Source organism: Pleurocapsa sp. PCC 7327, assembly GCF_000317025.1.
GTDB lineage: Bacteria > Cyanobacteriota > Cyanobacteriia > Cyanobacteriales > Microcystaceae > Hydrococcus.
On sequence record NC_019689.1, the window covers coordinates 2,946,339 to 3,407,711 of the forward strand.

Annotated in this window: 392 protein-coding genes, 2 tRNA genes and 22 pseudogenes (2 of these 416 running past the window's edge); 210 read left to right on the forward strand and 206 right to left on the reverse strand. The window is 45.6% G+C overall.

Annotated elements, in window-relative coordinates; translation table 11 throughout:
- From phnL to phnG, 6 genes are all read right to left on the reverse strand, one after another.
- Positions 1–78 carry the 5' portion of a phosphonate C-P lyase system protein PhnL gene (gene phnL / locus PLE7327_RS13175; RefSeq protein ID WP_015144310.1) on the reverse strand. 660 nt of this gene lie to the left of the window's left edge, so 78 of the gene's 738 nt are visible here — the first part of the coding sequence; the start codon lies at positions 76–78; its stop codon lies off the left edge, out of view.
- 48 nt (positions 79–126) lie between these two features.
- Positions 127–975, reverse strand: coding sequence for an ATP-binding cassette domain-containing protein (locus tag PLE7327_RS13180; protein ID WP_015144311.1), 849 nt, complete (start codon positions 973–975; stop codon positions 127–129).
- Positions 959–1,876, reverse strand: coding sequence for an alpha-D-ribose 1-methylphosphonate 5-phosphate C-P-lyase PhnJ (locus tag PLE7327_RS13185; RefSeq protein WP_015144312.1), 918 nt, complete (start codon positions 1,874–1,876; stop codon positions 959–961). The genes PLE7327_RS13180 and PLE7327_RS13185 overlap by 17 nt, the downstream gene beginning before the upstream one ends.
- Positions 1,877–1,998: 122 nt before the next feature.
- Positions 1,999–3,105: a carbon-phosphorus lyase complex subunit PhnI gene (locus PLE7327_RS13190; protein WP_015144313.1), complete on the reverse strand. Its 1,107-nt coding sequence runs from the start codon at positions 3,103–3,105 to the stop codon at positions 1,999–2,001.
- A 73-nt stretch (positions 3,106–3,178) separates the two neighbouring features.
- Entirely contained in the window at positions 3,179–3,745 is a 567-nt protein-coding gene (gene phnH, locus PLE7327_RS13195; protein WP_015144314.1) for a phosphonate C-P lyase system protein PhnH, read from the reverse strand.
- Positions 3,732–4,172, reverse strand: coding sequence for a phosphonate C-P lyase system protein PhnG (gene phnG, locus PLE7327_RS26595; RefSeq protein WP_371265299.1), 441 nt, complete (start codon positions 4,170–4,172; stop codon positions 3,732–3,734). Before phnG ends, phnH begins: the two co-directional genes overlap by 14 nt.
- Before the next feature lie 3 nt (positions 4,173–4,175).
- On the opposite strand from phnG, the gene PLE7327_RS25825 reads away from it, so the two are divergent.
- The gene (locus PLE7327_RS25825; protein WP_254657974.1) at positions 4,176–4,322 is read left to right on the forward strand and encodes a hypothetical protein; all 147 of its coding nucleotides are present in this window, start codon (positions 4,176–4,178) and stop codon (positions 4,320–4,322) included.
- Here the strand turns inward: PLE7327_RS25825 and phnE (PLE7327_RS13205) are convergent.
- From phnE (PLE7327_RS13205) to phnD, 4 genes are all read right to left on the reverse strand, one after another.
- The gene (phnE, locus tag PLE7327_RS13205) at positions 4,319–5,128 is read right to left on the reverse strand and encodes a phosphonate ABC transporter, permease protein PhnE (RefSeq protein ID WP_015144316.1); all 810 of its coding nucleotides are present in this window, start codon (positions 5,126–5,128) and stop codon (positions 4,319–4,321) included. The genes PLE7327_RS25825 and phnE (PLE7327_RS13205) overlap by 4 nt on opposite strands.
- A 103-nt stretch (positions 5,129–5,231) precedes the next feature.
- Positions 5,232–6,035, reverse strand: a complete 804-nt coding sequence (phnE, locus tag PLE7327_RS13210) for a phosphonate ABC transporter, permease protein PhnE (RefSeq protein ID WP_015144317.1) — start codon at positions 6,033–6,035, stop codon at positions 5,232–5,234.
- Positions 5,998–6,780, reverse strand: coding sequence for a phosphonate ABC transporter ATP-binding protein (gene phnC, locus PLE7327_RS13215; RefSeq protein ID WP_041393276.1), 783 nt, complete (start codon positions 6,778–6,780; stop codon positions 5,998–6,000). The genes phnE (PLE7327_RS13210) and phnC overlap by 38 nt, the downstream gene beginning before the upstream one ends.
- Before the next feature lie 155 nt (positions 6,781–6,935).
- Entirely contained in the window at positions 6,936–7,853 is a 918-nt protein-coding gene (gene phnD / locus PLE7327_RS13220) for a phosphonate ABC transporter substrate-binding protein (RefSeq protein ID WP_015144319.1), read from the reverse strand.
- Between the two features lie 737 nt (positions 7,854–8,590).
- Here phnD and PLE7327_RS13225 point away from each other — a divergent pair.
- Together PLE7327_RS13225 and PLE7327_RS13230 are read left to right on the forward strand one after the other, a co-directional pair.
- Positions 8,591–8,836, forward strand: a complete 246-nt coding sequence (locus PLE7327_RS13225) for a hypothetical protein (RefSeq protein WP_083888299.1) — start codon at positions 8,591–8,593, stop codon at positions 8,834–8,836.
- Between the two features lie 103 nt (positions 8,837–8,939).
- A complete protein-coding gene (locus tag PLE7327_RS13230) occupies positions 8,940–9,398 on the forward strand; it encodes a transposase (RefSeq protein WP_051036436.1) in 459 nt (152 codons plus the stop codon).
- Between the two features lie 101 nt (positions 9,399–9,499).
- Here PLE7327_RS13230 and istB read toward each other — a convergent pair whose 3' ends face one another.
- Positions 9,500–10,282 carry an IS21-like element helper ATPase IstB gene (gene istB / locus PLE7327_RS13235; protein WP_015144321.1) on the reverse strand — a complete coding sequence of 261 codons (783 nt, stop codon included), beginning with the start codon at positions 10,280–10,282 and terminating at the stop codon, positions 9,500–9,502.
- 68 nt (positions 10,283–10,350) lie between these two features.
- Positions 10,351–11,871, reverse strand: coding sequence for an IS21 family transposase (istA, locus tag PLE7327_RS13240; RefSeq protein ID WP_217523121.1), 1,521 nt, complete (start codon positions 11,869–11,871; stop codon positions 10,351–10,353).
- Between the two features lie 846 nt (positions 11,872–12,717).
- On the opposite strand from istA, the gene PLE7327_RS13245 reads away from it, so the two are divergent.
- From PLE7327_RS13245 to PLE7327_RS13295, 11 genes are all read left to right on the forward strand, one after another.
- Positions 12,718–13,083, forward strand: coding sequence for a hypothetical protein (locus PLE7327_RS13245; protein ID WP_015144324.1), 366 nt, complete (start codon positions 12,718–12,720; stop codon positions 13,081–13,083).
- Between the two features lie 83 nt (positions 13,084–13,166).
- Positions 13,167–14,546 (forward strand): YncE family protein, encoded by a 1,380-nt coding sequence (locus PLE7327_RS13250; RefSeq protein ID WP_015144325.1) that lies wholly within the window; start codon positions 13,167–13,169, stop codon positions 14,544–14,546.
- Positions 14,547–14,568: 22 nt separating this feature from the next.
- Positions 14,569–15,039: a DUF305 domain-containing protein gene (locus PLE7327_RS13255; RefSeq protein ID WP_015144326.1), complete on the forward strand. Its 471-nt coding sequence runs from the start codon at positions 14,569–14,571 to the stop codon at positions 15,037–15,039.
- Positions 15,040–15,045: 6 nt separating this feature from the next.
- On the forward strand, positions 15,046–15,741 hold the full coding sequence (locus tag PLE7327_RS13260) for a response regulator transcription factor (protein WP_015144327.1): 696 nt from the start codon (positions 15,046–15,048) through the stop codon (positions 15,739–15,741).
- A complete protein-coding gene (locus tag PLE7327_RS13265) occupies positions 15,738–17,198 on the forward strand; it encodes a HAMP domain-containing sensor histidine kinase (protein WP_015144328.1) in 1,461 nt (486 codons plus the stop codon). Before PLE7327_RS13260 ends, PLE7327_RS13265 begins: the two co-directional genes overlap by 4 nt.
- 296 nt (positions 17,199–17,494) lie before the next feature.
- Entirely contained in the window at positions 17,495–18,073 is a 579-nt protein-coding gene (locus PLE7327_RS13270) for a hypothetical protein (protein ID WP_041392397.1), read from the forward strand.
- Positions 18,074–18,377: 304 nt separating this feature from the next.
- Positions 18,378–18,815, forward strand: coding sequence for a hypothetical protein (locus PLE7327_RS24400; protein WP_015144329.1), 438 nt, complete (start codon positions 18,378–18,380; stop codon positions 18,813–18,815).
- Between the two features lie 174 nt (positions 18,816–18,989).
- Positions 18,990–21,926, forward strand: coding sequence for a WD40 repeat domain-containing protein (locus PLE7327_RS22715; protein ID WP_015144330.1), 2,937 nt, complete (start codon positions 18,990–18,992; stop codon positions 21,924–21,926).
- 860 nt (positions 21,927–22,786) lie between these two features.
- Entirely contained in the window at positions 22,787–23,122 is a 336-nt protein-coding gene (locus PLE7327_RS13285) for a hypothetical protein (protein WP_015144331.1), read from the forward strand.
- 95 nt (positions 23,123–23,217) lie between these two features.
- Positions 23,218–23,592, forward strand: coding sequence for a DUF433 domain-containing protein (locus tag PLE7327_RS13290; protein WP_015144332.1), 375 nt, complete (start codon positions 23,218–23,220; stop codon positions 23,590–23,592).
- Positions 23,589–23,984 (forward strand): DUF5615 family PIN-like protein, encoded by a 396-nt coding sequence (locus PLE7327_RS13295; RefSeq protein WP_015144333.1) that lies wholly within the window; start codon positions 23,589–23,591, stop codon positions 23,982–23,984. Before PLE7327_RS13290 ends, PLE7327_RS13295 begins: the two co-directional genes overlap by 4 nt.
- A gap of 248 nt (positions 23,985–24,232) precedes the next feature.
- Here PLE7327_RS13295 and PLE7327_RS13300 read toward each other — a convergent pair whose 3' ends face one another.
- Complete coding sequence (locus PLE7327_RS13300; protein WP_015144334.1) at positions 24,233–24,820, reverse strand: TetR/AcrR family transcriptional regulator; 588 nt, start codon at positions 24,818–24,820, stop codon at positions 24,233–24,235.
- A 119-nt stretch (positions 24,821–24,939) separates the two neighbouring features.
- Here PLE7327_RS13300 and PLE7327_RS13305 point away from each other — a divergent pair, with 119 nt between their 5' ends.
- From PLE7327_RS13305 to PLE7327_RS26605, 13 genes and pseudogenes are all read left to right on the forward strand, one after another.
- Positions 24,940–25,614 (forward strand): N-acetyltransferase, encoded by a 675-nt coding sequence (locus PLE7327_RS13305; protein ID WP_015144335.1) that lies wholly within the window; start codon positions 24,940–24,942, stop codon positions 25,612–25,614.
- 13 nt (positions 25,615–25,627) lie between these two features.
- Complete coding sequence (locus PLE7327_RS25325; protein ID WP_217523122.1) at positions 25,628–25,924, forward strand: hypothetical protein; 297 nt, start codon at positions 25,628–25,630, stop codon at positions 25,922–25,924.
- A complete protein-coding gene (locus PLE7327_RS25330) occupies positions 25,921–26,325 on the forward strand; it encodes an SDR family oxidoreductase (protein WP_217523123.1) in 405 nt (134 codons plus the stop codon). The genes PLE7327_RS25325 and PLE7327_RS25330 overlap by 4 nt, the downstream gene beginning before the upstream one ends.
- Positions 26,326–26,391: 66 nt before the next feature.
- Entirely contained in the window at positions 26,392–26,622 is a 231-nt protein-coding gene (locus tag PLE7327_RS13315; RefSeq protein ID WP_015144336.1) for an addiction module protein, read from the forward strand.
- Positions 26,619–26,909: a type II toxin-antitoxin system RelE/ParE family toxin gene (locus PLE7327_RS13320; protein ID WP_015144337.1), complete on the forward strand. Its 291-nt coding sequence runs from the start codon at positions 26,619–26,621 to the stop codon at positions 26,907–26,909. Before PLE7327_RS13315 ends, PLE7327_RS13320 begins: the two co-directional genes overlap by 4 nt.
- A gap of 192 nt (positions 26,910–27,101) precedes the next feature.
- Positions 27,102–27,392, forward strand: a complete 291-nt coding sequence (locus tag PLE7327_RS13325; RefSeq protein WP_015144338.1) for a cupin domain-containing protein — start codon at positions 27,102–27,104, stop codon at positions 27,390–27,392.
- A 4-nt stretch (positions 27,393–27,396) separates the two neighbouring features.
- Complete coding sequence (locus PLE7327_RS22720; RefSeq protein WP_015144339.1) at positions 27,397–27,798, forward strand: ester cyclase; 402 nt, start codon at positions 27,397–27,399, stop codon at positions 27,796–27,798.
- A gap of 53 nt (positions 27,799–27,851) precedes the next feature.
- Positions 27,852–28,094 (forward strand): DUF433 domain-containing protein, encoded by a 243-nt coding sequence (locus PLE7327_RS13335; protein WP_015144340.1) that lies wholly within the window; start codon positions 27,852–27,854, stop codon positions 28,092–28,094.
- The gene (locus PLE7327_RS13340) at positions 28,078–28,452 is read left to right on the forward strand and encodes a DUF5615 family PIN-like protein (protein ID WP_015144341.1); all 375 of its coding nucleotides are present in this window, start codon (positions 28,078–28,080) and stop codon (positions 28,450–28,452) included. The genes PLE7327_RS13335 and PLE7327_RS13340 overlap by 17 nt, the downstream gene beginning before the upstream one ends.
- Positions 28,453–28,604: 152 nt before the next feature.
- A complete protein-coding gene (locus PLE7327_RS13345; protein WP_015144342.1) occupies positions 28,605–29,093 on the forward strand; it encodes a COP23 domain-containing protein in 489 nt (162 codons plus the stop codon).
- A 64-nt stretch (positions 29,094–29,157) separates the two neighbouring features.
- Positions 29,158–30,298 (forward strand): annotated as a pseudogene (locus PLE7327_RS13355) (IS3 family transposase).
- Positions 30,299–30,478: 180 nt separating this feature from the next.
- Positions 30,479–30,909 (forward strand): annotated as a pseudogene (locus tag PLE7327_RS26600) (phosphatidylglycerol lysyltransferase domain-containing protein); the annotation flags it as partial.
- Between the two features lie 94 nt (positions 30,910–31,003).
- A pseudogene (locus PLE7327_RS26605) lies at positions 31,004–31,723 on the forward strand (hypothetical protein).
- 367 nt (positions 31,724–32,090) lie between these two features.
- Here PLE7327_RS26605 and PLE7327_RS26610 read toward each other — a convergent pair.
- Complete coding sequence (locus PLE7327_RS26610; protein WP_371265300.1) at positions 32,091–32,153, reverse strand: hypothetical protein; 63 nt, start codon at positions 32,151–32,153, stop codon at positions 32,091–32,093.
- Between the two features lie 374 nt (positions 32,154–32,527).
- Here PLE7327_RS26610 and PLE7327_RS26615 point away from each other — a divergent pair.
- A pseudogene (locus PLE7327_RS26615) lies at positions 32,528–33,360 on the forward strand (RNA-guided endonuclease TnpB family protein); the annotation flags it as partial.
- A 77-nt stretch (positions 33,361–33,437) separates the two neighbouring features.
- Here PLE7327_RS26615 and PLE7327_RS13385 read toward each other — a convergent pair.
- Both PLE7327_RS13385 and PLE7327_RS13390 read right to left on the reverse strand, forming a co-directional pair.
- Positions 33,438–34,016: an AMIN domain-containing protein gene (locus tag PLE7327_RS13385; protein ID WP_015144344.1), complete on the reverse strand. Its 579-nt coding sequence runs from the start codon at positions 34,014–34,016 to the stop codon at positions 33,438–33,440.
- Between the two features lie 169 nt (positions 34,017–34,185).
- A complete protein-coding gene (locus PLE7327_RS13390) occupies positions 34,186–35,607 on the reverse strand; it encodes a cation:proton antiporter (RefSeq protein ID WP_015144345.1) in 1,422 nt (473 codons plus the stop codon).
- A 377-nt stretch (positions 35,608–35,984) separates the two neighbouring features.
- Between PLE7327_RS13390 and clpB the strand changes: the two genes are divergently transcribed.
- Entirely contained in the window at positions 35,985–38,645 is a 2,661-nt protein-coding gene (gene clpB / locus PLE7327_RS13395; protein WP_015144347.1) for an ATP-dependent chaperone ClpB, read from the forward strand.
- Between the two features lie 39 nt (positions 38,646–38,684).
- On the opposite strand, the gene PLE7327_RS13400 is transcribed toward clpB, so the two are convergent.
- On the reverse strand, positions 38,685–41,183 hold the full coding sequence (locus PLE7327_RS13400; RefSeq protein WP_041393294.1) for a DNA topoisomerase (ATP-hydrolyzing) subunit A: 2,499 nt from the start codon (positions 41,181–41,183) through the stop codon (positions 38,685–38,687).
- 86 nt (positions 41,184–41,269) lie between these two features.
- Between PLE7327_RS13400 and PLE7327_RS13405 the strand changes: the two genes are divergently transcribed.
- Entirely contained in the window at positions 41,270–41,674 is a 405-nt protein-coding gene (locus PLE7327_RS13405) for a response regulator (protein ID WP_015144349.1), read from the forward strand.
- 116 nt (positions 41,675–41,790) lie between these two features.
- Here PLE7327_RS13405 and PLE7327_RS13410 read toward each other — a convergent pair whose 3' ends face one another.
- The 3 genes and pseudogenes from PLE7327_RS13410 to PLE7327_RS26620 all read right to left on the reverse strand — a co-directional run.
- A complete protein-coding gene (locus tag PLE7327_RS13410; RefSeq protein ID WP_015144350.1) occupies positions 41,791–42,684 on the reverse strand; it encodes a tetratricopeptide repeat protein in 894 nt (297 codons plus the stop codon).
- Between the two features lie 82 nt (positions 42,685–42,766).
- On the reverse strand, positions 42,767–44,314 hold the full coding sequence (locus PLE7327_RS13415) for a bifunctional pantoate--beta-alanine ligase/(d)CMP kinase (protein WP_015144351.1): 1,548 nt from the start codon (positions 44,312–44,314) through the stop codon (positions 42,767–42,769).
- A gap of 94 nt (positions 44,315–44,408) precedes the next feature.
- Positions 44,409–44,690, reverse strand: a pseudogene (locus PLE7327_RS26620) (septal ring lytic transglycosylase RlpA family protein); the annotation flags it as partial.
- A gap of 973 nt (positions 44,691–45,663) precedes the next feature.
- On the opposite strand from PLE7327_RS26620, the gene purM reads away from it, so the two are divergent.
- Both purM and hpnH read left to right on the forward strand, forming a co-directional pair.
- Positions 45,664–46,692, forward strand: a complete 1,029-nt coding sequence (purM, locus tag PLE7327_RS13425) for a phosphoribosylformylglycinamidine cyclo-ligase (protein WP_015144353.1) — start codon at positions 45,664–45,666, stop codon at positions 46,690–46,692.
- A 164-nt stretch (positions 46,693–46,856) separates the two neighbouring features.
- Positions 46,857–47,873, forward strand: coding sequence for an adenosyl-hopene transferase HpnH (gene hpnH, locus PLE7327_RS13430; protein ID WP_015144354.1), 1,017 nt, complete (start codon positions 46,857–46,859; stop codon positions 47,871–47,873).
- Between the two features lie 204 nt (positions 47,874–48,077).
- Here the strand turns inward: hpnH and PLE7327_RS13435 are convergent, their stop codons facing one another.
- Genes PLE7327_RS13435 through PLE7327_RS13450 form a run of 4 tightly spaced genes read right to left on the reverse strand, consistent with a single transcriptional unit; the run spans position 48,078 to position 51,576 of the window.
- Positions 48,078–48,698, reverse strand: a complete 621-nt coding sequence (locus tag PLE7327_RS13435) for a class I SAM-dependent methyltransferase (RefSeq protein ID WP_186005321.1) — start codon at positions 48,696–48,698, stop codon at positions 48,078–48,080.
- A gap of 20 nt (positions 48,699–48,718) precedes the next feature.
- Positions 48,719–49,837, reverse strand: coding sequence for a radical SAM protein (locus tag PLE7327_RS13440; RefSeq protein ID WP_015144356.1), 1,119 nt, complete (start codon positions 49,835–49,837; stop codon positions 48,719–48,721).
- 29 nt (positions 49,838–49,866) lie between these two features.
- Positions 49,867–50,769 carry an XrtA system polysaccharide deacetylase gene (locus tag PLE7327_RS13445; protein ID WP_015144357.1) on the reverse strand — a complete coding sequence of 301 codons (903 nt, stop codon included), beginning with the start codon at positions 50,767–50,769 and terminating at the stop codon, positions 49,867–49,869.
- 51 nt (positions 50,770–50,820) lie between these two features.
- Positions 50,821–51,576 (reverse strand): WecB/TagA/CpsF family glycosyltransferase, encoded by a 756-nt coding sequence (locus PLE7327_RS13450; RefSeq protein WP_015144358.1) that lies wholly within the window; start codon positions 51,574–51,576, stop codon positions 50,821–50,823.
- A 281-nt stretch (positions 51,577–51,857) separates the two neighbouring features.
- On the opposite strand from PLE7327_RS13450, the gene PLE7327_RS13455 reads away from it, so the two are divergent.
- Both PLE7327_RS13455 and PLE7327_RS13460 read left to right on the forward strand, forming a co-directional pair.
- Positions 51,858–52,733 carry an energy-coupling factor transporter transmembrane protein EcfT gene (locus PLE7327_RS13455; protein WP_015144359.1) on the forward strand — a complete coding sequence of 292 codons (876 nt, stop codon included), beginning with the start codon at positions 51,858–51,860 and terminating at the stop codon, positions 52,731–52,733.
- 90 nt (positions 52,734–52,823) lie between these two features.
- On the forward strand, positions 52,824–54,227 hold the full coding sequence (locus PLE7327_RS13460; RefSeq protein WP_015144360.1) for an anthranilate synthase component I: 1,404 nt from the start codon (positions 52,824–52,826) through the stop codon (positions 54,225–54,227).
- Positions 54,228–54,233: 6 nt separating this feature from the next.
- On the opposite strand, the gene PLE7327_RS22735 is transcribed toward PLE7327_RS13460, so the two are convergent.
- The 5 genes from PLE7327_RS22735 to PLE7327_RS13485 all read right to left on the reverse strand — a co-directional run bounded on the left by PLE7327_RS22735 (position 54,234) and on the right by PLE7327_RS13485 (position 58,887).
- Positions 54,234–56,225, reverse strand: a complete 1,992-nt coding sequence (locus tag PLE7327_RS22735; RefSeq protein ID WP_015144361.1) for an ABC transporter substrate-binding protein — start codon at positions 56,223–56,225, stop codon at positions 54,234–54,236.
- A gap of 5 nt (positions 56,226–56,230) precedes the next feature.
- Entirely contained in the window at positions 56,231–56,731 is a 501-nt protein-coding gene (locus PLE7327_RS22740) for a hypothetical protein (protein WP_015144362.1), read from the reverse strand.
- Between the two features lie 19 nt (positions 56,732–56,750).
- Positions 56,751–57,881 carry a DUF1822 family protein gene (locus tag PLE7327_RS13475; RefSeq protein WP_015144363.1) on the reverse strand — a complete coding sequence of 377 codons (1,131 nt, stop codon included), beginning with the start codon at positions 57,879–57,881 and terminating at the stop codon, positions 56,751–56,753.
- A gap of 29 nt (positions 57,882–57,910) precedes the next feature.
- Positions 57,911–58,600, reverse strand: a complete 690-nt coding sequence (locus tag PLE7327_RS13480) for a hypothetical protein (RefSeq protein ID WP_015144364.1) — start codon at positions 58,598–58,600, stop codon at positions 57,911–57,913.
- Positions 58,601–58,668: 68 nt separating this feature from the next.
- On the reverse strand, positions 58,669–58,887 hold the full coding sequence (locus tag PLE7327_RS13485) for a hypothetical protein (protein WP_041392139.1): 219 nt from the start codon (positions 58,885–58,887) through the stop codon (positions 58,669–58,671).
- 441 nt (positions 58,888–59,328) lie between these two features.
- On the opposite strand from PLE7327_RS13485, the gene PLE7327_RS13490 reads away from it, so the two are divergent.
- From PLE7327_RS13490 to PLE7327_RS22745, 7 genes are all read left to right on the forward strand, one after another.
- Complete coding sequence (locus PLE7327_RS13490; protein WP_015144366.1) at positions 59,329–60,054, forward strand: WecB/TagA/CpsF family glycosyltransferase; 726 nt, start codon at positions 59,329–59,331, stop codon at positions 60,052–60,054.
- 265 nt (positions 60,055–60,319) lie between these two features.
- Positions 60,320–61,396 carry a 3-deoxy-7-phosphoheptulonate synthase gene (locus PLE7327_RS13495; RefSeq protein ID WP_015144367.1) on the forward strand — a complete coding sequence of 359 codons (1,077 nt, stop codon included), beginning with the start codon at positions 60,320–60,322 and terminating at the stop codon, positions 61,394–61,396.
- 91 nt (positions 61,397–61,487) lie between these two features.
- A complete protein-coding gene (locus tag PLE7327_RS13500) occupies positions 61,488–62,798 on the forward strand; it encodes a GTPase family protein (protein ID WP_015144368.1) in 1,311 nt (436 codons plus the stop codon).
- Between the two features lie 164 nt (positions 62,799–62,962).
- Positions 62,963–66,022 carry a plasmid replication protein, CyRepA1 family gene (locus PLE7327_RS13505; RefSeq protein WP_015144369.1) on the forward strand — a complete coding sequence of 1,020 codons (3,060 nt, stop codon included), beginning with the start codon at positions 62,963–62,965 and terminating at the stop codon, positions 66,020–66,022.
- Positions 66,023–66,112: 90 nt separating this feature from the next.
- Positions 66,113–67,957: a threonine--tRNA ligase gene (gene thrS / locus PLE7327_RS13510; RefSeq protein WP_015144370.1), complete on the forward strand. Its 1,845-nt coding sequence runs from the start codon at positions 66,113–66,115 to the stop codon at positions 67,955–67,957.
- Between the two features lie 124 nt (positions 67,958–68,081).
- The gene (locus PLE7327_RS13515; protein ID WP_015144371.1) at positions 68,082–69,209 is read left to right on the forward strand and encodes a N2,N2-dimethylguanosine tRNA methyltransferase; all 1,128 of its coding nucleotides are present in this window, start codon (positions 68,082–68,084) and stop codon (positions 69,207–69,209) included.
- A 114-nt stretch (positions 69,210–69,323) separates the two neighbouring features.
- Positions 69,324–71,192 (forward strand): serine/threonine-protein kinase, encoded by a 1,869-nt coding sequence (locus tag PLE7327_RS22745; protein ID WP_015144372.1) that lies wholly within the window; start codon positions 69,324–69,326, stop codon positions 71,190–71,192.
- Between the two features lie 104 nt (positions 71,193–71,296).
- Here PLE7327_RS22745 and PLE7327_RS13525 read toward each other — a convergent pair whose 3' ends face one another.
- Complete coding sequence (locus PLE7327_RS13525; RefSeq protein WP_015144373.1) at positions 71,297–72,823, reverse strand: NAD(P)/FAD-dependent oxidoreductase; 1,527 nt, start codon at positions 72,821–72,823, stop codon at positions 71,297–71,299.
- 220 nt (positions 72,824–73,043) lie between these two features.
- Between PLE7327_RS13525 and PLE7327_RS13530 the strand changes: the two genes are divergently transcribed.
- From PLE7327_RS13530 to tadA, 3 genes are all read left to right on the forward strand, one after another.
- Positions 73,044–75,053: an amylo-alpha-1,6-glucosidase gene (locus PLE7327_RS13530; protein ID WP_015144374.1), complete on the forward strand. Its 2,010-nt coding sequence runs from the start codon at positions 73,044–73,046 to the stop codon at positions 75,051–75,053.
- Between the two features lie 96 nt (positions 75,054–75,149).
- On the forward strand, positions 75,150–75,464 hold the full coding sequence (gene grxC, locus PLE7327_RS13535; RefSeq protein WP_015144375.1) for a glutaredoxin 3: 315 nt from the start codon (positions 75,150–75,152) through the stop codon (positions 75,462–75,464).
- A 13-nt stretch (positions 75,465–75,477) separates the two neighbouring features.
- Entirely contained in the window at positions 75,478–75,975 is a 498-nt protein-coding gene (tadA, locus tag PLE7327_RS13540) for a tRNA adenosine(34) deaminase TadA (protein ID WP_015144376.1), read from the forward strand.
- Positions 75,976–76,181: 206 nt separating this feature from the next.
- Here the strand turns inward: tadA and PLE7327_RS13545 are convergent, their stop codons facing one another.
- Both PLE7327_RS13545 and pdxA read right to left on the reverse strand, forming a co-directional pair.
- Positions 76,182–76,493: an RNA-binding protein gene (locus PLE7327_RS13545; RefSeq protein ID WP_015144377.1), complete on the reverse strand. Its 312-nt coding sequence runs from the start codon at positions 76,491–76,493 to the stop codon at positions 76,182–76,184.
- 281 nt (positions 76,494–76,774) lie between these two features.
- A complete protein-coding gene (gene pdxA / locus PLE7327_RS13550) occupies positions 76,775–77,860 on the reverse strand; it encodes a 4-hydroxythreonine-4-phosphate dehydrogenase PdxA (RefSeq protein WP_015144378.1) in 1,086 nt (361 codons plus the stop codon).
- A gap of 195 nt (positions 77,861–78,055) precedes the next feature.
- Here pdxA and PLE7327_RS13555 point away from each other — a divergent pair, with 195 nt between their 5' ends.
- The 4 genes from PLE7327_RS13555 to PLE7327_RS13570 all read left to right on the forward strand — a co-directional run bounded on the left by PLE7327_RS13555 (position 78,056) and on the right by PLE7327_RS13570 (position 81,544).
- Entirely contained in the window at positions 78,056–78,169 is a 114-nt protein-coding gene (locus PLE7327_RS13555; protein ID WP_015144379.1) for a PetM family cytochrome b6-f complex subunit 7, read from the forward strand.
- A 98-nt stretch (positions 78,170–78,267) separates the two neighbouring features.
- Positions 78,268–78,660 (forward strand): photosystem II reaction center protein Psb28, encoded by a 393-nt coding sequence (gene psb28, locus PLE7327_RS13560; RefSeq protein WP_015144380.1) that lies wholly within the window; start codon positions 78,268–78,270, stop codon positions 78,658–78,660.
- Positions 78,661–78,802: 142 nt separating this feature from the next.
- Positions 78,803–79,726, forward strand: a complete 924-nt coding sequence (locus PLE7327_RS13565; RefSeq protein ID WP_015144381.1) for a TIGR01777 family oxidoreductase — start codon at positions 78,803–78,805, stop codon at positions 79,724–79,726.
- A gap of 60 nt (positions 79,727–79,786) precedes the next feature.
- Positions 79,787–81,544, forward strand: coding sequence for a DUF6798 domain-containing protein (locus tag PLE7327_RS13570; protein ID WP_015144382.1), 1,758 nt, complete (start codon positions 79,787–79,789; stop codon positions 81,542–81,544).
- 9 nt (positions 81,545–81,553) lie between these two features.
- Here PLE7327_RS13570 and PLE7327_RS13575 read toward each other — a convergent pair whose 3' ends face one another.
- Positions 81,554–81,922, reverse strand: a complete 369-nt coding sequence (locus tag PLE7327_RS13575) for an EamA family transporter (RefSeq protein ID WP_015144383.1) — start codon at positions 81,920–81,922, stop codon at positions 81,554–81,556.
- Positions 81,923–82,093: 171 nt separating this feature from the next.
- On the opposite strand from PLE7327_RS13575, the gene PLE7327_RS13580 reads away from it, so the two are divergent.
- Entirely contained in the window at positions 82,094–82,570 is a 477-nt protein-coding gene (locus PLE7327_RS13580; protein WP_015144384.1) for a DUF1643 domain-containing protein, read from the forward strand.
- A 55-nt stretch (positions 82,571–82,625) separates the two neighbouring features.
- Here PLE7327_RS13580 and PLE7327_RS26165 read toward each other — a convergent pair whose 3' ends face one another.
- From PLE7327_RS26165 to PLE7327_RS13600, 5 genes are all read right to left on the reverse strand, one after another.
- The gene (locus tag PLE7327_RS26165) at positions 82,626–82,757 is read right to left on the reverse strand and encodes a hypothetical protein (RefSeq protein WP_256377692.1); all 132 of its coding nucleotides are present in this window, start codon (positions 82,755–82,757) and stop codon (positions 82,626–82,628) included.
- Positions 82,758–82,936: 179 nt separating this feature from the next.
- Positions 82,937–83,629 carry an alpha/beta hydrolase gene (locus PLE7327_RS13585; protein WP_051036439.1) on the reverse strand — a complete coding sequence of 231 codons (693 nt, stop codon included), beginning with the start codon at positions 83,627–83,629 and terminating at the stop codon, positions 82,937–82,939.
- A 263-nt stretch (positions 83,630–83,892) separates the two neighbouring features.
- The gene (locus PLE7327_RS13590; RefSeq protein ID WP_015144385.1) at positions 83,893–84,351 is read right to left on the reverse strand and encodes a GNAT family N-acetyltransferase; all 459 of its coding nucleotides are present in this window, start codon (positions 84,349–84,351) and stop codon (positions 83,893–83,895) included.
- A 160-nt stretch (positions 84,352–84,511) separates the two neighbouring features.
- The gene (locus PLE7327_RS13595) at positions 84,512–84,985 is read right to left on the reverse strand and encodes a GNAT family N-acetyltransferase (protein ID WP_015144386.1); all 474 of its coding nucleotides are present in this window, start codon (positions 84,983–84,985) and stop codon (positions 84,512–84,514) included.
- 121 nt (positions 84,986–85,106) lie between these two features.
- Positions 85,107–85,859: a cyclopropane-fatty-acyl-phospholipid synthase family protein gene (locus tag PLE7327_RS13600; RefSeq protein ID WP_015144387.1), complete on the reverse strand. Its 753-nt coding sequence runs from the start codon at positions 85,857–85,859 to the stop codon at positions 85,107–85,109.
- Between the two features lie 235 nt (positions 85,860–86,094).
- Between PLE7327_RS13600 and PLE7327_RS13605 the strand changes: the two genes are divergently transcribed.
- The 3 genes from PLE7327_RS13605 (at position 86,095) to PLE7327_RS13615 (ending at position 89,371) form a co-directional block, all read left to right on the forward strand.
- Positions 86,095–87,021 (forward strand): AraC family transcriptional regulator, encoded by a 927-nt coding sequence (locus tag PLE7327_RS13605; protein ID WP_015144388.1) that lies wholly within the window; start codon positions 86,095–86,097, stop codon positions 87,019–87,021.
- Between the two features lie 298 nt (positions 87,022–87,319).
- The gene (locus PLE7327_RS13610; protein ID WP_015144389.1) at positions 87,320–87,928 is read left to right on the forward strand and encodes an FMN-dependent NADH-azoreductase; all 609 of its coding nucleotides are present in this window, start codon (positions 87,320–87,322) and stop codon (positions 87,926–87,928) included.
- 27 nt (positions 87,929–87,955) lie between these two features.
- Positions 87,956–89,371 (forward strand): MATE family efflux transporter, encoded by a 1,416-nt coding sequence (locus tag PLE7327_RS13615; protein WP_015144390.1) that lies wholly within the window; start codon positions 87,956–87,958, stop codon positions 89,369–89,371.
- Positions 89,372–89,615: 244 nt separating this feature from the next.
- Here PLE7327_RS13615 and PLE7327_RS13620 read toward each other — a convergent pair whose 3' ends face one another.
- On the reverse strand, positions 89,616–89,993 hold the full coding sequence (locus PLE7327_RS13620; protein WP_015144391.1) for a nuclear transport factor 2 family protein: 378 nt from the start codon (positions 89,991–89,993) through the stop codon (positions 89,616–89,618).
- 201 nt (positions 89,994–90,194) lie between these two features.
- Positions 90,195–90,830, reverse strand: coding sequence for a DJ-1/PfpI family protein (locus PLE7327_RS13625; RefSeq protein WP_015144392.1), 636 nt, complete (start codon positions 90,828–90,830; stop codon positions 90,195–90,197).
- Between the two features lie 367 nt (positions 90,831–91,197).
- Between PLE7327_RS13625 and PLE7327_RS13630 the strand changes: the two genes are divergently transcribed.
- The gene (locus PLE7327_RS13630) at positions 91,198–91,515 is read left to right on the forward strand and encodes a phage integrase N-terminal SAM-like domain-containing protein (RefSeq protein WP_015144393.1); all 318 of its coding nucleotides are present in this window, start codon (positions 91,198–91,200) and stop codon (positions 91,513–91,515) included.
- Positions 91,516–91,796: 281 nt separating this feature from the next.
- On the opposite strand, the gene PLE7327_RS13635 is transcribed toward PLE7327_RS13630, so the two are convergent.
- The gene (locus tag PLE7327_RS13635; protein ID WP_015144395.1) at positions 91,797–92,039 is read right to left on the reverse strand and encodes an antitoxin family protein; all 243 of its coding nucleotides are present in this window, start codon (positions 92,037–92,039) and stop codon (positions 91,797–91,799) included.
- Between the two features lie 877 nt (positions 92,040–92,916).
- Positions 92,917–94,058: pseudogene (locus tag PLE7327_RS13640) on the reverse strand (IS3 family transposase).
- A 406-nt stretch (positions 94,059–94,464) separates the two neighbouring features.
- Here PLE7327_RS13640 and PLE7327_RS13650 point away from each other — a divergent pair.
- On the forward strand, positions 94,465–95,232 hold the full coding sequence (locus PLE7327_RS13650) for a membrane-anchored protein (protein ID WP_015144396.1): 768 nt from the start codon (positions 94,465–94,467) through the stop codon (positions 95,230–95,232).
- Between the two features lie 223 nt (positions 95,233–95,455).
- A complete protein-coding gene (locus PLE7327_RS13655) occupies positions 95,456–96,217 on the forward strand; it encodes a membrane-anchored protein (RefSeq protein WP_015144397.1) in 762 nt (253 codons plus the stop codon).
- Between the two features lie 359 nt (positions 96,218–96,576).
- Here PLE7327_RS13655 and PLE7327_RS13660 read toward each other — a convergent pair whose 3' ends face one another.
- From PLE7327_RS13660 to PLE7327_RS13670, 3 genes are all read right to left on the reverse strand, one after another.
- Entirely contained in the window at positions 96,577–97,812 is a 1,236-nt protein-coding gene (locus PLE7327_RS13660) for a cell wall metabolism sensor histidine kinase WalK (protein WP_015144398.1), read from the reverse strand.
- A gap of 27 nt (positions 97,813–97,839) precedes the next feature.
- Positions 97,840–98,517 carry a response regulator transcription factor gene (locus tag PLE7327_RS13665; protein ID WP_015144399.1) on the reverse strand — a complete coding sequence of 226 codons (678 nt, stop codon included), beginning with the start codon at positions 98,515–98,517 and terminating at the stop codon, positions 97,840–97,842.
- Between the two features lie 92 nt (positions 98,518–98,609).
- Positions 98,610–99,140 carry a hypothetical protein gene (locus tag PLE7327_RS13670; RefSeq protein WP_015144400.1) on the reverse strand — a complete coding sequence of 177 codons (531 nt, stop codon included), beginning with the start codon at positions 99,138–99,140 and terminating at the stop codon, positions 98,610–98,612.
- A gap of 336 nt (positions 99,141–99,476) precedes the next feature.
- On the opposite strand from PLE7327_RS13670, the gene PLE7327_RS13675 reads away from it, so the two are divergent.
- From PLE7327_RS13675 to ahcY, 3 genes are all read left to right on the forward strand, one after another.
- Positions 99,477–101,372, forward strand: a complete 1,896-nt coding sequence (locus tag PLE7327_RS13675) for an N-acetylmuramoyl-L-alanine amidase (protein ID WP_015144401.1) — start codon at positions 99,477–99,479, stop codon at positions 101,370–101,372.
- A 178-nt stretch (positions 101,373–101,550) separates the two neighbouring features.
- The gene (murI, locus tag PLE7327_RS13680; RefSeq protein ID WP_015144402.1) at positions 101,551–102,387 is read left to right on the forward strand and encodes a glutamate racemase; all 837 of its coding nucleotides are present in this window, start codon (positions 101,551–101,553) and stop codon (positions 102,385–102,387) included.
- A gap of 239 nt (positions 102,388–102,626) precedes the next feature.
- Positions 102,627–103,904, forward strand: coding sequence for an adenosylhomocysteinase (gene ahcY / locus PLE7327_RS13685; protein ID WP_015144403.1), 1,278 nt, complete (start codon positions 102,627–102,629; stop codon positions 103,902–103,904).
- A 108-nt stretch (positions 103,905–104,012) separates the two neighbouring features.
- On the opposite strand, the gene PLE7327_RS13690 is transcribed toward ahcY, so the two are convergent.
- From PLE7327_RS13690 to PLE7327_RS13700, 3 genes are all read right to left on the reverse strand, one after another.
- On the reverse strand, positions 104,013–107,042 hold the full coding sequence (locus tag PLE7327_RS13690) for a peptidase domain-containing ABC transporter (protein WP_015144404.1): 3,030 nt from the start codon (positions 107,040–107,042) through the stop codon (positions 104,013–104,015).
- Positions 107,043–107,046: 4 nt separating this feature from the next.
- Positions 107,047–107,637, reverse strand: coding sequence for a helix-turn-helix domain-containing protein (locus tag PLE7327_RS13695; protein WP_015144405.1), 591 nt, complete (start codon positions 107,635–107,637; stop codon positions 107,047–107,049).
- 646 nt (positions 107,638–108,283) lie between these two features.
- Positions 108,284–108,472, reverse strand: coding sequence for a bacteriocin (locus PLE7327_RS13700; protein ID WP_015144406.1), 189 nt, complete (start codon positions 108,470–108,472; stop codon positions 108,284–108,286).
- Between the two features lie 433 nt (positions 108,473–108,905).
- On the opposite strand from PLE7327_RS13700, the gene PLE7327_RS13705 reads away from it, so the two are divergent.
- The gene (locus tag PLE7327_RS13705) at positions 108,906–110,852 is read left to right on the forward strand and encodes an HlyD family type I secretion periplasmic adaptor subunit (RefSeq protein WP_015144407.1); all 1,947 of its coding nucleotides are present in this window, start codon (positions 108,906–108,908) and stop codon (positions 110,850–110,852) included.
- Positions 110,853–110,921: 69 nt separating this feature from the next.
- A complete protein-coding gene (locus tag PLE7327_RS13710; RefSeq protein WP_015144408.1) occupies positions 110,922–111,662 on the forward strand; it encodes a peptidylprolyl isomerase in 741 nt (246 codons plus the stop codon).
- A 100-nt stretch (positions 111,663–111,762) separates the two neighbouring features.
- Here PLE7327_RS13710 and PLE7327_RS13715 read toward each other — a convergent pair whose 3' ends face one another.
- The 9 genes from PLE7327_RS13715 to psbQ form a co-directional block, all read right to left on the reverse strand.
- Entirely contained in the window at positions 111,763–112,020 is a 258-nt protein-coding gene (locus tag PLE7327_RS13715; RefSeq protein WP_015144409.1) for a bacteriocin, read from the reverse strand.
- Between the two features lie 524 nt (positions 112,021–112,544).
- Positions 112,545–115,271 (reverse strand): bifunctional acetate--CoA ligase family protein/GNAT family N-acetyltransferase, encoded by a 2,727-nt coding sequence (locus PLE7327_RS13720; protein ID WP_015144410.1) that lies wholly within the window; start codon positions 115,269–115,271, stop codon positions 112,545–112,547.
- Between the two features lie 335 nt (positions 115,272–115,606).
- On the reverse strand, positions 115,607–116,092 hold the full coding sequence (locus PLE7327_RS13725) for a hypothetical protein (protein WP_015144412.1): 486 nt from the start codon (positions 116,090–116,092) through the stop codon (positions 115,607–115,609).
- A gap of 21 nt (positions 116,093–116,113) precedes the next feature.
- Positions 116,114–116,428 (reverse strand): hypothetical protein, encoded by a 315-nt coding sequence (locus PLE7327_RS13730; RefSeq protein ID WP_015144413.1) that lies wholly within the window; start codon positions 116,426–116,428, stop codon positions 116,114–116,116.
- A gap of 85 nt (positions 116,429–116,513) precedes the next feature.
- Complete coding sequence (locus PLE7327_RS13735) at positions 116,514–117,038, reverse strand: hypothetical protein (RefSeq protein ID WP_015144414.1); 525 nt, start codon at positions 117,036–117,038, stop codon at positions 116,514–116,516.
- Positions 117,039–117,213: 175 nt separating this feature from the next.
- Complete coding sequence (locus PLE7327_RS13740) at positions 117,214–118,176, reverse strand: ribonuclease Z (RefSeq protein ID WP_015144415.1); 963 nt, start codon at positions 118,174–118,176, stop codon at positions 117,214–117,216.
- Positions 118,177–118,522: 346 nt separating this feature from the next.
- On the reverse strand, positions 118,523–119,188 hold the full coding sequence (nfi, locus tag PLE7327_RS13745; RefSeq protein WP_015144416.1) for a deoxyribonuclease V: 666 nt from the start codon (positions 119,186–119,188) through the stop codon (positions 118,523–118,525).
- Positions 119,185–120,894 (reverse strand): GTPase HflX, encoded by a 1,710-nt coding sequence (gene hflX / locus PLE7327_RS13750; RefSeq protein ID WP_015144417.1) that lies wholly within the window; start codon positions 120,892–120,894, stop codon positions 119,185–119,187. The genes nfi and hflX overlap by 4 nt, the downstream gene beginning before the upstream one ends.
- A gap of 194 nt (positions 120,895–121,088) precedes the next feature.
- The gene (gene psbQ / locus PLE7327_RS13755) at positions 121,089–121,535 is read right to left on the reverse strand and encodes a photosystem II protein PsbQ (protein WP_015144418.1); all 447 of its coding nucleotides are present in this window, start codon (positions 121,533–121,535) and stop codon (positions 121,089–121,091) included.
- A 642-nt stretch (positions 121,536–122,177) separates the two neighbouring features.
- Here psbQ and PLE7327_RS22750 point away from each other — a divergent pair.
- Positions 122,178–123,842 carry a S8 family serine peptidase gene (locus PLE7327_RS22750; RefSeq protein ID WP_015144419.1) on the forward strand — a complete coding sequence of 555 codons (1,665 nt, stop codon included), beginning with the start codon at positions 122,178–122,180 and terminating at the stop codon, positions 123,840–123,842.
- Positions 123,843–123,928: 86 nt separating this feature from the next.
- Here PLE7327_RS22750 and PLE7327_RS13765 read toward each other — a convergent pair whose 3' ends face one another.
- Positions 123,929–124,471, reverse strand: coding sequence for an RNA-guided endonuclease TnpB family protein (locus tag PLE7327_RS13765; protein ID WP_051036441.1), 543 nt, complete (start codon positions 124,469–124,471; stop codon positions 123,929–123,931).
- Positions 124,413–124,574, reverse strand: coding sequence for a hypothetical protein (locus tag PLE7327_RS26625; protein WP_371264986.1), 162 nt, complete (start codon positions 124,572–124,574; stop codon positions 124,413–124,415). Before PLE7327_RS26625 ends, PLE7327_RS13765 begins: the two co-directional genes overlap by 59 nt.
- A gap of 152 nt (positions 124,575–124,726) precedes the next feature.
- On the opposite strand from PLE7327_RS26625, the pseudogene tnpA (PLE7327_RS23510) reads away from it, so the two are divergent.
- Together tnpA (PLE7327_RS23510) and PLE7327_RS24430 are read left to right on the forward strand one after the other, a co-directional pair.
- A pseudogene (gene tnpA / locus PLE7327_RS23510) lies at positions 124,727–124,985 on the forward strand (IS200/IS605 family transposase); the annotation flags it as partial.
- 15 nt (positions 124,986–125,000) lie between these two features.
- Positions 125,001–125,102, forward strand: a pseudogene (locus PLE7327_RS24430) (pentapeptide repeat-containing protein); the annotation flags it as partial.
- Here the strand turns inward: PLE7327_RS24430 and PLE7327_RS13775 are convergent.
- Positions 125,102–125,590, reverse strand: a pseudogene (locus tag PLE7327_RS13775) (Photosystem Q(B) protein 1); the annotation flags it as partial. The pseudogenes PLE7327_RS24430 and PLE7327_RS13775 sit on opposite strands and share 1 nt — an antisense overlap.
- A 21-nt stretch (positions 125,591–125,611) precedes the next feature.
- The gene (locus tag PLE7327_RS13780) at positions 125,612–127,051 is read right to left on the reverse strand and encodes an MFS transporter (RefSeq protein WP_015144420.1); all 1,440 of its coding nucleotides are present in this window, start codon (positions 127,049–127,051) and stop codon (positions 125,612–125,614) included.
- A gap of 280 nt (positions 127,052–127,331) precedes the next feature.
- Here PLE7327_RS13780 and PLE7327_RS13785 point away from each other — a divergent pair, with 280 nt between their 5' ends.
- Genes PLE7327_RS13785 through PLE7327_RS13795 form a run of 3 tightly spaced genes read left to right on the forward strand, consistent with a single transcriptional unit; the run spans position 127,332 to position 130,408 of the window.
- Positions 127,332–128,642 carry an ABC transporter substrate-binding protein gene (locus tag PLE7327_RS13785; protein WP_015144421.1) on the forward strand — a complete coding sequence of 437 codons (1,311 nt, stop codon included), beginning with the start codon at positions 127,332–127,334 and terminating at the stop codon, positions 128,640–128,642.
- A 24-nt stretch (positions 128,643–128,666) separates the two neighbouring features.
- Positions 128,667–129,566, forward strand: coding sequence for a carbohydrate ABC transporter permease (locus PLE7327_RS13790; protein WP_015144422.1), 900 nt, complete (start codon positions 128,667–128,669; stop codon positions 129,564–129,566).
- Between the two features lie 14 nt (positions 129,567–129,580).
- Complete coding sequence (locus tag PLE7327_RS13795) at positions 129,581–130,408, forward strand: carbohydrate ABC transporter permease (RefSeq protein WP_015144423.1); 828 nt, start codon at positions 129,581–129,583, stop codon at positions 130,406–130,408.
- 292 nt (positions 130,409–130,700) lie between these two features.
- Here PLE7327_RS13795 and PLE7327_RS13805 read toward each other — a convergent pair whose 3' ends face one another.
- A complete protein-coding gene (locus PLE7327_RS13805) occupies positions 130,701–132,899 on the reverse strand; it encodes a phosphoketolase (RefSeq protein WP_015144425.1) in 2,199 nt (732 codons plus the stop codon).
- A 233-nt stretch (positions 132,900–133,132) separates the two neighbouring features.
- On the opposite strand from PLE7327_RS13805, the gene PLE7327_RS13810 reads away from it, so the two are divergent.
- Positions 133,133–133,330, forward strand: coding sequence for a hypothetical protein (locus tag PLE7327_RS13810; RefSeq protein ID WP_015144426.1), 198 nt, complete (start codon positions 133,133–133,135; stop codon positions 133,328–133,330).
- Between the two features lie 56 nt (positions 133,331–133,386).
- On the opposite strand, the gene rpsU is transcribed toward PLE7327_RS13810, so the two are convergent.
- The 8 genes from rpsU to PLE7327_RS13850 form a co-directional block, all read right to left on the reverse strand.
- Positions 133,387–133,578, reverse strand: coding sequence for a 30S ribosomal protein S21 (gene rpsU, locus PLE7327_RS13815; protein ID WP_015144427.1), 192 nt, complete (start codon positions 133,576–133,578; stop codon positions 133,387–133,389).
- Positions 133,579–133,694: 116 nt separating this feature from the next.
- Positions 133,695–133,994 carry an RNA-binding protein gene (locus PLE7327_RS13820; protein ID WP_015144428.1) on the reverse strand — a complete coding sequence of 100 codons (300 nt, stop codon included), beginning with the start codon at positions 133,992–133,994 and terminating at the stop codon, positions 133,695–133,697.
- 394 nt (positions 133,995–134,388) lie between these two features.
- Positions 134,389–134,748 (reverse strand): Rieske (2Fe-2S) protein, encoded by a 360-nt coding sequence (locus tag PLE7327_RS13825; RefSeq protein ID WP_015144429.1) that lies wholly within the window; start codon positions 134,746–134,748, stop codon positions 134,389–134,391.
- A gap of 51 nt (positions 134,749–134,799) precedes the next feature.
- Positions 134,800–136,350, reverse strand: a complete 1,551-nt coding sequence (locus PLE7327_RS13830) for a CPBP family intramembrane glutamic endopeptidase (protein ID WP_015144430.1) — start codon at positions 136,348–136,350, stop codon at positions 134,800–134,802.
- A gap of 26 nt (positions 136,351–136,376) precedes the next feature.
- Complete coding sequence (locus tag PLE7327_RS13835) at positions 136,377–137,924, reverse strand: glycosyltransferase family 39 protein (protein ID WP_015144431.1); 1,548 nt, start codon at positions 137,922–137,924, stop codon at positions 136,377–136,379.
- Positions 137,925–138,062: 138 nt separating this feature from the next.
- Entirely contained in the window at positions 138,063–139,679 is a 1,617-nt protein-coding gene (locus PLE7327_RS13840; RefSeq protein WP_015144432.1) for a DUF2079 domain-containing protein, read from the reverse strand.
- Positions 139,676–141,256, reverse strand: a complete 1,581-nt coding sequence (locus PLE7327_RS13845) for a hypothetical protein (protein ID WP_015144433.1) — start codon at positions 141,254–141,256, stop codon at positions 139,676–139,678. Before PLE7327_RS13845 ends, PLE7327_RS13840 begins: the two co-directional genes overlap by 4 nt.
- A gap of 96 nt (positions 141,257–141,352) precedes the next feature.
- Positions 141,353–142,927 carry a hypothetical protein gene (locus PLE7327_RS13850; RefSeq protein ID WP_015144434.1) on the reverse strand — a complete coding sequence of 525 codons (1,575 nt, stop codon included), beginning with the start codon at positions 142,925–142,927 and terminating at the stop codon, positions 141,353–141,355.
- 217 nt (positions 142,928–143,144) lie between these two features.
- On the opposite strand from PLE7327_RS13850, the gene PLE7327_RS13855 reads away from it, so the two are divergent.
- Positions 143,145–144,491, forward strand: a complete 1,347-nt coding sequence (locus tag PLE7327_RS13855; RefSeq protein ID WP_015144435.1) for a histidine phosphatase family protein — start codon at positions 143,145–143,147, stop codon at positions 144,489–144,491.
- On the opposite strand, the gene PLE7327_RS13860 is transcribed toward PLE7327_RS13855, so the two are convergent.
- Together PLE7327_RS13860 and PLE7327_RS13865 are read right to left on the reverse strand one after the other, a co-directional pair.
- Positions 144,492–145,493, reverse strand: a complete 1,002-nt coding sequence (locus PLE7327_RS13860) for a D-glycerate dehydrogenase (protein ID WP_015144436.1) — start codon at positions 145,491–145,493, stop codon at positions 144,492–144,494. It abuts the gene before it with no gap.
- A 233-nt stretch (positions 145,494–145,726) separates the two neighbouring features.
- A complete protein-coding gene (locus PLE7327_RS13865; protein WP_015144437.1) occupies positions 145,727–146,911 on the reverse strand; it encodes a class I SAM-dependent rRNA methyltransferase in 1,185 nt (394 codons plus the stop codon).
- Positions 146,912–147,124: 213 nt separating this feature from the next.
- Between PLE7327_RS13865 and PLE7327_RS13870 the strand changes: the two genes are divergently transcribed.
- A complete protein-coding gene (locus PLE7327_RS13870) occupies positions 147,125–148,495 on the forward strand; it encodes a CmpA/NrtA family ABC transporter substrate-binding protein (protein ID WP_015144438.1) in 1,371 nt (456 codons plus the stop codon).
- A 329-nt stretch (positions 148,496–148,824) separates the two neighbouring features.
- Here PLE7327_RS13870 and PLE7327_RS24050 read toward each other — a convergent pair.
- Positions 148,825–148,968 (reverse strand): annotated as a pseudogene (locus tag PLE7327_RS24050) (ISL3 family transposase); the annotation flags it as partial.
- Positions 148,969–149,062: 94 nt separating this feature from the next.
- On the opposite strand from PLE7327_RS24050, the gene PLE7327_RS13875 reads away from it, so the two are divergent.
- A complete protein-coding gene (locus PLE7327_RS13875) occupies positions 149,063–149,428 on the forward strand; it encodes a helix-turn-helix transcriptional regulator (RefSeq protein WP_015144439.1) in 366 nt (121 codons plus the stop codon).
- 26 nt (positions 149,429–149,454) lie between these two features.
- On the opposite strand, the gene PLE7327_RS13880 is transcribed toward PLE7327_RS13875, so the two are convergent.
- The 3 genes from PLE7327_RS13880 to PLE7327_RS13890 form a co-directional block, all read right to left on the reverse strand.
- Positions 149,455–150,453 (reverse strand): NAD(P)/FAD-dependent oxidoreductase, encoded by a 999-nt coding sequence (locus tag PLE7327_RS13880; RefSeq protein WP_015144440.1) that lies wholly within the window; start codon positions 150,451–150,453, stop codon positions 149,455–149,457.
- A gap of 44 nt (positions 150,454–150,497) precedes the next feature.
- On the reverse strand, positions 150,498–150,866 hold the full coding sequence (locus PLE7327_RS13885) for a DsrE family protein (RefSeq protein WP_015144441.1): 369 nt from the start codon (positions 150,864–150,866) through the stop codon (positions 150,498–150,500).
- Positions 150,867–151,101: 235 nt separating this feature from the next.
- On the reverse strand, positions 151,102–151,482 hold the full coding sequence (locus PLE7327_RS13890; RefSeq protein ID WP_015144443.1) for a rhodanese-like domain-containing protein: 381 nt from the start codon (positions 151,480–151,482) through the stop codon (positions 151,102–151,104).
- Between the two features lie 186 nt (positions 151,483–151,668).
- Between PLE7327_RS13890 and PLE7327_RS13895 the strand changes: the two genes are divergently transcribed.
- The 11 genes and pseudogenes from PLE7327_RS13895 to hetL all read left to right on the forward strand — a co-directional run bounded on the left by PLE7327_RS13895 (position 151,669) and on the right by hetL (position 162,760).
- A complete protein-coding gene (locus PLE7327_RS13895; protein ID WP_015144444.1) occupies positions 151,669–152,304 on the forward strand; it encodes an exopolysaccharide biosynthesis protein in 636 nt (211 codons plus the stop codon).
- A gap of 214 nt (positions 152,305–152,518) precedes the next feature.
- Entirely contained in the window at positions 152,519–153,850 is a 1,332-nt protein-coding gene (locus PLE7327_RS13900; protein ID WP_015144445.1) for an NAD(P)/FAD-dependent oxidoreductase, read from the forward strand.
- A 113-nt stretch (positions 153,851–153,963) separates the two neighbouring features.
- Complete coding sequence (locus tag PLE7327_RS13905; RefSeq protein WP_217523136.1) at positions 153,964–154,251, forward strand: helix-turn-helix transcriptional regulator; 288 nt, start codon at positions 153,964–153,966, stop codon at positions 154,249–154,251.
- Between the two features lie 10 nt (positions 154,252–154,261).
- Complete coding sequence (locus PLE7327_RS13910) at positions 154,262–155,605, forward strand: efflux RND transporter periplasmic adaptor subunit (RefSeq protein ID WP_015144447.1); 1,344 nt, start codon at positions 154,262–154,264, stop codon at positions 155,603–155,605.
- Between the two features lie 32 nt (positions 155,606–155,637).
- On the forward strand, positions 155,638–156,240 hold the full coding sequence (locus tag PLE7327_RS13915) for a DUF3365 domain-containing protein (RefSeq protein WP_015144448.1): 603 nt from the start codon (positions 155,638–155,640) through the stop codon (positions 156,238–156,240).
- 202 nt (positions 156,241–156,442) lie between these two features.
- Positions 156,443–156,961: a DUF3122 domain-containing protein gene (locus PLE7327_RS13920; RefSeq protein WP_015144449.1), complete on the forward strand. Its 519-nt coding sequence runs from the start codon at positions 156,443–156,445 to the stop codon at positions 156,959–156,961.
- Positions 156,962–156,993: 32 nt separating this feature from the next.
- Positions 156,994–157,389 (forward strand): hypothetical protein, encoded by a 396-nt coding sequence (locus tag PLE7327_RS13925; protein ID WP_015144450.1) that lies wholly within the window; start codon positions 156,994–156,996, stop codon positions 157,387–157,389.
- 66 nt (positions 157,390–157,455) lie between these two features.
- A pseudogene (locus PLE7327_RS26630) lies at positions 157,456–157,688 on the forward strand (nitronate monooxygenase); the annotation flags it as partial.
- Positions 157,689–157,741: 53 nt separating this feature from the next.
- Positions 157,742–158,353, forward strand: coding sequence for a hypothetical protein (locus tag PLE7327_RS13930; protein ID WP_015144451.1), 612 nt, complete (start codon positions 157,742–157,744; stop codon positions 158,351–158,353).
- Between the two features lie 277 nt (positions 158,354–158,630).
- Positions 158,631–161,948 (forward strand): efflux RND transporter permease subunit, encoded by a 3,318-nt coding sequence (locus tag PLE7327_RS13935; protein WP_015144452.1) that lies wholly within the window; start codon positions 158,631–158,633, stop codon positions 161,946–161,948.
- 98 nt (positions 161,949–162,046) lie between these two features.
- On the forward strand, positions 162,047–162,760 hold the full coding sequence (hetL, locus tag PLE7327_RS13940) for a heterocyst differentiation pentapeptide repeat protein HetL (RefSeq protein ID WP_041392151.1): 714 nt from the start codon (positions 162,047–162,049) through the stop codon (positions 162,758–162,760).
- 63 nt (positions 162,761–162,823) lie between these two features.
- Here hetL and PLE7327_RS13945 read toward each other — a convergent pair.
- The 12 genes and pseudogenes from PLE7327_RS13945 to yqeK all read right to left on the reverse strand — a co-directional run.
- Positions 162,824–163,258: pseudogene (locus PLE7327_RS13945) on the reverse strand (Photosystem Q(B) protein 1); the annotation flags it as partial.
- A gap of 68 nt (positions 163,259–163,326) precedes the next feature.
- Positions 163,327–164,338: pseudogene (locus tag PLE7327_RS26635) on the reverse strand (RNA-guided endonuclease InsQ/TnpB family protein).
- 41 nt (positions 164,339–164,379) lie between these two features.
- Positions 164,380–164,937, reverse strand: coding sequence for a transposase (locus tag PLE7327_RS25370; RefSeq protein WP_217523150.1), 558 nt, complete (start codon positions 164,935–164,937; stop codon positions 164,380–164,382).
- A gap of 14 nt (positions 164,938–164,951) precedes the next feature.
- Positions 164,952–165,746, reverse strand: a complete 795-nt coding sequence (locus PLE7327_RS25375; protein WP_217523152.1) for an IS4 family transposase — start codon at positions 165,744–165,746, stop codon at positions 164,952–164,954.
- A gap of 180 nt (positions 165,747–165,926) precedes the next feature.
- Positions 165,927–167,082 (reverse strand): annotated as a pseudogene (locus tag PLE7327_RS13960) (cysteine peptidase family C39 domain-containing protein); the annotation flags it as partial.
- A gap of 1 nt (position 167,083) precedes the next feature.
- A complete protein-coding gene (locus tag PLE7327_RS22760; RefSeq protein WP_015144455.1) occupies positions 167,084–167,467 on the reverse strand; it encodes a glycosyltransferase family 9 protein in 384 nt (127 codons plus the stop codon).
- A 48-nt stretch (positions 167,468–167,515) separates the two neighbouring features.
- Entirely contained in the window at positions 167,516–168,283 is a 768-nt protein-coding gene (locus tag PLE7327_RS22765; RefSeq protein ID WP_083888302.1) for a tetratricopeptide repeat protein, read from the reverse strand.
- A 1,287-nt stretch (positions 168,284–169,570) separates the two neighbouring features.
- Positions 169,571–169,644, reverse strand: a tRNA-Met gene (locus PLE7327_RS13975).
- Positions 169,645–169,701: 57 nt separating this feature from the next.
- Complete coding sequence (locus tag PLE7327_RS13980; RefSeq protein ID WP_015144458.1) at positions 169,702–170,655, reverse strand: asparaginase; 954 nt, start codon at positions 170,653–170,655, stop codon at positions 169,702–169,704.
- Between the two features lie 46 nt (positions 170,656–170,701).
- Entirely contained in the window at positions 170,702–171,202 is a 501-nt protein-coding gene (locus PLE7327_RS13985; RefSeq protein ID WP_015144459.1) for a CGLD27 family protein, read from the reverse strand.
- Positions 171,203–171,207: 5 nt separating this feature from the next.
- A complete protein-coding gene (gene rsfS / locus PLE7327_RS13990; RefSeq protein ID WP_015144460.1) occupies positions 171,208–171,651 on the reverse strand; it encodes a ribosome silencing factor in 444 nt (147 codons plus the stop codon).
- Positions 171,652–171,726: 75 nt separating this feature from the next.
- Positions 171,727–172,323 carry a bis(5'-nucleosyl)-tetraphosphatase (symmetrical) YqeK gene (gene yqeK / locus PLE7327_RS13995; RefSeq protein ID WP_015144461.1) on the reverse strand — a complete coding sequence of 199 codons (597 nt, stop codon included), beginning with the start codon at positions 172,321–172,323 and terminating at the stop codon, positions 171,727–171,729.
- Between the two features lie 314 nt (positions 172,324–172,637).
- Here yqeK and PLE7327_RS14000 point away from each other — a divergent pair, with 314 nt between their 5' ends.
- On the forward strand, positions 172,638–173,735 hold the full coding sequence (locus PLE7327_RS14000) for a 6-pyruvoyl-tetrahydropterin synthase-related protein (RefSeq protein WP_041392155.1): 1,098 nt from the start codon (positions 172,638–172,640) through the stop codon (positions 173,733–173,735).
- A gap of 305 nt (positions 173,736–174,040) precedes the next feature.
- Here PLE7327_RS14000 and PLE7327_RS14005 read toward each other — a convergent pair whose 3' ends face one another.
- Entirely contained in the window at positions 174,041–174,895 is an 855-nt protein-coding gene (locus tag PLE7327_RS14005) for a YafY family protein (protein ID WP_015144462.1), read from the reverse strand.
- A 518-nt stretch (positions 174,896–175,413) separates the two neighbouring features.
- Here PLE7327_RS14005 and mnmE point away from each other — a divergent pair.
- Positions 175,414–176,787 (forward strand): tRNA uridine-5-carboxymethylaminomethyl(34) synthesis GTPase MnmE, encoded by a 1,374-nt coding sequence (gene mnmE, locus PLE7327_RS14010; protein WP_015144464.1) that lies wholly within the window; start codon positions 175,414–175,416, stop codon positions 176,785–176,787.
- A gap of 14 nt (positions 176,788–176,801) precedes the next feature.
- On the opposite strand, the gene PLE7327_RS14015 is transcribed toward mnmE, so the two are convergent.
- Both PLE7327_RS14015 and psbA read right to left on the reverse strand, forming a co-directional pair.
- The gene (locus PLE7327_RS14015) at positions 176,802–177,317 is read right to left on the reverse strand and encodes a molybdopterin-dependent oxidoreductase (protein ID WP_051036446.1); all 516 of its coding nucleotides are present in this window, start codon (positions 177,315–177,317) and stop codon (positions 176,802–176,804) included.
- Between the two features lie 461 nt (positions 177,318–177,778).
- Positions 177,779–178,861 carry a photosystem II q(b) protein gene (gene psbA / locus PLE7327_RS14020; RefSeq protein ID WP_015144465.1) on the reverse strand — a complete coding sequence of 361 codons (1,083 nt, stop codon included), beginning with the start codon at positions 178,859–178,861 and terminating at the stop codon, positions 177,779–177,781.
- A gap of 132 nt (positions 178,862–178,993) precedes the next feature.
- Between psbA and cofG the strand changes: the two genes are divergently transcribed.
- Positions 178,994–179,959 carry a 7,8-didemethyl-8-hydroxy-5-deazariboflavin synthase subunit CofG gene (gene cofG / locus PLE7327_RS14025; protein WP_015144466.1) on the forward strand — a complete coding sequence of 322 codons (966 nt, stop codon included), beginning with the start codon at positions 178,994–178,996 and terminating at the stop codon, positions 179,957–179,959.
- A 2-nt stretch (positions 179,960–179,961) separates the two neighbouring features.
- On the opposite strand, the gene hisA is transcribed toward cofG, so the two are convergent.
- The 3 genes and pseudogenes from hisA to PLE7327_RS14035 all read right to left on the reverse strand — a co-directional run bounded on the left by hisA (position 179,962) and on the right by PLE7327_RS14035 (position 181,988).
- Entirely contained in the window at positions 179,962–180,735 is a 774-nt protein-coding gene (hisA, locus tag PLE7327_RS14030; RefSeq protein WP_015144467.1) for a 1-(5-phosphoribosyl)-5-[(5-phosphoribosylamino)methylideneamino]imidazole-4-carboxamide isomerase, read from the reverse strand.
- Positions 180,736–180,782: 47 nt separating this feature from the next.
- Positions 180,783–180,908, reverse strand: a pseudogene (locus PLE7327_RS23530) (winged helix-turn-helix domain-containing protein); the annotation flags it as partial.
- A 15-nt stretch (positions 180,909–180,923) separates the two neighbouring features.
- On the reverse strand, positions 180,924–181,988 hold the full coding sequence (locus PLE7327_RS14035) for a TrkA family potassium uptake protein (RefSeq protein ID WP_015144468.1): 1,065 nt from the start codon (positions 181,986–181,988) through the stop codon (positions 180,924–180,926).
- A 162-nt stretch (positions 181,989–182,150) separates the two neighbouring features.
- Between PLE7327_RS14035 and PLE7327_RS14040 the strand changes: the two genes are divergently transcribed.
- Complete coding sequence (locus PLE7327_RS14040; protein WP_371265301.1) at positions 182,151–183,410, forward strand: aspartate aminotransferase family protein; 1,260 nt, start codon at positions 182,151–182,153, stop codon at positions 183,408–183,410.
- A gap of 123 nt (positions 183,411–183,533) precedes the next feature.
- A complete protein-coding gene (locus PLE7327_RS14045; protein WP_015144470.1) occupies positions 183,534–184,124 on the forward strand; it encodes a hypothetical protein in 591 nt (196 codons plus the stop codon).
- A 2-nt stretch (positions 184,125–184,126) separates the two neighbouring features.
- On the opposite strand, the gene PLE7327_RS14050 is transcribed toward PLE7327_RS14045, so the two are convergent.
- The gene (locus PLE7327_RS14050) at positions 184,127–185,509 is read right to left on the reverse strand and encodes an aspartate aminotransferase family protein (RefSeq protein WP_015144471.1); all 1,383 of its coding nucleotides are present in this window, start codon (positions 185,507–185,509) and stop codon (positions 184,127–184,129) included.
- 46 nt (positions 185,510–185,555) lie between these two features.
- Positions 185,556–186,077 carry a pentapeptide repeat-containing protein gene (locus tag PLE7327_RS14055; protein WP_041393331.1) on the reverse strand — a complete coding sequence of 174 codons (522 nt, stop codon included), beginning with the start codon at positions 186,075–186,077 and terminating at the stop codon, positions 185,556–185,558.
- A 102-nt stretch (positions 186,078–186,179) separates the two neighbouring features.
- Here PLE7327_RS14055 and PLE7327_RS14060 point away from each other — a divergent pair, with 102 nt between their 5' ends.
- Both PLE7327_RS14060 and PLE7327_RS24435 read left to right on the forward strand, forming a co-directional pair.
- On the forward strand, positions 186,180–186,647 hold the full coding sequence (locus PLE7327_RS14060; protein WP_015144473.1) for a YraN family protein: 468 nt from the start codon (positions 186,180–186,182) through the stop codon (positions 186,645–186,647).
- Complete coding sequence (locus PLE7327_RS24435) at positions 186,641–186,820, forward strand: hypothetical protein (RefSeq protein WP_144266128.1); 180 nt, start codon at positions 186,641–186,643, stop codon at positions 186,818–186,820. The genes PLE7327_RS14060 and PLE7327_RS24435 overlap by 7 nt, the downstream gene beginning before the upstream one ends.
- A gap of 6 nt (positions 186,821–186,826) precedes the next feature.
- On the opposite strand, the gene PLE7327_RS14065 is transcribed toward PLE7327_RS24435, so the two are convergent.
- Entirely contained in the window at positions 186,827–187,702 is an 876-nt protein-coding gene (locus PLE7327_RS14065) for an SDR family oxidoreductase (protein WP_015144474.1), read from the reverse strand.
- 74 nt (positions 187,703–187,776) lie between these two features.
- On the opposite strand from PLE7327_RS14065, the gene PLE7327_RS14070 reads away from it, so the two are divergent.
- Positions 187,777–189,285: a UbiD family decarboxylase gene (locus PLE7327_RS14070; protein WP_015144475.1), complete on the forward strand. Its 1,509-nt coding sequence runs from the start codon at positions 187,777–187,779 to the stop codon at positions 189,283–189,285.
- A 124-nt stretch (positions 189,286–189,409) separates the two neighbouring features.
- On the opposite strand, the gene pntB is transcribed toward PLE7327_RS14070, so the two are convergent.
- Both pntB and pntA read right to left on the reverse strand, forming a co-directional pair.
- Entirely contained in the window at positions 189,410–190,849 is a 1,440-nt protein-coding gene (gene pntB / locus PLE7327_RS14075) for a Re/Si-specific NAD(P)(+) transhydrogenase subunit beta (RefSeq protein WP_015144476.1), read from the reverse strand.
- A 79-nt stretch (positions 190,850–190,928) separates the two neighbouring features.
- Positions 190,929–192,536 carry a Re/Si-specific NAD(P)(+) transhydrogenase subunit alpha gene (gene pntA / locus PLE7327_RS14080; protein WP_015144477.1) on the reverse strand — a complete coding sequence of 536 codons (1,608 nt, stop codon included), beginning with the start codon at positions 192,534–192,536 and terminating at the stop codon, positions 190,929–190,931.
- A 530-nt stretch (positions 192,537–193,066) separates the two neighbouring features.
- Between pntA and atpD the strand changes: the two genes are divergently transcribed.
- The 3 genes from atpD (at position 193,067) to PLE7327_RS14095 (ending at position 195,943) form a co-directional block, all read left to right on the forward strand.
- Entirely contained in the window at positions 193,067–194,434 is a 1,368-nt protein-coding gene (gene atpD / locus PLE7327_RS14085) for a F0F1 ATP synthase subunit beta (RefSeq protein WP_015144479.1), read from the forward strand.
- Positions 194,435–194,537: 103 nt separating this feature from the next.
- Entirely contained in the window at positions 194,538–195,467 is a 930-nt protein-coding gene (gene crtE, locus PLE7327_RS14090; protein ID WP_015144480.1) for a geranylgeranyl diphosphate synthase CrtE, read from the forward strand.
- Positions 195,468–195,487: 20 nt separating this feature from the next.
- Complete coding sequence (locus PLE7327_RS14095) at positions 195,488–195,943, forward strand: divergent PAP2 family protein (RefSeq protein ID WP_015144481.1); 456 nt, start codon at positions 195,488–195,490, stop codon at positions 195,941–195,943.
- Between the two features lie 82 nt (positions 195,944–196,025).
- Here the strand turns inward: PLE7327_RS14095 and PLE7327_RS14100 are convergent, their stop codons facing one another.
- Entirely contained in the window at positions 196,026–196,346 is a 321-nt protein-coding gene (locus tag PLE7327_RS14100; protein WP_015144482.1) for a hypothetical protein, read from the reverse strand.
- Between the two features lie 196 nt (positions 196,347–196,542).
- Entirely contained in the window at positions 196,543–197,103 is a 561-nt protein-coding gene (locus tag PLE7327_RS14105; protein WP_015144483.1) for a 5-formyltetrahydrofolate cyclo-ligase, read from the reverse strand.
- A 482-nt stretch (positions 197,104–197,585) separates the two neighbouring features.
- Here PLE7327_RS14105 and PLE7327_RS14110 point away from each other — a divergent pair, with 482 nt between their 5' ends.
- From PLE7327_RS14110 to PLE7327_RS14125, 4 genes are all read left to right on the forward strand, one after another.
- Complete coding sequence (locus PLE7327_RS14110) at positions 197,586–197,951, forward strand: hypothetical protein (RefSeq protein ID WP_041392158.1); 366 nt, start codon at positions 197,586–197,588, stop codon at positions 197,949–197,951.
- 74 nt (positions 197,952–198,025) lie between these two features.
- Positions 198,026–198,697, forward strand: a complete 672-nt coding sequence (locus PLE7327_RS14115) for a response regulator transcription factor (protein WP_015144485.1) — start codon at positions 198,026–198,028, stop codon at positions 198,695–198,697.
- Positions 198,698–198,721: 24 nt separating this feature from the next.
- On the forward strand, positions 198,722–200,620 hold the full coding sequence (locus PLE7327_RS14120) for a CHASE2 domain-containing protein (protein ID WP_015144486.1): 1,899 nt from the start codon (positions 198,722–198,724) through the stop codon (positions 200,618–200,620).
- 47 nt (positions 200,621–200,667) lie between these two features.
- Positions 200,668–201,453, forward strand: a complete 786-nt coding sequence (locus PLE7327_RS14125; RefSeq protein ID WP_015144487.1) for a DUF928 domain-containing protein — start codon at positions 200,668–200,670, stop codon at positions 201,451–201,453.
- On the opposite strand, the gene PLE7327_RS14130 is transcribed toward PLE7327_RS14125, so the two are convergent.
- Both PLE7327_RS14130 and PLE7327_RS14140 read right to left on the reverse strand, forming a co-directional pair.
- Entirely contained in the window at positions 201,454–204,102 is a 2,649-nt protein-coding gene (locus PLE7327_RS14130; RefSeq protein WP_015144488.1) for a CHAT domain-containing protein, read from the reverse strand.
- A 589-nt stretch (positions 204,103–204,691) separates the two neighbouring features.
- Positions 204,692–204,907 (reverse strand): hypothetical protein, encoded by a 216-nt coding sequence (locus tag PLE7327_RS14140; protein ID WP_015144489.1) that lies wholly within the window; start codon positions 204,905–204,907, stop codon positions 204,692–204,694.
- A 300-nt stretch (positions 204,908–205,207) separates the two neighbouring features.
- Between PLE7327_RS14140 and PLE7327_RS14145 the strand changes: the two genes are divergently transcribed.
- From PLE7327_RS14145 to PLE7327_RS14155, 3 genes and pseudogenes are all read left to right on the forward strand, one after another.
- Positions 205,208–209,257, forward strand: a complete 4,050-nt coding sequence (locus PLE7327_RS14145) for a filamentous hemagglutinin N-terminal domain-containing protein (RefSeq protein WP_015144490.1) — start codon at positions 205,208–205,210, stop codon at positions 209,255–209,257.
- Positions 209,258–209,521: 264 nt separating this feature from the next.
- Positions 209,522–210,973: a S8 family peptidase gene (locus tag PLE7327_RS26260; RefSeq protein WP_015144491.1), complete on the forward strand. Its 1,452-nt coding sequence runs from the start codon at positions 209,522–209,524 to the stop codon at positions 210,971–210,973.
- 218 nt (positions 210,974–211,191) lie between these two features.
- A pseudogene (locus PLE7327_RS14155) lies at positions 211,192–212,868 on the forward strand (ShlB/FhaC/HecB family hemolysin secretion/activation protein).
- Positions 212,869–213,013: 145 nt separating this feature from the next.
- Here PLE7327_RS14155 and hpsP read toward each other — a convergent pair.
- Positions 213,014–214,186 (reverse strand): hormogonium polysaccharide biosynthesis glycosyltransferase HpsP, encoded by a 1,173-nt coding sequence (hpsP, locus tag PLE7327_RS14160; RefSeq protein ID WP_015144492.1) that lies wholly within the window; start codon positions 214,184–214,186, stop codon positions 213,014–213,016.
- A 41-nt stretch (positions 214,187–214,227) separates the two neighbouring features.
- Between hpsP and PLE7327_RS14165 the strand changes: the two genes are divergently transcribed.
- Both PLE7327_RS14165 and glgA (PLE7327_RS14170) read left to right on the forward strand, forming a co-directional pair.
- Entirely contained in the window at positions 214,228–215,160 is a 933-nt protein-coding gene (locus PLE7327_RS14165; RefSeq protein ID WP_186005323.1) for a sulfotransferase, read from the forward strand.
- Between the two features lie 397 nt (positions 215,161–215,557).
- Positions 215,558–217,033 carry a glycogen synthase GlgA gene (glgA, locus tag PLE7327_RS14170; protein WP_015144494.1) on the forward strand — a complete coding sequence of 492 codons (1,476 nt, stop codon included), beginning with the start codon at positions 215,558–215,560 and terminating at the stop codon, positions 217,031–217,033.
- A gap of 106 nt (positions 217,034–217,139) precedes the next feature.
- On the opposite strand, the gene PLE7327_RS14175 is transcribed toward glgA (PLE7327_RS14170), so the two are convergent.
- Positions 217,140–217,982: a helix-turn-helix domain-containing protein gene (locus tag PLE7327_RS14175; RefSeq protein ID WP_015144495.1), complete on the reverse strand. Its 843-nt coding sequence runs from the start codon at positions 217,980–217,982 to the stop codon at positions 217,140–217,142.
- 196 nt (positions 217,983–218,178) lie between these two features.
- On the opposite strand from PLE7327_RS14175, the gene carA reads away from it, so the two are divergent.
- From carA to PLE7327_RS14205, 6 genes are all read left to right on the forward strand, one after another.
- Positions 218,179–219,336, forward strand: a complete 1,158-nt coding sequence (gene carA, locus PLE7327_RS14180; RefSeq protein ID WP_015144496.1) for a glutamine-hydrolyzing carbamoyl-phosphate synthase small subunit — start codon at positions 218,179–218,181, stop codon at positions 219,334–219,336.
- 201 nt (positions 219,337–219,537) lie between these two features.
- Positions 219,538–219,885 (forward strand): STAS domain-containing protein, encoded by a 348-nt coding sequence (locus PLE7327_RS14185; RefSeq protein WP_015144497.1) that lies wholly within the window; start codon positions 219,538–219,540, stop codon positions 219,883–219,885.
- A gap of 174 nt (positions 219,886–220,059) precedes the next feature.
- Positions 220,060–220,446, forward strand: a complete 387-nt coding sequence (locus PLE7327_RS14190) for a ribonuclease III domain-containing protein (RefSeq protein WP_041393333.1) — start codon at positions 220,060–220,062, stop codon at positions 220,444–220,446.
- A 37-nt stretch (positions 220,447–220,483) separates the two neighbouring features.
- A complete protein-coding gene (rlmB, locus tag PLE7327_RS14195; protein ID WP_015144499.1) occupies positions 220,484–221,422 on the forward strand; it encodes a 23S rRNA (guanosine(2251)-2'-O)-methyltransferase RlmB in 939 nt (312 codons plus the stop codon).
- A gap of 97 nt (positions 221,423–221,519) precedes the next feature.
- Entirely contained in the window at positions 221,520–221,804 is a 285-nt protein-coding gene (locus PLE7327_RS14200) for a DUF1816 domain-containing protein (protein WP_015144500.1), read from the forward strand.
- A 46-nt stretch (positions 221,805–221,850) separates the two neighbouring features.
- A complete protein-coding gene (locus PLE7327_RS14205; protein ID WP_041392162.1) occupies positions 221,851–222,114 on the forward strand; it encodes a hypothetical protein in 264 nt (87 codons plus the stop codon).
- Between the two features lie 26 nt (positions 222,115–222,140).
- Here the strand turns inward: PLE7327_RS14205 and PLE7327_RS26170 are convergent, their stop codons facing one another.
- The 7 genes from PLE7327_RS26170 to PLE7327_RS14235 all read right to left on the reverse strand — a co-directional run bounded on the left by PLE7327_RS26170 (position 222,141) and on the right by PLE7327_RS14235 (position 226,761).
- The gene (locus PLE7327_RS26170) at positions 222,141–222,263 is read right to left on the reverse strand and encodes a hypothetical protein (protein ID WP_256377694.1); all 123 of its coding nucleotides are present in this window, start codon (positions 222,261–222,263) and stop codon (positions 222,141–222,143) included.
- A gap of 3 nt (positions 222,264–222,266) precedes the next feature.
- Positions 222,267–223,082 carry an inositol monophosphatase family protein gene (locus PLE7327_RS14210; RefSeq protein ID WP_015144501.1) on the reverse strand — a complete coding sequence of 272 codons (816 nt, stop codon included), beginning with the start codon at positions 223,080–223,082 and terminating at the stop codon, positions 222,267–222,269.
- 77 nt (positions 223,083–223,159) lie between these two features.
- On the reverse strand, positions 223,160–223,711 hold the full coding sequence (locus tag PLE7327_RS14215; protein ID WP_371265302.1) for a cyclopropane-fatty-acyl-phospholipid synthase family protein: 552 nt from the start codon (positions 223,709–223,711) through the stop codon (positions 223,160–223,162).
- 534 nt (positions 223,712–224,245) lie between these two features.
- Positions 224,246–224,318: transfer RNA gene (locus tag PLE7327_RS14220), tRNA-Ala, on the reverse strand.
- Positions 224,319–224,429: 111 nt separating this feature from the next.
- Positions 224,430–224,612, reverse strand: a complete 183-nt coding sequence (locus PLE7327_RS14225; RefSeq protein WP_015144503.1) for a hypothetical protein — start codon at positions 224,610–224,612, stop codon at positions 224,430–224,432.
- Positions 224,613–224,707: 95 nt separating this feature from the next.
- Positions 224,708–225,478: an imidazole glycerol phosphate synthase subunit HisF gene (gene hisF / locus PLE7327_RS14230; protein WP_015144504.1), complete on the reverse strand. Its 771-nt coding sequence runs from the start codon at positions 225,476–225,478 to the stop codon at positions 224,708–224,710.
- A gap of 29 nt (positions 225,479–225,507) precedes the next feature.
- Positions 225,508–226,761: a folylpolyglutamate synthase/dihydrofolate synthase family protein gene (locus PLE7327_RS14235; protein WP_015144505.1), complete on the reverse strand. Its 1,254-nt coding sequence runs from the start codon at positions 226,759–226,761 to the stop codon at positions 225,508–225,510.
- 204 nt (positions 226,762–226,965) lie between these two features.
- Here PLE7327_RS14235 and PLE7327_RS14240 point away from each other — a divergent pair, with 204 nt between their 5' ends.
- Positions 226,966–228,387, forward strand: a complete 1,422-nt coding sequence (locus tag PLE7327_RS14240) for a carotenoid oxygenase family protein (RefSeq protein WP_015144506.1) — start codon at positions 226,966–226,968, stop codon at positions 228,385–228,387.
- Between the two features lie 67 nt (positions 228,388–228,454).
- Here PLE7327_RS14240 and PLE7327_RS25860 read toward each other — a convergent pair whose 3' ends face one another.
- The 3 genes from PLE7327_RS25860 to PLE7327_RS14255 form a co-directional block, all read right to left on the reverse strand.
- A complete protein-coding gene (locus PLE7327_RS25860) occupies positions 228,455–228,823 on the reverse strand; it encodes a hypothetical protein (RefSeq protein ID WP_015144507.1) in 369 nt (122 codons plus the stop codon).
- 145 nt (positions 228,824–228,968) lie between these two features.
- Positions 228,969–229,280: a KGG domain-containing protein gene (locus PLE7327_RS14250; protein WP_015144508.1), complete on the reverse strand. Its 312-nt coding sequence runs from the start codon at positions 229,278–229,280 to the stop codon at positions 228,969–228,971.
- Between the two features lie 323 nt (positions 229,281–229,603).
- Positions 229,604–231,034: an efflux RND transporter periplasmic adaptor subunit gene (locus PLE7327_RS14255; RefSeq protein WP_015144509.1), complete on the reverse strand. Its 1,431-nt coding sequence runs from the start codon at positions 231,032–231,034 to the stop codon at positions 229,604–229,606.
- A gap of 265 nt (positions 231,035–231,299) precedes the next feature.
- Between PLE7327_RS14255 and acpP the strand changes: the two genes are divergently transcribed.
- From acpP to tkt, 3 genes are all read left to right on the forward strand, one after another.
- A complete protein-coding gene (gene acpP / locus PLE7327_RS14260) occupies positions 231,300–231,548 on the forward strand; it encodes an acyl carrier protein (RefSeq protein WP_015144510.1) in 249 nt (82 codons plus the stop codon).
- Between the two features lie 102 nt (positions 231,549–231,650).
- Complete coding sequence (fabF, locus tag PLE7327_RS14265; RefSeq protein WP_041392164.1) at positions 231,651–232,895, forward strand: beta-ketoacyl-ACP synthase II; 1,245 nt, start codon at positions 231,651–231,653, stop codon at positions 232,893–232,895.
- Between the two features lie 154 nt (positions 232,896–233,049).
- Positions 233,050–235,056: a transketolase gene (tkt, locus tag PLE7327_RS14270; protein ID WP_015144512.1), complete on the forward strand. Its 2,007-nt coding sequence runs from the start codon at positions 233,050–233,052 to the stop codon at positions 235,054–235,056.
- 49 nt (positions 235,057–235,105) lie between these two features.
- On the opposite strand, the gene PLE7327_RS14275 is transcribed toward tkt, so the two are convergent.
- Both PLE7327_RS14275 and PLE7327_RS14280 read right to left on the reverse strand, forming a co-directional pair.
- On the reverse strand, positions 235,106–237,130 hold the full coding sequence (locus PLE7327_RS14275; protein ID WP_015144513.1) for a TrkA family potassium uptake protein: 2,025 nt from the start codon (positions 237,128–237,130) through the stop codon (positions 235,106–235,108).
- 121 nt (positions 237,131–237,251) lie between these two features.
- Positions 237,252–237,935: a hypothetical protein gene (locus PLE7327_RS14280; RefSeq protein WP_015144514.1), complete on the reverse strand. Its 684-nt coding sequence runs from the start codon at positions 237,933–237,935 to the stop codon at positions 237,252–237,254.
- A 166-nt stretch (positions 237,936–238,101) separates the two neighbouring features.
- Here PLE7327_RS14280 and PLE7327_RS14285 point away from each other — a divergent pair, with 166 nt between their 5' ends.
- The 3 genes from PLE7327_RS14285 to prfC all read left to right on the forward strand — a co-directional run bounded on the left by PLE7327_RS14285 (position 238,102) and on the right by prfC (position 243,159).
- Positions 238,102–238,413 carry a hypothetical protein gene (locus PLE7327_RS14285; protein ID WP_041392166.1) on the forward strand — a complete coding sequence of 104 codons (312 nt, stop codon included), beginning with the start codon at positions 238,102–238,104 and terminating at the stop codon, positions 238,411–238,413.
- 594 nt (positions 238,414–239,007) lie between these two features.
- A complete protein-coding gene (locus PLE7327_RS14290) occupies positions 239,008–241,212 on the forward strand; it encodes a transglycosylase SLT domain-containing protein (RefSeq protein ID WP_015144516.1) in 2,205 nt (734 codons plus the stop codon).
- A 312-nt stretch (positions 241,213–241,524) separates the two neighbouring features.
- Positions 241,525–243,159, forward strand: coding sequence for a peptide chain release factor 3 (gene prfC, locus PLE7327_RS14295; protein ID WP_015144517.1), 1,635 nt, complete (start codon positions 241,525–241,527; stop codon positions 243,157–243,159).
- Positions 243,160–243,171: 12 nt separating this feature from the next.
- On the opposite strand, the gene PLE7327_RS14300 is transcribed toward prfC, so the two are convergent.
- Entirely contained in the window at positions 243,172–244,236 is a 1,065-nt protein-coding gene (locus tag PLE7327_RS14300; RefSeq protein WP_015144518.1) for an IS110 family transposase, read from the reverse strand.
- A 385-nt stretch (positions 244,237–244,621) separates the two neighbouring features.
- Between PLE7327_RS14300 and PLE7327_RS25865 the strand changes: the two are divergent.
- Positions 244,622–244,726: pseudogene (locus tag PLE7327_RS25865) on the forward strand (short-chain dehydrogenase); the annotation flags it as partial.
- 10 nt (positions 244,727–244,736) lie between these two features.
- Here PLE7327_RS25865 and cysS read toward each other — a convergent pair.
- From cysS to PLE7327_RS26640, 3 genes and pseudogenes are all read right to left on the reverse strand, one after another.
- Positions 244,737–246,179, reverse strand: a complete 1,443-nt coding sequence (gene cysS / locus PLE7327_RS14305; protein ID WP_015144519.1) for a cysteine--tRNA ligase — start codon at positions 246,177–246,179, stop codon at positions 244,737–244,739.
- Positions 246,180–246,183: 4 nt separating this feature from the next.
- Positions 246,184–246,549, reverse strand: a complete 366-nt coding sequence (locus PLE7327_RS25870) for a SaoD/DsrE family protein (RefSeq protein WP_015144520.1) — start codon at positions 246,547–246,549, stop codon at positions 246,184–246,186.
- 84 nt (positions 246,550–246,633) lie between these two features.
- A pseudogene (locus tag PLE7327_RS26640) lies at positions 246,634–246,753 on the reverse strand (metallophosphatase); the annotation flags it as partial.
- Between the two features lie 547 nt (positions 246,754–247,300).
- On the opposite strand from PLE7327_RS26640, the gene PLE7327_RS14315 reads away from it, so the two are divergent.
- A complete protein-coding gene (locus tag PLE7327_RS14315; protein WP_015144521.1) occupies positions 247,301–248,512 on the forward strand; it encodes an FAD/NAD(P)-binding protein in 1,212 nt (403 codons plus the stop codon).
- A 66-nt stretch (positions 248,513–248,578) separates the two neighbouring features.
- Here the strand turns inward: PLE7327_RS14315 and PLE7327_RS14320 are convergent, their stop codons facing one another.
- The 6 genes from PLE7327_RS14320 to PLE7327_RS14345 all read right to left on the reverse strand — a co-directional run bounded on the left by PLE7327_RS14320 (position 248,579) and on the right by PLE7327_RS14345 (position 258,628).
- Complete coding sequence (locus PLE7327_RS14320; protein WP_015144522.1) at positions 248,579–249,082, reverse strand: DsrE family protein; 504 nt, start codon at positions 249,080–249,082, stop codon at positions 248,579–248,581.
- A gap of 166 nt (positions 249,083–249,248) precedes the next feature.
- Positions 249,249–250,010 carry a DUF4198 domain-containing protein gene (locus PLE7327_RS14325; protein ID WP_015144523.1) on the reverse strand — a complete coding sequence of 254 codons (762 nt, stop codon included), beginning with the start codon at positions 250,008–250,010 and terminating at the stop codon, positions 249,249–249,251.
- Between the two features lie 236 nt (positions 250,011–250,246).
- A complete protein-coding gene (gene hemB / locus PLE7327_RS14330) occupies positions 250,247–251,239 on the reverse strand; it encodes a porphobilinogen synthase (protein WP_015144524.1) in 993 nt (330 codons plus the stop codon).
- A gap of 125 nt (positions 251,240–251,364) precedes the next feature.
- Positions 251,365–254,097 (reverse strand): CHAT domain-containing protein, encoded by a 2,733-nt coding sequence (locus PLE7327_RS14335; RefSeq protein ID WP_051036538.1) that lies wholly within the window; start codon positions 254,095–254,097, stop codon positions 251,365–251,367.
- Positions 254,098–254,292: 195 nt separating this feature from the next.
- Positions 254,293–254,553 (reverse strand): XisI protein, encoded by a 261-nt coding sequence (locus PLE7327_RS14340; protein ID WP_071880614.1) that lies wholly within the window; start codon positions 254,551–254,553, stop codon positions 254,293–254,295.
- 22 nt (positions 254,554–254,575) lie between these two features.
- Entirely contained in the window at positions 254,576–258,628 is a 4,053-nt protein-coding gene (locus tag PLE7327_RS14345) for a filamentous hemagglutinin N-terminal domain-containing protein (protein ID WP_015144526.1), read from the reverse strand.
- Positions 258,629–258,816: 188 nt separating this feature from the next.
- Here PLE7327_RS14345 and PLE7327_RS14350 point away from each other — a divergent pair, with 188 nt between their 5' ends.
- On the forward strand, positions 258,817–259,062 hold the full coding sequence (locus tag PLE7327_RS14350) for a hypothetical protein (RefSeq protein WP_015144527.1): 246 nt from the start codon (positions 258,817–258,819) through the stop codon (positions 259,060–259,062).
- A complete protein-coding gene (locus PLE7327_RS14355) occupies positions 259,059–259,526 on the forward strand; it encodes a type II toxin-antitoxin system VapC family toxin (protein ID WP_015144528.1) in 468 nt (155 codons plus the stop codon). The genes PLE7327_RS14350 and PLE7327_RS14355 overlap by 4 nt, the downstream gene beginning before the upstream one ends.
- Positions 259,527–259,592: 66 nt before the next feature.
- On the opposite strand, the gene PLE7327_RS14360 is transcribed toward PLE7327_RS14355, so the two are convergent.
- Together PLE7327_RS14360 and PLE7327_RS14365 are read right to left on the reverse strand one after the other, a co-directional pair.
- Positions 259,593–261,323, reverse strand: coding sequence for a ShlB/FhaC/HecB family hemolysin secretion/activation protein (locus tag PLE7327_RS14360; RefSeq protein ID WP_015144529.1), 1,731 nt, complete (start codon positions 261,321–261,323; stop codon positions 259,593–259,595).
- Positions 261,324–261,523: 200 nt separating this feature from the next.
- Positions 261,524–261,826 carry a Mo-dependent nitrogenase C-terminal domain-containing protein gene (locus PLE7327_RS14365; RefSeq protein ID WP_015144530.1) on the reverse strand — a complete coding sequence of 101 codons (303 nt, stop codon included), beginning with the start codon at positions 261,824–261,826 and terminating at the stop codon, positions 261,524–261,526.
- Positions 261,827–262,208: 382 nt separating this feature from the next.
- Here PLE7327_RS14365 and PLE7327_RS24450 point away from each other — a divergent pair, with 382 nt between their 5' ends.
- The 3 genes from PLE7327_RS24450 to PLE7327_RS14370 all read left to right on the forward strand — a co-directional run bounded on the left by PLE7327_RS24450 (position 262,209) and on the right by PLE7327_RS14370 (position 264,394).
- Positions 262,209–262,487 (forward strand): hypothetical protein, encoded by a 279-nt coding sequence (locus tag PLE7327_RS24450; RefSeq protein ID WP_015144531.1) that lies wholly within the window; start codon positions 262,209–262,211, stop codon positions 262,485–262,487.
- A gap of 527 nt (positions 262,488–263,014) precedes the next feature.
- On the forward strand, positions 263,015–263,305 hold the full coding sequence (locus tag PLE7327_RS24455) for a hypothetical protein (protein ID WP_015144533.1): 291 nt from the start codon (positions 263,015–263,017) through the stop codon (positions 263,303–263,305).
- 75 nt (positions 263,306–263,380) lie between these two features.
- Positions 263,381–264,394, forward strand: coding sequence for a hypothetical protein (locus tag PLE7327_RS14370; protein WP_015144534.1), 1,014 nt, complete (start codon positions 263,381–263,383; stop codon positions 264,392–264,394).
- Between the two features lie 246 nt (positions 264,395–264,640).
- Here PLE7327_RS14370 and PLE7327_RS14375 read toward each other — a convergent pair whose 3' ends face one another.
- Together PLE7327_RS14375 and PLE7327_RS14380 are read right to left on the reverse strand one after the other, a co-directional pair.
- On the reverse strand, positions 264,641–265,069 hold the full coding sequence (locus tag PLE7327_RS14375; protein ID WP_015144535.1) for a type II toxin-antitoxin system VapC family toxin: 429 nt from the start codon (positions 265,067–265,069) through the stop codon (positions 264,641–264,643).
- Positions 265,062–265,316 (reverse strand): YlcI/YnfO family protein, encoded by a 255-nt coding sequence (locus PLE7327_RS14380; protein ID WP_015144536.1) that lies wholly within the window; start codon positions 265,314–265,316, stop codon positions 265,062–265,064. The genes PLE7327_RS14375 and PLE7327_RS14380 overlap by 8 nt, the downstream gene beginning before the upstream one ends.
- Before the next feature lie 345 nt (positions 265,317–265,661).
- Between PLE7327_RS14380 and PLE7327_RS14385 the strand changes: the two genes are divergently transcribed.
- From PLE7327_RS14385 to PLE7327_RS14410, 7 genes are all read left to right on the forward strand, one after another.
- The gene (locus PLE7327_RS14385; protein ID WP_015144537.1) at positions 265,662–265,910 is read left to right on the forward strand and encodes a hypothetical protein; all 249 of its coding nucleotides are present in this window, start codon (positions 265,662–265,664) and stop codon (positions 265,908–265,910) included.
- Positions 265,911–265,973: 63 nt separating this feature from the next.
- The gene (locus PLE7327_RS14390; protein ID WP_015144538.1) at positions 265,974–266,429 is read left to right on the forward strand and encodes a hypothetical protein; all 456 of its coding nucleotides are present in this window, start codon (positions 265,974–265,976) and stop codon (positions 266,427–266,429) included.
- Positions 266,430–266,461: 32 nt separating this feature from the next.
- Complete coding sequence (locus PLE7327_RS14395; protein ID WP_015144539.1) at positions 266,462–267,310, forward strand: M28 family peptidase; 849 nt, start codon at positions 266,462–266,464, stop codon at positions 267,308–267,310.
- Between the two features lie 16 nt (positions 267,311–267,326).
- Entirely contained in the window at positions 267,327–269,225 is a 1,899-nt protein-coding gene (locus tag PLE7327_RS14400) for a hypothetical protein (protein WP_015144540.1), read from the forward strand.
- Between the two features lie 43 nt (positions 269,226–269,268).
- Complete coding sequence (locus tag PLE7327_RS14405) at positions 269,269–270,402, forward strand: hypothetical protein (RefSeq protein ID WP_015144541.1); 1,134 nt, start codon at positions 269,269–269,271, stop codon at positions 270,400–270,402.
- A 189-nt stretch (positions 270,403–270,591) separates the two neighbouring features.
- On the forward strand, positions 270,592–270,744 hold the full coding sequence (locus PLE7327_RS24885; protein ID WP_015144542.1) for a hypothetical protein: 153 nt from the start codon (positions 270,592–270,594) through the stop codon (positions 270,742–270,744).
- A gap of 21 nt (positions 270,745–270,765) precedes the next feature.
- Positions 270,766–271,560 carry a M48 family metallopeptidase gene (locus PLE7327_RS14410; RefSeq protein ID WP_015144543.1) on the forward strand — a complete coding sequence of 265 codons (795 nt, stop codon included), beginning with the start codon at positions 270,766–270,768 and terminating at the stop codon, positions 271,558–271,560.
- 72 nt (positions 271,561–271,632) lie between these two features.
- Here PLE7327_RS14410 and PLE7327_RS14415 read toward each other — a convergent pair whose 3' ends face one another.
- The 6 genes from PLE7327_RS14415 to xth all read right to left on the reverse strand — a co-directional run bounded on the left by PLE7327_RS14415 (position 271,633) and on the right by xth (position 280,144).
- Complete coding sequence (locus PLE7327_RS14415) at positions 271,633–272,451, reverse strand: DUF928 domain-containing protein (protein WP_015144544.1); 819 nt, start codon at positions 272,449–272,451, stop codon at positions 271,633–271,635.
- Entirely contained in the window at positions 272,444–274,903 is a 2,460-nt protein-coding gene (locus PLE7327_RS14420) for a CHASE2 domain-containing protein (RefSeq protein WP_015144545.1), read from the reverse strand. Before PLE7327_RS14420 ends, PLE7327_RS14415 begins: the two co-directional genes overlap by 8 nt.
- The gene (locus PLE7327_RS14425; protein ID WP_015144546.1) at positions 274,903–276,255 is read right to left on the reverse strand and encodes a DUF1822 family protein; all 1,353 of its coding nucleotides are present in this window, start codon (positions 276,253–276,255) and stop codon (positions 274,903–274,905) included. The genes PLE7327_RS14420 and PLE7327_RS14425 overlap by 1 nt, the downstream gene beginning before the upstream one ends.
- Entirely contained in the window at positions 276,252–277,670 is a 1,419-nt protein-coding gene (locus tag PLE7327_RS14430; RefSeq protein ID WP_015144547.1) for a hypothetical protein, read from the reverse strand. The genes PLE7327_RS14425 and PLE7327_RS14430 overlap by 4 nt, the downstream gene beginning before the upstream one ends.
- Before the next feature lie 401 nt (positions 277,671–278,071).
- A complete protein-coding gene (locus tag PLE7327_RS14435) occupies positions 278,072–279,328 on the reverse strand; it encodes a DNA cytosine methyltransferase (protein WP_015144548.1) in 1,257 nt (418 codons plus the stop codon).
- Between the two features lie 21 nt (positions 279,329–279,349).
- Complete coding sequence (xth, locus tag PLE7327_RS14440; RefSeq protein WP_015144549.1) at positions 279,350–280,144, reverse strand: exodeoxyribonuclease III; 795 nt, start codon at positions 280,142–280,144, stop codon at positions 279,350–279,352.
- 166 nt (positions 280,145–280,310) lie between these two features.
- On the opposite strand from xth, the gene PLE7327_RS14445 reads away from it, so the two are divergent.
- Together PLE7327_RS14445 and PLE7327_RS14450 are read left to right on the forward strand one after the other, a co-directional pair.
- Entirely contained in the window at positions 280,311–281,555 is a 1,245-nt protein-coding gene (locus PLE7327_RS14445) for an NAD(P)/FAD-dependent oxidoreductase (protein WP_041393345.1), read from the forward strand.
- A 94-nt stretch (positions 281,556–281,649) separates the two neighbouring features.
- On the forward strand, positions 281,650–282,909 hold the full coding sequence (locus tag PLE7327_RS14450; RefSeq protein WP_015144551.1) for a hypothetical protein: 1,260 nt from the start codon (positions 281,650–281,652) through the stop codon (positions 282,907–282,909).
- A gap of 117 nt (positions 282,910–283,026) precedes the next feature.
- On the opposite strand, the gene PLE7327_RS14455 is transcribed toward PLE7327_RS14450, so the two are convergent.
- Complete coding sequence (locus PLE7327_RS14455; protein WP_015144552.1) at positions 283,027–283,170, reverse strand: hypothetical protein; 144 nt, start codon at positions 283,168–283,170, stop codon at positions 283,027–283,029.
- A gap of 280 nt (positions 283,171–283,450) precedes the next feature.
- Between PLE7327_RS14455 and PLE7327_RS14460 the strand changes: the two genes are divergently transcribed.
- Both PLE7327_RS14460 and metK read left to right on the forward strand, forming a co-directional pair.
- A complete protein-coding gene (locus PLE7327_RS14460; RefSeq protein ID WP_015144553.1) occupies positions 283,451–286,645 on the forward strand; it encodes an HAD-IC family P-type ATPase in 3,195 nt (1,064 codons plus the stop codon).
- Positions 286,646–286,958: 313 nt separating this feature from the next.
- Entirely contained in the window at positions 286,959–288,182 is a 1,224-nt protein-coding gene (metK, locus tag PLE7327_RS14465) for a methionine adenosyltransferase (protein WP_015144554.1), read from the forward strand.
- 401 nt (positions 288,183–288,583) lie between these two features.
- Here metK and PLE7327_RS14470 read toward each other — a convergent pair whose 3' ends face one another.
- Genes PLE7327_RS14470 through PLE7327_RS14480 form a run of 3 tightly spaced genes read right to left on the reverse strand, consistent with a single transcriptional unit; the run spans position 288,584 to position 291,351 of the window.
- Positions 288,584–289,675 (reverse strand): hybrid sensor histidine kinase/response regulator, encoded by a 1,092-nt coding sequence (locus PLE7327_RS14470; protein WP_015144555.1) that lies wholly within the window; start codon positions 289,673–289,675, stop codon positions 288,584–288,586.
- A gap of 32 nt (positions 289,676–289,707) precedes the next feature.
- Positions 289,708–290,913: a hybrid sensor histidine kinase/response regulator gene (locus tag PLE7327_RS14475; protein WP_015144556.1), complete on the reverse strand. Its 1,206-nt coding sequence runs from the start codon at positions 290,911–290,913 to the stop codon at positions 289,708–289,710.
- 6 nt (positions 290,914–290,919) lie between these two features.
- Positions 290,920–291,351: a response regulator gene (locus PLE7327_RS14480; protein ID WP_015144557.1), complete on the reverse strand. Its 432-nt coding sequence runs from the start codon at positions 291,349–291,351 to the stop codon at positions 290,920–290,922.
- Positions 291,352–291,919: 568 nt separating this feature from the next.
- Between PLE7327_RS14480 and PLE7327_RS14485 the strand changes: the two genes are divergently transcribed.
- The gene (locus tag PLE7327_RS14485) at positions 291,920–292,654 is read left to right on the forward strand and encodes a response regulator transcription factor (RefSeq protein ID WP_015144558.1); all 735 of its coding nucleotides are present in this window, start codon (positions 291,920–291,922) and stop codon (positions 292,652–292,654) included.
- 132 nt (positions 292,655–292,786) lie between these two features.
- On the opposite strand, the gene PLE7327_RS14490 is transcribed toward PLE7327_RS14485, so the two are convergent.
- The gene (locus tag PLE7327_RS14490; RefSeq protein WP_015144559.1) at positions 292,787–292,969 is read right to left on the reverse strand and encodes a CsbD family protein; all 183 of its coding nucleotides are present in this window, start codon (positions 292,967–292,969) and stop codon (positions 292,787–292,789) included.
- A 674-nt stretch (positions 292,970–293,643) separates the two neighbouring features.
- On the opposite strand from PLE7327_RS14490, the gene PLE7327_RS14495 reads away from it, so the two are divergent.
- Entirely contained in the window at positions 293,644–294,585 is a 942-nt protein-coding gene (locus tag PLE7327_RS14495) for an SGNH/GDSL hydrolase family protein (protein WP_015144560.1), read from the forward strand.
- Between the two features lie 194 nt (positions 294,586–294,779).
- Here PLE7327_RS14495 and PLE7327_RS14500 read toward each other — a convergent pair whose 3' ends face one another.
- Positions 294,780–295,847 carry a Gfo/Idh/MocA family protein gene (locus PLE7327_RS14500; protein ID WP_015144561.1) on the reverse strand — a complete coding sequence of 356 codons (1,068 nt, stop codon included), beginning with the start codon at positions 295,845–295,847 and terminating at the stop codon, positions 294,780–294,782.
- Between the two features lie 474 nt (positions 295,848–296,321).
- Here PLE7327_RS14500 and dnaG point away from each other — a divergent pair, with 474 nt between their 5' ends.
- The 3 genes from dnaG to PLE7327_RS14515 all read left to right on the forward strand — a co-directional run bounded on the left by dnaG (position 296,322) and on the right by PLE7327_RS14515 (position 300,595).
- Positions 296,322–298,220, forward strand: a complete 1,899-nt coding sequence (gene dnaG, locus PLE7327_RS14505; protein WP_015144562.1) for a DNA primase — start codon at positions 296,322–296,324, stop codon at positions 298,218–298,220.
- Positions 298,221–298,337: 117 nt separating this feature from the next.
- Positions 298,338–299,657 carry an acetyl ornithine aminotransferase family protein gene (locus tag PLE7327_RS14510; RefSeq protein WP_015144563.1) on the forward strand — a complete coding sequence of 440 codons (1,320 nt, stop codon included), beginning with the start codon at positions 298,338–298,340 and terminating at the stop codon, positions 299,655–299,657.
- Positions 299,654–300,595: a DUF1338 domain-containing protein gene (locus PLE7327_RS14515; RefSeq protein WP_015144564.1), complete on the forward strand. Its 942-nt coding sequence runs from the start codon at positions 299,654–299,656 to the stop codon at positions 300,593–300,595. Before PLE7327_RS14510 ends, PLE7327_RS14515 begins: the two co-directional genes overlap by 4 nt.
- Positions 300,596–300,619: 24 nt before the next feature.
- On the opposite strand, the gene PLE7327_RS23540 is transcribed toward PLE7327_RS14515, so the two are convergent.
- Positions 300,620–300,823 (reverse strand): hypothetical protein, encoded by a 204-nt coding sequence (locus tag PLE7327_RS23540; RefSeq protein ID WP_015144565.1) that lies wholly within the window; start codon positions 300,821–300,823, stop codon positions 300,620–300,622.
- 34 nt (positions 300,824–300,857) lie between these two features.
- Here PLE7327_RS23540 and PLE7327_RS14520 point away from each other — a divergent pair, with 34 nt between their 5' ends.
- Entirely contained in the window at positions 300,858–301,580 is a 723-nt protein-coding gene (locus PLE7327_RS14520) for a hypothetical protein (protein WP_015144566.1), read from the forward strand.
- Between the two features lie 94 nt (positions 301,581–301,674).
- Here PLE7327_RS14520 and PLE7327_RS14525 read toward each other — a convergent pair whose 3' ends face one another.
- The 3 genes and pseudogenes from PLE7327_RS14525 to PLE7327_RS14535 all read right to left on the reverse strand — a co-directional run.
- Entirely contained in the window at positions 301,675–301,959 is a 285-nt protein-coding gene (locus PLE7327_RS14525) for a hypothetical protein (RefSeq protein WP_015144567.1), read from the reverse strand.
- Positions 301,960–302,933: 974 nt separating this feature from the next.
- The gene (locus PLE7327_RS24890) at positions 302,934–303,080 is read right to left on the reverse strand and encodes a patatin-like phospholipase family protein (RefSeq protein ID WP_186005325.1); all 147 of its coding nucleotides are present in this window, start codon (positions 303,078–303,080) and stop codon (positions 302,934–302,936) included.
- Positions 303,077–303,292 (reverse strand): annotated as a pseudogene (locus PLE7327_RS14535) (patatin-like phospholipase family protein); the annotation flags it as partial. The gene PLE7327_RS24890 and the pseudogene PLE7327_RS14535, both read right to left, overlap by 4 nt.
- A gap of 255 nt (positions 303,293–303,547) precedes the next feature.
- On the opposite strand from PLE7327_RS14535, the gene PLE7327_RS14540 reads away from it, so the two are divergent.
- The 8 genes from PLE7327_RS14540 (at position 303,548) to PLE7327_RS14575 (ending at position 309,064) form a co-directional block, all read left to right on the forward strand.
- Positions 303,548–303,883 (forward strand): cation:proton antiporter subunit C, encoded by a 336-nt coding sequence (locus PLE7327_RS14540; RefSeq protein ID WP_015144568.1) that lies wholly within the window; start codon positions 303,548–303,550, stop codon positions 303,881–303,883.
- A complete protein-coding gene (locus PLE7327_RS14545) occupies positions 303,880–305,319 on the forward strand; it encodes a cation:proton antiporter (protein ID WP_015144569.1) in 1,440 nt (479 codons plus the stop codon). The genes PLE7327_RS14540 and PLE7327_RS14545 overlap by 4 nt, the downstream gene beginning before the upstream one ends.
- Positions 305,320–305,479: 160 nt before the next feature.
- Complete coding sequence (locus tag PLE7327_RS14550) at positions 305,480–305,869, forward strand: Na+/H+ antiporter subunit E (protein WP_015144570.1); 390 nt, start codon at positions 305,480–305,482, stop codon at positions 305,867–305,869.
- Positions 305,866–306,117, forward strand: a complete 252-nt coding sequence (locus tag PLE7327_RS14555) for a hypothetical protein (protein WP_015144571.1) — start codon at positions 305,866–305,868, stop codon at positions 306,115–306,117. Before PLE7327_RS14550 ends, PLE7327_RS14555 begins: the two co-directional genes overlap by 4 nt.
- On the forward strand, positions 306,114–306,392 hold the full coding sequence (locus PLE7327_RS14560; protein WP_015144572.1) for a monovalent cation/H(+) antiporter subunit G: 279 nt from the start codon (positions 306,114–306,116) through the stop codon (positions 306,390–306,392). Before PLE7327_RS14555 ends, PLE7327_RS14560 begins: the two co-directional genes overlap by 4 nt.
- Positions 306,385–307,008: a DUF4040 domain-containing protein gene (locus tag PLE7327_RS14565; protein ID WP_015144573.1), complete on the forward strand. Its 624-nt coding sequence runs from the start codon at positions 306,385–306,387 to the stop codon at positions 307,006–307,008. The genes PLE7327_RS14560 and PLE7327_RS14565 overlap by 8 nt, the downstream gene beginning before the upstream one ends.
- Positions 307,008–307,670 (forward strand): Na(+)/H(+) antiporter subunit B, encoded by a 663-nt coding sequence (locus PLE7327_RS14570; protein ID WP_015144574.1) that lies wholly within the window; start codon positions 307,008–307,010, stop codon positions 307,668–307,670. Before PLE7327_RS14565 ends, PLE7327_RS14570 begins: the two co-directional genes overlap by 1 nt.
- Positions 307,671–307,978: 308 nt before the next feature.
- Positions 307,979–309,064: an AI-2E family transporter gene (locus tag PLE7327_RS14575; RefSeq protein WP_015144575.1), complete on the forward strand. Its 1,086-nt coding sequence runs from the start codon at positions 307,979–307,981 to the stop codon at positions 309,062–309,064.
- A gap of 120 nt (positions 309,065–309,184) precedes the next feature.
- On the opposite strand, the gene PLE7327_RS14580 is transcribed toward PLE7327_RS14575, so the two are convergent.
- Together PLE7327_RS14580 and PLE7327_RS14585 are read right to left on the reverse strand one after the other, a co-directional pair.
- A complete protein-coding gene (locus PLE7327_RS14580; protein WP_041392178.1) occupies positions 309,185–309,382 on the reverse strand; it encodes a hypothetical protein in 198 nt (65 codons plus the stop codon).
- A 158-nt stretch (positions 309,383–309,540) separates the two neighbouring features.
- A complete protein-coding gene (locus tag PLE7327_RS14585; protein WP_015144577.1) occupies positions 309,541–310,449 on the reverse strand; it encodes an alpha/beta fold hydrolase in 909 nt (302 codons plus the stop codon).
- Between the two features lie 204 nt (positions 310,450–310,653).
- Between PLE7327_RS14585 and PLE7327_RS14590 the strand changes: the two genes are divergently transcribed.
- The gene (locus tag PLE7327_RS14590) at positions 310,654–311,301 is read left to right on the forward strand and encodes a hypothetical protein (protein WP_015144578.1); all 648 of its coding nucleotides are present in this window, start codon (positions 310,654–310,656) and stop codon (positions 311,299–311,301) included.
- A 151-nt stretch (positions 311,302–311,452) separates the two neighbouring features.
- Entirely contained in the window at positions 311,453–314,092 is a 2,640-nt protein-coding gene (locus PLE7327_RS14595; protein ID WP_015144579.1) for a chloride channel protein, read from the forward strand.
- A 70-nt stretch (positions 314,093–314,162) separates the two neighbouring features.
- Here the strand turns inward: PLE7327_RS14595 and PLE7327_RS14600 are convergent, their stop codons facing one another.
- The 3 genes from PLE7327_RS14600 to PLE7327_RS14610 all read right to left on the reverse strand — a co-directional run bounded on the left by PLE7327_RS14600 (position 314,163) and on the right by PLE7327_RS14610 (position 317,605).
- Entirely contained in the window at positions 314,163–314,858 is a 696-nt protein-coding gene (locus PLE7327_RS14600; protein WP_015144580.1) for a response regulator transcription factor, read from the reverse strand.
- A 102-nt stretch (positions 314,859–314,960) separates the two neighbouring features.
- The gene (locus PLE7327_RS14605; RefSeq protein ID WP_015144581.1) at positions 314,961–315,257 is read right to left on the reverse strand and encodes a YkvA family protein; all 297 of its coding nucleotides are present in this window, start codon (positions 315,255–315,257) and stop codon (positions 314,961–314,963) included.
- Between the two features lie 323 nt (positions 315,258–315,580).
- On the reverse strand, positions 315,581–317,605 hold the full coding sequence (locus tag PLE7327_RS14610; RefSeq protein ID WP_015144582.1) for a M48 family metalloprotease: 2,025 nt from the start codon (positions 317,603–317,605) through the stop codon (positions 315,581–315,583).
- Between the two features lie 507 nt (positions 317,606–318,112).
- On the opposite strand from PLE7327_RS14610, the gene PLE7327_RS14615 reads away from it, so the two are divergent.
- Positions 318,113–318,382 (forward strand): YciI family protein, encoded by a 270-nt coding sequence (locus tag PLE7327_RS14615; protein ID WP_015144583.1) that lies wholly within the window; start codon positions 318,113–318,115, stop codon positions 318,380–318,382.
- Positions 318,383–318,485: 103 nt separating this feature from the next.
- Here PLE7327_RS14615 and nblR read toward each other — a convergent pair whose 3' ends face one another.
- The 3 genes from nblR to PLE7327_RS14630 form a co-directional block, all read right to left on the reverse strand.
- Positions 318,486–319,181 carry a response regulator transcription factor NblR gene (nblR, locus tag PLE7327_RS14620; protein ID WP_015144584.1) on the reverse strand — a complete coding sequence of 232 codons (696 nt, stop codon included), beginning with the start codon at positions 319,179–319,181 and terminating at the stop codon, positions 318,486–318,488.
- A gap of 214 nt (positions 319,182–319,395) precedes the next feature.
- A complete protein-coding gene (locus tag PLE7327_RS14625; RefSeq protein WP_015144585.1) occupies positions 319,396–320,313 on the reverse strand; it encodes an NAD(+) kinase in 918 nt (305 codons plus the stop codon).
- Positions 320,314–320,340: 27 nt separating this feature from the next.
- Positions 320,341–321,324, reverse strand: coding sequence for an SDR family oxidoreductase (locus tag PLE7327_RS14630; protein ID WP_015144586.1), 984 nt, complete (start codon positions 321,322–321,324; stop codon positions 320,341–320,343).
- A gap of 366 nt (positions 321,325–321,690) precedes the next feature.
- Between PLE7327_RS14630 and aroC the strand changes: the two genes are divergently transcribed.
- Complete coding sequence (gene aroC, locus PLE7327_RS14635) at positions 321,691–322,815, forward strand: chorismate synthase (protein ID WP_015144587.1); 1,125 nt, start codon at positions 321,691–321,693, stop codon at positions 322,813–322,815.
- 79 nt (positions 322,816–322,894) lie between these two features.
- On the opposite strand, the gene PLE7327_RS24895 is transcribed toward aroC, so the two are convergent.
- The 5 genes from PLE7327_RS24895 to PLE7327_RS14655 form a co-directional block, all read right to left on the reverse strand.
- Positions 322,895–323,059, reverse strand: a complete 165-nt coding sequence (locus PLE7327_RS24895) for a hypothetical protein (RefSeq protein WP_186005326.1) — start codon at positions 323,057–323,059, stop codon at positions 322,895–322,897.
- 38 nt (positions 323,060–323,097) lie between these two features.
- On the reverse strand, positions 323,098–325,146 hold the full coding sequence (fusA, locus tag PLE7327_RS14640; protein WP_015144588.1) for an elongation factor G: 2,049 nt from the start codon (positions 325,144–325,146) through the stop codon (positions 323,098–323,100).
- Between the two features lie 191 nt (positions 325,147–325,337).
- Positions 325,338–326,138 (reverse strand): XDD4 family exosortase-dependent surface protein, encoded by an 801-nt coding sequence (locus tag PLE7327_RS14645; RefSeq protein WP_015144589.1) that lies wholly within the window; start codon positions 326,136–326,138, stop codon positions 325,338–325,340.
- A 522-nt stretch (positions 326,139–326,660) separates the two neighbouring features.
- Entirely contained in the window at positions 326,661–329,780 is a 3,120-nt protein-coding gene (locus PLE7327_RS14650; protein ID WP_015144590.1) for a CHAT domain-containing tetratricopeptide repeat protein, read from the reverse strand.
- A gap of 53 nt (positions 329,781–329,833) precedes the next feature.
- Positions 329,834–330,733, reverse strand: coding sequence for a hypothetical protein (locus PLE7327_RS14655; RefSeq protein ID WP_015144591.1), 900 nt, complete (start codon positions 330,731–330,733; stop codon positions 329,834–329,836).
- Positions 330,734–331,015: 282 nt separating this feature from the next.
- Between PLE7327_RS14655 and PLE7327_RS14660 the strand changes: the two genes are divergently transcribed.
- From PLE7327_RS14660 to PLE7327_RS14675, 4 genes are all read left to right on the forward strand, one after another.
- A complete protein-coding gene (locus PLE7327_RS14660; protein ID WP_041392180.1) occupies positions 331,016–331,540 on the forward strand; it encodes a fatty acid desaturase in 525 nt (174 codons plus the stop codon).
- Between the two features lie 67 nt (positions 331,541–331,607).
- Positions 331,608–332,240, forward strand: coding sequence for a hypothetical protein (locus PLE7327_RS14665; protein ID WP_041392182.1), 633 nt, complete (start codon positions 331,608–331,610; stop codon positions 332,238–332,240).
- A gap of 58 nt (positions 332,241–332,298) precedes the next feature.
- Positions 332,299–332,730, forward strand: coding sequence for a DUF2000 domain-containing protein (locus PLE7327_RS14670; RefSeq protein ID WP_015144592.1), 432 nt, complete (start codon positions 332,299–332,301; stop codon positions 332,728–332,730).
- A 26-nt stretch (positions 332,731–332,756) separates the two neighbouring features.
- Complete coding sequence (locus PLE7327_RS14675; protein ID WP_015144593.1) at positions 332,757–333,002, forward strand: hypothetical protein; 246 nt, start codon at positions 332,757–332,759, stop codon at positions 333,000–333,002.
- Between the two features lie 46 nt (positions 333,003–333,048).
- Here the strand turns inward: PLE7327_RS14675 and PLE7327_RS26645 are convergent.
- Positions 333,049–334,304: pseudogene (locus PLE7327_RS26645) on the reverse strand (RNA-guided endonuclease InsQ/TnpB family protein).
- 31 nt (positions 334,305–334,335) lie between these two features.
- Between PLE7327_RS26645 and tnpA (PLE7327_RS14685) the strand changes: the two are divergent.
- Positions 334,336–334,749: an IS200/IS605 family transposase gene (gene tnpA / locus PLE7327_RS14685; protein ID WP_015144594.1), complete on the forward strand. Its 414-nt coding sequence runs from the start codon at positions 334,336–334,338 to the stop codon at positions 334,747–334,749.
- A 19-nt stretch (positions 334,750–334,768) separates the two neighbouring features.
- On the opposite strand, the gene PLE7327_RS14690 is transcribed toward tnpA (PLE7327_RS14685), so the two are convergent.
- On the reverse strand, positions 334,769–335,320 hold the full coding sequence (locus PLE7327_RS14690; RefSeq protein WP_015144595.1) for a DUF1499 domain-containing protein: 552 nt from the start codon (positions 335,318–335,320) through the stop codon (positions 334,769–334,771).
- Between the two features lie 121 nt (positions 335,321–335,441).
- Between PLE7327_RS14690 and PLE7327_RS14695 the strand changes: the two genes are divergently transcribed.
- From PLE7327_RS14695 to PLE7327_RS14710, 4 genes are all read left to right on the forward strand, one after another.
- Positions 335,442–335,651, forward strand: coding sequence for a hypothetical protein (locus PLE7327_RS14695; protein ID WP_015144596.1), 210 nt, complete (start codon positions 335,442–335,444; stop codon positions 335,649–335,651).
- A 276-nt stretch (positions 335,652–335,927) separates the two neighbouring features.
- The gene (locus tag PLE7327_RS14700) at positions 335,928–336,107 is read left to right on the forward strand and encodes a hypothetical protein (RefSeq protein WP_015144597.1); all 180 of its coding nucleotides are present in this window, start codon (positions 335,928–335,930) and stop codon (positions 336,105–336,107) included.
- Between the two features lie 35 nt (positions 336,108–336,142).
- The gene (locus PLE7327_RS14705; RefSeq protein ID WP_015144598.1) at positions 336,143–336,760 is read left to right on the forward strand and encodes a DUF3318 domain-containing protein; all 618 of its coding nucleotides are present in this window, start codon (positions 336,143–336,145) and stop codon (positions 336,758–336,760) included.
- A gap of 201 nt (positions 336,761–336,961) precedes the next feature.
- Positions 336,962–337,216 carry a hypothetical protein gene (locus PLE7327_RS14710; protein WP_015144599.1) on the forward strand — a complete coding sequence of 85 codons (255 nt, stop codon included), beginning with the start codon at positions 336,962–336,964 and terminating at the stop codon, positions 337,214–337,216.
- 201 nt (positions 337,217–337,417) lie between these two features.
- Here the strand turns inward: PLE7327_RS14710 and PLE7327_RS14715 are convergent, their stop codons facing one another.
- Positions 337,418–338,980 (reverse strand): ammonium transporter, encoded by a 1,563-nt coding sequence (locus PLE7327_RS14715; RefSeq protein ID WP_015144600.1) that lies wholly within the window; start codon positions 338,978–338,980, stop codon positions 337,418–337,420.
- A 542-nt stretch (positions 338,981–339,522) separates the two neighbouring features.
- Here PLE7327_RS14715 and ribD point away from each other — a divergent pair.
- Positions 339,523–340,656, forward strand: coding sequence for a bifunctional diaminohydroxyphosphoribosylaminopyrimidine deaminase/5-amino-6-(5-phosphoribosylamino)uracil reductase RibD (ribD, locus tag PLE7327_RS14720; protein ID WP_015144602.1), 1,134 nt, complete (start codon positions 339,523–339,525; stop codon positions 340,654–340,656).
- Between the two features lie 171 nt (positions 340,657–340,827).
- Positions 340,828–341,304: an NAD(P)H-quinone oxidoreductase subunit N gene (locus PLE7327_RS14725; RefSeq protein ID WP_015144603.1), complete on the forward strand. Its 477-nt coding sequence runs from the start codon at positions 340,828–340,830 to the stop codon at positions 341,302–341,304.
- A 201-nt stretch (positions 341,305–341,505) separates the two neighbouring features.
- On the opposite strand, the gene PLE7327_RS14730 is transcribed toward PLE7327_RS14725, so the two are convergent.
- The 3 genes from PLE7327_RS14730 to PLE7327_RS14740 form a co-directional block, all read right to left on the reverse strand.
- The gene (locus tag PLE7327_RS14730) at positions 341,506–342,924 is read right to left on the reverse strand and encodes an IctB family putative bicarbonate transporter (RefSeq protein ID WP_015144604.1); all 1,419 of its coding nucleotides are present in this window, start codon (positions 342,922–342,924) and stop codon (positions 341,506–341,508) included.
- An 86-nt stretch (positions 342,925–343,010) separates the two neighbouring features.
- The gene (locus tag PLE7327_RS14735) at positions 343,011–344,540 is read right to left on the reverse strand and encodes a GAF domain-containing sensor histidine kinase (RefSeq protein ID WP_015144605.1); all 1,530 of its coding nucleotides are present in this window, start codon (positions 344,538–344,540) and stop codon (positions 343,011–343,013) included.
- Between the two features lie 354 nt (positions 344,541–344,894).
- Positions 344,895–345,626: a GUN4 domain-containing protein gene (locus PLE7327_RS14740; RefSeq protein ID WP_015144606.1), complete on the reverse strand. Its 732-nt coding sequence runs from the start codon at positions 345,624–345,626 to the stop codon at positions 344,895–344,897.
- A gap of 279 nt (positions 345,627–345,905) precedes the next feature.
- Here PLE7327_RS14740 and PLE7327_RS14745 point away from each other — a divergent pair, with 279 nt between their 5' ends.
- Both PLE7327_RS14745 and PLE7327_RS14750 read left to right on the forward strand, forming a co-directional pair.
- A complete protein-coding gene (locus tag PLE7327_RS14745) occupies positions 345,906–347,333 on the forward strand; it encodes an NADP-dependent isocitrate dehydrogenase (protein WP_015144607.1) in 1,428 nt (475 codons plus the stop codon).
- A 223-nt stretch (positions 347,334–347,556) separates the two neighbouring features.
- Positions 347,557–348,888: a tetratricopeptide repeat protein gene (locus PLE7327_RS14750; protein ID WP_015144608.1), complete on the forward strand. Its 1,332-nt coding sequence runs from the start codon at positions 347,557–347,559 to the stop codon at positions 348,886–348,888.
- 39 nt (positions 348,889–348,927) lie between these two features.
- Here the strand turns inward: PLE7327_RS14750 and glgA (PLE7327_RS14755) are convergent, their stop codons facing one another.
- Together glgA (PLE7327_RS14755) and PLE7327_RS14760 are read right to left on the reverse strand one after the other, a co-directional pair.
- Complete coding sequence (gene glgA / locus PLE7327_RS14755; protein ID WP_015144609.1) at positions 348,928–350,370, reverse strand: glycogen synthase GlgA; 1,443 nt, start codon at positions 350,368–350,370, stop codon at positions 348,928–348,930.
- Positions 350,371–350,475: 105 nt separating this feature from the next.
- On the reverse strand, positions 350,476–350,868 hold the full coding sequence (locus PLE7327_RS14760; RefSeq protein ID WP_015144610.1) for a Fur family transcriptional regulator: 393 nt from the start codon (positions 350,866–350,868) through the stop codon (positions 350,476–350,478).
- 136 nt (positions 350,869–351,004) lie between these two features.
- On the opposite strand from PLE7327_RS14760, the gene purS reads away from it, so the two are divergent.
- Positions 351,005–351,283, forward strand: coding sequence for a phosphoribosylformylglycinamidine synthase subunit PurS (purS, locus tag PLE7327_RS14765; protein WP_015144611.1), 279 nt, complete (start codon positions 351,005–351,007; stop codon positions 351,281–351,283).
- Positions 351,284–351,286: 3 nt separating this feature from the next.
- On the forward strand, positions 351,287–352,009 hold the full coding sequence (gene purQ, locus PLE7327_RS14770; RefSeq protein ID WP_015144612.1) for a phosphoribosylformylglycinamidine synthase subunit PurQ: 723 nt from the start codon (positions 351,287–351,289) through the stop codon (positions 352,007–352,009).
- A gap of 216 nt (positions 352,010–352,225) precedes the next feature.
- Here the strand turns inward: purQ and PLE7327_RS14775 are convergent, their stop codons facing one another.
- The 3 genes from PLE7327_RS14775 to rpe all read right to left on the reverse strand — a co-directional run bounded on the left by PLE7327_RS14775 (position 352,226) and on the right by rpe (position 355,079).
- The gene (locus PLE7327_RS14775; RefSeq protein ID WP_015144613.1) at positions 352,226–352,957 is read right to left on the reverse strand and encodes an aquaporin; all 732 of its coding nucleotides are present in this window, start codon (positions 352,955–352,957) and stop codon (positions 352,226–352,228) included.
- A 174-nt stretch (positions 352,958–353,131) separates the two neighbouring features.
- Entirely contained in the window at positions 353,132–354,262 is a 1,131-nt protein-coding gene (locus tag PLE7327_RS14780) for an ABC transporter permease (protein WP_015144614.1), read from the reverse strand.
- A gap of 109 nt (positions 354,263–354,371) precedes the next feature.
- Positions 354,372–355,079: a ribulose-phosphate 3-epimerase gene (gene rpe / locus PLE7327_RS14785; RefSeq protein ID WP_015144615.1), complete on the reverse strand. Its 708-nt coding sequence runs from the start codon at positions 355,077–355,079 to the stop codon at positions 354,372–354,374.
- A 256-nt stretch (positions 355,080–355,335) separates the two neighbouring features.
- On the opposite strand from rpe, the gene PLE7327_RS14790 reads away from it, so the two are divergent.
- Positions 355,336–355,779, forward strand: a complete 444-nt coding sequence (locus PLE7327_RS14790) for a hypothetical protein (protein WP_015144616.1) — start codon at positions 355,336–355,338, stop codon at positions 355,777–355,779.
- Here PLE7327_RS14790 and PLE7327_RS14795 read toward each other — a convergent pair.
- The 4 genes from PLE7327_RS14795 to bchL form a co-directional block, all read right to left on the reverse strand.
- Positions 355,776–356,171 (reverse strand): ketosteroid isomerase family protein, encoded by a 396-nt coding sequence (locus tag PLE7327_RS14795; protein ID WP_041392187.1) that lies wholly within the window; start codon positions 356,169–356,171, stop codon positions 355,776–355,778. The genes PLE7327_RS14790 and PLE7327_RS14795 overlap by 4 nt on opposite strands.
- 81 nt (positions 356,172–356,252) lie before the next feature.
- Complete coding sequence (locus tag PLE7327_RS14800; protein ID WP_015144618.1) at positions 356,253–356,753, reverse strand: orange carotenoid protein N-terminal domain-containing protein; 501 nt, start codon at positions 356,751–356,753, stop codon at positions 356,253–356,255.
- Between the two features lie 230 nt (positions 356,754–356,983).
- Positions 356,984–358,381, reverse strand: a complete 1,398-nt coding sequence (locus PLE7327_RS14805) for a ferredoxin:protochlorophyllide reductase (ATP-dependent) subunit N (RefSeq protein WP_015144619.1) — start codon at positions 358,379–358,381, stop codon at positions 356,984–356,986.
- Between the two features lie 81 nt (positions 358,382–358,462).
- Positions 358,463–359,431 (reverse strand): ferredoxin:protochlorophyllide reductase (ATP-dependent) iron-sulfur ATP-binding protein, encoded by a 969-nt coding sequence (bchL, locus tag PLE7327_RS14810; protein ID WP_371265303.1) that lies wholly within the window; start codon positions 359,429–359,431, stop codon positions 358,463–358,465.
- Positions 359,432–359,997: 566 nt separating this feature from the next.
- Between bchL and PLE7327_RS24460 the strand changes: the two genes are divergently transcribed.
- The 3 genes from PLE7327_RS24460 to PLE7327_RS14825 all read left to right on the forward strand — a co-directional run bounded on the left by PLE7327_RS24460 (position 359,998) and on the right by PLE7327_RS14825 (position 361,039).
- A complete protein-coding gene (locus tag PLE7327_RS24460) occupies positions 359,998–360,165 on the forward strand; it encodes a hypothetical protein (protein WP_015144621.1) in 168 nt (55 codons plus the stop codon).
- Between the two features lie 53 nt (positions 360,166–360,218).
- Positions 360,219–360,377, forward strand: coding sequence for a rubredoxin (rd, locus tag PLE7327_RS14820; protein ID WP_015144622.1), 159 nt, complete (start codon positions 360,219–360,221; stop codon positions 360,375–360,377).
- A gap of 77 nt (positions 360,378–360,454) precedes the next feature.
- On the forward strand, positions 360,455–361,039 hold the full coding sequence (locus PLE7327_RS14825; RefSeq protein ID WP_015144623.1) for an Npun_F5749 family FMN-dependent PPOX-type flavoprotein: 585 nt from the start codon (positions 360,455–360,457) through the stop codon (positions 361,037–361,039).
- Positions 361,040–361,046: 7 nt separating this feature from the next.
- On the opposite strand, the gene cysE is transcribed toward PLE7327_RS14825, so the two are convergent.
- On the reverse strand, positions 361,047–361,817 hold the full coding sequence (gene cysE / locus PLE7327_RS14830) for a serine O-acetyltransferase (RefSeq protein WP_015144624.1): 771 nt from the start codon (positions 361,815–361,817) through the stop codon (positions 361,047–361,049).
- A 226-nt stretch (positions 361,818–362,043) separates the two neighbouring features.
- Here cysE and PLE7327_RS14835 point away from each other — a divergent pair, with 226 nt between their 5' ends.
- The 3 genes from PLE7327_RS14835 (at position 362,044) to PLE7327_RS14845 (ending at position 364,480) form a co-directional block, all read left to right on the forward strand.
- Positions 362,044–362,394 (forward strand): hypothetical protein, encoded by a 351-nt coding sequence (locus tag PLE7327_RS14835; RefSeq protein ID WP_015144625.1) that lies wholly within the window; start codon positions 362,044–362,046, stop codon positions 362,392–362,394.
- 70 nt (positions 362,395–362,464) lie between these two features.
- The gene (locus PLE7327_RS14840; protein ID WP_015144626.1) at positions 362,465–363,976 is read left to right on the forward strand and encodes an AAA family ATPase; all 1,512 of its coding nucleotides are present in this window, start codon (positions 362,465–362,467) and stop codon (positions 363,974–363,976) included.
- A gap of 150 nt (positions 363,977–364,126) precedes the next feature.
- Positions 364,127–364,480 carry a DUF1257 domain-containing protein gene (locus PLE7327_RS14845; protein ID WP_015144627.1) on the forward strand — a complete coding sequence of 118 codons (354 nt, stop codon included), beginning with the start codon at positions 364,127–364,129 and terminating at the stop codon, positions 364,478–364,480.
- Positions 364,481–364,708: 228 nt separating this feature from the next.
- Here the strand turns inward: PLE7327_RS14845 and pdxH are convergent, their stop codons facing one another.
- Positions 364,709–365,347 carry a pyridoxamine 5'-phosphate oxidase gene (gene pdxH, locus PLE7327_RS14850; RefSeq protein WP_015144628.1) on the reverse strand — a complete coding sequence of 213 codons (639 nt, stop codon included), beginning with the start codon at positions 365,345–365,347 and terminating at the stop codon, positions 364,709–364,711.
- A 191-nt stretch (positions 365,348–365,538) separates the two neighbouring features.
- On the opposite strand from pdxH, the gene PLE7327_RS14855 reads away from it, so the two are divergent.
- From PLE7327_RS14855 to PLE7327_RS14870, 4 genes are read left to right on the forward strand one after another with little or no spacing between them, the layout of a single operon-like run.
- Positions 365,539–368,313 carry a hybrid sensor histidine kinase/response regulator gene (locus tag PLE7327_RS14855; protein ID WP_015144629.1) on the forward strand — a complete coding sequence of 925 codons (2,775 nt, stop codon included), beginning with the start codon at positions 365,539–365,541 and terminating at the stop codon, positions 368,311–368,313.
- Positions 368,310–369,668 carry a sensor histidine kinase gene (locus tag PLE7327_RS14860; protein ID WP_015144630.1) on the forward strand — a complete coding sequence of 453 codons (1,359 nt, stop codon included), beginning with the start codon at positions 368,310–368,312 and terminating at the stop codon, positions 369,666–369,668. Before PLE7327_RS14855 ends, PLE7327_RS14860 begins: the two co-directional genes overlap by 4 nt.
- Before the next feature lie 44 nt (positions 369,669–369,712).
- Positions 369,713–370,114 (forward strand): response regulator, encoded by a 402-nt coding sequence (locus PLE7327_RS14865; protein ID WP_041393364.1) that lies wholly within the window; start codon positions 369,713–369,715, stop codon positions 370,112–370,114.
- Positions 370,107–372,359, forward strand: coding sequence for an EAL domain-containing protein (locus PLE7327_RS14870; protein WP_015144632.1), 2,253 nt, complete (start codon positions 370,107–370,109; stop codon positions 372,357–372,359). The genes PLE7327_RS14865 and PLE7327_RS14870 overlap by 8 nt, the downstream gene beginning before the upstream one ends.
- Positions 372,360–372,383: 24 nt before the next feature.
- On the opposite strand, the gene PLE7327_RS14875 is transcribed toward PLE7327_RS14870, so the two are convergent.
- From PLE7327_RS14875 to PLE7327_RS14900, 6 genes are all read right to left on the reverse strand, one after another.
- Complete coding sequence (locus tag PLE7327_RS14875) at positions 372,384–373,121, reverse strand: HAD family hydrolase (protein WP_015144633.1); 738 nt, start codon at positions 373,119–373,121, stop codon at positions 372,384–372,386.
- A 181-nt stretch (positions 373,122–373,302) separates the two neighbouring features.
- The gene (locus PLE7327_RS14880) at positions 373,303–382,068 is read right to left on the reverse strand and encodes a type I polyketide synthase (RefSeq protein ID WP_015144634.1); all 8,766 of its coding nucleotides are present in this window, start codon (positions 382,066–382,068) and stop codon (positions 373,303–373,305) included.
- 156 nt (positions 382,069–382,224) lie between these two features.
- Entirely contained in the window at positions 382,225–382,977 is a 753-nt protein-coding gene (locus tag PLE7327_RS14885) for an ATP-binding cassette domain-containing protein (protein ID WP_015144635.1), read from the reverse strand.
- A gap of 133 nt (positions 382,978–383,110) precedes the next feature.
- Positions 383,111–383,752, reverse strand: a complete 642-nt coding sequence (locus PLE7327_RS14890) for a bacterial microcompartment protein (RefSeq protein ID WP_015144636.1) — start codon at positions 383,750–383,752, stop codon at positions 383,111–383,113.
- A 169-nt stretch (positions 383,753–383,921) separates the two neighbouring features.
- Positions 383,922–384,827 carry a tRNA pseudouridine(55) synthase TruB gene (gene truB / locus PLE7327_RS14895; protein ID WP_015144637.1) on the reverse strand — a complete coding sequence of 302 codons (906 nt, stop codon included), beginning with the start codon at positions 384,825–384,827 and terminating at the stop codon, positions 383,922–383,924.
- Between the two features lie 112 nt (positions 384,828–384,939).
- The gene (locus tag PLE7327_RS14900; protein ID WP_015144638.1) at positions 384,940–386,871 is read right to left on the reverse strand and encodes a transglycosylase domain-containing protein; all 1,932 of its coding nucleotides are present in this window, start codon (positions 386,869–386,871) and stop codon (positions 384,940–384,942) included.
- Between the two features lie 291 nt (positions 386,872–387,162).
- On the opposite strand from PLE7327_RS14900, the gene tyrS reads away from it, so the two are divergent.
- Together tyrS and PLE7327_RS14910 are read left to right on the forward strand one after the other, a co-directional pair.
- Positions 387,163–388,389: a tyrosine--tRNA ligase gene (tyrS, locus tag PLE7327_RS14905; protein WP_015144639.1), complete on the forward strand. Its 1,227-nt coding sequence runs from the start codon at positions 387,163–387,165 to the stop codon at positions 388,387–388,389.
- 917 nt (positions 388,390–389,306) lie between these two features.
- Positions 389,307–391,049: an EAL domain-containing response regulator gene (locus PLE7327_RS14910; RefSeq protein WP_015144641.1), complete on the forward strand. Its 1,743-nt coding sequence runs from the start codon at positions 389,307–389,309 to the stop codon at positions 391,047–391,049.
- A 47-nt stretch (positions 391,050–391,096) separates the two neighbouring features.
- Here PLE7327_RS14910 and PLE7327_RS14915 read toward each other — a convergent pair whose 3' ends face one another.
- Positions 391,097–391,375 carry a hypothetical protein gene (locus PLE7327_RS14915; RefSeq protein ID WP_186005327.1) on the reverse strand — a complete coding sequence of 93 codons (279 nt, stop codon included), beginning with the start codon at positions 391,373–391,375 and terminating at the stop codon, positions 391,097–391,099.
- A gap of 567 nt (positions 391,376–391,942) precedes the next feature.
- Here PLE7327_RS14915 and PLE7327_RS14920 point away from each other — a divergent pair.
- Positions 391,943–393,214 carry a dihydrolipoamide acetyltransferase family protein gene (locus PLE7327_RS14920; protein WP_041393368.1) on the forward strand — a complete coding sequence of 424 codons (1,272 nt, stop codon included), beginning with the start codon at positions 391,943–391,945 and terminating at the stop codon, positions 393,212–393,214.
- 177 nt (positions 393,215–393,391) lie between these two features.
- Here PLE7327_RS14920 and PLE7327_RS14925 read toward each other — a convergent pair whose 3' ends face one another.
- From PLE7327_RS14925 to tnpA (PLE7327_RS14930), 3 genes are all read right to left on the reverse strand, one after another.
- A complete protein-coding gene (locus PLE7327_RS14925; protein WP_015144644.1) occupies positions 393,392–394,009 on the reverse strand; it encodes a GH3 auxin-responsive promoter family protein in 618 nt (205 codons plus the stop codon).
- A gap of 434 nt (positions 394,010–394,443) precedes the next feature.
- The gene (locus PLE7327_RS26650) at positions 394,444–394,575 is read right to left on the reverse strand and encodes a helix-turn-helix domain-containing protein (RefSeq protein ID WP_071880650.1); all 132 of its coding nucleotides are present in this window, start codon (positions 394,573–394,575) and stop codon (positions 394,444–394,446) included.
- A 243-nt stretch (positions 394,576–394,818) separates the two neighbouring features.
- Complete coding sequence (tnpA, locus tag PLE7327_RS14930) at positions 394,819–395,223, reverse strand: IS200/IS605 family transposase (RefSeq protein WP_015144645.1); 405 nt, start codon at positions 395,221–395,223, stop codon at positions 394,819–394,821.
- A gap of 489 nt (positions 395,224–395,712) precedes the next feature.
- Between tnpA (PLE7327_RS14930) and PLE7327_RS14935 the strand changes: the two genes are divergently transcribed.
- From PLE7327_RS14935 to gshA, 6 genes are all read left to right on the forward strand, one after another.
- On the forward strand, positions 395,713–395,889 hold the full coding sequence (locus PLE7327_RS14935) for an NblA/ycf18 family protein (protein WP_015144646.1): 177 nt from the start codon (positions 395,713–395,715) through the stop codon (positions 395,887–395,889).
- A gap of 203 nt (positions 395,890–396,092) precedes the next feature.
- On the forward strand, positions 396,093–398,141 hold the full coding sequence (locus tag PLE7327_RS14940; RefSeq protein ID WP_015144647.1) for an AMP-binding protein: 2,049 nt from the start codon (positions 396,093–396,095) through the stop codon (positions 398,139–398,141).
- A gap of 432 nt (positions 398,142–398,573) precedes the next feature.
- On the forward strand, positions 398,574–399,260 hold the full coding sequence (locus PLE7327_RS14945; protein WP_015144648.1) for a 2OG-Fe dioxygenase family protein: 687 nt from the start codon (positions 398,574–398,576) through the stop codon (positions 399,258–399,260).
- Positions 399,261–399,275: 15 nt separating this feature from the next.
- Entirely contained in the window at positions 399,276–400,529 is a 1,254-nt protein-coding gene (locus PLE7327_RS14950; protein ID WP_015144649.1) for a cysteine desulfurase-like protein, read from the forward strand.
- Positions 400,530–400,583: 54 nt separating this feature from the next.
- The gene (locus PLE7327_RS14955; RefSeq protein ID WP_015144650.1) at positions 400,584–402,518 is read left to right on the forward strand and encodes a sugar phosphorylase; all 1,935 of its coding nucleotides are present in this window, start codon (positions 400,584–400,586) and stop codon (positions 402,516–402,518) included.
- Positions 402,519–402,655: 137 nt separating this feature from the next.
- Complete coding sequence (gene gshA / locus PLE7327_RS14960) at positions 402,656–403,810, forward strand: glutamate--cysteine ligase (protein WP_015144651.1); 1,155 nt, start codon at positions 402,656–402,658, stop codon at positions 403,808–403,810.
- On the opposite strand, the gene PLE7327_RS14965 is transcribed toward gshA, so the two are convergent.
- The 5 genes from PLE7327_RS14965 to PLE7327_RS14985 all read right to left on the reverse strand — a co-directional run bounded on the left by PLE7327_RS14965 (position 403,789) and on the right by PLE7327_RS14985 (position 410,623).
- Positions 403,789–404,610: an alpha/beta fold hydrolase gene (locus PLE7327_RS14965; protein ID WP_015144652.1), complete on the reverse strand. Its 822-nt coding sequence runs from the start codon at positions 404,608–404,610 to the stop codon at positions 403,789–403,791. The genes gshA and PLE7327_RS14965 overlap by 22 nt on opposite strands.
- 528 nt (positions 404,611–405,138) lie before the next feature.
- On the reverse strand, positions 405,139–405,582 hold the full coding sequence (locus PLE7327_RS14970) for a DUF3574 domain-containing protein (RefSeq protein WP_015144653.1): 444 nt from the start codon (positions 405,580–405,582) through the stop codon (positions 405,139–405,141).
- A gap of 109 nt (positions 405,583–405,691) precedes the next feature.
- On the reverse strand, positions 405,692–406,591 hold the full coding sequence (locus tag PLE7327_RS14975) for a protein-glutamate O-methyltransferase CheR (RefSeq protein ID WP_015144654.1): 900 nt from the start codon (positions 406,589–406,591) through the stop codon (positions 405,692–405,694).
- Positions 406,592–406,845: 254 nt separating this feature from the next.
- Entirely contained in the window at positions 406,846–408,045 is a 1,200-nt protein-coding gene (locus PLE7327_RS14980) for an aspartate aminotransferase (protein WP_041392190.1), read from the reverse strand.
- A gap of 148 nt (positions 408,046–408,193) precedes the next feature.
- The gene (locus PLE7327_RS14985) at positions 408,194–410,623 is read right to left on the reverse strand and encodes an acyl-CoA dehydrogenase (protein ID WP_144266207.1); all 2,430 of its coding nucleotides are present in this window, start codon (positions 410,621–410,623) and stop codon (positions 408,194–408,196) included.
- 228 nt (positions 410,624–410,851) lie between these two features.
- Here PLE7327_RS14985 and PLE7327_RS23550 point away from each other — a divergent pair.
- Positions 410,852–411,097: pseudogene (locus tag PLE7327_RS23550) on the forward strand (four helix bundle protein); the annotation flags it as partial.
- A 13-nt stretch (positions 411,098–411,110) separates the two neighbouring features.
- Here the strand turns inward: PLE7327_RS23550 and PLE7327_RS14990 are convergent.
- The 5 genes from PLE7327_RS14990 to PLE7327_RS15010 form a co-directional block, all read right to left on the reverse strand.
- Positions 411,111–412,295 carry an acetyl-CoA C-acyltransferase gene (locus PLE7327_RS14990; RefSeq protein WP_015144658.1) on the reverse strand — a complete coding sequence of 395 codons (1,185 nt, stop codon included), beginning with the start codon at positions 412,293–412,295 and terminating at the stop codon, positions 411,111–411,113.
- Positions 412,296–412,505: 210 nt separating this feature from the next.
- Positions 412,506–414,908 (reverse strand): 3-hydroxyacyl-CoA dehydrogenase/enoyl-CoA hydratase family protein, encoded by a 2,403-nt coding sequence (locus PLE7327_RS14995; RefSeq protein WP_015144659.1) that lies wholly within the window; start codon positions 414,906–414,908, stop codon positions 412,506–412,508.
- Between the two features lie 166 nt (positions 414,909–415,074).
- A complete protein-coding gene (locus tag PLE7327_RS15000; RefSeq protein ID WP_015144660.1) occupies positions 415,075–417,351 on the reverse strand; it encodes a long-chain fatty acid--CoA ligase in 2,277 nt (758 codons plus the stop codon).
- Between the two features lie 435 nt (positions 417,352–417,786).
- Positions 417,787–418,761, reverse strand: a complete 975-nt coding sequence (locus tag PLE7327_RS15005; protein ID WP_015144661.1) for an alpha/beta hydrolase — start codon at positions 418,759–418,761, stop codon at positions 417,787–417,789.
- A 224-nt stretch (positions 418,762–418,985) separates the two neighbouring features.
- Positions 418,986–420,026: a fatty acid desaturase gene (locus PLE7327_RS15010; RefSeq protein ID WP_015144662.1), complete on the reverse strand. Its 1,041-nt coding sequence runs from the start codon at positions 420,024–420,026 to the stop codon at positions 418,986–418,988.
- A 254-nt stretch (positions 420,027–420,280) separates the two neighbouring features.
- On the opposite strand from PLE7327_RS15010, the gene PLE7327_RS15015 reads away from it, so the two are divergent.
- Positions 420,281–421,261, forward strand: a complete 981-nt coding sequence (locus PLE7327_RS15015) for an aldo/keto reductase (RefSeq protein ID WP_015144663.1) — start codon at positions 420,281–420,283, stop codon at positions 421,259–421,261.
- Positions 421,262–421,287: 26 nt separating this feature from the next.
- Here PLE7327_RS15015 and PLE7327_RS15020 read toward each other — a convergent pair whose 3' ends face one another.
- Positions 421,288–422,400 carry a calcium/sodium antiporter gene (locus tag PLE7327_RS15020; protein ID WP_041392192.1) on the reverse strand — a complete coding sequence of 371 codons (1,113 nt, stop codon included), beginning with the start codon at positions 422,398–422,400 and terminating at the stop codon, positions 421,288–421,290.
- 149 nt (positions 422,401–422,549) lie between these two features.
- On the opposite strand from PLE7327_RS15020, the pseudogene PLE7327_RS15025 reads away from it, so the two are divergent.
- Positions 422,550–423,777 (forward strand): annotated as a pseudogene (locus PLE7327_RS15025) (RNA-guided endonuclease InsQ/TnpB family protein).
- A 119-nt stretch (positions 423,778–423,896) separates the two neighbouring features.
- On the opposite strand, the gene PLE7327_RS15030 reads toward PLE7327_RS15025, so the two are convergent.
- Together PLE7327_RS15030 and PLE7327_RS15035 are read right to left on the reverse strand one after the other, a co-directional pair.
- Complete coding sequence (locus PLE7327_RS15030; RefSeq protein WP_041392193.1) at positions 423,897–424,892, reverse strand: L-lactate dehydrogenase; 996 nt, start codon at positions 424,890–424,892, stop codon at positions 423,897–423,899.
- A gap of 260 nt (positions 424,893–425,152) precedes the next feature.
- The gene (locus PLE7327_RS15035; protein ID WP_015144666.1) at positions 425,153–426,460 is read right to left on the reverse strand and encodes a dihydroorotase; all 1,308 of its coding nucleotides are present in this window, start codon (positions 426,458–426,460) and stop codon (positions 425,153–425,155) included.
- Positions 426,461–426,608: 148 nt separating this feature from the next.
- Here PLE7327_RS15035 and lepB point away from each other — a divergent pair, with 148 nt between their 5' ends.
- On the forward strand, positions 426,609–427,208 hold the full coding sequence (lepB, locus tag PLE7327_RS15040) for a signal peptidase I (RefSeq protein ID WP_015144667.1): 600 nt from the start codon (positions 426,609–426,611) through the stop codon (positions 427,206–427,208).
- Positions 427,209–427,289: 81 nt separating this feature from the next.
- Here lepB and PLE7327_RS15045 read toward each other — a convergent pair whose 3' ends face one another.
- Positions 427,290–428,282: a ribose-phosphate pyrophosphokinase gene (locus PLE7327_RS15045; RefSeq protein WP_015144668.1), complete on the reverse strand. Its 993-nt coding sequence runs from the start codon at positions 428,280–428,282 to the stop codon at positions 427,290–427,292.
- Between the two features lie 267 nt (positions 428,283–428,549).
- Between PLE7327_RS15045 and bioD the strand changes: the two genes are divergently transcribed.
- Positions 428,550–429,230, forward strand: a complete 681-nt coding sequence (gene bioD / locus PLE7327_RS15050; protein ID WP_015144669.1) for a dethiobiotin synthase — start codon at positions 428,550–428,552, stop codon at positions 429,228–429,230.
- A gap of 10 nt (positions 429,231–429,240) precedes the next feature.
- Here the strand turns inward: bioD and PLE7327_RS15055 are convergent, their stop codons facing one another.
- The gene (locus PLE7327_RS15055) at positions 429,241–429,543 is read right to left on the reverse strand and encodes a hypothetical protein (protein WP_015144670.1); all 303 of its coding nucleotides are present in this window, start codon (positions 429,541–429,543) and stop codon (positions 429,241–429,243) included.
- Positions 429,544–429,759: 216 nt separating this feature from the next.
- Positions 429,760–431,286, reverse strand: a complete 1,527-nt coding sequence (locus tag PLE7327_RS15060; RefSeq protein WP_015144671.1) for a sensor histidine kinase KdpD — start codon at positions 431,284–431,286, stop codon at positions 429,760–429,762.
- Between the two features lie 437 nt (positions 431,287–431,723).
- Between PLE7327_RS15060 and PLE7327_RS15065 the strand changes: the two genes are divergently transcribed.
- The 15 genes from PLE7327_RS15065 to PLE7327_RS15135 all read left to right on the forward strand — a co-directional run bounded on the left by PLE7327_RS15065 (position 431,724) and on the right by PLE7327_RS15135 (position 449,601).
- Positions 431,724–432,299 carry a YbhB/YbcL family Raf kinase inhibitor-like protein gene (locus tag PLE7327_RS15065; RefSeq protein WP_015144672.1) on the forward strand — a complete coding sequence of 192 codons (576 nt, stop codon included), beginning with the start codon at positions 431,724–431,726 and terminating at the stop codon, positions 432,297–432,299.
- Between the two features lie 135 nt (positions 432,300–432,434).
- On the forward strand, positions 432,435–433,607 hold the full coding sequence (locus PLE7327_RS15070; RefSeq protein WP_015144673.1) for an alanine--glyoxylate aminotransferase family protein: 1,173 nt from the start codon (positions 432,435–432,437) through the stop codon (positions 433,605–433,607).
- 209 nt (positions 433,608–433,816) lie between these two features.
- Positions 433,817–434,893, forward strand: coding sequence for a glycosyltransferase family 4 protein (locus PLE7327_RS15075; protein WP_015144674.1), 1,077 nt, complete (start codon positions 433,817–433,819; stop codon positions 434,891–434,893).
- Positions 434,894–434,923: 30 nt separating this feature from the next.
- Entirely contained in the window at positions 434,924–436,261 is a 1,338-nt protein-coding gene (locus tag PLE7327_RS15080; protein WP_015144675.1) for a glycosyltransferase, read from the forward strand.
- Between the two features lie 166 nt (positions 436,262–436,427).
- Positions 436,428–437,501, forward strand: a complete 1,074-nt coding sequence (locus PLE7327_RS15085; protein WP_015144676.1) for a response regulator — start codon at positions 436,428–436,430, stop codon at positions 437,499–437,501.
- A gap of 69 nt (positions 437,502–437,570) precedes the next feature.
- The gene (locus PLE7327_RS15090; RefSeq protein ID WP_015144677.1) at positions 437,571–438,257 is read left to right on the forward strand and encodes a response regulator transcription factor; all 687 of its coding nucleotides are present in this window, start codon (positions 437,571–437,573) and stop codon (positions 438,255–438,257) included.
- 64 nt (positions 438,258–438,321) lie between these two features.
- Positions 438,322–439,893: a hypothetical protein gene (locus PLE7327_RS15095; RefSeq protein ID WP_015144678.1), complete on the forward strand. Its 1,572-nt coding sequence runs from the start codon at positions 438,322–438,324 to the stop codon at positions 439,891–439,893.
- 211 nt (positions 439,894–440,104) lie between these two features.
- Positions 440,105–440,560, forward strand: coding sequence for a ribosome maturation factor RimP (gene rimP, locus PLE7327_RS15100; protein WP_015144679.1), 456 nt, complete (start codon positions 440,105–440,107; stop codon positions 440,558–440,560).
- 61 nt (positions 440,561–440,621) lie between these two features.
- Entirely contained in the window at positions 440,622–441,806 is a 1,185-nt protein-coding gene (gene nusA, locus PLE7327_RS15105; RefSeq protein WP_015144680.1) for a transcription termination factor NusA, read from the forward strand.
- Between the two features lie 32 nt (positions 441,807–441,838).
- Positions 441,839–442,108 (forward strand): YlxR family protein, encoded by a 270-nt coding sequence (locus PLE7327_RS15110; protein WP_015144681.1) that lies wholly within the window; start codon positions 441,839–441,841, stop codon positions 442,106–442,108.
- Positions 442,109–442,298: 190 nt separating this feature from the next.
- Positions 442,299–445,322 (forward strand): translation initiation factor IF-2, encoded by a 3,024-nt coding sequence (gene infB / locus PLE7327_RS15115; protein ID WP_015144682.1) that lies wholly within the window; start codon positions 442,299–442,301, stop codon positions 445,320–445,322.
- Between the two features lie 156 nt (positions 445,323–445,478).
- Positions 445,479–446,078 carry a low-complexity tail membrane protein gene (locus PLE7327_RS15120; RefSeq protein ID WP_015144683.1) on the forward strand — a complete coding sequence of 200 codons (600 nt, stop codon included), beginning with the start codon at positions 445,479–445,481 and terminating at the stop codon, positions 446,076–446,078.
- A gap of 160 nt (positions 446,079–446,238) precedes the next feature.
- Entirely contained in the window at positions 446,239–447,447 is a 1,209-nt protein-coding gene (locus PLE7327_RS15125) for a hybrid sensor histidine kinase/response regulator (RefSeq protein ID WP_015144684.1), read from the forward strand.
- Between the two features lie 150 nt (positions 447,448–447,597).
- Positions 447,598–448,380, forward strand: a complete 783-nt coding sequence (locus PLE7327_RS15130) for a hypothetical protein (RefSeq protein ID WP_015144685.1) — start codon at positions 447,598–447,600, stop codon at positions 448,378–448,380.
- 84 nt (positions 448,381–448,464) lie between these two features.
- Positions 448,465–449,601 carry a hypothetical protein gene (locus PLE7327_RS15135; protein WP_015144686.1) on the forward strand — a complete coding sequence of 379 codons (1,137 nt, stop codon included), beginning with the start codon at positions 448,465–448,467 and terminating at the stop codon, positions 449,599–449,601.
- Positions 449,602–449,606: 5 nt separating this feature from the next.
- Here the strand turns inward: PLE7327_RS15135 and PLE7327_RS15140 are convergent, their stop codons facing one another.
- Entirely contained in the window at positions 449,607–451,124 is a 1,518-nt protein-coding gene (locus PLE7327_RS15140) for an ammonium transporter (RefSeq protein ID WP_041392195.1), read from the reverse strand.
- 660 nt (positions 451,125–451,784) lie between these two features.
- Positions 451,785–452,629 (reverse strand): IS5 family transposase gene (locus tag PLE7327_RS23555; protein WP_217523113.1). Its coding sequence is split into 2 segments (ribosomal slippage): positions 451,785–452,245 and positions 452,245–452,629, totalling 846 coding nucleotides; the frame shifts between segments, so codons are not numbered across the junction.
- 64 nt (positions 452,630–452,693) lie between these two features.
- On the opposite strand from PLE7327_RS23555, the gene PLE7327_RS15155 reads away from it, so the two are divergent.
- From PLE7327_RS15155 to PLE7327_RS15165, 3 genes are all read left to right on the forward strand, one after another.
- The gene (locus tag PLE7327_RS15155; protein ID WP_015144688.1) at positions 452,694–455,804 is read left to right on the forward strand and encodes a peptidase domain-containing ABC transporter; all 3,111 of its coding nucleotides are present in this window, start codon (positions 452,694–452,696) and stop codon (positions 455,802–455,804) included.
- Between the two features lie 642 nt (positions 455,805–456,446).
- Positions 456,447–458,114, forward strand: a complete 1,668-nt coding sequence (locus tag PLE7327_RS15160; RefSeq protein ID WP_015144689.1) for an HlyD family efflux transporter periplasmic adaptor subunit — start codon at positions 456,447–456,449, stop codon at positions 458,112–458,114.
- 34 nt (positions 458,115–458,148) lie between these two features.
- The gene (locus PLE7327_RS15165; protein ID WP_015144690.1) at positions 458,149–458,520 is read left to right on the forward strand and encodes a HetP family heterocyst commitment protein; all 372 of its coding nucleotides are present in this window, start codon (positions 458,149–458,151) and stop codon (positions 458,518–458,520) included.
- A gap of 14 nt (positions 458,521–458,534) precedes the next feature.
- On the opposite strand, the gene pap is transcribed toward PLE7327_RS15165, so the two are convergent.
- Positions 458,535–460,025, reverse strand: coding sequence for a polyphosphate:AMP phosphotransferase (gene pap / locus PLE7327_RS15170; protein WP_015144691.1), 1,491 nt, complete (start codon positions 460,023–460,025; stop codon positions 458,535–458,537).
- Positions 460,026–460,123: 98 nt separating this feature from the next.
- Between pap and galE the strand changes: the two genes are divergently transcribed.
- Together galE and PLE7327_RS15180 are read left to right on the forward strand one after the other, a co-directional pair.
- The gene (galE, locus tag PLE7327_RS15175) at positions 460,124–461,128 is read left to right on the forward strand and encodes a UDP-glucose 4-epimerase GalE (RefSeq protein WP_015144692.1); all 1,005 of its coding nucleotides are present in this window, start codon (positions 460,124–460,126) and stop codon (positions 461,126–461,128) included.
- Between the two features lie 142 nt (positions 461,129–461,270).
- Positions 461,271–461,373 carry the start of a hypothetical protein gene (locus PLE7327_RS15180; RefSeq protein WP_015144693.1) on the forward strand. Its footprint extends 347 nt past the window's final position, so 103 of the gene's 450 nt are visible here — the first part of the coding sequence; its start codon is at positions 461,271–461,273; its stop codon lies off the right edge, out of view.

Sequence of the window (461,373 nt, forward strand, 5' to 3'; positions counted from 1 at the left end):
CCCGGTGACACGCAACAGGACGGGATTCGTCAAGGCGGTGGTGGAATGGCGCAGGGGTGTGGTGGCGGTTAATGTCATCGGTTTGTGTTGGGTTAGGTTTGGATGGGTGGGTGTAGATCCGATCTACTACAGGGCAGAGGCCACCAATTGCTGGGTATAGGCATGTTGGGGATCTTCCAGTACTTGGTCGGTGAGGCCCGCTTCTACCACCTGGCCGTACTTCATCACCAGGGTGCGGGTGGTCAATAGCCGAATCACTCCTAGGTCGTGGGTCACTACAATCATGGCCACGCCCAACTGCTGCTGAATTTCCAGGATTAAATCCAAAATTTTGGCCTGCACCGACAGATCTAGCCCGGTGGTCACTTCATCGAGAAACAGTAGGGGCGGGTTGGTGGCCAGGGCACGGGCAATTTGTACCCGCTGCTGCATTCCGCCGGAGAAATCGCTAGGTAGCTCGTCCATTCGTTCTGGCAAGATTTCGGTGCGCTCTAGCAGGGTGCGGGCACGATCCCGAATGGTGCTGTAGTCCAGCAGATCGGCCATCAACAGCCGCTCGGCAATGTTGCCCCCCGCCGATACCCGAAAGTTCAGTCCCAGGTGGGGGTTTTGGTAAACCATGCCAAATTTGTGGTGCTGCAACCACCGCTGCTGCGCCCCATTTAGGCTAAACAAGTCATAGCTTTGGACGGTCTCAGTGGCCTCATCCCCATCGCGGAAGACGGCAGTACCAGCGGTGGGCAACTGGTCGAGATACAAAGTCTTGACCAGAGTGGACTTGCCGCTGCCCGATTCCCCCATAATGCCGAGGATTTCGCCCGGATAGAGGCTAAAAGACACCTCCTGCATGGCCACTAAACTGCCGCAGTGGGGACAGATATTGGTTTGGGCAGTGGCTCCGGTGGCACTAAGGCAGTGGGGACAGCCCGCGCCATAGATTTTAGTCAGGTTGCAAACATCAAGCAAGGGTTGCATGGGCAGTCTCCGGAGTGGGCTGGGGCACAGGGGGATGGGCCTCTCTCAGGGTGGTGAGGCAGTAGTCGCTGTCGGAACATTGATAGATGCGATCGCCCGCATCGTTCAGACATTCATCTAAAAAGCTGGTGGTCGATCCACAGATGGCACAGGCGCGGCGGTGGCCCCGCTCATCGGTGAAGTCCTCCACTTGAAAGGGAATATCATCAAAGGACAAAGGTTCGGCATCGGTGTAGGGCGGCACGGCATAGATTTTCTTTTCCCGCCCCGCCCCAAACAGGTACAGCCCCGGCGACTGGTGCAGTTTGGGCACATCGAACCGAGGAATGGGGGATGGATCGATGACGTAGTGGCCGTTGATGCGGGTGGGATAGCGGTGGGAAATGGTGATTTCCGAAAACTTCACCATGTCCTCGTAGAGCTTTACCCACAGGCGGGCATAGTCTCCCTCACCATGCATCCGCTTGCGCTTGGCCTCGCTGGCTTCCACCAGCACCAGGGCATCGGGATAGGGCACCTGCAATACCAAAATTTGGCCCAGCTTGAGGGGAAATTCGGGAATCCGGTGCCGAGTTTGAATCAGGGTGGCCTCAGGGGTGTGGCTGGTCATTGTGACACCGGGGCTAGTGGCGGCCACAAACTTGCGAAGGTTGACCGCATTCACCGATTCATCGCTGCCTTGGTCAATCACCTTGAGGGTGTCGGTCGGCTTGAGCAGCGATAGAGTAATCTGCAAGCCACCCGTGCCAAAGCCCCGCGCAATCGGCATTTCCCGCGACGAGTAGGGCACCTGATAGCCTGGAATAGACACGGCTTTTAGCAGGGTGCGACGAATTTCTTTTTTGGCATAGTTATCTAAAAAGCCGAAGCTTTGGGGGGGAGTGACGGTGGGAGTTAGCATGATGGGTAGAAAATAAGGAGTCGGAAGTCGGGTGATCTCAGAGGTCTTTGGATAGGCGACTGGGATGTTATGAATTGCCGAGGGTAGCCCCCAGAATCTGGGTCTTCTAAGGACAATGCTTCTTAACTTGAGACTGTTTCGCGCTGCTGTTTTTGAGTCGTTCTGAGCCGATCCAGGTCGGACTGGAAGGTGACGTAGTGCGGCATTTTATAGTGGGAGGCAAAGCCCATAGACTCGATGCCGTCGATGTGGAGCAGCACAAATTCCGAATCTTCCGAAGGGTTATCAGCCCCATGCTGTTGTCCCTTTTGTAGGGCACGATCCAGCACCGCCATGGCAATGGCCTTCACTTCGTTGTGTCCCAGACAGGCACCGTAGCCAAGGCCAAAGGTGGGAAGATCCTCCCCATCCTTCGCTTCATACATGGCGACCACCTCGCACTCAGTCATTAGCACTTCGCCTACCTCCATTGGTTCTCCCGTTATGGGGTGGGGCAAATACACAGGTAGATAACCCACCCGCAGCTCCGCCACCGTGGGGTGGACATCGCCGTAGCCGCGCATATTGGAGTAGGCAATGGCCAAAATTGAACCCGTTTCGGCCCGTGCCATGGTGGCCAGTGCCGCCGAACGGGGCACCGGAAATACCAGCGGTTCGCGGGTGATATCAAAGGCCGGGGGGGCAGACTCCGTGGCCACCGGGGGTAGCAAGCCCTCTGCCCGCAAGCTGTCTAGCACCTTAGGAAAACTTGTGGGAAGCTGATGTTCTGGCAGGGTTTTGAACCAGTCCTGGACTACCTGGCGAAATTGCTCCGGCGACTCATTCAGCAGTTCAAAGCGAAACAGCCGTTGCAGATAGTCGCTGGTTGGCCCCAGCATTTGCCCACCGGGAATGTCTTTGAATGCCGCTGAAATTCGCCGCACCAGACGCATGGAATCCGTTGGATGGGGCAGGGTAATTCCTAACCGGGGGCAGGTGGAGCGATAGGCCCGCAGAAAAAATGCGGCTTCCAGGGTATCCCCAGCGCTTTGTTTAATCGCTAGGGCCGCTAGGTCGGGATGGTACAGCCCCCCCTCCGACAGCACCCGACTATGCAGGGCATGGAGTTGATGTTGAATCATTCCAGGGGTGAGAGGGGTTTCGCTAGCCCCTTGGGTTCTTAATACATCCAGGAGTTTAATAGCCTCGGTAATGGCTGTTTCTCCCCCCTTAATGGCAACGTATCCCATCGGTTTATCCTCGTATAACAGTGCTGATCCAGGCCACCTAGGGTCGCCTGTAGTTGAGAAGATCTTCGCCCTATCACCCCATGCTGATCCGCGTTGTTCGGGGCAAAAACACCACCTGAGTAGCATCCACCAAGATCAATTCAGCCCCCAGGGGAAAATGCTGTACCCATTGCGCTCGATGGGTGAACCAAGCGGCATCAAACCCATCGAGATGGAGGGTGCGCTGGCCCAAAATGCCAGGGCCACAACAGTCCAGATGCAGGCGACCCTGCCCCAGGCGTTGTCCCTGTAGAATCACGGTTGCCCCCAGTTCTGGGCTGTCCAACGTACCTAGGTGGGGCTGGAAGTCGGCGGGGGGGGCTTGGGTGCCATCGGCCACAATAAAGCGAGCTTCAGCCAGGGGCGCATCGGGCACATTTAGACGGCGGCGATCTCCCGGCGTTACCAACGTATTTAAATCGTGGATTGTCACTGAGGAATCTAGCAGCGTAGCCAACACCGCCAACAAAGCCGATTCTTGCTCCAACCAAGGGCCGAGGTTGGCGATGACACCTGGTTGGCTATTGCATTCTAGCAAGTGACGAAAAATACTTTGCTGGCCTTGCTCTTGCCATAGCGGTGCGAGTTCAACAGATATCATCGGAGTCCTCCTGACTGAGTAGGGAAAAGTTGACGCGGGTTCTAGCCAGCATGGCCCCCCGCTGGGCTAGGTCTCGTTGTCGTTGGGCCATGCCCTGCTGCACTAGCTCCGCCACCTGGGGCCAGCCCTCCAGCCGATGGGCCAAAATAGCATCGCACACCGCTAGTGCCGTGGCCAAATTGGGCACATCACTCATCACCTGGGCGGCTCCGGACCAGTGCTCTCCGTCGGCACCACTCATCACCACGGAAGCGATGGACAGGGGCAGTTCTCCCAGATAGTAGGGGTGGTGGAAAACGCTATCGACTAGTTGCAGCAGGGTGAGGCCCGTTTCTGGCAGGGTGTCGTAGGTGATATGCCAAGGCCGACCTAGGGTATCGGCTAGGTCAATCAGGGTTTGGGGCGGGTGAGCGGTGAGGGCGCGCACCCATTGTTCGCGAGGGGGGAGATCCGCTGGGATAAAGCCGTTGCTATCATTCTGGGCATGGGGCTGACCGTCTGCTGGATGATAACCGTTGCCGTTGCCATTGCCGTTGCTATTACCGTTTCTATTGAAACCGTGAACCTGAACCATTAGGAAATCCTCCGTCGTAGCCAAACTGAGAGATAGTCCACTAGCACAATCGTCACCAGAATAATGATGATCAGAGCCGCAGACTCGTTGTAGCGAAACAAGCGCAGGTTACTGTGGAGAGCCAACCCAATTCCCCCGGCCCCCACTAGCCCCAGCACCGAGGCCATCCGCACATTGCGGTCAAGGATATAGAGGGTGTACCCAACCATTTCCGGCAAGATAGAGGGCACAGCGGCCAGCATCACCACCTGGATAAACCCGGCTCCGGTGCAGCGCACGCCATCGTAGGTGCCTGCGGGAAGGCGCTCCATGCTTTCGGCGAAAAACTTACCCAAGAACCCAGTGGTGTGAACCCCCAGAGCCAAAATCCCTGGCAGTGGCCCCAGCCCCAGGGCACTGACAAAAATTAGGGCCAGCATTAGGTCGGGCATGGCCCGCATGAAGTTAAATAGCTCGCGGGTGCTCCGATAGACCGCTGGATGGGGCGAGAGGTTTTTAGCCCCAAGGGGAGCCAGGATAAAACTGCTGGTGAAGGAAAAGACCGTACCCCAGAGGGCAATGGCTAGGGTTTGCAGCATCAGCAGCACATACCTAGGCCAATCACTAAAGTCGGGGGTGCGGTAGCGGCTGAGGTATTCCAAGCTGTTGCCAAAGCCCGCTAGCACCGTCGGAAACGATAGCCCTAGGTGCCAGATCATCAGGCTCACCAGCCCCACCCCTAAGGCAACCCAGAGAGGTATCCAGTTTGTGGGCTTGGGCGGCAGGGGTGAAAGTCCTGTGGGGGAGGGTGAAGGAGAGGAGGAAAGCATGGGTTTGAGAATCCTTTAGGTAAGCAAGTCACGCTCAATCACGTCCAGTTGAGCCAGGAGAAACATGGTTATGCTCGATGCTGTCTCATCCCGCCAGGGGACGCTAGATCACGCGGCTACGGACGCGGTCAGACGAACGGTCGAGTAGGGTGACAACGATGTAGATGGCGGTGGCGATGAGAATCAGTCGTCCGTAGTTAAACAACCGCAAACTCATCACCAGTTCGTAGCCAATGCCACCCGCCCCCACCACCCCTAGCACTGTAGCGGATCGCACATTGTGATCCAGGATGTAGAGCAAGGTGCCGATGAAATCTGGCAGAGCCAGGGGAAACACCGCCAGCATTAGGGTTTGGAACCAGCCCGCCCCGGTGGACTGCACCCCCACCACGCTGCTGCCGTTTACCACTTCTATGCTTTCGGAGAAAAACTTGCCTAAAAAACCCGTAGTGACGAACACCAGCGCCATCACGCCCGGCAATGGCCCCAGCCCCACCGCCGACACAAACACCAGCGCCCAGACTAGTTCTGGCAAGGCTCGCATTAGACTGAGCAGGTTGCGGGTAGCGTGGTAAATCACTGGGTGGGGGCTAGTATTCCGTGCTGCCAACACCCCCAAGGGCAGACTTAGCACCATCGCTATCGCCGTCGAGACCGCGCCCATTTCCACAGTTTCGAGCAGTTTGCTACCCAGAGTGGGGAAATAGCTCCATTCGGGCATGGTGAGCCAGTGACCCATAAACCGTACTAAATTACCGCTGGATTTCACCAAATGCACCAAGTTGAGATCCACCATCACAGCGGTGATGCCCAGAAGTAGTGCAAACCCTAGCAAACCCAGCCACCAGCGTACCGAGAGCCGTCCGGATCTAGTAGGCCGTTGCCACTTCCAAGCCTTCACCGCCATGAATATCCTCCCGTTGATAAATAGTGTTCAGAGTGCGTTCATTTTGGGCAAGCTCGGTGGGGCCACCGTCAAAGACAATTTCGCCCTTGTTCAGGCCCACGATGCGGTCGGCATAGCGCATGGCCAGATCAACCTGGTGTAGGTTGGCCACAATGGTGATGCCATCCTGTTGGCAAATTTCCCGGAGCAAGCCCATCACCTCTTCGCTAGATATCGGGTCGAGGCTGGCCACAGGTTCATCGGCCAAAATTACCGTGGGTTCCTGGCAAAGGGCACGGGCAATAGCCACCCGCTGCTGTTGTCCGCCAGAAAGCTGGTCGGTGCGTTCCCAAGCTTTTTCAGTTAGACCCACGCGGCTGAGTGCCCAGTGCGCCCGCTCCATGTCCTGGCGGTTGAAGAGGTAAAGGGCGCTCGTCCACCAAGGGCGATAGTAGCAACGCCCGGTCAACACATTGGTCATCACATTCAGGCGACCCACGAGGTTGAACTGCTGGAAAATCATGGCTGTGCGAGAGCGTACTCGACGCAGATTCCGGGACGAGAGCCGCTGCCCCTGTACTACCACTTCACCAGTGGTCGGCGTTTCCAGTCCGTTGATCATGCGCAGCAGCGTAGACTTACCTGCCCCACTTGGCCCCAAGATTACCGTAAAGGTGCCAGGGTCAATGGTTAAACTCGTGGGCTTCAGGGCGACAGTCTCCGAACCATAGGTTTTGCTAACCTGGTTCAAGTGAATAAAAACCATCTTGAGAAAAATCCTAAAACAATGGATCACCATCCAAAACATGATGTCGGGGGCTATGACCCAGGCGTTTACGGTTGGCGACAGGTGAGTCATCGCGAGCCCTAGACCGCAAACCATGAACGTTGCTAGCCCGCTGCCGTTGGCTTGCTAGACCACTACTTCAGCATTTCCTCTCGGCTCAGACCTAGGGTGCTAATCATCGAGCGAATCAGGTCATAGTCGGCGGGGGTGGCAGCTTCATAGCGCAGAATTTCGCCGTAGCCCGTCACTTCAATATCGTTATGGGCATTGAGGATGACGTCGCGGATTTTAGTCTTGGTATCTTCATCCAGGTCGCTCCGGTAGACTAGAGGAGAACCAGGAAGCGCCTCAGACTTCACCAAAATGCGAACGCTTTCTGGGGTAATCAGCCCCTCCTTCAGCATTTTGCGATAAGTAATCTCGCTCATAGCAGCGGCATCCACGGTGCCATTCTTCACTGCCAGGCCTGCCGCATCGTGGGAACCGGCATAGGTGAGTTTGCCAAAGAAATCTTCGGGCTTCTTTCCGACCACTTCAGACACCATAAATCTAGGCACCAAACCCCCAGAGGTAGAGGCCGGATCCACCAGGGCCACATTCTTGCCTTGCAGATCCTTGATGGATTGAAGGGGGGAATCTCCCGGCACCACAAAGATGCTGTGGTAAGTAGAGGTGCCATCAGCGGTCACGCCCACCGCAAAGGCTTCAGCACCCGCTTCTTTCTCTGCCAAAATGTAGGAAAGCGGCCCAAACCAAGCCACGTCTACCCGATCCTGCCGCATAGCCTCGATCACCCCAGCATAGTCCGTGGCAGTAAAGACCTTCACCGGGCGACCCAACTTTTGCTCTAGGTAGGCACGCATCGGTTCAAACTTGTCGATCATCTCCTCATTGTTTTCAGCGGGAATTAGCCCCATGACCAGTTCATTGTTGGCCGTGCCCGCCACGTCTTTATTGTTGGCCGTGCCCGCCACGTCGCCACCCTGGGAACATGCCACTGCCGCCAGGGATATCGAAAACAGCGAAGCCAGTAAAAATTTACGACGAAACATGGGTGTAAAGCTCCTAGAGAAGCCGGGAAAGTTAAGAAAGTCAGGCATCCATCACCGGACATCCCTATCCTAGGATCACCAAATTAAATGGCAAGAATGCTAACGTTATGGTTCACTTAACGCCGAAACTATACAAGTTCCAGGACTTAAGTCTGAAAATTCCTAAAGTGCGCCCTATAAACCTATATAAGTTGACTAAGAAATCAAGAATTTAAGAATTTATTTTTTTAGATTAAATTTAATTCTTGATTGACTTGAGTCTATGATTTAATTTTTAATTGGCCTAAATTTATGAAAGCTAGGCAGAATCCTGGTGGCCCCCCTATCCTCAAAGGAAGGTAGAGGCCACAGGCTATTAGTCCATATGTCCCCTACTCTGCCTCAAGCCCCTCATGAACCGTTGGGCGGCAACTCAGGACACTCTCATATCGCCCTGCCATTATTAACCCGTGCGTTCAAGGAAACTGCGATGTCAGTGGCAGCACGTCTAGCCATTATTGTGGCGGAGAGTTTATGGGCCTATTTGCCGCCATGCATCTATGTCACCAGCGCTATCCAGGGTGATTGAAGCGTAGCTGCAACGAAGTGCAATAAGCTCAAAACTATTGCTGTATAGGCGTTTCAGACGTCAGTTTTTCCAGGCTAAAATCTACACAAACTAGCTTAAGCATAAGTTCAGCTTACAGCGGTTTCCAGGTAAATAGAGTGCACTAGAGTATCGTAAAAAGTAGCGAAAAATGAGACCATACTCCATCGACTTTCGCGAGAAAATCGTCCGTGCCGCTCAAGAAGAAGGAAGTTCCATCCGAAAGACAGCCCAACGCTTCATGGTGGGGAAAAACTTGGTCCAAAAACTACTCAAGCAGCAGCGCACTGAAGGTCATGTCATCCCTGGAAAGCAGGGTGGTTCGATGGTCAGTCCAGTGATGCAGTACAAAGACCAGTTAATCGCAATCTATGAGAAAAATAATGATGCGACCTGAGCCGAATATTGCGAACTACTCGCCGATGAAACAGGTGAATGGTTTAGTGTCAGCGCCATGTGCCGTGCTTTACAGAAGCTAGAGTTGATTCGCAAAAAAAACGATGCGCTCCAGCCAAGCGCAAAGTGAGCGAGTCCAACTCCTTAGGCAAGAATACTGGTCAACAGTCTCAGGAATAGACCTTAAAAACCTCGTGTTTTTGGACGAGATGGGAGTACTCATGGGACTGACGCGAACTCACGCCCGTGCCTTACCTGGACTCAGAGCCTATGACTTCAAGCCCTTCTACCGTGGTTCTAAAGTCAGTGTCATCGGTGCCATCTCCAGCACAAAAGTGCTTGCTGTAATGACGCTTGATGGGTCAATGGACGCTGCCGCCTTTAAGGTTTATGTCGCCAACGTTCTGGTTCCAGAACTATGGCCTGGTGCTGTAGTGGTTATGGATAACCTAGCGGCTCATAAAGTCGAAGCGATTGAACCCTTGATTAAAGCTGTTGGGGCAAGTGTTCTGTATATGTCACCGTACTCGCTGCTCAATAACCTGACTTCGGCACCGGAATGACAGTTAACTTCGGCGGGTCTAAAGCGAACGCGAAGCGAGGGCTGTGATGAGTTTAGGATCGCGCTGAACAGATGAGGATGTCAAGCAGCGCGAAGCGAGCCTCATGAGGATGGTTTGTGTGTCTCGGAATTGGCGCTCGATTTTTGTGAGCCAATCGTGCTGGTGAGCTTTCGCATCGATTCCCCTTTAAGCGGCAGTCGAATAGAATCGTGAACAATGCGGTCGAGGATGGCATCGGCAATGGTGGGGTCTTGAATTTGGGCGTGCCACTGCTCCACGGGAAGCTGGGTCACAAACAAACAAGATTTGAGCCGATAGCGGTCGTCAATGAGGTCGAGGAAATCGCGAGCCTGATTGACATTCAAAGCATCGCGTACCCACTCATCAAGAATGAGCAAATCAAATGAGAGCAATCGTTTGCGCAGCTTTGGGAACGAACCATCTGCTTTGGCCAACTGAAGCTCAGTGAGCAATTCGTGGGTTTTGAGATAGCGAACCGAATAGCCAAGACGACAAAGATTCTGGGCCAACACCGAAGCGAGGAACGTCTTGCCAACCCCCGTGGGGCCGAGGATAAGGAGCTGAAGATGGTCTGCGACCCATTGACCCCCAGCCATCTGTAGGAACTGGGTTTTGGCTAAACCTCGGTTAATGGAGTAGTCCACAGCCTCAAGGCTAGGGTGGCTAGCCTGAGGCAGTGTCGCCTGCTTAAGCCGCCGGGCTTGGCGGAGTAATTGTCGTCTGAGGTGCTCGCGTTCGACGAGCAGGGAGAAGCGCTCATCAAAGGAGAGGTCTAGGTAGGTGGGCTGGGTCTGTTGGTCATTCCAGGCTTCCAACATGCCGAAGAGCTTGAGGGTCTGAAGCTGTTCAATTGTGGCGTTCATCGTAATGGGGAGATAAAAGGTGGGTCGAAATCGATGCCATTAATGGGGAAGGTCAATCGGAGAATCGATTAACCGTAGTAGGTTTGTCCGCGCAGATTGTCGTGGTCGGCGGTCGGCGAAACCGCTGGGTCGGGAGTCGCCGTCAGGACATAGCTGTCGCGGTTATTTTCCAAAACCGAGCGCAGTCGTTTGAGACCGACCAGATTGAAATGGTTGGCATAGCGACAGGCCGCTTCGAGCCGCTGGCCTCCGTATCGAGTCGAGAGTGACTGAACGCCTTTGAGGGTGCGAAAGGCCTGTTCTTCGTGGTCTTTGAGCGCGAAGATGGATTCAACCTGCTCAAGGGTTTGGGGGCCGATGCGCCCCGCCCAGTTCAAGAACATCTCCTTGGACTGACGCTTGTAAGCCCAATGCTCAGGCGGCATATGCTCCGGTCGAGTCGTATGACGATAGGGGACTTTAGAGCGCTCGTGGCAGGCCACTCGGCGGTTTTCGTAGAAGACTTCGACTTGGTGCTCACTGACTTTGACGCTCACCTGGCGCTGGACCAGGCTGTAGGGAAGAGAGTAGTAGTGCTTCTCCACTTCGATGTGATAGTCCAGGCTGACTTTGGCTGGCTTCCAAGTGGCAAACTCAAACGGCCGTTGGGGTAAAGGAGATAGCTCAGCGCGTTCAATTTGGTCAAAGAGCTCTTGGCGCGACAGGCCATATCCTTTCATCACCCGAGCATTGAGCCGCTTCAAGCGCTCCCGAATCGCTTGATTGAGCGTCGCCATACTGGAGAAGCGTTGGTCACGCAACGGCGCTAGAATCTGCCGCTCTACCTCCTGAACCGCTTTCTCGACCTTCGATTTGTCCTTCGGCCTTTTCGGACGAGCGGGAATCACGGCGACACCGTAATGTTCGGCGAAGTCTTGATAGCTGCGGTTGATGCCCGGTTCGTAGCGGCAAGCTGAGGTGACACCCGATTTGAGATTGTCGGGGACGACGGCCTTGGGCACACCGCCGAAGAAAGCCAAAGCTCGTTGGTGAGACCCTATCCAGTTCGGCAGACTTTGGGACTCGGTCGCTTCGGCAAAGGTATAGTTGCTCGCCCCCAATGTTGCTACGAAAATCTGGGCTTTGACCTCCTGATTGAGCACGGGGTCATAGACCGCAACGGTCATGCTGCAGTAGTCCACAAACACCTTCTCGCCTGCGGTGTGGCTTTGGCGCATGGATAGATTTTGCCCCCCTTTCCACCTGCGGTATTGGCGACAGAATCCGCCGTAGCTGCAATTCCATTGCTTCTTATCGAGTCCTTCTTGCCACAGCAGCGCTAGGGTCACCCCTTTGCGCTGGAGGTCTCGGTGAACCGGTTCGAAGTCAATCTGCTCGCTTGGACTTGGAGACTGACGCTGGCCTTTGCCGAGTAACGCTTTCGCATCACCATCACTCAGCTCACCCAAGCTCTCGTAGCTCAGTCCTTGGCCCACGGCACGTCGCACATAGTCTTGTACCGTTGAACGCGCCACAGCACAGCTACGGGCAATCTCACATTGGCTGTAACCCAGTCCGTGCAGCCGCAATATCTCGCGAAATTTCTCCATTGGCATTGGTCGTCCTTGGCGATGTCGGGGCATGAATCTCGCACTCCACTGCTGGGTAAATCCCAGGCAGTTTAGGCGATTCAGACCTCGCTCTTTCGCTTCGAATAGACCCTGCCGAAGCAACCGTCACTCGGGTGCCGAAGTCGGTGTCATTCACCTGCCGAAGCAACCGTCATTTGGGTGCCGAAGCTAGGTGTCATTCACCTGCCGAAGCACCCTGTCATTCGGGTGCCGAAGTTCATGTCATTGTGCAGGAGCAACGGTAATTAGTAGGTTGGAACAAATCGGGTATGATTCACTGACGGCGTTACGGGAGCAAGATGCTGCAAGAGTCACAAAAGAGATATCCGAGATGATGGGTTCGACATGTTGGCACAATAGTCCTCAAGCTCGGTCAGCGATTCAAGCGATCATTGATCTAGCAAAGCGTGGAGCCATCAGCTAACACGTCATTGGAGCGGACTGAGCAAGATGCTTTCTGCTGCGCTTCGAGTTTCTTTGCAGCCGCTCAATTTTGCCGTTCTGCCGCCTGAGTCATGGGTGGCGGTAATTTAAAGGTTATTTGTGGGTGCTCACTATCAAGTTGTTCTGGAGAGAGCCCTACAGGTATGGTCTTGAAGTTGACGGTAGTAGTCACTATCGACCATAAGGCTGTTTGTCTTTAAGCTGATTGAGAAGCGTACACATCAGCAGCACCAGGCAAAGCGGGTAAGCCCTTACATCGATCTACTGGCAACTCAGTTTTGAAGATTCACACTTTTTTAAAGTCTTGCTTGAATACTAGAAATCATCAGGCATTTACGTTATTGCCTGAAGTTGATATTCCTAACCTACCTTGGAGATTCAATGATGAGACGAGTTCTAGTAGTCACCCTGTCAGTTTTGATGCTGTCGGCTTTCTCAGCAACGATCGCTCAAGCAGAAGGAAACACAGCGAATCCCGCAACTACTAATCCAGAGCAGCCCACCACTAGTTCACTCTCCCCCAATGATTTGTTTTCTCTTGCCTATCGAGGGGCGTTTCGCGTTCAAGGAATTCCTGGCTATCCGGCTCTCGCCTGTGCTTATGTTACACGCCAAGTTACGGCTCGCGATTTAATCAGAGTTGCGATCGATGTCAAGAAACTGCCTCCGGCGACTTTATCTGATACCAGATACTTGAACGTTGTGGATACGAAGCTGGCAAATCTTAGCCGCAGTTGCGATCGCTAAAACCTGATTTAGGCTGGAGGCTGGAGAAGAAGTCTTGCCTTCAGCCTTTTGGTAACTTGCTCAATCAACTAAAGATAGTCATCATGATTCTTACTCGACGGCATTTTGTCACAGGAGCGACAACGATCGCAACTGCACTCGCATTCGGTCAATTTAGCGTTCAATCTCGGTCATTGAAACCTAAAAAATCAACTGCAAAGGATTGCATCTTTATTTGTAACGAAGACTCTAACACGTTATCAGTCATTAACCCTTTAACGAATCAAGTTGAGACAACCATTAACCTAACGAGTTTCGATGAAGATGCTCGGCCCCCATTTCGCTTTGTGACAGGTGGAGTCATGCCAACTCATGCTGCAATGATTTCTAAGCCGCTTTATCATGGCGCAATTCACATTCATGGCTCGGCTCCCTCACCCGATTCGCGATTATTAGCTGTGACAGGGCGTGGAACGAGCAATCTCTATCTAATCGATGTGGAAACGAAACGGGTGATCGGTAATCAATTGAATCCTCTAGCAGAACCGGGAAAAGTTGTAAATTCTGAATGGCTATCCAGTGGTTTGCTACTAGGGCGCGAACCCCATGAGCCGACTTTTACTCGGAATGGTAAGGAACTTTGGGTAACGCTGCGTGGTGAAAATCGAATTGCTATTTTAGAAGTTACAGCGGCACTGAGTGCGTTGCAACAGGGTATCACCACAGAAGTCGTGCGGCAGTACGTTCGGACGATCGCTGGTCCGGCACAAGTTTGGTTTTCTCAAGACGGTCAAACTGCTTTTGTCATCTCCCAAAAAGTTCCGATTGTTGAAGTGTTTGAGGTCAATCCAGATCAACGCGGGTTTAGCCGTCCGAAGCTAAAAACTCGTTTAGATGTCCGCAAATATGATCCCTTTGGCTTCACCCCATTTCAGAAAACGACCCCAGATGGACAGGAAATTTGGTTTTCTCATAAGCTCGCTGATGCTGTCTCCGTAAGAGAAACCAATGGCTCGTATCGCGTCTTGGATTTTTTGGCTTTGGGCGATCGCGCTCGTCCTAACCATCTAGAATTTGTTGAAAATGCTCAAGGTAAAGTTGCCTATGTGACCCTTGCAAGAGTCGATGATCGAAGTGGGGGGGGCGTTGCATCGAGTCAGGTTGCGATCGTGGATCGATCAGTCTCACCTGGAAAGCGGTCTATCGTTAGCACATTTTTCACTCACGGGCGCGAGGCCCATGGACTGTGGACAAATCCAGAGAATACTCGTCTCTACATCGCCCACGAACAAGATGAACTACCCGGTACGCCTGCGGCTGGACAAACGGTTTGCACTGTGTTTGATGTCTCAACGCCCCACAAACCAACCTTCATAGTCCAAATTCCACTAGGCGAACTAGAACTACCTTCTGGTAAGTTACGTAACAAGAAAAGCATCAACCTTGTTTATGTCCGCCCTGGTGCACCTAGCCAAACTGCCTAAAATCTGATGGGGGTACTGAACAATGATTCGCTTTCTGGTTCAATGTTTAGCGATCGCATTAATCCTGTTAGGATTTCTACAACTCCCTGCATTATCTGATGGATTAAATCGTCATTCTCAACCCTGTTTCAAAGCTGATACAGCGTTTGTTCAAGCAATGAACGTTGGCATGGAAAAAATGATGACTGAGATGCATCAACCTGACATGACAGGGAATGCAGATGTTGATTTTCTGGCAATGATGATTCCCCATCATGCAGGAGCCGTAGAAATGGCGCGACTTGTTTTACTTTACGGAAATGATCCACTTGTCCGTCAACTGGCTGAAGAAATTATCGCGTCACAACAAGTGGAGGTTACAGCCATGAAAGCCAGATTGCTAGTGCTCAAGAAAGGCGAGAACCTGAAGCCAGACGACTTCCCAGCGATTCATGGAACACGCGGGAATTTCAATGCTAGATCTACGATGAAAAGAGCAACCATTTGGAATTAAATTAAAATGTCTAGTGCTGCCAGTGTTTTAATTATTGAAGATGATGCAAGCCTGTGTGAGACGGTGCAGCTTTACATTGAGCGCGAAGGACTACGCTGCCTGACAGCCGCTAGTGGAGAAACTGGAATTGTCCAAATTCAGCGATTCCGTCCTGATTTAGTTGTGCTTGATATTATGCTACCAGATCGAGATGGATTTCAAATCTGTCAAGAGTTACGATCGACGCAATGCTTCATGCCGATCCTGATGCTTACGGCACGCGCTGAAGAAGACGATCGCGTTCGAGGACTTGCAATGGGTGCGGACGATTACCTGACAAAACCTTTCAGTGCCAAAGAACTCGTCGCGCGAATTCACGCACTTCTAAGACGCGCTTATAGTCAAGGCTACCGGGCGGTTCTTTCCACGCAAGATGTGGTCATCGATCGCGAGCAACGCTATGCCTATCTTAATGGAACTCAGCTTGATTTGCGCGGCAGAGAGTTTGATTTACTGGCACAATTAGCGAATTATCCAGGTCGGGTCTACACTCGTGAACAACTGCTGGAGCGGATTTGGGGATACGACTTTGAAGGTGATGCACGAATTGTCGATGTCTACATTCGGAAGTTGCGAGAAAAACTAGAAATTGATCCGGCTCACCCTAGCTATATCCAAACTGTTTGGGGAATTGGCTACCGCTTTCAGGGAGGCGACAGATGAAACCCTGGCAAAGCATCTCGACTCGATTAACCCTGACCTCGCTGTCTATTACATTGGGGAGCCTAGTTGGCTTCTTTCTGATCCTAAATGCTACTTTGGTACGATTTTTCATTCAAGATGCTCAAGCTGGCTTAACCCAACAAGCTGCCGCCCTGGCAAACCATACGCTATCCGTTTGGCATGATTTACCACGAATTCGTCAACTGGCTAATCTGAGTAGCCAGCAGGGACGAGGACAGGTCATCATTGTGGATGGTCAGGGCAAACCAAGAATCATCTGTCGGGGTATCGAAGATCCCGATGCGATTATCCTTCCTCCCGATGGCATTGCTAAAACTTTAGCTGGAGTTCCTCATAGTGGAGAACTTCATGTGCAAACCAATCCGACCTATTCAGCTTGGCTCTACAGCACAGCTCCCATCCGAAACGCTCAAGATCAAATTGTGGGTGCGATTTTTGTGGTGATGCCACTGAGGCGACCACAACAGTTCGCCAATCAAGTTGGAGGAGTCGTAATGGGTGTTGCGATCGCGGCAACGACCTTAGCTGCGGTGGCAGGATGGCTCATTTCTCGCAGTTTGACTTATCCGCTGCGAATCCTGCAACAGCAAGCTCAACGACTAGAAACTGGAGATTACTTGGCTCGTTCTGGTCTAACTGGTCACGATGAACTTGCACAACTCAGCCGTCTACTTGACCAGATGGCTGATAAACTCATGCAAACCCTCACCGCCTTGCAAGCTCAGGAAACCGCGCGGCGGGAATTGGTAGCGAACGTATCTCATGACCTCCGAACCCCACTTTCCAGCCTAAGAGTTGGCATAGAAGCAATTCTAGACGGTGTGGTTACAGGCAACAAAGCTCAGATGTATCTGCAACGAGCATGTCATGAAACCGATCATCTTTCTCACTTAGTCGAGCAACTCCTGTTTTTGGCGAAAGCAGATGCAGGACAACTCAAAATCCAGCTTCAAGTCGTTTCTGTCGTGGCGATCGCGCAAGAGTGTATTTCTCGAATGCAACCCTCTGCTAGCAAAGCAGGGTTAGAACTAAAACTTTGTGCTGAACAGAACTTACCAAGTGTACAGGTTGACCCAGCTTTGACCGGGCAGGTGATCATCAATTTACTCGATAACGCTATCAAATATGCCTCTGAGGGCAAGCTAGTCTGCCTGAATATCCTATCTCCGGCAGAGAAAAATCAGAAAAAATTTGTGCCGCTTCAAGTTCAAGACTATGGACAGGGAATGGAAGCTGATGTGGTTCAACGAGCAACCGATCGTTTCTACCGAGGGAGCAATTCTCGCCCTAGAGGAGGGATGGGGTTGGGACTCGCGATCGCCCAACAGATTTGTCAATTGCAAGGTGGAAGTTTACAGATTACGAGTGAGATCAATCAGGGAACTGTAATTACATTATTGCTACCGATCTCAGTCATTCGAGACTGTCATGGTTGATCACGATGGCAACAACACAACACATAGCAACAGGAGTTAAGGTACAATAGCGTATGGTGCGGTGTAGTGTGGTGTGGTGTGGTGTGGTGTGGTGTGGTGCAATAGGTTGTGGTGCAATAGGTTGTGGTGCAATAGGTTGTGGTGCAATAGGTTGTGTACCTGCAGCGGCAGAACAATCCCGTTGCACACCGACCGTATTAAGTTAGTTGGTGAAGAACGAGAGTTTACGAGCGGCGGGTGAACGGGGGCGTTCGTCAGCAGGTGCTGTCCATTTTCTCAAACCCAGGAGACGTTTCATGGCTACCCAGGACACTTTCGCTATCCAATTGCAAGACGGAAAACCCCAGATTCATCGGGATTGGACCGTCGACCAATTCATCCAATACGTAGAGCGCGCCGACCGAAAAGTTGGCGCAAGCTTGGAGGCCACAGAGAATCGAATCGCGGCCATTCAGAAGGACGTCGTCGGCAATCCGGACATAGCGGTTGAGTATTTCATGTTGAAGCAGGCGCAGAGTCGAACTGACGAACTGCTGAATTGTGACCTCGATCCGCTAAGCTCCGAACATCAACGCAATCGGGTCGATCAGTACCATTTGTACAGCGAAGTGGGTTCGGCACTCCTGTATCGCGATCTGCGTTTTCAAGGCAAATCAAAGTTCTTTACGCTCACGTGGCCAAACTTCAAATGGCCTCCGTACAAATTTAACGATGCCGCCTCGTCCGCAAAGGTGTGGGGAGCACACATAGTTTTTGAGCACTCTTGGTATCGTGGACGACGCCTTTATCTGGTTGGGATCCCTTACGCCGAGTTCCCCGATTTTCGCGAACTCGATTTTAACGATATAGCGTCTTCGATTGCGGGACTGCCATAGCCCAGGCGAAAGCTGACGAACAAGGCGGTGAACCCGAGCGGCGGCTCGGGCGAATTCTGAAATCAAAGGTGCTTGGCTGCCGCCGGCTTACCTTGGTCGTTATGCCGCTGGACACTTGGTGAGGGCAGTGCTTTGAAATTGTTGATAGGTCGATCGCTTTGACCAAAAAATGAGAGATATCTGTCTTAGGTAAGGTAAATTGTTAGATTTCGGATACCCACCATTGATTTGTCGTAATTTCCGAACCATACCCTCAAAGAAGGCTTGAGTAACATCAGATTATAGCCTTAAAGGAGAAACCCTTATGGATTATTCGACATTTGGTCACGATCACCACGGCTACAGTCACGGAATCCACGACAGTAGCTTTACGCACTCCCCTTGGACGCACGGAATCCACGACAGCATGACGCACGGAGTAACTGACTGTAAGGATTACCTGGGACATCCCCCCGCGCCTCATGGCATTTCAGCAACTCAGGGCATGAATGGCAGTCTACACCAACAGATAATTAACCAGGCAGCTAGTGCCCACAGCTACGACCATCATGTCAATAGCCATGTTAGTGAGCCTAGATACGGCGAATCCAAATCAGACTACCACAAGGGCTGGAGCGATTACTACAAAAGCCAGGCTGAGTACAACGCACGCCATGGTTGGGTATCAGATGCACAATACTCAGCAAGTCATGCGGCTTCAGAAAAAGCTAAGAGCGATTATTACAAGCACTATGGGCAATAAGAGAGCCATGGCTTATTAAAACAATGAGCAAATGTTTTTTCAGCCTAGGGTTGGGGAAACTGTGCCCCAACCTTTTAACTTTTATTTTTAATAGATGAATCACCTTTTCATTCAAAGATAGCTTTACAGAGCTATTGGTTTCCTTAATTCATTTTATTAACTGGAGTCGTTGTTATGGTTGTAGATCCAGCTTCAGGTTTGATTTTAGCAGGAGCTAGCCAAGGAGTTGGGCATGCTATCGGAGCGCTCGCACCTTTTTTGACAAGCTTTGCAATTTTTGCTAACGGTTTTACTGGCGCAAATGTTAGCCAGGAACTCGAAGAAAAGCGTTTGGAAGCTCAGAGGAAGCTTGCTGAACTCAACCGAAAATACGATCTAAAAATGTTGAGCACGCGCCATGAGCTGGAAAAGCAATTAGCGTTTCTTAATCATCAAATGCTTCTGGAAAGGGCAGCTTACGAGCGGGAAACTTTTTTCCGCTCAGCAGAATTTCAGAGTATGCTTGCCAACTCTTGGCCCCTAATTCCAAGACCCTTTGAGTTGATAAGTTCTCCAAACCCCAGTGGCTTAGTCCCGCTCAAGGTTTTATTATCACCTCCTAAATTAGACTACGACAGAAACGAGCTTCCTTATCCTTTTCCTAATCTACAGGGATTTTTAGAGCGAGACTTAAAACTCTTTCTCGAGAGTTACTATCCTCAATCCGATTTAGGCAAACCAGGAATAAGACCAGTAAAGTTTTTAGATGCTGCGTGGGACACGAAACGTATTCGTGGCGGAAGTGCCATTAATACGCTGCATCGTGGGTTACAATCCGAAGCGATATTGGTGCTTGAACTGAATGTTGTTGAACAATACCTCGATTTTCATATTGGCTTCTGGGAAACGGGACATCAAGGAGAACCTTTTTATAAGACTCTCATTCCTGGAGTACTTCATAGAGATATTATATTTGGCTCGGCGAGAGCGAATGGTCATATGGACTCTGATGGCAAACTGACCCCTAATGATCGAGATTACGAAGCTCTGGCTCAGTTGATAACTCCTTGGCTTTGTCTGATTACGGGTTGGGTAGCAGATGTGCATCATCTTATTCATCATGATGTTCCGCCGTTGTTACCTAAATTAATACCAGACTTGGTGATGAATGAGCTTAACTTGCAGGTCGTAAAATTTGTTGTTGAAGGGTATAACCAAATTTACCAGGTTCTTGAAGAGAAGCGTCCATACTCAACTCCTCAATTAGCTTTAGACTTAGCTCTGAGCCTAGCTTATTTATCTGATAAGTCATGGGCTAAGGAGCAGTTGACTCATTCTCTCCAATTGTGGCTAAGACTGCGCCAAGTACGAAAACCTGAAAAAGCCAATCCTATTGAATATGCTTTAGAGACAATGGAATCAGCTCTAGCAGTATCAGCCCTGACAAAAGAAGACTGGGAATATGTAGAGAAACTGAAAGAATGCTTTGCAGCTCTTGGAGATAATCAGGGAATCACCCAAGCGCAAAAACTGCTGAATGCATCAGAAGATCTAAAGGAAAAGGAAAAAGTTTCTCTTGTTCAAACCCTCATTCAAGATCTTGAGCAATTAAAGGAATGCCTTGCAGCTTTTGGAAACGACCAACTGACTACCCAGGGGCAAAAACTGGTAGATACATTAGAAATCATAAATACAAAGGAAGAAGTTTCTTATATCAGCTCTCTTGTTGAATATGTTAAGCAGTTAAAGGAATTCCTCGCCACTCTTGGCAACGAGCAACTGACTAACCAAGAGCAAAAACTGCTGAATGCATCAAGCATCAAGGAAAAAGTGGTTCTAATAAACTCCCTTATTGAAGATGTTGAATGGTGCAAAGATATTTGTGGTTTGGAGGATGAGGTGCCGTGGGTGAATATATTATTAAAACTGCTGAATGTATTAAAAGTTCTACCCGAACATGGTGAGAAGCTAGAGCAATTTTTTGTATCCTTTGGGGATGACAAGCAGGCAACCCAAGAAATGCAAGAATTGCAGAATGCTTTGAAAGATGCACTTGAAGACCTAGAGCACAAGCTGGAGGAAGGCAAAGACATATATGAACGCAAACTGGAAAATGTTTCTCTAGTGCATACCCTCACTGAACATTCAGGCTTTGTTAGTTCAGTTGCTATCAGTCCTGATGGACAGACCATGGTCAGTGGCAGTTGTGACGATACAATTAAGATTTGGTGTTTAAGTACAGGGACATTGCTGGATTGCCTCACTAAGCATTCAGATGGCGTTAACACTGTGGCTATCAGCCCGGATGGAAAAACTTTGGTCAGTGGCAGTGATGACAATACAATCAAGATTTGGAGTTTAAGTACGGGGAAACTGCTGCGCACTCTTACTGAGCATTCAAATTCTGTTATGACCGTGGCTATCAGCCCGGATGGGCAGACCCTGGTCAGTGGCAGTTATGACAATACAATCAAGATTTGGAGTTTAAGTACGGGGAAACTGCTGCGCACTCTTACGGGACATTCAGATTGGGTAAGGTGTGTCGCTATTAGTCCAGATGGGCAGACCCTGGTCAGTGGCAGTGATGACAGGACGATTAAGATTTGGAGTTTAAGTACGGGGAAATTGCTGCGCACTCTGACTGAGGAGCATTCATGCTTTGTTTATTCAGTTGCTATCAGCCCGGATGGGCGAACCTTAGCCAGCAATGGCAACTATGATGATTCAATTACAATTTGGCGTTTAAGTACGGGGAAATTGCTGCGTTGTCTCACTGATAGCGTTGGCGTTAGTACTGTCGCTATCAGCCCGGATGGAAAAACTTTGGTCAGTGGCAGTTGTGACGGTACAATTAAGATTTGGAGTTTAAGTACGGGGAAACTGCTGCGCACTCTTACGGGACATTCAGATGGTGTTAGTACTGTAGCTATCAGTCCGGATGGAAAAACTTTGGTCAGTGGCAGTTATGATGATACAATTAAAATTTGGCAGGTGACGGGAGAGCCAAGGGAAGAGCCTCAGTGCAAACAAAAGGAAGAGGAAACTAAAAATACCTCTACTGAAAGTAGTACTTACAGTGATAGTTACGGTAGTTACAGTGCTTATAGTCCTGGTTCAAGGGTAATATGGTAGCGCATTAATATTGATGCAAAATGGGCTTACACTAAACGGTTGGCGCTCATATTAATCTGATTCTGGCTGATGGTAGCATTCTATTATCGCGGCATGGCAGAGGAAAACGTTAAACTCAAAGTGAGACAATGTTTGCCAGCCTTCCGTAGACCTGCAAAATTTGGAGGAACGGTCGCCTTATCCTGTTGCCGCAGAGATTAAATTAGCGCTGCAATCAACAGCAACAAAACTGACTCAGGCAGGAATTCCCCTTAAAAAGTACGTTTCCAATTTTGATTTTCCTGCCGCATGGCAAATCTACTACAAGCTTGCAGCCTACAATTTGATCTACGCCTAATCCCTAACGGTTGCTGATATCCAGAAGAATCTGGCTTTTTTATTTCGAGATGGCACGCAAAGCGATCGCTCAGGAGATCGATCGAGTCGTTGGTGGATTTCAACGCCCTTCTGGTTATTGAAACCATTAGATTTGATCTGATGGCACAGAAGTAAGAATGGTCAACATTGAGATTGGTGGGTAGTTCCGGCGACATAACAAGTCGATGGAGGAGCGATTTGAAGACTTTTTGCTTCGTTTCGATTTAGGTCTGTCGGAAGCAATTTCAAATCGTAGATAAAATCAACCGTTCAAAGTGTCGTCAACAAGCTGAGCTGCTTTACTCACTTGACTCATGTGGCGAACGTTTGGAATCTTTGTTTAAGTCCATGATGTACTCCTATCACGTATCGAGATCTGCTGTAAACCATAACACTAAAAGCTCTTAGCCTTTTTTCGCCATCTTGACCTAAGAAAATTTCTATCAGTACAAAACGATGGCGGTTTGTTAGCATAGAAAAAATGAATTTGTTGAGGTATCTGTATGACAGGACTAGAGATTCTAGCAGCACCTCTTATAAAAAGCGCTGTTGCTTATATAGGAACTAAAGCAGCAATATTTAAGGGATTCACGGCAATGGCTCATGGAATCCAGCACGGTTATGGATACACCTATTTTAAGGGGTTAGTTCTCACAGTAAAAAAATATGGATTTGCTGCGACTGTTAAAAAAATACTGGAGGTTCTTGGAATTCTTGGATTGTTTGTATTTCTGAGTGAAACTCTTGAATCTCTTCTCAAAGACCTGAAAAAGCTTTTGAACAAGAAAGACCCAAGAGCAGCAAGCAGACTGGTAGATACAATGAAACAATTTTCTTAAAAATTAGGAGTCAACATCAGCGAATAGGGTGGGCAATTGCCCACCCTGATTTTTATGTAGAGTAGTATAAAGTTAGATTCTGAGGAGCTAAGGGTATGTCTCTGTCATCAAATGGACAAGCAGCTATCATTCGTACAGAGCGGGGGCTGACGATCGCTGGGACACGCATCACACTCTACGATGTCATGGATCATCTCGTTGCAGGACGAGATCCAAAACTGATCTTGAACTGGCTCCCACTGACAGAAGCGCAGCTTGACACCGCTTTATCCTACATTGAGACCCATCGTACTGAGATAGAAGCTGAGTATCAGGAAGTTTTGAGAACCGCAGAGGAAATTCGGCAGTACTGGGAAGAGCGCAACCGTGAACGCTTTGCCCAGTTTGCTGCCATGCCACCCAAACCTGGTCAGGAAGCTCTTTGGGCAAAGCTCCAAGCGCAGAAAGCCAGACATGCGACGAAGTCATGAACTTTCTGATTGACCACAATCTTGAGCGATATGCCGTTATCCTCTTGGGAAAGATTGCCAGTGATGGTTGGCTTGACCTGATTCCTATTCGCTTTATTACTTTTCGCGAAATTGAATTATCAACGGACAGTAGCGATCGTGTTGTATGGCAAACAGCCCAAGACAACCAGATGATTTTGCTGACTGCTAACCGAAACATGAAAGGAGAAGATTCCCTAGAGAGAACACTTCGTGAGGATAACACATCGAATTCGTTGCCTATTGTGACTATTGCTAGCCTCGATCGCTTCCGTAGTGAACCCAGCTATCGCAGTCAATGTGCTGATCGTATCATTGAAATTTTGCTGGATATTGAGAACTACACGGGGGTAGGACGTATCTTCATCCCATAAGCTCTGAAACAGAGACTTGGGCGATCGCAGAGACATTGGCAAGCGGCGCGGCACAACAAATCGGTGCAGCGAACAGAACAGAGGTGATCGGTGGGAGTTCAAGGCTACTTGCTGCCGCTGACCAGGAACGTTAGCTGGCTTAAGCTGTTGATCAGGTCGTGAGGCACTCCTTCCCTCTGTATCAAGAAGCTTGCTAGTGAAACAATCGGTAATCGCCAAGCCAAATATCTAATATTCAATAAGTAGGATTAACTGCGGTGCCGCATCAATAATGTCTCGACCAAGGATTGCGCTGTTTTCAATCGATTAGGATTATTCGACTGTGCAACCCAAGCTGCTAAATCATTGAGCGAACCATTAACCAGGTGAGCAAACCCCTCTGCATCGATCGTGTTTAGCTCACCCTCAGCGACAGCGATCTGAATGGACTCATGGAGCAAAGCAAAGCCATACCGATCCATTTTAGCCAAGTCATCTGCTGCCAAAACGGCTGGAGCTTCAACGAAAACCAAACGCCGTAGTTCTTCCTGATGTGCTACTTCTAAAAACGCCTGGCAGCCGATAACTAGCTGCTGCCAATTGGTGTCTATTGGCTGAATTTTAGTTTGGATGTAGTCTGTGATCTCACCGTAGGCTTCAACGATGACCGCCTTAAACACGCCTAACTTATCGTTGAATTGGTGATACAAGGCTCCCCGTGTAATGCCCAATTCGCTGATGATTTCTTCGGTTCCCGTAGCAGCATACCCCTTTGTGGCAAATAAGTGACGCGCTCGATCCAGAATGGCACGACGAGTGCGTTGAGTTTGTTCCGCTTTGGTCAACTTCGCTGGCATGGTGAATGGCTCAATTTAACATTCAGACAGTATGTATCTTGACAACAGGAAGCTCCCCCTGCTAACTTAAGATACATACAGATTGTATCTTAACGTGGGGATTTCCTCAAAGGAGTTCTATGTTAGCCACCCTCAGCACTCGCAAGGCAACAACTGCCGATATTCCATTCCTTGCCAGAATTGAGTATGAGGCTTCGTTGCCGCCATTGAATCACTGCTTTTGGGAAGACCTGTTGGAGGGGACTGAAACCACTGCGTTGCAGTTTATTGAGGCAGAACTGAGGACAGGGGCTTCTAATTGGGGCAGCGTTGAAGATTTCCTGATCTTAGAGGCTGAAAGTAAGCCCATTACTGCCGCAGCAGGCTATGTGCCCGATCTAGAAGACTATTGCCCGTTGCGCCTGTCGCGTTTGGAAGGGATCGCTCAGGAGTTGAAGTGGTCTAGGGAAAATTTAACCGTCTTTCGCGATCGCTATTTGGCACTTTGGGGAGGAGATTTGCGACCATTTTTTCTAACCCCCCAAGCAACTTGGATGATTGAAAGTATTGCCGTATTGCCAGAAGCGCGGGGTCGAGGCTTTGGCAAAGCGTTACTCAGAGCTTTGCTAGAGGAGGGGCGATCGCAGCAGCATGACTTTGCCGGAATTATGGTAATCAACGGCAATGATGTCGCTCGCCATACCTACGAGTCTATTGGATTTAAGCCCTATCAAACCTTCCATGCAGATTACTTCTGGGAACAATTCAAGATTGAGTTTCCGGGAGTGACGAAGTTTGGTCTGCGCCTCAATTAACGAGAGAAAGGCAATGTCTTTTAAGACTATTCTAGTAGCAGGTGCGAGTCGTGGCATTGGACTTGCGGTTGCAGAACATTTGATAGACCAGTGCGATCGCCTATTAGCGGTGTCTCGGACAGTGGCTCCGGTCGGTGAATGGGTGCAGGCAGATTTGTCCGATCTGGCAGGGATAGAAACGGTGGCAAGGGCGGTTGGAAATGATTGCTTAGATGCTTTGCTCTACATGGGGGGAACTTGGGAAACCGATGCGTTTACCAGCCAGTACAGCTTTGAAGCGTGTTCTGATATGAGGACATTGTTCGCGTGATTGCCGTCAATCTGGTCGCTCCAATTCGGTTGGTGAAAGCGTTACTGCCTGCCCTGCGACGATCGGATAATCCGAAAATCATTTTCATGGGGGCGCTCTCAGGTCGAGATAATTTCCCAGGAAGGGAAGTTGCCAATAGTGCATCGAAGTTTGGACTGCGGGGAGTGGTGCATTCCTTACGGGAAGAATTGCGATCGCAGCAGATCGGTGTAACTGTGATTAACCCTGGCAACGTTGGCACACCTGAAGTTTTAGGGGATCTTGCAGCAGCAAATCTGACGGGCGGTGAAGCAATTCCTCTAAGGGATCTTCTTGCCATCCTTGACTGTATTCTTTCCTTATCAAGAGCTACCTGTATTAAAGAGATCGATCTTCCTGCAATGTTAGGTGAAGGAGCTTAATGAAGCTTCATGTTAGGGTTTGATACAATCTGTTTAGGATTTAGCCTTCTGAGAGGGATTGGGATTATGCGCTCAATTGAGCAACTGACTGAGGAAATATTGTCTCTGCCTAACGAGTCAAGAGCACTCCTAGCAGACAAGTTAGTGGAAAGCTTGGAGTTCGATACCGGCTCAGCAATTCAAGCAGTTTGGGTAACTGAAGCCAAGCGCCGACGAGATGAAGTGCGAGATGGTTCTGTTCAACCAATTCCAGGTGAAGATGCTCTAGCTCAGGTCAGACGGCTGATTGAGCCATGAGGTATGTATTTCATCCTGAAGCGCTGAATGAATACACTGAAGCAGTTCAATACTACACAGAGCAGAGGGTTGAGGTTGCTCAAGCATTTGTAAACGCGATCGAGGATACAGTTTATCGGATCGGAGAAGCTCCCACTCGTTATACTGAAATCGATGATGATGTTCGGCGATGTATGGCAAAGAGATTTCCTTATGGAATTCTTTACACAATTGAGCAAGATTACATTCTCATTCTGGCGGTTATGCACTGTAGTCGAGAGCCTGGATACTGGAAAAATCGTCGGTAGGTGAAGTTGTCAGTAGCCTAACAACCCCAATGCAGCGGACGGTTGAGACGCACTGGTAGGGATGCAAAGGTTACTAGCCGCCGCTGAAGGGGAACGTTATATGGCTGGATTGGTCACGACTTTCAAACTTGGAAATCCAATTGAAATGTTCATACGTATCTCTATGTATCAACTCTAGTGAGGAACAGAGATATGACGATATTGAAGAGGGAAGAAGGTCAAAGCCTACAAGTTTTGGGTGATAGAGTGTGCATCAAATTAAAGTCCGCACAATCTATCAATAATATGGCAGTTGTGACTGTCGATGTTCCCCCAAACGGTTTTGTCCCTCCGCATACTCATGCCAAAGAAGAAGAAAGCTACTATATGCTAGAAGGCTCAATGATTATGTATTTGGATGGTCGAGAGTTTATGATTGAGCCTGGTGACTTTGTGCATGTGCCTGCTAGAAGGAATATAGTTTTCTTGTTTGATCTGGGATAAATCGATGATGAATAAAGATCTTAATAAAAATCTTATAAGAGACTGGATTGCTAATGGCAATAATGGGTTTTCTGGGAGATTTGAAGATTATATATCTGTGGATTTTGTTGGGCACAGTAGAGACGGAGTGGTTGATTTTCACGAGCTTCAGCGATTAGAGCTAGCATTCGTAGAAGCGTTTCCTGACTCTCATTATTCAGTGGAGGATTTGATCGCTGAGAATGATAGAGTTGTCCTTCGTGTCACAACAAGAGGAACCCACAGAAAAGAATTTTATGGTATTGCCCCTACTAACCGGAAAGTAGAGTTTACGGGAATCGTTATCTATAGAATCCAGGATGGCAAAATTGTGGAGTGTTGGGATGAAATAGACTTTGCTCGTTTGTGCAAGCAAATAACTGAGTAAGTTTAGACCCATTTGGACTCTTTGTCACCGTCAAACGAGCTAGGGTTACGTACATGAAATTAGACCGTATCACCAGCAACCCCAATCGTATGAATGGGCAGCCTTGCATTCGTGACTTGCGCCTTACGGTTCGTCGCGTGCTTGAATTACTGGCAACTTACCCCGATCGCCAAGAGCTGTTTCAAGAGTTTCCCGAACTGGAAGAGGAAGATATCCAGCAAGCCCTGATCTTTGCCTCTTCCTACTTGGACGATCGCATTGTAGAATTGCCTCAAAGTGATGAAACTGCTGCTTGACCAGGGCTTGCCACGCTCTGCAGCAACGTTGCTAAGTGAGGCTGGCATCGATACCGTTCATGTTGCTGAGATTGGTTTGTCGGCAGCAGATGATAGGGACATCCTTCAGAGAGCAAGAGATGATGAGCGTGTAGTTGTGACTCTTGATGCTGACTTCCATGCTTTATTAGCTCTGAGTGCAGCGACTTCTCCTTCCGTAATTCGCATCCGAATTGAAAGATTGCGTGCCCAAGCATTGACCAATCTGCTCTTGACAGTTCTTGATGAGTTTTCAGAGGATCTAGAACAAGGAGTTGTCGTGACAGTTGAGCCGAGTCGAGTTCGTATGCGCCGCCTCCCGTTGGTGAAGGAGGGCTAACCAGTCGCTGAACCGGAACGGAGCATAGGCTATCTGTTGAGTTGCAAAGGCGATCGCCGTCCGGTTAGCTCAACCGATCAATTTCAGAGGTTTCTGGGATCTAGCTAAAAATTCGGTCTGCAATTAGTGTTGCACTTGAATAACGCAAAAATATGAACAAAATATCGAGGCTATTTAAGGGAGTAAACCTTTTAACTGTCATTTCTACATTAGTAGGAATTTTTGGTCTAGACATAGCTTTTTCAAATAAATGGCCTCCATTGGTAATTCAAGAAACAGATCGCTTCTCTTGTGAATTAATATCACATCCTAACGAGGGTGAAGTCTGGACAGTAGTGTACCGCAATGGTGAGAAACAAGACCCTTGGCTAAAGATAGCAGCAACCTTGGGCAGCAATTGGACTCCTGCGGAGAGATGTCAGGAGATTGCTCGACGATTAGAACTTTACCGCCAGGATGGTTTAACTCAATTGACTTATCGTTCCGATCCCAATACGCCCAGACAATTTGTCATCTGTGTGAAAACAAAAGTTAGCGGTGATAACTGCCCGCTATTGGTAACTTTAAGACCAAATACCGATCCATACCTATCACTGAGGTATATGGCTGAAACGCTTACCGCAGGAATGAATAGTAATTGAAATGACCCCCGATTTTCGGACAGGAGGCTAAGAGTAGTATCCTTGTTCTTGAAAGGGGGCAATTATGACAGTAAACCGTCGTCAATACACCGCAGAGTTCAAAGCCAAAGTCGTCCTGCAACTGCTGAGTGGCGAAAAGACACCGAGGGCTCTGTGCCGAGCGCACAAGCTGAATCCAAACGTGCTGAATCGGTGGCGCCAAGAATTCTTGGAGCAGGCACCGAGCATTTTCGAGCGGGGTGAAGTGGGCAGCGAGCAAGAACAGAAGATTGCCGAGTTGGAGCGGTTGGTGGGGCAATTAACGGTTCAACTTGAGAGCGCAAAAAAGCCTCGAGTTACTTGAGCCTGGACAAAAACGGGAGACGGTGATGCAGTTGAGCCAGGAGGAGTCGATTGCAACCCTGTGCCAGGTGTTGAACTACCCGCGCAGCCAGGTTTACTACCAGTCGCAGCCACCGCCAGACGAAACCGAGATCGAGGAGGCGATTGTCAAGCTTTGTGGGCAGCATCCGACCTATGGGTATCGTCGCATCACGGCGATGTTACAACGTCAAGGACAGGAGATTAACCACAAACGGGTAGCGCGACTGATGCAGGAACTTGGCTTGGCTGGCAAGCAACCTGTGAGGCGGAAACGGACGACCAACAGCCACCATGGCTTTCGGCGATATCCGAACCTGGTGATGGATTTAGCAATCGAGCGACCAGAGCAAGTTTGAATGGGGGACATCAGGTACATCAGGCTGCAACAGGAGTTTGTGTACTTAGCAGTGTTAATGGATGTGTTCGCGCGCAGTATTCGGGGATGGCATCTGGCGAGGAGCATGGAGGTGAGCTTGACGATTACGGCTCCGAACAACAAGGGTCTGGCAAAGGGGCGACCGGAGATACATCATTCCGAGCGAGGGGTGCAATATGCAGCGAATGAGTATGTCAAGCTGCTAGAGGAGCACACAGTCAAAATCAGCGTGGCAGAAGTAGGGCAGGCATGGCAGAACGGTTATGCAGAACGATTGATGCGAACGCTCAAAGAGGAAGAAGTTGACTTATCGGAGTATCGCAATTTGGCAGAAGCGTATGAACAGATTGAACAGTTTTGAGAGGATGTGTACATGAAGAAGAGAATACATTCATCATTGGGTTATCTAACCCCAGATGAATATGAGAAGCAATGGAATGAACAACAAAAAGGAAATGTGATATGAAAGAGACACATCCTTAAAGTCTTCGATCTTCTGTCCGAATTCATGGGTTCACTTCATTTGCTAGCCCTCGCGCTACTAATCCAACTTCTTCTGATGCGAGGCGTTTTTACCGCTCGTTCGGATCGTCCCTTGATCGCGCGAGGAGTGCGCGTGCTTATCTTAGCATTTTGTTAACTTCAAACTAATAGAGGAGAAATAACTGCTTTTGCCAATGTGATACCAGAATATCAAATTAATGAGATTACCATCGACTTAATGCGGCGGCGAACAGAAATTGAACACGGTACGATGGATTTCTTATTGATTTCCATGTTTCAACATTTTAAGGAGCAAGGATACGATAGTTCTAATTTGGGATTATCGGCTCTATCTGGAGTGGGTGAAACAAAAAATCTCCTCGCCTAGAAAAGGCGTTGCACTATTTGTACAAACATCTCAATCGGTTTTATAATTTTCAAGGGGTGCACGCCTTTAAAGAGAAATTTCAGCCTTACTGGGAACCTCGTTATCTGGTTTATCCTGGGACAGCCGCTTTGCCAGAGATAGTGGTAGCCTTAGTGAGGACAGATTCGGGCGATCGTCTCATCGATTATTTTAAACCGAGTTCGTGAGCATAATTCTTTAGAAAGTGAGTTGTTTTGTGTGAATGTAGCGTAGTTCTGAAAAATCCTGGCATAGTCATAACTTGTAAGCTAAAAGATTTTAATGAATCGAAAACGCCTTTCTCAAATTGGTTCTGCTGTGCTAAGTTTGCTGCTCTTTACTCTATCCCTATGGGCAATTAGCCAGGAACTGCAAAAGTACCACATTCGAGAGGTCTGGAAGAGTCTGGCAGACATCCCCACGACTCATTTATTTTTGGCTGTAGAACTGACTGGCTTAAATTACGTCATGCTTACTGGATACGATACCCTCGCCGTTCGCTACATTCGCTATCCCCTTTCTTACCGCAAAAAACAGCTTTGGCTGCGATTATCAGTTATGCTATTAGCAATAGTGTCGGTTTGGCTCTCTTAAGCGGCAGTGCCATTCGCTATCGCTTTTATAGAGCTTGGGGTTTGTCTGTTGCTAAAATTGCTCAAATTATTGCCTTGTGCAATTTCAGCTTTTGGTTAGGATTGTTTGCCGTTGGCGGCTGCTATCCTTTACGTCCTTTTGCCTACCGCTACGCCTCTATCTTATCCTGAATTTTTCGGAATTTACTTGCTGGCGCAGATTGCCGGAATTATTAGCAATGTTCCAGGAGGGTTAGGAGTTTTTGAAACTGTCATGCTCCTGCTGCTCTCGCCACCTGTGTCCTCTGCCTCCCTCTTGGGGGCACTTTTAGCTTATCGAGGAATTTACTATTTTCTCCCTTTAAGCAGTGCGATATTGATTCTGGGACTGGATGAATTGCATCAGCGATTCATTTCTAGACTTCATTGACAATAGCTATTTTTTTGCTTAATTGCGTTTATTTTCTTCGTATATTAAAATGATCGCACGATGTTGACTATAACACAATTGGGAAATCCTATCGTTGTCGTTGTTGTTATCGCAGTTAGTTTAGGAATACTTTGGTAGCAACGTTACCGACAAGAGGCTAAGATATTTGCGATCGCCGTCTGGTAGCTTTAATTCTTAATAGGGGATTGAAGCTATTTTTTAGTAAAACTCGCCCTCGACTTTGGAACTTGCTAATTTCTGAAAAATCTTTTAGTTATCCTAGCGGTCAGGCTTTAGTTTCTTTATTATTGTATGAATTAATCGCTTATTTTCTAGCAAATAACTACCCTAATTTTTCTTTAATTATTTACAGTTTTACAATTGGCAAAACCAAACAATAAAGCACTAAAAACTGTTTGAGATAAATCATATAGATTAAGGGAGTTGGCGTTTTTAAAATCCGCTCGCATCTCCTAAAATATCTAGTAGATCTTCAAGTAATCTAAAAATATTTTTCTTTAGTTTTATAGATTTTTTAGGTTTTCATAACTAACAAATTTTCAATTAAAAATTAAAAAATGAGGAGTTTAGACAATAAAAAATTTCGATCTTGAAAAATGTTATTGCCCTTATCCTCAAAAGTTAGTCTAAACCTCGACGTTTTTGCACAATAATTGAGAATGAAGAAAAGTTGTTTTTAGTTTTCTTTCATGCTGTCTGTTACAGGTAGACTCCCGCATTAACCATCATCATTGGTTTCGCCTTTCGCCATCCCCATCGCCGTTAGCACCTTCAGCAACTCGGATACTGCTGCGAGGACGGCTACTTTCATTTCCTTCAGCTTTTGGGTTATCTAATCGCAAAACCGCTAAAGATAGAAAGAAAGAAGTAAAAGGTTTTGCCCCTACCAGTGCAGGATACGAGGCTCGAATCTTTAGCTTTTGTGAGAAGAACTGGACAGTTAGCTTAAAACTACTGCATAGCCGGCAAAAGTTTGAGCTCCTAATTGGTAACTTCCAGCGTGGCCAATTAAAAGGGCAAGTTCCAACCTCTGCAACTTTAGTAAAGCGACGCAAGGGAGACTACTACATAAACATTAATCTAGACAACGAAACCCCATCTCCACAGTCTACAGACAAAGTTTTGGGAGTCGATTTAGATCGAGATGGTGATTGGGTACGTCCATATCCAGTTAAAGCCTGAAGCTCCAAAACCTTTAGACACAAGTAATGTAATCGGAGTAGATTTTGGCAGACGAGACATAGCTGTAACCGATACAGGAAAATCATGGTCGGGTCATGAGATTCTAGAAACTAGAGACAAATATAGTCGTGTACGAGCTTCCCTCCAAAGACGCGCATCTCAAGGCACAAGATCGACTAGACGTAGAGCTAGGCAAATCTTGCAACGGCTATCGGGACGCGAGAGAAGATATCAAGCATGGCTCAACCACAACATATCAAAAGCAATCATTACTGAAGAGCCGAAAAACTCAGTCTTTTGTAGCTATTGAAGATTTAACTGGTATTCGTGAAAGAACCAACCAAAAACCAAGAAATAGAACTGAACGTAGACGTTCTAATTCTTGGGCATTCTATCAATTAAGAACTTTTCTAGAGTACAAAGGTATTAAAGATTGAAATCACTCTAGCTGTTAACGGGTAGGGTTTGCGATGCCAGAGTGGCAGGTAGAGTAGCGTCATCTAGAGTGATTTTAATCGAGGAGCGATCGGCGATCGCGGCTGCGTTTAATTCTAATCTTGCTGTTGTCGCCGTCGCGATCGAGACGAATAAAGAAGCCGTTGCGCGTCACTTGAAAATCTGTAATGTCAGTTGGTTTTGGAGAAGCTACCAAAACTGGAGTACTAATAGACCGAGAAGGGATCGTATCTGGGGAATTTGAAGGAGTCGGTAAGTCTAACGTCCACTGAGTTGGGGATAAACCTCGAATTCTGACTTGTTGGGGGTCGAGCGTGTACCCTGTGGGCGCCAATTCAATCACTAAGCAAGTCGTTTGAGCGTCAAACTGACCGACTCGCAAGCTGCTGACAGCTCCGCCATACGCTTGTCTGATGCTAGGACGACCCAAAGTAATTCCTGGCAGGTCGATAAGTACGCGGGTGGGATCGGAGATCGGTTGTGCTTTGGGTTGGACTGCAACTCCACTATCTGTGGTAAAAATTAATCGGCTCTGATTCGTCTCAAACCGCCAAGATAGGAGTCTGCCTGCTTCTGCTGGAGAGGCACATAAGAAAAGGCTTATCAAACTCGGCATTAGCCAGTAAACTTTCACGATTGTTACTCCTCCGAAAACGGTTGCGGCTCTATCTAGATCGAATCTTTGTCCTAACTCCCAAACGCATTAACAAGAAGGGACGTATCCAGAAATGCTTAGGTTTCAAATTTAAGGGAACTAGCGACCGGGAAAAATTTTCCCAATCGCCAATTCCCATCGCTCTTGGTTATTGTTTTCGAGTCGCTTCTACAGCTTCTGTCGTTCCTTCCCCAACGGTTGGGACTGTTTCTGCGGCGCCAAATACTATCCGTAACAAAGGCGGCGCGAGAAAAGTCGTCAAGATGACCATCATAATAATGGCTGCTTCTGTTGGTTTGGAGAGAGCGCCGCTGGCCGAACCGACACCGAGGAACACCAAGCCAACTTCGCCTCTGGGAATCATGCCGATGCCAATCGCCAAGCGGTTTATTCCGGGTTGACCAAATACCGACCAGCCAGTCACCACTTTGCCGATAATCGCCACAACCATCAAAAATACAGCAAGGATTAAGCCCTCGCGATTGCTGGGAACGGTTGGATTGAGAACGCTGAGGTCGGTTTTTGCCCCCACGCAAACGAAGAAAATGGGGACGAGAATGTCTGCCACTGGAATAATTTGTTCGGCGAGTTCTTCTCGCTTTTCTGTTTCGGCAAGAACCAAACCAGCAGCAAAAGCTCCTAAAATGGCTTCTAGTTGAATGACTTGAGCGGTGTAAGACAGAATATAGGCAAAGACAAGCGAAGCTAACAACAACTGACCGCGAGTTTTCATGGTATCGACCAGTCGGATAAAAAAGGGAATCAAAAAACGCCCCAGCAAAATAGCCCCGATGAGAAAAACTCCGGCACTGATAATTAAGTAAATGACGTTGCTGATTTCGATTTCACCCGTTTTTACCAGACTGGCAACTACGGCAAGTACGATAATGCCTAAAACGTCGTCGAGAACCGCTGCACCGATAATAATTTGACCTTCTGTTGAATTGAGGCGATCGATTTCCGAGAGGACTTTAGCGGTAATGCCGATACTCGTTGCCGTGAGGGCTGCCCCAGCAAAGACAGAGGGAATAACGGGAACGTGGAATAGATAAACTAATCCTGCCGTTCCCAAGGCAAAGGGAGTTACGACTCCAACGACTGCCACCAATGCAGCTTGGGGACCAACGCGAATTAACTCTTTGAGGTCGGATTCCAAACCAATCTCAAATAAGAGAATGACTACCCCAAGTTCCGATAACAGAGAAATTACCTCGCTTTGCACGGCAAAAACAGACTGGGATCCTTCGGGAGTTAGGGCAGAGGTCGCTTGCAAAAACTGCATCAATAGCGAGTCGCCAGCATCGGCACTGCCTTCGGGAAACACCAGTAACTTCAAGGCAGAAACTCCAATCGCTACGCCGCCTACCAGTTCTCCTAAAACGGGGGGTAAGTTTAGACGCAAGCAAATTTCGCCCCCCAGTTTGCTTGTAAAGTAGATGACCGCTAAACTGAGTAACACGCCAGCGAGAACTAGGGCGCCATCTGCTGTTTCTGTTTCTGTCGCTGCTGCTAGGATGGGCAAATGAGTCCACACAGAAGAAAAAGACAAGGTTGAAGGTAGTAAGTTCATCCAAATAGTTGTATCGACTATGGGTTCGCCAGAGATTGCTTTATCTACTCTACAAGCATCTCAAAAAAATCTGACTTTCTTTGAAAGAGATTCTTTATTTGATGCGACTAAAGAAAATCGCTGCTAGGATAATCAATCCCAGTAGCGCCAAAGGAACCCAGAAGCTAGAGATTTCGATCGCCATAGGTTTTTCATCTATCGGGTTGCATTTAAATTAGCAATAATTATTTTGGGAAAATAAAATAGAAGCAAGATTTATTGAAGTTGACGGGACGATCGCTTGCCTTCTGTGCGCTATCAAGGTCATTGTTCCCGCTCTCCTTGCTATACTAAGCACTGAAACCACCGATCTCAGAGGGATTCGTTTTTAGCCAATAATGCAGCCAACCGACCCCAACAAATTTACCGAACAAGCCTGGGACGCGATCGTTAAATCTCAAGATATTGCTCGCCGCTTTAGAAATCAGACCTTAGAAGTAGAACATGTTGTTTTGGCGCTTTTAGAAAAAGAAGGACTAGCTACGCGCATTTTCGGGCGTGCTAACATCGATATCCCCCGCTTGCAGCAACAGCTAGAAGCTTTTGCCAACCGACAGGCAAAAGTTAGCGTTGTCGATCAACTCTACCTCGGTCGAGGACTCGATGTCATGTTAGATCGCGCCGAAGCTTCTAGAGAAAGTTGGCAGGATAAATATATTTCTGTCGAACACCTGTTGATGGGTTTTGCGGAGGATGAACGAATCGGACGGCGGTGCTTGCGTATTTTTAATTTAGATCCGCAAGACCTAGAAGCCAACATCAAAGCGGTTCGCGGAACGCAAAAAGTTACCGAACCCAATCAAGAAGATAAATACGAGGCCTTAGCTAAATATGGACGCGACCTCACCGAACAAGCAAAAGCGGGTAAACTAGACCCAGTAATCGGACGAGATGAAGAGATACGCAGAGTTATTCAAGTTTTATCCCGGCGATCGAAGAATAATCCTGTCTTAATTGGAGAACCCGGAGTCGGGAAAACGGCAATTGCTGAAGGATTGGCACAGCGCATTGTTAACGGCGACGTTCCCGAATCTCTGAAAAACCGCCAACTAATTTCCCTCGATATGGGGAGTTTGATCGCGGGGGCGAAATATCGGGGAGAATTTGAAGAACGCTTGCGGACGGTGTTAAGAGAAGTCACTAACTCCGACGGATGCATTATTTTATTTATCGACGAAGTTCATACTGTCGTCGGGGCAGGTTCACGGGAAGGTTCGATGGATGCGGGCAACTTGCTCAAACCCATGCTAGCGCGGGGAGAATTGCGCTGTATCGGCGCGACGACGCTAGATGAATATCGCAAGCACATTGAAAAAGATCCTGCCCTAGAACGTCGCTTTCAACAGGTTTATGTCAAGCAACCCAGCGTTGAAGATACGATCTCGATTCTGCGAGGACTCAAAGAACGCTATGAAGTTCACCACGGCGTAAAAATTACTGATTCTGCCTTAGTTGCTGCGGCTACGTTATCTCATCGTTACATCAGCGACAGGTTTTTGCCCGATAAAGCGATCGATCTCGTAGACGAAGCCGCCGCTACCCTGAAAATGGAGATTACGTCTAAACCCGTAGAACTAGAAGCGATCGATCGCCGCTTGATGCAATTGCAAATGGAAAAATTATCGCTAGAAGGAGAAGAAAAGCGTCCGGGCATGTTATTATTAGTCGATCGCGCTTCCAAAGACCGTCTAGAACGCATCCAACAGGAAATTGAAGAATTAGAAGTCAAGCAAAAGGAACTCTCTTGTCAGTGGCAATCTGAAAAGCAAATGCTTGAAGAAATTAATGCCCTCAAAGAAGAGGAAGAACAATTGCGCCTGCAAGTCGAACAAGCAGAACGGGCTTACGATCTCAACAAAGCTGCTCAACTGAAGTATGGTAAGTTAGAAGTCTTGCAGCGCGAACTGGAAGCCAAAGAAACCAAACTCATAGAAATTCAATCCGAAGGTACTGCCCTACTGCGCGAACAAGTTACCGAAGGCGATATTGCAGAAATTGTTGCCCGTTGGACGGGGATACCGATCAATCGTTTGCTAGAGTCAGAACGCCAAAAATTGCTCCAACTCGAAGGACATTTGCATCAAAGAGTCATCGGACAACAGGAAGCGGTAGCTGCCGTCGCCGCTGCCATTCGTCGCGCTAGGGCAGGCATGAAAGACCCCGGACGACCGATTGGTTCTTTTCTGTTTATGGGACCGACGGGGGTTGGAAAAACCGAACTGGCAAGGGCGCTAGCAGCATTCCTCTTCGATAGCGAAGATGCCATGGTACGGATCGATATGTCCGAATATATGGAAAAACATGCCGTCTCGCGCTTGGTTGGCGCACCTCCAGGATATATCGGTTACGAGGAGGGAGGACAGCTATCGGAAGCGGTTCGCCGCCGTCCCTATTCCGTCGTCTTGCTAGATGAGGTCGAAAAAGCCCACCCCGACGTGTTTAACATTTTGTTGCAAGTACTTGACGACGGACGCATTACTGACTCTCAAGGAAGAGTTGTCGATTTCCGCAACACCATTATCGTCATGACCAGTAACGTCGGCAGCGAGCATATTCTCAATGTTGCGGGAGACGATGCCAACTACGATAAAATGCACAAGCGGGTGACGGATGCCCTCAGAAAACATTTTCGCCCCGAATTTCTCAACCGCGTTGACGATTTGATTATTTTCCACACCCTCAAACGCGAGGAATTGCGTCAAATTGTCGTCATTCAAATTAAGCGAATCGAGCGGTTATTGGCAGAACAAAAAATTAGCCTGGAACTGACGGAAAGGGCGCTAGATTATATCGTCAATGCCGGTTACGATCCGGTTTATGGAGCGCGTCCTCTCAAACGAGCCATTCAACGAGAAATCGAAAATCCAATCGCTACTAAAATTCTAGAAATGACTTTTGGCGAAGGGGACACGATTGTTATTGATTGCGTCAATAATACTTTGAATTTCAGCAAAAAAGAGCTAATGCGGGTAGTAGAACCCGAAGTCGTCCATCCTTAAAATTTAGCCAGAAGATCGCGCCATGCGCGATCGCAAAAGCTAACCACCAATAACCGAGACGATTGCCTCATCCGCTTTAAGTGTAGCAACGCGATCGCCAACTCCATCTTTGCCCCATACAGCAACAGAATCCACAGACAAAGAAATGCCGCGATCTCTACTGGTTACTAAAACTGCCTTTGCCTTCTCTTTAGCCAGTACTATTCCCGCTAAATTATCCGTTTTGCTGGTAAACTGCATTGCCTGAGTGCCAATGTCGCCAAGTTTAGCCAGTCGCAAGAGACTGATGGGCAGGCGCTTGCCATAGCCTAGCTGGGAAACCAATAATAAATTTTCGTCTGCATCGAGCGCGACGCAACCTGCTATATTCTCTCCAAAACGAAGTCGAAGAATTTGGTTTCCTTGAGCGCCACGTCCCAGAACAGGAATTTGCTCGTCATCGATCGCAAAGCGCAATAATCGTCCGCCTGTCGTCGCGATCGCTAAATCTTGTCCTTCTCGAGCGAAACAAACGTATCTGAGGCGATCGTCTTCTTTTAATTTAATTGGCGACAGTCCTCGATTGCCCAGGTTATCTAATTCTGAAACGGGCAATCGCTTAATCTTTCCTTTTTGGGTCAAGAAAATCAAGTCGATATTCTTCTGTTGGGGAAGAAAAAAGTGAGCGACAGTTTTTTCTGCATCCCTCTGAGCGCTTTTAGGCAAGAGACCGATTAAAGTTTTTTCTCGCCCTAGTGCGGGAGGAATGTCTTTTATCTCCACTGGATAAGCTTTGCCGCTATCGGTAATTACCAGCAATTGTTCTTGTTTACCAATTGTCTGAGTCGAGATGACAAAATCGTTGCCTTTTTGGTTTAAAGATTGTCGATCGCATTCGGGAGGATGCCAATAGATGTATCCTTGCTGGGTAATTTCTAGAACCGCATCTTCTGTAGGCGTTTGGGAGAAGAGTGGAAGAAGGGGTGACGGGGTGTTCTTCTCTTCTAGTCTCCCGGTATCGTTACTTGGGGTAAGTTGGGGATTAGGGACTGGTGGATGAGCTAAGATACGAGTGCGGCGTTCGTCGCCGAATTGACGTTTGAGCGATCGCAATTCTTTTTTTAATGCTTTCATCAGTTCGTTGCGATCGCCCAGAAGAATTTGTAATCGATCGATCTGCGCCTGCAACTCGTCATATTCCGTTTGCAATTTTTGTCGCTCCAATCCCGTCAGGCGGCGCATGGGCATCGCTAAAATAGAATCCGCTTGAGCGTCACTAATGTCGAGTTGTTCGTGCAAGCTTAATTTAGCCGTCGTCCCATCGGGCGCATTTCTGAGAATTTCAACAACTGCATCCAGGTTATTGAGGGCTACCAACAGACCTGCCAGCAGGTGCAGGCGTTTTTGGGATTGTTCCAACTCGTGGGAGTATTGCCGCGTCAGGGTTTGCTCGCGGAACTTCAAAAACTCCTCTAATAGCTCGCGCAAAGATAGCTGACGGGGTTGGTTATTCACCAAGGCAAGCATAATCGCCCCAAAGTTAGTTTGGAGGGCGGTGTGCTGGTAAAGTTCTGCGAGAACGGTATTGGGGTTGGTTTCCCGTTTCAGTTCGATGACAACGCGCATGCCAGAGCGATCGCTTTCGTCTCGCAGGTCGGAAATGCCTTCTAAACGCCCCTGATTGACCAATTCGGCAACTTTTTCGATCCAAGCCGACTTATTTACCTGATAGGGCAATTCGGTCACGACGATCGCTTTTCCTTCCCTGTATCTCCGTTTGCCGATGTAGACTGTTTCTACCTTGGCTACGCCTCGAATTGGGATAATTCCCCGTCCGGTGCGATACGCTTCAATAATTCCTGCCTTGTCTACAATTTCTCCCCCAGTTGGAAAGTCGGGACCGGGAATCATTTGCCAAAGTTTCTCATCGCTCAGCTGGGGATTGTCAATCAGCGCAATTAACCCATCGACAATTTCCCCTAGATTGTGGGGAGGAATATTCGTTGCCATCCCGACTGCGATCCCAGCACAGCCGTTGAGTAATAATAGAGGGAGTTGGGCGGGTAAAACGACTGGTTCTTGTTGAGAGTTATCAAAGTTGCTCGTAAAGTCAACGATCGCCTCGCTAATATCGCTCAACATTGCCTGGTGAGCGATAGGAGCCAATCGGGTTTCGGTGTAGCGCATGGCTGCTGGCGGATCGTCGTCCACCGAGCCAAAGTTCCCGTGACCTGCCAGTAGGGGATAGCGACTGGAAAAATCCTGCACCATTCGCACGAGAGCATCGTACACCGCTTGATCTCCGTGAGGGTGATATTTTCCTAGCACGTCCCCAACCACGCGAGCGCATTTCCGGTAAGGTCGATCTGGGGTTAGTCCGAGTTCGTACATGGCGTATAAAATCCGCCGATGCACGGGTTTTAACCCATCGCGCGCGTCGGGTAATGCTCGCCCCACAATCACGCTCATGGCATATTCGAGATATGACCGTTCCATTTCCACATGAAGAGCCGTGGGTATAATTTGACCAGTCGCTAATAGATTTAGCTGTTTTGCCATGAGTTTTTCTTTCCTGAGTTCAACAAACGCCAACCGAAGGGGGTAATAGCTCCCTTCTCCTACCATAACTCCCTTAAGTAAGCGCTATGACAACCGTTTTGATTGTAGAAGACGATCCCATAAATTTCCGCGTTTTTGCCAAAATCCTTACTAAGCGCGGCGGCTTAGAGGTTAAAGGAACCGAAGATGTAGAAGAAGTGATGAGAATCGCTCGCTCCAGAGAAGCAGACGTGATTTTGATGGATGTTTCTCTAGCTCATAGCGTTTATCAAGGTAAAGCGGTAGATGGGATCGCAATTACCCAGATGTTGAAATCCAATCCTCAAACTGCTTCTTTGCCCGTCATTCTAGTAACGGCTCACGCCATGGAAGGGGATCGAGAAAATTTTCTCAAACAAAGTGGCGCTGATGGATACATCTCTAAGCCCGTTGTGGATCATCAACAGTTTATCGCTCAGATTCTAGCAGTGGCAAATAAAAATCAAAATTAGGAGTTGGGTTAGTAGTTAGTAGTTAATTGTTAATTGTCTCCCCGTCTCCCAACTCCCCCACACTCCCGGTTCTTCCCACACTCCAGAAGCTCCCCCACTCCCCCATCTCTCTGCTATTACGGTGCTGGTGCTTGTTGTCCTTCGGTTTCTGCGGGTTGAGTTTGGATGTTGGCAAGGACGGCTTGCATTTTGGGGGTAGCTAAAAAGGTTTTAGTATCGGCAATTAGACGCTCTCCCCAAAGATTTTCTTTGAGAAACTCCAAATCGGCATAGCGACCGTCGAGTGATAGCGCTTCTTCTGCTAGCTTTAAGCCTTCCTCTTGTTTGCCTTGAGCGTAGAGAGCAACGGCAACTGCCAACTTGGGTTCGGCTTGTTTGTCGTCAATTGCGATCGCGGCTTGCCATCTTTGAATCGCCCCATCTACATTGCCCTGTTCGTATTCGATCAGTCCGATATTATTGAGGGCGGGCCAAAACGTTTTTTCTTGCGCGATCGCTTTTTCATAGGACTCAATCGCCTCGGATGACTTTCCTAATTTCAAATAAGCATTGCCCAGATCGAACAAGGCGGCGGGAACGTCCGGCTTTATCTTTAAGCCTTGCTCGATCTCGGTCGCGGCTGCTGCATAATCGCCTTTTTGGAAATAGGCATTGCCCAGCGTAAACTTAATTCCTGCTTCTTCTGGGGCGAGGGAAAGAGCTTTTTGGAGAACTTTAATCCCTTCGTCTAGCTCTTGCTGTTGAACGTACAAGCTTCCCAAAATAAACCAGGTTTCATAGCGTTCTGACGCTAGTTGAGTCGCTAGTTTGGCTCTGGGCAAAGCCAGCTCGTACTGTTGAAATCGTACTAATTGTATAGCCTCTTCCGCCAGCGCCAATCCTTGCTGTTCTAATTGCTCGGCGTTGAGTTCTGGCGTATAGGGCACCAAGGCTTGTCCCATCGCGGGCAAGGTAGCGCTCCACACGCCCGCACAAGCGAGAACAGAAATTAACCAATTCAGCTTAGGCACAATATTGTCTCGAAGAATTTTTCACTCGTTCTTACCCGATCCATCTTATCGAAAAGAGGAACAAACAAAGAGAAGACATTTATCAAGCCTCAGAATTGAGTTGCTCGTACAGATTAATAATTTGCTCGGTCACTTCTTCAATACTTAACTTATCCGTGTCGATCTTAATGGCATCGATCGCCTGTTGTAGGGGAGCAATTTGCCGATGGCTGTCGAAGTAATCTCGCGCCTGGATATCTTGCTCTAATTGCTCTAGACTGATTTCTTCTCGCCCTTGTTCCTTAAAATCTTGCCAGCGTCGCTTGGCTCTCTCTTCTACTGAAGCCGTGAGAAAAATTTTCAATTCGGCATCTGGGAAAACGGCAGTCCCAATGTCCCTACCTTCAGCAACGATTCCGCCTGTTTTGCCATAGCGTTGCTGCTGTTGGACTAATGCCTGGCGAACTGAAGCCTTGGCAGCAATTTGGGATACGATCGCCGTAACTTCTGGAGTCCGAATGGTTTCGGTTACGTCTTCTCCATTAATTTTGACGCGAGTTGGATTGGGCGGCTCGGCAGGAATTAGTTCTAGGTTCGCTTGAGTCACTAATTCTGCGATCGCGCCTTCGTCGTCTAGAGAAATTCCCGATCGCATGACTAACCAAGCAACTGCCCGATACATGGCTCCCGTATCGAGATGCAGCAAATTCAAGGCTTGGGCAACGCGACGAGTGACGGTAGATTTTCCAGCCCCAGCCGGTCCGTCGATAGCGATAATGGGTCGGCGGTGTCGCAAAATGACATTATCGATTAAGCGCGTCGAACCAACATATGCTGCGATCGCAAGTAATCCGGCTTCCTCTATCTTCTCCAAACGAGTTAGGGTTTGCGGATGCACCAACTCGACATACTGAACCTTGACTTCTGGAGTCAGCGCCAATTCTTGCTTGACGATATCGATTAGCTTAAATGCCTCCCGCTCCCCGGTGCAGAAAGCTTTGCGGGCTGCTTGCAGGCTGCGATAAATAGCTTTGGACTGTTCTCGTTCGGTTTCGCTCAAATACTGATTGCGAGAACTGAGCGCTAGTCCCGACGCTTCTCTAACTGTCGGACAAGCTTTGACTTCGACAGGGATATTTAAATCCTTAACCACCCGCCGCAGAATCGCTAGCTGTTGCGCGTCTTTTTCCCCAAAATAGGCATTGTTGGGCGCAATAATGTTGAACAACTTGGTCACTATCGTTGCCACTCCCTGAAAATGCCCCGGTCTAAACTGTCCGCACAGCACCGATGTCATCTCTGGTGGTGGCACTACTGCCGTCACGGTTGACGAAGGCGATTCTTGAGATGGCGGAGTTCCCATCTCCTCAACAGTTGGAGCAAAAACAATATCTACTCCATACTGTTCGCAAACCCGACAATCTTTTTCTAGCTGACGGGGATATTTTTGTAAATCTTCACTAGATCCAAATTGCAGCGGATTGACAAAGATACTGACAACGACGATGTCGTTCTCGGCAACTGCGCGCTGGATCAAACTTGCATGGCCGAGGTGCAGCGCCCCCATTGTTGGAACTAAGCCAATCGCGCGACGGTCTCGCCGACTTGCCAGGGCAGAGCGCAATCCAGCTACCGTTTTATATAGATGCACCGCCTTTTCTCCTCATGCGAGTAGGGGTCAAACTTGGGGATACGAACCCCCAGTTTTTAGCTTACCAGTCCCTACTCATTTGGATCTCGCCCAACTACTGTCCGAGAATTTCGAGGTTGACTGGACCTACGCCGCTACGGTGGAGTCCGATTGCCCTGGCGGCAGCAGCAGATAAGTCGATCGCTCGTCCGCCCACAAAAGGACCGCGATCGTTAATGCGAACGATAACCGAGCGACCATTGTTCATGTTGGTCACTCTAACTTTCGTCCCAAATGGCAGGCTGCGGTGAGCTGCGGTTAAATCGTTTTGATTGAAGCGTTCGCCATTGGCTGTCTGCCGTCCGTGAAAGCCTGGCCCGTACCAAGATGCCATGCCTCGCATCTGCTTGACTCCCGCTTGCGCGGATGCGGTCTTACTCGGCTTGGATTTGACTTGAGTACCGTCTTTCTCTTTCACGGGAGAATCGAGAAAGATTATTACTGCGGTGGCGCGATCGCCAAGGGTGACAGCTTGCGACAAGGGTTTGATTATCTCATCTGATGCGCCCGCCTTTTCAGTTGTTTCCGAAATTCGATCGCGCTCAGTTGAATCTATATTTGAAGCTACTGCCGCAATTTGCGAATTACCTAGGAACGTAGTTGTTCCTAAGATTGTTACGAATGCCGTCGTGGTAATCTTACCCAAGAATTTCTGATTCATAAGCTCCATTTGTTCAGTAAGTTGGCAAATTAAATAAATTAAATTCATGGGAACATTTATTCATTTGCCAACGATCGCTCCTCACAAAATTTGCTTTGCATTATTTAAAGCTGATATAGATTACCATGAATTTCTCGGCAGGGATCGCCATCATTTAAATCATTTATTATGTTTTAAATTGAAACTTTAAATAAAGCTTGACAAACTAAAATTAGAAGCGGTATGTTTTGGAGTTTTGTCGATTTCGTATTACTTAAATCGTTAACAGACCTTGACATTAGTAAGAATAAGCAGCCAAAAAATTACTAAAACTATTGCCGGATAAGACGATCCCGGTTTTAGCCTTCGCTGCAAAAAGTTTTAGATCGCCCGTGTAACTACAGGGGTAAAATGGAGTTAGGAGGCAAAAATATTATCAAAAAGAACAAAAATTCTAATCATTAGTGATTTTTAAGATTAAAAATCAAAATACTTGATTGACTTTTTTGATAAAAAGTAGTATTACTAGAGCATTTTTATTTCGCTTGCTCTTAATTTTTTATAAAAATTTTATATTTTAGCTCTATCAATCGGTAGCACTTGTGCTAAACACCTAATCTCTTTAGCATAAATGATGGAGAATCATCTATCATTAAGGATTTCTGTTTCTATGGATTATCGAGAAGCTGGCGTAGATATAGAAGCAGGACGCTCTTTCGTCGAAAAAATTCGTCAAGGCGTTGAAAGTACCTATCGTCCTGAAGTATTAGGGGGATTGGGGGGATTTGGCGGATTTTTTCAATTGCCCTCTGGGTACAAAGAACCCGTCTTAGTTTCGGGAACCGATGGCGTTGGAACTAAACTAAAAATCGCCCAAGCGATAAACCGTCACGACACCATTGGCATCGATTTAGTCGCCATGTGCGTCAATGACGTTCTTACCTCTGGCGCAGAACCTCTATTTTTTCTTGACTATTTGGCAACAGGCAAACTCAACCCCCAACAACTTGCCGAAGTCGTTGCTGGTATCGTAGAAGGATGTCGTTTGAGCGGATGCGCCCTTCTGGGGGGAGAAACGGCTGAGATGCCCGGTTTTTACCAGCTAGGAGAATACGATCTTGCCGGATTTTGCGTGGGAATTGTAGAGAAAAGCCAGATTTTAGACGGTTCCCAGGTCAAAATCGGGGATGTTGCGATCGCGTTGGCAAGTCAAGGGGTTCACAGCAATGGTTTTAGTTTAGTGAGAAAAATTATTGAGACTCAAGGATTGGATTGGGATTTCCGTCCGGATTTGCTAGGAGGGCAAAGTTTAGGAGAGGTTTTGTTAACTCCTACACGAATATACGTAAAACCCGTTTTGGAAGCCATTCGTACTGGAATCGAGATTCATGGAATGGCACATATTACGGGGGGAGGATTACCGGAAAACTTACCCCGTTGCCTGAAGGGAGGTCAATCGGTGCAGGTTTATCCCAACAGTTGGGAAATTTTGCCCATCTTTCGGTGGTTGGCGCGAGTGGGTGAAGTCAACGATCGGGCGATGTTTGATACATTTAATATGGGTATTGGTTTTATCGTTATCGTGCCGCGCGATCGCGCTGAAGATACTTTAAACTGGTTTGAGTCAAAAGATATTGCTGCTTATCGCATAGGCGAGGTTGTTGAGGGAACTGGAGAAGTTCTGGGATTGTCGTATTAAGGGGAGTGCGATCGCGCTTTATACTATTTCTAAAAAAGAGCGCTACAGATGCTCGATGCGAATTGTTAATTGTTAATTGTGAATTGCAAATTGGTATAAGCTCTTCTCCTCTTTCTTGTTCGACCGTATATAATGACTCGGCATATAGAGGTGAGAGGAGACTTATGGCCGTTCAATGGCAACAAGCTTTAGCAGTGGGGCAATATATCGTTACCCAGCGTTTGAAAGGGCGTAAGCGCTTTCCGTTGGTTTTAATGTTGGAACCTCTATTCCGATGCAACCTAGCTTGTTCGGGTTGCGGGAAAATTCAGCATCCACCAGAAATTCTCAAACGAAATCTAACCCCCGAAGAATGTTTCGCGGCGGCGGAAGAATGCGGTGCGCCTGTGGTTTCCATTCCTGGAGGAGAACCGCTACTGCATCCACAGATTGACGAAATTGTCAAGGGGTTGTGCGATCGCAAAAAGTTTGTCTATCTCTGTACCAATGCCCTATTGCTAGAAAAAAGCCTCGATAAATTTCAGCCTTCTCCCTATCTCACGTTTAGCGTTCACTTAGACGGTTTGCGAGAACAGCATGATAAATGCGTCGATCGCAAGGGGGTTTTCGATACCGCTATTCGTGCCATTCGTGCAGCTAAAGCCAAAGGATTTCGCGTCACAACTAACACGACGGTGTTTGAAGGTGCCGATCCCCAAAAAATGCAAGAATTTTTTGATTTTCTCGAAACGCTCGGGACTGATGGAATGATGATATCTCCAGGCTACAGTTATGAATGGGCACCTGACCAAGAGCATTTTCTGGTGCGGGAACGAACGAAGGCGCTATTTCGAGAAATTCTTTCCCCCTGGAAGACAGGCAAAAAGCAGTGGAACTTCAATCACAATCCCCTATTTTTGGATTTTCTCATGGGCGAGAAGGATTATGAGTGTACTCCCTGGGGAAGTCCTAGCTATAGCGTTTTGGGGTGGCAAAAACCCTGCTATCTCCTCAATGAAGGTCACTATAAGACGTTTAAGAAACTCTTAGAAGAAACTAACTGGGAAAATTACGGTCGCGCTAGCGGTAATCCCAAATGTGCGGATTGTATGGTACATTGCGGTTACGAACCCACCGCTGCCATGGATGCGCTGAAACCAGAAAATATGGGACGGGCGATTAGTAGCGTGTTTGGAAGTTAAAGCCGTAGAGCGGGCATCCTGCCCGCGCACAGGTATAATCCCAAGCAAGGGAGACGGGAGAGGGAAAGAGCGATTGTAAAAGAACAAATCTGACCGCGCACAGGTATAATCCCAAGCAAGGGAGACGGGAGAGGGAAAGAGCGATTGTAAAAGAACAAATCTGACCGCGCACAGGTATAATCCCAAGCGAGCGAGACGCTCGCACTACTGACGCGATCGCTCTTTTTGTATCGGAACATACATAGAATAGGACTTAGGAAATCCTGCCACGTATTCGGTATAGACTTTGGCTTCGGGAAATAAAGTCTTTAGTCTCCCCAGACTTAACACCTGCGTTTCGCTCATCTGCTTCCACTTGAATTCCTGTCCTTGCCTTTGCCAGCGACGAATCCATGCATTTTTGAGACTTGGTGGATAAAACCACCAAAAAGGAAGGTTACAATGCGCCTCAATCGGGAACCACATCGAAGGGGTTTGAATCCAATAACTAGGAGCCAATCGGCGCACTGTCTTGGCGAAGGCTTTTTGTCGCGCTAGGGAACCGACGTGTTCGATGACTCCGTTACTGAATGCGATGTCAAAACTGTTGTCTGCCAAATCTAAAAGCTCGCAGGCATCGGCTTCAACGAATTGGTATTGGCGTGTAAACGCTCCTCGCTCTCCTGCCAATACTCCCGGTAAATTTAACAAAGTAATATCGAGATCGAGCGCGATTGTCTCCCAAAATTCCGGCAATCCGCCGAGATCGATAATCCTGCTTCCTTGTTTAAGGCGCATTAACTCGATGAATGCCTCCATGCGACGTTTGCGCCAGTGGCGTTGCATTCGAGGTTTTATCGCTCTAATCATGACCCTTTAAGGACTGTCGTTGCCCGACGAAGAAATAGCATGCCCAGTTCGAGCTTCTGAGCGAGAGTTCTGTGAGAGAGGCATGAGTTAGCACAATCTACTTCGCCAAATTTGGTACAGGCAATCATCTGAGCGCGCAAGCGTCGAGCTTGTTCGCCATACCAAATCTCGCGGGCGCTGTGGGTTTTGATGTTGCCAAGCGGCGGGTAAAACCAACACGAAATAACGTCGCCGTTGGTGCGAATGTGATAGTCCCGCAAGCTAACGCGGCAAGGTGAAACGCCGTGATAGACTTTGTTGCCTCGAAAATGGTCGATAAAGGAGCAAAGTTTGGCATCGTTGGTTTCTATGGAAGCTCCTTGCTGTTTCATGGCAATTAGAGTCTCGATGACTTGTTTTAAGACTTCGCGATCGCTCTCTTCCTGAATCCATAGTTCCGTTTCTATTTCGGCAAGACCGAAAGCTGGACGGACGGGAGCAAAGTCAATTGTCGTTGCCCCCACGCGCTGCGCCCACTCTACTAGTTCCGGCAGGTAGCGAAAGTTGTAGCGATGGACTGTGGGTTTGATGCGGATGGGAAACTTCAATCCCAGTCTATCTCGTTCTTCTCGCAAAAAACCGATTCCTTGCTCGATTTTGCTCAGGGAACCAGGCACTCCTCGCACAAAATCGTGAATTTCTGAATCTGCGCTATCAACTGAGATATCTAAATTCACCGGACGCGCTGCTACTACTCTTCTAGCCGTCTGGCGATCGAAAGTTGAACCGTTGGTAATAACTCCCCAGTCGATTCCATGGGAGTAGCAAAATTCTAATAAGTCTACAAATCCTTTTTTAATAAACGGTTCGCCACCACCAAATTGAATGACATAAGAGCCAATAAATTTTTTCAGACTCAACAGCGCTGTTTGCCATTCCGGAATGGTCATTTCATCTTTGTAATTCTCTAAACGCCAGAATTTGCAGTAGCGACATTTATAATTACATCGCTCGTTAACTATACCTTGAATTGCTAAGGGTTTAGTCAGATCGTAACCCGTTTTTAGATATAGCATTTCGGGAATTGTATGAGTGATATGGCGCGTTGCTAGCTTGATTAAATGTTTTAATTCCATTGTTTTGGTTTCAAAATAATTCTTTTAAATTAACTGGCTATTAATTGGGAATCGCTGGAAAATAACTTCCAGATTTTTTCAATACTACTGAATTTGAATTGCGCGATCGCACGCTCAAATTTTGAGCGAGTTTGTTCGAGATTGACATAAGTTGTGAAAGAACGAGTTAAACTCATTGCCAATCGAGGGTGATTGACATCAAATTCTCGCGGATGGAGATAGACTAATACAGATTTTCCGCGATCGTTGAGGTAAGTAATTGCTTGCTCGATCAGCGGGTAGGGTGCTAGACGAAAGTATCCGCCTCCAAAAAGATAAATTTTTTTACCCAACCAATTGATAGGAGTAACTGGAATTTCTAGGATTCGATTTCCTCTAGGGGTAGTAATCCAATTTTCTTCTTCTGAAAAGCCTGGAAAACCACCATGATTTCTCTTCATTGGAAAAATTGAAGCATCGTAATAAAAACCCAATTCTACTAAAATATCTAAAGCATATAGAGTTTCGGGCACAATGGAAAAACCGGGAGCGCGATAGCCAAGAATTGGTCGAGAAGTAATTCGAGAAAGATATTCTAAAGATAAGCTAACATCGCGTCGAAAGCGATCTTGCGTTAAATGATAAATCAGTTCGTGACTATAACCATGGCTGCCAATTTCATGACCTCGTTTTTCAATTTCCCGAACTAAATCTGGAAAATGCTTGGCAACCCATCCTAGAACAAAAAATGTTCCTTTGGTTTTGTATTTATCTAGTAAATCTAAAATAAAAATCGTATTAGATACAACTCGACTTTCCAGTTTTACCCAGGTTTTAAGTGGAGGAAGTGATGGAAGATCTAAAATATGAAACCAGTCCTCAACATCTATTGTCAGGATATTGCTGATGTTATTTTTTGTCTGAAATTCTACTCCTATCTTTTGGCTTTTCATGTCTTTTAAAACTCAACTATTTTTTAGAGAAAATTTTATCTGAAAAATTCTTTAAGTAAAAGGATTTTTATAAAGGTTTAATTTTTGCTTGAGGACTAGACCTAAAAAGGGAGGATCTTCTACTAAATATCTTTTCCAAAGTCTCTTGGGTTCTCTGAATAATCTATAAGGAGTTTCTAGCCCTACCTCACTCATCCACTTTGGCGCTCTTTTTTTGTGACCCGCTTCAAAATCAATGGCTGCACCAACTGCTAAAAATATTTTAATATTTTTGAGCTTATTTCTATATTTAATAATCCATTTTTCTTGCTTGGGCGCCCCTACTCCTACAACCAAAACTGTTGCTTCAGAGCGAGTGATCGCATTGACTATTTCAAGACATTCTTCTTCATTTTTTTCAAAGCAAAAAGATGGAGAGCAAGCGGCAACTACAATTTCTCTGCCGACTTTTTCATTGATTTTTTCTTGAGCTTTTTGAGCCACTCCTTCTGCTCCTCCCAGTAAGAAAATTTTGATATTTTGATTTTGTTTATTGTCAAAATAAAAAGCAGGCAAAAGATCGGAACCAGAAATTTTTTCTTGGATGGGAATCCCCAAAAAATCTAAAGACCACTTTAAAATTTGACCGTCGCACACTCGATAATCAGCTTGATTGTAAGCTTCATAAAACTCTCGATCGATTTGTAGTTTCATCAGGTGGTCTACATTGGGAGTAAAGACTATACCTCCTTCTAGACTAAGTTTTTTAAGAAGTTCCTTGGTTGAGATATTGTCAAGAGAAATATTGAGAATATTAACTTTACTCATTGTTTTGGAAAACCTTTAGTTTTCGATCGCTTGCTAAAAACAATAGGAAACAGATAGATAGACGGTTGAGGTTTGCGAATTGAGTATCCGTAGCGTTAAACTTACATAAGACTCACAGATAGATTGATAAAAATTAACAAAAATTCATCAATGCAACGTTTTCTAGTCGCTCTCTATATAGTTTGCAATTAGTCTAAATTTCTAATCGAATTAACCCAAACTAGTAAAGATACTCGCACAGTGCGATCGCGATTCTCGATAATAACGGATCGACTTAATCAATGGACTTACTACGTTCGCTCCCCATAGGACTTTATTTAGAAAAACCCCTAACCTGGATGCATCGACTCGATCCAAGGGTAAAACTTGGCTGGTTGATGACATTTCTAGCTGCGCCCTTATTAGCCAATCCCTGGTGGCGATTGGGGATCGTAGGGGTACTGATCCTATTAACGCTTTTAGCGGCAATTCCCCTGCGGGTTTGGCGACAGCAAATGGGCTGGTTGCTGACGCTGTGTATTTTAGTATTTATCATTACCTGTTTTGTGCCCGATGGCTTGGGAGTAACTTCTCAGCCACGACTTCCCGATAGCAATCTCCAGTTGCCTCAGCCTACCGATTATCATTACGTCTTATTTGAGAGAGGACGGTTTGTTATTACCCGCCGTTCTTTGGAATTGGCAGTGCGGACGAGTACCTTGATCTTTACGCTGATTTATAGTACCAATCTCTATCTACTTACCACTGCACCAGAAGAAATTACAGCCGGACTAGAAGAGTTGCTAGAACCCGTCCGCCGCTCTAAATTACCTATAACAGAGATAATGCTAACCTTGACGCTATCGTTGCGATTTATTCCCCTGGTATTGGAAGAAGTGCAAAATTTAGCGCGATCGATTCGGACTAGGGCAATTAATTGGAAAAAACTGGGAGTTAAGCGCAGTTTAAAGGTATGGTTGGTGGTAGTCGAACGGCTGCTAGAAAATCTCCTCTTGCGTGCCGAACAAATTGCAGTGGCAATGGAAGTGCGAGGTTTTACCAGTCCGAACAAACATCGCGTCCAGTGGCATCAACTCCGTTTGAGGCGAGTTGACTGGTTTGTTTTGTTTGCTTTAATTCCCTTTTGGTGGGCGCGATTGAGGTGGGGAGGAATGTAACAGTTATCAGTAACCAAGTGACCAGTTATCTTCCAACTCCTGAATCCTAAAACAAAGGACTAATGACTAATGACTAATGACTAATGACAGATGAAGCAGTTATTACCTTGGTATTGGAGAAGGCTACCATTAGGAAAGCGAACGGGTTCGGAGGTTTTTGAGCGGTTATTTTATCGTTCGGGCGCAGTCGCAACGCTTTTAGAAAGTCCGGCTAAACCCTCTAGCGATCGCTCTCCTTTATCTCGCTATTCTATTTGTGCGGGATCTCCCCGTCTCGTCGAGGGCAGACTGCAATCGTGGACGCCGCCCATTGGTAAAATCCTGCCTTTTCTTCGCCGTCTTCTGCAAAAAGAGACAAAAGAAAGGGAAATACCGGAACATTTGCCTTTTACAGGAGGTTGGTTGGGCTGGCTGGGATACGATCTAGCCTGGGAAATCGAAAAACTCCCCTACCTCAAAGACGATTCCCTGCCTTTTCCCGTTGCCTATTGGTACGAACCCGATTCCTTTGCTATTCTCGACCATTGGAAACAAACCTTATGGCTGGCCAGTACCAATCTAGATGACCTCGATCGCCTACAAAATCAATTCGACTCAAATCCTTCCCCCTCTCCCCCTCCCTTGCTCACGCCGTCTCCCTATCCTCTCTCATTCCTATCCGACCAAACAGATTACGAGCAAGCCGTCAGAAAAGCCAAGCAATACATTCAGGTAGGAGATATTTTTCAGGCGAATCTTTCTCTGCGGTTTCAAACGTTCACCAATGTCGATAGTTGGACGATTTATCGAACCTTACAAACTATTAATCCATCTCCCTTTGCCAGTTATTGGCAAACTCCCTGGGGGGCAGTTATTAGCTGCTCTCCCGAACGATTGATTCAATTGCAAGGACGCAAAGCGCAAACGCGACCGATCGCGGGAACCCGTCCTCGCGGTACTAGCGACGAACGCGATCGCGAGTTAATTGGGGAATTAATGACTAATGTCAAAGAAAGAGCCGAACACGTGATGCTCGTCGATCTAGAGCGCAACGATCTCGGACGGGTTTGCCGATGGGGTTCCGTTCGCGTTGACGAACTGTTGACTGTCGAACGCTATAGCCACGTCATGCATCTCGTTAGTAATGTGAGCGGTACTTTAGAACGCGATCGCGATACTGTCGATCTCATTGGTGCCTTATTTCCTGGCGGTACGATTACTGGATGTCCCAAGGTTCGCTGTATGGAAATTATCGAAGAACTCGAACCCGTTCGTCGCAATTTGTTTTACGGATCTTGCGGCTATCTAGACCGACGGGGCAATCTCGACTTGAATATCCTCATTCGCACGCTTTTATATAACTCTCCTTCGCCTTCTCTTCCTGCAACCGTTTGGGGGCAAGTTGGAGCGGGTATCGTGGCTGACAGCGATCCCGAAAGGGAATGGTACGAATCGCTCAACAAGGCAGAAGCTCAGTTGGCTGCTCTGAAATTGGCTAGTTCTCCTCCAACATGAAGCCTATCAACGAGGTAGAAGAACAAACTGGTAGCCTAAAGTTTTAGGAAGTGGTTTAACCTTTGCAATTAAACCGCTTCCTGGGATAAATTGGCGATCGCCCGATGGCAAAAACCTAATTGTTCCCGTGACTCCCTCAACCGAAAAAGTTCTGTCTTTGAGAGCGTTTTTCAGTTCTTCACGGGTTTGACTTTGTTGTAAGGCGGCAGTAATTGTCATTGTCGCGTCGTAAGCTTGCGCACTGCGCCAATTCACTTCTCCACCCCACAATTGTCGCGCTTGCTTGCGGAAAGGAGCGTTATAAGGCAGTGCATCGGGATGCCAAGGGGCAACCAAAGCTATGCCGTTGACGGCTTGCTGACCTTCTTTTAAAGTTTTGTAGGTATAGAGAGTGGGACTGCCAAAAAGGGTTAAGCGTCCTTGATTGGCTCGTGCCATCTCTACTGCTTTGCCGATTCGATCGACGTGAGGGGCTAACAGGAGACTATCGGCACCACTACTGACGATTTCTAAGATTTTTTCTTCAGGATTGTATTGGGGATCGTCAAAATCGCATTTAACATTAATATATTGCTTGCCTTTTGCTTGGAAGCTATTAATAAATTGATTGCGAAACGATTCATTATCAACCGCAGCTCTAGACGAACAAACGGCAATTTTAGTTTTGTGAGCGGTATGGATGATGTAATCGGACAAAGTATCGGTTAAAAAGCGGATGGTGGGAACCATGCGGAAGATATAATCCCCGCTAGAGGATAACTTATCAGAAAAGCTAGTAGGGCTAATCATGACTAGACCGCTCCGATCGTAAACCGGAGCGGCAGCAACTGAGGCATCGCTGGCATTATGTCCGACGACGGCTAAGAATTGAGGATCTTCTATAAAAGTGCTAGCAAGTTGTTTGGCAAGGTCGGGGTTGTTTTCATCATTGGCGATCGCTACTTGTAAAGGTTTCCCGTTAATCCCTCCTTTTCGATCGATCTCGTTTTGCGCTTGCGCCACGCCTCGCAAAATCTCCTGCGCTACGTCGAGGTTGCTACCGATAGGAACGCTGACAACAATTCTGTAGCTGCTTTTGTCGCCATTTCGAGCATTGTTAAGGTAAATCAGCGTTTCTGGATCGTTGCGCTGTTTTTGAAGGGATGCTTTAAACTCGGAGGCAGCGCGGGCAAAATCTTTTTCCTCAAAAGCTTTTACGCCTTTTTTCTTCTCGGATGTGACATTCTCCCTGACTAAAATTTCCTCTCCCATACTGATGCGATGGGGGATAGAAAGATAGATTCTTTTGTAGATTATTACACTTAGAGGAATTATGCTGACAAGCAATGCGATCGCGACTCCTACTGGGATTCTAGGAGTGGGTGCGAGCCATCTTAAAGTAGGTGCGGTTGGATTTTGATAAATGGCAGGCAGCCAACTCGCACAAGGTAATTGGTGTTCCCTTTCTTCATCTTGCAAGCGTTGTCTGGCATATCGCACGGATAGATCGAGAGATTCCCCACTAGAAAAGCGAAAGAGAAAATATTCTAAAAATCGCTGTGCTACGCGATCGGGGACGGGTTCTCGCATAAAAACGACATAAGGAATCCGAAAATTGGCTAGATTCCGGGCTATTTCTAAACCGTCACAAGAGTTAAAAATCGCCAATTTTAAGCCATTTCTAACGGCTTGGCTCAAGTCGCTCTCTAACTCTTTTAGAGAGATACTATCGCCTTCTTTGAGCTGAATAAATCCACTCTCTCCCTCTTTCTCCGAATAACTATGTCCCGCAAAAAAGAGTAGATCCCACCGTTGCTCCGATAATCTATACCTGAGTTCTCTACGGGTAGGCTGAGTGAGGGGAGTAATTCTTGCTCCTCGTTTTTCTAACTTAGCAAGTAACTCCTCATCTGGTTTTAGATCGATATTTTCACTGTTGCCAAAAATCACTAGGATTTTGACTGGATTTCTCAAGGCTATTTTGGCTGGCTTTTTGAAGGCTAAGGAGACGATCCTCATGAGAGTCAAGAAAGGTTGGGGTTCGCATAACTAGCCGTACTGAAGGTAGGTTCGCTGTTGGGACGACGCTTAAATAAATCCCACAAGTGCCAAGGTAGCTTCCAGAGATCCCGATTTTGGGTTGCTATAATAATCCGTGCCGTCTCTTCTGGTCTAATTGCATCTAGCACGTTATCTCGCAATTCCCGAATCTCTGGCGTATCCAGCCACGCTTTCATCTCGTTTTCAATGGTTTGTGCTGCTTTTTTAAAATCTTGCTCGCTATGGTTAGTTATCTGTGGGGGGATCTCAAGGCGAGGGTTACGAATCCCTGCATTGCGAATGGTGGGAGTGTTGTAATAGGCATCTTGCCAGTCCCGATAGCATTGGAGAAGTTCGGGATGATGCGGGAGTTTTCCATGAAAGTTGCGATCGCTCTGTTTTCCCTCTTCACCAATTTGCACAATGACAGGAAATCCTGCTTCAAAATTTCCATCGCCAATTTGGAGGATAACCAGCTTACCCATAGCGATCGCCCTTATTTTTTTAAATGATAAAGTATTCTATAAAACTCGTCTCCTCTAATGCTACCTTGACACTAAATTTTTCCCCATTTTCTGCAATTAACTTTAGCTGGATGTAATTATCTAAAGGTTGGGATCTGGCTTGTACTTGAGCAACAGGATTGTCCGATTCATAAACACTCAGTTGCAAAAGAGGAGGTAAAGTATCCCGATTTCCCATGGGGTAAACTCGCAGGAGGACGGCTACTTTTTGGTCGGGCTTTTCTAAAAGAGCTACCATCAAGGCGACTCGATGACCTCCTAATTGCATTCCCAGATCGATAATTCGTCTTACTCCTGCTGCTGGATGGGTTGGTTCGATCTCCCACAGCATTTCGGCTGCTTGCCAGCGCGTTTCCTCGTCCTGAGTTGCTTGCAGGATTTGAACTAGAGCAGGAATCGGATCTCGGTCGCGAGGGGGAAGGATTGGTGAGGATGGCTTCCCTGTTGGAAACAACTGTTTAATTTGTTGTCTCAACCATTCCATTTTGTCAAAACGAACTCTGCCAAGGCGAAAGGCTAGGGCAGGATTGGCTTGTTGATGGTTGACGATAACTTCTTCAATTGCCTCCCAACCAGTTGTAAATATATTATCAAACCAGTCGCTTAAACAGACAAAATTAAGGGTGGGTTTATACAAAAAATCCAGGAATTCGTCAAGAGATTGCAGGCAAGCGATTGGAATCTTCTCTTTCGAGACTGTGGGGAGAAATCCTAATAGAGTTCCTTGATGGCATTCTGTATCTAATCGAACAAAAATATAGCCGATTCGTTCTTCCCAAGCATCCGGTGGAATCCAAGCAAATTCTTGACCTGCTAGAACGGGGCGACATTCTAAATGCCCGAATTTTTTGAGGTTTAAATCTGTTACTTTCAAATCGGCTACATCAGCACACAAGCGAATAATTGGATTCCAACTGTAGCTGGACTGGAGATCGGTTGAAATCTCTAACATTTCTAAGTAGCGATTGACTGCCAGTACTGCTAAGGTATTGAGATAAACTTGTTTTTGTTTTTCTTTTGTCGGTTGCTGTTGAGCAAATTGAATGGCGAGCTTACTCTCGTCTTGAGTAAGAGGAATTGTCAGGGATTGAGAGAGAATTGATTCAATCATTTTTTGCCTGGTGTTAAAGTGCGATCGATTCAAAAAATTTCAGCAAAATGACTTTTACCAAAGTCTTGGAGTTTGGGCAAACATTTGCGCTGATAAAAGCTACTCAAGGTAGAAATAGAAACTCCAAATTCATTGGCAAGAGTTTTCCAAGCTTTTTCTGGAGGCAAGCGACGGAGGATTAAAACATAACAATTAATGTTGGGGTGCTTGTTTAAATGAATTTGGCTTAATCGCTCTCTATTTTCTTCCAGCCATTCTTTAATTTCTTTTAACAAAGAATGAGGGTTTTCTGAGGGTGCTGCTAGATTTTCCCAAGGATATATAATTTCTCCTGTTTCTGGAGAAATGATTTGAAAAATTCGATTATCATATTCTTGTTTATTGTTTTCCAGAATCTCTATGATGGCAAATTTGAGATAGCTATTAAACCAAGTAAATACACTTCCTTTATCTGGATTATAAGCTTCTTTTGCTGTGGTGGCTTCGCATAAGTTGCCACAGAAATACTTCCAGCTTTTCTGAAGTGCTTCTTGGTAGTCATGAAAATTAATATTCCCATAACTTTTCATAATTTTTCCCGATTTTTGCATCAGGCTAACGATTTGATTTAGTCTTTTATTTCGTTCTAAACTGCCTTTTGGATAGCGTCGGGCTTCTTGAATGAGTTTGCCGATTTGACAATCGAAATCATCTAAATTATTGTTCCAATGATTTGCCATAATAATAATCTAGTTCGAGTTGAAGTAATCTCGAATAGCTTTTACCTTAGTTATTCGGGTACAATTTTCTATTGAATTGGTACAAAATCGTATCCCGATACGCTAGGTCGCACCTGAATTAAAATGGCTTTACCCATACGATCGCCTGTCGGTAAAAACTTCATTTCTCCGTTTGCACCCATAAAAGAAATTGACTTAAGCGATTCTTGTGCTACCTCTTTGGCAACTTTTCCGCCAGGTTCGACAGGTAAATCCCATAACCATTTCCAAATTCCTACTAATACCAATTTTCATTAGTCGCGATCGACATCCTTCTCCCCTCTCCCAAATTGGGAGAGGGGTTGGGGGTGAGGGCAATCAACCATCTCTGTCATTACTTTTGAAAAATGGTATAAGCTTCGTCCAGCCCTTTCGCCGATGAACCAGTACAGAAACTTTTTGAGCGTTATTTTTCTCATCGCCCCCCTCAAGCTTAGATTTTGCGTTGTTTTGTCAGTTTGTTAGAGTTTGAGAGGAGAATTTATTCAAGAATTTACAAAACTTTACACAAGAGGGCGATCCAATAGAGATTGCCACTTTGCGATCGCAAAATTCGTCTTTATATCAATGGAAATAATTTTGTCTTCTCATTCCAAGAGGGTACTGCAAAGTTGGGGTTTTCTAGCTCTCGCTTTGTAAAGTACGGTAAAGTAATGTGAGGAGATTTTAGATCGCGCAAAAATCTGGATATGTTAAAGACTCCTAAAACCTTTTCTGTCTTAAAGTTGCCCGTCCATCTCTTTAATGACTATACGAGTTGGCTCCTAAAACGCTTACACCAGAGAGCGGGAACTCATGTGATAACGCTAAATGCAGAAATGGCGATCCTCGCACAAAAAAATCCCAACGTAGCCAGGAGCATCCGAGAAGCCGATCTCGTCATTCCCGATGGGGCTGGAATCGTTCTCTATCTGCGCCTGCGAGGGCAGCGGCAGCAACGCTGTCCGGGAATCGAACTAGCAGAGTCGTTACTCAAACAAATCGGGCGATTGGGCAAATCCTATCCCATTGCCTTCTATGGCGGTAAACCCGAAATTGTGGAGAAAGCAGCCCAAACTTGGCGGCAGAAAGTGCCCGGAATCTCAATTATTAGCAATCATGGCTATCTCTCGCCAGCAGAAGAAGACAATTGGAAAGAAACGCTCAAGGTAACCCAACCAAAACTAATTTTGGTCGGATTGGGGGTTCCGCGTCAGGAATTTTGGATTCGCCAGAACCGCTCTCTCTGCCCCGAAGCCATTTGGATTGGCGTAGGCGGTAGTTTTGATATCTGGTCTGGAACCAAAGAGAGGGCACCCGTTTTGTTGCGGGAAAATAATTTAGAGTGGCTCTATCGACTCTATCAAGAACCCTGGCGTTGGAAGCGCATGCTAGCTTTGCCTGAGTTTTTCTGGCGAGCTTTACTGGCTAGATAGTTAGAAACTCATTTCAGATTTGGAAATAGGCAGGGAACAGCTAAAGGCTGAGGCTTCTCTACCCTTCGTTCTCAGGCTAAACCAGGGAACGTGACGATTAAACCTCGACAAACCCAAAGTACATAATGCGAATCGTTCCAATTATCAATTAGTAATATGGCAATTAACCCTAGATTAAATTAACGTTGCTATAGCTAGCTTAGATTTCTTTTAAATATAAGATTAGTTTAAAATACAGACTAAAAGCAGTTTCTAGTTGTAAGATATGAAAAATCAATTATTTAACACTCATATTCAAAACTCTCATGTACTATTAACTCCTCATGAAGTAAAATCAAAATTGCCGTTAACGCCTTCGATAGAAAAAACTATTTTAAAATATAGAAAAGAAATAGAAAATATCTTAGATTTTAAGGATAGTAGAAAATTTATCGTAGTCGGACCGTGTTCCATCCACGATCCAAAAGCAGCGATTGAATATTCACAAAGACTGAAAATTCTGAGCGATCGCGTCAAAGATAAGCTGCTGCTCGTTATGAGAGTGTACTTTGAAAAACCAAGGACGACAGTAGGGTGGAAAGGATTAATTAACGATCCCGATATGGACGATTCTTTTCATGTCGAAAAAGGTTTATTAATGGCACGCAGCCTGCTTTTAAAAATTGCTGAATTGGGATTGCCCGCCGCCACAGAAGCCCTCGATCCCATCGTCCCTCAGTACATGAGCGAACTAATTTCCTGGTCTGCCATCGGAGCGCGCACGACCGAATCGCAAACTCATCGCGAAATGGCAAGCGGACTTTCGATGCCTGTAGGGTTTAAAAACGGCACCGATGGCAACATTGAAGTGGCTTTGAATGCTATACAATCTGCCAGAAGCCCCCATCATTTTCTGGGAATCAATCAAAAAGGACAGGTAAGCGTTTTTAAAACGAAAGGAAATGCTTACGGTCACGTAATTTTAAGGGGCGGTAACGGCAAACCCAACTACGACCCAGCTAACGTAAAACTGGTAGAAGAAAAATTAAAAGAGGCAAATTTGCCCCCGCGAATCGTTATCGATTGCAGCCATGGAAATTCTAATAAAGACTACAGATTACAAGCTTCTGTTTTTGAAAATGTCGTTCGACAAATAGCGTCGGGGAATGCATCAATCGTTGGCATGATGTTAGAATCCAACCTCTATCAAGGCAATCAACCGATTCCCAGCCAACTAGAGCAGCTAAAATATGGGGTTTCCGTGACCGATAAATGTATTGGTTGGGAAGAGACAGAGCAAATTATTCTGGCTGCCTACGAAAAACTGAGTGGTGGCATGATAGAGCAACGCGAAAAATTCTGAATGCTAGACTAGAGTTAGTCTGACGAAGTGCAAGCAGGCTCCGCCGCTCACTTGGCAGAGTACCTTGCACCCTATTTGCCGTTTGGAGCGAATGATTGAGCAACGCGATGCTGACGAAGTGCCGACTCCGACTAACGATGGAGTGCCTGGGTCGGGAAAAGATTCCTGGACAAACCACGCGGCTGAAGTCTGGAACCAGGCAACAACGCGATTGATGCAATTGCTCCCCCTAGAGCAAGTCGCACAAACAGTCGTGAAGTGGTTTAGCGTTAGCGAAGATCGGGTCGTCGAGATTTTGGAGACGGTTCGATCGCAACTGCCGACTACAGAAGCGTTTCTAATCGGTAAGCCTCAAACTGGAAAAAGTTCGATCGTGCGGGGACTGACAGGTGTTTCTGCCGAGATTGTCGGTCAGGGATTTCGTCCTCATACGCAACACACCGAGCATTATGCTTATCCATCGAGCGACCTGCCGTTGCTCATTTTTACCGATACAGTAGGATTGGGAGACGTAAACCAGGACACTCAGACAATTGTTCGAGAACTGATTGGCGATTTAAACCAAGAAAGTCGCGGGGCGAGAGTCTTAATTTTAACCGTAAAAATTAATGATTTCGCAACAGACGCGCTGCGACAAATTGCTCGGCAGTTGCGTCAGAAATATCGAGATATTCCCTGTTTGCTGGCGGTAACTTGCTTGCATGAGGTTTATCCTTCCAGTGCTGCCGATCATCCCCCTTATCCCCCCGACTTTGAAGAAGTCAACCGAGCTTTTGCCGCATTGCAGCAAACTTTTGCTGGACTGTACGATCGCGCCGTTCTCATCGACTTTACCTTAGAAGGAGATGGCTATAATCCGGTGTTTTACGGCTTAGAGGCGTTTAGAGATACGCTGGCAGACTTACTTCCAGAAGCGGAAGCCCGTGCGATTCATCAGCTATTAGATGAAGCTGTTGGCGAGCAAATTGGCAATCTCTATCGAGATGTGGGACGGCGTTATATTTTGGCATTTGCTGTTATCGCAGCAACGGTGGCAGCCGTACCTCTACCATTCGCTACCATGCCAGTATTAACTGCCCTACAAGTCTCAATGGTGGGACTGTTGGGGAAATTGTACGAGCAGACGCTGACCCCATCCCAGGCAGGAGGCATAGTTAGCACGATCGCAGGGGGATTGCTAGCAAAAGCTATCGGACGGGAGTTGATTAAATTTATCCCTGGGTTGGGCAGCGCGATCGCAGCTTCCTGGGCTGCTGCCTACACCTGGGCGCTAGGGGAAGGCGCTTGCGTGTATTTCGGCGATCTCATGGGCGGCAAGAAACCCGATCCGAAGAAAATTCAATCCGCGATGCAAAAAGCGTTTGGGGCAGCTAAAGAACGGTTTCAGGAAATCAAGTCTTGACAAAAAGTCAGAAGGTAAAAGTCGCAATTCATAACTACTAACTGTAGATAATATTCCTCCTCGCGCTTGAGATTTTTTTTCCACATATAGTGTTTTTGCTCTAAAATTATGAGGCAAAGCGCTACTGGTAGTGTTTTGCTTTGGGTGTTTTAGGAGGAAAAGGGATGAACCATCTACTTGAGTGGCAAAAAAGCTGTGTTGACGAACAGCTAATTCGCCTTAACGTAACTGCATTAGACGGTTCTGCACCCTCAGAGTATCTGCTTTACTCTGACGAGATCCCCAGACGCAACGACGGGCGAGTTAGCGATCGCATTCTCAAACGCTACGAACACACGGAAGAAGGAGGATGGTGGTGTTCTGGGATCGATCTACTGACCGGAGACGATGACCTCTGGGGATGTTTTAAACCACAACGCCCTCGTCTGAGTAGCGATCGCAACAAACCCATTAAATACGAACATCCGCCCTATGCGCCCACTGGTATCTTCGCTTTACGAGTTCCTTTGCATATATGGCAGCGCATTGCCGCTCGCTGCGAGATGAAAATTATACCACAAGAGATCGACAAAAAGCAACCAGATCTCGGTTTTTGGCAATGGCTGGCGAACCATCCTTCAATCCCTTTGTGTATTACCGAAGGCGCGAAAAAAGCTGGCGCGTTACTCACGGCAGGTTATGCAGCGATTGGCCTCCCAGGAATTAACAACGGCTATCGCACTCCCAGAGACGAACGAGGAAATCGCATCGGCAAATCCCATCTCATTCCTCAATTAGAAAAATTAGTCGCGTCGGGACGAGAAATTTACATTGCTTTCGACCAAGATAGGAAACCCAACACCATCAAAGCGGTCAACGCAGCGATCGGAAAAATGGGGTATCTGCTGACTAAAATAGGCTGTTGTGTCAAAATTATTACCTGGAAACCCGAACTCGGAAAAGGCGTTGACGACCTCATTGCTAAAGCGGGTCAACCTGCCTTCGAGCAAGCTTATCAAAGAGCAATTCCCCTAGATACCTGGAAAGTACAGGGATGGGCGCGCCTTACTTATACTCCCAACCTTCAGGTCAATTATCGCTATCTTCCCGATTTAGATATTCCCGCAACAGCTAAGCTAATCGGCATTAAATCCCCCAAAGGCACGGGAAAGACTCAGTTTCTAGAAAAGATCGTCGCACGAGCTAGGGATCGCCAACAATGGGTGTTAGTTATCGGACATCGAATCCGACTGGTTGAAGAACTTTGTCAGCGCTTTGGACTGAAATACATTACTGAGGTGCGAGAGCGTCCGCAAGAGCAAGTATTGGGATATGGGTTATGTATCGACTCTTTGCACCCCAATTCCCAGGCACAGTTTAATGCTACTCATTGGTCGGATGGAATCGTAATTATCGATGAAGTCGAACAAGTACTTTGGCACAGTTTAAATTCTGATACTTGTAGAAGCAATCGCGTTGCCATACTCAAGTCACTAAAAACTTTGATGCAAAATGTTTTAGGCGGCGGCGGACAAGTATTTGTTGCCGATGCAGATTTAAGCGATATTTCCCTAGATTATTTAATTTCTCTGGCCGGAATTTCCCTAAAACCTTTTATCATTCAAAATGACTGGAAACCTACCGAAGAAGAAGCTTGGAAAGTCTATAACTATTCAGAAAGCGACCCAAAAAGACTGGTAAGAGATTTAGTCAAGCATATTAAGGAAGGCGGCAAACCGTTTATTTGTCTCTCAGCACAGAAATTAACCAGTCAATGGGGAACTCGTACTCTTGAATCCTATTTTAAAAAACAATTTCCAGGAGCAAAAATTCTGCGCATCGATTCTGAATCTCTAGCAGAACCGACTCATCCTGCTTATAACTGTATTACTAATCTCGATCGCGTCTTATCTGAGTACGATATCGTCCTAGCAAGTCCGTCTATTGAAACCGGTGTCAGTATCGATTTGAAAGGACATTTTACTTCCGTTTGGAGTATTGCTCAAGGCGTGCAAACAGCAACATCTATCTGTCAAGCATTGGCAAGAATTCGAGAGAATATTCCCCGCTATCTTTGGATTGCCTCCTATGGGTTCAATCAAATCGGAAATGGTTCTACATCTATTCCAGCACTACTCACGTCCGGTCATCGTTTAACCGAACTGAATATTCGCTTGCTGCAACAATCCGATTTCGAGGCACTCGACGATATCGATACGGGATTTCAAGCAGAATCACTATTTTGTTGGGCAAAAATGGCAGTTCGCGTCAATGCTTCAATGATTAATTATCGAGATTCCGTGCTTGCCTTGCTATGGGAAGAAGGACATCAAATAAAGGACGGAGGAAAAATTTCTTCTTCCTATTTTCCCGATCGATATTCACTGGCTGAAGCTTGGGAAAGGGTTAAAAGTCAAAATCAGTTAACCGAAGCTATTAATTCAGTTAGAGAGCAAAACTATCAAGCAGAATGCGAAGCGATCTCGCTAGCTGACGACCTAACTGAAGAACAATATCAGGAGCTTAAAAAACGATTGGTTAAAACGATTACAGAACGGAGATCTTTAAGAAAATATACCCTAAAAAAACGCTATTGCATACCTATTACTCCTCAAATCGTTGCTCTAGATGATGATAACTGGTATCGAAAAATTCGCCTCCATTATTTTTTAACTATCGGGCGTTCTTATCTAGCAGATAGAGATGCAATAGTTGCTAGAAAACTAATCGAAAAAGGTCAGGGAAGTTTGTTTTTTCCTGATTTTAATGTCTCCCAATTAGGAGCTATTATTGGCACAATGGAAATCTTAGGCATCCCAATATTATTAGCCGATCCATCTAGAGAATTGCGCAATACAGATGACGATCTACAAAAGATTGCTCAAATTGCTAAGAATAACCGCGCTGAAATTAAAACAGTAATGGGCATCGGAATTGCCAAAAATGCTAGCCCGATAGTCATAATTAGGCGATTTCTTGAAGAAATTGGCTATGGATTGACTAATATCTGTTGTGGGGGAAATCGTCAAAAACGAGTCAGAGTCTATCAAATGGTTGCTTCTAAAGACGGTCGCGAAGAAGTGTTTAGACAATGGTTATTGAAAGACCAAAAATATCCTGGTAGTTCTGAATTTTGGTTAGATAATAACTTGGAGACAGCCTGCTATACTAATCGTTCTGAAGAATCGCGATCGCGTCAATATATTCAATTGAGTTTGGATTTATCTACCCCAAGCGTAAATTGACTTTGTCTGAGGTAGAACCTTGTCTTTGCAAGTATCATGGTAATAGTACGTGCAAGTCAATGAAGGTAAAGTCTAAAAAGAGTTACTGGTATGGTTAACGGTCCGAAGCCTATCGCCGAATCGGCTGCTTCAGAGGAACAGCAAGAACCCATTCGGCTTCCTCGCACCAGCGAATCCGAACATCTCAAAAAAATTCGGCACACCACTTCTCACATCATGGCAATGGCGGTGCAGAAGCTATTTCCCAAAGCACAGGTGACTATCGGACCTTGGACGGAAACAGGATTTTATTACGACTTCGATCTCGCAGAACCTTTTTCTGAAAAGGATCTCAAGGCGATCAAGAAGGAAATGATTAAGATCGTCAACCGCAACCTACCAGTCATTCGAGAAGAAGTGACTCGCGAGGAAGCGGAACGCCGCATCAAAGAAATTAACGAACCCTACAAGTTAGAAATCCTCGAAAGCATTCAAGAACCGATTACTATTTACCATCTCGGCGACCAATGGTGGGATCTCTGTGCGGGTCCTCACCTCGAAAGCACAGGGCAAATTAACCCCAAAGCGATCGATCTCGAACATGTCGCTGGGGCTTATTGGCGCGGAGATGCTACCAAAGCGCAATTGCAGCGCATTTATGGAACGGCATGGGAAACCCCAGAACAACTCGAAGAATACAAACGACGTAAAGAAGAAGCCCTTAAGCGCGATCACCGCAAACTAGGTAAAGAACTGGGCTTATTCGTCTTTTCCGACCTCGTAGGACCGGGTTTGCCCTTGTGGACTCCCAAAGGCACCATATTGAGAAGCATTCTAGAAGATTTTCTCAAGCAAGAACAGATTAAACGCGGCTATTTGCCTGTAGTCACCCCCCATATCGGCAGAGTGGAATTATTCAAAACCTCCGGACACTGGCAGAAATACAAAGAAGACCTGTTTCCCATGATGGCAGAGAACGAGGAAGCTGCCGCGCACGAACAAGGTTTTGTGCTCAAAGCGATGAACTGTCCTTTCCATATCCAGATTTACAAGAGCGAGTTGCGTTCTTACCGAGAATTGCCGATGCGCTTAGCGGAATTCGGTACCGTTTATCGCTACGAGCAATCCGGAGAATTGGGAGGACTGACGCGGGTACGCGGCTTTACTCAAGATGATGCCCACCTATTTGTCACTCCAGAGCAACTAGAGAGCGAATTCCTCAACGTAGTGGATCTGATCTTGTCAGTTATTAAAACGCTCAAACTAGACAAGAACTTTAAAGCGCGACTGAGTTTTCGCGATCCCGATAGCGATAAGTATATCGGTTCCGACGAAGCTTGGAATAAAGCAGAAAAGGCGATCCGTCACGCCGTCGAAACCTTGGGGATGGAGCATTTTGAAGGCATTGGGGAAGCGGCTTTTTATGGTCCCAAACTCGATTTTATCGTTCGGGATGCCCTAGAACGCGAGTGGCAACTGGGAACGGTACAGGTGGATTACAACCTGCCAGAACGATTCGAGTTAGAGTACGTGGCTGAAGATGGAACTCGCAAGCGTCCCGTGATGATTCACCGCGCTCCCTTTGGTTCGCTAGAGCGTTTGATCGGTATTTTGATCGAACAATATGTGGGAGATTTTCCCTTGTGGCTGGCACCCGAACAAGTGCGAATTTTACCCGTCAGCGACCCGCAATTGGACTATGCCAAACAAGTAGCAACCCAGATGCGATCGCAAGGCATTCGCGCCGAAGCCGATACCAGCGGCGAGCGCTTGGCAAAAATGATTCGCAATGCCGAGAAGCAAAAAATACCTGTTATGGCAGTGGTAGGGGCAAAAGAGGTAGAATCTAATACCTTGAATATTCGCACTCGCGCCTCTGGAGAATTAGGGGAACTAGCAGTCGCGACCGTAATCGAAAAGTTAATGGCAGCCATTCGCGATCGCGCTAATTTCTAAGTCGATTTAATGCTTATCTTGCCGTTTAAGACGGATTTTAGCATCTTAGACAGAGAATTTATTTTAGTAGCAATTTTTTCCTTAAGACTAACGACTAACCACTAACTAATAACCAATACCTTCAATGTCAGATTCGACTCCTGATTCTGTCAGTGCCACTTTCTACACCGAAGGGAAAGCTAAATTTCAAGTTGGTAATGCATTTTATCGTTCTGCCAGTCGAGTCGTGCGGGATTTAGGCGTTTTAGCGGCGGCAATCTATAAATCCGATAGGGGAATCCTGCGAGTTATAGATGCAATGACCGGATGCGGGGTGCGGACTTTGCGCTACTGGTTAGAAAGCGGTGCGGATTGGATTTGGGCAAATGACAGCAACCCAGAAATAAGACCAGTATTAGAGAATAATTTAAAAGATGCGATCGCGTCGGATCGATGTCAAATAACGCATACCGATGCCAATCGCATCTTTTTCGATTGCTACAATCGGCGAGATTATTACGATCTTGTCGATGTAGACTGTTTTGGTTCGGCTGCTCCCTATCTTCATACCGCTTTATGGGCAACCAAAATCGGCGGACTGCTTTACCTCACCAGTACTGACGGACGCACGGCGACGGGACACCAGCCAGAAAACAGCCTCAGCATCTATGGCGCATATACTCGCTGTCATCCTGCCTCTCAAGAACAAGTCCTCAGGCTGCTCATCGGCAGCGCACAACAGGCAGCAGCCAGTATGAGACTAGGAATCGAACCGATTTTTTCGCTTTTTACGGGTCAAACCTATCGAGTTATGCTGCGTTTACTTGCTAAGCCTTGTTTAATTCCTGAAAACTATGGCTTTCTTGGCTACTGCCACCAATGCGGCAATTATCAAGTGGTTTCTTGGCGAAAGTTAGGGAAAACCTGTTGTCAAAGAGATGGCTCCCTTTTAATCCTCAGCGGTCCCATGTGGTTAGGACAACTCCATCACCAAGAACAGTTGAGGCGAATGCAATTTCTTGCCCAAGGGTTAGAATGGTCGAAACGCTTAGAATTACTGGCTACGATGGAAGCAGAAACAGATTTTCCTCCTTATTTTTATACCCTCACAGAGATCGGACGGAGAGGAAAATTAGATCTTCCCAAGCGATCGAGTTTGATTCAAGCACTGCAAGAGAGAGGGTATCGCGCAACTATAACTCATATTAACGCCCAAGCAATTAAAACCAATGCCGATCTCATGGCTTGCATTTCAATAGCACGAACGCTATAAATCAGTTATTAGAAGTCGGAACTCGGAAGTAAATCTTTTCCTTGTCTCAGAAGTCTCCTAGTTTCCCGTCTCCCATTCACCAATCCATCTGTAGCCATCATCGATCGATTGAATATGACAGCCTTATTAGAGATATCTCCTGGTACTTTTATAGGCGATCGCTACCGCATAGAAACCCTCCTGGGACGAGGTGGATTCGGTCGAACTTATCTCGTCTCCGACCGACAGTGTTTGGGCGCTTTGTGCGTCCTAAAAGAATTTTTTCCAATTACACAGCAAGAAAAGACGTTCCGAAAAGCTCTCGAGCTCTTTAAAAGAGAAGCAAGAGTTTTACAAAAACTGGATCATCCCCAGATTCCTCAATTTCTCAACTGGTTTGAAGATCGAGAACGATTCTGCATCATTCAAGAATATATTGATGGAAAAACCTACTGGGAACTTCTCAACCAACGCTTAGAGCGAGGTCAAGTTTTTGGTGAAGCTGAAGTCCTTCGATTACTCAAAGATCTGCTGCCAGTGCTGGATTATCTTCATGGCTGCCATGTCATTCATCGGGATGTTGCACCGGATAATATCATGTTTTCCAGACAGCGTGGCAAGCCAATCCTCATCGATCTCGGCATTGTCAAAGAAGCGGTCACTTATGGGTACTACAGCCTAATTAGCCACAATGCCCCGTTAGGAGCAGTTTCTTTAGTAGGAAAACGGGGTTACTCGCCTCCAGAACAGATTCGGATGGGGCAGTGCTATCCCAGTAGCGATCTTTATTCGCTAGCTGTCACGGCTCTAGTTTTATTGACCGGAAGAGCGCCAACCGAGCTATTTGACAGTCATACAATGGAATGGCAGTGGCAGAATTATGTAGAAATTAGCGACGGTTTAAGGCAAATTTTCAGCCGTATGCTGGCAGAAAAGCCTAAAGAGCGCTATCAATCAGCAAAAGAAGTTCTCGCCGCTTTGTCCGCCTCCTCACCTGAGAGCAAATCCACGCCCATCATTATGTCGTCGTTTGTTCGACCGAGTGCGCTTTTCGTTTCTGGAGCAACACCACAACAAGACCTCAGTCCGCCGCCTCAAGATAAAATCTTTCGCGAAGATAAAACCCCCAGTAAAAGTGGCAAACTCATCAAAGCAGGTGGAGTAATGGCTGCTAGCATGCTTCTAGGCAGCATGGCAATCGGTTTTGGCTCTCCTTTCATCCCAGGTTTATGTAAGAAGTTAGATAATTGTGCGACAGATGCACGATATCAGACGGTTTATCAAGAACAAGTCGAACGAGGACAAGAGGCAATTTCTCAAGCCAGTCGAGCACAAAGCGTTGAAGAATTGCAAAATGCACGCGATCGCTTCAAGCAAACCCTAACCCAATTAAAAACTATTCCCAACGATGCTGAAGTCTCTTTACAAGCTCAAGAGACTTTAAAAGTCTATCAAACTCGCTTCGAGCAAATCAATGTCAGAGTTGTAAGGGGACGGAAAGCCCAACAAAAACTTCAGCAAGCAGAAACGCTCATAACTGAAGCTACAAAAACTACAGAAGCCGCTAAAACGCTTGCCCAGTACCGACAAGCAAAAGCTCAATGGGATAGAGTACGAGAGCATTTAAAGGCTATTTCCTCAGATCCTGTCGTTGCTGGCAAGATAAAGACACAATTAGCCCATATTAATGTCAAGATAGCAGAAATTCAAACCAAAATCGAGCAACAAGTTCGGGAGGCACAACAACAAGCACAGCCTAAAGCCAGGAAAAAGTCGTCTCGCTCGTCAACAAAAACAACACAGAATAGCCTCAATCGACAGGTTTCCTCCTACGGCAGGGCCAAACCATCCAGAACCTTGAAATCTAACCGACCTACTTCGCGACGAATACGATCGTCTGTGCGCCGTGCATCCTCAAGAAGATCTTTATGGGGAGGAAGTCCGAAGCGATCGCCATCGTCTTCATCGCGATCGCCATCATCGTCCAAAAAAAACCTCTGGTAAACGAACTTATTTTAAGGGATTTGCTTGGGTGACTGACAAATCTTTATCTCCTCATCCCTAAATCCCTTTTCCCACAGGGGACGAAGGGACTTCAGGCAAAAGTCTTAAGTTGAAAGCCCCTCTCCTGCCCTGGGAGAGGGGTTGGGGTGAGGGCGATTTGAGTTTTGTCGCTCAACCCGGGTATTTGCACATAAAATCCCCGATGCGGCGACAGCGGGAACGCCAATTCCTGGCATGGTACTGTCCCCGACGCGATATAAGCCAGAAATCGGCGTATGGCAGTTGGGAAACATGCCTTTTCCTGCTGCGATCGCAGCACCATAAGTTCCTTGAAAACGATGAAGAAAATGAGAATGCGTTAAGGGAGTTCCAATCAATTCTAAAGTAATTCGTTGACGAATATCTGGAATTACTTTTTCTAAAGCACGATATAAAAATTGTGCTTTTTCTCGTTTTTTATCTTCATATTTTTTATCTTTTTGCCACCCTTCATAGGCTTCTAAGGTATAAGCATGAACGACATGATATCCCTCTGGAGCAAGATTGCGATCCCATACTGAAGGAATGGAAATCATACAAGTATTTCCTGGTTTTGTAATATCTTGTTTGCTGTCATGAACGACGACATGATGTCCCGTCAATTCTTCCAAACCATCAGCTTTAATTCCTAAATGAAGGTGCATCAAACTCTCGATTGCTGGAGTTTTTAGAGTTTCTTCTCGATACTTTCTGGGTAAATCTTCTAGCTTTAATAATTTTCCATAAGTATCCCAAATCGTCGCATTAGAAATCACGATTGGCGCTTTAATGATTTCTCCTTTACGTAATTTAACTCCAATAACTTTGCCAGATTTTACTAAAATTTGTTCGACATGAGTTCCTACCCGTAACTCTCCTCCCCACCGCTGAAAACCTCTGATTATGGCATCTACAATTGCTCCGCTGCCGCCAACCGGATATTCAACGCCAACGCGAGTTCGTTCGCCTAACATAAAAGCCACTTCAGGCGCGATCTTACCATGCGCTTTTAATCCCGATAGCAGAAAACATTCCAAGTCAATTAATCTGCGTACCCAAGGATCGCTAACTTCTCGATCCATAACGTCTCCCACAGAAGAATTAATGATATTTCTTTGAGGTAATAACTTTAATAAAGTAAGAAAACAACGCGATATTAAAACAGGAATTAATTGCCAATCGGATCGCAAAGCAATTGTAGGAATATCTTTTAGACAATCGTAAAGAGATAATAGATGCTGCTCGAATCTTTCTAATTCTTGTGTGCCCTGAGGCGTAACTTTAGCGACCTCTAGGCGATATTTTTGCAGATTGCTATAAACTGGAAAAGTTCCTTCGGGAAAATGATAATGTCCGAGAGGATCGTAGGGAATGACTTCTAAAGATTCTCCTAATACGTCTAAGACTTGTTTGAGAGGATTGAGACTCGGAAATTTATTGCCCAAACCACAATAAAAAGAAGATCCTGAATCGAAATGAAAACTGTGACGAGAAAAACTGTGCGCGGCACCGCCAGCAATGGTATGACTTTCACAAATTAATACTTTTTTGCCATATCTTGCTAACAATGCGCCAACTGTTAATCCGCCGATTCCACTCCCGATAACAATAATCTATAAAAATTTATTCAGTCGGATTTGATATTAGTTGCCTTCCCTAATTAAATTTAATAAAAAAGCTGAGTAACAGAATTTTAATTGCGATGCTTTACAAAATTTTTAGAGAATCTCACAATTATAAAAATCCTCAATAGACTGTAAAGTAGGTTGGTAGTATGGGAAGGATGCCCACGCGAACGTCCCGCTCGCACTACGTTCATAATTAAAAAAAGCTATGAGTATTGATTTTGGACGAGAAACCTGTAGCGATCTAAACGCCCTACAGACGCGAGAATGGTTAGTGACGAATGGAATTGGCGGTTATGCGTCGGGAACTCTCGCCAATTCGCTTACCAGAGGCTATCACGGCATACTCGTCGCTGCCTTAAAACCTCCCTTGGAACGCACTTTATTAGTGTCAAAAATTGACGACACGGCTTACTATAATGGCTCGATTTATCCCCTTTTTACAAATAATTGGATTAACGAAACAGTCGATCCGCAGGGGTATCGCTATCTTGACAGCTTCTCCCTAGAAGGAACTATCCCGCTATGGCGCTATCGGATAGAAGATGCGTTATTAGAAAAACGAATTTGGATGCAACCCGGCTCGAATACAACTTATATTTACTATAGGGTGTATGAAGCCGCGCAACCCCTAAGCCTTTCCCTCAAAGTTTTGGTGAATTATCGCGACTATCATAGCAGAACTAGGGCAGGAAACTGGCGCATGCATTTAGAACCGATCGCGCGGGGGGTACGAGTAAATGCATTTCCCGATGCCGTTCCTTACTATATACTAGCCGATCGCGCTACTGTTTCCCCAGTCAATGAATGGTACTACGGATTTGAATTAGATAGAGAACGCGATCGCGGATTAGACCACTTCGACGATAACCTCTATGCAGTTAAAATAGCCACCTATGACACTGCCCTCGAACCGGGCCAATCTTTAACCGTTGTCGCCACTACAGAAAGTAACCCAGATTTGGATGGAATCGCTCAATTAGAAGTTCGTCGCGCCTACGAGCAAAGATTGCTAGAGACTTGGCAAACAAGTCAGCCAACGGCTGCTAAACATGCACCTGAGTGGGTGAAGCAACTGGTACTGGATGCAGATCGATTTATCGTCAACCGTCCCTTACCCGATAATCCCGATGGGAAGACGATTATTGCAGGTTATCATTGGTTTACCGACTGGGGAAGGGATACCATGATTAGCTTACCAGGACTTACCCTCTCCACAGGGCGATCGAGAATTGCCCGTTCCATAATTCGTACCTTCGCCCAATATATCAGTCAGGGAATGCTACCCAATCACTTTCCAGACGATAACAAACCCTTGGACGATGGGGATTACAACACGGTTGACGCTACTCTTTGGTATTTTGAAGCCATTCGCAGCTACTATGAGGCGACGAGAGACGCAACACTGGTACAAGAAATCTTTCCCAAATTAGCAGAAATTATCGATTGGCATCGCCGAGGAACGCGATACAACATTTACTTAGATGCTCATGACGGACTTCTCTATGCAGGCACGCCGGGAGTACAACTGACTTGGATGGATGCGAAAGTAGAAGATTGGGTAGTTACCCCTCGCATCGGCAAACCCGTAGAAATTAACGCGCTTTGGTACAATGCCTTGAGAACCCTGTCTAAATTTGCCCAGCAACTAGGACAGCCTTACCAGGAATACGACAACATGGCGCAGGCAACGCTGATGGGCTTCCAACGCTTTTGGAATGAGGATTTAGGCTATTGTTTCGACGTTCTCGATACGCCAGAAGGCAACGATGCCTCCCTGCGTCCCAATCAAATTTTTGCCGTATCGCTGCCAGAAAGTCCGTTAACCCCCATTCAACAGCGAAAAATAGTCGAAACCTGCGATCGCCTTTTGCTAACACCCTACGGCTTGCGCAGCCTTTCACTTGATAACCCTCAGTATCGAGGTTATTATGAGGGCGATCGCGTACAACGAGACGGTGCTTACCATCAGGGAACGGTTTGGGGATGGTTGTTGGGCGCTTATGTTATGGCTCATCTGCGCGTTTTTAACGATCCCCTAGCAGCACGTAGAATTTTAGAACCGATGGCAAATCATATTCTAGAGGCAGGCGTAGGCAGTATTAGCGAAATTTTTGACGGCAATGCACCCTTTGCGCCTAAAGGTTGTATAGCTCAAGCGTGGTCGGTTGCAGAAGTATTAAGGGCTTGGCTAGCAACAGAATCAGTTATTAATTAGTTAGGGGACGGGCTGCGCCAACAATCTTTACTATCTCCTCAATTAAAATGAGAGTAGTTTCTCTATTTATGAAACTAAAATCATACAGCGAGAAAAATGCTCGATCTTCTCAATTCTCTTTTAGGTCGCCATCCAGAACGGGTTAAAGCTAACGTCGAGATCTACACCTGGCAAACCTGTCCTTACTGCATTCGTGCCAAGTTACTCCTCTGGTGGAAAGGCGTTAATTTCACCGAATACAAAATCGACGGCGACGAAGCAGCCAGAAACGCAATGGCGCAACGCGCTAACGGAAGGAGAACCGTTCCCCAGATTTTTATCAACGATCGCCATATTGGTGGGTGCGACGACCTCTATAGTCTTGATGGGCAAGGTCAATTAGATTCTCTCTTAGCGCAACCTGTCAGTTAAATCCTTGACAATTGTGCCATTTCTAACGCAAATCGATCCAATCGCTTATTTAACTCATAGGCATTGGATGAGTCGTGCCATAGAATTAGCCCAGGAAGCGGGAGAGGCGGGAGATGTTCCTGTCGGTGCCGTAATTGTCGATCGCGCTGGCAATCTCGTTGCTGAAGCTTCCAATCGCAAAGAAAGAGACAAAGATCCCACCGCCCATGCAGAAATTCTTGTCCTTCGCTCTGCCAGTCAAGTCTTACAAACCTGGCATCTCAATGATTGTACTCTCTACGTCACCCTAGAACCCTGTCCCATGTGTGCGGGGGCGATTATTCAAGCGCGGATTGGTTTGCTAGTTTATGGAGCAGACGATCCGAAAACGGGTTGCATCCGTACCGTTGCCAATCTTCCCGATAGTCCTGCCTCCAATCACCGATTGCCTGTACTGGCGGGAATCCTGGAATCAGCTTGTCGAGAGCAGCTGCAATCTTGGTTTGCTCAGAAAAGGGGTAAGAAAAGTTAGGGTCGATCGCTTTGCTCGCTTTTCATTCCTGCTCGAACGCGAGCTAGAAGCTCCCACTACTGATTATTGTGTTTGTTTAACCGGGTTTGATATCACTTGAAAATTGCTGTAAATTGTCTCAACGTTAAAAGGGTGAAGATAATAAATCTCCACCCCTATGTTTATTAAACCATCAGCGATGTCTACAGAAAATTTAGCTTTTCAGCTTAAAATCGCTTTGAGTAATTACTATTTCTCCGACCGCCGCCGCCAAATGAGCCTCTGGTATCGCGGTTTTCGCGAGGTTTGGCTTGATTGACTTTGAGTTCGCGACCGTACCACTCAGCTCCATCGAGAGCTTCGATAGCTGCTGCTTCTTGGGCTGTGGTTTCCATTTCTACGAAAGCAAAGCCGCGCATCCGACCCGTTTCGCGATCGGTGGGGAGATGAACTCGTTTGACCGAACCGTATTCTGCAAATACAGAATTTAGCTCGGCTTCTGTAACTTCATAGGACAAGTTACCTACATAAATCGACATGGATTGTCTCCTAGACTTAAATAGCGTGTAAGTATTGAGATTTCGGAGAGAATCCTGCCGAGACTAAACCGGAAAACCCTGTTAACACAAACAACAAACTCTTCTACCGAATGCTAATTCTCAATCAATAATCATATTCTATCACATTTTTTTTCTGGAATAAATTTAATGGGTTATTGCTGAAATGCCCGGTACGGTCAACTTAGCAATCTTATCGAGCTGGAACAAAAATTGATTATCTCTTTTTTAGTTAAGTCAATCATTGTCTCTCCTTAGAAAAATTACGCGATCGCGTTTCGAGAAAATTTAATTTTGGCCAACTGCGCCGCTAACTCAATCGCCTCTTTCATGCTGCTTGCGTTAGCGATTCCCTTTCCGGCAATGTCAAATGCCGTACCGTGGTCGGGAGAAGTACGAATGAAAGGCAAGCCAATCGTGGTATTAATTGCCCTGTCGAATGCCATTAATTTCACTGGAATTAAACCCTGATCGTGATACAGGGCAAGATAGGCATCGGCGGCATCTACATTAGGATCGTTGCCATACCAAGCTTGACCGGGTTTAACCCACATCGTATCGGGAGGAATAGGTCCAATTAACTTGACTTGAGAGCGGTTTTCTCGTTCTTTTTCCAGCCAAGGAATCAACCAGTCTCGTTCTTCGGTTCCCAGTTGTCCTTGTTCGCCGCTATGAGGATTTAACCCGGCAATAACAATTTGGGGCGCATCGATGCCAAAATCTTTTTTGAGAGAATCGATTAATAAATCGAGTTTTAAAGACATTAGTTCGGGAGTTAGGGCAGTTGAAACTTGATTTAAGGGAATGTGGGTGGTTGCGAGCAGGGTTCGCAATATACAACTTGTATGAGGCGATCGCGCGACGAATAACATCCCAAATTTCTCTACCCCGGCTTTTTGCGCTAAAACTTCTGTCTGTCCGGGATAATGATGTCCTGCCGCTTTCCAGCAAGATTTGGCAATTGGGGCAGTGACGATCCCTTGAAATTCTCCTTTTCTAGTACGGGCGATCGCTTCTTCGAGGTAGGCGAAACTCATTGCTCCGCTAGCTGCATTACCCGTTCCCACAGTAATTTGCGTTGCGATCGCGCCATCGATCGGTATATCTAGAATGGGGAATTCGTCAGGATTGGCTAAAGTTTTTTCTTTTGATGTAAAGATTTGTTGCAATTTCTGATAAGTTTGTTGCAGGAGCGATCGGCTGCCAACGACGGTAACCCGGCAAGTTTCCCGAATTGACGGATCGGCTAGGGCTTTCAAGACGATTTCCGGTCCAATCCCTGCTGGATCGCCTATCGTAACAGCTAAATGGGGAAGTTGGGATAGATTTTTATTCGCTTTGGCGGACATCTTTTAAGAATCGGTTAATTTCTAGTTAGTCGGAAGAGGAGCGATGCCTTACAATACCTATAATGACTGAAAGTCTTTATTTGGTGACGATCTAGGACTACTGAAAACGTCTAGCGAGCGCGTAGCGGCTAGAGGTAGTTTATGATAGTCATCTTCTTGGAAGCAACTTTAGCTAAATAAAAAGGAGAGATAAACATGAGTGCTGAGAGTATGCTTTTTAACGGAGCAATCCTATTAATTGTTCTAACGCTAGTAGGAGTAGCCTGGGGCTTTCTTCTGCTGAAAATTCAAGGCGGCGAGCCAGAATAACCTTAGCTAAGATGAAGCTTGAAGAACATTCGTTCGCAAGCTTCAAGCTCAAAATTTTTAATAGCAATTTTTTTGAAAAAATTTCTTGATAAATATCAATGTCTTCTTCTAATCCGTCTATAGAATTTTTCGTCGGTCTTTCTGAAGAGTTAGAAAACGTTAGTTTGCGTCAAAACAAAGACACAGGCGTGCGAAGCGTTTTGATGACTTTTAAGATGCTAAAAGCACTGGAGAAATTCCAAAGTTTTACCCAAAAAACCTATGGAGATTTACGGTTAATTGATTCGGAAGGAGAAATTAGTATCGAGCCTGCTTCGCTGAAAATTATCTATGGCGGCGATGATGGTGACGATTTGATCCGAGTAGAATGCAAGCTGGAAATTTATCGAGAAGATCATTGGGAAAGACTCATGCGCTTCCTACACCGCTATGCCGAAGCCAACGGAATGGGATATCAAGAGAAAGGCACAGGACAGAGGACAGAGGATTGAGGTGACAAGGAGACAGGAAGACGGAGTGTGAGGAGTGTGGGAGGAAGTGGGAGGGTGGGGAGATAGGGAGACAATTAACCACTAACCACTAACCATTAACAAATGACCAATACCAATGACCAATGACCAATGACTAATAACGATGAAAATAGCAATTACAGGAGCAACCGGATTTGTCGGCACTCGCTTAGTTGAAAAACTGAACGCAGAGGGCCATCAAATCTTAGTCTTTACTCGCAATCCAGAACGTGCTCGACGAGTTTTTCCCGCGTCAGCCTTCCCTAATGTAGAAATTGCCGCTTATACTCCCATACAATCGGGAGATTGGCAACAAAAAGTAGTTGGCTGCGATGCCGTCGTCAATCTAGCAGGAGAACCGATTTCGGAACGTTGGTCTCCAGAACACAAAAAAGCAATTCTCGAAAGCCGCCAACTGGGAACCCGAAAAATTGTCGAGGCAATCGCTCAAGCCGAGCCAAAACCGAAGGCACTGGTAAATGCTTCCGCCATTGGCTATTATGGCACGAGCGAAACCGCAACCTTTGATGAAAATAGCCCGCCGGGAAATGATTTTCTTGCTCAAGTCTGTCAAGCGTGGGAGGCAGAAGCTAGCAAGGTTATAGAAGCAGGCGTTCGCTTGGTTATTTTGCGGTTTGGTATCGTATTGGGCAATGGGGGAGCCTTAGCCAGAATGATTCCTCCCTTTAAACTGTTTGCGGGAGGACCTATCGGCAGTGGTCGTCAGTGGTTTTCTTGGATTCATCGCGACGATCTGGTTAATTTGATTATAGAAGCTCTCAAACGCCCCGAAATAGAAGGGACATTTAATGCAACCGCCCCCAATCCCGTTCGCATGAGTCAGTTGAGTCAGACTTTAGGAGAAGTGATTCATCGTCCTTCTTGGTTGCCCGTGCCCGATTTTGCCCTAGAACTTTTACTCGGAGAAGGGTCAAAAGTCGTTTTAGAAGGTCAACAAGTTTTGCCCAAAGCAACTGAGGCAATTGGTTTTCAGTACCGATATTCAACCCTAAAATCCGCTTTAGTAGATATTATTTCCCAGATGTAGAGTAGCGATCGCGACTTAAATCAACCAAAATAAAGCTAGAAAATCTTTAAATGTTTAAAGATGAGCAATCTACAGAATTGGGCAAAAAGCGATCGCCTCTTGAAATTTAAATATGAATTTCCATTCGCTTTCGATGTATCTATTTATGGATTAATCTTCTCGCTCGTTTCTATTCTAGTTACGGGTTACAGAGTTCATACCGAAAACCAAGCCCTTCAGATTCCGCTAGTTCATTACATTAACGATCCCTCTCTCTATCCAAACGATCCTTTTGGACAAACTTTACCTTATTACGCTTCGGCAGTTTGGTATCTCGTCGCGTTAGGCAATCGAATTTTTCCTTTAGAACCCTTACTTTTCAGTCTTTTTGTCTTAGAGAGATTGCTAGTCATATTTGCAGCAGGCTATACCGCTAAAACCTTTGCTCCTCACTCTAAATTAGCAATTATTGGGGCGATGGCATTGATAGCGTTAGGGCTGGAAGGACCGACTTTAGGGGGCAATGCGCTAGTCATTAATTACTTCGAGCAAACGGGTTTGTCGATTCCTTTTTTCTTATTAGCTTTTGCCGCTTTTTACCAACAAAATCCCTGGCTGGTCGCTTTATGGACGGCGCTTGGCTTTAATTGTAATAGTATGTATGGAGCCTATGCTCTATCTTACTTGGGAGCTGCATTTTTATTAGATTTCAATTATTTACGTAATTGGAAAAAATGGCTGTTGGGATTTTTGCTCTTTCTTTTATTAGCTTCTCCGGGAATTCTTCTTACCCTCTCTGCCTTCGGTCGAGAAGCGGCAGATAAAGATTTATGGTATTTAGTTAGTAAAGTTCGTTTTCCCCATCATCTCTTTCCGTTGACTTGGAATAAGATTGAATTTGGGAAGTATGGCGCGATCGCAGCTTTAGTACTTGCCTTCCTTTATCAAAATTGCGATCGCTTCAGACAATTATCGAAACTCTGTAACATTTGGACAGGCGTTAGCTTTTTGTGGCTGATTTATGCCTTTGTCGCCGCCTACGTCACTAAATCGCCTTCGATGCTCGTCATGCATCCTGGGAGGGCGATAACGTTGTGGTACGGAATCGCTGCCATTGCCTTGGTTAGCGCTTTTGCCGTCAAACTGGAAACCACAAAAGGAACGACGCGACGAGCCTTTTGGGTAATTATGCTGAGCGCAAGCTTTCTCATTTGGTATCCGATTGTCGGACCATTTATCTTAGCTTTAGCGCTAATCGCGATCGCGATTCATCCGGTCTGGTATTATATTCTCGGTCGAGGAAGTTCTAGCCGCATCGCCCTACTGCTATCCCTTTGGGTTGTCTTTGTCGGCATAACGAGCTTACAGGAGAGATGGGGTAAGGGTCAAAGTTTAGCATCAGCAATTATCTACCGCCCTTCCGCAACTATTGAGGAAATTGCTAATTGGGCGCAAAAGAATACCTCTACTGATTCTGTATTCCTAGCGGAGTTTGGATTGGGTTGGCAGCAATTCCGAGGGCAGTCAAAACGTCCCGTTTATATGAATTGGAAAGATGGTTCAGCAATACTTTGGGATAGAACCTTTGTTACGCCTTGGGTAGAACGCCTTAAGGCAGTGGGTTTTGATATTACCGAAAAGGGGCTAAATTTAAACAAGTCGATGAAAAAGCTCGATGACTTATACAAAAACCTCCGCGATGAAGATGTTGCCAAACTCAAATCTCGCTATAAGCTAGATTATTGGGTCATCTCCAATGAAAAAGCTTCTCAATTCCCCACCGCGTTTGAAAATCAAGCCTTTAAGGTATTGAATTTAAACGAACGGCAAGCGGGGTAGGGAAATCGCTTAGCGTTGCCAAACGACCAGAATAACGCCGCAGGTAATAAATCCCAACCCAACTATACGACTAATCGGAATGGCTTCTTTGTATATAAAGTAGCCGAGTACGACTGAGAAAACGTAAATTAGAGCGACTGAGGGTCCGGCAACGCTGAGATTGACGCGAGTAAGCAAGAGAATGTACGCGATCGCGCCCAATCCGTAGCAGAATAAACCAACAATTAACTCTGGCGTAAATACAATGCTGAGAATATGACTAACGGCATTGCCAGCATTCACTTTTCCTAACTTTAACGCCCCTGCTTTTAAGAAAAATTGTCCGGCGACGCTAGTCAGAATAGAAACAAGTAAAAGACCAAATTCTTTTAGGGTCACTATGCAAAGTCCTCATAGGGGTGCCTCGGATTACTAATTTACAGCAACTTTTGAATTAACAGTAAAAATTTTAGCGATCGCGATTCGTCTAACTCAGATCTTGTCTCTATCATGTTGGGCAGCAGCGAAGGATGACATGCTGGTGCAAAATATAAATCTAATGCTGTTTCTATGAGACGAGAAGCAATATTCGATCCAACAGGCGTTTATCGCTATCTACTCTGGCGAGAGTGGGACGAGAATGCACCTCAAATTGGGTTTATTATGCTCAATCCCAGTACGGCAGATGCCAAAAGAGACGATCCTACCATTCGTAAGTGTATTTATTTGGCTAGCTCTTGGGGCTACGGTTCTCTAGCCGTTGCCAATCTTTTCGCCTATCGAACTGCAAAACCCAAACTATTGCGTCAAGTTGTCGATCCCATCGGTTGGGAAAATGACAATTATCTTCTCAAACTCAGTCATCAAACTCAAAAGATTATTTTTGCCTGGGGAAATCATGGGAGTTGGTTGAACCGCAGTCAAGCTGTAATAAGTTTGTTTGGCGATCGTGATAAGATTTATTGTCTAGGAAAAAATTGCACGGGAGAACCTTCTCACCCTTTATATCTCAAGAAAGAAACGCTGCCGATTCTCTATCAGTTATAAGCGATTTTTGAGTGCCGCATGCACAACACTTTTACAATCAATCAAAATCTGTTTGCTAATGGGGATTGCGATAATGCTCGAACAGACGAGCAATTTGAGTGGGAACGACGCGAGTTAGGGATAGTTGTGGAATTTCTTGTTCTCCAAAAAATGTCGCTTCTTCTGTTTCACAATTGTCTGTAGGCATTCCACCGATTAACTCGCATTGCAACAAAAGTTTATAAATGTGGTGTCGATGAGGTGGATGTTTGAATTACCGGTAACGAATGAGATCGATTTATCAAGTCTGCCGTACAATAACAAGGCAGGACATCGAACTTGCTTGGCCTAAGTTACTGGATTATGCGTAAAACCATTGAATCTATGCTAAATACTTCCCCAGAAGACAAGCATTTCAGCCATCGGAAATGTTGGAATCCTGATTGCTCTTAATCGACTTCTAACCGCATCTAACAGTCTTGCAAAGGAAAGTTCAAGAATCACAGCATCAGGATTAACTTTTTCGTGGGCGACTGCTTTTAGAATCGCTGCACTTCCCATTGGTACACCGTAGAGAACAAATGGACGCTGAAGATTTGAACGTTGAGCGTAACTCAATGCCAGAGCAACATCTTTAGCTTCCCGTACACCTAGAGTTGTCGTATTACCGCTAGAACCTCCTACACCTCGGAAATCAATAAGCAAAGTGTCGTAGCCCAGACGATGAAACACCTCAGCTGGGGCTAGAAGTTGTTTAGCCTTACTACCTCCATTACCAGGAAATAGCAGGGCAGTACCAGTAGATACAGGACGTTGAGCAGGAATGAACCAGGTCTCTAACCACTCCGATCGATTAATGGGGATACGTTGTGTGACATATTCAAATCCAACATCACTGGGGAGTTTAGAGCTAGTAGGTCTAGGAAGTCCCAACCCAAAATGACCGGGAGAACTGAAGTGTGTTAGGGCATAGGCACCAACGTAAGACAAAGCATTAAGAGACAAGAAGACAACCAGTACAACTTGGAAAAACCGCTTTCTGCTTTTTCTTCCCAGCCTAAAGAACTTCAGTAGCTGCATTTACACTACCCCTACTGCCTTACTCAAATCAATAGTATGAGCTTAAACACAACTGACCATGAAACACCCTAGCAATAACGCTTAACTACCAATCCTCACAGGCAATTTTGTGGTTGCTGTCCCTACCGAGAACTTGCGGCATAACGGACTCAAATCAGCGGCGGCAGACCACCTCGAACTCAGCACCAGCGACTTTCGCCCGTCCGCCTGCATTTGAATTGTTAGTCGGCTCTCTACCCACATACCATTTCTAGATTTCTAGATCACAATTCACGTCGCATACACAGTTCGCCGTTCTCTTCTTCTGTTCCGGTATAGACAAAGCCCATCTTCTCGTAAAACGGACTGGGACCACCTTTAGCTGGCACACAACTTGTTTCAACCGCATCCGCTCCAGGGCGCGTCTTGACGTGCGCGAAGAACAACTCCAGCGCCTTTCGTCCGTACCCACGCCCCTGGTATTGCTCAGCGATCATAAAGCGCCACAGAAAGTACTCTTGCTGAGCTACATTGTCTTCCAACATTAAAAAACCAACTGGCACATCGCCAGCGTAGATCGCACGGAACCAAGCAACCTCTGGATTAAAATGCGCTTCTGCGATAGACGCGGCGTTCGATGCCACGAACTGCTCTTGGTGTGGGGCTACTTTTAATCGGACAATATCACGCCAGTTTTCTTTAGTGATCTCGCGCAGCGTTATTTCGAGGTCGAATTCGGACATACAAAATGTTCTCGCTGAACAATGCTCTTAGGAATAGAATAATTTCTCACTCAGTGATACAGACAATACCACAACTGCCGCCCAACGATTAAGTTGAACGGTTGCTAGCAAACTTTGCCACAACACCAACCAACTGTATTAGTCCGCTCCAAACGGGATGTTATGCCGCACTATACAGCAACTTCTCCATTATATAATTGATGAATATTTCGCCCCGACAAGTTACCTCCTGCTCTTTAATGATTGAAAACCCCATACGTTGAAAAAATGGTTTTGCCGTGATGCTTGCTTCAGTCATTAGATAGACTACTCCCAAGTCTAAAGCCTTTGCTTCAATCGCTTGATAGATTTGACTACCCACTCCACAACGTTGATAGTTTTTGTGGCAGTAAAAACAGTCAATATGACCATTAGGCTCTAGCTCTCCGAATCCAGTAATCACACCTTCATCATCAGCAACATAGGTGAATCGATTTGAGCAGATCTTTTCCCAATCTCTGAAATGAATATTTTCAGGTGCCCATGCCTCAACTTGACTGCTTGAGTAATCGCGGCTGTTTATTTCGCGTACTGTTTCATGAAACAACCGTGCTACTTTTTCTGCATCTTGCTTTTCAAATAACCTTATTTTCATAGGATAACCTCATCGACAATCTAGAAACTGCCTCTTTTCCATTAACTTTACGCTAATTCAAGTTTCAACGCTGACAGATAACTTCTAACTACTGCCACCACCATTGTTAGACAGCTTTTTTCTAGGCTGCTTGCAGAACATAGAATGTATAACCATAGAAGTCGCTGAATTTTTCAAACAGTCTCATCTCTTCTTCAATTTCACGAATAACGGATTGAGTACTGGGGGTGATTTTAATCTGCTGCATCCGCTCACGGAGCGGTTCATAATAATTGACCCACCAAGCCTGAATTGGCAGCCGATGCGTAGAAAGTATGCTAAAGCTAGACCTATTAGCTCGATCAATATTCTCAGCCTCGGTACCCATCATCGGATAGGCATTTCGCCAAAACGCAATCGCAGGCTCTGCCACATTATCAGCAAACCAACTCATCTCTGATATGACGGCAATACCACTGTCTGAAAGAAGCGGTCGCCAGATTTTAAGAGCCTGCTCAAACCCAAGATTATAAGCAGCCCCCTCAGACCAAAGCAGATCAACCGAACCCACTGACCAATCGAGCTTAGCCATGTCACCCTGAATTGGAATGATTAAATGCTCAAGACTAAGCTGTTTGGCGCGAGCTTTGAGTTCGTTGATAAAAACCAACGAGGCATCTACAGCCACAACGGTGCTTTGGTAGTGTTGTGCAAGCAGCAATGCGCTGGCACCGCTTCCACATCCTAAATCGGCAATTCGCGGCTTGAGCGGCAAAGTCGAAAGATTGCTCAAAATATTGCACGAGAAGTCGGAGTCACCTGGCCCTTTCCGGTCAAGTCCACGGTGTAAATTAGTTAAAGGGGCAATGTCCTCAATTTGATTTTCTGTACTCATCTGGATTTTTGCTAGCTCTAATACCAATAAGCTTTTGCCGTCTAACGGCAGAGGTGAGCGGCAGCAGATTACCTAAAACTCAGCATTGAGATCTCTAAGCTGTCCGCTCCACAGCAGTGTTGGGCTGCTGGCAAGAGCTAAAACTACTCATGCACTTGCACGGTGTGAATTGATAAATCATAATCGAAATGACTACAGTATTTCAGCAGCTTTTAGACATAGACAAGCTAGTTGTATGAAACAAGCTCTCCCTGAAACCAAAAAACAACCCGTATGTAATGCGGTGGCGATTGACTTCACTAGAGACAGTGAGGTTTTGCAGGTTTTCCCCTCTGGTTCGCTCCTTTCAAGCAAACTGGGCCAGTGGAACGGAATCCATTTGAGCTACTATCAACATCCTCCCCATGAAATTCCTGAAACCATCTCTAATCAGCACTTAATTCTAGTTCACCTAGAGATTCCGACTCAGGCTGAACAAAAACTCGATGCAAAATTTCAAGAAAACCAGTTTCAGGTTGGCGATATTCTGATTGTTCCAGCCTATACGCCTCACTACGCTCGTTGGGACACAGAGCATCGCTACCTGATTCTTAGTCTTGATCCAACCGCATTTCTCAGCGTGGTACAATCAACGGAAAGCTGGGACAGGGCTGAATTGGTGCCTCATTTTGCTACGGCTGATCCGTTAGTTCATCGAATAGGATTGGCTCTGAAAGCTGAACTTGAGTCGAACAACTTGGGCGGGCGACTTTATGCAGATTCGCTCAGCACCACGCTATTTATCCATCTGCTGCGTCACTATGCTGCCCAAAAACCAATCCTCTCAGCCCAAGAAGGTGGGTTGCCAATCTATCGGTTACGGCAGGTGATCGAATATATTGATGCTTATCTCGATCGCGACTTAACCCTAGCTGAACTTGCGGCTGTCGCCCACATGAGCCCGAATTACTTCACACAGCTTTTCAAGCAATCAACTGGATTCACACCCCATCAGTATGTGATTCGGCATCGAGTTGAGCGGGCAAAGCAATTGTTAATTGAGGGTGAGTTGGCGATCGCGGACATTGCGCTTCAGGTCGGGTTTGCCCATCAAAGTCATTTCAATCGCCACTTCAAACGATGGATGGGAGTCACGCCCAAAGTCTTTCTTAACAACCAGTGAGAATGTGCCAAGAATCGGGAGATCCGGCAAGAAATCAACGGTTCATCATCTTCATACTGTAGATGTTCACTGAGTTGTGGCTTTTGAGCAGGATGAATCACGCCTGATTTGGCAATGGATTATTTTTGGTCGGCAGCCTGATTTTTACGTTTGCTGCCAGCCTTGAAGCGGCTGAGACCTGATCCGTTCGCTCGATTATTCGTTTGTGTGCCTGCTTGTCTTTTACGATAGGCTGCTTTCTCCTGATGCCAGAGCCACAGCAGGAATAGCTAACGCCTCTGAAACGAACACTTTAATCATGTCCTGTATTCTGCATCTTGACTCCAGCTCTCGAGGAAGTCGCTCTATTTCGCGTGCATTGACGAAGGAATTCGTTGCCCGTTGGCTTCAAATTCACCCAGGCGATCGCGTCACCTACCGCGATGTTGGTCAATATCCAGTTCCACCTGTTGATGAGGCGTGGATTGCTGCATCGTTCAGCAAGTCTGAGGATTTAGCACCTGAACTTGCTAGTGCTTTGAGCGTCTCTGATGAGTTAATTGATGAGTTACTGATTGCCGATCGCTATGTCTTTGGAATTCCCATGTATAACTTCAGTATTTCAGCTAATTTCAAAGCCTACATTGATCAGATTGTGCGCGTAAATCGCACGTTTACTTCGGATTGGCAAGGATTAGTCAAAAATAAAAAAATGTTGATCATCACTACACGGGGTGGAAGTTACTCTGACGCATCCTCAAATCAGCTTGACTTCCAAGAACCCTATCTGCGAACTGTTTTTGAGTTCATTGGGATTACAGATATCACCTTTATCCATGCCGAAAATTTAACGATGGGAGATGAGTCCAGACAACAATCTCTCAGGGAGGCTCATATCGCGATTCAGAATCTTGTTGCCATTTGGTAGTCATTCAACCACAAGTAGAGGTTATTGGTGGCAAGCTATTCAGAATTATTACTTCCTGCTCTCAAAGTTGATGATCGGGGTAAACGCTGTATAGATTATCGTGCTGTTTTCAGATTGATATTACCTCTGTTTCTCAATAGCGGTGTTCAAGCATTCCTTAATCTCACTGATTCCTGGTTCATTGGGCGAATCTCCACTGATGCGATCGCAGCAATGGGGACTCTGTATTTTCTGGTCATTGTTCTGTTCACTTTATTGGGTGGCGTAGGAATGTACGTCCAAACTCTAGTGGCTCAAGCCTATGGAGAGGGCAATCGACGACAGGCAGCTCAAGCTGTTTGGACAGGTTGCTGGAGTGCATTGTTGCTCTTACCTGTGTTTGTTTTGTTAGCATTCTCTGGCTCTGGGCTGTTCTCGCTATTCCAACTATCCCCAACGGTAGAGCAGTTAGCGATAGACTACTGGATGCCACGGTTATTCGGAGGAGCGATCGCCGTTGCGAATTTTGCACTGACTGCTTTTTTTAACGGAATCGGACAGCCGATTGTGACATTCATGGTTGCGATCGCCACCACCGTCATCAACATTGCTCTGAATGAATGGTTAATGTTTCGAGTCGGTTTAGGGATGACAGGAGCAGCATGGGCAACAACCCTTTCGTTATTATGTGGGATGTTATTTCTGCTCGGCATATTTCTCAGTCGTAAAATTCGCCGACAGTTTGAGTCGCACCGAGTTTGGCAACCGCACTGGCAAGCTATTCGGTATCTGTTCGCTTTCGGAGTGCCTCTGGGATTGTTGCTGACCTCAGACCTGACTGGATTGGCACTGTTTCAAATTATGCAGGTCAAGTTGGGTGTTGTCGAAGGAGCCGCCACTCAAATTGTGATGATGCTGATTTCAACGGCGTATATGCCAACGTTAGGGATTGCCCAAGCCGGGACAACCCTAGTGGGTCAATCCATTGGAGCTGGAGATTGGCGCTGGGCAAAACGAGTTGGGAATGTGGCGATCGCGCTCTGCATTTTATACACCGTTGCAGTCAGTATAGTGCTTGCACTCAACGGACAATGGCTCATCCCGTTATTTACCCCTTCAACCGATCTGTACGCTGAAGCGGTGATGACCTTGAGTCAAATCCTACTGTGGTTAGCAGTGGTCTACAACATATTCAATGCGATCAGTATTGGCAGTGCATTTTGTCTCCAGGGAATTGGGGACGTTAGATTGCCTAGCCTGCTTGCTATTCTCTTGAACTGGTTTGGCTTTGTACCATTAACTCACATTCTGACGTTTGGGCAAGGAGAAGGACTAGTCGATTTCTTGCCGCAACTGGGATGGGGTGTTTTGGGCGGATGGCTTGCTGCAATCCTATTCACGCTGACGATGAGTTCGCTTCTATTTTGGCGCTGGCGATCTGTGTTTAGCAGAAAATTGGCTTGAAGTAAAAATACAACGCACTTATATTGTTATAGCTCTCTACCCAGTAGAGCAAACTTCAAGCGATCGCTTCAACAATAGTTTGAAGCAGCCCAACGGTTCGCTTGAGCGGCTGTCAGCAATCTTTGCAATACACCGAGTTTTTTCAGCAGTCCGCTCCGAGCGAATTGTTAGCTGGGTAACACCACTGATAAATCTCAATGACTCGAACATTACCCACTGTGAAAGCTTGAGAAAGTTTAGAACTTCAAACCATTGCGCTAACGCTGCCACCAACGATTTGCCAGCCGCTTTTGCCTCTACGCCAAACTCTCATATAGCGGTAATCACCTGCGAAGGCATTTCCTAAATACGTGCCGCTCAAGAAGATTTTAGCCGACGCAAGAGCAAAGTGTTCGCTCCAAACACGTATTTCTAGCTCTTTAGGCACAAACTCGTGAAACTGAGTACCGCCAGTACGGTGCAAGTCTAAATCCATTGCTTTAGTTGCCAGTTCACCAGTTGGCCCAGCGAAAAGTAGATCATCGGCAATGAGTATATCTAGTTCAGGTACATCAGAGGCTGACATTGCGGTATAAAGTCTCGCTTCACACTCACGAATTTGGTTTTCAATTTCTGAATCCATGTTTACCACTACAGTTTTAACTACACTTAACTATTCTTCATTATTGATCGCCTCATCGACGTGCCTTAACTGATAGTCAATCGCCCTATCTACAAATGCAATTGCCGCGTGCGGAGCCAGCTAACGCTCCCGTTCACCCGCCGCGAATAACCTCTCGGATGCAACAAAGAGACTCTGTATAGTCGGTGTGCAACGGGCTTGTTATGCATTTTTCCCCAACGCACGAATATACTCTGAAACATCACTTCTCTCGAACGGACGACCATACATTGTTGTTGCAGGGAAATACTCGGCGGAAAGTTGTATGCTGGCTGCTACATCATGACCAAATGAATGGGCGATAAATGCAAGCATCATATCCATCCCTGCCGATACTCCACCGGAAGACCAGATATTGCCATCATGAACGAATCGCTCTTCAACAACTGTAACTTCTGGGTCTTCTCTCAGATGACTTAAAAATGCCCAATGTGTCGTAGCACGATGACCTTTAAATAGTCCAGCCTTCTGCATCAAAAAGCTACCAGTACAGACAGACAGTATAGCCTTGCAGCGATTGCTTTGCTCTTGTAGATAAGCAATGACGCTCGGATCTTCCATTGCGATTCTACTTCCACTGCCGCCCGGTACAAAGATAACATCAGGCGCTTCAGCTTCCGAAAAGTGTACATCAGCGACAAACCGCATCCCATGTTCACCCACCGGGGTCATTGCATTAAGAGTAACTAGTCTCGGAGAACTACACTGCTTTTGTTCAGCTAGCAGACCAACCATCTCCCACGAACCGACTAAATCAAGCTCTTCTACATGATCAAAGACTAAAAATTGAAAATTCAACTAAGAGCCTCCAAAGAACTAGTAAGTGAATGCATAACTATTTATTCTACTGACAGTTTCCACATATGTAATCGTGGAGTATTGCAGTAACCGGAATATAAGACTCATAAATCATAATATATGGAATTTATCGGAATATGAAAAGTGTACAGAAGCTTTCCGCATATTTACCCAATTTGTCATAGATAATTTACAAAGTTTCCACATATCATCCTTTTTCCGGCAATATCTATACTTCTTCTGTATATTCACCCATTTAGAGGGAGAAAAATGGAAAGTTTCCGTATAATTACCCTGATATTCCGAAAATTTCCGAATATCATCCTGAATTAGGACAATATACAGAATTTTTCCAAATATCAAAACTATGGCAAAACCACCAAAGAAGTTGATGGAACAGGTTCAGGATATAATACGCCTTAAGCATTATTCCTACAGCACTGAAAAAACTTATATTTCTTGGATTCGACGTTATATATTTTTTCATGATAAGCGCCATCCCAAGGATATGGGGGTAGATGAAGTCGAAGCTTTTTTGACCCATTTGGCAGTTCAGGAAAAAGTATCTGCCTCTACTCAAAATCAGGCTTTTAATGCACTTTTATTTCTATATCGAGAAGTTTTAAATATCGATTTGGGACAGGGAATCAACGCAAAGCGAGCAAAAACGACTCGCTATCATTGAGTCCCAATGGGACAGACTGAAGCGACTCATCAATTCTTCAGCACGATCAATTAAAGCCCAGCTTGGCAAAGCAGTGTACCAAACCTGTTGCAAGTCTCGAATATATTGATATGCTTGTTCTCTGTCATACCCCAACGGCTCTAGCTTACGACTTGCTGCCAAATACTCACACGCAACTTGCCAGATCAAAACCCCGTCTGTTAATGAAGACACCAAAGAAGCCGCCATTGTTCTGTTTAGCGGGATCGCGGGGATCACTAACATCAATCAAGATATTTGTGTCAACGGCGTTCATGCAGCATATCCCGTGTAAAACGAGGAGCATTAGAGGGAATGGGGTTTTGTTGCATTTGCTCAACAAGTAGCTTTAGAAAATTTTGTCTGGCGGCAATGTCGGCAATCTTGGGTGGAGCAATTTGGGGTGATTGTACAAAAAGCTCAACTTCAACGCCTTCAGGCAAATTACAGGCTGTTTGAAGAATAAATGTACCACTGCGGTAAACTGCTTTCAAGGCTTGGGGCATAAGAAGACTCCACATGTAAGGAAACCTTACTAGTGACGGCTATAACTGCCGACAGAATATATGTAATTTTAACCTCAACGCTAATGTAAAGCCTACTAGAGTTGCCCTAGCTGTCTCTACTTGTTCATTTGAAATTGCTTCCGACAGACCTAAATCGAAACGAAGCAAAAAGTCTTCAAATCGCTCCTCCATCGACTTGTTATGTCGCCGGAACTACCCACCAATCTCAATGTTGACCATTCTTACTTCTGTGCCATCAGATCAAATCTAATGGTTTCAATAACCAGAAGGGCGTTGAAATCCACCAACGACTCGATCGATCTCCTGAGCGATCGCTTTGCGTGCCATCTCGAAATAAAAAAGCCAGATTCTTCTGGATATCAGCAACCGTTAGGGATTAGGCGTAGATCAAATTGTAGGCTGCAAGCTTGTAGTAGATTTGCCATGCGGCAGGAAAATCAAAATTGGAAACGTACTTTTTAAGGGGAATTCCTGCCTGAGTCAGTTTTGTTGCTGTTGATTGCAGCGCTAATTTAATCTCTGCGGCAACAGGATAAGGCGACCGTTCCTCCAAATTTTGCAGGTCTACGGAAGGCTGGCAAACATTGTCTCACTTTGAGTTTAACGTTTTCCTCTGCCATGCCGCGATAATAGAATGCTACCATCAGCCAGAATCAGATTAATATGAGCGCCAACCGTTTAGTGTAAGCCCATTTTGCATCAATATTAATGCGCTACCATATTACCCTTGAACCAGGACTATAAGCACTGTAACTACTGTAACTATCACTGTAGGTACTACTGTTAGTAGAGGTATTTTTTGAAGTGAACCCATGAATTCGGACAGAAGATCGAAGACTTTAAGGATGTGTCTCTTTCATATCACATTTCCTTTTTGTTGTTCATTCCATTGCTTCTCATATTCATCTGGGGTTAGATAACCCAATGATGAATGTATTCTCTTCTTCATGTACACATCCTCTCAAAACTGTTCAATCTGTTCATACGCTTCTGCCAAATTGCGATACTCCGATAAGTCAACTTCTTCCTCTTTGAGCGTTCGCATCAATCGTTCTGCATAACCGTTCTGCCATGCCTGCCCTACTTCTGCCACGCTGATTTTGACTGTGTGCTCCTCTAGCAGCTTGACATACTCATTCGCTGCATATTGCACCCCTCGCTCGGAATGATGTATCTCCGGTCGCCCCTTTGCCAGACCCTTGTTGTTCGGAGCCGTAATCGTCAAGCTCACCTCCATGCTCCTCGCCAGATGCCATCCCCGAATACTGCGCGCGAACACATCCATTAACACTGCTAAGTACACAAACTCCTGTTGCAGCCTGATGTACCTGATGTCCCCCATTCAAACTTGCTCTGGTCGCTCGATTGCTAAATCCATCACCAGGTTCGGATATCGCCGAAAGCCATGGTGGCTGTTGGTCGTCCGTTTCCGCCTCACAGGTTGCTTGCCAGCCAAGCCAAGTTCCTGCATCAGTCGCGCTACCCGTTTGTGGTTAATCTCCTGTCCTTGACGTTGTAACATCGCCGTGATGCGACGATACCCATAGGTCGGATGCTGCCCACAAAGCTTGACAATCGCCTCCTCGATCTCGGTTTCGTCTGGCGGTGGCTGCGACTGGTAGTAAACCTGGCTGCGCGGGTAGTTCAACACCTGGCACAGGGTTGCAATCGGCTCCTCCTGGCTCAACTGCATCACCGTCTCCCGTTTTTGTCCAGGCTCAAGTAACTCGAGGCTTTTTTTGCGCTCTCAAGTTGAACCGTTAATTGCCCCACCAACCGCTCCAACTCGGCAATCTTCTGTTCTTGCTCGCTGCCCACTTCACCCCGCTCGAAAATGCTCGGTGCCTGCTCCAAGAATTCTTGGCGCCACCGATTCAGCACGTTTGGATTCAGCTTGTGCGCTCGGCACAGAGCCCTCGGTGTCTTTTCGCCACTCAGCAGTTGCAGGACGACTTTGGCTTTGAACTCTGCGGTGTATTGACGACGGTTTACTGTCATAATTGCCCCCTTTCAAGAACAAGGATACTACTCTTAGCCTCCTGTCCGAAAATCGGGGGTCATTTCAAGGAACTACCTATATTACTTGTGTGCGGGAGCAAAGCTTCGTCCAGTAAAACATTCTTCTTGGACAGCATTTTCAGCTTCAAAATTGAGTTTTGTGAGTTTTGAAGTTTATTCAGACAGAATCGAAGCTCAAGCGATCGGCAGCGATGGGAATGTTTTCGATCGCGTGACAATTTACCATAGCTAAAACTCTGTCAGTTTCTGTAAAAAATAAACGAGAAATAAACGACCTTTTAGTTTAGCGACGAGAAATAGTCTAAATAAAAACTAAATCTTGCAAAGTTCTTGACACTTGGGACATAAGGTAGACCAATCGATAGAACATTAACGGAGAAATGCCATGAATAAGCTGTTAAACAGAGTTCCAGAAGTCACAATTTACTTTTGGATGATTAAGATTCTGGCAACTACAGTAGGTGAAACTGCGGCAGATTTTTTAGCATTCGCGATGAAATTTGGTTTAAGTGGTACATCTTATATTATGGGCAGCTTGTTGCTGCTTGCGCTTTTAAATCAGTTTAGACTTGAACGGTATGTCCCAGTGAGTTACTGGCTTGTGGTCGTTTTGGTAAGTATTGTTGGCACGCTAATTACCGATCGATTGGTAGACGAGTTTGGAGTGACTTTGATGACAACTAACATCGTTTTTAGTGTCGCTTTGTTGGTCGTTTTTGCGCTTTGGTATAAGAGCGAAAGGACATTAGCCATGCACTCTATCAATACAGCCAAAAGAGAGTTATATTATTGGGCGGCTATTTTATTGACGTTTGCTTTAGGTACTTCAACGGGAGACTACTTAGCAGAGGCTTCGGGATTGGGTTATGCACAATCAGCATTAATATTTGGGACTGCAATTGCAGCAACAACGATCGCCTATTATTACTTCCGAATGAATGCAGTTTTAGCATTTTGGATAGCTTACATCTTGACTCGTCCGTTTGGAGCATCGATAGGCGATTTACTATCACAACCTGCAAAAGTAGGTGGTCTTGGTTGGGGTACGACTGGAACGAGTATGGTTTTTCTTTCTGTCATCGCAAGCCTGGTTATTTACTTAAGCCTTAAGCACAAGAAACCCGCCTTAACGTCGATTGACCGACAGGACTGAAAGCGCAATGCCCTCTTTTTGTAACCTGGCAATTTCGGTAGTACTTTGCAATCGCCGCTACAGTAAGTATTTTCGTGCTGAATGTGTTTTCAATTTTCCCATATGCGATCGATGTGACTTTTATCGCCCAGCCAAATCTTTTCAAATTCTAGACTTTTTCTCTTTACGATAAAGCCGCAAATTCAAATTAAGTAAGTTATTTTGACATTAAATAGGAGTAAAAATGAGTAAACTGCCAGCAATCACTGCTTTTTTCTGGATTATGAAAATATGCGCTACCACCTTGGGAGAAACAGCAGGAGACCTTTTATCGATGACCCTAAATGTGGGCTATGCGATTAGCTCTACGATCTTGATTGGAGTGTTTTTAGCAACGCTTGTGACTCAATTGGTGTCGAAAAGCTATAACCCATTACTTTATTGGACTGTCATCCTTTCTACCAGTACGGCTGGTACAACTATGTCAGATTTCATGGATCGCACTTTAAAACTGGGCTACGCTACGGGGTCTATGATTTTAGTCACTCTCCTTTTAATTATGTTGGCATTTTGGAAATTTAGTGTTGGATCTTTATCTGTTACTAACATCAAAACGCCTAAAGTTGAAATTCTTTATTGGACAACAATTCTATTTTCCAATACTTTGGGAACTGCCTTGGGTGACTTCCTAGCCGATACTTCTGGACTTGGATTTGTAGGAGGAGCAATGCTAATTTCTGGTTTGCTTGCCCTAGTATTGGTAGCGCACTATTTTACCGAATTTTCCTCAGTCATGTTGTTTTGGATTGCATTTGTCCTCACCCGACCTTTTGGTGCAACATTCGGAGATGTTCTGACAAAATCTCACGAAAAAGGTGGTCTTGCTTTTGGTACAATCGGCTCATCGCTAGTTCTTGCATCGATACTCGGAGTTTGTATCCTGTTCACCACTTTAAAGCAGAGAAGACTACTCGCAGCTAGGGTTTCTAACGACGAACGATATTAGAGCGACTACGATCGTTTTCTTTCAGCTTTTTGGCTGCGTCAAATACATCCTCGTTTAACATCTTTGATAGCCACACTTGGGATTTTTGGACTAGCTATCTGTTTACTAATTTTATTTGTCGTCGCAAAATTTTCTGAAGAGGTACTAGAGAAAGAAACATTTGCCTTCGATAAACCCCGTCCCCAACTTTAAACTCGATTAATAGTAGAAAAATCTTAGAGTTTTCCTAGCGGTCATGCTCTTGGATCGTTGGTTATGATTAACTCCAGTGAGTTCTATGTTTGAAAAACATAGCTCACCATTGTTTCTATGAGCCTACAACAACGCTTTAAGCTTGTCGTCGGCTTGAGAAAGACCTATTAACCAACTGCTGGAAGGCGTACCTCAAAACAGCTACCAATCCCAACTTGGCTAGTGACAACAATTTCTCCTTGATGTTGCAAAACAATTGCTTGCGCGATCGCCAGTCCCAATCCCGATCCTCCATTCGCGTAGAAACGCGCTTTATCTGCCCGCCAAAACCTTTCAAAAATTAGTGGGAGATGCTCTGGTGCGATACCAATTCCTGTATCTTTTACCTTAATAATTAACTGAGAACCAAACCGATCGGCTATAATTTCAATCGTGCCTTTTTCTGGCGTATAGGAAATAGCATTTTGAATTAAGTTAGTAAATAAGTGTATTAATTGAACTGCATCACCCATTAAGTATAAATCTTTAGTTAGTTGCGTTTTAAATTGAATTGTTTTTGCCTCCGTCTGAATTCTATAGAGTTGTAATAAATCCTCTAGAATTGATGTTAAATTAACAAGCTGCCAATCTTGACACTGAATTTTATCGGTACGCGCTAACAAGAGTAAATCTTCGGTCAGTCGAGTCATTTGCTTAGTAGCACTGGCGATCGCTTCAAATTTTTCTTTATCCGTTTCTCTAATTCCTTCTGAATATTTTAGAGCGACTGCTGCATTACTTTTAACTGCCATTAAGGGACTACGGAGTTCGTGAGAAGCATCGGCAGTAAACTGTTTTAAACGTTGAAAACTTTCCTCGATTGGCTGCATCGCTTGACGAGTTAAAATAACCCCTCCGATACAGCTAAAAATCAAAGCAATAATAACTCCACTACCTAAACCTAAATCTAATTTTCGCAAAGTTTCATCAAATTCTTCTAGAGACTGGCTTACTCTTATATAGCCAACTAATTCACCATTTTCACTTTCAATAATAGGTAATGTAACTGCTATAATCCGAACTTTTCCTGACTGAGTTTGTACCGATTGACTAGCAGAAAAAGGTAAATCTATAAAATATTTTCCTTGCTGTGATATTAACTTACCTCGCGGCTCAAACCACTGCAAGGAGCGATCGTTATTTATTAGTTCTTTGACGGAGAGATCGCTTTCAATTTTTAGCTGCTCGTCTTCTGCCTCACTACTAGCAGCTACTCCTTGTCCTAAAGCTATTAATTTATCTGTTGTTTGTTGCGCCAAACTGCGAGTGAAGACTACTCGAACGCCAATAGCAAAAATGCCTAAAATTGATGCCAATACCAGCAGATAAGATCTCAGTAATCGATGCTGGATTTTCTTAAACATAATTGGATTAATTACTAACTATTAGACTTAAGAGTCTAGTTTCAAGCGATAACCAATTCCATAAACAGTCTCGATAAAATTTTCTGGACTTCCGGCTGCTTTTAATTTATTACGCAAATTAGTAATGTGTGTTCTGATGGTTCCTTCTCCAGAAGATTTATCAAAATCCCAAAATTTATCTAAAATTGCCGATCGCGTTAAAACTTGAGTGGGATTCCGCATAAAATATTCTAAAATGATGTATTCTTTGGGCGTTAAAGATATAACATTTCCTGCATAAGTAACACTACAAGAACTTGGATCGATTTGTAAATTGCCGTGTTTTAATAATGACGGCTTTGTTTCTGAACTTCGCCGCGACAAGGCTCTCATTCTAGCCGCTAATTCATCTAATTCAAATGGTTTTACTAAGTAATCATCAGCCCCGGCATAGAGTCCGATAACTTTATCTGAGGTAGTATCTTTGGCAGTTAGCATCAAAATAAGAGCATGAAATTTAGCAGAACGTAAACGCTTACATAAAGTAATTCCATTTAATTTAGGTAGCATTAAATCTAATAAAATTAGATCGTAATCCGCCGATTGAGCGTATTCCCATCCTTCGATTCCATCCCTAGCAATATCGACAACATGATTCTGATGTTTTAAATCTTCTGCTAAAGGTTTGGCAATGCGCTCGTCATCTTCAACTATTAAAATTCTCATCTTAGCGGTTTAGAGATAATCGTGATAACTCTTTAATTTATTCTAGTGATGGTATGGAGTTAGGTGTTTTAGTTGTCAGTGGGCAGGGCACTTTAACCTGAAATAGGCACTTTCTCGAATACTGCTGTCTCCGGTACTATCAGATCGATCGTTTGGACTTCTTCCGGGATGAACAGCCATACATAACCATCAGCCGATGCTCCTTTTTTGATAAGGCCCATGGAGATGTATGTAGTGGAACGCTCAATTCTGCCTGAACGATCTATCTCCGTACCGTCCCTCCGAGCCTTTTCCCTTGCCGCCTTGTCAACCACATAATCGTAGGATTCATAGCGTTCGCTGGTTTCAGGATTTCGTGCTATTGTTTGGTTTGGGGAAATTATATTGGTCATATTGCCTCTAAGGTTACGAACCCGCATTTGGACATTCACAATATTTCGCTTCCCGTCATCTGGATTTTGAATCCGCTTGACAGACAATAGTTCGACTTGCGCCCTATCTTTAAATGCGTATTGCACAAACTGACCGGGCTGAATTTCAGTGTTCGCCTGTTGGCTAGCTTCAGTTGTCGGAACAGTAAGTGAACTAACTGTTTGCTGAGCTTGCGGTGATTGGTGACCCAAAATGATTTCTCTTCGTTATCTAATCCCACGATTTTCGCGATCGCTGACAATGTTTTCCTTTTTATGTCACTTTTAGAAGATGTTGTTCATTCTACTCTCCCAGAGTGACAGAAGCAATATAGGGGTTTAGACAGTCAATTTACGGATACCAATTTATCCCAGCTAGATAGCAGAGGCGATCGCTAGCGGCATCGTTAGAGTATATTTGGCAAAAAGGACTCTCATGAAGTTTGAAACCTGAGAATCTTTTTGTACGTCCTTCTGACTTAATGTATTTGAGATTGGGAACTAATCTTTTAATCTAGAGTTGCAGCCGTTTCAACAGGAACAACGACCGTGAAAGTTTACTGGCTACTACTGAGTTTCTTAAGCCTATTTCTCTTTGCTTCTCCCGCTGAAGCGGGAAGGCTTTTATTCTGGCGCTTCGAGTCCAAGCAAAGCCGACTGATTTTTAGCACGGACGAGAGAGTCCAACCGAGGGCGCAACTCGTTGCCAATCCTACCCGCGTGGTAATCGACTTGCCAGGGATTACGCTAGGTCGTCCCAGCATCAAACAGGCATTCGGCGGGTACATCAGCAGCGTGCGAGTCGGTCAGTTTGACGCTCAGACAACTCGCTTGGTCATTGAATTAGCCGCAGGGTACACTGTCGATCCCCAACGAGTTAGAATTCGAGGCTTATCGCCGACTCAGTGGACGGTAGACTTACCGACTCCTCAACGAGTGAGCTATAATACAGCGCCGAACCCGCCAGCTTCCCAAGTTCCTAGCACTCCATCTCAGCCTGCGGTGAGATATGTCTCCCTCCCCGTAGCTGCTCCGAAACAGGTCGATTCTACGGATTTTCAGGTTACGCGCAACGGCTTATTCATTCGCCTCGATAGCGACGGCGACAACAGCAAGATTAAAATTAAACGCAGCCGCGATCGCTCCTCGATCGAAGTTGTCCTTGCCGATGCGACGCTTCCGCCCAGCTTGGCTTCGCAAACCTTACCCGTCAATAGTTATGGAGTCAGGGACATTCAATTTGCCCAGACATCTACCTCCCCTCCCTCCGCCCGCATTACGCTCAATGTAGACAAAGAGAGCCAGGATTGGCAAGCCATCTACAGCCGGTTTGGGGGCTTGGTACTGATGCCGAGAGGCGGAGCGAGTTCGTTCTCTAACAGTAGAGTCTCGCCAATTTCAAGCGAAGAGAAAAACGACGATTCTGACTCCGACTCCGAAGTCGCGATCGTTGAGTCGTTGGAAGTGGAAGACGACAATGAGTTAAGGATTCGAGCCGATCGCGAAGTCAACGGAACTGGAAGCTGGAATCGTCAAGAGCTGGCTTACGAAATTAGGATTCCCAATGCCAAACTCCCCGAAGAATTTCCAGAACCTCAGTTGGATAGAAATGGTCCGATTTACGAGATTAAGCTTCGCGAGGAAAGCACTGGCGAAGTCGTCATCCTTGTTAAGCCAGCTCTCGGCGTTCGATTCGAGCAACTCGATCGCGCCGACAATCGTACCCTGGCGCTACAAATGACTCAGCGGCAGAGCGCCTATAGCCCTCGGACATCTAACTCTAGAGCGCCTAATGATTTTAACTATAATGACTCTGCGCCCATCAATATTCCCGTTCCTCCACCCGAAAACTTGCTGCCATCTACCGACAATTCCCGCTCCGCAGTCACGCCCGTCGCTCCGCGAACGGGAACGCTAGTCGTTATCGATCCGGGGCACGGCGGCAAAGATCCAGGCGCGATCGGCATCGGTGGCTTGCGCGAGACAGATGTCGTCCTCTCTATTTCCAAAGATGTCGCTCAATTTCTAGAGCAACGGGGGGTGCGAGTCTTAATGACCCGCAATAGCGATTATTTCGTCAGCCTTCAAGGACGTGCTGAGATGGCGAATCGAGCGCGAGGGACGATTTTTGTCAGCATTCATGCCAATGCCATCGGCGGGAATCGCTCCGACGTCAACGGACTGGAAGTTTACTACTTCGGCGATCGCACTCTAGCACAAGCAATTCACAGCAGCATCCTGCGAACGGTTAACGTAAGCGATCGCGGCGTTAGGCGAGCCAGATTTTACGTCCTCAGAAAAACGAGCATGCCAGCTGCTTTGGTAGAAACCGGTTACGTTACTGGGGTTCAAGATGCAGCCAATCTGAGAAATTCAGCTTACCAGCGTCAAATGGCAGAAGCGATCGCGAGAGGAATTATAAACTATCTTCAAAATAAATACTAATGCCATTTAACTGAATTTTTGCTAAAAATGAAGAAGTTACAAACAATTAACCAGAGTTTGTGGAAAAGTTTGTCGCTTTTTTACAATTAAATGAGATAACTGCATTTACTTGACCAATTGTTCGCCATTGAACGGTCAAAATTATCCTTTACTCGATTTACAAATATCTTCTCTATCCATGAGAGAATCTCAATATAGCCAAATTGGCATTTTTGATAGTGGTGTGGGTGGGTTAACGGTTTTAAAGGAGCTTTACCAACAGCTTCCCAATGAGTCGATTCTCTATTTTGCAGATACTGCTCGACTGCCTTACGGCAATCGTTCCCCAGAAGAAATAACACAGTTTGTCCGAGAAATCCTAACCTGGATGGCCGACCGAGGGGTCAAAATGGTCATCATGGCCTGTAACACTAGCTCGGCTTTGGCATTAGAAACCGTTCAATCGGAGTTTCACTTGCCAATTTTAGGTTTGATTTTGCCCGGTGCTCGCGCTGCCGTTCAAAAAGGTCGGCGCATTGGCGTAATTTCTACTCCAGCAACAGCAGCGAGCAATGCTTATCTCAATGCCGTTAAGGAAATCGATCCGACCGCAGCAGTCTGGCAAGTCGGCTGTCCGGAATTTGTTCCCCTGATCGAGCAAAACCGCATTCGCGATCCTTATACCAAAAAAGTCGCCACGAAGTATTTAGAACCTTTACTGGCACGACAAATCGATACGCTGATTTACGGATGTACTCATTATCCGCACCTAGAATCCCTACTTCAAGAAATCTTACCTAGTAGGGTAAGACTCATCGATCCGGCTAAATACGTCGTTACAGCTGCCGAGCAAGAATTAGAAATTTTGGGTCTCAAAAGCTCTTGTCTGCCGCTGCCAACTCGTTTCTGCGTCAGCGGCTCCCCAGAAAAGTTCGCGCAAGCTTCGCGACCCTGGCTTGGTTACGTTCCTGTAGTCGAGCAAGTTAGCCTGCCAGCGATCGCAGCGCCAACCATTTCCCTAGAAACGCTTGAATAAAATACAGTCGATAGTTAGTAAAAACAGCGGCACTTTGGCTTGCACTTCCCACTAACTAATGGTTGCTCAAGTTAGTTTTGAGGATCTGGTTAGGAGAATTTTGGATTTTAGATTTTGGAGAATTGTCTACTTCTCATTTCCAACAAGTTGACAAACTACTAATCACTGGTCACGACTATCCGATAATGCTAAATTGAGTAGAACTGGCAATTAGAAAAGTTTACGAGGAAAAAATATTCATGGTTGCAACTCCAGTCGAAAAAAAGTACGAAATTAAAGATATTTCTCTTGCCCCAAAAGGCAAACAACGGATCGAATGGGCTGGGCGCGAAATGCCAGTCCTACAGCAAATTCGGGAGCGTTTTGCTAAAGAGAAGCCTTTTGCTGGTATTCGCCTGGTTGCCTGCTGTCACGTTACCACGGAAACCGCTCATTTGGCGATCGCGCTCAAAGCCGGAGGCGCAGATGCTCTGCTGATTGCCAGTAATCCTCTTTCCACTCAAGACGACGTAGCCGCCTGTTTGGTAGCCGATTACGATATTCCTGTCTTTGCCATCAAAGGCGAGGACAACGAAACCTATCACCGCCACGTACAAATCGCTCTCGACCACAAACCCAACATTATCATCGACGACGGTAGCGATGTGGTTGCGACCTTAGTTAAGGAACGCAAGCAGCAAATTGCCGATATCATTGGCACTACCGAAGAAACCACCACCGGAATCGTTCGCTTGCAGGCGATGTTCAAAGATGGTGTTCTCAGCTTCCCCGCCATGAACGTCAACGATGCAGAAACCAAGCATTTCTTTGACAACCGCTACGGTACGGGTCAATCTACTCTCGATGGGATCATCCGAGCAACCAACGTCCTGCTGGCTGGGAAAACGATTGTCGTTGCCGGTTACGGCTGGTGTGGTAAAGGCGTGGCAATGCGAGCAAAAGGACTCGGCGCTGATGTAATCGTCACTGAAATCAACCCAGTCCGAGCGATTGAAGCGGCAATGGATGGCTTCCGCGTCATGCCGATGGCAGAAGCTGCTCCCCAAGGCGACCTATTCGTCACGGTTACGGGGAACAAGCACGTCATTCGCGCCGAACATTTCGAGGCGATGAAGGATGGAGCAATGGTTTGCAACTCCGGTCACTTCGATATCGAAATCGACCTCAAATCTTTGGGCGCTAAAGCGACTGAAGTCAAAGAAGTTCGCAACTTTACCCAAGAATATAAACTCTCTAATGGCAAATCCATCGTTGTCATCGGTGAAGGACGCTTAGTCAATCTCGCTGCTGCAGAAGGACATCCCAGCGCGGTAATGGATATGAGTTTTGCTAACCAAGCTATGGCTTGCGAATATTTAGTGAAGAATAAAGGCAAGTTAGAGCCTCGTATCTACAACATTCCAGAAGAAATCGATCGCGAAATTGCGCGGCTCAAGTTGCAAGCAATGGGGATTGAAATTGATGCCCTTACGCCGGAGCAAATCGAATATATTAACTCCTGGACTGCTGGTACTTAATTATTCCAGTCAAGTCCGATAAAAATAAACTAATCTCCAACTAAGCTTGGTTGGAGATTTTTTTAACTTTTATACGAACGCCGTCAAGCTAGGCGGGGTCAGTAAATTTCAACTCACGATCGCTAGTTGTTGCTGGTTGAGATAGTAATACGCACCGCGCTGAGCCATTAATTCATTGTGGGTGCCGCTTTCGACGAGTACGCCGCGATCGAGTACGAGAATGAGGTCGGCATTGCGGACTGTCGAGAGACGATGGGCAATGACTAAAGTTGTCTGGTTTCTGAGAATGGTATTCAGATTGGTTTGAATGATTCGCTCCGATTCGGCATCGAGATTGCTAGTTGCTTCGTCTAAAATCAGCAGGCGAGGATTGCCCAAAAGAGCGCGAGCAATTGCGAGTCGCTGTCTCTGTCCGCCGGAGAGATTTCCGCCTCCCTCGCCGATATGAGTTTCGTATTTGAGCGGGAGATCGTCAATAAAGCGATCGGCTCCTGCTAGTCTAGCAGCTTGTTGAATCTCTTCCATCGTTGATTCTGGATGAGCGACGCTGATATTTTCTCGAATCGTTCCCCCAAATAGAAACGTGTTCTGATCGACAACACCAACCTGCTTGCGCAGCGATCGCAATGAAACATTGGTGACGTCGTAACCGTCGATCCAGATTTTGCCCTCTGTAGGCTGATAAAGACCCAAAATTAGCTTGGCGAGGGTTGTTTTCCCAGAACCACTGCAACCGACAAGCGCTACCGTCTGCCCCGGCTGAATTTCAAAACTCAGATTTTCTAGCGTATTGGTATCACTTTCTGAAGTGTAACGAAAAGTCACCTGCTCGAAGCGAATGTGACCTTGGATGGGAGGTAAAGACGGGCGAGTTGACAACTGCTGCAAATTCTCTTCCGGTTCGGCTTCGATAACATCGTTGATTCGTTCTACGGCAATGACTATCTCTTGAAATTCATTCCACAGATCGATCAGCCGTCTAAAGGGATCGATAACATTGTCTAGCAGCATATTAAATGCAACTAACTGTCCGATGGTCAGTTGATTCTGAATAACCTGCCAAACTCCGAATATTAAAATGACTCTAGAAAGCATCGTTTCGATTAACGAGCTAGAGAAAACGATCCGTTCTAGGATAAGCTGCCCGGAAAAGAAAACTTTAACCGCTTTGTTAAATAGCTCCTCCCAATGCCAGCGCACGGTTCGCTCGATTCCCATCGATTTAACCGTCCTAATCCCCGTCAATGCTTCGATCAAATAGCTGCTCTCGCCAGTTTTGGCATTAAAAATTTCGCGAGAGACGCGCTGGAGAAAAGGCGTAGCAAATACTGCCAAAAAGACGAAAAAAGGTACGATGAGCAGCGCCAGCATTGCCATCTGCCAGCTGTACCAGAACATCAGTCCCACGTAGATAAAGACAGTCAACGAATCTAGCAAAAGCGTCAGTGCTTCGCCCGTCAAAAAACGTCGAATCTTACGATTTTCTTCGATGCGAGAGGTAATATCTCCTACGTAACGAGACTCAAAATAGGAGAGGGGCAAGCGTAAGGTATGGTTGATAAAACCGACAATGAGAGCCAAATCGACTCGATTGGCGGTGTGATCGATGAGATATCGTCGCAAGCTTGACATAATGACGTGAAACAGGCTAAAGAGCAGCAAACCCGCTCCTATCGCTGTTAGAGTCAATGTGCTGCGTTCCACCACCACGCGGTCTAAGAGTAACTGGGTGAATAGAGGGATAACCAGTCCAAAAACTTGAATGGCAATAGACGCGATCGCGATCTCAAGCAGAACTAACCAATGGGGTTTGAGTAGTTCCAAGAACTTCCAGAAGTTGTGTTCGGCTTCTGGGGCATCTTTCAGTAAGGCAGTGGGTCGCAATAGCAGCGTGTAACCAGCCCAACCATCGAGAAACTCTTTATGGGTGAGAATGCGCCGCCCGATCGCGGGGTCGGCTACGATAACGCGATCGCAGGTTATCTTATAAACAACGATGTAGTGAGAATTTTCCCAATGAACGATTGCAGGTAGCTCTTGCTCGGCTAGACTTTTCAAATCGGCTTTGACGGGTCGAGGAGAAAAGCCCATGCTTTCTGCCGCCGCCATCAAACCCTGAAGCGACGTACCATCGCGCTCAACCTTGGCAATGCTACGTAATTGGTTGATACTAAAGTGTTTGCCCCAAAAGCGACCAACCATGACCAAACAAGCAACCCCACAGTCGCTAGCGCTTTGTTGCTCGTAGAATGGATAGCGACGGGTAACTTGTTGCCACCATTGACTAATTTTTACGGTAGGGCTGGGAAAATAGACTTTATGGTGCGATTTAGAGATATATTTTCGCCTATGCTCTATGCTGCTCGCTCTAGGAGGAGTTAGGTTGGCTAAAAGAGTTTTTTTCACGTCATTTGACGCTTTGGACTCCGACAAACGCTCTCGCAATACCTGCCAGTGAGAGAGAGAAAGGGTATATAGTTCGGTTGGTTGAGTGACTTGCCAACTGCCATGCTCGATTAATTCGGAAAGATTGTAAATTGTACCAGGAGTCAGTCTCTGTCCTGAGGAATGCAGCAGTTCTCCTCGGCGAAGCAGCCAAAATTGGCAATATTTGAAGAGAGAAGCCCGAAGTTGACCTGCCTCTAGCTGATGCCTCTCCAACAAAGACAGCATTTTCATCAACCCTTGCCGGGACAAGTTCAATTGGGAAGCTGCCCTATAATGATTCAGCAGTAGCTCTCGAAGTATTGCTTGGCGATTGAAGCGTTCCACAATGGCAGGATACTTACGAGTCAGCGTTTGCAAAAACTTGCCGTCGAGATAACCCAGCTTTAAATTTATCGAAGCTCTTACACAATGTGGCGTAAAAATCTCTTCTGGAAATAACGTTAACTCGCCAAATGATGTTCCTGCTTCGAGAGAAACAATGAGATTATCCGCACTATCTAATAGTCTGGCTTTTCCCTCAACAATGAGATAAATCCCTCCAGAAGCATCTGTAGACTGCCAAACGAGTTGACCCGCAGTTGGCTCTAAGATTGTCAGATTCTTCAAGCAGTTAGCGAGTTCTCTTTCTGAAAGCGTCTGTCCCAAGGTTTTGGCAAGTTGTTTGCCTAGAGATCTTTTTATCGGCTCCATAAAATTATTTATCGAACTCAACAGATGAGGGGCGATCTAAATCGGCAATAATAATACTAGACCCTTTTCGCCAAGAAGGTTTTGTCGATCGCTTGTCCTTTTTGCGAGTAGATAGACCCATTTGCTTGAGAAGACGGTTAATGTGGCGATCGCTTACTTCAATCCCTAATTCCTTTGCCAGATGTTTTCTTAGCCACTGTGCCGTCCAGCGCTTAAATGAATAGCCATAGTTTTGGGGACTATGGCTGACTAATTCTTGCAAGCGATCGAGATATTGCTGGTTGACCGTTTTCGGTCTGCCAATAGGATGGTCATAAACATTATGAATTTGTCCTGTTTGTGCAACGCTCATCCAATATCGCGCTGTATCTTGAGAACATCCCAAAGCTGCACAAATTTCTGCCTGAGATTGTCCCATCTCGGTTCGCAGCACAATCTCAAGACGGCGACGGTGTTCTGGACGTAAATCTTGCTGCGATAAAGTATCTAGGATCAGTTTTTCTAGTTCGGGTGCTATGTCTCGATCTTGCTGTTTCACGGCAATCGTCCCCAGTTTAATTGGTTCGGCATAGTTGGTTAACTTTTGTAAGGACATAACAGAAATAATTATGTCCAAAAAAATTTATCTTGTTTGAGACCAACAAACTTTGTGTGGATGAAGACTTTACTTGGTTTAGAGGTTAATATCGAGTCGTCTATAGAGTTGTTAGTCTCTGCCTTATCTCAACTGCAGCAACGACAACATCTACTTTTACTCGGTTAGGAAACTCCAAGCAGAGGACTCCTGCTCGATTGCTAAGGGGTCTTGTTGCGTAAAAGTACTCACGCAATTTCACATAAGTTTATCTGAAATTTCAATAAAAAAACAGAATCTTGCGATAGATTTTCAACCTTCTATTATGGACATAATGGGTAAATTTATGTCTCACAAAAAGTTAAAAATGCTTGACTAAACGCGATCGCATCATTAACAATCGCTTGAAAACTCTTTACTCATGCAGGATTGCCATGTTAGCTAGAACCTCAAGTTCATAAACTTTTGGGTGCCGCAATAGGTGAATTATCCAAGTTACCTACGGAATTTAATTTTGGAGAAATTTTGTAGAAATACCGAGTTTTATCTTTTGATAAACTCGGTATTTTTATAGCTTGCTTAGTACTAAGACTTATTTAGTTTTTAAAAATCACACTGATTTTACCTCCTTTTCGATTGATATTAGTGATGTAACTTGAAATCAAATTTATTTGATCTCAAATTTAAATTTCCCCTTTCTACCAACAAAGAAAGGAAAACCAAAGGGAATACCAAAACCAAAGGGAACGCCAACGGGGAAAAAGCCACCGCCCTTGATTTTATTCAGTTCTTTCTCTTCTAATTCTTGCAATCCATTTGTAGTTTCAGGAAGTTGGTTGATTTTTACTCTTTGCATAATTTCCTCACTTGCTTTTTAGTGATTTTAGTAATTGTAGAAAGCTAGATTTAATGCCATGATAAAAAAAGATTTATTTGTGTCGAGTCTATTTTACGAAAATAAATACAATTTCAAATTACTTTTTCTGTCTTTTTGCTAGTTATAAAAAGTCAGACTTAAAGAGGATTTTTATGTCTAAATTTAAATTCTAAAAAAAATAAGACTTAATTAATCTTTATTTCTTGAATTACTGAGTAGTAAAATCTAGCAATTGATTTAAATTTATCGATGTTAGATTTATTGTTATTTTTCATGTTTTATATAGAGTTTTTGATCGTTTAAAAATATGACAGTTTGAGACGTTGTATTTTGTTCTGAACTTTTTGTGTAAAAACTCTAATATAAGACTTGAAAGCCTATTAACATAACCAAGTTAAGTTCGGAGATTTAAATGATTCGAGTCCTACTGGTTGACGACCAGAATATGATTCGGCAAATGTTACAGCTTTCTCTAGAGCCAGAGAAGGATATAGAGATAGTTGGAAGTGCAGGAGACGGACAGACAGCGCTTAGGGAAATAGAAAAGCATCATCCCGATGTTGCACTTATCGACATCGAGATGCCGGGAATAGATGGTCTAACTATCATGCAGATAATTAGCAAACATTTTGCCGAAACTAAAGTTTTGATCCTAAGTAGTTATGACAAGCAACAATACATCAACAATGCTCTCCTATCGGGAGCTAAGGGCTATCTGCTCAAGGGCACTCCTATTGACGAAATAGCGAATGCCATTCGGTCTGTGTATAAAGGATACGTTCAACTCGGACCGGGGGTATTTGAAAAGTATGCAGGGAACGATCGCTCGTTACATCCCCATGGGAGGGACGTATCCCTCTGTTATACCTCTTCTTTATTAGAAAAGAGATCTCAGCATCAGGCGATCGCGAACGCCGCCCCTTCGATGCCTACGAGCGATTGGCATTCCGCAGCTCATAGTCAAGCTGAGGAGCGGCTGAAATCTAACAACGGATCCCATAACGGAAATCAGCCGCCGACAACCCAACGACAACTATCCGAAGTCGATCGCGATAGCTGGTCTGCGTCCACCAAAGAATTACTAGACACGCTACCGCAAGTTTGGACGCGAGGGTTGCTATATTTTTTGGTAGTCTTCGTTGCGCTTGCCTTACCCTGGGCAATGCTGTCTAAAGTTGACGTAACCAGTAGTGCCAAAGGACGGCTAGAGCCGAAGGGCGAAACAACTAGACTCGATGCCCCAGTTAATGGAGTTGTTGGTGCAATTAAGGTTAGAGAAGGGCAACAGGTAAAGGCTGGGCAACGTATAGTAGAGCTAAAATCGGATATCGAGCGTGCCCAATTGCAGGAGGCTCAAGCTAGGCTAAAAGGATTTGCCGATAAGCTGACACAGCTCAAACTGCTTAAAAATCAATTGCAGATGTCTGCTCGCACGCAACGTAAGCAGAATCGAGCGCAAGCATCCGAACAGCTAGAACTCATCAATCAAACCCAGCAAAAAATTAACTTTAATAAAACTGCGATCGCCTCAGCTAAGGAACTGGTAGCTAAGGATCGGGAGGTAGTGAAACGCTACCGCGATCTGCGACAAAAAGGAGTAGTTTCAGGTTATCAATTGGATGAGGCAGAACGGCAACTGATTCAGAATCGTCAAAATCTCAGACAAGCTCAGTCGGAACTCGAACAAAACCAGACGGAGTTTAAAAAACAGCAAAGCGCTCGCGACAAAATTGTGCGTCAAGGCGAACTAGCTATTATCGAAGTAGAGAAACAAATCAAAGAACTCAACTCTCAGCTCGACGATACGCGATCGCAAATCGCCCAAACCCAAAATCAAATTAAATCTCTGCAATATCGACAGCAGCAGAGCGCGATCGATACCCCAATCGATGGCACGATTTTTCAGCTAACCGTCTCGCACCCCGGCGCTGTCGTCCAACCCGGTCAGGCGATCGCTCGCATTGCTCCTAAGGGAACTCCACTGGTGTTGAAAGCGCAGATATCTAGTAAGGATAGCGGTTTTCTGCGCGTAGGCAAGCCCGTCAAAATTAAGTTTGATGCCTATCCTTACCAAGATTATGGAATCGTACTAGGTCGCATAAGCTGGATTTCTCCGGATTCTAAAGCTGCCTCGGCACAGATGGATAATGCAGCGCCAGCAAGTCAAGCTCAAAATCAAGAAGAAGCCTTTGAGATGGAAATAGCGCTCGATCGCGACTACATCGAAGCTGCTAACAAACGCATTCCTCTCACTCCAGGTCAGACAGCGACGGCGGAGGTTATCGTCCGCCAACGTCGCCTCATCGACTTCCTGCTCGATCCGTTTAGGAAGTTACAAAAAGGCGGTCTGGATCTCTAAGGTAACTGCTTTGCTGTTATCGCCCTAACCAAAGGTGACGCAACGTTCAGCTAGATTGTGACAATAGCAATGACATCAGACGCGATCGCTATCTCTACAGAAGACGTTATTCGTCAAGTTAAACTATCGTGCCAAGTTCCTGCTGTCGTGAAAGCGATTGTCGCTCGCAAGATAATTTCCCAGACAGCAGAAGAACTAGATATTACCGTCGAAGAGAGCAAACTTCAGGAGGCAGCAGACCGATTTCGCTTAAAGAACGATCTTTCGAGTGCAGATGCCACCTGGTCTTGGCTAGAAAAACATCGTTTGTCTGTAGACGATTTTGAGGAATTAGTCTACATGGAATTGCTCGGCTCAAAATTGGCACGACATCTATGCGAGCGCCAGGTCGAACCCTTCTTTGTCGAACGCCAGCTCGATTATACTCAGGTCGTGATGTACGAAGTCATTTTGGACGATCGCGACTTGGCGATGGAACTTTTCTATGCGCTTGAGGAAAACGAGATCGGCTTTTTTGATGTTGCCCGTCAATACATTCAAGAGCCGGAACTGCGCCGTACTGGCGGATATCGAGGAATTTTGTCCCGCAAGGATCTCAAGCCTGAAATCTCCGCTGCTGTTTTTGCAGCCAATCCGCCTCAGATTCTCAGACCGATCGCGATCGCTCAAAAAGCTCATCTAATTTTAGTTGAAGAGATCCTTCGACCGCAATTAGACGAACGGTTGCGATCGCAGATTCTTTTTGATTTATTCTCTCAATGGTTGGAGCAACAGATCGAGCAAGCCGAAGTCATTTTAACGGGACTTTGACGAGAAATTTCTAGTCCTAATTTCCGAGAGAGAAATAGAAATTTTATCGTGTAATCAACTTGGTACTTTTAGGAGCTATGCAGCTATTATGCCGAGTTCGTCAATCATCGAAATAATCATCAAGAGCATCGAAAAACTTGAAAAGCTCTACAAGATCGCCAAAGCTATCGTCGTTAGAATCAGGAGGAATTGTAACGCGCAAGCGGTATAAACCCCCCTTAATCTTGCTGAGTTCCTTGTCTGTCAATTCAGACAGCCCATTTTTATTTTCTTGAAGGTTATTAATCTTGATTTTTGACATTAGAATCTTCGTTGTTTTACTATTGGTGATACGGTTTTTCTCGTCCAAATTATCCACAAGTTTTAATTTTTTGTGGAAAATTAGATTAATTTCTCTAATCTTATAAAAAAAAAAAATAATATTGTCAAGCTCGTTCCGTCAGCCAAAATACATTTTTTGTTTTTTGGGCAAAAATGAGAATTAATCAGATTTTTTAGGGTTTTTTTTCCTTCAATTGCTGCTGATATCCAATCCGTTTAATTAGTCATAATATGTAGTGCGAAAGATCCTTCGCTATCGCTCAGGACGCTTTGCGTCTTGGTCGCGAGCAAGACGTATGTCCCAACGGACACGCTCCGCTTTCCGCACTACTGGTTATTGTGGTCGTTCTACCGGATTTAATGTAATAACGTTGTTTAACGGACAATAAACTTTCAGGCGATCGCTCGCGCTCATTGTCAATTTTTTGTAAGCTTTTAAGGTTAGTTTAAAAGTCTTACATTTTATATTTGAGAAATTTTCAAAACTGGGTAACTTTATGCACTTTATCTACTCTTAACTTCTCATACGAAAACATAATTAAATAATTAATGTTTTCGCCCTTACAAATCAATTTCGGCTTTAACCCAATCGAGAGCGCGGTAAAGGCGAAAACCTACCTTTTCACAGACTCGCTGCATGCCACGATTCTCAGGCAGAATCTCCGCCTTAATTTTCTCGAGTTTCTCATCCCGACCGACTTGCACCAAGCGCCGCAATAACTCGGTTCCCAACCCATGCCGCTGGAAAGGATCGCTAACCAACATGGCAAATTCCCCTTCATTGACTCCGTGTTGTTTGCTCAAGCGAGCTACGGCTAGCATTTCCTGGGTTTCCTTATGGATCGCGATCAGTGCCATCTCGCGATCGTAGTCGATAAAACACAAGCGCGTTAGCCGCTCGTGGGCAGTCAACCGACTCAAACTCATCAAATGAAAATAACGCAAATAGATGCTGTGTTCGGAGAGAGTTTTATAAAACCGCACCATAAGGGGTTCATCTTCGGGACGAATCGGACGGATGATGACGGGGGTCCCGTCCGCCATTGTCCAAGACCCGACGTATTGCAAGGGATAGGGGCGAATTGCTGGCTTGGGAAGTTCGTTGGCTGGGGTATCTTTGGGATGGAGAATAATGCGAGCGTCCAGCGCTGTTAGGCGTTCGGCAGAGACAAGCAGGGGATTGATGTCAATTTCCTTAATCCAAGGCTGCTCGACCACAAGCTGGCCGAACTTCACCATCAGTTGCTCTAGGGCTGCCAGATCGATAGGTCTGCGCCCACGAACGCCTTTGAGGGCGCGATAAATTTTCGTCTGCTCCATCATTCGACGGGCAAGGGTCGTGTTGAGGGGAGGAAGAGCGATCGCGCGATCTTTAAACACTTCTACCAGTCGCCCGCCCGTGCCAAATAGCAGCACGGGTCCAAATTGAGGGTCGATACTGCTGCCGATAATTAATTCGTAACTCCCATCGGGGCTAAGCATCGGTTGAACGGTTACGCCCAAGAAATGTTCTGCCCCGACTTTCTGGGTTACTGAAGTTTGAATGGCTCGATAGGCATCTCGTACCTCTTCCGCATTGGTGAGATTTAACTGCACTCCCCCCACATCCGTCTTGTGGGTCACGGTTTCCGATAACAGTTTGACGACGACGGGATAGCCAATCGATTCTGCCAGTTCCAAAGCTTCGGCTTCTGTTTTCGCAATCCCGGTTCTCACGACCGGAATGCCATAGGCAGCCAAAATTTCCTTCGATTCCAATTCGGTGAGAATTACGCGTTCGCTCTCTCGGACTGCTCCTATAATCTGCGCCACTTGGGAACGATTTGGACCTCCATCCTCATCGGGCGGCATGACGGGAGTTTCGTAGATGCCTTGCAGATTGTAACTGTAGCGCCATATTAAATTAAACAGACGAGCTGCCGAATCCGGATAGCGATAAGTGGGGATTTGGTGTTTGTTGAGAATGGTTTCTCCTACAGAAATTTCTGCGCCTCCCATCCAACTTGCCAAGATGGGTTTGCCCGCCATCTGAGCGCAGCTTATCAATTGTTCTGCCGTCTTATTCGGATCGGTCATGGCTTGCGGTGTCAAAATGACCAGCAGCCCGTCACTACCGGGATCTTCAACTGCAATTTCTAAAGCTTTTGTGTAACGATCTGGGTCTGCATCTCCGAGAATATCGATGGGATTGGCATGACTCCACTGAGGCGGCAGAACTTCGTTGAGCTTGGCAATCGTATCGTCCGAAAGTTCTGCCAGTTCTCCTCCGGTAGCAACTAGCGCATCAGTCGCTAGCACTCCCGGTCCTCCCGCATTGGTGATAATCGCCAGTCGGGGACCTTCAGGAAGGCGAGGCTGTTTGGCGAGGACTTCTGCCATATCGAACAGCTCGGACATCCGCGTCACCTTCAGCACCCCACAACGGCGAAAGGCGGCATCAAACACGTCCTTGCTCCCCGTCATCGCGCCCGTATGGGAGGTAACTGCTTTGGCGGCAGCTTCTGTCTCGCCCGCTTTGATGACGATGATGGGTTTAGTAAAGGCAACTTCCCGCGCGGCGGAGAGAAACGATCGCGCATCGCCAACGGATTCCATATAGATGACAATGCTTTTGGTGTAGGGATCGTCGCCGAGATAGTAAATCAGGTCGCCCCAATCCACGTCCAGCATCGAGCCAATGGAAATAAACGCACTAAAGCCCACATTTTCTGGAACGCTCCAGTCTAAGACTGCCGTGCAGATAGCGCCACTTTGACTGATAAAGCCCACATTTCCCGGACGCGCGATCGCTCCAGCAAAGGTAGCGTTGAGTCCGGAGCGCGGATTCATCACCCCTAGGCAATTGGGTCCGATAATCCGCATTTTTCCTCGCGCTTTTTCCAGGATTTGCTGCTCTAATTCTCGTCCAGCTTTGCCAATTTCCCGGAACCCCGCCGAGATGATAATGGCACCTTTCACGCCTGCTTCAAGGCATTCCTCAATAATTCCAGGTACGGTTGGGGCTGGGGTCGCGATAACGGCTAGATCGACGGGTTGGGGAATCGATTTAACATCGGGATATGCCTGAATGCCTAAAACGCTGTTTCGCTTGGGATTGACTGGAAAAACTGTCCCCCCAAAAGGGTTGCTGATGAGATTCCAAAGGAGGGTTCGCCCCACGCTACCCGGTCTGTCGGTAGCACCGATTACGGCAACTGTCTGTGGTGCAAAGATAGGGCTGAGCGGCTGACGCTCGGAGCGTAGAATGTCGTAAGCTCTATCGGTAATGGGTTTGAGTGGTTGAAGCACGATCTAATCCTCGCGAGCATAGCAGATGCACGTGGGAGACAAAAGATAAAAAGATAAACTTATATCTCCCTATCCAGCAGCCTAAATGCTTCTTCAACTTGCGCGCCCCATTTTTAAGTTTTCCTTAAGCGATCGCGTTGGCATTTTTGTACTCCTAAAAATGACTTACATTGACTTACTCTGAAAAGCTATAAGAGAGATAAGGCGATCGCATCATCGGTATTGTTCATCGTTTAAAGATAGTGTCTGGCGAATCTCAGGTTCATCTAACTTGTCTGCTCGAATGACTATCTCTCGTTTGTTTCTTTTTTTCATTGTTTAATGCTGCAATGTTTTTATAGATACTTAGACTTAATATCCATAATTTTTGTAGATAACCATTGCAGTCTTTCCAGACCCTCGTCCAAAAAGTCGTCTCCTTTGCTTTGATTATTTTTGATTGGCATCGGTTTCCAATTGGTGCAATCAAATGTTAAACGGGGAAACCAATATCTAGGTAAGCTATGATCTATGCTTAAGCCATGCTTGTTTTTCCAATCTTGATAGGTAGGATACTCAATATCGACTACCGTAAGGTAATGGCAAGCATATAAGGAGTAGAGTACAGAGGCTCTAGCATACTCAGATGAGCCTACAGTACTATTTTTTATATAGTCGTCTAGATCTGCTTTGCGAACATAAGACATATCGGAGATGGTATAGCTGTTTTGAAGGTTGTCCAGGTTATTCACAGTTGTAGCGACTTTTACGAATTGAAAGTCAAACAAACCAGCTAAATCGGCTAAAATAATCTCCCAACCAGGATATAAATTTATTAGCATCTGTCTTATCTTTCTGTACTACTAATATTTCAGTTTTAGAGATTTGATAACTGCCTTACCAGCTTTAAGCACTTCTAGCAAGTCCCCGCCTTGTTTAGCTTGCTCATATTGGTCTTCTGCCTTTTTGATAGCAAACCCAACAAAATCTACTGGCGAGGGAGGAATAAACTTTTGTAAGATAGTCCAAGACTTGCGAATGTTTTCCCAACCTAAGTTTTTGTATCCTTGTTGGCGAGCTTGCTTTTGTTCGATTTTGCTGAAAGAATTGAACTTTTCTGAATTGCGTTTTTGAGCTTGCTTATAGTTCAGTCCGTCTAGTTGTTGTTTAGTAGCCATTTATGTCATCTATTATTTGTCTTTTTATGTGTTTATATAGTTAGATAGTGCTATTAGAAATGAGAAAGATTTTTACAGAATTGCACTATAGTTCACCATATTTTTGTTTGTACTTCTCAGCTATATCTTCCGCATCTTTAACTATTTGTCCGGTTTTATCTAAATCTTCTCTAACGGATTCTTTTGAGACTGCACCAATCTCGCTAAGAATCGTATCATCAGCTTTGGTGACTTTATCTTTGCCAAACAATTTTTTCAAGCTTTGGACAATTTCGCTTTTGGAAGGGTTAACAAAGTCTTGACTTGCTTGGGCTAGCTTGAGTTTAAATCTTTCTACTTGATTTTCAGCATCAAGACGACGACCGTTGGCATTTTTAATGGTGTCGTTTTGGTCAATAATAACTTGGATAGCTGAGTCTAGCTCTGGGTTGTCTGCAAATAATGCGATCGCATTGGCGGAGAGAGTCTTAAATTTGCTAGGTAGATTGTGAACTTGAAGTCTAGTTTTGATTACCTCTAGGTTTTGTTGTTTAGTACGCTGAGCAGGCATTTTTTTGTCTACATTTTGGTAACTTCCACTATTATGGTTGGCGCTATTGCAGGCAGACATCAGTATTAGCGCGGAACTTTTACAGTACAACTGAAGCTAGCCTGCCTGTAAACAGCCGCGATTTAGGGAACAACACCATGATTTCTTTGAGCACAACCCTGACAGATACTCTGGTTATGCATCAAATCGCATGGGTTGCGTTCCTCACACGCTTGACAAATTTGGAAGTATTGACTCAGACAGTCGATACCTGGGTTTCTTCTGCCGTCCGCCGTCTGGGGACTTCATAAGTCAAGAAATCATACGCCAGCATCGTATTGGGAAAAATGGCTTTGGCTTCTGCGAGTAAGTCTTTTACGTCCATGGGATTGGCAGGAGTATAGCGAGGACTAAAGTGGGTCATAATTAACTGCTTTGCTTTGGCGGCTAGTGCAACTTGTGCTGCCATCGTCGAGGTGGAATGGAGGCTCTCAAACGCCATCTGAGCGTCTTCGTGAGCAAAGGTGGCTTCGTGAATGAGAACGTCTGCATCTTCAGCCAGTTCGATTGCCGAGTCGCAATAAATCGTATCGGTGCAATAGGCAATTTTGCGACCGGGTTCGGTTTCGCCGCATAGGTCAGATCCTCGAATGCGCCGACCGTCGGGTAGGGTAACGGTCTCGCCGCGTTTGAGCTGGCCGTAAATCGGACCGGGAGGAATGCCGAGAGCAGTAGCTTTTTCGACGTTGAATCGTCCGGGACGGTCTTTTTCGCCAATGCGGTAGCCATAGGCAGGAACCCGATGCTTCAAGAGGCGGCAGCTGACGATAAATTCTTCATCTTCATAAACACGTCCGGGACTGATGGGATGAACTTTAACTCGGTTGGAAAAATAGGTGTAGGAATACTTGGAGCAAGCACGTATATAATCGTCTAGACCGGCTGGCCCGTAGATATCGATCGCCTGGGCGCTGCCTGCCAATCCGCAGCTAGCCAGCAATCCCATCAAGCCAAAGATGTGATCGCCGTGCATGTGGGTAATAAAAATCCGCCGGATTTGAGAACTTCTAATGTCGCTGCGCAGTAGTTGGTGCTGAGTTCCTTCGCCGCAGTCGAATAGCCAGACTTCTGCCCGTTGGGGCAGGCGCAGGGCAACACTAGAAACATTGCGCGATCGCGTCGGGACTCCAGAACTCGTGCCTAAAAACGTAATCTCCACGGTGCTATCTCTTCTTGTCTTTGAATGCCTTCTTTACCTATCGTGACTAAAAAAGTTCAAAATTTATTCAAAATGAGCAAGCCAAATGTTTTGAACTTTGAACTATCATGACACAGCCACATATAAATCTAAAGAGATCTAAGTGAGGGCGCGATCAATCCGATAGTTAGCCCCTGTTTCAAAAATTTCTCTGGCACGTTCGGTTAATTTTACCTTTGCTGCATGGGCAAATGCCGCATTGCAATCGATCGTCCAGCCAAAATAGCAGCGATCGCAATAAAAATTCGAGTCATCATTGCTAAATAAGAATGCAGATAAACTGCCAAGAAGAAGTAGCCCAAAACAATTACTTTTTTCCCGAAGCCAATTTATCTGCCCAGCGAGTGGTTTCTGGCAAACGATATTTGGTCGTACAGCGCAAAACATAATCGATCGCCGTACTCAGACTGATACGATGTCCAACAGAAACATAGACCGGGTTGACATTGGTACGGGTACGCAAGACTACCCCGACGACATCGCCGCGATCGCGCAACGGTTGCCAACTGCCTTTTTCTGGAGACAATTCTTCATGTTTGCCCACCAATAAAGATTTTGCCACGCCAATCGTCGGAACATCTATTAAAACTCCCAGATGGCAAGCAATCCCAAAGCGGCGAGGATGGGCAATGCCCTGACCGTCGCAGAGGATTAAATCGGGGACGAGATTGAGTTTTTCAAGGGCTTTTAGAATTGCGGGGATCTCCCGGAAGGAGAGGAATCCGGGAATATAAGGAAAAGTCGTGGGCATCTGAGCGATCGCGCTTTCGAGTAACTGCAATTGGGGAAAACTCAACACGGCTACGGCAGCTTGCGTCATCGTGTAATTGTCCTCAAATCCCACGTCTACCCCAGCGACATAACGAACCTCTCCCAAGTTATTTTCTACAATAACTAAATGTCGGAGTTGCTTTTGGATCTCGATCGCTTCCTCAATGGTTTGCGCCCAAGCAGGATTGCAGTTAATTTTCATTGCGCCATTGCATAGTGAACCAACTGACCCAATTTCTCTGTGAGGGTTTCTAATCCGAAACGCTCAGTTGCAGAAATAAAGACAGCCAGTGGAAATTCTTCCTTGGCTCGTTCTAGCGTCTCGCTATCGACGCGATCGATTTTGTTAAAAGCAATCAGCATCGGTCCCGGTGTCAGGGGCATCTCGGCAAGAATCGCCATGACCGATCGCAACTGGGCGTGCCAAGCCCGATGGGACAAATCGACGACGTGAAGCAGGGCATCGGCTTCGGTCACTTCTTCGAGGGTGGCACGGAAAGCATCCACCAGAGAAGGAGGAAGTTCGTGAATAAATCCTACCGTGTCGGTTAGCAGGATCGTTCGAGATTCCCCTGTCTCAGGATCGGGCACTAGCAGCCGCCGAGTCGTCGGATCGAGGGTCGCAAACAGTCGATCGGCTACATAGACCTCAGCATTCGTCAAGGCGTTAATTAGGGTAGACTTACCCGCATTGGTATAGCCGACAATAGCCACGCTGGGCACTTCTTTCTTTTGGCGTTGTTTGCGCAAGCGGGAACGGTGCGCCTGGAGTTCGTTGACTTCTTGTTGCAGGCGGGCAATGCGGCGCTGAATGGTACGGCGTTCGGTTTCTAATTTGGTTTCTCCAGGACCTCTAGTGCCGATCCCACCGCCTAGACGAGACATTGCCCGTCCTCGACCTGTCAGGCGAGGCAGCATGTATTCTAGCTGTGCCAGTTCGACCTGTAATTTTCCCGCCCGGGATTGGGCGCGTTGGGCAAAGATATCTAAAATTACTTCGGTGCGATCGACTACGCGAATCCCGAATTGAGTTTCTAGGTTGCGGACTTGGGCAGGAGACAAATCGCGATCGAAAACGACTAAATTTGCGCCCAGAGTCTGAACTTTGAGAGCAATTTCTTCTACCTTGCCCGCGCCGACGACTGTTTGCGAATCGGGACGAGGACGCTTTTGTCGAATGGTATCCAAAACTTCTCCGCCAGCCGTATCTACTAGCCGTTCCAGTTCTGCCAAACCCGTTTTAAATTCATCGTCACTCATGTCCTCGGTCTTTAAGCCAACAACGATCGCGCGATCGCGATCGGCATCGACTTGTTGCGCGACGTATTCCCGTTGGAATTCTGCTTCCAAACCTTCGACTAAATCTAGAAAATCCTGTCTGGCAAGAACGTCCAGATTCATAGGCGCAGAAACCGTCCAATAGTAGCGGTTATCTGGGTTGAGGTCTGATGGAGGCAGAAGATGGGCGATGAAAGCTTCCTTGACATAGCCCGTCGCGCCGCCACCGCGTCGTTCAAACCCCGTTCCTGTCAGGGTTAGCACGACCAATGCATCCAATCGCTGCAACACCATCGCTGTGAGACTAGCTTCTTTGGGCGGTTCGGCTTTAAGTTTGGTGGCGATACAACGAATGCCGCAAAGTCGTTCCGCACCGTAACGAGGTAGTTCGAGGGCGGGGATTTGGGTTTGGCGAGGGGTTCCTATGCCCACGCGAACGATCTGTCCCCGACGATTGACATAGGCACAGACGGGGCGATCGATCTCCGTGCTAATCGCTGCCAGCCGTTGGGCAAATTCCGGCGTAGTAAAGCGATCGCCAGGTAAGCGCTGATGGTACAGTCGTTGTAGTTGTTTGATTTGGCTGGGCTTCAGACCCTGTAGGTTTCCGTAGATGGTATCGATAGGCATTCTCCTTCGCTAGGCTTGTAATTCTTATTCTACAATTTGTAATATTTATATTACAAGTTCTTTGACTTGACTAAAAAACTTTGGATTTTGCGATCGCCGATCGCAAAATAGTTAGTCGTTAGTAATTATTAATTAGTGGAAATAAACTAATAACGACTAACAACTAACTAACTACCGATTACTGATTACTAAATTTAGCCCGCTTTGGGAATAAGCTCCAAAAAGGCATCGAAGTCTCTCAAGGCCTCGCGATATTGAGTCTCAGCAATTTCAGAATTGCGAGCTTTAGCAGCTGCATCAATGCGTTCAAAGTGAATGAATAACTCCTTAGCCAGTTTAGTCGCTTGTTCTCGATCTTTAGGTAAAAGGCTGCGGGACAAATTCAGCATGTCTTGACGCAGGTGTCCGAAAGGACCGTGGATGAGACTACCTGCATCAACCCACTTTCTATTAGCAATGAGATCTCGGAGTTCCGACATCCGTTCTCGTACTTCTTCCACAGGTTCTACCAACACTTGAAGTTGCGCGATTTTCTCTGGCGTGTAGGTGGTTGGGATAGTTGCTTGGGGACTAGAGCAACTGACCAACAAGGTTGCGACCAGTATCAAAATCAAAGACAGAATAGACCGAAGACGTGGCATTTCTCTATTATTACTATTCAACGATTTACTAATTTACTACTGATTGTCTCAGGAATCCGTCTCTTTAGAACGCCTGGTAAGACACAAAAATTAACAATCGCCGTTTTTTGAAATGGGAGTGTGGGGAGACAAGAGAGACAAAGGGACAAGGGGAGACGGGGAGACAATTAACTACTAACCCCTATACGGCTAACCCCTATACGGCAGGTTTATCTAAAAACACGAGAGATTTACCTACACTTACTACAAAAAACCCGTCCCTACGACTACTTCCCAATGACAAATGACTAATGACAAAGGACGCATGACGAATTAAAAAGTTTTATTTTTAGAGCTTTAATATTTGCGATCGCGCTCGAATTCCCCGGTTAAAAACCAAGAAAACAATAAAGTTACTTTAGACTAGATATAATTTAAAAAAATCATTTTATAGATAGAAATTCATATTATTTTTTTATTTTATTTGGATAAATACTTGCTAACGTGTTATGACTGTTTCATTACTAAAGTTTAGAAAAATGCCATACTAATTTGCATAAAAAAACGGATTTCTTCCCGATAAAGAAAAATAAGAGACGCAACCCATTATACTTGGCAGAGGAAGAAATCGTTCGAGATAACCAAACAGCTTTGACGATAATTATGAGTGAAACGCAACCCCAATCTCTGCTTGACATCAATGGACTGGATTTAGGAATTCAAGATAACTGGGAACTCGAGAGTGGCGACAAAACAGTTTCTAGCGGGCGGGAGAACGTTAGCTTCGCCAGTTATCAGTTACCAGTGACCAATGAAAAACAACAATCGCTCGCAGATAACTGGTCGCTAGTCGCTGAGAAAGGGGTTTCTTCGCTACAACCCGATGGAAAATTTGCTCCTTCGACAGTTATCCGTAACGAACCGAATCTAGAGCCAAAGAATTTAGTAGAAGAGGATTTTTTTGCCGATCGAGTTAAACCGATTTACGAACAGGGGAAAAACGTCTCTAGCTCGGAGATTGTACCCCAAAGCAACGGTGCCAGTCCGCTAATGAACCTCAGCGAGTTCCGCGCCGATAGTCGTTTTGCCGGAATTAACGGACAGGGGTTCACAGTAGTAGTTCTCGATACCGGAATCGACCGAAATCATCCTTTTTTCGGACCAGACAGCGACAAAAATGGCGTTGCCGATCGCATTGTGGCTCAATACGATTTTGCCGAGAAGGATGCAGATGCGAGCGATCGCAGCGGGCACGGGAGCCACATGTCGAGTATTATTGCCTCCTCGGATAACCAATATCCCGGCGTGGCACCAGGTGCAAACATCATTCACCTCAAGGTCTTTGAAGATGATGGGGGTGGCAGCTTCCAGTATGTCGAAGAAGCCTTGCAATGGGTAGTCGCCAATCTCGACGATTACAATATTGCCAGCGTCAATCTCTCTTTTGGAGATAACGGCAATTATAACGAGCCAATTCGCAGTTATGGGATTGACGATGAAATAGAAACATTGGCAGGCAACAATGTCGCCGTCGTTACGGCGGCGGGGAATAATTTTTACACTTCCCAAAGCGATCGCGGCGTGATGTATCCTGCTGCCGATCCTAACGTCATCTCGGTTGGTGCGGTCTATAGCTCGGATGTCGGCAGCGTATCCTATAGCAACGGTGCTAATGCTAGTTCTACCGGAGCGGATCGCATTATGCCCATTTCCCAGCGCCATAAAACCCTTACCTCCACCTTTGCCCCAGGCGGACCGATTGCGGCGGCTAACGCCGATGGCGGTACGATGACGCTACAAGGTACCAGTCAAGCGGCTGCTCATGTAACAGGCGCGATCGTACTTGCTCAACAGCTAGCCGTGCGGGAACTGGGACGGCGATTGAGCGTTGGCGAACTAGAGAATCTCTTAGCTTCTACAGGTAAAAGCATTATCGACGGCGACGACGAGCAAGATAACGTCGAAAATACGGGTCTTACCTTCAAGCGCATCGATATGAATGCCCTTGGCAAGGCAATTGCGAGCATGGACAATAATAACAGTCCAGCCTCAGCTAAGGGACAATTTGGTAAAGCTACCAGTTACGATCCCCTTACAGGTACTAACACGGCTGGAGCAAGGCTCTCAGGAGAGGATTCCTTCCTTCTGGGGACGGGTGCCGAGTCGTGTTTCGATCGCAATGGCACGAATGAGGAGGTTTTAATTGATGGCTATAGCAGCTATAGCGGGATCGTTCGCTCCAATAGTTTGCCTGTAACTACTATGGATAGATTGAACGAATCATTGGAGATAGTTGCTGGAAGTCTCGATAGTTCTGCTGTGCTGTAGCAGCGATCGCTTATTTATGCAGTTTCTTTAAAGCCGTTACGATATTAATTTCAGTAAAAGTGACATACTCCCGACCACAAGCTGCGCTATGCGGCGGGCTTCTCTGGGTCTTCAATAGACTTGCGAGCATTTTTAAGTGAGGCGATACCCAACCCCACCTTTTTAATTAAAATAGCAGCATTCGTATCCCTATCTAGTTCACAGCCACAAGGACAAGAATGCCATCTATCAGACAAAGTTTTAGTAACTTTGTTTAAACAATTAGAGCAATATTGACTGGTTCCTCTTGGGTTTACTTTGATGACTTTTGCACCAGCTTTCTCAGCTTTGTACATCAGAATTTCAATGAATTGACCCAGACCAGCATCCCAAAAGCTCTTATTCATCCCTGACTTTTGAGCTTGTTTATTAGGGAGAAATTTTCCTTGCTCATCGGTTTTAGGTTTATTTCTTTTGGACATATTTTTAATGTCCAAATCCTCAATAAAAATAACATCAGACTGCTTTAACAAATCTTGTGCTGTCTCAAAATGAAACTGCTTTCTTTGTCTAGCTATCTTTTGATGCAGCCTAGCTATTTTTTTTAAAAAGAAGCTTTCTGGCTCTACTTTTCTTTTTTCTAGTCTCAACTTTCTGTTGTAAAATTGCTAGTTTCTCTTTATATTTTCTGAAAAATTTAGGGGGATGAATAAATTCTCCCTCTGAGGTAGAAGCTATTTTCTCAAGACCCAAATCAATCCCGATACTGTTATCCCAATCTGGTTCTACATTATTGGTTAAATCTGGGACTGATTTATTTAAGAGCGAAATCGTTACATAAAATCCATCAGCTTTCTTAGTTATTGAAACTGTTTTAAACAGAAACCCTTCTGGGATTGGTCTTATGTGAAAAATGGAGTTGTGAGTCGATTGAATTTAACGGTAAAAGCGACCACGTCCATTTACTTTTTCGCTATTATCCGCAGTTACAATTAAGCAAGTTTGTTAACTCTTTGAAAACAGTAACTAGCAGATTAATTAGAAAAGAGTTTGCCCATCAACTTCCCGAATCCTATGAACGTCGTCACGTTTTTTTGGAATAAATCTTATTTTGTTGCGTCTTGCGGTGGGGTCACTGTGGAAGTTCTTAAAAAATATGTTCAGTGGAGCGGTTTGGTTTTGCTGAAAGCCGATCTCCAAGAGGCCGATCTAACAGGAACAATCTTAACCGATGCTGACTTGCGAGGTGCAATCATGCCTGATGGAACTGTGCATGATTAAATATGAAAGGGATGCATGAGAATATTATGTTCTGCCGTGAAGACAATCATAAAGTTGAAAGTCCCGGAGACACCGAGCATCAGTCCATCAGAAAAGCTTCCTTGTCCGATGGGATAGATCGGCAGGACGGAAGTGGCAGCCGCAACCGGAACCGAAAAGGCAACCGAAATCCAAGGACGCATCCCCAGACGATAGCTCAGTTCCCACTGACGACCCATATAAGCATAGATGGCAATCAGAAAATGGAGCACGATTAGCTCATAGAGACCGCCATTGTAGAGCCATTCATCGAGAGTGGAAGCATCCCAAATCGGGTAAAAGTGCAAGCCAATCGCAGCCGAAGTGGGAACGACAGTTGCCATCATAAGATTATTGCCACCAAGCAGCGAACCCTTTACAGGCTCGCGGATTCCATCAATATCCACTGGAGGTGCGGCAATAATGGCAAGGATAAAAACAATCGCAGAAACTAAGGCGGTGGGAATTAATTGATATTAAGGGTTTTCGAGTTAGGAAAGCAGAAGAGAAGGGGATTGTCTCCCTGGTTCGCGGACAAAGATTAAGGGTAAGAGCGCTACCAGGCGCAGTACGGCAGAAAGAATAAACAGTCCGTCAATGCCGCCGAAAGAAGCGTATTGACTCAAGAAGCCTCCAATAGTCGTGCCCAATGCACCTCCCAAGCCGCTGATAGCAGCCGCAGTTGCAAAATAACTCGACGATGACTTCCCGATAGGCGCGATCGCCATTTGTAAATTATTAGAGCAAAGATCGATTGCTGACCAAGCGCTGCCCCAAAGCACGTATAATAGGGGCAGCCATAGCCAAACAGAAAGCCTATCGGTATTAACCCCCAGCCACAGTAAAGGGATTGCGGCAACTAAAATTCCTACCGACAGCAACACCCGACGATTGCCGATGTGGTCTGCCAATTTTCCCCATATCAGCAGCATCAAGACATTAGCCCCTGCGTTGAGACTACTATAGATGGTCACGCAACCAATATCCAGTCCTAAGTTTTTGAGGAGATAAACATTGAAAAAAGGAAGGCTGAGGTTAATCGCAAACATCCATACGCCGTAATAGAATAGATATTTAAGGAAGTTAGTATCTCTCAGGAGACTGACAAATGCAGGCGGTTGGAGAACTGAAGAATCTGACTCAGGCGCGATCGCTTTGCTTGCTGCCTGTGGATTGACATCTGCCATCAACAACTGAAAGCTCAAACTAACAATCCCTGCCAAGACTGCCAGAGTTAAGACCAGACTGTAGGCTTGAATCGTTCCGCCTCCCCAATAAGACATTATCATTCCCAGTAAAGGCACGCAAAACAAGTTAGTTAGATTCGCCATACTATTGCGCAGTCCAAAATATCGCCCCCGCAAGCGTCGGGGAACCAAGACTGCCATCCAGCTAACCCAAGAAGCGCTGCCCATAGCGCTGCAAGTATGGGTAAATAGGGAAATTAATAGCGTCCATTGAATCAGTTGGTGCGCCTCAAATAGATGCGCCCCAAAACCAATAATTCCTAAGACTAAAATCATCCATAACATTCGCGCCGGACTGAAAACTCGAAAGTTATACCAACGACGGCTAATCGTTCGATCTGCCAAGTATGCGCCTACGGGTTGGAGAAAATTGGCTAACATGGGGATTGCTGCTAAATAACCAATTTCTACGCTCGTAGCTCCCAAATTTAGCAAGAAATTGCTCAGTAAAACATCGCCCGTTGCGCAGGAGAAAATCGTCGAGAAAATGCTATCGTAGGTTGAAGCTTTGAGGCTGCTGCGGATCTGTTGTTTGGCAGGTTTGGCAGATGGAGCGATAAAAGCGCTCTCTGCAATAGCGATCGCGTCGTCCAACCTATCGGTACTGTTTGGTGGGGTTAGCGTCTCTGAAACCGATAGCTTTCGGGTTTTTACGATGGCAACATCTCCGGGTAATTTGAGCATAAAGACGAACGGATTTCGAGTTGGCTTAGGAAGTAAAAAGGCAGACTAATCATAAAGAAATCTTTAATATTTTGCGATCGATCTGCAAAAATTGAAAACCAAATAAACTGGGACTTATAAAAAAATCGAGAATTTAGAGAGGTCTTGTCGAAAGAGTCAGACTGTAGCGACAATAGAAATTAGCGATCCCTCTAGGGTTTTCCTCAAAAAGCTCCGGTGTAGCGATCGATCTGCAAGAATTAATCTTTGCCGCTACATTTTATTAAGAATTATGTAGTCGATGACCACTCCTGCTATTGACAATAAAATTCCCTACCTATCTTCATTTTTGTCAAAGATTAAGCAATTTTTCCTAAAATGGGGGAGTTTATTGTTAATTGTTTTCTCTCTGACAGCCTGTAGCCAAAATACGGATGGAATAATCACCGTAACCCTAAGTGGCTGGCAAAGCAATCCCACTGAAAGACATTTGATAGAACAAGTTTTAAAAGATTTTGAAGTGAAACATCCCGATATAAAGATCGACTTTGAAATCATAACCGACCAGTATATGGATGTTATCAAGACGCGATTAATTGGCGATGCTGCGCCAGATGTTTTTTACTTAGAGGCTTTTGAAGCCCCTTTACTGATGAGTTATGGGGTTTTAGAACCTTTAGATAGCTACATTACTGCTGAGTTCGATCTAGCTGATTTTGAACCTTCTTTGCTCGAAGTGTTTAAATACAAAGGTAAACTCTATGGCTTGCCAAAAGATTTTTCTACATTAGCCCTATTTTATAACAAACAATTCTTCAGTCAAGCTAACTTGAAGACTCCTCCAAAAACTTGGCAACAGTTGCGGAAGTATTCCAAAAGACTTACTGTCGATCTTAATGGCGATCGCAGAAAAGATCGCTATGGTTTGGGAATTACGCCAGAACTCGCGCGTCAATACTTTTTAATGAAAGCGTTTGGGGGAGAATTAATCAACCGAAAAGATTACGCTAGTTTTGCAACAAAAAAGAGCGTAAAAGGGTTAAAGAAAATTGTCGAGCAATATCAAAAAGAGCAAACGGCTGCTCAACCTTCGGATGTGGGCGCAAGTTCTGATAGTGAAATGTTTGGTCAGGGAAAAGCTGCGATGGTAGTTGACGGAAATTGGGCAATTCCTTATTTAAAAGAAACCTTTCCCGATCTTGAATTTGCTACAGCTGAGGTGCCATCAATAAACGGAAAAAAAAGTACGATGGCTTATACAGTTGCTTATGTAATGAACAAAAAAGCCAAACATAAAGATGCAGCCTGGAAACTCATCTCTTATCTGACCGGAAAAGAGGGCATGCAAGCTTGGGCAAAAGGTGGAGTTGTCTTGCCAAGCCGAAGATCGATCCTATCAGAACTAGGATATATAGAAAATCCTCTTTACGCTCCTTTTATCAGAGGAATAAATTATGCAACGATATGGCAAGCTGGAATAAATTTACCGACTATTAGAACTCATTTTAATAATCAATTTTTAAGTGCTTTATTGGGTCAGCAATCTTTAATAAAAGCCTTGCAAAAAGCTCAAAAAGATGCCAATAAAGAAATTCAAGCAGCTGATTACTAAATCAAATAAGTCCCGAATGATTTCATGAAAAAAAAGAGTCAAAAAAAGGTTTTGCAACAGGAAGCATCTTCTGGATATTTATTTATGGCTCCTAGTCTAATTATTTTAAGTATCTTTTTATTTTTACCAATTCTCTATGCCATATTTTTATCTTTTCATAAGGTTCAAGTTCTAGGAGAGCTAAGTTATCGATTCGTTGGCAGTCGAAATTTCAGCCGAATCTTAGATGATGAAAGGGTTTGGATCGCTTTAAAAAATACTTTTGATTATGTTATCGTCGTTGTTCCTAGCCAAACTATTTTGGCACTAATTCTAGCTGCGATCTTGAATGCTAGTATCAAAGGCAGACAGTTATTTAGAGTTATCTTTTTTCTGCCAACTGTAACTTCTTCTGCTGTTTTAACTTTAATTTTTATTTGGATTTATAACTCTAATGGTTTGTTGAATAATTTGTTTTCTCATGTTGGGTTGCCAACCTATAATTGGTTGGGCGATCCCCAGATAGCTCTTAAAGCTATTATGATTATGAATGTTTGGTCTACTGTTCCGTTTTTTATGGTCATCTATTTAGCCGCACTCCAAGACATTCCTTCTGAATTATATGAGGCAGCAAAAATTGATGGGGCCAATGAGTGCGATCGCTTTTTTAATATTACGTTACCCTTGCTTAAACCCGTTACTTTTTTTGTCATCGTGATGGGAATTATTGGTACGTTTCAGTTATTCGATCAATCTTATATCTTTTCAAATGGTTCTGGTGGTCCCAACAATTCAACACTGACAGTTGTCCTTTTAATTTATCAATATGCTTTCAAAAGTTTAGATATGGGCTACGCTGCTGCACTTGCCTTGATGCTAGCAGGTGTAATTTTGATAGTAACACTAATTCAGCGTCGTTTCTTTCAAAATGAAAAAATCTACTAAATAAGGGAAAAAGAGTGAAAGTTTTTCTCGGACTAAAACCTATTCTCTATATCTTCTTAATCCTATATGCAATAATTACTTGTGTGCCCTTTGCTTGGGCACTTTCAGCCTCTTTTAAACCTCTCAATGAAATTGTAGCTGGTGGCTTAAATTTTATTCCTCAAAATTTTACTCTTGATAACTACCGACAAATTTTTTTTGAATCGCCTTTATTCGGACGCTGGTTTTTAAATAGCATATTTGTAGCTGTCTGCGTTACTGGATTAAACCTTTTATTCAATTCTATGGCTGGCTATGCTTTAGCAAGAATTTCCTTTCCAGGACAGCCATTATTATTTGGATTAATCGTGGCAGTTTTACTAATTCCTATCCAAGTTACATTAATTCCTACTTACTTGATTTTAAAGTATTTGGGATGGCTGAATAGTTATCAAGGACTGATCGTACCGAATGCAGCCAATGCTACATTTATTTTTATGATGCGACAGTTTTTTGTCAATTTCCCCAAGGAACTGGAAGAAGCTGCGGCATTAGATGGATTAAATCGCTGGGAAACTTTTTTATACATTGTTTTGCCTCTAGCTAAACCAGCTTTAGCAGCACAAACTATTTTTATTTTTATGAGTTCTTGGAACAACTTTTTAATGCCATTAATGATTTTATCCTCTGCAGAAATGTTTACGCTTCCATTAGGATTAAATACCTTTAAAGGACTTTATATCAGTTATTGGAACTATATTATGGCAGCATCGATCGTTTTTACACTGCCGGCGATCGCAATTTATTTATTCTTCAATCGTTATTTCGTTGCTGGAATGCTTTTTACAGGCACTAAGGGATGATCGATCGCATTAATATTGATAGTGAGATCGTTACTAACTTTTTTTCCAACTACTTCCATTGTCTTTTGATTGAAATATTCCTTCATCCCAGTCAAAATTACCCCCCACCTAGCAATATCCAGATCCAGGCAGGGGCTAACACAATGAACTCAACTTATATGAATTCTCTAAAATCTCGCTACAAATCCTTGGAGAGGGAAAAGGGAAATGGGAAAAGAGGCATACTTCTTTCCCCTTTGCCCATTCAACTATCTGGTAGCAGGTATGAATGGAAATTGGCATTATATCTCTTTTAACCAATCAACTCAACAGCACGCTTGGCTAAATTTTCAGCCGTCAAGCCATTATATGCCATCACTTGACTCGCACTGGCAGCCGTTTCGCCGCGCTTCCAAGAAAAGACATCGCGCTTGGCACTACTGCGCAACATGAGCGGTTCTAACATTCCACTCGCGCCGCCAGTAACGCCAATTAACGCATCGCCGCCAAACAATCGTTCAAATCCTTCATCATCCAAGAAATGACTGTCGGGTTGCGCGCTACCTTGCCATGCAACATCGTCGGGACGATACAAGCGACGAGGACTGATGACAGAAACAATCCGTACCCCTATGCCTTCGTTTTCTAGATGCAAGGCGGCATCAAAAACCGGAATTAACGTCATATCGCCAACAACGGCAAAGACGACTTTCTTTTTCCCTTCGGTTTCGTGCAATACTACGCCACCATCTCGTAAAGCTTGACGGGTTTGTTCGAGGGTTGTGAGGACGGGTAAGGCTGACTTACTCGCCGTGATGACGATTCCCTTATTCTTGGTTTCCAGCGCCCATTCATAACATGCCTGGATGCTGTTGGCATCGCAGGGGAATAAGGGAAAGACATTGCCATTGCGCATCATGGCGGCAAAGTAATTTTCCACCTCCGGACGTTGGTGCGTCCAACCGTTGCGCCCTTGCTCTAAGGCTCCCGCAGTGAATAGAGTAATGGTAGAAGGGGTGGGACGGCGCAATTCTGCCATTGCCTGAGTCACGGTTTGCCAAACTGGTAAACCATTGATGACAAAAGATTCGTAGGAACACCACAACGTCCGCGCGCCAAATAAGGCTAAACTAGCAGCCAACCCCGCACAAGCATCTTCGCTTAAGGGTTCATAGACTTGCCCCTTGGGCGCTTGGAAATAAGTATCGTCGGGAGTGGGATGAATGATTTTAAGTCCCACGTTGACGTTGTTAATTCCAGAAGCAGCATTTCCATCTGCATTGGTAATCACAAAGTTGGGGTCTTTTTTCCCGACGTAAACGATTAATTCTCCCATTGCAGTCGTCGCGACTTTTTTCTCGCTTCTAAGGGGGAATTCTTGGAGAGGTAATTCGCCTAGGTCGGGTAAGGGAAATTCTTTTTCCGTGACGACATGATGGGATGCCGGACCGCCAGCCGAACGTTCAAAGTTGGTGCGGACTAATTCCCAAGCTTCGGGAGGTAAGGCACGTTCTTTGAGGGCGCTGACAATGTAACCGTTTTCTAGAGAATCTCCAGGATAGAGGTTGTGAGATTGTGCGCCCCGTTTGTGAACGCCTGCGCCTTTGAGTTGTTTGACGATGAGGACGGTTAGCTTGCCACTCATTGCCGATTTAGCGGCTTTATCGGTGGCTTCTAGAACGGCTTGAACGAATTCTAAACGTTTTTGGAAGGAAAATCTGGTGCTATCGACGTAATCCCCAGGTTGGTTGGCATCGTCGAAGTCTTCGGCGTTGACGAGAATGACTTCTTGGAAACCATTGCCTTTCCAGTATTCGATCATTTCTGCGTTGGGTTTGGTGGAAACCATGCTGTGGTGTTCTTGGGAATAGCCGTTCCACACGAGGATGGGCAGGAAGTTGGTGACGTCGGGATAGGCAGTATGGAAGTGAGCAAAGCTACTCATGACATAGGGTTCGCCCAAACCGCCATCGCCGATGGTGACGGGGAAGAGTACGTCGGGATGCAATTTTGCACCAGCCATAGCAAAATGCTGTCCTTGTCCGAGGGGTCCGGCAGGATTGAGGAGTCCGGGAATTTGTCCCGATAAATGTCCCAAGAGTCCGTGCATTTCTCGGAATCGCTCCCCCAGTTGCTGTACGGTTTTGATGCCCATGTCTTCTAGGGAGCGATCGAGAAACATGGTGCTGTAAAATCCTGGAGCGTGGTGTCCGACTTCAGTGATAATGTTTTTGTAACCTAACATGACAAGGGCGGCAATTCCCTCAGCAATGCTGGCAAATCCGCCGGGGTGTCCTGATTCTTTGGTGGCGGTGGTTTGTAAGGTCAGGTATCGCAATGCATCGGCGGCGAGGAGGGTTTGATAGACGGCAATCGGATCGCTGGGCGAACTAATAGCAGTCTGTCCGGGCGCGATCGCCGCTTCTTTTCCATACTTTTCAAAGTCAGGCAAACTATCGCCAAAATGCTGAATGCCTTGACAAAAAGTAGGGATTCTGCTAGCAACTGTCATTTTATTAAATACCCCTTCTCATTACTGCAATTATTAAATAAATCTTACAGTTTAGTTAGGGAAGATAGCAGTGTATCGCCACAATCGTCGCTCGCAAGAGTGCAGGGTATGACACTTGCAGACAGGGGCTTTTGCCACTAAAAAATCTTTTTATCAGAAAAAATTATGACAGTTACAAGAAATTTCAAGAAGTCAATCGGGCTTAGCTTGAAGATTCGAGCGCATAATTAAAGATGAAGAATTTTAAAATTACTGCAATCGAAACTCAAGGGACAAGCAATATGGAAATGAGTTGGTTGGATTTTGCGCTCATAACTCTGTTTAATGCTACTTTATGTATTCTTTTGCCGAGACTGGTAACGCTAAACTGGTCGTTTGGTCAGCAAGAAAATAAGCAATTAAATATAAAGCGATCGCAGATCGTTCATTAGGCGGATTTGACATCTGCGATCGCAACCGAGTATATCAACCCACAGTTAAGTAATAATTAGCGATAACGAAAACGTCGTTTGCGCTGTTTATGTTTGGCAAGGGCTTTACGCTTTTCTTTTTCTATTGGCGTTTCAAAATGCCGTTTCTTTCTCATGTCCTGGAAGATCCCCGCTTTAGAAACCTGACGTTTAAATCGTCTTAGGGCGGATTCAATTCCTTCGTTCTCACCCAAAACTACTTGAGTCATGCTTGTTGCTCCTCCTATGAATGGTGAAACGCTGAAAAACAAAAAAAGCCTCTAGCAGAGTAGCGCAGTTACTTTCATCTGCTAGAGACCCTGAAATTCAAGCTTTAAGTAAAAACTTAATAACGACGATTGCTGCGGCGATTGTTACCCCAGCTACCAGAGGAACCTCTTTCTTCGCGGGGTTTTGCCTTGTTAACTTTCAAGTCGCGCCCCATCCATTGGGCCCCATCAAGTGCTTCAATGGCAGTCGTTTCTTCTGCCTCTGTTCCCATTTCTACAAAAGCAAATCCTCGCGGGCGACCTGTTTCTCGGTCGGTAGGCATCTGAACGCGATTGACAGTTCCATATTCTTTAAAAACTCGTTCGAGGTCTTCTTGGGTAACCTCATAGGATAAATTTCCAACATAGATCGACATAAGCTGTCTCCAAATTCAAGGAGTGTAGAGAGGTTAGATCCGGAGAAACACTTGTCGCTAAAGCAAATCGGGGTTTCAGAACCGAAAATAATCCTTACTCTATGACTATAACACAGCAACATAGAGGGAGTTATTATAAATCTGTTGTTGAATAGATTAGGCTTGGTAATAGGGTTTAGAATTGGGTATTCTGTCCAAAAGTCAGGAAATTACCGTACCATTCCCAAGAAGCCGAGCGCTTTTACACCAATTGGTAAGCAAACATAAATTAAGTTAAACTAACAGTCTTGGTGGACAACGATCGAGATCTAGTGTCTCTAAAGATCCATTGCCCACTCTTGTATCCTAGAAGAATAGCAAACCGTTCTTTAGTTTGCCTCAAGACGGGAAAGCGCTATTGTTCTTCTACATCAATCCAAATACTTCCCTCTTCCACGCGAACGGGAAAAACTGGCAGTGCGCTTTGGCGCGAAATCATCCCCAGTGCTTTCCCGACGCCGGGGGGCCAAGGACTCCACTCCTTAACATCGCCTGTACGCAAGTCAAAAGCGCTGCGATGCCAAGGGCAAACGATCGCTCCATCTTCAGTTATTTTGCCATTCTTCAAGGGCAGTTTCAGATGAGGGCAGGTATTATCTACCGCGTAAAGCTGTCCTTCAAGGTTGAGAAGCAGAACGTTACGCTTGCCAACTTTCACGACTTGCCGTTCGCCTGTAGGGAGGGATTCAACAGAAAGAACTTTAGTCCAGGTCATGAGACCTCCTTTCCTAGTCTTCTGCTTTAAGTTTAGTCGCGATCGCCGAGTTTATCCCGCACCGCTGCCTAAAACGAACAGACTTAACAAGGTTCCGCCATTCCAAAGACTGTGGAGCAAAATGGAAGAAAGGAGATTGCGCGATCGCGTATAAACCACCCCTAAGACAATGCCTAGAGTTGCCAGAGGTAAGACCTCCGATAAATTCAAATGGGCAATTGCAAATACTATACTGCTAATCGCGATCGCGCCCCAAACTGGCAGATAGCGAGTCAGAGAAGGCAGTAAAAAACCTCGAAAGATAATTTCTTCAAAGACTGGTGCTGCTACTGAAGCAGTGAAGAAAAATATCGCTAAAACCCATTTATCTTGTGCCTGTAGGGCAAGGGAAAGGAGTGGATTGCTTCCACCTTTTCCTTGCCAAAAAAGTTGATTAGCGAGGGAAACGACAAACACTAACGGTAAAGCAACTAAATAGCCGCCTATGCCCCACAAAATCCAACTGCTCAGCCATTGAAATCGAAACCAATCTTTTGCTAGCGGTAAAAAAGATTTGACTGAGAAATATAACACTAATAACTCGCTAGCCGCTATTAAAATATAGTCAACTAGAACATAAATTGCCTTTTTTAGCAAGCTCATATTACTCATTGCGATCGGAGATAATCCTATCTCTAAAAATATTAAAGGAAAAGCAATTTGACTGATAAAGAAAAACCCAACTAGAACTTGCCAAATAGTTTCTCCGTCCCATGGTGTTTGCCAAGGATTATTATTTACAGAACCCAAAAGAGAGTCCTTTTTTTTAGTCAACCATTGAACTAAAAGAAATATTAGAATTCCAAAGCCAATAATTCCTCCTAATAGCGGGAAAGCATTAATCAGTGCTAGTTTTATCAAAACTTGTCGAGCAATTTTTTGTTCGTTTTGCCGAAGATTGGATAAATCGTCAAGACGGTTTTGCGCTTGATAAAGTTTTTCCAATGCTTGATAGCGGAACCAACCTTTTAGTTGACTTTTAATGATAAGTTCCGAACCGGGCAAAACTGCTGGCGGTTCGCTCCACAACCCTTTTAAAACCTTTGCAGTTTGTATCATATCTTCTGGAGCATCTTTAGTTTGTGACTCTTCGATTACATCGTTCCAGATTTTTAATGAATTCTTAGTTTCTCCTAATTGGGTTTCTATAATTCCTAAGTTAATCTTGATTTGATTAATTGACTGTTTTTCTCGCTGTATCGATTGCTTCAATAGTTCTAACTCTCCTGTGGTTTCCGATCCCGGAGGGAGAACTTGAACTTGATAACTAGCTAGTTGGTTTTTGAGTTTTTCGAAATTTTTTTCAGCTAATGTTTTAGCCTCTTGATATTGTTTTTTAGCATTTACATAGGGTTCATCTCCAAGAATATATTTAAGAGAATCATCTTTTTTTTGAACGATCGTATCTAGCTTAACTTCTGAGGCATGAAGCGTTAAATTTGCCAAATAAAGCTCTAAATTTGCTTGTACTTGAGGTTCAGTAATACTTGTCACTAACGACAAAAAAACAGGCAAGAGTGACACAACAGTTAGTATGGATAAAATAATTCGTTTGATATTCATCTATTTCCCTTAGAATTTAATTGAAATTATAGTCCAGAAATAATCAAAGTAAATCCTTCCACAGTCCCAAAAGAGTGGCTATTAGGTAATTGTAATATTTCTAGAGTTGTTCGATCTAAAAGCATGTAAGTTGTTCTCGATTTTAACTGCTGTAATGTGGCTACATCTTTAGCAATAACTTGGCGATCGCTATAAAAATCTAAACTTGGGCGATTGTAAGCAAAAGAGGTATAAACTTTTGTATTAGGAGGTGTATGCGTTTGAATTAAAGCAGCGACAGGTTTTACCGGGAAAGCTTCATTTAACTCCCAAACCCAAGATTTAGAAGTTACAAACAATAACAAAGTTAGATAGATTCCAAGATACAAAATTGGGATGAAAATTCGATGGTTCTGTTGAATTTTCCAAGCAGTAACAACCATCGTTAGCATTAAAACTACAGCCATTACTATTAAAACTGGCTGAGGAGCGGTTAGGAATAAGTAAATACTACCTCCTAAAGCAGTAACAGCTAAAAAGATAAAAAGACCGACAAAATATTTTGAGTACTTTCTATTATTTTGCCAAAGTTTTTCTAAGTAAGCGCCAACTGCAAGCGCTACAAAAGGATAAACGGGCATGATATACCAAGGAAGTTTAGTGCCCATCAAAGAAATCGTTCCCATGTATATAATTGAACCAATAAGAACTAAACTTCCCCAACTCTTACTGCGTTGTTGCCAAGCAAGAAAAACTCCTCCCGGCAAAAATAATAACCAGGGAACCGTATATTTGATTAATTCAACAAAATAATACCAAAATTCTCTCTGATGTCCATCTAGTGAAGTCGATAAGCGATCGAAGCTTTGCGAATAAAAATGAACCTGAATAAATAAATCTCCATAATGCTGTATTTGTAGCAAGTACCAAACTATAACGGGGAGAAAACCGAGAGAAATTCCCAACCACAAATAAAAACTTTTTAATAACTTTATTTGCTTATTAACTAAGAGAAAAATCCCTGCGATCGCGCTCAATATAAGTACCAAAACCCCCTTAGTTAAAGCAATTGCTCCCAATCCAATTCCAACGCCAATGCAAGTGCGATCGTTCTGACGTGCTTTTAATAAACACCACAGAGAGAAGATCGAAAAAGTATTAATTGCCCCATCCAACATTGCCAGTCGTCCGTGACGCACGACAGGTAAAAGTGTTAAATAAACTAAAGCACTAAAAACGGCTGGAAGGCGATAAGAAAAAACTTTTCTGCCTAATAAATAAAGCAAAGGAACGCCGCAAGCAGTTAACAAAGCACCAGGCAGGCGTGTAGTAAACTCATTAATTCCTCCCCAATGATAGCTAATAGTAATTAACCACATCATTAAAGGAGGTTTGAGTAGAAAAGGCTCTCCTAAATAAGTTGGATAAAGCCAATTTCCAGACCGCAACATATCTCTGGCAACGATACCATAATATCCCTCATCCCAATCTCGCAGAGGCAAATTTCCTAAAGCAACTAGCCACAGAAAAATTGCAGCAATAGATAATCCCAAAAGCAATTTTAATTCTGACTTTACTGATTTGTCATTGGTCATTCGATGAAAGAATTTTGGATTTTAGATTTTGGATTGAGGATTGTTAGTAGTTAGTAGTTAATTCTCTCCCAGTCCCCCAACTCCCCCACACTTCCCTCTCCCTCTGCGCCTGAAGCGCCTCTGGGTGAAATAAAAAAATCAGGACTGTTTTAAAATCGGTTCTACTTCCTGACGAAAACCTTCCCAAGCAAGCAAAGCAGAAGTATCGGAAGCAACTCCCCGTTGCATGAAAATAACCCCATCTTGACAGCCTACCATTCCATAACTACCCTGCTCTAATAACCGTGCGATCGCGCCAACCAGATCTCGCAATCGATCTCGGTCATCTTCAAAAGCAACTTGGTACTGCTGAAGTTGTCGTAAATCGGCAATAACATAATCGACACTAACCTTTTCTCCCGCATCATTAATTAACTCTAGCGACGGAAACCCCAACATTTCCCGACGACCAGAAATATGCGGAACGATGTGACGGGTTGCCGATACACTAGCATCTGGGGGAATTTTTGCCAAAAATGAGTTAATAATGCTTGCACGTTGCCACTGTTGCAATGGCGAAGCATAAACCCAAGGATCGAATGAATCGGGAATGAGAAAAGACAAGGCGCGATGGGGATTAGAGGTTAATGCAAAAAAGATGGATACACCGATGCAAAACGCCCAAAAACGTCTCAACCTAAGCTTAAAAGCATCAGTATTATACGACCACCAAATAATTGCGCCATAAAATAGTCCCGGCACCACAGTTAGGGCAAAGCGCATATTCATCGACAATGCCCAATAGTCGTCTCGCAGCAACAGCACCAGTAACGGTGCAGCAATTAGCATCCAAGTAGATGGCGAAATAAGAGGGACAAGCGCAAGGGGAAGAGAATGATTGAAAATGTATTGAATCGTTCTGCCCAAGGGAGTAACGATTTCCAGCAAAAGTTGCCAGGGTTTACTTATAATTGCCCACAGTACCTCTAAACTGGAAGTTTGATCGCCCTCGACAAAGTTACCGAACTGTTTGACTAGAAACCTCCCAGAGACATCATGGGAAAATAGAGGCATCACTTTGCTAGTAATGACGATGGCATAGCTAAAACTGAGGATGCAGACAGCTAGACCAATCCAAGGATAACGCTCGCTGGCGATGAGATAAAATCCAATGCCGAACAGAAGAATGCCCGCATCCTCTCGCACTGCCAAAATTAATGCAGCTAGTCCCCAAAACCACCACCAGGAACGCTTTTCTAAAGCTAGCAGCAGCCCAAATGTAAACAAAGGTAACTGACAGAGGTCTTGAAAATTTCCCAATGTCGGACCAATGACTGCCTTGGTGCCATAAAAGCCTGCCATAATTATTACTGACAGTTTGGGGTCGAGGCGCTGACGAGCTAATATATACAGAACGACTCCCGCAGCCGTTATCAGGGTCACATTCAAAGCTAGTAGAGTGCCTGCTGACGGGAGAATCGCATAGATAGGCAACCACAGCAATAAGGCGGGCGTAAAATGTTGCCCCAAGCGATGGTAGGAAACCTCTGGGATGGGAACAGAAATAGACTCGCTAGATGAAAGAGAACTTTGAAAGAATCTACCGTGGATGCCGTTCCAAAAAACTTGATTGAAAATACCTTGGTCGAAAGAACTATAGGAAGGGTAATAACTGTAGTGACGATGGAGTACGAGGATTAACTCGACAGTGAAGAATATAATAGCAGCCGCGATCGCAGCGCGATCGATGCTTAGTTTCTTAAGCTTTGCAATCATTTGGTTTTTTTAGAGTTAGCTTTTACGTTATATAAATAATACTTTTCGTCGGAAACTAGACTCTTAGTAAAAGAGGCAATTGGAGACACGATAATATCATCTCGCGATTTCTCCAGATCGTAGTTCAGGATTAAAAGAATCTCAGGATTATTTTCTCTAACAAGTTGGCTGACTTGCTCTAACACTATACTCGGATCTACGTCTTTTCTTTGACTATTAAAAAGAGTGAAGCTACCTAACCTCTGTCTTTCGGGATAATAAATTTTTCGATTGAGATAACCGCTAATTGGTGCCATATTAACATCTCGACTTCCTACTATAAACATCTGGTCTAAGCTATGGCTTTTAATATAATTTGCTGTTTCGCGACCAGCAGAATAAGGGACTTGTAAATCTCGACTAAAAGCTACTAATCCTCCAGCTAACTGAGTATATAATACGATCGCGATAAAAATCTTTTTTCGTTTGCGAACGAACTGCATCCAATTAATTGTTCTTTTCTGGAGATCGAGCGAGATTTTTTTTATCTTTTTAGTCAATAAATTTGACGGGGGATAATAACCGGCTAGCCAAAGCGATGCAAGCAAGATAATATAATGATGCCCATAATGTCTAGGAACGCCTAAGAATTTTATGTAGTTGAAAAATAAAATTATTAAGGTACTGGTAATATAAAAGAATAAAATTAAAGGTTTTCTAATCAAAATAGTAGAAACAAAAGCTACGATAAATAAAGTAACAAGAGAAAAACAAAATAATGATAAACGCTGAGAATCTCCAGAAATTAAAACAATGATATAACCATTCCAAATTCGCGAGATCGCTTGGGTTAATCGATGCAAATCAAATTGAAGCACCCAGCGATTTAATCCACCCTGTAAATTGCTGTCTGCTGGAGGAATAATGGTTAAAAGTGAAACAATTATTCCCCAAACAAATATTAAAATGCTAGCAATGATGTTTGATGCTTGAATAGTAAAATTGCGATCGCTTTTTTTAATTGTAATATAATCAACTATCAAAGTTAATCCTAAAGCTACTGAGATTAATAGACAGTAAGCATTAGTATTTGCCATTAAAGCCAAAATAGCAGAAAGAAATATGTAACCTATTTCTTTAGAAGGAAATAAAGCACAAAATAAAAATATAAATAGTACTCCAATTGCATAATTTCTACTAATTAATAAGTATTCATAAAAAGGAAAATATCCAAAAGAAAATAAAATTTTCTGAAATTGTGTAAAAGGTGAGTATTTAGCAAAAATATAGATAGTTGTTGTAGCTATAAGCAAATGGAAAATCTGCATTGCTACAGGATTGTCGGTAAACTGACTAATAATATATAGACAAATATACCAAAGACTGGGATGACCTTCATATTTTATATTCTGGAAAAGTTCGACTAGAGAAATACTATCTCTAGTAATCAACCAGACATTTAACTCATCTCGCCACATGGCATGATTTAAAATGCCAACTAAACCAAAGAAAAAGAATAATGAAGTTAACCATAAAACAAAAAGATTGTTATTTTTTTTTTCGGCACTATTCTGGGAGATCTGATCGATTAATTGCATCTTAAAAATTTCCTTGATGTTATTTTCTTTTTGATGTACGTTTTCATGGCGATTTCATTCTGACTTGATTTCGCCAAGCTACTTGGTACGTTTTTGCTATATGTTTTTGCTGGCAATATATAAATAATATTTTTCATTATGAATAAAAGAATTAGTGAATTTTTTCAATAAAGATAGCTTTAAATCGTTTCTTGAATTCTGAATTTCATAATTTAAAATTAATAAAATATCTTGTTCTTTTTCTTGAGAAATTGTGCTTACCTGTTCTAAAATTTTATCGATATTTGTCGATTGTCGTTGACTATTAAACAAAACAAAACTACCAAATTTTTGACTCTCTGGATAGTAAATTTTTCGATTAAGATAAGCACAAATAGGCGAAATGGCAAAATCTTCGCTTCCTATAATAAACATTTTCTCTAAATGATGACTTTGAATATAGTTTGCTGTTTTTCGACTAGCAGAATAGGGGATGAATAATTCTCGACTAAAAGCAATTATTCCTGCTATAAGCTGGACATATAAAATTATTATTATAAAAGTCGTTTTATATCGACTGACAAAATTTATCCAGTTAGCTATTGCACTGTTAATTTTACTAGGTAGTTTGGTTGACAGATGAATTAATAGCTCCGATGGAGAATGATAACTAGCTAACCATAACGAGACAATCAAAATAATATAAAAATGTCCGTAGTGTCTTGCAGATCCTAGAAATTTAACATAGGTAAAAGTTAGAATTTCTAGATTAGCAATAAGATAGAAAAGTAGCGTAATAGGTTTTCTAATAAAAATAGTTGTTGCAAAAGCCAATATACCTAAAGAAAAGAGGGTAAATATCAAGAGATCTAAAGGCTTGGAATCAGCTGGAACTAAAATTAAAATATAACTATTCCAAATCCTCGTTATTGTCCTAGCCAATTGAACGAGATCGAATTGCAGCATCCATTCAGTTGCTCCTCCTTGTAAATTACTATCTATCGGAGGAATAAGAGTGGCTACTGAGATGCTTACACCGATAAAAAATATGAGTAAACTAATAATAATGTTTAACTTGCTCGCCGTAGATTTATAGTTCAGCTTCTCCTTCCAGAAATACTCTAAGGTTAAGACAATTGTAAGCGCGATTGCAATTAACAAGCAATAAGCATTCGTGTTTGCCATTAAAGCTAGAATTAATGATAATCTTAGATAACTTTTTTGTCTAGATTCAAAGCAAAAACAAAACAGAAAAATCGTCAATAAACCTATCGCATAATTCCTGCTAATCAATAAATACTCGTAAAAGGGTAAATATCCAAATAAAAACAAAATTTTTTGAAGATTGGTAAATGGAGAAAACCTAATAAACAAGTAAGCCGCTCCAGTAGCGATAAACAAATGTAAAATTTGCATTGCCACGGGATTATGGGTAACTCGATTGAGTAGATCTAGACAGAGATACCAAAGCAGGGGATGTCCTTCATATTTAACATGAGAAAATAGCTCGTAAATCCTATAACTGTCTCTAGCAATAAGCCAGCCATTTAATTCATCTCGCCACATAGCATGATTGAGAATACCAATCAAGCCAAGCACAAAAAATATAAAGAGTAAAGAAAGCTCTAAAACCCGATCTTTTTTTTGAAATAAATCAAACAATTCTCGCGTTTTCTGTTGGATTAAGATCATTACTAATTTTTGCGATTGCTTTTGTTAGTATTGTGAGCGTTAGCAGGTATTAACTCATTGTAGACTGCCTGAATGCTCATGATTGTTCCTTAATGACAAATGCGTTCGATTAACAGACTGTTACCTCCTGCGACTAGAAAAAGATTTTCGAGAATGTCAAATAATCATTAACAAATGACATAATTGATAACGAAAGTTTACAGGGAGGACAAGACGATTGACTACTCGCGTTATTATCGTGCGTCACGGACAAAGTAGCTACAACGCCCAGAAAAAAATTCAAGGTCGTTGCGACGAGTCAGTCTTGACAGAGAAAGGGCGCGTCGATGCCGAGACAGTTGGTACTGCCCTTAGTAAACTAAACGTTGATGCCTTTTACTCTAGTCCTTTGCAACGGGCAAAATCAACAGCCCAAATTATTCAAAGCTGTTTAGAGAATCCTCCCACCCTACAAGCGACGGATAAGTTAATGGAAATCGATTTGCCGCTTTGGGAAAACTTGCTCAAATCCGAGGTAGAAAAAAGATTCCCAGAAGACTATCGTTGCTGGAAAGAACGCCCTCACGAATTCAAAATGCTGCTGTCTACCCCTGAAGGACAGCGGGAACACTTTCCCGTTCTCTCTCTCTACGAACAGGCGCAGCAATTTTGGCAAGAAATCCTTCCCCAACATCAAGGAAAAACGATTGTAATCGTGGCGCACAATGGCATCAATCGCTGCTTAATTATGAGTGCCCTTGGCATTCCCCCCTCTCGCTACCATTCCATCCAGCAGTCCAACTGCTGCATCAACGTATTGAACTTTAGCGGGGATTGGGGCGAACCCGTCCAGTTAGAATCGTTGAATCAAATTTCTCACTTAGGCAAACCCCTTCCTTCACCCCGCAATCCCCATAAAGGACCTCGTTTCTTATTGATTCGTCACGGGGAAACTCAGTGGAATCGCGAGTCGCGCTTTCAGGGGATTCGCGATATTCCCCTCAACGACAGAGGAAGGGAACAAGCGCAGAGGGCGGCAGAGTTCCTTAAGGATGTGGCAATTGACTTCGCACTCAGCAGTCCGATGTTGCGCCCCAAAGAAACCGCAGAAATTATACTTCAGAATCATCCCAACGTCAGTTTAGACCTTCAGGAACGATTGACGGAAATTTGTCACGGACTTTGGGAAGGGAAACTAGAAACAGAGATCGAAAGCGAATTTCCTGGGTTGCTGCGCCAGTGGAAAGAAGCCCCAGAAACCGTACAAATGCCAGAAGGAGAGAATTTACAACAGGTTTGGGATCGCGCGATCGCCAACTGGAACGATCTAGTAAAATACTATGCAAATTCGCCAGAACCAAGAACGGGTATTGTAGTCGCCCACGATGCCATTAACAAAGTCATCCTCTGCTATCTCCTCGGTTTGCAACCTGCTAATTTCTGGAATATCAAACAGGGCAATGGTGGCGTTAGCGTCATTGACTATCCCGACGGGGCAGAGGGAATGCCAGTCTTACAGGCGATTAATATTACTACTCATTTAGGTTCTGGAATTTTAGATAAGACGGCAGCAGGGGCATTGTAATCAGTTGTCAGTAATCGATGATTGTCGGTAAACTTCAGGATTGACGCAATGGGGTAAACGCTCCCCCATTAATCCAGCCACTAAATTTTGCGCTGCCATTAATGCCATTTGCGATCGCGTCTTGTAGGAAGCACTGCCGATGTGAGGCACGATGATGAGATTGGGCAAAGTCAATAAAGGACTGTCGAGGGGGATGGGTTCGGGTTCGGTAACATCTAAAGCAGCCCCAGCGATTCGACCCGTCTTAAGAGCATCATACAGCGCTTCTGGACTAACGATCGCGCCTCGCGCCGTATTGATGAGAATGGCTGACGGTTTCATCCGCTCGAACTGCGGGCGATCGAACAAATGAAAGGTATCATTAGATAAAATCGTATGAATGGTCACAAAATCCGACTCTTGTAGCAATTGCTCGAAAGAAGCATATTCAACGCCTAGCAATCGCTCTAATTCTGCCTCACGCCGATGCCGACTGTAGTAGAGAATCCGCATCTCAAATCCCTTGGCGCGGCGCGCAACCGCTTGTCCGATGCGTCCAAAACCGACAATCCCTAAAGTTGCTCCCGTTACATCCGCTCCCAACAATACCATCGGTTCCCAAGTCTGCCAATGTCCCTCGCGCAGAAATTTTTCGGCTTCAACAATTCTTCGTGCTGCTGCCATGAGTAACGCCCAAGTTAAGTCAGCCGTTGCATCCGTCAGAACTCCGGGCGTATTGCCGACAGGAATGCCTCTCGCTGTCGCCGCAGCTATATCGATATTGTCATAACCGACTGCCATCTGACTAATGACTTTTAGGGATCCGCCTGCTTCTATTAAATCTTTATCGACGCGATCGGTTAGCAGGCAGAGTAACCCATCGATATCCCGAATTTTTTCCCTGATTATCTCGTAGGGAGGCGGTTGGCGTTCCGTCCAGATTTCCATTGAGGCGCGATCGCGCAGATATTCTAATCCAGCATCGGGAATACGGCGCGTGACGAAGATTTTGGGCAAAGACATGGGTAAAGTCAGAAGTTGTAGATATTTTGATGGAGTGGCTCTTTGAAATAGATTCGGTCGATCGAGTATTCTACCTTTTAGCGATCGCGTATTTAATGGACTGAAACACTTGTCTAGTCGTCTTTAGACGACTTGAAATATGAGGCAGCGATTTCAATCGCTGACGTATTATTGACTTTAGCATCTTAGACAGAATTGAGAGCGATCGCTCCCATCCCAACCTTGCTTGAAGTTTACCCTACTATTAACACTAATCCCTTGAGATACAATCCTTCTGGATGATAAATACTGACTGGATGGTCGGGGGGTTGGGCGAGGTGGTGCAGTACGCGAATTGGCTTGCCTAACTCGATCGCGGCGGCAGTGACAGCACCTTTAAAATGGTCTAGTCCGACGACTTGCGAGCAAGAAAATGTCAATAAAATTCCCTGCGATCGCAATTTTTCCAAAGCTAATTTATTCAACCGTTTATATGCCATAACCGCTTGATGGCGCACCGAGAGATTTTTGGCAAAAGCTGGCGGATCGAGTACGATAACATCGTATTCCCCGTCGCACTTTTTGAGAAAATCAAAGACATCTACAGCCGAAGTTTCGTGAGGAATTTGACCTGGATTGTTTAACGATACGTTACGAGCTGCCCATGCGATCGCTTTTGCCGAACTATCGACCGAACAAACAAAACTCGCGCCTGCTTTCACTGCATAGGCAGAAAATCCGCCAGAATAGCAAAATGTATTCAAAACTCGCTTGCCTGCGACGTATTTAGCTAGCAGCGATCGATTCTCTCGCTGATCGATGAAAAAGCCCGTTTTTTGCCCTTCTTCCCAATCTACATAGAAGCGATGACCGTATTCTATCACTTCGCCATCTTCTCTTGCTCCCAGTAAATATTGGTTTTCTGCCCTTACTTGAGCTTTGGGAAGAACGGAAGCACTTTTATCGTAGACTGCTCTTAAGTCTTGACCGTAAACTTTTTGCAAGCATTCAACGATGAGCGATCGCTGCTCGTACATGCCAATAGAATAAGCTTGTAGCACGGCAGTCCCGTTATACCAGTCAACAATTAATCCCGGCAATCCATCTCCTTCTGCGTTAATTAATCGATAGCAAGTTGTTTGTTTGCTAGCAGCTAAGCCGATTTCTTTTCTCATCCAATAAGCATTCTGAAATTTTTCCAGAAACAATCGATCGATGTCCGATACTTTCTCGAAAGAGAAAATTTTTACGGCAATATTTCCGGGACTGTAGTGTCCGGTTGCTAGATACTCACCACTGTCGCTGTATACGTCTACAATTTCACCCTCTCTCAACCCAGTATCTTTCTTTTTGATGGCACCGGAAAAAATCCAAGGGTGAAATCGCTTAACGGCATCTGCTTTGCTATCGTGCAAAACGATTCGTGAAAAGTTTGGCATTGGTCAGTGAAATTTTCAGCCTTTTCTCAATATAGTCTTTCTTGCGTATAAGTCTTAAATTGCAGGCATTCTGGTTCCGCTTATCAATCAATTAGGGCTTGTTATAAGAGCAAGTTTACTTCGCGTACAATAAACTTATTTAGGCAAAACTAAGCAGAAAACAATGGCAATAGATTTCGTCCCTCTTCTAGCAATGCCTAATTTCAAATTCTTATGCAACGTCGCACTTTTCTTAAATACACCAGTCTAGGAGTCGCTAGTGCAATCGTTACTGCTTGTAGCGATCGCGGTTCTAATAATGAACCAATCAAGATCGAACAACCGCGCCCCAGCAACTTTGACAAACTAGAGAAAACCTCTCTCACCCTTGGCTACGTTCCAATAACTGATGCTGCCCCTCTCATCGTTGCCCAGGAGAAGGGTTTTTTTTCGCGCTATGGGCTAACGGTTACCTTAAGCAAGCAAGCGAGTTGGGAAGATCTCGAAAAGGGATTGCTCGAATGGCGCTTTGATGCGGCGCAAGCGTTGTACGGGATGCCGATGCTGGCTCAACTGGGGGCAAAAGCTGCCTCAATGGTAGCTCTAATGACGCTTAATCTCAATGGAGGCGCGATCGCTCTTTCGCAGAAAGCTTGGAAAGCTGACATTCGTCCTTCTATCGATTACGTCAACTTTCAGGAATTTTCCGACAGCTTTATCAAATATATTCGAGGCTTTCAGAAACCTCCTAACTTCGCCATAGAATCGGCTGCTTCGATAGAAAACTATCTCTATCGCTACTGGTTAGCCGCCATGGGGATCGCTCCCGAAAAAGAAGTAAAATTTACTGAAATTTCTCCCTCGCAAGCGATCTTTAAGCTACAGGCAGGCAGTATTGATGGTTCCTGCATCGGCGAACCTTGGAATCAGGATGCAGTTTTGAAGAAAGCGGCATTCGTGACTTATGCGAGTCGAGATATCTGGAAGGGACACCCAGGAAAAGTTTTAGCTGCTATGCAAGGTTGGGTAGATAAGAATCCGACCACGGCAAAAGCTTTAGTTGCCGCACTTATAGAAGCTTGTCAGTTTTGCGATCGCCCGGAAAATCATGCAGATGTCGCCCTACTCCTAGCACAGAGTCAATATCTCAACGCCGACATCAAAGCAATCGAGCCATCTCTAGGAGGCAAATACAACTATTCTCAATTAGAAGACAAAGAAGGCGTTGCCTCGATTCCCGATTTTACTGTCTTTCACTACCGGCCAACGGATTATCTCAAACAATCCGATTGTACTAACTATCCCTGGCGTTCTCATGCAGTTTGGTTGCTGACTCAAATGATTCGCTGGAATCAGATCGATCGCCGAGAATATCCTCAAAACGCCGATGAAATCCTCAACAAAATCTACCCCACAGAAATTTATGAAGAGGTTGCCAAGGCACTCAACATCCTACTTCCGACTGACAAAATGAAAAAAGAACCCGCTACAGCATTTATCGACGGACGAGAGTTCGATCCGAGTCAACCCGTGGCTTATCTCAATCAATTTGTGTTGCGGGCAGGGCGATCTAAAATCTTTGCACTCAGAACCGACAGGGATTAAAATCGCTGCCTCAGATGTAAAGTCCTCTTTAGACGACTGGATAAGTGTCCGAGTCCATTTGATGTGATACAGACGCTAATTATTTAATTTTTTTGGTTGTGCTTGGGCATATCCTTCGCGGTTTAGTCAGCAGTTCTCTCTTGCAACCGTCTAGTGCGAGCGCGTTTGTCGATTTAGGGATATATGCTTTTCACATACCACTGTTCTTTTTTATTTAGGAGTTGTTCGTCGAGCGATCGCTATCAAAACCTCTCAAGAATTTTGCTATCGATAAGCTATACGTCATCACTTATCCCTATTTTCTGCGATCGGCGTTACAAATACTACTTTAGGTAATGGAAACGGTCAAAGACGATCTGGGCATTGGGAAATCCTCCCCACATATCTACACTTACTTCTTCCTCCTGCTCTCGCACTGTCAGAGGCTGCTGTTTGAGCGCCGCGATGAGATCTGCCTGTTGATGACTATCGATTGTTTATAGTTTTTGTAACGGAACCCAAAAAGGTGCCGTTTGAAACTAAAATAGTAAATAGTTATAAAGTTTTTAATTGCTGTCAATCTCCACTATGCTCAAGACTTTTTCCTCAAAGACTTCCCCCATCGTCCTGGCTTCGGTAGCTGACTATTTCAAAGTCCTTTCCGAAGTCAGTCGGCTTCAGATTTTAAGTTGTTTGAGGTCGGGGGCAATGAATGGAAAGGAAATTACGGAAGCGACCGGTTTAGGGCAGGCTAATCTGTCAAAACATTTGAAGGCGCTGACTCAAGCTGGAATCATATCTCGCCAACCACAAGGCGTTAGCGTCTACTATGAGATTGCTGACCCAATGATTTTTGACTTGTGCGAATTGGTGTGCGATCGCATTAGTAACCAAATGCAACAACGGGCTAAAGAATTTGAACAGTTTACAGCATTTACTACCCCCTCAACATAACTATTCAATATTTCCCTAAAAAAATCCTAAACCGAGACTTTGAGATTTTCTTCCCACCGACGCGGTCCTTTGTCGCGGCGAATGTCTCGCCAAATCTGAGTGGCGGCTAAAGCACCGTCGCCAGCCGCTACCACCACCTGATTCAGCCCCACCTTTAAATCGCCAATCGCAAAAATCCGAGGGTGGGAAGTTCGACCCATCTTATCGGTGACGAGATTGCCACCCTTTAACTCCAAATCTATTCTTTGGAGATAGGTATTGTGATAGCGAGAACCCATCGAAATCAAACCCGTTTCCAACTCGACGACCGACCCATCCGTCAACTCTACGCCAGTCATTTGATGTTTTTGACCCAGAAATTTCTTGATGGGTGTCTCTATCAGGCGATAGCCATGTTCCTGTAGTTGGGAGCGAAGTCCGGCACTAACCTCAAACAGTCCGTGAGTAAAGACAGTAATATAGGGCGTAAACCAACTCAAGTTGAAAATCATCTCTTCAATACTGGCTTCGCTACCAGCAAAAAAACCACATTGCTTGTCAGTCATTTCATAGCCATCGCAGACCATGCAGACATGTAAGTTATAACCCGCATACTGGTAGACATTCTGCATATCTTCTAAAGGCGGCAGATAGTCGATGATGCCACTGGCAGCAATCAGGTACTTAGAGCGAAAAACTCGATAAATGCTATTATTGCGACCGACTTTAACTCGCACGGCAAAAGTGTCTCCTTCATCGACAACTTCTTCCACATAAGCGTTGAGAAAATCTCCATTGAGAGAGAGATAATGTTCTTTACCCCGCTCGAGCAGCACGCGACCGGGGGTATCTGGCGGCAACCCTAGATAATTGTGTAATTCTTGCATCCAAAAGGAACGCGCTTTGCCTTTATCGAGAATGAGACTGGAGAGGCGGAATCGCTGTAGATAAATGCCAGCAGAAAGTCCGCCCGCACCGCCACCGACAATAATGACATCGTAAACGCGATCGAGGTTTCGATCGAGATTTTTCTTTGAGAGTTTCATCGTTTTTTTGTCTATTTTGAGCGAGGACAACCAGGCAATTGATTTCAATAATCTAAAGACAAAATGCGTCCTTGGGTGAAATTAAAGAAAGCTTCTTTTTGGGCTAGTTGTACGCCCTCCATTAAATCCGAGGGTTGATGGTTGGCAGCTTTTAAGCACATAGGGCAGACGTACATCCGAACGCCTTTGTCAATTAGCTTGGGTAAGAGGGTTTGTGCTGATTCAAACTCTCTAAATTCAATCGCTTTCCCATTCTTGAGAGGAACTTCTACGCCTTTGATATCAAAGAACACTAAGACATCTTTATCCTCAGACATTTTTTCAGCTAATGCGAGTGCCATCAAGACTCGGTGAGGGTCTTCTGCGCCTCGACTAATGTGAAGAAAGACTCCATCCTTAACTTTAGTTTCCATTTAGAGAACTCCTCGTCTAATCACTTGTAGGGTGAATTAAACTTCTCGAAGCTGTTGCACCATTTCAACGGTTTCGACAACGGATTTTTTCCTGGCTATTCCGGCGATCTGAGGGCTGACTAATGTCATAAAAAACTATCCGTTTTTACTTGACTTGTTTAACTCCTACGGTTAGGTAGCGCGATCGCCAGTCACTATTTGGCTATTCGACAGCTAAATTATTAGATGGGTGAAATTACTTGCCCGTGCGAGTCTCTAGCCCCAATCGCTGCCATTCCATCATGCCGCCAGTAATATTAAACACTTGGCTAAAACCTGCTTTGACTAGAGCGTTAGCTGCAATGGGACTGCGGTGAGAGGTTAAGCAGATGACGGCAACCGCTCGCTCTTTGGATAAATCTCGAAACCACTGGGGTAGCAGCCAACGGCGAAACAGAGGCATCGTTCCCAAGAGTAGGCGCGGTAAGCTGAGATTGAGAGCAGTGGGGGCATGACCGATGGCATATTCCCATCGGCTACGGACATCGATGAGCAGAGGCGGGTTCGGTAATTTAGTAAATTCCTTCGGGGATAGATGAGTAATGCGCGATCGCGCCGAAGCTGAAGTAGACATCATAGTACTACTCTCCCTTCAGAGTCATATTAATTTTATAACTAAATAGTAATTTAGTCAACCTACAACAGGAGGCTCAAAACTCCTTTGAGGTTTGGCTTCGGGTTTCCGATCGGTGTATCCTGGAGTTTGCTGTTAATACCGGTCATCTATCAGCACAAAAACTGTTGTGAGTAGAGTCTAATAACAATGGCTAAACTTTCTGTAGAACTACAGCGCTATTTTTTTGAAGAAGAAAGACAAAGTGAAATTAAACTGGTAGAAGTCCTTACCTTAGCAGGAGAACGCATATTTGGCTTTTTATTTGTCATTCTTTCTCTTCCTTCTGCCTTGCCGATTCCCGCACCTGGTTACTCAATTCCTTTTGGGATTTTAATGTTTCTTTTAGCCATTCAATTAATCGCAGGTGCTAAAGGGCCTTGGCTGCCTGAAAAGATGATGCACGGCTCGATGAAGTTGGAAAGCGCTCAGAAAATTGTCAAAGCAGGGATTCCTTGGCTCAAAAGAATTGAAGCCATTACTCGTCCTCGCATGACTTATGTTTGTACTACATTAACTGGTAGAGTACTAATAGGAATCGCGATCGCGCTGATGTCCATTTCTATGATGATTCCCATTCCTGGAACCAATACATTGCCTGCAATGGGAATTTTTGTTACAGCCTTTGGTTTACAGGAAGATGATGGCTTTATCAGTCTCGGCGGTTTAGCGATCTGCTTAATGGCAGGCGTTCTTTCCACGTCAATTATCATTGCCGTCATTTGGGGGGGGAGCAGTTTATTAGACGTAATCAAAACTTGGCTCAAATCAGTCATGAGTTACTGACACTCTCTCAATTATCAAATTGTCTTGAATCGAGATAGTAAAGCAGTATCCCCTTGAAAGATTGACTGATTTGCTTTATTGTTATTTTATAACTAATTGGTTGTTTAAGATTAAAAGAAAATAATTTTCCTAACAGCGTGGGAATAGACGGCGATCGCATGGCAGAACCTCGCTCCTTATCCTGCGCTAGCTTTAACAAATCGGAGAAAGACCAATGGCTCACATTATCGTAATCGGTGCGGGACTAGGAGGATTGCCAACAGCTTACGAACTGCGACATCTCTTACCGAAGCAGCATCGCATCACCCTGATTTCCGACAAGCCAGAATTTACCTTTATTCCCTCGCTGCCTCACGTCGCTTTTGGCTTAACATCCCTCGAAAAAATCCAACTCAATGTCGAAAAGCTGGTTAAAAATCGGGCGATCGATTGGGTATTGGGACAGGTAGCAGCCCTCAACCCTCACGCCAAACAGATAACCGTAGGAGATAAAACAATTGATTACGATTATGCCGTTATTGCTACGGGAGCCTCCCTCAAACTCGATGCCATCCCTGGTTTGGGACCCGAAGGCGGTTATACCCACTCAGTCTGCAATCCTCATCATGCCCTGCTAGCGCGAGAAGCCTGGAAAGAATTCGAGCAAAATCCAGGGGCTTTAGTCGTGGGAGCCGTGCCTGGGGCTAGCTGTATGGGACCCGCCTACGAGTTTGCTCTCCTAGCAGATTACGTACTGCGTCAAAAAAGATTGCGCAATCGCGTTTCCATTACCTTTGTTACCCCGGAACCCTATGCGGGTCACTTGGGCATTGGAGGGATGGCAAACTCAGGGAAACTGGTGACACAATTAATGCAAGAACGGAACGTAGAATTGATTGAAAATGCTGCCATTATTAAGATTGATGCTGAGAGAATCTGCCTAGCAGACAGTCGCCAGTTACCGTTCAAATACGCCATGCTCCTGCCACCTTTCTGCGGAGCCAAGTTCTTGCGGGACGTACCAGGATTGACTGATGCTAAAGGCTTTTTACCAGTCCTACCGACCTATCAACATCCCGATTTTCCTTCTATTTATAGTTTGGGGGTGACCGTGGAACTTGCCCCTCCCGAACCAACTCCAATTCCGAGCGGCGTTCCGAAAACGGGTCAGATGACCGAATCGATGGGCATGGCAGTCGCCCACAATCTTGCCAGAGAGTTAGGGGAAATTGAAGCAGCGCCCGTAACTCCTACCCTAGGAGCCATTTGCATGGCGGACTTTGGCGATACCGGGATTCTCTTTGTTGCCAATCCCGTTTTGCCCGATCCGGTGACGGGAAAGCGGCGCAGAGCTTTTGCAGTGCGGGGCTGGTGGGTGAGTTGGATTAAGACGGCTTTTGAGAAATTTTTCTTAGCCAAGATGCGTTTAGGAATGTCTATCCCTTGGTTCGAGCGCTTGGGATTGTGGCTTTTAGGATTATCTCTCACCGAGCCGATGTCAGCCTCAAGGGAGCAAAACTTAGAAATGAAAAAGACGGGCGGGCGGGTGCAAGGGACTCTGCCGTGAGATGGCAAAGCCTGAAAAGCACTTCGTTAGAGATACTCCGCCGTTGAACGGCGGAACCTCCTCTGACTTCGTCAATGTTGTCTAATAGCGCTCGACAGAAAAACGAGATGGAAATGACGCTTAATCCCCAAGAATTTGAGAGTTTGGCAGAGCGATTTAAAATCCTCAGCGAACCGACAAGATTACAAATCCTATCGGCAATTTGCCAGGGAGAATATAACGTTAATGATATTTGCCGACGGACTGGTCTGCGCCAAGCTAATGTTTCCAAGCACTTACACCTGCTCAAAAGAGCTGGGGTCGTGGCTTGTCGTCGAGTAGGCGTATGCCGCTATTATCGCGTCATCGATCGAGACTTGATGAACTTGTGTGCTAAAGCCCGTAGAGAAAAATTCTACTAGGAGGAAAATAATGGAAAGTTCTACAATTGATAAACCTCAGTTACCTGAGAGCTGGCTCAATATAAAAGTTATTGGTTTATTGACATCTCTCATTGTCTTATCGGGAGGGGTAGGATGGTGGTTATTATCAAACTCCACCAGTCGTCAGCCAATCCCGAAAGCGATCGCAACTTCTCCGACAATCAAGGTGCAAACAGCCGTTATTAAGCCAATGCCCGTTCGAGGCGATCGCACTCTGACGGGAACTGTCGAGGCAGTGGAATCGGTCACTTTGACTAGCCGCGTCATGGGACAGATCGAGCGACTCCCGGTACAGGAAGGAGATTTAGTCAAAGCCGGTCAACTGATTGCTCGCATAGATGTACGAGATATTCAAGCCCAGCGCAATCAAGGCAATGCTGCTATTTCTCAAGCGCGATCGGCTGTCAGCGCGGCGCAGTCGGCTTACCTAACTGCCCAAGCGCAAAAAAATCAAGCAGAAGCTCGCGTTCGAGAAGCCCAAGCCACCCTGACAGAAGCTCAAGCAGAATTAGCCGATGCCAAGCTGCACCAAAAGCGGATGGCGATGCTGCGAACTGAAGGAGTAGTCAGTCAATCCCAGCTAGATGAAGCTAATACCCGCGTAGCGACAATTGAAGCCAGAATTGGTCAAATTCAAGCGGCAATTAAGCAAGCGATCGCAACCGTTGACCAAGCCCAAGCACAAGTCCGACAGGCACAGGCACAGATCGAACAATCCCAAGCGGGAGTTGCACAAGCCCAGGCAACTGTAGAACAAACCTTAGCGAACCTCGATTATGGGACTGTGACAGCTCCTTTTACTGGGGTGGTGACGCGCAAACATGCCGAAGTTGGCGCAATGGCAGGTACGGGACAAGCTTTAGTCACCTTAGAGAATATCGATCGACTTCGCTTTAGCGTTGCCGTCCCCGAATCTCTCATCGGTCGGCTCGAACACGGTCAACCGGTGCAGATCGAGTTAGATGCCCTCAATCGTTCGGCGAACGGTCGCGTCAGTCAAATTATTCCAGCTGCCGACCCCGCCTCGCGCAATTTTACGGTCAAGATTGCTTTGGCATCGGATGCCGATATCATTCCGGGGATGTTTGGTCGCTTGCAATTGACGACCAGCACTCGCCAAGCCTTGATGATTCCCAATGATGCGATCGTCAAGCGTATGGGGATTACTGGCGCGTACAAAGTGGTAGACGGCAAAGCTCAGTTTCAAACCCTAACCGCAGGGACAACTCATGGAGAACAGGTGGAAGTCTATTGGGGACTAGAAGCAGGCGATCGCGTCATTCTCAATCCTAGCCCCGCTCTCACAGATGGGGCATTGGTTAGTCTTCAGTAACCTTCACTTTTATTCACTATTTAGGATAGATTATGTGGAAATCTTTTTATCGACTCCTAACGGCAATTACCATAACTTTGCTGCTATTTAGCTGGCATCCTACCATTGCCAATGCTCAAACCGACCCGACAGAACTAGCTAAAGCCGTTCAGGAAATTGAAGCCCTCGATGCGATGCGTTCCGGTTTAGCCTCAACTTTGGAAGGAAAACCGGAGGCACCAACCTTGCAGACATTTAAAGAAGTTTGTCAACCCGTCGGCATGAGAGCCAAACAGCTAAGTCAAGAAAATGGCTGGCAAGTCAAGCAAATTGCTAAAAAGTATCGCAATAGCGCCCATGCCCCCGATAACTTACATTCGGTGATGGCACTAGCTAAGTTTGAACAGAACCCAGAATTAATGGGCTTTTGGGAGCGAGAAACTATTAACGGACAACAAGGAACTCGCTACTATCGTCGTATTAATGTCGAAGCTAGTTGCCTTGCCTGTCACGGTGCAAAAAATTCTCGACCCCAGTTTATTCAAGAAAAATACCCTCAAGATTTAGCTTTTGATTTTCAAGTGGGCGACTTGCGGGGGATGTATGCGGTATTTATTCCCGACGTTCGAGTGCAAAAAGCTCTCAGTAGCGAGTAGCTGCCCAAACTAAGGAGGAAAGCCAAATGAAACGGATTATTGTCTTAATCGCGATCGCGTCGAAATTAAAGGCTCTAGAATTACCGATGCTGGAATGGTAACCTCGATTGTCTCTCAAGTGACCAAAGGCGATAATGTTCTGATTCTACGAGATGAAAATGGTTTGCCAATGTGGAGTCGCAGGCAAAGATAGGAGATATTTATGTGGTGTCGCATTCGACAAATTTTCTCGTGGTTGGTATTGCTAGGTACTTTAATTCTACTACTGTTATTGGGGCTAGGAATCTTCTCAGTTTTGCCTGCTGCGGCTGCTATTCGTCAGATGGAAGAAGCCCCCGGACAAATATTACAGCAATCTCGACATACGTTGCGAGATGAGAAGGGAAATGCTTGGCAAGTGGTGCTATTTAAACGGGTTAAAGCCGATGGTTCGACGACCGTCAATTTGCGATTAGTTGGGTTTCCCGGTACGGTGGCATTTGCCCATCCTCAACCGTTGAAAATTACAACCAACCAGGGAGAAATATTGGTAGCTGAAGATTTGTTTGCCCAAAAAGCGCCCGCTCCTAATGTCGGTCAATACGACCTTAAAAATATATTGCCTCAATTACCAATAGCAGGAGCGGTTCATTTATCTCTCGTCATGAATGACGATCGCGCGATCGATCTGTCAATTCCTGCCGAAGTGACGCTCGAATGGCAAACTATTGCAGCCCAATAACGAAATGAAAACATTAACCAAGGATAGAAACAATGGCAGAATTATTTTCCCCCGAATGGATGCAAGCATACAAAGACCAATGGAATGCCGAACCGGAATTAGCAGATGCGCTAGCTAAAATTAATTTTAATTCCGCGATCGCCTACGGCTTCAAAAGAGAAGATAAACCCAAAGGAATTCTCATCGTCAAGGAAGGTCGAGCAGTAGAAGCCGGTATCTATAAAGGACAAGAACTGAACTGGGATTTGCGAGCCGATCTCAAAGATTGGGAAAAGTGGCTCAAGAATGGTTTGAATATGATGAGTTTAAGTGCGGCTTATATGCAGAGCAAACTCAAGTTTGCCGTAGGCGATTATGGTGCGATGATTAAAGATCCCCGCATGGTTGGACCATTTCTCAAATCCTTCGCCGTTATGGGACGAGTTTAACGAATTTTTCAAAACCTAAAATTTGAGAGAGATGACAAAAACAATAACAACCGATTGGAAGTACCAGTGGCAAATCCCAATACAGCCGGAGGTCATCTGGGTGCTAAGTACGAAGAATTAGGCAATCCAGCTTTCAACGCCGAGCAAGTCATTCCCGCCTTAGTCAACTATCTGCGATCGCAAGTGGGAGTAGATATTCCCCAGTGATTGCGGCAGGCGGAATTTGGAATCGCACCGATATCGCTCGCGTGCTAGCTTTGGGAGCAAAGGGCGTGCAAACAGGAACTCGTTTTATTACCGGCTTGCAAGTGTCGCGATACCGGCATTGGATCGCGCCGGACGCGCACAAAGGATGATGTCTGTTGCCCAATTAATAGAAGATGAAGAATTTAACCAATTATCAGCTCTAATGAACTCCCCGGATTGGCAAACTCGCGATCGCTTTCTCGAACTTCGCTCTCCTTGGCTTACTCTGATTGGCGAACATCTTCAAGAGCCGCAACAGGAACAAATTCTAAAATACTGGCGAGTTGAAAAGGCTGATTCAGTTATTATTTTACCCATTCAAAGCCACCAGCTAATTTTGCCCCATCCAACTTACCGCCCCGGATTGGGCAAAGCAACCTTGGACTTTCCTGGCGGAAGACTTCCTGAAGGAGAACAGCCGCTCGCGGTAGTGCCAACTATTCTCCAACGCGAACTAGGGGTTACAGCAGAAGATATCGCCCAGATAACCCCTTTGAATAGTCAGGGATGGGCAGTCAATAGTTCCTTTTCCAATCAGAAGCTCTACGGATTCGTCACAGACTTGCATTCTACAGCTAAGATTCCTGCAAACTTTATTGGAGGCACTTATCCTATTACCGACTCAGGTATTGAGTCCTTACTCAAATCTCTAACTTGTCTGCAATGTCGAGCCTTGTTGTTGGAGTGGTGGCTAACTAGATCGCGATCGTTGAGTTAAATGAAACTCATACCATTTTGGATTGCGGAAGCTTAATGCGGAAGCTTAATAAAGCAGTGGTTTCAATTCTTTTTTAAGTGGTTTGCGATAACTCTTTTGCTTTATTCAAAAGTAATTTAGCTCTCAACTCTAGAAAACTATTGTAATCATCAGTGACATTTAGCTACTAACCCATTTACAGGAAGACCCGAGCTTTTATTTTGCTAAATAACTAAAAAGTTTTATAATAAATAATTGCCAATTAGTTTAACCGACGAAATCAATCTGGATAACTGCCATGTCTGACGATTCCTGCGGAACGCCGAGCGATCGCGCCGAAACCCAAAAGCCGAACCTGGTAGGACAAATTACTGCTTATTTTATTAATTCCCAGGTGACAATCCTTCTCATTGCTGCTCTTATCGTGTTTGGCATAGCAGCAGTCATCTTTACCCCCAAAGAAGAAAATCCGCAAATTGTCGTTCCGGCGGCTGACGTTTACTTGCAGTATCCCGGCGCACCCGCAGAAGTCGTCGAGAAAACGGTTACGACTCCAGTAGAAGCCAAAATTCGGGAAATAACGGGAGTCGAGCATATTTATTCGGTTTCCCAGAATTCTGGGGCAAAGATTACGGTGCAGTTTTTTGTCGGGGAAAACTGGGAAGATTCCCTATTCAAGCTACAAAACCAGTTATATAATTGGCAAGATATTTTTCCGCCTGGGGTAAATTACCTCGTCAAACCGACAATTATTGACGACGTGCCGATCGTTACCCTGACGATCGCGGGAGAGGGTTATTCAGACAATCAACTGCGCCGCATTGGAGAGAGATTATTAGAAGACTTGCGCAGCATTCCCAATACCGGGAACTTGACAATTACAGGGGGACAACCCCGCGTCATGCGGGTGGACTTGGATCCCGATAAATTAGCCAGTTACAAACTATCTCCTGCCGCGATCGCCCAACGCCTGCAAGGAGAAAATATCCAACTCCCCGCGGGGGATGTTTCGGCGGGAGAAAACCGACTCTTTATTGAAGGGGGCAGTTTATTTTCCTCAGCCGCCGATCTGGGGGATGTTATTGTCGGCTTTAGCGGCGGCGCAGCCAACAAATCTCCCATTTATCTGCAGGATGTAGCAACCATCAAAGATGATTTCGGCGATCGCGTTACCTATTCGCGCATTCACTACCGCAAAGATTGGAACATCGCCAATCCCTATCCCAACTCCAAAGAACATCCCCAGGACGAATTCGTCAGCCAAAACGCAGTTACCATCGGCATTGCCAAGAAAAAAGGCACTAACGCCGTCACCGTTGCCAAGCAGATCTTTAAGCGCCTCGACGAACTAAAATCTCAACTACCGCCAGGGGTAGAAATTGGGGTTAGTCGCAACGATGGACTGACGGCATCTAGGGCAGTCGGGGATCTTTACACCAGTTTATTGCAAGCGATCGCGATCGTGGTAGCCCTACTGGTAATTTTCTTGGGTTGGCGCGAAGCTTCCATTGTTGCCTTTGTCATTCCCCTAACCCTGGCAGGAACGCTGTTAGTGGGTTGGATTGCCGGTCAAACCATTAACCGAATTACCCTTTTTGCGCTGATTCTGGCATTGGGTACGTTGGTAGATGACGCGATCTCGGCGACAGAAAATATTCACCGTCGCTTTGCACTCAAAGCCAACATGAGTTTTTCCGAAAAAACCTCAGAAGCGATCGCCGCCGTAGCCGAACTAGGCGTTCCCATCATTCTCTCCACCGTCACCGTCATCCTCGCCTTCCTGCCCATGCGCTTCGTCACTGGCATGATGGGACCCTACATGGCGCCAATTCCTTTTAACGTGCCCGTCGCCATGCTGATTAGTACCACCTTGGCATTGACGGTGACTCCCTTTCTGGCATTGCGGTTAATTAAAATTAAACCGAAACGGGAAACGGGAAATGGGTCAGAATCTGCCGCTAACGAGTCTGAGAAAGTACAGCAAACCCGCATCTACAAGCTATATCGCCGTATCTTAGAACCCTTACTCGACTCTACCCAACGTCGCCGCTTCGTGTTGTTTTTCATTACGGGTTTGTTACTGGCAAGTTTTATCCTACCTTTGACTCAGGCGATCAAATTCCGAATGTTGCCCAAGGCAAATAAAGATACTTTTTTAGTCCAACTCGATGCGCCACTGGGAAAAGAGTTAGTAGAGACCGATCGCATCGTTCGAGAAATGGAAGCCGCTTTAACCCAAGATCCGGAAGTGGTACAATTCGAAAGCTATGTAGGTACGGGCGCGCCAATAGACTTTAATGGCTTGCTGCGGGGCAGTAGCGATCGCACGGGCGAACATTTTGCCGATATTCGGGTTCATTTAACCAATAAAGAGGCTCGCAAAGAAGATTCTGAAGCAATCGTTTTCCGCTTGCGTTCCCAGTTAAGCGCAATTGCGACAGCGAATAATGCCATTGTCAAGTTAGTCGAAGATCCGCCCGGTCCTCCAGTGCGATCGACCATGCTAGCGGAAATTTACGGTGCCGATTACGATCGCCTGTGCCAGTTAGCAAAAACAGTCCGCCAAGTCTTCAGTGACACTAAGGAGGTAGTCGATATTGACGATTCGGTCAAAAATCGGATCCCCCAAATGAAGTTGGTAGTAGATCGCAACAAAATCAACCAAGCCGGTTTAACCGCGCAAGAGATTGCCCAAACGCTAAATATGGCGATCGCTGGGGCAAATGTTTCTACCCTGCAAGTACCCGGAGAACTCTCCCCCGTAGCCATTCAAGTACGCTTTACCGAAACGAACAGACAGAATCTTGACGACCTTACTCGCATTCAAATTCCCACCCCAACTGGAAATCTCGTTCCCCTGACGGAACTGGTCGAGTTTAAACCTACTATCGTAGACGAACCGATTTTCCACAAAGATCAACGACCCGTTACCTATGTGATGGGCGAAATGGGCAATCGTTCCTCCGTCTACGCCGTCATCGACCAAATGATTTATTTCCTGCGCCATCCCCTGCCTCAAGGCTACAACATCAAATGGGACGGGGAATGGAAGCTAACCCTCGATGTTTTCCGGGATTTGGGATTGGCAATGTTGGTAGCGGTAATGTTGATTTATTTCATTCTAGTGGGTCAATTCCGCAGTTTTAAAGTGCCTCTGATTATCATGGGCGCGATTCCTCTCGCCTTAATCGGCATTTTGGTCGGTTTCTCCCTTAATGGGGTTTACTTTAGCGCTACTGCCATGATTGGCGTAATTGCCCTCGCAGGAATTGTCGTCCGCAACGCGATCGTGCTGTTGGAGTTTATCGGCGATCGCCTGCGCGAAGGAGTCGATTTAAAAACTGCTATCCTCGAAGCGGGAGCAGTACGATTTCGTCCGATTTTGCTGACTAGCGTAACGACCATGTTGGGGACTTTAAGCATTCTCAACGATCCCGTTTGGTCGGGACTAGCTTGGACGTTATTATGCGGAATGCTGACCTCTTCTGCTCTGACCTTAATCGTCATTCCCTTAATGTATTATGGCGAAAAGCGATCGCATACTGGATCGGAAAATATCTCTCTTTCTCTAAGCGAGCAACAGATACAGTCGGTTAACTCAAGTCATCCAGTTTAAGAGAATGGCAAAGAAACAAACATAAATTTATCTGTCTACCTAACTATGTGTAAAAATAACTAAGCAATAATCAGGCTTTTCAGGAAATGTCAGATGACATGGAAGTTAACGAACTGTTGAGACAATATGCAGCCGGAGAAAGAAATTTTCAAAAGCTTGATTTTCGGGAGGGAGAACTGATTAAAGCGAACCTCAAAGGAGCAGATTTCTCTAGGAGCGATCTACGCCAAGCGAGACTGGGTAGAACTAATTTCATGCAAGCTATCTTTAGAGAAGCCGATCTCAGCGAGGCAATTCTTTGGGGAAGCGACTTGAGCCAAGCCGATTTATCCCGCGCCGTGTTGCGGGATGCAGATTTGAGCGGTGCCAAGCTGATGCAAACAAATCTGACTGAAGCTTATTTGAGTAAAGCCTGCCTATGCGGTGCCAATCTTCATGGCGCTAAACTACAGGGTGCCATTCTGTTTGAGGTGGACTTTCGTCCCACTTCCGACCAACGGACAGACATAGGTAAAGCTGACTTGAGCGGTGCAGACTTAAACTATGCCAACCTCAGTGCAGCACTTTTATATCGAGTTAATCTGGATAAGGCTAAACTCTGTCGCGCGAATCTGAGTGTCAGCCTAGAGCGCGATCCGTTTGTTACCGATCTCACTGAAGCTAGCTTGCGAGGAGCCGATCTCAGTTATGCTAACCTGAGTGGAGCCGTTTTGCTGAAAGCCGATCTCCAAGAGGCCGATCTAACAGGAACAATCTTAACCGATGCTGACTTGCGAGGTGCAATCATGCCTGATGGAACTGTGCATGATTAAAAAAGAAACAGCACTCTTTCTAGAGTGCTGATAAGATATGGATAGCAAGACAAAAATTAACCCTTAACCCTCAACAACGGGAGCAACTAAAGCTACTGGTTGCGCTGGAGCCGAAGCTAAATCGAGGGGGAAATTGTGAGCATTGTGTTCGTGCATCACCTCGATGCCCAGATTGGCTCGGTTGAGGATATCTGCCCAAGTGGGAATCGGTCGTCCTTGGCTGTCCAGAATAGAATCGTTGAAATTAAACCCATTGAGGTTAAATGCCATCGTACTAATTCCCATCGCCGCCGACCAAATTCCTACCACGGGCCAAGCGGCTAAGAAAAAGTGCAGCGAGCGCGAGTTATTAAAGCTAGCATACTGAAAGATCGGCCGTCCAAAATAACCGTGTGCTGCGACAAGGTTATAGGTTTCTGCTTCCTGACCGAACTTGTAGCCAGCGTTAGCCGATTTGGTTTCCGTCGTCTCTCGGATCGAGTTAGAAGTCACCAAAGAGCATAACTTTATATAACCATAAAGTTATCTAGTTTTGACATAATCCCCGCAATTGAATTGCGGGGATTCTAGGGTCCAACAGCGATTGCAGTTTCATACGGTCTTACATCACCTAACCCAACAGTCGATGCCCCGACTGCACAAATTAACTGAGATGCGTTGTCGTCTCTACCATTAATTGACTGACAAGATGGACAGCGCCATTCTCTAATGGACAAATCTAACTTTTCTAAAACGCGTCCGCAACACGCACAAGTCTTACTAGATGGATACCATTGGTCAATAAATACAATTAATTTACCTTTCTTTTTGGCTACCCATTCAAGAATTCGTAGGAACTCACCCAAAGCAAGCGTCAGATATTTTCCTGCCCCAAAGACGTTGCATTCCCTTGAAGTTGAGAGTTTCAAAGCAAAGTACATCAAACTTATTTGTTAACTCGTGGGCTAACTTCCAAAACCAATCACGCCGACGATTAGAAACATCTTCGTACTGGCGTACTAAATTCTTCCTTACTCGTTCTCTATTGGATGATCCTTTTAGCTTTTTAGAGAGATGCTTACTAGCCTTCTTGATAGCGTTTAGAGACTGTTTGAAAAATTGGGGAGACTCAATTCTTGTTCCGTCTGAGCCGGTGAGAAATGTTTTTAATCCAAAATCAAAGCCAGCGATTTTACCCATTTTAACTGAGCCAGCGCCATGGGCGGGTTCCCCGACTTGTGGCGACTGGCGTTCGACTTCTCGATTACTACCATCAACAACAATGACCATAAATAACTCACCTAACGGTGTGCGTTTGATGGTTAATGTCTTGACCGTTCCCTCAATCTCTCTGGACTTCCAAAATTGATAAACTCTACTACCAATTTTGACTCTATTGCCACCCAGGAACTTATAACCTGCTTGCTTAAGGGTGAAGGATTTGTATTTCTTGACCTTCTTAAAACTTGGTGGTTTAACTCCCTTTTTATTGTGCTTAAAAAATAACTGCTAGGCTTTATCAATGCGTTGACAGATATCCTGTACTGCTTGAGATCCTACTGTTTGCCACAAAGGATTACGTTTTCTCAACTTGGCAATATGAGACGAATGGCACTAAGATAAGTGGAAACACTTATCATTCAAGCAGTTTGCCATTGTTCGGCGTACTGATGTCTAGGCTGCTTCATCAAAGGATAAGCTTTAGGGCGACGTTTACGAACTCTTGGTTCACTTCTGCCGGGGCGATCGCTCACCGACTTGTGAACAACAACTTTTAGTAAAGTCCGATAAATTTGATGAAGTTGTGCGGATGAAGCAGCTAATAATTGAGGAATAAAATTATGCAAGTGATGACGAGTTCCTTGTAATGATAAGCGTACTGGTGGCACACCGTAAGTCGTACCAGATTCCCACATTAAGGTACGTAACAAATTGTAGGCAAGCAAATAAACATAAAGTTCTTTACCTACCATAGCGGGAGTTTTACCTCGTAAAACTTCCATGCCCAAAGTAGTTTTCAGATGTTTTAAATTTACTTCAACATCCCATCGGCAATCGTAAAGTTTAACAAGTTCTAATGTAGGATAAGTTTCTGTATCCAGTAAAGTTGTGATTAAGCTAACAGATGAAGTCCGAAATCCAGGAATAAAAATGTAGTAAGAAATTTCTCGGACAATCAAAGTTTCAGGCAGAGCCAAAAATTCCTCTTCACTTAATCCATTGGGGCATTTTTAGGTTTATGCCAAATTACAAGTTTGTCACAGTCTCCAAAAAGTTTTCCTCTACGCATGGACATCTGGCGGGACTGATGTTTACGGAATACTGCATCACACTTAAGGTTCATTAGAGTCACCAAATCCGCATAGGCACAAAAAGCGCGATCGCCTAAAAGTATGTCATTAGGCTTGAGAAATTGATACAATTTTCTGGCTAATTTCAGAGCGTGAGTGTTGAGAACATCGATGACTAAAGCAATAGCCGCACCCGTAGCGAGGCTAAATCTCACACCAATTTTCGCGATTGGAAAACCACACCCTAGTTTTTGACTACTCGGTTGAGGGTAAGATTTCTGATTTTCAATCGTATCAGGCATCGACACGCTAGCTCCATCTATCACTTTTACATGGCGAGCGCACCACAAATATTGGGTTGTCACTTTTTCTTCTAAACTTTGTGCCGTAGAACCAAAAAGTTTTTCTAAGAGATTTTCTGGTAATCTAGACCGTGCTTGACAATAAGCACTCGTATCCGAGCTAGGAATTTCTACTCTTTGATTAGCTAAATAAGCAATCACTCGGCTCACTGCATTGTGGCAACTTTTGTCAACATCTAAAACCTGAGAGAGAAAAGTCCACAGAGTTACTATTGGGTCAAATAATCGCCGACGATATTTAACTTTTAATTCATCGATAACTTTTTGAATCTCCCATGACGGCAATAAATTCTCAAACGGTAGTCCCAGACTCTGCCTAAATTTTTCTTGAAGAACTCTGACACGATTTGTCACAATATTATTATTCCAATTGGCTTTCAAGTTCCAAAAAAGTATTTTACGGGCTTGAAAGCTTTTTCTCCCAATTGAAAACATTTTGGATCGTCATTGCACGCGCGACGCATTCTAACTTCAGCACTTACAAAGTCTGCGATGTTGATTGCGCAAGGCGTTCCTCTTATCTTAGTGCCATTCGACTTTACCCCCTGGAAGCGTAACGGAGAAGTCTTGCAACAAGTCGAGTCTACCTGGGTGGTGAAAGTTGAGGTTGGTGCAAACGATGTCAGCATCTCCAGGAATTTTGGCAAACGATTTCAGGTCATCCTCTTGAGTTTCTGGCTTGGCTTCAATGACTTCACCAAGACGCTGAACGGCTGTTTGGGTACGGATAAATTGATCGACAAAACTAACGGCAGTATTCGTAAACAAGGTCAGGTTGCCATTCATGCTGTTAAACGCCAACAGCATTCCAATAGTTAATTCCTGACGGATGACGAGTAGGCTGCCCAACCAAAGCAAGACAATATTACCGACATTGTTGAATATCTTCTAGACGGCTGGCAATTTCGCCACTGCGGCGAGTTTCGTAGTAGTTGAGGGGCAAACGCAGAATTTGGCGACCGAACTCAAAATTTAGCCCTAATTGTATGCGTTGGGCGAGGTGAGCGATCGGGTTAGATTGAACCAGTCGCAGGCTGCTACTGACAAGGTTCATAATTACCACGGCAATAACGATGCGAGCCAGTAATTGGCTATCTTGCCGGACGAGAACGTCGTCAGTAAGAACCTGGATCAGAAAAAGGGGCGCCAGGGAGAGTACTCCTAGAACTAGGTTAAGGAGTAGCGTTTGGGTAAGCATGAAGCGATGCGGCAAGACGCGCTTGAGGAAGAGGGCGAATCCACCGATTTTGTCCTTTTGGTCTTCCTTAGCCAAAAAACGCACTGGGTCAGGTTCTAATAGAAGCATGACCCAATCTCTCCAAGCCTCTGTAAGCTTGTTTTTCTCAAAATATTGGATACCCGCGATCGCGGGATCGGCAACGATGAATTTCTTGCCTTGTCTCCCGTATAAAACGACCCAATGATAACCTTGCCAGTGAATGATGGCTGGCAGGGGTGCTTTTTCGATCCGGTCTAAAATGACAGGCGAGGCAGTGACAGAACGGGCATTAAACCCCAGGGATTCTGCACCGCGTTTGAGTCCCAAAAGGGTAGTTCCTTGCTGTCCCGTCCCAGCAATGTCGCGAACGTAGCTAATGGTAAAAGTACGCCCATAATATTTGGCAATCGTCGCCAGACAGGTAGCACCGCAATCTTCTTGACTATGTTGTAGAACGTTGGGATATTTCATCTCAAACGCGATCGCGAGCCAAGTGTTGTTTTAATGCGGGAATGACTTGCGCGAAAACGCTCTCCCAATCTCCATGCTGGCGCTGGCGGAACAGTCGCATCGTCGGATACCAAGGAGTATCTTCGCGGTCTTGCATCCATCGCCAATCCGCATCGAAGCCTAATAAAGTCCAGACAGGTTTGCCCATTGCCCCAGCTAGATGGATAACGGCTGTATCGACAGAAATTACCAAATCTAGCTGAGAAATCAAAACAGCAGTATCGGCAAAGTCTTTAATCTGAGGAGATAAATCGTACAGTCGATTTTCATGTTTAAATTCATCGATTTCACTAGTCCATTTTCCAACTTGAAGGCTATAGAGACTAACTTCGGGAATCGACAACAAACTAATAAATAAGGATAAAGGACAGTCTCTGTAACAGTTTAAATCGCCTCATCGTTCGCGATGACCGCTCGACCAAACAATACCAATTTTGAACCGAGTTTTTGGAAATCCTTGTGGAACTATGGGTAAATTCCCATCTTTCCATTGGTCATTTTTTGGCAAATTTATATAGGGAATTTTAGCGGGTATAGTCTCTAGAGTCGTTCCCAAGTAGTAAAGTAAGCTTAAGAGCGGTAAATAAACATCTGTATCTGGTAACTTGTCTTCTAGAATTACTAATCGATCGATACCAGAGATACAACCGAACAATCGAAACAGAGGCTTTGGACAAGCGAAAATTACTCGTCCACCTTTTTGAGCGACTAGAGGAGCATAGCGAATCAACTGAATAATATCGCCAAACCCATCATCGCCATTATGCAGTAGAATGGTCTTTCCATTTAGATCAGAACCATCCCACATCGATCGCTCCCCAAGATAAGATTTGTGGAAGTTAGGTAAGTGTTTTCTACACTCAAAGTCTGGCAGTCCTTTCTTAAAATCGCCCTTTTTTAAAAAAGTTAAACTGCAATTCCAGCGACATTTTATATTATCTGGTTCGATTTCTAGCAAGCGATCGAAGATTTCAATTGCTTCCTCCAATCTTCCCTGTTTTGCAAGAGAATAAGCCAAACCATTCCAAGAGTTAGTAACATTATTCTCTAAAGCTAATGATTGTTGAAAATACTGAATAGCCTCATTAAATTTTTCTTGCTCTTGATATATTCTACCTACTTGATAGTATGAATCGGCATCATTGGGATTTAGAGCGATAATTTTTTGTAATCCAAAATAGCTCGCTCAAAATTATTAACCTTACGAGATAGCAAAGCCCGCAATTTTAATGCCTCTATAGAATCGGGAAAATCGGCCAAGATATAATTTAATATTTCTTCTACATTATCTAAATTTCCCGATCTATACTCCAGAAGTGCTTTGTTAAAAAAAACTGAGCTATTTCAGAGGTTTCAATTGAGGATTTAGTACTATTATTCATTGCAATTTATTTTTCTTAGTAGTTAGTTACAGTATTCTCGAATGGATTTAAAATATAACGTCTGCTAGGATTGCGATCGCCAAAAATATTAAACATATAAGTTGGTTTTGGATTTTCTAAATTCTCTTCATTCTCAGCAGAAATAGACTTAATGGCGAAAATCTGAAGATAACGCTCCTCCAGCCACATAAGTAGGGCGGATAGCCGCAACCGTTACTAAATTAATTTCACTACACTCATCGCAATTGATGGCTAAATCATAAGCTCAAGCCACTTCAAAACGTTGGCGAACGGCTTGGACTAAAGTCTCCAGAAAGTCTGGGCTTTCAGTATAAAGTGAAAATCTCCAGTCGATATATGGACTATGAATCTCAAAATCTTTAGTAATTTCACTGCCAAAAAAATCTAACGTAGAGTGAGGATATTTCTCTTTTAGTCCTCTCAAAAGAGGGGTAATAACAACAAAATTTCCCACTTTATTAGAGAAAAAACAGCTAAGTGAGGATTTGAACGTAGATCCTGATTAGAAAAAATTTTCAATTTTCATTTTTTATATCATTTTTATGAATTGCTCCTCGACTTTTTAGCCGCACAAAAATTAACTTATAATTCAATTGATATCCAAAAAATAGAAGATGTCGATACAGAAAAATTCAGGATTCTTACCTCAAATTTATTCGGGAAAATTTTGATAAATTCAGTTGGTTTTATTTTTCTGGCAATTGGCAAATTTCTCTATCTTTGAAAAACATGTAGCGATCTATCCCTAAAACCATTTGGACAAATAAAAAAAGTTGCTAAATGTCTTAAAGTTTTTCTTAATTGTATTCCGTAATCGGTCAAAACCTAGTTGTAGTAGCTACTTGCATTCGTTCCAATCAAAACAAAAAATTGACACTGAATAGAGCCATGAATTTTGAGGAAGTCTTTAAGGTTTTAGATACAGATGTCTTTGCCAAAACCCAAAGACATTTAAAGGATGTAGAAAGATTTATTATCACATCCTTAACTCGTAAAAGCCAGAAAAATTAAGCCCTGTCGGAACTTCTCCGGACAGGGCTTATCAGTGGCGGGAGGCGGATTTGAACCACCGACCTTCGGGTTATGAGCCCGACGAGCTACCAGACTGCTCTATCCCGCGTCGCCTTTCCTAGTATAACAGGAAAATAGGCTACTAACAACTAATTGTCGAAAAATTTCAAGGCATTGATAATTCGCCAATCGCTTCTAAACGCTTGTAACGACTCAAAATCATAAATCGTTCGGACAAAGTTTCAGCTACCGTCGTACTAATCCAGCCCATTTGCCTGAGTAGATGAAGGGCGACAGCATATTTAGCTCGCTTAGAACCATCTATAACTTTGATCGCTAAGCCCATTCCCTCGCCAATACGACCGACGCATTGAATGCCTTCTGCACCAGATTTGCTGACCAAATGCCCTTCGCTCAATCGCATCAATTCAGTATCGAATGCCCCATCGCCAGCGACCATTTGCGGATAATAAGTCATTGCTCGAACGATGCGTTCTAAGTCCACACTATTACCAGAAGCGAGTAGAGCGTATAAATGCGCCATTTGTCCTATCTGCATCGAGTAAGTCGGAGCGCCACAGTCATCGCGAGCGCTAATTAACTCTTCTCCCGGCATTCCCAATAATTCGGCTATTTTTCCTAAAATTAGCTGCTGTACAGGGTTGGAACGCCGCAAATAGGTATCGAGGGGCCAATGGCGCTGCTGGCAAACGGCTAGCATTCCGGCATGTTTTCCAGAACAGTTATGCTGTAGCGGACTTTGAGCGCCGTCTGGGATGGGACATTGAAGGAAACTGGGATCGATATCGGCACGCCAGAGAACGTTAAAAACTTGTCGTGCCTGTTCGATAGTACCGCGATGAGAACTGCAAATAATGGCTAAGTCTTTGTCGGTGAGATCGTAGCGTTCTAAAGTCCCCGTGCTAGTGACGGCTAATGCCTGAAACGGTTTGAGGGCAGAACGAATAAAAGCTGTCGTTTCGGCGCTTCCTGCAACTAGCAAAATCCGTCCTTTATCGTCGCAGACGGTCGCTTCAACTTGATGGGTGGATTCTACGATTCCTTCTCTGAGTAAATGAACTTCGAGTCTCGGTGCTTGGGTTCGTTTTCCTCTGGTCATTCGATTTTGGATGAAAGGATTTTGGATGAAAGGATTGGCTCGATTTTTAGAGAAAGAGCCAGATTAGGCAGCCAATCCCGACTAAGATTGCCAAAATTAAAGCCGTTCGTCGCAGGCGTTGCATAATCGGCTCGATTTGATAAGAAACGATTAACCGATCGCGCGCGATTGCTTCTGGTGGCTTTTGCCAAATTTGGCCATCATACCATCCCGACTCTTCATAAAATACCTTCTCAGATTTGAGGCGATCGCGGATATAATACCAACCCAAGTAGAGCCTCAACAACACTAACGCTACTAGCAAGCTAGTCCCTAACACGCCAGATAAGGCAAATAAGAATGGATGTTTTTGAGGCGGGAAACTAGCCGCCGCAATCGGTCCAACGACAATCCAGCCCCAAAGCCATACCCAAGCAAATTTTCTCCAATAGGGAAGGCTTTCGAGAGTTGCCCAACGAAAGAACCAAGAATCTTTTAATTGTTCGTATTCTTTAAGAGGTTGTTGTTCGTCAGGAACGGGACACGATTGAACGGAAGAGTCCTTCATGGCTACTACTCTTGTGATGAGTTATATAAGGAAGGGATGTTAATCCGTTCTGCGTGACCCCAAAACGCTTCTAGGTTATAAAATTCTCGTTCTTGAGGCATAAAAATATGAACGATTACATCGCCATAATCGTGAAGAATCCAAGAACCTTCTCCTTTGCCCTCTACCCGCAAAGGATTTTTGTGACACTCTCTAGCGACTTTCTCTTCAATCGAATCGGAGATCGCTCTTACCTGAGTTCTCGAAAAGCCGGTCGCAATGACAAAGTAATCTGTTAAATAAGATACATCGGTCACTTTTAGAACGACAATATCAGACGCTTTGCGATCGTCAGCTGCTTGAGCGATCGTCTCGGCTAAACGGTGGGATAAATCGTCTGATGTCTGGCTGGTAATTGCTACTGTCGATAGATTTGTGTGTGGGGATTTTTGAAAATCGCGATTTGTCATTACACTCTGCGAAAGCTATTGTTTTATTTGGAACTAATCAATGTCTGGGAATTGCGTTCGGGATGTAAACTTCGCTCAACTGTTACATGTTGCTTTCTCCATTTGTTTCTTAACAACTTGTAATGCCCAATTGCGCGTCAAAATTACGCGCGGGTGAATAGTTTTATTGCTATCGACCAAACATTTTAAGGAATAGTCACAGGTTTGCTGTACGCTTTTATAAAGATTTTGCCAGCTAACTTGACGTATGGCTTCGAGTTCGGGAATTTTGCCTCGATTGGGTTCGAGAGCGTCGGCTACGAAAACGATACAACTAAGCGGACTCATCTGAGGACGACCGAGAGTATGATTGCGGATAGCATCTAAGATTTCTCGATCGCTTATCCCAAATTCATCTCGCGCTACGATCGCGCTTGCATCGGCGTGCAATAAATGGGGATTAGCTTGGCAAATGGGATCGATTTCCAGACCGTTTCGTTTTGCTATCTCAAGCAAGCGAGTTGGCTTGAAAAATTTAGCGAGATCGTGCAGCAATCCGGCTTGCGCTGCTTTTAGGGGATCGACTCGATGGCAGCGAGCAAGTTCGATACACATTTGCTCCACGCCTAGAATATGTTGCAGTCGGTGAGCCGATACATTTTCGGCTAGCCAAGCGATCGCGCGATCTCGCATAAAAAAATTCTGAACCTCCATTTATCCTTATTGTAGCGAACATGTCTTGAGAGATAATCGATCGCGATCGCGATCGCCGAAACCCCGATTGCTTCTTCGTTTTATTCGGCTAGATAATCTCTTAAAATTTGAGAAAACTTTAAGAGATTAGAGGTCATGCAACGCCTGTTAATCAAAATTTGCGAGAGATATGGCAGCTTTTTTATCCTGTCGTTACTTGTTGTCGTAACTCTCATGCTGCTGGCTAAGCCAATACTTGAGATTCCATTCGCGATCCAAAGAACTATAACGAAGGATGGAATGCTTTTCAAGCCATGCGTGCCTTCAGCGACCGACCTCTTTATCCGGATCTCAAGGCACTGACATCAAACAACTATCCCCCTCTATCTTTCTATATCGCCGGAAGCTTAGGTTTGCTCGTTGGCGACAATATCATTGCCGGACGCATCATTTCTTTTGTAAGCCTTTTAATTATTGCCATAAATATCGGACTGATTGTCCAGCGACTCGGTAAATGGAGTTTAATTGCCCTATTTTCTGCTGTTGTGTTTCTCGCCTACATGGCAGGACATCACTACGAATATATTGGCATGAACGATCCGCAGATGTTAGCCCATGCTATTCAGCTAATTGGTTTTCTCGTGTTTTTGACTAGCAATCAAACGGATGGACTATTGATTCTGTCACTGGTGATTATATTCGTCGGCGGTCTAGTTAAGCACAATCTCCTCACACTGACGCTTGCGATTACGCTGTGGCTCTTTTTCTACAAGCGTCGGAGCTTTTATGTTTGGTTGGCTGCTTCGCTCGCGATGCTCGTCGGCTGTCTAGGACTATTTTACTCGATCTACGGCTCCAACTTTTTCACAAGTCTCTTGGCTGCTGCTCGCCATTGGGGACTGGGAAACATGGCGGAGCATCTGGTGGAAAGGCGGTTCACTCCCTTGCTCCTTTTACTTGCTTCAGGTTCGATCCTCCTAGCGATTGACTATACTAATCGTTACACACAATTGATAGCCTTTTACGTTTTATTGGCAGGTATCTGGGGCATTTACATTTCTGGGGGTGCAGGAGTGAATTTCAAAGCAATATTTGACCTAATCATTGGTCTCACGCTCATGAGTGGGCTTGCCATCCAACGTTTTGGGGAAATGTTTTCAAGGCTAAACATTTTGGATCGAAAAACGCCAAAGTCCTCTTTGGTTCGGATTACCGGAATGTTCGTTCTCTGCTTAACAGTGCTATTCACGATACCACAAAGAGGGGTAGACCTTTTGCTTTTCCTAGGAAACCTAGAGAATGAAAAAGCATTGGTTGCACAGGATATTGCCTTCATTGCAGCCCATGATGGACCCCAGCCATGTGTGAGGATCTCGCGCTTTGCTACTGGGCTGAAAAATCGTTCGAGGTAGATGTTTTCAATACTGGTCAAAAGCTAAAAACAGGTGCGTTAGATGAACAGGAATTGACTAAGCTTCTAGAGACCCACTACTTCGCAATTATTCAGGTCGGCGAACGGTATGGTAGTCCCAGTCTATCTGGAAGCGTTAATAAGCAAATTCAAGCAAATTATGAGATCCGGCCTTCGAGTCGCACAAGTGGTGTCTTCCTGTTACCAATCGCTATGCAGAAAGCGGCTGTCTAATAATCTTCATGAGTATCCTCTCAGCTACTTGAGGGGATTTATATATAAGTACATTATACTCATTATCCCCATTTATTCTTTATAAATAGCGAGATCGTACTGTTGTGCCATCATTTGTACTTTCATTTTTATGCGATCGCGCACGCTGTCTGGCGAAACAATTACGCAATTTTCTCCATTGGCTAAAACTTCTTGCATTAGCCAAAAGGTGTTGAAAACTTTTCGAGTGACTTTACAAATACCGTCAAAAGTCCAAATTTCTACATCTTCTGTCCGTTTTTGATACCTTTTAGCTGAATCTCCCCAAAAATGTAATTTCACTAAAATAAAGTCTAAATTCTTACGCCAAATTTTATTTACAGGTAAAATATTAATAATGCGATCGAGACGGAAGCAGCGGTTGTGAACTAGGGCAAGAACTTCCTCGCTACCCGATGTCTCTTCGCACCACGCAACTAGATAAAACTCTTTTTCAAAGAATTGTAGATCTGCCCAGCGAACGGTAAAAGTTTCTTCTAATCCTTGTGAATTCAGATATAACAGCAGAAAAGGCTGTTGTTTTTGAATTTGTTCTTCGAGAATTTTGCGCCAAATTTCCGTTGGCTGACTAATCTGTCTTAAGAGGGATTGACGTAAAAAGGGTTCTAAGCTGCCTCGCTCGAACAAGAGTTCGGTCAAAAGCTGGGCATCTTTGATTTCTCCAGAATTTATCAGTGCTTTAATCGCTTTAATTAAAGCTTGTAATTGCAATTGAGTAAGGACAAACGGTTCGCCAACTTCTAATTCTTGCTGCGCGATCGCGGCGATTAAGCCAGATGGACTGGGACTTTTACCCCAAAAGATATTAAAACGACGGGCGATCGCTTCTAGTTTCTCTTTGGTTCCTGGTGAAATAGACAGTGTAATTGTCTCTTTTTTGCGCGACATTGAAAATTTATAATTACAAATTTCAAGAAAATACGAGTTATCTCTGATAACTGCATGTAAATTTTACACTAGCCATATTTTCGCGAGGATACATAAAAATTAATGAAAATAAGTCAAGAAAAATTAAGAAAGATATCTTTTCTGATTTTTGTTGCGGTTGTTTGCCTATGATAATTAGAAATTAACCCCTTGGTTTTGAAAATTTGTAAGGATTCGCCATGAAACTTTCACAGAACTCTCATTTAGCTAACTCGATTGGCTGGTTATTAGTTTTGGCACTGACGAGTATAGGAGTAGTTCTCTTGATGGCTTTAGAACTAGGTGTTTCTTAATCGACAGGGTTGTTTGCTAGAAGAAAATTCTGAGAAAAGCATTTATAACATAAGTAATAAGGAGCCAGAAACAAATTTTCTGACTCCTTAATTTTTAGCAGTTACTTTTAATGTAATTAGGCGATCGCAAATAAGCTCAAAGGCTGATTTTGTTATTTTTACAATAGAAGCCCATAAGATAAATCCATGTTAGTTCGAGGAGATACCATCGCCGCGATCGCAACTGCTATCGTTCCCCAACAGGGAAGTATCGGCATCGTGCGCTTATCTGGCGCAAAAGCCATAGAAATTGCCCGTACTCTCTTTGATGCCCCAGGAAAGCAACCGTGGGAAAGCCATCGCATCCTCTACGGTTACATTCGCCATCCCAAAACCAAACAACTGGTAGATGAAGCTTTATTGCTGATTATGTTAGCGCCTCGTTCCTATACCTGCGAAGATGTCGTGGAATTTCACTGCCACGGCGGTATTATCCCCGTCCAGCAAGTCTTACAATTGTGCCTAGAATTAGGAGCAAGATTGGCGCAACCGGGTGAATTTACCCTGCGGGCATTTCTCAACGGACGCATCGATCTCACCCAAGCAGAAAGCGTAGCAGAATTAGTTGGGGCGCAGTCTCCTCAAGCTTCCCAGATAGCCCTAGCAGGATTACAAGGAAAACTCGCCCATCCCATTCGCCAGTTGCGGGCAACTTGTTTGGATATTCTTGCCGAAGTCGAGGCGAGAATCGATTTTGAAGAAGATTTGCCACCTTTGGATGAAAACGAGGTTCGCGCTAGCCTAGAAGTAGTATTGCGCCAAGTTAAAGATATTCTCGCCACCGCAGATAGGGGCGAATTGCTGCGTACTGGATTAAAAGTTGCCATCGTCGGTCGTCCCAACGTGGGAAAATCAAGTTTGTTGAATGCTTGGAGTCGCAGCGATCGCGCGATCGTGACCGATCTTCCCGGAACGACTCGCGATGTAGTAGAATCTCAATTAGTCGTCGGTGGCATTCCCGTCCAGGTGTTAGATACGGCGGGAATCCGAGAAACAGAGGATACTGTCGAGAAAATTGGCGTAGAGCGATCGCGCCATGCTGCCCAAGTTGCCGATCTAATTTTACTTACTATAGATGCCCAAGCAGGTTGGACTGACCAAGACGAGGAAATTTATCAACAAGTCAAAAACCGCCCGCTAATTCTTGTCATTAATAAAATCGATCTCGCTACTGCTGAATCGACAAAATATCCATCACAAATTAAGCATTTTGTCAAGACTGCGGCTGCTAAAAATGAGGGAATTGAGAGTTTAGAAAAGGCTATTTTAGAGATAGTTCGAGCTGAAAATTTAACAGCAGCTAATTTAGACTTAGCGATTAACCAAAGACAATCTGCTGCCCTAACCCGCGCCAAAGTTGCCCTAGAACAAGTGCAAGAAACAATTAACGCTCGACTTCCTCTCGATTTCTGGACAATCGATCTTAGAACTGCTATTCAAGCGCTGGGAGAAATTACGGGTGAAGAAGTAACAGAATCGGTGTTAGATCGTATTTTTAGCCGTTTTTGTATTGGGAAATAAACAATAGTCCTTAGTTAAGTAACCGTGACTGGATGGCTGATTATACCCCCATACAAATATCCTTTTTCATTAAAAAAAGGCACGCTCGCGGGCTGAGTATTTCCTTTATCGTCGGTTGCCCTAGCTTGTAATTGATAAGTTCCTTTCTGAGGAGACCAATCTATACCCCAGCGTACCCAAGCGCGATCGAAATTAGGTTGGTGCAATCTCGCCTGTTGCCAGCTTCGACCCCCATCCAAACTCACCTCTGCCTTGGCAATCGTTTCTTGACCCGACCACGAACGCCCGCGTAGAAGATATTGACCCGCACTTAATTTAGCATCCCAGGGCAACTCGAAGGCACTCTTGACCACTTGAGTTGTTATAATCTTCCCCAAAGCAGGCGAACCTGGTTCGGGTGGGTATTCTGGTCCGATCAAAACGTATTCTTTGGTATTCCACTCGCTATAGAGAGGTTGTTCAGAAACCTGAATCGAGCCAACCCACTTAACAGAAGCAATCCCAGCCCAACCTGGAACTAAGACTCTCACGGGAAATCCATCATACTCGATCGAGAGAGCGATCGCTTTTTTTACATCAAACTCAATTATCGAAGAGTTAAGATAATCTTTAATTTGGTTTTAAATTTTTTTTACAAGCAAACTCTCAACCATACCAATTCGCAATCAATTTAACTTTACATAGCTTAATGTCCGAGCCAGTTCTAGTTGCTTTAACATTGGACATTTATTTAATGGGGCGTTAGTAGATAGCGATCGCAAATACTTTAGTCTCAATTAAAAACCAGACAAAGGGCGATCGATTGCATTAGGAAAAGTCTTTTGGGCAGAAGATCCGAATCGGCTGCGATCGCAGAGCTTGTCGTCTAGGAAACGAACCAATACCAAGTTATTGCATTGAAAAGTTGCCCTCTTTCCAATTCAAAAATATAACCAAAAAAAGCGCCTCCTCCAGGAGACGCCTTTTGTGTCAATTAACTAGACTCAGAGCCTTAGCCATTGATAGCAGGAGCACTCAGAGCTACAGGAGCCATCTCGCCGCTAGCTAAGTCTAAGGGGAAGTTGTGCGCGTTGCGCTCGTGCATCACCTCAAATCCTAAGTTAGCGCGGTTGAGCACATCAGCCCAGGTGTTGATAACCCGACCTTGAGAATCTAAGATCGACTGGTTGAAGTTGAAACCGTTGAGGTTAAACGCCATGGTGGAAATGCCCATCGCGGTGAACCAGATGCCAATCACTGGCCAAGCACCTAAGAAGAAGTGTAGGGCGCGGCTGTTGTTGAATGACGCATATTGGAAGATCAAGCGTCCGAAGTAGCCGTGAGCTGCTACGATGTTGTAGGTTTCTTCTTCTTGTCCGAACTTGTAGCCGTAGTTCTGAGACTCGGTTTCGGTGGTCTCGCGGACTAAGCTAGAAGTGACCAAGCTGCCGTGCATGGCAGAGAACAGAGAACCGCCGAAGACACCAGCCACTCCCAACATGTGGAAGGGGTGCATTAGGATGTTGTGCTCGGCTTGGAAGACGAACATGAAGTTGAAGGTGCCAGAGATTCCTAAAGGCATGCCGTCGGAGAAGGAACCTTGTCCGATGGGGTAGATCAGGAAGACTGCCGTCGCTGCCGATACTGGCGCGCTGTAGGCTACGCAGATCCAAGGACGCATGCCCAAGCGGTAGCTCAACTCCCACTGACGACCCATGTAGCAGAATACTCCCAACAGGAAGTGGAAGATCGTTAGCTGGTAGGGTCCGCCGTTGTAGAGCCATTCGTCGAGAGAGGCGGCTTCCCAAATCGGATAGAAGTGCAAGCCGATGGCGTTCGAAGAAGGCACCACCGCACCGGAGATGATGTTGTTGCCATAGAGCAGAGAACCAGCTACGGGTTCGCGGATGCCATCGATGTCTACCGGGGGAGCGGCGATGAAGGCGATGATGAAGCACGTGGTTGCAGTTAGCAGGGTTGGGATCATGATGACGCCGAACCAACCGATGTAGATGCGGTTGTTGGTGCTGGTGACCCACTGGCAAAACTGCTCCCACAAAGAAGCGCTTTCGCGCTGCTGTAAGGTTGTTGTCATTTGCCTATGATTCCTATTCCTTTTTCAAGGTTCTTGATGAATGATTATTCATAATGTTAAGAGAATGAATAAGTTTTGTAAAGTAATTTAAGCAAAAATGTGCTTATGTAAACTATAAACTAAGCTTATCATATGTTTTTATCTCGGATTGTTACCTACAGCGCTGCCTACACGATCGTTCCTACTTACGAATGCTTCAATCGCTGCACCTACTGTAATTTTCGTGCCGATCCCGGTCGAAGTGCTTGGTTGACACTCGCAGAGGTTGAACGGAAGCTAGAGTATCTCCTCTCACAAGGAATTTGCGAGATTCTCGTTCTCAGTGGCGAAGTGCATCCCGATTCTTCTCGAAGAGATGCTTGGTTTCAAAGAATCTACGACATCTGTCAGCTAGCTTTGTCGGGAGGATTTCTTCCTCATACTAATGCGGGACCTCTCAGTTTTCAGGAGATGCAACAGCTCAAGCAGGTCAATGTATCCATGGGACTAATGCTGGAGCAGCTAACGCCAAACCTGTTGGAAACCGTGCATCTTCACGCTCCCAGCAAGGTTCCCGAACTGAGATTGCAACAATTAGAATGGGCAGGGAAATTAAAAATTCCTTTTACGACGGGTTTATTATTGGGAATAGGAGAAAGGGAAGGCGATCGCATCGAAACCCTAGAAACCATTGCCCAAATTTATCGCCAATGGGGTCATATACAAGAAGTTATCCTACAACCTTACAGCCCCGGCGATCGCCAGAGTTTTACCGCATCAGCTTTCAATTCTCATCACTTACCAGACCTCATTGCCAAAGCGAGAGATATTCTTCCCCAGACCATTACCATACAAATTCCTCCCAACCTAATCCCAGACGCTAGCGTTTTGTTGGACTGCCTAGAAGCTGGCGCGAGAGATTTGGGCGGAATTGGTCCTAAAGATGAAGTCAATCCCGATTACCCCCATCCTCACCTGCAAAGACTTAGAGAAATTTTAGAACCAGTCGGATGGCAATTAGTGCTGCGCTTGCCCATTTATCCCCAGTATTACGATTGGTTATCGCCTCAATTGCGAGGGGCAGTCGCGGCGTGGGAAGGTAAGCTGTTACATTTCTAATACTACGCCAACGTCGAAGACCCAAAATCGGGCGGGATATCTTGCCATCGTCCCGAACCGACGGCGCGGACGGCTTCAGAAAGCTTGACATCTCCAGTATAAAGGGCGCGACCGACAATAACGCCAGTTACGCCTACTGGTTCGAGAGATAATAAACTCAGTAAATCAGTCAAAGAACTGACTCCGCCAGAGGCAATAATGGGTATATCGACGGCTTCTGCCAATTCTCTAAGGGCGACTTTATTGGGGCCCGTTAACGTTCCATCTCGGTGAATATCGGTATAAATAATCGCCGCGACCCCTTGTTGTGCCATTCGTCTTGCGAGTTCGGTAGCATCGACTTCTGACGTTTCCAACCAACCCCGCGTCGCAACCTTGCCATTGCGAGCATCAATTCCGACAACGATTTTCTGAGGAAATTCCCCGCAAAGTTGGGCGACCAGCTGAGGATTTTCTACCGCGACGGTGCCTAGAATAACGCGATCGACTCCTAAAGCGAGTAGCTGACTGGCGCTATCGCGATCGCGCAACCCTCCGCCTACTTGTACGGGCAAGGACACGGCTTTGACAATCGCTTCAACTGCTTTTAAATTAGCGGGTTTGCCTTGTTTGGCGCCATCTAAATCGACGACGTGCAAGCGCGTGGCTCCCTCTTCAACCCATTGTCTCGCCACTTCGACAGGATTTTCATTAAAAACTTGCGATCGCGTATAATCGCCCTGATACAAGCGCACGCATTTTCCATCTAATAAATCGATCGCGGGAATGACTTCCATCTGCTCTATCCTAAGTTCCTCAATCCTTTCATAACTATTATCTAATCCTACTCGCGCAAGACGTATCCGACTCCTCGGACAGTTTGAATGACACGGTTCTCTTGTTGAGCTTCTAACTTGAGGCGTAAATAGCGAACGTAGACTTCGATGATATTCGAGTTGCCCATAAAGTCTTAATTTTTTATAGGTTATTGCTTTTTGGGCAATCGCAGGGGAGAAGAAGAACGAATGGGCAGCAAAATTTGCGTCAGGCTGCGTAACTGTTCTGGCGTGCCCATGCAGATGAGTAAATCTCCTGCCATGAGAACGGTATCGCCTGTCGGTCCGCCGATGAGCGTCCCGTCAGCGCGACGAACCGCCAAAACCAACGCTCCAGATTGCGATCGCAGTCGTGCTTCGCTCAACGTTTGCCCCACGCAAGGGCACGTCTTGGGATCGATGAGAAATTCTTCCATATAAAAAGCACTATTCGTCCCTGTAAGAATGCCATCGACAAAATCCATCACTTGTGGTCTGAGGGCCGCGGCTGCCAAGCGTCTGCCTCCGGTAATATAAGGGGAAACGACTGCGTCTGCGCCCGCCCTTTGAAGTTTTTGGACGGCCTCTTCGGTACTGGCGCGTGCGATCGCGCGAATTCTGGGGTTGAGAGTTTTGGCAGAGAGAACCGTGTAAAGATTCTCGGCATCGGAAGTCAGGGCAGCGACGATACAGGCTGCTGTGTCAATTTTAGCCGCTAAAAGCGACTCATCTAAGGTCGCATCTCCGAGGATAACCCGATAACCCAACCCTTTGGCTTTTTCGATTTGTTCGGGATCGGAATCGACCAATACAAAAGGAATGCCTTCTGCTTGAAACTCTAGCGCCACCTGACGACCCGTGCGTCCGAATCCGCAAACAATATAGTGTTCTACTAACGTTTCTATCAAGCGTTTCTCCTGCCTCCGTCGAATGCCTGCTTGAAAATATCCTTGAATGAGAGCCTCGGTAAACCGATTGACGATATAACCAATGGTAATCAACCCCATCACAATTAAAACCATCGTAAAGAGACGACCCCGTTCTCCCAAAGGATTGATTTCACCAAATCCCACAGTCGCCAGCGTACTCATGGTCATGTAAGCGGCATCTAACCACGTCCATTGTTCTACAAACCGATACCAGAGGGTACCGATGAGAAAAACGATCCCTAAGGCAACGACACCACCGATAAGTTCTTGTCGCAGTCTCCGATATTTAGGGTCGAGTGCAGCCAATGTCGTTATACCTCAATCAAAATGTTTGTTTGTGGATACTATTTAGTCAGTTAAGATGAAATATTGTTTAAATGCGATCGAAACGAATTTTTTCCCGCACTCTGATTAAAATTGCCCATAGACCTTAACGTTCGTCAGGAGTCAGCCGTGAGTCCAGAAGCCTTGCTTAAAAATCCCTCAGCTATCCCCGAATCGGATTTCAATCAAGAGGAATTCGATACCTATGTCATGAACACCTATGCTCGTTTTCCCATCGCCATAGCACGAGGAGAGGGATGTCGCTTGTGGGATACACAAGGACGCGAGTATCTAGACTTCGTTGCTGGAATCGCTACCTGTACGTTAGGGCACGCTCACCCGGCTTTGGTTGAAACAGTAACCAAGCAAATTCAAAAGCTGCACCATGTTTCTAATCTTTTCTACATTCCAGAACAAGGAGAACTCGCCAAGTGGATTGTAGAACATTCCTGTGCCGATCGCGTATTTTTCTGCAACTCTGGGGCTGAGGCGAATGAAGCAGCTATCAAACTGGTACGCAAGTATGCCCATACGGTTTTAGATTTCCTGGAACAGCCCGTCATTTTAACCGCCCAAGCCAGCTTTCACGGACGTACCCTAGCCACGATTACCGCCACCGGACAGCCGAAATATCAAAAGGATTTCGAGCCGCTAGTTCCCGGCTTTGAATACGTTCCCTACAACGATCTCGAAGCGATCGAAAATGCCATTACCGATCTCGATGAGGGTAACCGTCGGGTTGCTGCTATCATGCTCGAACCTTTGCAGGGAGAAGGCGGCGTTCGTCCCGGCGATCTCGATTATTTCGTGCGTCTGCGGAAAATTTGCGATGAAAATAATATCCTTTTAGTGTTCGATGAAGTCCAAGTTGGGGTAGGACGCACGGGGAAACTATGGGGCTATGAAAATCTGGGAGTCGAACCGGATATCTTTACTAGCGCCAAAGGACTTGCAGGCGGTATTCCTATCGGGGCAATGATGTGCAAGAAATTCTGCGATGTCTTTGAACCGGGAAACCACGCTAGCACTTTTGGGGGCAATCCCTTCGCCTGTGCTGCGGCACTAACCGTGTTGCAGACGATAGAGAAAGATAATCTTCTGCAAAACGTACAAGTGCGGGGAGAACAATTGCGATCGAGTTTGTCTACAATTGCAGACAAATTTCCTAATCTCTTTACAGAAGTGCGCGGCTGGGGAGCGATCGATGGAATGGAAATCAATGCAGATATCCCATTAACCTCAATGGATATCGTCAATGCAGCTATAGAAGAAGGCTTGTTAATAGCACCAGCCGGACCGAAAGTTTTGAGATTTGTTCCGCCATTAATTGTTTCCGAAGCAGAGGTCGATCGCGCGATAGAAATGCTGGAGAAGGCGATCGCCAGAGTCAGTGCGCAAACTTAGATCTTGCACCAGCTTTTCATCCCACCAAGAAATAAATTTCTTGGCTTAGAGCTAAAGTAACAAAATATATCCCAAGTGCCAAAATAATGGTGTTGATGAGGAGGTTTTCTAAGGCTCTAGTTTATGCTTTCACAAATCGTTCGCCCTCTGGTACAAACTCAAATTCGCTTACTGGCTAATTCTCAGAAAACTCGTGAGACTTTACTGGAAACCGTTTCCCGCTGGCTTAGCTATCTGGGCGTTCGGGCTTGTGTGACTCATCTGGCTCCTCAATCTGACAAAATTCACGTTTGTCTGAGCGTCAGCAAGCCCGAATCCTGCGACGCGAGCGATTGGCAGAAAATTCTTCAGCATCTAGAACAAAGTCCTCAAACCGATGAATTCTCCTCAGATACCTACGATCGCATGAGTCTATCCCAGCAAAATAAGTTAGCTCGGTTACTCGCTTACTTAATCCAAGCTGGCACAGAACAGCCGAGTAACTGGGACGAGATCTCCCCGCAGCTAGAGCGTCTAAATTTAGATAAGTCAATACTTGCAGGCATTAAATCGGCTCTCAAAGTTCCTCAATCCCCAGACCAGTTACTCAAAGGATTGGAACCCGATCTAGCTGCGATCGCGCTGCCCATAGCAGTTAGCATTGTTTGGCTCGATCGCAGCATTAATCAAAAAGAAAATAGCGCTCTCATGGCATTATTGGAGGCAATGAAATAAATTTAGGCTCTTTTAAGCGCCTGTTTCACTAAAGTACTGCTAAAATCCCAAATCGTACCGGGATAGCGATGGCAGTCTGCCAAAACATCTTCAAAGGCGTTAACAAAAGCACTCACCTCTTTCTCGGTAATAATCAGCGGCGGAAGGAGTTTTATGACATTCATATTATGTCCTGCCACTTGCGTGAGAATCCGATGGCGTTGAAAGAGAGGAACGGTAACGAGCTGGCTGAAGAGTCCTTTCTGTGCCGTTTCTAGCATCGTCCAGCCTAGCTTGAGTTTGAGCGATCTCGGCGCGCGGAATTCCAAACCGAGCATCAATCCCTTGCCTCGTACCTCATAAAAGCATTCATACTTTTCAGTCAACGGTTGCAATGCCTTCGTAAAAGCCTCGCCCATCCGCGCTGCATGTTCAATTAAATTTTCCGCTTCTAAAACGTGAAGCGTTGCCAGTCCCGCTGCCATTGCCAGGGGATTTTTGCCGAAAGTAGAACCGTGAACTAAGGCTCGATCCATGCGGTGAAACACCCGCTCAAAAATCATGCCCCGACAGAGAACCGCACCCACAGGAACGTAACCGCCCGATAGCGCCTTGGCGATCGCAATCATGTCCGGTTCGATCCCCCAGTGTTCAAAAGCAAAAAACTTGCCAGTTCGTCCCAATCCCGTCTGTACTTCATCCGCTACCATCAAGGTGCCGTACTGGCGACACAGCCGTTGTGCTTCGGTAAAATAGTTATCGATTGGCAGATTAACCCCTTTTCCTTGAATTGGCTCGAAGAAGAACGCAGCCACATCTCCAGTCGCAATTGCTCTAGCCAGTGCGTCGATATCTCCAAACGGGATGCTCTCGCAGTCGGGTAACAGCGGTTCAAACCCCTGGCGAAATTCTTTAGCGCCGTTGAGCGACAAAGAACCATAGGTTAAGCCATGGAAGGCATGCTCGCAATAAAGAATGCGCGATCGCCCCGTCGCATAGCGAGCAAACTTGATAGCAGCTTCGATCGCTTCCGTGCCGCTGTTGGCAAAAAAACAGCGATCGAGCGACTTAGGAGCCTTTGCCAACAGCGCTTCAGCCAACATTCCCGGCAATAAGGCGCAGTCGAATTGAACTAACGCGGGAAGATCGGCGTCCAAGACATCGGCTAAAGCCTTTTTGACGACGGGATGGTTGCGTCCGAGGGCAAATACCCCAAAACCAGAGAGAAAATCTAGATAGCGATCGCCCTCGCCATCGATGAGATAGGCACCTTCGCCCCGTTCGTAAAAGCGATCGTAGCCAATCGTATTGAGAACGCGAACTAACTGAGCATTGAGATACTTGCGGTGAAGGCGATAGTTCTCACCCCGCCGCTTTTCGATTTCCTGAAGTAGATTGAAGGACATCGAGCGCTCAAAGCAAAAGTCAGGAGTTAGTAAATACTAGAAAGTTTTAAAAGCAATTTAAAGTATCGCGGGTGTTTCGTCCCGTTACTGGATTGGTTCCCCTTGCGATTTCGCATAATTTTTTCTCGGTATCGGGGCGCAACAAAACATCGGTAAAGTCCGCCCCGTCGATAATCGCTCCATTAAACAGCGTATTAGTAGCAAAAGCGCCGACTAATATAGCATTGGTGAAGTTGGCGCGAACTAATCTCGCCGATTCTAAATCGGCACCAGTGAGATCCGCGCCCTCGAAATTGGCTGATTCCAAATTAGCGGCGAAGAAACGGACACCTTGCAATTTTGCGTTACTAAAGTTGCTCCCTCGCAGATTGGCGTGATCGAAAATAGAATCGGTCAAATCTTGACCGGAAAAGTCATTTTCGACTAAATTTCGTTTGCCATAATCGATCGCCCAAGCAGGTGCGGCAATTGGGTTGAAAACCAATGCGATCGCGATTAATAAGATCGGTAATGTGCGCGCGATCGCAGTAAGAATGGAAGTTCGTTGATTCTGGGTGCGGTTCGCCATCGCGGTTAACATATAGAGAAAGTTTTCTTGAAAAACAGTAAACTTAAAAGGGTTTGTTTTAGGCTAGATATCTGTCATCCTATCAAGAATTGCCTCTCGTTTATGACCCGCGATCGCCAATCGAATCATAAAATCGGCAGACTGGGAGAACGATTAGTGTCGCAATGGTTGGAGTCACGGGGTTGGATAACGCTACATCATCGCTGGTATACCCGTTGGGGAGAAGTTGACGTAATTGCCCAAGCTAAATCCTCCAATGCGCTAGCCTTTGTTGAGATCAAAACTCGCGGTCGAGGAAACTGGGATAGTGAGGGAATTTTAGCGATTACTGCCCACAAACAGGCAAAACTTTGTCATGCAGCCGCACTATTTCTAGCCGAACATCCAGATTTAGCCGAGTTTTCTTGTCGCTTTGACGTGGCTTTGGTTAGCTATCATAAAAGTCAGATTTGCTCGAATAATCTGACAGATAAGCGCGATCGCGCTATCGTTCTAGGACAACCGATTATCTTGGCAGAATATCAGATGATTTTACACGATTATATCGAGTCAGCTTTTGATTGTTGTTAATAGTTCAACTTAAGCGCACCCTCTTTTGCGATCCCAATGCAGCGGCAAATATAAGACACTTGGCGATGGGAATACCCATCAATAAAGCCTATCGAGTATCCAAAGCAGTAGCTGGAGTTGGTAGAAAGCCATCACTTGCTGCTCCCGCAGAAGTGATGGGAGTATTCACGTGAAAATAATTAACCTCCCAAATAACGGCGCAGGAAGCTTTCTAGCGACTCCAATTTGATATTGTAAATGGACTCAAGATGAGCAATTTCTTGAGGGGTGCAGAAAAATTCGTTTGCCAACAGCGTCCGCAGCGTACCGAGGGAACGTTGGGTTTGAGGACTGAATAATCCTATTGCAGACCGCAAACCATCGAATATAAATAGGGGAGCATTAATAACAATTGGTTCCTTGTTAAATAGGCGGGAAAAAATTCGGGGAATATCTTCTCGTTTGAGAACGTCGGGTCCGCCGACAGGCAAAATCTGATTTCTTGCTCCTTCAACGCTAACCGATGCGATCGCAATTTTAGCAAGATCGTCTGTACTAATAATCGACGAACGATTTTTGGGATCGCCGATGAGTAAATAAATCCCAGTCTCGCGAAATCGTTCTGCCAAAGGAAGCAGGTTATTCGCAAATCCAGAGGGACGTAAAATCGTATAATTTAACCCGCTAGCGACGAGATATTTTTCGACTTCTCGCTTTGCCTTGAAGACGGGCGCATCTTCATATCCTCTATCTACCCCCAAAACGGATATAAAGACGAAATGCTTAACATTGTTGGCTTTTGCTTGGTCGATTAATGCTATATTGGCTCGATAGTCTAGTGCCTGCGGATCGCCATTGGAACCGTGGGCGCTAATAATATATTCGACTCCCTGACAAGCCTTCTCAATATCTCGATCTTGTCGCAAATCGCCGATAAAAATTTCTGCCCCTCGATGTTCTAATTCTTCGTAACGAGAAAACAGCCGTACAAATGCTCGCACGGGAGTTTCTTGTTCTCTGAGTTGCCTGACGATGCGACGACCTAGCGATCCCGTTGCCCCAGTGACTAAAAACATGAACGAGCACCTCTATCTAATTTCTACTAACTTGGTATAAGTAGACCAATTTGAGCGCTTTAACTATTTCAATTATGGCAAGAGACTTGCGGGGATTCATCAAACTATTGGAAGAAAAGGGACAACTGCGACGCATTAGCGCCCTGGTCGATCCCGATCTCGAAATTGCCGAGATTTCTAACCGAATGCTACAAGCAGGAGGTCCTGCCCTACTGTTTGAAAATGTCAAAGGCGCATCCTTTCCCGTTGTCATTAACTTGATGGGAACGGTAGAGAGAACTTGCTGGGCAATGAACATGCAGCATCCCGAAGAGTTAGAGGTACTGGGAAAGAAACTGGCAATGCTGCAACAACCCAAACCTCCGAAAAAGTTGTCTCAGGCGGTCGATTTTGGGAAAGTTCTCTTCGATGTCCTCAAGGCAAAACCGGGAAAAAGTTTTTTCCCGCCTTGCCAGCAAGTGATAGTCGAAGGAGATAATTTAGATCTCAACAAAATTCCCCTCATTCGTCCCTATCCCGGCGATGCTGGCAAGATTATTACGTTGGGATTGGTCATCACCAAAGATTGCGAGACGGGAACGCCCAATGTAGGCATATATCGCTTACAACTCCAGTCGAAAACTACCATGACCGTTCATTGGTTGTCGGTACGCGGCGGGGCAAGACATCTACGCAAAGCGGCGGAGAGAGGGAAAAAGCTAGAAGTTGCGATCGCTCTCGGCGTCGATCCTCTCATCATTATGGCAGCCGCTACCCCCATTCCGGTAGATCTCTCAGAATGGCTATTTGCTGGGTTATACGGCGGTTCGGGCGTGCAGTTGGCCAAATGCAAAACTGTCGATTTAGAAGTGCCCTCAAACTCAGAAATTGTCTTAGAAGGAACGATTACGCCAGGAGAAGTCTTGCCCGACGGGCCCTTTGGCGATCACATGGGATATTATGGCGGCGTGGAAGATTCGCCTCTGATTCGTTTCCACTGCATGACCCATCGCCAAGACCCAATTTATCTGACCACCTTTAGCGGTCGTCCTCCCAAAGAAGAGGCAATGATGGCTATTGCCCTCAACCGAATCTATACGCCGATTTTGCGCCAACAAGTTTCAGAAATTACTGACTTTTTCTTACCAATGGAGGCACTCAGTTACAAAGCAGCGATTATCTCCATCGACAAAGCCTATCCAGGACAAGCAAAACGGGCGGCATTGGCATTTTGGAGCGCTTTACCCCAATTTACCTATACCAAGTTTGTTATTGTTGTAGATAAAGATATTAATATCCGCGATCCGCGTCAAGTTGTTTGGGCAATTAGTTCTAAAGTTGACCCGTCAAGAGATGTTTTTATTCTGCCAGAAACGCCATTTGATAGTTTAGATTTTGCTAGTCAAAAGATCGGTTTGGGCGGCAGAATGGGCATCGATGCGACAACTAAAATCCCTCCCGAAACCGAACACGAATGGGGCGCAGTTTTAGAGTCCGATCCCGATGTGGCGGCAATGGTCGATCGCCGTTGGACAGAATATGGATTAGCGGATTTAAATTTGCAACAAGTCGATCCTAATTTGTTCGGGTATGAGATGAGATGATTGAATTTCGCTCAATTTTCAATTGACGGGGAAAAGGGAAGGGAGAGACGTTTATAGATTATATCGATTATGGATCTTTTTTCCTTCCCCTTCCCTCGATCGCTTTAAAACACTATCATCGAACTCACGTTGCCACTAACACTTTTTCTGGGGTAACGCCTGCGCCCTCGCGCAAGTGAACTAGGAGGGCATCTACATTCTTCTTTGCATCGCCAAAGAGCATTTGTGTATTCTCTCTGTAGAATAAGGGATTCTCGACTCCTGCATAACCACTTGCCATACTGCGCTTCATGACAACTACATGAGCAGCTTTCCAAACTTCTAGCACGGGCATCCCGGCAATGGGACTGTTTGGATCTTCCAGGGCGCTGGGGTTTACGGTATCGTTAGCCCCAATCACCAGCACCACATCTGTTTTGGGAAAGTCCTCGTTGATCTCGTCCATTTCTAGAACGATATCGTAAGGCACTTTTGCCTCCGCTAGCAGTACGTTCATATGTCCGGGAAGTCGTCCCGCTACAGGATGGATGCCAAAGCGGACGTTAACGCCGCGATCGCGTAAAATCTTAGTAATCTCCGATACGGCGTGCTGTGCTTGGGCAACTGCCATGCCATAACCGGGGGTAATAATAACGCTCTTGGCATTGCGTAACAGTTCGGCAGTTTCTTCAACCGTCGTCGAATTGACTTTACCCGCAGGTTTTTGTTCTCCTGTCGCAGCGGTTTTGCCTGCCCCTTCGCCAAAACCGCCCAGAATCACGCTAATAAAGGAGCGATTCATAGCACGACACATAATATAACTCAAAATCGCGCCGCTACTGCCGACTAGCGCCCCTGTGATGATGAGCAGGTCGTTAGATAGCATAAATCCTGCTGCCGCTGCTGCCCAACCGGAATAACTGTTGAGCATGGAAATCACGACTGGCATATCCGCACCGCCAATAGCTGCTACCAGATGTATTCCTAGGACGCAAGCAATTCCCGTCATGATTAATAAGGGTTGCAGTCCGTTGGGAAACTCTGCGCCCATAAATTGAAATCCCAGCCACAAGGAAGCGACTAACATGCCCAGATTGAGCAAGTGGCGTGCTGGCAGCATCAATGGTTTGCTGCTAATAATAGCTCGCAGTTTCCCGAAAGCAACTATCGATCCTGTAAAGGTGACTGCTCCGATGAAGACTCCGACATAGATTTCAATTTGGTGAATGGTTTCTTCTGTCCCGACTAAAGAAGGATCGGGGCTGAGATAATTAGCTACCCCCACCAGCACGGCTGCCAAACCGACAAAACTGTGGAGCATTGCCACCAATTCTGGCATTGAGGTCATGGCAACGCGAGAAGCCACGATCGCGCCGATAATGGCACCCGGCAGGATTACAGAAACTAAAAGCCCGTATCCTGTTACCTGGGGACTCAACGCGGTCGCGACAAAGGCAATTAGCATCCCGATAATGCCGTAAATATTACCTTTACGCGCCGTTTCCTGATGCGATAATCCCCCCAGACTCAGAATAAATAAAGCACTTGCCGCAATATACGCAACTGTTGTTAAGCTATTTGACATAATTTCCTTTTTTGTTAGTTATTAGTTGTTGGTGATTAGCGATCGGTTATTTGCTTCCCGCTAACCACTAACCAATCTCTTATTTGCTAAACATCCTCAGCATCCGTTGGGTAACGAGGAAGCCACCAGCAACGTTAATGGTTCCTACCAAAACCGCGATCGCGCCCAAGATCGTGGTTGGCGAATTCAGAGAACCCGAAATCTGAAGCATGCCGCCTATAATGATGATGCCGCTAATCGCATTCGTCACGCTCATCAAAGGCGTATGCAGCGCTGGCGTTACACTCCAAATCACCTGCCAACCGATGAAGCAAGCGAGGACGAATACCGTGAAGTGCGACAGGAACGATGGCGGCGCAATAGCTCCAACTCCAAATAGCGCTAAACCTGCCAGTACAATCCAGAGCAAGCCGCTAATTCCCTTTTTTTGAGTTTCTTTTGCGGCTACCGTTGAAGTAGTTGCTTGGGATTGAGAGGTTGCTTGGGTTTGGGGAGAGGGAGTACTGGGTTTCGGTGGGGGCCAAGTGACTTTTCCTTCGTGAAGTACTAAAGCACCTCGAACGACTTCGTCTTCAAAATCTACCTTATAGTCTTCTGCCCCGCCCATGTCTTTAAGTAGATGCCAAAGATTGGTGCCATAAAGCTGACTCGACTGAGTTGCCATGCGACTGGGCAAATCTGTTAACCCAATAATGGTTACTCCTTTGTAACGATAAACCTCTCCTGGCTTTGTTACTTCGCAGTTTCCTCCCTGTTCCGCCGCCATATCGACAATGACGGAACCATCCTTCATGCTCGATACCATTTCCTCGGTAATCAGACGCGGGGCGGGTTTTCCTGGAATCAGTGCCGTAGTAATGATAATGTCTACGTCTTTCGCTTGCTGGGCAAACAGCGCCATCTCGGCTTCGATGAATTCCTTGCTCATCACCTTGGCGTAACCGCCTTCGCCCGTTCCTTCTTCTTTAAAGTCCAGTTCCAAAAATTCTGCGCCCATGCTCTCGACTTGCTCTTTCACTTCGGGGCGAGTATCGAAAGCGCGAACGATCGCTCCCAATCCTTTAGCGGCTCCAATCGCAGCCAGTCCGGCTACGCCAGCACCAATTACTAAAACTTTGGCTGGCGGCATTTTTCCGGCTGCCGTAATCTGTCCGGTAAAGAAGCGCCCAAAGTGATTGGCTGCCTCAACTACCGCCCGATAGCCAGCGATATTTGCCATCGAACTGAGCGCATCCATTTTCTGAGCGCGGCTAATGCGCGGCACTGCATCCATCGCTAATACGGTAGCTCGGCGAGCGGCTAGCTTTTGCAGTAGTTCTTGATTTTGGGCGGGCCAGATAAAACTAATCAGGGTTCCCCCTTCAGGAAACATTTCGACTTCTTGAGGTTCGGGCGCGCGCACCTTTAAAATAATATCTGATTCTGCCCAGAGCGTTCGAGCATCGGGAACAATCCGACACCCTGCTTCTGTGTAAGCTTCATCGGAGAAATTCGCAGCCACTCCCGCACCTGACTCAATGAAAATTTCAAAACCTAACTTTTGGAGCTTCTTAGCTGTATCGGGTGTAACGGCAACTCGGCACTCGTTAGGATAAATTTCTTTAGGTACGCCGATTTTTTTAGGCTTTTTAGATTGCAAGGCAGAGTTTTCGTCTGTCTCAAGCTCTTTTGGGACAGCTACAGTCATATTAAGTTTCTCCTTTGTTACTGACTTAAACGATAATCCTTCAAATCGTTAAATTGTTCGAGAGCCATTTGCGTTTTTATTTGCAAATTTTGAATAAGAATAATGACTCTTTTACAAAATAGAGCGTTTTTTTACGAATTGACAAATGCTCATATGCTACAGCACTCCTAAAAATTTTGGCAAAATCTTTAGAATGCTTTTAGATGTTGATTTTTTTTACGGAGTAGTAATCCCGATTACCCTACCATTTCTAACATAACATTACAGATTATTCTTTTGTATTGAATAACGTTAATTTACATAGACTGATTATTGATTGTCTATAAAGAAAAGAGACTTATTTGTTGTCTAACCTTGTCTAACCTAATCTTAAAATTTTTTGAGGTTGAATGATACTCAACTGAATAAACTCTTGTCCATGGTTTATCTTCAGACTATTGGCAACAATTTTTAAGTTAGTGTAATACTGAGATAATTTTCCTAGGCAAATACCTTTTTTGAAAATCATCCCATAAGACCCAGTAGATACGATGAACCAAGGTACTGTAGTTTCAGTACGAGGGAGCGTTATCGATGCCTATTTTCCCAAGCATATGCCAGAGCTTTGCCATCAGTTGGCGGCAGGAGAGAATGGCAGAGTGCAAATTGAAGTTGTCGCTCATCTCAACGCCGAGATGGTCAGGGGAATCGCCCTCACGCCAACGGCAGGATTAGCTCGCGGTTCGCCGGTAATCGATCGCGGACATTCCCTCAAAGTTCCGGTGGGAGAGCGGTTGCTCGGCAGAATGTTGAACGTATTTGGAGAGGCGATCGACGGCGGCGAACCTTTGCAGGGAGGGGAGTGGCGATCGCTGCACGCCAGACCCGTATCTCTCATGCAAAGAGCGACAACTTCAGAGATCCTCCGAACGGGGATCAAGGCGATCGACGTTCTCGCCCCCTTGGAGAGGGGCGGCAAAGCCGGGCTGTTGGGCGGGGCTGGCGTTGGCAAAACTGTGTTGATTACCGAGACGATCCACAACATAGCGCAGCAGCATCGGGGAGTCAGCCTCTTTTGCGGCATTGGCGAGCGATGTCGGGAAGCCCAAGAACTGTATCAGGAAATACAGGCAACCGGAGTCTTGCCCAATACGGTTTTGGTCTTCGGGCAGATGAACGAACCGCCAGGAGCGCGATTTCGGGTAGGTCACGCCGCCCTGACGATCGCGGAGTACTTCCGGGACGATGCCAGGCAAGATGTTTTGCTGCCGATCGATAATATCTTCCGATTTATCCAAGCTGGGGCAGGGGTTTCTGGACTGATGGGACAGTTGCCTTCTCGCGTGGGCTATCAACCTACTCTGGCTACAGAGTTAGCGGAACTCGAAGAGCGCATCTGCAATACGGGAATGGGAGCAATTACCTCGATCCAGGCAGTCTACGTCCCCGCCGACGATTTCACCGATCCCGCCGCTGTCCATACCTTTTCCCATCTCTCGGCGGCGATCGTGCTGTCTCGCAAACGGGCTAGCGAGGGCTTCTATCCCGCCGTAGATTTGCTCCAGTCGAGTTCAAAAATGTTGATGCCCCAAATCGTAGGCGAGCGGCACTACTGCATTGCTCGGGCGGTGCGACAAACTTTAGCCAACTACGAGGAACTCAAGGATATTATTGCCATGCTGGGGCTGGAAGAACTTTCCCAGAGCGATTGCCAGATCGTCTATCGAGCGAGGCGGCTGGAGAGGTTTTTAACCCAACCGTTCTTTTCTACCGAGCAATTCACCGGACTGCCAGGTAAATTTGTGGAACTCGAAGCAGCATTGGCAGGGTGCGATCGCATTCTCAATGACGAGTTTTCTGACTATCGAGAGAAATCCCTCTACATGATTGGCACGATTGACGAGGCGAAAAAGCCTTAATACTATTTTAAATTTAGTTCAAGAAATTAGCTCGACTAAATGTATCTGAAAGTGTCACATCGGGTAATAATTAAAAAAGTTGGTAGGTTCAAGGCAATTAAACATGGTCACGACAGATGAAATAGTAGCAGAGGAGAAACAATCGTCAAATTTCGATCTGGCTTCCTACCTAGAGGAAAAAAAACAGTTGGTAGAAGCTGCTTTAGAGCGATCGCTCTCCATCGGTAAGCCAGAAAAAATTTACGAGGCGATGCGTTATTCGCTATTGGCAGGGGGAAAGCGCTTGCGCCCAATTCTTTGCCTTGCAACCTGCGAACTGACTGGCGGAACAACAGAAATGGCGATGCCGACCGCCTGCGCCCTAGAAATGATTCATACCATGTCATTGATTCACGACGACCTCCCAGCCATGGACAATGACGATTACAGGCGGGGCAAGCTAACCAACCACAAAGTTTTTGGCGAAGATATTGCGATTTTAGCAGGCGACGGTTTGTTAGCTTACGCCTTTGAATACGTAGCCGCTCAGACTCAAAACGTTCCCCCTCAGAGAATCCTAGATGTCATTGCCCGTCTGGGTCGTACCGTAGGCGCAGCCGGATTGGTGGGCGGTCAAGTGCTAGATTTAGAATCGGAAGGCAAATCCGACATTTCCGTTGATACTCTGACGTTTATTCACACCCACAAAACCGGAGCTTTGTTAGAAACGTCAGTAGTTTCGGGAGCTATGCTAGCGGGTGCATCAGATGACGAGATCCAACGGTTGTCTAAGTACGCGCAAGATATCGGTTTAGCCTTTCAGATCGTAGACGATATTTTAGATATTACGGCTACGCAAGAAGAATTGGGGAAAACGGCAGGAAAAGATTTACAGGCTCAAAAAGCTACCTATCCGAGTCTATGGGGACTAGAGGAATCGAGAAAACAAGCCCAGCAGCTAGTGGATGCGGCTATTGCTGAGTTAGCTTCTTATGGAGAGGGAGCAGAACCCTTAAGAGCGATCGCCAGTTATATCGTGACCCGCAAACACTAAACCGCCTAAAACCATTTATCATGTACGATTTTGAAACGATTTTGAGCAATCGGGTATTAATAGTTTCGCTTCTGGCTTGTTTTATCGCTCAGGGACTGAAATTTTTTATTGAATTAATCAGAAATGGGAAGGTTAACCTACGATATTTGGTGACGACGGGGGGAATGCCGAGTGCTCATTCTGCCCTAGTCGGGTCGCTAGCAACTGGCGTGGGATTGACAGCGGGGTGGTCGTCGCCCGAATTCGCGATCGCTTGTCTGTTTGCAGTAATTGTTATGTACGATGCGGCAGGCGTTCGTCAGGCGGCGGGCAAACAGGCGCGAATTCTCAATCAAATTCTTGATGAATTTTTTCACGACAGACACCAATTAAATGAGGAACGGCTCAAAGAATTATTGGGACATACCCCCTTTCAAGTCTTTGTCGGATTAGCGTTGGGAATCGGGATTTCTCTGATTGCTTTTCCCGCTTGGTGATCGATCGGTTTCGACTCGACATAAGCCAAGCTATTAAAGCGGTTCATTATGCTGTAGCATAACGCACCACTTTTATTTTCATTTAAATCTCTTCAACTTCCAGTTGAGCGACAGTAATAGCCGCAAAGGCAAAAGCAAAGACAATCGGCATGGGACACCGCAGAATATAGCTAAGCGCAGCAGCAACGAGTGCTAACGCCGTAGCAGAAATTATCCACACTTTTTCTTCAGGACACAATCCTTTTTCCGCTTTAATTGCTCTTAGAGTTTTAGTAGGAATTGGTTCTGGAATTACTGCACCCGGAGGAAACGCCCAATAAAAGTTGCGACGTTCCATAAACAAGTCCGTCCAGCCATTATTGTCGCACCATTCCTGAATCCAACCATCGCAGTAGTGTTTCATAATTCCTTAAGACAATCTTTGAAAATGTACGAATTTTTGTAACAGAAATAAATAACAACTAGAAGTTGGACTTTTATAATAGCAAGGCTAGCCAAGAGAGAGTTTTAATTCAATAAAACTTAATACTAAAAATTGAGAATTTTTAACTAAATGTGCTTACAAGCTTAAGCAAAAATACCCAAATACTTTGCAAAAGTTAGTAAATAAAAGTACTTGTTTCGGTGCAGACAGCTTGCAATCTTTTATCCCAAGGTTCGACAGGAAGTTGAGGTAAATGTGCAAAATCAAAGATAACTCCCACCGTAGGAATCTTCGACCACTGAGGAGAAGCGAGCAAGCGATCGTAAAACCCTCCTCCGTAACCTAAACGATAGCCCTGGTAGTCACAAGCGACAGCAGGAACGAGAATGAGATCGACTTGTGAAGGGTGTAGGGACGGCGCATTGGGGAAGGGTTCATCAATGCCGTAAATTCCGGATTGTAAGGGATCGCCGGGACGCCAGCGATGCCAAACTAAAGACTTTTCAACGCAGCGCGAAAATCCCCAGCGACGGTTAGCAGTAAATAAGGGACTGAGATCCGGTTCTTGACGAAAACTGAAATAGGCAAGAACGGTTTTTGCTTCGATAAATAGCGATAGTGTTTGCAACTTCTCGCAGAGGCGATCGCTTTTTTCTCGCCAAATGTCTTGAGGCAGCGATCGCCTTTTTTTTAACAGTTCTTGACGTAATTGAATTTTATGTTGCTGCTGTTTCATTGACAAACAAATGATGCGAAATGATGCAAGTTATAAATTATAAAATTTGTCACAAAAAATTGACCCAATAGGATCGCTATTGGTAAGTTCCAGAGAGGATTTTTACTCTTTGACTCTATGGCTCTGAACGCTATTTCTAGGCTAGCGTCAGTCATTTCTGCTACTACTATCCTAACTTTTTTGGTTATAGGAGAAGCAATGGCACAAACGTTTAGTCCTGCTCCTCTAAGTACAAGACTAAACTTGAGAAGGCAATTCTAACACAAAGTTATTTACTTTGCTGATAGTTAGTTATTGCTGGCGATCGCGCCTTGGCAATCTACCTAAAAGCGATTAGTTGTAGTGACTGATTTAACTTCTGGAACTAGCAAAAGCCCTCTTCCAAAATGGGAATAAAGAACGTGTAGTTTTCTGCAATAGATATTTCTTGTTCGGGTAATAAAGCTTTCTCTTATCACCATTTGACTCGACAGAGAAAACTAATGAATTCCCGGATAATTTCTCTTAGGTTATTAATTAAAAGCACAGCTAATTTTTTTGAAATAGAGAAGAGATTCATCATGATTCGCCACTTTTTCCTAGCCGCTACTATTGCTTTGGAAAGCACTTTAGCTTTGATTTTTACGACATCTGCCCAAACGACAGAGCCTTATCTCAACGAACTATTGCACCAAACCAATGAATTTATACAAGATAGCGATCGATCTCTCAATGAGCTTGTTTTACATGAAGGATTACCTATAGAGATAGGGAAAATGGTAACAAATATAATCAAAAAAAGGAAATATAATGCCATCACATGGACGCGGTTCAACGGCAAGCCGAGCAAATCTGTCACAACTGAGTAAAATGAAAGCTTGAATTATGGCAACTGAATAATAATTTATTGGTATGGCGATCGCAAAAGTATGAGGAAGTTGAGATGAGTCACGATTCTCTTAGCGCACAAAAGCATAAAATTCTCGTTATTGACGACCACGAATTAATTTTGGATGGAACCCTTAATGTATTAAAGCAACAGTATCCAGAAGCAGAAATTCTAACGGCTCAAACCGCACGAGAAGCCATAGAGCAGGTAGAAAACTTTCAACCCGATTTAGTAGTCATGGATCTGTCCATTCCAGAAACCCTTGGGATGACCGCTCAAACCAATACAGGCATTCAACTCCTACAAAAGTTGATGAAGCAATATCCAACCCTCAATCTCACGGTGCAAAGCAGTTATGTCAATGCCTTAGTAAGATTGAAACACGAGATCGATGCCCATCAAGGAGGCTTTACCATTGCCGATAAAAGTATTTCCGAACATGAAATGTTAATGAGGGTTAACTGGGCACTGCAAAGAATCACCCATACCAAAGATTTAAAAAAAATCGGCATAGAAATCAAACCCGAATGGCTAGAGGTTCTCAAGCTAGCTTTTGAAGAAGGATTGCAAGATAGAGCCATTGCCAAACGAATGAATGTGTCCGAACGAATGGTGCGTCACTACTGGACTAAAGTTCAAGACGTTCTGGAGGTTTATCCTGAAGACGATAAAAATCTTCGAGTGCTGACCCTAAAACGAGCCAGAGAGAAAGGATTGCTAGATTAAAAGATTAAGTTGGAGATAGAGCTAGTGCTGCAACCTTTATGGAAGCAATTTGAACAAGAGATTTTCATCTGGCTTAGAGGAGCTATTCCAGGAATCACAGTTCTTGGACTGGTAATTATCGCTCGTCTGATGGGTTGGCTGCAATCTTTGGAATGGACGACGCTAGATCTTTTTCTGCGTCTGCGTCCTTCTGAAGCGATGGACGAACGAATTATTCTTGTTGGAATTAATGACGAAGATATTCACCGCGTAGGAACCTACCCCATAAGCGATCGAGAGATAGCTATTCTCATTAGAACCTTGCAGAAATACAAGCCCAGAGTAATTGGTTTGGATAATGTTAGAGATATACCTGTAGAGCCAGGACACGATGAGTTAGTTCGAGTCTTTAGGGAAAGTAAAAATCTCATCGGCATTGAAAAAGTTTTACTGCCTCCAATTAAGCCACCAAAAGAATTACCGTCCGAACGAGTTGGGTTTTCCGATGCGATTCCCGACTCTGACGGACAATATCGGCGCACGCTTTTAGGAATGCCAACGCCGCAAGGATACAAGTTTTCTCTATCTTTGCGTTTGGCAGAAACTTATTTAGCTCGCGACGGTGTTAGTTTAGAAAATGGCATTCGCGATCTTCAAGCCATGCGCTTCGGGACAACTGAAATTCCTCGCTTTTTCTCTGATACCGGAGGATATGTAGGGACGGATGCAAGGGGAGTGCAAATTCTACTTAATTATCGCAATGGCAAAGAAAACTTTCGCATTTTATCGCTAAACGATATAAAAACAGGACAATTTAATCCCCAATGGATAAGAGATCGCATTGTTCTGATTGGTATTACCGCTCCTAGTGCTCCTGACTTGGTTAATACTGCTGCAACTCGTGACGCAAAAATACACGGACAAATCTATGGAGTCGAATTTCAAGCTCATGCTCTCAGTCAGATTGTCAGTGCGGTGAAAGATGGAAGACCTTTGTTAAAAACTTGGTCGGATGCGTGGGAGTATGTGTGGATAGCAGGATGGGGAATTCTGGCGATTTATATTGGTCGTCTAACGCAATCGGCACTACAAAATTTAGTGGCTATTGGGATTATTAGCCTTTTTTTGATAGGAATTGGTTATGTAAGTTTAATTTTGGGTTGGTGGCTTGCGATCGCGCCTGTTTTACTAATCTTAGCTATCAACGGTGTCGGACTCAGTGCCTTTGCTTTTTATCAACACGATCGCGCTTTGCGATTACAGATTCGGCAACGCCAAGATGCAATTGACGAAGCTTTTACCGATATTCATAATGGTCCCCTCCAACAACTCGCTTATCTCTCTCGCTCTATTCAAAGCAAAGATTTACCCCAGGAGCAATTACTTGGCGAAGTACAAAAGCTTAACAGTGAAATTCGAGAAATTTTTGAGCATTTAAAACAAGAAGCTTTAAGTCCCGAAAAAAGTATTCGTTTAGAGAGCGGTTTAAAACTCGATCTAGAGCGTCCGATTCACGAACTTTTTTATGAAGTTACTAGAAGTACTCAAAAACGAGATTTTCCTTGCTTTAGAACACTTAAAATTTCTATTACCGACTTCAATCCCATCGAATGCAATCGCCTAACTATCGAGCGAAAGCGCCAACTTTGCCGCTTTTTGGAAGAAGCATTATGTAATGTCGGAAAACACGCTCAAGGCGTTACCCGAATTAAGGTGACCGGGATACAAAAAGATGATTGGTATATCTTAAGCATTCAAGATAATGGAGTTGGAATCGTATCGGAGAAGGAAAACCAAGGAACCAAAGATGCTCAAAAACTAGCTCAAGAATTAGGAGGAAAATTTCAACGTCAATCGATTTCTCCCCAAGGGGTTTTATGCAAACTAACTTTCCAAGTCAGTAAGTCAAAAGTCAAAAGGGAAAAGGGAAAAGACAAAACTTAAAAACTTATACAACTAAACTAATTTTTATTATTAATGGAGTTAGCTCAATGAGTGAATTGACCAAACTAATAGCCAAACCCCTCAAATTTTTCCTCAAAAGAATTAACTATTCTCAGGCAGTAATTTTATTTACCCTGAGTTTATTATTAACAATAATTGCGCCAGCCGCGATTGCAGGTTACACGCCCCCTCCCAATCGGGAACCTCCGAGTGACTATTCCAAATCTACTGGAATCCGAGGTTGTCCGTCCATCACCATTCTTGCGCCAAAAACCCACGTTGGGCAAACAATTTCTACTCATCCTACTTTTGCTTGGTTTATCTCCGATGCTGCCGGGCAAGATGCTAGATACTCTTCCACTGTGAAGCTGAAAATCGCCGAGTTTACTGCTGACGGTCAACTCAAACAATTAGCCAATCCGATTGAATTACAAATTGTTCCAGGAATTATGAAATTACCTCTTGAGCAACTAACGCTAAAGGTGGGTCAAAAATATCTTTGGCAAGTTTCGGTTCGCTGTCCCGATGGAAGTGTCGTACAAAGAGCCGAATTGAGGGTGATAGAAATGCCCTCATCCCTAAAACAAAATCTGGCAACAACAGAAGATAGTGCCCAAAAAGCCGACTTATATGCTCAAGCAGGTGCCTGGTATGACGCGATCGCTTTTGCTCTCGAAGTGGCTCAAAATGGGAAATTAGGGCAGGTAGGTTCTAATCTCGTTCTATCTCTCGTACGGGTAGAAGAGTCTCAATTTAGCGAAAATTCGACTCAATTAGAAGAAATTCGGCAACAAGTAGCGCGATTAAAACAGATTGCCCAAAGCGATCGTTAGTTACCTCCAATCTCCAATTAAAATAAACGGTGCCCAAAAAGCCGGACTGCTATATTGGTCGGTGATTTCCTCGCTTTCTTGTGTCTTAATCAGTTTTAATTGAGCGGTTCGCAAGGCTTCGGCTTTACTGACTCCTGAGTTAACCAAGCTCCGATAAAACTCCGTCACTAACGCTAGCGTTGCGTCGTCGGACACTGACCACAAGGAGGCTAAAGCGCTTCTAACACCTGTTTGCACGGCAACACCTGCTAAACCAAGGGCTGCCCGTTCGTCTCCCGTCGCGGTTTGGCAAGCAGTCAGAGCAAGTAGTTCTACAGACTTAGCGCCTTCCTTGAGTTGACGAAGGGCAATTTCTAGTTCGTTAATGGTGATTTTGTTATTATTTCCCGTTACTAAAAATGTATCTTCTGGAATGAAGCCAAATTGAGCGTGGGTAGCGACATGAACGATTTGATAAGTAGATTGGTTGAGTTCTTTTTCTAAATTCTCGCGATTGAATTGTTCGTCGAGGAGTAATTTGTTATCGGGAAATTGAGTTTGAATTTCTTTAATTTCTCTGGGAACATTTGCTAAAGCATCGAAGGATTGCTCGTCAACTTTAGCCGCTTTTGTCACTCCTAAAATTAAGGCGCGATTGTTTTGAGAGTTTGACGATCGAGCTGCGATTAAACCCAGGCTTGGAGTAGTGGCAATCGCATACTTTTCTACTAAAAATTGTTTGCCATCGTAAAGAGCAGACATGGGAATTGTGCGGAAAATTCCATCTTGAACAAAAATTAGTGTTTCGATCTTGGCTGAGTTGAGTGCGGTTTCAAAAGGTTCGATCGCCCAGTTATAGAGTTTCTGAGCTTGAGTTGTATCGTAACTAAATTCTTCGATTCCAAATACTAAGCTATCGCGAAACTCTTTAATGGCTATTTCAAGCGTTTTCCGGTCAACCTTTTTCCCATTTTCTTCCACCCAATGAATTTCCTTTTTGCCATTCGGTAAACTCAGTAAAACTGCGGCACTATCTTCTAAAATAATTGAATTAAAAACAGCAGTATCTTGAGAAATCAGCGTTTGAATTGATTCAGTTTGAGGAATCGCTAAATTACAATCATTGCCAAAGTAATTTTGGAGTTCTGCTAATCTAAGAGAATCAATCGTTTCTAGTGCAAGCGTTAATTCTCGCTCTTTTTGTTCGGGAGGGAGAGATAATGTGGAAGTTAATCTTAATTGCGTTAGCTGACGGTAAATGGGTTCGATCGCGTCTCGAAAGTCAAATTGTACATCGCGATCGGCTACTAAAATATCACTGCGAATTTTTTCTAAAATAGCAAAGGCTCTTTGATAAGCTGCGATCGCATCCGCTTGTTTTCCCTGTGCGTTAAAAATTCTTCCCGTCTGCCATTCCCATAAATAGGTGCTATCTTTATTGCTAGTATTTTGGTCGGCGGCTAAGAGTGCCTCTTGAGTGAGTTTTAAGGCTGATTCGTATTCAGAGCGACATTCGTAAAAATGTCCTAGAGCGCCTAATGCAAAAGATTCGGAACGCGGATCTTGAATGGTGCGAGCAACATTCAAAGCTTTATTGAGCAAGCTTTCGGCTTGTGCGTCGGGCAGTTGTCGTCGAATGGGACATTGGGCTAAGGGTGCGGTAATCTGTGCGGGATCGGCAGCTAGATTGGCTAAAACCATTGCTGCATTCGCTTTTTCGGGAGAATCCGTTAATCGCTCCAGTAAAACTAGCGCTTGTTCGATGTCATTTTGCTTGCTTGAATTGAAGCGAGAATCAAGCTGAATTAAATTGAGCAACGATCGCATTTGTGCGGCATTGTCTCCTTTGGCGATCGCATTTTGCCGACTCGACTGGAAATATTGCCAGGCTTTTTGGTAATCTTTGCTTGCTTGTTGCTCGAATTCCTCGGCTTTTGTCTGAAATTCTTGTCCTTGCGCCGATGCAGATTTCGCGCGACTATCCCAAGACTGCGCTCTAGCGACATAGGCATTGCCCAAACTATTGAGAACTGAGAAGGTATAGATAGAAGGGTCGATTTGAGAGGCACTTTCTAGCTTTGAGATCGCGCGATCGTACTCTCCACTGCGGCGATAAGCTTCTCCGAGACTGCCTAATGCGGCGACTTGTCCGAGCGAATCTTTTTGTTGACGGGCAATTTGTAAGGCAGTTCCCTCAAGGCATTTGTCGCTCTCCCAATCCGAACCGCATAAAAGCGCGATCGCTCGTCTATTTTGTCCTAACTGAATATATGCCTGAGCTTGTTCGACAAGCATTCGTCCGACTTGCTTGAAATCTCCTAACTGGCGATAGTTGTCAACAACTTGCTCCCAATATGCGATCGCTTTATCAATTTGACCGATTTGCCCGTAAGCTCGTGCCAGATTTTCTCGAACGATTGCTGTATTGATGCGATCGTTGTTGGTTTGATAGTTGCTTAAAGCAGTTTCCCACTGCGCGATCGCACCTTGATAGTCTTGCGTTCGATACAGTTCAACGCCTTGTTGTACTAGCTGTTCGGGATTGATCGATTGAGAGGCGGCTAGTTTTCCTAGCAATAAACAAAAGATTAAGCTAGCTAAAAAAAGCGCGATGGATAAGTAGATAGATGATTTGCGAGTGATATGCGCCAAATGAGCCAAGATTCTCACCAGATTTTCCCTAATCGGTTGAACTTCCCTTATTTTGCCTGAAATTTTCGGCGATCGCGATCGGATTATATAATAAACTTGATTTTTTCTATTAGCCTGACGAGAATTCGCTCCTGTTGCGCTGCGATCGCCAATACTTCTGGAGCTTTAACACCTTGCAACCTAGCAGCGAAGGCGGTTTAGAAATCAATTCTAGGCTCTCTTCTTCAAACACCTCACCCTGATTGACTGACAAATCTTTGTCCCCTCATCCCTAAATCCCTTCTCCTACAAGGGATGAAGGGACTTCAGGCCAAAGTCTTAAAAAGTCTTAAGTTGAAAGCTCTTCTCCCTCTCTGGGAGAGGGGTTGGGGTGAGGGCGATCTGAGTTTTGTCAGTCAACCAGCACCTCACCTGTTACGATTGCTTGATTCAAATCAGCATCAGCTTGGTAGCGAACAGTCACAATTCTACCTGCTGTCTTGCTGCCTTATTTGTGTAAAAGATAAAAATACTCGAAATCGATCGAATTAAAAAAAGCACTCATAAATACTATGAGTGCTTCGATATCGGATTACTAGAAAACTTATAAATCTAGGATTAGCCTAAATCACCAACGATAGTAATTCAAAGCTGCTCCATACATCCAACTACCATCTAAACCTACAGATTTAAGAAAGTCACCTGTAGATCTAAACAAACTAGCCGTAGGATCTGCAATATTCCAATAATCAATGTAACCACTATTAACATTACTAACATCTTCATCAGTCACTTCAGTCCAGAAAGATAAGTCTTCGCAAAAAGATAAGTCTTCAATTTTCATGATTAATTCCTAAGTTTTCAGTCATTGGAATTTAGAGAAAGATTGATATTAAATTAATCAATTACTCTATAGTGACAACAATAAAAGAAGAGAAAATTAAAAACATTAGCTTTTTCTGGGATGTTATTTGCCGAGCTTGACAATCGAGATTGCACAAAAGTGTAAAGTCGCTAAATGCTGAAAACTTCTTAAGGAAACAGTGATTTGATTGAGAATCGCACTATGATTGGCGATTCCTAACAAAGACTTGACTCGAACGCTCAAAAACTTGCAAAATTCAGGAAAAGTCTGGAAAACGATATGAAGAGAAATTTGGGTACCGTAGCTTTTACCTGGTTAGGTAGTCTGGCAGTTAGTGGCATATTAACCTTTAACTGCGATCGCGCGATCGCTCAAATCATCCCAGATAATACTTTGGGAAATGAAAGTTCTGTCGTTAATCCAATCGACCAACAAAACGAACGCATAGATGGCGGCGCAACTCGCGGAGAAAATCTCTTTCACAGCTTTCAAGAATTTAACGTCGGCGAAGGGAAAGGCGTTTATTTTGCCAACCCAGGGGGAATTACCAACATCCTCTCTCGCGTCACTGGAGGCAATCCTTCCCACATTCTCGGTAGATTAGGAGTATTAGGAGGAGCGAATTTATTTTTGCTCAATACCAATGGAATATTATTCGGTTCTAATGCCAGTTTAGATATTTCCGGCTCATTTGTTGCTACTACGGCAGATGGTATCCAACTTGGAGAAAATGGATTTTTTAGTGCCACTGAACCGCAAAAGAGTCGTTTACTCTCTGTCAGTCCTGGAGTAGCATTTTTCGAGCAAGCTGCTAATACGCCTGGGGTAATTGTTAATCGAGGAAATTTAGCAGTAGGTAAAGATTTGACTCTCTCGGCAGGAAATTTAGATTTACAAGGTCAATTGTTAGCTGGGGGGAATTTAACGCTGAAAGCATTGGATGCAGTAAAGATACGCGATAGTGCCCTCAATCCATTTGTTGCCGCAGCGAAAGGAGATTTAATCGTTCAAGGAAATCAAAAGGTTGATATCTTTGCCTTGAATCATCCGGCGAGTGGTTTGTTTTCTGGCAGAGATTTGGTGTTGCGGAGTGCCAATACAGTAGGCGGCGATGCACATTTTTGGAGTGGGGGGAATTTTCGCATTGAGCAGTTAGATGGAAATTTAGGGGATTTGTATAGTCCTCATGACCCCGTGATTCGCTCTCTTGGCGATGTCAGTTTTAATATTTACAGAGGCGCTTCCTTGCATATCTTAGCAGGAGGTTCGGTAAATATTGGTACTGTCATTATTACTGGAGCGGATGCAGGTACAGAAGGGGTTGATTTTCTTCAGGAAACGGTTCAGTTATCTAATGGCACCGAAATATCGATTAATGGTGGCATTCAACCGACTGTAGATATTCGCGCGGGGATAAAACCAGAAAAGATTGGTAGCGCTGGTATTATAGGGTTTAACTCCTTCACAGACTTTTTTATTAATAACTTCTTCTTACCTGAAACACCAACTCTTACTACTTCTCCAACAAGTGCAGATATCACTATTGGTAGCGTTACCATGACTGCTCCCGATGGGTTAATTTTTATCACTAATCAGTATCAACCTAATAACGCGTTGGTAGGTGGAACGATTAAGCCTGGAAATCTAGCTACAGGGGATTTTCAGGGACAATTTTCTGGCAATAGTGGCTCAATTGTAGTTGACTCAAGAAAGAATATTACGCTCACTAACAGTTTTATTGACTCTTCTTCTAATTCTAGTGATGCTGGTAGTATTACCCTGATTGCCAATAAAGCGATTTCTCTTACTGATGGTGCCCTTATAGGTAATATCACGTCAGGACAAGGTAATGCTGGAGATATTAATATTCAAGCTGAAACACTCTCTTTAAATAATGGAGCATCTATAGCAACTGGGACTGGAGAAACAAGTGAAGGAAATGGAGGGAATTTGACTATCAATGCTTCCGAATCGGTACAACTGGTTGGTGGTACTGGCGATGGTCAAAATTCGAGCAGCTTACTCACCAGCAGTTTGGGACAAGGAAACGGAGGAGATGTAACGATTAATACTCGACAATTGCTAGTAAAAGATGGAGCATTTATATCAACTAGCACTGGAGAAACAAGTGAAGGAAATGGAGGGAATTTGACTATCAATGCGTCTGAGTCGGTACAACTGAGTGGTACTGGTATTACTAACTTTGGTCAACAGTCAAGTTTTTTGACTGCTGGCACTAGAGGAAAAGGAAATGCTGGAGATATAACCCTTGCTACTAGACAACTGTTGTTAAAAGACGGAGCATCCATATCAACTACCACATTAAGGGATGGGAATGCTGGAAATTTGATCGTTAATGCGTCTGAGTCGGTACAACTGAGTGGTACTGGTATTACTAACTTTGGTCAACAGTCAAGTTTTTTGACTGCTGGCACTGGAGGAAAAGGAAATGCTGGAGATATAACCCTTGCTACTAGACAACTGTTGTTAAAAGACGGGGCATCTATATCAACCACCACATTAGGCGAAGGACAGGGAGGAGATCTGAATGTCAATGCCTCCGAATCGGTTCAAGTCATTGGAATTAGCCCTTTTATAGTACGTCTTGACAATGGTGAAGAAGTTCAACTCATTAGTTCCTTGACCACCGGAACTCTAGGAAAAGAACGAGCGGGAGATTTGTCTATTACTACAGAGCAGTTACTGGTCAAAGACGGAGCATTTATATCTACTAGCACTGGAGGGGAAGGGAATGCAGGTAAGTTAACAGTCAATGCTTCTGAATCGGTACAACTGATCGGCGCTGGTACCACTATCAATGGTCAATCACCGAGTAAGTTGAACACTAAAACTGTTGGAAAAGGGAAGGCAGGAGAGTTGACCATAAATACTGGTCAGTTGCTCGTTCAAGATGGGGCAGGCATTGTTGCTGATACTATTAGCGAAGGAGAGGGAGGAAATTTGACAGTTAATGCCTCCGACTCAGTGCAATTAATTGGAACTTCTCGTGATGGTGAGACTTCCAGTAACTTAAGCACTGCTGCTGGGAAAACAGGAAACGCAGGGAATATAAACCTAACTACTAGACAATTGCTACTTCAAGATGGAGGAGTCATTTCAACCTCTACTTTAGGAGAAGGGAGTGCAGGCAATTTAATGATTAATGCTTCTGACTCTGTGCAACTAATTGGGACTTCAGCTAATGGTACGCTTAGTGGTTTGTTGATAACTATCACTTTAGGAAAAGGAAATGCAGGAGATTTAAACCTCACTACCGCTCAATTATTTCTTCAAAATGGAGCTGAAATCACGACAGAAACCCAAGGGGAAGGAAACGCGGGAAATTTGACAGTGAATGCTTCCGAATTAGTTAAACTAAGCGGTTTCAGAGCTAGAGATGGAAAGCCTACTCTTTTAACCACTGAAACCCAAGGTTCGGGAAATGCAGGTATCTTAAATGTTACTACCGAACAATTGCTAATTGAAGATGGAGCCAGTATCTCAGCTGCTACCACATCTAGCTCTACAGGAAAAGGCGGAAATGTTAACCTTCAAACTAGCTCTCTAACTCTAATTAATAACGCTCAAATTAGTGCCCTTTCCCAAGGACAAAATAATGCAGGCACGATTACGATTAATGCTAAAGATGCGATCGCGCTAACCAATAGCGACATTACCACATCAAGCGATCGCGCTTCAGGTGGTGCGATTAATCTTACCGCTCAAGATATTGGCCTTCGCGGAGACAGCGATATCCGAACTAACGTTGCTAGCGGTACGGGTGGCGGCGGCGATATCACTTTGAGTGCTAATTCGATTTTGGCTTACGACGATAGCGATATTCTTGCCTTTGCTCGCGATGGCAGGGGAGGCAACATTACTCTCGCTACTCCGGTTTTCTTCGGTTCTCGCTTCCAAAGCGCACCCGAAGGCACTGACCCAAATACGCTAGATGGTAACGATCGCGTCGATATCAATGCTAGTGGTGCCGTTGCTGGAGCCATTAACTTACCCGATCTCACCTTTCTTCAAAATAGCATTACAGAATTACCAGAAAATGTCATCGATCCTGAAAGTTTAATTGCCAATAGTTGCGTAGTGCCAAACCGAAAGCAAGCAGGGACTTTCATCTTTACGGGTTCGGGTGGCTTACCCGTCCGTCCCGGAGATGCTTCGATTTCGTCCTATCCAACGGGAGAAGTGCGGACTGTTCCCAACAATGAATCAGGGAAAGATTCTTGGCAAATTGGCGATCCCATTGTCGAAGCGCAAGGCGTGTATCGACTTCCCAACGGACGTTACCTTATGAGTCGCCAGTGTTCTAGATAGCATCTACAACCACAAAAAAACAATAGCGATCGCGGCGAGGTTCAGAAAATGAGCCTCTTTTTTTTATTGCAATTCACCTTACAGTTTTCGGCAATCCTTTTTTCAAAAATCTGAAATTAAAATTACCTTCTTCAGGCCTCATTTTGACAAAAAAACTAATGAATTGGCTTATCTAAGTTTTTATTATCAAAATCAAATCCTAAAAAACTTTGATGAGTGAAAAGTCAAGTTTTCTAGTAATTTTTACAAAGGAGAAAAGTCAAAATGGTCTATAGTAGCAGTAATGGTTATGGATTCGTCAATGCTGCTGCCGCCGTAGCCGCCGCGATCGGTCAAGCCCCCTTTCCTAACGTTGAAGATCCATATTATCCCGACGGCAGCGTCTACGGTGAGGATTGGGGCATTAATATGGTTAACGCCCCGGAAGCATGGTTGCAAGGATATACGGGTCAGGGAGTTACAGTAGCCGTTCTTGATACTGGGGTCGATCTTAACCATCCCGACCTAGCAAGCAACATCTGGACAAATATCGATGAAATTGCCGATAACGGCTTCGATGACGACGGGAATGGTTACGTCGATGACGTTTACGGCTGGAACTTTTTTTATGGTAGTAACAACACATGGGACGCAAACGGACACGGGACTCACGTCGCAGGAACGATCGCGGCTGTGGATAATGAGTACGGCACGACTGGGGTTGCTCCCAATGCCAAAATTATGCCTATTCAAGTTCTTCCTGATACTAACGGCGAACAAGAAAGATATTCAGACACGTTAACCCAAGGCATTTATTATGCTGTCAATAATGGAGCGAGGGTGCTGAACCTCAGTCTGGGCTCGCGTAATCGCTTTAGTGCTAATGAACAAGCTGCCATTGAATATGCGAGTCAACAAGGATGCATTGTCGTGATGGCGGCTGGTAACGGTGATGAATATGGTAATCCTTACCCCACGCCAATATTTCCTGCCTATTTGGCTAGCAATTGGGGTGTGGCTGTTGGGGCAGTCGATAGTTCGTACTACCAATACTACGATCGCGCGGGAGACAACCCGCTCGTCTATGTCACTGCACCAGGAGTCGGTATTTATTCTACCGCTCCTGATGAATACGTTTTCGGGGGCTACCAGTACCTAGACGGCACGTCAATGGCAACGCCTCACGTAGCAGGTGTCGTCGCTCTCATGCTCTCTGCTAATCCCAATTTAACCGATGCCGATGTACGCAATATTCTTGCTACGACTTCATCGAATTCATTGCTTTCATCTTTGTCGTCACTCGACACCCCTATCTATGGATTTGAGAACACAAGCCAATCAGGAACCCATGTTTATGTTGGTTCAGAGGAACGCCAGAGTATCTTACAAAACTGCCCCAACTTTGATGAAGATGGTTTTGCTTTTCCTGTTGGTGTCGCTCCCGGCGATGACTTAGTACCTTTGTATCGTTCCCAAAACGCTAGCGTACCGCAAACCTATCCCTACGTTGGTGAAGCAGAACGTCAAAATATCTTGCAAAACAATCCGAATTTTGTCGAAGAAGATCTTGCTTTTTACGCTTACGGGGCAGGCTCTAACCTGGGTGCGCCAATCGATCGTTTCCAAAATCCCCTTGTACCAGGCACGTATTTTTATGCCAACGAAGCGGAACGCCAGTCTCTTCTCGCTAACCCTAGCCATGTCGAAGCAGATCTTGCTTTTGAAGTTGGAATTTAGTTTTTGCGATCGCACCGCACCTATCTTGCGTCATCTCCCTGTACTGTAACATCCTCCTGCGCTAAATCAAAGCTTATAGCGCAGGCTTCCCAATCTCGCGATCGGGCATTCCTAGTTATTTCTATAAAAACAGCTTTTATAAGCTTTTTTTTGATTAAGATTAATTTGAATTAAATCGGATATTTACTGGATATATCTAGAAATTTTCTCTAGCCTTGATGTGGTTTACTATTTTAAATTTTTTTAGTCTTGTTATCTTACTCAGTATTCCTTTAAAGGCGATCGCTCAATTGCCTCCACCCGTTCCCGAAACCTTTCCTCAACGTCTGCCAACTGAACCTCCTTCCTCACCACCAAAACCTAATCTGCAAACCCCTTCTCCTTCCCAGGCTTCTGAGTGTATTTCTCCCGCCACTGATGACGATCGCTTTTTAGTTAAAAAAGTGGAGATACTTAGCAGTACAGTTTTACAAGAAGAAATTGCCGCTTTAATTAAACCTTTTGAAAATACTCAAGTAACGTTTGAAGAATTACTTTGTCTGCGCTCTAAAATTACCGAACTCTATGTTGACAACGGCTACATTAACTCTGGGGCTTTTTTGCCCAGCAATCAAGACCTCAACAGCGGGATCGTCCAAATTCAAGTCGTTGAAGGCAAGCTAGAGAAGATTGAAGTTAATGGACTGAATCGCCTACAAGAAGGATACGTGCGATCGCGTCTCGAACGAGGCACAGATCGACCCTTAAACCAACAACGCTTAGAAGAAACCCTACAACTCCTACAATTAGACCCGCTATTAGAACAAGTCAATGCCGAATTAACAGCGGGTAGCACGCCAGGACAAAGTATTTTAATTGTTAACCTTAAAGAAGCTCCAGCTTTTCACGGCAGCATTGCTATAGATAATTATCGCGCTCCTAGTATTGGTTCTATACAAGGTAGTCTATTAGTCTCTCATGATAATTTATTGGGGTTTGGCGATCGCCTCAGTGCTGAATACGGGTTAACCGATGATGAAGGACTCAGTATTTTAGATATCAGATATTCCATCCCCGTCAATGCCCTCGACGGAACTATTGACTTGCGTTTTGAGAATAGCGACAGCAATATTGTCGAAGAAGAATTTGATGAGTTTGATATTAGTAGCGAGACGCAGACGATTTCTTTTGGTTTTCGCCAACCAATTGTAAAAACGCCAGATAATGAATTAGCTTTGGGCATAGCTTTAGATCTGCGTCGCAGTCAAACCTTTTTACTCGACCGACCGTTTTCGTTTTCAATTGGTGCCGAACAAGGAGAATCAAATGTGACGGCAATTCGATTTTTCCAAGAATGGGTAGATCGCAGTCCCACTAATGTAATAGCTGCCCGCTCTCAGTTTAGTATTGGAATTGATGCGTTTGGGGCAACGATTAACGATTCGGGTACGGATGGAAGCTTTTTTAGCTAGCAGGGACAGTTTCAATGGGTACAGCAATTGTCGCCAAGAATTTTGTTGCTGACGCGATTTGATGCTCAACTGACCCCAGATTCTTTATTATCGCCAGAACGATTCAGTCTCGGTGGTGTGGATACGGTAAGGGGGTACGTTCAAAATCAATTGGTAGCAGATAATGGCATTCTCGGTTCGATAGAACTCCGCATTCCCCTTACTGCCGACCCTAATTTGCTACAGTTGACTCCTTTTGTTGATGTCGGGACGGGTTGGAACGAGCGAGCGCCTGACCCCGATCCATCTACCCTTGTTGGTATAGGACTAGGTTTGCGCTTGTTGCTCGATAATAGCTTAAGTTTGCGCCTCGACTACGGAATTCCTTTAATTTCTATCGATAACAAAGGCGATTCATTACAAGACGATGGATTCTACTTTTCCTTGCGCTACCAGCCTTTTTAACCTAAGTAACCTGAGTTTGGGTTAAGCAGATTGAGGTAAAAGCCAGTTAAGACGAAGGCTAGGCTTTTTAGGTTGGTGGCAATAATAAGAAGACATTCTTTAAATATCCTTATTCGTCCGGCTAAATCCCAAAATAGCGATCGCGCTAGCTGATAATAGACTGATAGACTGCAATGGTTTGTTTGGCGATCGCACTCCAGCTATAGCGCTCTATGACTAATTTACGAGCGTTGGAACCTCGAAGTTTTCTTTCCTCAACCGATTCTAAAGCCGACCTCAGCGTTTCGGTCAAAGATTCAACCTCAGTCGAACAGATCCATCCCGCACCAGCATCCCGCACGTCTTGCCAAATATAAACGCGATCCGAAATCACCACTGGCACTCCCGCCGCCATCGCCTCAGCCACTGCCAGACCAAAATTTTCATAGTAAGAAGGCAAAACGAAAATATCCGCATCTTGTAAGAGTGCTAACTTAAAATCTCCTGCAACAAAACCTGTAACTGTGCTACAGCTTGACAGTTCGGAAGCTCGTACGCTTTCTCGGATCTGTTTCTCGTAATCTGGATCCTGAGGATTCGACCCCGCCAGTACAAAATAAAACGGCAATCCTTCTTTTAAAAGCGCTTCCAAAGCTGGAACGAGCAAATCTAAGCCTTTTTTAGGATCGATGCGAGACATGAACAACAGTAGGGGGAGATCGTCAGGAATGCCAAATTGCTGCCGTGCTTGTCCCAAAGAAGGCAAATTTTCGGGCAGGCTTACTCCTAAAGGAATGACTAAATCTTTTGTTTGAATGCCAAAGCGTTCGGAGATTTTACATTCTTCTTGAGTAGTAAAATGAATTCCAGCTGCCCCCGCGATATTGGGTCTTTCCAAGAGCAATCCATAGAGTTGCTTCAATTGCTTTTTTTTGCGTAAATCTAACGGGTCGAGCGTTCCCAGCGGGCGTAAAATATAGGGCAGATTTTGCGATCGCGCGATCGTTGCTGCTGCCGTGCAGACGGGAGAAAATAGGGCATGAATGTGCACTAAATCGTAATCGCGCGCGTCCTTAGCTAACCAGCGCAATAAACCGAGGGAAAACTTATAGCGACGGAAAGGAGAACAGGGAAAATAAATGATTTGATAGCCGTCTTGAGGGATAGGTTTGCCAATCGGGACATCGAGGGAAGGTTGACCCGCGTCTCCATTCGCGTTCGTCGTGAGAATGGTAACGTCGATTCCTTCAGCCGCTAGTGCCGCCGAGAGTCCTTGCACCATTTGACTAGGACCGCCATAGACAAGAGAAATAGACGGGATAATTTGGAGAATTTTCATATAATTGCGGTTGGGCGATCGAGTATAAAAAGTTGATGGATATGGATAACAATAAGATAAAGGTTCTCTATATTTCAGGATGGGGACGCAGTGGCAGCACTATATTAGCCAGAATCTTAGGGCAAATTGACGGTTTTTTCCATGGTGGCGAATTGCGAACGATTTGGGTAGATGGACTAAAACCGAATGGCTTGTGTGGGTGCGGTGTTTTAGTGCGAGAATGTTCGGTTTGGAAGGCAATTTGCGATCGCGCTTTTGGGGGGATCGATAAAATCGACCCTCCAGAAATCACTCGCTTGCAGCGCAGCAGCGAACCTCGCACCCAAGAAGCTTTACTAGCTAGATTTCTTCCCAATGTTCGCTCAAAATTAAAGTCGCGTTTAGAAAACTATCACGCTATTTTAGATAAACTTTATCGCGCCATTCATGAAGTAACTGGTAGTCGAGTTATCGTTGACGATTCCAACCATCCCGGCTATGCTTATACGCTGTCAATGATGCCAGGAATCGATCTCTACATCGTTCATTTAATTCGAGACCCTCGCGCCACTGCCTATTCTTGGTCGCAGCGCCAGAAAAAAGGATTGGGAACTTACACAATTCGCGATAACTCTCTCGGTTGGAATATCCGAAATCTCGTGACTGAATCGCTTTCTAGAACGGTTTCGGGAAAATATTTGAGACTTTTTTATGAAGATTTTGCCGCTAAACCTAAGCTAGCAATTCAACAAATCCTAAATCTGCTAGAAGAGCAACCTTCGCAACTGCCATTCGTATCGGAAAATGAGGTTCGACTGGGTATTAGTCACAGCGTATTCGGCAATCCCAATCGAACCGACAACGGAACTGTCACGATAAAGCTAGATGATGAGTGGAAGAAAAAGTTAGATAAATCGGATCGAACAACCGTGACAACTCTAACCTTTCCTTTGCTGCTCAAGTACGGATATTTTGGGGTTATGGGGGATAGGTAATTAGCCGAGATTTTCCACAATTAAATAGGTAATATCATTTTTCAAAAGTAATGGCAGAGGTAGTGCGAGCATCTTGCTCGCTCTTCGGGGTATGTCCTACGGGCTTTTCGGGGTATGTCCTACGGACTGAGAGCCTCCGGATCCGCTACACTTTCCGCACTACGTGTATTTAATTGTGCCTACCTACTTATCAATCGCGATCGCAAGTTCGTCTAATTTTTTGTTGCCAGTAGAGGCATAGCAATGCTACGATTCCACGAACTCAATGCGTTACAAGCATTTTTGAATTTGACCGTATCTTTTACTGCTTGCATTAACATCTATCATTGGGTATAGAAAAATATATACTTTTGTAAAGATATAAAGATTAATTTTTAATGAAGCGAGGAAAAAAGAAGTGTATATCGTACATATAGCCTCTGAGTGCGCCCCGGTCATCAAAGCTGGAGGTTTAGGAGACGTTGTTTACGGACTCAGCAGGGAATTAGAAATTCGGGGTCACTGTGTCGAGATTATTCTCCCCATGTACGATTGCATGAGGTACGACCAGATTTGGGGACTCCACGAAGCCTACCGGGATCTGTGGGTGCCTTGGTATGGGGGCGCTATTCACTGTACCGTATTCTGTGGCTGGGTACACGGACGGCTCTGTTTCTTTATTCAACCTCACTCTGGGGATAATTTCTTCAACCGAGGTCACTACTATGGTGCTTTGGACGATCATATGCGCTTTGCCTTCTTTAGCAAAGCTGCTCTAGAGTTTCTGTTAGTCAGCAACAAGCGTCCCGATATCATCCATTGCCATGACTGGCAAACGGGTTTAGTCCCAGTCATGCTCTTCGAGATCTATAAATGGCATGGGATGTGGAACCAACGAGTTTGCTATACCATCCATAATTTCAAGCACCAAGGTATCGCAGGTGCAGACGTTCTTTGGGCAACGGGGCTGAACAACGAACCCTATTATTTTAGTTACGATCGCTTGCGGGATAACTTTAACGATACCGCAATTAACTTCATGAAAGGCGGCATCGTCTACTCCAATTTTGTCAACACCGTTTCGCCCCACCACGCCTGGGAAGCCCGCTACAGCGAGGTTGGCTGCGGTCTGGATCATACCTTAGAAATCCACCATCATAAATTCGGCGGCATTCTCAACGGCATCGATTATAACATCTGGAATCCGGAACTAGACAACTATATTCCCTACCACTACAGCATAGATAACTTCGAGGAAAAAGCCAAGAACAAAAAAGCCCTCCGAGAAAGGCTGTTGTTGCGCGATGCCAATAAGCCGTTAGTTTGTTACATCGGTCGGCTCGACGATCAAAAAGGCGTTCATCTCGTCCATCATTCAATCTACTACTCGCTCAACAGAGGAGCGCAGTTTGTCCTCTTGGGTTCGCCTACAGAATCGGCAATTGGCTCTTGGTTCTGGCACGAAAAATGCCACCTTAACGACAACCCAGACTGTCATTTAGAACTCGGTTTTAACGAAGAACTCGCCCACTTAATCTATGCGGGGGCAGATATTATCGTCGTCCCTAGCAACTACGAACCCTGCGGACTGACGCAGATGATTGGCTTGAGGTACGGCACCGTACCGATTGTCCGGGGAGTTGGCGGTTTGCTGAATACGGTGTTTGATTATGACTATGATGAATTGCACTTGCCAGAGGAACGCAACGGTTATGTATTCTTCCAACCGGACAATCATGCTCTGGAGTCGGCTTTGGGACGGGCACTTGAGCTATGGTATACCTCTCCCAAAGAATTCCGCCAACTTGCCATGCAGGGAATGGAGTATGACTACTCCTGGAATCATCCCGGCGAGAAATATTTAGGGGTTTACGAGCATATCCGACATAAGTGATGGCCTGCTATTGTTGATAAGGGCGCATGGCAATGCGTCCTTATCTGCCCAACTCTCAAAAAGGCCTACAAGCCTAGCTGTTTTTATCTCGCAATCCCCTATCCTCTTAGGAAGAGGACAAAGAATAAATTTGTCCGTCCATCAAAAGACGGGTAATTCCTTTTGCTTGCAGATAGGCGCTAGTTTTATGAAGCATGTGACCGTCGGGAACTTTAATAACTCGTTGAGAGCGATTAGAAAAACGTCTTGCCACTCGATGATTATCAAAAACGGGAAGCGTTTTTTGCTGAAATTCTTCAGCTGGAATTTTACCGAGGTCGGCAAAATCTTTTAAGGGTCGAGTAATTAACTCAGCAGCGCGATCGATCACCAAATAACAAGTTTTTGGGAACGCAGCTGCTGATAAAGGTAACACTTGAATCTTAACTTTAGGCGAAATGGATGGGGTATAAGCTGTCTCTACTTCTTCCTCTTCCCAATCTTCGTAGTCTTCCTCTTCTAACTCGTCTTCATCTTCATCGAGACCAACTAAATCTTCTCCAATAATTTCTCCTAAAGCAACTACCTCGCCAACAGGGGCAACGGTTTCACTGTTAAAGAATTCTTCGGCTTTTGGAGTCGAAATCGTCCACTCTTGCAAAGGAGCCGCTTTATCTTCAGGGGGGAAGCTTTCCGCAACCTCTGAGCGCGGAGGAGTGGTTTTGACGGGTTCGACTGCTTTTTCTTCGCTAGCAGCGAGAGGGATTGGCTTTCCGGGCGTTCTTGCCAAGCGTTTTTGCTGGATCAGATCTTCGTATTCTGCCTCAGATAAATGACTTTTGAGGAAGCGACTGATCGTCGAGCTGCTCACCCCATAGCGATCGGCTAAGGTAGAGGTAGTCTCCTCCGTTTGCCGATAAAGCTTAAGAATTTCTTGTTTATCCTCGTCAGTCAATTTTCTGGGACTCATACGGTTTATTCGCCCTTTTAGGGATTGAGACTCTGCCTCTTTGAGCTAGTTGCGATCTGCTATGATTATTGCGATCGCAAAAAGTTTGTCAATCGGGCAAACTTTATCGATAGATTAAATTGGCCATCTATTCTAGTCTATCGCTCGCCGCCCAAAAATATAATGATAGCTTATTAGCAAATTAATCTGAATGTCTATGCCAATTGCAGAGGCTAAGCCAGCCCTATTAGTTCTTGCCGACGGAACTTCCTATCGAGGATGGTCGTTCGGCGCTACGGGAACGGCAGTCGGAGAAGTGGTATTTAACACCGGAATGACTGGCTATCAGGAAGTGTTAACCGATCCCAGCTACTGCGGTCAACTCGTTACCTTTACCTACCCGGAGTTAGGTAACGTAGGAGTCAACCCGGAAGACGAAGAATCCAATCGCCCCCATGTCAAAGCCGTCATCGCTCGCAACATCACCTATCGCCCCAGTAACTGGCGGGCAACTAAATCCTTACCAGACTATCTCGTCGAATATGATATCCCTGGGATCTACGGCGTGGATACCCGTGCCATAACGCGCAAGATTCGCTCTGTCGGCGCGATGAATGGCAGCGTTTCCTCTGAAATTCTCGACCCTCAAACGTTATTGCGCCAGGTGCAGGCGGCGCCGAGTATGGCGGGATTGAATTTGGTTAAAGAAGTTACCACTCGAGAAGTCTACGAATGGACTAACCCAACCGCTCCCTATTGGGAGTTTCGTCCCCTTAATGGCGATGGAGACAGAGAAACCCTGACGGTCGTCGCGATAGATTTCGGCATCAAACGAAATATTCTGCGCCGTTTGGCCAGTTATGGCTGTCGCGTCATCGTCGTTCCCGCCGATACAACCGTAGAAGCAATCCTCAAATACCATCCCGATGGCATTTTCCTCTCCAACGGTCCCGGAGATCCGGCAGCAAATGCCGAGGGAATTGAAACGACCAGAGCGCTTCTAGAATTAGGTATGCCTACCTTTGGCATTTGTATGGGACACCAAATTTTGGGGTTATCTCTAGGGGCAAAAACCTTTAAGCTGAAGTTTGGACATCGGGGATTGAATCAACCGGCGGGTTTGTGCCAACAGGTAGAAATTACTAGCCAAAATCATGGGTTTGCGGTTAGTGCTGATACCTTAAATCCAGAGGTAGAAATTACCCACTTGAATTTAAACGATCGCACGGTAGCGGGATTGCGCCATAAATCGTTACCTTTCTTTTCGGTGCAGTATCATCCAGAAGCCAGTCCCGGTCCCCACGACGCTGACTATTTATTCGAGCAGTTTGTAAAATTAATGAAAGAGAAACGCGCTAGGAGCGGCGATCGGTAGAGACGCGAGCGGCAGGCAGTAATCTCTCTATCGAGAGAGGTCGTGCGGGATTAATGACTGATTAGCGATTTTTACCGCGCCGTCCCCGCTAAATTCAAAATTTAGAATTGATAACTGAGAATTCAGACTGCGCTATACTATAGCATTGACCTGTTAACCCTATGATTACTAAGGAGGGAAGCTATTCCTGAGCAACTAAACTTGACCGTCAGTTTGAGAGGAACTCGTGAAGTCAAGGACAACTACCAAATCTTTCGTCTGACTGGTTTGTTAGATGCTTTTTCCGAACCGACTTTTCGGAAAGTCCTCAGCACTTATATCGATGAAGGTCCCAAGAATGTTATCTTAGTCCTCTCGCAAATCGACTTCATCGACAGTTCTGGTTTGGGCGCTCTCGTTCAGCTCGTCAAGCAAGCAAAAACGGGAGGAGGCAGCCTGCAAATCGTTACCAATCCCCGCGTTACCCAGACGGTGAAACTCGTTCGTCTCGAAAATTTTCTCTCTCTTCAACCTTCGGTAGAGGCAGCGATCGCTAATGTCACAAAATAGCTACCCTAGAAAAAGAAGGAGTCGCGACGATCGGCAATCTCCTAATGTCCTCGCGGGCAGGAAGTTGAAGAGTCATGAAAAAAATCGAGGTCAACGATAGGGGTGGACGTACAGCAGTCAAAGTGGAATCCAGCTAATCTCGTGTTCGTCCCTGGGGCAGATGTTGGCTGTGAAATTGCCTGTACCGATGTCGATCGCGCGTATCTAATCGGTCAATTGTCGCCAGCATCGCTAGCTTACATTGGGGATGCAGTCTACGAATTGTACGTGCGAACTCGCTATCTGCTGCCTCCAAAACGGTTATCCGATTACCACGATCGTGTGGTTGCTCAAGTTCGAGCAGAAAGCCAAGCAGCTTGTTTGCGCGTGCTAGAATCTTATCTCACTGACGAGGAACGGGAAATATTAAGGCGCGGGCGTAATGCTGCGACGGGAAAACCTCGCCGTTTATCGCCCGAACTCCATCAACAAGCAACGAGTTTAGAAACTTTGATTGGATATCTTTATCTTCAGAATCCCCAACGTTTAAATGAATTATTAGAACACCTTAATTTAGAGTAGATTTCTCAAAAAAAATTATTATTTCTTAACAAAAAAAATGGCTCAAAAGAAACGCCAATCGCGGGAGACTGACCCAAAAAAACGTCGAATCATTCCCGCTAAAGGTCGCACGGACAATTTTCCAGCCAGTCGCAAGCACCTGCCAACCCCTCAAGTCGTCGAAGAAGAGGCTAGCGATCTCGTCTACGGTCGCCATCCCGTCATAGCAGCTTTAGAGAGCGATCGCCAGCTCAATCGTATTTGGATTGTTCCCAAATTGCGTTATGATTCTCGTTTTCTCTCGCTTCTTCAAGATGCCAAAGCCAAGGGAACCGTTATTGATGAAGTTGACTCTTACCGCCTCGATCGAATTACCCATGGAGCCAATCATCAGGGCATAGCGGCTCAAATCGCTCCCCATGCCTATATCGAACTAGCCGATTTAATCGAACGAGCCAAAGCCACTACTCCAGAATCCGTCATCGTTATTGCCGACGGAATTACCGATCCCCACAACTTGGGAGCAATTATTCGCACGGCAGAAGCCTTCGGAGCGCAGGGACTCATCATTCCCCAACGACGAGCGGCGGGGATCACTTCTACAGTCATGAAAGTAGCGGCTGGTGCTCTGGAACACTTCCCCGTCGCCAGAGTGGTTAATCTGACTCGTGCCCTGGAAGAGTTAAAACAGTCAGGGTTTTGGATCTATGGCACTGCGGCGGGATCTGGTAAACCACTGCACAGTATTAAATGGCACGGGGCTATAGGATTAGTTATCGGATCGGAAGGAGAAGGATTGAGTTTGCTGACGCAACGCTCCTGCGACGAGCTAGTCACGATTCCTTTAGCGGGGAAAACGCCTAGTTTGAATGCTTCTGTATCAGCCGCGATCGCTCTTTACGAGATTTATCGCCAGCGCTGGTCAGATAAAGTTTATTTATCAAAGCCCGAATCTGTTTCTTCAGATACTTCCCAAAATAGAGACGAGGAAGTATAACAAATAAAGACACTCGATAACAAAATATAAAGATTTGTTAAAAAATAAGATATAAAGGTAACAAAAAAATTTGAACAAAGCCAAACTGGGAAAGGTAATGAAAGAACTTTTGCTTTGGATACTAAATCTTTTGGGGTTAGCCTACTGGATAGAAATCGTCACCGATTACCCCAAATGTACCTACTATTTCGGTCCCTTTATGAGTTACGAAGAGGCTCGCATGGCTCAAGGGGGATATATCGAAGACTTGCAACAAGAAAGAGCGCAGGGAATAGCAGTCATTATCAAGCGAACCAAGCCAGTCACTCTGACAATTTTTGATGAACAAGAAGACATGAAGCTGTCAAAGAGAGTGATGAGCTTTGGTAGCTCGGTTTCTTAAATCTGTTTGAGTTAATAAGCTAGCCCCATAGTTCAACTCCGAATGGATGTCGAAACAAGTAGCTCTCATTAAAACGAGATCGGGAGGAGACGAATCGTACCGCCCTAGTTTTCGTCATCCACGCCAACAAAAATTTCGCCTTTACTGCCTTTACTATTGTTACGTTCGCGAATTGCAAGAACCTTCTACCTTGAAGCCATCAATACTTGCTAAACGCTTTGGCGTATCCGACAAAACTATCTGGGGCTTGCCGTTTTCGTTTTCTGCGATCGCGCCGATTTGCCAAATAATACTGCTAAAAAGTCCTTGATTACCGGGATCGGAAGTTGATGCGATCTAAAGTCGGTTCTCGCGATCGCTCTCCATAGCACTAATTAGACGAACTTCAGAATTAGTTGGAGTAGGATTAGTAAAGGTCACTTTCTCAATCGAACCAATCTTTTTAATGCTTCTTTTCATTAGCTAAGCTTTTTTGCCTAGAAATTCAACTAATGGTTTGAAAACGGCTACCAATTCAGCCCGACTGACTGCCAAACAGGGAAAAGAGCGATCGCCATAATTGTGACCCACTTTGAGAGGAAATATCGGTTGTGCAGCTAGCGAGACAAACACGCCGCCTGCTGCCTGTACTATGACCCACGCAGCGGCAATATCCCAAATTTTAGGCGTTGCTTCGACTCCGCCAAGGGCAGCTCCAGATGCCACGAGAAGTAAATTATAACTTGCTACTCCGATGGTGCGAATTTTGCAGGGAAACGGGCGCTTAAGAACGTCGGTACTGCGAGCGCAGATGCTAAAAAGATGATTTTTACTGGGATTGTCGGGGCTAGTGTGAATCGGTTCGCCATTCATATACGCCCCAGTCGGACCAGTTAGTCCCGACTCTCCATACCAATAGCCATAGAAAGACTGATTTAGCTGCGGCAGGTGGACAAAACCAAAAACAGGCGTTCCTCGATAAAGCAATCCCAGAGAAATGCCCCAAATCGGAATTCCTCGCGTAAAGTTGGTCGTGCCGTCGATGGGATCGACGATCCAGCACCAATCGTTAGCCGGAAAAACATGTTCGGTTTCTTCGGTGAGAACGCCATGGTCGGGGAATACAGTTGCGATCGCGTCTCGAATCTCTTTATCTGCCCATTTATCTGCCTGCGTCACCAACGTCCCGTCTTCCTTGCGAGTTGGCTGCAATTTGCCGAAATCGACAATTAACTGATTGCCGATATTTTTCGCCGTGGTTTGGGCAAACTCTAAAACCTGCGTCCAAAAATCTTGCATTAGTATTCAGGAAATAAAATTTAGGTTTTTGAGAATAGAGTCTCATTCTATACACAGTCATGTAATTCTGCGACTGCTTATTGCTTTGGAACAACCCATAAATAAATGGTAGTACCACCTACCTGCATGGTACGCTGGGGTTTCCAGTTGCCCATGTCGAAGGAGTGAGACACGATCCGAGTGCCTGGTCTGAGTTCCTGCAACAGCTTAGGACGAAGTTTTAAGTTGACTTCCGGTAGCAGGTAAAGCGTGACTACCGTTGCTTGGCGCAGGTCGGTTTTAAATAGGTCTTGCTGGATAAATCGCACTCGATCTGTTACTCCTGCCTTTTGAGCGTTGGCGTTAGACTCTTGAATGCGTTCTGGATCGATGTCTACACCGACACCGCGCGCGCCATATTTTTGCGCGGCAGTAATCGGAATTCGTCCATCTCCGCTGCCAAGGTCATAAACCACATCATTTTTATTGACTTGGGCGAGTTCCAGCATTGCCTCCACGACTGGCTGCGAGGTTGGGACATAAGGTACGTCTCTTGGGCGTTCTTGGGGGGTTGTTGTCGGGGCAGGGTTTTGTGCCTGTGCTTCTGAATCGCGCTTTTGCGCGTATTCAGTAATTGCTAAGCTGACAATACTAAGCCCTATAATCAGTAAAGTTGAGATTTTTTGGAAATACACGATTTTGTTCTCCTTGTCTCGATAGTCCGAAGGTATAAACGCTACAGGCAAATCCCAGCAGGGGAATAAAACCTGTTGGAATTATCCTAATCCCTATATTCGACATCAAAATAAAACCGCGATCGCGTGGCTTGAATCAACTAACCAATAAGACGAGCCGCTATCATTTTCTGCGATCGGAAATTATCCACCAGGAAATTAATTTTCGGCTCATATAGAAAGTCCATTTGCATCGATTAGGCTATAAAATTTGGAGTCGGTTTAAACCGACTTAATATGTGAGACGGAGAATTTATTCTCCGGCGGACTTGCTAAGAAATTGGGGAGGTGCGATCGCGATTGTTGCCCGTAACCCGCTAGGAAATTAATTTCCTGGCTAACAGATAAAGCCCATTTTAATGGACTAGCCTATGCAATTTAGAGTCGGTTGCAACGGGAAAATAATCCTTCCAGTGACATTTTCTGAGAACGAGCTGGCAAAACCAATCATGGAGCTAAGCGGATTCGAACCGCTGACCCCTGCAATGCCATTGCAGTGCTCTACCAACTGAGCTATAACCCCTTAAAGTGCATTTTCTATCTTGCCTTAATTTTTTTTATTTTGTCAAGAGTTAATTAATTAACTTTTAGTAATAAAATTAATTAAGAAAAATAAAGTATCGGTCAGCCGAAATTAGATCAAATAGCTCAAGCAATGACCCATCAGGAAATAAACGACTAACATCGCCGCAGCAGCGAGGGCAACCAGAGTTCCAGCTAGCATGAGGGAAAATTCTTGCTGCTCGAACGCTTCTTGCATAAGATGAAGCGACCAAGCCACCAAAGCCACATCAAATATGAGAATAGGAATCAACATATTTTAAAAAATGTTAACTTTAATCTATTCTAATACATATTTTTAAGGTGGATAATCTTGGCTGCTCCAACCTTAAGATTATCTCAATACTTTTCTTACAGTGCCCGCGTTAGGACTTGGCGTTCTTGCAGGTAGGTTTTTACTTGGGGGATAGTTAATTGTCCGTAATGCAGCAGGGAAGCCAATAGCGCTGCTTCTGCCCCTCCTTCGGTGAGGGCTTCATAGATGTGTTGGCAGTTGCCAGCCCCTCCAGAAGCAATGACGGGAATTTCTACTCGTTCGGCAATGGTGCGAGTTAACGCTAAGTCATATCCTGCCTGGGTTCCGTCGGCATCCATGCTAGTAACTAGCAACTCTCCCGCGCCTCGTTTTTGGGCTTCTTTTGCCCAGGCGATCGCATCGATCCCCGTATTTTCCCGGCCGCCGCGCACGTAAACATCCCAGCCCGGATTGCTAGGATCGTTGCGCCGTCTAGCATCGATCGCAATTACAATACACTGTTTGCCAAAGCGATCGCTAGCTTCGTCGATCAAATCTGGGTTGCGTAATGCTGCCGAATTAATGCTAACTTTATCTGCCCCCGCTCTTAACAAATTTTTAATCATTTCTAAGGATTGGATGCCTCCGCCAACGGTTAGAGGAATAAAAACTTGTTCCGCCGTCCGGTAAACGACATCGATAATGATGTCGCGATCTTCGTGGGTTGCTGTAATATCGAGGAAGACCAGTTCGTCTGCACCTGCATCGTTGTAGATTTTAGCAAGTTCTACTGGGTCGCCAGCGTCTTTGAGATCGACAAAATTCACGCCTTTGACGACGCGACCCGCTTTTACATCCAAACAAGGCAAAATTCTCTTGGCAAGCATCAGTTAAATCAGTTATCGGTAAACAGTTATCAGTTATCAGTGTAAGTGTTCCTCTGATGTTGCAAAAAATGTCCCACTAGATATAAAGAACCGCATAAAATAACCAAGCGATTGGGATGAGTGTGAATAGCAGTCTCTAAAGCGAGAAAAAGATCGAGAAAGGTTTGAATGCTTGCTAATCCCGGACAAATTTTTGCTGCTAGCGTTGCCAGATCTTTTGGATCGGCGGTACTATGGTCGGGAACGGGGACGAGATATAAATGTTCGCCCGATCGCAGCAAGGCTTTAAAAATCTCGTCGTGTTCTTTAGTAGAGAGAATGCCCATCACCCAAACGACAGTTTTTTTTAGGGTATCGACATATTGACGCAAAGCTTTGGCGGCGGCGGGGTTATGTGCCCCATCGATCAGGAGGGGATAATGATTCCAGGTCGTCCATTGCATGCGTCCCAACCAGCGAGTTTTTGCCATTCCAGTTTGAATTGCTTCTAAGGGAATCTGCCAACCTTGTTGCTGGAGAATTTGCAAAGACGCGATCGCGATGGCAGAATTCATTAATTGAATGTCTCCCAATAAAGGCAAAGGATATTCAATCTCTCCATATTTGGCCCAATCTTCTTTGAGTTTTTCCGCTGGTTCTACCCAAACGGCGGGACAATTTAACTGTTGGATTCGTGCACAAATAACTGCTTTTGCTTCGCCTGGAAGGTTACCAATGACGGCGGGACGATTGGGTTTGAGGATGCCTGCCTTTTCGCCTGCGATATCTGCAAGGGTTGGACCGAGAACTTGCCAGTGTTCGCGACTGATAGAAGTGATGACGCTAACCAGAGGGCGATCGCAAACATTTGTTGCATCCAATCGTCCGCCCAATCCCACTTCTATAACGGCAATATCTACCCGCGATCGGGCAAAATATAACCAAGCCGCAGCCGTAATGACTTCAAATTGAGTCGGACTTTCTTCATTTGGCGCGATCGCAACCCGAACTTGTTGAATAATTTCTTCTAGATCGCGGGAAGAAATAGGCTGGTCGTTAATGCAAATGCGTTCCGTCCAATCGACTAAATGGGGAGAAATATAGCGTCCGACTTTGTAACCCGCTTCTGCAAGTACTGTAGAAAGATAGGCGCAAACAGAACCTTTGCCATTGGTTCCCGCTACGTGAATTAGAGGAACGCTGCGATGGGGATTACCTAAAGCTGCTAAGAGGCGTTCTATGCGTTCTAATCCGAGATGAACGCCAAAGCGTTGAAAGGGTTTGAGGAGAGAGTCGGTGGTCACGTAGAAGTTGATTGTGTAGACTTAAATACTACGATAATTGGTTTGTGTATCGCAGGCGATCGCATCTCCTAGATTAAAAAACTTATACATTTGATTTTTCCACTGCTGGTAATTTCATTCATAAAGCATCCCTATATAAATCTCCTAGATCGATCGCCAATCCCCAACTCAAAATAGTATAACGTTACCCAAGTTACCTAAGAGATGCTAAGTAGCGATCGCAAAGCTTGGTCAAAAGCTATTGAAAAACCCGCCCAAGAATTTCCTCTGACTCCTCTACCCGTCCTCTATGGCAAAATTCCCCAAGGGCTGCGGGGAAGTTTCTATCGCAACGGGCCCGGACGCTTAGAACGAGGTGGAATGCGAGTGGGACATTGGTTTGATGGAGATGGGGCAGTTTTAGCCATCCATTTTACAGACGCAGGCGCAAGCGGAGTCTATCGCTACGTCCAGACGAAAGGCTATCAAAAAGAAACCGCCGCCAATAAATTTCTGTTTCCCAATTATGGCATGAAGGCTCCAGGAGCATTTTGGACTCAATGGGGAAAAGAGTTCAAGAATTGTGCCAATACTTCTGTTATGGCATTACCAAATAAATTATTGGCTCTTTGGGAAGGGGGCAATCCTTACGCCCTAAATTTGCAAACGCTTGAAACTATCGGCACCGACAATTTATCGAGTTTAAATAAGAGCGATCCTTTTTCTGCCCATCCTAAAATCGATCCCCAGACGGGTGCCATCTATAACTTTGGGGTGGTTGCTGAGTTAAACGCTACGCTGAACTTGTACCAGAGCAACTCCACAGGCAAAATCGTCAAAAAAACTGCAACCCAATTAGAAGGCGTGCCTTTAATTCATGATTTTGTTATGGCAGGGCAATATTTAATCTTTTTTGTGTCGCCAGTGCGAATTAATTTCCTGCCTCCTGCATTGGGGTTGAGTAGTTTCAGCGATGCGATGCAGTGGAAACCGGAATTGGGTACGCAAGTTCTCGTATTCGATCGCAATACGCTTTCTCTTGTCAGTCGTGGCGAAGCCGATCCTTGGTTTCAGTGGCATTTCGGAAATGGGTATACAGATACTGATGGGTCCCTTGTCATTGTAGTTGCCCGCTATCGAGATTTTCAGACCAATCAGAATTTAAAAGAAGTCGCCACGGGGAAGATAGAAACTCCAGCCAAGGCAACGCTATGGCAAATTAGCCTCAATCCCCAGACGGGGAAAGTTATCTCCACTGAAGAAGTTCTGGACAAGGAATGCGAATTTCCTACCGTTGCGCCCCATCAAGTCGGACAGCCATGGCGCTATAGTTATTTATCAACCCATCGAGACGGGGCGAATAGTGCTGAAGAACTCTTCGGCGCGATCGCTCGTTTCGATCGTAAAACCAGCAATTTGTCAATAGCAGACCCAGGAGAAAATTGCTATCCCAGCGAACCAATTTTTGTCCCCAATGGGCCAAATTCGGAAGAGGGCTGGGTATTGACGGTAGTTTACGATGGCAATAGCGATACTAGCGAAGTGAGAATTTACAGGTGCGATCGCTTAGAAGATGAACCCATCTGTTGTTTGGGATTGCCAAGCGTCGTTCCTCACGGCTTCCACGGAACTTGGAAACCTGCTTGACTAAGATAATTCACATTCGCAATTGATTAATCGTTAATTGCGAATGTGAATGGCGAACGCGTTATTTTTACCACCAAATTCGATTGCCGTTTTCGTCCATGCGAGCTTGACGAATGACATCAGAAATTTCTTCTGCATCCTTGACATGGTGAAGTGCTTTCTTTTCACCATTAGGATATTCCACAATAAAATAAGTTGGGACTTTAATATGGTCGCCCGTAATGTCTGGAACATCAACGGCGATTTGTTTAGCTTTTTCTTCAATTGTTTGAGGTTCATCGGCAATGCGATCGCCAGGATTGGCTGTTAAATTTCTTTCTTTAGAACTGAGTTTTTGTTCTGCTGGAACAGTATCTTTGGCTTCTGCTGGAATCTCTTCAGAATTGATAGATAGATCTCGATTTTTTGATTGTTCTGTAACTTTTTTTCGTTGCATAGTTCGCCCTTTTCTAAACAACATTTTTCCCGATTGCTATCCTCTTACTTGCTTCCGGCAGCATTGTGCTAGCGCTGGTCAAACGTAGATGTGGAGATATTCCACGTCCCGCCTCATTTCGGCAGCAATAAATCTATTAGTTCTTTTAGCTTTGTCGTTCTGTTTTTGCAGGTTGTTTGTGGCTACTGCCATTAGCGTTCTTGTCTTCTTCTTTGCTTTTATTTTCGTCTCGATTGCTTTTACGCGAACTCTTACCACCTTCGCGACCGATCTCTGCCATGTGTTCGCGGTCTTTGCTCACAGCTTCACCCCCCTTACGACCAGCTTCTCTGGCTTCTTCTGGGGTAAACTCGTGGGCAGTTCCCTTGGCATGGGCTGCTTTTCCGCCTTTGCTGGCAATTTCGCGCTGCTTTTGTGCATCCATGGATGCAAATCCACGTTTGCTCGTGTCGGTCATAAAATATCTCCTTTTGCTCGCAGTTTTTATATTGAGTAATTGCTCGAATATTTATATCTAATTTAAAAAAAAATAAGACCGATCGGCTTCCTACTAAAAGGAGAGTTTTCGCTCAAGCTAAAGGCATAATTTTTTAGTTATCACTCATCCATTGCCAGTTATCAACAATGAGAAAAAAATGGTTGAGCGATCGCGCCTCAGTTTAACCGATCGGAAGGAGTAGGCTGGCGATCGCTCATAGCAATCCTAAATCATCAAATTTTCTGCTCTTTTGACAAAAACTTACCCAAACTTAAAATGAAGAATAGTAAAATTTCAGATTCTTATTTTTCTATCTCTTTCTGGTCTTTGTTTTCTGGCAGATCGACAAATACTCGCTCTCCAGGGGTCAATCCATCTAGGATTTGGGTTTTGTCATTGAGGACGAGTCCGATGGTTACGGGTTTGAACTTGGGTTTTTGGTTGTCGTCGGGAACCATTACTCCGGTTTGACCTTCTTGGGTGACGATCGCAACCGTGGGAACCACCAAAGCGTTGCTAAGTTGTCTGCCCACAAAATCGACATCGACGTTCATCTTAGAGCGCAGCGTCTCTTGACCGGTGAGGATGCGAACGGTAACTTCAAACGAAGTCACGTTTTGCTCGACCACAGCTTCTGGAGCGATTTTAACAACCTGTCCTTGAAAAACCTTATCGGGATAGGCATCGGCAACGATTCTTGCCGGTTGTCCTAATTGCAATTGACCGATATCGACTTCCGGGACTTTAGCAACAACTTCTAGCCCGCTTGCCAGTGCTAGAATAGACGCTGAGGTAGCAGAGGCAGTAGCGGAAGCAGAAGTCGTCGGCGTGACAAAAGCGCCAACCGTTGCGTATTTCTGGGTAACTACCCCATCAAAAGGCGCTCTAATAACCGTGTCTTGATATTGAATTTTAATCCGTTCGAGTTCTGCCCTGGCTGCTTCTGCGGCAGCTTGGAGTTGGGCAAGTTCTGCTTCTGCAGTTTTTTGGCGCTGTTGTAATTGAACTTGGGCTTCGGCAACAGCTGCTTTTAAGCGATCTATTTCGGGAAAGCTAGTCGTTTTAGCTTGCTCAAAACGCTGTTGCGCCTCCATCCCAGTTGCTAGAGCCGTCCGAAAATCATTCAACACTGCGTCGTATTCATCTTGAGTCACCGCTCCTTCCTTGAGTAAGGCTTCATTGCGCTGAATGCGAGCTTGTGCCAATTGAAATCGCGCTTCGGCAGCCTGGAGTTGCGCTTGTGCTTGTTTGATGTCTTTGGGAAGTTTTGCTTGAGCTTGTTTGAGGCTGGCTTGAGCCTGAGCCAAACGGTTTTTAGCTTGGGCAATTTCTCCTGGAATTCTAACCTGCGCTTCCTTAAACTGGGCAAGGGCTTGTCTGAATTTTGCTTGAGCTTCGTATCCCTGTGCCTGAATTTCCAAATTTTCCATCACGGCTAGGATTTGCCCTCTTTTGACTCGCATGCCTTGATCGACTCGCAACTCTACCAATCGACCGGGATTTTTTGGGCTGATATTAACGCTCGTAATCGGCTCGACGGTTCCGCTGGCTTCTATTTCCGCTGCCAAGGTTTCTCTTGTGGTAGGGACAGTCAGTTTGTCGAGCAACTGCTCGGATGAAGGGGTTTCAACCATCCGATAAGTCATCAAACCGACAACTAGGATACCGCCTGTCATGACTCCCAGTATCCAAAGAAGCGGATTTTTTAATTTACTTTGCAGGGGAAATTCCATGGGATGAAGGATAAAACGATTTACTTGGCACCCTAAATTGTGCTTTGTAAGTTTATACTAACCTTTCTCTATAGCCGAGCGGGAGTAATGGTTGTTTATGGTAGCCGATAATGTGCTAGATTCAGGTTTATGTTTGCTTCACTTTGAGACAATGGGGCAAGAAAAAGATTAAATTTAGATAGTGTCGATCGGGAAGCGGGAATCCCGCTCCGCTTTCGACTCGGTTCTCAGTAATACGAGGTTTTTAGCGGTTAAGGAAACAGCAATGAATCAAGAAGTTTTTGAAAAGGTCAAAAAAATTGTTGCCGAACAACTAGAAGTCAATCCCGATGATGTCAAGCCCGAATCTAGCTTTGCTAACGACTTGGGTGCAGACTCTCTAGATACCGTCGAATTGGTGATGGCGCTAGAAGAAGAATTTAATATTGAAATTCCCGACGAGGTAGCCGAACAGATCGATACTGTCGCTAAAGCAGTAGAGCATATCAGCCAGAAGATAGAGGCTGCTGCTTAAATTTTATTGTTATAGACTTTGGCATCGCCAAATCATTACATTAATTACTTTCCGTATTATCTGCATTCCGGGCAAAATCAAGCCTTTATCAATCGTAGGATCGTGGCAAATATGCAACTCAAACGTGTCGTCGTAACGGGGCTAGGTGCGATTACCCCGATTGGAAATAACCTCACTGAATACTGGGAAGGGTTGTTAAGCGGGCGTAACGGAATTGCTCCTATTACCCGATTTGACGCTTCGCAGCATGCCTGTCGCATTGCCGCCGAAGTCAAAGGTTTTGACCCTCACGACTACCTCGATCGCAAAGACGCTAAGCGGATGGATCGCTTCTCCCAGTTGGGCGTGGCTGCTAGCTTGCAGGCACTTGCCGATGCCAAACTGACGATCGACGATTTGAATGCAGACCAAGTGGGGGTAATTATCGGAACTGGTGTTGGCGGGCTGAAAGTCCTCGAAGATCAGCAAGAAGTCTTGCTCGCACGCGGTCCGAGTCGCATTAGTCCCTTTATGATTCCCATGATGATCGCCAATATGGCAGCGGGACTGACTGCGATTCATACGGGGGCAAAAGGTCCCAATACCTGTACGGTGACGGCTTGTGCGGCTGGATCGAACGCGATCGGCGATGCCTTTCGTTTAATTCAGCGAGGATACGCAAAAGCGATGATTTGCGGCGGAACGGAAGCAGCAGTAACGCCGTTATCGATGGCAGGCTTTGCCTCGATGAAAGCGCTGTCCACCCGCAATGAAGACCCAGCCCGTGCGTCCCGACCTTTCGATCGCGATCGCGACGGCTTTGTCATGGGAGAAGGGGCAGGAATCTTGCTCCTAGAAGAATTGGAACAAGCCCTAGAACGCGATGCCAAAATTTATGCAGAAATCGTCGGCTACGGCATGACCTGCGATGCCTATCACATGACCGCGCCGTCGGGTCAGGGGGCAACGCAGGCGATCGAACTCGCCCTCAAAGATGGAGGGCTGCAACCAGAGGCAATTCACTATATCAACGCTCACGGAACGAGTACGCCTGCCAACGATCCGACAGAAACTAAGGCAATTAAGAAAGCCCTGGGAGAACAGGCATATAAAGTAGCGATTAGTTCCACTAAATCTATGACGGGACACCTGCTGGGAGGATCTGGTGGGATTGAAGCCGTAGCAACGGTAATGGCGATCGCCTGCGACCGCATTCCGCCTACGATCAATCTAGAAAACCCCGACCCCGAATGCGATTTGGATTACGTGCCCGGTCAAAGTCGCGCCCAAACAGTAGAAGCTGCCCTCTCCAATTCCTTTGGCTTTGGCGGCCACAACGTTACGCTAGCTTTCAAAAAATATCATTGAACCTAGCTTTTAGAATTTTTTAAAAATTCGCCATGGTTATTGCCCGTCGTCCCCGAAAATGGGATGATGGGTATGAGCCTTGGGGCAACCTAGAGCCATCAAGCTTTTACTCACACCAATTGTTGTTTTATTCGTCGTTTACGCTAAGAAAATTATGGTTGTTGCCACCCAGTCACTCGAAGAACGGTGCATTAATTCTATCCGCTTTTTAGCAATTGACGCCGTAGAAAAAGCTAAGTCCGGTCACCCAGGGCTGCCGATGGGAGCTGCTCCAATGGCTTTCGTCCTCTGGGATCGCTTTATGCGGTACAACCCCAAAAACCCCAAGTGGTTTAATCGCGATCGCTTTGTCCTCTCCGCCGGACACGGCTGCATGTTACAGTATGCCTTGCTTTACCTGACGGGCTACGACAGCGTTACCCTCGACGAAATCAAGAATTTCCGCCAGTGGGGTTCTAAAACTCCCGGTCACCCAGAAAATCATATCACGCCAGGGGTAGAAGTCACTACGGGTCCCTTGGGACAGGGAATCGCTAACGCCGTCGGTCTGGCGATAGCCGAAGCCCACTTGGCGGCTAAATTTAACAAGCCCGATTGCAAGCTGGTAGACCACTACACCTACGTTATCCTCGGCGATGGCTGCAACATGGAAGGAATCTCCGGCGAAGCTTGCTCCCTCGCCGGACACTTAGGCTTGGGCAAGCTGATTGCCCTCTACGACGACAACCACATCTCTATCGACGGTTCCACCGATATTGCCTTTACCGAAGATGTGAGCAAGCGCTTTGAAGCCTATGGTTGGCACGTGTTGCACGTAGAAGACGGCAACAAAGACATAGAGAGCATTACCAAAGCGATCGAAGCGGCTAAAGCCGTCACTGACAAGCCTTCGATGATTAAAGTCACCACCACCATCGGCTATGGCTCTCCGAATAAAGCCAATACCGCTGGCGTTCATGGGGCTGCTCTCGGCAGCGATGAAGTCAAAGCCACCCGCGAGAACCTGGGTTGGCAATACGAACCCTTTGTTGTTCCCGACGACGCGCTAGCGCACTTCCGCAAAGCCGTCGAACGGGGCGCTAGCTATGAAGCCGAATGGCAAGAAACCTTAGCTCAGTATAAGACCAAATATCCTCAAGAAGCCGCCGAATTCGAGCGGTTGCTGAGCGGAAAATTACCCGAAGGATGGGAAAAAGCCCTCCCCACTTATACGCCCGAAGACAAGGCACAAGCTACTCGTAAGTTTTCGGAAGCGATGCTGAACGCCCTAGCACCCATCGTCCCCGAACTCATCGGCGGTTCTGCCGACCTCACTCACTCCAACAATACCCTAATCAAGGTGTCCGGCGATTTCCAAAAGGGACAGTATCAAAATCGCAACCTCCGCTTTGGCGTGCGCGAACATGGTATGGGAGCAATCTGTAACGGTATTGCCCTCCACGGTTCGGGCTTAATTCCTTACGGAGCGACCTTCCTAGTCTTCACCGACTACATGCGTAACGCCATTCGCCTCTCGGCTTTATCCGAAGCGGGCGTAATTTGGATTATGACGCACGACTCGGTTGGATTGGGCGAAGATGGTCCCACGCACCAACCAGTCGAACACATTGCTTCGCTGCGGGCGATTCCTAACCTTACCGTCATTCGTCCGGCAGACGGCAACGAAACCTCTGGCGCATACAAAGTTGCTATCGAAAACCGCCATGCTCCCACGCTGCTAGCGCTGTCTCGTCAAAATCTACCCAACCTGGCTGGAAGCTCGATCGAAGCAACGACTAAAGGAGCTTACATCCTCAGCGACAGCGAAGGTACGCCCGATCTGATCTTGATCGGTACGGGGAGCGAAACCCAACTCTGCGTTAAGGCAGCCGAAGCACTGCGCGGCGAAGGCAAGAAAGTGCGCGTGGTTTCCATGCCAAGCTGGGAGCTATTTGAGAAACAAGACGCAGCTTACAAAGAGTCCGTTTTTCCGAAAGCTGTGAGAAAACGTCTCGCCGTTGAAGCTGGTTCTAGCATGGGCTGGTGTCGCTATGTTACTGATGAAGGCGCGAGCATTAGCATCGATACCTTTGGGGCATCTGCTCCCGGTAATGTTGTTATGGAGAAGTTTGGCTTTACCGTAGATAACGTCATAGCCAAAGCTAAAGCGTTGTTGGGATAAAGTCAATTTCCCAATCTTTAGAACGAAAAGCCCTCTTCGGAGGGCTTTTTTAGCGATCGCCCCCAGAAATTAAACTGGCTTTTACTAGCAGCCTATTGAGTTCTCGGATTAAGCGTTGTGCTTGGTGTTTGTAGAGCATAATTGGTAGGGTTCTCGGCAAATGATTCATTAATTCTCTTGCCTCGCCCAGACTACAGCCGGTAATCCGCGCGATCGCGTTCGCTCCTTCAAAAATAGCCTCTGAAGACAGCGCTCTTTCAACTCTGACCCGCCAGTGTTTGGCGCTGGTGTCGATCGTTCCCCGTTCGATGCGTTGCAGTCCGTCGATGGTCGCTAAAACCACCAAGCGATCGCCCGCAGCCAAGCGAATATCTCCCAAAGGCATCAAAATTGAAGAATTGGGCGGTTTTTGGTAGAGAATCGGGACTACGCCATAACCGTAAGCGACTTCGCTCAGTAGCAATCCGTTGAGAGTATCTTCAGATTCGATTTGATACTCCGTCACCAAAATCGTCTGGTTGTTAAAGCGAAACAGGGCAATAACCTTCTCGCCAAACGCTGCAGTAGCAAACGCTTCAGCCACTACTGCATGGGTTCCCAAAACCTGTGCCTTGGGCAATAATTGACTCAGATGCTCGCTTAAGCGTTGACTGGAAGTGCGAATGACCAAATGACTGTCAGGATTAATTGCCCGCGCCATCAAAGCAGCTTCTAAATTGAGAACTTCATCGTCGGTGACGATAACAACGCTTTTGGCAGTAGAAAGATTGGCTTTTGCTAGAGCTTCCTTCAAATTACCGAAAATCAAAGGAATATCGAGCATATTTGTCTGCTCGAAGTCGGGATTAAAGGTGATGCCCACTAAAGCTTGCTTAAATTCTTGCAATAGCCTTGCTATTCGTTGACCGACCCTACCAAAACCGATAATAACAACGTGAGCTTGTTGGGGAATGGGGGGACGGCGCTTGATAAACTGGAATTTTGAAGACAGCAGCGCTTCTGTGAGCAAAGCGTACAAGACTCCCACGAACGCCGTACCGGCTAGGCTCAATCCCAAAGAAAATAGCTGCAACCACCAAGGAATGACTCCTATCTGTTCTAAATTTCCAAATAAATCTCCATAGCCTCCCAACAGAAGAATGACAGTTGCAGTAAAGGCAGCCAGAAAAGTCATCCCTGGATAGTACAGCTCAAACAGCGCGGTTCCCATCAACAGAAGAATCGAAACCGTAATCCCGCACAAAAGTGCAACCCGCCGAACTCGCTGCTGAAAGCTTAACTGCCAGAATTTAGACAACTGCCCCCTAAATCGCTTGGGGAAGCGAAGAATGTTTTTTTGCCATTCTGTTCGCTTTAGCTGTCGAGATGGGAGCGTTTGTGCGGGGGAAAAAAACAATTGCTCGGCTGTTTCGAGGTAAACTAGCGTGTCTTCAGCTTGAAGGAGTTCGTTGGGTTCCCAGTCATGGAAAGTGCGGGGTAGGGAGCCAGGATAATGGGTATGATAGAGAACTTGTCGCTGGCGGCTGCCTAATTCGTGGAGAAGACGGACATTACACCAGCGATCGCTCGAACTTATCTGACGCTTGAGAACTTGCAACCACTGTCCGTCTAGTTTGAAAAAACATAGCGTTTCGCTGCCCAATGCGGCAAAGGCAAAAGCCGAGGCAGGTAGTTGAATTGGATCGAAAGCTAGAAAATTGCCCAGTTGTTCGCTCAACAGTTGATTGAGATTTTCTTTTGCCGAACGAACGACTAGGCGAGTGCGGGGATTGAGTTGGCGGATCGCTAAAGCGGTCTCTGCATTGACTTGCTCGTTACTGGTTACAATTAGCGCTGCTCGACAGCGGCGGATCTTTGCCCTCTCCAAAATACTATTTTGGCGACAGTCTCCTAAGATTAAGTCTTCCCATAAGTTTGGCAGGTCAGAGATTTCCCAATTATGAGGCTGTACCTGCTCGATAACAATTACGCTAACTCCAAATTCCTTGAGGGCGGCAACGCAGTGTTGCCCTAAACTCCCCAGTCCACAAACCAAAAATCGATCTAATTGTAACTGGGTATCGCGAGCGCTCATTTAGCCAAATCGAGCAAACTCTCTAGCTTTGTCCTTATTTAGCGACTAGCGCCACCTCCATAATATTCATTTTTTTGCAGGTCGATCGCGATCGCTCTCCTCAATGCGATCGTTGAGCGATTTATCTCCTGAGAACCAGATCGGAGTTTAGAGTTAAAGTCAGATCTGAGTTGGGATCGATGGAGATCAATTCAACTTTGCCACTGCCTAAAATCCATCCGGCTAGAGCGCCCAATCCCGCTCCACCCAAGACTTCTTCGATATCGATGTCGCCGAGAATTTCCGCCAGGACGGTAGCGGCAGCACCGCCAATGGCAGCGCCTTCGAGAATATCGTCTGCGCTGGCTCCTTTTTCGACGACTTCGGTTCTCTTGACGACTTTGGAAGTCGCATCGATCGATCGTTCTATCGTCCGTTCTCCCTCGCGATTGATGACGATCTTTTCGGCGACAAACTGCGAGCCGCCTTTTCTGGGTCGAAGTTCGCCAATAATTTCGCTTCCGGTGGGAATGAGAATTGCCCCCGCGCGATTTCTGATATTAGCAGCGACTTGTAACGTCAGCGGCGCAGTTTCATCCTTGGTCACCAAAATTTTTTCCGCCTTTTCGTATTTGACGGGAATTTGAGTTCCTTCAGGAATGACGACTCGACCTCGACGAGAAACGCTGTTAGAAGAATTTCTCGTCGGAAACAGTTGCGCAGAAGCAGGCGCAAATGAGATGATAGGAGCAAAAGCCATAATGCTCATCGTCAGAGCGATGAGGATAGAGGTTCTGGCTCGTGCGTTACGTTTTCGTTTGGACATCGGTAAGAGCCTCCTAAATGTCTCTTTAGCAAAAATAGAAGACGTTGTACCGCGATCGCTGGTTCCAGAGTAGAACACAGCCATCACCCCTCTAGCTTAGCGATAAGGAGGGACAAAAATCATGAGAAAATTCCCCCCGATCCTTACATTCGCCTTCGCACTAACAATGAATTGGGGTTTGCTTCCCCAAGTAAGCCTTAAAGCGCAAACTGGCATAGAAAGAGGTGCCACGGGTAGCGATCGCCCCTCGCAAGTTCCTCCGCAACCTGCCAGCCAACAGCTCGATTATAGAACTCCCCAGCAAATCTTTCTCAGGCGGACGAACAACGCGACGATTATGTGTGCCGAGACGAGTTCGGCACAGTGCGATCGCGTGATTCCCCAAGTCGAGTCGCTAGAAAATAATGAAACCCTCAATCGGCTTCGAGAATCAAGACAAGAAGCAGTAGGTAGCGATCGGCAACCCAACAACAAGTGACATCCTCTCCCGATAAATCGGGAGCTTCCTAACCTCACGATTAGGCATTCCTAGTTATTTCCATCACTGGAGTTTCGCTTCTTATCTAGAGCAGCCCCATGACTTACTCCCCGACAGACCGACGGACGCTCAAATGATGCGCCCGCAGGTGGCGCATCCGCGTCCTCAACTGCATAGGCGTTTTCGATTCCTGCGAGTCCCGCAGTACTCTTTATGTGTTGACCCAGATTCCATCAGTACTGCGGTTATGTTCGCAGACGAGGTGCGGGGGCGAACCTGCGTTACCATATTGAGCGCCGTCAGCGTAGAGTGTCTACGACCTGACGGCTGGTTCGCCCGTATATTCCTTTTGGCTCGGTTTGATTTCTGAGCTATTTCTAGCTTATATCACTTACTATTTCTAGCTTATATCACTTACATGGCAAACAATATGAAGATTTCAATAAGAATTATAAGTGCTGCCCGCGCTCTCATCCCACCGATAAATTAGGGGACTTCCCGCGCGGAAGAAGTTAGATGCCGATCGCGAGAAACCGATAACTAGCGATCGCGACCGCTAACATAGAGATTGGTTGTAACTATTCTGACGAGCTAATGCCAAAACAACGGATCAACCCAACCTACCTCCTAAGTGGCTCAGGAGCGCTCTTGCTAGCATTGCTAGGCTCGGTCTGGCTCAATCCTCAAGCCGTAGACTGGATAGAACAACGAACCTCCATCGATCTCGGCTCGGAGCGAACGTCGCACTCAGAAGAACTCAATCGACCGTCGGCTGTTTTAAATTTAACTACTTTACCAGCACAGGAAAGAGAGTCGCAACTCAAAGAAATTGCCTCATCGGGAAAATCCCTGCTAGACAGAAGTCGCGCTCGCTATCTCTTGGCATCGGACCTGATTAAAAAATACGAGGGAGGCCTAGCGCTGCAACAGTTAGAAGGATTGGAAGACAAATATCCGGTGCTGGCTCCCTACATTTTCCTCAAACGAGGTCGAGCCTACGAACTGACCAACGAAACGCAGCAAGCCACTGAAACCTGGCAGAAGCTGCTCGAAACCTATCCCCAGTCTCCCATCGCTGCCGAAGCGCTTTATAAATTAGGGCAATCGAATCCCGAATACTGGGATCGGGCGATCGCCCAATTTCCCCAACATCCGCGCACCCACGATATCATTCGCGAGCGTCTCAAAAAAAATCCCAAACAGCCCCAATTGATGCTGCTCCTGGTCAAATACGACCCCGACGGCGAAGGAAGCAATGCTATTCGCGATCGCCTCGTCAAAGAGTTTGGCAAGCAGTTAAAACCAGAAAATTGGAGCATGATTGCCGCGGGTTACTGGGAGACAGCCGAATATAAAAAAGCCGCCCAAGCTTATACGAAAGCCACTCCTACCCCCGAAAGCGCCTATCGCCTTGCCAGAAGTCTACAACTGTCTGACAAAATAGAAGAGGCAAAGAAAGCCTATCAACAACTAATTCAGAGATTTCCCAACGCTGAGGAAACCGGTTTGGGGTTGCGGCGTTTAGCCAGCCTCTCCAAACCTCAAGAAGCCGTCAAATATCTCGATCGCGTTACGAACAAATTTCCCAAAGAAACTCCAGAAGCCCTCCTCGAAAAAGCCAAACTTTTCGATACTCTCAACAATCAAAAAGCAGCCTCTCAAGCGCGACAGAAGTTGCTCTCTCAATACGCCAAATCCAATGCAGCAGCCGAATATCGTTGGCAGATTGCCCAACAGTATGCCGATGCCAGAGAATTGGTGAAAGCTTGGCAATGGGCGCAGCCGATTGCGACTAACAATGCTGAAAGTCCTCTAGCTCCCAAAGCGACTTTTTGGATCGGCAAGTGGGCGCAACAGCTCGGTCGCCAACAGGATGCCAAAGCCGCTTTCGAACATGTTCTGGCGCGCCATCCCCAATCCTATTACGCTTGGCGTGCTGCCGTCCTTTTAGGGTGGAATGTGGGCAATTTTAACAACGTGCGCCAGATGCAACCGACTCTCGTCAAACCGACGCTAAGACCAATGCCAACTGCAGGTTCGGAAACTTTTCGAGAACTCTATCGCCTCGGTTTAAACGACGAAGCTTGGACGCTGTTTCGTGCCGAAGTGCGCGATCCTTGGAAACTCACGGTAGACGAACAGTTTACCAAAGGGCTGCTCAAACTCGCCCAAGGCAAACATTTGCAAGGAATTAACAACGTTGGCACGCTACGCGATCGAAAAGACCCTCAAGATCGAAGCCAATGGCAAGCCTTGCGGCAAAAACCCGAATACTGGTACGCTCTCTTTCCTTTTCCGTTTTACCAATCTATTCTCTCTTGGTCGCAGCAGCGCCAGCTCAATCCCGTCCTAGTTACTTCTCTCATTCGCCAAGAATCCCGCTTTGAAACCGACATCCGCTCTCCTGTCGGAGCAGTTGGCTTGATGCAAGTCATGCCAGAAACCGGAGAATGGATTGCCAAGCAACTACAACTCAAGGAATATTCTCTGACCGATCCTCAAGACAACATCAAATTAGGAACTTGGTATCTCGACCACACCCATCAAGAGTACGACAATAATTCGCTTTTGGCGATCGCCAGTTACAATGCCGGTCCCGGAAATGTCGCTCAATGGCTGGAAAGATATCGCGCTAGCGATCCCGATGTTTTTGTCGAAAAAATTCCTTTTCGGGAGACTAAAGGCTACGTCGAGTCAGTGTTTGGGAATTACTGGAATTACTTGCGCATTTACGATCCTGAGATTGCTAATTTGCTCGCGCAATACACCGACCAACCATTTAATCCTCGATCGAATTAGAAGAAATTTTGGCATGGGTAAGCAAGCGGCGATCGCGATCGGGCAACCTTCAAGCCTTTGTGAGAAGTTGTTCGGTGCTGGCACTGTTCTTTCGCTGTAAAACAGATAACAGAAAGTTATGCTAGCCTAGTTGAGCTATCGAGTTTATCATTCTTGTTTAACCAAAACAATTCTTATGATGATTGACTCCCGATCGAGGAGACGAAAGAATTATCTCGCGTATGTTTCCAGAACTGACACTAACAGTCGAACAAGTGCTAGCCGCGCGAATATATTTATCTAAACTAACTCAAACTTTAGAATAGTTGACTAATGACGACAGATATTCAAACCGAATTAAAACAAGCAGTAGAACGGAGACGAAATTTTGCCATTATTTCCCACCCAGACGCAGGGAAAACAACCCTGACAGAAAAGCTTCTTCTCTACGGGGGTGCCATTCACCAAGCGGGTGCAGTAAAAGCAAGACGCGCACAACGCAAAGCCACGTCTGACTGGATGGCGATGGAACAGCAGCGGGGAATCTCTATCACTTCAACGGTGTTGCAATTCGATTACAACAATTATCAGATTAACCTGTTAGATACGCCGGGACACCAAGACTTTAGCGAAGATACCTATCGGACTCTGGCGGCGGCAGATAATGCAGTGATGTTAATCGACGCGGCAAAAGGTTTGGAACCGCAGACGCGAAAACTGTTTGAAGTTTGTAAAATGCGATCGCTGCCCATTTTTACTTTTATCAACAAACTCGATCGCCCCGGACGCGAACCGTTAGAATCGATCGATGAAATCGAGCAAGAATTAAGGTTACAAACCTATGCTGTCAATTGGCCCATCGGGATAGGCGATCGCTTTAAAGGCATATTCGATCGCCGCCAACAAGCTATACACCTGTTTGAGCGTCGCGCCCACGGCAGCCAGCAAGCTGAAGAAAGGGTGATAAGCCTCGGCGACCCCAAAATTGAAGAATATCTCGAGCGAGACCTCTATTACCAGCTTAAAGAAGATTTAGAACTTCTTTCCGAACTGGGCGGAGAGTTAGATTTAGAAGCCGTTCATGCCGGACAAATGACCCCAGTTTTCTTTGGCAGTGCCATGACTAATTTTGGGGTTCGGCTATTTCTGGAAGCCTTTCTAGAGTATGCCCTAAAACCGGGCGGGCGCAATTCTTCCCTTGGCGTTCTCGATCCGATTTATCCAGAGTTCACGGGATTCGTCTTCAAACTGCAAGCGAATATGGATCCCAAACATCGGGATAGAGTTGCTTTTATTCGCGTTTGCACCGGAAAGTTTGAAAAAGACATGACGGTAAACCACGCGCGAACGGGTAAAACAATACGCCTCTCTCGTCCTCAAAAACTCTTTGCCCAGGATCGCGAGTCGATTGAAACTGCCTATCCAGGAGACGTAATCGGATTGAATAACCCAGGTGTATTCGCGATCGGCGACACGATATACAATGGCAAAAAGTTGGAATACGAAGGCATCCCCTGCTTCTCTCCCGAACTGTTTGCCTACCTAAAAAATCCCAATCCGTCTAAATTCAAGCAATTTCAAAAAGGCATTCAGGAGTTGCGCGAAGAAGGCGCAGTTCAGATTATGTATTCGATGGATGATTTCAAGCGCGATCCGATTTTAGCTGCAGTAGGACAGTTACAGTTTGAAGTCGTCCAGTTTCGCATGCAAAACGAGTATGGCGTAGAAACTACCATAGAACCCTTACCCTATAACTTAGCCCGTTGGGTGGCAGGCGGTTGGGACGCGATCGAAAAGGCAGGGAGAATATTCAATACGCTTACTGTCAAAGATAATTGGGGTCGTCCCGTGTTGCTGTTTAAGAATGAGTGGAATTTGCAGCAAGTCAAAGAAGACCTCCCAGAATTGCAATTAAATGCGATCGCACCTGTAGGTTCGGGATTGCAACCGGAGAGTTATTCGACATAACTGGCATCCGAATCAATGATGACGGCTCTGATTGGCCCACTCCACAAAGGTCTGTCGCAAGAAGATGGGACAACTCCATCGCCAAGGCACCCAATTCTTTTTACCGCTACTCTCTCTAACAGGGGCAATGCCGAAGTAGCACATCATTTGTTGAGCACTGTTAAAACGCGACCTGCCTTCACCAAAAGCTGCTAGCAGTCGAGGAGCCAGATGCTCTCCAGCACCGGGAAGGGCTGCAAACCAGTCTGCATCAGGAAGTGCCGTGAAGCAGCGATCGAACTTGAGTGTCAGTGTCAGTTCCGTTAAGCGCAGGAGTAAAGGCTTCAACTGACCGATCGAGGTTGGCACTAGCCATTGCATGGGTTCGACAATGCCTGGGCCTTCCGTTAACGGAATGCCAGAGGCAGCAATTTGTTCAATCCGACGAGTAATGGCACTGCGACGAATCACGTGATGAACCCGAAAAAACTGGGTTAACTCTGCTACGGTTGCCGCTTGAGCTGCCTTGAGACTGGGATAACGCTCCAGAAACTCACAAAATACCTGCGTGTCTTTGTCCTCCAACCAATCAAGCACTTGTGGGTAGTAGTTCTTGAGCGCCGAGGTGATGCGGTTGGTTAATCGTACCTTCTCGCCCACCAGCATTCGTCTAGACTCGACCCACTGCCGTAATGCTCGCATCTGGCTACTCTCTGGTTGCCATGCTGGAATCTTGTCTTGATGCTTCCGCAGCAACTCCACTAAAATCCGAGCATCGATGGGGTCTGACTTAGCACGAGAGGATTGAAAGGCTTTCCGGTAATTGGAAACTGTGCGAGGGTTAATCGGATAAAGGACAAGGTTTTCGTACTGACATAGGGCATAAATGAGGGATCCGCGTTTCTGCTCCAGACACACAGCCAGTGGAGTGTTCCCATAGCGCTTTCGTAATCCCTCTACCCAGGCTTGGATAGCATCTGGTTGTGAGCCAATTACAGATTCTTCTGCTGCACCAGTGGCACAGTCGTAAAGATAGATGTCGTGTTTACGGTCAGACCAATCAATGCTGATGTAAGCAGCATATGCATCCTGATTCATAGTATTATTCTCGAACTACAGTTGGTGATGCAACTGGGAATGCTTCTGCTCAAAGCGAAAAGATTATGGAAGGTGTAGCCGCACCGTCCTCTGAGGGTTCGTTATTGAGAGAAGCACAGGGTGGGGCGAGTCGATATGTTAGTAGACATTCAATGTCGCCCGATGCATAGTCGTCTCCCACCCTGCCCCCCAGTCTTGAAACTGAGTTTATATCTTTTGCCTCAGTCCCGTCCTCCCATAAAGTCGCTGCATCCGACCAGATAAAAGTTATTTGCTGAGAGCCAAGGGGTATTGGCGGCGGGTGAGCTTAATCGTTAGGCAGAATTAAACTCAAAGGAAAATGAGAAGTGCAAGATTGTGACCGAATCCTGGTGTATCTTACTTTCAGGCTGATTTCTCCGACCAAAACCAATCTCGCCATTTGATTTCTGAGGTTCTGTCGCATCATGGCTGGCTAGATGTATTGGTTAATAATGCAGGAAAAATTTAGTTGGATTATCTCAATGAACAATACTGGTTTCACCATTAGGACGGTCAATTAGAGTAATTCCCATTTGTTGTAATTGTTCCCTAAGGCGATCGCTTTTGGCATAATCTTTTACTTTTCTCGCTTCATTTCGTTGTTGAATCAGTCTGGTAATTTCTGCTTCGTCGAAGTTATGAGTATCTTCTAAGTTGACTTCAGATTTAGCCTCTAAACCTAAAACCCCTGCCAAATGAACTAAAGTTTGCCATTGCTGTTGTAATTCTTCGATACCAGTATCGGTTTTACCTTCATGGGTGAAAAGATTTCCTTCCCGACGTAGATTTTTAGCTAGTTCAAACAAAACAGCTAATCCCCCAGGAGAGTTAAAATCATCGTCCATTGCTGCTTTAAATTGTTCTATGACAGTAGAATCGAGTTCTTGGTTTTTCTTCCAACCTAATTTATTGCCATATTTTTCCCCAAAGAGTAAACCTTGCTGTAAAGTTTGCCAACCATTGGTTGCTGAGATAATAGCCTCTTCAGTAAAATCTAATGGTTTGCGGTAATGTGCCTGTAAAACAAATAATCTAATTACCATCGGATCGAGGGGACGATTTAATAACTCGCGAATGGTCGTAAAGTTACCCAAAGACTTGGACATCTTCTCGCCATTCACCGTTACCATGCCATTATGCAGCCAGTATTTAGCCAGGGGTTTACCATTGGCAGCCTCCGACTGGGCAATTTCATTTTCATGATGGGGAAAGACCAAATCGCTTCCACCGCCATGAATATCGATGGTTTCTCCTAACAATGCCCTAACCATCGCCGAACATTCGATATGCCATCCAGGACGACCTTTTCCCCAAGGAGAATCCCAAGCAGGTTCTCCTAGTTTGGCACTTTTCCAGAGGGCAAAATCTGAAGGATGTTTTTTACTGCTATTTGCAGAATCGCTAACTGCTACTCTACCACTAGCCCCCGCTTGCATCATTGACTGAGTACGTCCAGAGAGTTTGCCATATTCTGTAAAAGCTTGGACATTGAAGTAAGCGTCTCCATCCACAACATAGGCATAGTTTTTATCTAGCAAGATCTGAATTAATTGTTGAATCCCAGAGATATTATCGGTGACGCGGGGATATTCATCTGCATCCATGACATTTAAGGGACGGATATCTTCAAAGTAAGCTTTGATAAAACGTTCCGAGATATCCGCCATAGAAACCCCTTCCTGTTGGGCGCGCTTGAGAATCTTATCATCAATATCGGTAAAGTTCTGCACGTAGGTTACTTCATATCCCCGCCATTGCAGATAGCGACGTACCATATCCCAAACAATATAGGAACGGGCATGACCTAAATGGCAATAATCATAGACAGTCACGCCACAGCAATACATAGTCACTTTTCCTGGTTCAAGAGGAATAAATGGTTCGAGACGACGGGTTTGGGTATTGTAGATTTTAAGAGCCATTTTTTTATAATGTGATTATGTAATCTGGGCTATTACTGTCTAAAGCTTGGTAGAGGTCGGGAAAACAACCTACTTGCACTCCTTCTACTGTATTTTGAGGCGTACAATTTCCTGGTTCTCCTTGAGCAAGACCTCTTTCTAAAGCACAGCGATCGCACAACATCAGTAACATCCCAGAAGCTTTAGCTAGTTTAGCCAAACGCTCTCCCATGGAGTCTCCCTTTCTTAAAAGATAAGTATTATCGTCGAAGAAAAACATTCCCACCACTTCTGCACCGTGGTTATTTTCTTCTAGTTGAGGCAAAATCATTTGACCTAGTTTGTAACTAGCTGTATGTCCTGACGTACTAAAGATATAAGCAACTTTCATAGTTATCGATTTATTAGAATGATAATCATTATTATAATAAATCCGGTTAAACAACCATATTGTTTGTACGGGCGAGTTTAGCAAAAAAAAGTTATTTGCACCAAAACGCTGAAGTCGATCTAATACTTGCCAAGGTGGGGTTTGGGGAGTGAGTTCGTCGTTGACACTAATACTACTGCCATGAATTAACAAGCAATCGAGCTGGTTGAGTGGCAAAACTCAAATCGCCCTCACCCCAACGCCTCTCCCAGAGCGAGAGAGGAGCTTTCAACTTAAGACTTTGGACTGAAGTCCCTTCGCCCCTTGTGGGAGAAGGGATTTAGGGATGAGGGACAAAGATTTGTCAGCCAACCAGGCAATCGAGTTCAAAAAAAACCGAAATCCAGACTTCACAACCATTGAACCGTCTCGCGAGAAATCGATTGCCAAAGCAATTTAACCCCTCCACTTAAAATTGCTCATATTTAAGCGATTAGCTTGTCACGCTGCTGCCGTTTTGTTGGTTTTTTATAATAATGATTATCATTGTCGATTAACAATTCTCATCGATGCTCAAAGAATCTTCGCTATCCCCCTATCAGGGGGACAAGTCGAGAACAATCATTACTGTCCGGGGGATCGCTCCCGCGTACGCGTCGGTTCGCAATTAGTCAGCAGCTCTGAGTGTAAGGTTTTTTCATTAAGCATCTGTAGCGTTCTTTTTTAAAAGTAGTATAAGTCAGACGAAGAAGAAAAGCCATTAAAGATTTCTATGAAGAAGATATCGTTACCTACCTACATCGATCTAGCAATTGTGGGTGCGGGGCCGCAAGCACTAACTTTGGTAACTCATCTACTGCAAAAACGGGCTAAATTCAGGAATCGGTTTTTGGTATTCGATCCCAGTGGAACTTGGTTGAATCAATGGCGACATCAATTTGCTGCTCAGAAAATCCCTCATTTGCGATCGCCTGCGGTTCACCATCCCGATCCCAATCCCCATGCCTTAAGAACGTTTGCCGAACATCGCCCTCACGAACTGTTTCCTCCCTACGATTTACCAGGAACGCAGTTATTTGAGGATTTTTGCGCGGAAGTAATTCGCCGATGGCAATTGGAAAATTGCATCTATCCAGAAAAAGTAGTCGAGATTCTGCCTCAGAAACATCGGTTTCAATTAATTTTAGCGGCAGGAGAATCGATAATTGCGCGTCGAGTCGTTTTAGCAACGGGAAAGGGGATTCCTCAGCTTCCTGAGTGGGTCAATCGAATTCCCTCTCCCTATCCATCAGAAAGATTGTGCCATTCTTCGCAAATCGATCTGCGATCTTTGCACCTAGCTGGAGAGAAGATTTTAATTATCGGTGGCGGTTTGACTAGCGGACATTTAGCAATGGGTGCGATCGCGCAAAATGCTAAGGTTCTTTTAACGGCACGCAGAACCTGGCAAGAAAAGCTATTCGATGCCGATCCTGGTTGGTTGGGGCCAAAATATTTGAAGGGATTTGCAGCAGAATCTAACTGGTACAGGCGATGGGAGTTGATTCAACAAGCACGCAACGGCGGATCGATGACTCCAGCAATTATGTTACACTTGAGGCGCTTATCGCGGGAAGAAAAAATTACTCTCAACGAACGTTGCGAGATAGTTCAGACAATCTGGCAGGACTCGCATTGGTTGGTAAAATGTGCCAATGGCGATGTTTATGAGTGTGACAGAATTTGGTTGGCTACGGGCACTAAATTTGATTGCCAACAAAACCCCCTTCTCAAAGACGTTTTAGCCGCTTATCCGACAGAAATTGTCAACGGTTTACCCGTCCTCGACGAATATTTACGTTTGCCAGGGAGTGAATTTTTTCTCATGGGTGCTTTAGCAGCTTTGCAAGTGGGGCCAGTTGCCAGAAATCTGTCGGGAGGGAGAATGGCAAGCGATCGCATTGTTCGGGCGCTTACCAAAGCAAGTATCGCGCTGTCATCGTAGAAATGACTTATCTGCGATCTACACAAGCGCGATTGCGCTTAATTTCCTTTGCTATTGCTTCGATCCTTAAAAATCGAGGATTCTATCAGCCATCAAAATCAAACTGGGAATATCGTTAGGATCGGAGGCAAATTGCGCCCCTGGACGCAGCGACTTCTCATCTAACCCAATTGCTTGGGCACAAAGCGGACAAACCATGATTTTGCTGCCAGCTTTGACGAATTCATCGTAAATTTCTGCCAGGGTCATAGGAGAATCTCCCCAACCCAGGTTTTGAGGCTGTCGAGCATCAGCAATTCTAACCCCTTCCATCGTCAACAGTAACATCACCTGCGCCCCTTTTTTCTCTAAACCGTGAGCCACTTTCAGCGCCATAAAGGCTGCGTGGAGATCGTCTGTACCATGATTGAGGTGAACGATAATCGTTTGTTCCGTAGCTGGGGAAGCGGCTAAAGACGTTTCGTTAACGGGTGTCTGTTGAGCGTAAGCGGAAGTCAATAACCATGACGGCGAACATAAGACTGTTCCGAAGAGAACGATTGTCCCACTAGCAAGCCTAAGTATTTTCATTGGTGTTATCTGTACCGCCAAATGTCACATCAAAATCCCTTATACCTAAAGTATTAGAGTAGCGCTTGTTAAAAGACAGCTTGTCAAACTTATTCGGGATGAATGGCAAGATGCGAACTTCTGGATGCAACTTCCCGTCACAAAAGACACTAGCTCCGATCGCGTTTTAGTGCCTTAGACCAATTACACCAAAAGATAGCAAAAAAGAGGGTTCGGGAACGGAAATGGTTTGCGCGGTCAGGGTGGTCGCATAGGATATCCCAGGATTATTGGCTGTCGGATTGTCATAACTTGCTTCAATAACTTGCAATCCTCCTTCACCGATGGGAACCAAAGCAATCCCACTGGCATCGATGGTGAGTTCTTGTCCTAGATATTCTACTGTTGGATTAGCGATCGCGTTTCCCTGATACAAAACCCGAATAGGCAAACTTTCTCCCACTCTTACTGCAAAAGGATTTGTTAGAGGCATAATCTCAAGCGGAAGACCGAAAGGCGTTGCTACTTCATCAGACCAGCTATAGAGAGCTTTTGTAAACTTGAGATAATTAGTCACATTTTCGTAATTAATTGCCTCTGCCTGTTCTGGCGAAAGATTTTCATAGCTGCCGTCTGGATATTCAATCCAAAAACCGTTGTCATAGGTGGCTGTTAAGGCAGCGACTTCTCCTTTTGGAACCACGAACAAGCGATCGCCTTCTACAGAAGTGTTACTTGGGACAATTTCTCTACTTAGATCGTAAGCCGTAGCCTTTCTAAATTTGCTGGGAGTTAAGGGCTCTGTTCCCTCTTCTGGATGACCGAATACTAATTCATAATTGCCATCGTTATAATCAAACCAAATCACATGAGCTAAAACTGGTTGACCGATGAGAAAAGGCAAACAAGCTACTGTTAAGCTGAGTCTTTTCAAGTTTTTTACAATCATCTTTCTAATTTTCTAGCAACTAGAAATCATGATAGATTTTTGCTACAAAATATCAATCTCGTCTGGGGGCATAATAACTTTAAAGTCGAGATTAAGTAGGTAGGCAGAATTAAACCAACAAGGTTGAATAATTTCTGATCTCTATCTTTTCTGGCTTCGTTATTTAATTAAAACGAAATCGCTGACCATCACAGCAGCATTCAATTTAAAAATAACTGCTGACCGCACGCAAATATTCAACGCAACATCAATGCCACTTCTTTCGCAAAATACGTCAAAATGAGATCGGCTCCTGCTCGTTTCATACTGGTAAGCGTTTCTAAAATGACTTTTTTCTCATCTATCCAGCCATATTGAGCAGCCGCTTTAATCATCGCATACTCGCCACTGACATTGTAGGCAGCTACGGGTAAATTGGTATAGTCGCGCAGGCGGTGAATGATATCTAGATAAGCTAAAGCTGGTTTCACCATCACGATATCTGCACCTTCGGCAATATCGAGTGCCACTTCCTTAATCGCTTCCCTACTATTAGCGGCATCCATTTGATAGGTTTTTTTATCGCCAAATTTTGGGGCAGACTCTAAAGCATCGCGGAATGGCCCGTAGTAACCAGAAGCGTATTTGACAGAGTACGCTAAAATTCCGACATTAATAAATCCTTCTGCATCTAATGCTTTGCGAATGGCTCCCACTCTGCCATCCATCATATCGGAAGGGGCGACAAAATCGGCTCCCGCTTCTGCTTGGGAGAGTGCCATTTTCACTAGCACTTCCACCGTTTCATCATTGAGGATTTTCCCGTCTCGGACAATACCATCGTGACCGTAGGATGAGAAAGGATCGAGGGCAACATCGGTAATGACAACGAGATTGGGGACTTCTTGCTTAATGGCTTTTACCGTTCGCTGTACCAAGCCATCGGGATTATAGCTTTCCGTGCCTGCGTTGTCCTTTTTTTCTTCTGCAATGAGGGGAAAAAGCGCGATCGCGTTGATGCCTAAATTATAAGCATCAGTCACTTCTTTGAGCAGTAAATCGAGGGAGTAGCGGTAGCAGTCTGGCATGGAAGGGATTTCTTGTTTGATTTTCTCTCCTTCCATGACAAAAGCGGGATAGATAAGGTCGTTGACCGTTAGTTGATTTTCCCTTACCAGGCAACGGATAGCTTCAGTGCGACGCAGGCGACGCGGACGATGTAGAAGAGAGGGAAGGTTAAATGAAGACATCAATATTCCTGTAGAGAACGATTGGAATGATTTTATTATAATGATAATCGTTTTTATAAAAAATCCAGTTTCGTAGAGCGCGATCGCCCAACCGCAATAACTCATTGTGCCGTAACTGCCACTTACTACAGCCAATTACCCACAAGAACGTAGGGTGCCCAGAAATGCGGGCGATCGAACTTGGAATTCCCCAAAAGAGTCAGTTGGGCGCGACGAAGTGCTTCTGCTTTAGTCACGGTAGGATTTTTCAGAGCTTCATAGAACTGACCCATCAGGAAGGCAGTGGCTTCATCATTGACACTCCATAAGGTGGCAAGCGTACTGCGCGCCCCAGCTCGCACGGCAACTCCAGCCAGTCCCAAAGCGGCTCTTTTGTCTCCAGTCAATGTCTCGCAAGCACTAAGGACAAGTAATTCAATCGGACCAGTCCTACTGGGATCGCGGGAGCGTAGTAAGTCATTGAGCTGGTTAACATCGAGCTGTCCATCCCAGGTGAGAATGAACGTCGCTTCAGCTTGAGAACTAAACTGTCCGTGAGTCGCCAGGTGGACGACAGGGAAAGGAAGGGCGTTAATTTGGTTTTGAAAAGCTGCGTTTGTAAACTCCCGATTGAAAAGTTCCACGCTACTAGATACCCGATACCGAACTTGAGCGAGTTCATCGGCGACGTATTTTAGTGCGGGGAAGCGCCCGCGCGCTTCAGTCAGTCCGGCAGCTAGCGCTCTTAACTCTCCCCGTTCTAAAGGTTGGGGATCTAGCAGTTGCAAGCCTGGGGTTAGGGCAATGCCATACTTTTCTACGAGATACTTTTGTCCATCGTGGAGAACGGCCATTGGGATATTCCGTAAGGGACTATCCAGTACGAACACCAAGGTTTTGACGTTGCTGGTCAAGTCTTTGGAGGCATCGCGAAGCAGCCAGTCGTATACCTGTTGGGCAAGGGGTAAAGTTTCTTGGCTGTTCCGCTGTGTCAGCGATTGAGCCAAGCGCTCTAGAATCCTTTCGACTTTTTGGCGATCGCCGATCGGTGTCGTATAGTGGCGTAGGGCTGGCTGCTGGGGCAATTTGAGAATTATCTCAAATCGGTCTGTCAAAAGAATTGGATAGATAATTGCTGCTGTCGGGTCATCTTTGTCAGTGACTTGGTCAATTACGACTGGCTGGGCATCGAGACAGATAAGCTGAAAGAAATTCTCTAATTCTGCTAACTGAAGGGAATCAATCGCTTCACGGGCTTGCTTTAAATTCTCCTGACTAGCTTGGGCAGTCTCTTGAGGTTGCAAAAGCAATCCCACGTACTCCCGATAGACGGGTTCTACGCTTTCGCGAAAGGTAAACTGAATTTCTGGATTGATGGCAACAAGGTCGTTGCGTAAGGATTGCAAAGTTTTAACGGCTTGGCGGTAAGCTGCGATCGCCTCTTGGAGCTTTTCCTGAGCTGCGAGTAAGCGTCCTAACTGCCATTGCCACTGATAGATCAGATCTGATGCCTGACTCTGCCATGCTTCTTTTAAAGCTTGCTCTGTATACTCTTGAGCCTTATCTCTTTCTGCGAGATTCTCGTACAGCCGACCCAAAATTCCGACAGCATAGGACTGCGATCGCTTATCGTCGAGTTTTTTAGCCTCTTCAACCGCAGTTTGTAATAGCTGGGTGACTTCTAAGTAGGATTGCTCGTCTAAAGGAGAAGATGAAGACCGCTCTTCCGATTCTTGCTGTCTCAGGCAATAGGGATCCTTCTGGATAAGACAAACTAGATTCCTAGCCAAGTTAATCTTGACGTAAATAGCCCCCCGACTGACGGGGAACTCGGCAAGCAACTCCTGGACTTGGGACGATAACTCTTGTGCCTCTTGCCATCGTGCCTTCTCTATCAATAGCTCCAGTTGATTGAGTTGAGCGCGAATTTTAATGGTAGGTAAGGCGGCGGCTTTTTGATAGTTCGCTAAGGCGTTTTCAGCGTAAGTGCTAGCCTGTTTTGTGTCTTGTAACTCTTCTGCTCTTTTTGCTAACGCTCGCTCGGTATTGCCTAAATTAAGCCAAGCTTTACTCTCGTCCTGAGGCGAGTTCCAACTTTGGGCGACTTCTAGACTTGAGAGCAAAACTTTTTGCGACTGTTCCAGACTGCCAATGACGCGGAGGACATTGCCTAAACTGCGCCATCCCCTCGCTCTAGCTTCTCGGATCTCGCTAGGTTGAGCTTCAAGCAGGTTTTGTTTGAGAGCCTCAATCTGCCTGTCTGATATCTGGCATTCTCGCTCGTCGAGATCTAAAGCTTTCAGTAAAGTCTTGCAAGCTCTCGGATAAAGTCCCAAATCTTGCATCGCCTGAGCTTGGTTAATCTGGCTTATCGCTTCGCCGTTTTTATTGCCAATGTTTGCATAGAGATCGGCAGCTTGTTGCCAAGTCTCTAGGGCAGCTTGCGATCGCCCGATCTTCTGTTGTAGCTGTCCTTGAATATCGAGGGTTTGGGCGAGGATGCGCTGTTGTTCTTGGGTCTTTTCTAAAGTTTGTAAAATGTTGAGGCTATTGGCGATCGCTTTTTTCGCCCTCTCCCAGTTGCCCAGTTGCTGATAAGTTAGGGAGAGATTACTGAAAGCCATCACTTGATTGAGGCGATTCCCTTGGGCGGCAAAAGCATCTGCCGCCTGTTGCCAAACTTGTGCTGCTTCCTCAAACTGTCTTGAGTTATAGAGTTGCTTGCCTTGGTTAACCAGGGATGGAGCATCGGATTGAGTCTGGACAATCGGGGTTGAAAGAGAAACCTGGGCAACTACTGGAGGAACTGCGATCGAGAGGACAAATAACAAGACGGCGAGAACGAGCGATCGCTTTTTGTAGAGCCTTTTGACTGCCAAAAACCAGTTCCTACTTGCCAAAAGTTGCTGTAATTTCTCGCCAAATCTTGGCCTTTTTCTTAACACTTTTTCTATCCCTTGTCAATCAAAAAACTCATTTCTGTTAAAGATAATTGTCTTTTTGAGAAACGAATTAATTCTTTGAGAAACGAATTAATTCAAGGCAAATTTTTCTCGATATCTTTGAGTTTTGAGTTAGGTAACAGCATATTCTGTATGTTGCCTGATTTCAGGAGGATGAAAGGCAAGAATAATTTGGTTTTTGGGAATTCCTGCTGCTACAAGGTCGTTGGCGATGCCATCTTCTGTTCCATCGCGTTGTATCCAAATTTTGTCGTCGATTATTTCAAGATGAACGAGACAGCTGTGTACTCTTCTTTTTCCTTCCCATCCCATCGTTATTAAACGATAATGGCTGTTGTTTCGATCGACAATAAACTTCAGTATTACAAACAATTACTGAGTTGAAAGAAGGTTGTCAGCGCGGCGGGCAGGTGGCTGGATTTCGCTCCTGACGTTGAATTCCTGTCCTAGCCGGGTTGTAGGCAACGAGAACCACTTCGCCTTTTTCGTTGCGCACCCACCCTTGGGCTGGTACGATCTCTTTGGCAGCAGTCGAGATAGACGGTGAAGTAACAGTGGCTGCCGACTCTTCTGCTGGTTCGACTAAACTGACTCCCACTTCATCGCTGGTTTGAACTTGTTCGGGAGTCGAGGGCAAACCGCCTCGCCCCGTGATGGTAAATTCGCTTTGCGCTCCCTTTTTACAGGCGTTCTGGGCAATGAGTTGGTTGGGATCGACGACCGTTTCCGGTAAGTCAACTAATCCTCGGCTGGGTTCGGTCTCAGGGGTATTGATTTCTACGACTCCCTCAACGCCTAGTTCAGAACTAGCGGTAATTTGACTGTCGGGAGTGAGGAAGATTCCTTGAGCTGTAATACTAATGTTGCCTCCCCTACCAGCAAAGGCATTGGCAGTGATATCACTATTATCTTTGGCGACCAGGAAGTCGGTATTGATGCCGATATTGCCCCCATTTCCCGTCCCGCCTGCGGTTGTCGAGATAGAACTATTATTGCGCAGGCGTAGGATATCTGAAACGTTTAGGGTTATGTTGCCGCCCTCCCCGCTAGCGGTAGCTGCAGAAATTTCCGAGCGGTTGTTGAGGGTGAGGTTGTCTGCGCTGAGGAAGATGCTCCCGCCATTACCCTGTCCTTGGCTATTGACGCTGATTTTTGCCCCGTTAGTGAGATTAACTTGGTTGGGATCGATAAAAATATTACCGCCTTGACCTGTGGATTCAGGAGCGGTACTGGCTTCGATAGCGCTGGCGCTTAGGTTAAGACGATCTCGAAGATTGAGAGTAATTTCTCCGGCTTTTCCACTGCTAGCGGTATTGGTCTGAATTCGGCTGCCGCCTGTGGCTTCAAAGGTATTAGCAGTGATGGTAATTTTGCCCGCATCTCCTTGTCCTTCTGTACTGGCGGTGATTTGGGAGCCGTTGCTTAAAGAGATCTGTCTTGTGTGAATGTCAATGTTGCTTGGTTGAATGGCAACGCCTTCAGTTCTTATGGCAGTGGAAATCGAGCTGTTGTTGGAGAGAAATACATTTTCAGCTGCCCTTACCCGGACATTACCAGCATTCCCACGACTAAATGTGGTAGCAGCCAGCTCAGCACCATTCGTAACTGAGAGCGACCCTGTCTGGATATCAACATTTCCACCATTGCCTATGGCCTCAGATCGCACATTGCTAAAAGCACCACTAGTAAATCTGATAGAGTCGCTCCTCCCTTCTCCATCAAAAGAGACGGTATCGCGGGAGCGGATAAGCACATTACCAGCATCTCCACGACCAAATGTGGCAGCAACTAGTCGGGAGCCGTTCGTAACAGAGAGTGAGGTCGTCTGGATATCAATATTTCCGCCATTGCCCACAGCTCCGGGATCGACCGCACTAAAGGCAAAACTTTCATCGAAGGAGACAGTATCGCGGGATCGAATAATTATATTGCCTGAGTTGCCTTCTCCAGCAGTGCTGGCACTCAATCGAGCACCATTAGTGGTCAAAAGCGAGCCTGCCTCAATTATCAGGTCACCCCCATTACCTATAGCTCCTTTTTCCACCGTGACACCTAAATTGTTTTCACCAAAGTTTCCAGCTTCAACACCTTTACTACCATCGACCAAGACTGTATCGCGAGCTTGAATGACGAGATTACCAGCATTCCCACGACCAAATGTGGCAGTCGATATCCCCCCACCATCCCGGACGAGCAACCTTCCGGTTTCAATCCTCAAGTCTCCGGCATCTCCAATGGCTCCTCGTCTGACAGCAGTAGTTAAGAGACTAGGCGAGCCAAATGCTGAAGCACCTATAACTTCCACTTCAGAAGCACGAACAGTTAAGTTTCCGCCATTCCCCATGCCAAAAGTAGCAGCTGATACTTGTCCACCATCCCAGACGCTCAACCGTTCCGTTTCAATAGCCAAGTTTCCCGAATTTCCCTTGCCTCCTGGCTCGACTTGAACTCGCAAAAGACTGGGAAATCGACCAACCGTTGCGGTGCCAATTAGCTCTACTTCAGAAGCACGAACAGTTAAGTTTCCGCCATTCCCTATGCCAAAAGTAGCAGCCGACACTTGCCCACCATCTCTGAGGGTTAATCGTCTTGCTTCAATGAGTATATCTTTTGCATTTCCCTCAGCCCCTATTTCGACTTGAGCATGTATGCCGCTGTCAAACCGACCATCTGCTGATTCTCCAATCACTTCCACCTCAGAAGCGCGAATTATTAGATTTCCAGCATCTCCTATACCAAAAGTAGAATTATTTACTTGCGCACCATCTCTGATGGTTAACCGTCCCGTTTCGATAGTCATGTCGCCCGCATTTCCCTCACCTTCTTTCGCGACTTGAGCACCCAAAAGGGTGGGGAACCGACTATCTGGTGCATTTCCCCTCAGTTCCACCGACTCAGAGGCGATCGCGGTCACGTTCCCTGCCTTCCCCTTGCCAGTAGTGACTGTCAGTACCTGTCCCCCATCCTGGATAATCAGCGTCTCAGTTGCAATCGTCAAATTTCCAGCATCGCCTGCACCAGAAGTAGAATCCAACACGCGGGCACCATCGCCGCTGACACTCAACCGCTTGGTTGTAATCGTCAAGTCTCCAGCAGTTCCAGCATCAGAGGTACCAGAAAACAAACCACTAAGCAGACCATCTGCTTTTGTTCCCCTCAGTTCCACCGACTCAGAGGCAGTCACAGTTAAAGTTCCCCCAAGACCTTCGCTAAAAGTATTAGATGATACCACTGCTCCATCCCGGACAATCAACTTTCCTGTGTCAATCGTTATATTTCCAGCGGCTCCGGTGCCTTGAGTCTGAGTAAATAAGCCGCTGGAGAACCGTTTATCTGCTGAGGTACCAATCAGTTCCACTTCAGAAGCACGGACTGTTAGATTTCCCGCATCCCCTTTACCAAAAGTAAGAGCCGCTACTTGAGACCCATCGCTGACACTCAAGCGTCCAGTCTCGATAGTCACGTCTCCTGCATTGCCCAGAGTCCCAGAGTCTGCATAGTTCAGGATAAAGCTGTTATTTGCAACTGTCGTTGTCCCTGTAGCATTGAGTGTAATATCTCCCGCCTGACTGCCAACTGCCCCCAAACCAGCCCCTATCCCAGTAAGGAGGACACTGCCTCCCAAAACATCTATATCTTGGGCATCGATCGCAATACTACCGCCACTCCCAGCGGTTACATTAACAAAAGCTCCATTGGTGAGTGATATATCTGCTCGCGCTATACCATCAGGAAAACTCAGGCTACCGTCACCATTCAGCCCTACTATCCCCATTCCGGTTAGTCCCCCCAATTCTACTTGCCCACCCGGAGCCAGCAAAAGCCCCCCATCCAAGCTCACATCGCCGCCTACTAGGGCTAACGTTTTCTCTAGCTGTACTTCCAGGCTAGAGCCTTGCACGCCAATACTCCCCGCCTTCTCCCTAAATCGCAAGCCAATAGGAATATTCACCGTCAACAAGGGTGGCGCTTGGGGATTAGCGGCGCTAAACTCAAAGCCATTATCAAATAAAAGACTATCGGCTGTCGAAGCCACAAAAGAACCCCGCAAATCTAAGCGAGCGTTAGCTCCAAAAAGAATCCCATTGGGATTAATCAGGAATAGATTCGCATTGCCTAAAACACCTAGAGTTCCCAGAATATTAGAGGGATTGCTACCCGTAACGCGAGTAAGAATGTTTTCAATGGCTACTGGGTTGGCAAAATAAGCGCCCCTTCCTTCAGAGATATTAAATTCTTGAAAACTGTGAAACAGATTTGCTCCCCTAGTCGCTCCTCCTTCAATTACGTCGCTGTTAATTCCTTTAATCGTATCCTGTCTAAGTGTAGAACTTTCTGCCCCAAGGGTGCGATCGGGCGTAATTTGTGCTGTGGCGGTCGCGCAGAAGGGAAAACTGCCAAGAGCTACTAGAGAAACAACTAAAAGAAACGATAATTTCTGAGGCATTGCGCTTGGAGACCAGGAGAAGCGATTGAGTTTATCAATTTCGTCTCATATTTTGTGCCAAAGCGTTAATTTTTTAATCTTTTTTTAGCTTTTGTCGCTTAACGCTAGAGAATGAGGGCGATCGCCCTCCACACTTTTCCCGCTAGAATCAAGGGGAATCTGTATTGCATTGGCTTTTTATAACGATTATGACTGAACCGATTGCCGCTGAAAATCAACACTCTTTTGCCTCTTATATGCGACACTATGGCCAAACAGTAGAAGAACAAATAGAAAAGAACAAACCTCTGATGGAATGGCTAAAACAAAAAATAGAAGAAGCCGAAAATCTGACCGAAGAAGAAGTGCAAGTGAATCATGAATATTTAGAAGAACTTAAAGCGACGATTGATAGTTTTAGACCAACAGGTCATAAACTTTTCTCGGAAGAATGATTGTTTTTTTAGATACTGGAGTTTTAGGAATTATTTCTTCTCCTAATGAAAAACAGGAAGTCATCAACTGTCAACAATGGCTTTATCAGTTAATTGTTAGAGGTGTCCAGATTGTTAGTTCCGATCTCTGCGATTACGAGGTCAGAAGAGGAATACTTGTAACTCCTTTTGCCCCTTCTTCTCAACAAGGCATTAAGAATCTTAATGAGCTTGAATCCTTAGTTGACTTTCTTCCAGTCACTCAAGAAGTTTGGAGAAAAGCCGCTCAGTTGTGGGCAGAAAGCCGCCGACAAGGACAGCCTACCGCCGATTCCAAAAATATCGATGCTGATGTTATTATTGCCGCAACTTGCCAGATTCTTCAAGCTGAATATCCTGGACAAAATCTTATTGTTGCTACCACTAATGTTAAACATTTGAGTCGCTTTGTCATGGCTCAGACTTGGCAAGAAATTCGCTTTTAGCGATCGCGATCGCCTCATGGCGCAAGACTTTATTCCTAAATTGATTCTATAAAAATTTTTAATTTTTTAAAGCTTCAAATCGAGACTAAAATACAGCCCGTTGTCGTTCCAAGCCTTTTTGTCTACATCCACATCAACTAGAGGAATCCCCCAATCCAAACGGGCGCTGAAATCGTCCCCCATTTGCCACTGCAAACCAAGACCGACACCCACGAGTGCATTCGGGTCTGGGTCGGGAAAATCGCCATTATTCCAACCAACCCCAAAATCCACAAACGGCACGATCTGCAACACTCCTTCTACTTCCGATACTCGCATAATAGGCAGTCGCGCTTCAACGCTGGCTAGAAAGCCATTATCTGTCAGCAGTAAATCCTGCCGATAGCCTCGGACAGTTCCCAAGCCTCCAATAGAAATTTGCTCTAGTGTTAAAAGAGGGTCGGTTGCAAGCTGGAGATCGGAACGAACGACTAACAAAGTGTCCGGTGCCAGCGATCGCACGTACTGTCCTTGCCCTCGCCAAGCCAAGAAACGGCTATCGGGAAGTCCTTCGCCATTGACCGTCGCACCAAATGCCCCAACGCCTAGACTAAATTGGGAGCGAAGAGCAAACACGTCTTGCGGATTGCGCTTAACCCAGTCTTGGAAAAACCGAATTGCTGAGATGCGAATTTCTCCCTGGTTGTTAGCCCCTGGAGAAAGAGGAAAGCCCTCGCCCAAAATAAAGTTTTGGCTTTCCTGTCGAGATAGGGTCAACCCCAAGGCAAATTCTTCGCTAGGAGATTGGAACAACGGCTGGCGCAGCGTTAGTTCGTAGTAGTGATAGTCTCCAGTAATGTCTAAACGCTCAAACTGGCGATCGATTACTTCATTGTCGCTCAATCCCCCTGCCAGTCTAATCGTACCGTTATAAGGATTGATGGGAATGGTATAGCTGAGATCTAAGGCAGTACTTCCATCCGTATTGGAGAGACTGGCATCGAGACCATCCCCAAAGCCTGCTAAATTTCCTACCGTGAGGCGAACGCCTCGTCGGAAACTGCCTACACTGGGATTGCGTCCGTTATCGGCAAAGGGTGCAAGGGTAAAATAATCTGCCTCTGCGACTTGAACTTCAAGTAAACTCGAATCTGGACGCACCCCAGGCGATAATTCAGCCGAAATGCTTTCAATCAGTGGGTCGAGTTGCAATAGTTGCAGCGCTTCCAGCAGGCGATTTTGATTGAGGGGCTTAGAGGTGGCAACTGCCAAGCGATCGCGCACGTAGTCGGGGTTCAGCCGTCTAGTCCCCGTGATTTGGATATCTTCGATGCCTCCTTCAATAATCGCAATTGTCACTACTGCTTTTTCTGGGAGGAAAGCTTGACCTGCTTCGACGATCGCACCGGAATTGATGTAACCATTCTTAACGTATAGATTGGTCACGGCTTCTTCTGCCTGGATTAGTTCCGCAAAAGTTATTTCTCTTCCGGTAAACTGGGCAACTTCTTTGCTTAATTCTTCATCGTTGAATGCGGTATTGCCGACGAACTCAAATCGTTCAACCCGAATCTTGCCAGGAATTTCCTCAAGCGGTGAAGGCGTTAGCTGTGGGGGTGGAGTTTCGAGGCGGGGCTTTTCGGGTTTTGTTGGCTGTTCTATTGGCGGTTCGGGGGGTCTGGGAGGAATTGGGTTGGGAAGTTGAGATAAATATCCGTTGTCGGTTAGAGATGACTGGTAAGTTTTTATGGATTTCCAATCGGGGCTAGAGACATTGGCAGGGTAGGCTGCTGCTTGAACGGTACTCGCCACAACCATTAGGAAAACTGGTACGATCGACCGATTTTTCTGAAAGATCTTACATAACACTGAATTTATTAAAGTCTTAAAAGAGAGTATCTTCTTTTTATCATGAGATAAGCCCTAAAAATTCTTTTGTCAAACAGAGCGATCGCCTGTTAATTTCTAAACCATTAAACAGTATCCGATCGACCCTTCAAATATTTCTTTTAAGACTTTTAACTGCCTTGCTGTTGATAGTAGAGCGTTACATCTTCGCCGCATCGATCTGCAAGATAAGACAAACACTTAAAGCGAAGACCAATCACTTGCTCGTAAAGAGGATTCAGCTTGCATAACGGTGGAATGTGAAAGATAGAGTGACCAAAAAGTTTGATATCCCGTTCAAAAGGACACTGAGCAGGAATGATTTTGCACAACAACCGAGCCAACTTGGGGTTATGAATCTCTACATTCTCTAGCCACAGACGCATTGGTTGTAGCAGATCGATCCCAAAACTGGTTTGATTTAAGGTAGTCATAGGTTAAATCTCCTCAAGTAACCTTCACTCAAACCTATGTCTGACCAAATTACTCTTATGCAGTCTAATGTCCTCGCGCTGGGTGCGACTTCATGACTTGAAAAGCGCCACACATTCAAGAAACAGATCGTAAAACTCTTATCAGTCAATTCTGCGTAGGTGCGATCGCGTGAGAGATATCTTTAAGCGAGTCTAACTTATCAGGGTTGACTTAGCAGCAAGAAAACCATTGATGGGTTCCGAATGGGTTAATCCGGTTAAGACTTAAAAAACTGCATAGGTGCGATCGCCTCAGATATACGTTAGCTCGAATCCAGGCTTCAGTTATAAAAACTGAGCCAACTGAAAAAATTGTCTATCTAATTACAAGGAGATAACTATCATGACTAATTTCCTATTAACAGGCGTAACTGTTGGATTCCTAACTGCTGCATCCCCCTTCTCAGAAGATGCATCCCCATTCCTGCAAACATCCCCAACTAACCCAACGCCACCCGCTGTTGAGTTAGGGATGGTCGATCGCGCGGTTGGTGAAGCATCCGAAAGCTTACTGTTAGCTGGCTTCTATACTGATGACGGCTACTGCTGGACATCGACTGGCGAGGTTACTAACCCAAATGGAACTGTAATCTATCGAGGAACTCCAAACAGTTGTAGCTAGACAATCATCGGGCGTTGCTGGCAGGGAAGATAATCCGGCATACTACGAATTGCTTACAGATTGTTTGCAGGCTGCCAACCAGCAACGCTGCCTATTTTAGGTTCAGATGCATTTCAGATGCATTAGCTTAAAGATTTCTATTTCCATAACAGAAATTAAATAATGGAGGTTCAGTGAAACTATGCTGAATAAAAATGATTCTTCACCAGTATTCCCAATCGTCTGTGCAGCGATGATAATCGGTACGCTAACCATCCCATTTACGCACAAATCCGCATCACAATCGCATTCTAACTCCGATCCATTCGCGGCATATGACAGGTTTGAAGAATGTATGTACGGTTCAAGTCGGAATCCCTTAAATACGCCTTCAAGCTTTGAACAAATTTTAGCGTGTAAATCTCAATTTAATTCTGAAATGAACGAAAGATAAATATCTGATTCGAGACTGTATTGAATGCAGAAATACGATCGCTGGTACCAGTAAATTTGTAACAGATTCCTAAATATGGAGTGCAACTGGAATTATGTTCGCTAAAAGCAATTCACCAACAATCCTAGTTGCTTGTGCAACAGTATTAATGGGCGCATTAGTCAGTTGCGATCGAGCCGAACAATCACCTGTTTTTCCTCCAGAAAGAGGCGGGGAAAGGATATCTAATCCAGTGTCAAAAAAGGAGGAGATTTGTGAGGAAGAAGCAGCAATCCGCCAACGATATTACAACCAATGCGTGGAACAAAGAAATCAAATGGAGGGTGGTGTTGGTACGACTACGCCCTGTGAAGATTGGTTACGAACCCCAGCCGCGTGTTTATGATGACGCTACCAACTATTGATTTGGCTACAAAACTGTCATTAAAGCATGTTCCAATCGCAGGGGAATTGATGATTTATGTATAGCGATCTTGAGGCGATTTGGCAAATAACACTTACTCGACCTCACGTCATTGAAATCAAAAACACAGGTGGCTTTTTTCAAGATAAATTCAGAGTCATTGTCGATGGAATTGAAATTTTAAATAAACTAATCTTTTTAGGTTATGGCTCGCACTCATTTATCTTGGATGATTCTCTTGTAGAAATCCGTTGGTTTGTCAACTATTTTTCGGGGAAAATAGATTCCATTGTGCTGATGCAAGACAAGATAATCCTTGCTCAGTATGGCAGCGATCGCGCTGCCCGTAAAACTTTTATTTCTGCTTGCGATCGAGCATTTTTATCCAATCAAAATAATGAGGAAAAAATGGAGAAGAATGAAACAGGAATTATGATGCTAGCCTTATTAATTACTACTAGCATTATTGGCGGCGGTATTTGGTGGCTTAGTCATAATTTTGACTTTTTTGAACGAGATAAAAATCCAACATCAATTTCTACACCTTTACCAACAACTAATCCAAATGAATCAACAGAAGAAGGAGCGGATGGGCTTCCTTCTCCCGAATCAGAGATATCCGAGCCATTTTCGACTGGAGATCGACCGACAGTTCAACCCATTGAAACTCCTGTTCGGACTCAATCAGACGAGCTTCCAGCCTATGTTAATGGATACCTAGTATGGAGAGGGAAACAAATTCCCGTTGATTGGGGAGAAATGCCATACTATTTCCAAATCGAGAGGATCGATGTAGAAAAAAAAGAAATGCCAAACAGTGGCAAGCTAGTTACTGCCATTACTTTCATTGTTACAGCTAGACGTGAGGTGTTTTATTCTGACAGTAGTTTTTATATTAAATACTATGACTCAGACGGAATTGAAGTTAGACCTTCTAATCTAGGGCTTCCACAGGTTGAGTACAATCCCAGGATTAGGCGTAGTCGCAAGCGTAGTAGAGCATTCTTTCCCATTCCAGAAGGCGATGAACTTTCCCAGGTTAATGTAATTAAGCTCGAAGGAAGCCCCTAGATCGAGAATAATCCAATCCAATTTATCTGTCTTGAGTGCGTCGATCTATCCTAATAAAAGCATCTTTGAGGGAGAAAGAAATCGATCGACGAATACCTCTTAGGACTAGAACATCTCAAGTCGCTGCATTACTCGTGGCAAGAATGCCAGCAAATGGAGGACATCTATTTAGATCATCGGAACTACCGCATCAGGTAAGAAAGCAGGACTGTTTACTAAAGCCGATGAGACAAGCGCGATCGCCATCTATTCTCCTAGTTCATGCACGTAAGCGGGTCGGGGAGAGAGTCGATCGAGTAAAACCCGATCGATTGTCCAAAATTGGGCAGATTCGCTTTCGGCAACTGCTAGAAAGGAAGCATCATAGAGGGTTGGGAGTTGATACTGCTGTGCAAGTTCCCAGGATCTCATTCTAACCGACTCCTCATTGATGTAGTCTATGGGGAAATTACAAAAGTCCTCATAACAGCCTTGCGCTTGCTCTGCCGTCAGCAAATCCATCCTGATTTTTTTTCGCAAGACAGACCCGATTTCTGCCCAAGCAAAGGCGGGAGCCACTAAACGGGCAGCCCCTGAAACGGCTTCTAATACCAGAGTATCTGCCTGGGGTTCGTGTTCGTCTGGGACGAGGTAGGACACTAAAACGCTGGTATCTAGACAGAAAACTCTATTCACGCCGCCCTTCTCCTTTTCTAAGAGCGCGAATCAGTGCGGTAGCATCTGGCTGTACGCCAGTTTTCGCCTTAATTTCAGCCCGCCTAGCCACAATGCTCTCATGGGCTGAGAGTGCACGCCTCCGTTTCACCTCTCGCTCTACTGCTTCTACCACTAGCTCATTGAAGGATTCCCCACCATATTTTAGCTGTTTGGCTTGACAGACTAACTTGGCAGGAAAGCGGATGGTAACGGCTTCACGTTCCATATCGATCTATCTAGTAACTTAATTGTGATATCATTTATTGTAACCTTTTTGCGATAGCAATGGTTCGCTCCGCCTCTCTAATCGCGCTTGAATCTCGCCTGAGACGTTGGAGAGAAAATTGTATTCGGTACACTGTTCTATTGCGTTTCCAGATCCGTCAGTTCAGGGGCAAGGCGATCGCGCTGGGTGCGACTCCATAACTTGAGAAGCTCCGCCTCCGAGAGGTTGAAGTTTTTAAAGACTGTGCATTTAGGAAATAGTTGGCAAACTCTTATCAGTCAATTCTGCATAGGTGCGATCGCGTGAGAGATATCTTTAAGCGAATCAGACTACAGGAGTACTGAGATGGATATAGTCAAAAAAGTAGCGGATAGAATCGCTAATGGAGCAAACTACCTAGCCGACGAGGCAGAAAAGCGGATGAACTACTCCAGAGGCTTTAAAGACGGATATAACGACCGACCTCGTAATCGTTTTTTTGAGAATCTCAGCGATTATCAAGAAGGATACGAAGCAGGACGTAAACAAGCTCAAGCAGATACGAAATCTCCTTCCCTATTACCTCGTTCTTTCCAAAAGCCTAATGAGGATTAACCTCTAAGAAACTTGAGAAATTCCTGGCTGAAAAGCCAGGAGTAGTTTATACAAGGAGTTGTCATGAGTAATAGATTCAAGCTTATATCTCGTCGAATTTTAGCTGAGAGGGGTTCTCCTTTGAGATTTGGGAATCATGTCGGTGTTTACGATGAAAGATACGAAGAGGTTTTAGACCTTGGCTTCAATGAAGAAGACAATTCCATAATTATTAGAATTAGTTCGCTTGAAGAATTTAAACAAGGGGAACAAGTCAGATTTGAGTTAATAGAAGGAATGAGTTCTGAATCGGAAATTGAAAGTAGGTGGCACGCAATATCCTCAGCGTGGAAAAATAGCGAATTAAACCATCTTAAATTCAATCTTTATTCACTAAATTGTGAAACTCTGGCGTACTTCGTGCTGACAGGCAGAGAAAATACTCCACAAGGGGAAGAACTCAACGATTTAATCGGGGAGATGCTAGTTGGATCATTAAGAGGACTGGCTAATATTCTGAGGAGCTGGTCTTCTGATTGATTAGTGATAAGCACATGGAGAGTTGAAATACTATGTCTGAGCCGCTTCAAGAGAATTTGCAGTCACACGTCAAGGAAATTGCGCGTCCACGAGATCCCTATCTTGCCAATGGTGGGCATTTTTACGTCCAAGAATATATTCGTCAAGAGTTAGCACAATGGGGGGAAGTAGAGGTACATGAATTTCAAGTGCGGGGTAAAACCCACCAAAATTTCATCCTCGATTTACCCAATGATACCAATACTCAGAAACCACCGATTTTAATTGGTGCACACTATGATGCGGTTATTGGTTCTCCTGGTGCTGACGACAATGCTACAGGTGTAGCTGTATTGTTGGAATTGGCAAGAATCTTTGCTGCTGAACCAGGACATTATCCTTTGAGGTTGGTGGCATTCGATCTTGAGGAATACAATTTGCTAGGTAGTTTTTGCTATGCCAGCAAATTACGACGACAAGAACAGCCCTTACGTTTAACCATTTCTTTAGAAATGTTAGGTTATTGCAACCATAATCCCGGTTCGCAACAATACCCTCCTGGCTTAAATTTTTTCTATCCTAGCAAAGGTGATTTCATTGCCTTAATTGGCAATTTGCCTACCTTACTTGACCTAATTCATATTAGTTACCACATTAAAAACACAGGAATCCCTTGTGAATGGCTTCCAGTGGCGATAAGGGGTTTGCTGCTTCCTGATACTCGAAGAAGCGATCATGCTCCTTTTTGGGACAACGGCTATCCAGCCATTATGGTCACTGACACAGCCAATTTACGAAATCCTCATTACCATCAGCCAAGTGACACCATCGATACTGTAGATTTTGAGTTTTTAACAGGCGTTTTGAAGGGTCTAGCTACTGGTATTAGAAACATAAGATGAAATTGAGAGAAAAAACATGGATGTCAAACATATTCACTTTATTGGTTTCGACTTAGGACACGGGCAAACCGCACTTGCATCTATCCCAACCCACGCTTCTGCTCGCTTGGAAATCCTTGAGATTAATAATAAAAAGGTTCAGACCACAGCATTTAAGCGCAGCGACGATGGAAAAATTGCTACAGGCGATCGAGCTTTTAATAGCGTTGTTGAGCCTCCGAATCAACTCTGTATTGCTTTCAAAAAAAGAGCAACTTCAGAGCCTGAGTACAGAAAAAATATGCAAGAGTATTATTACTCAACCCTTCAGCATCTCCAGGAAACTAATCAAGTGCCTCAATGGCATGACAGAGTTATTATCATCGGTTGCCCCTCCGAGTGGAAGCAAAAAGAACGCGAATCTTATCAAGAGCTTTTCAGTAATCCCCAATTTCCAAAGCCTGAAGTTGTTTCTGAGTCCCGTGCTGCTCTTCTCCATGTCATGGAACAGCAGGGAAAAACTCTCACCAAGGCGGATCTTGATGACGGGGCTGTGCTGGTCATTGATTGTGGCTCTTCTACCACGGATTTTACGATTATTCATGGTTGGAATTCAGAAGAGCCATTAAAAGATTTTGGGGAAGACCTTGGTGCTTCTTACTTTGATGAAGAAATTTTCAAATACTCAGTAGAACAAAATGAAGATGCAGCTAATCTCATTGCTTTGATTCAAGCAAATGCCAATCTAGTGCCCATAATGAAATACCTCTGCCGACAAGCGAAAGAGAAATATTTTGATGCTCCAGATGATTTCGCTGAAGACAATGTTTCGGTTGGCTATCGACGGATTGGGAATACAATTTTCGAGCCATTGGTTAATGGCGTGCTGATGAATCAACTAATTCACCAACCGCTTGCTAATTCTCAATATTCATGGATTCAAACTTTCCAAAATCTCCTTCAAAGAGCTAAAAATGAGATTACCACGCGGGGATATTCTCTAAGAGCCATACTGCTTACAGGTGGAGCTTCTCGTATGGGTTTTATTAGAGAAAGCATTAAGCAAATATTTCTTCAAGAAAACCCAGAAATCAAGTTTCAACAAGATCCAGAGCCAGAATTTTCAGTTGCTAGTGGATTAGCTCGATGGGGAAGGCGACGATATCTAATCGAATCTTTCCGTGAGAATACCAAACGTGTCTTTGATGAAGAAATGCCTGAGCTAATTGAAAAACACAGCAGTGAGTTTCTAGATATCCTTATACCTAAGCTCATGGATACAGTTATTCCTCTATTTGTTATTCCGGGTCTATTTGATTGGAAGCAAGGAAAATTCGAGACGACTGAAGTTCTTCAGAAACAAATTAAGCAACAAACTAATCAGTGGTTGCAAACATCTGAAGGAATAGAACTTATAGCTTCAGTCGGTAACGAGTGGTGGCATAAGGGGGTTGGCAAGGAGTTTTTATTTTTTATAGATCCTCTGTGTAGAAAGCATGATGTACCTACAGGTTCAATGGATCTTAAAATTCCTTTTCGTTCAGAAAGTTTTTTCGATCCAGAATTTCCTTTCCCTATTCCACTAGAGCCACTAGTCAGATTCATTGGTTACATTATTTTTTGGGTAATTGTGTGGGCATTACCTTTAGGTGGTCCGATAATCGCCGCTTTTATCACTTTCTTTGCCAAGGATGAGGTTGACAAATTTATTGACCTGAGCATCAAGAAAATTAATATGCCAAAGTTGCTAAGAACCACTGTTAATGATACGGAGATTGAGAGTCTCGATCTTAAACGGCACGAAATTGCGAACAAAACACGAGAAATGATTAGTAGTGATGATAAAGCTATGAAAAATATCACCTCGCAAATTCTCAAACACCTACGTACAGAAGTCGAAAAAAAGGCTGATGAAGCTAGTCGTTTTATTCAGTAAAAAAGCAAAAATTAAGAACAGTAAAAATAATTAGGAGTCAGCCATGTTTTTTAATTGGTTCGGAAATAAATCCAACAAATACGAAGATTACTACGACAAAATAATTGCATCTCCGATACCAGCATTAGAAAGAGAGATAGATAAATGTCTAGAAGACTTTACGAACGAAAGACGAGAACTCAAAAAATTTCGTCAAGATATTGATGAGCAAATAAAACAGATAGAAGAAACTCAGCAAAGGCAGCGATATCTTTTTAACAGTCTCGGAGAACTATTATCTCAAAACAATATTCCAGTTACTCCTCAAAATATTAAGTGGGTGATGCAACAAATCCAAGCTCAACCGAATGAATATTCTTTTGTTGAGCAACAAATGATTTATTGGCGCAAACATCATCTTGAGTTAGCTATTAGACAAATAATCCAGAAACTCCCTTATCCTCCACCTGTGGTAGAACAAACAGTAGCTTGGATGGTACAACAGGTAAACGCTCAACAAAATGAAATCCTCTTTATTCAACAGCAAATGCTTTATGAACGCCAAGAATATCTAGCTCACATAATTAGATATGGCTTACAAAATATTGGTCGTCCTATCCCAGTGAATTTACCCAATATTAACGGATTGATACAGTATATTAATACTCACTTTCAATGTCAATGCCAACCAGATGAAGGTTCTTTTTTTGGCGAACAAATGCAACTTTATTGGTCAGGACAACCCCTACCAATCGACCGCAAAAGTTACCTTAAAAGTTGTACGCTTGAATTCTTCTACAAAAGAGTTGCTCATTATCACAAGAGGTCGGGAAGAAGTAGAAATCTATCCTATCAACAAGATTTAGCTGCTATTGATAGACAGAAAGAAGTAAATGCCTATCACAAATATCTGGATGAAAAACGCCTAGTTGAACACCTAGAAAATACTCAAAGGAATTGGGAAGGATTAGGAAGTAGCTTAAGCCGGGATTTGGCTAACGAACAATTAGAATTGCGTAAAAGATGGGAAGCTGCAATGCTGGCAGCAGATTCTAGCGAACAATTTAGTCAAAATGCCGCAAAATTCCAGAAGTTAGCAGAAGAAGAAGAAAGGAAATTAAAGTATTATGAACAGCTAAATATTGACGTTTTTACTGAAGGTTTAGTTGATTTTATTCTCACAGAACCATTAGATTAAATTGGGAGAAAAAGTATGTCTGAGAAATTACCGACAGACAATAAAAGATTAGTTAGCAAATTAGTTCGATCTGCTAGCGAACTAAAATCGAAAGTATCGGCAGTAATACAGTCATCTTAACAGGCAGAAATCTTGATTAATTTCATTGAACAACGCATTCATCAATTAGGTGATTCTCTCCGTGACGAAATGCACCAGATTTCTGAAAAGTATCGCTCTGAAATGGAGCAAGTATACCTGCAAAAACAGCAACAATTACGCCGTGAAGCCATGTATCAGTGGTTCATTACTTTGGCTTTACTAATAGCAATGATGGCGAAAAATAGTATCTTAAATTTTTAAAGAAAAGCTAATTTTGTAGTCATGAGTCAGCAAATACAAAGTCAGATTGAACAAATCACCCTTCAAAGGTATCGAGAACTTATCCAAGGGGGTGCCATCGTAGTTCAGGATTGGTACGGTACAGTACATCTACAACAAATTCTCAATCAGTTTGCTTCTGCAACTGGAGCAAGGGCACGTTTCTTCATAGTAGATGCCCCACTTCAAATTCTTGCTCAAGCAGCAGACGGATGGAATGCAGAAAGTTTAGCTGATGGAACCTTTATTTTTAATTACGATTTGCTAAATGCCAGTTGGTCAATAGCAGAAGGATACGCCTGCTGGCGCGCAGATCCATCTTTTAATCTGAATTATCATTTTTGGCTGATAGCTCAGGCTTTAAGGAGCGACTTTGATATTATGCCCCCTACCGATATATTTGGGCAACTCCAGTATCAAACAAGCCAGATCTTTCGAGACATGATTGCTTTTGTTGCGGCACACGAACTTGCCCACTTTATCAAACATGATTTGGCAAGGAAATTAGTAGAAGCATCGTTGACGGGAAGTACTCCAATTTCCGCCATGTTTTTCAGTCGGGGACTCGAAATTGAAGCTGACCTTCTTGGTTTGAGTCTCCTTGTACAGGCAGGATATGACCCGCGTGGGGCATTATTATCTCTTGCTTTTATGGACTATTTGGACAAGTTTACGGGCAGACAGCCTCATCCTTTAGATCCCCATCCACCAGCTAGCGATCGCTTCACGATCGTCCAGCAATGGCTGACTAATAATGGATTTCCACTTCCACAGATTTTTGAGCGGATTCATATATAGCTAAATCCCTAGATAAATCTTTAGAAGTTTTTGCAACACGACCCTAGAACTCAGGTTTTCCTCTAACTTGGCTCACTGACTAATCTCAATGTCGCTAGATTCGCATAGATAGCTCAAGACTTCTTGGGCATTGCGAGTCAGAGTAGGAGACGGATTTTTCACAGAGTAGATTTCCTGCAAAGCATCCGACCAAAGACCTAGTTGGGCAAAATAGTTAGCGCGTTGTAAGGCGATTTCCTCGACAGTGGCTCCTGCTGTTTTCAGTTGCGTTTCCAGTTCCGCCAGTTTAGAGGCGATATCATTGCGCTCTTGGGACTCCATCACTTGAAAAGTAAAGCGCTGCCGATGGGAAGACGGAACGACCAATTCCCAATCGTAGATTTTACCAGGCTGCAACGCCTCTCCGGTATACTTAACACTTTGAAATTTTGCCGTTTGAGATTGTGCCGTGACAGTCTGACTCCACAACAGTTCCTGCTCGCGATCGGGATTAAAAGGACTGTAAAGGCGAATTTTGATACTTGGTGCCGTTCCTTGCCAGAGAAACAGAGGGCGATCGCTCCAGATGATATTTTTTTCTCCTAGCAAACCGGGGGTAATCTCGCAGACATTCCCTCGTGAGGTTAAGGCAGGCTCGTTCCGTTTCGATTTCAATAATTCCCAAAGAACTGCCCAGACTGAGTTCTGCTCGCTTCCTCTAGTTTCTGTTGAAGTGTTGGCATTGCGAACGCGATCTCTAGTTTCTACTGAGGACTCAGAATTCGGCTGAGCAAAGGCACTGAGAATCAATCCAGAGTAGAAACAGGCGGTAGCTGTGGCAGCCAGTAGCAATATAGACGCGATTTTCTGGCTGGGTTTTCGAGTTGAGGTCAACGACTTGATATTAACCATGAGATGTCCTCCTCAAAGTCGGCAAAACATAAATCCAAAAGGCTACTGACGGCAGAAACCAAGGCAGCAATACCGCAGCAGAGATATAAACCTGTAGTCCAATGAGAATATAAGCGGCTGTAGCGCCAGCTAGCCCAATTGCCCACTGCCATCGATCTCTGTACTGTTTCCTCAGCACCAGTGTGGCTCTTTTGCCCAGCAAAACTGCTATGCCGATCGCCCAAAGATCGGGAATGGGAACGACTAATCGCTGTGCCAGCAAATGATGAATCATGTAAGCAAGGGCTTCAGATCCCGCGAATTTGTCTGGGTTGGTTGCCGCAGAAACCCGCCGTTTTCGCCAGTAAGCAACGGCTAGAGGCGCTGGGAAATTATCTGCCCCAGGTATGATTCCTGCTTCGTCATATCCTCCTGGGGCAACGATCGCGATTTGCTGCTCGAACCGATCGCCTGCTAAAGTATCGACATTATCATCGAGTAACTGCCAAGCGGCAATGCGATCGTAAACCAAGTCTGGGGGAATCGAAAAGTCATTGATAGGTCGCAACCAAAGTTGACCAAAGTTTTCGGCAAAGCTGCTTATCGGGTGAAGCCGTGTTTGGCGTAAGAAGGCAACAGTATCGTTGGGTTTATCTCCCTCGTTGAGATAATTAAATACTTGGGTACGAAAATCGCTTCGGTTATTTAATCGCGGTTTCGGCAAATCAGAGGCAAAAGGGTCTTGATTGAGTGCGTAAACTACTGCCAGCAGATAGGCAAAGGGACAAGTCTGGTAACAATCTGTTTTTGCAGGTAAAAGTCTGACATATTGGGGCAAGGCATTAGTATAACCTTCGAGACTCCAATAACGTTTCGCAATGCCAGTTTCAGGCGCTCCCCCCACTTCTTTTCCATTATCCAACTGAGCTGCAAATACAATCCAAATGCCTTTCCGATCGACCGCAGTGCGGATAGATTGTGAGAGTAGGCGATCGTTCCCAGGTCTGTCTAGAAGATAATCGATTCCTACAACTTTGGCATCTAAGGCTGAGAGTTTGTCAATCAAACTAGCTAGATAGCTGCGATCGATTGGATTGGGATCGGAGATCCCCGCTTTCTGAATTGACCGCTCGTCGATCTGAACCAACAGGACGGGGGGTAATGCCGCAGGTGGAATTTGTCCCGTGACATCGCGGTAGATTGCCTGGATTAAGACTCGCCCTTCTAATAAAAAGTCCTGTACGGGGGGAAATAAGCTCAGTAGTACTAACGATCCCAGAGCGATCGCTTCTCGGCGCGTGGGCAACCACTGTTTGAGCCATTGCCTAAAGCCAAAAGGTTCAATTTGAAATAGATCGGCATCGGGATGACAAAATAAGGAAGGAATGAGGTAAGCAGAGGGATAGGTAAGGTTCTGTTGCTGCTTGAGATATTGACAGGCTGCCAGCAGGGCATCGCACACGTCTTTGTATTGGGTTAAGAGTTGCAGAAACCGCACCAGAAAGGCTTGCGCGACTCGATTGTGGATTGGCTCCCGCATCACTGCCACTTGGCTTAGTCCCAAGTCAATCAGCGAGGCAGCCATACTGAGTCCCCGACAGGAGTTAAAGAGAGCAAATTGAAGTCCTCGCTCTTTGGCTAGCTGTAATTGTGGCGCAATTTCACTGACGAACATTGACGCGCCAGGGGCGATCGCTAACTCTCCTCCAGTAATGGCAGTTTCATTGCTATGTCCGGCGAAAAATAAAATATCCCAACCCCGTTCGTCTGCGATCGCCTCACAAATCTGCGCCTTGAGTTCGGATATGGCTTTTCCGGGTTGCCAGCCAACAAATTGAATCTCTGCCACGGAGACTAACGATCGCAAAGCTTGCCGATCCCCTTGAAAGTTCAGTCCCGTGTCATCGCCTAAAATAGCTAAGACGCGAGTTCGACCGCGACGAAATCTCTGACGCTGGGGAGTCGTTTCTGCCCGGATGTTAACTGGAGTGCGAGCAAAGCGAATGGCGACCGTCCCGGTAAATTCTGTTCCAATTTCCCAAGCTTCCCAAGGAAATCGCTCTAGCTCAATTGGGTTACAAGTGAGGAAAACATCGACGCAGCCGCCACCGAGCTTTGACTGGACGGGCACTTGCTCTGCTAGGCGCTTAGCGGCACGGGCAATCTCAGTGCGAATTTCAAAGAGTTCTTGACAGCGAAGCCAGCGATGAAACTCAGACAGCAGCATGGCTTCCGCCTGCACCAGTTGGGCATGGCGCTCGACGGTCGCTCCGCTGCCAGAAGCTTCCACTCGCGATCGCAACGCCGTTTTATAAAAGCCCAGATAAGCTCGCTGCCACTCCTGATACAGTTTCGTCAGTGCTTCTGGATAGGACAAGGTAGCGCAAAGCTGTTGTCCTCTACCCCAAGACAGCTCAAAAAGACAAGCTCGATCGATTTGTTGGACTTTGAGCCGAAAAATAGAGCGAAGCATTATTGCGATTCTTCACGAATAAAGGCAAAGGACGGCAATGTAAGGGTTTCTCCATCCATCAAGACAAGGGTCACTAGAAATTGCTCGTTCAATGCGCCGACGACACGAGTATAGAGATAGGTATCCCCTGGGTTAGGCTCTACCTCGACTAAAACATTCGTTAGCTCGCTGACTCGTAATTTGAGTCCTTGGGGCAGCTCGTTCCCAGACCGCGTTCCTAAGATTAGCAGCAACGTCCACTCCGATTGAATGGGAATAGACCAGGTGACGGCGTACAATCGCAAGAGATTCTCAGCTAAAGTCAAGTCTCGGTAAGCGCCACGCGCCTGGGTAGGGATTTCCATGCCCCTACTTCTTAACTGGGCGATTATCGCCCCGAACTCTTCAGCAGGCGATTCAACGACAGTATCTCTCAGGGAACGTAGGGGTACTGTAGCCAAATCCGGGGGCGGAAGTACCATCCAAGATAGATTCTGGGCGAACTCGTCTAGCTCGTCCTGTAACCACAGCCATACATTCACGACTTGTTGGGTTAGGTTTTGTAAGATTTGTGAAAGTTGACCGATCGGTTGTGCTTCTGTTTGCAGGCAGTATAGCCAATCTAGTAGCTCTGGACTGCTCAGCAGTGCCGCTCCCTGCTCCCAAGTCAATACCTTCCACAAGGGGCGATTTGGAGATTGTAGCTGTGGGATTAGAGGTTCTAGTTCAGCTTGTATCCCCGATAGAGACGCTAAGCGATTAGTTGGTATCGCAGGCAGAGGGATGGCAGTCGGTTCCAAACAGCGCAGGTAGAGCAACAAGCGATCGGGATCGCGATCGAACCATGCGTATGGCAGCTCGTAAGTCCAGTCTGGCTCGGCTTGTAAGTTAGCAGATTGCAGACGGTCTACGAGTTGGTCGTGGCGGATGAAGCTCTTAATTGTGGCTTGTTCCTGCTCTTCTCGAACCTCTACCAGCACATAAAAATGGGCGGCATATTCTGGCAAGTCAATGGCTGCTCTTGGGAAAGCGATCGCTTCATCGATTAGGGTTCCGGTTGCCAGCAAGCAAAGTTTAAACTCGCCCACCTCTAGATTACAATCCGCAGCGATCGCGTTGGCATACTGCGGCTGCAATACAGTACAGTTTTCCGAGTTGACCCGAAGCTCTGCTGCTCGCTCGCTCAGCCACTGCTCGAAACCAAATAACGCTAAAGCATTGAGATAGATTTGCCATTGCCGGAATTCATTCACAATTTGGCTGCTGAGTTGTACGGCTCGGTCAATCTTGTCCGATTCGAGGAAAATTGTCTCTACGGGCAAGGATTCAAAGTCGAGCAGAAGGTCAGTCGGATCGTTAGGGAAGTTAGTCATGGCGAGTTTCTCCTGGCTTCGAGGTGGCGACAGAGACGCTGGGCAAAAAGGCTGCTGGAAGAGCGATTTTTAGCCATGCTGGCTTCTGTTTCTGCTTCTTCGATTGTGGCAGCAATCTGTTCGTCAAGAGCAGCCTCAACTTTTTGAAGTCGGTCTGGATGAGTATAGGTCATGGCTGTTTCTAAGGTGCGATCGCGCAAATCCTTTAACATTTGCTGCCGGATATCAGCCCGAAATTCCTTGAGCTTGAGCAGACGACTCACTTGATACTGTGCCTGCAAACCGACAACAGAAGCAATTTCACCCATAGACTGTCCCTGACAGTGAAATAATTCGAGGGCAGTCAGAAATTGCCGCGCTATCTGAGATCCTTTGTCCTGTAAACAACTGAACCGAGCCTGAGTTACCTGCTCTATAGCCCGATCCAAGCAGCTTATGAATTGCTGGCGGTAAAATGTCAAAAATTCTGCTTGCTCGTTTTCTTCTTCTGAGTCACTGGTAGGGGCAGATGCCTGAAGGCGCTCGGCGATTAACTGAATTTTAGGGCGATCGAGGGATTCTTGAGCAGTAGACCCTCCCCTGGCGTAAATGCGATACTGACGCAGGCGCTCTGCTAGGTCTTGCAAGCGAGACATAGTATTTTCTGGCAAAAGAGTAAGGTTGGCTGTTTGGCGATTCAGATGAGCGATTTGTTGTAGTTGCTCCCTTGAGGGGGGCTGGCATTTCCCCTTGACCCCAGAGGAGCGCTGCTTGAGGCGATCGCGCCGATAGATAGCGTGATAGCTCTCTAGCAGAAGGCAAGCATGCTGAATTTGAGCTGGCGCAAGATTGTGAAATCCCGCCAAAATTCGCTGTAATTGCTTGGGAGCCGTGTCATTGAGGATTGCCCAGTCGCTGACCAGATAAACGCCGCGTTCTAACAAGAAGGCATTGAGTTCTCGATGATGTTTTACGAGTCTCGTCGTCCAAGTGGACAAGCTCGCGCGTTCCGGGTCAAAGGTTTGCAAAATCTCAATAGCCAGAGATTTGTATGCTCTTGGAGAGCTTGACGATCTCAAATCATCCAAAATGTCATCAAGGACAAAAGGAAACAGATCGTGACGAGTAAAGCCATGTTCGCTGCCAAATTGAACTTCAAGCTGAATGCAAACTTGCTCGATCTGACCGGAGATAAAGCAGCGCAAACAACGCTCAGCATTGAGAGGATTGGTGTCTTCCCCCAAGGGAGCTTTGGCAGCATCGCGGCGTAAAGCCAGCAGTTGGCGTTGAATGATTGAATCCGCCACGTCTACTTGAGTTGCCAATTCGGGAAATTGCTGCTGGAAAAACGCTTTAGCTGAGGCAATTTCTTCAACTTTGCGCCTTCCGGTAGCATCAAGTCTCGCGAGTCTCCAGTATCTCGATGCAGCACCCACAGTTATTAGACCTAGCTCGGACTAATTACATAATGAAACCTCCTGCGGCTAAGCGATCTAAGCTCTTAACTTTTGTTTGTAGTCGTTTTCTTGACCGAGGTCTTTTCTGTCAGCCTTACCTATCTCTAAACGCGCCGAGCTTATGCAGCTATTAATCTGCATAGAGCAACAGAGCAAGTAAGATGGCATCGCATTTATGCTTATCCTCTCTGAATTGACAGTTCTACAGCAAGCGCATAGAGCTTTTTTGCATATCCTTTACTCGTTTGGAGAGAAAGTCAAATAGCCGCTAACCAAATAGGACCTATTTTGCCACAGCCGCCAATCTAGGACTAATTGTGAATTGTGAATTGCGAACCGACGCGGACTCTCACGAACTGGAGGAGCATCGGCGAATGGTATCAGTAGTATCGTGTCGCTTGCGATAGTTTGAGCTGAAGTAGTCTTTCATCGCCCAACTTTTGCCGCAGAGTTGGCTTAAAGGGTGACGCATTAAGGGTGCGAATAATCTCTGCCGCCACAGCTTTGGCTAATAGTGGCGGTACGGAATTGCCAACCTGTCGAAATCCATGCCATTTGGTCGCATGAAATCTAAACCAGTCGGGATAGGAATGCAGCCGTGCTGCTTCTCTGACCGTAATACATCTTGGCGTAAATGGATGAATTGGTCTGGCAGAGGTAAAAGCCCCATTATACTTATTGGTTCCGGCTCTTAGCGTGTTACAAATCCCATCGGGATGCAGCTTGTGGAAACGACTGATCTTTTCGGTTTCGCCGTGACGAGTTTCTTGAAAGCGTTTAATCGTTTCAGCAGTGTGTCTGGTTCGTATGCTTGAGGAGAGAATTTGCAAATTATATTCGCGATCGTATGAATAATCATCTTCCAACTGTTTGATGCCGCGAAGGATGAGAGCATAATGACTAGAACCCTTGCATTCAGCGATAACCCAGTCTTTTCTTAGTAATTCTGGATAATGTTCTACTTCAGGCAAATCTCCGATGGCATCCCACACTGTCGGGGCAGTGGGTAGATTGGATAATTTTTTATATTTGAAGTTATTTAACCGAACTGGTTGAGTGATTGGCTGAGGGTATTTGGGTAATTCAAAATCCTCTCTTGCTCCCAGGAGAAATAATCTTTCGCGAGCTTGTGGAACTCCGTAACAAGCGGCATTGAGAACTTGATAATTTTTTTGTACTTGGTAACCTTGAAGCTGAAATTCTTGTATCAAAGTTTCGAGGATTTTTTGTTGTTTTCCAACAGCCAATCCCCGTACATTTTCCATGACGAAAAATTTGGGTTTTAACTCCAAAACTACTCTCAGAAACTGAAAGACAAGGGAGTTGCGCGGATCGTCAACTACTCGTTTGCCAATTAGTGAAAATCCTTGACAGGGAGGTCCTCCAAAAACTACATCGATATCGCGATCGCCAATTGCCGATTGATTTCTAATTTCTGCTCCCGTTATTTTAGTTATATCTCGACATAAAACAGTCCAGAAAGGAAAATTATATTCATGAGTCGCGCAGTGAATCGGATCGATTTCTACAGCAGCAAGCACGTCAAATCCTGCCTGTTCAAAACCGAGAGTCATTCCCCCCGCACCTGCGAATAAGTCTACTGCAATAGGTCGCTCGCGATCGCTTTTCTTGACCATCCCGATTACTTAAGCACGCTCTTAAAATTCAACGATAACGGGAGCGTGATCGCTAGGCTGAGGAAGCTTTCTCGGTTCTACGTCAATCCTACAGCTAATCGCTCTTTCATAGAGTTGGGGGGTTAAATAATGATGGTCGATTCGCCATCCTCGGTTGCGTTGAAATCCTCCTTGGCGATAGTCCCACCAACTAAAATGTCCGCCTTCGGCAGTAAATTTGCGAAAAGCATCCTTTAAACCGATTGCTAGGACTTTCTGTAGCGCTTGGCGTTCGCGGGGAGAAGCCATGATATGATTTTCTTTTCCTTTTGGATCGTAAATATCTCTATCTTCTAAAGCAATATTGAAGTCTCCACAGACGCAAAGTTCCTCCGAGCTTTTTTCGCGCAGCGTTTTTAAATAGTCTTTTAGCACTTTAAGCCAACGCAGTTTATAGTCATATTTCTCGCTATCGACAGCGGCACCATTTGGCACGTATAAATTAACAATCCGAATCTCACCAATAACGCCAGTAATCACTCGCTTTTGCGAGTCAAAATCCAAATCTTCAGCTAGCAAATCGCCTAAAACAGGAGCAAAACCCGTACTTATTTGCGTTAATGGCTGTAGGCTAAAAATCGCTACCCCATTGTAAGATTTTTGCCCGGAGATATAGAGATGATATCCAAGTTTTTCAAAACAATCTCTAGGAAAATCTGCATCAGTTACCTTTGTTTCTTGTAAACAAAGAACATCGACAGGATTGTTTTGTAGCCAATCTACTACGTGCTGCTGGCGAGTGCGAATTGAATTAACATTCCAAGTGGCAATTTTCATGGGTTATGGCTGCTAATTCGAGTAGAAATAGAAATCTTAGCATTTTGATGCCTAAATTGAGCAAAATGAGGAGATTTATTTTAACAATTTAAGTATCCTACAAATTAAGAATAAAATCGTTCAAATCTATCGCTTAAAATTGGAAGAAAGAACAAGCGAAACTTTCTTGACTAATCCTCTTAACATTATTGTCATCGGCGGCGGGGCTGCCGGATTTTTCGGGGCAATTACTTGTGCCGCTACCCATCCCCATACCCAAGTAACGTTACTAGAAGCAGGGCACACTCCTTTAGCGAAGGTGCGAATTTCTGGTGGGGGAAGGTGTAATGTCACCCACCACTGTTTCGATCCCGCTCAATTAGTACGATTCTATCCTAGAGGAGAGAAAGAACTGCGAGGCGCTTTTAGTCGTTTTCAACCCAAAGATACCATCGCTTGGTTTGAGTCTCGCGGCGTTCGCTTAAAAACCGAGGCGGATGGCAGGATGTTTCCCGTGACAGATAATTCGGAAACAATTGTCAATTGCCTGATGGAAACGGCAAGACAAACGGGAGTCAAATTGCGCACCAAGGCAATGGTCAAATCTGTGAAGAAAAAATCGGATTCTCCCGCACAAAAAGGATTTGAGGTGGAGTTAAAAACGGGAGAAATTTTAAAGTGCGATCGCTTGTTAATTGCAACGGGAAACAATCCGTTGGGCTATCGTTTTGCCAAAGAGTTAGGACACGCGATCGAACCTCCAGTTCCTTCTCTTTTTACATTCAATATTGACGATCCTCGCCTGCAAAATTTAGCTGGAGTTAGCGTTGAGAATGCTTGCGTGTATCTCGCGAATACCGGGAAAAATCGACTCGAACAAACGGGAGCATTATTAATTACCCATTGGGGACTTAGCGGTCCTGCGATTTTAAAATTATCTGCTTGGGGAGCGAGAGTTTTATACGAACATCGCTATCAAATGTCTTTGATAATTAATTGGGTTCCTACCCATAACCTAGAAACTTTACGAAAATACTTATTAGAACTTAAATCGAACAATCCCAAGCGTAAAATTTCCAGTTATTCTCCTTTACCGATTCCAAAACGCCTTTGGCAGAGATTCCTGACCTTTGTTGGCACCGATAGGCAAATGACTTGGGCAGAATTATCTAAGGAAGCTTTGAATAAATTAGTTCGAGAACTGGCACAAGGACAATATCAAATTCAAGGGAAAGGCGTTTTTAAAGAAGAATTCGTTACCTGCGGCGGCGTAAAGTTAAAGGAGGTCGATTTTAAAACGATGGAAAGCAAAATTTGTCCCGGACTTTATTTTGCAGGGGAGGTTCTCGACATCGATGGAATTACGGGCGGATTTAATTTTCAAAGTGCTTGGACGACTGCTTGGCTAGCAGGTAATGCGATGGGGAAATAATCTAGCGATCGCAGCATAAAATTGTTACTTATCGCTCACAGTTGGGAATGCTTAGAACAAAGGTAATTATTTTCTTAGCTTCTCAGTAACAATAATGATTCAGCTCAACTTTCTGAAGCCCGCCAAACAAAACAATACTGATGCAATAGAATCCTCATTCAAGAGTCAGTTAGAATCTGAAGATGTTTCTAATGATGCCTCCAATTCTATTGTTAAAACAGAAGTAAATAACTTAACAAAGCCTCAGACTCAGCAATCGTCTTGGCTTACTTCACTTGAAGTAGTTGGCAGCGTTGCAATGCAAGCTGGCGGTGCGATTACTGGTGCTGCTGTCAGTGTTGGTGGGGCAGTTGGAAATACTGCTGTACAAGCTGGCGGTGCGATTACTGGTGCTGCTGTCAGTGTTAGCGGAAATATTGGAAATGCTGCTATATCAGCTATAAATGGAATTGGATACTTGTTTGATATTGCAAGCAATAGTCCTCAAATTCGAGAGATTGCAAAAGTTTTTCAAGTTGATTGGTTAATTAATGTTATAGAGAAAGTAGATATAGTCAAAGCCGAAACTGAAGTCAAAAAACTACAGCAAAAATATCCCGATGAAAAACCAAATGAGATTGCTCATCGCCTCATTGTAGACAAGGCAATGTATGCGGGAGGAATGGTAATAGCAAGCAGTTTACTACCTGGAGTTGCTGCTGCTATGTTTGCAGTCGATTTGGCTGCGACAACTCTACTGCAAGCAGAAATGATTTATCAAATTGCCTGTGCTTATGGATTAGATTTAAAAGATCCAGCTAGAAAAGGTGAAGTTCTGACAATTTTTGGTCTGTCTCTTGGTGGCGGTCAGCTATTAAAAGCAGGGTTGGGTATATTGACAAATATTCCTGCTGCTGGTGCAGTTATTGGTTTGAGTACCAATGCCTTAATGCTTTATGCTTTGGGATATGGTGCTTGTAGATTTTATGAAGCAAAGATAAATCCTTTAACTATAGAAGCTAACTTAATAGATATTCAAGCTAAGAGCGAAGAGTATCTCAAGAAAGCTATCTCGCAAGAAATTATTATAGATCAAATTTTGGTTCATATTCTTATAGCTGGAAATCCAGACAAAACGTGGGAAAGTATTTTTCCAGAACTAAAATCTTTCAATCTTAGTCCTATTTCATTAGAAACGATATCAAATAATATTAACTTACTTCCTTCTTTAGATACTTTACTCGATCGCCTCGATGAAGACTTTGCGGTTGTTCTACTATCAAAATGCCAAAACATTGCTCGGTTAGATGGTGTAATTACAGCAGAAGAAGCACAGATAATAGAGACAGTTAGAAAGAAATTTGAGATTAATTGAGCATACTTGCCAACGCTCAAAAAAGTTTTCCCCCGTGCAATTTCCGAAATTGGAAAACTGACGGGGGATTGTGTATATCTCAAATCGATTCGGCTCGACTTAGCAAACTCAATTGGATTACATTAAGCCCAATTGAGAGAGGATTCCTTGGCCAGTCAGCAGTTCGGTAAGCACGCCAATGGTGAAGCCCAGCATAGCTAGACGACCGTTCCAGCTTTCAGCAAAAGCGGTGAAACCAAATTTAGCCTCTTTGTTTTCCATAAGTCGTAACCCCTATAGATTAAGTGCAGTTGAAGTTCAGTCAAGTATCTGTAATTAAATTTAACTTATAATTTCTAACTTTGCAACATTTCTTTATGTTCTGGCAAGGCGATCGCGAAAGCCATTATCCTGTAAGTTTTGCTACAAATTACTACCGCAACTCTATTACCTCTCTGTCAAGACTCTAAAATAAAAGTGAACAGCGACCAGCGCTCGAACAGCTAATAACTGGTAACTGTTTTATGACCCCCATTCGAGGGAAATGCATTGAGGGGTAAAAATGAACAATCGCGCTTGCGCTTCCCCGGTGACGAAGCATCCGATGGTTTTGGCGCTGCATACCGCCGTCCAGGGGAGAGCTAGATTTAAAGTTAGAGGACTTTATCGCTCAGACGAACTCAAAAAATATTTAGAGTCGCGCTTGTCAAGTAAAAAAGGGATTAATTTTGTATCGGCTCGTCCGGCAACGGGTCATATTATTGTCCGCTTCGATCCGGAATGTAGTTATAAAGCGATCGCACAAGCGATTGAAAAGTTGGTATTAGACTACAGAAATCAGAAGGCAGAAGTCGGAAATCGGAATTCGGAATTCGGAATTCGGAAGCCGGAAGTTAATATCCTCCTCCCAGTCTCCCCATCTCCTCGCCTTCCTGCCGAACCATGGCATCTCAAAGACGCAGGAGCGATCGTAGCTGAATTGGAAACCTCGGCGGAAGTGGGATTAGCGAGCCGAGCAGCTAGAGAAAAACTGCAACGATACGGAGCCAACGTCCTATCAGAAACGCCCCCTCGCTCCGGGCTAAGCATTTTGCTCGACTACTTCAAATCCGTACCCGTTGCCTTGCTTGCGGCTGCGGCGGGGCTTTCCCTGGTTACAGGGGGCGTAGCAGACGCAGTCGTCATCATGGGGGTAGTAGCCCTAAATGCTGCTCTCGGTTACGCCACAGAAAGCCAATCGGAACGAATTATCCATTCTCTCAAGCACCTGGTCAAACCTTCTGCCTTTGTTATCAGAGATGGCAATTTAGTCGAAATTAGCGCCCAAGAAATCGTTCCAGGAGATATTTTGGTTCTCAAACCGGGCAGCTACGTACCAGCAGACGCAAGGCTGATCGAAGCCGACCGTCTCAGCGTTGATGAGTCTGCCTTAACGGGCGAGAGCATCCCCGTAACGAAAACACCTGAAACCCTCGCCCGTCCGGACGCTCCCCTCGCCGAACGCACCAATATGGTCTATATGGGGACGATCGTTACGGGAGGGCAAGGGCTAGCCGTAGTCGTTGCCACGGGACAAAATACAGAGATGGGAACGATTCAAACCCTGGTAGGCGAGACCATCGTCCCGCAAACCCCCATGGAAAAACAACTCGATCGCGCGGGAAGTCAACTCGTCCTGGCATCGAGCGCAGTTTGCGGCATCGTTTTTGGGATCGGTTTATTGCGCGGCTACGGCACTCTCCAGATGCTCAAGACATCCATCTCTCTGGCAGTAGCTGCGGTTCCCGAAGGATTGCCAACGGTTGCCACGACAACTTTAGCGCTCGGCATCAACAATATGAGGAAGCATCACGTCCTCATCCGCCGCCTCGATGCAGTAGAAGCCCTGGGTTCCATTCAGACCATCTGCCTGGATAAGACGGGGACGATCACGACCAATCAAATGTCAGTCGTAGAACTGTACGTGGATGGACAATCCATTCAGCGCTCCGATGGAAAATTCCTGGTGGGAGAAGAAGAGATCGACCCCTACACTAGCGACAACCTGACAAAACTGATGCTGGTTTCAGTTCTGTGCAACGATAGCGAGGCGAACTCGGATGAGAATGGATTTTACGTTCTCAATGGCTCGTCAACTGAAAACGCCCTGCTCCAGATGGCAATTGATGCCGGGACGAACGCGATCTCGCTCAGGGAAAAATATCCGCGTCTGGAAACCAGCCACCGCTCCGAAAACCACAATTTCATGACCACCGTTCACCTCAACGAACATCATAAATTTATTGCCGTCAAGGGAAATCCGACAGAAGTCATCGATCTGTGTAGCTGGCAGATTAAGAATGGGAAAAAAGTTCCTCTAAGCGAAGCAGACAAGTTGTCGATCGAGGCAGAAAACGAGCGCATGGCGGGCAAGGCGCTCAGAGTGTTGGCAGCCGCTTACATGGAAACCGATCTAGAAGATAACAACGGCAATCTTCCAGAAGATCTAATTTGGTTGGGACTGATCGGCATGGCAGATCCGATCCGGCATGGCGTCAAAGACTTGATGGGCAACTTCCATCAGGCAGGCATCGATACGATCATGATCACTGGCGATCAAAGTCCCACTGCCTACGCCATCGGCAAAGAATTGAATCTGAGTCGGGGCGAGCAACTACAAATCCTAGATTCAACCCACCTCATTGAAATCGATCCCGAAGTCACGAAGGGACTGTGCCAGCGAGTCCACGTCTTTGCCCGGATCAGTCCTTCTCATAAACTGCAAGTCGTTCAGGCATTGCAACAAGCTGGAAGAGTCGTTGCCATGACGGGAGATGGAATCAATGACGCTCCGGCGCTCAAGGCAGCCGAAGTCGGAATTGCCATGGGGCATACGGGAACTGATGTCGCCCGCGAAGTAGCCGATGTGGTGATAGAGGATGACAACCTCGAAACCATGATTATTGCCGTCAGTCAGGGACGGACTATCTACAACAACATCAGAAAATCGGTTCACTTCCTGCTCTCCACCAACACCAGCGAGATTCTGGTCATGCTTTTTGCCACGGTAGGGGGTCTGGGTCAGCCTCTCAATGCCATGCAACTTCTTTGGCTCAACCTAGTGACCGATATTTTCCCCGGTCTCGGTCTTGCCCTGGAGCAGCCAGAACCCGACGTACTCAGCCAGCCTCCTCGTCCCCCCGAAGAACCAATCCTCAAGCAATCTGACTTTAAGCGCATTACCGCAGAGTCAGTTACTTTATCAGCTAGCGTTTTGGGTTCCTATATATACGGCATCCTACGCTATGGCATCGGATCCCAGGCAAGCACGATCGCGTTTATGAGCATGGTTGCAGCGCAACTCATGCACGCCCTGAGCTGCCGTTCTGAAAAACACCGTGTTTGGAGCAAAACCAAACTGCCGCCGAATCGATATTTAGGTGCCGCTCTAGGAGGGTCGTTCGCGCTACAGAGCCTGTGCTTTATAATTCCGGGTTTGAGGAGTCTGTTGAAGCTTGCGCCTATTAATGCTTTGGATGGCGTTGTCATCGGCAGTAGTGCTTTCCTACCCTTTGTGGTGAATGAAACAACTAAGAAAGAACAACAAGAGAATAGAGCAACACTAAAGCAGGAAAGCTCGGAAGCGAGAGGAGATATTGTGGGGAGTGTGGGAAGAACTGGGAGTGTGGGAGGACTCCCAGATAAGGAAGAGACAAAAAAGGCAAAAAAGACAAAAAAGACAAAAAGACAAAAAAAGAAAAAAGACAAGGGAGACTAGGAGACAAAGGGACAGGGAAACTAGGAGACGGGAGTGCGGGGGGAGTGTGGGAGATGTGAGGAGAAACGGGAGCTTCTGGAGGCAGGGGAGAAGAGAAACAAGACCAACCACTAACTACTAACTACTATCCACTAATATCAAATCCGGATGAATGACCACAATAACCAGTAGTGCGAAAGATCCTTCGCTATCCCCTTCGCTATCGCTGGGGGCTTCTCATCTTGGTCGCGAGCGGGACACTCGCACTACACATTATGACTAATTAAACGGATTTGATATAACAATCCAAAATCCTTTCATCCAATGAAGAACTATGAAACAAGACTTTATGTTCACCTCCGAATCGGTAACCGAGGGACACCCGGATAAACTGTGCGATCGCATTAGCGACGCGATCGTTGATAATTTTCTGCGCAAAGATCCCTATTCGCGGGTAGTTACGGAGTGCGCGGTCGCTACCTCGATCATTTTTATTGCGGCTCGGTTTGATTCCGATGCGATCGTAGACTTTACTAAAATTGCTAGAAAGGTCATCAAACAAGTCGGTTACGATCAGCCTGATTTCAGCGCGAAAACCTGTAGCATCCTAACTAGCCTCAAAGAGTTACCGCCGAGTCAATACCGCTATTTCGACGAAAAAAAACTCTCGGATGAGGAGATCGATCGCATTACAGTCAAAAATCAGGCAACCGTTTTCGGGTTTGCTTGCAATCAAACGTCTGCCTTGATGCCGCTTCCGATTTGGCTGGCACACAAATTGGCAAAGCGATTGACCGCCGTCAGATGCCAAAATATCCTTCCCTATCTCACGCCGGATGGAAAAACTCAGGTAGGGATTGAATACCGCGATCGCAAACCACATCGCATCCACAGCATCACTGTCATTGCCAGTCAGAACCAACCCTTTAACTCCCAAGGGCCCGATCTCAAAACCCTGCAAGACGATATTCGAGCAGCCGTCATCGACCCAGTTTTTGAGAACGAAGAAATTCAGCCAGACGACCAAACCAAAATCTTTATCAACCCCGACGGATCGCTAATTATCGGGGGTCCTGCTGCTCATTCCGGGCTAACGGGTAGAAAAAATGCGATCGATACCTACGGCGAATATTCGCGGCACAGTGGCGCAGCCCTCAGCGGCAAAGATCCGACGCGCATCGATCGCATCGGCGCTTATGCCGCTCGTTATGCTGCCAAAAATGTCGTAGCAGCAGGACTGGCTGACGAATGCGAAGTGCAGCTTAGCTATTCGATCGGGCTTGCCCATCCCGTCAGCGTCCAAGTAGAAACTTTTGGAACGGGAAAAATTTCCGATCGAGAAATTACGATGCTGCTAGAGAAGTGTTTCGATTTCCGACTGGCTGGCATTATCAAACGGTTTAATCTCAGGACGTTGCCCGCAGCGATCGAAGGCGGATTCTATCGACAGCTAGCCGCTTACGGTCACGTCGGTAGAATCGATCTGGGGTTTATTCCCTGGGAGGAAACCGATAAGGTTCCAGTTTTACAGGAGTCGATCTCAAGTCCGGTTGGGTGACTAAAACAATTCGCAATTCTCAAATCTTGCACCTATGCTTCACCCGACAAGGGAATTCATTCTCTTGCTCGATCGCGAAAGTCCTCGCCTATGGGGCTAATATCAAATCCGGTTGAACAAACACAATAACAAGTAGTACGAGCCTCTTGCTCGCGAGCGAGACGTATGCGCTTACGCGCACGCTATACATAAATATTAAGGTCAATTAAACAGATTTAAAATAAATGATTATTAGATAAGACTTTCAGTCCATTTTAATGATGGACTTATGCTGTTAGCCAAGAAATTGATTTCTTGGCGAGATTTTAATGTTTACTAGTTATGATGCAAGATATAAGAATTTGCAATTAAAGAGAGTCCTCGCCACTGATTGTAATTGCGAATTAGTGCGATCGGAAAACCTAAAAGTTTAAAGGCAAGCGCACGGTAAAAATACTTCCTCGATCCAATTCGGATTGAACTTCAATTGTACCGTGATGTCCTTGGACGATCTGCTGGCACAAATGCAATCCCAATCCGTGACCGAAACGCTTGTGAGTTCCCTGACGAAACCGCTCGAAAATTGTCTGTCGATCGTCGGGAGCAATTCCGATACCCGTATCCCGAACTTCGATCGCCACCCAATCGGATGTTTTTCCGTCCGCTTGAGATGATAGGTTCGAACGAACTTCCACAAACCCGGTATCGGTGAATTTGATCGCATTGCCGATCAAGTTAGTCAGTACTCGCCGTAACTCCAGGCGATCGCCTCTTATCTCTCGTGCGTCTACTGCCAAGTTCATTCGTAATTCCAGTCCTTTTGCCTCTGCCAAAGGAGTTAATTGTGCTACAACTTCTTCAATTAATTCCGCTAAATTGAAATTGATAAAGCTGAGCGTCTTCTCCCCAACTTCATAGTGATGGACTTCTAGCAGGGTATTTAACATCTCTAGCAAGTTTTGATTATTGCTGATGATATTCTCAAGTGCTTTTTTAAGTTCTGGCGAAGCTTCTCCAAAGACTCCTCGCAAAATTAAGTGCAGCATTCGATCGGCGGCGACTAAAGGCGTTCGCAGATCGTGGGTGAGACAGCGAACGAAGTTCTCTCGCTGGTCGATGGAATATTTGAGGCGCAAAAGCGATCGCACCCTCGCTTGCAGTTCGTCGATTTGAAAGGGTTTGCGGATAAACTCATCTGCTCCTGAGTCTAAACCCTGCACTACACTCGATTGCTCGTGCGCTGTAATCAACAAAATCGGGATATAGGGTAAATTAGAATTCGCTCGGATGCGTCGCGTTACTTCATAGCCATCCATTTTTGGCATCATTACGTCGAGCAACACGAGATCGGGAGGCGATTTTTCAATTTGTTCTAGAGCCATAGAACCATCGCCAACCAATACGACATTGTATCCTTCCTGTTCTAGTGCCAATTTAATCAGGAATAGATTGTCGGGAATGTCATCGACAGCGAGGATATAGTTAGTAGTTTTTGGAATGGGAACGACGGACATACAAAAATAAAAATTCAAAAAATTTCTTTTAATTACGTTTCGACCTGACGCGGAAATTCTACTTGGAATGCCGACCCTTTACCAACCTGGCTTTCAACGGCAATCGTTCCTTGCATCATCTTAACCAAAGAATTGGTAATTGCCAGCCCCAAGCCGCTGCCCCCGTGTTGGCGAGCCAGGCTGCCATCGACTTGTCGGAAAGCTTCAAAGATTGCTTCTAAGTACTCGCTCGCAATTCCTATGCCCGTATCTCTCACTGCGATCGCAACTCGGTCGGGATTTAATTCCCAGACTTTCACCCAAATGCTACCGGAGTCGGTAAACTTGATGGCATTGGAGAGAAGGTTGATCAAGATTCGCCGCAGACTATTTTGGTCGTTGACGACGAGAGGATTTTTTAAGTCTAGATCGACTTGTAGGCTGAGTTGTTTTTGCATGGCGAGGGAACGAAGTTCTTCCACAGTAATCTGCACTAATATAGCCAGGTTAAATTCTTCTGGATTGAGCGTTAATTGACCGGATTCAAGTTTAGAAAAATCGAGAACTTCATTGAGCAGAATGAGTAGGTTTTGACTGTTGTTAATGATGCGCTGTACGATTTCAGTTTGCTGTGGCGTAAGCGGATCTGGGTACTGGCGCAACAAAATTTGCGAGAATCCCATTATGGCATTGAGGGGGGTACGTAATTCGTGGGACATGGTTGCCAAAAATTGGGATTTGAGGCGATAGGCTTCTTGCAGTTGCAAGTTCTGTAACTGAATTTGTTGCCGTTGCTTTTCCAATTCTTGATTCTGATGCTGGAGAAGTGCATTACTTTCTTTGAGCTGTTGGTTTGCTAGTTCTGCTGCTTTTTGCGCGCGATCGACGCGAATAGCATTGCGGAGAGTCTGAGCGAGCGTTTCTGGGGATACTCTGGTTTTGGAGAGATAATCAGAAGCCCCTGCTTTCATCATCTCAACGGCAATTTGCTCGTCTCCCTGACCCGTCAGGACGATGGTGGGAACTTTCACCCCTATTGAGTATAATTCCTTAATTAACCCCAGTCCATCGCGATCGGGTAAAAGATAGTCTAGGAATATACAATCAAAGTGGGTATTTTGGAGTAGAGCGATCGCGTCCCGGGCATCGCCAGCTTCGGATAATTCCATTCTTATGCCTGCTTTTTGGAGCGAGCGGCGTAGTGCTAAGCGATCTACTCGATCGTCATCTACAATTAAGATTTTGAGTGTATCCTTCATTCCTGCTCACGGCATTTCACACAGCATCCAATACTTATTTAGAGCCGATACGACCTCTATAAATTTAGAAAACGTAACGGGTTTGAGAATATAGCCTGCCACACTCAAGTTGTAGGCTTCTAACTTATCTCTGTCTTCATCAGAGGTTGTCAAAACAATTACTGGTATCGCCTTCAGTTGAGGGTCAGCTCGCAGCTCATGGAGGAATTCCAACCCATTCATTTGAGGCATATTGAGATCTAGCAGAATGAGACGGCGTTTTGGAGGAACCACCGGAGGTTCTCCATCTTGGGAGCGCAACATTGCCAAAGCCTTTAATCCGTTCTCGGCTATGTAAAGGGGATTGGCGATCTGGTTTTTTTTAAATGCTCGCCGGACGTTCATCACGTCAACTTCGTCGTCTTCTACTAGCAAAATGTTAATCGTTCTATCCTCCATTCATTTGCCGCCATTGCGTTACCGTTTGTTTTTATTTAACCACGGTAACAGTTACGGCATAATCGTCAATAATGCTAAAGCATTCTTTACTTAAATGTCTTCAGCTATTGGTACAAATTACTACAACTAGCTATCTATGTCTTAAGTTAGAAATTGACGCTTTTAGTCATGGTCTATCATCTCGTTTGAATCCTTATCATTAAAGTTAGTTTTGGGAAATTAGAAGGGAAAGCGCGATCGCTCCAAGTCTATTTGAAAACCGATAGTTACGCTGCCACAGCGTCAGCCGGTCGGAGCAGTCGGTTCTTGTCTCGAACTAAATATTGCGAGATATTATTCTGCTAGTTTTTTTTGGCTTAGCTCTGCCTTACAATAGATAGGCGTTACATGATTTTTCATTTTTTCTGAAACATCAAAACAAACGCATCTGCCAAAAGAATTTCTTAAGGCTCAGCCCGTCTCTTACTTTTGATAGATGAAATTAACCAAATCGATCTTTCACGATGATAAAAGCATTGTCTGTCGGAAGTAATAACACTTTGATTTTTAGCAGCTAATAAGTTTAGTAATGAGTGAAATTCGCGTTGTTATCATCGAAGACCACGATCTAAGCCGGATCGGTTTAAGTGCTGCTTTGCAGCAAGTTGAAGATATTAAAGTTGTTGGCGAGGCAGCCAATGGTCGTCAAGGGCTACAAATTCTAGCAACAACCAAGCCGGATGTCGCGGTAGTCGATATCGGGTTGCCGGATATCGATGGGATCGCAGTGACGCAGCGGCTCAAGCAGTCTCAGGACAATGCTGACGCAGCGCGAACCAAAGTTCTCATCTTGACAATGCACAAAAGCGAGAACTCTGTCATGGCGGCTTTTGCAGCTGGCGCCGACTCATACAGTCTCAAGGATGTGAGTTTGGAGAATCTGGTACGAGCGATTCGGACGACAAATGAAGGGAATGCCTGGATCGATCCAACGATTGCCCGTATCGTTCTCAAGCAAACTCGACAGCCCATTCCTAACGAGCCTCCCAAAACCGTCGAGGAGCGATCGCTGGCAAATACAAGAACGATTAGCTCTCTAGATACAGAAGCTCAGCAGATGATCGAAACTTATCCCTTGACCGATCGAGAACTGGAAGTTTTAGAGCTAATTGTTGCTGGTTGTAATAACCTGCAAATCGCCGAAAAGCTGTACATTACCGTCGGCACGGTTAAGACTCACGTCCGCAACATTCTTAACAAGCTATGTGCTGACGATCGCACCCAAGCAGCAGTCCGCGCCCTGCGCTCTGGTTTAGTAGAATAAATAATTAACGTTGTTAGATTTATTTTTCTTTCCTAAAAAACATTTCACAGATGAAAGCCGCTCTTAATTTTTACGAATCTATGAGCGGCGTTTTGCTTCTATTCAGTTCCTCGATCGAAAATTTAAAAGGCTTTAGTCAAGCGATTTTTTAACTTCGTCTTTAATGTTTTCTACGGAGTGCCTAGCTGCTGCTTCGGCTTGCTTAGCTTTTCCCTCAGCTTTATCTTTAGGATCGCCCGTAACTTCTCCTACCGTTTCTTGAACTTTCCCTTCAACATTTTTAAGAGTTGCTTCAACTCTATTTTCGGTACTCATGTGAATAACTCCTTTTTTTTATTAGTTATTTTTTGTTTTTGACAATTATAAAAATAAATGGTAATGCGAAAGTAAATCTTCCAACTAAAGGAATAAGATTAATAAAATAAGAATCTTTCTAAAGAGATAAAGTTACAGAAGTTGCTATACTGAGACCCGCACCCTGGTTGAGTGACAGAACTCAAATCGCCCTCACCCCAACCCCTCTCCCACTCTAGGAGAGGGGCTTTCAACCTAAGACTTTTGCCTGAAGTCCCTTCACCCCTTATGGGAGAAGGGATTTAGGGATAAAGGGACGGTAAGTCAGGAAATTCATTTCCTGACAGCTACATCAGTGTTAAGGTTAGAAATCTTCCGCCTCTTCTAACTTTATAGAACCGTTTCCATAGATATGCAAGTTAGATCTTGAAAATTTAGTTGGAGGAAGATATGATTCTTCCTCATTCAGAATGATTGGCGATAAGCTTTAATTGAAAAAAATCTATTTTCATCAGAAAAAGCGATCGCTCTCGAAAATCTTTTTTCTGGATGCGAGTTAGAGATACTCCGTCGTTTCGCGGTAGAGCCTCGACGGACGACTTGAGTAGGCGAACTTCTTTGCCCACCGCGTTCTCCTCTAACTTCGTGAGAATCGCTCTCGCTTTCTGGCTTGTATCTATCTAAGGAGAGGTGGATTGGTTAGAGTCATCTTGCTCGTTGTGGCTGCGGTTGTAGGCTTATTAATCGCCATTGAGATAGGATTGAGGGTTTTATTGGGTTTGGGCGATCGCCCCATTTATATCCCAGACGAAGAAATAGGGTATTTGCTCGCCCCCAATCAAAAAATGCGTCGCTTTGGCAATCGAATTTTTATCAATCGCTATTCCATGCGCAGCGACGAGTTGGCAGACGTTCGCCCTGCCGCTACTTTACGGATACTCTTATTGGGAGATTCGATCGCCAATGGTGCTTGGTGGACCGATCAAGCGCAAACGATTTCTGCCGCGATCGCGCAACAATTACAAGCTAACCTACCTCAGCCTTTCCAAACGGTAGAAGTTCTCAATGCTTCGGCGAATTCTTGGGGACCTCGCAATCAGTTAGCTTATCTCAAGCGTTTCGGCACCTTTGACTCGCAAATCATCGTTTTACTGCTCAATACCGACGACTTGTTTGCGACTGCGCCGACTCCTTTGCTAGTCGGACGCGATCCTAACTACCCCGATCGCAAACCCAACTCGGCAATCGGAGAATTGTTAGAGCGCGTTTTCGTCCGTCCCCAGCCGATTCCTGGTATGGCCAAAGTTTATCAAGAGAAAGGCGATCGCGTCAGTCATAACCTGGTGGCAATTGAAAACATCCACGCGATTGCTTGCCAAAATCGCGCCCAATTCCTTCTCGCGATCGCGCCGCTGCTTAGGGAAGTAGACGGAACCGCACCCAGGGAGTACGAACAAAAGGCCAGATCTCGCTTGAAAGCGTTTGTCCAAACTCGGAAGATTACCTTTGTCGATTTTTTACCGCTATTCAAACACAGCGACCGCCCAACCTTCTTATATCGCGATCGCATTCATCTGACCCCCGATGGCAACCGACTGGTAAGCGATACCCTTGCTCAATTGATTTTGGCTTTTTGATTCCCCCTATCCTCCCCTGAGAAGGGGGTTGGGAGGATCTGAGATCTTGCACCATTCTCAACAACTGCTGTTGTCATTAATTTTCCGGCCGAGCAAAAAGTCTTCTAAAGAAGACCCAATAGGAATTTCAGTCGATTTTAATCGAGTTGCGCTTTGAGCCTAGAACTTTAGTTCTAGGCGTTGATGCTTTGGATTTAAGAAATCGTCACCATCGGCGCGTTAACTGGGTAATTCCAACTCGACTGCTGCCAAGCTTGACCGTCTAGTGCCATTTGTTCGATCGAACTAGCCAAACGCAGCGCTTTGAGTGCCTGTTCGCCGCCGACGGAGGGTTGATTGCCGCCGCGCACGCAGTTGACGAAATGTTCCAATTCGGCGTGAAGTGGCTCGATATTGCTAGTATAAACTTTTTCAATCAAACCATCCTGTCGATAGAGTACTTGTCCGTAGTCCGTCGTGTAGTTAGCCGTTGTTTGGCGATGAATCAAAATTTCATTGTTAAGAAAATCTGCTTCTGTCAGGGAATTCTTACAATGAGCGGATAAACGACGAATTTTGCGATGGGTGACTTTGCTAGCAGTCAACGTTGCTACGATGCCATTGCTAAACCCTAACGTCGCGGTCACGTAATCGAGATAGCCAGAATCGGCAGCGCGACTGCCGCTGGCATTTAGTTTGACTACCGGTGCGGCGACGAGATCCATCAGGAGATCGACATCGTGGATCATTAAATCTAGGACGACAGAAACGTCATTAGCGCGATCCGAGTAGGGACTCATCCGATGAAATTCTAAAGCCAGTAATTCCTCGGTTTTGAGGACTTTACTCAACTCCTGAAAGGCAGGATTGAAACGTTCGATATGTCCGACTTGTAGGATGCAATTAGATTCTGCTGCCGCATTGACTAAAGATTCTGCCTCAGCAATGCTAGCCGCGATCGGTTTTTCAATTAAAGTATGGATGCCAGCATGCAGACAATCGATGCCTACCTGATAGTGCAATTTCGTGGGTACGGCAATACAGACGGCATCTACATAAGGTAACAGGTCTAGATAATTTTCAAAAAAACGAACCCGATATTTACTAGCCGTATCTAAACCTCGCTCGACGTTAATATCGGAGATTCCTACTAACTCAATATCTTTAAGCAGGCTAAGTACGCGGGTATGATGTTGTCCCATATTGCCTACACCGATAACGCCGACGCGAATTGGCTGGAATTGGCTTCTGGGTATTTTTATCCGTTGGTGTCTTTCTGACATCCGCAATTTTACTCCTTTCGACTCCACCACCACATTTGATTTAGGCAATTGTGCCTTTGTGCCTCTAAAACCATCAAGATACTATCATAGCTATTCCACTCGCGATGAATTTCAATATACTTAGTCGTCCTAGAATTTCTCTCATTCCTCAAAAATAAAAGTTGTTTATCGATCGCTGAGGAGTTGTCTGGGATCTTGAAGATTTTTCTGAAATTTTTTAAGGAAATGATGGTTGTAACATGGGCGAGCGCTTAATTTTTGTGGAAATTTATTAATTATTGTTGGAATTACTTTACATGGCAATCTTATATGATTTGTGAGCGGCGCGAGCATGTTGCTTGCACTTCCTAGTTGAAGTACTAAGCAAGCGTTGAACTTAGAAGAATCCTTTGAATCGCAAACAAAGACCAAACCTTCAAGGATAATAACAATAGCAATTAGGCGCTCCTGTGAAAAACGCTCGCTCGAACATCGATGGAAGTTCCTCGCCTTCATCCAGACACGATCGAAGAGGTCAAACAACGGGTTGATATTTATGATGTCATCTCGGAGTATGTCGTGCTGCGCAAGCGCGGAAAGGATTTTGTAGGCTTATGTCCCTTCCACGACGAGAAAACGCCCAGTTTTAGCGTCAGTCCCAGCAAACAAATGTACTATTGCTTTGGCTGTCAAGTGGGGGGAAATGCCATCAAATTTTTGATGGAGCACAGAAAGCAATCCTTCAGCGAGGTCGTTCTCGATCTGGCAAGAAGACATCAAATCTCGATTAAAACGCTAGAACCCGAACAAAGACAGGAACTTCAGCGTCAACTATCTCTGCGCGAGCAACTTTACGAAGTTTTGGCGCTGACGGCGAGTTTTTATCAACATGCTCTCCGACAGCCACAAGGCGAAGTTGCCCTCGATTATTTAAAACGCGATCGCAACTTGAGCGAGGAAACGATTGGGCAATTTCAGTTGGGATATGCCCCCGCCGGATGGGAAACCCTCTACCGCTATCTAGTAGAACAAAAACGCTATCCCATCGCCATTGTAGAACAAGCCGGACTCATCAAACCGCGCAAGACGGGGAATGGGTATTACGATGTATTTCGCGATCGCGTGACGATTCCTATCTGCGACACCCAGGGGCGAATCATCGGTTTCGGGAGTCGAACTTTAGGCGCAGAAGAACCAAAATACCTTAATTCTCCAGAAACGCCTCTATTTGATAAAAGTAAGACCCTATTTGCCCTCGATAAAGCTCGCAATAGCATTGGCAAAGACGAGCGCGCGATCGTTGTCGAAGGATATTTCGACGCGATCGCGCTTCACGCAGCAGGTATTACCAATGTAGTCGCCTCATTGGGAACGGCTCTTACCCAAGACCAGATCCGACTCCTGATACGCTACACCGAATCGAAGCGAGTTATCTTTAATTTCGATGCCGATAACGCCGGAACCCAAGCCACGCATCGCGCTATTAGCGAGATCGAACCTCTTGTGGATGCGGGGCTAGTGCAGATCGGGATTCTCAATCTTCCGGGTAGCAAGGATGCGGACGAATTTCTCAAATCCAGTGCCGATGCAGTAGATACCTATCGCCAACTCATTCAATCTGCGCCTCTATGGTTCGATTGGCAAATTCAGCAACTGATCCGAGGGCGCGATCTCAAGCAAGCCGACCAATTCGAGCGAGTAGCGCAAAATATGGTCAAATTGCTCGATCGACTCGAAGATAGCAATCTACGCAGTTATTACCTTCGCTACTGTGCCGAAATTCTCAGCCAGGGAGATTCCCGAACGATTTCCCTGCACCTCAACAGTTTGCTGGCTCAAATTAAGAAACCCAAACGGCAATTTGCACCCAAAGCCAAACGAACCGTCCAGTCTCCCCCTCTCGTTCTTGCCGAGAAAAGCCTCCTCGACGAAGCAGAAGCCGATCTCTTGGGAATTTATCTACATTGTCCCGAATACCGAAGCGCGATCGTCGAGGCGCTAGAAGAAACAGAATTGTTCTTTAGTCTGCCTCACCATCGCCTTTTGTGGCAGCAGATTATGGAATTGCGCGAAGTTAGCAGCGATCGCCTGATTTCGCAACTACAAGACCGTCTCGTTCAATTTCCCGAACAGGCGAATCAACTATCTCATCTGTTTCAGATTACGGAGACCAAACAGTGGGAAGATAGCACTCGCGCGCCGATTATGATTCGCACGGCGATCGCATCTCTAGAACAAGTCGCTCAAGAAAAATACCGCCGCTACTGTCTTCAACAACTGCAACGACTCGATCCAGCCCAGGAAGCCGAACAAATGCACTATTTCTATCAGGAGATTCAAAATACGACCCAGCGCATTCGAGAATTAGAGAAGCTGCGGCATTGCGAAGGCTAATATCAATTCGTAAAACTAACGGATTGCAGATCGCTAACTTCCCTCACGCACATTTTGGTAACTGTACGTCAAAATTAAAGTATATCTTAATAAAATTTTGCGTTCGTTGATTTTTGAATGCTGAGTATCTCAACCGGACAAACACTGCCTCAAGTTCCTCGAATCATTACACCTTTACCAGGTCCTCGCGCCCAGGAACTGATCGAACGCGATCGCGCCGTATCTTCTCCTTCCTATACTCGCGGCTACCCCTTGGTGGTGGCTAGAGGAGAAGGATCTACGATCGAAGATGTAGATGGCAACGTCTTTTTAGATCTGACGGCGGGAATTGCCGTAACAGCCACCGGGCACGCCCATCCTCAGGTCGTTCGAGCTATCGCCGAACAAGCGAGCCAACTAATACACATGTCGGGGACAGATTTTTACTACGCCCCAATGGTAGAGTTGGCGGAGATGCTCGCAGAACGTGCCCCTTTCCCCAAACCCGAACAAGGGGCACGCGCCCGCGTTTTCTTTACCAATTCTGGCGCGGAATCTACCGAAGGTGCAATCAAATTGGCTCGCTACTATACGGGGCGATCGCGTCTGATTGCCTTTTTGGGAGGCTTTCACGGACGCACCTATGGAGCCATGTCGCTGACGGGTTCTAAAGCCGTTCAGAGAAAAGGATTTGGACCTCTACTTCCCGGCGTTACCCATATCCCTTACGGCACCCATGCCAGCTTGGACTATCTCGAAAAAAACCTTTTTACTTCGATAGTGCCGCCAGAAGAAGTGGCTGCGGTTATCGTCGAACCCATCCAAGGCGAAGGCGGTTATATCGTACCGGAGGATGGCTTTCTAGAACGCCTGCGCCAAATCTGCGATCGCCATGGCATTCTGATGATAGTCGATGAAGTACAGTCGGGAATGGGACGCACGGGGAAATTATTGGCGATCGAACATTGGGGAGTCATGCCCGATATCGTTACCCTCGCTAAAGGGATTGCTAGCGGACTGCCTCTCGGTGCTATCTTAGCGCGACCAGAATTAATGACTTGGCCCCCCGGTTCTCATGCCAGCACTTTTGGCGGCAATCCAGTGGCTTGTGCGGCAGGTAAAGTTACCCTAGAGCTATTGGAAGAAGGGTTAATAGAAAATGCTCGCCACAGAGGAGAAGAGTTGCTCTGTGGTTTAACGCAACTCGCCCAAAAATGCGATCGCGTTTCTCTACCTCGCGGGAAAGGATTGATGGTTGCGATCGATTTATTTGATGACGATGGCAACTTAGATCCCAATCTGCGAAATTGGCTCGTAGACGAAGCATTTTGTCGGGGGCTGTTGCTTCTCGGTTGCGGTAAGGCAGCAATTCGCTTTTGTCCGCCCTTGATAATTACTAGCGAACAGATTCAAGTGGCGTTAGACATTCTCGCCCAATTATTAACAGAAATCCCATGAAACAAGCACAAATCGCCCGCCAACTGTGGGAACGCCTATGGCAAGATTACAGCCGTCGCGTCGAGTATGCTCGCGTCTATCAATCGATAATAGAAGAAGCAGGCGGCGCGATCGCTAACGATCATATCGCTTTTCGTTCCCTGCGCTTAACCCTCGATCGCCCGATGGGAAAAATTAACTTGGGCATTCCCTATATTGCTGATATTGCAGAAGCGTTAGGCTACGAAGTCGCTGGTGAATACGAATTTCCCGATCGATATCTCTCTGCCCGTCACTACCACCATCCCGAACAAGATCGGTTTGACTTACCCAAACTTTTCATCAGCGAACTGGTGGTGGATACATTACCCGATTCCATTGTTCGACAAATCGAAGCAACCGTTAGTTCTGGCAACTTTTTTGATTTAGAGTTCCTCAAACCCAAGATTGAAGCTACATCTACCGATGCAGAGATCGAACAAATTGCTACGGTTCTCCAAACCGCCTTTATTCGCCCTTGGGAACCTCCCAAGCGATCGCTAGTCGAATCAGTTAACCAAGTTTCTCAATACGGTGCCTGGGTTCTTTTGCATGGCTATGCAGTCAATCACTTTACAGGCTATATTAACCGCCAGCATACCCTTCAATATCCCGATATCGAAAGTACGGCTCGCGCTTTGGCACAACGAGGTGTCCCGATGAAAGATGCGATCGAAGGCAGTCGGGGAAGCGGTTTGCGACAAACAGCTACCCAAGCAGTCACAGAATTAGTTGACGTTTGGGACGATGCTAAGGGCGAACTGTCTCAAATTCCGTGGACGTATGCTTATTATGAGATAGCCGAGCGAAATTTTATTGAAATTTCTCCCGGAAAAACTGCCTTGTTTGAAGGATTTCTCAATACACAGGCAAAGAATTTATTTGAGATGACGAGGAGATCGGAGGACAGTAATCAGTAATCAGTTGGTTATTAGTAGATTCACTCACTCATCGGAAAATTGCCAGCAGGAAATATGCTCTACATCCGTGCTACTGCAATAGGAACAAACTGCTTCAAAAGAGGAGTCTATCCACTCGGCATCGCAGGTACGGCAGTGGCAAAAAATGTTATTGCGATTAGTAATTTCGATTTTCGATCGCCATTTCCGTAATTCTGCTGAATCTAGTGCTAAGTTATTGCCTGGCATCTGATTCCTTGAATTCAAAGAGGCTGATTTTTGAGTGTTTAAGCAATTAAGATGGCATTGCCCATTATTAGGAATCGTAGTCTTTTTTTTCACTCTGGCGATCGCGTCTTCAGTTAGAAGTGAAACGCCTCAACAAAAAGGCGATCCTGCCGCACCGAATGAAGCATTAGATTTGAAGCCAGAAATCATCGAAGAAAGCTCCGTTTTGAAGCGATGGTTACAAGAAATTCCCAACGTTTCCGAAGATATTGACGGCGATCCCAGCTTTCGGACGCGCATCCGGTTAGGTTATTCTCAGTTTCCATCTTCTAGCGATGCAGGCGGATTGATTATCGGGGTAGAAGATATTTTTATTGGGAGAACCGGATTGACGTTTAGTGGAGATTATCAAGCGTCTTTTAATGGCGATCGCGAATCAGTCGGCGGCAATTTACACTATTATGTATTGCCTTTAGGAAGTTATTTTAATCTTGCTCCAGTCCTGGGATATCGCTATATCAACAGTGGCGACTATTCTACTGATGGAGTCAATGTTGGGATCCGGTTAATGTTGTCTTTATCGCGTACTGGTGCTGCCGATATTTCTCTAACTCAGAGTTTTGTCTCCCCTGGCGATAGCGAAGAAGTCGGAATGACGACGCTTTCTGTCGGTTATGCGATCGCGAAGAATGTACGATTATCTGCCGATATTCAACAACAAAATTCAACTCAAGACAAAGATAGTCGAGTCGGGATTGTTATTGAATGGATGCCTTAATAAATACCAGGGTTATTTCATTCTGATTGCAGTTACTAAGTACAGGCACTCTACATGACATTCTCTATTTTGGGGACAACCTGGGAGCTACTTCTCAAGCAACCAACAAAATTAATATAACATAACCAATTATTGAAGCCAATAGTATTTCTTGAGTTCTATCCAAAACGATATAGAGAAGTTTAAATACAAGGCGATCGCTTCGATCTCCCAAGCCTTTCTTGGTCGGGTACGAGAAATAAATTTGCTTGTAGTTTTTTCCCGATTTGTTTTTGAATTCTCGTCGAGCTTGTTGAAGTTTTTGAATTTTAGATTTGCGATCGCTTAAGGTTAGCGATCTAATTAAAAATCCTCTAACTCTGGTCTTTTGTTTATTCATTTAAAACTTAGCTTTATCATCTGCCCATCCTGAATAAGTTTACTACGGTTACTACGATCGGTTATTCGATTAGTTCTGTAGAGAAATCGTATTTTTAAGAAAAAATGTTACTTTAGATAGAAGAATAAATATGCAAATTTAGAAAGAGAGAGATTATCGAAAAAAAAAGAAAAATATAAAATTACCTTAAAACTATTTATTTATGCAATCAATCTTAAATCGAGCCAGTCTCTTATGACATCAGCTGACGCATCGTTTTCAGTATGTAAAAATTTTATACAAGTATAAGAAAAACTCAGTAGGGACACTGAGTTTGAATTGATGAAACGATGTTTAAGTAGGCAGGCATAAATAAACGTAAAATATAAAAGTAGTAAACACCTCAAGATTATGAGCAATGCCATCTTCTTAATTAAATAACGAAGCCAGAAAAGATTGAGATCAGAAATTATTCAACTTTGTTGGTTTAATTCTGCCTACCTACTTACGTCAACAACAAGGGACTTTCATCCAACTAAAAAGACAAGCATGGTATTTACTAACCAATTTAAAGAGTTTAGAAGAAGCAATAAAAGCTTATAAACGGCGAGTCGGGATTGAAGCAATGTTTAAGGATTGTAAAACGGGTGAATATAATTTAGAAGGGTCTAAAGCCTCAATAGAAAGATTAACTCGCTTAGTTTTATTGATGGCGTTCGCGAAGCGTGCCGGAGGCAATCTCGCCTACACGAGTTCAACCTTAAAAGGCAAAATAATTACAGCGAAGGGACAACAACAATACATCGGTCGCTTGAGAAAGATTAAACAATCTTTGACTCCAAACAGTAATTTTTGGCTCGGATTATATGGAGATGTCTGGATAATAACAAGAGAATTCGTTGCCCCTAGGGGAGAAGAATTGATGAGACTTAACTCAATAAGCTCCCATTTTATCAGAGAGGGATAAGAGCTATGAACATTATACAGCAAGCTTTCTAGCTGAGTTGCCACCCCGTCAGATAGTAGGGATTTGTCAATTCATCCGTGGGAGGATTGTCTGAAAAGATCCCGTCCCAATAAGCATCCTTACCAATCTCAACGGCACCAAAAATATTAGGAATCGCGCAAGAGGCTAGATCCAAAAATCAATTAATCGCTGCCAAACTGGATTATCGCCTTTTTTCAGAGCATACCAGATCGGAGCCGCACAGATGGCTCCCCCTGAAGTTCCACTTAAACTAACGATCTCGAACTTATCTTGAATGTTATTCTCAAAAAGTGCTTTCAATGCCCCAGCCGTAAAAGCAGCTTGACCTCCTTCTCCTTGGTAAGCGATCGCAATTCTAGTCTTCATGAAAATGGGACTCCCGATAAAAGCTTTCTCGCAATCGAGAGAATTGTAAAATATAAATCATAAAACTTGTCAGCAAAATCTTTATTCAATTTTGTATATAGTTTGCATAGCTAAAAATCAATTTTTTATCAAAATTCTTGCGTTGAAAACTTTATAACACGTATTCTTATTCTTATGGTAGAAATTAAGCGACTGACAAGACTAATGTATTTTTTTATATAATTACGACCAACGCTTAGCCAACAATCAAATTCCATGTTAGAAGCATTCATCTTCGCCACAATATTGTGTGGATTTTTCGGCATTATCCTTAAAAAAAATCTAGTGATGAAGATCGTCTCTATGGATGTTATGAGTACAGGAGCGATCGCCTATTACGTATTGATTGCGTCGCGAGATGGCTTATTTACACCAATTATTTCGGATGTCAAAAATGTCGCTTACTCCGATCCAGTTCCCCAGGCAGTTATTTTAACAGCAATTGTCATTGGTTTTTCGATTCAGGCTCTCATGCTTGTGGGTGTTATGAAGTTGGCACGGGATAATCCCACTTTAGAAAGTAGCGAAATCGAGAAGAGCAATACTCCATGACTAACAACATTACGATCGCCTGGCTCGTCTTACCCTTTTTTATCGGATTTACGCTTTATCTGCTGCCCAGACTCGATCGCTATCTAGCACTAGGGGTAGCATTCGTTTCGGCAGGATATGCCTTAGAGCTATTTTTCGAGGAATCACCCTTAAAGCTAAAGCTACTAGATAATTTTGGCGTTACTTTAGTAGCCGATCGATTGAGTGGTTTCTTTATCCTCACCAATGCCCTAGTAACCGCAGCTGTCCTACTCTACTGTTGGCGTAGCGGAAAGAAGGCTTTTTTTTATATGCAGACCATTATTCTGCATGGCAGTGTTAATGCCACCTTTATCTGTGCAGATTTGATCAGTTTATACGTGGCTTTAGAGGTAATCAGTATTGCGGCGTTTCTCTTAATTGCCTATCCCCGTACCGATCGATCGATCTGGGTAGCATTACGCTATCTGTTTGTTAGTAACACGGCAATGCTTTTTTATCTGGTGGGGGCGGTACTAATCTATCAGGCGCATCATTCCTTTCATTTTGCCGGTTTGCGCGGTTCTCCGCCAGAAGCGATCGCGCTTATTTTTCTCGGACTCTTGGTAAAAGGGGGCATCTTTGTATCGGGATTGTGGCTACCGTTGACCCACTCCGAATCAGAAACTCCAGTATCGGCGATGCTGTCGGGAGTAGTGGTCAAAGCAGGAGTTTTTCCGCTAGTGCGTTGCGCGCTGCTGTTAGAGGAAATCGATCCCATTGTCAGGTTTTTTGGGGTTGGGACAGCACTACTGGGCGTATTTTATGCCGTGTTTGAAAAAGATACTAAGCGGATGTTGGCATTTCACACGGTTTCCCAGTTAGGTTTTGTTTTGGCTGCCCCAGTCGTAGGCGGGTTTTATGCCTTAACCCACGGTTTGGTTAAATCCGCCCTGTTCTTGATCGCTGGTATTCTGCCAAGCCGTAATTTTAAGGAACTGCAACATCAGCCCATCGCTACCCCAATCTGGATTGCCCTGGTTATCGCCAGCTTTTCTATATCTGGCTTTCCCCTCTTGTCTGGTTTTGGGGCTAAAGTTTTGACCACTAAGAGTTTGTTGCCTTGGCAGGTTGTTGGGATGAATCTTGCCGCACTGGGAACTGCCATCTCCTTTGCTAAATTTATTTTTCTGCCCCATGAGAGGATTGAGAAAAAAGAAGAGGTACAATCTGGTTTTTGGTGGGCAATGACGATCTTACTCGGCGGATTAATTGCAGCCAACATTGTATATTACGAAGCTTATACCGTAAACAATATCGTCAAACCGCTAGTAACTATTGCTATTGGCTGGTTGGCATATATTTTGTTTTTTAAACAGACGGGGATTAAATTATCCCGTGCGATCGAGCAATTCGACCATCAGATCGGGCTGATGAGTCTGATGTTAATCTTTCTCTTCTGGATGGTTTGGGCATGAGATCGAGTGCGATTGCATACAGATAATTAAATTAAAAGAGAGTGGAAGAGGTGGAGGTAGTCGAATGCAGCGAAGGATCTCAAGGGTTTGGAAGTAGAGGAAGAAAAGAAAAAAATCTTGCGATCGTACCTTAACTTTTAACTGATTAGACGAACTTGATATGATTAGATATCTGGATTTAATATTACGACTGGCAATCTGGTTTTTGCTCACCGCCGATGCGAGCTTGGCAAATATTATTATCGGTGTTGGTATCGCATTACTCTTGCCCCGCAGCCATACTGCCCCAGGAGCATTAAAAGATTGGCTGCGAACGTTGTGGGAGATTGTTGTTGCGATTCCCAAAGCATATCTTGAGGCTGTGGAAATCATCTTCCGTCCCCACAATCACGAAGATGTCACGATGGAGCGAGTCAAACCCCAACGGACGCCGGGACTCATATTTCTAGATATATTTTTGATTACCTTTACTCCCAAAACCATTGTCTTGAAGTACCACGAAAAAGGCTGGTACGAAGTACACCGAGTGCGGCGGAGGCCACCCAGATGAGCCTACTCTTGATTACTATGATTCTGGCTCTACTGATCCCGATTTATGAAGCTTGCCAGGATGATGATATTTGGCAGAAGATGTTGGCATTTGCCAGTATTGCCACCAAAACCTCGATCGTGATTCTCATGGTATCCGTCCTGCGGGATGATTGGATGATTGGGGTGGTTGCGGTCATTATCCTCAGTGTGGGGAATGCGGGATTAATGCTGCTGGCACATTTAATCAAACGGATGAGCGAAATATGATCGATCTTTTAGGTTACATCTGTATCGGTATCGGAGTTATTTTCTGGTTCTGGGGAACTTTTCCTTTAATAGGTAACAAATCGGTATTATTTAAACTACACAGTTTGTCTGTTGCTGATACCTTGGGTTCGATGAGTATTGTTATTGGTTTGCTGCTGAAGATCCCCAGAGAGTGGCCACTGTTAATCTTGGCAATCATTACTTTGGCAATCTGGAATACAGTGCTGGGATATGTGTTGGCATACTGTTCCAGTAGCGGAGGCGACAATGACTGATAGCTATATCTATGTCATAACTGCTCTACTGCCGTTAACGGCTTGTATGTTGGTATGTCAGGTCAATCCCTATCATGCCCTAGTTATCCGAGGCATACTGGGAGCGGTAGCAGCGTTGGTGTATGCGGTTTTAGGAGCTGCGGATGTGGCTTTGACTGAAGCCTTGGTAGGTACGATGCTGGCGATTACGCTTTACGTGGTTGCAGTGCGTTCGTCATTGGTGATGCGGATTGGAATACTCAAGGACGGAACGAGCGAGGGTAGTAAGTCTCTGCAAAACGGCAAAGGCGGATGCGATTTTGAAGAATTAGAAGAATTAATAGATAATTTACGAACAACGATTAGCAAATATCATCTGCGTTTGGAGTTAGTGACCTACCCAGATAGACGAGCTTTAAATCAGGGATTAATCGAAAAAGAAATCCACGCTACCTTGACTAAATCGGAAACATGGGAACGGGATGACCAAAAATGCACAGTAGAAGAGGACGAGCGACAGCCCTATCAAACCGCGATTGGGGTTCGTCGTCTCTATGAAATCATGCAAAGCGAACTTTCATCATCACGGACAATCCTAACCTATGTTGGCGCAGCAAAAGCACAGGAGAAGCATTAATGAAATGGATCTACATTGCAGCAGGGATATTGCTATACATCAAAATGATGATTATGCCCAATCCTGCATCAGATGGGTTCGATATTTCGATTGTCGAAGCGGTTGTCCGAGATAGTGGAGTGCCAAATGCGGTTTCGGGGATCATTTTCAGGAATCGGCTGTATGACACGATCTTTGAGGTGATCGTATTTACGATCGCAATTTTGGGTTCTTATTTTCTACTGGCTAATGAAAAACCGACCGAGAAAGTTTATCAATTTACCGATCGACCATCAATCGTTCTAGCACGTTTGGGAGCAACCATTACCTCGCTAGTAAGCATTGAATTGGCAATTCGAGGACATCTCAGTCCCGGCGGTGGTTTTGCAGCTGGGGTAGCAGGGGGAACAGCGATCGGTTTGATTGCGATTACCTCGCCATCAGAGTGGATGCAGGGGATCTATCAACGATGGCAAGCTGCTACCTGGGAAAAGGTCTCAGTTCTGATTTTCATCGTATTGGCAGCTGTGACTCTGCTCGGATTGGAATTCCCCGATGGAGAGTTAGGTACGCTGGTTAGCGGGGGGATTATCCCTTTACTCAACATTTTAGTGGCTATCAAAGTCGCTTTAGGTTCGTGGGCTGTTGTTTTACTATTTATTCGTTATCGAGGATTGTTGTAGAAGAATCAGAATTTTTTGACGGTTGGGGGTTTGATGGCTTTAGCGATCGCTCTGGTTAGTAATATCAAATAGTAGTGCGGAGCTGCACGGCTTGCGACGTCGATATTAACACATTGGCTCAGGAATCTCAAATATCAAATAGTAGTGCGGAGCTGCACGGCTTGCGACCAAGATGGTCGCACTCCTATTTTTTGTGTTTATTTAACCGAATTTTAATATAAAACGATATTCTTTTCAATACTTGCGCTGGCTTTTAGCCATGTTAGTAACAAGCTAAGATAGTACTAACTTTAGATTCTCTCTTTGCCATGGAGACGCTGCCCGAACGCCAATCCACTTCTGACTTTCGAGCCGTGCCCGCTCCGCTCGGCAAGATTCCGCCATGGCTGCGTTTGGGATTAATTTTTCCCCTCATTTTTCTCAACGGCTGGCTGATTTCGCTGCTGATTAATTACCTGGAGCCGTTGTTGAGCATTCTGATTACCGCATCGCTACTCGCCTTTTTACTCGACTTTCCCATTTTGTTTCTTCAGAAACAGGGCATTCCTCGAAAGTTAGCGATCGCGCTGGTTTTGCTCTTAGGGTTGCTAGTCCTGGTACTATTGGGGCTGACTTTGATTCCCTCGATCGTGCAGCAACTGAGCGATTTAGTCGAAAATTTGCCTGTCTGGATCGAGACGGGAAGTCAACACGTTCAAACCATACAAAAGTGGGCGATCGCGCAAAAGTTATCCATCGACCTTGGCGATATCGTTGCACAAGCGGCAGCAAGGGTTTCTAACGCGCTACGCACCTTGACCAGTCAACTGCTAAGCGTTCTACTGAGTACCATTAATAGTCTGGTTAACATTCTCTTGATTTTGGGACTGGCTGTTTTCTTGGTTTTGACGGGAGAAAGCGTCTGGAGGGGGATTTTTAGCTGGCTTCCGTCGCCTTGGGATGGGCGATTGAGAGAATCAATTCGGCAGACTTTTGAGGCTTACTTTGCTACGCAAGCAATTTTAGCAGGGATTTTAAGTATTACGCAGACGATCGTTTTTCTCCTGCTCGATGTGCCCTATGCAATTCTATTTGGCTTTGCCATCGGCATGACTACGTTGATCCCCTATGCCAGTACCGTGACGATCGCTGTTATTAGTCTCTTACTCGCGCTACAAAATCTTCAATTGGGAATTAAAGTCTTAGTCGCCGCGATTGTTATTGGTCAGATTAATGATAGCGTCGTGGCTCCCCGTCTCATGGGCGGCATGACGGGACTCAATCCAGTTTGGATTATCATTTCTCTATTTATTGGAGGGAAGCTGGGAGGAATTTTAGGGTTGCTAATAGCCGTGCCCACCGCCAGTGTCATCAAGAGTACGACTGACACCTTACGTTCTCCTCATTCGGAGTAAGTGGTATATAAGTTAGCAACACAAAAAATTTGGGCGTTATTCGTGGAAATAACGCCCAATTCTCTCGTATTCTTATCCTTAGTTCGATGCAATGCAATTGTTAGCTCTAGAATTCTTTTCTTAGCTTAGTGCAGCATGGCTGCGATCGTAATTTTTCCTAAAAGTAGGTTGAGCCTTGCCTTGAATGCTAGTCCAGTATTCATTATCCACATCTACGCCAATTTCAGATGCAGCACGCTCCAGCATTGCTTGCTGTCGATGCTTGACTGCATGGTGGTGGCGCATCATTAGGGCACGAGCTTGTTGTTCGGCAGACATCATTCTTTCCTCCGAATTGCTTATTGAGTGTCATTAATGGTTGAATTTGCTTTCTTCTATTATATATAACACAAAATTCTGTATTAGATTTTACAAAATGCTGATAAAAAACATAAATTTATAAAATTTTTGGGATCGCTCTTGTTTTTATCGTAGCTTTAACCTTCCTGACTTATTGACAAAATCCAGTTTTGCAAAATCGGGTTAACTATCTCCGGGGCTTCATCTTGAGGACAATGACCCACGCCTTCAAGGGGAATAAACTGTTGCACTGCGGGAAAATCAGCCAGCTTGCGCCCTAACTCTATCGGTTCCCAAGGATCTTCAGTTCCCCAGAGGATCAAGACAGGGCAGGAAAGAAGGGGCAGCAAATCTTCTGGTAGCGGACCATAAGAATAGCGAGTAAACGCGAGAAACACGTCTGCCGCTCCTTTATCTGTTGTTGGTTGCATAATGATATCGATGAGTTCGTCGGTGACGGCTTCCTGACGGCAGTATGCTTGTCGCAAAATTTTACGAACGACTTCAGGTCGAGCAATTTGTTTAAAGAATAGATAGCCGATTAACTTATTGCCTAAAAGTTGTTGTAATATGTAGGAGCCAAGGTTTTCATACCAGAGCAATTGCCCTCTTTTGCGATCGTGAAGCAATCGCAGAGTGCAGTTAAGCAAAGCAACTCCCAAAACGAGATCTGGATTATCTACCGCCGCTTGCATCGCTACGATACAGCCGATAGAGTTGCCAACTAAAAAAACAGGGCTACCGACGACCTCGCGACAAAAATCTGCGACCTGCTGTCCCCAAGTTTCAAACGTGTAATCGATCTCTACGCCGGGAGTTGGTTTTGCCGATCCCCCAAAACCAATCAAGTCGATCGCGTAGCAACGACAATTTTCTCCCAAAATGGGCAGATTTTTGCGCCAATGTGCCCAAGAAGCTCCAAAGCCATGTATTAGGACTACCGCAGCTCCTTTTTCTCCCACGCTTTGATAACAAATGGGAAAACCTTTCCAAGTCCAGATTTTAGGAGATGCATCCGAAATGCGGTGATTTTTTAGTTGTTTCATATTTAATTTGCATGTGTTAGCTTGCTAAAAAGCCTACTATTATTGAGAAAGTAGGATTTAAAAATTAAACTTTAAACTTTGTATGGCAGAAAAGAAGAGGACATAACCTACAGAAAAAGAAAACGAGATTATTGCCCTAGTTTTTACATTTTGTAATAGTTCCTGCCAGACTGCCAAGGAAAACCGAGGTAGGGAAGTGCGAGTATGAACGACCGAGTTGACAGAATTCTACAAGAATTCGCAAGCCGATCGCTTGAGATTGAGGGGGCTTTTTTGGTTTCGTCTCAGGGTCAACCCATCACCGTAGCAATGGGGATGGAATATAATAGCGCGTTAATTTTGGCTGGAACAATGCTCCGTTTGGCGCAGATAGTTCGAGAGGAATATGCGTGGCAAGAAATCGAACAAGTTTCTATCCGATCGCAAGAAGGATATGTTATTTTATTTCGCTGTAGCAAAGAGGTTTTCTTGCTTGTCAAAACCGCCAGAGTTCCTTGGGGTTTTCTCGATCGCGATATCCATCGCACGGTTAAAACGCTTCAGAGCGAGCTTCAAACAACTGACATCCCTAGATTGACGGCTGAAGACTCTTCCCAATTAACGCTATTGTGGGAAGATAGACAAATTGCAGCCAGCGAGCGAGCCAAGACCAAATTCAAGCTCGATGGCGATTTTATTGCTCGCGCTCAACAAGAACTAGCACAATATATCGGTCCGATTGCTTCTATCGTGTGTAAGCGGGTTTTGGCTGAGAAACCTAACATCGATCCCTCCGAATTTATTGAAGCTTTAGCCAAACATATTCCCCAACAGAAACAAGCACTCAATTTTCAGCGCCATTTTCTTTTTTAATGCCAAATTCCTGAATTGGAGAGAGACTTAGCCCTGAAAAAATTATGGAAAAGAAAGTTAGAGCGAGATATGGTAATCCCAATAGTTTACTAAAGTTAACCAAAACAGGATAGCCTAGAACCGTAGCGATCGCCGCATAGAACTTATCTCGATGGAACTCAATACCATTCCCCAGCGCCTTCGCATTTGGTTCAAGTCCTTACACTTCGGACGCAGTTCCGTCGATACTCGTTACGCGCTAGTCGAAGCTTGCCTGATCGGAATCCTATCTGCATTAGCAGCTTTATGGCTTAAAAAAGGCATTGGTTGGCTGGGAGGCTGGCGCATCCAAGCGGCGCATCAGTTTGGGGCATGGTTAGTGCTACCTGCGGTTGGTTTGAGCTTTAGTCTGTTAGCGGGTTGGATCTTACAAAAGTTTTCTCCGGCAGCGGCGGGTGGTGGGATTCCTCAAGTTAAGGCAGCTTTGGCGCGATATCCCATTCTGTTGTCCCTGCGGGTTGCCGTGGTGAAGGCGATTGGTACGACGCTAATTTTAGGGGCAGGTTTGACCCTCGGTCGCCGAGCGCCTACAGTCCATATTGGAGCGGCATTGGCGGCGCAACTGAGCAGTTGGATTCCCACTTCGCCAGAACATCGCCGTCAGATGATCGCAGCCGGTGCAGCAGCGGGATTAGCGGCAGGGTTTAATACGCCAATTGCCGGAGTTTTGTTTGTCGTCGAAGAATTGATGCGGGACGTATCGGACTTGACTCTAGAAACGGCGATCGTCGCTTCTTTTACGGGGGCGGTCGTGTCTCGGCTTTTAGATTCAGCCGATCTCAACATCCCCGCCAGTTTGCTCGATGCTCGCTCCGGCAGCTTCTCAGCCCCAGAAATTCCTTTTTATCTATTTTTAGGGGCGCTAGCGGGAATTTTGGGGGCACTTTTCAATCGAAGCATGATGTTTAGCCTCTGGGTCAATCGTCGCTCCAATTTGTCCCTAGCTTGGCGCATTGGTATAGTCGGCTTACTTTCCGGCGCGATTATTGCTTTTTTACCGCCGTTTTTTCAGGATAATTCGGGACTGCGGGAGTTTTTAGTCTATGGTGGGTTGTCCTGGCAAAATATCGCGATCGCTTTTGTTGCCCATTTTTTCCTAACGATTCTGGCATATAGTTCTGGTGCCCCAGGGGGACTGTTTGCGCCCGCACTGGTGATGGGTTCCGCCCTGGGGTATTTAGTCGGCGATCTCGCGGGCTGGCTTTCGGGAATTAACAGCGAATCGACTTATGCTCTGGCGGGGATGGGGGCATTTTTTACGGCAGTTGGTAGGGTTCCCGTCACCGCGATCGTCATCGTTTTTGAAATTACTGCCGATTTCAATATCGTGTTGCCGCTAATGGTGACTTGCGCGATCGCCTATATTGTAGCAGAGAGCATTTCGCGCGGCTCGATTTACGAACATTTGCTGAAAACCAGCGGCATTCAACTCAAGCAGCAGGAAACGCCGCGCAATGATTTTCTCAACAAATTAACGGCTGCCGATGTCATGCAGTCTCAGGTAGAAACCCTATCGAGCGATCTAACCCTCGACGAAACGATGCTAGCAGTCTCCCGTTCTCACCATCGCGGGTTTCCGGTGATCGAGGAAGGAAAATTGGTCGGGATTATCACTCAAAGCGATCTTGCCAGTCTCAGCCAGCGATCGCCACAAACGCTACTAAAAGAAATTATGACGATGCGACCGATTACGGTCAAGCCGGATACTTCCCTCAGCGACGTTCTTTACTTGCTCAACCGCTATCAATTATCTCGCCTGCCCGTTACTGAAGGCAGTAAACTCGTCGGAATTATTACTCGCACCGACATCATCCGTAGCGAAGTCAATCAACTCAACCAAGGCACGCAGCGAGCGTTTAAACCTTCTCCTTCCTACGTAGCCTATCAAACTCGCTCGCCATCGGTGGGAAAGGGTCGAATCTTGCTCCCCATCGCCAATCCCCAAACGGCACCTGCGCTGATGAAGATCGCCGCCGCGATCGCTCGCTATCATCAATACGAACTAGAGTGCCTGCAAATTATTAAAGTGCCTAAGCATATTTTTCCGTCCGAAGCTTATGTCAATACCCAAGAAAGTCGCAAATTGCTCCATCGCGTCGAAAGATTGGGTCGTCAGTGGAATATTCCCGTACATACGCAAATCCGAGTCGCGCAGGATCGGGCTGAGGCAATTTTAGAAGCGATCGCAAAGCAGCAAATTAATATCCTTCTGATGGGCTGGAAAGGCAATACAGCTACCCCAGGCGCGATTTTTGGCGATCTCGTAGACACTATAATTCATCGAGCGCCTTGCGATTTAATTTTAGTCAAATTGGGCAGCAGTCTCAATGCCTATCCCAACGATTTGAATCAGTCGGCTACTTGGTTGATTCCTATGGCTGGAGGTCCTAACGCGCAACGGGCGATCGAGTTGCTACCGGGACTCGCTAGCTTATATTCTCGCATCCATTCTCCCAAACTCTGGCTGTGTCAGGTTTATTCTCCAGCAACGTCTGCTCTCGATTGTTCTTTATTAGAGTACTCTACCGACTATCTTAGAAATAACCTATCGCTTCCGGTGATGCCGATTGCCGTGCGCTCTCGCTCGGTTTCCGATGCGGTCATTCGCTTGGCAGGCGAGGAAAAATGCAGTGTCGTCATGCTGGGGGCAAGTCGCGAAGGATTATTGCAACACGCCATTCATGGCAATATTCCCGAAGCGATCGCTAATAAAGTTGAAAGTACGACGATTATAGTCAGAAGCGCTTACTGAGGCAGAGAAATGGCAGGGAATTTTGATGATGCTCTATCTGTTTGAGTTAATTCCCAGAAAATGCTATAATTTAGGTCGTCAGTCCATGTTTAAGGGCAAAACGCACTAATTCGGTACGGCTATTGGTTCCGGTTTTACTAAACAGGCGGCTGACATATTTTTCGACATTTCGGACGCTAGTATCCAAGCGTCCTGCGATTTCTTTATTCATTAATCCTTCTGCTACCAAATCTAAAACGCTTTGTTCTCGTGGCGTTAACTCAATTTTGATCGGAGAAGGCGTGGGAACTAGATGAGAGGATTGACCTAGCTGTTCTTTAATAGCTTTGATATCTTGGACGATTTCTGCTAGTTGCGCCGCTTCGCCGCTAGCTGCTACCGTCTCTTGGCGGCGTTTGAGAACGTTTCTAACAACTGCTTCTAGCTCTTCGGGATCGAAAGGTTTGGATACATAGGCATCGCAACCCGCCTTGTATCCTTGAATGCGATCGCTCGTCATTCCTCTGGCGGTTAAAAAGACAACTGGGAGTGCTTTGAATCGGTCATCTTCACGCAGTTTTTTGAGAAATTGATAGCCATCTACTTGGGGCATCATAATATCGGAGATGACTAAATCTGGCGTCTCGTGTTGGATCGATTCCCAAGCTTCGTTGGCGTTACTGGCTAATTGGACTTTGAATTCTCCGCTGTCTTCGAGATAAGCTTGTACGGACTCGCGAACCCCAGGTTCGTCATCAACGAGAAGTAATTTGGCTTTTTCGGACATATTTTTCTCTCCTACAGGCAAAAAATTCAGAATCCTGAACAGTTGCGTTCGCAGGTTGCACTTTACAGAATTCTGAATTTCGATAATGCGATCGCCGATTATTTACTCAGCTGAAACCGCTTGTACTTCTATTGTCTCATTGCTTGTTTCTGTAGGAGCAGCGACAGGGTTAGTTTTTGTAGATTTAAAGCGATCGAGGATTAACTGTGATACTTCAGTCACCAAAAATGTTACAAGGATAAAGTCGTCAATCTCTCCTACGATCGGAAAGAAATCTGGGGAAATATCGAATGGGCTGAGTAAATAGACGAGAGTACCCAGAATAATCCACCAACGGTATTTGGGATTGCGGATGGCGTTGCGATAGAAATTGTAGATCGATTGAATAGGAATTTTCATCAACGGACTCCCTTAGCAATTACTTTTTATTGTGACAAATTAATTCGCATTTTTCCGGTGCGGATCGCCGATGTACAAATTAGGGTAAGTCCCACTTTTGGAAACCTGCGGTTTTGGAAAAGGGATAATATCAATGCGCAATTATCAATAAGTCAGTAGGTTTGTGTGTAAGACTTTTCGAGCGAGCATCTGTAGCGCTCTTTTTTTAGCAATGGGATAACGCGAAGCGTTATCCTTTTTTCCTGAATTTAAATTAGTTTTACAATTTATTTAAGAAGTTTTTCAGAAAGAGTCATTAAAGTGCATTTTGTGCGACTGTGCTGCTAAAAAAGATCTGCTTGTAGCAACATCGGTACGATAAAGCCAAAAATTATCGCTCCAATCCCCATGACCAGCGACCAAAAGCGAGGATAACTTCTTACTGTAGTGCGATTTGTCTTGAGTTGAACTAAATCGACACGGGGAATAATTTCTCGTCTGAACCAACCAACAGCTTGAACTTCCGACCCGATTAACTTCTGTACCTGAGTTGCACCAAAGAGGAAATTGCCCAACGACCCAAAACGAGAGGCGTAGCGAGTATAAATCGTTCCCATTTTATCTTGTAGTCTGAGGTCGGAACCAAACTGATATCCGGCGGCATCCGCACGACCGATGAGCTTGCCTTGAAGTTGTACGGGGCGACCTCGCAGGGGACTAGCATAGGGATCGCACATCAAGGTGAAAATATCGGTCTGAGAAACGCGCCCGAAGTCGGGATACATGGCAAAGGCATTGATTAGCGTACCGATGCCAAACCCAAAGAAACTAAAGCTTGGCAAAACGCTTGCATTGCTAGAGATTAAAGCGACAAGCAAACCCAGAAGAAAACCCGCGATCGCGCTAACCCATTGTGCGTTAAAAAGTAAGATATCTAGCACTAAATTTCCATACAACTTATTCTTGTTCAGCTTTCTGCCTTCGCGTACCACCGCCGCCATATCGAATTCGGTCTCCAATCCCATTTGCTCGGCGTAGGTAGTTAGGGCGCGAATGCGCTTGCCCGTTAGCGGGTGAGTCGAATTCATTTCCATCCACCAACCCCAAGGGTTAAACATATCCCAGAGAAAGACTCGTCCGATTTGTTGCGAGTTCGAGGCTATTCGATAAGCAGTCCCAGTAGCAACGGCTGCTTTGGAATCGTAAATACCGAGCGCGCGAGTTCCTTCTATTAATTTACTGGGTTCTTGGGTACGCTGTCCTTGTTCTAAAATTCCATAGGCAATTTTCACTAATGCCCGTGATAGCGCATTGGGATTTCCGGTTGTTTCGGCAGCAAAATGGTCGGCGTAGTACTCTCTAGTTCGGGATAAATACAAGATTAAATAGGTGCCAACCAGATAGAAGACATAGGCGGTAATAGCTGCCACTTGGATAGCATTTTTTATCTTGTTATCGTTGCCGCCCCGGCTAAAATTTCTGGCAAAAGTATAAATTAAGTAGCTAATTTGCACTAGAGTAGAGGCTACCGTCATGATGGCAAAATCCCAATGAACGATATGCCCCAATTCGTGGGCGTATACTGTTGCAACTTCGTCGTCGTCGAGATAGGTAAATAGCCCCTGACTGACCACTAAACGAGCGCTATCTGGAAAAGAACCATAGGTAAAAGCCGTGGGATTTTGGTCGTCGATAATTCCCAAACGGGGCAGACTAATATTTTTCTCGCGACAGACGCGCTTGATGACTTCTGCGGCTTCTGGGCTTCGGCGTTCGATTTCTGCTAAAGGCACCCAATGAGTTTGATAAAACCACTCCTGGGTGAGATCCATCATCGATGGAGAGATAAAAAAGGCTGCCGTATTGAAGATTAAGGTAATGATAATTGCCACGGCGAGTCCGCTAAAGGGATCGTTGCTATTGAGAATGAAAAGTATGGCTAGACAGAGGACTAATACCATCCCAAACAGCAAACAGATGGTAGCGATGGAGACCAAGGCGAGATTATCTGCAAATCCTTTCATGACCAACCTTACCCCAGTTTGAGCTGCCCTACCCGCTTTTTGTAAAGGTTTTGGCGCTTCTGCTGCGGCTTCTTCCCTTGGCGTTTCTGCTTTGTTGAGAGTAGACAGGAACCCTTTTGCCCAATTGCTGACTTGGGAGTCGAGGTACCGTTCGAGTTCTTGACACAGTGCGATCGCTTTGTGTTTTTCCCCATTGCCGTGATACGCTCTCGCTAGCGCCATTTGTACCTGGGCGTACTCTTGTGAATGGGGATTAGAAGCCGTTTGACAATAGGCTGCGAGCAATTCTATTGCCTCAGAGTAGCGATGCTGTTGCAGTGCCTTCAATCCATCTTTGAGTGACATGAGTGGCTCCCCAAAAGTTAGGAAAATAGAGTCTTAGTTTTATCAATACCCGTATTTTCCAGGGAAAATAACACTGAGAAAAAATTTGCAATGATGAATTATAAATTCTAAAAATTAGCAGCAAAATGAAGCATCTACCAAGATTCTTCGCTTCACGGAACCTGCCCGAATCGCGAAGTGCGAAGGGTTACGCGACCAATGACCATTCATACCTTGATGCAGCAAGACATAAAAATTTTATAATTTGATTGGCTCGATACCTTGCACCAATATGTCATTATTGGCGATTGCTCAATATCACAGATGCAGGAGCTGAGCTGGTTGAATGACAAAACTCAAATCGCCCTCACCCCAACCCCTCTCCCCGAGCAGGAGAGGAGCTTTCCACTTAAGACTTTTGCCTGAAGTCCCTTCGCCCCTTATGGGAGAAGGGATTTAGGGATGAGGGGACAAAGATTTGTCAGTCAACCAGGGAGCCGAATCTACCCAATAACGTCGCTAATAATTATGCCCAAATTTATTATGTGGGGCAGCTACTGCGAAAATGCACTCGAAAAACGCGCCCCCTATCGCCAAGATCATCTCGACGGACTCGCCGCACAAAAAGAAAAAGGGATTTTAATTACCCTCGGTCCTACCAAAGACGCGACAAAAGTTTTCGGGATTTATGAAGCAGAAGATGAAGCCATAGTCCGTCAAGTCATCGAATCCGATCCCTATTGGCAAAATGGCATTTGGACAGAGTATGAAGTCAAAGAATGGATTCAGGCATTTTAGTCATTCGTTACAACAATTCAAAATTATTCTTCTTCCTCCATTTTGAATTTTGAACTTTGAATTTTGAATTTAAAAAGGTTGTTTGTTTTCTTTCCATCTCTCGCTATGATTCTCGCAGAACGTAGCCTACGCCCCGAACCGTGTGGATCAGTCGCTTTTGCCCTTCATTTTCGATTTTGAGGCGTAAATAGCGAATATAAACCTCAATGACGTTTGATTCTCCTCGGAAATCGTAACCCCAAACATTTTCCAAAATTTGCTCCCGACTTAAGACTTCTCTGGGATGAGACATTAAATATTTGAGGAGTTCAAACTCTTTCATGGTCAGATCGATGCCCTGTTCGCCTAGAATTAAGCGGCGCGTTGTCAAATCTAAAACTAATTCCCCAAACCGCAGTTGTTCTTTTGATGCTTCTCGAGGGTGTAGATAGAAGCGAACCATTTGCAAAAACTCTTTGGAGTGATAGGGTTTGAGTAAATAGTCGTCAGCGCCCGCTTCCAGACACTTCACTCGTTCCTCCACCGTTTCTTGGTCGATCGACAAAATAATCAGAACGCGATCGCCTTTTTGTCTCAGTTGACGACAAAGCCTCAATCCCGATTCTCCAGCCAAGGCGCGATCGATAACTACCATGGCGGGTTGTAGAGTTTCGATCTCCAACAAAGCTTTATCGATATCCGGCGCGATCGCCGTTGTATAGCCCGCTTCTATAAGATCCTGACTTGCCTGTTGGGCAAAGGCTTCATCGGTCTTTACCAATAAAATACAAGGATTGAGCACGGTCGCGATCGAAAGCATAGACTAGAAATCAAGTTTCAATAGTAGAATGATTTTTTCCTGTTTTAACACTAATTAATAAAATCGATCGGCTGTGTTAACAGCATCAATTAATAACTAACTACTAATCACTAATAACTGTGCGGGTGAGTTTGGTCTATGGGGATGTAACAAGATACTCATATTTACAATTCTTCGACCTGCTCTTCGACCTGCCCTTACCGATCGTAACTGACTAAGGGAGTTCCACAGAAGTTGGCTTAGCGATATGGGGCAATCCCCAACCTAATTTTTCTCGCAGGATGCGGAAGAACTCTGGCGGTTGCAGGCGGATAAAACGCGCTGTATAGGGAGATTTTTCAATGTGTATGCGATCTTCTGGCAAGACGTAACAACCAGCATTCCCATCTACAACCATCACCATTCGGTTGGGAGTTGCAGGAAAAATATTCACGGTTTCTGTATCGGAAAATACCAGTGCCCGCGAGGCTAGCGAATGGGGACAGATAGGCGCTAACTGCATCACTGGCACATCTGGGGTTACGACTGGTCCTCCGGCGCTGAGAGAATAAGCAGTCGAACCCGTAGGAGTCGAGACGATCACCCCATCTGCCGCAATATCGACGGCTGCGTGCCTGCCAATTTGAATTTCAAAATGGCACATACTGGTTAGCGGTTCTCGATGCACGACCATTTCGTTGAGGCATAGCGCTTCCCAGAGCAAATTATCCTCTCGAAAAAGCTGCACTGTAAGCATCGATCGCGCTTCGATTTCATAGTCATGCTGGAGAAGCTTTTCTATAGCTTGCGGCAAATGATTGACATAGGTTTCCGTCAAAAAACCCATGTGTCCGGTATTGATAGTCAGCAGTGGAATGCCACAGGGCGCTAACTGGCGAAAGGCAGCCAAAACCGTCCCATCACCTCCTAAAACGATGGCAAAGGACAAATTTTCGTCAAAGTGCGGCGGCACTAACTGTTCGATCCGAGTATGGCAAACAGGGCGATTGGGTTTGGAATATCCCAAAAGACCGCCTCTACCCGTTTCCATGACTATTTCCCATCCGCGAGACTTCAGCTTGTCTCGCAATTCGGCTGCGACTCTAGTTGCGATCGGCTTTTCGTCGTTATAGATAATGCCTGCTTTTGGCACGTCTGGTTATCCTGCGTCAGATTTTACTCAAAATTGAGGCTTTTTAAAGGGAGTTTTTTTCTCTTTCTTTTTGTTCTTGTTTTTGTCGTAACCAAGCTCTTTGAGCTTCGTCAAAATTCGACTAAAGTATTCTTGTAAGTAGGATTCTAAAGTAGTGGTTTGCTCCCGATCGAGTCCAAAGATCTGATATACCTCTTCCATCGGCGCGTTGAGAGGGTTGCCGCTAGCGAGAACCTCCGCAAAAGCCAGGCGATCCGAGACGTTTTGCGTCCACTGAAAAAATCGAGTTGTCTGACGCATGAAACGAAGCAATCCCAGAGGAACGCGGAAAATTTTCGCCTCTCGCCCCGATAATTTCTCGCAAAGACCAATAATTTCTTCAGAAGTCCAAGCACGAGTTCCGACGACCGGAAAGGATTTTCTCGCCGTTTCGGGAACTTCTAAGGCACGAATCGCAAATTTGGCAATATCTTGCGTGTTCATGTAGGCGATGGGCGTGCTTTCCCCGGCAATCCAAACCGATTGATTGTCTAATATGGGAATGGCATATTGGCTGATGAGTCCTTGCATAAAACCACAAGGACGCAAAATTGTATAATTTAGGTCGGTTTCAGCCAAGAAAAGCTCGGTGCAGCGCTTAATATCCATTAAAGGAACGTTAGGATATTTCTCGGCATTGAGAATCGAGAAAAAAATAAATTTTTCGACTCCCACCGCTTTGACGGCTTTGATTAAATTAACCTTGCCTTCCCAATCGACTTGTTTGATACCGAGAGAATCGGTGGCTCTGGTCGTCGCGGCATCGATAACAGCCTCAATGCCTTCTAGAGCAGGAGGCAAAGTTTTGGCATCGCAAAGATTTCCCTTAACTAATTCTGCTCCCCATTCTTTTAAAAATGCAGCTTTTGTCTGATTTCTCACCAAACAGCGGACTCGATAGCCCCGATCGAGGGCGCATCGAGCCACTTGTCTTCCCAAGGTGCCCGTGGCACCGACCACTAATAAGTTCATCTATTAAATAATTTCGTTACAAATTTTTAACTTTCTCTAAGATATTAGCAGAAGCCGTGCTTATGCAAGCAACTCAAGTCGTATGACTATTTGCGTCTGGACGAAAGAATTTCGCTCAATCGCTATATTCGAGCCAAAAAAGCGAAAATAAAGACTGTTCGCGGCAAATCTACTTGAGTCGTTCATCTTTTGCTTGCGATCGCTCAACAAGATCTAACAAGCTCTTGGAACGGAAGCTTAGAATTATGAAGAAGTCCATGGTTATATTAGGGTTATCTATTTAATTGTCAAACAGATGATAGAGTCAGAAAATCTGGTCATTAGTTTGAGCTAGAATAAGTTGTCTGTTTGCGATCGCGCGTAAATATGGGCAACACCTTTGGGCATTTATTTCGGATTACGACTTTTGGGGAATCTCACGGCGGCGGAATTGGCGTTGTCATCGATGGCTGTCCCCCGCGACTAGAAATTTCCCAAGCAGAAATTCAACAAGAGTTAGACCGCCGACGACCGGGACAGAGTAAAATCGTTACGCCCCGCCGGGAAAGCGATAGTTGCGAAATTCTCTCTGGCGTGTTTGAGGGCAAAACTCTGGGAACGCCAATTGCCATTCTCGTTCGCAATCAAGATGCCCGTTCGCAAGACTACAACGAAATGGCAGTCAAATACCGTCCTTCCCATGCCGATGCCACCTATGATGCTAAATATGGGATCCGCAACTGGCAAGGAGGAGGGCGCTCGTCAGCTAGAGAAACGATCGGTCGGGTAGCAGCAGGCGCGATCGCCAAGAAAATCCTCAAACTTGCCGCCGGAGTCGAAATCATTGGCTATGTCAAGCGCATCAAAGATATAGAGGCGATCGTCGATCCCAATACCGTTACCCTCGAACAAGTAGAAAGCAATATCGTCCGCTGTCCCAACCCAGAATGCGCCGAACGGATGATTGACTTAATCGACCAAACCAGAAAAGATAAAGATTCTATCGGCGGCGTGGTTGAATGCGTCGCCCGCAACGTTCCTAAAGGATTGGGAGATCCGGTATTTGATAAATTAGAAGCAGAATTGGCAAAAGGGGTAATGTCCTTACCCGCCAGCAAAGGGTTTGAAATCGGTTCGGGGTTTGCAGGGACGCTTCTGAGTGGCAGCGAACACAACGATGAATATTACATCGATGAAAACGGCGAGATTCGCACGGCGACAAACCGTTCGGGTGGGGTTCAGGGAGGCATCAGCAACGGCGAAAATATTATTATCCGGGTTGCCTTCAAACCGACGGCTACCATTGGTAAGGAACAGCGGACTGTCACTCAAACGGGCCAAGAAACCACGCTAGCAGCAAAAGGAAGACACGATCCCTGCGTGGTACCGAGAGCCGTTCCTATGGTAGAAGCAATGATGGCATTGGTTCTGTGCGATCGCCTATTGTGCCATCACGGACAATGCGGATTGCCGCTGGAGTTTAATCAAAATCTTGTCGCGATCGCGCAATAAAATACAAGGCTCTTTCACTCTTAATTTAGAAATTTGCCTATTTAATACTTCTTATTTAGGTTATTTAGGCAATTTTCATTTACTGAGCTAAGATATCTTGTCGAGTAAATCTGGACTTTAGCAAAGGTTTGAGTAGCGTTTCGGCTGCGTCAGTTTCTTTATTAATCAGGTATAGCCGCGCGAGCGTCACGCGAGCAAATACATAGTCAGGAAGGCGTTCGGCAATCTCTTGCCAAAGTGCCAAGCTCTCAATCGATCCAAAGTTTTTGGGCGATTGCCTTTTTATCGAATCTCGTCGATGAGATTTTCGGGCAATGGTCGATACTCGGCAAACTCCATCGAGAAAGTCGCCATTCCTTGCGAGAGCGATCGCAATTCAGTCGAGTAACCAAACATCTCTGCCATGGGAACCTCGGCACGAAGGACGGCATAATGGTCTCGCGTTTCCGAACCCAATAGCAGGGCGCGTCGGGCTAATAATTTCCCCTGTATCTTACCGACAAATTCGCTGGGAGTCTCTACTTCCAACAGCATCATCGGTTCTAGGATAGTTGGTTTCGCCTTAGCAAATCCTTGCTCGAAACCTTCTCTGGCAGCAAAGCGAAATGCCATTTCCGACGAATCGATGGGATGGAAAGACCCTCCCTCCAAAATAACTTTTACGTTGACAATGGGATAGCCTTTTAACCATCCCGTTCTCAAGGCATCGCGAAATCCTTGTTCGCAAGCGGGGATAAACTGCGTTGGTATTGCCCCTCCTACAACGCGATTTTCAAATAAAAATGGTTCTTGGCAAGGTTCTAAACGACCTATTACGTGGGCGTATTGTCCCGCCCCTCCAGTTTGTTTTTTGAGCGTGTAATCAAATTTAGCAACTTTGGTAATCGTTTCTCGATAGGCAACGGCAGGCGCACCGACATAGACTTCGGCGCGATATTCCCGTTTCATTCGTTCGAGGTAAATTTCTAGGTGCAGTTCTCCCATGCCGGAGAGCAGGGTTTTATTGGACTCTGGATCGCTGCTGACGCGCAAGGTGGGATCTTCTTTGGCAAAGCGATGCAGTGCTTTACTAAGGCGATCGACATCTTCCTGACTTTTTGGGGTAATGGCAATTGTAATTACGGGTTCGGGGACGAAAATTCCCTCTAAAGACAGATTTGTGCCGGGAGAACATAAAGTATCGCCAGAGGCGCAATCTATCCCAATCAAACCAACGATTTCACCAACGGTAGCCGATTCGAGTTCCTGGCGCTTATCGACCTCGATTCTGACCAAGCGACTAACGCGAACTTGCTTTCGCGTGCGGCTGTTGTACAGGCGATCGCCTTGTTTTAAAGTTCCCGAATAGAGGCGAATGTAGGTCAATTGACCGAATTCATCTTCGATTAGCTTAAACGCTAGGGCTACTACTGGCGCATCAGCTTCGGGATAAACCTTTACTTGCTCATTGGTCGAGACATCGGTTGCTGCGATCGCTTCTCTTTCCATGGGAGACGGCAAATAAAGGGCAATGGCATCGAGTAAATCTTGTATGCCTTTATTTTTAATTGCCGAACCCATTAGAACAGGGGTAAATTCTAGACTCAAAGTTCCCTGGCGAATAGTATCCCAAATCAATTGCTTGGGAACTTCTTCTTCTGCGAGCAATTTGCCCGTCATTTCTTCTGAGAGAATAGAGATGCGATCGAGTAACTTTTCCCTAGCTGCTTGTGCCTCTGCCTTGAGATGTTCGGGAATCGCTCTGCTGACTCGATGTTCCCCATTCTCGCCTTCGTAGTAATTTGCTCTCATTTCAATGAGATCGATAACCCCTTCAAAGCCATTCTCCGAACCGATGGGATATTGTAAGACGATGGTATTTAAGCCTAATTTCTCCTGCATGGCTTCGACGACGCGGAAAGAATTGGCACCGATGCGATCGAGTTTGTTAATAAAGGCTATCCTGGGAACGCGATAGCGCTTCATTTGCCTGTCTACCGTATACGACTGAGATTGTACTCCCGCAACCCCATCGAGTACCATAATTGCCCCATCGAGAACCCGCAGCGATCGCTCGACTTCGATGGTAAAGTCTACATGTCCGGGAGTATCGATGAGGTTGATTTGGGTATCTCTCCAAAAACAGGTAATCGCGGCTGAGGTTATCGTAATTCCTTTTTCCCTCTCCAAATCCATATAGTCCATGGTTGCCCCCTCGCCATCCCCTTCTTTCACCTCATGGATCTTGTGGATTTTTCCGGTATAGAAAAGTATTCGTTCGGAAATGGTCGTTTTTCCGGCATCGATGTGGGCAGAGATTCCTATGTTACGGACGTTTTGGCGAGGTATCATGAGACAGATTGTTTGGTTGCTTCAACAGGACTATCTTTAACGATGCCAAAACCGACAATAAGCTAAAGGGATATTTTAAAAATTCTTAGTTTATTCTGTTGGGTAACTGAGCCAATGCTGAATAGTAGAGACCGATCCTTGTCGTGCCTCTACAGTGAATCGATGGGTTTTAGGGATTCCTGCCAACGATATTAGACAGAAGTTTTGCTCTCGTGGGATTTTTTCTTAAGAAGTCCCAATGAACTAAGAGCAAGCAAACCGATAGCTGCCGTTGTGCTAGGTTCTGGCACGTCTCTAACTGGGGGAGGAGTGGTAGAAGGATTACCAGGGATGCGAGTTTCGTTTAGAGAAGTTCCATATTGAAAGGATACATTGCTAATATCTTGTTCGGCTAATCCAGAAACTCCTGACAAATTAAATACGATAGAGTTTTTGATTAACTTAGACGCTAATACTGGTGCGTTATCACCTGCGCTTGTATAGCCTGAACCCACAAGCCCGTAATTAAAATTACCACCTTGACCGGGAATATTAACAACATTGCCCTGAAAAATACCCAAGCCTGCTGTGCCAAGACCTTGATTTGCACCACCAGGGATACTTCCAAAGTTGTTAGGTAGCGCCCAACCACCAGCAAAAGGAGGAGCTTTGATATCTCCTGGGTTGGTCTGAACTACACCATTGTGCAAAAGATTCGATCCGTTGTTAAGAAATACAGAGTTCAGCGTTAAATTTATATTATTAGGTAGCTTAAAGAACACCGCCGTTAGCACATCGCTAGGTACGTTAGAGTCGGCTGTAGATGTGTTAGTTAGCGTCAAAGTCAAGGTATTACCACTAATCTGAAAGTCTGCTGATGCAGCTAGGTTACCCTGCGAACCTGTAAATATAACTGCTGCTGCAGGTGCTTGCCAACCTGTCAGAACTGAAAACACAGTAATGCCACTAACTAATAAAGAAGAACCTATTAGAGTCGAAAAAATTTGGTTCATTTTTTAATATTTACCTTTTTCTAACTAAGTATTTTTCAGAAAAACTACTTAAGTATCTATATCGAAATTAGCAAGGTGATTTTCACTATTGCAATAGATTCACTGAATCTTTAAAAAAAACAGTATTGTTATGAAGCTATGATGAAGTTATTTTTGATTTAAATTCGCCTATTAAGTTTGCACGAGCGATCGCATCAAAAATGTTTGACGATAGCTTTGGATTTAAACTCAGATCTTGCCCCTTTGGTATCAACACCTAGAACTTTAGTTCTAGGCTCAAAGCTCAACTCGATTAAAATCGACTGAAATTCCTATCGGGTCTTCTTTAGAAGACTTTTTCGATCGGCTAGGAAATTAATTACAATAGCAGTATTTTTACAAATTTTATCTAACAGGCTGTCTTAAAAGTATAGTATGTCATGTTGAGCGGAGCGATCGCGAAGCGAAATATCTTCTACCGATTCGTCATTAGCAATTATCAATTAGTCAGCCGCTCTGAGTGTAAGGCTTTTTAATGTATAATCAAGCTAAACCTTGAGAAATAAATCCTGCCCAGTAGTAGGGACTGGTAAAGGGATACAAGCTGTTACAGTGAACTGGCAATGTATGTTCGATTTGTCGCTGAATTTTAGCGGCGATTTCTTGATATTTTTGAGATTTTTCGCTATCCTCAGCAGCTTCAGCATTGGCAACTGCTTGTTGATATTGCTGGTTTAAATTGAAGTTTAATTGTTCTAAATACTCATCTTTTAGCTGTTTTCCTGTTAGATTACGTAGTTTTTGCTGGGCTTGTTGTAAAGCTTGAGGGCGGCTAGAACCAGAATTGCGGAATTCATAGTAGAAAATTGCCAGTAAAGCACTAGCGCAGTCATCAACCGACCACAAAGTACTAACTACACTCCGCGCCCCCGCACACAGAAAACCTGTAGAAATAGATAAGAGATCGTCGGTAATTTGGTTGACGCTAAAATTAGTTTCGCAATTGTTGAGATAAACATCGCTGAGATGCTGTAAATCTTTACGCCAACCAGGAGTTAGCAATTCACCGAGAGTTAAATTTCTATCGCTCAAAATTAAAGCAGATTCTAGAGGATTATTGGAGTTAGCACTAGCGTGATGGCTGGAGTGGAGCAATTGAACTTGGTTGGCTAATTGACGATATTCTCTGACAGTGGCTTGACGGCGTTGCAGTCTTTTACTAGGGTCAATTTGGTACTTACTAGCGAGAGTTTCGCATTCATAAGCAGTGTAGGGCAAATCTTCTGTGGCATCTTCGACGATTCCTATAGAAGTTTGTTGTTGAAGGGTGGGACGTTGATAACAATAGTTCAGGATTTGACAGCTAGGAAGAATTCTTAAACGGAAAAGATCGCCCAAGTACTGGTGGTTTTGAGGAATAAAGTTAGTAGTCTTGGCTGTACTTATTTTCATTCCGCGAGTATCTTCTGCACCTGTACCTCTGGTTGAGGGGATTAAAGAAATCGAATCTCTGTTTAAATTTTCCTTTCTTGAGTGGGTTAGGGAGATCGAATTAACTGGTAAGGCAGCAAAAGGAATCCGATGCAACCAAAGATGAGGAATAATGATTAACTCTTCGATTCCTTGTAAGTATTGCTCGATTAATTCATTGAGTTGTAAGCGTCGTGCTAACTCTTGTAGGACTGTTTCGATGTTGCCTCGCCACGTACCAAAGTCTTGTTGATAGGGAATCAGCCAATTATTTCCTAAAAATTCCCCGTGTAAACTATCTATTTTTTGTCCTAGGCAGGTATGAACTTGAGGTTGCCGTTCTTTATAGATGATAAAAATATAAGTATCTTCCCAAGTGCTGTAGAAACAGACAATAGCGGTCGAGTCACTGTCTATCAATTGTTGTATTCGAGCAAAATTAATCGGATCGACCTGTTGCTGTCCTGCTAAGATTGGGTCTAAACGACGTAATTGCTGCCAAATAAGTTGTTTTTCTGCTTCTAAATTAGAAATTTCTTCGATCTGGGTAGATACTATCTCCGCATTTCGCCAGCGGGTTCCCGATGTAGCTAATTCCCTATTGTCGCCCAATTGAGATGAGGAACGTAAAAAATCAATTCTTTCTTGCAGATGTTCGTATTGTTCCAGATATTCTTGAACTGCTTCGGGAATATCACCCCCTTGATAGAGGTCGTTACTTGCCATCAAATCTACTAAATGTCTGGCACGGGAACGTTCAGTAGTTTCAATGGCTAAGTTCAGTTGTCCATTATTAATACAAGCCTGGATCATTTTTTCATAGACATCCATCGAATCTGCGATTATTTCCTGACGGCGTAGATCGTTAGTTGCCCAATTGCGGGTGATTTCTATAGCGGTAATCGCTTTTTGATAGGTTTGTATAGCTAATTTCCAATTACCTTGATTAAAGTGAAGATTGCCTAAATTGCGAGCTGTTTTCAGACAAGCAAGGGGGAATTGTTCTGGAGTATGGACGATAAAAACATTTTCGTAACAAGCGATCGCTCGATCGAGATTTTCGCTTCCGCCTTTATCTTGATAAGCAATGCCGAGATTATTTTGGGTCATTGCCCAATCAGAGGGATAGGTGTCCCGTTTCCTCTCCAATAAGGCATTTTCGTAACAAGCGATCGCTCGATCGAGATTTTCGCTTCCGCCTTTATCTTGATAAGCAATGCCGAGATTATTTTGGGTCATTGCCCAATCAGAGGGATAGGTGTCCCGTTTCCTCTCCAATAAGGCATTTTCGTAACAAGCGATCGCTCGATCGAGATTTTCGCTTCCGCCTTTATCTTGATAAGCAATGCCGAGATTATTTTGGGTCATTGCCCAATCAGAGGGATAGGTGTCCCGTTTCCTCTCCAATAAGGCATTTTCGTAACAAGCGATCGCTCGATCGAGATTTTCGCTTCCGCCTTTATCTTGATAAGCAATGCCGAGATTATTTTGGGTCATTGCCCAATCAGAGGGATAGGTGTCCCGTTTCCTCTCCAATAAGGCATTTTCGTAACAAGCGATCGCTCGATCGAGATTTTCGCTTCCGCCTTTATCTCGGTAAGCAATGCCGAGATTATTTTGGGTAGTTGCCCATTGTACGGGGAAGTCGGTTTTGGTGTAGACAGTAAAAATTGCCTGATAAGCAATAATGGCTAATTCTAAATTGTGGGCAACATTGCCTAAAGGAAATTGTTGAATTAAATTACCAAAGTAAAAAATTACTTCAGCAATTGCTTGAGCTTGTTCTGATTCTGCCGATGACAGGGTTTCTCCTGCCCAAAGGGATAAAATCAATCCTAAGTTTAGATTTAATTTCTCTAGATGAGTTCTCAGTAAAGGATAAATTGCCTCCGCAGTTGGGTTTTCTCCTACTGCTAGTAATATCTCCATCAAGCAGTTAAGATATTCCTGATACATCTCGTCAAGAGAGTTAAAACCCATCGCTTCAACTAACCCTTGAGCGAGGTTTTGCAACCATTGGGCAGGATTAGAGTTATTATTTTCAGCATAATCATCTGCTACCCACTGCATTGCAAGCAACAACCCCAAGTCAACCAAATCCGAATTAGCTTGTAGTAGTTCAAATTCTTCCCCTTCCGGACAAGCTAATAATTCTTGTATTAATTGGAAATAAAGCTTAAAACGTTCTTCCACGATCGTGCCAACGGAGTAAAACTATTAAATTTATATGCAGCAACCTACTTCACTTATGCGGCAACTAGTTCAAAAGACTGATAAAAAACCTGGTAATCTGATTGTTTTTCTAGTTCCTGCCATAGCTTATAAATACGAGCCTCATTCCAAATCGGTGCTGGTTCGCGTTCGCTAGGTTTCAACCAATCAAGCTGTTCTGGTATTTGATTTACCACAACCCCGATATATTCTTCTGTTCCCTCTGCATCAAACTCAATTTCTTTGCACATCGCACCTGATTGCGGTAAATAACGTAAATTGGCAATTGGTTCTAGTCTCGGTGCAAAAGCTTGAGAAGGACAAACTAGATACTTTGTCTGGGAACCGCACTTATCTCTACCGTGATTGAGCAATAATAAGTAACCATCTGAATGCTGGATGTCGATTTGCATGACTAATGGTTTGTTTATTTCTATTTGGTTGTTGTATCTAGATATCGGGACAGGTACTTTTAATCCTCTCCTCGGATCTTCTTTGTGAAAACTAAGCCAATCTCTATTATTCGGTTGCGCTTTATCTTTTAAAACCTGCCAAATCCAATGCGATCGCCAGCGCGGATATTTATAGTTGTGTAACCAAGTATAAACTTTTTCCCAAGCTCCTCCTCGACCTCTTTCGCCTCTTAGCAAACAATCTACATCTACTCCATCGGCTCTCATTTCCGAATCATACTGAGTAGCGATCGCGCGAACCACATTTTGACAGGTTGTATTGATGGAAGTAGAACAATCACCCTCTAAACCTGGAAGTTTTTCCATTTTTTGGGCAATTTTTGTGTGGAGTAATTTTTGATTATCTGGATGAAAGCGTAAAGAGAAAAATGCTTTTTCTCTGATTCTTCTTTGCCGAACACCATTAGACGGAAAACAGTCATTGTTAATTTCTTCAAGAAACTGTTTTATATCTATATACATAATCCACCAACTTTAAACAACTATTTTGTTACTAATTATTTTTAAGTATAGCGTGTCGCAAGAGCATTTTAATATTAATTTTAAATAAAACTATTTTCTGCTATTTGCCAATATTTTTTCTTATTTAAGTGAATATTCGATTATTTTTTATATTTATTGGTTTTTGAGTTTATTGATAATCAATTAAAAAAATAAACTAACTATTCTTAATCTGTTCCGTTCTATTTGATAAATTTTATAGACTGTTTTTGTGGTTAAGAAAGAAAAATAAAAATAGTAAAAATGGAAGGCAAACAAACAGATAACCGAAATAAATTAGCTATTTTAGGAAAAAGTCTACCAGATCCTTGTTATAAATATCTACAAAATTTTTTAACTTGGGTAACTGGTAAATCTTACTCGGGACAAAAAGCTTTATTTATCTCATCTAAAAATTACGAATTAACCACTGCGATCGCTTCTCTATTGGGTGGCGTAACAGTGAGTGCGACGATTTTTCATTCTTCATTTCTCTTATTTCCCTTGTTACCAATCTCTTGGATAGTGACAGTGGGTGGGGCAAGAAAAATTCTAACTTGTATCATCCATCGTTGCGTTCACAGACAATTTTGGGGTAATAAAAGCGATCGCATTTTGGCAGAAATTCTTTCTACTTTAATTTTTGTCCAAGGATTTGATAGCTATCGGCACGACCACGTAAAGTGCCACCATCATGCTGATAAATTTGCCACTTTTGAAGGCGATCCCGATGCCAAGTTTATGCTCGTGCTGGGTTTTTATCCTGGCTTAAAAGACGAGCGTAACTAAAGAAAAAAAACTCCGATCTAAACACGAGATCGGAGCGACAAAACAAATACATAAGAGGTATTAAATCATGAAAAATACTCGACTCTATTGGCGTAAATTTCGTCAAACACTGATCTCGCCTCAATTTCATTGGTTTTTTCTCAAAGCTCGACTCAAAGCCAATTTGGTTGATGCACCACTGTATCGCCGCTTGATGTCATTAATTGTTGCTTTAGTGGCGATCTCGGTAGTTACATTAACAAACTCTTGGGCTACTTTTCTAGTCGCTTGGGTATTTCCTCTAACCATTCTTTATCACATTTCCGCACTTTGCCAAATCTGTAGCGAGCATTTGTGGGGTGCTACTGGAAGTATCGAAAGTAAAAGTCACGGTAGATTTTGCGGTGAAGCCCCTCCTTTTGGCAGTACTTTTAAAGATTGGTTTGGTTGGGCAATCAGAATGTTTTTCTATCATCTTCCCATAAGAATTGCAGTTCTCAGCGATCCCGAAATTTGTCCCCACGATCATCATCACTCATATCCCAAAGATGACAAAAATTGGCCCAATGCCATTTATAACCGCCAAGAACAAGTAGATGCTGGTGCAGAGTATCGCGAGTACTGGGGCTTGCACAACGCAATGGAAGCCGTTTTTCAGAACCTAGCCGAACAACCTTCTCTTTCTGAGGCAGAAATTAAACGTTTGCTCGACAACAAATAAATCTACTTACCTGGGGGCATTTTTGCCCTCAGAATACACGCTACGAGGAACAAAAACCATGTATACCAACAACGAATCTAAATTTGTCGCCGTACTCAATCCCAAAATCGAAACTCCCAAACTGATGAATGCTTTAGGTCATATCGCTGCTGGATTAGTAGCTAAAGCTGATAATCTCGATGAAATGAAATTTCTACGATACAAATTCAAAGCCGATTGGAGCGCACCAACAGCTCTTAGTTTTTATCCTTTCATTATCCTGAAAGCCAAAAATAGCCACCAACTCAAAACTCTACATCAAGCAGCTAATGAAAAAGGAATTCTGCACAACGTCTTTACTGACAGTATGTTAGCCCATTCGGCGATCGACCAAATGGAACAAACCAAAATCACTAACCCAGAAGATTTAACTTACTTCGGTGTCGTTCTTTTTGGCAACAGCGAACAACTAGCAACTTTAACCCGTAAATTTTCCCTGTTTAACGTTTAAAGCGATCGCTTTGAGGAGATAGAAAAATGAGTCAATGGCAAGAAATCGGTTATGGACTAGAAGCCAAATTAACAGAAAACAATTCAATTTGGGTTCGTAATCAAGGACAGCAGAGCGAACATCCCCATTTAATTGTTACTATCAACAACCAAAATAACATAACTGGAGTTCAACCTTCTGACAACCAAGCTACTATGGGCAGTATTGAAGGAACTTTATTAATTCTCAGTCAGGTTAAGGATAAGCTGTTAAAAATTCAGACAGTTAACTAACCTCTGAGTTACATAGCATATGAACTACCTACGGACTTCGCTTGCGCTACCTCCGAGGTTTCTGACGCTTCACCTGCTGAACTTTCCTAAACCCTCCACAATGCTGTGGGGTCTTAGAAAGAGGTTCAGCATCAGCGTTTGAGAGGCTAGTTCCTAACCCCAAAGCGTAATTGAGCATTACCATTGATGCTGCCACATCACGAGCCGCAGTGAAGTTGCAGTTTTCACAATGATGCACACGCTCGGCTAACTCTTTTTTCTTTTTGTAACCACACCGAGGGCAAGTTTGGGATGGTGCAATTTTGAGAGGTACTTCAACAAATACCCCACTACATTCACTGAGCTTAGATCTGATTAGTGAAGTTAGATTGCCAATCCCAACATCTAACAGCGAGCTATTGAGTCCTGTTTTTTGATGTTTTCTTTGGCTGCCCTTGTTTGCTTTACGAGTCATCCCTTTGATGTTCAACTTCTCAGTAGCTACCAGTGAATTACTCTTTACTATCTGTGTAGCTACTTGATGTTGCCAATCTTGTCTTTGATTGGTCACTTTACTTTGAAGTCTACTAATTTGTTTCCTGGCTTTTCTCCAACGTTTAGTTTAGATGCTTTAATCTTCTTTTTGAAATTAGGCGCACGTTTGCGACGTAATCTCTTAGATAATTGCTTTATTTTTTGTTGAGTTTTGGCTAAAAATTTCGGAGGAGCAATTATTGTTCCATCTGAACAAGCAATAGCGTGGTGAGTACCAAAATCTAAACCTATAGCACCAGTGCTAGTTTCTCGTTTTGGTTCGCAGTTTACAGTGATTGAAGCATACCATTTACCTGGTTTCCAGATGATTGTACAAGTTGTTGGTGTCCCCCAAGTTCTAGCTTTACCTCTCATCTGAATTTGTCCTAAATTAGACAATTCCAGGTAGCCGTTATCGCCTGATGTATGCGCTTTCCATCCACTTATTCCTGGATAAGTCCGACCACGATCATGTCGTGCAGACTTGAATTTTGGGTATCCACTCAATCCACGGAAAAAACGTTGAAAGGCATAGTCAACACCCTTTACCGTTGCCTGTAAAGCTTGCGCACCTAATTCTTTATATTCAGGCCAACATTCTTTGAAATCTGGCAGAATATTTTGCTGGTCATAGTAGCTAATAGAATTCCCAAAACGCTGATATTCTGTCTTTCTGTGGTAAAGACAGGCCTTGAACAAATCTTTATGAAGTCGTCGCCAATAATGCAATTTCGACTCCTGAGATTTAGTTGGATATAAGCGAAAGGTGGTTCTACGTGTTACTCTCATGGGTGCGAGCGTACCATTCACTTAACGCCCAGTGCAACCTTTGCTCAGAAAGAGTTCTCATGCTCTATTTTGTATTCACTTGCATATTGTATTGGTAACGAAGTATCGAGGCAAGGTGATTACTTCTGAAATTCTCACTAGAATGCAAACAATTTTCACGGAGCTCTGCGAACAACAAAAAAGCATTTTGATTGAGTTCAATGGCGAAGAAGACCATGTTCATTTATTGGTCAGTCTGTCTCCAGACAACCAGATTTCTGAGTTTGTAAAAGTTCTTAAAGCGTCATCAAGCAGACTAATTCGCAAGGAGTTCAAGTCTCATGTTGACAAATACTACTGGAAACCTGTTTTTTGGTCTAGCTCATACTTGGTCAATTCCAGTGGCGGAGTATCGCTTGATGTTTTGAAAAAATCTATCAAGCAACAAGATTCTCCGCGTAGCTAACTATATCCTGCCCTTGCTTTCATCCCCCAGTTCCGTTTCCCTGCACTGGGGGACTTCCCGCAAGGATGTTAAATAGATTTCTAATACTTTCGATTCGCTGGCGATTTACTCCTAAATCCGATTCTGCCAAACGAGAAGCCGATCGCACTTCAATCTTTTTCGCTTCTTCATTGGTATAGAATTCCACATCATCGACAAATCCCATCCAACGAGTCATAAATTCAGCGTAGAGATAATTTCCGGTTTCTGCAATAAGTTTTGCTCCCTCTTGAGTTTCGATAAGATTTTTCAACTTAGCGATCGCGTCTGTTGCGCTAGATTGATAGGTGAGCGGATCGATATAATGCTCGATATCGGTACTTTGAGAGCTGACGCAGTTAGGGGTACTAGGACAGGGCGCTAGTTTTCCCGAACTAACCCCCAGATTATCGGGGCGCGTTGCGGCAAATAGGGTCGGACTATCTGGGAAGGCAATCCTGATTCCTATCGGGATTAACGCGATCGCCAGTAGCAAAACAACTATCAACAAACTCCGACTAATTGGTTTTACTTTTCCTTCACTAGCAGACATAGTGTGAATTCCCAGAAGATGTAAATGCAGCTTAACTTTAAATAACTTAACATTTAACTGTAGGGGTTAGAAGTCAGACTTGTGCCCGTATAGAAATCGAGAGATAAAAAGGAGATTTCCAATGTTTTTGGACGAACTAAAACCCGCGATCGAAGAACTGACCAAACAGCCAATTGCTTTTCTCGGCGGATTCGCATCCGGAATCTTGCGACTCAAACTTTCTGAAGATCCCCTCAAAAGCTGGCTAGAGAAACAAGGCGTTACCACTTTTTCCTGGACAGATACGTCCTCCGGTAACGGTAGCGGTCCTCAGTCGATTTCGATTGAATAGAAACTAAGACTTACGCCGTCACCTGTCATGCCGAGTCCTTTACGTCGCTCTTAATGACAAAACTAGTCGAGTGCGTAACTCCTGGAAACGTTGCAGTAGGGGCAAAGCAGCCTTGTCCCTACGTTTGTATTAGCAATTCAGGGAAATTACCGATCTTAGCTAAGTTTATCGCCAAGATTCCGCGTTTCTCACCAAGAAATATAGGTGGCAAATCTGCCAAATTATTTATTAGCGAGCACAAGCGGTTCAAAAAACTTTTCTGGAGATTGCACACCTATGACTAGAAGAATTCAAATGATTTTTGGAGCAACTTGGCAGTATCTCAACCAACCTCTGGGTGATGAATATCCCAAATCGATTTGGAATATTAGTCACTTCTGGCACTTATATCAAATTCAATTATTAGAGACTTGCTGGTATAAAGATATTACTTCGGAAAGCCATTATACTCAATAATCGATGAGAAACAACGGTCAACAGACCGCAAGCTAATGAGTCTAGAATCCGAGATAAGTCGCCTACTGGATATGATGCCTGCATCGGGACGCATGCTGACCAAAATCGTCAGCAAACCCCAGCAGTCAAAGGTAATCGACACGCCGTTTCCGATGCCTTGGAATCGAGATAACCGACCAATTTATATCAACTTCGATTTGTGGCGGCGGTTGTCTCAATCCCAGAGGGATTTACTCATACTGCGAGCAGCCAGTATTTTAACTGGGATTAAATGGTTTAAACCAGACGTCTATCAAGGCATCACGCTAGCAGGACTGGCAGGAGTCGCTGTTGAACTGATACAGGGAGATGCAGTTGGTATGATTGTAGCGGGTGGATTAACCGCGATCGCGGCTAACCAAATCTGGCGCAGCAACCGAAGCATTCAACGAGAATTAGATGCTGATGAAGCGGCGATTAAAGTTGCTCTCAGACGCGGTTATACAGAAGTAGAAGCCGCTCGAAGTTTACTCTCTGCCATAGAAGCCGTTGCTGAACTAGAAGGTCGTCCCAGCTTGAATTTCACTGAATTAATTCGCTGCCAAAATTTGAGAGCGATCGCTAAAATTTCTCCTGTTAGCGTTCCAGAAACAGTGAAAAATTCAGACTTGTAATAATCGTTGTTGATGGTTAATTTTTCATAGTTCGCTGCAATAAACTAACGATAATCGTAATTTCATTTGGTTAATTAATTTTTTAGATCTAATGACTTAAAAATTAAAGCAAAAAATTTTTTAAAAAATCAGAGTGATATTTTAGGTAAGGTTTTCGGGAATCATATAAATGTAAGATCGCAAAACATTTTAACCTAAACAATGGCAAGAAAACCTAATTTATTAAATCGGGTTTTAGTAATTAATGCTGTATTGTTTTCATTGGTGTTTGCTTTTACCATGGTTTCGCGAGCAATAATAGCACAAAATAATACAGATAGAGAAATAGAAAAAATAAAGATGAATTTAAGAATACAATGCCGACAATGGCTGGATGAGAATAAAGAAAAAGTCTTAAAAATCAAAAAAGAAGATATAAATTGTAATTGGAATAATAACTCTTTTGAAAAAATATAATCAAGTTTTATTCAAAGTTGTCCGATCTCGTAGTAGGGTCATTAAAATAGATTCAATTGAAATTAAATAAGGAAAAGAGCAAAGGGATTTTTAAAAACTGATATAAATTTTCCCTGAGTCTTTTCCCTGTTTTTTTGATTTATTTAGAGAAACTGGATCGCTTTTGACAGCAACTCCGATAAGAATTTTTTGGGGATGATTTTACTTTCCGATACCTTCCGAACGGCTGGCAAGATCTACCTCGCTGATTCCACTAGCACGACTGCCTACTAATACGTCAGATTCCTTGACAAAACCACTATAAGCCTCCATCCCGTGTTCGCCAATATCCAAGCCATTGATTTCTTCTTCAAGGCTGACGCGCAAGCCGAATACGGCTTTCAGAATCATCCAAACTACAGCACTAAAGACAGCCGTAAACAGTCCAATTGCCACAATACCAATGACCTGATTAATCAGTTGATTGACTCCGCCATAAAACAATCCCGTTACAGGATTTTCTGGTAGTGCTATTGGGATGTTGGGGTCGGCAAGCAATCCTACAGCCAGCGTTCCCCACGTACCGTTAACCAAGTGAACCGAGATAGCGCCGACAGGATCGTCAATTCTGAGGTTATCGAAGAAAGCAACTGAATAAACTACGATTACGCCGGCGATAATTCCAATGACGAAAGCGCCCCAATAGGAAACAAAAGCACAGCCAGCAGTAATCGCTACCAAGCCAGCCAGAATCCCGTTGATAATCATAGAAAGATCTGGCTTGCCGTCTTTGACCCAAGAAGTTACGGTAGCTGCAATCCCGCCTGCTGCGGCTGCTAGGTTGGTTGTCAGTGCAATATAGGGCACTGCTGCATCGGCCGCTAATTGAGATCCTGGGTTGAATCCAAACCAGCCAATCCAGAGAATCAAACATCCCAGCGTCGCGATACTCATGTTGTGACCTGGAATAGCGCTGATACGACCATCTCTATATTTTCCTTCTCTCGGTCCGAGAATAGCTGCACCGACCAAAGCTCCCCATCCGCCGACGGCGTGTACCACAGTCGAGCCAGCAAAGTCCTTAAATCCTAATGCTGATAGCCAGCCACCGCCCCAAACCCAGTGTCCGGTAATCGGATAAGAAACTCCGACCAGTAGCAAGCTAAAAATTAAGAAATCGACGAACTTAATTCTCTCAGCTACCGCACCGGAAACAATCGTTGCCGCAGTTCCGGCAAAAGCAACTTGGAAGAGGAAGAAAACGGCTATGGGAAGACCACCTGGAACTCCATAGGTCTCAGGATTATTGCTGCTTAGAAACCAGCCCCCTGCACCGATAAAACCATTGCCTATGTTGGCAAACATTAGGGAAAACCCAGTCACCCAGAAGGAGATGGTGGACAGCGCAAAAACAATTAGGTTTTTAGAGAGAACGTTGACGGCATTTTTCTGACGGCAAAAGCCAGTTTCTAGCATGGCAAATCCGGCGTTCATAAAAATCACCAGAATCGCTGCTATTAAAACCCAGATAGTGTTTAGGGCTACCTGAACGTCCGCAGGTGTAGGTTCTTGAGCTTCTTGGGCAGAAACAGCACCATTCCATACGATGAAAATAACGGCTGCTAGAGGAATACAAGCTAGCCAGTAGGGGGAAAAAAATCGAGTTATTGTTTTGATAGAATCGAGCGAGGGCGCAAGCCATAGGGAACTAGAGGACTGTTGCCAATCTTGTTGTCTTCTTTTTGTTGTAGGAAATTTTCGATTGATTGCGTGTTTAGACATCATCGCTAGGCATTGATTAGAGTTGTGTCACTGATTTAAGGGGATTTATGAGAAATTAAGCAAAAAGCAGCTTTCGGTTCGAGTGAGAAGAGATTTTTACGACTTTTTATACAGTTATGCTTGTCTTGCTGTTGTTATCGAACCATAGTCTTGGGAAATCCACTGTAGGGATAACTACAACATTACGTCAAGATAACTGAGTATCTCATTCTTAGGTTGCTTCGATTGAGCATCGAAATTCTCAAATTTTTGATTGTTTTCAGGGTTACTTTCTGTATCTTTCAATACAATTTCCTCTTGGAAATTTAAAGCTTTTGCGATCGCTCCTGCTGACTCCAAGCGCATTACAATCGTTAGGCACTTCAATTTGTCTATTAAATCTAAACCGATACAGAGCAAAATAGACTTAAACAAGGAAATTAACCCAATTTTTTGCCCCTTGCCCGTGCAATTTAAATACTTAATATTTTCACCAAATATTTATAAGGTCAGAGAGTTTTTCTTAAAAAAAATTAACAGTCTACCTCAAACAAACAACCTGTTCGATGAGCTATCAATCAAACTTTCAGTCGCCCGCTATTGGAAACTCCTTCGATCGCCAGATGATGCGGCAATGTCTGCAACTTGCCCGTAAAGCCATCGGGAAAACATCTCCCAATCCTATGGTCGGTGCGATAATCGTCCGAGATGGCAAAATTGTCGGCAAAGGATTTCACCCTAAAGCCGGTCAACCTCACGCGGAAGTGTTTGCCCTACGAGAAGCAAAAGAACTTGCCAAAGGCGCGACGATTTACGTCAACTTAGAACCGTGCAATCACCACGGACGCACCCCTCCCTGTACCGAAGCGCTGATAGCGGCTGGCGTAGCAAAAGTCGTTGTCGGTATGGTCGATCCCGATCCCCGCGTTGCTGGCGGCGGCATCGAACGGCTTAAGCGTGCGGGAATTGAGGTCATCGCAGGAGTCGAAGAGGAAGCCTGTCGCCAATTAAACGAAGCATTTGTGCATCGAACGCTCTACAAAAGACCATTTGGAATCTTGAAATACGCCATGACCCTGGATGGCAAAATTGCAGCAACGACGGGACACAGTGCTTGGGTGACAGGCAAAGAATCTCGCCATTTGGTGTATCAAGTGCGCTCCGCGTGCGATGCAGTGATTGTCGGGGGCAATACAGTCCGCCAAGATAATCCTCATCTGACGACTCATCAAGTCGCTTCTCACAATCCCTTGCGGGTGGTCATGAGCCGTCGTCTTAATTTACCCGAACAAGCCAATCTCTGGAATACTGACGAGGCTGCTACCCTAATCTTTACAGAGGTGGGAAGTAACCCAGAACTGCAAAAACAGTTATTAACCAAGGGAGTTGAGATAGTGGAGATGGAGTTGCTATCGCCTTTATCAGTCGCGAAGCATCTCTACGATCGCGGCCTATCGAGCGTTCTTTGGGAGTGCGGCGGGACTCTAGCAGCCGAAGCGATCGCTCAACAGACCATTCAGAAAATCATGGCATTTATTGCCCCCAAAATTATCGGCGGTCAGACAGCCCCTTCTCCAGTAGGAGATTTGGGACTAGAACGGATGACTGAGGCGCTGCAATTGGAGAGAGTGACCATGAGGGCCATCGCATCTGACTTTCTCATTGAAGGATATTTATCAAGTTCAAATTTCAAAGTTTAAAGTTCAAAAAGTTAAGCAATTTTTTTCTTGTTTTTTACAATTATGGTTGATAGGATTTTAATAATTTCGTCTACTTCCTGAATCAACCCATTTGCATTAGTCTCAGAAACCAGCTCGGTTTCTAATAATAGTCTCAGCCAATATTGAGTTTAACTTTATTCACCTGTAGATATGGCACTTATTACCACGGGCAAAGCATTTATCCGCGATTTAGAAAAGTCAGGCGCATTGGGGGTTTACGTTCCACTAGAAGGAGGATTTGAAGGACGCTATCAACGGCGACTGCGGGCTGCAGGCTACGTAACGCTATCTATAACGGCTAGAGGACTGGGAGATGTAGGAACCTATTTAACGGGCGTACATGGCGTTCGTCCGCCTCACCTGGGCAAAAAAACTATCGGTAGAGAAGCCGCCGTCGGTCTGATTTACTACGTTCCGCCGATTGCCAGCTACCAACTTGAAACCCTACCGCCCAAGTCTAAGGGCTTAGTTTTGTGGATTATTGAAGGGCATATTTTATCCCGTGCCGAAGTAGAATATTTAGCCAACCTGCCCAAACAAGACCCCCGCCTTAAGATAGTACTAGAAAGAGGCGGCGATCGCGCTTTCAGTTGGAAGCCTCTTCTAGAAACCGTAGCAGCGGCTTAAATAGTTATCAGCGACCAGTGACTATCCAGTGACTATGTCGTTTGTTCTTTGTCATTAGTCATCGATCATTCGATGAAAGGATTTTCGATTTTGGCGAAGCCGCCGCACGCTCCTTGAATCTCTTCAAGGAGAACGGCGGATTTTGGATTATTTCTCCCTTGTCTCCCCACACTCCCTACACTCTCCGTCTCCTTATCTTCCTTATCCCTTTATTCCCTCATATTCTTCTTCTACTTCCTTGACTTCTCCCGCGCCATCTTCTGTTTCTGCTGCCAATTTGCCAGCAATAATTGCTACCATCAACCACCAAAGCGTATTAACTTCAGGGCGATGAAAAACGGTATCGACAGCCCCATGAGCCAGGATGCCTACCATGCCCGCGATCGCGCCTATTAGCCAAAATCCTTGAGGATCGCCTTTGGCTCGCAAACGTCGAATTTGAGAAACTCCGCGATCGACCGTCACCGCAATTAACCAAAACAGACAGCTCAACCCGATTAACCCAGTTTCTACGGCTGTATCGAGAAAAACGGAATAAGCACTCAAAGCGCTGTAGCGAGTCCGCATATACAAGGGATAAATTCTATTAAATGCCTCGTTACCAGGTCCGATGCCGATAATGGGGCGATCGCGGATCATATCGATAGCAGCTAGCCAAACATTGAGACGAACATTGTTACTGCTGTCCTGTCGCCCGGCAAAAATACTCAAAACCCTAAAACGCAATGGTTCTACAAATAGGAAGGCTACGAACAGCAATGCTGCTAAAGTGCCAAACACTATTGGCAGCAACCATATTCGCCAGAATGGAGAAAAGCGGTTTCTAAACCAAACGTATAGCAGCAGCAAAAATGCCGCGATCAGAAACACCATGCCAATCCAGCCGCCGCGACTGTCAGTGAAATACAAACAGGCAGAATTGACAATAAACATCGTTGCAGCTAGGGCTTTTGGCAACCATCCTTGCCAAGCAAAGATAGCTGCTGCGCTCAAAGCGATCGCGGGTAGGAGATAGCTAGCGAGCAGGTTAGGATTGCCGAGATAGCTATAAACTCTCGGATCGTCAGCAAACGGAGCAGTTGGATCGTTCCAGGTTGCCAACTGTTCTGCTCCAAAAAATTGCTGCCGAACTCCGTAGATACTAACTACTAGGGCGACGAGGAGAAAAATAGTCGTAATCCAAGAGGTTAGTCGCGGCGATCGCAACACTCTAGCTGAGAGTGCAAACATCAGCAAATATAGCGTCAGCTTGAGCCAACCCGAAAAAGCCTGAGCCTTGACAGGAGAGAAAGCGACCGCTACTGCTGCAATTCCCCAATACAGCAACACTAACAAATGAATTGGCGTAATTCCTGGTTTGCCATTTTCCGAGAGCGTTAACAGCACCCAATATGCGCCAGCCGCAACTAGCAGAACTCCAATTAGAGGATTGGAGACGAAGGGAGCCAAAACTAATACGAGACTGACTAACACGGCACCAAGGGAATCTGCCCATTGTAGCAGCCAGCTACCCTTGCGCCATTGCCCCAAGACACCCACTAGACGATAGAAATAGCTTGCTACTCTCCATTGGGAGATGGGTAAATCCGAAAGTGTCAGTCGTTGCCAAACAGAATTCATCTATTGAGTTTAGGTATCAGTTCGTTTCTATAGCCATCAACTGAACCTACACTAACACCATCTTGCTAACTTCAAGTCATGGAGAGCTAGGAATTATCTAACTCATTTTCCTGTGTCGAAATTTTCGGCAACATCAATATATAGCGATAACCCGATTCAGGCGAACCTTGGATGGCGATTTTACCCCCATGGCTTTCGACTAGATGACAGCCGAGAATCAATCCCAAGAATTTTTGGGGATTATCATTATCGCCATTTTGTACGCTTTCCTTGACTTGCTTGAGAGCGGATTCCTCCAGATGCGCGATTGAAACGCGATCGCTCAGTTGACAATCAATCTTAGAAGACTGTGCGATCGCCGAGAAAGTTTCATCTGCCGCAGAAACGCCATTAACACCGGGTAAAGCGGGCAGTTTTACCTGCGGTAAGCCATCGCCCAACCACGGATGAGAAACCCAAACCGCGATATTAAGAGTTTCGCTTCTGCGGGAGAAGTGAATCCGAACTTCGCTTCCGGCTTCGGAAGATTCAATGATGCTAGCGACCAGAAAGTAGAGAGCTTGCTGAACCTTATCTTTATCTAAAGACCAAATACGTCTTCCCGGTTCGATCGACAAGCGAAGTTCTTGACGTTTTTGTTTGGCGACTTCGGTTAAGCTGTTGATGACCTGCTGGCAAAGCATTTCTACATTGACGGGAGCTACCTTGAGTTGCGCGGCGTTCTCTTCGACGACTCCTAGTTTGAGAATCTCATTGACCAACGTGTTGATCTGCTGCCCGCTATTGTGGATGATTTGCAGGTATTCTTTTTGCTTATTGGTCAAAGCACCGAAAACTTCGTCAATCAAAACGCTTGCCATCCCAATCACGGAAGTAAGCGGGGTTCGGAGTGCCTCAGTGAGTTGACCGAGCAATTTGAGCTTAATGGCATGGGTAGATGTGAGGATGCTAGCAGCATTAACGGTTTCTTTTTTCGAGTCGTTCGCCACTTCCAAGCGTGCGGCTTCTGACTGTCGCTCCAGAGATAGCCATTGCTTAACTTGAGCTTGAGAGGGCTGTCTTTTAAGCAGATGCTCGCGTTCAAATTCTCTCAAGCACCAGCGAGCGCTCAGCGCCAAAAATTCTATGTCTCTGGTCGAGAACTGTCGCGGCACTAAATCCATGACGGCGAGCGCGCCGATACATTGTCCTTCCGCAGTAATCAGGGGAGTCCCCAAATAGGCTCGAATCCCGTAATGTTGCGCCAGAATGCTGTTGGCAAGCACTGGCTCGCTCAGAATATCGTTGGCGACCAAATTTTGCTGACTATCGGCGACATAAGTGCAGAAAGCTTCCTCTTTCGGGAGCGTTCGAGTGGATGCTAACTCATTCATCAATCCGAGACTCGATAAGCCAACGGCTGACTTGAACCAGATGCGATCGCTTACCATTAAGCTGAGAACACAAATTGGCACTTCGAGAAAGCGAGCAGCAGTTTGAATCGCTTCATCGAAAACTGGAACCGCTCCTGCTTCCAGTAAGCCTAAACTTTTCAAGGTCGCGACCCGTTGTTGTTCGCGCACTTCTGGGGTCAGACCATCTAAACGGCAAAAGAGCCTATTTGTTGAATGCTTCATACTGACTCGCGCCCTCGAATCTACTGCTTCTTGCCATTGCTTTACTAATTTCTTATTAATCTCACTCGGCTAGGTTTTGGAAATTTTTCTCAGGGAAATCCTCGGTTGCCAATTGACTTCCCATCGGCAACAAGCACGCGCCGACAGTAAGGACTCGGACAACGAAGACATTTTCTTTTCTGCTAATCCTAAAATTCCCTAAGCGAGTTCATAACGAACATCTAGAGGCGAAATTTTTGAAAAAATTTTTTTTAGGAGCACAAAAGCTCTTTTTTTGTAAGAGAACTTTAGTCAAAATAATCCGAAGGCACTGGAAAACAGAAGCCAATATCTCTCCGATTTCCCTATCATCGGTTACTTATTCCATTGCAACCAAACTGGATGAGAAAATAGCGATGCTGTAGCTCGTACCCCACGCAATTGATTTAGCAAGGGGAGGTGTCCTGGGGGCGCGTTGAGATCCCAAATGAATTCGTTGGGATACTGAGTCCAGTTGTTATCTTTTTTCCAGCCGATTCTTGGCCATAGTTTTGAGAAATCTTTACCGACAGACAACCAAATCCGACGCTGTACCGAAAAACCAAATTTTCCTTCCGAGTAAACCCACCACAGGGAATTGAGCGTATATAAATCTGGCGCGGGAAATTGTTCGACTTCGGTAAAGTAGGTCCATTTTCTTTTGATGGCTGCTTCACCTGCTAATTCGCAGAGTTTTTGTCGAGTGAGGCTGTCAGCGGCTTGAAAATCCTGCTGAGCGAGTAAATGTTGCAGCAGTCGATAATCGATGTCGCGATCGGATTTTAGGGGAACTAGCCCTTCAGGAAAATAGGTTTGTAAAAATTCCTGAGTTTTTGGGGTATTAATTCGATAAAGAATTTGATAAGCTTTACCCACAGCCAGATCGAGGGGATTGGACTGACGGGATTGTAAAAACTCCATCAAGACTGTTAAACCGCGATCGCCCCCATTGATGAGTTGGGAAACGATTTGGAGTTGATTTTTCTCTGATTCTGACTGAAGCTGGCTGGCTAATCGGTCGAGATCGTCGATGGTGCTTTGAGCTGAGAAATTGTGCTGGTCGCTCATGAAACGATCGCTTGTTGACTGGTGCTTTTAATACTAATAACACCGATCGGCGATCGGTTACCAGCGATCGGCCATTAGTTAGTCGTTAGTAATTTCTCCTCTCTCCCGCTCTCCCAATCCCCTGCCATCTGTTATAGAATATTAGACTTCTTCTAGTCGATCGCAATGTCATGAAACCTGGTTTAGTCTTAAGAAAAGCCTAACGAGTCGCTGCTTTTAGTGCGATCGGGGGAAACAATTATGTTATCGGTGAGTATTCAAATCTGAAACGTTAAGCTTATGTACGAAAAGATTGCCCCTCCCACGACTGGTTCTCGCATTACCTTTGCCGACGGCAAACCCATCGTTCCCGACGATCCCATCATTCCTTTCATTCGCGGCGACGGAATTGGGGTTGATATCTGGCCCGCTGCTCAGAAAGTCATCGATGCAGCGGTGAAAGTAGCTTACGACGACAAGCGCAAAATCAATTGGTTCAAAATTTATGTAGGCGATGAAGCCTGCGAGAAATACGGAACTTATCAATATTTGCCGGAAGATAGTCTCACTGCCATCAGAGAATACGGCATCGCCATCAAAGGTCCCTTGACGACTCCTATTGGCGGGGGCATTCGTTCTCTCAATGTAGCTCTGCGGCAAATTTTCGACCTTTATGCTTGCGTCCGTCCCTGTCGCTACTACACAGGAACGCCTTCTCCTCACTTACATCCAGAAAAACTGGATGTCATTATTTATCGGGAAAATACCGAGGATATCTATTTGGGAATTGAATGGCAACAGGGAAGTGAAATAGCTGATAAACTCATTCACTATCTCAATACAGAACTAATTCCCGCAACTCCAGAACACGGCAAAAAGCGAATTCCCATGGATTCGGGCATTGGCATTAAACCAATCAGTAAAACTGGCTCTCAGCGTTTGGTGCGCCGCGCGATCGAACATGCTTTGCGGCTTCCCAAACACAAACAGATGGTAACCTTGGTACACAAAGGCAACATCATGAAATATACCGAAGGAGCCTTTCGAGATTGGGGTTACGAACTGGCAACTACCGAGTTCAGAGAGGTTTGTGTGACGGAGCGCGAATCGTGGATTTTAAGCAATAAGGAGAGAAATCCCGACCTCTCCATCGAAGAAAATGCGCGCGCGATCGATCCGGGATTGGATGCCATGACCACGGAAAAACGAGCAGAAATTATCGAGGAAGTTAAAACCGTCCTCGATTCTATTTGGGACACTCACGGCAATCGCCAGTGGAAAGACAAGATTATGGTCAACGATCGCATTGCCGATAGCATTTTCCAACAAATCCAAACCCGACCGGACGAATATTCCATCCTCGCGACCATGAACTTAAACGGAGATTACCTCTCCGATGCGGCGGCGGCTATTGTTGGCGGCTTAGGCATGGGACCGGGAGCCAATATTGGAGATAATTGCGCGATTTTTGAAGCCACCCACGGAACGGCACCCAAACATGCGGGACTCGATAGAATTAATCCAGGATCGCTAATTCTTTCTGGCGCGATGATGCTAGAGTATATGGGCTGGCAGGAAGCCGCCGATTTGATTAAGAAAGGCATTGGGGGAGCGATCGCCAATCGACAAGTTACTTACGATCTCGCCCGCTTAATGATTCCCGCAGTTGACCCTCCCTTGAAATGTTCTGAGTTTGCCCAAGCTATTATCGACCATTTCAACGATTAAACTCGCACGAATCCCCCCGGATCTCGGACAGACGCTCTCGGTTTTGCCCGCTCTTGGCAAAACCGCATCCTTCTCAATATATCCTCGACGCGCAGAACGATCTATTTTAGAAATTTAACTGCGGAATCCCAAGTTAGATTCGTGTATTACTTAGGTATAAAACCAATGGTGAAATCTCAATTTAGATTTTTGTACTATTACTATTCGTGCTATAATTATAAAAATGAGTAGGCGATCTCGGTCTGACATACCAGTATTTAATCTCCTGAGCATCGGTCATCGGGGCGTAGGCAAAACAGTTTTTCTCGCTGGCAGCTATACGGAGCTGTTAGCTAATCGGCAGAAAGAAGGTTCTCAATTTTGGTGGCTGGAGTTTCGGGATAGTCAGGGAAGAGAAAATATCGAAGGGATTCTGGAATACGTGGCGCGAACGGGTCAGTATCCCCCGCCGACGATGAAAATTACGGATTTTAACTTTGCTCTGAAACATCGCCAGCGGCAGGAAGAAAAAACGAGCTGCTATTTTCGCTGGTGGGACGTTCCGGGCGAATCCTGTAACTTGCAGAACCCCGACTTTCAAAAAATGGTTCTGAGTTCCCATGGCTGCTGTGTCTTTTTTAATGGAAAGGCATTGGTTCACAATCCAAGATACCTAGAGACGATCGAGGAACCAATCAAACAGATAGTTGCCATTGCTTCGTTGGTTAACCAGCATGGCTTAGATTATCCCTTTGCGCTGATTTTTACCCAATGCGATTTGCTCGAACCCGGTCCAATCAGTCAACTGCAAATCGAAGCAAACTTGCAACCGCTGCTTGCTCGCCTCGATGCCGTCAACGCAAAGTATCAAAGGTTTTATTCGGCAATCCCGATTGTCTCCAACCAAGGGCAGTATAGATTAAAAGCAGTGGGAGCATCCGCCTCCATCGTCTGGCTGCTCTCGGAGTTGAATAAAACCCATCAGTTTCAGGGACAAATTCCCTTGGAGAGTGGCTTAAAACGAAGCGTGCCTGCCAACAAACGCTCGTCGGTGGCGAGTTCTCGCAAATTCGTGCCGCTTCTGCTGATGTCGAGTCTCGGCTTGCTAGCAGTCAGCGCTGCTTTGTTCTTTGCCGTCAATGGAGCGTTCGGTCCGGCGCAAACGCCAGAACAACAATTGACTCAGCAGTACGAGCGCATTCTAGAGAAAGACCCCGCTAATTTTGCCGCTTTAACCAATCTAGCCGACCTCTATATACAGCAAAAGCAGTTGGACAAAGCAATTCCTGTATTGGAGAAGATCGTCGAGCAGCCGACTAAGAGCTTCGATTTGCACTTCATTCTGGCTGATATTTATGCAGCCAAAGGGGATAAGGATCGGGAGGAAAAGGTCTACGATCGCGTACTCGCCCAACAAGCCAATAATTTTGATGCACTAATTAAAAAAGCCGTTTTGCGCGTCGAGCGAGGCGATGAAGCGACAGCGAAAACGCTTTTTGCGAAAGCCGAGAATATAGCTCCGACTGAGGATTTAAAAGCTCAGGTTCGCTCTCTCGCCCAGCGCGCTCTTAAATAAATTGAAGGGAATAGGCTTTGCCTATTCTCCTCTCTTTTTTTACTTAGCAATTTGAGCTGAATTAGTCAACATCGCTAATTTTTCCTTTTCATCCTCGCTTAACTCGCCCGGTTGTCCCGTAATCTGTTTGTAAACTTTGATGTATTCTACTGCCGAGCGATACCAGCTAAAATCTTGCTGCATTCCTCGTTGTTGCAATTTCCGCCATTCCTTCTTATAGCGGAAGCCTTCCCAAGCACGTACCATACAGGTAAATAGATCTAGCGGTTCGTAGCGATCGAACGCATAGCCCGTTCCCGTCTCATTTTCGGGGTCGTGGAAAGAAACGGTATCGACCAAGCCACCCGTGCGTCTGATGATGGGAACGCAGCCATAGCGCAGGGCTAACAGCTGACCGATCCCGCAGGGTTCAAAGCGGGATGGCATGAGAAAGACATCAGCACCGCTATAAATTCGTCGCGCTAGAACGTCGTTATAGAGGATTTGCACGGACATGCGACCTCGAAAGCGAGAGGCAAGTTGCCACAGTTGCGATTCATAGTAGCGATCGCCCGTTCCTAGAATAACGATTTGCGCGTCCGTATACGCCATGAATCGCTCCAAAATATTCAGAACTAGATCGATGCCTTTCTGTTCCACTAGGCGAGTAACCATGCCGATGAGAAAGGCTTTTTTGTTCACTTCTAGTCCAACTTCTTCTTGCAGGGAAATCTTATTGGCTAGCCGTTTTTCGATAGTATCGATGGTATAGGTTTGATGAATGTATTTATCCGTTGCCGGATCGTAACTTTCGGTATCAATGCCGTTGAGTATTCCGACTAAATTGCCGCTAATGTATGATAGCAATCCGTGTAATTGTTCCCCATAATTGGGCGTTTGAATCTGACGGGCATAGGTAGGCGAAACGGTCGTTACGCGATTAGCGTATTGAATAGCGGCTGCCATAACATTATCGCCTTGCATGTACCAAGGACACCAAGTAATTTGTTCCAATAAAGCGCGCCACGGTCCCTGATAGGCGAGGTTGTGAATAGTGAAAACCGTACTGATATCGGGCGATTGATGCATCCAAACCGGAATCATGCCCGTGTGCCAGTCGTGACAGTGAATGACTTGCGGTTTCCAACAATTCCAGGCAAATTCTGCCGCACCGTTAGAGAAAAACGTGAAGCGCCAATATTCATCTTCTCCAGAATAGATACGACGAGGATCGAACGCTGGATGTCCGAATAAATACAAGGGAACGTCGGTATCGGGTAGGGTGGTTTCATAGACGGCAAAATCTTGAAACATGGCAAATCCCCACCAGATCGGTTCTTTAGGAATCTCGATTTTATCGGCGAGAAAGCCATAGTAAGGCAAAAAAATCCGCACGTCATAGCCTAGCTTTCTGAGGACTTTGGGTAGGGCGCCGACTACATCTCCCATTCCACCCACTTTGGCTATGGGGGCTGCTTCCGCAGCTACAAATAAAATTCGCATATTCGCTTGGCTTTCCCTCAGTAGTTCGTTAGTTAGAGATTATAGGGGAGATAGGGAAGATGGAGGATAGCTCGAAAGATAGAAGACAAAGATTTGTTAAGTAAGCTAACTACTGGCAATTGGCTGACATTGGTGACACAAGCCAAAAAATTCGAGAGTATGATAGTAGATTTTAAACTGATGAGATTTTTCTAGTTTTTTTTCTAAATCGTGGACGGGACATTCACTAATAGGAATCGATCGCCCACAATTGACGCAAGTTAGATGATGTTGGTCTTGTTGTGCCAAGCTATAGAGCGATTCCCCGGTTGCCAGCGTTCGCACCTGAACCGTACCCTGAAGTTTTAAGGCTTCTAGAGAACGATAGACTGTGGCTAATCCCATATTTTGCTCTCGATTGCGCAGTTCTATATAAAGTTCCTGCGCCGAAATAGCACGATTTAAAGTTTTTAGAAGGCGAAAAATTCTCTCTTGAGAGCGGGTGCGTTGGGCTTTCATTACCAATCTAGGATTTGCAACTTGCTATTAATTTTAATGTCTTTAGAAATATACATGTTTTTATCGTGTCGCCATTAAAGCAGTATAGATCGAATAAACTGGTAACTGGTAACTAAGGGAACGATCGCCAGAATAGATGTCTCAAACATTTCAATCTCGCATTTATGTAACCCTTCGCCCTTCGGTTCTCGATCCGGCGGGAACGGCAGTAGAATCCGGACTCAAGCAGTTAGGCTATGAAGGGGTAGAAGGAGTCAGAATTGGTAAGTATATAGAACTGACACTAAGTGCAGAAAATGAAGAACGGGCGCTAGAACAGTTGGATTTAATTTGCGATCGCTTCCTGGCCAATCCAGTTATTGAAAATTATCGCTTCGAGTTAACGCCGATTTCTAGTCCAGCATCAGTAGAATAAATTATGAAATTTGGGATTGTTGTCTTTCCGGGGTCAAACTGCGATCGCGACGTGGCAATGGTGACAGAAGGATTGCTCTCACAACCGACTCGCATGGTTTGGCACCAAGAAACCGATCTTTCTGACTTAGACGTTGTCGTCCTGCCAGGAGGGTTCAGCTACGGCGACTATTTACGCTGCGGTGCGATCGCGCGTTTTTCTCCCGTCATTAAAAGCGTTGTCGAACATGCTAGGGCTGGCAAATTTGTTTTGGGAATTTGTAACGGCTTTCAGATCCTAACGGAAGTAGGTCTTTTACCCGGAGCACTAATCCGCAATCGAGATTTACATTTTATCTGCGATCGCGTTCCCATCCGAGTCGAAAATACTAATTTCCCCTGGACTCAAGCTTATTGTGCCAAACAAGTCATTACCTTGCCGATTGCCCACGGCGAAGGTCGTTATTACGCCGATGAAGAGACGCTAAAAGCGTTAGAAGATAGCGATCGCGTTCTGTTTCGCTATTGCACGCCAGCAGGAGAAATTAACGACATCGGCAACCCCAATGGTTCTTTGAATAACATTGCCGGAATTACCAACGAACAAGGCAATGTTTTGGGAATGATGCCCCATCCAGAAAGAGCCTCAGATGCGCTTCTGGGCGCAACAGACGGTCGGAAACTGTTTGAAGGGTTGTTGGCAGCCAAATCTCCAACCGCAATCTTAGAAGTCGGAAGTCGCAATTAGAAATAAATTATTGCTGTACGGGCGGATGTTTTCCACTAAGGGTTAGTAAATCTCTAGCGTTTTTAGATAAACTCGCCCCTACTAACGACTAACCACTAACTGAGAACTGGTCGCCGCTAAAACACAACCTATTTAAAAATTAAAGATCGCTTCGAGAGAACTTCCACTGAGGATAGTTTTTCTGAAGCGATCTTAAGAGATTTGAATAATTATGCCTTACGTCATAGGTTGTTGTTCTGGTACTTCGGTCACTCTGGGTCTTACGTGTTCTTTGGCTAAAATTCCACTCCGGTACAGCCAGCCGCTAACAATTCCTGCGATGGAGGGAACGACTAGGAACAGCCACAGCTGAGAAATAGCTCTTCCTCCTGCAAAAATAGCAGGTCCCAGACTCCGTGCCGGATTGAGCGAAGCTCCCGTCAAGGGCAGACCAACCAGATAAAATCCTGTCAGGGCAATTCCGATCGCAACTCCAGCCAATTCAGTCGGAACGCCTGCCTGGGTGGCACCTAAAAAGACAATGACAAACAGCAGGCTGGCGATGAATTCAAAGACGATCGCGGCTGCAATATTGTATTCTCCTCCATAGTTATCTCCCCAGCCATTCTGACCGAGACCTCTAGCTGCAAGATCGTATCCTCCCAACTGTCCGGTCGCAATTAGCAATAACACGGCAGCGCCTGCGATCGCGCCTAACAGTTGAGCGATGATATAGGAACCCAAATCTTTACCCGTCATTCTGCCAGCAGTATACATTCCCAGGCTAACAGCCGGATTGAGATGACAGCCAGAAAGGGAACCAATGCCATATGCCATGGCAGTAAAAGCAAAACCGAAGGCTAGAGCAATTCCTAAACTGCCTATCCGGTCGCCAGCGAGAACGGCTGCACCACAACCAAAAAGAACTAGAGTGAAAGTTCCTAGAAACTCTGCGAGGTACTTTTTCATAATTTTTGTCTGTTATTAGCGGTCTAAAAAAAAATTTTATCATATCAGAAATATATCAAATTACTTATAAAGATATAGTTAATTTTGATTAAGTAAAAAAAAGTGTCAATTTATTAATTTTTCTTAAGTTTTTATGACGAGTTCTTAAAAAGATTAAAAACTCCTGATAAGGACTTAAACTAATTGACGGCGGAAGCGACTGATACTAACTGATAAGATTATGACAGCAAAAAACAAAAGCACGATCGCGTGTTGCCAGAGTGCCCCTAAACCAATACCTTTTAACAGAATTCCACGCACGATTGCCACGTAATGCCGTAGGGGGTTAACAAAAGACAAATATTGAAAAATAGTCGGCATACTTTCAACAGGAGCGATCGCGCCTGACAGTTGAATTAAAGGTAAATTAATAAAAAATGAGATGAGAAATGCTTGTTGCTGGGTGCGAGAAATCGTTGCCAGCATAATCCCAATTCCAATTCCCACAAAAATATATAATCCCGATAAAACTAAAAACAGTAAAAAATTTCCTTGAAATGGAACTCTAAAAACAACTCTTCCTACGACTACAGCTAAAAGAACATCTCCCATAAGAAGGACAAATAATGGCACAATTTTAGCCAATAAAATTTCCCAGGCTTCGGCAGGAGTCATCAGCAATTGCTCTAAGGTTCCGCTATCTTTTTCTCTAACAACTGTTCCAGCAGAAACCAGAGAACTAATCAGAGTAAAAATAACACCCATCATTCCCGGTACGAAAAACCAGCTACTAATCAGTCCGGGATTGTAAAGAAAAGTGGTTTGCAGATCGACTAAAGGTTCTGGGCGATCGCTTTCTAAGTTTCGATTGTATTGTTCGATAATTTGATTGATATAACCATTAGCAATTCCTGCCGTATTTGCATCTACGCCATCGATAAAAACTTGGATTTCTGCCGTTCTATCTTGAGAGATTTTGCGCTGAAAATCTGGTGGAATAACTAATCCTACCGTCAGTTTTCCTTCTCTAACTCGCTCGCTTAATTCTTCTTCCTTTAAGAAATAGCGATCGGCAATAAATATATTGTCAGTTTTTTCGGTCAAGGCAAAAACTAATTCTTGACTCTCATTAGTTTGAGCATAATCGACGATTCCTAATTTAAGATTTTGTACGTCTGGATTTAAGGCAAATCCATAAATTAATAACTGAATTGTCGGAGGAAATAGCAAGAAGAAAATTAAAGATTTATCCCTCAGAATTTGATTGATTTCTTTAATTGCCAAAGCCCAAAATCGGCTATTGAGGATTTTGTTGATGAAGTTCATGGGCAATCGCCATCAAAAATTTCGTCTGAATTCAAATTAGAAACAAAAGAGCGATCCGAATCTGGATCGCTCTATCTCTAAAGTATCAATAATAGTGTCACGCGATCGCTTAAACTTTGGCTAATTCCGGTTGAGGACGCTTGCTGTTGCGAACGCCTTCGATTGCTGCCGCATAGTCGGGTGCATTGAACACGGCAGAACCTGCTACGATCGCGTTAGCTCCTGCTTCTAAAACTTGCCAAGTATTAGCAGGTTTTAGTCCGCCATCTACCTCAATCCAGGGATCGAGTCCTTTTTCGTCGCACATCTGACGCAGCTTTTGGATTTTGGGCACCACTTCGGGAATGAAGCTTTGACCGCCGAATCCTGGGTTAACGCTCATAATCAGAACTAAATCGCACAAATGCAGAACGTACTCAATTAGTTCCAACGGCGAAGAGGGATTGAGAACTACCCCGGCTTGTTTGCCGAGTTCCCGAATTTGGCTAAGCGTGCGATGGAGGTGAGGCGAAGCGTTATGTTCGGCATGGACAGAAATAATGTCCGCTCCAGCTTTGGCAAAATCGCCAACATATTTTTCGGGTTCCACAATCATTAAATGAACGTCCAACGGCTTTTTCGTGTAGGGACGAATCGCTTCTACAATCAAGGGACCAATGGTGATATTAGGAACAAAGCGACCGTCCATTACGTCTACGTGAATCCAGTCAGCGCCAGCTTCATCTACGGCTTTTATTTCTTCTCCCAAGCGGCTGAAGTCAGCCGATAGGATCGATGGGGCAATAACAATCGGTTTTCGGGAGCGGGTTTGGGTCATGGCTTGGGTTCTTCTCTCTAGGCTTCTTTTTCGGATCGATTTTAACAAAATCTTTGGTTTTTCTCTATTTCGTTAGAGGTAGCTTATTATCCCGAATAAAACGGAACAATCGACTATTTGTAAAGAAGTATGTACAAAATTTTCTTTATACTCGCCATAACTTTAACTTTTATTAAATTGCCTTGTACTACCTATTGCTTCCTATTACAAATGTTAGAAAGCAAAGTCAATATAGCTCGCATCCTACATTAAAACAATGACACAGCAATTCATCCTCGCCCCCCGCTATCGTTTAGATGATGAATGTCTCTGGTTGGAAGGTATTGACCCATCTCGTCATTACTGGATCTCTGTCAATAGCGACAGCCAACTACAAGTTGCCATTCCAGGACTAATTGTGTCATCGATTGAAGAATTGAGAGAAGTTATCTCGCGATTCCGGTCGCTTCAACCCCAGGAATCCATGACTGTCGATCGCATTGCTGGCAGTGGTTTTACTCTCCACTGCATCAGCAGCAACTGCTACGCCATTGAAGGTGAAGTAGCAGGTTCCCTTACTTGGCACTTGTTTGATAAAGAGAGTATTGAAAGTCTATTAATGACTAGCCATCAAGACTGGTTGCCCTCTCACAAAGAGATTGAACTGGGGCGCAAGCGTCTAGCCTTAGCTTTCGAGCAACCTGCCTATACCTCAGCTTAACGACGCAGTTGGGCTAGCTCTTCAAGAGAAGCTAATAATTTTACCTCGACTAAGAGAATTTCTTTAGCAGCATTAACAATGAATTGCCAAGCAACGTTGACCCCGAATAAAGGTGTTTGTACCTTGCCTTGGATTTGAAATTCCGTCAGTCCGTCTTCTAATCCTTCAGCAATTCCTTTGAGGGGATAGAGTTGTAGTCCTTGAGCTTCAGTCTTTAGGTAATTCGCGATCGCTTCTCTTCCGACAATTGGGGATTCAAAAGGAGGACACAAGGCACCTTCAGCGGCGAATGAGCTTGCCGTCGCTTCAAAGTCACCTGCATTTAAAGTTTCAAAATAGCTCAGAATAACTGGCTCAGTAATTCCTTTGATGGTTAATCGAGTAGATATCATATCAAATTTCCTCAAGCCTTTATTGAACAATAAGAGCAGGAATATTCCTGCTCTTAATCGGAGAGATTTCAAGGATATATCTTATGCCAGAGGATCGACTCCCATATCAGCAACAGCATTGCGCAGAACCGTAATCTGTTGGCTGAAGTCTAATCTTTCAATCGCGGCGAGGACTTCGCTAGCCTCGCGACTCATCTGATAATTAGCAGGGACGGGAACGACAACACCTTCTTTCATTAATTCGGCTAACTGATACCAGAAAGCCAGCTTGGTATTGATGCTGAGAACTCCGTAGGAGCGGGTAATCGGAGTGCTGACTTTTCTGACTAGATCGCGCATTACCTGCAATTGCTCGTCATAGGACATTTGCTTGATTTGATTGAGCAATCCTTCAGCGAATTGCAGGCGAGCAGCACCGGGAGCGGCCGGTGTAATAGAGCGACCCATTTGGGTGTAAGCAAACCAAAGTAAACCTAACTTGTCGTCTACTCCCAGACGCTGGTACCCAGCAGTCGTGGAGGGAACGTCAACAAACCGGGTGTTGAGCGGAAGATTTGCCGAAAAAGCTGGAGTGTAAACCATAGTTAATCTAGGAGGTTTTCTAGTGTTGACTGGAGACGCTTTAGATTTGCCTCGCCTCCTTACTTTCTATTTTGTAACAATTTTTTTATAAATTGCAAATAAACTTTACAAATAAATCTGATAAGAATATTTTAATGATGAGAATTTTCTCATAAAAAAAGATAAAGAGTAGAAGAAAAAATCTCCTACCCATTACTTAAAATTAAGGAGAAAAGCTTTAAATGTTGCACTTAAACTTTAGCTTCTTCCTTGACTAACTTATCCCATCCTAATTCTTTGAGGTTGTTATTGCGACGTAGCGGGCGAGTTGCCAACTCCAAAATATCGCGGGCATTGGTAAAGCCATGAATCTGAGCGAAGGTAAATTCTACCGACCACTTGGTATTGATCCCGCGAGCTTCTAATGGGTTAGCATGAGCCATACCCGTAATGACGAGATCGGGCTTAAGTTCTTGAATGCGCTGGATCTGATTGTAATTATCGGGCTTCTCAACAATCTTGGGCATAGAAACGCTCATTTCTTTACAAGTCTTCTCCAGCAGCGCCAATTCGCCTGCTTGATAGCGCTTGTCCATGTAGGGAATGCCAATTTCCAGGCAAGTCATACCGCAGCGAATGAGGAAGCGTGCTAAGGAGATTTCCAATAGGTTGTCTCCCATGAAGAAGACAGACTTACCGCGAATCAGTTTGATATAATCTTCTAAGCTTTCCCAAATTTGGGCCTCCCGTTCTTCCAAACCCTTGGGCTGAATATTGAAGACAGAGCAAATTTTCTCAATCCAGGCGCGAGTGCCGTCGGGACCAATTGGGAAAGGTGCGCCAATTAATTTGCACTTGCGACGGCGCATGAGGGTGGTAGCAGTACGAGAGAGAAAAGGATTTACGCCGCAAACGTAGTAGCCTTCTTCAATGACCGGTAACTCGGTATAACGCTTAGAGGGCAACCAACCAGAAATTTTAATTCCTTGCTTTTTCAGTTCTAGGGTAAGGTTGGTAACGACGGGATCGGGCAAAGAACCGAACAGGACGAGCGGGGGATGGTCGGCGTATTCGGATTCTTCGGCACGAACCTCTTCTTTCTTGCGACCGAAGTTCAGTAGTTTTTGAATGGCATTGCGATCTTCTTTTTCAGCTTCTGGTGCTTTGTTGGGACACTTGTGTACCATTGCTGCCAAAACGGTGTCTTCTCCTTGGGTGAAGGCGTAGTCTAAACCGTTAGCACGCGCAGTGACGATAGGAATGCCAATTTCTGCTTCTAACTTGGGTGCTAAGCCTTCTAAGTCCATCTTGATGATTTCAGTGGTACAAGTTCCGATCCAGACGATAACACTGGGATTGCGATCGCGTTTAATTTGCAAGCACAACCGCTTTAATTCTTCATAATCGTTTAACTGTGCGGAAATATCCCCTTCTTCCAACTCCGCCATCGCATAGCGCGGTTCTGCGAAAATCATGACTCCCATAGCATTTTGCAGGAAGTAACCGCAAGTTTTAGTTCCGATAACCAAAAAGAAGCTGTCTTCAATTTTCTGATAAAGCCAAGCGACGCAGCTAATCGGACAAAAAGTATGATAATTCCCAGTTTCGCATTCAAACGTCAGTGCGGTTGGTTCTTGTGTAGCGGTCATTTAAGAGTCTCCTTTACTTATAAACTTTTATTAGTAGTTAGTTGCTAGAGAGCGACTGAACCACTAACGACTAATGAATAACTAAACCATCATCAGATCTAATTCTTCTTCCACAGTTACTTGCGGTTTTTGAGGATTGAGGTAAAAGTCGGACAGCAAGGAGAACAACTCCCTATCTTGTGCGTCTTGAGGAACTACCCCTTCAGGTTTTGCTATAAGCTGATCCGCAATGTTGAGATAGTAGTCGCAGACGTAGTTGAGACAAGGATCGCTTTCTGCCATTTCAAACAGCGTCTTACCTTTAACGCGGGAAACGCGAATATCTTCAATTAATGGCAGAATTTCTAAGACGGGCATCGGGACGTAAGAGACGTACTTATCAATTAAGTCGCGCTTGGAGGTACGGTTGCCGATCAAACCTGCTAACCGAAGTGGATGCGTTCGTGCTTTCTCGCGTACTGACGCAGCGATGCGGTTAGCAGCAAAGAGTGCGTCAAAACCATTGTCGGTAACGATGATGCAGTAGTCGGCATAATTCAGTGGCGCAGCAAAACCACCGCAAACTACGTCGCCGAGAACGTCAAAAAGAATGACATCGAATTCGTCAAAAGCATTTAATTCTTTAAGTAGCTTCACCGTCTCGCCAACGACATAACCGCCGCAACCAGCACCTGCCGGAGGACCGCCTGCTTCTACGCATTTAACGCCTGCATAACCATCGTAGATAACATCTTCGGGCCAAATATCTTCGTAGTGGAAGTCTTTTTCTTGCAGAGTGTCAACGATCGTAGGAATTAAAAATCCAGTCAGGGTAAAAGTGCTGTCATGCTTGGGATCGCAACCAATTTGGAGAACTTTTTTGCCTCTCTTGGCGAGAGCAGCGGATATATTACAGCTTGTCGTAGATTTGCCGATTCCGCCTTTTCCGTAAACTGCCAGTTTTAAAGTCAAGGTTCTTCCTCTCCTATGCGAGCAAATAAATTTTGTTTGCTTATGGCTGCTTTGCCTGTGGGCATTAGCAGTTTTCTTTATTAAGGTCGTCGATCGCATTATTGACCAAATTACGTACAAAGAAAAGAGCATATCTCAATAATTTAGGAATTAAAAAAGATTATTTAAAATTAAATAAATTTATTTTGGATATTAAATCTATAAAATAGCTTGATAAGCTTTTATAGTTATATAAATAAAATTTTGTGTTTTTAAATTAAATAAATAAAAACAATAAACAAAAAAGATCGTTGCCGAATATCTGACAACAGTAACTAAAACGCTAGAAGTTCGATTGAAAAAGCCCAGAGAGATTTTCGATTGAGGAATTGGCTTGACAAGATGATAGATTTAAGTCAATCAAAATTATCGATCGCATCTGCAAGGACACTTCTCAAGTCCCTTTTGGATCTAAGCTTTTGGATTTTTATGAAAAATAATTAATTTTTTCGACCTAGGCGCTAACGACGATCGGCCAAAAGAAAATTCTTGCTCTAATCGACTTCGCAAGCGAGAATATAAACAATCGCTGTTAGCGATCGCTAAAGTCTCGCTCCAGCTTGTTTCCGCTTGGCAGTGCGATCTTGAACTAGTAAATAAGTAAAAATACTTCTTCTAATACCTCGGTGCTTGGTTATCTGTTTGCCATTTCTTTATTAGTCACCCTTGTTGTCTACCTAATGAGGGGATGGGGGATTCTGACGTTTATTCCTGGCGGCATTATTTTGTTTTTATTCGCGCTTTCGATACTGACGGGCATCATTTACGGGATCGCAAAAACCTGGCGCTATTGATTTAGCCTATCGCAAGACTGGCGATCGCAATTAGCAAAGCAAGGAGAGCGATTATGAGAAAATATATTTGTTCGGTTTGCGGTTACGAATACGATCCAGAAGTCGGCGAGCCCGATAATGGAATAGAACCCGGAACGCCTTTTGAAGAGTTACCGGAAGACTGGGTATGTCCTGTCTGTGGTGCTACTAAAGAAGAGTTTGAAGCAGCGTAGAACAGTTATTGGTTGGTGGATGGTGGTTAGTAGGTACACTACGTACTATCTATTAACCACCAACTAATAACCAATCCATGTCACTCGCTCCCTGGAGATCTCCCCTATCTCGCGCTTTACATCTCAACCGCTCTCAACCTTACTCGCGCTACCTGCAATTAGCAACCGTTAGAAAAGACGGAAGACCAGCTAACCGGACTGTTGTCTTTCGGGGATTTCTGGAGGGAAGCAATCAACTGCAAATTGTAACCGACTCTCGTAGCGAAAAAGTTTCCCAGATCGGAGAGCGACCCTGGGGAGAAGCTTGTTGGTATTTTACAAAAACTCGCGAACAATTCCGCCTTCTAGGTAACCTAACCGTTGTAACGGTAGATTATCCCAATGAAAGCTTGCAAAAAGCTCGCCGACTGGTTTGGCAGCAGCTATCCGACGGAGCGCGATCGCAATTTGCTTGGCCAGATCCCGGACAAAAGAGAGTGGAGAAGGCATTGGCTTTTTCGCCGCCGCCTCCCTCGCCTAACGAACCATTGGCTAACTTTTGTCTTTTACTGCTTGCTCCAGAACGAGTAGAACACCTCGAATTGCGAGGAGAACCGCAAAACCGTTGGCAATATTACTTAGATGATTCTCAAATCTGGATAGCGCGATCGCTAAATCCATAGAGCAATTTCAGAACTCTACCGTTCCATCCAAAAATTCTCTGATCGGCTTTTCATTTAAAGAACAGCACTGACCGACCGGACGCGAATTTTCTGAACGAGCAGATTGTATAGATGCCGATTCTACTAAAGCCTCCGTTCTCGACTGCGACTTCTGTAGCTCTTCAATTTGTTGCTCTAATGCCTCAATGCGATCGACGAGAGCGCGAATAACAATTGCTTCTGAGTCGGGGAGATTGCCATGCTCTAGCGGATCGACGCGAACCCCAGAACGATAGATAATGCGACCCGGAACGCCGACTACCGTGCAGTCAGAAGGCACATCGCGCAACACGACCGAACCTGCACCGATGCGAACGTTGTTGCCAATTTGAATATTGCCGAGAACTTTGGCACCAGCCCCAACGACTACGTTTTCTCCTAGCGTGGGGTGGCGTTTGCCGCTTTCCTTTCCAGTGCCGCCCAGGGTGACTCCTTGATAGATTAAGGCATAATCTCCCACGATCGCAGTTTCTCCGATCACTACTCCCATTCCATGATCGATAAACACTCCCCGACCAATTTGCGCCCCCGGATGAATTTCAATCCCTGTCAAGAAACGGGCTAGGTGAGAGATTAAGCGAGGAATGAAAGGAACGCCTAGATTACGCAACCAATGAGCGACGCGATGAAACACCAGCGCTTGTAGACCCGGATAACAAAAAAGCACTTCCAACCAGTTACGAGCAGCGGGATCTCGCTCGAAGATGATACGGAAGTCAGCAATGAGTGAGACTAACACGATTTGTTTTCCCGTTTAGCAACATAGCTCTGTGACTATCTTACCTGGATTTGTTCGCTTACTTACTAACATAAGGATTTATTCATGTCGAAAGAGATAACCTCGACATCCGCCCTTTGTTAAGAAATATTACAAGTTTGCCATCAAAACAGCTTACCAGCTTGACAGTAGAAAATAAAATCGCTAACGTACTAAAGTATACCCGGGTAAAACCTATTAGAGTGATATGCAAGACAAGCAAAAAGTCACACTATATATCCCCGCAGGAGTACATCGCCAGTTAAAGATTAGAGCAGCGATAGATGATGAATCTATGTCTGCGATAGTAGAAAAAGCGATAGCATTCTATTTAAAGTATCCAGAAAAGGTAGAAGAAATAGAATCATCCGTACACGGGAAAACATACCAAGTTCACGTTTGTCCCGAATGCAAAGCAGCAATGGTAATGCGGGATGGGGAATTAGTTTCCCTCAAACACCAACCGGGCGTTATCTCAGATGAGTTCCCAATAGAAGTCAAAGAGACAGTCCGCGCTCAAGCTAAGTCAGAAGGGGAAGAAGAATTAGTTCCTTGCTGAAAGGTTAGAGAGGCTGGAAGCATAGAGGTTTAACCGTCTAAGAAAACTTACCTAAACTTAGGTCGATAATATGAAAGAAGAGCTAAACATACTAATACAAGCTCAATACCCTCTGATTTACCTCGTCACGTCAGAAGAGGAACGAGCCGAGCAAGCGATCGCTAGAATTGCACAGACGAAAACTCAGCATCGGCGAGTCTTTGTATGGACAGTGACCCACGGAATCGTCGAATACGGTCAGCCTCGACAAACCACTCAGCACAACACGGTTTCCCCAGAAGCGGCAATTGAATGGGTCGTGCGCCAAAGAGAACCCGGTATTTTTATCTTCAAGGATTTGCATCCTTTTATTTCCTCGGCAGCTGTCAATCGATGGTTGAGAGATGCGATCGCAAGCTTTAAGGGGACAGAAAAAATCATTATCCTCATGTCGCCGATTCAAGAAATCCCCATTGAGCTAGAAAAGGATGCAGTTGTCGTTGACTATCCTTTACCCGACCTGAGCGAACTCGATCGCGTTCTGTCCGTACAACTCGAACGGACTAAAAATCGCCGCATCACGACAGAGGCTAGAGAAAAGCTTCTCAAAGCCGCTCTGGGTTTAACAAAAGACGAAGCCGAGAAAGTTTATCGGAAAGCTTATGTAAAAGCCAGCCGCCTCACGGAGGAAGAAGTTGACATCATTCTTTCTGAGAAAAAGCAACAGATTCGCCGCAACGGAATTCTAGAATACATCGAAGAAGACGAAACCATCGATGCAGTAGGCGGCTTGGAAGAACTGAAAAAGTGGCTCAAACAGCGTTCCGATGCCTTTACAGAACGAGCAAGAGAATACGGACTGCCCCAACCAAAAGGAATGCTAATTCTGGGGGTTCCCGGTTGCGGAAAATCGCTGATAGCTAAGACAACATCTCGTCTGTGGGGCTTGCCGCTACTGCGTTTAGATATGGGTCGAGTTTATGATGGCTCGATGGTAGGGCGTTCGGAAGCCAATCTCCGCAATGCACTGAAAACTGCCGAATCCATTTCCCCAGTCATCCTCTTCATCGATGAATTGGACAAAGCCTTCGCAGGTGGTACGGGTTCTGCCGATTCCGATGGGGGAACTTCTAGTCGTATCTTCGGCTCCTTCCTGACCTGGATGCAAGAAAAAACCTCTCCCGTCTTCGTTATGGCAACAGCGAACCGAGTTGAAAGGTTACCGGGAGAATTTTTGCGCAAAGGTCGTTTCGATGAAATTTTCTTTGTCGATCTTCCTACGCCAGAGGAGCGTCAAGCTATCTTTAAGATTCACCTGAATAAACGTCGTTCGGATATTTCTCGCTTCGACCTCGAACAACTGGCTAAAGTTTCTGATGGTTTTTCCGGTGCAGAGATCGAGCAGGCACTAATCGCTGCGATGTACGAAGCCTTCGCTCAAGACCGGGAGTTTACGCAGCTAGATATTATCGCTGCGATTAAATCCACCCTACCTCTGTCCCGGACCATGACCGAGCAGGTCACCGCTCTCAGAGATTGGGCGAGACAGCGGGCACGACCTGCCTCAGCCTCCGTCGCCGAATATCAGCGATTGGAGTTCTAACAGGCTTTCTCCTGTTCCCAACGGGAGGAAAGGCTAGCTAAGTGCTAGCAAATTTAAAAGCCGCTCTACCTACTAATATCCAAATGTTAGGCGGCATGCACAAAACCTAAAATTGTTGTTGACTTCTTTTCTACTGGAGGAAATCTAACTATGTCTCATTTCAGCACTCTACGGACCAAAATTACCGATGCAGAAATCCTCAAGGCTTCTCTGCGCGATCTCGGTATTTCCGTTAAAACTGATGCTGACGTTCGCGGATACAACGGTCAGCGCGTTCGTGCCGACATCGTTGCTACTCTCGAAGGCGAATATGATTTAGGCTGGTCTCGCAACAGCGATGGAAGCTTCGATTTGATTGCCGACCTCTGGGGTGTTGCTAAGAAGCACAATCAAACCGAACTCATCAACTCCATCAATCAGAAGTACGCTGTGAACAAGACCCTAGCAGAGGTCAAGCAGCGCGGTCTACAGAACGCCAACGTCAAGTTGCTCGTGCAAAACTAGAAAGATTTGAAGCGCGTTCCCAAGCCTATGGGTTGACCATTTTCGGTTAACCCTTTTTTCTTTTTAGTCATTGGTCATTTGTCCCCTCATCCCTTAATCCCTTTTCCCACAAAGGGCGAAAGGACTTCGAGCAAAAGTCTTAACTTGAAAGCCTCTCTCCCGCTCTGGGAAAGGGGTTGGTTTGTCCTTTGTTCGCTCCTCAATTCAATAATAAAGAAAATTTTTCTTTTAGGGAGATAATCGTTGAATCTCCCAAGACCCATCCTCTTGACGAGAATAGAAGAAACGGTCGTGCAGTCGATTGGGTCGTCCTTGCCAAAATTCAAAACCATGGGGGATAACTCGATAACCGCCCCAAAATGAAGGAAGCGGGATTTCGCGGTTTTGAAACTTGCGGGCGATCTCTTCAAATTTCATTTCGAGCATTTGGCGAGAGGAGATAACGCTACTTTGCTGAGAACACCAAGCGCCAATTTGATTGCCCCTGGGACGGGTAGCGAAATATTTTAGCGTCTCAGCCGTAGAGATTTTGACAGCCGTACCGATAATTTGAACCTGGCGTTCTAAAGGAAGCCAGAGAAATAGAAGGGAAACTTGAGGATTTTCTTGGATTTGGCGAGCTTTTTTGCTTTCGTAATTGGTGAAGAAGACGAATCCCTCGCGATCGAAGTATTTTAAGAGAACTGTCCGCGTGGAGGGTGCGGCAGTTGCTGAAGCTGTTGCCAAAATCATGGCGTTGGGTTCGAGTAGTTCGGCTTGACAGGCTTGTTGAAACCACAGTTCAAACTGCTCGAAAGGGTCGGGTTTGAGATCTTTGCGTCTAAGACCTTGACTGAGATATTCTTTGCGTAAATCTGCGATGTTCATCAATTGTGAGAGTTGACGTTTGGTTATTGACGATCGCTCTACTCTTTATCTTGCCTCAAACGAGACTTTCCCAATTTCGCGGCATTAAAAACATCGGGAAAAGATAGAAATTTTTAGCCAATCTGGGAATACTAACTTTACCATTCGGTTGCCAATTAGCGATCGCGTAATTTCTCACTCACAAATGACCGATGACCAATCTATTCAGTCAAATTAAACTGCGAACGATTTTAGTTGTTCCCTTCGTGCTGCAAATTGTTGGTACGGTAGGACTGGTAGGATATCTTTCCTTTAAAAATGGGCAAGAAGCGATCGCCGATCTCGCCAACCAATTGATGAAGCAGGCGAGCGATCGCGTCGATCGACATCTAGATAATTATCTGGCAACCCCTCAACACATCAATCAAATTAACCTAGACGCGATCGAGTTAGGCTTGCTCGATTTGCAAAATTTTAAACAAATCGGACACTACTTCTGGCGGCAGATGCGAGTGTTTGATGTTGGTTATATCAACTTTGCTAATGAGAAAGGCGAATTTATCGGTGTCGAACGCACTGATGATGATAGATTGCTGATTAATGAAACTTTAAGTCAAGATCTTAACAAGCTATACGTTTACGCGACCGATGGCAAAGGATATAGAAGCGAGTTGGTTTCAATTGTAGACAACCAGCTTCCTATCCAAGAAGAAGATTGGTATGCAGATGCAGCGAAAGCGGGCAAACCCGTGTGGAGTCAAGTTTATCAGTGGAGCGACCAACCCGATATTTTGTCGATTTCTTCAAGCTATCCAGTTTACAATCGCGCCAAGCAACTGATGGGTGTTATTGGTGTCGATCTCATCCTTTCACAAATCAGTGATTTTTTAAGCGACATAAAAATTAGCCCGTCAGGAAAAATCTTTATCGTCGAACGCGATGGGTTATTAATCGCCAGTTCGAGTCTCGATCGACCATTTACTTTGATCGAGGATAAGGCAGAACGGCTGAACGTTTTAAACAGTAACGATTCCCAGATCCAATCTACAGCCAAGTATTTACAGCAAAAATATGGCAATTTTAGGCGGATTGGAGAAAATCAAGAACTAAATTTTCAGCTAAATGGCGATCGCCAATTCGTTCGAGTCACCCCTTGGCAGGATAAATACGGATTGGACTGGTTAGTCGTAGTCGTCGTTCCTGAAAGCGATTTCATGGCTCAGATCGATGCCAACACTCGCACCACTATTTTGCTATGTATGGGAGCCTTGGCAGTAGCGACTCTCGTCGGGATGTATACCGCACGTTGGATAGCCCAACCCATTTCGCGCCTCAGTGAAGCTAGCGCCGCGATCGCGGCTGGAGATTTAGCACAAATCATTAAAGTCAAACAGGTTAAGGAACTGAAAACGCTGGCGCAATCTTTTAATAAAATGGCGGAGCAACTGCGAGCCTCATTTACTGCCCTAGAAAAAACTAACGAAGAACTAGAGCAACGGGTGGCAGAACGCACGGCACAATTACAAGAAGCCAAAGAAGCCGCCGATTCTGCTAACCAGGCAAAAAGCGAATTTTTGGCAAACATGAGCCACGAACTGCGCACTCCCCTCAACGGAATTCTCGGCTACGCGCAAATCCTACAACGGGACAGAAATCTCGATTTCAAACAGAAGATAGGACTCAATGTCATTCATCAATGCGGTACTTACCTGCTGACCTTGATTAACGATATTTTGGATATCTCGAAAATCGAAGCTCGCAAGCTCGAACTCTGCCCCAGTAGTTTCCATTTTGAGAGCTTTTTGCAAAACATCCAAGAAATCTGTCGCGTTCGTGCCGAACAGAAAGAAATTTCCTTTGAATATGAAGCCCTCAATCGCTTACCAATCGCGATCCATGCCGATGAAAAACGCCTGCGTCAAGTCTTACTTAACCTCATCGGCAACGCCATCAAATTCACCGATCGCGGCAGGGTAACTTTAAAAGTCGGCGTTTATCGGGAATCTCCTCCTATCGGCGATGAGGAACAACCGCCAACAATTAACAGCGATCGCTCCCTTCATCGCGTTCGCTTCCAAGTTGAAGACAGCGGCATCGGCATGAAGTCAGAACAACTAGAAAAAATTTTTCTGCCTTTTGAACAAGTGAGCGAGAGCGATCGCAAGGCAGAAGGAACGGGTTTGGGACTGACGATTAGCCGTCAAATCGTCGAGATGATGGGCGGCAAGATTGAGGTAGAGAGTATCTATGGCGTTGGCAGTAAGTTCTGGTTTGACCTGGACTTACCCGAAACCAGCGACTGGAGCGAACCTACTTCATCGCGAACGAGACAGGCTGTTATTGGATATCGGGGCGATCGCAAGACAATTTTAGTGGTAGACGATCGCTGGGAAAACCGCTCTGTCGTAGCTAACATGCTAGAACCCCTCGGCTTTAAGGTTCTTGAGGCAAGCAACGGCCGAGAGGGACTAGAGAAAGCCCAACAATTTCAGCCAGATTTAATCATTACAGATCTAGTGATGCCAATTATGAATGGCTTCGCTATGACAAAGCACCTGCGTCAGTCCGAGAGCTTGCAGAAAATTCCCATCATTGCGTCTTCTGCCAGCGTCTTTAACTTCAACCGCCAGCAGAGTCGAGAAGCGGGCTGCGATGATTTTCTGCCCAAACCCGTGCAAACCGACGAGTTACTCGATTTAGTGCGGGATTATTTGGGATTGGTTTGGCTTTACGAAGAGAATGGAATTTTCGCAGCAGAGGATTCCTCCGTCCCCGAAATACTTATTCCTCCTGCCCCAGAATTGGGAAGTCTCTACCAAGCTGCCAAAGCAGGTTACGTCCTCGAAATTCAGAAAGAAGTCGATCGCCTCAAGCAACTCGCTCCTCAATATGCCACCTTTGCCGAAAAAGTTGCCGAACTAGTTGGCGAGTATGAAACGGAAGCCATTATCGAGTTAATTCAACCCTATCTTTCAACACAACCATGAAACCCGTTCGACAAGATTCTATTCTCATTGTTGACGATATCCCAACCAACATTAAAGTGTTGGTCGAGCTATTGAGTCAATCTGGCTTCAGAGTGGCGGTTGCCAAAAATGGAGAAAGTGCGCTGGCAAAAATCGATGAAATTGCCCCCGACTTGATTTTGTTAGACGTGATGATGCCAAGGATTGACGGGTTGGAAATCTGCCGTCGCCTGAAAGCCAATCCCAAAACTCAGGATATTCCGGTCATCTTCATGTCAGCTTTATCAGATGTGGTAGATAAAGTCAAGGGGTTGGAAGTTGGCGGGGTAGACTATATTACCAAACCCATCGTCCACGAAGAGGCCCTCGCCCGGATTCGCGTTCACCTCCAATTGCGCAAAACCCAACTCAGACTCGCGCAGGAAGAAAAAATGGCTGCTTTGGGTCACTTAGTCGCCGGGATTGCCCATGAAATCAATACGCCGCTAGGAGCCATTGGTGCCTCGATTGGCAACATTTCCACTGCCCTAGAGCGATTGATGCAAAAACTTCCCCAACTCCTGGCAAAACTGACCGCAGAACAAGCGATCGCCTTTTTTTCTCTCGTCGCCCTTGCCCAAAGCGCCAAACCTTTGCTGTCTTTTCGCGAAGAACGACAACTCAAACGAGCGATCGCAGCAAATCTGGCTGCTAAGGAGATTGACAATGCCGAGACTCTAGCCGCTTTTCTCTCTCAAATGGGCATCGCTTCCGATTTGGACTTTATGATGCCGCTTCTACAAGCGCCCGATCCGGTTTCTATCGTCGAAACCGCCTATAACTTCGCTATAGTGCAAAACAACAGCCGGAATATTAAACTAGCAGTCGATCGCGCTTCCAGAATTGTTTTTGCCCTCAAAAACTATGCTCGTCAAAGCTCGACGGGCGAGATGGTCATAGCTTCAGTCATCGATAGCATCGAGACGGTGCTGACAATTTATCAAAACCAGATCGAACGGGGCGTTGCACTCACAAAAGAGTATGGTTCGGTTCCGTCGATTCTTTGCTATCCCGACGAATTGACCCAAGTTTGGTCGAATTTAATCGGCAATGCTCTACAAGCCATGAACTATCAAGGTCATTTGGGGATTGCCGTCTTCGAGCAAGCCTGTCAGATCGTTGTCGAGATAATCGATTCGGGTTGTGGCATTCCTCCGGAAATTCAAGACCAAATCTTTGAGCCGTTCTTTACCACCAAACCAATGGGTGAAGGAAGCGGATTGGGATTAAATATCGTTCGCAAGATTATCGATAAACATCAGGGAACGATAAAAGTTACCAGCCAACCTGGGAATACTAAATTTAGCATATGGCTGCCTATTGTGCGATCGCATTAAATTTTCTCGCTTACCAGTCACCAACGACCAATAACAAGGGACAAATGACTAACCTAGCAATTTTATGTGTCGATGACGAAAGAATTATTTTGCTGAGCTTGCGAGACCAGATTAGCAAGCACTTCGGCGATCGCTATCGATACGAGTTTGCCGAGAGCGTAGAAGAAGCTTGGGAAGTTATTGAAGAATTATCTCAAGAGGGGATCAAAATTCTGATTATCGTCTCCGATTGGCTCATGCCTGGAATTAGAGGCGATGAGTTTTTAATCGAGGTTCACAAGCGCTTTCCCGCTATCGTTACGGTTTTGTTGAGCGGACAGGCGGACGAAGCCGCGATCGAGCGCGCCAAGGTACATGCCAACCTGCATGCTTACATCCCCAAACCGTGGGACGAGGAAACGTTAATTAGTATCATTAAATCCGGCTTGGAGAAATTTAATGAGTAAAGGGGCGATCGTCTGCGTCGATGATGAAAGATTCGTGCTGATCGCTCTGCGCGATCAGCTTACCAGTTTCCTGGGCAACGAACATGAAATTCTTTTAGCTCAAAGTGCCAGCGAAGCCCTAGAAGTCTTTGCCGAACTAGAAAAAGAGCAGATCCCAATCCCGCTGATTATTTGCGATCGGATCATGCCACAGATGAGCGGGGAGAAACTGCTGATCGAGATTCACGCTCGCTATCCCAAAACCCGAAAAATCCTCCTAACCGGACAAGCCAGTTTTGAAGAAGTCATCGATGCCGTTAACCATGCCGATCTCTACCGCTACATCTCCAAACCCTGGGACGAAACCGACCTCAGCTTGACCGTCAGGGAAGCCATCCGCAGTTATTTTCAAGATCGGCAAGTGATCGAGCAAAACGAAGCCTTGCGAAAAGCCAATGAAGCCTTGCAGCGAGAAATTGCCGATCGCAAACAGGCACAGCAATTATTACAAGAGAGCGAAGAACGACTGGAAAGTATCCTCAACTCCCTTGAAGAAGTTGTTTGGTCTATCGAACCCAATCCTCCTAAGCTGCTTTATCTCAATCCGGCTGCCGAAAAGGTTTATGGGCGTTCGGTTTCTGAGTTCTTCGAGAATATCGATCTTTGGCTGAAGGTCGTGCATCCCGACGATCGCGAAAGAATAGCACAAATCCCCCAAATGTTGCTGGAATTGGGCAGCATGAGCATCGAATACAGAATCTTGCGACCGGATGGAGAAGTGCGGTGGCTCAGCAGCCGTCACCGCATTCTTTACGATGCTAACGGCGTGCCCGTTCGCACGGACGGTATCATTCGCGACATTACCCAGGAAAAACTCGCTCAAGAACGGTTACTCTACGAAGCGCTTCACGATGCCCTCACGGGGTTGTCCAATCGCACCTTGTTTATGGAGCGAGTCGAAAATGCACTGCAACGCGCTAAACGACACTCAGATTATCTCTTTGCCGTTCTCTTTATCGATCTCGATCGCTTCAAAATCATCAATGACAGCCTCGGCCATCAAGTAGGCGACCAACTAATTATCTCGACGGCACAGCGGTTAGAAGCTCTAGTACGCGCTACAGATACGATCGCTCGCTTGGGCGGCGACGAGTTTGTCATTCTCCTCGATGCGATCGAGGATATCAATGATGCCATCCGCATTGCCGAGCGCATCTCCGCCAAGCTGAGAGAGCCTCTCAAGCTCGATGGGCGAGAAGTCTTCACCAGTGCCAGCATCGGGATTGCTTTGAGTTCGTCCAACTACCATCAAGCTTCCGATCTGCTGCGAGATGCCGATATTGCTATGTATCGAGCCAAAGCCAAAGGCAAGTCGTGCTATGAAGTATTTGATAAGGAGATGTATGCTCAAGCACTCGCCCAACTCCAGCTCGAAAACGATATGCGTCAAGCCTTGGAGCGAAACGAGTTTCAAGTCTATTATCAACCGATCGTCTCGACACAAACGGGTAAAATTTCTGGTTTTGAAGCCTTGATTCGCTGGCAGCATCCGACGTGCGGTTTTGTCTCTCCAGCCGAATTTATTCCCTTAGCCGAAGAAACTGGGTTAATCGTACCGATTGGCGAGTGGATTCTTGGCTCGGTATGTCAGCAAATCAAGCGCTGGCAAGAGCAATTCTCCTTCAAATTTCCCCTGAAAGTTAGCGTCAATCTCTCGGCAAAGCAATTCAGAGATACAGATTTCTTGCGAAAAATCGACAAAATTCTCATGCAAACGGGTTTAGAAGGGGGGAATTTGCAGCTAGAGTTAACCGAAAGCATGCTCATCGATGATGTTGAAAACCTGATCGGTATTCTTTCGCAACTGAGAGTGAGAGGCATTCAGTTGAGTATCGACGACTTCGGGACTGGTTATTCCTCTTTAAGTTATTTACATCGCTTTCCAGTTAACTATCTCAAGATCGATCGCTCGTTTGTCAAAGGACTTGGCGACAACACCGAGAGCCTGAAAATTACCGAATCAATCGTCGCTTTAGCACATAATCTCAAGCTAGCCGCGATCGCCGAAGGCGTGGAAACCAAAGAACAACTGATGCAACTACGCCAACTTGGTTGCGAGTACGTTCAGGGATATTTGTTTTCCCCTCCCGTTCCTGTCCCAGCAGCCACTAAATTACTCGCTAAATTATTCAACGGTGCCAAGGCAACAGACCGCAATGGTTCTGGAATCATGCCCCTCTCCAATGGGCGACTTTATAAAGATTAACTTTCATCAAATGACCAACGACGACTAAATAATTTGAATTTCATCGAGTTGCGCGATCGCTACATCTGCCGTCTCTAAATGGGCAGCTTCAGGATTGCCCCAGCAAATGCCGATCGCGCCTGCTGCCCCGGCTGCTTTTGCCATCTCGATGTCTCCCTGAGAATCCCCCACCATCAAGGTGGCGTTCGGTTCGACACCCAAAGCATGACAAGCTTTCACAAACAAAGCCGGATCGGGTTTGCTCAGTCCACAATCGGCACCCATCATCAACTGGATATAGCTTGATAATTGATGGCGAGTGACAAACGATTTTATGCCTGCCGTAGAGTCAGCCGACAGGATCCCCAGCTTTAACCCGGCTTCTGAGAGGAATTTTAAGACTTCTAGGCTGCCAGCGAATAGAGGAGAAGTCTCCGATCTGTCTGGGAGATACTTGTCTGCTTCGGTAAAAGCATTACGCGCGATCGCTAGCGATTCAAACCAACTGCGCCCCGTCTCTGCAATATAAGCTGCCGCTGCAATTTCGTTTTCTTGGCGACTGCCTACTGCCATTAATCCCGTCGGATCGAGGGTATTATTTTGTATGCCAAACGCCATCAGTAAGGGATCGCCAATTCTCGGAATCTGAGCATCTATCAGGCGTGCCCGTTTATATGCTAGCTCTCGTAAGAAAGATTGCGAATCTTCTAGCGTGCCATCTTTATCGAACAAAATCGCTTTAATATTAGAAAATTCACGATTTCCACAGCGAATAGTTACCACGACTTCTTCCTGACTCCATCTATAAGTCTATCGTCTCATCTCGGCGCGATCGCCTCAGATAATACCAAGTTGCACTCAAAGATAATAGCTGTTATTCTGAGCGATAGCGAAGATCCGAGATCCTTCGTTATCGCGACGATGACATTTTTGGACGCAACTTAGTAGAAGTTCCGAAAATTCCTCATTCTCTGGGATTCCAAAGCCATTGTTGCTCGGTTAAATTTTTCAGCTCGTCGAACAACATTGCCTCAGCTTCTTCTTCAGAAAGCCTTTGTATTTCTGTTATAGCTGAATTGCGATCTTCGCCTTTAATTTCTCTCTCTACTTTACTAGAGGTTGGGGAAAGGATTTTTTTGTCTAAATAATCGGCGATCGCGGCTATGGTTGGATAATCAAAAATTAAGGTAGAAGGCAAAGTACATTGCAAACTCGTTTGCAGTTTATTTCTGAGTTCTACAGATGAGAGGGAATCTATCCCCAATTCGGTAAGTCCTCGATCGATGTCTATAGACTCTGGTGGCTCGATTCCAAGGATTCCCGCGATATGAGAGCGGATACAATCGATTAAAAGACCATTACGATCGCTTGTCGTCGCTGCTTCTAATTGTTGCAGAAACTTGGATGGCTGCCGTATTTTTTCCTCAGAGGCAGGCATAACCTCTTTAAAGAATGAAAATGCCTCATCATTAGGAAGTTGCTTGAGAAACGCCGACCAATCTATCGGCAATACGCCAATCTGCGTAATATCGCGAGCGAGTAATTCTTCTAGGATTTGTAAGCCTTGTTCTGGCTGAATTGCAGTTATTCCTTGTTGCACGAGTCGATCGCGATCGCGATCTGCTAACCGGGCAGCCATTCCTACACTCGACCAACTTCCCCAGTTAATACTCAATCCAGGAAGCCCCAGCGATCGGCGATAATGGGCTAGGACATCTAAAAATGCATTAGCGGCACAATAGTTGCCTTGCCCCGCACAACCAACAACAGAAGCAGCGGAAGAAAACATGACAAAGAAATCCAGCGGATAATTTTGGGTGGCTAAATGCAGATTCCAAGCACCTTGTACTTTAGGCGCCATAACTTGTTGAAAACGCTCCCAACTTTGCTGTATCAACACGCCATCATCGAGGATTCCAGCCGCATGAATAATGCCCCTTAACTGGATTTTGGATTTTCGATTTTGGCGAAGCCGCCGCACGCTCCCGGAACCGCTTCCGGGAGAACGGCGGATTTTGGATTGAATTTTCTGATAGAAAGCAATGATTTGCGCCACATCCTCTGGATTGGAGGCATCGGCTTGCACTACATCAACCCTAGCGCCTGCTTTCTCCAGTTGGCTAATTGTTTCTCGTGCTGCTTGGGAAGCACCGCTACGTCCCACTAAAACCAAGTTTCTCGCGCCTCGATCGACCATCCAGCGAGCAACTTGTAATCCTATTCCACTCAACCCGCCAGTAATTAAATAGGCACTATCATTTCTAATTTGTGAATTTTGAGAAACGACAATTTTCCCAATATGCTTTGCCTGCTGCATGTAGCGGAAAGCATCGACAACGCGATCGTGCGAAAATACTTTATATAATAAAGGTTTGAGACTGCCTGCTTGAAATTGCTGCATCAATTGACACAGGATCGATTGAATCAGGTCTGGTTGTTGTTGCGTTATCCGAACTAGATCGACAAGGAAATAAGAGATATCGGGTTTTAATCGAGCGACTTGCTTGGCATCCCATACGTCATTTTTGCCGATTTCTATAAAGCGACCTCTGGCACTTAAAACCGATAGGCTTTTAGGAATAAATTCTCCTGCCAGAGAATTCAGAATAATGTCTACTCCCTCGCCTTGAGTAATAGATATTACTTCTTCGGCAAAATCAAGCGTCCGAGAGTTCATGATGTGTTTTACTCCCAGAGACTCGAGAAAGTCCCACTTGCTGGGAGAAGCAGTGGCAAATACCTCAGCACCCGCCTGCTGGGCGAGTTGGATGGCGGCTAAACCGACTCCTCCCGCCGCCGCATGAATCAAAATGCGATCGCCTGCCGAAATTTTGGCGAGGTGATATAAGCTGTAGTAAGCCGTTGAGAACGCGCCTGGAATCGTTACGGCTTCCTCGAAACCGAGATTTTCTGGCTTATGTACCGCAAGAGCAGCGTTAACCGTGACGTACTGACTAAAGCTACCAGACGCGATCGCGACTACTGCATCTCCTATCTGGAAATCTCGCACGCCTTGCCCGATAGCGACTACCTCGCCAGCACATTCGAGTCCCAAAAGTCCGGCATCTCCGGGATACAATCCCAGAGCATTCAACACATCTCTAAAATTAAGCCCCGTGGCGCGTACTTGAATTTCAATCTCGTCTGCACTGGGATGGCGGCGAGGTATTGGTTGCCAGTGCAAATTATCCAGCACTCCTCGATTCTCGATTTCTAATCGAACGGGGATTGAATTTTCAATAGGCGCGATCGCTTTGTTTTCGGACTGTTTGTTAAGACGGTTGCGAACTAACCTAGCTACATAACGGTTTCCATCTCGAAAGGCGATTTGGTCTTCTACATCTGGCGACCAAATTTCATCAAACAAAGTTTGTATTTCATTTTCCGTCGATTTCGGATCTAGATCGATCCGCACGCAATTCAATTCTGGGTGTTCGAGGGCAATAGCTTTTCCCATACCCCAAAGACAAGACTGAGCGATTCCAGACGGGGAAAACTCGCTATTTTTAACTGGCTGAGCGCCTTTAGTCACTAACCATAAGCGAGGAGAATTATTGGGTTGCGTCGAGGAGGAAGATGGGGGGAGTTCTTCTTGTCTCGTTGTTCCCTTATCCCTTCTTTTGACCAGGGCTTGGATTAAATGCAAGACACCAGCGCATCCTCGCCTTACATCTATTTCTAAGCCAGATTTTGTCAGAAACTGAATGTCTAGTGCATCTAGACTCCATAAATAAATTATGCCGTACAGAGAAGGCCGATCTCGCGCGATCGCGTTCAAAAGTTGCTGAAAATCCTCTAGATTGTTAGGATTTATCTGGAACTTGCCCGGCGATTGTTTGTACTCTTTTCCTGGAAAAACAAGAGTACATGCATGTTGTTTATCTTCCAAAAGCTCGGCTAACTGCTTGGCTAATCCTTCTTTATCCGCAAAAATTAGCCAACTTCTGCTCTTCTCGTCTCTTATTCTCCTTTTATCTCTGTCTCGTTGCTGAGAACGCCATTCTATTTGATATAACCAATCTTGCCAAGACTTTTCTGAAATATCTAATAGTGCTTCGCGGCTGGCTCGTTTTGAGGACAGTCCATCGATTTGAGCCACTAGATTTCCAGTGTCATCAAACAAGCGTAGATCGGCTATTATAGTCTCTGGATTGGCGCTATTTAATGGACGCAAGCGAACGTGACTCCACACAGTTGCTCTGGGATGGCGATAGAGAAATAGACGTTCTAATCCTACTGGTAAATAGGTTTCAGATTTTAGCGCTTCTGGGAGAGTGGCAAAGATAACCTGGAAGCAGGCATCGAGTAGTACTGGATGGAACTGATAAATAGAAACTTCTGAGGCTAATGTTTCTGGTATGCGAATCCAGCCCAATGCTTCTCCTTCTTTTTTCCATAATCGCGCGATCGCTTGGAAACTTTCACCATAATCGATCGCTAGCTCTCGACAGGTATCATAGTGAGTATTTACTGAAAGTTCACTAGCAAATTGACCTCGCAATCGAGCTAAATCGATCTGTTCTGATTGTGTATCTGGCTCTTTGACAAGAATTTTTCCAGAACAATGCAGTTTCCAAGATTCCTCACCTTCAGATATTAAACTATAGATCTCGAAGGAAGTCCCTGTGTCTTGCTGACTTAGAATTAACTGAACGGTTTGGCATTCTTCCTCTGGCAGGATCAATGCTTGCTGTATCGTTACATTCTCAAGCACTAATTTGGTAGACTTTAATGCTGCTATCCCAGCAGCCAATGCCATTTCTAAATAAGCAGTCCCAGATAAGATGACCTGTTGGAAAATGCGATGATCTTTAAGGAAGGCAGGCATATCTGGCGCTAGCTGCGACTCGAATATAATCTCTTTTAGCGGCGATCGCAATTTTTGCCCAAGCAGGGGATGATACTGATTTTGGATTTTAGACTCCCCCTTCCTAACAAGGGGGATAAGTCCTTGTCCGAATTGACTGTCCCCCCTTGAGAAGGGGGGTTGGGGGGTAGAGGGGATCGGATTTTGGATTATTTTTGGATTAACTTCAATCCAGTAGCGTTTTCGTTGGAAGGAATAGGTTGGTAGAGTAATGCGGTAACGGGAATAATCGCGATCGAAACCAAACCAATCGACGCTTACTCCCCGCACATACAATTGAGCCAAACTCTCAAGCAATTGTTGCCAGTCGGAAGTTCCCGGACGCAAACTCGGCAACCACAAATTGGAGTTTGGATTTTCTAAAATAGAGCGTGCCATCCCTAAAAGGATGGGTTTGGCTCCAATTTCTACAAAGGCTTGATATCCTAGCCGATGCAACGTTTCTAGACTTTGGGCATATCTAACCGGTTGCCGGATGTGGCGGCACCAATATTCTGGCGTAGCGATTTCTTCGCCGATAGCTTCTCCAGTCAGGTTGGAGATTAATTCTATCCTTGGAGGGGAATAAGTAATCTGGCGAGCAACTGTTTCAAATTCTGCTAAGATTGGCTCCATCAAAGGGGAGTGAAAGGCATGGGAGACGTTAAGGGGTTTCGTCTCAATCCCCCCTGCTTTTAATTGGGAAACTATCCTCTCGATTGCCTCGCGCTTGCCAGAAATGACGAGATTTTCGTAGCCGTTAATAGCTGCTAGATTGACTTGCTGTTGGTAGGGGGCAATGGCAGTACTAACTCTTGCCTCGCTGGCGAAAACAGCTACCATTGTCCCATCTGGTGGCAATTGCTGCATCAAGCGCCCTCTGGCGGCAATCAGTTTGAGTCCATCTTCTAGACTAAAGACTCCTGCCACGCAAGCAGCGACGTATTCCCCGACGCTATGACCGATAACGGCAGTTGGAGAGATGCCCCACGATTGCCAGAGTTGGTAGAGGGCATATTCAATAGCGAATAGGGCGGGTTGGGTGTGGGCTGTTTCGTCTAATTTTGGATTAATACGCCGGTCATCTGAATACAACACTTCAAGTAATGGTTTATCTAGATAGGGTTGCACAATTTCGGCGCATTTATCTAAGGCGGCGCGGAAGGTAGGTTGAGTTTGATATAGTTCTCGTCCCATTCCGACGTATTGCGAACCTTGACCTGTAAACAAAAATGCTAGCTTAGGACGCTGACTGCTTAATGCTTGTCCGCTTACCAGTCCAGAAATTTCCTTTCCAATCAAATATGCCTGTAGTTGTTGACGCAACTGCTCGACAGATTCGGTTACTATGCAAAGACGATGCTCAAAATGCGATCGCCCTGTATTAGCAGTAAAACAAAGATCGGATAGGCATACTTCTGGATTCGACTCCAAAAAAGCTTTATAACGCTGTACTAGCTCCTGTAGCGCCTTCTCACTTCTCGCAGACAGCGTAAGAACATGACTAGGACGCTCAACCTTCTTTTCTCTGCGTTCTCCCCCCTCCTTAATAAGGGAGGCAGGGGGGATGGTCTGGACGTGAAATTCTTCTAAAATGACATGAGCGTTCGTTCCACCAATCCCCAATGAATTAACCCCGGCGCGGCGTGGAACACCTGCTGTTTTCCATTCTTTTAGCGTTGTATTGACGTAAAAAGGACTATTGATGAAATCAATTTGCGGATTGGGTTGCTCAAAATGCAGGCTAGCTGGCAGTTTTTTATGATAAAGCGACAAAACGGTTTTAATAAAACCCGTCACGCCAGAGGCAATATTAAGATGCCCGACATTGGTTTTAACCGAACCGATGGCACAGAAACCTTTTTTCTGGGTATTGGTGCGAAATGCTTGGGTTAGCGCAGCAAATTCGAGCGGATCGCCCAGAATCGTTCCCGTACCATGAGCTTCTATGTAGCTAATCGTTTCTGCATCGATGCCAGAGATTGCGATCGCTTCTGCAATCGCTTTTGCCTGTCCGTCGCTATTGGGAGCGAGATAGCCTACTTTCGTGCCACCATCGTTGTTAATAGCTGACCCTTTAATGACAGCATAAATGCGATCGCGATCGCGGATCGCATCTTCGAGGCGCTTGAGAACCACGATTCCCGCACCGCTACCAAAAAGCGTCCCTTGAGCGCCAGCAGCAAACGCCCGACAATGCCCGTCTGGAGAAAGAATCGTCCCATCGCGATACAAATAGCCGACCTTTTGGGGAACGTGAACGGAAACGCCGCCTGCTAAAGCCATATCGCACTCGCCAGCGAGTAAGCTTTGGCACGCCATATGAATCGCCACTAGAGAAGTCGAACAGGCGGTTTGGACGTTGACGCTGGCTCCGGTAAGATTGAGTTTGTAAGAAACCCGCGTGGTCAAATAATCTTTGTCATTAGCTACCGTCATTTGAAAGCCAGCCATCGAACCCAAATTGATGACCTGCAGATTGTCATGTTCGTCAATCTGGTGGCGGTTTGGGTAAACGTTATTGAGTAAATAAGTGTTGGCAGAAGCACCAGCATAAAGCGCGATCGCACCCTGATAAGTTAGAGGATTGTAACCCGCATTCTCCAAACTTTCCCAAGCACATTCGAGCAGAAGGCGCTGTTGCGGATCTATCAGTTCGGCTTCTTTGGGACTGTAGCCAAAAAATTCTGCATCAAATAGCTCGATATCCTCCAGAATCGGACTGGCTTTGACGTAATTAGGATTATTCAGAAGTTGGGGATCGATTCCAGAGGCGAGAATTTCCTCATCGGTAAAAAAGGAAATTGATTCCACTCCATTACATAAATTTTGCCAGAATTCATCAACATTTTTGGCTCCAGGGAAGCGACAAGACATGCCAATGACGGCAATATCTGTATTTTGAGATTTGCGCCGATGTTGTGCCCTCTGCTGTCCTTGTTGGGCGGCGTTGATTTTGGTTTGTTTCTGACTTAAATATTGGGCTAGAGTTGCGATCGCAGGATATTGAAATAGTTCTACGGCTGATAGTTGCCTTCCCAAGCGTTCCTGCAATTTAGCCAACACTTGCATCAGCAACAAGGAATTGCCACCCAGTTCAAAGAAATTATCGTGCAGGCTGACTCGTTCAATCCCTAATACTTTTTGCCAGATCTCGGCAATTTGACGTTCTAGGTCGCTTTGCGGTAGTTCGCTTGTTTCTCGACTCTCCAGCAAAGCATTCATTTGTTGAACGATCGAGTCGAATTCGCCAGCTTCAAAACGTTGACTTAACTGCTTTCGTTGAATCTTTCCAATCGCAGTTTTAGGAATCATTTCTCGATCTACAGGTATCAGGTAATCTGGATATACGCCAATCTTACTTACCAGTGTCTTGCGAATTGTTTTGATGAGGGAATGTAGAGACGTTTCTAGAAAATTAGATGGATTGAAGAAAATGACTAATTTATCGGTTGTATCCCCAGTCTTGCGAACGGCACAGGCAGCAGTATAGGAGACTTCTACTCCGTCGATTGCTTCGACGACGGCTTCGATTTCATGGTTGTAGTAATTAACCCCATTGATAATGATGACTTCTTTCTGGCGACCCGTAATCGTCAAGCGTCCCTCTCGCAAAAAGCCGAGATCGCCCGTGTTAAGCCAGCCATCCTCTGTAAAGATCTCGCGATCGCGTTCCTGGCTTTTGTAATACCCTGAAGTAACCGTCAGCCCTTTGACCTGAAGTAATCCTACTGCACCTTCTTCAACGACCCGATTTTCAGAATCGACGATCCGCAGGGATACCCCTGGAATGGGAGATCCCACTTCTACAAACGGATCGTCATCTGTGGTTGACTCAAGCGAAAATCGATGGGAATGAACGATTCCAGAGGAGGTTTCCGACATCCCATAGCCGGGACTAACGGCGGTACTGGCTAACCCGTAAGGCGCTAGCAACTTCAGAAAACGTCGAGTCGTTTTGCCGACGACGGCTTCTGCCCCATTGCCCATCCAGCGCAGGCAAGAGAGATCCCAACATTGTTCGCTAATGGCTTCTACTCGCTCGTTAACCAAACCATAGGCAAAATTTGGTGCCCAAGTCGCCGTCACTCGATAGCGATCGCAAAAATCTAGCCATTTTAAGGGATTCTGTAATACTAACTCGTTCGGGACGTGGATTTGCTGGCAACCTAAATAAACTTCCGTAATATGAAACATGACCAGGCTAGCCACGTGTTCCAGAGGCATCCAATTCAGGGTAATATCTTTTTGGGAAAGACGATTGACCTTTGCCATCCCAAAAGCACTCGCCAGCAAATTGCGATCGCTGAGCATGACTCCTTTGGGCGCACCCGTACTGCCAGAAGTTAGTAACAGCAGGGCTAGCTCGTCGGAATCGCCTGTATGCCAATTGTTATCTGGCCTGTAGCTTTGTAGTTCTTCCACGGCAACAACCTGCAACTCTTCAGAAAAAGAACGAATGACAGGGATCAATTGTCGATGGCTGACTACAAGGGCGCAATCGCACAACTGCCAAGCCTGGTAGACTAGATTAGCTTTGCTATTATCGGGCGTATAGCTAGGAGCAACTGCAATCGGAACGGGGACAAAACCGCCCAACAGACATCCCCAAAAGGTGGCTAGAAAATCTTGCGGGCGAGAAAGTTGTAGAATTACTGGGTCTTTAGGCTTCAATCCCAACGCTCTCAAACCGCCAAGAAGGCAGGTAGCGCGTTCGAGTAACTCGCCGTAGGACTGAAAAACTTCGGTTTCGTCGATTTGGAGATAAGTGATTCCTGTCGTTTCTCTGGCGGCTCGTTGTAGAATCTCTGGTAAGGCGATCGCGCTATTAAATCCTTCTGGTAAGGAATCGCCATGAATAATCGCTAATGGCTTCGTTTCCAAGTTCTCTCCTCTGTTTTCTCCTCTTCCCACTCTAAAAGCAGAGTACTCCCTTTATAGGATCTAGTCGCGATCGCTCTAAGTGTCAAGATTATCTCGATCGGTTCGGACTCGGAAGTTAGCACAGAAGTTTTTGCGCGTCAAAACTCAAATAGGTGGCTAAAATTGCTCAAATTCCTGGTTTATTGCTTTCTGCGCTTCTAATTGAAGTAAATTTTCTCGTAATTGTCTCCAATCTACGCGATCGCTTCTTATATCTTCTAGCATCTGTCCCTGCTGCAAGTACAAAACCCGATAAGCAAACTTTTGAGCCAATTCTAGTTGATGATTGACCATCACAATGGCGGTTTGAGCGGTATCGGCTAATTCAATTAATGCTTCGATCAGATTATTGGCACTCCCCGCATCTAAAGCCGAAGTCGGTTCGTCGAGTAATAAGATTTTGGGCTGCATGACCAAAGCACGGGCAATAGCAACCAATTGTCGCTGTCCTACTGAAAGTTGCAATTCATTGCGTTCTAACCAATTTTCGGGAATATGCAATCTCGTTCGCCAAATTTCGATCCGCTGTTGGATTTCCGACTTGGGTAACTTCTGTAAAACTAAAGGATAAGCTAAAGCTTCCCAAACTTTCATTCCCAATAACTTTGACTCCTGGAGAACGAGAGCGACTTGCTGACGAAGTTGTATTGCTGGAATCTGGTTAATGGGTCGATTGTCTAGATAGATGGAACCATGGGTTGGTTCTTGCAATCGATTGAGCAGGCGCAAAAGCGAGGTTTTTCCCGCACCGGAGGCACCAATGATGGCTATGCGATCGCCTTTTGATACGGTAAAAGAAATATTGTGCAACAAGTAGCGAGAACCCATTGAAGCAGCGAGACTGACTTGTTTTAGTTCAAGAATTGTCATTAGTCATTGGTCATAGTAGTTAATGGTTAGTGGTTAGTAGTTGGTCTTCTTCCTCTTCTTCCTTGTCTCCCTTGTCCCCTGTTTGCTCCGTCCTCCGTCCTTAAAAAGTTCCCCCTCTCTCCTGTCTTTAGATTTACTCTGGTTTTCCAAAGGTAGAAAGATCGCGACCCGGTACGTTTTCCATTGCCGCTAAAACTGCTCTCGAAGCGGCAAGAATATCTCTTTCCTCTCCGCCTAAATAAAGCCGTCCAAAACTGCCAATCGCACTAACCTGTAAGATGTTAATTAAAGCGGCTTTTTCTGCTTCGTTCGCTGCTAGCGCTGCGTAAGCGGCGGGTTGAACTTCTAGTACGTATAAGGTTTGTCCTGCTAAAAGCATTTGTCCGCGTCGGTTGCGGTTAATGAGTTGTGCTTGATAGGCATCAATATTGCGAATGATTTGATTGGAGACCACCTGCGGTTTCATACAATCCTGCTGGCGAACCCCTAATGCCTGTAAGATAGACTTTCCTGCGGCTCGCGTTTCGCCTTGACTGCTAGAATGAATTTCCAGTAGTCCGTAAAGTCTTTCTACAAATAACACTCCAGGACGAACGACAGCCGATTTGAGAGCAATATCGGTAATGCGATTGATTTCAATTCCTGGCGACACTTCAATCCACAAGGAGGTATCTCCTGGCAATGGCAAAAATCCTACTGCTACAGTTCCAATGTAGGCGGCGTGTTGGGGTTGCAAGCTGTCTAGATAAACGTAACTGCGAAGTTCTACGCCCAATGTCTAACTCTCCATCTCTCCAAAAAAAATTTCGTCCAAAACTTGCGCCGGTACACGAATAATAATCGACCCATAATCGATGGCTTTTGTCAATGCGATCGCGAATCTAACCGAACGCTGACTCTGCCAGATGCGTGTTGGCGCGAACGCAATCCACCGCAGCTAGATTTTATGGTTTCTCTGAATTCCCTATAACTATCTTAGGAATGAGTAAGCGATCGCTTTGAGAGATTAATACCTCGCCAATCCCTAGAAATTGTCCGCCTCCATCATTAACTCGGACTGGATTGTGAATTGTCAGTTGCCAATCGTCAATTGAAATTTTTTGTCCCTGACACCAACGCTGAGCCTCGCTTGTTGATAAGATAATTTCTGGAAGATGTCGGAGCGCGATCGCGGGTGGAATAAGCGAAAAAGTTCCCTCTTGCAATTGCATTTCTATTTTTTCTAGAGTTAAACTGTCAGAAAGTTTCATGCCGCAACTTTCGGTACGAATTAAAGCGGCTAAAGTGCCGCCAACGTTGAGAGCTGTTCCCAAATCGCGAGCGATCGCGCGAATATAAGTCCCCGCACCGCAAGCGATCGCAACTTCCAATTCGGGAAATTCTCCTGGATACCAGCCCAAAACCTCTATTTTATCTACTTCAACCGTTCGCACGGGAACTTCCACGTTTTCTCCCTTTCTAGCTAATTCGTACAGTCGTTTTCCTTCGCGTTGAATGGCGCTAAAGGCTGGAGGAATCTGCTCGATTTTGCCGATAAATTGTGACAAAAGCGGTTGAATTTGGTCTAAAGTAATATGAGATGCAGGTTGAGTCTCAATGACTTCCCCTTCTAAATCGTCAGTATTCGTCCGCATTCCTAGCCGAATTCTGGCTTGATAAGCTTTCTTCTCCGGTAAAAATGACAATAGCCGAGTGGCTTTTCCGACGGCGATGGGTAAAACTCCAGTCGCAGCCGGATCGAGGGTTCCTCCGTGTCCTACTTTTTTTTGCTTGAAAAGTCGTCGTACTTTAGCAACGCAATCGTGTGAGGTCAATCGGGCAGGTTTATTTAAATTAATAAAACCTAACACAATAGAATTAAAAAATATGTGGTTTTTATCTCACGCAGGGTCGCGGAGTCGCAGAGTTTTTTCTTGAGGTCGATTAGCAGTGCTCGCATAAAGTCCGAATGCGCGGTCGCTTTTACTTGCTTGAAGGGCGAGGAAACTTAGCAGCAGAGGGAAAATACAGAACGGGTTCGTTTTTGAGCGCCTGAATCATAAAGTCGCGCCAAATGGGAGCAGCATAATGACCCCCGGTAATTCCCTTACCTAGAGTGCGGTTAGTATCATCTCCAATCCAAACCGCTGTAGACAACTGAGGGACGTAACCCACAAACCAAACATTTCGCTCCGAGTCAGTCGTTCCTGTTTTCCCAGCCGCCGGACGACCGATAGCGGCAGATCTGGCAGTACCGCTAGCAATTACCCCTTGCAGGACAGAAGTAAGGGAAGCAGTTGCCCAAGGATCTAAAACCAACTTAGGTTTAGGAGTATTATCTAGCATGACATTACCTTGACTGTCCGTCACGCGAACGATAACCGTCGGATCGGAATGCCAGCCGTTACTTGCAAAAGTAGCATAAGCTCCTGCCATTTCTAGGGGCGTTACGTCAACCGAACCCAACGGTAAGGAGGGAACCGCTAGTAGAGGACTTTTAAATCCCAGACGACGGCAGACTTCAACCACTTTATCTACACCTACTCTTTGACCGAGAATCACGGCTGGTATGTTGGTCGATTGAGTCAATGCCGTCCGAAGACTCATCGAACCGGAATACTTTCCTCCATAGTTTTTCGGTCTATAGAAAATGCTACCATCTCGGATACTAATTGGAGCATCGTTGACTACAGAATCGGGAGTATATCTGCCACTAGCGAAAGCCGTATAATAAATGAATGGCTTGAAAGCCGATCCGGGCTGACGGCGAGATTGGATAGCGCGATTTAACTGGCTTTTGCTGTAATCAACGCCGCCTACTAACGCTTTAACAAAATGAGTTCGAGGATCGACTGCAACTAAAGCAATTTGCAAGTTTTTAGCAGCTAGACCGCGACCTCGAAGAGTGCGATAGGCTCGCTGTACGGTTGCTTCTGCCTTTTTCTGCATATCGTAGTCAATCGTTGTCTGGACGCGCATGCCGCCTTTAAGAACAGTTTCGGGTCCAAAGCGTCGATTTAACTCTTGGATTACGGCATCGGTGACAAAAGGAAGTTTGCTTCCCTGCCATGCGGTTCGCTTGCCAATCGCCAGCTTTTGGTTGAGTGCTGCTTTTTCTTGTTCGGCAGTAATCCAGCCTAAATCTCGCATCCGAGCCAACACTAGCGCTTGGCGCTCTTTGGCCGCCTTGTAGTTTCTGAGAGGACTATAGACTTCCGGCGCTTGAATGAGTCCTGCCATCATCGCCGATTCTGCCAACGTCAACTGAGAAGCTGGTTTATTAAAATAGCTCTCAGCAGCCGTTTGAGCGCCATAATTATTGTGACCCCAATAGATGTTATTGAGGTACATCTCTAGGATGCGATCTTTGCTAAAAATTTGCTCGACGCGAATAGCTAAAACCGCTTCAGCCAGCTTGCGGCTATAGGTTCGTTCGTGCGAGAGGAAAATATTTTTTACTAACTGCATGGTAAGGGTAGATGCTCCCTCTTCGACGCCACCGCTCTTAAAGTTAACTAGTAAAGCGCGACCGATGCTGGTCGGGTTAATGCCATAGTGATGGTAAAAGTGGCTGTCTTCGATCGCCAGTACGGCGCGTTTGAGGTCGGGAGAAACCTGGTTTAATCTGACGAGGCGACGGTGGGCTTCTCCATGGAGACTGCTCAGAAGTTTTCCTTTTACATCATAGATGTAAGATGTTTCTGTTGGCGCATAGGTTCGCAGTAGCCTGACATCTGGAAGGTTGCGAAAACTAATGGCTAAACCGACCATTGCTCCAGCCACCACGACACTTGCTAACATGGTGGCGCCGAGAATGGTTGCCCCTGCTGCCCGTGCTACGTTTGATTTAACGAGAAAACTGAGAGGAAGCGATCGCTTCCGTTCTTCTTTTTGCCCAATAGTGCTAGACGACACGGTGTTTGTACTTCCTCACTCCAAAAAATACTGATTCTGTTATCAATGTATTAACTATAAAAAACAACACTCCTTAAATTGGTTGGTTAGAAATCGATATAGTAAATCACATAAATTTTTATAGGACTTACGATCCGAAATGATTTCTTATATTATTACCTCATTTTTGGTTGCTGTTGACAATTCTCTCTCGAAGACGGCAAGGCTACCATTTATAATAGTTTGACGGTAAGGATTCGAGCTAGCTCCTTCAAGCCCATTCAATTTAAATTTCTAGACGAACGATTCCCCATGGCTGTTTCAAATCTACCTCAAAACCTTGATTGGCTTTATCGAGGGATAAGCGAAATTTTTCCCGATCGCTCGGATTCTGACGATCCCAATGAAAATCTGGCGCTTTTATTAGCTAAAATCAATCGTCCTTTACGAGTCAAACTAGGAATCGATCCGACTGGAAGTGAGATTCATTTGGGGCACAGCATTCCCTTTCGCAAGCTGCGAGCGTTTCAGGATGCAGGGCATACGGCTGTCGTCATCATCGGCGATTTTACCGCTCAAATTGGCGATCCGACCGGAAAATCGGAAGTCCGCCGCCAGCTCACCTTAGAGCAAGTTAGGGAAAATGCCAAAGATTATTTAGATCAGTTGCGTCCCGTTTTAGATTTTGCTACGCCGGGGCGTTTGGAAATTCGCTATAACTCCGAGTGGTTGAGCAAGCTGGATCTTAAGCAAATTCAAGAATTGCTAGCTACTATGACAGTCGGCCAAATGTTGGCAAAGGAGGGATTTGCCGAACGTTTTGAGCAGGAAAATCCCATTTACTTGCACGAGTTTCTCTATCCTTTAATGCAAGGATACGATTCGGTGATGGTCGATGCAGATATTGAGTTAGGAGGCACCGATCAGAAGTTTAATATTGCAGTCGGACGAGACTTGCAGCGGCATTTTGGCAAAAAACCCCAATTTGGTATATTGTTGCCGATTTTGCTGGGGACGGATGGCGTGCAGAAAATGTCCAAGTCTCTCAATAATTATGTGGGACTGAGAGAAGATGCGCTCTCGATGTATTCAAAGTTAGAAAAAACACCCGACGATCTTGTGAAAGACTATTTTGAGCTGCTAACTAATCTGCCTTTAGATAGACTGCCAGAAAATCCGCGCGATCGCCAAAAATTATTGGCGTTAGAGATTGTGTCTCAGTTCCACGGATGGGAAGCTGCGATCGCGGCACAAAAAACCGCAGAAGAGATCGTGATGAAGAAAAGCACTGCATCAGCCCAATCCGTACCAGAATATTCTCTGGCCGGGGTTAAGTTTCCTGCAAAATTATTTTATCTGCTCGGTGCTAGCGGGTTGTGTTCTAGCAGTTCGGAAGGCAGAAAACAAATTCAGGGAGGCGCAGTAAGACTCGATGGCGATCGCGTTAGCGATGTCGATCTTACTTTCGATAGTCCCGAACAACTGAACGGAAAGGTTTTGCAAGTTGGCAAGAAGAAGTTTATTCGTTTAGTTAAATAAAAATTAGATTTGGCGCGGACGAGCGATCAAGAAAACATAACTCGCTAGAATTTCCCGCGCCAATCTTTTGAAATGAAACTTTTAGCTAATGGATAAAAGTTAATTGCTGCTCCCAAGCTAACTAATGTTAACGAACTTCTGTTCCCTGATTGGGATCGCCTTCTTTTTTGGGATTTCTCGAACCAGTTGACTCTGGTTCTGCGCCAGAACTGACACCTACAGCGATATCTCCCTGTTGAATCATAATGATTTCCTTTCTATTAATGTTCTTGCCAAACTGCGCTTTAAGGTTTGATTCAAATGTTGCACTCGACTTTTATTACTAGGAGTCAGAGTTTCGATTGAAAGCTGAAAAAATTAAATTTAATCAACCTAGACAAAATTACCTAACAGTTTTCTAAGCACAGCTAATTTTATTTGAGCTATCTAAAAAATAATCTATTTTTCTTACCTATTGAATCTCACTTAGGTTGTATATTCTCGATCTTAAGTTCTCTCAAAACTTTTAAAAAGTAACTATAGTTAACTTCTTTTCGGGATAACTTCTCATTTTTTCTCTAACAGGTTGTCCCAAAAGTAGAGAATGTCGAAGATCCTCCGCCAATATGTTGATCGTCGCGATCGCGAAGCGAAACATCTTCTAACAATTTCCTCTTCTCTGGCTACAGATGAAGAGAGGGAAGTGTGAAAACCAATCCTCCCACACTCTCGTTTTCCCCTCTCCAAGGGATTTGTAGCAGGCATTTTTGAAAACGTCGTAACCCGATCGATCGCGATGTCTAGTATCTCAACTGTATCCTCAGTCGAAACATTGATTCTGGGCGGTGCGCCAAAAGCTTCAATAAATGCAAATTAGATTTATGTTAAATTTTAGATTAGCTTAACCCTAGGCAATTTGATGTCTATTAAAAAAATTAATGGCAAAGATTTTAGTCATAGAAGGCGACGAGCGCATTCGAGCGATCCTGCTAGAAATATTGAAGGCAGAAGGATTTGAAGCGATCGCAACAGGAAAAGGACACTGCGGCATCAGTCTAGCCACAGAGAAGGTTCCCGACCTAATTCTGTGCGATCTATCAAGGTCTGAAGTCGATGGGTATAAAGTTTTAGCTTCAGTGCGACAAAACCCGAAAACAGCAGCAGTGCCCGTTATTTTTCTCACGTCTAAAACTGCTAAAGACGATTTTCACCAGGGAATGAAACCCGTCGCAGATGACTATCTCACCAAACCCTTTACCCGAAAAGAACTGCTGGCAGCTATCAAAACCCAACTGCAAAAACGCCGAACCAAACAACAAGATTACCGCAGCCAACTCAACCATCTCATCTATCATGACAGTCTAACTGGGCTGCCCAATCGATTGTCGCTGCGGGAGCAGTTTCATCAAGCCTTGAGCCAAACCTCTATCGAAACCGAGAACGAACAATTGCTCCCCATCCTTTGTTTGTGTCTGGATCGACTCACGAAAATCAAGGCAACTCTAGGATATCGCGTTGGCAATTTACTTTTAAAAACTACTGCCGATCGCTTAAGATGCTGTATTGGCGAACGAGACAAAATTGCCTATTTAAGCTACAATAGATTTGCCATCATACTAGCAACCGCCACAACCAAACAAAAGGTTGTAGAGACTGCCAAACAGATCCTTGCTTGCCTGAGCCAACTGACTAGCGTAGACGAGCGAGAACTTTTTGTAACCGTTAGTATTGGCATTACCTTTTATCCCAACAGTGGCACTGAGCTTGAAGATTTACTCGGGCAAGCTTACATAGCCATGCACTGTGCCAAAAAACAGGGGGGAAATCAGTATCAATTTTATGCGAGCAACAGCAAAGACGAAGCCTACGAACGTATAGCTCTGGAAGTCGCACTGCGACGAGCCTTAGAGCGAGAAGAGTTTCAACTTCACTACCAACCCAAGGTTAGTCTCCTGACAGGCAAGCTAGTTGGGGCAGAAGCCTTGATGCGCTGGCATCGTCCAAAAGTAGGTGCAATTCCTCCTAGCACCTTTATTCCTATTGCCGAAGAAACAGGTTTAATCGTACCCATCGGAGAATGGGTGTTAAGAACTGCTTGTCGTCAGGTACGAGTTTGGAACGAACGGCTTTTAGAGCCAATCGTCGTATCGGTAAATTTGTCTGGTCGTCAATTCATGCAGTCCGATTTTTCTGAAAACGTCGAGCAGATTTTGTGGGAAACCAGACTAGAGGGGAAATACCTAGAATTAGAGCTAACCGAAAGCATTCTAGTGCACAATCTCCAAGAAGCCAGCCAGAATTTACACGCGATCGAGATGCTGGGGGTAAAAATAGCCATTGATGATTTTGGAACGGGCTATTCTTCTCTGAGTTATCTGCGGCAATTTCCCTTCGGTACTTTAAAAATCGATCGCTCCTTTATCCGCAATTTGACTGAAGATGCGACCAACGCCGCAATAGTCAAAGCGATCGTGCAAATGGCTCGCTCTCTCAATCTCAAAGTTGTTGCCGAAGGAGTAGAAAGCGAGGCAGAATTAACTTTCTTATACCAATATGGTTGCGATGAAATTCAAGGTTATTTATACAGTCATCCCTTAAAGGCATCTGAATTTGAAACATTCCTCGCAAGCGGAAAACAGCTCTGCCTGGCTAAATTCAAGCAAAACGCAGCGATGAACTGATGAACTAGGTAAGCGCTATTCTAATCTGTCAAGATTGCGATCGCTGCCTAATTTATCTCTCGATCTAACTGCAACTCTTTCTCCGTCAAAGAATCTGTTTTCAAAGACACTTTAGAAAGTTTCTTGCGAACGATTGAGGGAAGAACGATGGGCCAAACAGCCGTAGCGACTACGATCGTTATCCAAGAGCCAATGTGGGTTTTTGGAGTAGTATTGTCTTTAATAAAAGCATGTAGTAAAATTACAAATACTAAAAAAGCACCAGCCATGTAGAGCTTCATATTGGTTTGGTTATTGCCTAATTTATCTGTTGATGACTCTATCAAACCATCAAAATCTCTTAAAAATCCAAGGGATAAGTACGGAATTCTGATAGGTCTTATTTGTTGAAGAATTTCTCTTTGCGTAGATACACTTAAATTTTAGCGTTTATCTTCTCAAAATAGCTTTTTTGTGCATTTGCAGGGCGTTTTGAACAAAGCTTAGCCGACTGGGCTAATAGACTGCATTGCTTCTCAGATCTGTTTTTCTAATACTGCTAGGTCTACTTCTAGGGTTGGTGGCGCGTCCGATCGCCCATCATAATGAAAATGCGTCATATTCCTAAAAGCCGATTGTTAACTCTACAATTGCTCGTGTTTGCAAATATTCCCAGCGATCGCGAAATTTTTTGCGATTTATCTTCACCACCCAATAAAGGCAGTAAAAATCGATCTGGAATCGCTTTATTATAGAAATCTTTTTATTTGAAGAGATTTCAGCAAGCGTTGCCGACTTTATAGATTTTAAATGAGTTTTTGGAAGCGATCGAATGCTAGGAAAGAAATTTTGATAGAATGCTATCTGGCATTAGTATTTGTCGTCCGTTACTCGTTAATTGGGAAAACCGCTCCATGATTCACGATATTTTCATGCCTGCCCTCAGCTCCACCATGACCGAAGGAAAGATCGTCTCTTGGCTCAAATCTCCAGGCGATAAAATTGAAAAAGGCGAAACGGTATTAGTGGTCGAGTCGGACAAAGCTGACATGGACGTTGAATCGTTCAATGAAGGCTATTTAGCTGCTATCCTAGTCGAAGCCGGACAAGAAGCGGCTGTCGGCGAACCTATTGCTCTAATTGCAGAAACCGAAGCAGAAATCGAGCAAGCCAAGCAGCAAGCAGCTTCTCGCTTAGGTGCTCCAGCCCCCACACCTGCTGCCGCACCAACAACACCCAAACCAGCTTTTGTAGAAAGTGAGGCGCCCGTCGCTGCCGTTCCAACTAACCGCAGCAATGGACGCACCGTTGTTTCTCCTAGAGCGAAAAAGCTGGCAAAAGAATTGGGAGTTGACCTAAAAACCCTACAGGGTAGCGGTCCCCATGGCAGAATCGTCGCTGAAGATGTGGAAAGAGCCGCTGGAAAGACCCCATCTCTGACAATTGCACCAACGCCAGCCGTTCAACCGACAACCCCCTCCGTTACACCCCAGCCTCAAGTAGCCATTCCCGTTGGCGAAACCGTACCATTGACCACTCTACAAAAGGCAGTGGCACAAAATATGGTTGCCAGCTTGCAGGCTCCCACGTTCCACATAGGCTACACCGTTACGACCGACGGGTTGGATAAACTGTATCAACAGATAAAATCTAAAGGCGTGACGATGACGGCATTGTTGGCAAAAGCGGTTGCCGTTACTTTGCAGAAACATCGCATTGTCAACGCTAGCTATACCGAACAGGGAATTCAGTATCACGCAGCCATTAATGTTGCCGTAGCAGTGGCAATGCCCGATGGCGGACTCATTACCCCCGTCTTGCAAAACGCCGACCAACTGGATATTTACACCCTCTCTCGAACCTGGAAAGATTTGGTAGACCGAGCCAGAGCCAAACAACTCCAGCCAGAAGAGTACAATAGCGGTACGATCACTATTTCTAATTTAGGGATGTTTGGAGTCGATCGCTTTGATGCGATTCTTCCTCCCGGACAAGGGGCAATTCTGGCAATTGGAGCTTCTCGTCCCCAGGTTGTCGCAACCTCGGATGGCATGTTTGGCGTTAAAAATCAGATGAGCCTCAATATCACCTGCGATCATCGCGTTATCTACGGCGCACAAGCAGCTGCTTTCATGCAAGACTTGGCGAAGTTAATTGAAGGCAATCCTCAATCCCTCACACTTTAATGTTCTAGCTATATTGGTGGGAAACCCCGCTCCCTAACAAGGCAAAGCCGACGCAGCCGCTGCGCTTTGGTCGCGGCGGCTGCGTCAGGTGATGGCTAAAAAGCCCTATTATTAAAGAATTGTGTATGCTTCCACTTGGTGAAAACCGCTGTAAGTAAAAAATAGTATTTAACTCCATTACAATTTGGAAACTCCTTTACCTTTCGATTGAAAGAAACGAATAAAATCTTGACGGTCAGTGAGATGGGGAAGCTTCATTTGACCCGAATTCCATTCACCCGCTTTGGTTTTTGTGAGGATATAGCGGTCAAATTCTTCCGCAGGTAGATGAATAATTTGTAGAGGTTTCTGGGTTGCTCCAGTACCTATCGTGCCACAATCACCGCTAGCATGTATTAAGAAAGCTTCGCCTTCTAATATTTTTAAAGCCCGATAACCAACGCGATAAATAAAACAATTTGTAATAGCAGATGACGAACTAAACCAATTTTTGATAAAATCTTGATTGTAAGGAAATAATTTGGGCGCTCCAGTCGTTCCTGAAGTTTGAATCCAGCAGATCGGTGGCTCTGGATGAAAGATATTAATTCCACCAGCAACAGTGCGATCGATATACGGTTTTAAATTGCTGTAGTGCTGAATCGGAGTTTGCTCTTGAAATTGTTCGATACTTTTGATAGAGGCATAACCCCTTTCTTTTCCAATGGCGGTATCTTTAAATTTATTCAACAAAGACAGAAGAAACTCTTCCTGAAGCTGAAAAATATTGTTGTAGTCTTTCAGCCAAGCTTCCATTTCAGTTTTAATTTTCTCCTACATGAAAGCCACCTTACGCGATCGCGCAATTCACTTTTTGCTCAAATATTTCACAAGAGTCTTGAATTTAAAATATCGAAAAGAAGTGCTTGCCCACATCGGATAAATGTCATATTTAAATCATTACATTTGTCACGCTCGCTCAGGGAACAAGATGCGAACAAAGATTGTATTAACCGATTTGTAAACCTTCAATTATAGTTATTCGCTTAGAGAATTACAAAAACTTTTCTCGCCATTTAGCGGGATAACTGATTTGACGTGATTCCAAAAGCTCTAGGCTTATTGCTTGTCCAATTATTTTTAGATTCTCAACACTTTGATAATTATCAAAATTTTCTTGGAATTAGCTTGCCTTAGTTCTTTGAAAAAATCTAAACAGTCTTCTTTTTTACATTGGGTTGCTGTTTTAACTACACTCTTTCCTCTTTTCTTTTTCCTCTCACTTGAGGCTTTAACTTTTCTATCCCTCCTTCATTCCATAAATCTATCCAGTTATAAATTGTTTTATGGCTAACGGATCGATGTCCCGCTACTTCGGTGATTTTCTATGAGGAATAAACTAATTTTATGGCTAACAGCCTCGTTTTTAAGATTATTTGTTTACAGTTTTTATAGAGCTTATCTATCTGTTCTAAGCTGGAATTACCTCGGAGTGACTTAGACATAGCGATCGCGGACTTTTATCAAGATTTTAAAGTACTTGAATATTGTAATCTATTTAGTTAGCGAATAACTATATCTATACGTCATATAGGAGCATTTTTGGGTAAATATCGAGATAACATCTAATGAGAAGGCAAAGATTGCTGCTCGACGTAGTCTTTCAATTGCTCGATCGTCATGCCATTACAAGAGGCAATATAGTAAGTACCGTGCCAAAATGCGTCCTTACAAAAGCTGTCTATACAGGCTTTGAATTCTTTGCGGATTAGCCGACTGGAAACTGTCTTGAGATTGTTTACCAACTTGCTTAATTGTACCTCTGGCGGAAAGTCGATGAGCAGATAAACATGACTCTCATCTCCATAAAAATCTTCCAGCTTGCATCGCCACTTTTGACAAGTTGCTGTCATAATTTCGCGAAGGCGTGCCAGCATTTCCGAATCGATAACCTTGCAGTGGTCTTTCGTTACTAGCACTAAATGAAACTTAAGAGAGTAAATGTTTCTATAGCCTTTATTTGGCTGCATAGCGCTAATTTTTTGCTAGGGATATAATATAAGTAAGTATGATACTCATCTACGGAATTAATATTCCCAGTCGTGTAGAGAATCATATAAGTGAGGAAAGAGCTTCATCACTAGGTCGTGTGATGAGCGCTCTTCTCTGTAATTTGGTAGTGTAAAACCAAGTAGCTAAAGGCTTTTAAGCGCCTGCTGACCATCCCAATCCCGGACGAGTTTCAAGAGCATTTTCTCAAGTCCAAAAAGCCGTGACGGTCGAGCGCAGCAATTTGCTAGGAAGAACGAAGGCTCTTACCAAACTCACTCAAACTCAGTTATGAATTTGAGATAGCTCTGGGTATTGGAACTTTATTGCCTTGCTTTCTTGAATTAGCAACCATTATACAGGAAATATATATGCGCGTAAGCTAGTAGGATTCTAGTAGCTTGCAGACATTGTAGGCGATCGCTCTACCTCACACCTTCGATCCTATCGCAGCTAGCAGGAGGTCTGCTATGAATAGCTCATGGTTTGAACTGACCTTAGAACAGGAATTTCAACTGAGACTGATGGAAGAATCAGTCCAGGAAATGAGCCGCGAACAGATGCAGGATCTCTTAATCCAGACAGCACGACTGTTGATGGTTAAAGACAACGTGCTCCGTCAGACGATTAAGAATTGTCCGCTCTGATTTGCAAAACCCTGTCTATGTTTGGTTTATCACTAGCTAAAACACTCGTAAATTTGCCTGGGTTTCCATTCGTCTCTGATGGAATACCCAGGGCAATTTGCTGTGTCCATTGGCAGATTCATTCCTGCTGCTGTGCCATGATGGAAGATAGCAATGGGAAATAAACCCTTACACGCGATCGCGAAAGAAGGCGGGGAATGGCGATGGCAAAACAACTGTTACTTGGGGAACTTGTCACCTGCGGGATAGAAAAAACCGTAGCTGCCGCGATGCTACAACAGATCGCTCCATATCTATCCTCTTTACCTGCCGCCGAGTGCTGGCAGCAAATTTCCCAGCAGATCCTCAAACCCGACCATCCCTTTGCACTGCACGAACTACTCTATAAAACCATTTTCTGTGATTGGGATGCGAATCAAGGACCTCCCCCAGCTTGGTTTCCCTCCGACGAGCAGATTCGGGCGACCAATATTGCAGCTTTGATGAACGATCTCAACATAGGTTCCTATCGGGAATTGCATGCTTGGTCGGCGCACAATCGCGCTGAATTCTGGAACGAAACGATCCAACGAGTAGGAATTCGCTTCCGGCAGAAATACAAAGAGATTGTCGATCTATCGCAGGGTGTAGAGTTTCCTCAATGGTTGGTAGGTGCCCGCCTCAACATCGCCGAGAGCTGTTTTCAGGCACCCGAAGACGACCCCGCCATTGTCTTCCAGCCAGAAGGAGGTTTGCTTTCCATCCTAACCTATGGAGAACTCAACGCCCTGAGCAACCGAGTCGCCAATGGATTGGTAGAGACTGGCTTTCGTCCCGGCGATGCGATCGCGATCGCATCGCCGATGACTGCCGAGTCCGTGGCGATTTATCTGGGAATTGTCAAAGCAGGTTGTGCGGTTGTTTCCATTGCCGACAGTTTTGCTGCCGCCGAAATAAAAACACGGCTGCGTTTGTCTGGGGCAAAAGGGATTTTTACCCAGGACTATATCCTGCGCGCTGGCAAACTGTTGCCCCTCTATTCCAAAATCGTCGATGCCCAAGCACCCATAGCGATTGTATTATCACTGGATTCGTCTTCATCGATGCAACTACGTCCTGGGGATTGCACTTGGGAAGAGTTTCTCAGTCCTAACGAGCAATTCGATCCCATTCCTGCCCGTCCATCTGACCACACCAATATCCTCTTCTCTTCCGGCACCACGGGAGAGCCGAAAGCCATTCCCTGGACGCAAACCACTCCGATCAAATGTGCGGTTGACGCACATCTACACCACGATATCCGTCCTAGAGAGGTAGTGGCGTGGCCAACCAATTTGGGATGGATGATGGGACCGTGGCTGATCTATGCTAGCTTAGTTAATCGCGCCACCATTGCCCTCTACTACGGCGTTCCCACTGAGCGAGGATTCGGTCAGTTCGTCCAGGATGCCCGCGTCAACGTGCTGGGATTAGTGCCCAGTCTGGTGAGCGCCTGGAAAGCAACTGCCTGCATGAAAGGGCTGGATTGGAGCGCCATTAAAGCATTCAGCTCGACGGGCGAGTGTTCCAATCCACGAGATATGCTCTACCTAATGTCTCTGGCAGGGTACAAACCCATCATCGAATACTGCGGCGGCACCGAAATCGGCGGGGCATACATTACGGGGACTTTGGTACAGCCTGCAGCTCCTGCAACCTTTTCCACGCCAGCGCTGGGTTTAGATGTTGCCATCCTCGACGAAGACGGCTATCCTTCCAACAAAGGCGAGGTGTTCATTATCCCCCCATCAATCGGACTCTCTAACGAATTGTTAAATAGAGATCACTACAAGGTCTATTTTGCCGATACTCCTACTCATCCCCTAATCCCCATTCCCCTGCGTCGCCACGGAGATCGGATGGAGCTATTGTCCAACGGATACTATCGCGCTCAAGGTCGGGTTGACGATACGATGAATTTGGGCGGCATTAAGGTTAGCTCGGCAGAGATCGAACAAACCCTCAATGTGGTGGAGGGAATTTGCGAAACTGCCGCGATCGCTATCTCTCCGCCCGAAGGCGGACCAAACCAGTTAGTTATCTATGCGGTGGTCGCAGACAATTTTTCTCAGGACAAAGAGACGCTTAAAGCTTCCCTACAGAAAGCAATCCGGCAGTCTCTCAATCCTCTTTTTAAAATTCATGACCTCGTACTGGTCGAGTCGTTACCCCGTACCGCCTCTAACAAGGTCATGCGTCGGGTGCTGCGCGATCGTTATCAAGCTAATTCCTGAAATCTTCTAATAATTAAAGTAGGTCGTGCCACAAAAATCAAAAATAAAATCATTTATTTCTCGATAAAAAAATCGGGGTATAAATACTTAATGCGACTCTTGTAAGTTCAAGATTATAATTAAAGAAAAAGTCTCAAGCAATAACAACCGAACAGTCAAAAAGATCGAAAAAATTGAAAAAAGCTCTTATTTAAGCTAGGGGATCGAAAACCTTAGAATATTTAACTGATTTTAATTAATAAGAGAATTTGATTCTCTTTTGTGGCAAGCAACCGTTCTGTTTGAATAGCAAAAACCAGAGGCGATGTGCATTTTTTTATTATGCCCGACGCAGCGATAGCTCTTCACTTTGTTCGAGGATAAACTCCGTGAAGCGTCTGTGAGATTCTTTAAGTTACCTCAAGTTACCTCAAAAAAGAGGAGGCAATTACAATGTCATTCTCATTAAAAACTCAAAATTTTAATTGCATTACAGATTACGCTCTTGAAACCATAAATTCAATCGCTCTAGATAGGCTGAATAGATTTTTTAACAATCTGCCTGTCGATCCTTATTTAAAAGGAAACTATCGTTTCAGACGATTATCTAACTTCATAGTTTCTTCTAATAGCCTAGTCAAGCTGCCTCATAATCGTCTATTTCAAAGTAAAGAATACAATCCCCTACTAGGCGATATAATCAGAGAATTCGAGGAATTAGACGAAGAAATAGTCAAACTTGAAGACTTTAAAACTATCGTCTTAGAGTTTTTTACTTTCTGTCAGCTTTGCTCTACAGCTAACGAAATTGGAGTGCATCAAATTAGAACGACCACTTCGGCTCGACAAATTGGCAATCCAGCTCCTGAAGGAATTCATCGGGATGGGGTAGATTTGGTGGGAATATTCTGCGTTAATCGGGAAGAAATTGAAGGAGGAGAAACTTATCTTTACAAAGATAAAAATAGCAGCCCAGTTTTCCAAAAAATTCTCAATCCTGGCGAACTATTAGTATTCGACGATCGTCAATTTTTCCACTACACTGCTCCTATCAAACCGACAACCGAGCAACAGGGAGTTAGGGATGTTTTTGTGTTGACTTGTCCCGGTTTGATCGCTAATAGAAACGAAAAGAACTAATAACTGGTGATTGACATGCACCTTGACCTGGAATGGATACGTGCTCAGTTTCCCGCACTAGATCGGAAAATCGGCGGTCAACCAGTCATTTTCTTTGATGGTCCCGGTGGGACTCAGGTGCCTAAATCGACGATCGACGCGATCGGCAACTATTTGCTTCAGTCAAATGCCAATGCTCATGGGGCTTTTGCCACGAGTGTGCAAACGGATGTACTGATTAGAGCGGCTCGTGTAGCGATCGCCGACTTCCTTGGTTGCGATCGCGATGAGGTAGCGTTCGGTGCCAACATGACGACGCTTACCTTCGCTCTCAGTCGCGCCATCGGTCGCCAGTTGCAACCCGGCGACGAGATCGTCGTTACCAGACTCGACCATGAAGCCAATGTTTCCCCGTGGCAAGCCTTAGAGGAACGCGGTGCCGTTATCCGTTTTGTCGATGTCAAGGTAGAAGACTGTACCTTAGATACGAGCGATCTGGAGCGGCAAATTAACGAGCGAACTCGGATCGTAGCCGTTGGGTATGCGTCTAACGCAGTCGGTACGATTAATGACGTGGCAACAGTTGTCCGATTGGCTCGTGCTGTAGGAGCATTGGTTTTTATCGATGCCGTTCACTATGCACCCCACGGCGCGATCGACGTGGGCGCGATCGACTGCGATTTCCTAGCTTGCTCGGCTTACAAATTTTTTGGACCCCACGTTGGCATCTTGTACGGCAAGCGCGAACATTTAGCCCGTTTGCGACCTTACAAAGTACGTCCTGCCCCAGAAGAGGTTCCTTCGCGCTGGGAAACCGGAACTCAAAATCATGAAGGACTCGCCGGATTGGTGGCAGCGATCGACTATTTGAGCGAACTCGGTCGCCGCGTCTCGCCAGCAGTTGAAAGCCGTCGTTCTGCTCTCGTAGCAGCCATGGAAGCCATCCGACAATACGAAAGGGAGCTGAGCAAACAGTTAGTAAGCGGGCTGTTGCAAATTCCAGGCCTAACGCTGTACGGGATAGCCGATCCCGATCGCTTTGCGTGGCGAACTCCAACCGTCGCCATCCGACTCGCCGGACATACGCCTTATGCAGTTGCGAAAGCATTGGGCGATCGCGGGATTTTTACCTGGAATGGCAACTTTTATGCCCGCCATCTCACCGAACGGTTAGGCGTTGAGGCAAGTGGTGGATTGGTGCGCATTGGGCTGGTACATTACAATCATCTCGAAGAGATTCATTATTTGTTAAAAGTCTTGAAGGAAATTTCTGCCCTTGCTACATCTTGACCTACTGAAAAACACCCTCCGGTAAAATCGTAGGCACAAAGATAAAAAAGGGCTATGAAAAAAGAGACTTCCAGAAAAATTGATGCTAGCAGCAAGCTTCAAAAACCCTGGCTCGGAGCGCTTATCCCCCACAATTCAAAACCAGATTTTACCCGACCCCTTTTAGAGATTTCCGCCCAGGAACAACAACGGATCTTGGCTCGACTTAGCTTTCTCTACGGCGAAACCGAAGCTAAGAGATGGATGCCCGAACTAGAAAGGATTCTCAAAGTTTACTATGCCTATAAACACCAGGAGGCGATCGCAGCCGAACGAGAGTTCGATCGCTCTAACCGTTTTACGGAACGGGATCTGATTTTAATTACCTATGGGGATCTCTTACGGAGTAACAGTCGTTCTCCATTAGTAACTCTAGAGAGATTTATCAGAGACATTCTCCGTTACGATAGACTCTTTAGCACCATTCATCTTTTACCCTTCTTTCCCTATTCTTCCGATCGCGGCTTTTCGATTACAGATTTTACTGCCGTTAATCTGAGTTTGGGGTCTTGGGAGGACATCGAGGAGATTGGCGAACAGTATCAATTGATGTTTGACGGGGTTTTCAACCATGTCTCATCCCAGGGTCAAGCCTTTCAAGAGATGCTTGGCGGCAATCGAGCCTATAAAGATTGGGCAATTGTCTATCATTCTCCTGACGAACTGACTCCCGAACAGCGTCGGCAGATCGTCCGCCCTCGCACCTCCGATGTCTTGACTCGCTATCAGTCTATCGATGGTCCTATTTGGGTTTGGACGACTTTCTCTGCCGATCAAATCGATCTCAATTACAAAAATCCCAAAGTTCTCATGGGGACGATCGAAACCTTACTACTGTACGTTCGTCATGGGGCAGATATTATTCGCTTAGATGCTGCGACTTATTTATGGAAAGAACCGGGAACGACTTGCGTTAACTTGCCCCAAACCCACGAACTCGTCAAGCTTTTTCGAGATGTCTTAAATGTCGTTGCACCTGGCGTTGCCCTGATTACGGAAACCAATGTGCCCCATCAAGACAATATCTCTTACTTTGGAGATGGTTCGGACGAAGCTCAGATGGTCTATAACTTTACCTTGCCGCCGCTCGTTCTTTATACCTTTTATAAGGAAGATACCACGGTTCTTTCCGAGTGGGCAAAGGATCTAGAGTATCCTTCAGCGACGACAACGTTTTTTAATATTCTCGACACCCACGACGGGATTGGCTTGATGGGGGTGAAAAATATTCTACCTCAGGCAGAGATTGACTTCATTATCCAGAAAGCTAGGGAGCATGGGGCATTTGTCTCTTATAGAACGGGAGCCGATGGTAAGAGAAAACCTTACGAAATCAACACGACTTGGTTTAGCGCCCTCAACCTAGATAATAGCCGCGAAGACATGGCTTTTCAGGTGAAACGGTTTGTCGCTTCTAGGAGCATTGCTTTGGTGCTGCGAGGAGTGCCAGGAATTTATTTTCACGGGCTAATTGGCACGCGCAATGATGTTGAAACGGTTCGGAAAACGAAATTTAAGCGAGACATCAACCGTCAAGTCCTTCAGGAAGAAGACCTCATCATCGCCCTTAAAGACCCACACTCAAAGCTTTCTTTGCTCGCAGGCGAGTTGGGCAAACTTCTAGAAGTTCGAGTAAAACAAAGTGCTTTTCATCCCAATGGGAAACAACAAATTTTCAGGCTTTCCCCAGATGTTTTTATCGTATGGCGAACGTCTCCCAATGGCGATGAGCATATTCTCACTTTAACCAATGTTACTCACAAAATTTGTCAAATCGAGATTCCGCTCTCCGAATTAGAGGTCAAAGAATGTCATTGGTACGATTTAGTCGGTAGAAGAGGGTGGATGGCGCAAGGGCAAAATCTAGAAGTGATTTTACAGCCCTACGATGTAGTTTGGCTGATTCCCTTTACCGAAATAGAGAGGAGTATCGAGTCGGAGGGGGGTTGAACAATGCGATCGCGAGTAATCCTCTCAAGCTATCGTACTCCGATCGAGATATAGCCTAAGAGGAATTTCTGGCACCTACCTTGTAACAGTACAATGGTGTTGGTTTTTATAAGCCAGCTAGCGATTGAGGAACCATTGTGCTGCTATCAAAAGGATTTGAAGTCGAAATGTATACTGGCACTCCCGAAGGCGATATCGTCGGGTTGTCAGATCGCATCGTTAGAGACCTAGAGGGGTTTGTGCGAGAGCCAGACAGTCGCAACGTAGAATATACGACTGCACCCCTGTGTTGCTACGATCGCCTTTTATGCGCCATTCTGCGACCCCGGCGGCAGCTTAGAAAATATTTACAAAAAATCGGTAACTACACGCTAATTCCCGGCAGCACGTTATCTTTGGGAGGGAGCGATCGCTTTTACCGTTCCGATCCCCACAATCCCTATCACGACTACATCGAGCAAACCTATGGAACCACGGTCGTCACCGCCAGCATTCACATGAATGTAGGAATCGACGACCCAGAAGATTTACTGCAAGCTTGTCGCCTCATTCGCGTCGAAGCCCCTCTCTATCTTGCTCTGAGCGCCTCTTCTCCTTTTTTTGACGGCAAAGCGACTGGTTATCACTCGACTCGCTGGCACATCTTTCCTAAAACCCCTGCCCAGATCCCGTTCTTTGAGAGTCACGATCACTTTATCCGCTGGACGGAAGAACAACTAGCTAAGGGAACAATGCAAAACGTTCGCCATCTGTGGTCGTCAGTGCGCCCCAATGGCGATCGCCGTCCCTACTGCCTCAATCGCTTAGAATTAAGAATCTGCGATTTAATTACCAATCCCATTTCTCTGTTGGCAGTGATGGCATTGTTAGAAGCTCGTCTCACCCAACTGTTGCGAGATCCCAGTCTCGATCCCTTACAACTCAGCCAATTGCCTGCGGCGACTCGTGCACAAGATTTAATCGCTATTACCGATGCAAACGAAGAAGCTGCCGCCCATTGGAGTCTGGACGCGCAACTCCGACATTGGCAAGATGGTCGTAAAATCCTCGCTAGGGATTGGATCGAGGAAATTTATCAAGAAGTCTTGCCAATTGCCAAACAACGGGGTATTGCTTGTTTTCTCTCGCCCGTGAAGAAAATTCTGCAGGAGGGCAATCAAGCTCAACAATGGATGCAGCAATACGAAGCGGGATGGGATATCCGTTCGATTATAACTCGTACCATTCAAACAACAGAGCTACAAGAGCAAGAACTCGAACACAAGTTATGTCAGCCGTTGTTGGTCGCTTGAGGATACTTTTGCAGCCAACTGTCTATATCTTGAAGGACTTGAGCAGGAATTTCCCAAGGAAATAGATGGGCTGTATTCGGATAGCATTGCCAGTGACAATGCTTGAGATGTTGGGCGGTTTCCTGACTCGATTCAGCCGTGATATGTTTATCTGCGGCACCTGCGAGCACGAGACAAGGAATTTCAATCCGGTTTAGATCTCCCAAGCGATTGTATCCCGATCTGAGCGCTTTAGAAAGCGCTTTTTGGGCGGCATTAGAAGTTTGCAGATAGGCGGAAACTCCGTCGGAGGCGAGGTATTGATAGGCAAGAGGGGTTTGTTGGTGCAGGAGGTAGCGAAAGAGCGATCGCACTCCAAAAACCTCTATATTCCACTGCCAACCGGGTTTGAGGTAATTGATAATGCCAGCGATTCCAGTATAAAGGAAATCCTGCCAACCTACGGGAGGATGATTGCCGCGAGGACGTGCGGCAGAAGCAATCAAAATCAGACCGCTAAACCGTTGGGTATCTCGGAGGGCTAATTCTAGGGCGAGGATTCCGCCTAACGACCATCCCAACAGCAAGCAGCGATCGACTTTTAATCGCTCTAAAAGTGCCGTCAAATCGGTTAAATGGTCGTTCATCTCGAAGTGACCGTTAGGACGACTTTTCCCATATCCTCGTAAATCGGGCGCTATGGTTTGAAAGCGTTTTGATAAATAATTGGTAAAGACAGATAAGCTGCGACCCGAACCTGGATGACCGTGCAAGCAGAGAATAGGATAGCCTTTTCCTCGAACTTCGACGTTGAGATTCATGAAATTGGAGACTCGATGTTATCGACTCGAATGTTTTTTTACTAAAGCTGATTTATCAATAAACAATTAAGCGAGCATTTTCTATTTAGACTCTCATTCTCTGTCTAAGCTTATTTTAAAGTGCCTATCTTAAAGTTGGCTAAAAAGTAGGGCTATTTCATTCTAGTAGCCAGAGAATAAATTTTCTGTCTAACAGGTTGTCCCAAAAGTATAGTATGTCATGTTGAGCGGAGCGATCGCGAAAGGAAACATCTTATAGCAATTCGCAATTGGCAATTATCAGTTCGCCATTAGTCAGCAGCTATTAGCCGTCGGGGAATGAATTCCCCGTCTAATATATAAAGTCCATTAAAATGGACTGAAACACTTGTTTAGTCGTATGAAGACGACTTCGCATATGAGGCAGCGAGAGAACATCAAGGGGCATATTATTGACAATGGTGCAAGTTTTACATAAGACGGACTTGATATTTAGGGGAAAAGAAATTTATTTCTTGGTGAAATCAAGTCACAATCAAATAAACTCGGCTAAAAAGTAGCCCGAACTTTACTGGTAATGCGCAGAACTGACTCTTGCTCGAATTGTTGTTTATATTTTTTAATAATTGCTCGAATGGCTTGCTCCTTCTCAAAACTGGGTTCATAGAGTAAGATTAACATCTTGTTTTTTTCTCTCAGTATCGTTCCAGAGGAGTTTAAATACTGTCCGTAACCCTCTAAAACCGTTAATCCTTCTCGAAAATGCGGCGTAATCTCGTCATTCAAAAATTGCTGCCATTGAACTTCCGTTATTTGTTTCCCCTGTGGCAAAGAGGTACCAAAATACAACTCATCTTTGATTAAGATCTGAGAGTTAGCCTCAACCGCAGAGACAGCAGTAGTTTCTTGAATTTTTGAATACGGAGCGATCGCGCCAGTTAACAATAAACTGATAAAAAACAGAATTCCCAGACGGTTGAGTCGAGTCTTCATGGATTAAACGATAGACTGAGAGATTTTTAGGGGTTGCATAATAACGATATGAACCTGGGAAAATTGTTATGCAATGTTTGCCCGGCAACTCGACGTAAATCTGGTTCGATTATCGATCGCCTCGTTCGTATTTAGATTGGGCAATGCCGATTTTTCGATAAAGATCGTCCCCCGATCCTGGCAAAAGTTGACTTTCAATCCAATCGGAAGGTAAAGATTCTCGCTTGCCGATGAGGAGGATTCCATTGGCAAGCAAGCGATCGCAAATTTGTTGCAGGATTTCCCGTTGTAAGGTTGGCTCGAAATAGGTGAAAACTAAATTTCGGCATAAAATGAGGTGAAAAGAGCCATTTGGCATCTCCTTTCGGATATCTTGGCGATCGAAGCGAATTCTTTCCTTAAAGATAGGCTTGATGCAATATTGCTCGCTGTTGATAGTAAAAGCTTCTGCGATCCATTCTTGAGGGAGTTCCTTGAGCGTTCCTAGTTTATAACAACCTTGACTCGCTCTTGAGAGCAAATATTCATCAATATCAGTTGCCAAGATGTCTAAAGGCAAATAGAATTGCGATCGCGCCAAACAGAAATGTTCGATAAGTTTGAGCGTATAAACTTCTTCTCCTGAAGCACAGCCAGCACTCCAGCAACAAAGGCTTTTGTCGCCCCTTTCAGTAGCCAACCGCGCCAAAGCGATTAGTTCCTGGGTTAATTGCGCGAATACCCGCGAATCTCGATAAAAACGAGAAATAGTGATTCGGCAGCAAGCATCTACCACTGACCATTCTTCAGCATGAGTAGCGAGATAGACAGAGTAACTGGAAAAGTCTTCTAGTTCTAATTCTTTGATGCGATGTTTCAACCGCTTGCAGACTTGCTGGCGCACTCGCCGAAACCCCGACCAACGCAAGTGTAATTTAGGGAGGATTTCCTGTAAAAAGCGGACGCATTCGCAATCTTTCATTGAGTCAGATTTTTGTTGAGCGATCGCGCAGTTTGTTTGAGATAACATAAAGCATCTCTCAGGCGATCGCAATGCTGAAGTTATTAAAATTTAACCAGGAGAGGGAAACCCTATTATGAAACCTGGGATTAACTTAGATTCCTGGTTGACTGACAAATCTTTGTCCCCTCATCCCTAAATCCCTTCCCCCACAAGGGGTAAAGGGACTTCAGGCAAAAGTTTTAAGTTGAAAAGCCTCTCCCGCTCTGGGAGAGGGGTTAGGGTGAGGGCGATTTGAGTTTTGTCAGTCAATCAGCTTATCTTTAAGCAAACACTTCAGGTTGATAGCGAATTCCCGCTTGCTTGAGACGGAGCAATGCTTCTCCCAAGCGATCGCGATCGGCAATTAAACTAATTCTTACATATCCTTCCCCTCCTTCGCCAAAAGCATTCCCAGGAGTCACCACGACTCCGGTTTTCTGTAAAACATCGAGGGCAAAATCCGCAGAATTTATGCCCACCGGACAAGGTACCCACAGATACATCGTGGCTTTAGAAAGAGGAATATTCCAACCCAATTCTGCCAATCCTTGGATGAGAAAATCGCGACGTTCGCGATAGCGATCTTGCACTTGTTTGATATGACTGTCTGGTAATTGCAAAGCGGTTTCGGCTGCGGTTTGAATAGCAGCAAAAATGCCGTAATCGAGGTTGGTTTTTAGAGTGCGCAAACCTTGAATAATGTCCGAATTTCCGACCACAAATCCCACGCGCCAGCCTGCCATATTGTAAGTTTTGGACAAGGTATGAAATTCAACCCCGATTTCTTTTGCGCCGGGAATTTGTAATAAACTGGTAGGTTGATAGCCGTCAAATGCCAACTCTGCGTAACAGAGATCGTGTACGAGCATGATTTCGTAGTGGCAAGCAAAAGCGACGACTTCTTCAAAAAATTCTCTAGGAGCAGTCGCCGTCGTAGGATTGCTGGGATAGTTGAAGTAGAGAATCTTTGCTTGTCGCGCCACTTCCTCTGGAATCGCAGACAGCTCGATTAACCAGTCTTTTTCCGCTTTTAGCATTAAGGGATAGATTTTGCCGCCAGCAATCAAGGGACCGCGAAAATGAGGCGGATAAGAAGGACTGGGAACGAGAACGAGATCGCCTGGGTTGATATAGGCAAGGGCGAGGTGAGTGAGTCCTTCCTTCGATCCTAGTAGGGGTAAGGCTTCGCTATCGGGATCGAGATCGACATCGTAGCAACGTTTGTACCAATTGGTGATGGCACGACGGAAGCTAGCCGTGCCTTCAAAGGGAGGATAGCCGTGGGTTTGGGGTTTTCCAAGAGACTCGATCGCCGCCTCAATTACTGGTTCAGGCGCAAATCCATCTGGATTGCCCATCCCTAAATCGATCAAATCTAGTCCCTGTTCTCTCGCTCGTGCTTTGAGTTCGTCAAGACGAGCAAAAACATAAGTCGGTAATGCTTTCAGGCGATCGGCACGGCTAATCCAATTTACACTCATTGCTACGGATTGACACAAATGTAAATACACATAGGCAATTATTGTCTCATTCAAATGAGCCTTTGCGCTAATTTTTAAGATCTCGTTTTTCTAACAGACTTTTTTGTAGGATAGCTCAACTTCGCTCGAAGCTGCTGCTACGGGGCGACTATCCCATCGATCTAGTTTGCTGCTGTACAGGAGTTTTTGTTGCCACGGCGATCGGCTTGACATCCGATCGATACTCTTCTAACGTAAACGAATCTACCTGAATCGCATCGTTGCGAGCAGCCTCTGCCTCACGGATTAGCTCGATATCTTGCTTGCTAATGACACTAGTCTCTAAAGCTTGTGCTATTAACCGTTCGGGTTTCTGCGGCGACAGTTTACCAGCACGGATGGCAGCTTTGATAGTTTTGAGAACTGGCTCGACTTGAGACGATAGCAGGAAGGCGCGTTCTAATCGTCCCAAGGCTTCGTTTGCATCGTCAGGAATATGAATGCCTGCGGTGAGTCTATCTCGCAGCAGTCCAGGAGTTTGCAGGATCTGGGCAATTTGGCTGCCAAGCTGGTCGCCTGGTTGAGTTCCAATCGGATTCAGTCGCCACCACCAAGCAACAAGTTCCCGAAGCACGGGCAGATTGTTAAAAATTCCTTCAAATCCTTGTTGAATTTGGGCAAAAGCATACTGCATCGCCCAGTGGACTAGGGGAAGATCTGACTGTTGGCGACCTTCCGCCTCGAACCGACGCAGCGTAGCAGTCCCCAGATACATCCAAGAAAGAATATCGGCAAATCGTCCGGTCAGTTTTTCTCGTCGCTTTAGCGTACCGCCGAAGAAAATGAGCGCTAGGTCAGTGAGGAAGGCAAAGGTTGCCGAAGCCCACGCCAACTTGCGATAGTATTTAGCTGTAGCGCCAGAAACTGGGGAACGAGCCAAGTAACCGCGAGAAAGGTTGAGGAGAACGGCACGGAAGCCATTGCGAACCATCCAGCCGAGATGATGCCAGAAAGCGCGATCGAAAGCCGCAACATCGGACTGGTTGAGCGCTTCGATTTCTGCATAGATATAGGGATGACAGCGAATCGCCCCTTGACCGAAGATAATCATCGTGCGAGTGAGGATATTTGCGCCTTCGACCGTGATGGGAATGGGGGTTGCGGTGTAAATATTTGCCAGCAAGTTTCTCGGTCCCCGACAAATGCCAGCCCCGCCGAGAATGTCCATGCCATCATTGATAATTTTGCGCGACAGTTCGGTGAAGTTGTATTTTGCGATCGCAGAAATTACCGCAGGCTGTTCCCCTTTATCGACTGCGCCGCAAGTATAAATCCGCCCAGCCTCCATCAGATAAGTCAGTCCGCCAATACGGGCTAAAGGTTCCTCAATGCCTTCAAAACGACCGATAGAAAGACCAAACTGATGCCTTACCGTTGCATAAGCCCCCGTTACTCGCGTCACCAGCTTGGCAATGCCAGTACAGGCAGCCGGAAAACTAATCCCTCGACCTGCCGCTAGGGATTGCATAAGCATTTTCCATCCTTGCCCCGCCTGTTCGACACCGCCGATAATCTGGTCAACAGACACGATGACATCATGCCCTTCAAGGGGAGAGTTATAAAAAGGTACTCCCATTGGGTCATGTCGCCTTTCCAGTACGACTCCCGGCGTATCCGCAGGAATCAAAGCACAGGTAATCCCCACATCTTCCCCTTTGCCGAGAAGATTGTCAGGATCTCGCAGTCTAAATGCTAATCCAATCAGAGTCGCGATCGCGCCGAGGGTGATGTAACGTTTTTTCCAGTTGAGGCGCAGATAAAGCTTGCCATCCGTTCCTTTAAACACAATCCCCTCTGAAACGATACTGGCTGCATCCGACCCAGCATTGGGTTCGGTCAGGGCAAAACAAGGAATTTCCTCACCTCGCGCCAGTCGCGGCAGATAATATTCCTTCTGTTCGGGAGTGCCGTAGCGAAGTAACAGTTTGGCAGGACCGAGAGAATTAGTAACGCCGACGGTTGCCGTGTAGATAAAAGAACGCGATGCCAATTTCATCATCACGGTACTGTAATCCAAGCTGGAAAAGCCCAACCCGCCATATTCCTTGGGAATTATCGCCCCCAAAAAGCGCTCTTGTTTGAGATAGTCCCATACTTGGGGGGGAAAATCCTTGCGGCTGTAAATTTCCCAATCGGTTGTCATGCGACAGACTTGTTCGACTGGACCATCTAGAAATGCTTGAAGTTCCGGCGAAATCTGGGGATAGGGTTCGCTGTTGAGGCGTTGGAAATTGGGACTGCCAGAAAAGAACTCCCCATCCACCCACACCGTCCCCGCTTCAATTGCCGCCCGTTCCGTTTCCGAAATGGTCGGCAATAGTTTTAATGCTTCGATCCTTTTCACAACTTGAGAGGTAATAATCGCACGTCGCAGCACCGGAATATTCAAAACAGCAGCCACAATGCCAAAACAGATCCAGACCCAGATGGGTACATTAAACGCTGCTAGAACTGCTGCCAAATACAACGACCATACCCAAAGAGGAACGCCGATATAGCCAAGCAATAGGAAAAGAAACAGGAATAGGAATATAGGCATGTAGATAGACGCGGTGACGCGGAGAAATGGGGAGGTGGGGAAGGCTTTTAAGTAATTTTCTAAGGAAAGGAAAGAAATCATAGTTTTATCCCTGCTAAAATCATCAAACTTAAAGGACGCGGCGATGCGGAAAGACGAGGACGCACACAAGAGAGAAAGAAGCGATATGAGAATGAGAGAAGAGAATACTAAAAAGAAATGAGTAGATCGGCGTGAAGAGATTTAGCAATAGCAAATATTCGCTCGTTTAAAGAGTTAAGGGTTTGGCAAAATGCGATCGATACAGCCATGACGATTTTTGAGCTAATCAAATCTTTTCCCATAGAAGAACGCTATTCTCTAAGCGACCAAATTCGCCGCTCTACCCGTTCTGTAGCTGCAAATATTTCAGAAGCTTGGAGAAAAAGAAGATATCCAGCAGCATTTGTTAGTAAACTCAATGACGCTGAAAGTGAGGCATCTGAAACTCACAGCCCAAACGATGAACTTAGGAAGATGACAAATTCTCAATCACCCCTGCTACACCCATGCCGCCACCAACGCACATGGTAACCAGACCGTAGCGAATGCCGCGACGCTTCATTTCATGCAATAAAGTTGCTGTCAGTTTCGCACCCGTACATCCCAAAGGATGACCCAGCGCGATCGCACCTCCATTAACATTGACAATATCTTCGTTAAGACCAAGTTTGCGAATAACAGCGAGAGATTGAACGGCAAAGGCTTCATTCAATTCGATCAAACCGATGTCGTCCAGCGTCAGCCCTACCTGCTTGAGGACTTTCGGCACCGCTTCTATCGGTCCGATGCCCATAATCTCTGGCGGAACGCCCGCAACGACATACCCCAACAATCGCCCCAAGGGTTGCACGCCGAGTTCGTTAACCATGCGATCGCTCATGATGACTGTCGCCGCTGCACCATCAGAAGTTTGGGATGAGTTGCCCGCCGTCACCGTACCGCCGACGCGAAACACGGGTTGCAAATTAGCCAAAGCTTCCAGACTGGTATCGGGACGAGGACCCTCATCCACCTGAAAAACTTTCTCCATCGACTGCGGTTTGCCATCGATGTAGTGCGTTTCTTTTACGGGAACCGGGACGATTTCCTCGGCAAAACGACCTTGCCCAATTGCGTCCAAGGCGCGTTGGTGCGATCGCAGGGCAAAGGCATCTTGTTCTTCGCGAGAAATCCGATATTGCCGCGCGACATTTTCTGCTGTGAGACCCATGGTCATGTATACCTCTGGCTTTTGTGCCAGAAGATCTGGGTTGGGCAAGAGATCGTGTCCTCCCATGGGAATCAAACTCATCGATTCGGTTCCCCCTGCCACTACTACCTCTGCCTGTCCGGTCATAATCGCCCCAGTTGCCATGGCAATTGCTTGCAGTCCAGATGCACAAAAGCGATTAATTGTCAAGCCTGCCACCGCATCGGGCAATCCTGCTCGCTGAGCGATCGTCCGTCCCAGATTGAATCCCTGTTCTGCTTCGGGAAAGGCACAGCCAAAGATGACATCATCGATGCGTACCGGATCGAGATTTTTCACTCGCGCGATCGCTTCTTTAACAACAACTGCTCCCATATCGTCCGGGCGAACGTTGCGTAGCGTCCCGCGCGGTGCTTTTCCAATAGCAGTCCTGACGCTGCAGACAATATAAGCTTCTTTCATAATTTGTCCTTTGATTTTGAATTTTGGATTGGGGATTGGTCACTTGTTATGAGTCATTAGTCATTGGTCATTTGATGAAAGGATTGAGGATTGTGAGTGGTTATTGGTTAATAGTTAGTTTTCTCCCCATCCCCCACTCTCGCCGTCCCCCCGTCTTCCAGTCTCCCTTGTCTCCCCACACTCACCACGCTCTCCCCTCTCCGCGTCCTACTAATTCCGTAGAGGTTTTTTAGTCTCGAGCATGTGAGCAATTCGCTCTTGGGTTTTGGGTTGACTGAGAAGGGGCACAAACACCTCCCGCTCTAATTGCAGCAGGTAGTTTTCATCTACTAAAGAAGGAACGGACAAATCTCCACCCGTCATAACATAAGCCAAGCGATTGGCGAGATAGCGATCGTATTCGCTAATGAAGCCGCCCTGTTGTAAGATGTAAGCGCCATGCTCTAGCATTGCCCTGGCAGGACGACCCAGCACCATGAAGGCTTTGCGTTCGGGGGGCGGCGTATAGCCTTCGCGATCGAGACGCAACACCTCTTCTTTGGCGACAAATAAGAGGCGATCGCCATTCATGACAATCCTTGCCTGGGGCGAAAGGAAGCCAAGCTCTTGCGCTTCGTAGGCACTATTGGACACCTTTGCCATGCCGATGGTTTCAAAGACTTGTTTGAGGAAAGGCGCAATATCGCCGGGAGAGTCCGTCGCGGCTCGTTGTGCCGCCCAAATTGTCATGCGCGTGGTGCCGCCACCCGCAGGAATGAGTCCTACGCCGAGTTCCACCAATCCGATATAGCTTTCTGCCGCTGCTACTACCTGCGGACATGCCATGACTACCTCGCAACCGCCACCGAGCGCCCGTCCCTGCACCGCAGCGACGATGGGTTTGGGGAAATATTGAATTCGCTGCATCAGGTTTTGAAACTTGACGAGCAGATTCGCGATCGCGTCGAAATTGCCCGACTGCGCTGCCATTCCCATTTCTGCCAGATTGGCTCCAGCGGAGAAATTAGCACTGCCGTTGCCGATAACCATGCCGCGAAACTCCCTAGTTTCGAGGAGATCGAGCACTTCGGCTAATCCCTCTATTACCTTTTGGCTCACGGTATTGCCTTTGGAGCGGAACTCGTACAAGACTACCCCATCACCCAAGTCCAGCAAGGCTGCTTCTGGGTTTTGCCAAAGGGTGCGGTTTGAGTCGGCTTTAATAACGCCCAAATGGATTTCATCTGTAGGCGTTTCTAAAAGAATAGGGCCGCGATCGGACATAACCACTCCGGAGGTGAAGCAGGCTTCTCCCCGACAGACTTCTCGCTCTGCGCCTTGGTGCTTGCCGATTTCGGTGCGGTAAAAGCCCGTTATCCCCTCGTAGCGCATTTTTTCGACCCATCCTGGCACGACGATTCCAGCGGCTTCCATATCTGCCAGGATGACATCGAACCCAAGAGCATCCCAGATTTCAAAGGGACCGAGTTCCCAATTAAATCCCCAGCGCATGGCGCGATCGATCTCGGCGGGACTGTTGGCAATTTCGGGAATGCGGCGAGCGCAATAGCCTAGCATTTCTAAGGTGGAGCGACGGAAGAAAGCACCCGCACGCCCCGGATCGCGATAGAGTGCCCGCAGGCGATCGCCTAAATCGCGAATTTTAGCAATGGCATCGATATCGCCCAAATTCAGGGGTTTTGCTGGCTCGTAGGTGAGAGTTTCTCGATTGAGGGAAAGAATTTCTTTCCCTTGCTTTTTGTAAAAGCCCTGACCTGTTTTTGTGCCGAGTGCCTTAGCTTTTACAAGTTTATCCAGTAGTTCGGGAACGCGAAGGATCTCCCGACTTTCATCGTGGGGAATGGCGGGGTAGAGATGCTTGGCGACATAGACTAGGGTATCGAGTCCCACTAAATCTATCGTCCGGAACGTTCCCGACTTCGGTCGTCCCGCGATCGTCCCCGTCAAGGTATCGACTTCCTCAATGGTATATCCTTCCTCTGTCAAGGCTCGTATCCCCTGCATCGTCACGTACATCCCGATGCGATTGGCGATAAAGTTGGGGGTATCTTTTGCCATTACTACCCCTTTCCCCAGGTGCAGCCGCCCGAACCACTGCATTCGTTGGAGTACCTGCGGATCGGTATCGGGTGTGGGAATGAGTTCGAGTAGCTTGAGATAGCGAGGCGGATTGAAAAAGTGCGTGCCCAAGAATCGTTTGCGGAAAGCATCCGATCGCCCGTTGGCGATCGCGCCGATGGGCAACCCGCTAGTATTGGTAGAAATGACGGTATCTTCGCGGACGACACTCTCCAATCGTTCCATCAACTGCTGCTTGATTTCCAGATTTTCTACTACCGCTTCGATCGCCCAATCGACCTCGGCAAGGCGATGAAAATGTTCGTCAAAATTGCCCAGAATAATGCGACGGGCGGTTTTTTCGGTAAATAAAATCGGCGGAGATAATTTGAGAGCCTTTTTGAAGGAGGCTTCCACCAAATCGTTTTTCTTGCCCGTCTCAGCGGCAAGATCGAGCAGATGAACTGTCAGACCTGCATTGGCGAGGTGAGCTGCGATTTGGCTTCCCATCACGCCCGCACCGAGAACGGCAACCGTTCGGAATGGCTTCCACATAATTCTGATACCTCGATTTTGGATTTTGGCGAAGCCGCCGCACGCTCCTTGAACCTCTTCAAGGAGAACGGCGGATGAAAGGATTGGGGATTAGTTAGTAGTTAGTGGTTTTTCCTCCCACTTCCTCCCACACTCCCCACACTCCCGGTTCTCCCTACCTTCTGCCTTAATAATGATTGAGCGATCGCGCATAGACTGGGCAGGTGACGGGAGCAACAGGCGGACACATAATCGCAGGAATATCGTTTTCATTAACGCTTTCGAGTTCCGCGTCGGTGCGTTTGTGCGTCCCCGCGTCGCGAACGTCTTCATATAAGGCATCGATTTCCTTGGCAAATGCTTCGACTACTTTGGCACGCCTAACCTCTCCGCTTGGTGTCAGCATCTCGTTCTCAACGTTTAAAGTCGCGTTGACGAGACTGAAGCGCTTAACCATAGACCAGTAAGGCAGATGACAATTGGCTTCGTCTACCAGGGCTTGGTAGAGGGCAAGGATGCATGGATGCTTTAGAAGCGCTTCAGTTGGCAAGTTGAGTCCGATCGCTTGCGCTTGCTCGTGCAGGGCATCTAGATTGGGGAAAATCAGCATGGCGCAGAATTTTCGTTCGGCACCCACCGCGATCGCCTTTGAGACTAGAGGAGATTTCTCTAGCTTGCCCTCCAGCGGTTCTGGGGTCACGTACTTGCCTGTGGAGAGTTTGAAGGGACTTTTCTTAAGACCAGTAATCTTAAGAAAACCGTCTTCGCCAAATTCTCCTAAATCGCCTGTATGCAACCATCCATCCTCATCGAGGACTTTTTGAGTGGCTTCGGGGTTTTTGTAGTAGCCTTGCATGACGCAAGGTCCCCTGACGAGAATTTCTTTATCTTCTGCGATCGCGAATTCTACCCCAGGCAAGGGCACGCCCACGGTTCCTGCCCGGTTGAATTGCCCTCGATTGCAGGCAACTGCCCCACTCGTTTCGGTCAAACCATAGCCTTGTAGGATGACGATTCCGGCTGCTGCTAATAAGTTAGCTATCCCGGCTTTCAAGGCTGCCCCTCCACTAATCAAGTATTTGAGACGACCTCCGAATACGGCTCGCCATTTCGAGAAGACGAGGCGATCGGCTACTTTAAGCTGTAAGGCATACAGTGCCTTAGGTTGTCGTCCCAACTCGTACTGTTTTGCTAGATTTAACGCCCAGTTAACGATATTTTGAATCGGGGCATTTTGGAGGAATTGCAGCTCGATCTTAAAGACGCTAAAACGAGAGAACAACCACCCAACATGCCGTTTCGTCGCTTTTCTTGCTCTCAGCCACCTTTGTAAGGCTGCTGTACTGTATTTTCTCTTGGCTGCTCGTTTTTTTTTGCCTACAGTTTCCGATCGCGTTGATTGTTTGCTTGCTCTTTCCAAAATATGGTGGTAAACCTTCTCCAGTAGCAGAGGCACCGTAGCAAAAAGCGTCGGTCGCACTTCCATAAGATGCTTCATAACCCGATTTGGGCTTGAGAAATAGATACTGTGCCCGTAGTTCATATGACCGTAGACAAAGGTACGGGCAAAAACGTGCGTTAGCGGCAAAAATGAAAGGGCAACCTCTTTTGCCCCTAATGCCAAATCGGGAATACTGGTAAAAGTAGCCAACGAACTTGCAGAAAGGTTTTCATGGGTCAGCATGACGCCCTGAAGTTGTCCCGTCGAGCCGGGAATATAGATGATGGTGGCTAGCATTTTCGCTTCCAGCGATTCTCGCAGTTGCTGTCTGTGGGTTTCTCCACCGCAATTCCGACCTTTGGCACGAACCTCCTCTAAGGAAAGGAGTTGGATGCATGGCGGAAATTCCGGACAAGGGCGATCGACTCGCGGGTGATGGAGGAGTTGTGGAATCACCAAACATGCCGAGGCAGGGATTTCCTTGATGTCGCTCGTTTCCTGGGTTGCTTCATTGCGATCGCTTAACCGTTGCGAGCGCACTTGCTGCCAATTGGTGGGAACGTCGGCAATGATGGCAATTTTAAGAGTCGATGCATCCCACAAGTAAGGGACGATTTGATTGAGCAAATCGAGGTTGGAGATAACGAGCGCTTTTGCCTCGCTGTGCTGCATGATGAAAATTATGTTTTCGATCGTCTGAGTGAGGTCGATCGGTACGTCGATTAGGTTTGCCAGCAAGCAACCCATATCAACTAAACAAAAGTTAACATCGCTGTGCATTAACAGAGCAACGCGATCGCCCTTCTCCAGGGGCAACTCTAACAAACCGAGTGCTACCTCTTCGGCTGCACTCCGAAAGGCATGATTGGAGAGCGACTCCCACCCTGCTTCTCTCCATTGATTGAAGGCGCGATTGTTAGGAGCGCGATCGCATCCCTCATCGAGCAAGGAAGGCAAAGTTCTCCCCAAGATTGCCTTTCCAGAGTTAGGGGGAGCTTTGTAAGTCTTATCAAACCGCAACATCTCAAACTAGAAGAGCTTGAAACTCTTCCCCTCGCTAACGGTTATCTTTAAATTTGAGCCTTGCTTGCAGTCGAAGCCTTTTCAATAGAGCGGGATTGACGCATTAAAAGCCATTTCAAACTTTTAATGCAACTCGTGTCTTTCAGTTGTTATTGTGAATTGAATTATTTCGTTTTTATGTCGCTCGAAAGGTATCGAAGACCATCTAAAAAAGTAACAGATCGGACTCAGCAGCTATTAAATACCGACTTTTGCTACTCAAGTCCAGTGCAATTTCAGTTTCTCCTTTTAATTTGGTATCTATTAAGGGCAGAATAAAAGGTTTTTAAGGCTCCAGCACTGCCATGCTAAGCGATTTGTCATATCAGTAAATTTGTACGTAATCTTACTGTAGCTTATCAATTGAGAAGATCGCCAAGATTGTATCGAGTTGCTTTACAATCGGCGAAGCAATAAGAAAGAAGGAATAAGAAAGAATTTTTTTTTCTCGACCGTTTCTTGTTCCCAGGAGGGCTGAAAACTTCGATTGCTAGGCAATTTTGAGACACAAAGGGCTAGCGGCTGATGATTGGTAGCTCCCGGCAAATGCCGCTCTAGCCATTCTCCCAAATCTGCAAATACTTCATGATGGTTGATATCGATGTGGAGATCGTGATAGCTGCCTGGCAATTCGTAACATTCTTTATCTGGGAAAGTCACTTGCATGCAGAAAGCCCAACTGCTATCTGGATGCGTCACTCGGTCTGCGCTGCCGTGGAGCATGAGTAAAGGAAGGCGCAAATCCGAGCCGTGACTTTGTATCCAATTGACGGTCTGCAAAAATTCTGTGGCGAGTCGGGCACTGCCGTATTCGTGTCGAAGAGGGTCTTGGGCATAGGCAGAGACTGCGTTCGGGTCGCGAGAACTCGCATCGCGATCGATGCCTAGTTTCAGGCTGAAGCGCGGATAGACTTTCGAAAGCAGCCGTCCAATCGCCATTTTTATCGGCGAGACTCCCACTTTTCCTATTGCTGGTGCCGTGACAACGATCCCTTGTAAGCCCTCTGGAAATCGTAAGGCATAGTCTAGCGCGATCGCGCCGCCTAAACTATGTCCCCACAGAAAACGAGGACAGTCCGGTTCTCGTTCTCGAATCAGCTGCAAAAAAGCGCTCAAATCTTCTCGAAACTCAGCCCAGCGATTGATATGACCTCGCTGTCCGGGCGACCGTCCATGACCGCGCAGATCGAAAGCGTAGACCCCGTAACCCTTCCCAATTAAATACCGCGCCGCATCGTCGAATAGTCCGCTGTGGGAGCCAAGTCCGTGTACGATAGCCACAATGGCTTTAGCTCGATTCTGGGGAAACCAGCTTTGGTAATAGAGGCTCAGTCCTCCAGCGCCTTGAAAAGTTCCTTTGATGTGTTTCATCTCAATTTATCCCTAATAGCTTCTCCATTGCTGCACTCTGAGCACCCACGCCGAGATTTCTAGTCGATCGCATTTCCGAAGAGTTGATGAGGCTATTCAATGCCAAGTTGAGAAGCACAGCCGCGATCGCAGACATATCTTTAATTCTAAATTCTATTCAACTTATAGCGGGATTGTATAACGAGAGCGATCGCGCAAATCCCTGCGATCGCTCCGTCAGATCGCTATCTCTGGATATCCTTAAAGGACTGATAGGCTTTTTCGGGGTGATAGAGATGACAGCGATCGCCTATTTCCTTCATTAGTGCCCAAGAAAACTTGCTTTCTTGAATGTGGCTGCCCCAGTTTTGTTTTAAACTCTCGTGAGCCATTCGCAAATTATAGGAGGGAATGGCAACGCAGATATGATGTGGCACGTGTACGTTGATATCATGACACAGAAATTCCACCCAACGGGGATAGGTACAGTGAACGGTTCCGGCTAATTGAGCTTCTGCGGCACTCCAGGTTTCAGCAGGACGAAACTGAATGTTGGGTGCTGTGTGATGGACTAATGTAAAAGTGCTCATCCAGAAGTGATATACCAACCAAGGCAGCAGCCAAAACTTGACGAAGCCCCAGATGCCAGTCATCGCGATTAGAGTAGGGAAGAAGACAGCAGCAAAGATGACGACAGATGCGATCGACACTTTGACTTTGGCGCGATCGCGTTCTGAGAATTGGGATAAGTCGAAATGCAGCACTGCCCAATGCGCGATCGAACCTAGCCACCAAAAGCGTCCGCGCAAGGCTTGGTAAAATCCTCGCACGAAGGGGTTCGTCTGGGTATAATCCTCTAGCGTCCAAGGATCCCATGCGTTATCTATCAATAACTTATTGGTATGAAGGTGATGGCGATCGTGCAGGATGCGCCAGCAGTGAAATGGGTATATCAGCGGCAGCGTCATAATGTGCCCAACCCAATCGTTGACCCAACGACGTTTTGCAAAGGAGCGATGTCCGCAATCATGGGCGAGTACAAAGAATCCTGTCAAAGCCGTTCCCGTAAAAATCCAAGCGAGAGGTAAGAGAAACCAAGGTAGGGTGGCAATGCCAACGTAACCGAGACTAACGGCTAAAACATTGATAAAAAGGAATGACCAAGCTTTACGGCGATCTTTTTGAAAACACTCTCGCGGTAGAGTCTTAATGATGTCTTTCAGTTGAATGTCGGCATTGACTGAAGGAATCGACGCCTTAGCAAATTTTTCTGTCGTTGCACTCATGAAGTAGACGAAATCTCCATAGGAAAATAAGCGTGTCGATCGCACAAACCCTCGTAAAAATCCCTGCCAAGTTCACTGAGGCACTTAGCAGGGATTTTTGCTGCGCGCTTGCGTGAATGCTGTTTGGGTCTTTAAGCTTAGAAAGCTTAAAAAACCTTTACAGTTATAACACGACAAGAGAAGTCATATTATTCGTTCTTGACTTCTCCTCGCATTAAAATGGTTTTCTAGTAAAGGAACTACAACGAGTCAAGATGTACGCAAGCCAAAAACTTTTCCTCCCAACCATGGGCTGCGGAACTTGGGCATGGGGCAATCGCTTGCTCTGGGGATACGATGAAAGCATGGACGAGCAATTGCAAGCTGTCTTTAACCTTTGTGCGAGCAACAGCGTGACTTTATTCGATACGGGCGATTCTTATGGGACTGGGAAATTAAATGGGAGAAGCGAGTTATTGCTAGGACGCTTTGCCAAGGAATATCTCGGTGCCGGCAAAGAAAATATTTGCATTGCCACCAAGCTTGCCGCTTATCCTTGGAGATTGACGCGCCAATCGATGGTGTCGGCTTGTAAGTCTTCCGCCAAGCGTCTGGGCAGAAACGTAGATTTGGTGCAGATGCATTGGTCTACAGCCAATTATGCGCCATGGCAGGAGGGAGCGCTCTTGGATGGTCTCGCCGCTCTCTACGAGCAAGGACTGGTCAAGGGAGTAGGTTTATCCAATTACGGACCGAAAAGACTGAGATGGGCGTATAAAAAGTTTAGCGATCGCGGCGTTCCCATTTCCACCCTGCAAGTTCAATACTCGCTCCTCTCTACCTATCCCGTTACCCAACTAGGTCTAAAGGAGGTTTGCGACGAACTAGGAATCAAACTAATCGCCTACAGTCCTTTAGCTTTGGGATTATTGACAGGAAAATATTCTCAGAAGGGTTCGTTTCCAAAAGGGATCCGAGGGTTGCTGTTTCGGCAGCTTTTGCCGGGAATTCAACCGCTTTTGTCGTGTTTGCAAGCGATCGCGCGATCGCGAAACAAGACCCTGTCGCAGATTGCCATCAATTGGTGTATCTGTAAAGGAACTATTCCCATCCCTGGTGCAAAAACCGTCGAACAGGCAAAGGAAAATCTTGGTGCTTTGGGTTGGCAACTAGACGCTAATGAGATTGCAGAGTTGGATCGCGCTGCTATAAATACAGGCAAAAAGATGGTACAAAATATTTTTCAGACTAAATGAACGCTTACTTATACCAGAAACACGATTTAAGTTCCGCCTCTTTTGCTTTTACGCTCTCGCTGCCGATGTAGGGCTTGTGAGGTCGAGAACGCTAAACTCAAAATCGTTAACGGAATTACGACGAAGACTAGCGCTTTGCTGAAAATGGGCAAGCTTTCATTTCTGGTCTGATTCAAAAACAGATAAACAGCGTAGGCGATGTAGTAGCCGAGAAGCAACAAGCCTTCTCTTCGACCAATTCGGTAACCCGTAAAGAAAATGGGCAAGCAAACAATAGCCACGGCGATCATCACCGGAATATCGAACCTTAGAGCGGCATTAGAAACGTTAATGCCATCTGACGAGACGGTGGCGGACAAGCCCAGCACGGCTAGAATGTTAAAAATATTGCTGCCAACGACGTTGCCGACGGCAATATCTCGCTCGCCTCGGAAACTGGCAATAGCAGAGGTAGCCAGTTCTGGAAGAGAAGTTCCAGCAGCTACAATCGTCAGTCCGATAATTAGGTTGCTGACGTTCAATACCTTAGCAATAGTAATTGCACTCTCCACTAGCCAGTTTGAACCCAGTACCAACAGTCCCAAACCGATTGCAATGAGCGCTAGATTGACTAACCCTGCTTTTACCGAAGAACGGATCGATTGACCGTATTCCTGAGCAAACTCTTCTTGAACTTCGCGATCGCGTTCCTTGCGGCTTTGATAAATTAGGAAAATAGTATAAAGTACGCCGCCGATGAAGAGAATAATGCCGTCTACTCTGCTAATCTTGCCATCGGCTCCAAATATTAGCGTTAGGGTAGATACGCCAATCATAATCGGCACGTCCAAACGAACGAGTTGCAAAGCGACGGTTAGCGGCGCGATTAGGGCAGATATGCCAAGAATAAATAGGGCATTAAAAATATTGCTCCCAACCACGTTACCCAAAGCAATATCTGCTTTACCGTTCAAACTAGAAATGATGCTCACCGCCATTTCGGGCGAGCTAGTGCCGTAAGCAACGATAGTTAATCCGATGACTAAGGGGGAAATCCCAACCATGGCAGCTAGGCGAGAAGACCCCTTCACTAATAATTCTGCGCCAACGACTAACAGCGCTAGTCCCGCTACCAGTAAAACAAAGGTAAGAAAGTTCATATAATTTCGGCGTGGAGACTCCCACCACACCCGTAAGGGTTGGTGATGAGACGTGGCGTATAAACTGCCGAGGTTTCCTCGGCAGACAGCCACTCAGGAAACGCCGCCTCCATTAAGTTGTTTACAAAAAATGTGGTAAAAGGTGAAGCATGGAAAAAGCCTACCGCTACAGAATGGAGCCAACTGCCGAGCAAGAACAAATATTGCGACGGACAATTGGTTGTGTGCGGTTGGTTTTTAACAAAGCCTTGGCTGCGAGAACCGAGGCTTGGTATGAGAGGCAAGAACGAGTTGATTACGTTCAAACAAGTGCCATATTGACCCAGTAGAAAAAACTTGATGCCCTCCAGTTTTTGAATGAGGTGAGTTGTGTACCACTGCAACAAGGATTGAGGCATCTGCAAACTGCTTTTAGTAACTTCTTTGCTGGTAGGGCAAGATACCCCAACTTTAAAAAGAAGCGTAGCGGTGGCAGTGCAGAATTTACTAAGTCGGCTTTTAGGTGGAAAGAGGGACAAGTCTACTTGGCTAAGTGTTCCGAACCGTTGGCGATTAAATGGTCTAGACAACTTCCATCTGGATGTGAACCCACAACCATCACGGTTAGACTTGAACCTTCTGGACGCTGGTTTGTTAGCTTGCGGATTAACGATCCCATCGACCAAACCATGCAGCCAGTTGATAGTGCTGTGGGGCTGGATGTTGGGGTGAGTAGCTTCCTTACCCTGAGCGCAGGTGAGAAGATTGCTAATCCCAAAGCATTTGACAAGCACTATCAGCGGAAAGCGCAAAAGTCTTTGAGTCGTAAGCAAAAAGGCTCTCGCAACCGAGATAAAGCAAGGCTCAAAGTTGCTCGTCTTCAAGCTAAGATTTCTGATTCCAGACTTGACCATTTGCACAAACTGACAACTCGACTGATTCGTGAGAACCAAACGATAGTAGTTGAGAATTTGGCAGTTAAAAACATGGTCAAAAATCCCAAACTTGCCCGTGCTATTAGTGATGCTGTATGGGGTGAGATGGTTCGTCAACTGGAATATAAAGCCAAATGGTACGGTCGAGACTTGGTGAAGATAGACCGTTGGTTTCCCGGTTCTAAACGCTGTGGTAGCTGCGGGCATATTGTTGAAAAATTGCCGTTGAATGTCAGGGAGTGGGACTGTCCCAACTGCGGAACACACCACGACCGGGATATCAACGCCAGTCGAAATATTTTGGCGGTGGGACACACCGTTGCAGTCTGTGGAGCGAACGTAAAACCTGATAGGCATAAGTCTTAAAGGAGGGGCTGTGTCTGCCGTACGACGGCAGACCTTGAAAGCCCCGTGGCAGTTGCGGAAAACCCGTAAGGGAAGGAAACAGAAACCCAATTCGTGAGTTTTGGGAATCTCCCGCTACACCCGCCTCGGGTTAGCGGTGAGAGGATGTCAAGAATTTATTTTACGGTTATGGGTTGTCCTTCTTATCAATGATTTTTATTAGGTATTGTCCATTTTTTAAAGATCGAGTTTGGCGAGAACTTCGTGCAAAACTTTAGCCGAATTTTGCAGTTGCGTTTCTTCTGTCTTGCTCAAAGCTAACTTGACCCTTTTGATCGCTCCTTTTTCATTGACAACGGTTGGCAAACTCAGGCAAATATCGTCGATGCCGTACAGTCCTCGTACTAGAGTACTGACCGTCAAGATGCGTTCTTGAGAGCGCAAAATCGCTTTGACGATATCGGTAACAGCTAAACCGATCGCGTAGGAAGTATAACCTTTTCGCTGAATAATTTCATAGGCGGCATTCTTGACGCGATCGAAGATAGCGCATAATTCTTTTTGCTCGTCGATAGAAAGACTTTCCCAGTCGCTTGGGAGAAGTTTCATCCCAGCGACGTTGACGGTACTCCAGACGGGAACTTCGCTATCGCCGTGTTCCCCGATGATATAAGCGTGGATGCTGCGAGGATCGATATCCAGTTTCGCTGCCAGTAGAGAACGAAAACGCGCCGTATCCAACACCGTTCCCGAACCCATTACCCGCGAACTGGGAAATCCAGTGAGTTTTTGGGTAACCCAGGTCATGATATCGACTGGATTGGTGACGATTAGCAAGATGGCGTTGGGACAGTATCGTGCCACGTCATCCAAAATGTTTTTGAAGATAGCAACATTGCGTTCTACCAGGTCGAGACGGCTTTGTCCTGGTTTTTGCGCAGCTCCGGCAGTGATAATTACAATATCTGCATCTTGCCCTGCATCAGCAACCGTTCCTGCTTTCAAAAAGGTAGGGGAAATAAAAGACATCCCGTGCATCAAATCCATGACTTCTCCCTCGACCCGTTCTTTGGCAATATCTTGCAAGATCAGTTCGTCAAAACAGTTTTGGATCAGCATCGAATAGGCGCAAGCCATTCCCACTTGACCCGCACCGATGATAACTCCTTTGCGAGGACGAATCGGTGCGGGCTTTTCTGCATCGGGGTTAGAAATAAAAATTTGTTCAAACATATAAAGTCTTTGTGTTAGAGAGAACAATAACGATCGCGGATTAGCAATCTTCAATGAATTTATTGTTAGAAAGAATACTCGGTTTAAACATCCTTCGGCAGTCATAATGAGACTGCGATCGCGTTGGAGCGATAATTAAAAGTACATACTTAGCAACCGACGCGTCCACTCGGTACCCCTCCGATCGACTCGTTCGATCGCCTATAAATTTTGCCGATCGCTGTGCCTGAGAGACAAACCTTCATTCAAAATCATCTCGGTTACTCCTCAAAACGCAACGCCTTCCCTCGCACGTTGGGATAAAATTTCCCCCGTTCGTAAACTACTTGACCCCCAACAATCGTAACGACGGGCCAGCCAGTTAAATTCCAGCCTTCAAAGGGACTCCAACCGCATTTAGTTTGCAACTCTTCCCGCAGGACGGGACGATAAGTCTCCAAATCGACTAAGACTAAATCGGCATCGTATCCCGGTGCGATCGCGCCTTTATTGGGAATTTTATAAGCTTTAGCGACTGCCGTTGACATCCAATTGGCGACTTGGGCGACGGTGCAGCATCCCTGCATTGCCTGTGTTAGCATCAAGGGCAATGAAGTCTCGACCCCTGGCATTCCTGACGGCGTATTGGGATAGCCTTTGGCTTTCTCTTCCAGGGTATGGGGCGCGTGGTCGGTGGCGATCAAGTCGATAACGCCATCTAGCAAAGCTTTCCAAAGGATATCGTTATTTTCGGGCGATCGCAGCGGAGGATTCATTTGCGCCAGCGTTCCCAACTTTTCGTAGGCCTCTGTATTGAGTAGTAAATGCTGCGGCGTTACTTCTGCCGTCACCCAACTCGGTTTATCCTGCCTGAGAAATTCGGCTTCTATCCCAGTCGATAAGTGCAGAATATGTAAGCGACGCTGATATTTTTTAGACAGTTTGAGGGCTAATTTCGTCGCGTTGAGGGCTGCTTGTTCGTCCTGAATCTGAGAATGGACGGCTGGATCGGTAATTCCGGCAAATTCCTGGCGGCGAGCGTCAATTCTTGCTTGGTCTTCGGCATGAACGGCAATCAAACGCTTGCCTTTAGCAAAGATCGGTTCTAATTCTTCTTCCCGACTGACTAACAAAGGACCGTGCATGGAACCCATAAAAATTTTGATGCCGCACGCTGGTTTTGCTTCTAGCAAATCCGGCAAATTTTCCGGGGTTGCCCCAATAAAAAAGCCATAATTGACCAAGCATTTCTGGGCAGCTCGTTGCAGCTTATCGTCCAAAGCTGCCTGGGTAGTTGTCAAGGGGCGAGTATTGGGCATCTCCAGAAAAGAGGTAACGCCCCCTCTAGCACAGGCGCGACTTGCCGTATGCAGATCTTCTTTATGCTCTAATCCAGGTTCTCGAAAATGGACTTGGGGGTCAATCGCTCCGGGCAACAAAGTTAACCCCGTTGCGTCTATGATGGTACTAACATCGGTATCGGGAATTTCCGATGCGATCTGGACAATTTTGCCAGCCTGAGTTAGAACGTCTCCTATAAAAAACTCGCCGTTAGGCAAAAGAATTCGGGACTGACGAATTAGTAACATAAGCGAGCCATCCAAGCGTATGAGTTCCAAAAAATCAATGATACTTTAAAGTTCCTGCTGACAGGGAGATCGCTAAACTAAAATACAAATCTTGTCGCCACTCATTCTACTCGATCGTTTTTATTTACTTGCTGGCCATCAAAACACTATGACAGAAAGCCTCAACCAAGAGCCGAAGAAAACCGCTCAAACCCATCCGGAAAATCCCTGGCTAGAGATCGCCAAAACCATTATTACCGCAGCCTTTTTAGCCTTTGGAATTCGGACTTTTGTCGCCGAAGCGCGCTATATTCCCTCTTCTTCTATGGAACCCACCTTAGAAATTAACGATCGTTTGATTATCGAAAAGATTAGCTATCATTTTAGGGAACCAGAACGAGGAGATGTAGTGGTTTTTTCGCCAACAGAAAAGCTTAAAGAGCAACACTTCAATGAGGCTTTTATCAAACGGGTAATCGGTCTTCCGGGGGAAACAGTGGCAGTCAGAAATGGACGAGTTTATGTCAACGATAGGCCTTTAGCAGAGAACTATATTGCAGAGAAGCCTAAGTATAATTACGGTCCGAGAAAAGTCCCGCCGGGTCAGTATCTTGTCTTGGGCGACAATCGCAACAATAGTTACGATTCTCACTACTGGGGATTCGTGCCGAAAGAAAATATTATCGGGCGGGCAGTCGTGCGTTTTTGGCCCTTCAACCGTCTTGGAGGAATCGATCCAGAACCAATTTATTCGTTGGAAGGGAAATAGAGAAATTGTTAATCAATCGTTAGTGGCTAGTTGCTGAGAGGAAATCCTCCTAACGACTAACCATTAACTACTAACCAATAACTACCGGAACATACTACTGACCGAACTATCTTCGTGAATGCGCCAAATGGCTTCCCCAAGAAGCTCCGCTACAGAAAGCACGGTTAACTGATCGAACCGCTGATTTTCTGGAACAGGAATAGTATTGGTAACTATTACTTCTTCAAATAATCCGCTAGAGAGGCGCGAGATAGCCGGTTCGGAGAAAACTGCGTGAGTCGCACAAGCGTAAACTTGTCTGGCTCCCTCTTGGCGCAGCAATCGCGCTCCTTCTGAGATAGTACCTGCCGTGTCAATCATGTCGTCTACTAAAACAGCGGTTTTTCCCTTAACGTCGCCGATTAAATTGACGACCTCTGCAACGTTGTGTGCCTGACGGCGTTTGTCGATGATGGCAAGGGGGGCATCGTCTAATTTTTTGGCAAATGCCCTGGCCCTGGTAACGCCGCCGACATCTGGCGAAACGACTACGAGATCTGAGAGATTTTTACTGACTAAATAATCGATTAATACCGGAGAACCATAGACGTGATCGAGAGGAATATCAAAATACCCCTGAATTTGGGCTGAATGTAAATCCATCGCTAAAACGCGATCGGCACCAGCTTCAGTAATTAAATTAGCAACTAATTTGGCAGTAATAGCCTCTCGCCCCGCTGTTTTGCGATCCGCTCTAGCATAACAATAATAAGGAATTACGGCAGTAATCTGCCGTGCCGAGGCTCGACGACAGGCATCGATCGCGATCAGTAATTCCATGAGGTTATCGTTAACGGGTTTACAGCAGGGCTGAATTAGATAGACATCGCAGCCTCGGATCGATTCTTGGATCTGAATGTATAGCTCCCCATCCGCAAACCGCTTGCGAACCATTGGTCCTACGTCCATGCCCAAGTAACGAGCTACTTCTTGGGCGAGAGGAACGTTAGCCGAACCAGAAAATAAACGCAGGCGGTTATTGTCCGACGCAGGCTGTGATGTCGGCGAAAAGAGCAAAGTGGCAGTATAGCTCACGGCGGATTCTTTTCCCTCAACTTATGGCATTCTTATCATCTCAGGTTTTTAGGATTTCTGAGACAAATTTTTCCCACTCTCAATCATAGCCAATCTATTCTTTAAATTCCGACATAAATGTTCAATCTATTTAGCTTTTTTTGATTTTCTGGAGATGGGAATGAGCTGACAAACCCAAGGGATTGCTTGCCTATTGGTAAAGTTCCCATCAAATCTGAAAAAATAAACATTAAACTTAAAATTCTAACCGACATCAATAACCCTTTGATGAAAGCATTACTGGTTGTAGGAACGGATACCGAGGTGGGCAAAACAGTCTTAACCTCATCTTTAGCAGCTTACTGGCAGATCTACAAACCGAATAAAAGTCTGGGACTGATGAAGCTCATCCAGACAGGCATTGGCGATCGGGAGTTTTACCAAGAACTGTTTGGCAGCAGTCCATCGCTAGAAATCGCCGCCCCTCTGTGTTTTCAAACTCCAGTCGCTCCTCCTATAGCGGCAGAACGAGAAGGTCGCGACATCGACTTAGGACAAGTTTGGCAAGAATTTAGGCGATTAGGGCAACAGCAAGATTTCGTCTTAGTCGAAGCTTTAGGCGGGCTAGGTTCTCCAGTGACTCACGAACTAACGGTAGCAGATCTAGCTGGGGAATGGCGTTTGAGCGTCGTTTTGGTCGCGCCGGTTAAATTAGGCGCGATCGCCCAAACCGTAGCTAATGTTGCTCTTGCCCGCCAGTACCAAATCGATCTCAAAGGCATTGTCCTCAATTGTGTCCAACCCCGTACCGAACAACAATTAGCCGATTGGACGCCGATCGAGTTGCTTGAATCTTTGACCTGCATTCCCGTTTTAGGCGTTTTGCCCTATCTGAGCGATCGCAACGATCTGGAAAAGCTGGCTCTAGTTGCATCGAATTTAGCCCTGGAGAAATTTTTGCCTTGGTAGCAATTGCCACTTAAATTTCCTTATAAAAGTTTTCTACCAAGCGCTGTCTGACTTTTACTAATTCTTCAGAAGTTAGCATTTCCTCTTGACATTGAGCCAATAAGGCTGGTGTCGAGAAGATTTCTCCCAATCGCTGAATCCATCTATTCAACTCGGGGTCGCGATAGCAGTAGCGATTGAAAGAAAAGCAATACCAATCTGCGGCATATCGCGCCGCATATTCTTCTGGCGACATGCCCAGAGGAAACATTTGTATCGCCAATCGTTCGCAATTGAGAGGAGCAAGTGGAAGCTGCTTATCTACCTTACTCATAATCTTTTCAGTTTTGTTACAAAAGGTTACTAGCTTCCATACTTTAACTTAAGTGGTGACTTTTAATAAAGCGTGTTATGTCCGTTATTTTTGAAGCTTGGCACAGTTTAACCATAAATACAGAGACAATCGCGCGCGATCGCTTGCAAAATGGTAAATCCGCCAGGGCATTGTCCAAAAGCTAACGCACCGCTCGCTATACCTATGAGTGACACTCTAGATTCTGCCTTTAGATCGCTCGCCTCCCAAGGGCAAGAAAATAGTCAGAACCTCTCCCTGTTGGGGTCGTTGGCGCACGATCAGTTTGCCGCCCAAGGCATTGAAAAGGTTTTTAGTAACGTCCAAACTTAGACTCAAACTGCCCGTTTCTGGTTGAAACATCAGCAACTGACCCAACGCTTTAAGGGCATTATCTTGGTAGACGGACTGAGTATAAAATTGCAGTTTTAGTTGATTCCCCGCCGTCGTCACTCGAACTTGGATTTGTCCTCCCGTGGGCAAACTGCGGATAAATTTTTCCATCAATCCAGTTAGTACTTGGTCTAGCATAGCCGGATCGCTAACTACCTGCGGCAGTTTTTTCGGTACAACCACATCGAGTTCGACACTACGTCGTTGTGCTTGTTTTTGCCAAAGGGGAATACTGCGTTGAAAGACTTGTTCGAGGGAGATAGGAACGAGCTGAACTTGTTTTTCTCGCACGGGAGAGGTTTTAAATTCTGCCGCTCGGAAAATTAGCTCCATACGGTTGATTTGCTCGGTACATTCCTGGTCGATAGTTTCCAAGCGCTTGACTATTTCCGGCGATAATTCGCTAGAACGCTTGAGGAGCAATCGCGTCATCGTGCGAATGGTCGTCAGGGGAGTGCGAATCTCATGGGTAAGTGCTTGCAGCAATTCGATGTCTGGAGAATCAGTTGCACAAGCTTCATCGAGCTGTTGAGACTGCTGTTTGGCTCGCCGATTGGCGAACGGGAAAATGTTTCCGTTTTTCTCGCTAACTGTCTCGATCGCGCGAGTTTTTTTCGTCTCTAGGGTTGGTAGTTCGGGTAAATGCTTGAGCAGCAGATGGCTAAAATTTGTAACGAGACGATAATCGGGCGTTGGCGGTCTGAATTTCTCGAAAGTGCGATCGAGTTGCTGTAATTGATGGTACTTGGCAAGATACAAGCGCGATCGCAAGAGCGACCATGCCCGTTCGATTGTTTCTGGTTCAAACGAAAATTGAAAGGTAGGGAGTCCCGTAGCGTCCTCTCCCAAAACCATCAGCAACCCAAACTTGGAAGTCAATGCCAAACAAAACTGCTCGCTGGCGATGGGATCGTTTGGCAAGAGGGGCAGTTCCGCGATCGCGCCTGTAATGTCATGTTGTAGAATTTGTTGGGCAACAGATTGCTGACAGGGCATTAGCGCCAGAGTCTTGAGCGCTTGTGGCATAAAAATTCCGGTCTGAAAGCGAGAAATCAGATCTACATAGCTTAAAACGGGCGCGGGAGCGGATAAGATCGAGCCTTGTAAATCTGTTTGCGAAGCATCGATCGAAGATAATAATAACTGTTGTAGTGCCGCGATCGCTCCAAACCATTCCTTTTGCGCTTTCAGCTTTGCTCTGGCTATCTGCTCGCTCGAATAGGGATAAATCGCGTCTAGCTCGCTCTGAGGTGCACGAACTTCTAAATTAGCCGCTTCTTGGCTATTGAAAACATCACTGAGTTTTCGCCATAATCCCTGTTGCACGACCATTGACTTCCTACAAGCAGCAATTTACCGAATTCTTTTTCTCACCTACGATAGTAACTGCCTTTTTCATTCGTCCGCATCAGTAGAACCGAACGATTTATTCGCAATCCCCGTTCTTTGTGTCGAGTGATTGGGGATTGGAGATGGTTAGTCGTTAGCTGTCATTGGTCATTGGTCAAAAGTCCTTTGTCATTGGGGATTGTTAGTAGGGGCGGGTCGAGCTAAAAACGTGAGATATTTACCCACAGTTACTGTTAAAAACCCGCCCGTCCAGTAGAAAATCCATTTAGCATACTAACTCCAAACAGAGATTCTTCGTTACGTTCTACTGCACTGGGAATGACAAAATAAACTTTTGGAATGTCCTCTAAGGGCGTAGGGGGATCGAATAGTTGTTAATCTCGTAATTACATATAGAATAACAGCGATCGAGGGCAACGATGAATCGCAGAGCTTGCTTACGCCTGGGCGTTAGATTCTCCAGCTGGCTGGGACTTTCCTTAGTAGCTTGCGGATCTGCGCCCAAACAACAGAATTCTTTCTCTACCTCTACTGGAACGATGAAACTAGAAAGTACAGCTTTTATCCACAACGAGCTAATACCATCTCGGTACACCTGCGACGGCGAGGATATCTCGCCGCCTTTGAATTGGAACGATCCGCCAGCTGCAACTAAAAGCCTGGCGCTGATTTGCGACGATCCCGACGCACCGATGAAAACCTGGGTTCACTGGGTTGTTTACAATTTGCCTCCCGAAACTCGCTCCTTGCCCGAAAAGATTCCCGCAGGCAATTCACTTTCCAATGGCGGACTTCAGGGGAAAAATGACTTCGGCAAAATTGCCTATGGGGGACCTTGCCCGCCGCGAGGAACACACCGCTATTTCTTTAAACTCTATGCCCTAGATACAATGTTAGACCTCAAACCAGGGGCGACAAAAGCTCAACTAGAAGCTGCTATGAAAGGGCATATTCTCGCTCAAGCCGAATTCATCGGGCATTATCGCAGAAAATGAAATAAGCTGTCATACATTGTACTTAACTTACAGCTAACAGATAAAATTTTTATAAACGTGGGAATCCCCTAATTTTCACTTCCGTACTGGCGCACGATCGTGCGCCTCTATTTCTGACTTTTGACTGAATCGATCATGACCTTACCCTTTTCTATCGACGAGCGCCATCGCATCCATACCTCCCAACTAGACGTACCCCCGCGCCTGCTTTTGGGTCCGGGTCCGGCCAACGTCCATCCCCGCGTCCTGGCGGCTATGAGCCTGCCAACGCTGGGGCACCTCGACCCCCGTTACCTAGAATTGATGGACGAAATTCAAACCTTGCTCCGCTACACTTGGCAAACAGACAACCCGATGACGATTTCGGTCAGTGGAACGGGCAGTGCAGCCATGGAAGCGACTTTGGCTAACGTTCTCGAACCGGGGGATGTAATTTTAGTCGGCATAATGGGTTACTTCGGCTATCGCTTGGCGGATATGGCGAGTCGCTATGGAGCCGATGTACGCAAGCTGACTAAGGCTTGGGGAGAGGTTTTTAGCCTAGACGAACTGCGAGAGGGCTTAGAAACCAATCGTCCTACCGTTCTTGCCCTGGTTCACGCAGAAACCTCGACGGGAGCGCGTCAGCCCCTGGAAGGAGTAAGCGAATTGTGCCGCGAATTTAATTGTTTGTTATTGGTCGATACGGTGACGAGTTTGGGCGGCGTGCCTTTGTTCTTAGATAAATGGGGGATCGACCTGGCTTATAGTTGCAGTCAAAAAGGTCTCGGCTGTCCTCCCGGACTGGCTCCTTTTAGCATGAGTCCTCGCGCTTGGGATAAACTTCAAAATAGGCGATCGCCAGTCGCGAATTGGTATCTGGATATGAACCTGTTGAATCGCTATTGGGGTTCCGAGCGAATTTATCACCACACGGCTTCTAGCAATATGAATTACGGTTTGCGGGAGGCGCTGCGCTTGGCGGCAGAAGAAGGATTAGAAGAACGCTGGCAGCGACATCAAAACAATGCCCGCTTGCTTTGGGAAGGTTTGGCAGATTTGGGGCTGGTTTGTCACGTCCGGGAAGAATTTCGCTTGCCTACCCTAACTACGGTTAGAGTTCCAGAAGGAGTCGATAGCAAGGCAGTGGCACGCCAACTCCTGACCGATTACAACATTGAAATTGGTTTGGGACTGGGCGAACTGGCAGGCAAAGTCTGGCGAATTGGATTGATGGGTTATAACAGTCGGCGCGAAAATGTTGTGCTTCTGTTGGAAGCGCTTAGGAAAGTCCTAGCTAATGGGAAAGCAATCGACATCGTTAACTAGATTGAAGTCAGGCAAAGCTCATCCATCGGTACGGTTATTGCTATTGGTGAATGCGCGATCGCCCCAATGACAAAAATCGGAGTTCAACTTTACTATTTGATTGAGTAAACTGAGGCAGGTTGCGCAGATGCCTGTTTCCATCTGACGCATGAGTGCTCGCTTCACCTTCATCAAAATTAGGAAAAAAGCTGTATTAAGGAGAAAAGGCTATGCGAATAGCACAAATTGCTCCGCTATGGGAGCGAGTTCCTCCTCCAGCCTATGGCGGCACAGAATTAGTAGTTAGTTTATTAACTGATGAACTCGTTCGACGCGGACATGAAGTTACGTTGTTTGCAACGGCTGACTCGGTTACCCTTGCCAGGCTAGAACCCGGAGCACCCCAGCCCTTACGCTTGATGGAAGCGACTCCGCAAGAGGAACAAATCTACAACACCTTGCAACTGAGTAAAGTTTACGAACGCGCCAACGATTTTGATATTATTCATTCGCACATTGACTTTTCTGCTTTTCCCTATGCCAATTTGGTAAAAACGCCAACGGTACATACGACTCATGGAATTGTCCCCGCTTGGGTTGAGCCAATTTACATCAAAAATAGACACCAAAACTTCGTCAGTATTTCTAATTCACAGCGTCGGGATGACTTGGATTTAAACTACATCGCTACTGTATATAATGGAATCGATCCCGACGCTCACCTCTTTCATCCCCAACCGGATAATTCGCCTTATTTAGCTTTTCTAGGGCGGATATCGCCAGAAAAGGGCCCTCATCTGGCGATTGAGATTGCCAAGCGCGCGGGCTGGCACTTGAAGATAGCTGGCAAGGTCGATCGCGCCGATCGAGAGTTTTTTGAACGAGAAATTGCGCCACTGATTGATGGCAAACAAATTGAATTTCTAGGTGAAGCCGATCGCGCGCAGAAGAGTGAGATTATGGGTGGGGCGGTTGCTACGCTGTTCCCGATTACCTGGCGCGAACCCTTTGGTTTGGTCATGACCGAATCAATGGCTTGTGGTACGCCAGTGATTGCAATGGCACTGGGGTCAGCTCCTGAAGTTATCGTGCATGGCAAGACAGGGTTTCTTTGTCAGAGCGTGGATGAATGTGTTGCTGCCCTCGCTCGAATATCCGAAATAGATCGTCGGGCTTGCCGTCAGCACGTGGAGCAGCATTTTAGCGTTCGAGCAATGGTAGATGGCTATGAAGCGGTGTATCGACGGGTTTTGGCAACCAGTTTCAGCCGCAATGGTCGAAGCGAGACTCCCATTATTGCTGCTTGAAGTGGATTGTAGCCAGCGGAGGTGAAGGCTATGATGCATTCCCCCAAGCAAGCGATCGCAATTTTGTCGATTGACTCAAAGCCAAATGACTCAAAATTAGATACATTAGCGATCCACCATCAACTCGCCCAGCTTACTTCAGCATTGAGAAAAGCCGGATGGCAGATCGATCGATTTCTAGGTAAAGTTGGCAAATCATGGACAAATCAGGTGAAAATAGAACGTAATTCGCCGGATAGCCGCAAAATATATATAACAGCAACTAATATCGCCCAATTCGTCAGAGAGTTTCAAAAATTTGCTATGCACGAAGGGGGCAACTATCCACTCATTCATACCTGGAATGGATTAGCGGGTCAGATTGGGTTGCAGCTTAAGGTGTCTGGTGGAATGCAGTGGATACATTCTTACTGGAGTGAAGATTCGCTTTCGATTGAATCGCAAATTTCCGGACATCCTTCGGCGCAAACAGCCTGGCAAATTTGGCACAATGCAGATGAAATTATTGAATTTGCATCTCTCAATGCCAAGTCTTCTCCATTCCATCCCAAGGTACGATCGAAAATCGAAGCCAAACGCCAATTAGGACTTTCTGCCTTCGACACCGTTATCTTGTGGGTTGGAACTTTCGCTCAACAAGGCGATCGGGCGTTGCAAGAAATTGAACGCTGGCTTGAGATTGCAACTCGACTCAATCAAATGTCCGCTATCCAACGGCATCGCTCGTGGAAACAACATTGGGTTTTCATTGCGCAAACTTCCGGTTCTGCTGACGATCGCGCTCAGATTAATCGTGCTATCCAAGAAAAAGTTTCAGCACTCGATCTAAAAGATAAAATTCATTGGTCAGCATCAGGTTCACCTGAAGGTCTCGATCTTTATTACAGTGCAGCCGATGCGTGCGTGCTTCCGAATTGGAGAGAACCCTTCGCAGATAAGGCATTACGGGCGATCGATCGCGGCACCCCAGCGATCGCATCTCAGTACAGTGGAGCGAGATTTGCCGTCATCCCCAAAGAAACCGGGTTACGGGTTGCCGCTAACAGTCCAGAGGCATGGGCCGAGGCAATCGCTCAGGTGTTGGAGGGAGATCGATGGGTCAAACGGTTATGGCAGCACTCTTTAGGCAGATCCGATCCGGAGTTGAGTTGGACGATCGCGGCGGCTCATCTGAGTGAAGTCTACCGACGATTACTGGCACAAACCATCACTCAGATACCACTCTGGCACAGCCAAAAACCGTATTCAATCAGGCTGCCGCAACGAGCGATGGTGACAGACTTCGAGCCGGACAAGACATTAGACTTTGTTCCATCGCCTGCATCTGACTCTGTTGCGGTTGCAGCGATGAGGCGCTCGGCATCCTAAAAGCGAATATTTCTTGCCAAAGGCAGCTCCATAAAAATGTGCGTTGGCTAAAACCCCTTACTCAAATTTTGATTCAATTAGAATATATATATATATATAGAAGATACTTTGCGATCGCTCGAAGATAGATAACTCGAACCAAGTTTTGGCGTTAAACACCTATTTTATGAATTGTGCTCAGCCCTCTAAGGGAGATATCCTTATCGTTGACGATACGCCAGATAATCTGCGCCTTTTATCAGCCATGCTAGATAAGCAGGGGTATGAAGTCCGCAGTGTAACTAATGGTTCGACGGCATTGATGGGCGTGCGGGCACAACCCCCCGATTTGATTCTGCTCGACATCAACATGCCCGGCATGAATGGTTATGAAGTCTGCCAGCACCTAAAAGCCAATCCCGACACTCAGGAGATTCCAGTCATTTTTATCAGCGCGCTCAACGAGATATTTGATAAAGTCAAAGCTTTCTCGGCTGGAGGCGTAGACTATATTACTAAGCCATTTCAAGTTGAGGAGGTATTGGTACGAGTTGAGAATCAATTAACCGTTCGCAGGCTGCAAGTGCAGTTGCTCCAAGCTTTAGAACAAGAACGAGCGCTTAACCAACGAATTGAAGAATTAGCAATGCTCGAAGAGCGCAATCGGATTGCTCGCGATATTCACGACTCATTGGGGCACGCACTTGTAGCGCTCAATATTCAAATGGAAACCGCCCTGGCTCTGTGGAAGAATGACCCGGAACAGGCTTACACATTCTTAGTAGAAGCCAAACAACTTGGTTCGGAAGCCTTGCAAGCAGTACGCCAATCCGTTTCAGACATCAGAACCGACCCATTGCAAGGTCAATTATTAGAAGGCGCGATCGCCGCCCTCGTCCGAGAATTTCACCAAACCACGGGCGTATTGCCAGAATGCCAGATTAACCTATCCCATCCCCTATCAAACCAGATCGATACTGTGGCGTATCGGATCGTGCAAGAAGGTCTGACCAACATTTGCAAGCATGCAGAGGCAACTACCGTCCGCATCGAACTCCAGACCACCCCCTCCGGTTTATTGCTGGTGCTTCAAGATAATGGCAAAGGTTTTCGGGTCGATGAGAGATATACTGGATTTGGTCTTCAGGGCATGCGAGAGAGAATTGCTGGCTTGGGAGGCGAGCTGAAAATTGTCAGCGAGCCGGGGGCTGGCTGTCGTATTACTGCCAAAATTCCAAGGCTACCAGGTAAAATACGATAATCTGTAGGGGCATGGTGATGCCATGTCCTTACCCGTGTTTCGTCAATTTAAAAGAATCGCTATATTAACATGATTCGAGTGTTGCTCGTAGAAGACCAAGAGATTGTCCGTCGGGGCTTAAAGACCTTGTTAGGAACTAAGCCTGACCTTCAAATAGTGGGCGAAGCAGATAACGGGCAAAGCGCGATCGAACAGCTAGAAGCGTGGCAGGCAGTCTCGCAACTGCCGGACGTGGTAGTAATGGACATTCGCATGCCCGTGATGGATGGGGTAGAAGCTACCCGATTGATTTGCCAGCAGTTTGCAGGAACAAAGATTCTCGTTCTCACGACCTTTAACGATACTCAGTACGTGTCCGAGGCGTTGCGTTTTGGGGCCAAAGGGTATTTGTTAAAAGATACGCCTGCCGAGGAACTGGCAAAAGCGATTCGCTCGATTCACCAAGGCTATACCCAGTTTGGACCGGGAATTCTGGAGCGGGCGATCGCGCAGGTGTCGGCAATCGAGTCAGAAAAGCCCAAAGATCCACCGCCAGAGCTACTGGAGTTGACCGCTAGAGAACGGGAGGTTTTGCGCTTGATTGCAGCTGGTGCGAGCAATCGGGAAATAGCCCAGGCACTGTTCCTCTCAGAAGGGACGGTCAGAAATCATATCTCTCACATTCTAGCTCGACTAAATGTACGCGATCGCACTCAAGCGGCGCTTGTTGCTAATACATTTCTCGATTGGCTGGAGAAGCCTAAAACTTCTGGTTAAAGTTTATACTTAGGCGCGTCAGTCCCTAATCTCAGCCAAACGAATTAGGGGAACGTCCTTCAAAATGCTGCTTGGTGATGCGATCGTGACTTTTTTCAAACGACAACTACAGCCACCTCGAAAAAAATTTTTCTCCCGCTTGGGATCTTGGTGGGATAAAGGAATCGCACTTTTAGCTCTCGCCAATTTGATTTTAGTGCTGTTCGATCTAAGTTACATTCCTCTACGAGATTTTTGGTTACAAGGAAAGGTTCAACTTTTTCTAAAAATTGGTCCGCTTGAGCGCGAATTTCCCGATCCTCCTTTAAGAATTCTTCCGTTTCGCGTCTCGGATTGGTATGACTGGGTGAAAGGAATTGAACCCCATCGAGACACGAAACAATATTTACAACTCGTAAAAGAACTTAATCAGAAAATTAGTCAGGTAGCTTTGCCAACTTTGAATTCACCAAGGCAAAATCCTAACCGAGTCGAAGCTGAAACTGTCGATAGAATTCTAAAAGAATTGCGCGATCGCTCCGCAGAAATGGTTGATACTAATCCCTTTCTAATTGCTAATAAAACAGGGACGCTAGAAAGAATTAAAAATAAAATTCGAGAGCGAGTTTTTGGGACTAAAAATGTTTCTTCTAAAGAAGCTTTTTATAGATTTTGGAACAGAGAATATTTAAGAGAAAAAGGATTTCGACAAGAACTGAATTTTTTTGACCGAGAAATTAAACCGTTAATAGAAACCAACTACTATCGTCCAGTCGGAGAAAACGGAGAACCCGTAGATAATTTTGGTCTGCTCGATTTCCCATTTTTTCTGGTCTTTTTGTTTGATTTTCTGGTAAGAACTTTTTCGATCGGTCGCCGTCATACGGGAGTAAGTTGGTTCGATGCCATGCTATGGCGCTGGTACGATGTTTTTTTGCTAATTCCCCTTTTTCGTTGGTTGCGCGTTATTCCCGTCACTATCCGCTTAAATCAAGCGGGATTAATCGACCTTCATGCCATTCAAAAGCAAGCAAGACAGGGATTTGTTGCCAACATTGCCGAAGATATTACCGAAGTAGTCGTCGTTCAAATTATCGACCAACTTCAATCTACTATCCGTCAAGGAGAAATTGCCAATCTACTCTCTAGACAGAATGTCCGAAAATACATCGACCTCAATCAGGTCAATGAAACCACAGAAATTATTAAATTGGCAATGAATACGATTGTTTACCAAGTCTTGCCAAAAATTCGACCCGATCTAGAAGCGCTACTGCAATACAATATTAGAAAAGCGATCGCGCAATCGCCTGCTTACGAAAGCATACGCTTGCTACCGGGATTGGAAAGACTACAAACTAATTTAACCGAACAATTGACCAAACAAATTTACCAAGGTTTCTGGAAGGCAATGACCGTTCTTTTGAAAGAAGATCCCGCCTTCGATAAACTCTTAGAACGATCGATCGCAAATTTTAGTCAGATTGTTAGATCTGAATTTCAAGCAGAGCATAGCTTAGAAAAAATTGAGACTTTACTAATCGATCTTTTAGAAGAAATCAAGATTAATTACATTCAACGATTATCGCAAGAAGATATAGAAAAGATTCTCGAACAAACCAGGGCGATCCGCCAAGTGACCCAGACATCTAAATGAAATCAGAAGAGCGTCTGGGCACCGCCGCATTCGGGGCAGGGCTGAAAAGCATAAGGGGTCAGGAAAAAGCCTCGGTCAACGCTCTATTGTTACTTTTTTGATAAACTAGAGATGTAGGACACATTTCTGGCGAGAGTTGCGATCGCCGGATTAGTTCATCTTGATTTTGTAAGAAGTGGGTCTTGCCCGCTTTTTTTGTTGCCCTATTCCGATGACTCATCCGCTCATTCCCAAAATTCTAGAATTAGCGACTCCCATTGCCGAAGAACTGGGATTAGAAGTCGTAGAAGTCGTTTTTCAAACCAATAAGCGACCGCCAATTCTGCGCTTAGATATTCGCAATCCCAGCAGCGATACGAGTATAGATGATTGCGAACGCATGAGCCGCTCCCTGGAAGCCATCTTAGATACAACAGAAATCATTGCGGGGTCTTATGTCTTAGAGATTTCTAGTCCAGGAATCTCGCGGCAACTGATTACCGATAGAGAATTCGCAGCTTTTAAAGGATTTTCTGTCATCGTAAAAACCCACACCCCCTATGAGGAGCGAAAAGAATGGCGAGGAAAGCTACAGGGACGGGATGAAGAAGCCGTTTACATCAATCAAAAAGGACGCGCGATCGCAATTCCTCGTCAGCTCGTTGCTACAGTCCAACTAGATGGATAAAGACGCGACTTATCGCGCCCAGGATAGCCAATCATTTGAAAATTATATAGGAGTTTAGTGCATGTCACTGGTTAACTTGCCCGGTCTACGGGATATGATTGAAGAAATTAGTCAAAGACACAACTTACCCAAATCCGCCGTTCAAGAAGCCTTGCGCGAAGCTTTACTAAAAGGTTACGAACGCTATCGTCGCTCTCAGAGTCTAGACCGCCATCAGTTTCACGATGACTATTTCAACAATTTTGAAGTCGAACTAGACACCGAAGAAGAAGGCTTTCGCGTTCTCGCGACCAAAACCATCGTCGAAACTGTCAGCAACAGCGATCGCGATATTTCGCTCGAAGACGTTCAAAAAGTAGCCGCAGAAGCCCAACTAGGAGACGAGGTAGTTTTAGACGTTACTCCCGATCAAAAAGAATTCGGTCGCATGGCAGCCATTCAAACCAAACAGGTGCTGCTGCAAAAACTGCGCGATCAGCAGCGAAAGCTCATTCAAGAAGAATTCCAAGACCTAGAAAACACCGTTCTCCAAGCCAGAGTCCTGCGGTTCGAGCGACAAGCTGTTATCATGGCAGTACAGAGTGCTTTCGGTCAGCCAGAAGTCGAAGCAGAACTTCCCAAGCGAGAACAGCTACCTAATGATAACTATCGAGCCAACGCTACCTTTAAGGTCTATCTCAAAAAAGTGCGCGAAGGATCTCACCGAGGTCCCCAACTGATCGTCTCTAGAGCAGCAGCTGGCTTAGTTGTCGAACTGTTTACCGTTGAAGTTCCTGAAATCGAAGAAGAAGTCGTCCGCATCGTCGCCGTCTCCAGAGAGGCAAATCCACCGTCTCGCCATGTCGGTCCCCGTACCAAAATTGCGGTAGATACCTTAGAGCGAGATGTCGATCCCGTCGGAGCTTGTATCGGCGCGAGGGGGTCTCGAATCCAAGCCGTAGTCAACGAACTGCGAGGTGAGAAAATCGACGTAATTCGCTGGTCGCCCGACCCGGCTACTTACATTGCCAACGCCCTCAGTCCCGCACGGGTAGATAAAGTCATTTTAGTCAATCCAGACGAGCGCCAAGCCTTGGTCTTAGTAGCAGAAGATCAATTGAGCTTAGCCATCGGCAAAGAAGGACAAAACGTTCGCCTAGCCGCTCGTCTGACGGGTTGGAAAATCGATATCAAGGATATAGCAAGCTACAAAACCGAAACCGAACAACAACCAGAACCCGTCACCGCAGACGCCAGCGACCAATAACCGAAAAGAATAACCAATCGCTGAAACGATTAATGCAGAAAAACTACAGACGTTGTATTAGTTGCCGAAAGGTAGCGCCAAAAGAATCATTTTGGCGAATCGTCAGAGTCTACCCCTCGCGACAGGTACAATTAGATCGGGGGATGGGGCGTTCTGCCTATATCTGCCCTCAAGCTAGTTGTCTGACGGCAGCTTGCCAGAAAAATCGACTGGGGCGAGCGCTAAAAGTCTCCATACCCGATCGCATTTATGAGAGCTTGTGGGAGCGTTTAGCGACTGTTTCTGGTCGGGAAGATATCTAACAAAACCCGAAGCTTAAGCTTTAGAGGTCTTAGATGTCGTCGTTTGTCATTCTCGCTAGCATAGGAGAAAAGCCTTCATTGTTGTTTTAGCATAGCGCTCAATTTTACCGAAAGGATTAACCATGCCAAACTACAACAGCCCGTAGTCAGGGGCATCGCGACAACTAGGATCTAGTCAGGGGGATAGTGGATGAACAACGGAAAAGTTAGAATTTACGAATTATCAAAAGAATTGAACTTGGATAACAAAGACATTTTAGAAATTTGCGATCGGCTCAACATTGCCGTCAAAAGCCACAGTAGCACGATTACAGAAACAGAAGCGGAACGAATTAAGGTCATGGCAGAAAAATATACGCCCAGCCAAGCTGCCAGGAAAAGTCACGGAGCCGCCCAGGACAAAGGGAGCGATCGCTCGTCGCCAACTGCCAAAGGCGAGCGCAAACAGCAAATCTTAGCCATTCATCACAAGCAAGATCGTCCGAGTACGGCAGCCGACGCTCAAGCCTCGGCTCAGCTAGCTACTCCTCCGCGTCCTCCGGTCAAATCGCAACCGCCCACTCCCCCGACTTCCCCACAAGCAAGCCGTCCCGCAACTGCGCCTTCCCTGGCGGTTGCTACTAGCCAAGCAGAAGCTTCCAAACAACCATCAAAATCCCAACTGCCCCAAACAGAAGAACCAACAACAACCGCAGCTCGAGTAGAAGCTCCCCAAATGCTCAAACCTCCGATGCGACTGACTCAGCCAACCGTCGCCAGAGAAAAAGAAGCAGGCAGGCAGCCAAGTGCCGAATCGGCTCAAACGACCCAAGCAGCAACCGCGCAACCCATACAACAGGCTACCAAGAAAGCAGAAAAAGCGTTGCCCGAACCTGGCGTGCGAGCGATGGCGGAAAAACCCGCAGAAAAACGGCAAACGCCCATCCAACTAGAATTAAAACGACCTCCTCAAAGACCCCAGGAGCGCAAACCCGTTCTGGAGGAGTCAGTTGAAGCAACCGTCGAACTAGAATCCGAACCTTTAGAGACAGCAGGACTAGAAGGAGAAGAACTGCTCGACCTCTCTAAAAAACCAAAGCAAAAATTGAAGCGTCCGACACTGCCTCGCAGCGCTAAAAGTCATGCTTGGGAGGAGGAAGAAGAAGAAGAACAACGCGAAACGGTTAGCAAAGCCAGTAAAGTTAGCGGCAAGGGCAAGCGCCGTCCTGTCATTGTCGACGATTTAGACGAGGAAGACTTTGAAGACGAACTGGAGTCAACGGTTATTCCCAGTAGCATTAGCCTGTCAACAGCTCGTCCGCCCAAACCTAAATCTCTCGAATCGGCAGCTGTCGCTACTGGCGCTAAAGCCAGAAAAGCTGCTCCCAAGGTAGATAGCAGTGCAGTAAAAGCCAAAGCAGAACGGCGCGATCGCAAAGAAGTCGCTCAGCGTCCCGATAAAGTCGTTCTCACCAGTAGCTTGACGGTCAGAGAACTGGCTCAATTGTTAGTCGTACCAGAAACCGAAATTATCAAAAACCTCTTCCTCAAAGGAATTCCTGTCAATATCACCCAAACTCTCGACCTAGAAACGGCTCGCTTAGTTGCCGAAGAACTGGGTACGACCGTAGAAACAGCACCCGAAGAAGCGTTGGCTGCCAAAAGTACCGAAATGATCGACGTGGCAGACCTAGAAAATCTCCAACGCCGTCCGCCCGTTGTCACGATTATGGGTCATGTCGATCACGGCAAAACAACCCTACTCGACTCGATTCGCAAAACCAAAGTAGCCCAAGGCGAAGCTGGCGGCATTACCCAGCACATCGGTGCCTACCACGTGGATGTAGAACACGATGGCAAGCAAGAGCAAATTGTCTTTTTAGACACGCCCGGTCACGAAGCCTTTACGGCAATGCGGGCGAGGGGAGCGCGAGTGACCGATATTGCCGTGCTCGTCGTCGCGGCTGACGACGGCGTTCAACCGCAGACGAGAGAGGCGATTTCCCACGCTAGAGCGGCTGGAGTGCCGATCGTCGTTGCCGTCAACAAGATTGACAAACCAGAAGCCAATCCCGATCGCGTCAAGCAAGAACTTTCGGAACTGGGGTTGGTTCCCGAAGAATGGGGCGGCGACACAATTATGGTACCCGTGAGCGCCCTCAAGGGAGAAAACCTCGATGGTTTGCTAGAGATGATTCTGCTGGTATCCGAACTCGAAGAACTCTCGGCTAATCCCGATCGCCCTGCCAAGGGAACTGTCATCGAAGCCAACCTAGATCGCACCAGAGGTCCAGTAGCTACTCTGCTAGTCCAAAATGGAACGCTCAGAGTCGGAGATATCATCGTCGCCGGATCGGTATTCGGCAAGATCCGCGCCATGATCGACGATCGCGGCGAAAAAGTCGAAGTCGCTACTCCCTCGTTCGCAGTAGAGGTTCTCGGTCTCAACGACGTTCCCGCTGCCGGAGATGAATTTGAGGTCTTCGAGAACGAAAAAGAAGCTCGCACCCTTGCCGAACGGCGAGCAGAAGAAAAACGCCAGTCTCGCCTGCAACAAGCGATGTCGTCTCGACGGGTGACCCTGGCTGACATCTCGGCTCAAGCCCAGGAAGGCGAACTCAAAGAACTCAACCTCATTCTCAAAGCAGACGTTCAAGGCTCTGTAGAAGCCATTCTGGGAGCGCTCCAGCAACTACCGCAAAAAGAAGTGCAAATCCGCGTCTTGCTAGCAGCTCCAGGAGAGGTCACCGAGACGGATGTCGATCTCGCGGCTGCAAGCGGTGCCGTCATTATCGGCTTCAACACCACCTTGGCTAGCGGTGCGAGAGCGGCTGCCGATCGAGAAGGAGTCGATATTCGCGAGTACGATATCATCTACAAACTCTTAGATGACGTTCAAGGGGCGATGGAAGGTCTGCTCGAACCAGAAGAGATCGAATCTCCCCTCGGACAAGCCGAAGTCCGAGCTGTTTTCCCCGCTGGGCGCGGTATGGTGGCTGGCTGTTACGTACAGTCGGGTAAAATTATTCGCAACCGCTACCTGAGGGTTCGTCGCGGCGGTCAAGTCATTCACGAAGGCATGGTAGATTCTCTCAAGCGATTTACCGAAGATGCCAGAGAAGTAGCTGCCGGTTACGAGTGCGGTATCGGCACGGCTAAGTTCAATGATTGGAAGCAAGGCGACATCATCGAAGTCTATGAAAAAGTCATGAAGCGCCGCACCCTTTCGGTGTAAAAGCAGAAGGATGAGGCATTCAAAGCGAAGCCGTTGCCCTCTCTCGGAGCCTTCTCCACCAAAAACGGCGGTCTGCCATCGCACGGCAGACTTAGCCTTCCCAGAAGGAAAAAATCTTTTTCTATCCTACTTCTTCCTTCAAATGACAAAGGACAAATGACAAAATCATTTCGCTCCGAACCATTTTTGTGGATTCATTTAGCAGGGATTGCGATCGCGCCCCTACTCTTACAAATCGTTTGGTTGGGATTGGCAGTGGGCGATCCCCTGCCCTTCGTTTGGCTGGAGCTGCTGTTTCTCACCATTGTCGGCATCGTCCCCGTATTTTGGATGCAATGGCAGCGTCCTTTTGATATTTTTAGCCTTCTGCTCGTGGCACTCAAACCAGAAACCTTGTCCCAACAGCAGCGACAAATCTTGAGCCAACTAAAAACTAACAAACAGCGAATCTTGAGTCTGGTCGTCGCTCTAGGAATGTTCTGGGTGCTGTGGCAACTCTATCGGCTTGCCCCCCTAGCCGCGCTCGCTGCTGCCGCTTTGCCTCAGTGGCGCATTCTGGGATTGTCAATCGCGGGCTTGGCTTTTTTGGCAAGCAACCTGTTCGTCCAAGTTCCTGTCAGCGTTTTAGGAGTCCTGGCAACCAGCGAGCAACAGCTTAGCGCCACAGAACCGTTTCCAAGCGAACAAATTCCCCAACAATTTACCGTTCCCGGATTTAAAGTAGACAAAATTTTACCGACCTTAGCCCTAGATTAGCAATCGTTAAGCCCGCAATACACTAAGCTAAAACCGATATGATAAATATTTAGCAACCAGATCGATTGGGACTCGATAAATTTAGGTTTGATGCCCCTAAATCTATTCACCGCTCACTGGTCGCTTATGAGCCAGCGCCGCCAGAGGGGGTTGGGTTTAAATGCCACTTGCTACAACGGATAGTCTCTCCGCAACGCAATGGCTCCCCACGAGCGACTGGCAAATCCGAAGGATCCCTGAAGTGAGTCAATCCGCTCGCAAAGATAAGATTCTCGTTGTCGATGACTCTCCAGAAAATTTATTGCTGGTGGAGAGTATTTTGCAACAAGAGGGGTATGAAATCTTCCCAGCCAAAGATGGATGGACTGCCCTCGCTCTGGTCAAACAATTTGTCCCTCACCTCATCTTGCTAGACGTAATGATGCCCGGCATGGATGGCTTTGAAGTGACCAGGCGCATTCGAGAAGATCCCAGCCTGCCCTACATTCCTATTTTGCCGATCGCGGTTCACGACCGACCGAGTGCAGTGAAAGGGTTAGACATGGGGGCAGACGATTTCATTCGCAAACCCGTCGATGTAGACGAACTGCTAGCGCGAGTGCGATCGCTGCTGCGGCTCAAACATAGCCTCGATCGGCAAGAACAGATGGTAAAGGTACGCGAGGACTACATGTCTCGCCTAGCCCACGATCTGCGTGCGCCTTTATTCGCTGCCGAGCGCGTGCTAGGCTTATTGCAGCAGGGAGCTTTCGGAGACCTATCGCCTTCTGTTCTAGAAGCGATCGCCATATTAGCTCGTAGCAACCGTAATTTACTGGAGATGGTCAACACGTTACTGGAAGTTTATCGCTATGAATTTGCTCAAAAAGCGTTGGACTTTGTTCGAGTCGATCTGGGAACCTTAGCCGAAGAAGTGGTTCGAGAGTTGACCCCCCTAGCCAATGAAAAGGGACTCTCCCTAACCTTAGAGTTGGACGGCAAAGACCGCTCGCTCTCCAACTTTCAAGTTCTAGGCGATCGCCTGGAACTGCGCCGATTGTTGACCAACTTAATTGACAACAGCATCAAATTTACCGATTGCGGCTCGGTTCGAGTGCGCCTGTACCAGTCGCCAAAGCGATCGAATTCAGACGAGGTAGCTAAGGCTTGGGCGCTCGTGACCGTCGAGGATACCGGACCCGGCATCTCCGCTCAAGAGCAGCAGTTCCTCTTCGATCGCTATCGCGTCGGCAAGCACAGACGATCTGGAAGCGGTCTGGGACTTCATTTATCCCGCCAGATCGTGGAAACCCACCAGGGAACGATCGAAGTCAGTTCCGAACCGGGACGGGGTAGTATCTTTATCGTTGGCCTACCTGCAATAACTTAGACCAAGCATTCCTCGGCGATCGCGACGCGAACAATTCCTATAAGTTATTATTTCGTCAGAAGATAGCCGTTTCGGGAACGATTTTTAATTAGCTTGTAGATCTTTACCAATAGCTCCGTATCAGTCGTTCAACTAAAACAAAATACAGCAATGACCAATAGCTCAACCAAAAACGATCCAAAAATTTATAGCTTGCTCAGTATTGGTCAACGAGGAGTAGGTAAGACAGTTTTTCTGATCGGTAGCTGTACGGAACTCTACACCAACCAATATCAAGAGAACGGTCAGCAAATATGGTTCGATTGTGAAGAGCCAGAAATTCAGCAAACTTTTGAAAGCATTCTCCGCCAGACGACTCAAACGGGTCAATATCCGTCAGCAACGATGAAAATTACCAACTTTGACTTCTCTCTTAAGCTGCGTTCCCTATGGGGAAATAAAACCCTATGCCAATTTCGCTGGTGGGATCCTCCTGGAGAATCCTGTCAAATTTATAACCCAGCCTTTTTGATGATGGTTTTAAACTCGGACGGTTACTGCGCCTTTATCGACGCCTATACCTTCGTCGAGCGAGCCAATGACCCCAAGGCATTAGCCCAGAGTTTCGAGCTAGTGAAGTCGATCGCCGAGGTGCTCCATAGCAATAATTTAGAGCATCCCCTAGCTATTGTTTTCACCAAATGCGATCGGCTTCGGCTCGATTCGCAAGACGGTCAGATCCTCGATCGAGGGATTCAGCCACTGCAAGCCTTTTTAGAGAACCTTAAAATTAATTATCAAATCTTTTATTCCTCAATTCCAATCGTTGCAGGCGATGATGGATTTGACCTCAAAACCTCAGAAACGGCAAAGCCCATTCTTTGGCTAATCTCCAAACTGAGAAATACAGAAATTTTCAGTTTGAATGGCGACATCATAAATTCAGTAATCTAATCTTCATTCATAATTTTTTAGCTAGAACCAGACTATTCGGTTGTTAAAAAATCTTAAGCGCAACTCGTTAATCATCTTATAATCATGCCTTTGCTCGTCGGTCAGATCGTTTACACTAGCTTTCCTGGAATAGGATTTAAATCCCTTGTCAGTCAACAAATTCCTTTAGACATTCAGCAAACGTTTATTCAACAAGTAGTTTACAAGCACTGGGATACTTACAACCCGCCAAAAGCAGGCTATCAAGCGACTTATTTGTATCAATTCTCCACAGATAAGACTCTATTTGGCTGGCTGTATAATGAAGGAACGGACGAACTGGGAAGATCGAATATTCCCTATTGCATTGGCTATTACCTAGCAGGGCTTTTAAGTACCGTTCAACTAGAAAACATTTTGACATGCTTGGATATCGGTCCGGTAACGAGCGTCGATCGCCACAATCCGCCAGCGAGTTTAGAGAATATTATCATTCCCGATTTATGCAACTATCAACCCGCTCGCAGTGGAGTGGCAATTTCCTCAGACATTCGCAAGCAAACCCATAAAGACCTGTTGCAAAAAAAATTGCTCAATTTGTTCGTTAGTTGCGATGAAATGGAAAAAGCAGCCTCTCGCGATCGCGTCATTAATCGCGAGGCAAGTCTCCCCATAAAAGCCTTATCGCCAGCAAGTTCGGAACTGGACTTGGTCGATCGGCAGTCGATGAACCCCTCCAACATTGAAAGAATCTTACAAGAGTTGATGGCAAAACCCATTGGCATTCAGGGAGTTGCCTTGGTTTCTGCCGAAGGACAGCCCATCATCCCGACCATTGGCATGGATAAAAATAGCTCCCTAATTATGGCTGGCAGCATGCTTTATTTAGCCAAAAGCACCCAGGACGAATTTCATTGGCAGGGAATTGAGACGATTGCCGTTCGCGCCCAAGAAGGTCATGTTATTCTCGCTTACTGCCATCCCGACGTTTTTCTACTCGTTAAGGCGGGTAAAGCATTGAGCGGTCTTTTAGATGGCGAAATCAACCGCACGGTAGAAAAACTCAGAGTCGCCCTGCAACCCCTTCAAGATTCCCCAGTTCGAGCGCAACCCGAAGCGCTGCCGCAATTGCCGTCAGAAGTCTTGCCGAAAATCGACGAGGTTTTATACGAATTCAATGCTGAAGCCTCGCCAGCCAATGACGACGAAATTAGATACAGAGGTCGTCGGACGAACCTATGAGTCAATTAAGAACCAGGCGGTGGCGGCATGCGTCGAGTTAACAAAGTACGCAGCGATCTAGGCGGTAAATCCTGCTTGACCAAGAAATCGTTATAAGCGTGGAGTCCGTGTTCGCTAATATCCAATCCCTTCAGTTCCGCGTCAAAGGAAACTCTCATCCCAACTGCCCATTTGATCGACGACCAAGCAAGCCAGCTCAAAATCGTCGTCAAAAGACTGATAGAGGCGATTCCCAGCAGTTGCACAAACAGTTGTCTCAGACCGGCAAGACCGCCTCCGATTAACAATCCCCTCGCTGGTCCCTCTTCATAGAGAACGAAATTGGGATTGAGGTTAACGTCGGATCCGAGGGCAAACAGGGCAACGGCGAGCGTTCCCCAGATCCCTCCTACTAAATGCACCGCAATCGCTCCTACGGGATCGTCGATTTGCAATTTGTCGAAAAAGTCTACGGCAAAAACCACCACCACGCCGGCAACGAGACCGATGACTCCCGCCCAGCCGATAGTGACAAAGCGACAAGAGGCAGTAATTCCAACTAAGCCCGACAAAACCCCATTAATCGTCACCGACAAATCGGGCTTGCCGAAATACCACCAAGAGGTTACAGTAGCAGCAATTCCTCCCGTCGCAGCCGCCATATTGGTGGTTAAGAGAACGTGGGTAATGACATGAGGTTCGACTGCTAGGGTGGAACCTGCATTGAAGCCAAACCAACCCAGCCAGAGAATCAAGCCGCCTAGCGTCGCCGTTGTGAGGTTATGACCGGGCAAGGCTAGGGAGTTTCCATTTTGGTATTTGCCGATTCGCGGCCCGAGCAAAACTACCCCGACTAAAGCCGCCCAACCCCCTACGGAATGAACGACTGTAGACCCTGCAAAATCCCAAAATCCGAGTCGATGCAACCAACCGTTGCCCCAAATCCAGTGTCCGGCGATGGGATAGCCAATGCCAGCTAAAAAAAGACTGAAGACAAAAAACGCCAAAAATTTGATCCGTTCGGCAACCGCACCAGATACGATAGTTGTTGCTATTCCAGCAAACCCCAAATGAAAGAAAAATTTGGCTTGCAGCGGTATTCCCGCCCAAGCCAAAGAACTGTATACGCCTTGATAGGAAATTTCTGTCCTAGGGCTATTATCAGAACCGCTTAAAAAAAATCCGCTCGTGCCAATAATCGGATTGCCATCGCCGAACATCACGCCAAAGCCAACTGCCCAGAATGCAACGGTAGACAAAGCAAAAACGATAAAATTTTTCGCCAAGAGGTTCACCGCATTCTTTTGACGGCAAAACCCGGATTCGAGCATAGCAAAGCCAGCATTCATAAAAAAGACTAGACACCCTGTAAAGATCGCCCAGATCGTGTCTAGTCCGACTTTCCACTCTCGCAGACTTGCTTCTAGGTTTGCGGAATCTAGCGATTGAGCGGCAGCACTTGCTATGCCCATCAACCAGAATAAGGTTGCTAACAACAAGCAAGCTTGCCAACTTAGAAGTAATCGATTGTTTGAGGGCTTCAATTCGTCAACCCGTCTTGCTTTCGTCTAAATACGCGGAATTTTATCAGTTTGCATCCGGAAATCTAGCCAGTGCTACTGTAGTAGGAACTATAACTCATCTTAAGGCGCTTGACCTTGTTTGGGTTGAAAATTTCAAACTTCGGTTGTAAAAGCTGAGTTGAACGGAGAAACTAAAACGCGCTGATACAGGACGTTGGTTCATGAGTAAATTTAACAGTTTTTTTAAGCTAGTTTTAATCCTGTTTAAAGATTCGGTAAAGAGAGCCGCAAATTCCCTACCGTCTCTTGACAGTTCCGCTGCAAATTCATTAATACTATGTCTAAATAGACTTTTTTGAAAAAATGTCAAGATTCAAATTAGAGGTGATTGATTTCAATTAATCGCTCGCTTGGGAGAAAAGTGTAAAAAAAATAATTTGTTGCATAAAGAGTTAGACATTACTTTAAGTAAATACCAGAATGGCAAAATTTTAGGTTTGGTGGATGGTGGCTCGCATTTTGCCTTCCTTTGTTTTTTTTGATGACTGCCCAAGGGATAGGGCAAGGCTTAACTCGAAAGAATAGACAGCCAGGAGTTACTGATAGCAAGCAACCTACCCTTTTATCAACGGTTTACCAACTGTGACGAAGAGACTTGACAATAGACCTCCTGCAAAAGTGTTACGCGATCGCATAATTGGAGTGGGAAAGAAGTTCATAATTATAAATGCCAGCAATCAAATTAAATCTCAACCCAAACCGTCTTCTTCGGTTGCGATATCGACTTGAAAGAATTCTGAATATTTTTAGACTGCGATGAATATTTTCAATTACAATCCTTTCACTTGCTAACTTACGATTAAACTTCTTTTGCTCTAGACTTAACTGTTGATTGCGCTTTTTTTTGTTGGGAATTCTACTGTTGGGATGAAGTTTCTGAATTCCTTGATATCCTTTATCAGCCAAACATTCTATCTGTTGTTCGATTCCTATTTTACTATTTTTCCAAATCTTAAAATCATGACTTTTTCCCTTCTCATGAGCAATACAAAGAATTTGTCTCGTTTTTGCGTCAGCTAAAACTTGCGATTTTATCGTGTGACACTTTTGCCGACCACTGTAGTAAGCTTTTTGTTTTTTTTCGGTCTTTCTATTTCATGTTCTGCTACATCTACTACGACAATTTCAATTTCTGTATTTTGGGGTTGAACAGCTTTTTTCCCAGGCAGATTGAAAAGTCCCGATTTCATTAAAATATCTTCTACTTTTCTGGTGATTCGTAAAGCCGTTGTCTCGTTTATTCCCCAGCTAGTTCCGATATGAAAATAGGTGCGATACTCTCGCCAATATTCAAGAGTCATTAAGATTTGGTCTTCTGCGCTTAATTTATTTGGTCGTCCTGTTTTTTTTTGTAAGACTTTTTCGGCTTCTAGAACTTTTACCATCTCTTTAAACGTCTCTGGATATACTCCACAAAGCCGTTTAAACTCTGTCGGTTTTAAATTTTTTACTTGAGAGTAAGTCATAACTCGAATTGTAATTTGGTTTTATTTTACCTAACTTACTCTGACTTTTGCTGGAGGTCTAATGATGAAACCGCATTCGGAAATACAAGAGCCAAAGCCATCGCTTGATAGTACTGCGGCGATTCTGCCGCTACTTCTACAGCAAGTAAAAGGTCACAGCCATACCGCTACGTCAATTCCCGAGTTGAGTAAAAACTTTGAGATGCGTGACTTTCAGCTAGGAGATAATGTTGAGAATATCGCAGGCAATGAGAAAAATACTGCTCCTAACGAACAAAAGATTAAAGATTTATATTTAATTTGTCAAGGACGAGTGAGGTTGCTGAGTTTCGATCCTCACAAAAAACGAGAAGTCCCGACTCAGTTGTTAGCAGAAGGAGAAACCTTTGGAACTGACTCTCTTTTTAGCGAGGTGGTTTTTCCCTACCGAGCGATCGCGGCGACGAATTCCCTGCGAGTAGCCAAAATTGCAGCTGACAAACTTTTGCCTTGGCTGGAACAATTGCCCGAACTGAAAGAAAATTGGTCGGGCGAGGCAAAAAAACGGCAAGCTCTCATCTTCTTCAGAACCCTAACCGAATGGCGATCGCTCTCCAGCCACCGACTACAACACATTTTTTCCTACTTGACCCAAAAAAAGATTGCCGCTGGAGAATCCCTCGCTAAAGTCGCTCCCGCACAGGCAGGTCGTTTTTGGCTGCTCGGCGGTCGGGTTGAGAATCCGACGCTGGAGGTCGGCAGTTCCTGGGGACATCCAGACCATACACCGGACGGTGCGTTTGCTAGAACGGATTTGTTAGCCTATCATCTCCCTCTCGAACATTGGGAAACGGTTCGCGCGATCGTTACCTCCAAAGACAAACCCGCAGGCGCAAAAGCTTTTGCTCCGGGAGCGATTACCGCCTCTAGTACGAATGACGGCAACGTCGCACCAGCGCCATCTACCAATGCAAGTGCTTCCCGTCTGAAGCCCCAGCCAAAACCGTCAAAAGTTGAATTCCCAAAACCATTGCAGCGTCGCTTTCGCGCCTGGAATCGCTATCCCCATAACGATCAACAGAGCGCTGCCGACTGCGGGGCAACTTGCTTGAAAACGATTAGCCAATATTGGGGAAAACGCCTCAACCTCAATTTCCTGCGCGATTTAACGGGAGTCGGACGATCGGGAGCTTCGCTGAAAAACTTGGCTAAAGCCGCTGAGAGCCTCGGATACCACGCGCGACCCGTGCGAGCGAGTCTCAACAGCCTCGCCTCGCAAAAAAATCCTTGGATCGCCCACTGGCAAGGCGATCACTATATTGTCGTTTACCGCATCGGCGGCGATCGCGTCCTGGTTTCTGACCCTGCCAGAGGTAGGTTCTCTTTGAACCGCCAAGAGTTTCTCAGAGGCTGGACCGGATATGCCTTGCTGCTAGATCCGACCGAGCACCTGGAGCAGCTCAAAAACGAAAAACCCTCGCTGGGGAGATTTTTGGGATTATTAGTTCCCTATCGCTCGGTTGCCTTCCAAATTATTTTTGCATCTCTACTAATCCAGATCTTTGGCATTGTCACGCCCCTGTTTACCCAAATCATTCTCGACCAAGTGGTGGTCAACAAAACGCTGACGACGCTCCACGTTTTTTCGATCGGCGCGCTGCTGTTTGGGATCTGGGGAATCATTCTCTCCGGCATTCGGCAGTATTTGGTAAGCTATCTCTCCAACCGCCTCGATCTGAGCATGATCGGCGGCTTTATTCGTCATGCTCTGATGCTACCCCTACGGTTTTTTGAAGACCGCCATGTGGGAGATATCATTACGCGGGTTCAGGAAAACCAGAAAATCCAACGCTTTCTCATCAGCCAAGTCGTCTTGGCGTGGTTGGATTTTCTGACGGGATTTCTCTATTTGGGGTTGATGTTGTACTACAACTGGCAATTGGCTTTGCTAGTGATAGGTCTCGTTCCCCCGATCGTTATTTTGACCTTAGTCGCTACTCCCCTGTTGCGCAAGGTTTCGCGGGAAGTCTTTAATAAATCTGCCGAACAGAACTCTTCTCTAGTGGAAACGATTACTGGAATCGGAACGGTCAAGACCACCGCTTCGGAACGGGAATTGCGCTGGCGCTGGGAAGAACATTTAACGGGTTTCTTGAATGCTCAATTTCGCGCTCAAAAACTGGGAATTAATTTACAAACGGCTGGCGGATTGATAAATTCCATCGGCAATACCGCTTTGCTGTGGTATGGAGCGATGTTGGTCATTCAAGACCAACTGACGATCGGTCAGTTTGTTGCCTTTAACATGCTCATCGGTAAAGTCCTCAGTCCCGTCCTCTCGCTGACCAATCTCTGGGACGAACTGCAAGAAGTGCTGATCTCGGTAGAACGACTCAACGATGTCTTTTCTGCCGAACCCGAAGAAAGTTCGGAAAACCCCTTATTGCCCCTGCCGCCTATTAAAGGCGAAGTGCGCTTTGAAAATGTCACCTTCCGCTATAACGAAGACGACGATCGCAACATTCTGCAAAATATTACCTTCACGGTCAAGCCCGGACAGACGATCGCGATCGTTGGGCGCAGCGGTTCGGGCAAAAGTACCTTGGTTAAGCTACTGCAAGGCTTATATCACCCCAACAGCGGGCATATCTGGATCGACGGACACGATATCCGTCACGTTTCTCTCCAATCGCTGCGATCGCAACTCGGTGTCGTTCCCCAAGAATGTTTTCTCTTCTCTGGAACGATTTTGGAAAATATTACTCTCTATCGACCGGAATATAGCTTGGAACAAGCGGTCGAAGTCGCTAAACTGGCAGAAGCTCATGCCTTTATTCAATCGATGCCCTTGGGATATAACACCAAAGTCGGAGAGCGTGGGGCAAATCTGTCTGGCGGACAGCGCCAACGAGTTGCGATCGCCCGCGCACTGCTTGGAGAACCGAGAATTCTTCTGTTGGACGAGGCGACCAGCGCTCTCGATACGGAGTCGGAGAGGCGCTTTCAACAAAATCTCGTTCGTCTGTGCCGCAATCGCACGACTTTTATTATCGCCCACCGTCTCTCGACCGTGCGTAACGCCGATTGCATTTTGGTGCTCGATCGAGGCATTCTAGTCGAGCAAGGAAACCACGAAGAGTTGATGAAGCAGCAAGGGCTTTACTGTCACTTGGCACAACAGCAACTCGATCTTTAATGACTGCGTTTACTGTTAGTTTAATTAACCAATTAGGGTAAAGGAAGAGAAAGGATAAACAAAGATCTCGAACGTCAATAATTGTGCAAGTTAGATTTTAATTTTTGCTTAAAATAACGACGATCGATCGCGAGAAACTGAAAATATCTCGAATGATATTTTTAGAGAAAAACTCTTTTATTTAATGTAGTTATTTATGAATATTAACAATTTCGTCATGAAAACCTGCCAAGTTGGCAGATGATATTGAATCAATTGTATATTATTTTCTGTATAGAAGCTTCCGCGAATATACGGAAATTTGCTTGACTGAAGGCGAAAAAATTAGTATAAATAAGCAAAGAAGATAAAAGACTCTAAAAAATCTATAAAAACTCAATGTAAAAAAAATCCCTAAAAAATCTGTCTGAAATCAACAATAGGATAAGTTTTTTCTCAGATGGAAGTAGAAAAGAGCGACAAAATCCTCTTCATCCATAAAGCTAAACCGAAACCCGACCGACTACAAGCTAAAAGGTTAATTGACATGCTCTTAAGCAAAAGACAGGAATGAACTGAGGTATAGGGGCTTTTCTACTCGTCGGCATGAGCTCGATTTTTAGAGCGGGCTAGTGAAGTCAATTAATAAGGTTAGTAGGAACTATGAAATTTCCCCCCAAATCATCTGGAACGAGCCAGACTCCTGCTGAAATCTCAAATAGCAGCGATCCCAAGCTCCCTCCCGATCTGTCGGTTGAAGAAAAAGCAACTTCTCGACAGGAATCCACTTCGCTCTATGGAGGAGTAGCTGGATCTATTCCGGTCGCTAGGCTTCCAGGTTCCTCTAGTTCGCCAATTCCTAATCCCTCATCGACGGTGGATACCAAATCCGGTCGTTGGTCGCCCTCGGTACAGTCCCTATTAGACCAGCCACCCGCCAACCTGCCCTTGCGCTTTATTTTGGGTGGAGTAGCATTTTTTGTGGCTTTCGGTGCTTGGGCTTGGTTCGGCACGATCGAAGAAGTAGGCAAAGCGACAGGAAAGCTAGTGCCAGAGGGGGCAACCTACAAAGTTCAACCTGTAGGTTCCGGGAAAGTCAGCCGTATCGTCGTTAAAGAAGGGCAAGAGATCAAAGCCGGACAAATCGTTGCCGAACTCGATACAGATTTGGCTCAAAAAGAACTCGAACGACTTAAGGAAGCAATCTCTTCCTATCAAAACGAAGTCATTCAAAAACAAAGCTTGCTCTCACAAGCAGAGATGGAAGCCAAAACTCGTGCCGAGATATCCGCAGCCGAACAACTATCGCAGCGGTCGGCGATCGCCCTAGCCAGAGAAAAAGCATTGACTACCCGCCAACTGATCGCTCAGCAACAGTCAGAACTACGAGCCTATCAAAGCAGAAGATATCACCTACAACCAATTTCGAGTGCGTCTCAAGAGTATCTCGATCAACTCAAGAATGAGCTGACGAGCAATCAAGAAAGGCTAGATCGGTTAAAGACTTTAGAAAATGAAGGTGCGGTTTCCAAAGAGTTCGTCTTTCAGGCAGAACGGGAAATAAGAGAAATCGAGCAGCGCATCACCCAAACTAGGCTGCAAGAAGTCACCAACGTCAGCGAAAAGCTATTTGATGCCGACCAATCGCTGCGCGATTTGGCATCTCGCCTAACTGAGAACCAAGGCGCATTGGTAACGAGAAACAAAGAAGTCGAACAACTTGAGGCTCAACTGGCACAAAAACAAGCAGAAGCCAACACCACTCAGATACAAGCCCAACAGAAAATCAAGCAACTCGAACTAGAAATTGCCCAGACGAAAGCCAAGATTGCAGATACCAGAAATCAAATAGCAGCTGCCCAAGCTAAACTCAAAGACAACTATCTCAAAGCTCCCGTCGATGGTGTGGTTCTGTCTCTCAATCTCAAAAATCCCGGCGAAGTGCTCCAACCGGGGCAAACCGTTGCCGAGATTGCTCCCCACGGAGTTTCTCTCGTTCTCTCAGCCGTCATACCAAACAGAGAAGCGGGCTTAATTAAGACCGGAATGCCGGTACACGTTAAGTTGGATGCCTATCCCTATCAGGACTATGGGGTCATTCCCGGTGAAGTGACCGTTATCTCGGCAGATGCTAAATCTAACGAACAACTCGGTCCGGTTTATACGGTAGAAGTCAAACTAGAGCGCGACTACGTGACTGACAACCAGCAAAAAGTCCAATTCAAAGCCGGTCAAACTGCCACCGCCGATATCGTCATTCGTCGCCGCCGGATCGCGGATGTTTTATTAGATCCAATTCGGCAGCTCCAGAAAGACGGCATGGATCTTTAGAACTAACTGACATCGTTGAGGAGAAAACACGACAATGAACCAACCATTCGCCTACAGCCAATCCAAACAAACCAAGGCTATGACGAACGAGCAGTTCGAGCAAATCGTCGAAGCTATTGTGGCTGGAAAATATTCTTGGGCTTGCGTTCTCATTCTGCGCTTCGCTGGATACAATCCCCTTCATTACATTCCCTACCGTACTTACAATCGATTGCTCAAGGACAACTGCTTGCAGAGTAAATCAACTCAAGAAGCTGCCTCAGTCGTCAAACCCAGCCAAGGTTTCTCCCAAGGACGAATCGCGCAAATCGAGGATCTCAATCATACCGAAGAAGTCGATCGCGACAGTACGAAAGTTCGCGGCGGTATGGGCATGGGAATTTTTCGGAATTTTTGGTTGTTTTAAGGTACATCAACTCATTATCGCTGTTTCAATTTGGCTTTAATCGCTTCAATAACTGTTTCGATCACCTTGACGCGGGCATAGTACTTATCGTTACCTGCAACTAGCGTCCAAGGGGCCGATGGAGTACTGGTACGGGCGATCGCCTGATCGATCGCAACTGCATAGAGACTCCATTTATCGCGGTTGCGCCAATCTTCTTCGGTAAGTTTGTAGAGTTTAAAGGGATTATTCTGGCGTTCTTCAAAGCGTCTTAGTTGTTCTTCTGAGCTGATATGCATCCAGAACTTCACCAACACGTAGCCGCCATTGGTCAATTGGGCTTCAAACTCGTTAATCTCCTGATAGGCGCGTCGCCATTCGGCTTCTGTGGCAAAACCTTCGATTCTCTCGACTAACACGCGCCCGTACCAGCTACGATCGAAAATAGCAATCGTTCCACCGCCAGGAATTCTACGCCAAAAACGCCAGAGATAGTGGTGGCGCTTTTCTTCGTCCGTAGGTGCAGCAAAGGCATTAACTTTATAACTGCGGGGATCTAAAATGTCAGTCAAGCGCTTGATTGCACCTCCCTTCCCAGCCGCATCCCAGCCTTCAAAAATAATCAAAACTGGGAGATTGATTTGGTGGATTTTTAACTGGAGTTTGCGCAACTCGACTTGTGCCTCGCGCAATCGTTTTTTGTATTCGTCTTTGTCGAGTTTCAGGCTTAAATCTACCTTGGCTAGAAAATCGGGTTCGGTGGGGAACAGATGCTCTTGCGGCTGCAATCTGGGTGTCTCTACTTGGGGAATCTGGAGTCGATCTAAAGCTTGGGTAATGGTAGCCACTAATTGAGTCAGCACTTTGACCCTTGCCCAGCGCTTACAGTTTCCTTCTACCAACGTCCAAGGGGCAGCGCCAGTACTGGTATAGGTGAGCATTTCTTCTGCTAGGGCAGAATATTCTTGATACTGTTTGGCTTGCTGCCAATCTTCTGGACGAATTCGCCAGGAGTCGAGTTCGTCAGAGGCATATTTTTTAATGCGGCTTTTGAGTTCTTTGCGCCCCAGATGAATCCAAAATTTAGCGATCGCAGTTCCATCATCGACCAACTGCCGCTCAAAAGCATTGATATCCCTCATCAACAGGGGAACGTGGGAGTCGGGAACTCGACCGAACAGCCGATCTTCGAGAACGTGAGTGTACCAACTGTGATAGAAAAACGCCAGACTGCCTCTAGGGGGAAGTTTGTGCCAAAATCGCCATAGAAAAGGATAGCGTTGCTCTTGGGGAGAAGGCGGAAAAATGGGATAAACCGCAAAACCGCGCGGATCCATATAATTTACCATTTTTTTGACTAACGCTCCTTTTCCGGCTGCTGCCCATCCTTCTAATACGACAATTACGGGTAATTTTTTATCCCAACAGGCTTTTTGCAGCGCCCGTAACTGACGCATTAAGTCTTCTATTTGAGATTGATAAGTAACTTTATCTAAGGCAAGATCCAGATCGAGAGTGTCTAGCATTTTCCGGCGATCGTGATGATAATGTAGAGATGAATTATTCAGTATAAGTAAAATTTCTAAGCCATCGCGGATAACTAATAATTAATAAAGGAGTTCTGGTGTCATCAGTTAAACCGACAATTCTCGTTACGGGCGGGGCGGGTTATATTGGCTCTCATGCCGTCCTTGCCTTACAACAGGCAGGCTATGAAGTCATTGTTCTGGATAACTTGTCCTACGGTCATCCAGAATTAATACAAGAGGTTTTAAAAGTAGAACTCATTGTTGGAGATACGAGCGATCGCGCTTTGCTCGCCAATCTCTTTACTAGCCGCGAAATCGCTGCCGTAATGCACTTTGCCGCTTTTATTGCCGTTGGAGAATCGGTAGTCGAGCCTGTCAAATACTATCATAACAACGTAGTGGGAACGCTAACCCTGCTGGAAGCCATGCTCGCTGCCGGAGTCAAGAAGTTTGTCTTCTCTTCTACTTGCGCCATTTATGGGATGCCGAAAGAAGTTCCCATGACCGAAAATCATCCCCGCGATCCCCTCAGTCCTTATGCAGCGAGTAAGGAGATGGTAGAGAGAATCCTCGCCGATTTTGATGGGGCTTATGGCTTAAAATCCGTTGCTTTTCGCTATTTTAATGCATCCGGTGCCGATCCGAGCGGTTTGTTAGGGGAAGATCACAACCCAGAAACTCACCTCATTCCCCTGGCTTTATTAACTGCTTTAGGAAAACGGCAATCCCTGTCTATTTTTGGCACCGATTATTCTACTTCCGACGGAACTGCCATTCGAGATTACATTCACGTCAGCGATTTAGCCGACGCACACGTTTTAGGATTGGAATATCTATTGGCTGGTGGCAATAGCGACGTTTTTAATCTGGGCAACGGCAATGGTTTTTCCGTGCGAGAAGTAATAGAGACCGCAAGGAAAGTAACGAGTCGGGAAATCCCTGTCGTCGAGAGTCCTCGTCGGGCCGGCGATGCGCCGATTCTAGTAGGTAGCGCCCAAAAAGCCAGAGAAATTCTCGGCTGGAATCCCCAATATGCAGATTTGACTACCATTGTCAGCCACGCTTGGCAATGGCATCAGAAGCGCCATGGAAACAGTTAACCTAAAGATTGGATAGCTGATGACCGATGACCAAAACAATTCCAATTAACAATTGATTGTTATGCACAGTAATTCAAGCAAAAATCATTCATAATTGCCAGCGATCGCTGGTAACGAGCAAGCCACTACAATGAGATTAGTTATGGCTAATTTAGTGCAAAAATTTTTAACGATCTGTCTAAGTGCGACCGCAGGTTTCTCGACCTTCGGTTGTGCGGAAACCAAATTTTCTCAATGCCAAAAAA

What these genes read in the sequence shown, in the direction of transcription:
- PLE7327_RS13180 (WP_015144311.1), bottom strand. Translation starts at nt 975, where the DNA reads ATGCAACCCTTGCTTGATGTTTGCAACCTGACTAAAATCTATGGCGCG.
- PLE7327_RS13185 (WP_015144312.1), bottom strand. Translation starts at nt 1,876, where the DNA reads ATGCTAACTCCCACCGTCACTCCCCCCCAAAGCTTCGGCTTTTTAGAT.
- PLE7327_RS13190 (WP_015144313.1), bottom strand. Translation starts at nt 3,105, where the DNA reads ATGGGATACGTTGCCATTAAGGGGGGAGAAACAGCCATTACCGAGGCT.
- phnH (WP_015144314.1), bottom strand. Translation starts at nt 3,745, where the DNA reads ATGATATCTGTTGAACTCGCACCGCTATGGCAAGAGCAAGGCCAGCAA.
- phnE (WP_015144316.1), bottom strand. Translation starts at nt 5,128, where the DNA reads ATGCTTTCCTCCTCTCCTTCACCCTCCCCCACAGGACTTTCACCCCTG.
- phnE (WP_015144317.1), bottom strand. Translation starts at nt 6,035, where the DNA reads ATGGCGGTGAAGGCTTGGAAGTGGCAACGGCCTACTAGATCCGGACGG.
- phnC (WP_041393276.1), bottom strand. Translation starts at nt 6,780, where the DNA reads ATGGTTTTTATTCACTTGAACCAGGTTAGCAAAACCTATGGTTCGGAG.
- phnD (WP_015144319.1), bottom strand. Translation starts at nt 7,853, where the DNA reads ATGTTTCGTCGTAAATTTTTACTGGCTTCGCTGTTTTCGATATCCCTG.
- PLE7327_RS13225 (WP_083888299.1), top strand. Translation starts at nt 8,591, where the DNA reads ATGAGACCATACTCCATCGACTTTCGCGAGAAAATCGTCCGTGCCGCT.
- PLE7327_RS13230 (WP_051036436.1), top strand. Translation starts at nt 8,940, where the DNA reads ATGCGCTCCAGCCAAGCGCAAAGTGAGCGAGTCCAACTCCTTAGGCAA.
- istB (WP_015144321.1), bottom strand. Translation starts at nt 10,282, where the DNA reads ATGAACGCCACAATTGAACAGCTTCAGACCCTCAAGCTCTTCGGCATG.
- istA (WP_217523121.1), bottom strand. Translation starts at nt 11,871, where the DNA reads ATGGAGAAATTTCGCGAGATATTGCGGCTGCACGGACTGGGTTACAGC.
- PLE7327_RS13245 (WP_015144324.1), top strand. Translation starts at nt 12,718, where the DNA reads ATGATGAGACGAGTTCTAGTAGTCACCCTGTCAGTTTTGATGCTGTCG.
- PLE7327_RS13250 (WP_015144325.1), top strand. Translation starts at nt 13,167, where the DNA reads ATGATTCTTACTCGACGGCATTTTGTCACAGGAGCGACAACGATCGCA.
- PLE7327_RS13255 (WP_015144326.1), top strand. Translation starts at nt 14,569, where the DNA reads ATGATTCGCTTTCTGGTTCAATGTTTAGCGATCGCATTAATCCTGTTA.
- PLE7327_RS13260 (WP_015144327.1), top strand. Translation starts at nt 15,046, where the DNA reads ATGTCTAGTGCTGCCAGTGTTTTAATTATTGAAGATGATGCAAGCCTG.
- PLE7327_RS13265 (WP_015144328.1), top strand. Translation starts at nt 15,738, where the DNA reads ATGAAACCCTGGCAAAGCATCTCGACTCGATTAACCCTGACCTCGCTG.
- PLE7327_RS13270 (WP_041392397.1), top strand. Translation starts at nt 17,495, where the DNA reads ATGGCTACCCAGGACACTTTCGCTATCCAATTGCAAGACGGAAAACCC.
- PLE7327_RS24400 (WP_015144329.1), top strand. Translation starts at nt 18,378, where the DNA reads ATGGATTATTCGACATTTGGTCACGATCACCACGGCTACAGTCACGGA.
- PLE7327_RS22715 (WP_015144330.1), top strand. Translation starts at nt 18,990, where the DNA reads ATGGTTGTAGATCCAGCTTCAGGTTTGATTTTAGCAGGAGCTAGCCAA.
- PLE7327_RS13285 (WP_015144331.1), top strand. Translation starts at nt 22,787, where the DNA reads ATGACAGGACTAGAGATTCTAGCAGCACCTCTTATAAAAAGCGCTGTT.
- PLE7327_RS13290 (WP_015144332.1), top strand. Translation starts at nt 23,218, where the DNA reads ATGTCTCTGTCATCAAATGGACAAGCAGCTATCATTCGTACAGAGCGG.
- PLE7327_RS13295 (WP_015144333.1), top strand. Translation starts at nt 23,589, where the DNA reads ATGAACTTTCTGATTGACCACAATCTTGAGCGATATGCCGTTATCCTC.
- PLE7327_RS13300 (WP_015144334.1), bottom strand. Translation starts at nt 24,820, where the DNA reads ATGCCAGCGAAGTTGACCAAAGCGGAACAAACTCAACGCACTCGTCGT.
- PLE7327_RS13305 (WP_015144335.1), top strand. Translation starts at nt 24,940, where the DNA reads ATGTTAGCCACCCTCAGCACTCGCAAGGCAACAACTGCCGATATTCCA.
- PLE7327_RS25325 (WP_217523122.1), top strand. Translation starts at nt 25,628, where the DNA reads ATGTCTTTTAAGACTATTCTAGTAGCAGGTGCGAGTCGTGGCATTGGA.
- PLE7327_RS13315 (WP_015144336.1), top strand. Translation starts at nt 26,392, where the DNA reads ATGCGCTCAATTGAGCAACTGACTGAGGAAATATTGTCTCTGCCTAAC.
- PLE7327_RS13320 (WP_015144337.1), top strand. Translation starts at nt 26,619, where the DNA reads ATGAGGTATGTATTTCATCCTGAAGCGCTGAATGAATACACTGAAGCA.
- PLE7327_RS13325 (WP_015144338.1), top strand. Translation starts at nt 27,102, where the DNA reads ATGACGATATTGAAGAGGGAAGAAGGTCAAAGCCTACAAGTTTTGGGT.
- PLE7327_RS22720 (WP_015144339.1), top strand. Translation starts at nt 27,397, where the DNA reads ATGATGAATAAAGATCTTAATAAAAATCTTATAAGAGACTGGATTGCT.
- PLE7327_RS13335 (WP_015144340.1), top strand. Translation starts at nt 27,852, where the DNA reads ATGAAATTAGACCGTATCACCAGCAACCCCAATCGTATGAATGGGCAG.
- PLE7327_RS13340 (WP_015144341.1), top strand. Translation starts at nt 28,078, where the DNA reads ATGAAACTGCTGCTTGACCAGGGCTTGCCACGCTCTGCAGCAACGTTG.
- PLE7327_RS13345 (WP_015144342.1), top strand. Translation starts at nt 28,605, where the DNA reads ATGAACAAAATATCGAGGCTATTTAAGGGAGTAAACCTTTTAACTGTC.
- PLE7327_RS13390 (WP_015144345.1), bottom strand. Translation starts at nt 35,607, where the DNA reads ATGAACTTACTACCTTCAACCTTGTCTTTTTCTTCTGTGTGGACTCAT.
- clpB (WP_015144347.1), top strand. Translation starts at nt 35,985, where the DNA reads ATGCAGCCAACCGACCCCAACAAATTTACCGAACAAGCCTGGGACGCG.
- PLE7327_RS13400 (WP_041393294.1), bottom strand. Translation starts at nt 41,183, where the DNA reads ATGGCAAAACAGCTAAATCTATTAGCGACTGGTCAAATTATACCCACG.
- PLE7327_RS13405 (WP_015144349.1), top strand. Translation starts at nt 41,270, where the DNA reads ATGACAACCGTTTTGATTGTAGAAGACGATCCCATAAATTTCCGCGTT.
- purM (WP_015144353.1), top strand. Translation starts at nt 45,664, where the DNA reads ATGGATTATCGAGAAGCTGGCGTAGATATAGAAGCAGGACGCTCTTTC.
- hpnH (WP_015144354.1), top strand. Translation starts at nt 46,857, where the DNA reads ATGGCCGTTCAATGGCAACAAGCTTTAGCAGTGGGGCAATATATCGTT.
- PLE7327_RS13435 (WP_186005321.1), bottom strand. Translation starts at nt 48,698, where the DNA reads ATGCAACGCCACTGGCGCAAACGTCGCATGGAGGCATTCATCGAGTTA.
- PLE7327_RS13440 (WP_015144356.1), bottom strand. Translation starts at nt 49,837, where the DNA reads ATGGAATTAAAACATTTAATCAAGCTAGCAACGCGCCATATCACTCAT.
- PLE7327_RS13445 (WP_015144357.1), bottom strand. Translation starts at nt 50,769, where the DNA reads ATGAAAAGCCAAAAGATAGGAGTAGAATTTCAGACAAAAAATAACATC.
- PLE7327_RS13450 (WP_015144358.1), bottom strand. Translation starts at nt 51,576, where the DNA reads ATGAGTAAAGTTAATATTCTCAATATTTCTCTTGACAATATCTCAACC.
- PLE7327_RS13455 (WP_015144359.1), top strand. Translation starts at nt 51,858, where the DNA reads ATGGACTTACTACGTTCGCTCCCCATAGGACTTTATTTAGAAAAACCC.
- PLE7327_RS13460 (WP_015144360.1), top strand. Translation starts at nt 52,824, where the DNA reads ATGAAGCAGTTATTACCTTGGTATTGGAGAAGGCTACCATTAGGAAAG.
- PLE7327_RS22735 (WP_015144361.1), bottom strand. Translation starts at nt 56,225, where the DNA reads ATGAGGATCGTCTCCTTAGCCTTCAAAAAGCCAGCCAAAATAGCCTTG.
- PLE7327_RS22740 (WP_015144362.1), bottom strand. Translation starts at nt 56,731, where the DNA reads ATGGGTAAGCTGGTTATCCTCCAAATTGGCGATGGAAATTTTGAAGCA.
- PLE7327_RS13475 (WP_015144363.1), bottom strand. Translation starts at nt 57,881, where the DNA reads ATGATTGAATCAATTCTCTCTCAATCCCTGACAATTCCTCTTACTCAA.
- PLE7327_RS13480 (WP_015144364.1), bottom strand. Translation starts at nt 58,600, where the DNA reads ATGGCAAATCATTGGAACAATAATTTAGATGATTTCGATTGTCAAATC.
- PLE7327_RS13490 (WP_015144366.1), top strand. Translation starts at nt 59,329, where the DNA reads ATGTTAAAGACTCCTAAAACCTTTTCTGTCTTAAAGTTGCCCGTCCAT.
- PLE7327_RS13495 (WP_015144367.1), top strand. Translation starts at nt 60,320, where the DNA reads ATGAAAAATCAATTATTTAACACTCATATTCAAAACTCTCATGTACTA.
- PLE7327_RS13500 (WP_015144368.1), top strand. Translation starts at nt 61,488, where the DNA reads ATGATTGAGCAACGCGATGCTGACGAAGTGCCGACTCCGACTAACGAT.
- PLE7327_RS13505 (WP_015144369.1), top strand. Translation starts at nt 62,963, where the DNA reads ATGAACCATCTACTTGAGTGGCAAAAAAGCTGTGTTGACGAACAGCTA.
- thrS (WP_015144370.1), top strand. Translation starts at nt 66,113, where the DNA reads ATGGTTAACGGTCCGAAGCCTATCGCCGAATCGGCTGCTTCAGAGGAA.
- PLE7327_RS13515 (WP_015144371.1), top strand. Translation starts at nt 68,082, where the DNA reads ATGTCAGATTCGACTCCTGATTCTGTCAGTGCCACTTTCTACACCGAA.
- PLE7327_RS22745 (WP_015144372.1), top strand. Translation starts at nt 69,324, where the DNA reads ATGACAGCCTTATTAGAGATATCTCCTGGTACTTTTATAGGCGATCGC.
- PLE7327_RS13530 (WP_015144374.1), top strand. Translation starts at nt 73,044, where the DNA reads ATGAGTATTGATTTTGGACGAGAAACCTGTAGCGATCTAAACGCCCTA.
- grxC (WP_015144375.1), top strand. Translation starts at nt 75,150, where the DNA reads ATGCTCGATCTTCTCAATTCTCTTTTAGGTCGCCATCCAGAACGGGTT.
- PLE7327_RS13545 (WP_015144377.1), bottom strand. Translation starts at nt 76,493, where the DNA reads ATGTCGATTTATGTAGGTAACTTGTCCTATGAAGTTACAGAAGCCGAG.
- pdxA (WP_015144378.1), bottom strand. Translation starts at nt 77,860, where the DNA reads ATGTCCGCCAAAGCGAATAAAAATCTATCCCAACTTCCCCATTTAGCT.
- PLE7327_RS13555 (WP_015144379.1), top strand. Translation starts at nt 78,056, where the DNA reads ATGAGTGCTGAGAGTATGCTTTTTAACGGAGCAATCCTATTAATTGTT.
- psb28 (WP_015144380.1), top strand. Translation starts at nt 78,268, where the DNA reads ATGTCTTCTTCTAATCCGTCTATAGAATTTTTCGTCGGTCTTTCTGAA.
- PLE7327_RS13565 (WP_015144381.1), top strand. Translation starts at nt 78,803, where the DNA reads ATGAAAATAGCAATTACAGGAGCAACCGGATTTGTCGGCACTCGCTTA.
- PLE7327_RS13570 (WP_015144382.1), top strand. Translation starts at nt 79,787, where the DNA reads ATGAGCAATCTACAGAATTGGGCAAAAAGCGATCGCCTCTTGAAATTT.
- PLE7327_RS13580 (WP_015144384.1), top strand. Translation starts at nt 82,094, where the DNA reads ATGAGACGAGAAGCAATATTCGATCCAACAGGCGTTTATCGCTATCTA.
- PLE7327_RS26165 (WP_256377692.1), bottom strand. Translation starts at nt 82,757, where the DNA reads ATGCCTACAGACAATTGTGAAACAGAAGAAGCGACATTTTTTGGAGAA.
- PLE7327_RS13585 (WP_051036439.1), bottom strand. Translation starts at nt 83,629, where the DNA reads ATGCAGCTACTGAAGTTCTTTAGGCTGGGAAGAAAAAGCAGAAAGCGG.
- PLE7327_RS13590 (WP_015144385.1), bottom strand. Translation starts at nt 84,351, where the DNA reads ATGTCCGAATTCGACCTCGAAATAACGCTGCGCGAGATCACTAAAGAA.
- PLE7327_RS13595 (WP_015144386.1), bottom strand. Translation starts at nt 84,985, where the DNA reads ATGAAAATAAGGTTATTTGAAAAGCAAGATGCAGAAAAAGTAGCACGG.
- PLE7327_RS13600 (WP_015144387.1), bottom strand. Translation starts at nt 85,859, where the DNA reads ATGAGTACAGAAAATCAAATTGAGGACATTGCCCCTTTAACTAATTTA.
- PLE7327_RS13605 (WP_015144388.1), top strand. Translation starts at nt 86,095, where the DNA reads ATGAAACAAGCTCTCCCTGAAACCAAAAAACAACCCGTATGTAATGCG.
- PLE7327_RS13610 (WP_015144389.1), top strand. Translation starts at nt 87,320, where the DNA reads ATGTCCTGTATTCTGCATCTTGACTCCAGCTCTCGAGGAAGTCGCTCT.
- PLE7327_RS13620 (WP_015144391.1), bottom strand. Translation starts at nt 89,993, where the DNA reads ATGGATTCAGAAATTGAAAACCAAATTCGTGAGTGTGAAGCGAGACTT.
- PLE7327_RS13630 (WP_015144393.1), top strand. Translation starts at nt 91,198, where the DNA reads ATGGCAAAACCACCAAAGAAGTTGATGGAACAGGTTCAGGATATAATA.
- PLE7327_RS13635 (WP_015144395.1), bottom strand. Translation starts at nt 92,039, where the DNA reads ATGCCCCAAGCCTTGAAAGCAGTTTACCGCAGTGGTACATTTATTCTT.
- PLE7327_RS13650 (WP_015144396.1), top strand. Translation starts at nt 94,465, where the DNA reads ATGAATAAGCTGTTAAACAGAGTTCCAGAAGTCACAATTTACTTTTGG.
- PLE7327_RS13655 (WP_015144397.1), top strand. Translation starts at nt 95,456, where the DNA reads ATGAGTAAACTGCCAGCAATCACTGCTTTTTTCTGGATTATGAAAATA.
- PLE7327_RS13660 (WP_015144398.1), bottom strand. Translation starts at nt 97,812, where the DNA reads ATGTTTAAGAAAATCCAGCATCGATTACTGAGATCTTATCTGCTGGTA.
- PLE7327_RS13665 (WP_015144399.1), bottom strand. Translation starts at nt 98,517, where the DNA reads ATGAGAATTTTAATAGTTGAAGATGACGAGCGCATTGCCAAACCTTTA.
- murI (WP_015144402.1), top strand. Translation starts at nt 101,551, where the DNA reads ATGAGAGAATCTCAATATAGCCAAATTGGCATTTTTGATAGTGGTGTG.
- ahcY (WP_015144403.1), top strand. Translation starts at nt 102,627, where the DNA reads ATGGTTGCAACTCCAGTCGAAAAAAAGTACGAAATTAAAGATATTTCT.
- PLE7327_RS13690 (WP_015144404.1), bottom strand. Translation starts at nt 107,042, where the DNA reads ATGGAGCCGATAAAAAGATCTCTAGGCAAACAACTTGCCAAAACCTTG.
- PLE7327_RS13695 (WP_015144405.1), bottom strand. Translation starts at nt 107,637, where the DNA reads ATGTCCTTACAAAAGTTAACCAACTATGCCGAACCAATTAAACTGGGG.
- PLE7327_RS13700 (WP_015144406.1), bottom strand. Translation starts at nt 108,472, where the DNA reads ATGCAAAGAGTAAAAATCAACCAACTTCCTGAAACTACAAATGGATTG.
- PLE7327_RS13705 (WP_015144407.1), top strand. Translation starts at nt 108,906, where the DNA reads ATGATTCGAGTCCTACTGGTTGACGACCAGAATATGATTCGGCAAATG.
- PLE7327_RS13710 (WP_015144408.1), top strand. Translation starts at nt 110,922, where the DNA reads ATGACATCAGACGCGATCGCTATCTCTACAGAAGACGTTATTCGTCAA.
- PLE7327_RS13725 (WP_015144412.1), bottom strand. Translation starts at nt 116,092, where the DNA reads ATGCTAATAAATTTATATCCTGGTTGGGAGATTATTTTAGCCGATTTA.
- PLE7327_RS13730 (WP_015144413.1), bottom strand. Translation starts at nt 116,428, where the DNA reads ATGGCTACTAAACAACAACTAGACGGACTGAACTATAAGCAAGCTCAA.
- PLE7327_RS13735 (WP_015144414.1), bottom strand. Translation starts at nt 117,038, where the DNA reads ATGTCTGCCTGCAATAGCGCCAACCATAATAGTGGAAGTTACCAAAAT.
- nfi (WP_015144416.1), bottom strand. Translation starts at nt 119,188, where the DNA reads ATGAAAATTAACTGCAATCCTGCTTGGGCGCAAACCATTGAGGAAGCG.
- hflX (WP_015144417.1), bottom strand. Translation starts at nt 120,894, where the DNA reads ATGCCTATCGATACCATCTACGGAAACCTACAGGGTCTGAAGCCCAGC.
- psbQ (WP_015144418.1), bottom strand. Translation starts at nt 121,535, where the DNA reads ATGCCACGTCTTCGGTCTATTCTGTCTTTGATTTTGATACTGGTCGCA.
- PLE7327_RS22750 (WP_015144419.1), top strand. Translation starts at nt 122,178, where the DNA reads ATGAGTGAAACGCAACCCCAATCTCTGCTTGACATCAATGGACTGGAT.
- PLE7327_RS13780 (WP_015144420.1), bottom strand. Translation starts at nt 127,051, where the DNA reads ATGCTCAAATTACCCGGAGATGTTGCCATCGTAAAAACCCGAAAGCTA.
- PLE7327_RS13785 (WP_015144421.1), top strand. Translation starts at nt 127,332, where the DNA reads ATGACCACTCCTGCTATTGACAATAAAATTCCCTACCTATCTTCATTT.
- PLE7327_RS13790 (WP_015144422.1), top strand. Translation starts at nt 128,667, where the DNA reads ATGAAAAAAAAGAGTCAAAAAAAGGTTTTGCAACAGGAAGCATCTTCT.
- PLE7327_RS13805 (WP_015144425.1), bottom strand. Translation starts at nt 132,899, where the DNA reads ATGACAGTTGCTAGCAGAATCCCTACTTTTTGTCAAGGCATTCAGCAT.
- PLE7327_RS13810 (WP_015144426.1), top strand. Translation starts at nt 133,133, where the DNA reads ATGAAGAATTTTAAAATTACTGCAATCGAAACTCAAGGGACAAGCAAT.
- rpsU (WP_015144427.1), bottom strand. Translation starts at nt 133,578, where the DNA reads ATGACTCAAGTAGTTTTGGGTGAGAACGAAGGAATTGAATCCGCCCTA.
- PLE7327_RS13820 (WP_015144428.1), bottom strand. Translation starts at nt 133,994, where the DNA reads ATGTCGATCTATGTTGGAAATTTATCCTATGAGGTTACCCAAGAAGAC.
- PLE7327_RS13825 (WP_015144429.1), bottom strand. Translation starts at nt 134,748, where the DNA reads ATGACCTGGACTAAAGTTCTTTCTGTTGAATCCCTCCCTACAGGCGAA.
- PLE7327_RS13830 (WP_015144430.1), bottom strand. Translation starts at nt 136,350, where the DNA reads ATGAATATCAAACGAATTATTTTATCCATACTAACTGTTGTGTCACTC.
- PLE7327_RS13835 (WP_015144431.1), bottom strand. Translation starts at nt 137,924, where the DNA reads ATGACCAATGACAAATCAGTAAAGTCAGAATTAAAATTGCTTTTGGGA.
- PLE7327_RS13840 (WP_015144432.1), bottom strand. Translation starts at nt 139,679, where the DNA reads ATGATTGCAAAGCTTAAGAAACTAAGCATCGATCGCGCTGCGATCGCG.
- PLE7327_RS13845 (WP_015144433.1), bottom strand. Translation starts at nt 141,256, where the DNA reads ATGCAATTAATCGATCAGATCTCCCAGAATAGTGCCGAAAAAAAAAAT.
- PLE7327_RS13850 (WP_015144434.1), bottom strand. Translation starts at nt 142,927, where the DNA reads ATGATCTTAATCCAACAGAAAACGCGAGAATTGTTTGATTTATTTCAA.
- PLE7327_RS13860 (WP_015144436.1), bottom strand. Translation starts at nt 145,493, where the DNA reads ATGTCTTTGCCCAAAATCTTCGTCACGCGCCGTATTCCCGATGCTGGA.
- PLE7327_RS13865 (WP_015144437.1), bottom strand. Translation starts at nt 146,911, where the DNA reads ATGCCAAACTTTTCACGAATCGTTTTGCACGATAGCAAAGCAGATGCC.
- PLE7327_RS13870 (WP_015144438.1), top strand. Translation starts at nt 147,125, where the DNA reads ATGCAACGTCGCACTTTTCTTAAATACACCAGTCTAGGAGTCGCTAGT.
- PLE7327_RS13875 (WP_015144439.1), top strand. Translation starts at nt 149,063, where the DNA reads ATGCTCAAGACTTTTTCCTCAAAGACTTCCCCCATCGTCCTGGCTTCG.
- PLE7327_RS13880 (WP_015144440.1), bottom strand. Translation starts at nt 150,453, where the DNA reads ATGAAACTCTCAAAGAAAAATCTCGATCGAAACCTCGATCGCGTTTAC.
- PLE7327_RS13885 (WP_015144441.1), bottom strand. Translation starts at nt 150,866, where the DNA reads ATGGAAACTAAAGTTAAGGATGGAGTCTTTCTTCACATTAGTCGAGGC.
- PLE7327_RS13890 (WP_015144443.1), bottom strand. Translation starts at nt 151,482, where the DNA reads ATGATGTCTACTTCAGCTTCGGCGCGATCGCGCATTACTCATCTATCC.
- PLE7327_RS13895 (WP_015144444.1), top strand. Translation starts at nt 151,669, where the DNA reads ATGGCTAAACTTTCTGTAGAACTACAGCGCTATTTTTTTGAAGAAGAA.
- PLE7327_RS13900 (WP_015144445.1), top strand. Translation starts at nt 152,519, where the DNA reads ATGGCTCACATTATCGTAATCGGTGCGGGACTAGGAGGATTGCCAACA.
- PLE7327_RS13905 (WP_217523136.1), top strand. Translation starts at nt 153,964, where the DNA reads ATGACGCTTAATCCCCAAGAATTTGAGAGTTTGGCAGAGCGATTTAAA.
- PLE7327_RS13910 (WP_015144447.1), top strand. Translation starts at nt 154,262, where the DNA reads ATGGAAAGTTCTACAATTGATAAACCTCAGTTACCTGAGAGCTGGCTC.
- PLE7327_RS13915 (WP_015144448.1), top strand. Translation starts at nt 155,638, where the DNA reads ATGTGGAAATCTTTTTATCGACTCCTAACGGCAATTACCATAACTTTG.
- PLE7327_RS13920 (WP_015144449.1), top strand. Translation starts at nt 156,443, where the DNA reads ATGTGGTGTCGCATTCGACAAATTTTCTCGTGGTTGGTATTGCTAGGT.
- PLE7327_RS13925 (WP_015144450.1), top strand. Translation starts at nt 156,994, where the DNA reads ATGGCAGAATTATTTTCCCCCGAATGGATGCAAGCATACAAAGACCAA.
- PLE7327_RS13930 (WP_015144451.1), top strand. Translation starts at nt 157,742, where the DNA reads ATGATGTCTGTTGCCCAATTAATAGAAGATGAAGAATTTAACCAATTA.
- PLE7327_RS13935 (WP_015144452.1), top strand. Translation starts at nt 158,631, where the DNA reads ATGTCTGACGATTCCTGCGGAACGCCGAGCGATCGCGCCGAAACCCAA.
- hetL (WP_041392151.1), top strand. Translation starts at nt 162,047, where the DNA reads ATGGAAGTTAACGAACTGTTGAGACAATATGCAGCCGGAGAAAGAAAT.
- PLE7327_RS13980 (WP_015144458.1), bottom strand. Translation starts at nt 170,655, where the DNA reads ATGACCAGAGGAAAACGAACCCAAGCACCGAGACTCGAAGTTCATTTA.
- PLE7327_RS13985 (WP_015144459.1), bottom strand. Translation starts at nt 171,202, where the DNA reads ATGAAGGACTCTTCCGTTCAATCGTGTCCCGTTCCTGACGAACAACAA.
- rsfS (WP_015144460.1), bottom strand. Translation starts at nt 171,651, where the DNA reads ATGACAAATCGCGATTTTCAAAAATCCCCACACACAAATCTATCGACA.
- yqeK (WP_015144461.1), bottom strand. Translation starts at nt 172,323, where the DNA reads ATGCGAGATCGCGCGATCGCTTGGCTAGCCGAAAATGTATCGGCTCAC.
- PLE7327_RS14000 (WP_041392155.1), top strand. Translation starts at nt 172,638, where the DNA reads ATGCGTGCCTTCAGCGACCGACCTCTTTATCCGGATCTCAAGGCACTG.
- PLE7327_RS14005 (WP_015144462.1), bottom strand. Translation starts at nt 174,895, where the DNA reads ATGTCGCGCAAAAAAGAGACAATTACACTGTCTATTTCACCAGGAACC.
- mnmE (WP_015144464.1), top strand. Translation starts at nt 175,414, where the DNA reads ATGTTAGTTCGAGGAGATACCATCGCCGCGATCGCAACTGCTATCGTT.
- psbA (WP_015144465.1), bottom strand. Translation starts at nt 178,861, where the DNA reads ATGACAACAACCTTACAGCAGCGCGAAAGCGCTTCTTTGTGGGAGCAG.
- cofG (WP_015144466.1), top strand. Translation starts at nt 178,994, where the DNA reads ATGTTTTTATCTCGGATTGTTACCTACAGCGCTGCCTACACGATCGTT.
- hisA (WP_015144467.1), bottom strand. Translation starts at nt 180,735, where the DNA reads ATGGAAGTCATTCCCGCGATCGATTTATTAGATGGAAAATGCGTGCGC.
- PLE7327_RS14045 (WP_015144470.1), top strand. Translation starts at nt 183,534, where the DNA reads ATGCTTTCACAAATCGTTCGCCCTCTGGTACAAACTCAAATTCGCTTA.
- PLE7327_RS14050 (WP_015144471.1), bottom strand. Translation starts at nt 185,509, where the DNA reads ATGTCCTTCAATCTACTTCAGGAAATCGAAAAGCGGCGGGGTGAGAAC.
- PLE7327_RS14055 (WP_041393331.1), bottom strand. Translation starts at nt 186,077, where the DNA reads ATGGCGAACCGCACCCAGAATCAACGAACTTCCATTCTTACTGCGATC.
- PLE7327_RS14060 (WP_015144473.1), top strand. Translation starts at nt 186,180, where the DNA reads ATGACCCGCGATCGCCAATCGAATCATAAAATCGGCAGACTGGGAGAA.
- PLE7327_RS14065 (WP_015144474.1), bottom strand. Translation starts at nt 187,702, where the DNA reads ATGTTTTTAGTCACTGGGGCAACGGGATCGCTAGGTCGTCGCATCGTC.
- PLE7327_RS14070 (WP_015144475.1), top strand. Translation starts at nt 187,777, where the DNA reads ATGGCAAGAGACTTGCGGGGATTCATCAAACTATTGGAAGAAAAGGGA.
- pntB (WP_015144476.1), bottom strand. Translation starts at nt 190,849, where the DNA reads ATGTCAAATAGCTTAACAACAGTTGCGTATATTGCGGCAAGTGCTTTA.
- pntA (WP_015144477.1), bottom strand. Translation starts at nt 192,536, where the DNA reads ATGACTGTAGCTGTCCCAAAAGAGCTTGAGACAGACGAAAACTCTGCC.
- atpD (WP_015144479.1), top strand. Translation starts at nt 193,067, where the DNA reads ATGAACCAAGGTACTGTAGTTTCAGTACGAGGGAGCGTTATCGATGCC.
- crtE (WP_015144480.1), top strand. Translation starts at nt 194,538, where the DNA reads ATGGTCACGACAGATGAAATAGTAGCAGAGGAGAAACAATCGTCAAAT.
- PLE7327_RS14095 (WP_015144481.1), top strand. Translation starts at nt 195,488, where the DNA reads ATGTACGATTTTGAAACGATTTTGAGCAATCGGGTATTAATAGTTTCG.
- PLE7327_RS14100 (WP_015144482.1), bottom strand. Translation starts at nt 196,346, where the DNA reads ATGAAACACTACTGCGATGGTTGGATTCAGGAATGGTGCGACAATAAT.
- PLE7327_RS14105 (WP_015144483.1), bottom strand. Translation starts at nt 197,103, where the DNA reads ATGAAACAGCAGCAACATAAAATTCAATTACGTCAAGAACTGTTAAAA.
- PLE7327_RS14110 (WP_041392158.1), top strand. Translation starts at nt 197,586, where the DNA reads ATGAATTCCCGGATAATTTCTCTTAGGTTATTAATTAAAAGCACAGCT.
- PLE7327_RS14115 (WP_015144485.1), top strand. Translation starts at nt 198,026, where the DNA reads ATGAGTCACGATTCTCTTAGCGCACAAAAGCATAAAATTCTCGTTATT.
- PLE7327_RS14125 (WP_015144487.1), top strand. Translation starts at nt 200,668, where the DNA reads ATGAGTGAATTGACCAAACTAATAGCCAAACCCCTCAAATTTTTCCTC.
- PLE7327_RS14140 (WP_015144489.1), bottom strand. Translation starts at nt 204,907, where the DNA reads ATGAAAATTGAAGACTTATCTTTTTGCGAAGACTTATCTTTCTGGACT.
- PLE7327_RS14145 (WP_015144490.1), top strand. Translation starts at nt 205,208, where the DNA reads ATGAAGAGAAATTTGGGTACCGTAGCTTTTACCTGGTTAGGTAGTCTG.
- PLE7327_RS26260 (WP_015144491.1), top strand. Translation starts at nt 209,522, where the DNA reads ATGGTCTATAGTAGCAGTAATGGTTATGGATTCGTCAATGCTGCTGCC.
- hpsP (WP_015144492.1), bottom strand. Translation starts at nt 214,186, where the DNA reads ATGAAAATTCTCCAAATTATCCCGTCTATTTCTCTTGTCTATGGCGGT.
- PLE7327_RS14165 (WP_186005323.1), top strand. Translation starts at nt 214,228, where the DNA reads ATGGATAACAATAAGATAAAGGTTCTCTATATTTCAGGATGGGGACGC.
- PLE7327_RS14175 (WP_015144495.1), bottom strand. Translation starts at nt 217,982, where the DNA reads ATGAGTCCCAGAAAATTGACTGACGAGGATAAACAAGAAATTCTTAAG.
- carA (WP_015144496.1), top strand. Translation starts at nt 218,179, where the DNA reads ATGCCAATTGCAGAGGCTAAGCCAGCCCTATTAGTTCTTGCCGACGGA.
- rlmB (WP_015144499.1), top strand. Translation starts at nt 220,484, where the DNA reads ATGGCTCAAAAGAAACGCCAATCGCGGGAGACTGACCCAAAAAAACGT.
- PLE7327_RS14200 (WP_015144500.1), top strand. Translation starts at nt 221,520, where the DNA reads ATGAAAGAACTTTTGCTTTGGATACTAAATCTTTTGGGGTTAGCCTAC.
- PLE7327_RS14205 (WP_041392162.1), top strand. Translation starts at nt 221,851, where the DNA reads ATGTCGAAACAAGTAGCTCTCATTAAAACGAGATCGGGAGGAGACGAA.
- PLE7327_RS26170 (WP_256377694.1), bottom strand. Translation starts at nt 222,263, where the DNA reads ATGAAAAGAAGCATTAAAAAGATTGGTTCGATTGAGAAAGTGACCTTT.
- PLE7327_RS14210 (WP_015144501.1), bottom strand. Translation starts at nt 223,082, where the DNA reads ATGCAAGATTTTTGGACGCAGGTTTTAGAGTTTGCCCAAACCACGGCG.
- PLE7327_RS14225 (WP_015144503.1), bottom strand. Translation starts at nt 224,612, where the DNA reads ATGTTGATTCCTATTCTCATATTTGATGTGGCTTTGGTGGCTTGGTCG.
- hisF (WP_015144504.1), bottom strand. Translation starts at nt 225,478, where the DNA reads ATGCTTGCCAAGAGAATTTTGCCTTGTTTGGATGTAAAAGCGGGTCGC.
- PLE7327_RS14240 (WP_015144506.1), top strand. Translation starts at nt 226,966, where the DNA reads ATGCTAAGTAGCGATCGCAAAGCTTGGTCAAAAGCTATTGAAAAACCC.
- PLE7327_RS25860 (WP_015144507.1), bottom strand. Translation starts at nt 228,823, where the DNA reads ATGCAACGAAAAAAAGTTACAGAACAATCAAAAAATCGAGATCTATCT.
- PLE7327_RS14250 (WP_015144508.1), bottom strand. Translation starts at nt 229,280, where the DNA reads ATGACCGACACGAGCAAACGTGGATTTGCATCCATGGATGCACAAAAG.
- PLE7327_RS14255 (WP_015144509.1), bottom strand. Translation starts at nt 231,034, where the DNA reads ATGGAATTTCCCCTGCAAAGTAAATTAAAAAATCCGCTTCTTTGGATA.
- acpP (WP_015144510.1), top strand. Translation starts at nt 231,300, where the DNA reads ATGAATCAAGAAGTTTTTGAAAAGGTCAAAAAAATTGTTGCCGAACAA.
- tkt (WP_015144512.1), top strand. Translation starts at nt 233,050, where the DNA reads ATGGTTGTTGCCACCCAGTCACTCGAAGAACGGTGCATTAATTCTATC.
- PLE7327_RS14275 (WP_015144513.1), bottom strand. Translation starts at nt 237,130, where the DNA reads ATGAGCGCTCGCGATACCCAGTTACAATTAGATCGATTTTTGGTTTGT.
- PLE7327_RS14280 (WP_015144514.1), bottom strand. Translation starts at nt 237,935, where the DNA reads ATGTCCAAACGAAAACGTAACGCACGAGCCAGAACCTCTATCCTCATC.
- PLE7327_RS14285 (WP_041392166.1), top strand. Translation starts at nt 238,102, where the DNA reads ATGAATTGGGGTTTGCTTCCCCAAGTAAGCCTTAAAGCGCAAACTGGC.
- PLE7327_RS14290 (WP_015144516.1), top strand. Translation starts at nt 239,008, where the DNA reads ATGCCAAAACAACGGATCAACCCAACCTACCTCCTAAGTGGCTCAGGA.
- prfC (WP_015144517.1), top strand. Translation starts at nt 241,525, where the DNA reads ATGACGACAGATATTCAAACCGAATTAAAACAAGCAGTAGAACGGAGA.
- PLE7327_RS14300 (WP_015144518.1), bottom strand. Translation starts at nt 244,236, where the DNA reads ATGAATCAGGATGCATATGCTGCTTACATCAGCATTGATTGGTCTGAC.
- cysS (WP_015144519.1), bottom strand. Translation starts at nt 246,179, where the DNA reads ATGGCTCTTAAAATCTACAATACCCAAACCCGTCGTCTCGAACCATTT.
- PLE7327_RS25870 (WP_015144520.1), bottom strand. Translation starts at nt 246,549, where the DNA reads ATGAAAGTTGCTTATATCTTTAGTACGTCAGGACATACAGCTAGTTAC.
- PLE7327_RS14315 (WP_015144521.1), top strand. Translation starts at nt 247,301, where the DNA reads ATGAAGAAGATATCGTTACCTACCTACATCGATCTAGCAATTGTGGGT.
- PLE7327_RS14320 (WP_015144522.1), bottom strand. Translation starts at nt 249,082, where the DNA reads ATGAAAATACTTAGGCTTGCTAGTGGGACAATCGTTCTCTTCGGAACA.
- PLE7327_RS14325 (WP_015144523.1), bottom strand. Translation starts at nt 250,010, where the DNA reads ATGATTGTAAAAAACTTGAAAAGACTCAGCTTAACAGTAGCTTGTTTG.
- hemB (WP_015144524.1), bottom strand. Translation starts at nt 251,239, where the DNA reads ATGTCTTCATTTAACCTTCCCTCTCTTCTACATCGTCCGCGTCGCCTG.
- PLE7327_RS14345 (WP_015144526.1), bottom strand. Translation starts at nt 258,628, where the DNA reads ATGCCTCAGAAATTATCGTTTCTTTTAGTTGTTTCTCTAGTAGCTCTT.
- PLE7327_RS14350 (WP_015144527.1), top strand. Translation starts at nt 258,817, where the DNA reads ATGACTGAACCGATTGCCGCTGAAAATCAACACTCTTTTGCCTCTTAT.
- PLE7327_RS14355 (WP_015144528.1), top strand. Translation starts at nt 259,059, where the DNA reads ATGATTGTTTTTTTAGATACTGGAGTTTTAGGAATTATTTCTTCTCCT.
- PLE7327_RS14360 (WP_015144529.1), bottom strand. Translation starts at nt 261,323, where the DNA reads ATGGTTGTGGCGAGTACCGTTCAAGCAGCAGCCTACCCTGCCAATGTC.
- PLE7327_RS14365 (WP_015144530.1), bottom strand. Translation starts at nt 261,826, where the DNA reads ATGACTACCTTAAATCAAACCAGTTTTGGGATCGATCTGCTACAACCA.
- PLE7327_RS24450 (WP_015144531.1), top strand. Translation starts at nt 262,209, where the DNA reads ATGACTAATTTCCTATTAACAGGCGTAACTGTTGGATTCCTAACTGCT.
- PLE7327_RS24455 (WP_015144533.1), top strand. Translation starts at nt 263,015, where the DNA reads ATGTTCGCTAAAAGCAATTCACCAACAATCCTAGTTGCTTGTGCAACA.
- PLE7327_RS14370 (WP_015144534.1), top strand. Translation starts at nt 263,381, where the DNA reads ATGTATAGCGATCTTGAGGCGATTTGGCAAATAACACTTACTCGACCT.
- PLE7327_RS14380 (WP_015144536.1), bottom strand. Translation starts at nt 265,316, where the DNA reads ATGGAACGTGAAGCCGTTACCATCCGCTTTCCTGCCAAGTTAGTCTGT.
- PLE7327_RS14385 (WP_015144537.1), top strand. Translation starts at nt 265,662, where the DNA reads ATGGATATAGTCAAAAAAGTAGCGGATAGAATCGCTAATGGAGCAAAC.
- PLE7327_RS14390 (WP_015144538.1), top strand. Translation starts at nt 265,974, where the DNA reads ATGAGTAATAGATTCAAGCTTATATCTCGTCGAATTTTAGCTGAGAGG.
- PLE7327_RS14395 (WP_015144539.1), top strand. Translation starts at nt 266,462, where the DNA reads ATGTCTGAGCCGCTTCAAGAGAATTTGCAGTCACACGTCAAGGAAATT.
- PLE7327_RS14400 (WP_015144540.1), top strand. Translation starts at nt 267,327, where the DNA reads ATGGATGTCAAACATATTCACTTTATTGGTTTCGACTTAGGACACGGG.
- PLE7327_RS14405 (WP_015144541.1), top strand. Translation starts at nt 269,269, where the DNA reads ATGTTTTTTAATTGGTTCGGAAATAAATCCAACAAATACGAAGATTAC.
- PLE7327_RS24885 (WP_015144542.1), top strand. Translation starts at nt 270,592, where the DNA reads ATGCACCAGATTTCTGAAAAGTATCGCTCTGAAATGGAGCAAGTATAC.
- PLE7327_RS14410 (WP_015144543.1), top strand. Translation starts at nt 270,766, where the DNA reads ATGAGTCAGCAAATACAAAGTCAGATTGAACAAATCACCCTTCAAAGG.
- PLE7327_RS14415 (WP_015144544.1), bottom strand. Translation starts at nt 272,451, where the DNA reads ATGGTTAATATCAAGTCGTTGACCTCAACTCGAAAACCCAGCCAGAAA.
- PLE7327_RS14420 (WP_015144545.1), bottom strand. Translation starts at nt 274,903, where the DNA reads ATGCTTCGCTCTATTTTTCGGCTCAAAGTCCAACAAATCGATCGAGCT.
- PLE7327_RS14425 (WP_015144546.1), bottom strand. Translation starts at nt 276,255, where the DNA reads ATGACTAACTTCCCTAACGATCCGACTGACCTTCTGCTCGACTTTGAA.
- PLE7327_RS14435 (WP_015144548.1), bottom strand. Translation starts at nt 279,328, where the DNA reads ATGGTCAAGAAAAGCGATCGCGAGCGACCTATTGCAGTAGACTTATTC.
- xth (WP_015144549.1), bottom strand. Translation starts at nt 280,144, where the DNA reads ATGAAAATTGCCACTTGGAATGTTAATTCAATTCGCACTCGCCAGCAG.
- PLE7327_RS14450 (WP_015144551.1), top strand. Translation starts at nt 281,650, where the DNA reads ATGATTCAGCTCAACTTTCTGAAGCCCGCCAAACAAAACAATACTGAT.
- PLE7327_RS14455 (WP_015144552.1), bottom strand. Translation starts at nt 283,170, where the DNA reads ATGGAAAACAAAGAGGCTAAATTTGGTTTCACCGCTTTTGCTGAAAGC.
- PLE7327_RS14460 (WP_015144553.1), top strand. Translation starts at nt 283,451, where the DNA reads ATGAACAATCGCGCTTGCGCTTCCCCGGTGACGAAGCATCCGATGGTT.
- metK (WP_015144554.1), top strand. Translation starts at nt 286,959, where the DNA reads ATGAAACAAGACTTTATGTTCACCTCCGAATCGGTAACCGAGGGACAC.
- PLE7327_RS14470 (WP_015144555.1), bottom strand. Translation starts at nt 289,675, where the DNA reads ATGTCCGTCGTTCCCATTCCAAAAACTACTAACTATATCCTCGCTGTC.
- PLE7327_RS14475 (WP_015144556.1), bottom strand. Translation starts at nt 290,913, where the DNA reads ATGAAGGATACACTCAAAATCTTAATTGTAGATGACGATCGAGTAGAT.
- PLE7327_RS14480 (WP_015144557.1), bottom strand. Translation starts at nt 291,351, where the DNA reads ATGGAGGATAGAACGATTAACATTTTGCTAGTAGAAGACGACGAAGTT.
- PLE7327_RS14485 (WP_015144558.1), top strand. Translation starts at nt 291,920, where the DNA reads ATGAGTGAAATTCGCGTTGTTATCATCGAAGACCACGATCTAAGCCGG.
- PLE7327_RS14490 (WP_015144559.1), bottom strand. Translation starts at nt 292,969, where the DNA reads ATGAGTACCGAAAATAGAGTTGAAGCAACTCTTAAAAATGTTGAAGGG.
- PLE7327_RS14500 (WP_015144561.1), bottom strand. Translation starts at nt 295,847, where the DNA reads ATGTCAGAAAGACACCAACGGATAAAAATACCCAGAAGCCAATTCCAG.
- dnaG (WP_015144562.1), top strand. Translation starts at nt 296,322, where the DNA reads ATGGAAGTTCCTCGCCTTCATCCAGACACGATCGAAGAGGTCAAACAA.
- PLE7327_RS14510 (WP_015144563.1), top strand. Translation starts at nt 298,338, where the DNA reads ATGCTGAGTATCTCAACCGGACAAACACTGCCTCAAGTTCCTCGAATC.
- PLE7327_RS14515 (WP_015144564.1), top strand. Translation starts at nt 299,654, where the DNA reads ATGAAACAAGCACAAATCGCCCGCCAACTGTGGGAACGCCTATGGCAA.
- PLE7327_RS23540 (WP_015144565.1), bottom strand. Translation starts at nt 300,823, where the DNA reads ATGCCAGGCAATAACTTAGCACTAGATTCAGCAGAATTACGGAAATGG.
- PLE7327_RS14525 (WP_015144567.1), bottom strand. Translation starts at nt 301,959, where the DNA reads ATGAATAAACAAAAGACCAGAGTTAGAGGATTTTTAATTAGATCGCTA.
- PLE7327_RS14540 (WP_015144568.1), top strand. Translation starts at nt 303,548, where the DNA reads ATGTTAGAAGCATTCATCTTCGCCACAATATTGTGTGGATTTTTCGGC.
- PLE7327_RS14545 (WP_015144569.1), top strand. Translation starts at nt 303,880, where the DNA reads ATGACTAACAACATTACGATCGCCTGGCTCGTCTTACCCTTTTTTATC.
- PLE7327_RS14550 (WP_015144570.1), top strand. Translation starts at nt 305,480, where the DNA reads ATGATTAGATATCTGGATTTAATATTACGACTGGCAATCTGGTTTTTG.
- PLE7327_RS14555 (WP_015144571.1), top strand. Translation starts at nt 305,866, where the DNA reads ATGAGCCTACTCTTGATTACTATGATTCTGGCTCTACTGATCCCGATT.
- PLE7327_RS14560 (WP_015144572.1), top strand. Translation starts at nt 306,114, where the DNA reads ATGATCGATCTTTTAGGTTACATCTGTATCGGTATCGGAGTTATTTTC.
- PLE7327_RS14565 (WP_015144573.1), top strand. Translation starts at nt 306,385, where the DNA reads ATGACTGATAGCTATATCTATGTCATAACTGCTCTACTGCCGTTAACG.
- PLE7327_RS14570 (WP_015144574.1), top strand. Translation starts at nt 307,008, where the DNA reads ATGAAATGGATCTACATTGCAGCAGGGATATTGCTATACATCAAAATG.
- PLE7327_RS14575 (WP_015144575.1), top strand. Translation starts at nt 307,979, where the DNA reads ATGGAGACGCTGCCCGAACGCCAATCCACTTCTGACTTTCGAGCCGTG.
- PLE7327_RS14580 (WP_041392178.1), bottom strand. Translation starts at nt 309,382, where the DNA reads ATGTCTGCCGAACAACAAGCTCGTGCCCTAATGATGCGCCACCACCAT.
- PLE7327_RS14585 (WP_015144577.1), bottom strand. Translation starts at nt 310,449, where the DNA reads ATGAAACAACTAAAAAATCACCGCATTTCGGATGCATCTCCTAAAATC.
- PLE7327_RS14590 (WP_015144578.1), top strand. Translation starts at nt 310,654, where the DNA reads ATGAACGACCGAGTTGACAGAATTCTACAAGAATTCGCAAGCCGATCG.
- PLE7327_RS14595 (WP_015144579.1), top strand. Translation starts at nt 311,453, where the DNA reads ATGGAACTCAATACCATTCCCCAGCGCCTTCGCATTTGGTTCAAGTCC.
- PLE7327_RS14600 (WP_015144580.1), bottom strand. Translation starts at nt 314,858, where the DNA reads ATGTCCGAAAAAGCCAAATTACTTCTCGTTGATGACGAACCTGGGGTT.
- PLE7327_RS14605 (WP_015144581.1), bottom strand. Translation starts at nt 315,257, where the DNA reads ATGAAAATTCCTATTCAATCGATCTACAATTTCTATCGCAACGCCATC.
- PLE7327_RS14610 (WP_015144582.1), bottom strand. Translation starts at nt 317,605, where the DNA reads ATGTCACTCAAAGATGGATTGAAGGCACTGCAACAGCATCGCTACTCT.
- PLE7327_RS14615 (WP_015144583.1), top strand. Translation starts at nt 318,113, where the DNA reads ATGCCCAAATTTATTATGTGGGGCAGCTACTGCGAAAATGCACTCGAA.
- nblR (WP_015144584.1), bottom strand. Translation starts at nt 319,181, where the DNA reads ATGCTTTCGATCGCGACCGTGCTCAATCCTTGTATTTTATTGGTAAAG.
- PLE7327_RS14630 (WP_015144586.1), bottom strand. Translation starts at nt 321,324, where the DNA reads ATGAACTTATTAGTGGTCGGTGCCACGGGCACCTTGGGAAGACAAGTG.
- aroC (WP_015144587.1), top strand. Translation starts at nt 321,691, where the DNA reads ATGGGCAACACCTTTGGGCATTTATTTCGGATTACGACTTTTGGGGAA.
- fusA (WP_015144588.1), bottom strand. Translation starts at nt 325,146, where the DNA reads ATGATACCTCGCCAAAACGTCCGTAACATAGGAATCTCTGCCCACATC.
- PLE7327_RS14645 (WP_015144589.1), bottom strand. Translation starts at nt 326,138, where the DNA reads ATGAACCAAATTTTTTCGACTCTAATAGGTTCTTCTTTATTAGTTAGT.
- PLE7327_RS14655 (WP_015144591.1), bottom strand. Translation starts at nt 330,733, where the DNA reads ATGTATATAGATATAAAACAGTTTCTTGAAGAAATTAACAATGACTGT.
- PLE7327_RS14660 (WP_041392180.1), top strand. Translation starts at nt 331,016, where the DNA reads ATGGAAGGCAAACAAACAGATAACCGAAATAAATTAGCTATTTTAGGA.
- PLE7327_RS14665 (WP_041392182.1), top strand. Translation starts at nt 331,608, where the DNA reads ATGAAAAATACTCGACTCTATTGGCGTAAATTTCGTCAAACACTGATC.
- PLE7327_RS14670 (WP_015144592.1), top strand. Translation starts at nt 332,299, where the DNA reads ATGTATACCAACAACGAATCTAAATTTGTCGCCGTACTCAATCCCAAA.
- PLE7327_RS14675 (WP_015144593.1), top strand. Translation starts at nt 332,757, where the DNA reads ATGAGTCAATGGCAAGAAATCGGTTATGGACTAGAAGCCAAATTAACA.
- PLE7327_RS14690 (WP_015144595.1), bottom strand. Translation starts at nt 335,320, where the DNA reads ATGTCTGCTAGTGAAGGAAAAGTAAAACCAATTAGTCGGAGTTTGTTG.
- PLE7327_RS14695 (WP_015144596.1), top strand. Translation starts at nt 335,442, where the DNA reads ATGTTTTTGGACGAACTAAAACCCGCGATCGAAGAACTGACCAAACAG.
- PLE7327_RS14700 (WP_015144597.1), top strand. Translation starts at nt 335,928, where the DNA reads ATGACTAGAAGAATTCAAATGATTTTTGGAGCAACTTGGCAGTATCTC.
- PLE7327_RS14705 (WP_015144598.1), top strand. Translation starts at nt 336,143, where the DNA reads ATGAGTCTAGAATCCGAGATAAGTCGCCTACTGGATATGATGCCTGCA.
- PLE7327_RS14710 (WP_015144599.1), top strand. Translation starts at nt 336,962, where the DNA reads ATGGCAAGAAAACCTAATTTATTAAATCGGGTTTTAGTAATTAATGCT.
- PLE7327_RS14715 (WP_015144600.1), bottom strand. Translation starts at nt 338,980, where the DNA reads ATGATGTCTAAACACGCAATCAATCGAAAATTTCCTACAACAAAAAGA.
- ribD (WP_015144602.1), top strand. Translation starts at nt 339,523, where the DNA reads ATGAGCTATCAATCAAACTTTCAGTCGCCCGCTATTGGAAACTCCTTC.
- PLE7327_RS14725 (WP_015144603.1), top strand. Translation starts at nt 340,828, where the DNA reads ATGGCACTTATTACCACGGGCAAAGCATTTATCCGCGATTTAGAAAAG.
- PLE7327_RS14730 (WP_015144604.1), bottom strand. Translation starts at nt 342,924, where the DNA reads ATGAATTCTGTTTGGCAACGACTGACACTTTCGGATTTACCCATCTCC.
- PLE7327_RS14735 (WP_015144605.1), bottom strand. Translation starts at nt 344,540, where the DNA reads ATGAAGCATTCAACAAATAGGCTCTTTTGCCGTTTAGATGGTCTGACC.
- PLE7327_RS14740 (WP_015144606.1), bottom strand. Translation starts at nt 345,626, where the DNA reads ATGAGCGACCAGCACAATTTCTCAGCTCAAAGCACCATCGACGATCTC.
- PLE7327_RS14745 (WP_015144607.1), top strand. Translation starts at nt 345,906, where the DNA reads ATGTACGAAAAGATTGCCCCTCCCACGACTGGTTCTCGCATTACCTTT.
- PLE7327_RS14750 (WP_015144608.1), top strand. Translation starts at nt 347,557, where the DNA reads ATGAGTAGGCGATCTCGGTCTGACATACCAGTATTTAATCTCCTGAGC.
- glgA (WP_015144609.1), bottom strand. Translation starts at nt 350,370, where the DNA reads ATGCGAATTTTATTTGTAGCTGCGGAAGCAGCCCCCATAGCCAAAGTG.
- PLE7327_RS14760 (WP_015144610.1), bottom strand. Translation starts at nt 350,868, where the DNA reads ATGAAAGCCCAACGCACCCGCTCTCAAGAGAGAATTTTTCGCCTTCTA.
- purS (WP_015144611.1), top strand. Translation starts at nt 351,005, where the DNA reads ATGTCTCAAACATTTCAATCTCGCATTTATGTAACCCTTCGCCCTTCG.
- purQ (WP_015144612.1), top strand. Translation starts at nt 351,287, where the DNA reads ATGAAATTTGGGATTGTTGTCTTTCCGGGGTCAAACTGCGATCGCGAC.
- PLE7327_RS14775 (WP_015144613.1), bottom strand. Translation starts at nt 352,957, where the DNA reads ATGAAAAAGTACCTCGCAGAGTTTCTAGGAACTTTCACTCTAGTTCTT.
- PLE7327_RS14780 (WP_015144614.1), bottom strand. Translation starts at nt 354,262, where the DNA reads ATGAACTTCATCAACAAAATCCTCAATAGCCGATTTTGGGCTTTGGCA.
- rpe (WP_015144615.1), bottom strand. Translation starts at nt 355,079, where the DNA reads ATGACCCAAACCCGCTCCCGAAAACCGATTGTTATTGCCCCATCGATC.
- PLE7327_RS14790 (WP_015144616.1), top strand. Translation starts at nt 355,336, where the DNA reads ATGACACAGCAATTCATCCTCGCCCCCCGCTATCGTTTAGATGATGAA.
- PLE7327_RS14795 (WP_041392187.1), bottom strand. Translation starts at nt 356,171, where the DNA reads ATGATATCTACTCGATTAACCATCAAAGGAATTACTGAGCCAGTTATT.
- PLE7327_RS14800 (WP_015144618.1), bottom strand. Translation starts at nt 356,753, where the DNA reads ATGGTTTACACTCCAGCTTTTTCGGCAAATCTTCCGCTCAACACCCGG.
- PLE7327_RS14805 (WP_015144619.1), bottom strand. Translation starts at nt 358,381, where the DNA reads ATGACCGCTACACAAGAACCAACCGCACTGACGTTTGAATGCGAAACT.
- bchL (WP_371265303.1), bottom strand. Translation starts at nt 359,431, where the DNA reads ATGCGATCGACGACCTTAATAAAGAAAACTGCTAATGCCCACAGGCAA.
- rd (WP_015144622.1), top strand. Translation starts at nt 360,219, where the DNA reads ATGAGAAAATATATTTGTTCGGTTTGCGGTTACGAATACGATCCAGAA.
- PLE7327_RS14825 (WP_015144623.1), top strand. Translation starts at nt 360,455, where the DNA reads ATGTCACTCGCTCCCTGGAGATCTCCCCTATCTCGCGCTTTACATCTC.
- PLE7327_RS14835 (WP_015144625.1), top strand. Translation starts at nt 362,044, where the DNA reads ATGCAAGACAAGCAAAAAGTCACACTATATATCCCCGCAGGAGTACAT.
- PLE7327_RS14840 (WP_015144626.1), top strand. Translation starts at nt 362,465, where the DNA reads ATGAAAGAAGAGCTAAACATACTAATACAAGCTCAATACCCTCTGATT.
- PLE7327_RS14845 (WP_015144627.1), top strand. Translation starts at nt 364,127, where the DNA reads ATGTCTCATTTCAGCACTCTACGGACCAAAATTACCGATGCAGAAATC.
- pdxH (WP_015144628.1), bottom strand. Translation starts at nt 365,347, where the DNA reads ATGAACATCGCAGATTTACGCAAAGAATATCTCAGTCAAGGTCTTAGA.
- PLE7327_RS14855 (WP_015144629.1), top strand. Translation starts at nt 365,539, where the DNA reads ATGACCAATCTATTCAGTCAAATTAAACTGCGAACGATTTTAGTTGTT.
- PLE7327_RS14860 (WP_015144630.1), top strand. Translation starts at nt 368,310, where the DNA reads ATGAAACCCGTTCGACAAGATTCTATTCTCATTGTTGACGATATCCCA.
- PLE7327_RS14865 (WP_041393364.1), top strand. Translation starts at nt 369,713, where the DNA reads ATGACTAACCTAGCAATTTTATGTGTCGATGACGAAAGAATTATTTTG.
- PLE7327_RS14870 (WP_015144632.1), top strand. Translation starts at nt 370,107, where the DNA reads ATGAGTAAAGGGGCGATCGTCTGCGTCGATGATGAAAGATTCGTGCTG.
- PLE7327_RS14885 (WP_015144635.1), bottom strand. Translation starts at nt 382,977, where the DNA reads ATGACAATTCTTGAACTAAAACAAGTCAGTCTCGCTGCTTCAATGGGT.
- tyrS (WP_015144639.1), top strand. Translation starts at nt 387,163, where the DNA reads ATGGCTGTTTCAAATCTACCTCAAAACCTTGATTGGCTTTATCGAGGG.
- PLE7327_RS14910 (WP_015144641.1), top strand. Translation starts at nt 389,307, where the DNA reads ATGGCAAAGATTTTAGTCATAGAAGGCGACGAGCGCATTCGAGCGATC.
- PLE7327_RS14920 (WP_041393368.1), top strand. Translation starts at nt 391,943, where the DNA reads ATGATTCACGATATTTTCATGCCTGCCCTCAGCTCCACCATGACCGAA.
- PLE7327_RS14925 (WP_015144644.1), bottom strand. Translation starts at nt 394,009, where the DNA reads ATGGAAGCTTGGCTGAAAGACTACAACAATATTTTTCAGCTTCAGGAA.
- tnpA (WP_015144645.1), bottom strand. Translation starts at nt 395,223, where the DNA reads ATGCAGCCAAATAAAGGCTATAGAAACATTTACTCTCTTAAGTTTCAT.
- PLE7327_RS14935 (WP_015144646.1), top strand. Translation starts at nt 395,713, where the DNA reads ATGAATAGCTCATGGTTTGAACTGACCTTAGAACAGGAATTTCAACTG.
- PLE7327_RS14940 (WP_015144647.1), top strand. Translation starts at nt 396,093, where the DNA reads ATGGCAAAACAACTGTTACTTGGGGAACTTGTCACCTGCGGGATAGAA.
- PLE7327_RS14945 (WP_015144648.1), top strand. Translation starts at nt 398,574, where the DNA reads ATGTCATTCTCATTAAAAACTCAAAATTTTAATTGCATTACAGATTAC.
- PLE7327_RS14950 (WP_015144649.1), top strand. Translation starts at nt 399,276, where the DNA reads ATGCACCTTGACCTGGAATGGATACGTGCTCAGTTTCCCGCACTAGAT.
- PLE7327_RS14955 (WP_015144650.1), top strand. Translation starts at nt 400,584, where the DNA reads ATGAAAAAAGAGACTTCCAGAAAAATTGATGCTAGCAGCAAGCTTCAA.
- PLE7327_RS14965 (WP_015144652.1), bottom strand. Translation starts at nt 404,610, where the DNA reads ATGAATCTCAACGTCGAAGTTCGAGGAAAAGGCTATCCTATTCTCTGC.
- PLE7327_RS14970 (WP_015144653.1), bottom strand. Translation starts at nt 405,582, where the DNA reads ATGAAGACTCGACTCAACCGTCTGGGAATTCTGTTTTTTATCAGTTTA.
- PLE7327_RS14975 (WP_015144654.1), bottom strand. Translation starts at nt 406,591, where the DNA reads ATGTTATCTCAAACAAACTGCGCGATCGCTCAACAAAAATCTGACTCA.
- PLE7327_RS14980 (WP_041392190.1), bottom strand. Translation starts at nt 408,045, where the DNA reads ATGAGTGTAAATTGGATTAGCCGTGCCGATCGCCTGAAAGCATTACCG.
- PLE7327_RS14985 (WP_144266207.1), bottom strand. Translation starts at nt 410,623, where the DNA reads ATGCCTATATTCCTATTCCTGTTTCTTTTCCTATTGCTTGGCTATATC.
- PLE7327_RS14990 (WP_015144658.1), bottom strand. Translation starts at nt 412,295, where the DNA reads ATGAAAGAAGCTTATATTGTCTGCAGCGTCAGGACTGCTATTGGAAAA.
- PLE7327_RS14995 (WP_015144659.1), bottom strand. Translation starts at nt 414,908, where the DNA reads ATGTGGAAGCCATTCCGAACGGTTGCCGTTCTCGGTGCGGGCGTGATG.
- PLE7327_RS15000 (WP_015144660.1), bottom strand. Translation starts at nt 417,351, where the DNA reads ATGTTGCGGTTTGATAAGACTTACAAAGCTCCCCCTAACTCTGGAAAG.
- PLE7327_RS15005 (WP_015144661.1), bottom strand. Translation starts at nt 418,761, where the DNA reads ATGAAACACATCAAAGGAACTTTTCAAGGCGCTGGAGGACTGAGCCTC.
- PLE7327_RS15010 (WP_015144662.1), bottom strand. Translation starts at nt 420,026, where the DNA reads ATGAGTGCAACGACAGAAAAATTTGCTAAGGCGTCGATTCCTTCAGTC.
- PLE7327_RS15015 (WP_015144663.1), top strand. Translation starts at nt 420,281, where the DNA reads ATGTACGCAAGCCAAAAACTTTTCCTCCCAACCATGGGCTGCGGAACT.
- PLE7327_RS15020 (WP_041392192.1), bottom strand. Translation starts at nt 422,400, where the DNA reads ATGAACTTTCTTACCTTTGTTTTACTGGTAGCGGGACTAGCGCTGTTA.
- PLE7327_RS15030 (WP_041392193.1), bottom strand. Translation starts at nt 424,892, where the DNA reads ATGTTTGAACAAATTTTTATTTCTAACCCCGATGCAGAAAAGCCCGCA.
- PLE7327_RS15035 (WP_015144666.1), bottom strand. Translation starts at nt 426,460, where the DNA reads ATGTTACTAATTCGTCAGTCCCGAATTCTTTTGCCTAACGGCGAGTTT.
- lepB (WP_015144667.1), top strand. Translation starts at nt 426,609, where the DNA reads ATGACAGAAAGCCTCAACCAAGAGCCGAAGAAAACCGCTCAAACCCAT.
- bioD (WP_015144669.1), top strand. Translation starts at nt 428,550, where the DNA reads ATGAAAGCATTACTGGTTGTAGGAACGGATACCGAGGTGGGCAAAACA.
- PLE7327_RS15055 (WP_015144670.1), bottom strand. Translation starts at nt 429,543, where the DNA reads ATGAGTAAGGTAGATAAGCAGCTTCCACTTGCTCCTCTCAATTGCGAA.
- PLE7327_RS15060 (WP_015144671.1), bottom strand. Translation starts at nt 431,286, where the DNA reads ATGGTCGTGCAACAGGGATTATGGCGAAAACTCAGTGATGTTTTCAAT.
- PLE7327_RS15065 (WP_015144672.1), top strand. Translation starts at nt 431,724, where the DNA reads ATGAATCGCAGAGCTTGCTTACGCCTGGGCGTTAGATTCTCCAGCTGG.
- PLE7327_RS15070 (WP_015144673.1), top strand. Translation starts at nt 432,435, where the DNA reads ATGACCTTACCCTTTTCTATCGACGAGCGCCATCGCATCCATACCTCC.
- PLE7327_RS15075 (WP_015144674.1), top strand. Translation starts at nt 433,817, where the DNA reads ATGCGAATAGCACAAATTGCTCCGCTATGGGAGCGAGTTCCTCCTCCA.
- PLE7327_RS15080 (WP_015144675.1), top strand. Translation starts at nt 434,924, where the DNA reads ATGATGCATTCCCCCAAGCAAGCGATCGCAATTTTGTCGATTGACTCA.
- PLE7327_RS15085 (WP_015144676.1), top strand. Translation starts at nt 436,428, where the DNA reads ATGAATTGTGCTCAGCCCTCTAAGGGAGATATCCTTATCGTTGACGAT.
- PLE7327_RS15090 (WP_015144677.1), top strand. Translation starts at nt 437,571, where the DNA reads ATGATTCGAGTGTTGCTCGTAGAAGACCAAGAGATTGTCCGTCGGGGC.
- PLE7327_RS15095 (WP_015144678.1), top strand. Translation starts at nt 438,322, where the DNA reads ATGCTGCTTGGTGATGCGATCGTGACTTTTTTCAAACGACAACTACAG.
- rimP (WP_015144679.1), top strand. Translation starts at nt 440,105, where the DNA reads ATGACTCATCCGCTCATTCCCAAAATTCTAGAATTAGCGACTCCCATT.
- nusA (WP_015144680.1), top strand. Translation starts at nt 440,622, where the DNA reads ATGTCACTGGTTAACTTGCCCGGTCTACGGGATATGATTGAAGAAATT.
- PLE7327_RS15110 (WP_015144681.1), top strand. Translation starts at nt 441,839, where the DNA reads ATGCAGAAAAACTACAGACGTTGTATTAGTTGCCGAAAGGTAGCGCCA.
- infB (WP_015144682.1), top strand. Translation starts at nt 442,299, where the DNA reads ATGAACAACGGAAAAGTTAGAATTTACGAATTATCAAAAGAATTGAAC.
- PLE7327_RS15120 (WP_015144683.1), top strand. Translation starts at nt 445,479, where the DNA reads ATGACAAAATCATTTCGCTCCGAACCATTTTTGTGGATTCATTTAGCA.
- PLE7327_RS15125 (WP_015144684.1), top strand. Translation starts at nt 446,239, where the DNA reads ATGCCACTTGCTACAACGGATAGTCTCTCCGCAACGCAATGGCTCCCC.
- PLE7327_RS15130 (WP_015144685.1), top strand. Translation starts at nt 447,598, where the DNA reads ATGACCAATAGCTCAACCAAAAACGATCCAAAAATTTATAGCTTGCTC.
- PLE7327_RS15135 (WP_015144686.1), top strand. Translation starts at nt 448,465, where the DNA reads ATGCCTTTGCTCGTCGGTCAGATCGTTTACACTAGCTTTCCTGGAATA.
- PLE7327_RS15155 (WP_015144688.1), top strand. Translation starts at nt 452,694, where the DNA reads ATGAAACCGCATTCGGAAATACAAGAGCCAAAGCCATCGCTTGATAGT.
- PLE7327_RS15160 (WP_015144689.1), top strand. Translation starts at nt 456,447, where the DNA reads ATGAAATTTCCCCCCAAATCATCTGGAACGAGCCAGACTCCTGCTGAA.
- PLE7327_RS15165 (WP_015144690.1), top strand. Translation starts at nt 458,149, where the DNA reads ATGAACCAACCATTCGCCTACAGCCAATCCAAACAAACCAAGGCTATG.
- pap (WP_015144691.1), bottom strand. Translation starts at nt 460,025, where the DNA reads ATGCTAGACACTCTCGATCTGGATCTTGCCTTAGATAAAGTTACTTAT.